The organism is Jeotgalibacillus sp. S-D1 (assembly GCF_004358665.1).
GTDB lineage: Bacteria > Bacillota > Bacilli > Bacillales > Jeotgalibacillaceae > Jeotgalibacillus.
Genome location: NZ_SMZR01000003.1, coordinates 57,672 through 405,541, shown reverse-complemented (window position 1 = coordinate 405,541; position 347,870 = coordinate 57,672). Strand labels below are relative to the sequence as shown.

At 41.9% G+C, this 347,870-nt stretch carries 338 protein-coding genes, 3 tRNA genes, 1 rRNA gene, 3 pseudogenes and 3 riboswitches (1 of these 348 only partly in view); of the genes and pseudogenes, 232 read left to right on the top strand and 113 right to left on the bottom strand.

Going from position 1 to position 347,870, the window contains the following annotated elements; genetic code table 11:
- The 14 genes from E2R51_RS12785 to dnaA all read right to left on the bottom strand — a co-directional run.
- A 16S ribosomal RNA gene (locus E2R51_RS12785) occupies positions 1–77 on the bottom strand; the annotation flags it as partial.
- A 342-nt stretch (positions 78–419) separates the two neighbouring features.
- Complete coding sequence (locus E2R51_RS12780) at positions 420–1,196, bottom strand: ABC transporter permease (RefSeq protein WP_133377454.1); 777 nt, start codon at positions 1,194–1,196, stop codon at positions 420–422.
- A complete protein-coding gene (locus tag E2R51_RS12775) occupies positions 1,193–2,089 on the bottom strand; it encodes an ABC transporter ATP-binding protein (protein ID WP_165967217.1) in 897 nt (298 codons plus the stop codon). The genes E2R51_RS12780 and E2R51_RS12775 overlap by 4 nt, the downstream gene beginning before the upstream one ends.
- A gap of 2 nt (positions 2,090–2,091) precedes the next feature.
- Positions 2,092–2,283 (bottom strand): PLD nuclease N-terminal domain-containing protein, encoded by a 192-nt coding sequence (locus E2R51_RS12770; RefSeq protein ID WP_133377452.1) that lies wholly within the window; start codon positions 2,281–2,283, stop codon positions 2,092–2,094.
- On the bottom strand, positions 2,270–2,500 hold the full coding sequence (locus E2R51_RS12765) for a sigmaY antisigma factor component (protein WP_133377451.1): 231 nt from the start codon (positions 2,498–2,500) through the stop codon (positions 2,270–2,272). Before E2R51_RS12765 ends, E2R51_RS12770 begins: the two co-directional genes overlap by 14 nt.
- Positions 2,493–2,798 carry a DUF5345 family protein gene (locus tag E2R51_RS12760; RefSeq protein WP_133377450.1) on the bottom strand — a complete coding sequence of 102 codons (306 nt, stop codon included), beginning with the start codon at positions 2,796–2,798 and terminating at the stop codon, positions 2,493–2,495. Before E2R51_RS12760 ends, E2R51_RS12765 begins: the two co-directional genes overlap by 8 nt.
- Positions 2,785–3,315 (bottom strand): sigma-70 family RNA polymerase sigma factor, encoded by a 531-nt coding sequence (locus tag E2R51_RS12755; RefSeq protein WP_133377449.1) that lies wholly within the window; start codon positions 3,313–3,315, stop codon positions 2,785–2,787. The genes E2R51_RS12760 and E2R51_RS12755 overlap by 14 nt, the downstream gene beginning before the upstream one ends.
- A 205-nt stretch (positions 3,316–3,520) precedes the next feature.
- Positions 3,521–6,136, bottom strand: coding sequence for a DNA gyrase subunit A (gyrA, locus tag E2R51_RS12750; RefSeq protein WP_133377448.1), 2,616 nt, complete (start codon positions 6,134–6,136; stop codon positions 3,521–3,523).
- 59 nt (positions 6,137–6,195) lie between these two features.
- Complete coding sequence (gyrB, locus tag E2R51_RS12745) at positions 6,196–8,118, bottom strand: DNA topoisomerase (ATP-hydrolyzing) subunit B (RefSeq protein ID WP_133377479.1); 1,923 nt, start codon at positions 8,116–8,118, stop codon at positions 6,196–6,198.
- Positions 8,119–8,178: 60 nt separating this feature from the next.
- A complete protein-coding gene (gene remB, locus E2R51_RS12740; protein WP_133377447.1) occupies positions 8,179–8,430 on the bottom strand; it encodes an extracellular matrix regulator RemB in 252 nt (83 codons plus the stop codon).
- A 13-nt stretch (positions 8,431–8,443) separates the two neighbouring features.
- The gene (gene recF, locus E2R51_RS12735; RefSeq protein ID WP_133377446.1) at positions 8,444–9,562 is read right to left on the bottom strand and encodes a DNA replication/repair protein RecF; all 1,119 of its coding nucleotides are present in this window, start codon (positions 9,560–9,562) and stop codon (positions 8,444–8,446) included.
- A 14-nt stretch (positions 9,563–9,576) separates the two neighbouring features.
- The gene (yaaA, locus tag E2R51_RS12730; protein WP_133377445.1) at positions 9,577–9,798 is read right to left on the bottom strand and encodes a S4 domain-containing protein YaaA; all 222 of its coding nucleotides are present in this window, start codon (positions 9,796–9,798) and stop codon (positions 9,577–9,579) included.
- Positions 9,799–9,981: 183 nt separating this feature from the next.
- On the bottom strand, positions 9,982–11,118 hold the full coding sequence (gene dnaN / locus E2R51_RS12725; RefSeq protein WP_133377444.1) for a DNA polymerase III subunit beta: 1,137 nt from the start codon (positions 11,116–11,118) through the stop codon (positions 9,982–9,984).
- Positions 11,119–11,318: 200 nt separating this feature from the next.
- Complete coding sequence (gene dnaA / locus E2R51_RS12720) at positions 11,319–12,665, bottom strand: chromosomal replication initiator protein DnaA (protein WP_133377443.1); 1,347 nt, start codon at positions 12,663–12,665, stop codon at positions 11,319–11,321.
- A gap of 743 nt (positions 12,666–13,408) precedes the next feature.
- On the opposite strand from dnaA, the gene rpmH reads away from it, so the two are divergent.
- The 11 genes from rpmH to E2R51_RS12665 all read left to right on the top strand — a co-directional run bounded on the left by rpmH (position 13,409) and on the right by E2R51_RS12665 (position 23,774).
- Positions 13,409–13,543 (top strand): 50S ribosomal protein L34, encoded by a 135-nt coding sequence (rpmH, locus tag E2R51_RS12715; RefSeq protein ID WP_084215458.1) that lies wholly within the window; start codon positions 13,409–13,411, stop codon positions 13,541–13,543.
- Positions 13,544–13,616: 73 nt separating this feature from the next.
- Positions 13,617–13,979: a ribonuclease P protein component gene (rnpA, locus tag E2R51_RS12710; RefSeq protein ID WP_133377442.1), complete on the top strand. Its 363-nt coding sequence runs from the start codon at positions 13,617–13,619 to the stop codon at positions 13,977–13,979.
- Between the two features lie 85 nt (positions 13,980–14,064).
- Positions 14,065–14,829 carry a YidC family membrane integrase SpoIIIJ gene (gene spoIIIJ, locus E2R51_RS12705; RefSeq protein ID WP_133377441.1) on the top strand — a complete coding sequence of 255 codons (765 nt, stop codon included), beginning with the start codon at positions 14,065–14,067 and terminating at the stop codon, positions 14,827–14,829.
- A gap of 20 nt (positions 14,830–14,849) precedes the next feature.
- Positions 14,850–15,479: an RNA-binding cell elongation regulator Jag/EloR gene (gene jag / locus E2R51_RS12700; protein ID WP_133377440.1), complete on the top strand. Its 630-nt coding sequence runs from the start codon at positions 14,850–14,852 to the stop codon at positions 15,477–15,479.
- A gap of 431 nt (positions 15,480–15,910) precedes the next feature.
- Entirely contained in the window at positions 15,911–17,296 is a 1,386-nt protein-coding gene (mnmE, locus tag E2R51_RS12695) for a tRNA uridine-5-carboxymethylaminomethyl(34) synthesis GTPase MnmE (RefSeq protein WP_133377439.1), read from the top strand.
- A gap of 30 nt (positions 17,297–17,326) precedes the next feature.
- Positions 17,327–19,222 (top strand): tRNA uridine-5-carboxymethylaminomethyl(34) synthesis enzyme MnmG, encoded by a 1,896-nt coding sequence (gene mnmG, locus E2R51_RS12690; protein ID WP_133377438.1) that lies wholly within the window; start codon positions 17,327–17,329, stop codon positions 19,220–19,222.
- A gap of 17 nt (positions 19,223–19,239) precedes the next feature.
- Positions 19,240–19,953, top strand: coding sequence for a 16S rRNA (guanine(527)-N(7))-methyltransferase RsmG (gene rsmG / locus E2R51_RS12685; protein ID WP_133377437.1), 714 nt, complete (start codon positions 19,240–19,242; stop codon positions 19,951–19,953).
- A gap of 85 nt (positions 19,954–20,038) precedes the next feature.
- Positions 20,039–20,893: a nucleoid occlusion protein gene (gene noc / locus E2R51_RS12680; protein WP_133377436.1), complete on the top strand. Its 855-nt coding sequence runs from the start codon at positions 20,039–20,041 to the stop codon at positions 20,891–20,893.
- 279 nt (positions 20,894–21,172) lie between these two features.
- Positions 21,173–21,934, top strand: coding sequence for a ParA family protein (locus E2R51_RS12675; RefSeq protein WP_133377435.1), 762 nt, complete (start codon positions 21,173–21,175; stop codon positions 21,932–21,934).
- Entirely contained in the window at positions 21,927–22,778 is an 852-nt protein-coding gene (locus tag E2R51_RS12670; RefSeq protein WP_133377434.1) for a ParB/RepB/Spo0J family partition protein, read from the top strand. The genes E2R51_RS12675 and E2R51_RS12670 overlap by 8 nt, the downstream gene beginning before the upstream one ends.
- Before the next feature lie 273 nt (positions 22,779–23,051).
- On the top strand, positions 23,052–23,774 hold the full coding sequence (locus E2R51_RS12665; RefSeq protein ID WP_133377433.1) for a DUF554 domain-containing protein: 723 nt from the start codon (positions 23,052–23,054) through the stop codon (positions 23,772–23,774).
- A 79-nt stretch (positions 23,775–23,853) separates the two neighbouring features.
- On the opposite strand, the gene yyaC is transcribed toward E2R51_RS12665, so the two are convergent.
- Positions 23,854–24,432, bottom strand: coding sequence for a spore protease YyaC (gene yyaC / locus E2R51_RS12660; protein ID WP_133377432.1), 579 nt, complete (start codon positions 24,430–24,432; stop codon positions 23,854–23,856).
- A gap of 191 nt (positions 24,433–24,623) precedes the next feature.
- Here yyaC and E2R51_RS12655 point away from each other — a divergent pair, with 191 nt between their 5' ends.
- From E2R51_RS12655 to E2R51_RS12595, 13 genes are all read left to right on the top strand, one after another.
- Positions 24,624–25,535 (top strand): mechanosensitive ion channel family protein, encoded by a 912-nt coding sequence (locus E2R51_RS12655; RefSeq protein WP_240733069.1) that lies wholly within the window; start codon positions 24,624–24,626, stop codon positions 25,533–25,535.
- Between the two features lie 12 nt (positions 25,536–25,547).
- Complete coding sequence (locus E2R51_RS12650; protein WP_133377431.1) at positions 25,548–25,748, top strand: DUF951 domain-containing protein; 201 nt, start codon at positions 25,548–25,550, stop codon at positions 25,746–25,748.
- Positions 25,749–25,950: 202 nt separating this feature from the next.
- Positions 25,951–27,051, top strand: coding sequence for a redox-regulated ATPase YchF (gene ychF, locus E2R51_RS12645; RefSeq protein ID WP_133377430.1), 1,101 nt, complete (start codon positions 25,951–25,953; stop codon positions 27,049–27,051).
- Positions 27,052–27,449: 398 nt separating this feature from the next.
- Positions 27,450–27,815, top strand: a complete 366-nt coding sequence (locus E2R51_RS12640) for a PadR family transcriptional regulator (protein ID WP_133377429.1) — start codon at positions 27,450–27,452, stop codon at positions 27,813–27,815.
- Positions 27,781–28,428: a DUF1129 family protein gene (locus E2R51_RS12635; RefSeq protein WP_133377428.1), complete on the top strand. Its 648-nt coding sequence runs from the start codon at positions 27,781–27,783 to the stop codon at positions 28,426–28,428. Before E2R51_RS12640 ends, E2R51_RS12635 begins: the two co-directional genes overlap by 35 nt.
- 146 nt (positions 28,429–28,574) lie before the next feature.
- Positions 28,575–28,865, top strand: a complete 291-nt coding sequence (rpsF, locus tag E2R51_RS12630) for a 30S ribosomal protein S6 (protein ID WP_133377427.1) — start codon at positions 28,575–28,577, stop codon at positions 28,863–28,865.
- A gap of 81 nt (positions 28,866–28,946) precedes the next feature.
- The gene (gene ssb, locus E2R51_RS12625; protein WP_133377426.1) at positions 28,947–29,471 is read left to right on the top strand and encodes a single-stranded DNA-binding protein; all 525 of its coding nucleotides are present in this window, start codon (positions 28,947–28,949) and stop codon (positions 29,469–29,471) included.
- 42 nt (positions 29,472–29,513) lie between these two features.
- Positions 29,514–29,750 (top strand): 30S ribosomal protein S18, encoded by a 237-nt coding sequence (gene rpsR / locus E2R51_RS12620; RefSeq protein ID WP_133377425.1) that lies wholly within the window; start codon positions 29,514–29,516, stop codon positions 29,748–29,750.
- Between the two features lie 371 nt (positions 29,751–30,121).
- Entirely contained in the window at positions 30,122–31,060 is a 939-nt protein-coding gene (locus E2R51_RS12615) for a YybS family protein (RefSeq protein WP_133377424.1), read from the top strand.
- A 124-nt stretch (positions 31,061–31,184) separates the two neighbouring features.
- The gene (locus E2R51_RS12610) at positions 31,185–33,164 is read left to right on the top strand and encodes a DHH family phosphoesterase (protein WP_133377423.1); all 1,980 of its coding nucleotides are present in this window, start codon (positions 31,185–31,187) and stop codon (positions 33,162–33,164) included.
- Positions 33,161–33,610, top strand: a complete 450-nt coding sequence (gene rplI, locus E2R51_RS12605) for a 50S ribosomal protein L9 (protein ID WP_133377422.1) — start codon at positions 33,161–33,163, stop codon at positions 33,608–33,610. The genes E2R51_RS12610 and rplI overlap by 4 nt, the downstream gene beginning before the upstream one ends.
- 187 nt (positions 33,611–33,797) lie before the next feature.
- Positions 33,798–35,162, top strand: coding sequence for a replicative DNA helicase (gene dnaB, locus E2R51_RS12600; protein WP_133377421.1), 1,365 nt, complete (start codon positions 33,798–33,800; stop codon positions 35,160–35,162).
- Positions 35,163–35,417: 255 nt separating this feature from the next.
- On the top strand, positions 35,418–36,710 hold the full coding sequence (locus E2R51_RS12595; protein WP_133377420.1) for an adenylosuccinate synthase: 1,293 nt from the start codon (positions 35,418–35,420) through the stop codon (positions 36,708–36,710).
- Positions 36,711–36,965: 255 nt separating this feature from the next.
- On the opposite strand, the gene E2R51_RS12590 is transcribed toward E2R51_RS12595, so the two are convergent.
- On the bottom strand, positions 36,966–37,490 hold the full coding sequence (locus E2R51_RS12590; protein WP_306462117.1) for a dihydrofolate reductase family protein: 525 nt from the start codon (positions 37,488–37,490) through the stop codon (positions 36,966–36,968).
- 80 nt (positions 37,491–37,570) lie between these two features.
- Between E2R51_RS12590 and E2R51_RS12585 the strand changes: the two genes are divergently transcribed.
- The gene (locus tag E2R51_RS12585; RefSeq protein WP_133377418.1) at positions 37,571–38,470 is read left to right on the top strand and encodes a helix-turn-helix transcriptional regulator; all 900 of its coding nucleotides are present in this window, start codon (positions 37,571–37,573) and stop codon (positions 38,468–38,470) included.
- Between the two features lie 140 nt (positions 38,471–38,610).
- Here the strand turns inward: E2R51_RS12585 and E2R51_RS12580 are convergent, their stop codons facing one another.
- Both E2R51_RS12580 and E2R51_RS12575 read right to left on the bottom strand, forming a co-directional pair.
- Positions 38,611–39,444, bottom strand: coding sequence for a YitT family protein (locus tag E2R51_RS12580; RefSeq protein ID WP_133377477.1), 834 nt, complete (start codon positions 39,442–39,444; stop codon positions 38,611–38,613).
- 180 nt (positions 39,445–39,624) lie between these two features.
- Positions 39,625–40,662 carry a potassium channel family protein gene (locus E2R51_RS12575; protein ID WP_133377417.1) on the bottom strand — a complete coding sequence of 346 codons (1,038 nt, stop codon included), beginning with the start codon at positions 40,660–40,662 and terminating at the stop codon, positions 39,625–39,627.
- Positions 40,663–41,106: 444 nt separating this feature from the next.
- Here E2R51_RS12575 and E2R51_RS12570 point away from each other — a divergent pair.
- The 10 genes from E2R51_RS12570 (at position 41,107) to E2R51_RS12525 (ending at position 49,710) form a co-directional block, all read left to right on the top strand.
- A tRNA-Glu gene (locus tag E2R51_RS12570) sits at positions 41,107–41,181 on the top strand.
- A gap of 26 nt (positions 41,182–41,207) precedes the next feature.
- Positions 41,208–41,283 (top strand) — tRNA-Asp (locus tag E2R51_RS12565).
- Between the two features lie 29 nt (positions 41,284–41,312).
- Positions 41,313–41,385: transfer RNA gene (locus tag E2R51_RS12560), tRNA-Phe, on the top strand.
- 356 nt (positions 41,386–41,741) lie between these two features.
- Positions 41,742–43,187, top strand: a complete 1,446-nt coding sequence (locus E2R51_RS12555) for a peptidoglycan DD-metalloendopeptidase family protein (RefSeq protein ID WP_133377416.1) — start codon at positions 41,742–41,744, stop codon at positions 43,185–43,187.
- Between the two features lie 221 nt (positions 43,188–43,408).
- Positions 43,409–44,119, top strand: a complete 711-nt coding sequence (gene yycF / locus E2R51_RS12550) for a response regulator YycF (protein ID WP_133377415.1) — start codon at positions 43,409–43,411, stop codon at positions 44,117–44,119.
- Between the two features lie 5 nt (positions 44,120–44,124).
- The gene (gene walK / locus E2R51_RS12545; protein ID WP_133377414.1) at positions 44,125–45,993 is read left to right on the top strand and encodes a cell wall metabolism sensor histidine kinase WalK; all 1,869 of its coding nucleotides are present in this window, start codon (positions 44,125–44,127) and stop codon (positions 45,991–45,993) included.
- Complete coding sequence (locus E2R51_RS12540) at positions 45,990–47,315, top strand: YycH family regulatory protein (protein ID WP_165967216.1); 1,326 nt, start codon at positions 45,990–45,992, stop codon at positions 47,313–47,315. The genes walK and E2R51_RS12540 overlap by 4 nt, the downstream gene beginning before the upstream one ends.
- Positions 47,302–48,150 carry a two-component system regulatory protein YycI gene (locus E2R51_RS12535; protein ID WP_133377412.1) on the top strand — a complete coding sequence of 283 codons (849 nt, stop codon included), beginning with the start codon at positions 47,302–47,304 and terminating at the stop codon, positions 48,148–48,150. The genes E2R51_RS12540 and E2R51_RS12535 overlap by 14 nt, the downstream gene beginning before the upstream one ends.
- Positions 48,151–48,156: 6 nt before the next feature.
- A complete protein-coding gene (locus E2R51_RS12530; RefSeq protein ID WP_133377411.1) occupies positions 48,157–48,951 on the top strand; it encodes an MBL fold metallo-hydrolase in 795 nt (264 codons plus the stop codon).
- 162 nt (positions 48,952–49,113) lie between these two features.
- Positions 49,114–49,710, top strand: a complete 597-nt coding sequence (locus E2R51_RS12525; RefSeq protein ID WP_133377410.1) for a TlpA disulfide reductase family protein — start codon at positions 49,114–49,116, stop codon at positions 49,708–49,710.
- A 57-nt stretch (positions 49,711–49,767) separates the two neighbouring features.
- Here E2R51_RS12525 and E2R51_RS12520 read toward each other — a convergent pair whose 3' ends face one another.
- The 3 genes from E2R51_RS12520 to E2R51_RS12510 form a co-directional block, all read right to left on the bottom strand.
- Positions 49,768–50,730 carry a glutaminase gene (locus tag E2R51_RS12520; RefSeq protein WP_133377476.1) on the bottom strand — a complete coding sequence of 321 codons (963 nt, stop codon included), beginning with the start codon at positions 50,728–50,730 and terminating at the stop codon, positions 49,768–49,770.
- 99 nt (positions 50,731–50,829) lie between these two features.
- Entirely contained in the window at positions 50,830–51,012 is a 183-nt protein-coding gene (locus E2R51_RS12515) for a GNAT family N-acetyltransferase (RefSeq protein WP_133377409.1), read from the bottom strand.
- Positions 51,013–51,015: 3 nt separating this feature from the next.
- On the bottom strand, positions 51,016–51,300 hold the full coding sequence (locus E2R51_RS12510) for a GNAT family N-acetyltransferase (RefSeq protein WP_133377408.1): 285 nt from the start codon (positions 51,298–51,300) through the stop codon (positions 51,016–51,018).
- 137 nt (positions 51,301–51,437) lie between these two features.
- On the opposite strand from E2R51_RS12510, the gene E2R51_RS12505 reads away from it, so the two are divergent.
- Together E2R51_RS12505 and E2R51_RS12500 are read left to right on the top strand one after the other, a co-directional pair.
- Positions 51,438–52,655, top strand: coding sequence for a S1C family serine protease (locus tag E2R51_RS12505; protein WP_133377407.1), 1,218 nt, complete (start codon positions 51,438–51,440; stop codon positions 52,653–52,655).
- Between the two features lie 339 nt (positions 52,656–52,994).
- Positions 52,995–53,159, top strand: coding sequence for a CxxH/CxxC protein (locus E2R51_RS12500; protein ID WP_133377406.1), 165 nt, complete (start codon positions 52,995–52,997; stop codon positions 53,157–53,159).
- Between the two features lie 545 nt (positions 53,160–53,704).
- Here the strand turns inward: E2R51_RS12500 and E2R51_RS12495 are convergent.
- Positions 53,705–55,174, bottom strand: a complete 1,470-nt coding sequence (locus E2R51_RS12495) for a DASH family cryptochrome (RefSeq protein ID WP_133377405.1) — start codon at positions 55,172–55,174, stop codon at positions 53,705–53,707.
- Positions 55,175–55,340: 166 nt separating this feature from the next.
- On the opposite strand from E2R51_RS12495, the gene rlmH reads away from it, so the two are divergent.
- Complete coding sequence (gene rlmH / locus E2R51_RS12490; protein WP_133377404.1) at positions 55,341–55,820, top strand: 23S rRNA (pseudouridine(1915)-N(3))-methyltransferase RlmH; 480 nt, start codon at positions 55,341–55,343, stop codon at positions 55,818–55,820.
- Positions 55,821–56,027: 207 nt separating this feature from the next.
- Here rlmH and E2R51_RS12485 read toward each other — a convergent pair whose 3' ends face one another.
- The gene (locus tag E2R51_RS12485; RefSeq protein WP_240733068.1) at positions 56,028–56,684 is read right to left on the bottom strand and encodes a hypothetical protein; all 657 of its coding nucleotides are present in this window, start codon (positions 56,682–56,684) and stop codon (positions 56,028–56,030) included.
- A gap of 409 nt (positions 56,685–57,093) precedes the next feature.
- Between E2R51_RS12485 and E2R51_RS12480 the strand changes: the two genes are divergently transcribed.
- The gene (locus E2R51_RS12480) at positions 57,094–58,005 is read left to right on the top strand and encodes a DUF1672 family protein (RefSeq protein WP_133377403.1); all 912 of its coding nucleotides are present in this window, start codon (positions 57,094–57,096) and stop codon (positions 58,003–58,005) included.
- A gap of 110 nt (positions 58,006–58,115) precedes the next feature.
- Here E2R51_RS12480 and E2R51_RS12475 read toward each other — a convergent pair whose 3' ends face one another.
- Positions 58,116–58,334, bottom strand: coding sequence for a hypothetical protein (locus E2R51_RS12475; protein WP_133377402.1), 219 nt, complete (start codon positions 58,332–58,334; stop codon positions 58,116–58,118).
- A gap of 366 nt (positions 58,335–58,700) precedes the next feature.
- On the opposite strand from E2R51_RS12475, the gene E2R51_RS12470 reads away from it, so the two are divergent.
- The gene (locus tag E2R51_RS12470; protein ID WP_133377401.1) at positions 58,701–59,345 is read left to right on the top strand and encodes an XRE family transcriptional regulator; all 645 of its coding nucleotides are present in this window, start codon (positions 58,701–58,703) and stop codon (positions 59,343–59,345) included.
- A 305-nt stretch (positions 59,346–59,650) separates the two neighbouring features.
- Here E2R51_RS12470 and E2R51_RS12465 read toward each other — a convergent pair whose 3' ends face one another.
- Positions 59,651–60,271: a DUF2238 domain-containing protein gene (locus E2R51_RS12465; protein WP_133377400.1), complete on the bottom strand. Its 621-nt coding sequence runs from the start codon at positions 60,269–60,271 to the stop codon at positions 59,651–59,653.
- Between the two features lie 149 nt (positions 60,272–60,420).
- On the opposite strand from E2R51_RS12465, the gene E2R51_RS12460 reads away from it, so the two are divergent.
- The 3 genes from E2R51_RS12460 to E2R51_RS20130 all read left to right on the top strand — a co-directional run bounded on the left by E2R51_RS12460 (position 60,421) and on the right by E2R51_RS20130 (position 62,990).
- Positions 60,421–60,843: a VOC family protein gene (locus E2R51_RS12460; RefSeq protein ID WP_133377399.1), complete on the top strand. Its 423-nt coding sequence runs from the start codon at positions 60,421–60,423 to the stop codon at positions 60,841–60,843.
- A gap of 203 nt (positions 60,844–61,046) precedes the next feature.
- Positions 61,047–62,762 carry a choice-of-anchor I family protein gene (locus E2R51_RS12455; RefSeq protein ID WP_133377398.1) on the top strand — a complete coding sequence of 572 codons (1,716 nt, stop codon included), beginning with the start codon at positions 61,047–61,049 and terminating at the stop codon, positions 62,760–62,762.
- A gap of 159 nt (positions 62,763–62,921) precedes the next feature.
- The gene (locus E2R51_RS20130) at positions 62,922–62,990 is read left to right on the top strand and encodes a 23S rRNA (pseudouridine(1915)-N(3))-methyltransferase RlmH (protein WP_368773684.1); all 69 of its coding nucleotides are present in this window, start codon (positions 62,922–62,924) and stop codon (positions 62,988–62,990) included.
- A gap of 112 nt (positions 62,991–63,102) precedes the next feature.
- Here the strand turns inward: E2R51_RS20130 and E2R51_RS12445 are convergent, their stop codons facing one another.
- Positions 63,103–66,252, bottom strand: a complete 3,150-nt coding sequence (locus E2R51_RS12445; protein ID WP_133377396.1) for a DEAD/DEAH box helicase — start codon at positions 66,250–66,252, stop codon at positions 63,103–63,105.
- A 373-nt stretch (positions 66,253–66,625) separates the two neighbouring features.
- Between E2R51_RS12445 and E2R51_RS12440 the strand changes: the two genes are divergently transcribed.
- The gene (locus E2R51_RS12440) at positions 66,626–67,894 is read left to right on the top strand and encodes an MFS transporter (RefSeq protein WP_133377395.1); all 1,269 of its coding nucleotides are present in this window, start codon (positions 66,626–66,628) and stop codon (positions 67,892–67,894) included.
- A 289-nt stretch (positions 67,895–68,183) separates the two neighbouring features.
- Here E2R51_RS12440 and E2R51_RS12435 read toward each other — a convergent pair whose 3' ends face one another.
- Complete coding sequence (locus tag E2R51_RS12435; RefSeq protein WP_133377394.1) at positions 68,184–68,465, bottom strand: toxin-antitoxin system YwqK family antitoxin; 282 nt, start codon at positions 68,463–68,465, stop codon at positions 68,184–68,186.
- Between the two features lie 83 nt (positions 68,466–68,548).
- On the opposite strand from E2R51_RS12435, the gene bla reads away from it, so the two are divergent.
- From bla to E2R51_RS12415, 4 genes are all read left to right on the top strand, one after another.
- Entirely contained in the window at positions 68,549–69,439 is an 891-nt protein-coding gene (gene bla, locus E2R51_RS12430) for a class A beta-lactamase (protein WP_133377393.1), read from the top strand.
- A gap of 12 nt (positions 69,440–69,451) precedes the next feature.
- A complete protein-coding gene (locus E2R51_RS12425; protein WP_133377392.1) occupies positions 69,452–69,874 on the top strand; it encodes an NUDIX hydrolase in 423 nt (140 codons plus the stop codon).
- A gap of 112 nt (positions 69,875–69,986) precedes the next feature.
- On the top strand, positions 69,987–70,460 hold the full coding sequence (locus tag E2R51_RS12420; protein WP_133377391.1) for a peptide-methionine (S)-S-oxide reductase: 474 nt from the start codon (positions 69,987–69,989) through the stop codon (positions 70,458–70,460).
- A gap of 465 nt (positions 70,461–70,925) precedes the next feature.
- Entirely contained in the window at positions 70,926–75,467 is a 4,542-nt protein-coding gene (locus tag E2R51_RS12415) for an Ig-like domain-containing protein (RefSeq protein ID WP_133377390.1), read from the top strand.
- A 288-nt stretch (positions 75,468–75,755) separates the two neighbouring features.
- Here the strand turns inward: E2R51_RS12415 and E2R51_RS12410 are convergent, their stop codons facing one another.
- Together E2R51_RS12410 and E2R51_RS12405 are read right to left on the bottom strand one after the other, a co-directional pair.
- Positions 75,756–75,995: a YuzF family protein gene (locus E2R51_RS12410; RefSeq protein WP_133377389.1), complete on the bottom strand. Its 240-nt coding sequence runs from the start codon at positions 75,993–75,995 to the stop codon at positions 75,756–75,758.
- Between the two features lie 181 nt (positions 75,996–76,176).
- Positions 76,177–77,175: a tRNA dihydrouridine synthase gene (locus tag E2R51_RS12405; RefSeq protein ID WP_133377388.1), complete on the bottom strand. Its 999-nt coding sequence runs from the start codon at positions 77,173–77,175 to the stop codon at positions 76,177–76,179.
- A 438-nt stretch (positions 77,176–77,613) separates the two neighbouring features.
- Between E2R51_RS12405 and E2R51_RS12400 the strand changes: the two genes are divergently transcribed.
- Positions 77,614–78,066 (top strand): helix-turn-helix domain-containing protein, encoded by a 453-nt coding sequence (locus tag E2R51_RS12400; protein ID WP_133377474.1) that lies wholly within the window; start codon positions 77,614–77,616, stop codon positions 78,064–78,066.
- A gap of 179 nt (positions 78,067–78,245) precedes the next feature.
- Positions 78,246–78,965 (top strand): UTRA domain-containing protein, encoded by a 720-nt coding sequence (locus tag E2R51_RS12395; protein WP_133377387.1) that lies wholly within the window; start codon positions 78,246–78,248, stop codon positions 78,963–78,965.
- 94 nt (positions 78,966–79,059) lie between these two features.
- On the opposite strand, the gene E2R51_RS12390 is transcribed toward E2R51_RS12395, so the two are convergent.
- The 4 genes from E2R51_RS12390 to E2R51_RS12375 all read right to left on the bottom strand — a co-directional run bounded on the left by E2R51_RS12390 (position 79,060) and on the right by E2R51_RS12375 (position 81,849).
- Positions 79,060–79,245, bottom strand: a complete 186-nt coding sequence (locus E2R51_RS12390; protein WP_133377386.1) for a hypothetical protein — start codon at positions 79,243–79,245, stop codon at positions 79,060–79,062.
- A 57-nt stretch (positions 79,246–79,302) separates the two neighbouring features.
- Positions 79,303–79,734 (bottom strand): hypothetical protein, encoded by a 432-nt coding sequence (locus tag E2R51_RS12385; protein ID WP_133377385.1) that lies wholly within the window; start codon positions 79,732–79,734, stop codon positions 79,303–79,305.
- On the bottom strand, positions 79,727–79,933 hold the full coding sequence (locus E2R51_RS12380) for a helix-turn-helix transcriptional regulator (protein ID WP_133377384.1): 207 nt from the start codon (positions 79,931–79,933) through the stop codon (positions 79,727–79,729). The genes E2R51_RS12385 and E2R51_RS12380 overlap by 8 nt, the downstream gene beginning before the upstream one ends.
- A gap of 185 nt (positions 79,934–80,118) precedes the next feature.
- Positions 80,119–81,849, bottom strand: a complete 1,731-nt coding sequence (locus E2R51_RS12375) for an amylo-alpha-1,6-glucosidase (protein ID WP_133377383.1) — start codon at positions 81,847–81,849, stop codon at positions 80,119–80,121.
- Between the two features lie 123 nt (positions 81,850–81,972).
- Between E2R51_RS12375 and E2R51_RS12370 the strand changes: the two genes are divergently transcribed.
- The 7 genes and pseudogenes from E2R51_RS12370 (at position 81,973) to E2R51_RS12340 (ending at position 89,513) form a co-directional block, all read left to right on the top strand.
- Complete coding sequence (locus E2R51_RS12370; RefSeq protein ID WP_133377382.1) at positions 81,973–83,403, top strand: PTS transporter subunit EIIC; 1,431 nt, start codon at positions 81,973–81,975, stop codon at positions 83,401–83,403.
- Between the two features lie 169 nt (positions 83,404–83,572).
- Entirely contained in the window at positions 83,573–83,812 is a 240-nt protein-coding gene (locus E2R51_RS12365) for a hypothetical protein (RefSeq protein WP_133377381.1), read from the top strand.
- A gap of 30 nt (positions 83,813–83,842) precedes the next feature.
- Positions 83,843–84,813 (top strand): annotated as a pseudogene (locus tag E2R51_RS12360) (HD domain-containing protein).
- Positions 84,814–85,333: 520 nt separating this feature from the next.
- Positions 85,334–86,926: an ATP-binding protein gene (locus E2R51_RS12355; RefSeq protein ID WP_133377380.1), complete on the top strand. Its 1,593-nt coding sequence runs from the start codon at positions 85,334–85,336 to the stop codon at positions 86,924–86,926.
- Positions 86,923–87,603 carry a response regulator gene (locus E2R51_RS12350; protein WP_133377379.1) on the top strand — a complete coding sequence of 227 codons (681 nt, stop codon included), beginning with the start codon at positions 86,923–86,925 and terminating at the stop codon, positions 87,601–87,603. Before E2R51_RS12355 ends, E2R51_RS12350 begins: the two co-directional genes overlap by 4 nt.
- Before the next feature lie 304 nt (positions 87,604–87,907).
- Entirely contained in the window at positions 87,908–88,891 is a 984-nt protein-coding gene (locus E2R51_RS12345; protein ID WP_240733067.1) for an alpha/beta fold hydrolase, read from the top strand.
- A 145-nt stretch (positions 88,892–89,036) separates the two neighbouring features.
- Entirely contained in the window at positions 89,037–89,513 is a 477-nt protein-coding gene (locus tag E2R51_RS12340) for a hypothetical protein (protein ID WP_133377378.1), read from the top strand.
- Between the two features lie 275 nt (positions 89,514–89,788).
- Here E2R51_RS12340 and E2R51_RS12335 read toward each other — a convergent pair whose 3' ends face one another.
- The 3 genes from E2R51_RS12335 to E2R51_RS12325 all read right to left on the bottom strand — a co-directional run bounded on the left by E2R51_RS12335 (position 89,789) and on the right by E2R51_RS12325 (position 91,757).
- Positions 89,789–90,646, bottom strand: a complete 858-nt coding sequence (locus tag E2R51_RS12335) for an NmrA family NAD(P)-binding protein (RefSeq protein WP_133377377.1) — start codon at positions 90,644–90,646, stop codon at positions 89,789–89,791.
- Between the two features lie 28 nt (positions 90,647–90,674).
- Positions 90,675–91,085 carry a nuclear transport factor 2 family protein gene (locus E2R51_RS12330; protein WP_133377376.1) on the bottom strand — a complete coding sequence of 137 codons (411 nt, stop codon included), beginning with the start codon at positions 91,083–91,085 and terminating at the stop codon, positions 90,675–90,677.
- Between the two features lie 87 nt (positions 91,086–91,172).
- Positions 91,173–91,757, bottom strand: coding sequence for a TetR/AcrR family transcriptional regulator (locus E2R51_RS12325; protein WP_133377375.1), 585 nt, complete (start codon positions 91,755–91,757; stop codon positions 91,173–91,175).
- Positions 91,758–91,976: 219 nt separating this feature from the next.
- Here E2R51_RS12325 and E2R51_RS12320 point away from each other — a divergent pair, with 219 nt between their 5' ends.
- Genes E2R51_RS12320 through E2R51_RS12310 form a run of 3 tightly spaced genes read left to right on the top strand, consistent with a single transcriptional unit; the run spans position 91,977 to position 94,960 of the window.
- Positions 91,977–92,960: a tripartite tricarboxylate transporter substrate binding protein gene (locus E2R51_RS12320; protein ID WP_133377472.1), complete on the top strand. Its 984-nt coding sequence runs from the start codon at positions 91,977–91,979 to the stop codon at positions 92,958–92,960.
- A 12-nt stretch (positions 92,961–92,972) separates the two neighbouring features.
- On the top strand, positions 92,973–93,431 hold the full coding sequence (locus E2R51_RS12315; RefSeq protein ID WP_133377374.1) for a tripartite tricarboxylate transporter TctB family protein: 459 nt from the start codon (positions 92,973–92,975) through the stop codon (positions 93,429–93,431).
- A gap of 26 nt (positions 93,432–93,457) precedes the next feature.
- Positions 93,458–94,960 (top strand): tripartite tricarboxylate transporter permease, encoded by a 1,503-nt coding sequence (locus tag E2R51_RS12310; RefSeq protein ID WP_133377373.1) that lies wholly within the window; start codon positions 93,458–93,460, stop codon positions 94,958–94,960.
- Between the two features lie 75 nt (positions 94,961–95,035).
- Here E2R51_RS12310 and E2R51_RS12305 read toward each other — a convergent pair whose 3' ends face one another.
- The 3 genes from E2R51_RS12305 to E2R51_RS12295 form a co-directional block, all read right to left on the bottom strand.
- Positions 95,036–95,920 carry a helix-turn-helix transcriptional regulator gene (locus tag E2R51_RS12305; RefSeq protein ID WP_133377372.1) on the bottom strand — a complete coding sequence of 295 codons (885 nt, stop codon included), beginning with the start codon at positions 95,918–95,920 and terminating at the stop codon, positions 95,036–95,038.
- A 160-nt stretch (positions 95,921–96,080) separates the two neighbouring features.
- Complete coding sequence (locus E2R51_RS12300) at positions 96,081–96,647, bottom strand: DapH/DapD/GlmU-related protein (protein WP_240733075.1); 567 nt, start codon at positions 96,645–96,647, stop codon at positions 96,081–96,083.
- A gap of 21 nt (positions 96,648–96,668) precedes the next feature.
- On the bottom strand, positions 96,669–97,709 hold the full coding sequence (locus tag E2R51_RS12295; RefSeq protein WP_133377370.1) for an NAD(P)-dependent alcohol dehydrogenase: 1,041 nt from the start codon (positions 97,707–97,709) through the stop codon (positions 96,669–96,671).
- Between the two features lie 439 nt (positions 97,710–98,148).
- Between E2R51_RS12295 and E2R51_RS12290 the strand changes: the two genes are divergently transcribed.
- Complete coding sequence (locus E2R51_RS12290; RefSeq protein ID WP_133377369.1) at positions 98,149–98,562, top strand: MerR family transcriptional regulator; 414 nt, start codon at positions 98,149–98,151, stop codon at positions 98,560–98,562.
- Positions 98,563–98,621: 59 nt separating this feature from the next.
- Here E2R51_RS12290 and E2R51_RS12285 read toward each other — a convergent pair whose 3' ends face one another.
- Positions 98,622–99,884 (bottom strand): helix-turn-helix domain-containing protein, encoded by a 1,263-nt coding sequence (locus tag E2R51_RS12285; RefSeq protein ID WP_133377368.1) that lies wholly within the window; start codon positions 99,882–99,884, stop codon positions 98,622–98,624.
- 263 nt (positions 99,885–100,147) lie between these two features.
- Here E2R51_RS12285 and E2R51_RS12280 point away from each other — a divergent pair, with 263 nt between their 5' ends.
- The 7 genes from E2R51_RS12280 (at position 100,148) to E2R51_RS12250 (ending at position 108,256) form a co-directional block, all read left to right on the top strand.
- On the top strand, positions 100,148–100,357 hold the full coding sequence (locus E2R51_RS12280; protein ID WP_240733066.1) for a mersacidin family lantibiotic: 210 nt from the start codon (positions 100,148–100,150) through the stop codon (positions 100,355–100,357).
- A gap of 48 nt (positions 100,358–100,405) precedes the next feature.
- The gene (locus E2R51_RS12275; protein ID WP_133377366.1) at positions 100,406–100,621 is read left to right on the top strand and encodes a mersacidin family lantibiotic; all 216 of its coding nucleotides are present in this window, start codon (positions 100,406–100,408) and stop codon (positions 100,619–100,621) included.
- Positions 100,622–100,736: 115 nt separating this feature from the next.
- A complete protein-coding gene (locus E2R51_RS12270; protein WP_133377365.1) occupies positions 100,737–103,886 on the top strand; it encodes a type 2 lanthipeptide synthetase LanM family protein in 3,150 nt (1,049 codons plus the stop codon).
- Positions 103,887–104,128: 242 nt separating this feature from the next.
- On the top strand, positions 104,129–104,401 hold the full coding sequence (locus E2R51_RS12265) for a response regulator transcription factor (protein WP_133377364.1): 273 nt from the start codon (positions 104,129–104,131) through the stop codon (positions 104,399–104,401).
- A gap of 15 nt (positions 104,402–104,416) precedes the next feature.
- Positions 104,417–106,585 carry a peptidase domain-containing ABC transporter gene (locus E2R51_RS12260; protein ID WP_133377363.1) on the top strand — a complete coding sequence of 723 codons (2,169 nt, stop codon included), beginning with the start codon at positions 104,417–104,419 and terminating at the stop codon, positions 106,583–106,585.
- Positions 106,569–108,044, top strand: coding sequence for a S8 family serine peptidase (locus tag E2R51_RS12255; RefSeq protein WP_133377362.1), 1,476 nt, complete (start codon positions 106,569–106,571; stop codon positions 108,042–108,044). Before E2R51_RS12260 ends, E2R51_RS12255 begins: the two co-directional genes overlap by 17 nt.
- 23 nt (positions 108,045–108,067) lie before the next feature.
- A complete protein-coding gene (locus E2R51_RS12250) occupies positions 108,068–108,256 on the top strand; it encodes a hypothetical protein (RefSeq protein ID WP_133377361.1) in 189 nt (62 codons plus the stop codon).
- Positions 108,257–108,308: 52 nt separating this feature from the next.
- Here the strand turns inward: E2R51_RS12250 and E2R51_RS19835 are convergent, their stop codons facing one another.
- A complete protein-coding gene (locus E2R51_RS19835; RefSeq protein WP_165967215.1) occupies positions 108,309–108,455 on the bottom strand; it encodes a hypothetical protein in 147 nt (48 codons plus the stop codon).
- Positions 108,456–108,676: 221 nt separating this feature from the next.
- Between E2R51_RS19835 and E2R51_RS12245 the strand changes: the two genes are divergently transcribed.
- The 4 genes from E2R51_RS12245 (at position 108,677) to E2R51_RS12230 (ending at position 112,883) form a co-directional block, all read left to right on the top strand.
- Positions 108,677–109,120, top strand: a complete 444-nt coding sequence (locus E2R51_RS12245) for a hypothetical protein (protein WP_165967214.1) — start codon at positions 108,677–108,679, stop codon at positions 109,118–109,120.
- Positions 109,121–109,212: 92 nt separating this feature from the next.
- Entirely contained in the window at positions 109,213–110,097 is an 885-nt protein-coding gene (locus E2R51_RS12240) for an ABC transporter ATP-binding protein (RefSeq protein WP_133377471.1), read from the top strand.
- 2 nt (positions 110,098–110,099) lie between these two features.
- The gene (locus tag E2R51_RS12235) at positions 110,100–111,308 is read left to right on the top strand and encodes an ABC transporter permease (RefSeq protein ID WP_133377359.1); all 1,209 of its coding nucleotides are present in this window, start codon (positions 110,100–110,102) and stop codon (positions 111,306–111,308) included.
- 225 nt (positions 111,309–111,533) lie between these two features.
- Positions 111,534–112,883 (top strand): FAD-binding oxidoreductase, encoded by a 1,350-nt coding sequence (locus tag E2R51_RS12230; protein WP_133377358.1) that lies wholly within the window; start codon positions 111,534–111,536, stop codon positions 112,881–112,883.
- Positions 112,884–113,102: 219 nt separating this feature from the next.
- Here E2R51_RS12230 and E2R51_RS12225 read toward each other — a convergent pair whose 3' ends face one another.
- Positions 113,103–113,549, bottom strand: a complete 447-nt coding sequence (locus tag E2R51_RS12225; RefSeq protein WP_133377357.1) for a MarR family winged helix-turn-helix transcriptional regulator — start codon at positions 113,547–113,549, stop codon at positions 113,103–113,105.
- 112 nt (positions 113,550–113,661) lie between these two features.
- Here E2R51_RS12225 and E2R51_RS12220 point away from each other — a divergent pair, with 112 nt between their 5' ends.
- From E2R51_RS12220 to E2R51_RS12205, 4 genes are all read left to right on the top strand, one after another.
- Entirely contained in the window at positions 113,662–114,075 is a 414-nt protein-coding gene (locus E2R51_RS12220) for an organic hydroperoxide resistance protein (RefSeq protein ID WP_133377470.1), read from the top strand.
- A gap of 213 nt (positions 114,076–114,288) precedes the next feature.
- Positions 114,289–115,416: an ROK family protein gene (locus E2R51_RS12215; protein WP_133377356.1), complete on the top strand. Its 1,128-nt coding sequence runs from the start codon at positions 114,289–114,291 to the stop codon at positions 115,414–115,416.
- Positions 115,417–115,431: 15 nt separating this feature from the next.
- Entirely contained in the window at positions 115,432–116,166 is a 735-nt protein-coding gene (locus E2R51_RS12210) for a 6-phosphogluconolactonase (RefSeq protein WP_133377355.1), read from the top strand.
- A gap of 133 nt (positions 116,167–116,299) precedes the next feature.
- The gene (locus tag E2R51_RS12205; RefSeq protein WP_133377354.1) at positions 116,300–117,703 is read left to right on the top strand and encodes a family 4 glycosyl hydrolase; all 1,404 of its coding nucleotides are present in this window, start codon (positions 116,300–116,302) and stop codon (positions 117,701–117,703) included.
- 261 nt (positions 117,704–117,964) lie between these two features.
- Here E2R51_RS12205 and pdxA read toward each other — a convergent pair whose 3' ends face one another.
- The 4 genes from pdxA to E2R51_RS12185 all read right to left on the bottom strand — a co-directional run bounded on the left by pdxA (position 117,965) and on the right by E2R51_RS12185 (position 123,147).
- Positions 117,965–118,963, bottom strand: a complete 999-nt coding sequence (gene pdxA, locus E2R51_RS12200) for a 4-hydroxythreonine-4-phosphate dehydrogenase PdxA (protein WP_133377353.1) — start codon at positions 118,961–118,963, stop codon at positions 117,965–117,967.
- Entirely contained in the window at positions 118,956–120,254 is a 1,299-nt protein-coding gene (locus E2R51_RS12195) for a four-carbon acid sugar kinase family protein (RefSeq protein ID WP_133377352.1), read from the bottom strand. Before E2R51_RS12195 ends, pdxA begins: the two co-directional genes overlap by 8 nt.
- A gap of 19 nt (positions 120,255–120,273) precedes the next feature.
- Positions 120,274–121,278: a 2-keto-3-deoxygluconate permease gene (locus tag E2R51_RS12190; protein ID WP_133377351.1), complete on the bottom strand. Its 1,005-nt coding sequence runs from the start codon at positions 121,276–121,278 to the stop codon at positions 120,274–120,276.
- Between the two features lie 183 nt (positions 121,279–121,461).
- Positions 121,462–123,147, bottom strand: a complete 1,686-nt coding sequence (locus tag E2R51_RS12185) for a sigma-54-dependent transcriptional regulator (RefSeq protein WP_133377350.1) — start codon at positions 123,145–123,147, stop codon at positions 121,462–121,464.
- Between the two features lie 324 nt (positions 123,148–123,471).
- Here E2R51_RS12185 and E2R51_RS12180 point away from each other — a divergent pair, with 324 nt between their 5' ends.
- The gene (locus tag E2R51_RS12180; protein WP_133377469.1) at positions 123,472–124,941 is read left to right on the top strand and encodes an aldehyde dehydrogenase family protein; all 1,470 of its coding nucleotides are present in this window, start codon (positions 123,472–123,474) and stop codon (positions 124,939–124,941) included.
- A 190-nt stretch (positions 124,942–125,131) separates the two neighbouring features.
- On the top strand, positions 125,132–126,004 hold the full coding sequence (locus E2R51_RS12175) for a DegV family protein (protein ID WP_133377349.1): 873 nt from the start codon (positions 125,132–125,134) through the stop codon (positions 126,002–126,004).
- A 76-nt stretch (positions 126,005–126,080) separates the two neighbouring features.
- On the opposite strand, the gene E2R51_RS12170 is transcribed toward E2R51_RS12175, so the two are convergent.
- Together E2R51_RS12170 and E2R51_RS12165 are read right to left on the bottom strand one after the other, a co-directional pair.
- The gene (locus E2R51_RS12170) at positions 126,081–126,266 is read right to left on the bottom strand and encodes a monooxygenase family protein (protein ID WP_133377348.1); all 186 of its coding nucleotides are present in this window, start codon (positions 126,264–126,266) and stop codon (positions 126,081–126,083) included.
- 25 nt (positions 126,267–126,291) lie between these two features.
- On the bottom strand, positions 126,292–126,708 hold the full coding sequence (locus tag E2R51_RS12165) for a (deoxy)nucleoside triphosphate pyrophosphohydrolase (RefSeq protein ID WP_133377347.1): 417 nt from the start codon (positions 126,706–126,708) through the stop codon (positions 126,292–126,294).
- Positions 126,709–127,093: 385 nt separating this feature from the next.
- On the opposite strand from E2R51_RS12165, the gene E2R51_RS12160 reads away from it, so the two are divergent.
- The gene (locus E2R51_RS12160; RefSeq protein WP_133377346.1) at positions 127,094–128,596 is read left to right on the top strand and encodes a malate:quinone oxidoreductase; all 1,503 of its coding nucleotides are present in this window, start codon (positions 127,094–127,096) and stop codon (positions 128,594–128,596) included.
- A 111-nt stretch (positions 128,597–128,707) separates the two neighbouring features.
- Here E2R51_RS12160 and E2R51_RS12155 read toward each other — a convergent pair whose 3' ends face one another.
- Positions 128,708–128,908: a DUF378 domain-containing protein gene (locus tag E2R51_RS12155; RefSeq protein ID WP_133377345.1), complete on the bottom strand. Its 201-nt coding sequence runs from the start codon at positions 128,906–128,908 to the stop codon at positions 128,708–128,710.
- Positions 128,909–129,084: 176 nt separating this feature from the next.
- On the opposite strand from E2R51_RS12155, the gene E2R51_RS12150 reads away from it, so the two are divergent.
- Positions 129,085–129,324: a hypothetical protein gene (locus tag E2R51_RS12150; protein ID WP_133377344.1), complete on the top strand. Its 240-nt coding sequence runs from the start codon at positions 129,085–129,087 to the stop codon at positions 129,322–129,324.
- A gap of 53 nt (positions 129,325–129,377) precedes the next feature.
- Positions 129,378–129,635, top strand: a complete 258-nt coding sequence (locus E2R51_RS12145; RefSeq protein ID WP_133377343.1) for a hypothetical protein — start codon at positions 129,378–129,380, stop codon at positions 129,633–129,635.
- A 74-nt stretch (positions 129,636–129,709) separates the two neighbouring features.
- On the opposite strand, the gene guaC is transcribed toward E2R51_RS12145, so the two are convergent.
- Positions 129,710–130,693 carry a GMP reductase gene (gene guaC, locus E2R51_RS12140; RefSeq protein ID WP_133377342.1) on the bottom strand — a complete coding sequence of 328 codons (984 nt, stop codon included), beginning with the start codon at positions 130,691–130,693 and terminating at the stop codon, positions 129,710–129,712.
- A 271-nt stretch (positions 130,694–130,964) separates the two neighbouring features.
- Between guaC and E2R51_RS12135 the strand changes: the two genes are divergently transcribed.
- Positions 130,965–131,249 (top strand): hypothetical protein, encoded by a 285-nt coding sequence (locus E2R51_RS12135; RefSeq protein WP_133377341.1) that lies wholly within the window; start codon positions 130,965–130,967, stop codon positions 131,247–131,249.
- A 193-nt stretch (positions 131,250–131,442) separates the two neighbouring features.
- Here E2R51_RS12135 and E2R51_RS12130 read toward each other — a convergent pair whose 3' ends face one another.
- The 3 genes from E2R51_RS12130 to E2R51_RS12120 all read right to left on the bottom strand — a co-directional run bounded on the left by E2R51_RS12130 (position 131,443) and on the right by E2R51_RS12120 (position 134,594).
- Positions 131,443–132,165 carry a hypothetical protein gene (locus E2R51_RS12130; RefSeq protein WP_133377340.1) on the bottom strand — a complete coding sequence of 241 codons (723 nt, stop codon included), beginning with the start codon at positions 132,163–132,165 and terminating at the stop codon, positions 131,443–131,445.
- A 282-nt stretch (positions 132,166–132,447) separates the two neighbouring features.
- Complete coding sequence (locus E2R51_RS12125) at positions 132,448–133,845, bottom strand: sensor histidine kinase (RefSeq protein WP_240733065.1); 1,398 nt, start codon at positions 133,843–133,845, stop codon at positions 132,448–132,450.
- Positions 133,846–133,910: 65 nt separating this feature from the next.
- Positions 133,911–134,594 (bottom strand): response regulator transcription factor, encoded by a 684-nt coding sequence (locus E2R51_RS12120; RefSeq protein WP_133377338.1) that lies wholly within the window; start codon positions 134,592–134,594, stop codon positions 133,911–133,913.
- A 236-nt stretch (positions 134,595–134,830) separates the two neighbouring features.
- Here E2R51_RS12120 and E2R51_RS12115 point away from each other — a divergent pair, with 236 nt between their 5' ends.
- The 6 genes from E2R51_RS12115 to E2R51_RS12090 all read left to right on the top strand — a co-directional run bounded on the left by E2R51_RS12115 (position 134,831) and on the right by E2R51_RS12090 (position 142,289).
- On the top strand, positions 134,831–136,279 hold the full coding sequence (locus E2R51_RS12115; RefSeq protein ID WP_133377337.1) for an ABC transporter permease: 1,449 nt from the start codon (positions 134,831–134,833) through the stop codon (positions 136,277–136,279).
- Positions 136,280–136,289: 10 nt separating this feature from the next.
- Positions 136,290–136,985 (top strand): ABC transporter ATP-binding protein, encoded by a 696-nt coding sequence (locus E2R51_RS12110; RefSeq protein ID WP_133377336.1) that lies wholly within the window; start codon positions 136,290–136,292, stop codon positions 136,983–136,985.
- A gap of 104 nt (positions 136,986–137,089) precedes the next feature.
- Positions 137,090–138,196, top strand: coding sequence for an alpha/beta hydrolase family protein (locus tag E2R51_RS12105; RefSeq protein ID WP_133377335.1), 1,107 nt, complete (start codon positions 137,090–137,092; stop codon positions 138,194–138,196).
- 79 nt (positions 138,197–138,275) lie between these two features.
- Positions 138,276–139,238 (top strand): LacI family DNA-binding transcriptional regulator, encoded by a 963-nt coding sequence (locus E2R51_RS12100; protein WP_133377334.1) that lies wholly within the window; start codon positions 138,276–138,278, stop codon positions 139,236–139,238.
- Between the two features lie 169 nt (positions 139,239–139,407).
- Positions 139,408–140,814, top strand: a complete 1,407-nt coding sequence (locus tag E2R51_RS12095) for a PTS transporter subunit EIIC (RefSeq protein WP_133377333.1) — start codon at positions 139,408–139,410, stop codon at positions 140,812–140,814.
- Between the two features lie 26 nt (positions 140,815–140,840).
- Positions 140,841–142,289: a sucrose-6-phosphate hydrolase gene (locus tag E2R51_RS12090; RefSeq protein ID WP_205703328.1), complete on the top strand. Its 1,449-nt coding sequence runs from the start codon at positions 140,841–140,843 to the stop codon at positions 142,287–142,289.
- Positions 142,290–142,438: 149 nt separating this feature from the next.
- Here E2R51_RS12090 and E2R51_RS12085 read toward each other — a convergent pair whose 3' ends face one another.
- Positions 142,439–142,585, bottom strand: a complete 147-nt coding sequence (locus tag E2R51_RS12085) for a hypothetical protein (protein WP_165967204.1) — start codon at positions 142,583–142,585, stop codon at positions 142,439–142,441.
- A gap of 215 nt (positions 142,586–142,800) precedes the next feature.
- On the opposite strand from E2R51_RS12085, the gene E2R51_RS12080 reads away from it, so the two are divergent.
- From E2R51_RS12080 to E2R51_RS12065, 3 genes are all read left to right on the top strand, one after another.
- Positions 142,801–143,388: a hypothetical protein gene (locus tag E2R51_RS12080; RefSeq protein ID WP_133377331.1), complete on the top strand. Its 588-nt coding sequence runs from the start codon at positions 142,801–142,803 to the stop codon at positions 143,386–143,388.
- 437 nt (positions 143,389–143,825) lie between these two features.
- Positions 143,826–144,317 carry a P-loop NTPase family protein gene (locus tag E2R51_RS12075; protein WP_133377330.1) on the top strand — a complete coding sequence of 164 codons (492 nt, stop codon included), beginning with the start codon at positions 143,826–143,828 and terminating at the stop codon, positions 144,315–144,317.
- A gap of 319 nt (positions 144,318–144,636) precedes the next feature.
- The gene (locus tag E2R51_RS12065) at positions 144,637–144,942 is read left to right on the top strand and encodes a DUF5412 family protein (protein WP_240733074.1); all 306 of its coding nucleotides are present in this window, start codon (positions 144,637–144,639) and stop codon (positions 144,940–144,942) included.
- Positions 144,943–145,029: 87 nt separating this feature from the next.
- Here E2R51_RS12065 and E2R51_RS12060 read toward each other — a convergent pair whose 3' ends face one another.
- The gene (locus E2R51_RS12060; RefSeq protein WP_133377329.1) at positions 145,030–145,572 is read right to left on the bottom strand and encodes a DUF2179 domain-containing protein; all 543 of its coding nucleotides are present in this window, start codon (positions 145,570–145,572) and stop codon (positions 145,030–145,032) included.
- Positions 145,573–145,741: 169 nt separating this feature from the next.
- Between E2R51_RS12060 and E2R51_RS12055 the strand changes: the two genes are divergently transcribed.
- Positions 145,742–146,005: a DUF3986 family protein gene (locus E2R51_RS12055; protein ID WP_240733064.1), complete on the top strand. Its 264-nt coding sequence runs from the start codon at positions 145,742–145,744 to the stop codon at positions 146,003–146,005.
- A gap of 611 nt (positions 146,006–146,616) precedes the next feature.
- On the opposite strand, the gene E2R51_RS12045 is transcribed toward E2R51_RS12055, so the two are convergent.
- Complete coding sequence (locus E2R51_RS12045) at positions 146,617–147,093, bottom strand: hypothetical protein (protein WP_133377326.1); 477 nt, start codon at positions 147,091–147,093, stop codon at positions 146,617–146,619.
- A gap of 185 nt (positions 147,094–147,278) precedes the next feature.
- On the opposite strand from E2R51_RS12045, the gene E2R51_RS12040 reads away from it, so the two are divergent.
- Positions 147,279–148,514, top strand: a complete 1,236-nt coding sequence (locus tag E2R51_RS12040) for a dicarboxylate/amino acid:cation symporter (protein WP_133377325.1) — start codon at positions 147,279–147,281, stop codon at positions 148,512–148,514.
- Positions 148,515–148,607: 93 nt separating this feature from the next.
- Here the strand turns inward: E2R51_RS12040 and E2R51_RS12035 are convergent, their stop codons facing one another.
- The 3 genes from E2R51_RS12035 to E2R51_RS12025 form a co-directional block, all read right to left on the bottom strand.
- Positions 148,608–149,099 (bottom strand): hypothetical protein, encoded by a 492-nt coding sequence (locus tag E2R51_RS12035; protein ID WP_133377324.1) that lies wholly within the window; start codon positions 149,097–149,099, stop codon positions 148,608–148,610.
- Positions 149,100–149,426: 327 nt separating this feature from the next.
- Positions 149,427–150,863 carry a Na+/H+ antiporter NhaC family protein gene (locus tag E2R51_RS12030; protein ID WP_133377323.1) on the bottom strand — a complete coding sequence of 479 codons (1,437 nt, stop codon included), beginning with the start codon at positions 150,861–150,863 and terminating at the stop codon, positions 149,427–149,429.
- 477 nt (positions 150,864–151,340) lie between these two features.
- Complete coding sequence (locus tag E2R51_RS12025; RefSeq protein ID WP_133377322.1) at positions 151,341–151,973, bottom strand: hypothetical protein; 633 nt, start codon at positions 151,971–151,973, stop codon at positions 151,341–151,343.
- An 87-nt stretch (positions 151,974–152,060) separates the two neighbouring features.
- Here E2R51_RS12025 and E2R51_RS12020 point away from each other — a divergent pair, with 87 nt between their 5' ends.
- Positions 152,061–152,408 carry a hypothetical protein gene (locus E2R51_RS12020; RefSeq protein WP_133377321.1) on the top strand — a complete coding sequence of 116 codons (348 nt, stop codon included), beginning with the start codon at positions 152,061–152,063 and terminating at the stop codon, positions 152,406–152,408.
- A gap of 405 nt (positions 152,409–152,813) precedes the next feature.
- Here the strand turns inward: E2R51_RS12020 and E2R51_RS12015 are convergent, their stop codons facing one another.
- The 4 genes from E2R51_RS12015 to E2R51_RS12000 all read right to left on the bottom strand — a co-directional run bounded on the left by E2R51_RS12015 (position 152,814) and on the right by E2R51_RS12000 (position 156,835).
- Complete coding sequence (locus tag E2R51_RS12015; RefSeq protein ID WP_133377320.1) at positions 152,814–153,635, bottom strand: carbohydrate ABC transporter permease; 822 nt, start codon at positions 153,633–153,635, stop codon at positions 152,814–152,816.
- Complete coding sequence (locus E2R51_RS12010) at positions 153,635–154,498, bottom strand: carbohydrate ABC transporter permease (RefSeq protein ID WP_133377319.1); 864 nt, start codon at positions 154,496–154,498, stop codon at positions 153,635–153,637. Before E2R51_RS12010 ends, E2R51_RS12015 begins: the two co-directional genes overlap by 1 nt.
- 15 nt (positions 154,499–154,513) lie before the next feature.
- Positions 154,514–155,749, bottom strand: coding sequence for an ABC transporter substrate-binding protein (locus E2R51_RS12005; RefSeq protein WP_133377318.1), 1,236 nt, complete (start codon positions 155,747–155,749; stop codon positions 154,514–154,516).
- Between the two features lie 78 nt (positions 155,750–155,827).
- Positions 155,828–156,835: a LacI family DNA-binding transcriptional regulator gene (locus E2R51_RS12000; protein WP_133377317.1), complete on the bottom strand. Its 1,008-nt coding sequence runs from the start codon at positions 156,833–156,835 to the stop codon at positions 155,828–155,830.
- 269 nt (positions 156,836–157,104) lie between these two features.
- On the opposite strand from E2R51_RS12000, the gene E2R51_RS11995 reads away from it, so the two are divergent.
- From E2R51_RS11995 to E2R51_RS11980, 4 genes are all read left to right on the top strand, one after another.
- Positions 157,105–158,745, top strand: coding sequence for an acyl-CoA dehydrogenase family protein (locus tag E2R51_RS11995; RefSeq protein WP_133377316.1), 1,641 nt, complete (start codon positions 157,105–157,107; stop codon positions 158,743–158,745).
- Between the two features lie 101 nt (positions 158,746–158,846).
- Positions 158,847–158,952: riboswitch (SAM riboswitch) on the top strand.
- A gap of 75 nt (positions 158,953–159,027) precedes the next feature.
- Positions 159,028–160,437 carry an S-methylmethionine permease gene (mmuP, locus tag E2R51_RS11990; protein WP_133377315.1) on the top strand — a complete coding sequence of 470 codons (1,410 nt, stop codon included), beginning with the start codon at positions 159,028–159,030 and terminating at the stop codon, positions 160,435–160,437.
- Positions 160,412–161,356, top strand: a complete 945-nt coding sequence (gene mmuM, locus E2R51_RS11985; RefSeq protein WP_133377314.1) for a homocysteine S-methyltransferase — start codon at positions 160,412–160,414, stop codon at positions 161,354–161,356. Before mmuP ends, mmuM begins: the two co-directional genes overlap by 26 nt.
- Positions 161,357–161,403: 47 nt before the next feature.
- Complete coding sequence (locus E2R51_RS11980) at positions 161,404–161,628, top strand: DUF2651 family protein (RefSeq protein ID WP_133377313.1); 225 nt, start codon at positions 161,404–161,406, stop codon at positions 161,626–161,628.
- Between the two features lie 62 nt (positions 161,629–161,690).
- Here E2R51_RS11980 and E2R51_RS11975 read toward each other — a convergent pair whose 3' ends face one another.
- Positions 161,691–161,951, bottom strand: a complete 261-nt coding sequence (locus E2R51_RS11975; RefSeq protein WP_133377312.1) for a GlsB/YeaQ/YmgE family stress response membrane protein — start codon at positions 161,949–161,951, stop codon at positions 161,691–161,693.
- A gap of 237 nt (positions 161,952–162,188) precedes the next feature.
- Between E2R51_RS11975 and E2R51_RS11970 the strand changes: the two genes are divergently transcribed.
- The 3 genes from E2R51_RS11970 to E2R51_RS11965 all read left to right on the top strand — a co-directional run bounded on the left by E2R51_RS11970 (position 162,189) and on the right by E2R51_RS11965 (position 165,090).
- Positions 162,189–163,541, top strand: coding sequence for a glucoamylase family protein (locus tag E2R51_RS11970; RefSeq protein WP_133377311.1), 1,353 nt, complete (start codon positions 162,189–162,191; stop codon positions 163,539–163,541).
- A 144-nt stretch (positions 163,542–163,685) separates the two neighbouring features.
- On the top strand, positions 163,686–163,826 hold the full coding sequence (locus tag E2R51_RS19830) for a hypothetical protein (protein ID WP_165967212.1): 141 nt from the start codon (positions 163,686–163,688) through the stop codon (positions 163,824–163,826).
- Between the two features lie 190 nt (positions 163,827–164,016).
- The gene (locus tag E2R51_RS11965) at positions 164,017–165,090 is read left to right on the top strand and encodes a branched-chain amino acid aminotransferase (protein ID WP_133377310.1); all 1,074 of its coding nucleotides are present in this window, start codon (positions 164,017–164,019) and stop codon (positions 165,088–165,090) included.
- 153 nt (positions 165,091–165,243) lie between these two features.
- On the opposite strand, the gene E2R51_RS11960 is transcribed toward E2R51_RS11965, so the two are convergent.
- On the bottom strand, positions 165,244–166,308 hold the full coding sequence (locus E2R51_RS11960; RefSeq protein WP_133377309.1) for a saccharopine dehydrogenase family protein: 1,065 nt from the start codon (positions 166,306–166,308) through the stop codon (positions 165,244–165,246).
- A 311-nt stretch (positions 166,309–166,619) separates the two neighbouring features.
- On the opposite strand from E2R51_RS11960, the gene E2R51_RS11955 reads away from it, so the two are divergent.
- Positions 166,620–166,808 carry an aspartyl-phosphate phosphatase Spo0E family protein gene (locus E2R51_RS11955; protein ID WP_240733063.1) on the top strand — a complete coding sequence of 63 codons (189 nt, stop codon included), beginning with the start codon at positions 166,620–166,622 and terminating at the stop codon, positions 166,806–166,808.
- A 57-nt stretch (positions 166,809–166,865) separates the two neighbouring features.
- Here E2R51_RS11955 and E2R51_RS11950 read toward each other — a convergent pair whose 3' ends face one another.
- Positions 166,866–167,330 (bottom strand): ferritin-like domain-containing protein, encoded by a 465-nt coding sequence (locus E2R51_RS11950; protein WP_133377308.1) that lies wholly within the window; start codon positions 167,328–167,330, stop codon positions 166,866–166,868.
- 296 nt (positions 167,331–167,626) lie between these two features.
- Positions 167,627–169,312, bottom strand: a complete 1,686-nt coding sequence (locus E2R51_RS11945; protein ID WP_133377307.1) for a M4 family metallopeptidase — start codon at positions 169,310–169,312, stop codon at positions 167,627–167,629.
- 425 nt (positions 169,313–169,737) lie between these two features.
- On the opposite strand from E2R51_RS11945, the gene E2R51_RS11940 reads away from it, so the two are divergent.
- A complete protein-coding gene (locus E2R51_RS11940) occupies positions 169,738–170,289 on the top strand; it encodes a TVP38/TMEM64 family protein (RefSeq protein WP_133377306.1) in 552 nt (183 codons plus the stop codon).
- 83 nt (positions 170,290–170,372) lie between these two features.
- On the opposite strand, the gene E2R51_RS11935 is transcribed toward E2R51_RS11940, so the two are convergent.
- Positions 170,373–171,227: an STAS domain-containing protein gene (locus E2R51_RS11935; RefSeq protein ID WP_133377305.1), complete on the bottom strand. Its 855-nt coding sequence runs from the start codon at positions 171,225–171,227 to the stop codon at positions 170,373–170,375.
- A gap of 217 nt (positions 171,228–171,444) precedes the next feature.
- Here E2R51_RS11935 and E2R51_RS11930 point away from each other — a divergent pair, with 217 nt between their 5' ends.
- From E2R51_RS11930 to E2R51_RS11910, 5 genes are all read left to right on the top strand, one after another.
- Positions 171,445–171,861, top strand: coding sequence for a DMT family transporter (locus E2R51_RS11930; protein WP_240733072.1), 417 nt, complete (start codon positions 171,445–171,447; stop codon positions 171,859–171,861).
- 21 nt (positions 171,862–171,882) lie between these two features.
- On the top strand, positions 171,883–172,581 hold the full coding sequence (locus tag E2R51_RS11925; RefSeq protein ID WP_133377303.1) for a cyclic nucleotide-binding domain-containing protein: 699 nt from the start codon (positions 171,883–171,885) through the stop codon (positions 172,579–172,581).
- A 15-nt stretch (positions 172,582–172,596) separates the two neighbouring features.
- Entirely contained in the window at positions 172,597–173,070 is a 474-nt protein-coding gene (locus E2R51_RS11920; RefSeq protein WP_133377302.1) for a DMT family transporter, read from the top strand.
- 20 nt (positions 173,071–173,090) lie between these two features.
- Complete coding sequence (locus E2R51_RS11915) at positions 173,091–173,426, top strand: thioredoxin family protein (protein WP_133377301.1); 336 nt, start codon at positions 173,091–173,093, stop codon at positions 173,424–173,426.
- 113 nt (positions 173,427–173,539) lie between these two features.
- Entirely contained in the window at positions 173,540–174,148 is a 609-nt protein-coding gene (locus E2R51_RS11910; RefSeq protein ID WP_240733062.1) for a DUF6944 family repetitive protein, read from the top strand.
- Positions 174,149–174,198: 50 nt separating this feature from the next.
- Here the strand turns inward: E2R51_RS11910 and E2R51_RS11905 are convergent, their stop codons facing one another.
- Entirely contained in the window at positions 174,199–175,023 is an 825-nt protein-coding gene (locus E2R51_RS11905) for an SDR family oxidoreductase (RefSeq protein WP_133377300.1), read from the bottom strand.
- 144 nt (positions 175,024–175,167) lie between these two features.
- Here E2R51_RS11905 and E2R51_RS11900 point away from each other — a divergent pair, with 144 nt between their 5' ends.
- Both E2R51_RS11900 and E2R51_RS11895 read left to right on the top strand, forming a co-directional pair.
- Positions 175,168–175,701 carry a hypothetical protein gene (locus E2R51_RS11900; protein WP_133377299.1) on the top strand — a complete coding sequence of 178 codons (534 nt, stop codon included), beginning with the start codon at positions 175,168–175,170 and terminating at the stop codon, positions 175,699–175,701.
- Positions 175,702–175,810: 109 nt separating this feature from the next.
- Positions 175,811–176,521, top strand: coding sequence for a DUF421 domain-containing protein (locus E2R51_RS11895; protein ID WP_133377298.1), 711 nt, complete (start codon positions 175,811–175,813; stop codon positions 176,519–176,521).
- Between the two features lie 128 nt (positions 176,522–176,649).
- Here E2R51_RS11895 and E2R51_RS11890 read toward each other — a convergent pair whose 3' ends face one another.
- Entirely contained in the window at positions 176,650–178,254 is a 1,605-nt protein-coding gene (locus E2R51_RS11890) for an ABC transporter permease (protein ID WP_133377297.1), read from the bottom strand.
- Positions 178,254–179,177, bottom strand: a complete 924-nt coding sequence (locus tag E2R51_RS11885) for an ABC transporter ATP-binding protein (RefSeq protein WP_133377296.1) — start codon at positions 179,175–179,177, stop codon at positions 178,254–178,256. Before E2R51_RS11885 ends, E2R51_RS11890 begins: the two co-directional genes overlap by 1 nt.
- 217 nt (positions 179,178–179,394) lie before the next feature.
- Between E2R51_RS11885 and E2R51_RS11880 the strand changes: the two genes are divergently transcribed.
- The 33 genes and pseudogenes from E2R51_RS11880 (at position 179,395) to E2R51_RS11720 (ending at position 206,737) form a co-directional block, all read left to right on the top strand.
- Positions 179,395–179,979 carry a TetR/AcrR family transcriptional regulator gene (locus E2R51_RS11880; protein ID WP_133377295.1) on the top strand — a complete coding sequence of 195 codons (585 nt, stop codon included), beginning with the start codon at positions 179,395–179,397 and terminating at the stop codon, positions 179,977–179,979.
- A gap of 170 nt (positions 179,980–180,149) precedes the next feature.
- Positions 180,150–180,722, top strand: coding sequence for a class I SAM-dependent methyltransferase (locus E2R51_RS11875; protein ID WP_133377294.1), 573 nt, complete (start codon positions 180,150–180,152; stop codon positions 180,720–180,722).
- Positions 180,719–181,411 carry a response regulator transcription factor gene (locus tag E2R51_RS11870; protein ID WP_133377293.1) on the top strand — a complete coding sequence of 231 codons (693 nt, stop codon included), beginning with the start codon at positions 180,719–180,721 and terminating at the stop codon, positions 181,409–181,411. The genes E2R51_RS11875 and E2R51_RS11870 overlap by 4 nt, the downstream gene beginning before the upstream one ends.
- Positions 181,408–182,493 (top strand): HAMP domain-containing sensor histidine kinase, encoded by a 1,086-nt coding sequence (locus tag E2R51_RS11865; RefSeq protein WP_133377292.1) that lies wholly within the window; start codon positions 181,408–181,410, stop codon positions 182,491–182,493. The genes E2R51_RS11870 and E2R51_RS11865 overlap by 4 nt, the downstream gene beginning before the upstream one ends.
- 126 nt (positions 182,494–182,619) lie before the next feature.
- A pseudogene (locus tag E2R51_RS20645) lies at positions 182,620–182,850 on the top strand (MarR family winged helix-turn-helix transcriptional regulator); the annotation flags it as partial.
- Between the two features lie 6 nt (positions 182,851–182,856).
- Positions 182,857–183,114 carry a hypothetical protein gene (locus tag E2R51_RS20640; protein ID WP_240733061.1) on the top strand — a complete coding sequence of 86 codons (258 nt, stop codon included), beginning with the start codon at positions 182,857–182,859 and terminating at the stop codon, positions 183,112–183,114.
- A complete protein-coding gene (locus E2R51_RS11855) occupies positions 183,062–184,255 on the top strand; it encodes an MFS transporter (protein ID WP_133377290.1) in 1,194 nt (397 codons plus the stop codon). The genes E2R51_RS20640 and E2R51_RS11855 overlap by 53 nt, the downstream gene beginning before the upstream one ends.
- Positions 184,256–184,760: 505 nt before the next feature.
- Complete coding sequence (locus E2R51_RS11850; protein ID WP_240733071.1) at positions 184,761–188,432, top strand: chitobiase/beta-hexosaminidase C-terminal domain-containing protein; 3,672 nt, start codon at positions 184,761–184,763, stop codon at positions 188,430–188,432.
- 90 nt (positions 188,433–188,522) lie between these two features.
- A complete protein-coding gene (locus E2R51_RS11845) occupies positions 188,523–188,753 on the top strand; it encodes a group-specific protein (RefSeq protein ID WP_133377288.1) in 231 nt (76 codons plus the stop codon).
- 433 nt (positions 188,754–189,186) lie between these two features.
- The gene (gene gvpJ / locus E2R51_RS11840) at positions 189,187–189,447 is read left to right on the top strand and encodes a gas vesicle protein GvpJ (RefSeq protein WP_133377287.1); all 261 of its coding nucleotides are present in this window, start codon (positions 189,187–189,189) and stop codon (positions 189,445–189,447) included.
- 39 nt (positions 189,448–189,486) lie between these two features.
- Complete coding sequence (gene gvpT, locus E2R51_RS11835; RefSeq protein WP_133377286.1) at positions 189,487–189,948, top strand: GvpT/GvpP family gas vesicle accessory protein; 462 nt, start codon at positions 189,487–189,489, stop codon at positions 189,946–189,948.
- 33 nt (positions 189,949–189,981) lie between these two features.
- Positions 189,982–190,437, top strand: a complete 456-nt coding sequence (gvpQ, locus tag E2R51_RS11830) for a gas vesicle protein GvpQ (RefSeq protein ID WP_133377285.1) — start codon at positions 189,982–189,984, stop codon at positions 190,435–190,437.
- Positions 190,438–190,463: 26 nt separating this feature from the next.
- Positions 190,464–190,733: a gas vesicle structural protein GvpA gene (gene gvpA / locus E2R51_RS11825; RefSeq protein WP_133377284.1), complete on the top strand. Its 270-nt coding sequence runs from the start codon at positions 190,464–190,466 to the stop codon at positions 190,731–190,733.
- Positions 190,734–190,800: 67 nt separating this feature from the next.
- Complete coding sequence (gene gvpO, locus E2R51_RS11820; protein ID WP_133377283.1) at positions 190,801–191,085, top strand: gas vesicle protein GvpO; 285 nt, start codon at positions 190,801–190,803, stop codon at positions 191,083–191,085.
- 27 nt (positions 191,086–191,112) lie between these two features.
- Positions 191,113–192,030 (top strand): gas vesicle protein GvpN, encoded by a 918-nt coding sequence (gvpN, locus tag E2R51_RS11815; protein ID WP_133377282.1) that lies wholly within the window; start codon positions 191,113–191,115, stop codon positions 192,028–192,030.
- 17 nt (positions 192,031–192,047) lie between these two features.
- Entirely contained in the window at positions 192,048–192,818 is a 771-nt protein-coding gene (locus tag E2R51_RS11810) for a GvpL/GvpF family gas vesicle protein (RefSeq protein ID WP_133377281.1), read from the top strand.
- The gene (locus tag E2R51_RS11805) at positions 192,818–193,075 is read left to right on the top strand and encodes a gas vesicle protein GvpG (protein ID WP_133377280.1); all 258 of its coding nucleotides are present in this window, start codon (positions 192,818–192,820) and stop codon (positions 193,073–193,075) included. The genes E2R51_RS11810 and E2R51_RS11805 overlap by 1 nt, the downstream gene beginning before the upstream one ends.
- Before the next feature lie 6 nt (positions 193,076–193,081).
- The gene (locus tag E2R51_RS11800) at positions 193,082–193,888 is read left to right on the top strand and encodes a GvpL/GvpF family gas vesicle protein (RefSeq protein ID WP_133377279.1); all 807 of its coding nucleotides are present in this window, start codon (positions 193,082–193,084) and stop codon (positions 193,886–193,888) included.
- 16 nt (positions 193,889–193,904) lie between these two features.
- On the top strand, positions 193,905–194,180 hold the full coding sequence (locus E2R51_RS11795) for a gas vesicle protein (protein WP_133377278.1): 276 nt from the start codon (positions 193,905–193,907) through the stop codon (positions 194,178–194,180).
- Positions 194,146–194,430 carry a gas vesicle protein K gene (locus E2R51_RS11790; protein ID WP_133377277.1) on the top strand — a complete coding sequence of 95 codons (285 nt, stop codon included), beginning with the start codon at positions 194,146–194,148 and terminating at the stop codon, positions 194,428–194,430. Before E2R51_RS11795 ends, E2R51_RS11790 begins: the two co-directional genes overlap by 35 nt.
- Before the next feature lie 24 nt (positions 194,431–194,454).
- On the top strand, positions 194,455–194,781 hold the full coding sequence (locus tag E2R51_RS11785; RefSeq protein ID WP_133377276.1) for a gas vesicle protein: 327 nt from the start codon (positions 194,455–194,457) through the stop codon (positions 194,779–194,781).
- Positions 194,782–194,813: 32 nt separating this feature from the next.
- The gene (locus E2R51_RS19930; RefSeq protein ID WP_205703327.1) at positions 194,814–195,815 is read left to right on the top strand and encodes a YtxH domain-containing protein; all 1,002 of its coding nucleotides are present in this window, start codon (positions 194,814–194,816) and stop codon (positions 195,813–195,815) included.
- 24 nt (positions 195,816–195,839) lie between these two features.
- The gene (gene gvpU / locus E2R51_RS11770; protein WP_133377275.1) at positions 195,840–196,223 is read left to right on the top strand and encodes a gas vesicle accessory protein GvpU; all 384 of its coding nucleotides are present in this window, start codon (positions 195,840–195,842) and stop codon (positions 196,221–196,223) included.
- A gap of 159 nt (positions 196,224–196,382) precedes the next feature.
- On the top strand, positions 196,383–197,591 hold the full coding sequence (locus tag E2R51_RS11765) for an acyl-CoA dehydrogenase family protein (RefSeq protein ID WP_133377274.1): 1,209 nt from the start codon (positions 196,383–196,385) through the stop codon (positions 197,589–197,591).
- A 33-nt stretch (positions 197,592–197,624) separates the two neighbouring features.
- Positions 197,625–198,398, top strand: coding sequence for an SDR family oxidoreductase (locus E2R51_RS11760; RefSeq protein ID WP_133377273.1), 774 nt, complete (start codon positions 197,625–197,627; stop codon positions 198,396–198,398).
- Between the two features lie 33 nt (positions 198,399–198,431).
- On the top strand, positions 198,432–200,084 hold the full coding sequence (locus tag E2R51_RS11755; RefSeq protein ID WP_133377272.1) for a long-chain-fatty-acid--CoA ligase: 1,653 nt from the start codon (positions 198,432–198,434) through the stop codon (positions 200,082–200,084).
- A gap of 37 nt (positions 200,085–200,121) precedes the next feature.
- A complete protein-coding gene (locus E2R51_RS11750; RefSeq protein ID WP_133377271.1) occupies positions 200,122–200,685 on the top strand; it encodes a TetR/AcrR family transcriptional regulator in 564 nt (187 codons plus the stop codon).
- Positions 200,686–200,754: 69 nt separating this feature from the next.
- Positions 200,755–201,639 carry a 3-hydroxyacyl-CoA dehydrogenase family protein gene (locus E2R51_RS11745; RefSeq protein ID WP_133377270.1) on the top strand — a complete coding sequence of 295 codons (885 nt, stop codon included), beginning with the start codon at positions 200,755–200,757 and terminating at the stop codon, positions 201,637–201,639.
- A gap of 15 nt (positions 201,640–201,654) precedes the next feature.
- Entirely contained in the window at positions 201,655–202,062 is a 408-nt protein-coding gene (locus E2R51_RS11740) for an acyl-CoA thioesterase (RefSeq protein ID WP_133377269.1), read from the top strand.
- Between the two features lie 32 nt (positions 202,063–202,094).
- Positions 202,095–203,168 carry a phosphotransferase family protein gene (locus E2R51_RS11735; RefSeq protein WP_133377268.1) on the top strand — a complete coding sequence of 358 codons (1,074 nt, stop codon included), beginning with the start codon at positions 202,095–202,097 and terminating at the stop codon, positions 203,166–203,168.
- Positions 203,169–203,187: 19 nt separating this feature from the next.
- On the top strand, positions 203,188–203,976 hold the full coding sequence (locus E2R51_RS11730; protein ID WP_133377267.1) for a 2-phosphosulfolactate phosphatase: 789 nt from the start codon (positions 203,188–203,190) through the stop codon (positions 203,974–203,976).
- Complete coding sequence (locus E2R51_RS11725; protein WP_133377266.1) at positions 203,951–205,726, top strand: acyl-CoA dehydrogenase family protein; 1,776 nt, start codon at positions 203,951–203,953, stop codon at positions 205,724–205,726. Before E2R51_RS11730 ends, E2R51_RS11725 begins: the two co-directional genes overlap by 26 nt.
- Before the next feature lie 24 nt (positions 205,727–205,750).
- Complete coding sequence (locus tag E2R51_RS11720; RefSeq protein ID WP_133377265.1) at positions 205,751–206,737, top strand: quinone oxidoreductase family protein; 987 nt, start codon at positions 205,751–205,753, stop codon at positions 206,735–206,737.
- A 325-nt stretch (positions 206,738–207,062) separates the two neighbouring features.
- Here the strand turns inward: E2R51_RS11720 and E2R51_RS11715 are convergent, their stop codons facing one another.
- Entirely contained in the window at positions 207,063–207,956 is an 894-nt protein-coding gene (locus E2R51_RS11715) for an AraC family transcriptional regulator (RefSeq protein WP_165967211.1), read from the bottom strand.
- Positions 207,957–208,085: 129 nt separating this feature from the next.
- On the opposite strand from E2R51_RS11715, the gene melA reads away from it, so the two are divergent.
- From melA to E2R51_RS11685, 6 genes are all read left to right on the top strand, one after another.
- Positions 208,086–209,411, top strand: a complete 1,326-nt coding sequence (gene melA / locus E2R51_RS11710; protein ID WP_133377263.1) for an alpha-glucosidase/alpha-galactosidase — start codon at positions 208,086–208,088, stop codon at positions 209,409–209,411.
- 122 nt (positions 209,412–209,533) lie between these two features.
- On the top strand, positions 209,534–210,601 hold the full coding sequence (locus E2R51_RS11705; protein WP_133377262.1) for a LacI family DNA-binding transcriptional regulator: 1,068 nt from the start codon (positions 209,534–209,536) through the stop codon (positions 210,599–210,601).
- Positions 210,602–210,712: 111 nt separating this feature from the next.
- On the top strand, positions 210,713–211,966 hold the full coding sequence (locus E2R51_RS11700) for an ABC transporter substrate-binding protein (RefSeq protein ID WP_133377261.1): 1,254 nt from the start codon (positions 210,713–210,715) through the stop codon (positions 211,964–211,966).
- A 66-nt stretch (positions 211,967–212,032) separates the two neighbouring features.
- Complete coding sequence (locus tag E2R51_RS11695) at positions 212,033–212,962, top strand: carbohydrate ABC transporter permease (RefSeq protein WP_133377260.1); 930 nt, start codon at positions 212,033–212,035, stop codon at positions 212,960–212,962.
- A complete protein-coding gene (locus E2R51_RS11690; RefSeq protein WP_133377259.1) occupies positions 212,962–213,792 on the top strand; it encodes a carbohydrate ABC transporter permease in 831 nt (276 codons plus the stop codon). The genes E2R51_RS11695 and E2R51_RS11690 overlap by 1 nt, the downstream gene beginning before the upstream one ends.
- A gap of 365 nt (positions 213,793–214,157) precedes the next feature.
- A complete protein-coding gene (locus E2R51_RS11685; RefSeq protein WP_240733060.1) occupies positions 214,158–215,027 on the top strand; it encodes a DNA/RNA non-specific endonuclease in 870 nt (289 codons plus the stop codon).
- A gap of 77 nt (positions 215,028–215,104) precedes the next feature.
- Here E2R51_RS11685 and E2R51_RS11680 read toward each other — a convergent pair whose 3' ends face one another.
- The gene (locus E2R51_RS11680; RefSeq protein ID WP_133377257.1) at positions 215,105–215,824 is read right to left on the bottom strand and encodes a 3-ketoacyl-ACP reductase; all 720 of its coding nucleotides are present in this window, start codon (positions 215,822–215,824) and stop codon (positions 215,105–215,107) included.
- Between the two features lie 338 nt (positions 215,825–216,162).
- Between E2R51_RS11680 and E2R51_RS11675 the strand changes: the two genes are divergently transcribed.
- Genes E2R51_RS11675 through E2R51_RS11660 form a run of 4 tightly spaced genes read left to right on the top strand, consistent with a single transcriptional unit; the run spans position 216,163 to position 219,059 of the window.
- Positions 216,163–216,903 (top strand): GTP pyrophosphokinase, encoded by a 741-nt coding sequence (locus E2R51_RS11675; protein WP_133377256.1) that lies wholly within the window; start codon positions 216,163–216,165, stop codon positions 216,901–216,903.
- A gap of 39 nt (positions 216,904–216,942) precedes the next feature.
- Positions 216,943–217,551, top strand: coding sequence for a TetR/AcrR family transcriptional regulator (locus E2R51_RS11670; protein WP_133377255.1), 609 nt, complete (start codon positions 216,943–216,945; stop codon positions 217,549–217,551).
- Positions 217,544–218,428 (top strand): YitT family protein, encoded by an 885-nt coding sequence (locus tag E2R51_RS11665; RefSeq protein WP_133377254.1) that lies wholly within the window; start codon positions 217,544–217,546, stop codon positions 218,426–218,428. Before E2R51_RS11670 ends, E2R51_RS11665 begins: the two co-directional genes overlap by 8 nt.
- Positions 218,429–218,453: 25 nt before the next feature.
- A complete protein-coding gene (locus E2R51_RS11660; RefSeq protein ID WP_133377253.1) occupies positions 218,454–219,059 on the top strand; it encodes a class I SAM-dependent methyltransferase in 606 nt (201 codons plus the stop codon).
- A gap of 185 nt (positions 219,060–219,244) precedes the next feature.
- Here the strand turns inward: E2R51_RS11660 and amyS are convergent, their stop codons facing one another.
- Complete coding sequence (amyS, locus tag E2R51_RS11655) at positions 219,245–220,780, bottom strand: alpha-amylase (RefSeq protein WP_133377252.1); 1,536 nt, start codon at positions 220,778–220,780, stop codon at positions 219,245–219,247.
- A 97-nt stretch (positions 220,781–220,877) separates the two neighbouring features.
- Positions 220,878–221,444 (bottom strand): hypothetical protein, encoded by a 567-nt coding sequence (locus tag E2R51_RS11650; protein WP_165967210.1) that lies wholly within the window; start codon positions 221,442–221,444, stop codon positions 220,878–220,880.
- 186 nt (positions 221,445–221,630) lie between these two features.
- Between E2R51_RS11650 and E2R51_RS11645 the strand changes: the two genes are divergently transcribed.
- Positions 221,631–224,171, top strand: coding sequence for a DUF2339 domain-containing protein (locus E2R51_RS11645; protein WP_133377250.1), 2,541 nt, complete (start codon positions 221,631–221,633; stop codon positions 224,169–224,171).
- Between the two features lie 169 nt (positions 224,172–224,340).
- Here the strand turns inward: E2R51_RS11645 and E2R51_RS11640 are convergent, their stop codons facing one another.
- Positions 224,341–224,946, bottom strand: coding sequence for a GNAT family N-acetyltransferase (locus E2R51_RS11640; RefSeq protein WP_133377249.1), 606 nt, complete (start codon positions 224,944–224,946; stop codon positions 224,341–224,343).
- Positions 224,947–225,101: 155 nt separating this feature from the next.
- Between E2R51_RS11640 and E2R51_RS11635 the strand changes: the two genes are divergently transcribed.
- Entirely contained in the window at positions 225,102–226,748 is a 1,647-nt protein-coding gene (locus E2R51_RS11635; protein WP_133377248.1) for an AMP-binding protein, read from the top strand.
- Positions 226,749–227,007: 259 nt separating this feature from the next.
- Here the strand turns inward: E2R51_RS11635 and E2R51_RS11630 are convergent, their stop codons facing one another.
- Positions 227,008–228,498 (bottom strand): peptide MFS transporter, encoded by a 1,491-nt coding sequence (locus tag E2R51_RS11630; RefSeq protein WP_133377247.1) that lies wholly within the window; start codon positions 228,496–228,498, stop codon positions 227,008–227,010.
- A 266-nt stretch (positions 228,499–228,764) separates the two neighbouring features.
- Here E2R51_RS11630 and E2R51_RS11625 point away from each other — a divergent pair, with 266 nt between their 5' ends.
- Entirely contained in the window at positions 228,765–229,193 is a 429-nt protein-coding gene (locus E2R51_RS11625) for a hypothetical protein (protein WP_133377246.1), read from the top strand.
- Positions 229,194–229,273: 80 nt separating this feature from the next.
- Here E2R51_RS11625 and E2R51_RS11620 read toward each other — a convergent pair whose 3' ends face one another.
- Positions 229,274–229,996, bottom strand: a complete 723-nt coding sequence (locus E2R51_RS11620) for a GntR family transcriptional regulator (RefSeq protein WP_133377245.1) — start codon at positions 229,994–229,996, stop codon at positions 229,274–229,276.
- Between the two features lie 232 nt (positions 229,997–230,228).
- Here E2R51_RS11620 and E2R51_RS11615 point away from each other — a divergent pair, with 232 nt between their 5' ends.
- The 4 genes from E2R51_RS11615 (at position 230,229) to E2R51_RS11600 (ending at position 233,378) form a co-directional block, all read left to right on the top strand.
- Positions 230,229–230,675: an ATP-binding protein gene (locus tag E2R51_RS11615; protein ID WP_133377244.1), complete on the top strand. Its 447-nt coding sequence runs from the start codon at positions 230,229–230,231 to the stop codon at positions 230,673–230,675.
- A gap of 25 nt (positions 230,676–230,700) precedes the next feature.
- Positions 230,701–230,916, top strand: coding sequence for a hypothetical protein (locus E2R51_RS11610; protein ID WP_133377243.1), 216 nt, complete (start codon positions 230,701–230,703; stop codon positions 230,914–230,916).
- 87 nt (positions 230,917–231,003) lie between these two features.
- Entirely contained in the window at positions 231,004–231,993 is a 990-nt protein-coding gene (locus tag E2R51_RS11605; protein ID WP_133377242.1) for a zinc-binding dehydrogenase, read from the top strand.
- Between the two features lie 536 nt (positions 231,994–232,529).
- Positions 232,530–233,378: a glycerophosphodiester phosphodiesterase gene (locus E2R51_RS11600; RefSeq protein ID WP_133377241.1), complete on the top strand. Its 849-nt coding sequence runs from the start codon at positions 232,530–232,532 to the stop codon at positions 233,376–233,378.
- A 92-nt stretch (positions 233,379–233,470) separates the two neighbouring features.
- Here E2R51_RS11600 and E2R51_RS11595 read toward each other — a convergent pair whose 3' ends face one another.
- Entirely contained in the window at positions 233,471–233,947 is a 477-nt protein-coding gene (locus E2R51_RS11595; protein WP_133377240.1) for a glutathione peroxidase, read from the bottom strand.
- A gap of 485 nt (positions 233,948–234,432) precedes the next feature.
- On the opposite strand from E2R51_RS11595, the gene gltB reads away from it, so the two are divergent.
- Together gltB and E2R51_RS11585 are read left to right on the top strand one after the other, a co-directional pair.
- Positions 234,433–239,019 carry a glutamate synthase large subunit gene (gene gltB / locus E2R51_RS11590; protein WP_133377239.1) on the top strand — a complete coding sequence of 1,529 codons (4,587 nt, stop codon included), beginning with the start codon at positions 234,433–234,435 and terminating at the stop codon, positions 239,017–239,019.
- A 22-nt stretch (positions 239,020–239,041) separates the two neighbouring features.
- The gene (locus E2R51_RS11585) at positions 239,042–240,529 is read left to right on the top strand and encodes a glutamate synthase subunit beta (protein ID WP_133377238.1); all 1,488 of its coding nucleotides are present in this window, start codon (positions 239,042–239,044) and stop codon (positions 240,527–240,529) included.
- Between the two features lie 346 nt (positions 240,530–240,875).
- Here E2R51_RS11585 and E2R51_RS11580 read toward each other — a convergent pair whose 3' ends face one another.
- On the bottom strand, positions 240,876–242,018 hold the full coding sequence (locus tag E2R51_RS11580) for a M14 family metallopeptidase (protein WP_133377237.1): 1,143 nt from the start codon (positions 242,016–242,018) through the stop codon (positions 240,876–240,878).
- Between the two features lie 228 nt (positions 242,019–242,246).
- Between E2R51_RS11580 and E2R51_RS11575 the strand changes: the two genes are divergently transcribed.
- The 5 genes from E2R51_RS11575 to E2R51_RS11555 all read left to right on the top strand — a co-directional run bounded on the left by E2R51_RS11575 (position 242,247) and on the right by E2R51_RS11555 (position 251,586).
- Complete coding sequence (locus E2R51_RS11575) at positions 242,247–244,295, top strand: catalase (protein WP_133377236.1); 2,049 nt, start codon at positions 242,247–242,249, stop codon at positions 244,293–244,295.
- A 272-nt stretch (positions 244,296–244,567) separates the two neighbouring features.
- Positions 244,568–246,226, top strand: coding sequence for a serine hydrolase domain-containing protein (locus E2R51_RS11570; RefSeq protein ID WP_133377235.1), 1,659 nt, complete (start codon positions 244,568–244,570; stop codon positions 246,224–246,226).
- A gap of 25 nt (positions 246,227–246,251) precedes the next feature.
- Positions 246,252–248,327: a glycoside hydrolase family 3 protein gene (locus tag E2R51_RS11565; RefSeq protein ID WP_133377234.1), complete on the top strand. Its 2,076-nt coding sequence runs from the start codon at positions 246,252–246,254 to the stop codon at positions 248,325–248,327.
- A 24-nt stretch (positions 248,328–248,351) separates the two neighbouring features.
- Entirely contained in the window at positions 248,352–249,611 is a 1,260-nt protein-coding gene (locus E2R51_RS11560) for an exo-beta-N-acetylmuramidase NamZ family protein (RefSeq protein WP_133377233.1), read from the top strand.
- Positions 249,612–250,137: 526 nt separating this feature from the next.
- Positions 250,138–251,586 (top strand): DEAD/DEAH box helicase, encoded by a 1,449-nt coding sequence (locus E2R51_RS11555; RefSeq protein ID WP_133377232.1) that lies wholly within the window; start codon positions 250,138–250,140, stop codon positions 251,584–251,586.
- Positions 251,587–251,639: 53 nt separating this feature from the next.
- On the opposite strand, the gene E2R51_RS11550 is transcribed toward E2R51_RS11555, so the two are convergent.
- From E2R51_RS11550 to E2R51_RS11540, 3 genes are all read right to left on the bottom strand, one after another.
- Positions 251,640–252,125, bottom strand: coding sequence for an STAS domain-containing protein (locus E2R51_RS11550; RefSeq protein WP_133377231.1), 486 nt, complete (start codon positions 252,123–252,125; stop codon positions 251,640–251,642).
- 420 nt (positions 252,126–252,545) lie between these two features.
- Entirely contained in the window at positions 252,546–253,166 is a 621-nt protein-coding gene (locus tag E2R51_RS11545; RefSeq protein WP_133377230.1) for a YIP1 family protein, read from the bottom strand.
- Between the two features lie 258 nt (positions 253,167–253,424).
- The gene (locus E2R51_RS11540; RefSeq protein WP_133377229.1) at positions 253,425–254,330 is read right to left on the bottom strand and encodes a DMT family transporter; all 906 of its coding nucleotides are present in this window, start codon (positions 254,328–254,330) and stop codon (positions 253,425–253,427) included.
- 470 nt (positions 254,331–254,800) lie between these two features.
- Here E2R51_RS11540 and E2R51_RS11535 point away from each other — a divergent pair, with 470 nt between their 5' ends.
- Entirely contained in the window at positions 254,801–255,985 is a 1,185-nt protein-coding gene (locus tag E2R51_RS11535) for a ParM/StbA family protein (RefSeq protein WP_133377465.1), read from the top strand.
- 12 nt (positions 255,986–255,997) lie between these two features.
- Positions 255,998–256,594, top strand: coding sequence for a hypothetical protein (locus E2R51_RS11530; protein WP_133377228.1), 597 nt, complete (start codon positions 255,998–256,000; stop codon positions 256,592–256,594).
- A gap of 72 nt (positions 256,595–256,666) precedes the next feature.
- Here the strand turns inward: E2R51_RS11530 and E2R51_RS11525 are convergent, their stop codons facing one another.
- The 3 genes from E2R51_RS11525 to E2R51_RS11515 all read right to left on the bottom strand — a co-directional run bounded on the left by E2R51_RS11525 (position 256,667) and on the right by E2R51_RS11515 (position 258,912).
- Positions 256,667–256,873, bottom strand: coding sequence for a hypothetical protein (locus E2R51_RS11525; RefSeq protein ID WP_133377227.1), 207 nt, complete (start codon positions 256,871–256,873; stop codon positions 256,667–256,669).
- A 140-nt stretch (positions 256,874–257,013) separates the two neighbouring features.
- Positions 257,014–258,249: a peptidase T gene (gene pepT / locus E2R51_RS11520; RefSeq protein ID WP_133377226.1), complete on the bottom strand. Its 1,236-nt coding sequence runs from the start codon at positions 258,247–258,249 to the stop codon at positions 257,014–257,016.
- Positions 258,250–258,339: 90 nt separating this feature from the next.
- Positions 258,340–258,912: an ECF transporter S component gene (locus E2R51_RS11515; protein ID WP_133377225.1), complete on the bottom strand. Its 573-nt coding sequence runs from the start codon at positions 258,910–258,912 to the stop codon at positions 258,340–258,342.
- Between the two features lie 197 nt (positions 258,913–259,109).
- A riboswitch (FMN riboswitch) is annotated at positions 259,110–259,244 on the bottom strand.
- A gap of 248 nt (positions 259,245–259,492) precedes the next feature.
- Here E2R51_RS11515 and E2R51_RS11510 point away from each other — a divergent pair.
- Positions 259,493–261,286 carry a S9 family peptidase gene (locus E2R51_RS11510; RefSeq protein WP_133377224.1) on the top strand — a complete coding sequence of 598 codons (1,794 nt, stop codon included), beginning with the start codon at positions 259,493–259,495 and terminating at the stop codon, positions 261,284–261,286.
- Positions 261,287–261,301: 15 nt separating this feature from the next.
- Positions 261,302–262,060, top strand: a complete 759-nt coding sequence (locus E2R51_RS11505; protein ID WP_133377223.1) for an AAA family ATPase — start codon at positions 261,302–261,304, stop codon at positions 262,058–262,060.
- A gap of 472 nt (positions 262,061–262,532) precedes the next feature.
- On the opposite strand, the gene E2R51_RS11500 is transcribed toward E2R51_RS11505, so the two are convergent.
- Positions 262,533–263,195 (bottom strand): VC0807 family protein, encoded by a 663-nt coding sequence (locus tag E2R51_RS11500; RefSeq protein WP_240733059.1) that lies wholly within the window; start codon positions 263,193–263,195, stop codon positions 262,533–262,535.
- Positions 263,196–263,418: 223 nt separating this feature from the next.
- A riboswitch (TPP riboswitch) is annotated at positions 263,419–263,534 on the top strand.
- Positions 263,535–263,613: 79 nt separating this feature from the next.
- Here E2R51_RS11500 and thiW point away from each other — a divergent pair.
- The 39 genes from thiW (at position 263,614) to E2R51_RS11310 (ending at position 301,624) form a co-directional block, all read left to right on the top strand.
- Entirely contained in the window at positions 263,614–264,102 is a 489-nt protein-coding gene (gene thiW, locus E2R51_RS11495) for an energy coupling factor transporter S component ThiW (RefSeq protein ID WP_133377222.1), read from the top strand.
- 36 nt (positions 264,103–264,138) lie between these two features.
- Positions 264,139–264,831 (top strand): thiaminase II, encoded by a 693-nt coding sequence (tenA, locus tag E2R51_RS11490; protein ID WP_133377221.1) that lies wholly within the window; start codon positions 264,139–264,141, stop codon positions 264,829–264,831.
- Complete coding sequence (gene thiD / locus E2R51_RS11485) at positions 264,824–265,639, top strand: bifunctional hydroxymethylpyrimidine kinase/phosphomethylpyrimidine kinase (protein ID WP_133377220.1); 816 nt, start codon at positions 264,824–264,826, stop codon at positions 265,637–265,639. Before tenA ends, thiD begins: the two co-directional genes overlap by 8 nt.
- The gene (gene thiM, locus E2R51_RS11480) at positions 265,623–266,396 is read left to right on the top strand and encodes a hydroxyethylthiazole kinase (protein ID WP_133377219.1); all 774 of its coding nucleotides are present in this window, start codon (positions 265,623–265,625) and stop codon (positions 266,394–266,396) included. Before thiD ends, thiM begins: the two co-directional genes overlap by 17 nt.
- On the top strand, positions 266,393–267,016 hold the full coding sequence (gene thiE / locus E2R51_RS11475; RefSeq protein ID WP_133377218.1) for a thiamine phosphate synthase: 624 nt from the start codon (positions 266,393–266,395) through the stop codon (positions 267,014–267,016). Before thiM ends, thiE begins: the two co-directional genes overlap by 4 nt.
- Positions 267,017–267,185: 169 nt before the next feature.
- Complete coding sequence (locus tag E2R51_RS11470) at positions 267,186–268,676, top strand: BCCT family transporter (RefSeq protein ID WP_133377217.1); 1,491 nt, start codon at positions 267,186–267,188, stop codon at positions 268,674–268,676.
- A 340-nt stretch (positions 268,677–269,016) separates the two neighbouring features.
- The gene (locus E2R51_RS11465; RefSeq protein ID WP_133377216.1) at positions 269,017–269,145 is read left to right on the top strand and encodes a paeninodin family lasso peptide; all 129 of its coding nucleotides are present in this window, start codon (positions 269,017–269,019) and stop codon (positions 269,143–269,145) included.
- 88 nt (positions 269,146–269,233) lie between these two features.
- Positions 269,234–269,896: a hypothetical protein gene (locus E2R51_RS11460; protein WP_133377215.1), complete on the top strand. Its 663-nt coding sequence runs from the start codon at positions 269,234–269,236 to the stop codon at positions 269,894–269,896.
- 144 nt (positions 269,897–270,040) lie between these two features.
- Positions 270,041–270,805 carry a YveK family protein gene (locus E2R51_RS11455; RefSeq protein ID WP_240733058.1) on the top strand — a complete coding sequence of 255 codons (765 nt, stop codon included), beginning with the start codon at positions 270,041–270,043 and terminating at the stop codon, positions 270,803–270,805.
- A complete protein-coding gene (locus E2R51_RS11450) occupies positions 270,759–271,427 on the top strand; it encodes a CpsD/CapB family tyrosine-protein kinase (protein ID WP_483299933.1) in 669 nt (222 codons plus the stop codon). Before E2R51_RS11455 ends, E2R51_RS11450 begins: the two co-directional genes overlap by 47 nt.
- Positions 271,428–271,717: 290 nt before the next feature.
- Positions 271,718–273,550: a polysaccharide biosynthesis protein gene (locus E2R51_RS11445; protein WP_133377212.1), complete on the top strand. Its 1,833-nt coding sequence runs from the start codon at positions 271,718–271,720 to the stop codon at positions 273,548–273,550.
- A 14-nt stretch (positions 273,551–273,564) separates the two neighbouring features.
- Entirely contained in the window at positions 273,565–274,443 is an 879-nt protein-coding gene (galU, locus tag E2R51_RS11440) for a UTP--glucose-1-phosphate uridylyltransferase GalU (RefSeq protein WP_133377211.1), read from the top strand.
- 23 nt (positions 274,444–274,466) lie between these two features.
- The gene (locus E2R51_RS11435) at positions 274,467–275,615 is read left to right on the top strand and encodes a glycosyltransferase family 4 protein (protein WP_133377210.1); all 1,149 of its coding nucleotides are present in this window, start codon (positions 274,467–274,469) and stop codon (positions 275,613–275,615) included.
- Complete coding sequence (locus tag E2R51_RS11430; protein ID WP_133377209.1) at positions 275,600–276,715, top strand: glycosyltransferase family 1 protein; 1,116 nt, start codon at positions 275,600–275,602, stop codon at positions 276,713–276,715. The genes E2R51_RS11435 and E2R51_RS11430 overlap by 16 nt, the downstream gene beginning before the upstream one ends.
- Positions 276,712–277,599 (top strand): glycosyltransferase family 2 protein, encoded by an 888-nt coding sequence (locus tag E2R51_RS11425; RefSeq protein ID WP_133377208.1) that lies wholly within the window; start codon positions 276,712–276,714, stop codon positions 277,597–277,599. The genes E2R51_RS11430 and E2R51_RS11425 overlap by 4 nt, the downstream gene beginning before the upstream one ends.
- A gap of 33 nt (positions 277,600–277,632) precedes the next feature.
- Positions 277,633–278,706, top strand: coding sequence for an EpsG family protein (locus E2R51_RS11420; protein ID WP_133377207.1), 1,074 nt, complete (start codon positions 277,633–277,635; stop codon positions 278,704–278,706).
- A 70-nt stretch (positions 278,707–278,776) separates the two neighbouring features.
- Positions 278,777–279,820: a UDP-glucose 4-epimerase GalE gene (galE, locus tag E2R51_RS11415; protein WP_133377206.1), complete on the top strand. Its 1,044-nt coding sequence runs from the start codon at positions 278,777–278,779 to the stop codon at positions 279,818–279,820.
- A 36-nt stretch (positions 279,821–279,856) separates the two neighbouring features.
- Positions 279,857–280,456 (top strand): sugar transferase, encoded by a 600-nt coding sequence (locus E2R51_RS11410; protein WP_304999973.1) that lies wholly within the window; start codon positions 279,857–279,859, stop codon positions 280,454–280,456.
- Positions 280,457–280,458: 2 nt separating this feature from the next.
- Complete coding sequence (locus E2R51_RS11405) at positions 280,459–281,106, top strand: acetyltransferase (protein WP_133377204.1); 648 nt, start codon at positions 280,459–280,461, stop codon at positions 281,104–281,106.
- A gap of 17 nt (positions 281,107–281,123) precedes the next feature.
- Positions 281,124–282,290, top strand: coding sequence for a DegT/DnrJ/EryC1/StrS family aminotransferase (locus E2R51_RS11400; RefSeq protein ID WP_133377203.1), 1,167 nt, complete (start codon positions 281,124–281,126; stop codon positions 282,288–282,290).
- 23 nt (positions 282,291–282,313) lie between these two features.
- The gene (locus E2R51_RS11395; RefSeq protein WP_133377202.1) at positions 282,314–282,658 is read left to right on the top strand and encodes a helix-turn-helix domain-containing protein; all 345 of its coding nucleotides are present in this window, start codon (positions 282,314–282,316) and stop codon (positions 282,656–282,658) included.
- A gap of 16 nt (positions 282,659–282,674) precedes the next feature.
- Positions 282,675–283,418, top strand: a complete 744-nt coding sequence (locus tag E2R51_RS11390; protein WP_133377201.1) for a glycosyltransferase family 32 protein — start codon at positions 282,675–282,677, stop codon at positions 283,416–283,418.
- A complete protein-coding gene (locus tag E2R51_RS11385; protein ID WP_133377200.1) occupies positions 283,415–284,608 on the top strand; it encodes a glycosyltransferase in 1,194 nt (397 codons plus the stop codon). Before E2R51_RS11390 ends, E2R51_RS11385 begins: the two co-directional genes overlap by 4 nt.
- A gap of 18 nt (positions 284,609–284,626) precedes the next feature.
- Positions 284,627–285,661, top strand: coding sequence for a glycosyltransferase family 2 protein (locus E2R51_RS11380; protein WP_133377199.1), 1,035 nt, complete (start codon positions 284,627–284,629; stop codon positions 285,659–285,661).
- The gene (locus tag E2R51_RS11375) at positions 285,658–286,845 is read left to right on the top strand and encodes a glycosyltransferase (protein ID WP_133377198.1); all 1,188 of its coding nucleotides are present in this window, start codon (positions 285,658–285,660) and stop codon (positions 286,843–286,845) included. Before E2R51_RS11380 ends, E2R51_RS11375 begins: the two co-directional genes overlap by 4 nt.
- Positions 286,842–287,960: a polysaccharide pyruvyl transferase family protein gene (locus E2R51_RS11370; protein ID WP_133377197.1), complete on the top strand. Its 1,119-nt coding sequence runs from the start codon at positions 286,842–286,844 to the stop codon at positions 287,958–287,960. The genes E2R51_RS11375 and E2R51_RS11370 overlap by 4 nt, the downstream gene beginning before the upstream one ends.
- A complete protein-coding gene (locus E2R51_RS11365) occupies positions 287,957–289,138 on the top strand; it encodes a glycosyltransferase (protein WP_133377196.1) in 1,182 nt (393 codons plus the stop codon). The genes E2R51_RS11370 and E2R51_RS11365 overlap by 4 nt, the downstream gene beginning before the upstream one ends.
- 22 nt (positions 289,139–289,160) lie before the next feature.
- The gene (locus E2R51_RS20005) at positions 289,161–289,778 is read left to right on the top strand and encodes a glycosyltransferase family 2 protein (RefSeq protein ID WP_240733057.1); all 618 of its coding nucleotides are present in this window, start codon (positions 289,161–289,163) and stop codon (positions 289,776–289,778) included.
- A gap of 15 nt (positions 289,779–289,793) precedes the next feature.
- Positions 289,794–290,132 (top strand): hypothetical protein, encoded by a 339-nt coding sequence (locus tag E2R51_RS20000; protein WP_240733056.1) that lies wholly within the window; start codon positions 289,794–289,796, stop codon positions 290,130–290,132.
- A gap of 45 nt (positions 290,133–290,177) precedes the next feature.
- Positions 290,178–291,959: an ABC transporter ATP-binding protein gene (locus tag E2R51_RS11355; protein WP_240733055.1), complete on the top strand. Its 1,782-nt coding sequence runs from the start codon at positions 290,178–290,180 to the stop codon at positions 291,957–291,959.
- Between the two features lie 20 nt (positions 291,960–291,979).
- Positions 291,980–293,113 (top strand): phosphotransferase, encoded by a 1,134-nt coding sequence (locus E2R51_RS11350; protein WP_133377195.1) that lies wholly within the window; start codon positions 291,980–291,982, stop codon positions 293,111–293,113.
- Between the two features lie 177 nt (positions 293,114–293,290).
- Entirely contained in the window at positions 293,291–295,222 is a 1,932-nt protein-coding gene (locus E2R51_RS11345; protein ID WP_133377194.1) for an asparagine synthase-related protein, read from the top strand.
- A 15-nt stretch (positions 295,223–295,237) separates the two neighbouring features.
- Complete coding sequence (locus tag E2R51_RS11340) at positions 295,238–295,363, top strand: paeninodin family lasso peptide (protein WP_133377193.1); 126 nt, start codon at positions 295,238–295,240, stop codon at positions 295,361–295,363.
- Positions 295,364–295,932: 569 nt separating this feature from the next.
- Positions 295,933–296,859, top strand: coding sequence for an HPr kinase/phosphorylase (locus E2R51_RS11335; protein ID WP_240733054.1), 927 nt, complete (start codon positions 295,933–295,935; stop codon positions 296,857–296,859).
- A complete protein-coding gene (locus E2R51_RS11330) occupies positions 296,856–297,152 on the top strand; it encodes a lasso peptide biosynthesis PqqD family chaperone (RefSeq protein ID WP_133377191.1) in 297 nt (98 codons plus the stop codon). Before E2R51_RS11335 ends, E2R51_RS11330 begins: the two co-directional genes overlap by 4 nt.
- Before the next feature lie 12 nt (positions 297,153–297,164).
- Positions 297,165–297,614 carry a lasso peptide biosynthesis B2 protein gene (locus tag E2R51_RS11325; RefSeq protein WP_133377462.1) on the top strand — a complete coding sequence of 150 codons (450 nt, stop codon included), beginning with the start codon at positions 297,165–297,167 and terminating at the stop codon, positions 297,612–297,614.
- 13 nt (positions 297,615–297,627) lie between these two features.
- A complete protein-coding gene (locus tag E2R51_RS11320; protein WP_133377190.1) occupies positions 297,628–298,809 on the top strand; it encodes a nucleotidyltransferase domain-containing protein in 1,182 nt (393 codons plus the stop codon).
- A 12-nt stretch (positions 298,810–298,821) separates the two neighbouring features.
- Positions 298,822–300,612, top strand: a complete 1,791-nt coding sequence (locus E2R51_RS11315; protein ID WP_133377461.1) for an ABC transporter ATP-binding protein — start codon at positions 298,822–298,824, stop codon at positions 300,610–300,612.
- A 37-nt stretch (positions 300,613–300,649) separates the two neighbouring features.
- Positions 300,650–301,624 carry a metallophosphoesterase gene (locus E2R51_RS11310; RefSeq protein ID WP_165967209.1) on the top strand — a complete coding sequence of 325 codons (975 nt, stop codon included), beginning with the start codon at positions 300,650–300,652 and terminating at the stop codon, positions 301,622–301,624.
- Positions 301,625–301,690: 66 nt separating this feature from the next.
- Here the strand turns inward: E2R51_RS11310 and E2R51_RS11305 are convergent, their stop codons facing one another.
- Positions 301,691–302,245 (bottom strand): biotin transporter BioY, encoded by a 555-nt coding sequence (locus tag E2R51_RS11305; protein ID WP_133377188.1) that lies wholly within the window; start codon positions 302,243–302,245, stop codon positions 301,691–301,693.
- 215 nt (positions 302,246–302,460) lie between these two features.
- Between E2R51_RS11305 and E2R51_RS11300 the strand changes: the two genes are divergently transcribed.
- From E2R51_RS11300 to purU, 3 genes are all read left to right on the top strand, one after another.
- On the top strand, positions 302,461–302,760 hold the full coding sequence (locus E2R51_RS11300; protein WP_133377187.1) for a hypothetical protein: 300 nt from the start codon (positions 302,461–302,463) through the stop codon (positions 302,758–302,760).
- A gap of 74 nt (positions 302,761–302,834) precedes the next feature.
- Positions 302,835–304,118 carry an isocitrate lyase gene (aceA, locus tag E2R51_RS11295; RefSeq protein WP_133377186.1) on the top strand — a complete coding sequence of 428 codons (1,284 nt, stop codon included), beginning with the start codon at positions 302,835–302,837 and terminating at the stop codon, positions 304,116–304,118.
- A gap of 420 nt (positions 304,119–304,538) precedes the next feature.
- The gene (gene purU, locus E2R51_RS11290) at positions 304,539–305,438 is read left to right on the top strand and encodes a formyltetrahydrofolate deformylase (protein WP_133377185.1); all 900 of its coding nucleotides are present in this window, start codon (positions 304,539–304,541) and stop codon (positions 305,436–305,438) included.
- A gap of 414 nt (positions 305,439–305,852) precedes the next feature.
- On the opposite strand, the gene mnhG is transcribed toward purU, so the two are convergent.
- Genes mnhG through E2R51_RS11255 form a run of 7 tightly spaced genes read right to left on the bottom strand, consistent with a single transcriptional unit; the run spans position 305,853 to position 311,628 of the window.
- Positions 305,853–306,176 carry a monovalent cation/H(+) antiporter subunit G gene (mnhG, locus tag E2R51_RS11285; protein WP_240733070.1) on the bottom strand — a complete coding sequence of 108 codons (324 nt, stop codon included), beginning with the start codon at positions 306,174–306,176 and terminating at the stop codon, positions 305,853–305,855.
- Between the two features lie 16 nt (positions 306,177–306,192).
- Positions 306,193–306,477, bottom strand: coding sequence for a Na(+)/H(+) antiporter subunit F1 (locus E2R51_RS11280; protein WP_133377183.1), 285 nt, complete (start codon positions 306,475–306,477; stop codon positions 306,193–306,195).
- Positions 306,474–306,959 carry a Na+/H+ antiporter subunit E gene (locus E2R51_RS11275; RefSeq protein WP_133377182.1) on the bottom strand — a complete coding sequence of 162 codons (486 nt, stop codon included), beginning with the start codon at positions 306,957–306,959 and terminating at the stop codon, positions 306,474–306,476. Before E2R51_RS11275 ends, E2R51_RS11280 begins: the two co-directional genes overlap by 4 nt.
- 30 nt (positions 306,960–306,989) lie before the next feature.
- Positions 306,990–308,471 (bottom strand): Na+/H+ antiporter subunit D, encoded by a 1,482-nt coding sequence (locus E2R51_RS11270; protein ID WP_133377181.1) that lies wholly within the window; start codon positions 308,469–308,471, stop codon positions 306,990–306,992.
- Entirely contained in the window at positions 308,464–308,802 is a 339-nt protein-coding gene (locus E2R51_RS11265; protein WP_133377180.1) for a Na(+)/H(+) antiporter subunit C, read from the bottom strand. Before E2R51_RS11265 ends, E2R51_RS11270 begins: the two co-directional genes overlap by 8 nt.
- Before the next feature lie 2 nt (positions 308,803–308,804).
- Positions 308,805–309,227: a Na(+)/H(+) antiporter subunit B gene (locus E2R51_RS11260; RefSeq protein WP_133377179.1), complete on the bottom strand. Its 423-nt coding sequence runs from the start codon at positions 309,225–309,227 to the stop codon at positions 308,805–308,807.
- Positions 309,214–311,628, bottom strand: coding sequence for a Na+/H+ antiporter subunit A (locus E2R51_RS11255; protein WP_133377178.1), 2,415 nt, complete (start codon positions 311,626–311,628; stop codon positions 309,214–309,216). Before E2R51_RS11255 ends, E2R51_RS11260 begins: the two co-directional genes overlap by 14 nt.
- A 324-nt stretch (positions 311,629–311,952) precedes the next feature.
- Between E2R51_RS11255 and E2R51_RS11250 the strand changes: the two genes are divergently transcribed.
- A complete protein-coding gene (locus E2R51_RS11250; protein ID WP_133377177.1) occupies positions 311,953–312,633 on the top strand; it encodes a universal stress protein in 681 nt (226 codons plus the stop codon).
- A 41-nt stretch (positions 312,634–312,674) separates the two neighbouring features.
- Here E2R51_RS11250 and E2R51_RS11245 read toward each other — a convergent pair whose 3' ends face one another.
- Both E2R51_RS11245 and E2R51_RS11240 read right to left on the bottom strand, forming a co-directional pair.
- Entirely contained in the window at positions 312,675–313,214 is a 540-nt protein-coding gene (locus E2R51_RS11245) for a tyrosine-type recombinase/integrase (protein WP_133377176.1), read from the bottom strand.
- A 170-nt stretch (positions 313,215–313,384) separates the two neighbouring features.
- Positions 313,385–314,089, bottom strand: coding sequence for a pseudouridine synthase (locus E2R51_RS11240; protein ID WP_133377175.1), 705 nt, complete (start codon positions 314,087–314,089; stop codon positions 313,385–313,387).
- A gap of 167 nt (positions 314,090–314,256) precedes the next feature.
- Between E2R51_RS11240 and tlp the strand changes: the two genes are divergently transcribed.
- From tlp to E2R51_RS11225, 3 genes are all read left to right on the top strand, one after another.
- Positions 314,257–314,478 (top strand): small acid-soluble spore protein Tlp, encoded by a 222-nt coding sequence (gene tlp / locus E2R51_RS11235; protein WP_133377174.1) that lies wholly within the window; start codon positions 314,257–314,259, stop codon positions 314,476–314,478.
- A gap of 116 nt (positions 314,479–314,594) precedes the next feature.
- Positions 314,595–315,539: an AraC family transcriptional regulator gene (locus E2R51_RS11230; protein WP_133377173.1), complete on the top strand. Its 945-nt coding sequence runs from the start codon at positions 314,595–314,597 to the stop codon at positions 315,537–315,539.
- Between the two features lie 12 nt (positions 315,540–315,551).
- The gene (locus E2R51_RS11225; RefSeq protein ID WP_133377172.1) at positions 315,552–315,953 is read left to right on the top strand and encodes a DUF1761 domain-containing protein; all 402 of its coding nucleotides are present in this window, start codon (positions 315,552–315,554) and stop codon (positions 315,951–315,953) included.
- A gap of 234 nt (positions 315,954–316,187) precedes the next feature.
- On the opposite strand, the gene E2R51_RS11220 is transcribed toward E2R51_RS11225, so the two are convergent.
- Positions 316,188–317,216, bottom strand: a complete 1,029-nt coding sequence (locus E2R51_RS11220; protein ID WP_133377171.1) for an LLM class flavin-dependent oxidoreductase — start codon at positions 317,214–317,216, stop codon at positions 316,188–316,190.
- 447 nt (positions 317,217–317,663) lie between these two features.
- Here E2R51_RS11220 and E2R51_RS11215 point away from each other — a divergent pair, with 447 nt between their 5' ends.
- On the top strand, positions 317,664–318,866 hold the full coding sequence (locus E2R51_RS11215; protein ID WP_133377170.1) for an NAD(P)/FAD-dependent oxidoreductase: 1,203 nt from the start codon (positions 317,664–317,666) through the stop codon (positions 318,864–318,866).
- A gap of 52 nt (positions 318,867–318,918) precedes the next feature.
- Here the strand turns inward: E2R51_RS11215 and E2R51_RS11210 are convergent, their stop codons facing one another.
- Entirely contained in the window at positions 318,919–319,296 is a 378-nt protein-coding gene (locus tag E2R51_RS11210) for a VOC family protein (protein WP_133377169.1), read from the bottom strand.
- 21 nt (positions 319,297–319,317) lie between these two features.
- The gene (locus tag E2R51_RS11205) at positions 319,318–319,845 is read right to left on the bottom strand and encodes a dihydrofolate reductase family protein (RefSeq protein WP_133377168.1); all 528 of its coding nucleotides are present in this window, start codon (positions 319,843–319,845) and stop codon (positions 319,318–319,320) included.
- A 190-nt stretch (positions 319,846–320,035) separates the two neighbouring features.
- On the opposite strand from E2R51_RS11205, the gene E2R51_RS11200 reads away from it, so the two are divergent.
- Positions 320,036–321,052, top strand: a complete 1,017-nt coding sequence (locus tag E2R51_RS11200) for a serine hydrolase domain-containing protein (RefSeq protein ID WP_133377167.1) — start codon at positions 320,036–320,038, stop codon at positions 321,050–321,052.
- 113 nt (positions 321,053–321,165) lie between these two features.
- Here the strand turns inward: E2R51_RS11200 and E2R51_RS11195 are convergent.
- The 4 genes and pseudogenes from E2R51_RS11195 to E2R51_RS11180 form a co-directional block, all read right to left on the bottom strand.
- Positions 321,166–321,842, bottom strand: a pseudogene (locus tag E2R51_RS11195) (HAD family hydrolase).
- Positions 321,843–321,863: 21 nt separating this feature from the next.
- Positions 321,864–322,130 (bottom strand): hypothetical protein, encoded by a 267-nt coding sequence (locus tag E2R51_RS11190; RefSeq protein WP_133377166.1) that lies wholly within the window; start codon positions 322,128–322,130, stop codon positions 321,864–321,866.
- A gap of 187 nt (positions 322,131–322,317) precedes the next feature.
- Positions 322,318–323,301 (bottom strand): zinc-binding dehydrogenase, encoded by a 984-nt coding sequence (locus tag E2R51_RS11185; protein ID WP_133377165.1) that lies wholly within the window; start codon positions 323,299–323,301, stop codon positions 322,318–322,320.
- Between the two features lie 183 nt (positions 323,302–323,484).
- Entirely contained in the window at positions 323,485–324,789 is a 1,305-nt protein-coding gene (locus tag E2R51_RS11180; RefSeq protein WP_133377164.1) for an MFS transporter, read from the bottom strand.
- Between the two features lie 120 nt (positions 324,790–324,909).
- Here E2R51_RS11180 and E2R51_RS11175 point away from each other — a divergent pair, with 120 nt between their 5' ends.
- Positions 324,910–326,157, top strand: a complete 1,248-nt coding sequence (locus E2R51_RS11175; protein WP_165967208.1) for a helix-turn-helix domain-containing protein — start codon at positions 324,910–324,912, stop codon at positions 326,155–326,157.
- A gap of 33 nt (positions 326,158–326,190) precedes the next feature.
- A complete protein-coding gene (locus tag E2R51_RS11170) occupies positions 326,191–326,421 on the top strand; it encodes an excisionase family DNA-binding protein (protein ID WP_133377162.1) in 231 nt (76 codons plus the stop codon).
- Positions 326,422–326,754: 333 nt separating this feature from the next.
- On the opposite strand, the gene E2R51_RS11165 is transcribed toward E2R51_RS11170, so the two are convergent.
- Positions 326,755–327,543 (bottom strand): NAD-dependent epimerase/dehydratase family protein, encoded by a 789-nt coding sequence (locus E2R51_RS11165; protein ID WP_165967207.1) that lies wholly within the window; start codon positions 327,541–327,543, stop codon positions 326,755–326,757.
- Positions 327,544–327,736: 193 nt separating this feature from the next.
- On the opposite strand from E2R51_RS11165, the gene E2R51_RS11160 reads away from it, so the two are divergent.
- The gene (locus E2R51_RS11160) at positions 327,737–329,116 is read left to right on the top strand and encodes an aspartate kinase (protein WP_133377160.1); all 1,380 of its coding nucleotides are present in this window, start codon (positions 327,737–327,739) and stop codon (positions 329,114–329,116) included.
- Here E2R51_RS11160 and E2R51_RS11155 read toward each other — a convergent pair.
- Together E2R51_RS11155 and E2R51_RS11150 are read right to left on the bottom strand one after the other, a co-directional pair.
- On the bottom strand, positions 329,105–329,497 hold the full coding sequence (locus E2R51_RS11155) for a hypothetical protein (protein WP_133377159.1): 393 nt from the start codon (positions 329,495–329,497) through the stop codon (positions 329,105–329,107). The two genes, E2R51_RS11160 and E2R51_RS11155, sit on opposite strands and share 12 nt — an antisense overlap.
- 367 nt (positions 329,498–329,864) lie before the next feature.
- Positions 329,865–331,328 carry an alpha-amylase gene (locus E2R51_RS11150; protein WP_133377158.1) on the bottom strand — a complete coding sequence of 488 codons (1,464 nt, stop codon included), beginning with the start codon at positions 331,326–331,328 and terminating at the stop codon, positions 329,865–329,867.
- A gap of 211 nt (positions 331,329–331,539) precedes the next feature.
- Between E2R51_RS11150 and E2R51_RS11145 the strand changes: the two genes are divergently transcribed.
- Together E2R51_RS11145 and E2R51_RS11140 are read left to right on the top strand one after the other, a co-directional pair.
- Complete coding sequence (locus E2R51_RS11145) at positions 331,540–332,481, top strand: arsenic resistance protein (RefSeq protein WP_133377157.1); 942 nt, start codon at positions 331,540–331,542, stop codon at positions 332,479–332,481.
- Positions 332,482–332,598: 117 nt separating this feature from the next.
- Entirely contained in the window at positions 332,599–334,317 is a 1,719-nt protein-coding gene (locus tag E2R51_RS11140) for an ABC transporter ATP-binding protein (protein ID WP_133377156.1), read from the top strand.
- 549 nt (positions 334,318–334,866) lie between these two features.
- On the opposite strand, the gene E2R51_RS11135 is transcribed toward E2R51_RS11140, so the two are convergent.
- From E2R51_RS11135 to E2R51_RS11125, 3 genes are all read right to left on the bottom strand, one after another.
- On the bottom strand, positions 334,867–335,811 hold the full coding sequence (locus tag E2R51_RS11135) for an L-lactate dehydrogenase (protein WP_133377155.1): 945 nt from the start codon (positions 335,809–335,811) through the stop codon (positions 334,867–334,869).
- A 369-nt stretch (positions 335,812–336,180) separates the two neighbouring features.
- Positions 336,181–339,054 carry a type I pullulanase gene (gene pulA, locus E2R51_RS11130; protein WP_483299936.1) on the bottom strand — a complete coding sequence of 958 codons (2,874 nt, stop codon included), beginning with the start codon at positions 339,052–339,054 and terminating at the stop codon, positions 336,181–336,183.
- 276 nt (positions 339,055–339,330) lie between these two features.
- Positions 339,331–339,603 carry a hypothetical protein gene (locus E2R51_RS11125; RefSeq protein WP_133377154.1) on the bottom strand — a complete coding sequence of 91 codons (273 nt, stop codon included), beginning with the start codon at positions 339,601–339,603 and terminating at the stop codon, positions 339,331–339,333.
- Between the two features lie 151 nt (positions 339,604–339,754).
- Here E2R51_RS11125 and E2R51_RS11120 point away from each other — a divergent pair, with 151 nt between their 5' ends.
- A complete protein-coding gene (locus E2R51_RS11120; protein ID WP_133377153.1) occupies positions 339,755–340,060 on the top strand; it encodes a hypothetical protein in 306 nt (101 codons plus the stop codon).
- 22 nt (positions 340,061–340,082) lie between these two features.
- Here E2R51_RS11120 and E2R51_RS11115 read toward each other — a convergent pair whose 3' ends face one another.
- A complete protein-coding gene (locus tag E2R51_RS11115) occupies positions 340,083–340,619 on the bottom strand; it encodes a hypothetical protein (protein ID WP_133377152.1) in 537 nt (178 codons plus the stop codon).
- A 106-nt stretch (positions 340,620–340,725) separates the two neighbouring features.
- Entirely contained in the window at positions 340,726–341,607 is an 882-nt protein-coding gene (locus tag E2R51_RS11110) for a LysR family transcriptional regulator (RefSeq protein WP_133377151.1), read from the bottom strand.
- Between the two features lie 201 nt (positions 341,608–341,808).
- Between E2R51_RS11110 and E2R51_RS11105 the strand changes: the two genes are divergently transcribed.
- The 4 genes from E2R51_RS11105 to E2R51_RS11090 are packed head-to-tail and all read left to right on the top strand — an operon-like array spanning position 341,809 to position 345,397.
- Positions 341,809–342,504: a CoA transferase subunit A gene (locus tag E2R51_RS11105; RefSeq protein ID WP_133377150.1), complete on the top strand. Its 696-nt coding sequence runs from the start codon at positions 341,809–341,811 to the stop codon at positions 342,502–342,504.
- 21 nt (positions 342,505–342,525) lie between these two features.
- Positions 342,526–343,200: a 3-oxoacid CoA-transferase subunit B gene (locus tag E2R51_RS11100; protein WP_205703326.1), complete on the top strand. Its 675-nt coding sequence runs from the start codon at positions 342,526–342,528 to the stop codon at positions 343,198–343,200.
- 60 nt (positions 343,201–343,260) lie between these two features.
- Positions 343,261–344,580 (top strand): GntP family permease, encoded by a 1,320-nt coding sequence (locus E2R51_RS11095; protein WP_133377458.1) that lies wholly within the window; start codon positions 343,261–343,263, stop codon positions 344,578–344,580.
- 40 nt (positions 344,581–344,620) lie between these two features.
- Positions 344,621–345,397, top strand: coding sequence for a 3-hydroxybutyrate dehydrogenase (locus E2R51_RS11090; protein WP_133377149.1), 777 nt, complete (start codon positions 344,621–344,623; stop codon positions 345,395–345,397).
- Positions 345,398–345,453: 56 nt separating this feature from the next.
- Here E2R51_RS11090 and E2R51_RS20075 read toward each other — a convergent pair whose 3' ends face one another.
- Positions 345,454–345,582 carry a hypothetical protein gene (locus E2R51_RS20075; RefSeq protein WP_255509748.1) on the bottom strand — a complete coding sequence of 43 codons (129 nt, stop codon included), beginning with the start codon at positions 345,580–345,582 and terminating at the stop codon, positions 345,454–345,456.
- Positions 345,583–345,734: 152 nt separating this feature from the next.
- On the opposite strand from E2R51_RS20075, the gene E2R51_RS11085 reads away from it, so the two are divergent.
- The 3 genes from E2R51_RS11085 to E2R51_RS11075 all read left to right on the top strand — a co-directional run.
- Positions 345,735–346,298 carry a VanZ family protein gene (locus E2R51_RS11085; protein ID WP_240733053.1) on the top strand — a complete coding sequence of 188 codons (564 nt, stop codon included), beginning with the start codon at positions 345,735–345,737 and terminating at the stop codon, positions 346,296–346,298.
- Positions 346,299–346,529: 231 nt separating this feature from the next.
- Entirely contained in the window at positions 346,530–347,234 is a 705-nt protein-coding gene (pxpB, locus tag E2R51_RS11080; RefSeq protein WP_133377148.1) for a 5-oxoprolinase subunit PxpB, read from the top strand.
- Positions 347,231–347,870, top strand: partial view of a 5-oxoprolinase subunit C family protein gene (locus E2R51_RS11075; RefSeq protein WP_133377147.1) — the 5' portion only. 383 nt of this gene lie beyond the right edge of the window; only the first 640 of its 1,023 coding nucleotides appear in the window; it begins with the start codon at positions 347,231–347,233; the stop codon falls past the right edge of the window. The genes pxpB and E2R51_RS11075 overlap by 4 nt, the downstream gene beginning before the upstream one ends.

Below are 347,870 nucleotides of genomic sequence, written 5' to 3'. Positions count from 1 at the left end.
AAAGAAATTCGCTCGACTTGCATGTATTAGGCACGCCGCCAGCGTTCGTCCTGAGCCAGGATCAAACTCTCCGTAAAGTGTTTGATAAAGCTCATTTGTTTCATTTAAAACTTGTATTAACGTTGACGTTTTTGGTTGTTTAGTTTTCAAGGTTCAAGGTGTTTCGTTTGTGTGTTGCTCTCTCAAGCGACTAGATCATCATACCATTTTTTCAAATGTTATGTCAACAACTTTTTTAATTTCTTTTTTGCTGTTGAATGAGTGCGCCTCAGAAGCGACGCATATAAATATACCATGCATATAAAACTAGTGCAATACTTATTTGGAATTCTTTTTAATTTCTTTCGTTTCTTCATTTGAACTTCATCAATCGATCTTTAAACCACGATAATTAGTTTACCCAAAAAAGAATAGCTGCTTTATCGCAGCCATTCTCCTTGTTTCATGTATCGTATCCCAGCACAGCTTATTCCTGCTATAAAAACACTTGTCACCATCAGTGTACCCAGGCTCCCGATTAAAGGTTCATTCATGATGGCTTGCTGAGCTAATGTAAGCAGGTTTCCTGGTGTCCACCTCAAGGGCTCTTTAAATAATGAAGCTGCCACTGCCAGCAACAGCAGGATTAGAATGCTGGCTCCTGCAACGGCTGCCGTTTTTTTAATGAAAGCACTAAGCGTTAAAGTGATGGTTACGGTGACTAAGAGCCACACAACATAATAGCCTGACGAGATCATAACCTCTTTTACCGGAAGTGGATCAAACAGTAACGTTGTGTAATAGAGAGTGCATGATACACCTAATAGAAAAGAAACGATAACCAATGAAGCTGCAGCCAGCCATTTTGATAGAAAATAACCGGTATAGGAGATCGGTTTCACGAGGATCATAAGTGCAGCTCCGCTGTTCCTTTCATTAGACAACATTCCCATCGCTGCAAGAACAATGACAAGTGTGCCTATTTGAGAAAATTGTCCAAGGGTTTCAGTAAACACCTGCTGAGACGTCGGGAGAGGTGTTTCAAATACTGCTCCTTCCGGAAGACCGCCAAATTCTTTTATGATATCTGCTAAATAATAGCTCGTTAACGGCTGCATGATGCCTAATGAAATGAAAAGCAATGGCATCCATACCCACTTGTAGCTTCGATACATTTCCAAAAGTTCTTTCTTAAATAAAATCTTCAACCCGTTCATGGTTTCATCACCTCATGGAAAACATCTTCCAGCGTCGAAGTTCCCACTTCTATCGAGCGAACAGCTATTTCTCCGGAGGACAATTCTTTAAATAGATGTTGTCGTACTATATTTATAGAGGAACCACTGATCGTTGCTTCTCCATTTTTAACCTCGATTGTGAGGAAAGGATAATTTGCTGCAAATGATTTAGCCCATGGTTCTATGGAGTTGTCGGTCTTGATGGTAATTCGGGGGCGATCATATTGTTTGTAAATCTCTTCTAGTGAAGCATAAACCACTTTTTTACCCCGGTTCATCATTAGTACGTCATCACAGAGTGTCTGGGCATCATGTAATACGTGAGTTGAATACAATATTGTCAGATCTTTTTTTATTTCATTTAGCAGCTGCATCACTTCTTTACGTCCAGTGGGATCCAGAGCTGATACAGGTTCATCAAGTAATAGAAGTTTCGGTCTGTGGACGAGTGCTTGTGCAATTCCTAAACGCTGCTTCATTCCGCCAGAAAAACCTCCAATTTTCTTCTTCTTTACTTCGTGTAAACCAACTCTATCTAATAACTCATCTGAAAGCGATACAGCTTCTTTTTTCGTCTTCTTTCCAAGCTGCGCAGCAAAGTGAACGTATTCCTCCGCCGTCATCCAATCAAAAAATGCTGGATACTGTGGAAGAAAACCGATAAGCTCCCTTGGGTCTTCTTTCTGGGCCGTGTAATTAATTTTTCCTGCCGTTGGTTTCATTAGACCACTGATCATATGAAGAGTGGTTGTTTTACCCGCTCCATTTGGACCGATTAACGCTGTCGTTTTTCCCGGCCGCAATGAAAAATTAAGATCCTTTACCGCATCCGTCGATCCAAAGGTTTTTGTCAAATGCTCTACTTGTATCATAGCTAGCCATCCTTTCGTCCAAAAACAAAATATACGATCGGCCCCAGAGTGGTAATAAATAAAATGACCAATGCCCATACCAGCTTTGGTCCATTTGTTTGAGGACGTTTAACCAAATCAACCAAAGCAATGACCACAAGTAATAGACTTATCGCAACTAGAGGAGCCAATATGGCGAAATTAATCTCTTCCATTATCTTCTCTCCTTTTTTTAATGAAGGGACTGATTTTTCTTGTCCAAATGAAATAAACGAGGATGGGCATTGGCGTTTGAATCATCCCCCAAATCCCCCAAAACCATCGTGCATGCCCTCGTTTTCGAGCATCGATGAACAAATAAATGCTTTGAGCCAGGAGAACGGGAACTAAGATGATATAAAATAATAAAGGTAAACTTTCAAGTTCATTCATATTGTTTCACCCTGCTTTTTCGAACGATGAAAATTGAACTGATTCCAATGCCAATAATGATTAGCAGCTGCAACAGCAAATACACTCCGGGTAAATTCACGATAAAAGCAACAGTGCAAACTGTGATTAAAAGGGCGACTAGGACAAATACATATAATTCATTCCGCTGTTTTTGTTTTGTTTGTTGAACGAGCATGGTTAATGCTTCTATGGAAGGAGTTGCGCTTTCAACTTCATCTAAAGCCTGAAGTCCACGCCGCAATTTAGCTTCAATTTCAGATTGATCATGTTGACTCATGTTCACCCAGCTCCTTTCTAAGTTTTGTTAACCCGTTGTTTAATCGCGATTTTATTGTTCCAACCGATACCTGACAAATACTGGCCATTTCTTCATAGCTATATCCGTAATAATGCTTTAAAATCACCGGGATTCGATGAATGTCTTTTAAGGTTTTTAATGCAGCAGTGACTGCAATCCATTCCGTAGTGGAAGCTTCATTTAGCTTCCATGAAAGCTGTTGCTTGTTTAAGTAAGCATTCTCGCGTTTTTTTCTTCTTTTTTCATCCATCCATAGATTCGTTCCAATTTGAATCATCCAGGTTGTAAATGCTGCTTTTTGTGAATCGTATTGATAAAAACGTTCAATACAGCGAACCATTGTTTCCTGTGTTAAATCTTCGGCGGCGGATGGGTGAAGAGTCAGCTTAAGTAAATAAGAAAACAAAAACTGGTAGTGCTGCTTTAAAAGAATCGCGAGCGCTTCATGATTACCGGATTTTGCTCTTTGAATAAGATCTTCATCGTTTTCTGCCACTTCTTCACCCTCCCTTTTTTATATCTGTATCTATTACGCTTGAAGCAGTCTTTTTGTTCATTTTTTTTATAAAAACGGCTGTTGATTTCCGAAGAATGTTTCCACCATCCTGCTGCATCAACTTATTACACATCACAGGCAACATAGACTGAACATGTTTGCACACAAAAAAGGAACAGGGAAGATTCCCTGTTCCTTTTAGAAATTATTTTTCTGAATCATCGTCACGATCGCTGTCATCATCGTCTTCTTCTTCAGCATCAAACTCTTCAACTGAATCCTCAGCAGGATCTTCAATCTCTGGAGATTCCAGGATTTCTTCCCCTTCTGGAATAATGGATTCATCAGATGCTTCCGACTCAAGCATATCTTCGATTTCTTCTTCAACATCTTCTTCTTTTTCAATTCGGGTGACGGTAGCCACAAATTCCTGGTCACCTAAGCGAATCAATTTAACACCCTGTGTGCTTCTTCCTGTTTGTGAAATACCGCTGACGTCCATGCGGATCAATACACCATGTACAGTAATAATCATTACATCTTCTTCACCTGTTACAGCTTTAACAGCAACAAGCTTCCCGTTTTTATCGGTTATATTACACGTTTTAATCCCTTTACCGCCTCGGGATTGAACACGGTAGTCTTTTTCTGCCGTACGTTTGCCGTATCCTTTTTCCGTAACTACCAGAATTTCATTATCCGGTTCCAGGATTTCCATCCCGACAACTACATCTTCGCCTTTTAGACGGATGCCCCGCACACCGGTTGCAGTTCGGCCCATGGAACGGACATCTTCTTCAGGGAAACGAATGAGAAGCCCGTTTTGCGTGCCAATAATGATTTCCTTGCTGCCATCCGTCAGTTTTACGGAAATAAGATCATCGCCTTCTTTTAAATTAATCGCGATTAAACCGTTTGTACGGATATTGGCAAAATCAGAAACCGGCGTACGTTTTGATACTCCGTATTTTGTCGTAAAGAAGAAGAAGGAATCCTCTCTAAACTCTTCTACACGGATCATGGCGTTTATATCTTCATCCTTATCAATACCAAGGAGGTTGATAATCGGCAGTCCCTTTGCAGTACGGCTGAATTCAGGAATCTCGTAGCCTTTCGTACGATAGACCTTGCCTTTATTAGAAAAGAAAAGAATCGTATCATGCGTTGAGGTAGTTAACAAATGTTCAACGAAATCGTCGTCATTTGTCCCCATGCCCTGAATTCCGCGCCCTCCGCGTTTTTGGCTGCGGTAGGTGGAAGCCGGAAGCCGCTTAATGTAACCATTGTGTGTCAGGGTCACGATTAAGTTTTCACGCGGGATTAAATCTTCGTCTTCAATCATTTCTGCGCCGCCTGAGGTAATTTCAGTTCGACGGACATCATTAAAGCGTTCTTTAATTTCAATAAGCTCTTCACGAATAATTTCAAGAACCCGCTCATCACTGTTTAATACAGATCTTAAGTCAGCAATTAAAGCCACAAGCGCTTGATATTCTTCTTCAATCTTGTCACGTTCCAGTCCTGTCAGGCGCTGGAGACGCATATCTAAAATAGCTTGTGCCTGCTTTTCGGATAAACTGAATTGCTCCATTAATCCTTCACGCGCTGCGTCAGCTGTTTGAGAAGCACGAATAAGTGAAATAATGGCATCTATGTGATCAAGAGCAATACGCAGACCCTCTAAGATATGAGCTCTTGCTTCAGCTTTGCGAAGCTCAAATTCAGTTCTGCGGCGAATCACAACTTTTTGATGCTCCAGGTAGTGATAGAGTGCTTCTTTTAAATTAAGTACTTTCGGCTGTCCATCAACCAAAGCAAGCATGTTAATGCCGAAGCTTGTTTGGAGGGCCGTTTGTTTATAAAGGTTATTTAACAGGACATTAGCGTTTGCATCACGCCGTACTTCTATAACGATTCTCATGCCGTTGCGGTCTGATTCATCACGAAGATCCGTAATGCCGTCAATTTTTTTATCACGCACGAGCTCGGCAATTTTTTCAATTAATTTTGCTTTATTAACCTGATAAGGAAGCTCATGAACAAGAATTGTTTCACGGCCGTTCGCTTTTTGTTCGATTTCAACCTTGGCGCGCTGAACGACAGAACCGCGTCCTGTTTCATACGCACGGCGAATTCCGCTTCGTCCAAGAATTAATGCTCCGGTTGGGAAATCCGGACCTGGAATATGCTCCATTAATTCACCGATTGTTATTTCAGGGTGCTCACTGAATGCAAGCAGCCCGTCAATGACTTCACCAAGCTGGTGAGGAGGAATATTTGTCGCCATCCCAACTGCGATCCCGCTTGATCCATTGACTAATAGATTTGGAAAACGAGACGGCAAAACAACCGGCTCCCGCTCTGATCCATCATAGTTGTCTTTATAATCGATGGTGTCTTTATTAATATCACGAATTAATTCCATTGATATTTTCGACATTCTGGCTTCCGTGTAACGCATCGCAGCCGCTGCATCGCCATCCACAGAACCAAAGTTCCCGTGGCCTTGAACGAGCATATAGCGGTAGCTGAAATCCTGAGCCATGCGGACCATCGTGTCATATACAGCCGAATCACCATGGGGATGATACTTACCGATTACTTCACCGACGATACGGGCTGATTTTTTATAGGCTTTATCGGATGTCATGCCTAAGTCATTCATCGCATATAAAATACGGCGGTGAACAGGCTTCAATCCATCTCTTGCATCAGGAAGGGCACGGGCTACAATAACACTCATTGCATAATCTAAAAAGGATGTTCGCATTTCCTGACTAATATTAATTTCATGGACATTAGATCTTGGCGTTTCGGCCATAGTTGAAATTGCCTCCTTTTACGAAAAAGAAAGGATAGAGTATTCGTCTATCCCTCTTCTTAAATATCTAGATTTTTTACATACATAGCATTGTCTTCGATAAACTGACGTCTTGGTTCGACTTTATCACCCATCAGAATCTCAAACGTTTCATCGGCTTCAATCGCATCTTTAAGACTTACTTGAAGCAATGTACGGGATTCCGGGTTCATTGTCGTTTCCCAAAGCTGATCAGGATTCATCTCTCCAAGACCTTTATAGCGCTGCAGGCCGGGTTTTGGAGCTGCCGGCAATTCTGCAATAATGTTATTCATTTCACGCTCAGTGTAGGCATAATGGATCGTTTTGCCCTGCGTGATTTTATAAAGAGGCGGCTGTGCGATATAGATATATCCTGCTTCAATAATATTTCTCATATACCGGTACAGGAATGTTAAAAGCAGCGTACGAATATGGGCGCCGTCGACATCAGCATCCGTCATGATAACGATTTTATGATAACGGGCTTTTGCAAGATCGAATTCTTCGCCAATCCCTGTTCCAAGAGCCGTAATAATAGCACGAATCTCATTGTTGGACAGGATTTTATCAAGCCGCGCTTTTTCAACGTTAATGATTTTTCCGCGCAATGGTAAAATTGCCTGGAAGTGACGGTCACGGCCCTGTTTAGCAGAACCTCCGGCGGAATCACCCTCAACCACGTAAAGTTCGCTGATTTGAGGATCGCGGGATGAACAGTCAGCAAGCTTGCCCGGAAGACTTGATACTTCAAGTGCACCTTTACGTCGTGTTAATTCTCTGGCTTTTTTAGCTGCAAGTCTTGCACGGGCAGCCATCAGGCCTTTATCAACAATCTGACGGGCAACGACCGGGTTTTCCATTAAAAATTTATCGAAATGCTCAGAGAACAGATTATCCGTAATCGTACGGGCTTCTGAGTTCCCAAGCTTGGTTTTGGTTTGTCCTTCGAATTGAGGGTCTGGGTGCTTGATGGAAACAATTGCTGTAATTCCTTCCCGGACATCCTCCCCTGACAGATTGCTGTCTGCATCTTTCATCAGGTTATTGCGGGTAGCATAGCTGTTAATCACACGTGTCAGGGCTGTTTTAAAGCCTGATTCATGTGTACCGCCTTCATGCGTGCTGATATTGTTGGCAAAAGAATAAATATTGCTGGCATAACCCTGATTGTACTGCAGGGAAATTTCAATGGAGATCCCATCACGTTCACCTTCTACAAATACCGGCTCTTCGTGAATAACCTCTTTTGAACGATTTAAATGCTCAACATAGGATTTAATTCCGCCTTCATAGTGGAATCGTTTAGATGTAGGGGTGCTGTGCTCTTCGGTAATGCGACGGTCTTCAATGACTAAAGCGAGTCCTCTGTTTAAGAAAGCAAGCTCCCGGACGCGATTAGCCAGTGTGTCGTAATCATAAACGGTCGTTTCAGTAAAGATTTCAGGATCAGCTTTAAAGCGTGTAATCGTACCTGTATGATCCGATTCCCCGATCACTTTCAGATCAAAGCTTGGAACCCCTCTTCTGTATTCCTGGTGGTAGATCTTGCCGTCACGGTGGACAAATACTTCAAGCTTGTCCGAAAGGGCGTTAACGACAGAGGCACCAACACCATGAAGTCCACCGGATACCTTGTATCCTCCTCCGCCGAACTTACCGCCGGCATGAAGCACCGTCATGATTACTTCGACTGCCGGACGGCCCATCTTTTCATGCATGCCGACTGGAATTCCACGGCCGTTGTCTTCAACAGTGATGCTGTTGTCTTCTTCAATAATGATTTTTATTTCGTCACAATAACCAGCCAGTGCTTCATCAATACTGTTATCAACAATCTCCCAAACGAGATGATGAAGTCCTCTTGATGCTGTGGACCCAATATACATACCTGGGCGTTTTCTTACCGCTTCGAGCCCTTCGAGTACTTGAATTTGATTTTCATCATATGCTTGCGGCTGCATTTGCGTATTATCTGTTGCCACGTGGTTCACCTACACTTTCTTTGACGATCCGATTTACGTTTATTCAAAAATTGGCCTGGCCATTTTTTCTGTTCTTTTTTTCAGAGTGGCTGAGGACAATGGAGACAAATAGACCTTGAAATCAGTAATAACAATCGATTTACAGGTGGAGCGACAGAGATCGACAATGCCGTTGTCGTTATCTTTCATAAACTGCTCCATTATGAGAGAAGACTTTGTCGCCTGCATATCCATTATTGCCACGATATCGCTCATTCTTACCATTGCATCTTCTCCTATATGAACATACATAGGATCAGCCCCCTCATGTTTGCTTAATCATGCTCCCTTTTTCAACAACAAAGGTAGTTGCATCCTTCAGGGTCTGATGATCAATTCCTTCGACACTGGTTGTGGTGACGAACGTTTGGACCTTACCCTGTATCGTGTTGAGCAGGTGTGATTGCCTGAAGTCATCCAGTTCGGATAATACATCATCCAGGAGTAAAATCGGGTATTCACCAATCTCGGAATGAATCAGCTCAATTTCAGCTAATTTGATGGATAAGGCAGTGGTGCGCTGCTGCCCTTGTGAACCAAATGTCTGAACGTCATGACCGTTTACCAGAAACTGCAGGTCATCACGATGAGGACCGATCAGCGTAACGCCGCGGTCAATTTCCCGCTCTCTAAGCTCATCAAACTTTTTGCGAAAGACAGCTTCTATTTCATCAAAGCTATGATCTTCTGAAACCTGAACGGACGGTTTGTATACCACCTCTAACTGTTCGAGGCCTCTTGAGATTCCGGCATGAACCGGTTCTGCCCATTGCTGCAATAGCTTAATAAACTCAAAACGGCGCTTAATAATCTTAACCGCCATTTCCACAAACTGATCCGTTAGCACTTCAAGCATGGTGCGGTCTTTTTGTTTTCTTGACTGCAGCTGCTTTAAATAATGATTGCGCTGCTGCAGGATTTTTTGGTACAAACTGCTATCGTGAAGATAGACAGCTGAAATCTGCCCTATCTCCATATCAATAAAACGACGCCTTACTTGAGGGCTCCCCTTAACTAAGTGGAGATCTTCGGGCGCGAACATAACAACATTCATATTGCCAATGTATTGGCTTAATTTCGATTGTTCAAGATGATTCAGCCTGGCTTTTTTCCCTTTTTTGGAAATGATTAATTCCAGCGGCAGGGAGCCATGATGTTTCATTACTCTACCTTTTATTTTAGCATAATCTGAGTCCCATTGTATTAAATCTTTCTCATTCGACGTACGATGGGATTTTGCCATGGCCAGAACATAAATGGATTCCATTACATTCGTCTTTCCCTGGGCGTTTTCCCCCAATATGACATTGACGTTATTATCAAAATCGACCGTCAGCTTTTCGTAATTTCGATAATGGGCAAGCTCAAGCTGCTCAATATACATGTCCTAACATCCTTCTATTCGCTTGACTTCACCACGTATGTACCTACGTCAGGAATTTGAACTTCATCTCCATCACGCAATTTACGTCCACGTCTTTGGTCAAGCTCCTGATTGATATATACCTCATGCTCGCTTAAAAACCACTTGGCCATTCCTCCGCTTTGAATTACCTCTGCCAGTTTCAGGAATTGTCCAAGCGTAATATACTCCGTTGTGATCGTGATCGTTTCTTTCATTTCGCTCACTACCTTCTTATATTCTCTAATATATTATTTTACCCAATACTGCCGCTGAAAACAAAGGAAAATTCCCTTTTCTCTCGATTTCACTGCATTCTTTTATCAAAAGAACCAAATGCCCCTCGTTTCGACATGAAACAGGGGCATTTGGCTTACTGAAAACCAGTTTTATATGTTGATCTAATAGGTTCTTACAGGTGTGATTAATTGAAGAATGGTGTCATCTGATGTTGGGCGCAGAACAAACGGCCTCATTGCTCCAGTAAATTGGATATTTGTTTCGGCACCTTCGAATACTTTCAGCGCATCCATCATGTATTTTGCACTAAATGAAATATTTAATGCCTCTCCATCGGTTTCTTCACTTTGAACCTCTTCTACTACTTTTCCGATTTCAGGTGTATTTGAAGAAATTTGAACAGCGCCTTCTTCGCTGATCGAAAGCTTCACCACATTATTCCGTTCTTCACGGGCCAATAATGATGCCCGGTCAATTGCCTGCAGAAAATCTTTTCCGCCTATTGTCAGAGATGTTTTGCTTTCAGCAGGAACCAGTCTTGATGTATCAGGATAATTTCCTTCTAACAAACGCGAGAAAAACAGCACATGTTTTGCTCTAAACAGCACTTGGTTTTCTGTAATGACGATTTCAACCTCATCGGCTGTATCTTCCAGAATTTTATTTAACTCATTCAGGCTTTTGCCGGGGATGACCGCTTTATTGGAAGTCTCCTCCCCTCCGCTGATTGGCGCCTTCCGCATAGCAAGGCGGTGGCTGTCTGTTGCAACACAGTTTAACTCACCATTTTCGATGTGCCAGTTTACACCTGTCAAGATAGGGCGTGTTTCTGAGGTGGACACTGCAAACACCGTTTGTCGAATCATGGTCTTTAAAAGGTTCGTTGCAATTCTAAGTACGTTGTCTTCTTCGATTTGCGGCAGATGCGGATATTCATTTACATCTAAGCCATTAAGATTAAATTCAGATTTTCCTGAACGAATAACGGTCTGTAAATGGGAATGAACTTCGATTTCGACAGTATCCATTGGCAGTTTTTTTACGATGCTTTCAAAGAATTTAGCCTGGAGTACAATTCCGCCAGCTTGCTGGATGGTGACGATTTCTTTTCCGTCTTCTTCTTTTGGGATAAAAGATTCAATCGAAATATCTGAATCACTTCCGGTTAAGGTAATCCCTTCTTCATGAGCCATTATTTTAATACCGGTCAAAATTGGAATGGTTGTTCTGGAAGAAACGGCCTTCATAACATCGTTTACGCCATTCACTAAGCGATCTCGCTGAATCTGGAATTTCATTTTCATAGCCTCCAAAATGTTTGTAGTCTGCTGCTCTATATATATAGTATTTAAGTCTTTTAAAATAATAGTAATACTAGTAGGGCCTGTGGATATGTGGATAAGCCTGTTGATGACTTGTTTTGATAAGTTTTCCCCATGTGGAAAAGATGTGCTCAAACGTGCACCATCTATCCACATTTACCCACAGTTTTAAGAAGCTACTTTTGAAGAGTAGCCTTGATATCCTTGACTTCCTGCTTTAACGAAACATCATGATCAAGCAGCTTTGAGATTTTTTCATGGGCATGTATAACGGTTGTATGATCACGGCCTCCAAACTCTTCCCCAATCTTAGGTAATGAAAAGTCTGTCATTTCTCTGGATAGATACATCGCAATCTGTCTTGGAAATGCCACCGTTTTTGTTCTTTTCTTCGCTTTAAAGTCCTCAAGCCTGATGCTGAAGTGGTTTCCCACCACCTTTTGAATGTCCAGAATCGTAATAACTTTTGGCTTTGAACTTGGCATGATGTCTTTTAATGCTTCAGCTGCCAGATCGGCATTTATGTCTTTGCTGACAAGGGATGAATAAGCGACAACCCGGATAAGTGCACCTTCTAATTCTCTAATATTGGAATCAATCTGATTGGCAATATAAAGCATGGCTTCGTTTGGTATATCAAGTCCTTCAGCTTTTGCCTTTTTTCGCAGGATCGCAATACGCGTTTCAAGGTCCGGAGGAGTAATATCCGTAATGAGCCCCCATTCAAATCGGGAACGCAATCGATCCTCTAGGGTAGGTATTTCTTTTGGCGGACGGTCACTTGAAATGACAATTTGCTTGCTTTCTTCATGAAGAGTATTAAAGGTATGGAAAAATTCCTCTTGTGTTTGTTCTTTTCCAGCAAGAAATTGAATATCATCAATTAGCAAAACGTCTACATTTCGATATTTATTGCGAAAATCGACCGCTTTATTATCACGAATGGAATTAATAAATTCATTTGTAAATTTTTCAGATGACAAATAAACCACTTTAGCTGAAGAATTATGCTCTAAAACATAGTGTCCGATCGCATGCATTAAATGGGTTTTGCCTAATCCTACTCCCCCATAAATAAATAAAGGATTATAAGCCTTTGCAGGTGCTTCCGCTACAGCCAGCGAAGCAGCATGTGCAAATCGGTTCCCTGAACCGATAACGAATGTATCAAACGTATATTTAGGATTTAACATGCTTTGAGACCATTCCTGCTGGTCATCATCTTTAATTTGTTTTTTCGGCTGAACCGTAAAATCAAAGTCATCCTGATCCTGGTTTTGGGGAATAATGAACTTCACCATCAGCTCTTCCCCTGTCACTTCTTTTAAAACATTCGAGATCAGCTGCGAATAGTGTCCTTCAAGCCAATCCCTGGCAAATTCGTTTGGTGCGGTAATGGTCAGTTTATCGCGCTGCAATGAAAAAGGTTTAGTTGATTTTAACCACGTTTCATAGCTTGGTTTGCTAATTTTCTTTTCTATCGTTTCGAGCGCTCGGTTCCAAAGATCCGTGATATTTTCCAAGTATCAAACCCTCCTCACGTTATTATTTTTCTAGAATAGTAATGTTTTTGCAGGCATCTTATATATATTCATCCTTATGAATAGAAGAAAAAGCGAAATAAGTACATATCGACATAATCCATAGGCTGTGGACAAGATTCTCCATGCATGTTGAGAAAACTATCCACAGCATATCCACAACTGTGGATAATGTTTTATAGGCGGATAAGTTATTAAGAGTGAAAACACACTTATAATAGCAGAAAATCCTTTGAGGTGCAAGGAATCTCATAATTTATCCACAGCGCCTTTCACAGGGGGATAAATCTTGTCCACAAGGGGTGAATCTGTGAAAAAGCTGTCGATACCTGCTGTGGATAAAGAAAAAAGGTGTCGAAAAACTATCCACAGTTGTACACAGCTTTTTAAAAATAGCCTCACAGAAAATAAATGAATGAAGAAATTCAAAAAATGAAGAATACCCGTCTATCCCGATCTCCCCTTGAGAAACTGGCATCGGTTCAGTTCATTCATCTCTATTTAGAATAGGAATGCTTTTTTTATTTTCGGTAAAAAGAAGAAATCGATTTTGTTCTATTTACGTCGAAAATAAAATTGACTATTGAAGTAAAGATTTGACTCTGTTATGATAAGGAGGTTGTTATGAAATGAACATTGACATTTGATATGTGAAGTCTATATAATAATTTAAAATGTCTGTAGCTTGGTCATCGATGAATGATCAATTAGGAGGTGTCTTATACATGAAACGTACGTTCCAACCAAATAAGCGTAAAAGAAGTAAAGTACACGGATTCCGCGCACGCATGAGCACAAAAAATGGCCGCAAGGTTCTAGCTCGTCGCCGTCAACGTGGAAGAAAAGTATTGTCTGCTTAAGACCACTGATTCCACTCAGTGGTCTTTTTTCACTTATAAGGTTAAATAAATCCAACATATTGTAGGTGTGGTAATGAAAAAAGAGCAGCGTATTAAAAAGAATCCTGAATTCCAGCAGGTTTTTCGCCATGGTGCATCCATGGCCAATCGTCAGTTTGTCCTTTATCATTTGAAGAAAACGGACCAGGCCTCTTTCCGTCTGGGTTTATCGGTGAGCAAAAAAGTAGGCAATGCGGTTGTTCGAAATCGCATTAAACGCTATATAAGACAGGTCTTTTTAGAGCTTTCCCCCCAGCTGCAGCAGGAGCATGATTATATTGTGATTGCCAGAAAACCTGCAGCTGATCTTGATTTCCATCAAACCAAAAGCAGTTTAACTCACGTGATGGGAAAATCCAAAGTGCTTCAAAAAAGAGTAAATTCAAAGAAATTATAGACGAGTAAGCCATTACATCCACTCGGAAACATGTTACAATTACGGGTGGTATGCAATGAATATAAAGATAGGGAGGAACATCTGGGTGAAAAATCGTTTATTACCCCTACTATTGTTTGTGGGGTTGGTGGCTCTTCTATCGGGTTGTACGCAGATCAATCAGCCGATTACAACCGAGAGTGAAGGAATATGGAACAGCTACTTTGTTTATCCTTTGTCATGGCTTATAACTTCAATTGCGCAATGGAGCGGAGACAATTACGGATTAGGAATTGTAATTGTTACGTTGATTATCCGTTTCGCACTGCTTCCATTAATGATTAAGCAAACAAAAAATACGAAAAAAATGCAGGAAATTCAGCCTGAAATGTTGAAGTTGAAAGAAAAGTATTCTTCAAAAGATGCTCAAACTCAACAAAAACTTCAGCAGGAAACAATGGCAATGTTTCAAAAGAATGGCGTTAATCCATTAGCGGGTTGTTTTCCGCTGCTTGTGCAAATGCCGATTCTAATTGCTTTTTATCATGCAATTGTTCGTACGACAGAAATCGCCAACCATAACTTCCTTTGGTTTGATCTTGGCGAAAGAGATCCTTTCTTCATTCTTCCTATAGTAGCGGGGATCACGACGTATTTACAGCAAAAATTCATGATGGCCGGAAATCCTGCCGGAATGAATCCTCAAATGCAAATCATGCTTTATATAATGCCAGTAATGATCGTAGTCTTTGCTATTACGTTCCCATCCGCATTATCGCTGTACTGGGTTGTCGGAAACATCTTTATGATCGTTCAAACCCTACTAATTAATGGGACAGGCAGCAAAAAAGCAGACCATTCTGTGCAATAAAGACAGGGGGAGCTAAAAAAGTGTCTCAAATCACTATGACAGGTGCTACAGTGGAAGAAGCTGTGACTGCCGCTTTAACGAAATTACAAATTTCGCAGGAAAAAGCGGAAGTAACAGTCATTGATGAAGGTAAAAAAGGGTTTTTAGGATTGATTGGCGGGCGTCCGGCAAAGGTGACTGTGTCGAAGAAAAAAGACGCGATCGAGGAAGTTGATCGATATTTGAAAGATGTAACCAGGCATATGGGTCTTGAAATTCAAACAAACGTAAAAAAAGACGGTAAAATTGTCACATTCCAGCTGGAAAGTGAAAAAATTGCGTTATTAATTGGAAAACGAGGCCAAACGCTTAATTCTCTTCAATATCTTGCTCAGCTCGTGGCCAATCAACATGCAGCCCAGTTTTTGACCATCATACTTGATGCTGAAAACTACCGGCAGCGCAGACAGGAAACACTTGAGCATTTAGCGAAAAAAATGGCAGATCAGGCGGTGCGATCAAACAGACCTGTAAAGCTTGAGCCGATGCCATCATATGAAAGAAAAATCATTCATAATGCGCTTTCTGGAAGACGTGATATTGAAACAAACTCTGAAGGCGTTGAACCCCACAGATATTTGATGATTCAATCAAAAAGAAAGCTGAAATGAACCTAAAATCCTCTAGCCAAAGGTTAGAGGATTTTTTAATGCGCTAGTAAATTGAATATAATGTAAATATATAATCTATTCTATTTATCTTTATTTCAATTTAATGTAAAATAATAAAATTAAATTCGCTAAATAAATAGCATAAAATTCAAATTTTAATTAAGTGGGAACTTCCCTCTGTTATATAAAATTCTACTTATCCCCATGTTGATAACTTTCCTCCGCGCACGCCAATACCACAACTTGTGGATAAATCCAACTGATTTTCTTTTTAAATAGATAAAAGTGTGCTATTCTAATTATTTAAAGGATAAGCAATATAGCGGAAGTAGCGGAATGGCTTCTACGCAAAAAAATAAATGAGCATTTTACCCTTAAAATTGGGGTTTTATAAAGCAGTTTGAACGATAAAAAAGTGAGGTGGCAGCCCAATGGAGTTTGATACAATTGCAGCGATTTCGACGCCGATGGGAGAAGGAGCGATTGCGATCGTCCGTCTAAGCGGCGATGATGCGCTGGCGATTGCTGATCGCGTATTTGAAGGTATGGGCGGCAAACAGCTTCAGACTGTTCCTTCCCATACTATTCATTATGGGCATATTGTGGATCCTGCTTCAAAAACGACCATTGAGGAAGTAATGGTATCGGTAATGAAGGGGCCAAAAACATTTACACGTGAAGACGTGATTGAAATTAATTGCCACGGCGGGCTCGTCACTGTGAACCAGGTGCTTCAGCTGGTTTTACGCCAGGGTGCAAGGCTTGCAGAACCAGGCGAATTCACAAAGAGGGCCTTTTTAAATGGCCGAATTGACTTATCGCAGGCGGAGGCGGTAATGGACTTGATTCGGGCAAAAACGGACCGTGCCATGACGGTGGCCATGGGGCAGATGGAAGGGAAATTATCAAAGCTTGTTCAATCCCTTCGCCAGGAAATCTTAGAGATTCTGGCACAGGTGGAAGTTAATATAGATTATCCCGAATACGACGATGTCGAAGAAATGACTCTCTCAATGATGCTGGAAAAATCAGCGTATGTGAAAGAGCAGATTGAGCGATTATTACAGACTTCTGAGCAGGGGAAAATTTTACGGGAAGGACTTTCAACCGTGATTATCGGACGGCCGAATGTTGGAAAATCCTCCTTATTAAATAGTCTTGTTCATGAAAATAAAGCGATCGTTACAGATGTTCCGGGTACGACGCGCGATGTGATTGAAGAGTATGTAAATGTCCGCGGCGTTCCGTTAAAGCTGGTTGATACAGCAGGAATTCGTGATACAGAAGACATCGTCGAACGAATCGGAGTCGAACGTTCGCGTAAAGTGTTAAAAGAAGCGGACTTGCTTTTGCTTGTCCTGAATAATGCTGAACCATTATCAGATGAAGACCGACGCCTGTTTGAAGCAGTAAAAGGAATGGACACGATTGTCATTGTAAATAAAACCGATTTAGAGCAGCAGATTAATATGGAAGAAGTAAAGGATCTGGCAGCGAACCACAAGCTGGTAACCACTTCATTATTGAAGGAGGAGGGGGTAGATGAGCTTGAAGAAGCCATTGCATCCCTTTTCTTTGCAGGGTCGCTGGAAGCGGGTGACGGCACGTATGTATCCAATAATCGTCATATCGCGCTGCTTCATCAAGCTCTTCAAACGATCGATGAAGCCATACAGGGTGCTCAAATGGGAACACCAGTCGATATGGTACAGATTGATCTGAGAAGAACATGGGAGCTTCTGGGAGAGATTATCGGGGACACCGTTCAGGAAAGCTTAATTGATCAATTGTTTTCGCAGTTTTGTCTTGGGAAATAAGAAGCAATAAAAGGAGGAACATTCATCGTTATGGTGAAAAAATTTGAGGCAGGTTCTTTTGATGTCATCGTCGTAGGAGCAGGCCATGCAGGTGTAGAGGCAGGACTTGCCGCTGCACGCATGGGAGCCAAAACACTGATGTTAACTATAAATTTAGACATGGTGGCGTTTATGCCATGCAATCCTTCTGTTGGAGGCCCGGCAAAAGGAATTGTGGTAAGAGAAATCGATGCGCTGGGCGGTCAAATGGGCCGGACAATCGATAAAACCCATATTCAAATGCGCATGCTGAATACAGGTAAGGGACCGGCTGTAAGAGCGCTTCGTGCTCAGGCAGATAAGGTTCTGTATCAGCAGGATATGAAAGAGACAATTGAAAATGAGCCGAATATTACTCTTCTTCAGGCAATGGTGGAAGAGCTTGTGATTGAAGATGGAGAATGTACAGGCGTTATTTCAAAAACAGGCGCGGTTTATCGTGCTAAAACCACCATCATTACAGCGGGTACTTTTTTGCGCGGTGAAGTGATTATAGGGGACCTGAAATATTCAAGCGGCCCGAACAATCAGCAGCCATCAATTGGCCTTGCAGATCATCTGCGAAATCTCGGGTTTGATATTGTGCGCTTTAAAACAGGCACGCCACCGCGTGTCAACAGCCAGACCATCGACTATTCCAAAACAGAAATTCAGCCGGGTGATGATGTGCCGCGCGCTTTTAGTTATGAAACTACTCAATTCATCACAGATCAGCTTCCTTGCTGGCTGACGTATACAAATGAGGAAACTCACACAATTATTGACGAAAATTTACACCGTTCAGCGATGTATTCGGGTATGATAAAAGGTACAGGACCAAGATATTGTCCTTCGATTGAAGATAAAGTCGTCCGATTCAACGATAAACCGCGTCATCAGATTTTCCTGGAGCCGGAAGGACGCAATACAAAAGAAGTTTATGTTCAAGGGCTGTCAACGAGCTTGCCGGAAGATGTACAGCAAAAATTGCTGGAATCCATTCCCGGTCTTGAAAAAGCTCAAATGATGCGTGCAGGCTATGCGATTGAGTATGATGCAATTGTGCCAACGCAGCTTTGGCCGACACTTGAAACGAAAAAAATTAAAAACCTTTATACAGCAGGCCAAATTAATGGCACCTCAGGATATGAGGAGGCTGCCGGGCAGGGTCTGATGGCCGGAATTAATGCCGCACGCCGTGCTTTTGATAAAGAAGAAGTTATTTTAAGCCGTTCAGATGCCTATATTGGCGTATTAATTGATGACCTTGTAACAAAAGGAACCAATGAGCCTTACAGATTGCTTACCTCCCGTGCCGAATATCGTCTTTTGCTTCGACATGACAATGCCGATCTTCGATTAACGGATACAGGACGGGAAATCGGACTGGTTTCTGAGGAGCGGTTTGACCGTTTCAACGAAAAGAAAGACATGATCGATGCGGAAATCAAACGGCTGCGCGGAACGATTATTAAGCCGAGCCAACAGGTGCAGGCTCTTATGGAATCAGCAGGCAGCAGCAGCTTAAAAGATGGGATTCGCGGATCTGACCTTTTAAGAAGACCTGAAATCACGTACAATCATATTAAAGAGGTTTCACCTTCTGACATTGCCTTGCCTTTTGATGTGGAAGAACAAGTGGAAATTCAAATAAAATATGAAGGTTATATTGAAAAATCCCTTCAGCAAGTCGATAAATTAAAGAAAATGGAAAACAAAAAAATTCCTGAAGGCATTGATTATAATGCGATAAATGGACTTGCCAGCGAAGCCAGACAAAAACTTCGCGACGTCCGCCCGCTTTCCATTGCGCAGGCATCTCGCATCTCAGGGGTAAACCCGGCAGATATTTCAATTCTACTTGTCTACATTGAACAAGGCCGGATTGCAAAAGTATCAGGGGAGTAACCTAAAGGAGAAAATAAATGAATCAAGAGCAATTTGAAAAGCTGTTAAAAGAAAATGGCATTGAACTTTCCGAGAAGCAGATTCAGCAATTTAACCGCTATTATGAAGTGCTTGTTGAATGGAATGAAAAAATGAATCTTACGGCTATTACCGATCGTAAAGAAGTGTATCTAAAGCATTTCTATGATTCGATCACAGCCAGCTTTTATGTCGATTTTACCAAGCCGCTGTCAATATGCGATGTAGGAGCCGGAGCTGGATTTCCCAGCATCCCTTTAAAAATATGTTTTCCCCATTTAGAAGTCTCGATTGTCGACTCTTTAAATAAACGGATTACATTTTTGAACCATCTGGCTAAAGAGCTTGAACTTGATAATGTTCATTTTCATCATGATCGTGCTGAAACATTTGGACAAAATCCTGCATTTCGCCAGTCTTATGATCTGGTAACAGCTCGTGCCGTTGCCAGATTAACTGTCCTGTCAGAGCTTTGTTTGCCTTTAGTAAAAACAGGCGGACGTTTTGTGGCAATGAAAGCAGCAAATGCTGCTGATGAACTGACACAGGCCAAACGGGCGATTAAAACGCTTGGCGGAGGAAAAATGAAGGTCGATTCCTTTTCTCTTCCGATAGAGCAAAGTGAACGTTCAATAATCGTTGTTGAAAAATCAGTCTCTACCCCTAAAAAGTATCCGCGTAAGCCGGGGACCCCTAATAAGTCACCGCTATAAGAAGAGCCTGGCACATGTTTCACGTGAAACGCCTGCCAGGCAGTAAAGGTAGAGATTGCGAGTTTCATAAAGGTGGTGTGTCTTGATGAAGACTCCGTTTTCACGGATCTTTGGCCTTGGCGATAAGGAAGAACCTGTTTCTTCAGAAGCCTTGGAAGGAAAAGAAGAAGTTAGACAAATAGAAATTCATCAAATTCAACCGAACCGTTTTCAACCGAGAACGATCTTTGATGATGAAAAAATAGAAGAGCTAGCGAGAACGATTCAAACACATGGTATTATCCAGCCAATTGTGGTGCGTGAAAGCGGAGATGGCCAGTTTGAAATCATTGCAGGGGAACGCAGATGGCGTGCAATGAAATCCCTCAGCTGGAATAAGGTTCCGGCAATTGTTAAGAATATGAGCGATACTGAAACTGCTTCAGTGGCGCTCATTGAAAACTTACAACGTGAAGAGCTGTCACCAGTGGAAGAGGCAATGGCCTATCAAAAGCTTCTGGACCTCCATCAACTTACTCAGGAAGCTCTTGCACAACGATTAGGAAAAGGACAATCGACTGTTGCCAACAAGCTGCGGCTGCTAAAGCTTCCCAGCCAGGTGCGGGATGTATTAACGCAAAAGAAGATCACCGAACGTCACGCCCGCGCTCTTATTCCTTTAAAAGAAGAAGAGGCACAGCTGAAGCTTCTTGAAGAAATCATTGTCCAGCAGCTTAATGTAAAACAGACAGAAACGCGTGTTCAAAAGCTGCTTGAAGGACCTCAGACGAAACAAAAGCCGCAAAAAAAAGCGTTTAATAAAGATGTGCGGATCGCAGTCAATACGATCCGTCAGTCATTAAATATGATTTCTGATTCCGGCATGAAGCTGGATTCTGAAGAAGAAGAATTTGATGAATACTATCAAATCACGATCAAGCTTCCAAAGAAAAAGAAATAATCGACTAATTTAATTTAATTCAGCACGGGAAACAATCAATCTGATTGTTTCTCTTTTTGCATTAAATAGTAAAACGGTTACATAAGATGTGTCATAAAAACTGATAGACGTAGTCATGATCTCCCCATTTGTATTAAAACCCCCCTATTAATTTAAAAAGTCTGTTAAAATAAATACAAGAATAGCCTGGACAGTAGTAAAGGTTGCTTTCATCCAAAACAATTAGCAAGCTAACACACGTACAAAGGTTTCCCGGCATAATAAGGATAGGTGAAAGACATGGGAAGAATTATCGCCATAACGAACCAAAAAGGCGGAGTGGGGAAAACGACAACTTCCGTCAATTTAAGTGCCTGTCTTGCATACCTTGGAAAAAAGGTACTGCTTGTAGACATCGATCCCCAGGGTAATGCCACCAGTGGAGTTGGAATTGATAAAGGTGAAGTAGAACAATGTATCTATGATATTTTAGTAGATGATGTTGATATCAGACCGATAATCCGAGAGACAACAGTTGAAAATTTGCATGCAATTCCTGCGACGATTTCGCTTGCGGGAGCAGAAATTGAACTTGTATCGACGATTTCAAGAGAAGTGAGATTAAAAAAATCTCTGGATGAGATCCATCCACACTATGATTACATTATTATTGACTGTCCTCCTTCATTAGGGCTGCTGACCCTTAATGCCCTTACAGCTTCAGACGCATTGGTTATTCCGGTCCAATGCGAATATTACGCCCTTGAGGGATTAAGCCAGCTTCTCAGTACCATCCGTCTTGTACAAAAGCATTTAAACCACCGTCTTTTAATCGATGGTGTTTTATTGACGATGCTGGATGCCAGAACCAATCTGGGCATTCAGGTGATTGAGGAAGTCAAAAAGTATTTTCAGGATAAAGTATATAAAACGATTATTCCAAGAAACGTACGTTTGAGCGAGGCGCCTAGTCATGGTCTGCCGGTCATTTTATATGATCCAAAGTCAAGAGGAGCAGAAGTGTATCTTGAGCTAGCAAAGGAAGTGATTAAAAATGGCTAAAGGATTAGGTAAAGGCGTCAGTGCCTTGTTTAAAGATATGTCATCTGTAGAGGATGAGCACGTACAGCAGTTGTCACTAAAGGATATTCGGCCGAACCCGTACCAGCCGAGAAAAGTTTTTCAACAAGAAGCGATTGAGGATCTGAAACGTTCGATTCAGCAGCATGGTGTCCTGCAGCCGATCATTGTCCGAAAAAGCATTAAAGGATTTGAAATCGTTGTCGGGGAAAGGCGTTTTCGAGCTTCAAGGGAAGCGAAGCTTGAGCACATCCCGGCGGTTGTCCGCGACCTTACAGACCAGCAAATGATGGAGCTTGCGGTGCTTGAAAACCTTCAGCGGGAGGATTTAACACCCATTGAAGAAGCAAAGGCCTATGAAACGCTCATTACCAAATTAGCCGTCACCCAGGATGAGCTTGCCAAAACATTGGGGAAAAGCAGATCGCATATTGCAAATCACGTACGGCTCCTTATGCTGCCTGATTATATTCAGGACAAAATCATGAACAATGAACTATCGATGGGACAGGGACGTGCACTGCTTGGGCTGAAAAAGAAAGAGCAGCTGCCTGGTCTTGTCGAAAAAATTATTCAGCAAAAAATGAATGTGCGGCAGGTGGAACAGCTCATTCAGCAGCTGAATGACAACTCTAAGCGCGAGACGAAAAAGAAACCAAAGCCAAACCCTTATTTCAGGGAGCGGGAAGGTTTTCTTCGTGAAAAGCTTGGCACCTCTGTCGTGATAAAAAAAGGGAAAAACAAAGGTAAAATTGAAATAGAATTTATGACCGAAGAAGATCTCGAACGGATCATGTCTCTGCTGGATGAAAATCAGGAGCAGTAAATAAAAGAGACAAGGACATAATTCCAAAAGTTATGTGAATAGAGCCTATTTTAATAGCACATATGAGGTGAATGGAGCGGAAGGCGGCGACTCCTGCAGGATATGACTCCGCTTGAGACCCCGAAAGGCGAAGCCTGAGGAGGGCTCAAGCGAAGTCCCTGCGGAAAGCGTTCGCCTAAAAGCGCAGTGAACCGGTTAGAAGAGATTGAGACACATTTGTCCCAGTCTCTCTCTTAAAATAGAAATATATTTTCATAGAGAAGAGGATTTTGGATGGTGCTGTTAGGGACTCTTGTCAATGGGCTGCTCATTGTTATCGGAACATTTATCGGGAAATGGCTGCATCGCATCCCTGAGCGCATGAAGGCTACTGTGATGTCGGCGATTGGTCTGGCTGTAGTCGTACTGGGACTGCAGATGGGATTCCAAAGTAATAATTATCTCATTGTTATCTTAAGTTTAGTAATTGGTGCAGTGATTGGTGAATGGATCGGACTGGATGATATGCTGAATGCCATGGGCAGGTGGATTGAACGGCAGGTTGGAACCAATGGCGATACCAGTATTTCACAGGGATTTGTGACAGCAACGCTGATTTTTGTGATCGGGGCCATGTCTGTCATCGGTTCATTGGACAGCGGAATTCGGGGGGATCATCAGGTTCTTTATACAAAGTCCATTATTGATGGTTTCACATCGATCATTTTAGCTTCTACTCTTGGTATCGGTGTGTTATTCTCTGCGATTCCAGTTATTCTCTATCAGGGATCGATCGCTTTATTTGCCACTCAGATTGATCGTTTTGTGCCTGCTGCTCTAATGGACAGTTTTATTGCTGAAATGACTGCGACCGGCGGGTTGATGATTTTTGCCATAGGACTCAATTTAGTGGGGATCACAAAAATCAGGGTAGCAAATTTTCTGCCGGGAATCTTAGTTGTAGCGGCAATTGTTACGATGATGTACTGGTCTGAATCTTTATCTATTTTTAATTAAAGTAAATAAATGGGTATTAATGCAAGGGGGAATGCATTAATACCCATTTATTTCAATTTATTATTTATAGAAAATATAACTATTGGTTATTTTTTCTATATAATATACTGGAGTAATGAATAGCATCCGTAATTACGGTTGCCATTTCATTGACGAAATACAGGCGGGTATTATGCAACATTGTGTGCTCCATAAAGCCCCCGACGTTTACTATGCCCATAATATAGACATCTCCCACTTCAGGCAGCTTCTTTTGAACGCCTGCACCCGGCCGGACAGGACCGCTGCCAACTTCAACAAAGCCCACACTTTTCAGCTGGCCCAAACAGGCGTCGATTCCAACGACAAAGGCATCAGGATGGTTTTTGTAAATAGAATCGATCGTTTTTTCCAGGTTCAGCGCATGAACAGGCTCTTTTAATGTCCCGTAGATATGGAAGTTAGGTAATTTCCTTTTTTCAAGAAGTGATCCAATTAACGGACCGAGCGCATCACCTGTTGAACGGTCTGTTCCTATACATACATAGATGATCGGCTGGTCAGGCTTTGGATAACGCAGCACGAGTTCTTTCGAAAGAATGTGAGACGCCTCAGGATTTTCAATATGGCTGCGACAGGGTGCGAAATAGGAAATTTGAGAGACAGGCTGGATATTCATCTTGTTTACTCCTTTTTAAGGGGGATGAGTTTTCAGTATTGCCTTCGCAGGGGGAAAATAGACAGAATGTCAGCTTTTTTCTATTTAATGGCCATACTTTTAAAAGAGATTTTGGCTTATTGTTTTTAATCTATGCGTCTACTTGGTAAAATAGAAAAAACGTTTGGACAAAAAGAGGATGTGCTTAGATAGTGGACTCAATTAATGCTTTATGGAACTCATTTGTGGAGTACGTGTCAAATGAAGAAACATGGCTTTCCCTGGGAGGCACAATTTTAAAAATAATTGTGATTATCGTTTTGGCCGGCCTGGTTGTAAGGGTCGTTAAATCGCTGATCGAGAATGTCTTTAAAGTAAGGTCCAAATCACCGATGCAGGTGTCCCACCGAAGAGAAATGACCCTCTTAAAGCTGCTGCAGAATGTCGTGTCCTATGTCGTTTATTTTGTGGCGATTATTGCTGTCTTATCTGCAGTCAACATTGAGATCACCGGTTTGCTTGCCGGTGCGGGTATATTGGGGCTGGCAGTAGGTTTTGGAGCGCAGAATTTAGTGCGTGATGTTATTACAGGATTTTTCATCATTTTTGAAGATCAATTTTCTGTAGGCGATTACGTCCAAATTGGCCAGGCAGAAGGACATGTAGAAGAAATCGGTCTTCGCACCACTAAAATAAAGAGCTGGACCGGAGAACTACATATCTTTCCGAATGGCTCAATTAACGAAGTAACCAACTTTTCTATTCACAATAGTGTGGCAGTGGTCGATATAAGTATTGCGTATGAAGAAGATATTGACCGGGCTGAAATGGCGATTTTAGATCTGCTGGACTCATTGGAAGGAAAGTATGAAGAGGTTGTATACAAACCTGAGTTATTAGGCGTTCAAACCTTAGGTGCATCTGAAGTGGTGATGAGGGTGATCGCTGAAACACAGCCAATGAAGCACTGGTATATCGCAAGAGCCCTTCGAAAAGATATCAAGGCTCACCTTGATAAACTGGGTATTGAAATCCCGTTCCCTCGCATGGTGATGTATTCACGCGAGGAGGCAGCGAAAACGTCGGAAGAACATAAAGTGAAAAATCGAGTCCGTAGTGAATAGGAGGAACATGTGGTGGAGGAAAAGGAATATAGCCTAAACGATGTAGTGGAAATGAAAAAACAGCATCCCTGTGGAACAAACAGATGGAAAATTATTCGCATGGGGATGGATATCAGAATCAAATGTGAAGGCTGCTCCCACAGTGTGATGATTCCTAGAAAAGAGTTTTCACGTAAAATGAAAAAAATACTCGTAAAACACGAAGAAGAATAAAAAAACCCTTCCTCCCGTTGAACATCTGCATTCAACAGTGGGAAGGGATTTTTTTATGGTGCGGGCTCCGTAAAGGCCCTGCCAAAGAGCAAGCCCACTTGTGTTTTAGTGCTGAAATATCTATAATTGTGTGAGGTTTGCAAATGGATATAAACGTCTCTTGACTAGTTAACATAGAAGATTAATTTGAGGAGTGAAGCAAATGGCTCTTACAGCCGGAATAGTGGGTTTGCCGAACGTTGGGAAATCAACTTTATTTAATGCAATTACAAAAGCAGGTGCAGAATCGGCGAACTATCCTTTCTGTACAATCGACCCTAATGTAGGAATTGTCGAAGTACCTGATCACCGTCTAACGAAATTAACAGAGCTTGTTCAGCCGAAAAAAACAGTTCCGACGGCATTTGAATTTACCGATATTGCCGGGATTGTAAAAGGTGCAAGCAAAGGAGAAGGACTTGGAAACAAGTTTCTGTCTCATATCCGCCAGGTGGATGCGATTGTACAGGTTGTACGCTGCTTTGCAGACGACAATATTACGCATGTATCGGGAAAAGTAGATCCAATTGATGATATTGATGTCATTAACCTTGAACTGATTTTGGCTGACCTCGAAGCGGTTGATAAACGAATTGCGCGTGTAGGTAAAATGGCAAAACAAAAAGATAAAGATTCAGTAGCAGAATTAGCGGTGCTGGAATTGGTAAAAGAAGCATTGGAAAACAATCAGCCGGCACGTACGGTGGAATTGTCAGATGATCAGAAGCGTATAGCTCATCACCTGCATCTTTTAACTTTCAAGCCGATGCTTTACGTGGCAAATGTAGGAGAAGATGAAATCGCGGATACAGCTGATAATGAATATGTTGAGCGCGTGCGCGAGTTTGCTGCAGGAGACAATGCAGAAGTGATTGTGGTTTGTGCAAAAATTGAAGAAGAAATTGCTGAACTGGATGATGAAGAAAAAGCAATGTTCCTTCAGGAGCTTGGGATTGAAGAATCAGGTCTTGATCAATTAATCCGCGCCACTTATAATCTGCTTGGACTGGCAACTTATTTTACTGCCGGCGTGCAGGAAGTCCGTGCATGGACATTCCGCCATGGGATGAAAGCTCCGCAATGTGCTGGGGTCATTCATACTGATTTTGAACGTGGATTTATCCGTGCCGAAACGGTTTCCTATGAAGACCTGGTAAACACAGGTTCAATGACTTCTGCGAAAGAAGCAGGAAAAGTCAGATTGGAAGGTAAAGAATACATCGTGAAAGACGGAGACGTTATTCACTTCCGTTTTAACGTTTAAATTGTAATAAAGGAAAATGACTCTGGGTTTTGTCCAGAGTCATTTTCTTTTTTTAACCCTTATAATCTTAAACTTTTGTACGTGTAGGTTAATTGCAGCGGAAGGCGGGGACTCCGGCGGGATAAAGCGTGACAGGTGAGACACCGCAGAGCTTTAGCTCAAGGTGGCTCACCGCACGCCCCGCGGAAAGCCTCCGCCTGCAGCGGAAATTAACCGGCCTCCTTTTAAAGTCTTTTTCAGTTAGGCACAAAATACTCAATAACCCCCCCTGTTTATGATAATACCTACTGGACACCCCAAAAGAACCGTGCTATTCTATTACTAACTTGCAAAGCAAGGTACTTTTTTTATTCCACTACCTTGCATAACAATATAGCGGGTGAATAGGGAGGATCTTTATGAATAAAAGCCAGATGCTGAAAGGCGTACTGGAAGGCTGCATCCTCGCTGTTATCGAAGAAAAACCAACGTATGGATATGTATTGTACGTCCGATTATCAGAACAGGGGCTGCAGTCAGTGAGCGAGGGGTCCATCTATCCCGTTTTGCTGAGGCTTCAAAAAGAAGGATTAATAGAAGGAAAAATGGTGAAGTCAGCAAACGGACCGAACCGAAAGTATTATTCATTAACCATTAAAGGAAAAGACACTCTGGCTCAGTTTAAGCATGAATGGGAAGCATTAGCCCATTCTGTTAACCACATCGTGCTTGGAAAAGGAGGGAAGAAGGATGACAACAACGACGGCATACATCCAGCAGAATAATGAGCGCAGGAAAAAGCTGAATGATCAAAATGAGTCATTTTACAGCGATATTTTATTGTATGTACGCAGCAGCAATGTAGATCAAAGAGCCGGGGAAGAGCTTCTGCTGGAACTGCTTGAGCACTTAATTGACGCCCAGGAAAGAGGCAGGCGGGCAGCGGATGTTTTTGGTGAAGATCCTGAAGGGTATTGTAAAAGCCTCGTTGATGAGCTGCCTAAGGAAACGCTGACGGGAAAATTACTACTTTGGCTGTACATGGCAGCCTATGGCGCCATGTGGATGTTTGGATTGATGGGGTTCATGCAGCTGTTGTTCCCTGAATTAAACAAACCGGTTTCACTGACTCATCTGCTGATCTTTGGCAGTGTATTCATTACCATTCCCTTGGCTGCAATGGTAGTGATGAAAAAAACTGTCTTCATGAAAGATAAACCTGCAAAAATAAATATTGCCTGGGGAATAACCGGTGCCGCCATCCTTTTTCTTCCTTACCCCATCATTTTATTTGTACCAGCCGGCTATGAGATTAACCTCTCCTGGATCATCTATCTATCCATAACAGTCATTTTGTTTATTGGCACCAGGCTGCTAAAAGGCAGGGTTTTCGATTAACTCATTCACTTATTAGTAGAGAAGTCCAATCTGCCATTGTATTTCGATTTTTTGTATGATATAATTCTACATTGTGAGTAATAGTATTATTATTCCTTGCATCCCGACAGCGGGAGGCCGCACAGACCATAAGGAGGTGAATACCGATGAGAAAGTACGAAATTATGTACATTATCCGCCCAGACGTGGACGATGAGCAAAAGAAAGCAGTTAACGAGCGTTTTGCTAATATCCTAACTTCTAACGGAGCGGAAATCATCGAATCAAAAGAGTGGGGTAAGCGTCGTTTCGCTTACGAAATTAACGAAATTCGCGAAGGATTTTACCATATTGTCAAGTTGACTTCTGGTTCAGAAGCAATCAACGAGTTTGACCGTCTGGCTAAAATCAGCGAAGATATCGTTCGCCACATGACGATTCGTGAAGAAGAAAAATAAGTTTTAACTATAGAATGCTATCCTATGTGAAGGATATTTCATCTGAAATCATCCTGATCAAAGACAAAGGAGTTGATTCTGATGATGAATCGAGTCGTGTTAGTGGGTCGATTAACGAAGGATCCAGATTTGCGCTACACGCCAAGCGGTGTGGCAGTTGCAACCTTCACACTTGCTGTTAACCGTGCATTTACGAACCAGCAGGGAGATCGTGAAGCGGATTTTATAAATTGTGTTGTATGGCGCCGTCCCGCTGAAAACGTGGCTAACTTTTTGAAAAAAGGAAGTCTTGCAGGTGTCGATGGTCGTGTTCAAACGCGAAGCTATGATAACCAAGAAGGAAAGCGTGTCTATGTAACTGAAATTGTTGCAGAAAGCGTGCAATTCCTAGAACCGAAAAATGCAACATCAGGGCAATCTGGCGGAAATTATGGCGGAGACCAGGGCTACCGAGGTAACCAGGGGAACCAAAATAATAACAACTTCGATCAGAATCAACCTCGAGATAATAATAAAAGCAATCAAAATTATACCAGAGTGGACAAGGACCCATTTTCAAATGACGGTCAGCCGATCGACATTTCAGATGACGACTTACCATTCTAAGAGGGTATACCATACAATCTAAAAATGAAGGAGGGGAATCTCATGGCAGGAGGACGCAGAGGCGGACGTCGTCGTAAAAAGGTGTGTTACTTCACATCTAACGGCATCACAAGCATCGACTACAAAGACGTAGATCTTCTTAGAAAGTTTGTTTCAGAGCGTGGTAAAATTTTACCACGTCGTGTAACTGGAACAAGCGCGAAATATCAACGTATGTTGACAATCGCAATCAAACGTTCACGTACAATGGCATTACTACCATTCGTGACTGGAGAATAATAACGTTCAACCACCAATTAATCCATTTGGATTAATTGGTGGTTTTTTATTTTCATAACCATCTCACGTTGCATAGCGATTCAGCCATTAAGGGATAAAAGAACCCGAACAGACTGGCTGATGATCCAATATTTTTTAATAAGATTACAAACATATCACCTGCACGTATTTAAAGGTTCAGTCCCGGGTCAATAATAGAATGTCGGCTCTTTTAGCCATAAGGTCTGTATTTCTCGAAAATGTGAAGGAAAAATACGTCTTTTTTCCTGAGATTATTCGAAATAGTTGAATGGCGGTTGGAGGACAGATAGAATTAACCTGATACTATTCTCATAAAGAAGAGATATAGGTAAAAATAGTTGAGGTGACATATGAGGCATTCGAATACAGCGAGGCTGACTGAAGGCGCAGTGCTTGTGGCGTTATTTGCAGTCTTGCTTTTGATTTCAATCTACGTACCGGTTCTTTCTCTAATACTGAATATATTCCTGGTTTTACCGTTTATCATTTACTGTTCTAAATACCCCTTTCGTGCGTCTTTATTAATGGTTGCAGCAAGTATTGGGGTCTCTGCCATCCTTGGTTCCGTTTTGGCAGTGCCTGTAGCCATTGCATACAGCACAACCGGGCTGGTAATGGGATGGTTGATTAAAGAAAAGAAAAGTAAATTTATTATTTTTATATCCTCTACACTTATATTCCTTTTTCATGTCATCACTCAGTACATCGCTTCTATTATCTTCTTTGAGATCAACATTATTGAGGAGATTTTCACGGAAATGGAGCGTGCTTTTACAGAATTTTTCACGGCAGCAGAAGCGTCCGGCCTGAATGTTTCAGAATATGAAAGCGTGTGGACGGCCAATATGAACACGATGGAATTGCTTATTCCGACACTGCTTGTTTTATCGGTCTCATTTTTGGTCTGGATTATGATTCTGGTGAATTTTCCAATCGCCAAACGTTTTTCTGTAGATGTGCCGAAGTTTAATTCATTCGACAAATTGTCTCTTCCTAAAAGCGTTATCTGGTATTACTTAATTGTATTGATTATTTCTCTTGTCAGTACCCCTGAACCAGGGAGCACATTCGCTCTCATGGTGGCAAATCTGCAGGTTGCTTTAGAATTGCTGATGATACTGCAAGGGCTGTCCTTTATACATTTTTTTGGCAAGTTAAAAGGATGGGGAAAAGCAAGAATTGCTATTTTTACGATTTTTGGTATTGTATTAAGTCCATTCACCCGAATTTTAGGTATAATAGACTTAGGTTTTGATTTACGGAAGCGTCTGCAGAATAACACGAAATAATGGGAAAAAGAGTAAACAAAGGATGTAACAATCTGCAGGTCACGTGCACACGAAGGACGATTCGTGGGTATATGATATAGATAACACAATTAAAGCGGAGCAGTCCGTTTTGGGAGCTGAAAGCATGCCAACTTATTTTCAACATCGGGTAATGCGAAGATTATTAATCGGGCTTTCGGTTTCATTAGTACTTATTGTTTTGGCATTTGCCTTTTTTAATGCGTGGATCACGCTTATAGGGCTTATTGTCATCACCCCTTTACTATGGTTTTCATTTAGCTATGAACGGCGCTTTTTTGAAGATACCGAACAATATATTTCCACTTTATCGTATCGGGTTAAGCGTGTTGGGGAAGAAGCACTAATGGAAATGCCTGTTGGAATTCTTCTATTTAACGATGATTTTTTTGTCGAATGGGCTAATCCCTATCTTACATCATTTGCAGACGGCGGAACGATGATTGGCCGTTCACTTTATGATGTGGCAGATGCATTGGTACCCGTCGTAAAAAAAGAAGGGCACACGGATGAAACGGTCTCGTGGCAGGGACGTATTTTTCGTGTCATTCATAAACAGGAAGAACGATTGCTTTATCTATTCGATGTAACAGAGCAAACGGAAATTGAGCAGCGTTATAAAGCTGACCGCACTGTTTTATCTGTTATATTTCTTGATAACTATGACGATCTGACACAGGGAATGGATGATTCAGCACGAAGCAATATAAACAGCTCCGTTACCTCGCTCTTAAATAAATGGGCTAATGACCACCAGATCTATGTAAAACGAATTTCGTCTGACCGATTTATGGCAGTGATGAATGAACGTATCTTAAAAGAGCTTGAGCAGGAAAAGTTTACGATTCTGGATGGAATCCGTGAAAAGACCTCAAAGCAGAATGTTCCGTTAACATTAAGCATCGGTATTGGATCGGGTACTGAAAATCTTCCCGAGCTCGGAGCACAGGCCCAGTCGAGTCTGGATCTTGCTTTGGGTCGAGGTGGTGACCAGGTCGCCATTAAGCAGCAAAACGGGAAAGTGAAGTTTTACGGCGGTAAAACAAATCCCATGGAAAAACGCACCAGGGTCCGCGCGCGGGTTATTTCCCATGCTCTGCGTGAATTGATCGTTGGAAGCGATAAAGTCATTGTGATGGGCCATAGGCGTCCTGATATGGATGCTGTGGGTGCTGCCATTGGCATCAGGAAAATCGCACAGATGAATCATAAAGAAGGGTATGTAGCCCTGAATTTCGCAGAGATCGATAACAGCGTGAAGCGTCTGATGGAAGAAATTAAAGGGAAGCCGGAGCTTTATTCCCAGATGATCACCCCTGAAGAAGCGCTGGAAATTGCAACTGAAGATACGCTGCTTGTCATTGTGGATACGCATAAGCCAAGTCTCGTCATTGAAGAGCGGCTGTTAGATAAAATTGAAAAAGTAGTCGTGATCGATCATCATAGACGGGGAGAAGAGTTTATTGAGACCCCTCTTCTTGTTTATATGGAACCATACGCATCCTCTACGGCTGAGCTGGTTACAGAGCTGTTGGATTATCAGCCGAAGAATGAAAAAATCACAATGCTTGAAGCAACCGCCCTGCTTGCTGGTATAATTGTAGATACGAAAAGCTTTACGATGCGCACAGGATCCCGTACATTTGATGCGGCTTCGTATCTGCGGACACAGGGCGCTGATACCGTGCTCGTGCAGCAGTTTTTACGGGAAGACGTGACGACCTACCTGGAACGCGCGCGGCTGGTTGAAACGGTGGAGTTTTATAAGCATGGAATGGCCATCGCAGCCGGGGAAGAAGACAAAATTCATGATTCTGTCATCATTGCCCAGGCAGCAGATACCCTGCTGTCGATGGAAGATGTTGCGGCATCCTTTGTAGTGGCGATGAGAGAAGAAAATGTAGTAGGCATTAGTGCACGTTCACTCGGCACGGTAAACGTCCAGTTGATTATGGAAAGGCTTGGAGGCGGCGGTCATTTAACCAACTCTGCCACCCAGCTCTACGACACCACGATAGAAGAAGCGGTAGAGCAGCTGAAAGTAGCGATTAGTGAACATGTTGAAGGGAGTTCGGATGAACAATGAAAGTAATTTTCTTACAAGATGTAAAAGGTAAAGGTAAAAAAGGTGAAGTTAAAAATGTAGCGGATGGCTACGCACACAACTACCTGCTGAAAAACAATTTGGCAGTTGAAGCAAGTGCAGGAAATGTTAATCAGCTGGATGCTCAGAAAAAGAAAGAGCAAAAAGCGCAGGAAGAAGAATTGCAGCAGGCGCAGGACCTGAAAAAAACACTTGAAGAATTGACAGTTGAATTAACTGCAAAATCAGGTGAAGGCGGCCGTTTATTCGGATCCATTACATCAAAACAAATTGCAGAAGAATTAAAGAAAAGCCATAAAATTAAAGTTGATAAGCGTAAAATTGAAATGAACGATGCCATCCGTTCACTTGGCGTCACCCAAGTTCCTGTAAAACTTCATAACGAAGTAACAGCAACGCTGAAGGTTCATGTTGGCGAGGAAAAATAAGGAGACCTGCCGAAAAGGGTCGAATTCATGCTATACTAAGAAAAAATGTGATCGTAAGAGATCACATTTTTTTTCGGATCAAAACCCTTTTTTAGAATGCTTTGTTAAACGCCAGTGATGCTAAAAGCGGAAATCAGCAACCACGTTTAATAAAGTTTTATACAAAAGCGGGAGGGGAACGTTAAAGATGAATGAACAATATGCGGATCGTATTCCGCCTCAAAATATAGAAGCAGAACAAGCAGTCATTGGCGCTATTTTCCTTGAGCCGCAGGTCCTCATTCCTGCTGCTGAGATCCTGATGCCGGAGGATTTTTACCGCAGCTCGCATCAAAAGATATTTGAAATTATGATGAAGTTGAGTGACCGGGGCAAGGCGATTGATTTAATTACCGTAACAGAGGAACTGTCAGCAGTGAAAGAGCTTGAGGATGTCGGTGGGGTTTCTTACCTGAGCGACCTGGCAGCATCTGTGCCAACCGCTGCGAACCTTGAGTATTATGCACGCATTGTAGAAGAGAAATCTCTTCTTCGCCGCCTGATTCGAACAGCGACCACCATTGCGCAGGACGGCTACGCGAGAGAAGATGAGGTTGAAAATCTGCTTGGTGAAGCGGAAAGAAGCATCATGGAAGTGGCGAACCGTAAAAATACCAGTGCCTTTCATTCCATGAAGGACGTTCTTGTCAGAACGTATGACAACATTGAAATCCTGAACAGCCAAAAGGGTGATGTTACAGGGATCGCCACAGGATTTAATGAGCTTGACCGCATGACAGCGGGATTTCAGCGGAATGATCTGATTATTGTTGCTGCCCGTCCATCAGTTGGTAAAACCGCATTTGCTTTGAATATTGCACAAAACGTTGCAACGAAAACAGGGGAGAATGTAGCCATTTTCAGCTTGGAGATGGGTGCAGAACAGCTTGTTATGCGTATGCTTTGTGCAGAGGGTAATATTAATGCGCAGAATCTCCGTACAGGAGCGCTGACAGATGAAGACTGGCGCAAGCTGACGATGGCCATGGGCAGTCTGTCGAATGCGGGGATCTACATTGATGATACGCCTGGTGTGCGTGTGCAGGATATCCGTGCAAAATGCCGGCGTCTAAAACAGGAGCACGGACTTGGCATGATACTGATTGACTATATGCAGCTGATTCACGGAAACGGCAAGCCCGGCGAGAACCGTCAGCAGGAGGTTTCAGAAATCTCCCGTTCCCTTAAAGGGTTAGCGCGTGAGCTTGAAGTGCCCGTAATTGCCCTGTCACAGCTTTCGCGTGGAGTTGAAACCCGTCAGGACAAGCGTCCGATGATGTCCGATTTACGGGAATCAGGAAGTATTGAGCAGGATGCCGACATTGTTGCATTCCTTTACCGTGATGACTATTACGACAAGGAAAGTGAAAATCAGAATACCATCGAGATTATTATTGCAAAACAGCGTAATGGCCCGGTTGGTACCGTTTCTTTGGCCTTTATTAAAGAATACAATAAATTCGTAAATCTTGAACGAAGACTAGAGGACTCAGGCATGCCGCCAGGTGCGTAAAAGAACGAACAGCCGCGGAGCTGTTCGTTCTTTTTTCTTTAAAAACCTTTAACAGTAGGGTTTAGCAGCAAGTAGAACAGCAAAATCAAATAATATCCTTTATTGATTTAACGCGATAGATGTACAACCATTATACGAATATAGCTAACTGTTTTTAGATTAATGTTCGTCTTTTAGTTGACGTGGCAGTGATAGATTGGTACACTGATCTTGTTTGAAAAAAAGGGCTTAAAGAGTCTAACGGAGGTGCATTTCATGTCTTCAGTAGTAGTTGTGGGCACACAATGGGGAGATGAAGGGAAAGGCAAGATTACAGACTTTCTCTCAGAACATGCAGAAGTAATTGCGCGTTACCAAGGCGGTAACAACGCTGGACATACGATTAAATTTGACGGTGAAACGTACAAGCTTCATTTGATTCCATCAGGTATTTTCTACAAAGATAAAATTTCTGTCATCGGAAACGGCATGGTCGTTGATCCGAAAGCACTTGTGGCTGAATTGAAGTATCTTCATGACCGCGGTGTGACAACGGAAAACCTGCGCATCAGCAACCGTGCGCACGTTATTTTGCCGTACCACTTAAAGCTTGATGAAGTGGAAGAAGAACGAAAAGGCGCTAATAAAATCGGAACAACCAAAAAAGGTATCGGTCCTGCATACATGGATAAAGCTGCCCGTATGGGAATTCGTATTGCAGACCTTTTAGACCGTGAGTCATTCAAAGAAAAGCTTACCAACAACCTGGAAGAAAAGAACCGCATGCTGGAACGTTTTTATGAGGTTGAGGGCTTTAAACTGGAAGATATTTTTGAAGAATACTACGAGTATGGCCAGCAGGTGGCGAAGTATGTTTGTGATACATCTGTTGTGTTAAATGATGCTCTTGATGAAGCACGCCGCGTTTTATTTGAAGGCGCTCAGGGTGTTATGCTCGACATCGACCAGGGTACATATCCATATGTTACGTCATCTAACCCGGTAGCGGGCGGCGTAACAATTGGTTCCGGGGTTGGTCCGACAAAAATCAATCATGTAGTAGGTGTTTCGAAGGCTTACACAACACGTGTTGGCGATGGTCCGTTCCCAACAGAGCTTGACGATGAAATTGGCCATCAGATCCGTGAAGTGGGCCGTGAATATGGAACAACAACGGGCCGTGCACGCCGTGTTGGCTGGTTTGACAGCGTTGTGGTTCGCCATGCACGCCGTGTCAGCGGCCTGACTGACCTGTCGTTGAACTCCATTGATGTACTAACAGGAATTCCGACATTGAAAATCTGTACTGCCTACCGTTTAGGAGATGAGATTATCACTGAATATCCTGCGAACCTTCGTACGTTGGCGAAATGTGAGCCAATCTATGAAGAGCTTCCAGGCTGGGATGAAGATATAACAGCGGTCCGCACGCTGGACGAACTTCCTGATAATGCGCGCCATTACTTAGAGCGTGTATCACAGCTGACAGGCATTCCGCTATCAATTTTCTCAGTAGGTCCTGACCGTACACAAACAAATGTTGTGAAAAGCGTTTGGCGCTTGCAGTAATAAAAAGCGGGAACAAAAGCTCTAAGGAGACCGGTTCATTTCCGCTGCAGGCGGCGCTTTCCGCGGGGCGGGGGTGAGCCACTTCGATGCTGCGCATCTTCAGTGTCTCACCTTTCCCGCTTCATCCCGCTGGAGTCGCCACCTTCCGCTCCAATGAACCTACTCTTTTAGAAAATGGTCCCACACAGATGAAAAGAATGTTTTCACGAGAGTTTGTCGTGAAAACATTCTTTTTTTGTTTTGTCCCATCCACAGTTATTCTGCTTGTTTTTTCACATAATGAAGCATCACAATCTGATTATATATTTCTGTCCCTTTAAGCTTCAGCTCAGTATATCTTGTCCCCTCCGGAAACAGCGGTATGCCTCCACCTAATACTACCGGGATTACAGCGATATAATATTCATCGATTAGCTGGGATTCAACACATGCTTTGACAATCTCGCCGCCGCCAACTACCCATACAGGACCACCATGTTTTTTCTGCAAATCCGGAAGCAGGGTATCCACTGATTCCGATGTGAAAGTGGCGTAGCCATCCTCTTGCTCTGTTCTTGAGAGAATGTAAACCGGACGATCCTGGTAGGGTTTTTCATCTGACATTTTCAGTACTTCCTGATACGTTCGATTGCCCATCACCACTGAAGAGATTCCGCTGTAAAAGCGATTATACCCATTATCCTCTTCCCCTTCAGCTTCCATCAGCCAGTCAAGGGAATGATCTTCTTTTGCAATCATGCCATCCAGGCTCATGGCAATATATAAGACGTTTTTACTCATATGTTTCATCTCCTTTTCTACTACTAAGTGTATACTGTAATTATGACAAAACATGTCGTAATTATAAGGAGTACGCTTTAATGAATAAACGACAGCTGACTATTATGCGAATGCTCGAGCCAAACAGGAAATTCTCTGCTTCCGAACTGGCCAGGCGCTTTGATGTATCGGTCAGAACCATTCAACGGGACCTTGAAAGATTGCAGGAAATCGGCTTCCCTCTCTATTCGGAACCAGGCAGGTATGGAGGATACCGGGTGTTGCCCAATCGTTTATTACCGCCTCTTCAGTTAAATGAAAATGAAGCGCTGGGTCTGTATTTAATGCTGCATTACTTTCAACAGATCCCTAATCTTCCATTCAGTGAGGTACGAAGCCATCTTGCTGAAAATTATTTTGCGGAATTGCCGGATTCTACAAAGGAAAAAATCAGGCTGGTTGAAAATAAAGTAGCGTTTAAAATATCAGCATCATCGGCCAAAAACAATTGGACGACTCTCATCCTGCAGGCATCACTTGACCAGCAGGAGCTCTTCATCACTTATGAGTCTTCAAAAGGGAAAAGAGATATCAGGATATTTCCTCTTGGCCTTTATTTTGATCAGACATGGTATATGCCTGCCTTATATAAAGACAAAGTGTTGCTGTACCGTGCTGACAGAATACATTTCGCGAAAATTGGGGAAAAGACACATGATGAGCTTCCGACACTGAGTGAATGGCTCAATCGTCCTGAGGAACGACCTTCAGTTCAAACAGTATTAGCATTTACTGCTGAAGGAGCACGGAGGGCAAAAGCAGATCCGCTTTTTAAAGAAGTATCAGGTGACATGTGGAGAGGGAGTATTCCTTATGGAGAATTATCCTATACAGCATCTCAGCTTCTTGCATATGGTGCACACGTGAAAGTAATAGAGCCTGAAGAGCTTCGTGAAAAGGTAAAAATGCATTACACGGAAGCGCTAAAGCAGTATGAGTAAATGAAGGATAAGAGACCGGTTCATTTCCGCTTCTATGAACCTACTTTTTTAGAAAATGGTCCCATATAAATAAAAAGCATGTTCTCACGAACGTTTGTCGTGAGAACATGCTTTTTTCCGTTTTTCCCGGTCTCATTTCTTTAATGAATCGCCCGTTTTTTAAACCGTCCGCCTCTGACTTCTGCAATGCTGCCGACAGCAAGAAATGCTGAAGGGTCAATGTCTTCCACGATCCCTTTTAATTTGGCTTCTTCCAGCCGGGTAATCACGCAGAAGATCACTTTTTTGCCGTCCCCAGTATAGGCGCCTTCCCCGTGTAAATATGTCACACCGCGGCCGAGACGGTCGATGATGGCCTGCCCGATATCTTCATGGTCATCACTGATAATCCAGGCGGACTTCGATTCATCAATTCCCTGTATCACAATATCAATGGTTTTAAAAGCTATAAAATAGGTCATTGCCGAGTACATGGCACGGTCCCACTCAAAGACAAATCCAGCAAGAACAAAAATAAAGAAATTAAAAAACATAATGATTTCCCCAACAGAAAAGGGGCTGTTTTTATTAAATAAAATAGCCAAAATCTCAGTGCCGTCAAGCGACCCTCCGTAGCGTATAACGATTCCGACACCCATCCCTAAGATAATGCCGCCAAATACGGTGGCAAGCAGCAGATCGTCTGTAAATACCGGCACAGGGTGTAACAAGAACGTTCCCAGGGACAGCACGCTGATGCCGAGTAAAGTAGATAAGGCAAAGGTCTTCCCGATTTGCTTGTAGCCTACAAAAAAGAAGGGGATATTTAAGGTGAAAATGAAAAATCCAAGCTTCCATCCGGTCAAATAAGAAAGAATAATTGAAATTCCTACAATGCCGCCGTCAAGGACTTGATTGGGTACTAAAAACAGCTCAAGACCGACAGCCATCAGAACAGCTCCAGTGATAATAAAAGCCGAACGCTTTACAATCATTTTAATGGACAGTGTTTTATGCTGGCTTCTTTTTCTGGCAGGGAGAGGCTTTCTTACATTTTTCCTTATGGGCAATGGACATTCCTCCACTTTAGTAATGTAATTATTTATAAGTATATAGGAATTTGTAAAAAAGAGGAGATTATTTATAACGTAGACTATATGAAAAAAGACGGAAGATTATTCCGTCTGGTAAATCGCTTTAAGTTTCTCAAAGGCGGTATCGTGGCAAATCACGTATAAGGTATCTTCTTTGGTCAGCTTTTTTTGATTGGCCTCCCGAAAATCCATATCCTCATTGACAGCAATTAATACAGCGCCATCATCCAGCAGCTTCTGCGAGGCATCACGGTAGGTATTCCATGAGGGTTTTGATTTGATTACATGAATATTATTACCGAACTTCTTGCTCAAAAGCTGTCTGAAAATGGTCGTGGTGCCTGGCTGAAGGGTTGCTTTCGCCATTAGAAGGGATACCGAATCATCGGATAAAATAAAATCATCCACCCGGATATGATTAAACTTCGAGATATGCCGTTCTTCACTCACTTCTACAATGGTTTGGATGTCATTGTTATGCTGAATCGACAGCGCTTCTACAGCAGAAGCAATCAACAGGCTTTTTCCATCCTTCAAAACAGCGTTCTCAATGTCAGGATCAGAGAAAATCGCTACCCGTTTGGCTTCCAGTATATTTGCCTTCATTAATACTTTTTCTTCTGTTGGATCGCCGCTGATAAAATGAATCTGGTCGTGGGTAATAGGCGTTTCTAAACGGTCCTCGATCAGCACCAGCGATGCTTTTGGATCATGATTAAAAATTTCCCGCATGGCCTGTTCGGTTTTTTTAGACCAGCCGATATAAACAAAATGTCCGGATTTTTTATACACAAGTCGTCCCTCCTTCTTCAAACGCTGATACGTGCTGGCTGATTCGACAATCTTTCCGATCAGCACCCCTATTAAGCCAATGCCAAAGATAAACAGGAACACACCCACTAAACGTCCTGCAACCGTTACTGGAAAAAAGTCACCATAGCCTACCGTTGTGAGAGTGGTCATTGTCCACCAAAAGCTGTCGAATAATGTTGGAAAGGTTTCGGGTTCAATGAAGTGGACAGAAACCGTTCCAAATAAAATAATAGCAACAGATAAAATGGAGATAATCCGAAAATCCATTTCCGATAATTGCTTCCATAGACGAAAAAAAATCTGCATGTCCTGCCCTCCTTAGTTATGTATTCTTCTAAATTAAGTATAAAGGATTGGACATAGAAAATAAGCATAAATATTGTCTGGGTTCTTTCATGTAAATTAGGCCGTTGATTTCCACTGAAGGCGCTCGCTTTCCGCGGGGCGGGGGTGAGCCATCTTCAAGCGCTCCTGAGTTTCAGAGGTCTCACCTCTCCCGCTGCATCCCGCGGGAGTCTCACACCTTCAGCTCCAATCAACTATGTGCAAATTAAAAAAATATCCTTTAAATGAACTTAAAGCAAAAGTAGCAGGAGACAAATTATGACACTGTTATAATCATTCAACTATCTGTTTTGAAAGGGGATAAACTCGAATTCTGTAGAAATATAAAAGTTTTTTTAAAAAAAGATTGTCATAGTAAAAAGTATTGTGATATATTTAGATTCGTTGTTAAGAGAAAGTTCTTGCGGCCCGTTGGTCAAGCGGTTAAGACACCGCCCTTTCACGGCGGTAACACGGGTTCGAATCCCGTACGGGTCACCAATTAAAATTTTCTTACAATATAACATGGTCCCGTGGTGTAGCGGTTAACATGCCTGCCTGTCACGCAGGAGATCGCCGGTTCGATCCCGGTCGGGACCGCCATTATTTTTAAAAGAATAATAACTAAACAAGGCTTTGTAGCTCAGTCGGTAGAGCAATGGACTGAAAATCCATGTGTCGGCGGTTCGATTCCGTCCAAAGCCATCAAGATACGCTGCGCTAGTGGTGTATCTTTTTTTTATGCAAAAAAACCTTCGTAACAAAAACATTACAAAGGGGAGTCTAATGTCCTATTTCATATGATGTGCAGATTCTTCATTTCCTCCTTATCCAGCCCGTAAAGAGCCCCTTAACTTACTTAATTATTCCTGTCATTCCATCATTTCATATCAATACTTCATTTCCTTTACAGATAGTCTATTGATCTATTTTTTAACGGGTCATATGGTACATTGGTAGGGTGTGAAAAATCAGGACAGAACTCGATCCTTTGATAAACGGGTCACTTATTCAAGTAAAACGATACATACATTTGAGGATGTAAGTGGAAGGAGTACGGAATGAGAAAGAAGAATAAAGCACCACAATCATATCAATTTTCTAAAACATTGAAATTGGCAGCGGCCGGGATATTATTATCTTCTCTTGTGTGGATGGATCAAGCGGGAGCAGCGAATGATATGGATGCGGATCTTAAGCTGATGTATCATGTCTATTCCGGAGACGAATACGCCGGAGCCATAGAAGATGAGCAAACTCTAAACAAGTGGATTGAATCACAAAAGGAAAAACTCAAAGATAAATATGATCTTTCATCGCTTGCCGTTAATTTAAAGGACGAGCTTACCATCGTACCTGAAAAAGTGTTCAGTGCTGAAACGCACGATGAAGAAGTACTGGAACAAATAAAAGAATCAGCAGCCTTTGAAACAGAAGCGAAGGCAATTGAGCTTGATGGTGAATCAATTGCGTATGTAAGGAATGAAGAAGAAGTAAAAGATATGCTTCGCATCATGAAAAAAAGTGCTGTCTCTATAAATGAATTCGCTGCGTATGATCGGCAGTCTACAGGCACATTACCCGATCTGAAAACGGATGAAACCAGGATAACGGATATTTCGATTGAAGATTTTAAAAAACCGGCTGACGTGAAAGTTGAGCCTGAAAAATTGGTGTCAGCTGAAAAAGCAGCAGAACGCCTGCTTGAAGGAAGTGAGCAGGAAGAGACTCACAAAGTAGCTGAAGATGAGACCATTGAACAAATCATCGATAAATATGATATGAAAGAAGAAACATTTTTCGAATTGAATGGCGATCTGGAAAAAGATGAAGAGCTTGCTCCAGACAGTGAGGTTAAAGTGATCAGACAGCTGGAAGGGCTGGAGGTAACAGTAAAGAAAGAAAAACGTGTTAAAGAAAGCATCGCTTTTGAAGAGGAAACCGTGGAAGACGCTGACTTGCTTAAAGGAAAAACGCGTGTTGAAAAAGAAGGAAAAGAAGGCGAGCGGGAATACACACTGAAAGTTGTGGAAACAAATGGTAAGGAAGTGTCACAATCCAAAAAAGATGAGAAAGTGACAGAAAAGCCTCAAAAGCAAATCGTTGCTGAAGGGACAAAAGAAATTCCATCACGCGGAACAGGAGAGCTGGGATGGCCTGCAAACGGCGGAACGATCACAAGCCACCAGGGTCCGAGATGGGGGAAACACCATAAAGGAATTGATATAGCAGGTACGGATAATTTAACGATTAAAAGTGCCGATAATGGAAAGGTTGTCTCTGCAGGTATGGACGGCGACTACGGTAATAAAGTGGTCATCGATCATAACAATGGCATAAGAACAATCTATGCTCATTTAAGTGAGATCCATGTGGAGCCTGGCCAGGTAGTGGAAAAAGGAGAATCTCTTGGATTAATGGGGGAAACTGGTTTTTCCACAGGCGTTCACCTCCACTTTGAAGTATATTCAAACGGTAAACTGGCTAATCCGATGGACTATCTGTAAGAAAGACCACGCCTCTGACTCATTACGGGTCGGAGGCTTTTTTATTACTTGCTCCATTCTTCATATTTCCGGGGAAATATCGTGAAGTTTCCTCAAACGCTTACTTCAAAAGAGTGAATTATAAGCTGTAACATGATACATTAGCTATAGCCGTGTTTAATTAACTACACAATGAAAAGACTAAAAATTAAAATAGACGTTCTACAAAGGAGATTATAAATATGGATAAAAAAATTCTGGTCGTTGACGATGAAAAGCCTATTGCAGATATCCTCCAGTTTAATCTGAAAAAGGAGGGCTATGAGGTTCATTGTGCTTATGATGGCGATGAAGCGCTTGAAATGGTGAATGAAATTAAGCCTGATTTGATTTTGCTTGATATCATGCTGCCAAGCCGCGATGGAATGGAAGTATGCCGTGAGGTGCGCAAAAACTTTGAGATGCCCATTATTATGCTGACAGCGAAAGATTCCGAGATTGATAAGGTTCTTGGTCTTGAATTAGGGGCAGACGATTATGTCACAAAGCCGTTCAGCACGCGTGAGCTTGTTGCCCGCGTGAAAGCGAACTTAAGACGCCACCAGGCGCTTAAAGGTCAGCTTGAAGAACAAAATGAAACAAATGAGATTGCAGTGGGAGCTCTAACTATTCACCCGGATGCCTATATGGTATCGAAGCGCGGGGAAACAATTGAGCTGACTCACCGTGAGTTTGAATTGCTGCACTACCTTTCAAAGCATATTGGACAGGTAATGACGCGCGAGCATCTTTTACAGACGGTATGGGGTTATGACTATTATGGTGACGTCCGTACAGTCGATGTAACGGTGCGCCGTCTGCGCGAGAAAATTGAAGACAATCCGAGCCATCCGGTCTGGATCGTGACACGCCGCGGCGTGGGGTATTATTTGAGAAATCCGGATCAGGAGTAATGTGAATGAGGAAAGTTGGTTTTTTTAGGTCGATTCACTTAAAGTTTGTGTTGATTTATGTGCTGCTGATTGCGCTGGCCATACAAATTATCGGCTTGTATTTTGTTCGGGAGCTTGAGGAAACACTTGTTAATAATTTCAAAGAATCCATTGAGGACCGGCTGAGTCCTCTCGAGTACAGTGTGACGGAAGCCATGGTGGAGGATATTGAGGGCAACCGGATGGAAGAAGAAGGACCGCTTAGCGATGCCATCAACGTTCTTTTAAGCGGGCTGGACTCAGAAGACATTCAGGAAGTCCGTGTCATTGATGCCAGGAGCCGGATTATCGGTGCCTGGTCTTCGAGCGATAACAGCTATCAGACGATTATCGGCCAGAGGATGACGGATTCCCTTGTTCAGCGGACACTTGAAGAAGGGGACACCCTGACTGAAAAACAAAATCAGACCTTTGTTGATCCGAATGATCCGGATCTTGGCCGTATTTGGGTGCTGGCATCTCCTTTGATTTCAAATGGAGAGGTCATCGGTTCAATCTACATTGTCACAAAGATTGAAAATGTGTATTCGCAGATGGATGATATCAATAGCATCCTGGCTGGGGGAACGGCTATATCGCTAGTTATTACAGCTGTTCTTGGCGTTCTGTTGGCTCAAACGATTACACGTCCGATTTCAGATATGAGAAGACAGGCTCTTGCCATGGCAAAAGGGAACTTTTCCAGAAAAGTTAAAGTATACGGATACGATGAAATCGGCCAGCTGGCCATTACGTTTAACAACCTGACGAAGCGGCTTCAGGAGGCCCAGGCGACAACTGAAGGAGAACGGAGAAAGCTGTCTTCCGTGCTTTCCTATATGACTGATGGCGTTATTGCGACCGATCGAAAGGGAAGGGTTATCCTGATTAACGATCCGGCTGCAGGCATGCTGAACGTTTCACGTGAAACTGTTCTGTCTCAGTCAATCTCAGATCTGCTGGGTGTCGAAGATGAATATTCATTTGAAGACCTGTTAAGTCAGCAGGATTCTTTAATACTTGATTTCAGTACCCCGGGAAGACCGTATGTCCTGCGTGCTAATTTCTCTATTATCCAAAAGGAGACCGGCTTTGTGAATGGTCTTATCACCGTTTTGCATGATATCACCGAGCAGGAGAAAATTGATGCAGAGCGCCGGGAGTTTGTGGCAAATGTATCGCATGAGCTTCGCACGCCGCTAACGACGATGAGAAGCTATCTTGAAGCACTGGCTGAAGGCGCATGGCAGGACAAGGACATTGCACCACAATTTTTAAACGTGACACAGACTGAGACAGAACGAATGATTCGTCTGGTAAATGATTTGCTGCAGCTTTCTAAAATGGACAGCAAGGATTATCGCTTAAATAAAAACTGGGTAAATTTCATTGAATTCTACCAAAAAATCATTGATCGCTTTGAAATGGGACGCTCACAAAATGTTACCTTTAAAACCAAGCTGCCTAATGAGCTGCTGTACGTTGAAATTGATACCGATAAAATGACGCAGGTTTTGGATAATATCATTTCCAATGCATTAAAGTATTCTCCAGAAGGCGGACAGCTTGGATTTAAAGTGGAGAAGAAGGAAAAAGAAAAAGAAATTGTCGTAAGCGTGTCGGATCAGGGGATGGGCATCCCGCGTGAAAATATTAAAAATATCTTCGAGCGTTTTTACCGCGTGGATAAAGCCAGAACAAGACAGCTTGGCGGTACAGGCCTTGGTCTCGCCATTGCTAAAGAAATGATTACTGCACATGGAGGACGGATCTGGGCTTCGAGTGTGGAAGGAAGAGGAACAACGATTTATTTCACTCTTCCGTATGATCCTACAAATGAGGATGAATGGTTATGAACATAGAATTGTTTAAATCCATATTGCTGTCTCTTCTTGTCGTACTAAGCTGCCTGCTGACATGGAATGTCTGGTCCTATCAGCCAAGCTACACTGAAATTGAGAACACCACACCGACAGTGGACGTTGCAATCGCGGATGCTCAGGATAACAGCGAGCTTATTAAACCAAGCCGGTTTTTGGTGCATGGCGAGGAAACGGTTCACGGAACAACCAGTGAAAATGAAGTGAGCAAGCTTCTGTCGATTATGGAGGATTGGAACTTCTTTAATGTTCGTCAAAATAACTCATTTAATGAACAGGAATTCAAAAGGCTGGTACATGGATCCAACCGTTTGGAGATCCTTTTTCCTGCACAGGTGCCATTATCCGCTTATCAGGATGTGTTTAATTTTGAGGTAAGCCAGCTGCCTGAAACAACCTTTGACCGCATCATTGTCGGTTTCTCGGAGCGGGAAGAAGCGACGTTTAATGTTTACTTTGTATCGTACGATGCAAGAATCGTGCATGAAGCGAAGGTAGAGCGGGATGAGCTGGCCGTTTTGAATCAGGAGATTATCGCAAATGCTTCCGGTATGTATCAAAGCTATTTTGCCTACGAGGCCGGAGAAGACAGAAAGATTTATTTGCCGAAATCCGTCAGTGACGTTATTCAATATAAGTATTACATGAACAGAATCGACCCTCAGCAATTTATCGATGCACTGTTTTCAGATCCCAACGCAGTAGAGGTCAACTCACTCGGGGCAAATGAAGACCAGTTCTTTGATAAAACAAGCCTGATGAAGGTGGACCGGGCAACCAACACGCTAAATTATGTGAATCCATCAGCCTCGGATTCCCTTATCACCGGCACGCCTTCAGATCTTTTGCAAAAAAGCAGGCGGTTTGTGAACGAACACAAGGGGTGGACGGATCCATACCGATTATACGATTTGGATATTATCGATCAGCAAGTTACCTACCGCCTTCACGTTCAGGGGCTTCCTGTGTTTAATGACAACGGTGCAGCCACGATTGAACAGGAATGGAGAGATTCCAGAATCTATAAGTACGACCGTTCCTTTATGAGCATTGCGCTTCAGCTGCCGACCGCCACACGAAAGGCATCATTGCCTTCAGGGTATGATGCGATCGAAGCACTGGAAACGCTGGCTGATTTTGACCCGGATCTTCTCGAGGACATGATGATTGCGTATCGCATGACCAAGGACTCGAATACAGAAGAGCTGTATACACTTGAACCGATGTGGTTTTATTTATATAACGGAAGTTGGCAACGGGTTCCGTGGGAGGGAGGCGAACCGGTTGGACTGGAGTAAAACGAAAACCATCTTTATCATTGTTTTTTTGATCCTGGACATTTTCCTGTTCACCCTCTTTATGAATAAATACCAGAGCTCCCAGCTGGAAGTGAAATCGGAGTTAACCTTTGATCAGCGGTTTTTAAAAGATAATATTACCTTTGAAACGCCGCCTCCGGATGATGTGGACGCCCATCCTTATTTAAATGCGAGTGTCTACCGATTTTCCGCATCTGAGGTGAGCGATCTCAAAGGGCAGACCGCCTCGGTGCGCAATAACTTAGTGTTGGAATCAAAATTGGATACACCGCTTGATATCGATGATCCCTCCGACCCTGAAGAACTCGAAGACTATCTGGAAGAGTTTGTGACAGGCGGAGAGGATTATACCTTTTGGGATTATCAGGAGGGTGAAAACCGGCTGATCTATCATCAGGAATTTAAAGACATGCCACTCTATCATAATATCAATGGCAGATTAGTCGTTCATTTAAATGACAGCAATCAGGCGATTGGATATGAACAGACGATGCTGACATCGATCGAAGAGTTCGCAGAGGAACAAACGATTATCACACCAGAAACGGCGCTTGAAGGATTTTACCGTCGCAATATCATCGAGCCGAATTCAGAGGTGATCGAGGTTGAACTGGGCTACTATCCTTTTATTCAGCTGTCGGAAGCGACCGCCAATACGCAGGTTCTGACCCCGACATGGAGAATGCTGGTTGAACAGGAAGATGGCGACAGGGACAATCACTATATGAATGCAGTAAATCCGAGTATAATAGAAATCAATCAGGAAAGTTTAGAGTTTCAGCGTCTGGAAGAAATTCAAGAAACAGTGGAGTGAACTAATATGACGATGCACATGAGTGTGCTCGCAAGCGGGAGCACAGGAAACGCTGTTTATGTCGAAACAGATGAGCAGGCGTTTCTCGTAGATGCCGGCTTAAGCGGTAAGCAGATGGAAATCCTGTTTCAGCAAATCGGCCGTTCCATGAAGAATTTAAGCGGTCTTTTGGTGACCCATGAACACAGCGACCATATAAAAGGCCTTGGCATTGTGGCGCGTAAGTATAATCTGCCGGTGTATGCCAATGAAAAAACATGGACCGCCATGGAACCATTGATCGGCAAAGTGGACCCGGAGCAAAAATTCATTTTCCCGATGGAAACCGTTAAAACCTTCGGCAATTTGGATATTGAATCATTCGGTGTTTCCCACGATGCTGCTGAACCGATGTTTTATGTGTTTCATCATAACGGCAAGAAGCTTGCGCTGATGACGGACACAGGCTACGTGAGCGACCGCATGAAGGGCATTATCGGGGGAGCGGATGCGTATGTATTTGAAAGCAACCACGACGTGGGCATGCTTCGGATGTGCCATTACCCCTGGAATATTAAGCGGCGCATTTTAAGCGACGTTGGACATGTGTCCAATGAAGATGCGGCGATTGCCATGAGTGAGGTTGTTGGCGATAATACGAAGCGGATTTACCTTGCCCATCTGTCCAAGGACAACAACATGAAGGATCTTGCCCGAATGAGTGTCAGCCAGACCCTTCAGGAGCGCGGGCTCGTTGTCGGCGAACAATTTGATTTATACGATACCGATGCGAAAAAAGCCACTGAACTATACGCTATTTAAGTGAATCATCACCACAGTCTTCCGGGCTGTGGTTTTTTTGTGCTGTTTTTCCGACATCTTTGTGAAAGAAAATCGTTTTTCCGCAAGGACGGATGAAAAACGGTTATGATAGGAAAAGATAGTGAGTACACAAGCGGGACGTTCCGAAAGGAGAATGGATTCATGATCAAACGGCTTATCGCGCTCCTTTTAGTAGCAGGACTGGTCATCATGTTAATCATAAATGTCATAGAAGATAAAAAAGTGCGTGAAGCAGAAGAGGCGCGCGAGCAGGAATACGCCGTGCAGCCGGCAGACAATCCTGCACAGATCGTTCCCTCAGGCGGCGCATTAAAAGAAGGACAGCAGGCACCGGACGTACAAACGACTACGCTCGATGGCGAAGTCGTGTCCTTAAGTGATTATGAGGGGAAAAAAGTCTTTTTAAATTTTTGGGCAACCTGGTGTCCGCCCTGCATTGAAGAAATGCCCCATATGCAAAAGTACTACGAAAATGAAGCAAAAGAGCAAAACGTGGAAATACTCGCCGTCAATTTAACGAATATGGATAACGGCATCAACCGGGTAAAAAGCTTTGCAGCGGACTATGAGCTGACCTTTCCGATCCTTCTCGATGAAACCGGACTGCTCAGTGAGGAATTTCAGGCCATTACGGTTCCGACTACCTATGTATTAAATGAAGATGGCGTCATCCTTAAAAAAATAACAGGGCCAATGGATCAGGACATGATGGTGAAGCTGATCGATGAGACGGAATAAGGACAAAAGGGACTAATACCTATACGGCATTAGTCCCTTTATCCCTATAAATTCCTATTAAAAAATACTAAAATCCCACTCCGTTGAGATTTGTCTCAGCAGCATCGTTCCGGCTGCGCTGTTGCCGTTTGCGTCAATGGCAGGTCCAAATACGGCAATGCCGCAGCCTTTTCGAAACGCTTTTTCCTCTGAATGCCATTTTGGCGGAACAGCAGCCATGATCCCGCCTGATACTCCGCTTTTTGCCGGGATGCCAACATGGGCTGCAAACTTGCCTGAGGAATTGTACATGCCGCAAGTGACCATCAGCACCTTGGTGATTCTGGCAACATCACTGGAAAAAATCTGACGTTCCTCCACTGGGTCATAGCCATCATGCGCAATAACAAGACCGATTTTGGATAAATCCTCTAGACTGATGCTGATCGCGCAAAGTCTGATATAGATCTCCAGCGCTTCTTCAACATCAAGGTCAAGCAAATTGGATTCCTTCAAATAATAAGCAAGCGCACGGTTTCTGTGGGCGGTTTTCCATTCTGACTGGTAGACCTCATCGTCCAGCTCCAGCCGGCGGCCGATCATGCCCTCCACAAACAAAATAAAACGCTCATACTTTTCATCCACCGTATCACCGGGAAGCATGGAGGCGACAGTAATGGCGCCGGCATTAATGAGCGGGTTGAACGGTTTGCCCGGACGGTGAATCTCAAAAGGAATAATCGAATTAAAAGATTCACCGGTTGGTTCAACATCCACTTTATCCAAAACAAAATCCAGTCCTTTAAAATGGCATAATGCCACAAAGCTGATGATTTTCGACACGCTCTGAAGCGTAAACGTAACGTCTGTGTCACCGGCTTTATACGTGTCTCCGTCATAATCCATGATGCATATGCCAAGCTGGTGCTTGTCCTGCTCAGCGAGTGCCGGAATATATTGAGCTGTTTCACCTAACATCGTATGGGAGCGGTTTTCCTCCACCCATTGCTGTAAACGCGTCAGTACTTCATCAACCTTCATCAAAACACAACCTCCTTTTTATCATATATCCTGCTTCTATCATGGCTTGTTTTGCCGAGCGTTGTCAAAGGTTGCGTTTTCGCTGGGCTTCCTAAGCGCCTAACTGCCGCTGAGTGTTTTGCTGACAAATTCTCTCCGCACATCAAATCCATGCTTTTGGTAAAAGTCCTTTGCGTCTGTATTTTGGCACCAGTAATCAAGCTCAATTGAAGAGATCGCGTGTCTTCTTGCAATCTCATATACATGCTCAAGCAGCCTTGACGCGACGCCGCGCTTGCACATCTGTTAGATGACACCGATCTGATGGACATAGACACATTCATATCCTTTTTTAAAGGCGTTAGGAGGCTTTGATTGTATTTCCACCCAGACATATCCTAAATGCATGCCATTTTCCTCCGCCACATAGACTTCATGGGTGCCGGTTTGAAGCATTTTTTGCAGCTGCGATTTGATGGCAATACTGTCATATGGGACGAATTCCTGTGGATAAAGCGCCACATGGAGATCCTGGATGGGTTTATTAAGCGCTGCAATAAGTTCGAGATCTGTTGTTTGGGTAATATTCATGGTCATCAGTCCTTTTTGGCTATAATAGAAAATGCTGTAATATTTTTTTTAGTTTTTAACTGATTTTCATCTGATTTTAATGTTGAGTTCTTATAGTATACCTATAGAAAATTTCATAATGAAGGGACGAATGGATAATGGGCTATTATGACGATCATCAGGAGCGTGAACCTAAGCATAAAAAAGGAAGCAAGGCGGGCTATTTTCTGTCGAGCTTAACCGGTTTGATCGTTGGCGCACTTTTAGTCGTACTGGCGCTTCCGTTGCTGGATGATTACGGGGTTACCCCGTCAAACAGCGGCACGATGAATTCCAGCGACACAAACGAAACTGCGCAGACAGAGCAAATATCCTATGACGTTTCATCAGACGTCACCCAGGCCGTTGACCGGGCGGGAGATGCGGTAGTCGGCATCACCAATATCCAGTCCGGCGGAGGAAGTGTATTCGGACAGTCTGAGGAATCGCAGGAAGCGGGAACCGGATCAGGTGTTATTTATAAAAAAGAAGGCGACAATGCCTTCATTGTCACCAATCATCATGTGATCGAGGGTGCCGAGCAGGTGGAAGTAACCCTTGCAGACGGCTCAAAGCTTGAAGCAAAGGTGCTTGGCAGTGACATCTGGACTGACCTTGCTGTGCTTCAGGTAGACGGCAAAAGCATTGAAACCGTTGCTGAATTTGGCGACTCAAAAGCACTAAAACCAGGGGAGCCGGTTATTGCTATCGGTAATCCGCTTGGCCTTCAATTCTCCGGATCTGTGACAACAGGTGTCGTATCGGGTGTTGAACGGACGATTCCAGTTGATGTGAATAAGGACGGAGCGCCTGACTGGCAATCCGAGGTTATCCAGACAGATGCTGCAATTAACCCCGGGAACAGCGGAGGGGCTCTTGTAAATATTCAAGGCCAGCTCATCGGCATTAACTCAATGAAAATTGCCGAATCATCCGTTGAAGGAATCGGTCTTGCTATTCCGATTGATATGGCAACACCAGTCATTGAAGACCTTGAAACAAAAGGCGAAGTAGAGCGCCCGACAATGGGTGTGACACTGATTGATCTGGCTAATGTTCCTGCTGTCGCACAGCAGGAACAGCTGAAACTGCCGGAAGAAGTAAAAACCGGTGTCGTCATTGAACGAGTAGTGCCGGATTCTCCAGCTGCAACAGCAGGTCTTGAGGATATGGACGTCGTCGTTGAAATGGATGGCGAAAAAATCAACAGCATGATCGAGCTTCGCCAGCATTTATACACAGAAAAAAATGTCGGTGATAACATGCAGGTCAAGGTATACCGAAACGGTGAAATGCAGGAATTCACTCTTACACTTACAGACGATGCGCAGCTGTAAGGGGTAAGTTCATATAGATGTAAAAGCAAAACGTTCCAACTCTTAATTTTTAAGCCTACTTGAAAGGCAGGAATCCACTCGGATTCCTGCCAATTTTTTTGTGTTTAGCTCATATATAGGGGTTGATTTCCGCAGAAGGCGCTCGCTTTCCGCGGGGCGGGGGTGAGCCTCTTTGATGCTGCGCATCTTCAGAGTCTCACCTCTCCCGCTACATCCCGCAGGAGTCTCACACCTTCAGCTCCAATCAACGGTTTAAGGGCCATTTTTTCTGCTGATTGGTTGGTAAAAATGAAGCTGTGCTACAATAGGTGAAGAATTAAAATGAAGGAGTTTTAAAAAATGAAGATTTATTGCTGCAAGGAGCATGTCGAGCTGGCACTGGATGTTTTCGTAGATGAAGAAGAAACATTCCCGGCTCTATGCACAGTGGATAACCCAAATGACTTGTCCACAACATGTGAATATTGTTCATCCACATCAGCATATATTGTGGAGAACGCCTGATCCCATACGACATGTGGATAGAAATTGTGGATATGTGTATAAGTTTTGTGGATAACCTGTTTATAGCGATTGAATAACTTTTTGCCCGTCCTTCAGAATTCATCTGAGAACAGGGCTTTATTTTTTTCTGGAGTGGACACAAAACCTATCATAGCAGACTTATTAGAAGTTTCTAACAAATTAATTTGAGCTAAATTAGCGTAAAAATAGTCTAATTTCAGTTATCCACATGTGAGTAATTTTATAAATTTCATCCAGTTTTGGGTAAATTCATTTTTTATGAGCCGGGCAGATTAGCTGTCCGGCTTTAATTTTTTTACTTTATTGAAGAGTGTTGATTGCAGCAAGAAGGCGTTCGCTTTCCGCGGGGCGGGGGTGAGCCATCTTCACCTTCCCGTTTCAGAGATCTCACCTTTCCCGCTACATCCCACAGGAGTCTCACGCCTTCAGCTCCAATCAAAGAGTTTAACACGACTGTAGAAAGCCCGATCTTTCTCAAACAAAGTATAAAAGCAACTGACAGAAGAAGGACTTTAGTATCGGATTTAACTTTGGGTATCGTTTTGCTTCATCGCCTGCTTAAACTGTTCTCTTCTTTCCCGCATCGCCTCATGCAAATCAATGACAGGGAGTGGATAGTCTTTACCTAGCGTTACCCCATACTCCTCCTGTTCAATAAACCCCATCTCCCGCGTGGCATGAATCCATGGAACAGGCACCCGGCTGAGCTCCGGGAGCCAGTGCTTGATGTAATCGCCAGCAGGATCATAGTCAGCCGCCTGCTTTTCAACATTGAACGTACGGAACTGGATAGGGTCATTTCCAACGCCCGCACTGTAAAGCCAGTTGCCGTAATTACTCGCAACATCAAAATCCACGAGCTCAGATTCAAACCAGGCTGCCCCAATTCGCCAATCCAGACCGAGATTTTTGGTGAAAAAGCTCGCAGCATTCTGACGCCCCCGGTTCGACATAAATCCCGTTTCTTTTAACTCCCGCATGGCAGCGTCAACAAGGGGATAGCCGGTTTTTCCATTGATCCAGGCTTCAGTCAGCTCTTCATCCTGCTCCCAGGGAACAGAAAAGTCCCGTAATCCCGAAGCGAAAAAAAGCCGATTGCCAAATTTGCGGTGAACAAGGTGAAAATAATCTCTCCAAAGCAGCTCCACATAAAGCCAATACGTAGAACCATTTTCCACCCGGTTCTTTTCATAACGCTTAATCTGCTCATACACCACTCTCGGTGACAGACAGCCGTGCGCAAGCCAGGGAGAAAACTTGGATGAATCGTCCTCTGCCAGCATGCCATTCCTCGTTTCCTTGTACACTTTCAGGCGGTCCTTTGTGAAAAAATAATCTGTCAAACGTTCCTTTGCCAGAGAAGAACCGCCTGTATAACGAGGGGGGCGTGTTAATTCGTTTAGCCCAAGCTCCGACAAAGTCGGACACACACCAAGCGAAAGCGATTTTGGCAGGGATATTCCGGTCACGTGCAAAGGGGCAGGGACCGCCGCTCGAACCTTCGTCTCAGCGGCCTCCAGACGTTTCCGATATTGAGAAAAAGTCTGTGGCAGCTCTTCGATCGCAAACGGCAGATCATCGGGATGAATCAAATTTCGACCGTGAGATACCATGAATGAAGCATCCGGCAGCGAATCCCGAACCGCATGCTCTACCGCCAATTCCTCACTTCCGATTTCTTCATGCAGATAAACCGAATGAATAAATATATGTTCAGAAAGCACAGAAAAAGCTTCAGCCGGATCCCCGTGACGGATTAGAAGCGGCACCCCAATTGTCTCCAAATTACTGCGCAAATCCTCAACACTATCCTGTACAAAACGGGCTCTATGCCGATCCGTTTTTTTAAAGCCATACCGTGTTTCTTCAAACTCTTTCGGGTCAAAAACATAAATCCCGACCACCGGCAGCCCGCTTTTCGCTGCCTGCACAAGAGGCTCATGGTCATGCACACGCAAATCCTTTCGAAACCAAACCACAGCTGCCTTATCCATATGTATACCTCCTGTCTCTTAATTCTAAGATTCCCCTATTATAGGAGAGTAAATCATAGACGAGCATGTTGAGGGAAAAATCAGGTCAGGTGAACCGCGATTCCCAGCTAATGATTGGAGCTTAAAAGTGATACAATAAAGGCATCAATTTATTCGGAGGAAACACATGAAAATCTCAATTATCACCGTCGGAAAACTGAAGGAAAAATACCTCAAGCAGGGCATTGCTGAATACACCAAGCGCCTGGGTGCATATGCAACGATCGACCTTATTGAAGTGCCGGACGAAAAAGCGCCAGAAAACCTGAGCGAAGCGGACATGCAAATCGTCAAACAAAAAGAAGGCGAGCGCATTCTCAGCAAAATCAGCCCGGATGCCCATGTCATTACACTGGAGATTAAAGGCAAGCAGCTCACCTCAGAGGAATTGGCCAAACAAATGGACCAGCTTGCGACTTACGGTAAAAGTAAGATTGCTTTTGTTATCGGCGGATCGCTGGGCTTGAGTGAAGACGTCACGAAGCGGAGTGATTTTGCGCTGTCGTTTTCTAAGATGACGTTTCCGCATCAGTTGATGAAATTGGTGCTGTTAGAGCAGGTTTATCGAGGTTTTCGGATTAATCGGGGGGAACCTTACCATAAGTAAATGAAGTTTTTAGACTGACATTCCCAATCACATTGATTCGGGTAGTTCTAGTAGCATTCCGCTGAAGTTAATTCAACGTAATGGTGATCAGATTCATTTATAGCTCGCAGGTTCTCCTATGTATAAGTGCCCCCTCTATTTTTTCAAACACTGAAGAATAGAGGGGTTTTCGGTTCAATGATTTTTCAACCTTATTGTATAGACTGTTTACCGGTCACATCTGTACTGGAATTCAGGTTCTGTTTGGATATAATAGGCCGTTCTTACTTCTGCAACCCAAAATGCAAAGGCTGATCTCCAGGAAACACTATTGAAAAATTCATCAACAGATTGATTGTCAGAATCCCAGACGATTAACGTATTGAGTGGAGGAATTCCTCCAAGCCACAGTCCATTTGTTAAGTCGGTGTCATCTTCCCGGACTAATAAAAGGGGAATCCCACGCTGAAAGGCCATTGCCGGTTCTATTTGTGCAAAGCTTGAGCCCTGCCAGAAAGGTTCGGTTGTTGGGGGCGGTCCTACATTTGTATCAATGGTTTCAATTAGAAAACGGCGGAAGTTCACTGCCAGCATTCCGTAGCTTGAGGAAACCAACCTGCGGACATTGGTTAAAATCGTTTCCGGGTAGTTTTCTGTTATAGGACCTGTACGAGGGAAAAGCAACGCATTCTCCATTTCAAAAATAAGACGGTTAAGAAACTGACGTTGTTTTGCGTTCAAGTTATTCGTAGTGCTTAAGAAGACGGGAAGGCGAAACGCGCGGTCAAGACAATCCTGGTGGGGTTTTAATGAGTGGTTCTTACACTCTTGCTCATTCTCTATCACTCTATCATGATTACTTTCCTGATTTTGATCCATATTCATCTCTTCATTCACCTCCTTCTATTATTTACTATATGAAGAAGGAGAAAAGAGAGTTGGACAAAACGCATCTATTTTCGCTAAGGCTGAAAAAATAATAAATCTGCCTATAGCAGGTGGCCATCTATGACAATCTAATGAAACAAGTCGGACAAAATCCTTGGGGTGACAATATAGTAGCACCTCAGTATCTTAAATTTAGAAATGAAATGATTTTAAAGGATGCATTTTGGAGTTTATGGATCCGAAGATGTACCAGTAGGCACTAATATTCCAATTTCAGCGAACTCATTAAAAACCACGTTAGGAAACCATTCAATAAGATACACCTATATACTTGAAAAACATTCCAGTAGAATAAATATTATAATAATTTTTAACTAAAGTTGCTTGTTATAGAGGAGTAGATTCTATGAAGATGAAGTGGAAAGTAATTTCTTTCGGGTTATCTACATTAATTTTTCTAGGAGGTTGTACTGAAAATATGAACGCAAATGATGAAAATGATCAGCAAAATTCCGGCACGACATTTGCCAGTGTACAAGATTATACTGGATTCGAATATGAATTAGATAACGGGGAGGAAACTGACAAGATTGCAGAAGAGAATCAAGAGGAAATTGATGTTGCAGTTAAAGAGTTCTTTAAAAAAGAATACAATACCGATGTGACAGTTAATAACACAATAGGGGCAGAAAATGGGGCAACAGTTATTGTCCAATCAGTTAATCAGCCCATTTTTAATACATATGCAGTCATCCCTATTAATTCAAACGAAAAAACAATCGATTCCACTGGAGTTTGGACCCAAGAAGGTCAGGTGGAACAGGCTATAAGAAGCGGGATGTATGCGTTGATTTACGAGGATGAATTAAATGTTCTAAATCAATATATAGATGAGTTAGTGAATGATAATCCAGTTGTGGGGATACGGGATGAGGTAGTCGAAACAGTACGTGGAAATGGGTTTAATACAAACTATTATTATATCTCCACTTCGTTTGATGCATTTGAAGGTATCGATGAATTATACAATGAAAATCCTAATAGACAAAAAGACGAATGGGCAGCCATTTTTAAGGATGAAGAGATTAGCCCAGAGTTAGTTGATATTACTATACATCTATTTATGAAAGAATCAAATAAAGAACCTGATTCAAAATTGTTTGAGCAAATTGTAACGGACATTGAAAAAATGGAGGGATTACCGCCCGCATCCTATAGTATTTACCTCCATGACAATCGAATTGGTGAAGCGTCCGCAAGTGGATCAAAAGAAAATTCACTTGAACGCGCAGACCCTGAAAAAATTATTAAACCGTAGGGGTGAATTCTTGCACAGGCATTCCATTATAATATTCTTCATCGATCAATAATTCGTATCTTGGATTATCCTTCTCATATTTTTAGAGGCTTTTTCCAGGTTATCAATTTTTATGCTGCTTGTTTTGTTACTTCCTTTAATACTTTAGTTGCTAATTCTTTTGTCTCTTCAGAATTTTTAGTCATTAGGTAAGTGATTCCTCCAGCAAGGCCTAGTAAAGTTACACCTGCAAATACTGAAACAATCATTGCGGGCTTGCCACCAAATTTAACCGTTTTATTATCATGGTTATATTCGGCATAGTCTTTTTCACTTTTGTTATTTTCCATTTTAATCATCACCCTTAGCTATTTAATTTAGTGTTTCTTGAAATTTGCTTGAATCCAGTATTGATTAAATTACCGCTCCACCAAAAGGGATGATTATTTCTTTTTCAATTTGTAGACTATTCTTCATCCCAGGATAAAACTGACCATGTACGTCAACAGAACCCTCCCTCCAATATCTTTTTGCCTCACTTAACCACCAACTTGCTTACCTAGGTCCAGTTAATACGTTCCTAAGCAAGAAAATTTTCTTTTTTCGTTTTTTCTGCTGTTTCTTCGGCTTTCTAACATAATTATAGCGCGGAGTTTTAGGTTGCACAAGACTTACCAAAGGTATATATTTTATCTATAATGGAGGTTTTCTATAACATGGATGACTTATTAAAACAAAAGGCAACTTACTGGAAAATTAGATTAAAAAATTGTATGTATACATACAGATATACGCAAGTATCCTTTGCTGAAGCCTTAAACGAAAAATATGGAACTAGTTATGGACAAAAAGATGTAAGTCGATGGATGAATACAGGAGCCAAAATTAAAAATGGAGAAGTTGGCTTTCCAAAATTCGATACTATGCTTCTAATTGCAGATTTCTTTAGTGTAGATGTTGGTTATCTTACTGGTGAAACTGATGAGATTTCATTTTCAGTAGAGAAGGCGTGTTCTTATATAGGTTTAAATGGCGAAGCAATAAAAGCCATAAGAGAGATTACTCAGCCTGAAAATGAAAACTCTTATATGAGGAAAGATATGAGAGAGACTTTTAATAAGCTTTTTTCAGCAAAAGGCTTTCCAAATTTTTTTGATAAACTACAAGACCTTCACCTTGCATCTATATTGTTAGATCAAGAGAATCGCGTTTTCAAAACTCAAGATAGTGCTATTGACTACATTCGTGGGTTAGAATACAAAGGGAAAATTATACGTTATGAATTGAATGAAGCTCTGGTACAACTAGTTAATGAATTATACCCTAACCCGCCACATGTAGATTTGAATATTAATGAATGAATAATATAACTTATATTAGATCATTCAATTAGTAAGGGCATAATTTATGGCTCTACGCCCCTTATTAAACTTCTCCCCATTTGCGTAAAGTGTTCTTTAAGTTAGAGTTGTTACATTTCATTCAATGGATGTAATCAGGGACTATATTTTTCATAAGAGTTTAGGTATATTACCTAGCTCCTTCTGTTTAAGATAGTTGAAAATATGTACAAGCTTAAAATACCCAGTTGCGAATTATAACTTGACAATTTTGGTCATCTATCTTGTTCTAATGCACCTGGTTATTTTAAACAGAGTCCAACCCATTAACTGAAATTTTCTAACTGCTTATAGAGAATTTTTATAAAAAACAACGAAAGAATCGCACCTACGAGTAAAAAGGACATATCCCACTGAGCATCCCATATGTCTCCTTGCATCCCTAAAAAATCTGTTGTGACTTTCCCTTGTTTCCCTATTTTTGTACTTGCCCACTCAATGATTTCATAGAAAGCCCCGATTGCCAGTGTGATACAAAGAGCAATAAAGGTTGCGGTTTTACTTATCGATAAAGCTGTTTTCTTTACTAATATTTCGATTATCACGATCACCATCGACCCTTTAACAAAATGACCGAACCGATCATAGTGGTTTCTCTGTAAATCAAAATAATCTTTGATCCATGTAAAGAGAGGTACTTCGGAATAAGAATAATGCCCTCCTATAAACGTTAAAATGACCAAAAGGGTAATGATGACGTAGGAGACAGTGGTAAAGCGAAACTTTTTGAAAGTGAATACTAAAAATAGTAAAGCCAATACTGAAGGGGAAACCTCCATCAACCAAACTTTATAGCCTTCCTCAGGTTTAATCAGGGACCAAATAAGAACAAGGGTAACAACAAATAATAAGAAAAAATGAATCGAATTATTTTTTCTATGTGACATTCAAATCACTCCATCAAGAACAAGATGTAGTTAGTATTTACTAATCATTTACATTTTATGAAGTAAGGGCAACAAGGAGAGTCTTATCATAAATTAGCGCCAAACATTTATTTCATATGTACGTAAGAAAATTTAGTAGGAGGAATTAGATGAAACCAAGAATTTCAGTTATCACATTGGGTGTTGACGATTTAGAGAGGTCTTTGAAATTCTACAAGGATGGGTTAGGGCTGCCGACCAAAGGAATAGTAGGTCAGGAATTCGAGCATGGTGCAGTTGCCTTTTTTGATTTACAACCAGGGTTAAAACTGGCCATTTGGAATCGGAAAGATATCGCTCATGATACCGGCATAAATCAAACAAAAATAAGTCCAACTGAATTTACGATTGGTCATAATGTTGGGAGTAAAGAAGAGGTTGATGTGATCATGCAACAGGCAAGGGACGCTGGTGCATGTATTACGACCCCGGCACATGATACGTTTTGGGGAGGTTACGCTGGATACTTTCAAGATCCAGACGGTCATTTGTGGGAAATCGTTTGGAATCCAGATTGGGAAATTTCAGATTGACGTTGAGAATAAATGAAAGAATATTAATGCCTCATTGAATCTTTTCTAGAGACTCAATGAGGCTTATTTTAATTTATCTATCCTAACCCCTTAGTCAACTGCTGTATTAATCTTTACTAATCTTTTACTTTAACCATATAGCAGCTCCTGGTTCACCCTTTATGCTAAAGGAAAGAAAACCCTCGAAAAAGGAGCTTGAAGTAATGAAAAAGAACAGAAGATTTGTTTCCAAAAAGCTCATTCCATCCGTCCTGGCAGTATCGCTTCTTGCCTCAATAGGTGTCTATGCGGTAACTGAATCAAGCGAAGGGTCAGGCTCGCGACCAGGCGTCCACAAAAAGGATGTAAAAAATTCATTGGAGGTATCAAAGATTGCAGGCTATGATACCGGCTTCATGGATGAGGACGGCGGTGTGGCTGAGATTGTGAAGTTTAATGAAGACAATAAAAAGTTTTATTTAATTAATGGAAAAGCACAGACCATCGACATTGTTGATACCAGCAAAATGACTGGGGATGACCCTCAAGAGCTGGAAAATGAGAAATCGATCAATATCGCTGAGGCTTTAAACTCAGATACCTTTGAATATGGAGACCTGACAAGCATCGACGTGAACACTGAGAAACAAGTAGTCGTGGCAGCAGTGCAGGATAAGGATTACACCAAACCAGGCAAAATCGTTGTGCTTAATTATGACGGTGAAATTCAACAAACCTTCGATGCAGGTGTCCAGCCGGATATGGTTAAGGTGAGTGAGGATGGAAAGTATATCTTAACAGCCGATGAAGGAGAGCCTCGCCAAGGTCTTGAAAATGGCATTGATCCTGAAGGGTCGGTGACAATTGTGAACGTTGAAACAGGAGAAACAACACGCACATTATTTGACGATCCTGCAGTCATTGGGGATGAGGTCCATATTCGAAATCAAGCAGGGAAAGACAATGCAGTGCGAGACCTTGAGCCTGAATACATTGCTCTTTCAGATGATGCAGGCAAAGCCTATGTATCCCTGCAGGAAAACAATGCAATTGCGACCATCGATGTTGCTTCAGGAAAGATTCTGTCCGTTAAATCCCTTGAGTTTAAGGACCATTCCCAAAAAGGAAATGAGCTCGATGCAGCCGTGGACGGTGAGATCAATATCACACCCCTTCCAATCTTGGGGGTATACATGCCGGATTCCATTGAGCATGTAACCATCAAAGGGGAGAGTTATCTTCTAACAGCAAATGAAGGCGATGCAACGGAATGGGAAGAATTTGAGAATGTAACAGATTTCGCAAAGCAAAAAGAGGAGATCACACTCGATGGCAGCCTGTATAAAATGCCTTCAAAAAAAGCACAGCAACAGTTTGAGGAAATGAAAAACACCCCTGCTTATGACAAGCTTGAAGTCCTGACTGACAGGGGAACCGATGCTATTTATACACTAGGCGGACGATCGTTCTCAATCTGGAAGGCCGACACAATGGAGCTTGTCTATGACAGTGGAAGCGACTTTGAAAAAATCACAGCTGAGCGTCTCCCAACTGTCTTCAACTGTTCAAATGACGACAACAAGTTTGAAAAAAGAAGCGCGAAAAAGGGACCGGAGCCCGAGGAAGTGAAGACAGGACAAATCGGGGACAAGCACTATGCCTTCATCGGACTTGAGCGGATCGGCGGCATCATGACATACGATATCTCAAATCCAAAAAAACCGAAATTCGTCAATTACGACAACACACGAGACTTTACCAAAAAAGTCGCTGGCGACGTATCACCTGAAGGAATGGACTTTGTTTCTGGAGATGCGAGCCATACTGGTTTGCCGTTGGTACTTACAGGCAATGAGGTGAGTGGGACTGTATCTGTTCATCAGGTTACGCGTGAGGAAGAGCGTAAAGAAATTGATAATAAGGACAAGAAAAAAGAATAAAAAAGAATGTTAAACAAAACCGGTAACCCTTCTATTATTTAATGATAGAAAAGGTTACCGGTTTTGTTGCGTGGCGGAGGGGAAGTACGATGAAGATCTCAATATAAATTGACAAACTCGCCACCTACAGTAAAAACAGTTTTGCCCTGTCTTACTAAGATGGTGTTTCCGCATCAGTTGATGAAGTTGGTGCTGTTAGAACAAATCTACAGGGGGGAAACCGTATAATCGCTTTGCCCGCATTTGAACCTAAAACTCTTCATTTGTTCAAAGTCAAAAAAGTTCACTAGTTTATCAACCTGGAAGTGCTTTCTCGGGTTACCAAGGCTTTAGAATCTAACTACAATATATTCTTATTAGCCCTCGGCACCAAATAAGAAGGCATCTCCTCATCAAGCTCCCAAACAAAACTCATCGGTTTGTTCCCGGAGTGTTTAATATAATTCGCTGTCCCAAGAAAAACGAAAGGTGAAGGAATGCTGCCTTTCTCTTTTTTGTATTCTCTGACAAAGAGAGCAATTTTGTTTCCGGTCTGACGGTGATGGATATACCGCTGGCCAGTTGCGCTTTTTTCAGTGACTCTACTTTGGGTTTGCCAGTGGAATAGCTTATCGTTTATCGCATAATCCTCGTAAAGTGTTGATGGCGAGAAGTCTTTTTCCGATTTGTTTAGCGTGATGAAAAAGATATCAAGGTTCTTGTCCTTGAAATACTTGACTCCTTCCCGAAACGCTGGGCTTTGTGCTTCGTTGTTGTAGTCAAATCCGGCCAGCACTTGTGCCGTTGAGTATCGGCTATGGACTTGGAGCGGGCAAGGGAAGGTAAAGTCAGGCTTCAGCTCAATCGTCTCTAAAGAGTCATATAGTACCTCTACAATTTGTTTGATTTCTTCTTTGAACGTCCGATCCTCTAACACTTTTTCAATTCCTTCTTTTATGGAAGAAAGTTCTTCTTTTTCAGGATGTGCCTGATAAAAAGAGTAATAAAACATGTTCAGCATCAGTTCTTCTTCTTTCCCGATTACTTCACCCGTTTCCATATAGTCTTTTAAAAACTCCAGCAGCTTTCTTGAGTTGAGATGAAAGAGGTTTGGCAGGCGGCTTGTAAGCCACTGTTCTCCTTCATAGGTAAAATCCTCTGCAATACCTGCGTCCACTAGCAGTCGAGAAAAGCTTCTATTTCTATTTCCCCCGTAAAATTCATAGACATCCAAATGGTAATGTTCCAGGAAGTTTTTCAAAGTTATGGGTTTCCCGGTATCATGTTGGAAGGTTCTCAATTTAACTACCAGGTTTCCCTTGGTATTGGCACCGGCTTTGATGTTTCGCAGAATGTATTCCTTCGCTTGTTTTTCGAGTTGGACGAAGCAGCCTTTTGGCAGGTTGAAAAATCCATTTTCCACATAGTACATGACGGAGTGCTTTGATTTGCCGATCAGGGCTCTCAGTTTTTCTTCGTATGAATAGTTGCGGTGAGCTTGTCCGACAAAATCCAGGACAGTCAGGCATTCCTTGTCTTCTGATAGACGAAGGCCGCGCCCGAACTGCTGTAGAAAGACGGTTAAACTTTCCGTAGGCCGCAGGAAGAGAACGGTGTTGATTTCAGGAATATCGATTCCTTCATTGTATAAGTCGACGACGAAGATTAATTTGATTTCTCCTGAGACCAGCAACTGCTGAGCTTCCTGACGGAATTTGCGGTCGGTTCCTCCATGTAATGAGATGGAGGGGATGCCGGACTTGTTAAAAAAATCGGCCATGTACTGCGCATGTGCAATCGACACGCAGAAGCCAAGACCTTTTACCTCGCTGATATCAGTGACATACTTCTGGACGCTTTGGACGATCTGCGAGCTTCTGAGATGATTGGACGTATAGACATTTTCTAATTGCTTGGTATCGTAACCGCCTCTTGCCCATTTTAAATTTGAGAGGTCGACGGTATCTGTGACACAAAAGTATTGAAAAGGGCTTAACAGCTTTTGATTGACCGCTTCCGTTAACCGCATTTCGGCTGCAATATGGTCATCAAAATAAGAGAGGACACTTTTACCATCCATTCTCTCAGGAGTAGCAGTCAATCCCAGTAGAATCTGTGGCTGATAATGTTTCAGCAGTTTTTGATAAGAGACAGCTGCTGCATGGTGAAACTCATCGACAATAATAAAGTCGTAGAAGCGGCCTTCGGTATGCTTACGAAGCTCCTTACTGTTAAAGCTCTGGATGCTGACGAATAAGTGATCGAGAGAGGACGGCTGTTGAGTCCCAACAAGCATGTCCCCGAAGTTCGGTTCCCGTAAAATAGCACGGAAAGTGTTCAGGCTTTGTTTTAAAATTTCTTCCCGGTGAGCGACGAAAAGCAGCTTTGCCTTACCACCGTTTACCTTCCTGAAGCGTTTGTAGTCAAAAGCAGAAATAATCGTCTTTCCAACACCTGTTGCGGCGACCAATAAATTTTTATTGCGGTGATGAACTTCCCGTTCCGCCTGGAGCTTTTCCAAGATTTCTTTTTGATAGTAATAGGGCTGGATGTCAAAGAGATACTGAACCGATTCCTCAGCGACTTTGCTTTTCTCCAAAGCCAGCTTAAGGGTTAGGTTGTCCTCCTCATTTTCTCCATTAAACGCTTTGAACTCCTTGTCATTCCAGTAGCTTTCAAAGGTGGCCTCGCATTTTTTAAGAACATCAAAGGAATCCTTCTCCGTTATCTTTACGTTCCACTCGAGTCCCGATGTCAACGCAGGGTTGGAGAGATTGGAGGAGCCAATGTAAGCCGTGCTAAAGCCGGTATTTCTTTTGAAAAGATAGGCCTTGGCATGTAGTCTTGTCCGCTGCACATCATAGGAGATCCGTATCTCGGTGTTAAGAAGTTTGCTCAGCTCTTGGATTGCCTTATAATCCGTCGCCTCCATGTAAGAGGTTGTGATGACACGGAGCCTGCCGCCACCCTCTGTGAACGTCTTCAGTTCTTCTAAAATGATCCGCAGCCCGCTCCACTTGATGAAGGACACGAGCATATCGATCGAATCAGAGGAAATAATTTCCTTCTTCAGTTCACTAAGCATGTTCGGTTCGTAGCTGGAGCCAGTGAATAAGGAGCTCTCAGATAGGGGTGTTACGGGACGGATGACTTCCTTGTTTCCGATGCTTCGGATGGTGTTCATTTTAGAGTAGATATGAGTCAAAACTTCGCCTTCTTCAGCAATCTTCAGTCTTTCAAATTCCTGTCGATCCAATCGATGACTTAGAATGGTGATGATTTCATTGCAGGTCTCAATCTGTCTAAGGAGAGCCTGCTGATCATTCCGCTCCTCATCGCGAACGTACTTAAGGGCATTTCTCGTCACTGAACTGATGTATGTAGAAAGGACTTTCCTCGCTTCCTCCACATCCAATGGGGACTTGCCAATATCAAGATCCAAGTTGGAGCTTGACAGCTCTTCTTGAAGTTTCTCCGTTATGATTTCTTCATAGATTCCTTCTTTAAGCATGATGTGGACCCTTCCCTGATATATGGTTTTATTTGGTATGATTATATCATAGCTAGATAGATGACTAGGATGAACAAGCAATTTAAAAAAGCTCGCATCATTCAGTGATAAATTCTTCTTTTTCACTAATTTACTGTTTTTAAAATTATCGTTTGTAGTGATAGTAATTAATATTACTTTCTAGCTCTACTCAAATGAACCATAGTCTATTAAGCTGAAAATAAGCACCACGGATGTAAAAAGCCTATTTATCAAAGTTACAAACCTTAAATTAAGATAAAATAAAGCATACAATAAAAGTGGTGACAACTAGAATAGAGATGCATTATAAAGATTAATTGTATTTTTACTATCGGGGAAGCAGGTGTTGACAATGTCCAGTGATTTGGCCCAAACACACATAGACAATCCAGACAAAATAAAAAAATTATATAACCGAACATTGCTCATTGTCGTTATTTCGCAAATGTTTGGCGGGGCGGGCTTAGCTGCTGGTGTTACAGTTGGCGCTTTGCTTGCAGAACAGATGCTTGGAACGAACGCCTTTGCAGGGCTTCCTACGGCTTTATTTACGTTGGGTTCAGCAGGAGCTGCTTTAGTGGTGGGGAGGCTTTCCAACCGTTTGGGAAGACGTGCCGGTTTAACAGCAGGCTTTATCACAGGCGGTCTTGGAGCAATTGGGGTTGTACTGGCTGCTGTCTTAAATAGTGTATTTTTATTATTTGCTGCACTGCTTATCTATGGCGCAGGAACGGCATCAAATTTGCAGGCCCGCTATGCCGGAACCGACCTGGCAACGAGCAAACAGCGGGCGACTGCTGTCAGTATTGCGCTGGTTTCAACAACCTTTGGCGCGGTTGCGGGTCCAAACTTAGTGGGCGTAATGGGGGATTTTGCTCTTTCAGTTGGCATTCCATCACTTGCAGGGCCTTTCATTTTAGCTGCAGCCGCCTATATCTTAGCGGGTGCTGTTCTTTTCATCCTGCTTCGTCCGGATCCCTTTGTTATTGCCAGAATGATCGAAGCAGCCAGACAGGAATCTGGTGATAACGGTAATGTGGAAACAACAGGTCATCAGGAAAACAAAAGAGGCATTATTCTTGGTGCCACGATCATGGTGCTTACACAAATTGTGATGGTCGCGATAATGACCATGACACCCGTCCATATGAGGCATCACGGGCATGGACTGGATGCTGTCGGTCTTGTGATCGGCTTTCATATTGGTGCCATGTATCTTCCTTCATTGGTGACAGGCATCCTGGTTGATAAACTGGGGAGGGTTACAATGGCTGTTGCTTCCGGCGTTACATTGCTTCTGGCCGGTTTGACAGCAGCGATGGCACCGGGAGATTCGATGATCCTTCTGGTAGTCGCTCTTTCATTGCTTGGATTAGGCTGGAATTTTGGATTAATCAGCGGGACTGCCCTTATTGTCGATTCCACTGACATTTCCACTCGGGCTAAAATGCAAGGGTCAGTGGACGTTTTAATTGCGTTATCGGGAGCGTCCGGCGGTGCTTTATCTGGAATGGTCGTGGCAGGTTCAAGCTTCGAAATGCTATCACTGACTGGCGGCGTTCTATCCTTGCTGCTTATTCCGGTAGTGGTTTGGTCTGTTAGCAATAAGAATAGAGATTAACTGACTTAGAGGTGATACAAAAGTAATATGTATCACATGTATCACATGTATCACCTCTAAGTCTACTAACTGTAAATGAACAGAACATGATGAAACTGTTTAAATCATTGTAAAAAGGGAAAATTTATGAAAAGAAAGGCGTGGGAAAATAGAAGGAATAATAGAATTGATTGATGTAAAAGCAACAGCCAGAGGGATCTGCCTTTATAAAATGAGGAGGAACCAAACATGCCTGGGAAAAGAATGCTTCCTTGTATAGACCGAGCGACGGACCTCCCCTCCGTCCCCCTTATTTCTTATCTCGATTGGTCGTTTTATATTTTTCCCCTTTGCCATTGTAGGTGATCCATTCACCAACCGGTTCACCGTGTTCAAAATGCCCTGACCGTTTAATGGTTCCATCGGTACGATACCATTCCCAGTAGCCGTCGGGCTGATCGTTTATTATTTTCCCCTTTGACCAGATGGTTTTCCCATTGGCGTGGTACTTAATCGTGTATCCATCAATCACTTCAAGCTTTTTTTCCTTCACTCCACTTGGGATAGATAAATCACATTTTTCCTTGTCCATGATGTCATACCTCCAATCACTGATTTATGTATTAAATTTTATCATACTCTATTTCCTACATATGAAATGAGGCGTATTGAATTATGACTTTTTCACAGATAAAAAAAGCTGCAGGTGCAGTGACACTAGGGACTTTTCTTCTTTTTGGCTGTTCAGCTGCTGAGAATGAGGCACAGTCGGATAAAGAGGGGCCGGCAGAGACCGGTTTTATGGATTTAGAAAAGAAATATGATGCGAGACTTGGTGTGTATGCCCTTGATACTGGATCGAATCAATCCGTCTCCTACCGGGAGGAGGAACGATTTATTTATGCCTCCACTCACAAACCCCTGGCGGTAGGTGCGCTGCTTCAAAAGAAATCGCTTGAAGACCTGGAGGAATTAATCACGTATACAAAAGAAGACCTGGTCAATTACAATCCCATTACGGAGAAGCACGTGGACACCGGGATGACCTTGAAAGAGCTGAGTGATGCGTCCATTCGTTACAGCGATAATACGGCAGCAAATCTTATCTTTAACGCGATCGGTGGGCCAGAAGGCTTCAAGGAGGTTCTTCAGGAAATAGGTGACAACACGACTGAACCCGAACGAATTGAACCTGACCTGAATGATGTAGAGCCGGGTGAAACAAGGGATACAAGCACCCCAAAGGCACTGGCTGAAAGTCTGCAGGCATTCACGCTTGGTGATGCACTCCCCCCGGAGAAACGGGATCTCCTGAATGACATGTTAATTAACAACACCACAGGCGATGCCTTAATCCGCGCAGGAGTGCCGGAAGGATGGCAGGTAGGGGATAAAACGGGTGCAGGCTCTTATGGCACACGAAACGATATTGCCGTTATCTGGCCGCCGGAAGGTGATCCCATCATCATCGCGATCCTCTCCAGCCGTGATGAAGCGGATGCAGAATATGATGATGCGTTAATTGCAGAAGCGACAAAAAAAGCTTTGAAACAGCTGGAACGGTGAGGAAGTGTGTGGATGACACCCAAAAAAGCTTATGGATACGTCACAAGAGTAAGAAATGGTAAGAAACAGGTACTGGCATTTCGGCACAAGGGTATCCCTGAGGCGGGCTTCCAGATCCCTAAAGGCACAGTAAAAGAAGATGAAGAACCATACAGCGCAGTAAGCAGAGAAATAAAAGAAGAAACTGGGATTAACAGGTTTGAAGTGAAAAAAATGATTGCAGAAGACTTTTGGAGAAATGATGATGGTGTGATCCATCATAGGTATTTTTATAAAATCGTATGTGATGAAATGACTGATGAGTGGGAACACAATCCAACAGGCGGAGGAGAAGAACAAGGACTTACCTTTCAATTTTTTTGGCTGTCTTCAGATGAAGAAGTTGAACTAATACGCGGTCACGCAGACTATTTGAAGCCCCTTTTCAATGAATAGTGAAACTGCATTTTAATAAAATGGTATAATCAGGTTCAATCTTTCATAGGGGAAATCACTTTTAAAAGCATAGATTAATTGGTACGTTCAACATACAAAGAGGTGAAACAAAATGGAAACAGTCTATTTTGCAGGAGGATGTCTTTGGGGAGTGCAGGCATTTATCAAAACGCTGCCAGGTGTCACGTTTACAGAAGCAGGCAGAGCGAATGGAGCAGGCAATACATTGGAGGGCCCGTATGATGGCTTTGCGGAATGTGTGAAAACAGAATTTGATCCGAAAGTTGTCAAAATGGAAAAGCTGATGTACTATTTTTTTGAAATCATTGATCCGTATAGTGTAAATCAGCAGGGGGATGATGTTGGGGAGAAATACAGAACGGGCGTGTATAGTGAAGAGCGTAAGCATTTAGAAGCAGCGGAGGCGTTTATACAGGAGAGACAGGATGCTGATCGCATCGTTGTTGAAGTATTGCCGCTTGCCAATTATGTGCGGAGTGCAGAGGAGCATCAGGACCGGCTAGATAAATGTCCGGAGGTTTATTGTCATATCCCTGTGGAGCTCGTAAATAAATATAAAGTTTAGAAAAAATAAAAATTCATATTTACATAGAAAATTTGTTAACGTTCATGGTAGATTTTGCACGTCTGAACCCCGCTGTTTCAGTAATAAGAGGCTTAGCCCTCGGATTCGAAAAGCGTTCCAAACCAACAGCAAACTTTAATAATTCGTCCAAATAAATCATTCATTATTGTAAAAAAATGTTGTAATAAATAATGAATGATTTATAGTTATATTCAAATGTCCCACGTAGGACAAAAAACGCAAATCAGCCAATGGAGCCTTTTACGTCATGATATACAAAACAAATGTAAGCGCTGACAAACGGTTCAGTGGTCATTTGATCGAACACCTTGGGCATGAAAAGGTGAGTTCGTCCTTGTATTCAGGAGAAATTTTATTTAAAGGAGGGATCTTTAACTTTTCAGAGAAGAAAAAGTCCTGTCACGAAAAGGTATCAATTAAAAACAAACGGGAGATGAGTACGTATTGAGGAAATCAAAAGCAAAAAGAATGAAAATGATGGTTGTTGTTTTAGTGCTGAACATGCTTTTATTCAATGTTGCCATTTTAAATACCAATGCAGAAGGGGTAAGCGGGAGTGAAGCTGAGGCTGCTGCAGCGCAGACGATTACGACGATGGCGCCAGCTGGTGCGACAACTATTCAGGTAGGCTTAGATGGAGGGACCGGATTTGAATTTCCTAAGTTCAATAATGGCGCTTCTTTTGAAGATGTAAAGAATGATATTGATCTTTTGGTGAAGCAGGATGGTGAGTGGGTTTCGATTGACAATAATGCGGCCAGTGGATGGATCTACGATAAGAACTTCGGAAACTGGTGGGAAGGTCCCGGCGGCTACTGGTTCAATCCGGTAGAGGAAACGATGCAGGTCAGAGTCGCATCAAAAACAAATACCGATGTTTTTGTTGAGTATACGTTAAATGTGACGCCGGCAGACCCTCAGGTTATTACATCAATGGCTCCGGCGGGTGCTACTTCACTTGATGTATCACCGTCTGGCGGTACAGGATTTGAATTCCCGAAATTCAACAGCGGTGCAACATTTAAAGATGTTAAAGATGATGTTGCCCTTTTCGTGAAGCAGGATGATGAGTGGGTTTCAATTGATAATAATGCAGGCAGCGGATGGGTTTATGATAAAAACTTTGGAAACTGGTGGGAAGGTCCGGGTGGATATTGGTTTGATCCGGTAGAAGAAACGATGCAGGTCAGAGTCGCATCCAAAACCAATCCGGATGTTTTTGTTGATTACACGTTAAAGGTGACGGTTCCGGTTAGGAATTCTCACGTCATTACAAATTACGATGGCAGAGCCACCTTTGAAGCGGATAAAAACGGGGCAATCGGAATGCCTATTCCCAAAATCGATGGCGGAGCCGCTACAAAAAAAGAAGTTGATAACTTCGTATATGAAGTAAAGGTTGACGGTGAATGGGTCAATATTTTAGATGCAGCTGTAACTGGATTCAGTTATTCCGCTAATGGCTACAACAGAATGTCGTCAGCCAATCAGTGGGGATATTGGACGGATTACATCTTTGGTCTTTGGTTCCAGCCGGTTCAGGAAGACGTGGAGCTCCGCATCGGCTATCCATTGGATGGCGAAAAGGGCGGGGATATTGGCAGCAACTATGTTCAATATAAATTTATTGGAAACCCGGATGCCTATCGCCCGGATGATGTCGTGCTGGATGATATACAGGTTGGTACATCGGAGGATTCAGCCATAGAAGGCTGGGATTTAGAATGGAATGATGAGTTTGATGGAACGGAATTAGATGAAAGCAAATGGAATTATGACACCGGTTATTATTTAAATGATGACCCGGGTACATGGGGCTGGGGAAATAATGAGCTTCAGCATTACACAGATAGCGAAGAGAATGTTTTTGTGGAAGACGGCAAATTAACGATTAAGTCATTTGAGGATCCGAAGACATTCCCGCAGGATCCTGAACGTGTGGCTCCGTATTCTTCAGGAAAGATTACGACAGAGGATAAATTCAAATTCAAGTACGGAAGAGTTGATTTTAGTGCGAAGCTTCCGGCAGTTTCAGGCGCATGGCCGGCACTTTGGATGCTGCCAAATGATGAGGTTTATGGATCATGGGCATCTTCAGGTGAAATCGATGTCATGGAAGCCAGAGGACGTGTTCCTGGGACGACAAGCGGCGCGCTGCACTTTGGCGGTGAATGGCCTCAAAATACGTATCTTTCAGGCGAACAAAACTTTGAAGACGGAGGAAGAATTGATACGGACTACCATGTGTACAGCTTGATCTGGGAGGAAGATGCCATCAGCTGGTACGTGGATGGAAAGTTCTTCTACAGAGTGACAAAAGAGGAATGGTTCTCAGCGGCAGTGCAAGACAATCCATATGCACCGTTTGATCAGGATTTCTATCTGATTATGAACCTTGCAATGGGCGGATGGTTTGATGGCGGTGTTGAACCGGCACCAGAGGATTTCCCGGTGTCAATGCAAGTAGATTACGTTCGTGTATATAGCGATCCGGAAACTGAGGAAGAAGTGGAGATCCCGGTTACAGGAGTAGAGATTAATAAATCTGAAGTTGAACTAACTGCAAAGGGCCAAACTAGCAAACTTTCTGCAGCCATTGCCCCTTCAAATGCAACAAATAAGAAGGTTACATGGTCTTCAAGTGATAACAGTGTTGCGACAGTAAGCACCAGCGGGGTCGTGACGGCAGTAGCAAATGGAACAGCTGACATCACAGTAACGACAGAGGATGGCAACAAGGTTGATACCGCTAAAGTGATTGTCGATATCATTCCGAAGCTGCCATTGGACCAGTTGTTCCCGTTAAAGAATGGTTCATTCAGTCAGGAGCTTTCTGAGTGGTCAGCCTGGAGCTGGAAGGACAAAGATGATTTTATCGATGAAATAGAAGTGAAAAACGGCAAAGCGGAAATTAGTATTCCTGCATTTGATAAAAGCGGTGAAGGAGCTGAAAAATGGGCTGTACAATTTAAACAGACAGACCTTCAGCTTTATAAAGACAAGGAGTATTTAGTTTCCTTTGATGCCAGTTCAACCATCCCGAGGGACATGGAATTGGTCATTCAAAACAGTGAAATGAAAAGAGTGTTCGAAAAGGAAATTTCGTTAACGGAGGAAAGTCAACGATACACCTATTCATTTAAAGCATCGGCAGAAGAAGCAGTTGAACTCAACTTCTTATTGGGCAAATATGCTGATAGTGAAAAGCATGGCGTAACGATTGATAATGTCGTGCTTGAGATGAAACACCCTGCTGAAAATAAAATTAAAAATCCTTCATTTAAAGATGGCAATGCTTCTTGGGCATTATGGTCGGATGTTGGCGCAACGTCTAAAATTGAAGGTGAAAAAAATAAAATTACGATTCCATCACTTGGCAATGAATTCTGGAGTATTCAATTCAGTCAGCTTGGACTGGCATTAGAAGAATCCAAGTCATACCGATTGGTCGTTGATCTGTCGTCTTCAATTGGAAGAAAAATTGATGCGATTGTAGAAAGTGCCGACTATGACAAATATTTATGGGAAAAGGTAGAAATCAATGAAGAGCTAAACACCTATGCGATTGAGTTTACGCATGAAAAGAAGACAGATCCTGCTGCAAAGCTTGTGCTTGCATTAGGTAAAGTGGAAGGGCAGAAAGCGCTGGAAGAGCATGTTGTGACGGTTGATAATGTGCATCTATATGAAATCCCGGCATTGCCAGCGGAAGATGAAAATCCTGAAGAGCCGGAACCGGAGAAGGAAGGCTATGGTGTTGGCACGATAAAGGAAAATTCCGTGGAGTTTTATGTGAACGATGCTCCATGGGCGATTATTCATTATATTAAAAATGGCACAACTCAACAAAATATTAACATGAACAAAGCCGGAGAGAACTACTCTGTTTACACATTAGATGTAAAAGAGGGCGATGAAATCAAATACTGGTTTACCTATGGGTTAGCTGAAGGCGGACAGGCTGAATACGGTGAGCAGGTTTACACCCATAAGTTTGCAGCCGGTCCCGTTATTCCAACAGCGAACGAAGTGTCTGATCAATCGAAAGAGGTAACCGGTGAAACAGAAGCTGGCTCGGTTGTAACGGTAACAAGTGGAACAAAAACCTATACAGCAACATCGGATGCTTCGGGTGCTTATAAGGTAAAGATTCCAAAACAAAAAGCAGGGTCTGTGCTGAAGATTACGGCAACGGATGCGGATGGAAATGTCAGCAAAGTTCTGAGTATTACGGTAAAAGATAAAACGGCTCCGAACAAACCAACAGCGGATAAAGTATCGGATCAGTCAACAGCAGTAACCGGGAAAGTAGAAGCCGGATCGGTCGTCACTGTGACGAATAAGAAAGCAGAATACACAGCGACCGCAAATGCTGAAGGTGCCTATGAGGTAACCATTCCAAAGCAAAAGGCTGGGTCTGTGCTGAAGATTACAGCAACAGACGAGGCTGGGAATGTGAGCAAAGAGCTGAAGATCAAGGTAAAAGATAAAACAGCTCCAAAGGTTCCGACCGTTAAAGAAGTATCGGATCATGCGAAACAAGTAACCGGAAAAGCGGAAGCCGGATCGGTTGTTACTGTGATGATCGGAAATAAAAAGCATAAGGCAACTGCAAATACAGCGGGTGTCTACAAAGTCAAAATACCAAAACAAAAAGCTGGAACAATCATTAAGGTTACGGCAAAAGATGCAGCCGGCAATACCAGTGACACTGCCACTGTGAGTGTCGTGGATAAAACGGCTCCGCCAGCTCCAAAAGTAAAAAATGTAGATAGCAAATCTGTTTCTGTCACAGGAAAAGCAGAGGCCAATGCAAAAATCACGGTCAAAGCGGGCAAAAAGGTCCTTGGAACTTCCAAAGCAGATCGCAAGGGCAATTTCAAAGTGAAAATTCCCAAACAAAAGCAGTCAACCGTTCTTCACGTCACAGCAACAGATGCTGAAAACAACACCAGCAAAGCAACAAAAGTAACAGTGAAGAAGTAAACAGCGCGACCCCCTTTCCGGTTAGAGGAGAGGGGGTTGTTTTTAGTGTGCACACTTCATCAATCGGACTGCTTTACACTAATTGAATAGTGGTTAAATGATGAATGAGAAACAAAACACTACATTGCAATGAAGTTGGTAGAGATTTTCTAAAGTGTTTTTCTTACCAATCCTTCCCGCTAACCAGGGAAGTCACAAAGCGGCGTACTAGGGTATGTAACAAAAGCTATGAATAACATGAATATACTGCAGTTAACATGAAAGGTGAGTAAACCTTCTTTGTAAAGGTCAGATTGGCATTACGGAAACGATTTGCTGGATGCGGACAAAGATGGTCGAATCACCAGCTTTTAAAGCAATATGATCGGGTTGGACTTCCATGAGTTCACCACGGATGGAATCTCTGGTCGTCTCGACAATCATATTTGCTCCAAGGACAGATTGCAGCCGGCTCACGACGAAAGGGTCGATGAATGTTCTGTACTGGAAACTTCCAGATTGGGAATAGTTTGAATTAGGTGTTACCAAGGGCACTCCTCCTCTTTAGGTATCCATAAACATTATTCTAAAGGACAACCAATTATGAGCATGATATTTAAGGTTTCATTTTTCGGTCGGGAAGATAGCGGGGGTTCTCCTCTAATTCAATACAAAAAAGAGAAAAGCTCTAGGGCTCTCCTCTCTACTAAAAATCATTTAATACTAACACTTAAGAAACAGAAAACCCTTCCTCTTCCTTCAAGCCATCCTTCATCATAAACTCATTAAGAAGCGCACGAACTTCGTCAGTGGATTCTGTATCCATCAGACGATTTCTTAATTCACCTGCACCACGGAATCCGCGGACGTAGATCTTGAAAAAGCGTCGAAGCGGTTTAAAGGGACGTGGCTCCAGTTCTTCAGCGTACTTGTCGTGAAGATCAAGCTGCAGGCGAAGCAGGTCAAGCAGTTCCGCGCTCGTATGCTCTTTCTTTTCCTTTTCAAACGCAAACGGATTTTGGAAAATTCCTCGTCCGATCATAACACCATCGATGCCGTATTTTTCAGCGAGCTCAAGGCCCATCTGCCGGTCCTCGATATCACCGTTAATTGTTAGAAGCGTATGCGGTGCGATCTCATCGCGGAGCTTTTTGATCTCAGGAATCAGCTCCCAGTGAGCCGGCACGTTACTCATCTCTTTTTTCGTCCGGAGATGAATCGACAGGTTGGCGATATCCTGTTCAAGAATATGTCTGAGCCAGTCATGCCACTCATCCACTTCCGTATAGCCAAGACGCGTCTTCACGGAAACAGGAAGACCTCCAGCTTTGGCTGCCTGGATGATTTCCGCTGCTTTTTCCGGATGGCGGATAAGCCCTGATCCTTTTCCATTCGCCGCAACGTTCTGCACAGGGCAGCCCATATTTATATCGATACCGCGAAAGCCCATTTCAGCCATTCCAATACTCATTTGACGGAAGTACTCAGGCTTGTCTCCCCAGATATGAGCGACGATCGGCTGCTCATCCTCAGTAAACGTCAAGCGCCCCTTGACACTGTCTTTTCCTCTCGGATGACAGTAGCTTTCCGAATTCGTAAACTCTGTAAAAAATACGTCAGGTCTTGCTGCTTCACTCACGACATGACGAAAAACGACATCCGTCACTGCCTCCATTGGCGCCAAAACAAAAAACGGCCGCGGCAGTTCATGCCAAAAATTATCTTTCATCTTCTATCTGCCTTTCTTTAAAGGGAAACTTGTTCCCGAAATGTATAGTTAAATGCTTTTATCTCAATGACTACGGATTGGAATAAACGTTAATCAGTATATACTTTACTGGGATCTGATGAAAAGTGCAAGGGGACGAGCTCTCCAGCCAATGTTTCCCTGAGCCGGTCAATAATTAAAACGGGTTTAGGTCTCCATATTGTTTTCTGTGGAAGCAGATTCCATCTAATTTTTAGTGGGTACTTTATAATCGTAGGAGTCTTTTATGTTTTAAAATGGAATCAAGTAATTGTAAGATAAAATGCTGAAAAAACCAGCTGGATCAATGGGATTTTTCAGGGTGCAACTAGAGGTTGCGCCTTGATGCGCCTAGAACTAGCTTTACTTCATCTATTCACTTCTTTAATACTAGAATTGTAAGGAAAGGCGATGAGAATGATGAATTTTAGCGAACGATTAAAAAGTGAAAGAGAAAAAAAGAGGTGGTCACAAGCAGAGCTTGCTGAAAAGATTCACGTTAGTCGTCAGTCCGTTTCAAAATGGGAGACAGGAAAAAACTATCCAAATATTGAGGTAATCATTGATCTAAGTGATTTATTTGGTATTACGATAGATGAACTGTTGAGGAGTGATCGAGTGTTGACAGAAAAAGTAATTCAAGATAGTAAGCAATTGGCGTACCCAAAGTGGAAATTATTGTTCGATAGTGTGTTTTTATTAGGCGTCTTTTTGTTAGTGTCAAAAATAATTATTATCGGATCGAATTATTTTTTTGGAACAAATATCCTGCTGGAAGGCTTACCGAATGTTGTGGTGAATTTTGCACCATTAGTACTAATGGTGATTGGTGGCATCGGCAGTGACCAATTAAAGGATAAATATTTAGAGTAATAATGAACCGGATTTGTAATGAAATCGCCTGCTGTCGCAAATGAGACAGCAGGCGGTTGGTGAGGGGGAGACCATTTGGCAGGAAATGAGAAATCCTCTGAAAAATTATGTTACTATCTACAATATAAACATTTAGAGACTTATGCGTAGTAAGGCAGGTACTATAATAGGAGGCACTCATGCCAAAAACAAAATACATAGAAATATATGAAGACCTAAAACAGAAAATAGAAAAAAATATTTACGAGTACCAGCAGCTGCTCCCTTCGGAAAATACCCTCGTTAAAGAATATGACTGCTCACGGAATACGGTGCGGCGGGCAATTGGAAACCTCATAAGCGACGGGTATGTGCAAACGAAGCATGGGCAGGGAGCACGGGTGATTTATCAGGACTTTAAGCAGAATGAGTATATATATGGGGAGACGGAAACCTTTAAAGAGTTTGCCCTCAGAAATCATAAGCTGCATGAAACAAAAGTAATCAGGTTTGAAGAACTAACGGTGGATGAAGCCATTCATGAGCATACGCTGCTCCCGATCGGTGTGGAAGTGTACCATATCCAGCGTGTCCGTCATTTAGAGGGCAACCCGGTTATCATGGACTATAATTATTTCCGTAAGGATGTCGCAAAAGAGTTGACCGTAGAGATCGCAGAGGACTCGATCTATGAATATCTGGATCGGGAATTGAACCAAAGGGCGGTCACCGCTAAGCGTAAAATGGTGGTGGAACGAACAACGGAGACGGACGAGAACTATTTAAAGCTTGATGGATTCAACAGCGTCGTGGTGGTGACAAGCCACATTTTTAATGCTGATGGCGTCATGTTTGAACATACTCAGTCCCGTCACACGCCAGGGAATTTTGTCTTCTTTGATCAGACACAGCGTAAATAAAAGGTTTTTGTTTATTTGATATTTATTGAAAAGAACAGAGCTTCAGATTATATAGAAGTTCTGTTTTAGTGTGTTTTTAAAAATTGGTTATGGACTATTGGTTTTTCATGATACCTGCTGCTTGAAGCTTAGCTAATAGCTCGTTAAAGTCTGCTACTAATTCTGGTAATGTAGCTGCAGCAGAGTCAGCCTGGTGCTCTATCTGAAAACTCACCTCATCGGGCTGTATCTTAACCAGTGTGCCTAACCCTGGTATTAACTTTTTACCCTCATGCGCCATCGTGATCACCTCCTTCCGAATGGAATGCTTAGCCAGCCCTCTACTTCAGCTGTGTGATTACATCTCTTTATCGTATTTAAAGCGGTAATAAGTGCAGTACATAACGATAAACACATAGACAAAAACAATAAGCAGCAACATGGTTAAATCTAATCCCATCAGGCCTAATGCTAACAATAAGGCACCAAATAAAAAGACCATCATGTCATACGCTTTCCCTTTTGCCCGATTAGCGATGGCCAAATTACGTTCATCGTTCTTATCAATCTCCAGCTGCTTTGCCGCTTCGGAATGATGGTTCATAGCGTGTCGAAGGATTATTTCTCCCATCCCATGACCAAAAATACCACAGCCAAGCCCCACACAGATATAAGGCAGCGCGCCAGCCATACCTTGCAGATCCTCAATGGTTTTGATGAAGTACAGACCAACTGCTAGTAGTCCAACACCTGCGATAGTAATTAAATAAGCTGACATGATTTTATTCATTTTCATTCTCCTCATAAATAAAGATTTCTTCGATATTCATACCGAAAAATCGAGCAATCTTAAACGCTAAAAGGATCGATGGGTTATAACGTCCGTTTTCCAGAGAACCAATTGTCTGTCTGGACACTTCAAGAGCCCTGGCTAATTCTTCCTGCTTAATTCCACTTTGCTTGCGAATTTCTTCTAAGCGGTTTTTCATGTGTTCACCCTCCTTGCGGAAAGCTTACTTTCCATATTGAAAGCGTATCGTGCAATACAAGAAATGTCAAGTTTGCTTTCCGTTTTGATAATTCCTATATATTCCAATGTGCCGCGATTTATATCCGAATAAACAAAAAAGGCTGCATCCCTTAAATACAAAGAGATGCAGCCTTGGCTTTATTTTTATGAGTTTGCCAGCTTGCCGGCAAGATGGATAAAGACACTGGAAGTCCATGTGTGGGCAAGGTCGCGTAATCCTTCTCCCGTTTCAGCGTGGAAATTTTCAGCGAATCCGCCTTTTTTGCAGAGCTCCAGAAACTTCCGGGCTACTTCATTCACAAGCTCCTGCTCACCGCATTCTTCAAATGCTTCTATGAAAAGAAGGGTGGTAGGTGCCCAAATCGGTCCTCTCCAGTACGCATCCTCTTCATACAACGGACTGTCGATGGCTTCTGAAGCAATACCCCACTGCGTTAAATACTGGTCGCTGCTTAACACATCGATCATTTTCCTTCTTGCCGCTTCCGGCAGTTTGTCAGCGAGTATGATCGATACTAAAGGAAGAATCGATTTGCTTTCAATCGCTTTTTTGTCCTGAGTAAAGCGGGCGACTGGCAGGTCATCAAGCAGAAAGTACTTACAGAACTTTTCCGTGTATTTTGTCGCTTCTTTTTCCCAGTACAGCTGATCCTGCTCACGGTTCAGCTTACCTGCTACAACCGAAAGCATATCCATCGATTTAATTAAGAACGCAGTTAAATCAGGTGAATCAATGATATTCGCATCTCTGAAAACGGTGCTGTTATCCTGGCCTGAATCATTTCCATGATGGTACTCGCAAATGCCGTCCTGATTGTAATCCTTATACTTCAGGTAAAATTCTACGTGCCGTTTAATCTGTGAAAAAATCGTCTCGAGTTGCTCCGTGGAAAGCGTCATTTTCTCCATCATTTTTAAAACAAATAACCCTTGAACAGGAGGCTTGGAAAAATTCCAGCGAATTGTTGAATCACTAACAGAGCCGGGAATCATGCCTTTTTCATCCTGATGATCGAACAGCAGCTGAATCTGATCCCAGGCCAGTTCATCATCAACTCCTGCCAGGGCAAGCGCGTTAAATGCATTGTCCCAGCTCCATACACCAGGAAAATTGGCATTCGACATATACAGGGCTTTTCGTTTCAGCAAACCCTGTTCATTCACGATGCAGCTCCAGTTCAGGTAAGCCGCTTCCCGTATGGTTTGCTCATAGCCTTCAGGAACAGACGGCTGCTTTGATAAAAATGCCTCAAAATGCTGCGTGCTTTTTTCAAGTGCTGCTTCAAACGAGTAGTCTCTTTTTTCAGGTACGCCTCCGTGAGTTGGCACATCCTCAATCACGCATAGAAACGCTTCAGCGCCAGGCTTGGAGGTGATTTGGATGCTAGATCTATTATCTGCTTTATCCATACTCCCGGTCGTGTCCATGGAAACATTTTGCTGCAGGCTGACAGAGCCGTTTGGTGCGAAAATCATGTATTTGGTCAGGTTTTTGTAGCTATTGACGATACAGAATTCTTCCTCGGTATTTCCTAATAGATAGTTATATTCAAAGTTAAAGACAGGCTGGGTATCAAGTATTAGCCCAACATTTGCTCCGCTGCCTTGGACAAAAATTCTCTCTGAATCTTCAAAGCACAGCCGGATTTCACCGCCGTCAAATGTTAGTGAGATGTTAAATTCGTCGGCTTTATAGGTATAGACAACAGGAGTTCCGTTCACTGCAGGAATGATTTTGAGGGCATTCTGATGCTGCTTGGATTTTCCCCGTACTGAATTAAGATAAATCCCATTTTTCTCAGGGGCTTTACTATCCTGGTATGTGAGTGCCATGTAAGAACCAAAGTGGCTCATTGGCGTAACGCTAATATCCAACAGATAACACTCCTTTTCATAATTTTCTTGACATCAAGTGATAACAATTTATACTGTACTATATCGAACTTGTTTAAACAAGTTAATAATTTATGTAAGCGATTAACTGAGGAGGCTATGAGGATGGGGTTTAAAGAAAATGTTGCCGATATAATTAAACACATCGGCGGAGCGGAAAATGTCAGCAATGCATCGCATTGTGTTACCAGGCTCCGTTTGATATTAGTAGATGAAAGTTTAGTAAATAAAGAAGCACTAGAAGAAAATGAACTGGTGAAAGGAACATTCAAAGCAAGCGGACAGTTCCAAATCATCATTGGTCCGGGGTTAGTTGAAAAGGTTTACACTGAGTTTGTGAATCAAACTGGTACAGATGAAGTGTCGAAGGATGAATTGAAAAAAATCACCGTAGAAAAAGGGAATCTCATTCAAAAGGGTGTAAGAGTCCTTGCTGATATTTTCATCCCGATTTTGCCGGCGATTGTGGCGGCTGGACTGCTTTTAGGATTAAATAACATGCTTGCCAATCCTGGTATTTTTTACGATGACCAATCGCTGCTAGACGTGTACACTGGCTGGACAGGTTTTGCGGAGTTTATCAATGTCATTGCAAATACAGCGTTTACATTTTTGCCTGTTCTTATTGCCTGGTCGGCTGCCAGGAAGTTTGGCGGCAGCCAATTGCTCGGGATCGTATTAGGTCTCCTGTTAGTACACCCTTCCCTAATGTCTGCTTATGATTACGCAGGAAATCCAGGGGATGTTGAGTATTGGAACCTGTTTGGCTGGGACATTGCGAGAATAGGCTACCAGGGGCAGGTACTTCCCGTGATTTTTGCCGCATTGATCTTAACATGGTCTGAAAAACACCTGAAGCGTTTCATACATGACAATTTACAAATGATTTTTGTGGCACCGCTTGCATTGGTTTTCACAGGCCTGGTGACGTTTGGGATCGTTGGTCCGATTACCATGACAGGATCGAATTGGATTACAGATGGCATTTTAAATCTATTTGAACTATCGCCTGCATTTGCCGGCGGTGTGTATGGATTTATCTCAGGACCTCTTGTCATCACAGGGATGCACCATATTTTCTTAGGCGTAAATCTGCAAATGGCCGGTACCCTTGGCTATGTCACGTTATGGCCAATTGGAGAAACCGTGACACTCGCTCAAGGTGCAGCTGCATTAACCATGTTCTTTATTATTAAGAAAAACAAAAAGCTGAAGGGTGTTTCCCTGACAGCAACCCTATCCGCATGGCTCGGTGTAACGGAGCCTGCGATTTACGGGATCAACCTTCGATTCCGATATCCATTCATCGCCGTCATGATCGGAAGCGCCATCGGGAGTGCGTACCTGGCAGCTCAAGGAGTAAAAGCGACATCTGTAGGCGTTGGAGGCGTCCTGTCCTTCCTGTCCGTCTTCCCGGAACATTGGGGCTACTACTTTACCGGCATGGCAATCACGTTTGTCCTTACTGTCGGATTAACTTTCTTTTTCTTTAAGAGTAAATTATTTAAAACGACGGATGAAAGTTCAAACGGATAAGTTTACGAGAAATAAGCTAAAAGCCGCCCGGCTCCATTGTGAATCGGGTGGTTTTTTGGTTTTATTAGAAATTATTATTCGTTATTAAAATTCTTAATAGTACCCGTTGGCCCTAAACCAATTGGTATAATAAACCAACGTTAAACTTTCCGTAGTAAAGGAGACTTCCATGGCTATTCCAATGAAGACCATCGAGAAGGTCAATATGAAAAAAACAGTCACATTTATCGAAACCATTTTTGTTTATTTGCTCATTATTACTGCATTTGCTCATCTTCTACTGAATATTTCCGAAATCTATTATTTTACTTCCGCCGCATGCATGGTTATGTTTTCAGGAATTAGACTGAATATGGAGGGTAAGAAGGGGGGAAAGTGGTCGTTGCATCAGGTGCGATACTGGGTATAATGATTATCATTTTATAAACAGGAGGAAACCATGTACATAAAAGATGCCCTTTATGGAAGTTTCGAAGTAGAAAAAGTAATAGAGGAACTGATTCTGAGCAAACCAGTACAACGATTAAAAGGCATTCACCAGGGGGAGCCAGCTATCTTGTGAATCACCAATGGAATGTCACCCGTTATGACCATTCCGTTGGTGTAATGCTGCTGATCAGAAAACTTGGTGGATCTCTGGAGGAGCAGATTGCAGGCTTATTGCATGATGTTTCTCATACCGCTTTTTCGCATGTCGTTGATTTTGTTTTTGAAAATCAGGCAGAGGATTATCATGAAAACATTTATCTGGCTGTAGTGGAAGACTCAGAAATCCCGGCGATTTTAGCAAAGTATGGCTACCGTTATGAGGGGATTCTGCTTGACGACAGCCAGTGGACACTGCTCGAGCAGCCGGCACCTGAGCTTTGTGCGGACCGGGTGGATTATACGCTTCGGGATATGCATCGGTATGGACAACTTACACTGGCAGAGGCCAGCTGTTTTTTGCAGGAGATCATCGTTATTGAAGGGAAGATGTATCTTCAAAGCATCGAATCTGCTGAATTTATGGTTGAAACCTACTATAAAGATGTAATCGATTTCTTTATGAATCCATTGAATATTTATGGAAATGACAGGCTGGCCAATCTGCTGAAGCTGGCATTAGATAGTAATGTTATCTCTATGGATGATTTTCTCGGTAAAGATGACGAGTTAATCGGAAAAATTAAAGCGTCAAATAAAGAGGAATTACTGAACCTGTTAAAAGGAATCAACCCCAACGTCCAGGTAACAGAGGATCGAGAACAATATGATATATATCGAAAAAATAAACTTCGCTTGCTTGATCCTTCTATTTTACATAACGGCACATTAATTCCTGCGTCTGAAGTCTCTGATAAAGTGAAAAGGATGGGAAAGGAAGCGTATGAGAAGGCTGTAAGAGGGATGCACGTTAGAATTCTTTAATCTTCATATTATCTGACGGAAAGAGTATGCGTTGAAATAACTTCAAAACGTATGCTTTTTTCATATGGATCTATTAAACTTGGCTAATACACCGTTGATTGGAGCTGGAGGTGCGAGACTCCTGCGGGATGTAGCGGGAGAGGTGAGACCTCTGAACGGCTTGGCTGTGAAGATGGCTCACCCCCGCCCCGCGGAAAGCGAGCTCCTTCAGCGTAAATCAACCACCCGGTAAAGAAAAACCCTTATTTTAAATAAGAATGTTAGGTGATCATCTTCTGGCGATTACAAACTTCTTTATTAAAACATCCGAAACGGTCTTATACTCAGGGGCAGCAGTCATTGCAGTAGTACTTTAGGCAGTCTCAAGGGGCTTGCCACTTTTATTTACCAGAGAAAAGCATTTTAATAAAGATAGAATTTGGAACGATACTTCTATAAAAGAGTATCGTTCTTTTGTTTTCTATTCACCTACCAACTTTACGTGTAAGTCGTTATACTGTAGGAAGTAGGGGGAGTCAGGATGAAAACTCGTTGGCCGTTGGAACGGAAATTTATGTTTCTGGCTTGTATATTGGTGACGATGATTATGTGCATGGTGACAATAGTCTATCTCTATTTTGAACAAAAGCAGGCACGGGATCTGGTGGGAGAGCAGGCGTTAACGACCGCCATGGCTGTAGCTGAAATACCTGAAGTCAAGCGCATACTTGCGTCCAATGAAAGCGCTTCAGATCTGCATCCCTTTATCGAGCGGATAAGGGAGCGGTCCGGTGCTGAATTTATTGTGATAGGGGATACAGAAGGAATACGGTATACCCACCCTCAGCCGGAAAAAATAGGACAGGCAATGGTGGGAGGGGACAATGACGATGCACTGCTTTATGGAAAAAGCTATGTTTCCTTAGCAAAAGGCTCGCTTGGCACCTCCGTTCGCGGAAAGACGCCTGTTTTTGATGATAACGGGGACATCGTCGGCGTCGTTTCGGTAGGGTTTATGATTACGTTTGTTAATTCTTATTTTCATCAGGGGCTAATAGGAGTTTCAATTTGGCTGATTCTGATTTTTATTATTGGTGTGGCTGGCAGCTTCATGCTTGCGAAGAGTATTCGAAAGGATACATTTGGGCTGGAGCCCTATCAGATTGCGCGGATGTACAAGGAGCGCGGGGCCATTTTAGAATCCATTAATGAAGGGCTCATTGCGACCGACCAGTATGGAAATGTGACGCTTGTCAATCAATCGGCAAAGGAGATTTTAGGTGTAAAGATGAATGAAATAGGAAAGCCAATAAAGGAACTGCTGCCTGAGTCGGAAATTGCCCATGTTCTTTCATCTGAAAAGGCTGCGGGCTCCTATGAAACATTTTTTAATAAAAAGCATCTTCTTGTTCAATATGAAACAATTGATGGCGGCGGCACCTATGCAGGAAAAGTGGCAAGCTTCCGGGACCGCTCAGGACTTCAGGAATTAATTAATACATTATCCGAGGTCCAGCAGTACTCACAGGGACTGCGCGCACAAACGCATGAATATACAAATAAGCTGTATGCCATCTCAGGGTGGCTGCAGCTCGGGCATATCGATAAAGCAACGCATTTTATTCATGAAGAGATTGGTCAGCAGCGGGCTTATGAGCATCTGTTGTTTGACCAGATAGCGGATCCGACGATTCAGGCTGTATTAATTGGGAAACTATCAAAGGCGTCTGAAAAGAAAATTGCGTTTACAATAAATGATGAAAGCGTTATTACACATGAATGGCCGAAGGAGGCAGCTGCCCCCTTGGTGACGGTGATTGGCAATGTCATTGATAATGCGTTCGACGCTGTGATGAAGCAGCGGGAACCTGAGGTCGATATTTTTCTGACCGATGTGGCAGACGACCTCATTATTGAAGTAGCTGATAATGGCAGCGGGATTACGGAAGAGGATGCGGCACGAATTTACGAGCAGGGATTTTCGACGAAGGAAGGGAAGGACCGGGGCTTCGGGCTTGCATTAGTGCAGTCTGCCCTCGAGGAGCTGGGCGGCTCGATCGAAATCACAGTCAACCAGCCCTCCGGAATCGTCGTTAATATCTACATACCGAAAATTAAGGGAGAAGAATCATGAATGTATTAATTGCAGAGGATGATTACCGGGTAGCAGATATTCATTGCCAGTATTTAAAAAGCTTGCAGGTGATCCAGGACGTAAAAAGATCAGCGAATGCAAAGGAACTGCTGCTGGATGCAGAGAAATGGCAGCCGGATCTTGTGCTGCTGGATGTGTACCTGCCAGATGAGCTTGGTGTTAATATGATCAATCAATTAAAGCAAATTTGTCCAAGGCTTCAAATTATTTTAATCACTGCAGCAACCGAAATGGAGATCTTAAAGAAGGCGTACCAGGCGGGAATCGTTGATTACCTGGTTAAACCGATTGCACTGGAGCGCCTGGCAGAGGCTGTAGACAAAGCGGAAAGAAATCAGAAAATACTCGGCTCCAATACAGAAGTGACCCAGAATCTAGCAGATAAGCTGTTCAGGCTGCAGCCCACAAGACAAACCGGAGCGCAGGATCTGCCAAAGGGGATCGATCAAATTACGCTTGATAAGGTAAAGGAATTATTAAAAGATCAGGAGGAAGGCATTACAGCAGAAGCGCTGGGCCAGCTTCTAGGGGCTTCCCGCACCACCTCCAGAAGGTATCTGGAATATTTAATTTCGATTAAAGAAGCACGGGCAGAGCTTGTCTATGGAATTGTCGGCAGGCCGGAGCGGAAATATTTACTGAAGGATAGTCAGTAGAATGTCACTTTGTTCGATAATTTGCATCCAATTTTAAAAACCCAGCTATCTTTAAAGAAGAGATTCTTCATAAAGCCAAGACACTAACTTATAGCGTCTTGGCTTTTCATTTAATATCCAATAGTTATAAGGAATAAGTTTAAAAGATTTTTCGCCTAATTTTGTGAAAATATACACTTAAACTAACGGAGCAGAATAGTTTAATAAACCTCAAGCCCTATCTTTAAATACTTCTAAAGATCATTACTAAGAATTAGTTCGAACGGTAAGATGGAATTAAAAAGAAAGAAGGCTATAGGAAATAATGAAGAAAACGAGAAAGAAATTTAGATTTTGGAAAGTTTTAAGGAACATCTTATTAGTTATAGTAGCTGCATTTGTTATTTGGATCATTTTCAGTAGCATTATGACATCATATGAACAAAAAAAGTACTCTTCACTAGGCGACTTAGTAGAGGTTGATGGTAATAATATGCACGTTTACACTAAGGGTAAAGGCGATAACACGATCATTCTATTAAGTGGTCTTGGGACTGCAGCACCATCACTGGATTTTGATCCTTTGATAAATGAATTATCAAAGAACAATAAGGTGGCCGTGGTGGAGACGTTTGGATATGGATGGAGCGCTATAACCAAAAAGGAACGAACAGTCGAAAACATTGTAGAGGAAATAAGAATGGCGTTAAAAAAAGCGAACATACAAGGACCATATATACTAATGCCTCATTCAATTTCCGGGATTTACAGTATGTATTTTGCTGATAAGTATCCAGAAGAAGTTAAAGCCATTATTGGGATTGATCCTACTCTGCCACAGGTATTGAACTATTTTGATGAAACTGCCCCTGCAATGCCTAAGTATTTAAGTTATTTAGCAACAACTGGAATCGCAAGAATGGCAGTAACGATAGACGCTGAAGGTATATTGCCTATTGCGGATGATGGTACATATTCAGAAGAAAATTTAAAAATGACCAAGGCCATCTCAGCTTGGAAGGGTTACAACAAAAATGTTGTTGCCGAAGCCAATGAAATAAAAAACAATATAGACAAAACAGTTAATATGAAATTCCCTTCTAATATGCCCGTTTTATTCTTTACTACGAAAGAAGACAAGGGAACAGGGGATAGTAAAAACAAGGTGACTTTCTATAAGACTCAGTTAACGGATTCCCCTGCCAGTAAAATTATCACATTAGATGGACATCACTATCTTCATTGGACTCGTTATAAAGAAATAAGCAAAGAAGTTAATGAACTCACAGAATCATTTGCTACTGATTAATAAAACATGTAGTAATATTTTCTTCTTTAACTATCGGGAGCATTCCTTCAATAAGGAGTGCTTTTTTCTTTGTCCACCAAAAGGAAATTAATGTTAAAATAAAGGGCAGGTTAGTTTATTATCGAATGGGAGGTTTGTTAAGACTGTGAAACATAGGTTTAAGATAATAATTATTTTAACTTTTCTAGCAATATTCGCATTAGGTTTGTTTTATATTTTCTTTGGTCAGGAGTATGTTTACGCTAAGAAATATGCAAACAGACTTTTAGAATATAAACTGCCTGAAAAAACAAAAGTTATTGAACAAGATTTTGATTATGGAGTATTATACGGAGGTGGACCTTGGGGCAGCGGAGGTCGTCCAACATTGGCAGCATACAAAAGGATATCTACCGAATTGAGCGAAAAAGAAATTTTTGAACATTACAATAAGAACGACTTTGAAATATACTTCGAAGGTACAGAGAAACTTAAGAAGAACAGTAATAACCAAATCTGGTACGAAGGATATCTGAAAAGTGAAGATGTTTTGAGTTCAGAAGAGAATAGTGAGGAACCGATTGAGGTTATTATACAATATAGAACGGAATTTAGTTATCCTTTTTTTATGGACTTATATTGAACTAACGGTGAGCTTTAACACAATAAGCAAAATGAAAAAAGTCGGTTCTTAAAGGATTGACTTTTTTATTTCTAACGCCAAATAGCGATTAAAGCGAGTGCAAAATAACGCTTAAAAACAGTGCGAATTATCTATTAAAGTTACATATTACATAAGGTATTTCACAAAATACTATTTGTGAAAAGGAGATGATCTCAAATCTAAAAAATGGTCCTACGAACTAAAAGTTCTTAGGACCATTTTATTTGCTTTAGGATGGGTTTTGCCCCAGCCTATTATTTTTTCCATGCATTTGCATGGTTTTGCACAAATTGTGTAAAGGAAATCGGAGATCTCCCTGTCACCCGCCAAACGGTTTCAGTTACTTGGGCTTCTGTACCTTCTTCGCGTATTCTCCGCTCCAGTTCAGTCATAAAACTTGCGTAATCTTTTGAAAGCCCTGCATTAATCCATCTCCTTATAAATTCCTCATCTGGAATGGATTGATGCTGTATTGGCCGTCCAGTAACGTCGCTAATGATTTGGCTGACTTCATTATAGGACAAGATGTCAGGACCCGTAATAATATGCTCTGTATTATGAGGGTTAACATCGACTAGAGCTCTCACTCCTACTTCGGCAATGTCATTTACATCTACAAACCCTATCTTCCCTTGGCCTGTCGCACTTATTATCAAATTTTGCTTGTTGATCGTTTCGACATGCGGAGCTTGGGTAAAATTCTGCATGAAATATGAGGGTCTTAGCACTGCCCATTCTGGTGCTAACCTTTTTATAGTCAGGTGTACAGGACCGAAGACTGACTCTTCCTCGGATATTGAGGCACTGCTTAATAATACAAATCGTTTTACTCCCTGAGCCAAAGCCTTTTTAATGAATGGAATCATGACTTTGGCTGGGTCTGTGTCTCCAACTGGTGCAACTAAATATAGTTGGTCTACATTCTTTAGTGCAGGGAGATGCGTGGATTCATCGTACCAATCAAAATAGATCGCGTTAGAACGGTCCAATTTTGATGGCGACTGCCGTGTCGCTGCAAGAACAGGTTTACCAAGTTCAATAAGTCTATCCGTAATCCTTCTCCCTGTTTTACCACTTGCACCAGTGATTAGTGTGATGTTTTCTTGTACCATATTCCTTTCACTCCTTTTCTCGTTCTAGTTAGGATTGAACCGATTCAAGTACGATCAGCGGATTCCAATAATCTTTAAAACGCTTGATTTTCCCATCATGAAGTTCGATTACAGAAATATAGGTCTGCGGATACGGCTTCCCAGTTTGGCTCGCGGTACCGTTACAGTTATACTCAGCAATAATAGTTGACTTATTTGAATCAGTATAAAGATTTAGAGATGAGAACGTATTGATCTTGAGAAGGTCAGGGAGTCCCTCAACATGGGCACGAATTTCCGCCTTTCCTGCGAGTCTTTTGGGAAAGTCTTCAGGAGCATAAGGAAATTCAAACACAGCTTCTTCCTCAAAAAGGTCGAGCCAGCGTTCAAAATCCTGTTTAAGGAGGCTGTTTTGAAATGTATTAAGAATCTCATTAGCTTGTTGATAAAAATTTTGCATTTGTTATACCTCTCCAATCTGTTATATTCATTTTATAGACTGAATGGTCCGGAATGATTAAAATAATAATGAAGCGTTAACGCTTCATTATTTGTCCAAACTGGACAGTGTAATTTTAACGTAGTCATCTAAAACTTTGGGATCACTCGTTATTTTAGCCAATTGTGTCATGGAGTGCCTGGCATAATTCAAATAGCAGGCAAGAGCCCTCAGTTCCTGCCTATGACTGATTTCCCCTTGGGACTGACCCCTTACTAATGTTTCATAAAATACCTCTTCTAAACGCTTTAGATCCTTAGTAATGAACTCAGCAACCTCCGTATCGTGAGGTATTCTGTCAAAAGCAGAATAAATTATGAAACACTCCTTACGCCTGTTCTCATCCTTCAAAATAAAGGCTCCTTCATGAAATACACCGGTTATCCCTTGCCTCACAGAATCTGAGTTTTCCAGATAAGAAATGACGGAGTCACTTTTGGCTGTTACGTAATGTTTCAGTGCGGAGATAAATAAATCTCTCTTAGTCCCGTACGTATCATAGAGGCTCTGTCTTGCAATCCCCAACCCATCAAGCAAATGTTGCAGTGAGGTTCCCTCGTATCCATAATAGCCAAATACCTCCATTGCCTTATGCAGCACGAGTGTAGTGTCGAATTCCTTATTTCTCCCCAATTTCCTACCTCCTTTGAAAGCTATTTTACTTAATTCGGACTGATTGGTCAAGAAAAATCCTTTTATAAAAGTCCTTTTGCCGTGAACAAAATGAACAAAACTTTCAGAATAATCTTAATGCACACTAAAATGAAAACGGTTACAAAAGAAGATTCGACAAGTAAGATGAATAAAAACCAAAAGGAGGCGCTTTCATTGTCTAGGAAATTATTTGTTTTGATGATTATTGGACTTCTTCTGCTGACAGGCTGTACGATGCCTGTTCAAACAGGTTCTATAAATGCTGCCGGAGAGTGGGAGCCTGACCGGTCCATTGAGGTCATTGCACCATCTGCTGCCGGCGGGGGATGGGATACCACTGCGCGGATGCTCGCCCGCACAATTGATGAAGAAAATCTTTCTGACCAGGGTTTTGGTGTTGTCAATAAACCGGGCGGCGGGGGAGCAGTAGGCTGGGCGTATATTCATAAGCGCAATGACCCGCACAATCTTTTTATCAGTTCACCGCCTATTCATTTTGTGAAGCAAAACGGGCAGTCCCCATATGGGTATGACGATTTTACTCCAATTGCCAACCTGATTGCTGACTATGGAGCATTTGCCGTCCGTGATGATGCCCGCTGGGATACACTGGGTGAGCTGTTTGAGGAAATGAAAGAATCACCTGAAAACATAACAGTCGTTGGTAATTCTTCCCCTGGAAGCATGGATCATATGCAATTTATCATGTTTGCGGATGCAGCGGGAGTGGATATTACGAAAATCCGTTATGTCTCTGACCAGGAAGGTGGAGCGATGACGGGCGTCCTTAACGGAAGTATTGACGTGATCTCGACTGGTGTTCTGGATGCTGCCGAGCAGGCACGCGCGGGAAAAATGAAAGTATTGGGCATCACCGCACCGGAACGTTTAAAAGGGGATGAATTTCTGGAAACTCTGCCGACAGGCCGTGAACAGGGGATAGACGCGGAATTTATCGTCTGGCGCGGGATATTCGGACCGCCGGATATGACAGAGGAGCAGCTTACCTACTATGAAGATATTATCAAAGAAACATCAGAGTCGGAGGCTTTTGCTGATATTCGGAATCGATACGGCTGGGATGAAAGATTCATGGACAGCGAGGAGTTCAAGGACTTTCTGGATGAGCAGTCCGTAGAGATTGAAGCGCTATTAAAAGAATTAGGGTTTATCACAGAATAAGGGGGTGTGGATATGAAGTTAACCGTTAATAAAGGTCTTTCTCTTGTCTTATTGGTTATAGCCGCTTCTTATCTTTTTATGGCTTATAACCTGCCGGAATATGCTTTTGTTCCTGTCGATGCGGATCTCATCCCCAAACTGTTGGGCTTCGCTTTAGTCATTCTTTCCATCTGTTTTTTCTTCAGTAAGGATATCGATACAGAAGAACAAAAGAAAAAGCGTGTCATTAAGAAAAAGGAGGCCGGAATGCTTCTTGGGGTAATGGTGTTAATTCTGCTTTATATCACCGTTTTGGAAGTAGTGGGCTTTGTGATTATGACCGCAGCATTCATCATTGTCTGTACGAGATTTCTTGGCTATCAAAACTGGATCGCAACGATTTCGACCGCTGTTATATTCTCAGTTGGTGCGTATGCTTTGTTTAATTACGGCTTAGCCATCCGGCTGCCGGCAGGAATTCTACCATTTTAAACTTGTAAGAAAGGATGTGAATCAGCATGTTTGAAGGAATTGCTCAAGGCTTTCAGGTGGCGTTTAGCTGGGAGGCTATCTTATTCATTTTTATCGGTGTATTTGTCGGAACCATTATTGGTATGATCCCGGGACTTGGTCCGATCAGCGCCATCGCCATTATGATCCCTGTCACCTACAGCATGGATCCGACCATCGCCCTTGTTATGATGGCAGGTGTGTACTATGGCTCTATGTACGGGGGCTCTACATCTTCCATTCTGTTAAATGCGCCTGGTGTTGCAGGTACAGTTGCCGCTTCGTTTGACGGATATCCGATGGCTCAGCAGGGCAAGGCAGGAAAAGCGTTAGCCATTTCAGCCATTGCTTCATTTGTCGGAGGAACGGTCAGCGTTATTTTGTTAATGCTGTTTGCCCCGGTACTTGCAAGTGTTGCCATTATTTTTGGTCCCCCTGAATATTTTGCTTTAATGCTGCTTGGTTTAACAGCCATTGCGAGCTTATCAGAAGGCTCAACGATTAAGGCCTTAATTTCAGCTGTATTAGGATTTATGATCGTAACGATCGGGATTGATGCCCAAACAGGTACCAGCCGTTTTACCTTTGGAAGTGTTAATTTACTGGACGGAGTGGACTTTCTGGTCATTGCTCTAGGAGTTTGTGCCATTGCAGAGGTCTGCTTCCTAATATTAAACCGAAAACAGAAGCTATCAGGCTTACATAATATCGGAAGCCTGAAGTTAACAAAAGAAGATTTTAAAGAAATGAAAGGTCCTATGACAAGGCAGTCCTTTATCGGCTTTATCCTGGGTGTCCTTCCGGGTGCAGGAGCCACTATTTCTTCTTTTGTTGCTTATATTTCAGAAAAGAAAATGGCGAAAAATCCTGAGGAGTTTGGAAAAGGCTCAATAAAAGGCCTGACCGCTCCGGAAACTGCAAATAATGCCGCAACAAGCGGTGCCTTTGTACCGCTATTAAGTCTTGGAATTCCCGGGTCAGGAACAACAGCCGTCATGCTGGGCGCTTTCCTTGTGCTTGGTGTTCAGCCGGGTCCGCTATTAATGACTGAGAACCCGACCGTTTTCTGGGGGATTATTGTCAGTATGTATCTTGGAAATGTCTTTTTACTGATTTTAAATCTGCCGTTAATTCCTTACTTCGTTAAAATTTTAAAAGTTCCGCGTCCATTATTAATTTCATTGGTCATTATCTCAAGTTTAATCGGGGTGTATGCGGTTAGCTTCAGTACATTTGATCTTTATCTTCTTGTTGTTTTTGGAATTATAGGCTATCTGATGAGAATATTTGCTTTCCCTGCCGCGCCATTTATCCTTGCTTTCATTTTAGGGGGGATGATGGAGAACGCGCTTCGTCAATCATTAACGATTTCAGGCGGTTCATGGGATATATTCTTCACCAGTCCGCTGACCCTGTCACTTTTTGCCTTAACCATTATCGCAATTGTCGTACCAGCCTGGAGAGACCGGGTAAAACGCCGGAAGGGCAAGGATACGCCGCTTGGTTTGTAGCAAGATAATAGAGATCCCCCAGCCATAGAGGCTGGGGGATTTTCTACTCTTTTCGCAGGTTGGGTAATTGCTTCTTTACTGTTCAAAATTTAAATTGACCGGTTCTTCTGCGAGCATTTCGTTCGTTTTTGTTTCTGTCACCGGGACGCTCTCATCTACAATCTTAAATGAACAGCCATCTATCCAGAGCTGACCTTCACCGCTTAATAAAATGCCAAATGCAATGACATCACTTTTAGAAGGAACATCCAATACAACACTGAAATGGTTCCAGTCGTTCGTGCCGGATATGGGGCGGTTCATCATGTTATCAAAGGCAAGCACTTCACCTGAGGAATGATCCACCCGCACCCATAGTCCGGCTGTTTGAACGTTTTGGGTTTTCACAAAAGCAGAGAATTGAATGCGTTCCCCTTTGTAATGATCTGCTTTAATTTGCTGCATAAGCGTGGAAAAACCAGGTTCGTTGCCGTTTTTTGATTTTAAAAAGGCCGCACGATTGCCGGAATGTACAATCTTCTGGTCAATTCCTGTTTCATAATTCTGTGGTGAATCCCCTGTCATAATCCAGCCTTCAGGTGCTTGATTTTGCTTCATTATATTTATTTCTCCCTTCTCATTCAGCTTTCGCAGCAATTTGCGGTACTGCAATGGCGTCATATGATAAATTTTTGTAAAAGCTCTTGTGAACGATTCCTGAGAACCAAAGTGATACTTTAATGCGATATCGATCACACGCTGGTCAGTAGAAATCAACTCGCGGGCAGCTTGTGTAAGTCTTCGATTTCTAATGTAGCCGGCTATTGATGTGCCGGTGATCTTCTGGAAAATACGATGGAAATGAAATTTAGAGTAGCCAGCTTGTTTTGCCAGTATCGAGGCTGTTAATTTTTGATGTAATTGATTTTCGATAAATTTAATTGTGTGTTGAACAATTCTCTCCTGCTCTGTATAAAGCAATTTTTTACCACCTGCCTTTCTATTTCAGTATAAGCATATGGATTGTTGAAAACTTGACTTTTTTTGCGAAGAATCATGAAAAGATAAACGAAACTAAAAGGAAATAAAAAAGTCTGCTGCCTCAACCGAGACAGCAGACTTTTTTAGGAATGCAGCAATTCTAATCATCTATTTTCATAACGAATTTCGCCGGCACACCGGCCACCACAGTATTGTCAGGCACATCCTTAGTAACAACTGCGCCTGCCGCAACGACAGCGTTGTTTCCAATTGTTACACCTGGCAGGATGGTTGCGTTGGAACCGATCCAGCCATTTTTGCCGATGACTACAGGAGAAGAGAAGGTAGTGTTTCGCGTTTCCAGCGGCAGTCCGTGGTTCAATGTGGCAATCGTTACATTCATCCCGATCATTGTACCGTCCCCAATCACAATTCCTCCCCGGTCCTGGAAAGAACAGCCTGTATTAAAAAATACATTTTTTCCAATCGTAATATTTTTACCGAAGTCTGTGTGAAAGGGAGGGAAGCACATAAACGACTCATCCACTTCTTTACCGGTCAGCTCACTGAAAAGCTTTGTGATTTCTTCTTTTGAGTGATACTGGCTATTTAATTTCATGGTGATCCTTTGCGCTTCAAAGCTGCACTGTACTAACAGATCGTGTAAATGCCGATCCTCTCCTGAAATCGAATTACCTTCCCTGCAAAATTCTATAAATTCCTGCATCTCCACGTTTAATCACCTCATTTACATCGTGCTGATATCAATCACAAAGCGGTACTTCACATCTGAAGCCATCACGCGTTCATAAGCCCGGTCGATCTCGTCAGCTGAGATGACTTCAATGCTTGGAGCGATCTTATGCTCTGCGCAGAAGTTAAGCATCTCCTGAGTTTCACGAATGCCGCCAATCATGGAGCCAGCGAATGAGCGTCGGTGAGGAATCAGTGAGAACGCATTGATTTCCAGCGGCTCAGCAGGTGCTCCAACATTTACGAGCGTACCGTTCAGCGTAAGCAATGATAAGTAGGCATTCATATCAATTTTGGCACTGACCGTATTTATGATCAGATCAAAGGTGCCGGCAAGCTCGGTAAAGGTATCAGGATCGCTTGTCGCATAGTAGCTGCTTGCGCCAAACTGCAGACCATCTTCTTTTTTATTGAGTGTCTGGGAAAGAACGGTTACGTCAGCACCCATAGCATGGGCAATTTTAACCGCCATATGGCCAAGTCCGCCAAGCCCGACAACGGCTACCTTTTTACCAGGACCGGCATTCCAGTGGTTTAGAGGAGAGAAGGTTGTGATGCCCGCGCAAAGCAGCGGTGCAGCTTCATCAAGACCAATGTTTTCAGGAATGCTGAGAACAAAGTCTTCGACCACAACGATATGTGTTGAATAGCCTCCCTGAGTCGGTTCTCCATATTTATCGACCCCTGCATAGGTAGGGACATTACCTTTCAAGCAGTATTGTTCCTCCCCTTCACGGCAGTTTTTACAGTCGCCGCAGGAATCCACCATACATCCGACGCCTACCCGGTCGCCAACTTTATATTTTGTAACCTTTTCTCCTACATCTGTGACAATCCCTGCGATTTCATGACCAGGTACAAGAGGGTAATTTACTTCACCCCAATCGCCATGTGCGGTATGAATATCTGAATGACAGATTCCAGCAAATTTAATTTCAATCAGTACATCATTGGTATCCAGTTCACGACGTGTGATTTCAGTGGCTTGAAAGGATTCCTTCGAACCGTTTACAGCTCTTGCTTTTGCAGTTACCATCAAAAAAACCTCCAGTTAATAGTTTAAGAGAAAATACCCTTGGCAAGTTAAATTGAAACCATTGAATATGCCTATATCTACAAAATCCTTTTCTCTTGTTAACCATCCTACGCCTTATAGTTAACTCTAGGTCAAGGGGGAACTCTTTGTCTTAAAAAGCTATCTTGAGTTTTACACCGTTGATTGGAGCTGAAGGTGCGAGACTCCTGCGGGATGCAGCGGGAAAGGTGAGACCTCTGAACAGCTTTGCTGTGAAGATGGCTCACCGCAGCCCCGCGTGTCGCTGAGTGCCTTCAGCGGAAATCAACCACCCCGTTCAAAGTCAAAAATGATGGGCAATTACAGTATGATTTTGACAGACACGCTTTCTGCTGATAGAATTTCTTCAAATCTTAGAGTTAACTCAAAGTCTATTTCCAAATAAAAAGGAGATTATACAATGAAAACCTATTCAATCAGTGAAGCTGCAAATGAATTGAATTTAACCGCATATGCATTACGTTACTACGATAAAGAAGGATTAATCCCTTTCGTCGAACGGACAGCAAGCGGCACCAGGCGTTTTAAAGAGGCTGACCTTGACGCGTTGAAAATTATTGAATGCATCAAGTCAACGGGAATGCCAATCAAAGAAATTAAACACTTTATCGACTGGTGTTTAGAAGGAGATGCTACTTTACAGCAAAGATATGAGATGTTCGTCGAAAGAAAAGCGCGCGTAGAAGCACAAATGGAAGAAATGAAAAAGACATTGGAAATAATTGAACATAAATGTTCGTATTACAAAACGGCATTGGAGGCAGGGACGGAGGATATTCACAAAAATCCGAAATTGGAGTTTCCGCAATATTAGGTTGAAAGGGAGGGTCCTAGCTTAAAAAGTACAGGACCCTTCATCAGCATAAGTATCAATCAATGAACCTTTACAAGCGCAATTTGATAGTATTTAGCTGCCATTTTGTAAGCCCGAATGGCATTATAGTGTTCGGCCAGCTCGATACTGATCTCTTTAAGAAGTAATGGATATTTTCCTTCCTGTGCCAGCTGGACAGCCTGCTGCATTTCCTTTTCATAAGAAGGAAAATCAAAACGGGCTTTATAGATTTGGGATCTCAGGTGTAAAAGTTCAATGTGGACATTAGGAAGATTGAACAAAGAGGTTAATGTAAAGCCTTGTTTTAAATAGTCGTTTGCTTCTTCCCAATTCTTACGTTCAATACTTATTTCAGCCAGACACTTTATGGCATAAATGGTCTGCTCTTCATCCTTCGAGTTCATATCATATTTTATACTAGTGGAGTAATGCTCAATGGCTTGATCATATTTCTCTAATTTTTGATAGACTCTTCCATAATTGTATTCCAAAATAGGGGCGTAATAGTCTTTTTTATATTCCTCAGAGAACAACGAAAGTTCGTCTAAAACCTCTAATGCCTCGTCATATAATCCGTTGCGATGATACTGAATAGCTAATTCGGACATAGCATTTCCAATCCCCGATTTAATATCTTCTTCTTTAAATATATGCAATGCTCTTTTCGTATAGATTCTTGCAAGCTCCAAATCATGATCAATTTTTGTTCGTACTTTAGCGAGATTAAAGTAGGCTTTTGCTTCTCGCAAAGGTGCTTCTTCCTTTTGTAATGTTTGAATATGCAACTCAGCGTAAAACAATGCTTCTGAATAATTTTTTCGAAGATAAAAATATTTAAAAAGACCATTAAAATAGTAGGAGAGTTCATTTTCAGCTGTTGTTTGATCCAGCGAGATAACATTCTTTGCCTGTTCAACTAATTGATAAGCTTCTTTGATACTGTGGTTTGTATAATACGAAATTAAGACATAGTAGATTTTAATCAAAGTAGAATTCGAATGATTTTCCCGGGCATGTAGTTTTAGCAAGGCGAGATCCTGAGAATTAATTTTCTCAGATTGAATGTAGTCTTGGTAAATTCTATGTACATCAGGTTCCGCATCTTTCATATTCATATCGATGAGAAATTCAGGGGCCACATCCAGCACTTTGGCAACTTTCAGGATGAATGAATACGAAGGTTTTGCCTTGCCGCTCTCAATTTTACTAATATAAGTATTGGAACAAATCCCCTTAATTAACTCCGTTTGCGTCAATCCTTTATGTATTCTAATCTGACGTATTCTTTCTCCTATTTCCATTTTTCCACTCTTTTCATTGCATTCTCGGTGTCGCCTTTCTAAAGATAGATTTCATATAAAAAGGCATGTACTACATAAAAAACCCTACTTTTAGCAGGTATTATTTTTCTATATACAGTCAATTAGTCTATTAATTCTAATTAATTATATATCACGTATACAATATTTTGCAATTTTGCGTAGTGTTAGAAAATTCTGATTCAATATAATATACAGATAGCAACAAAATACCAAAACAAAACAAACAAGAGGAGATGAGTTACATGTCAAGAGAAGAAAAAATTAATGCACTGAAAAATCCTGAGGTCCGCAATCAAGGAATTGAAAATCCAGCAGGTAAAACAATGAATGAGCTATCAAGTGAAGAGCTGGCTGGAATTCAAGGGGCTTCTGACGTAAATCCTGAAACAACACCATTGTGTATCGCAGCATCTATTGGCGCAACTATTATTTTTTCAGTAAGAAATTGCTAGTCTGAAAAATTTAAACTAAACCAAAACAATTAATGGAGGAATGAAAAAATGACTAAACAACAAATTATCGATGCGTGGAAAAACCCTGAAATTCGTGAAGCTGTTGAAAAAGTAAAGCCTCACCCATCTGGTAAAGCGTTTAACGAATTGACGCTGGACGAGCTGGCAGAAGTACAAGGCGCTTCCGATGTAGCACCTGAAACAACACCAGCTTGTGTAGCAGCATTTACAACGGGTATGCTCTTCTCAATCAAATATTGCTAATACATTGCTTAATAGTGGAGGGCAGCCTCCACTATTACTTTTTAAATAAGGTTGAGGATGTCTATGACACTTCGTATGTATCCTCAACTTTATTTTTAGAAAAGGAGTGAAAGAGATGGAAAACGTTTTGACCCAAACGAATCATGAAGCGTACATACATGCATTATTTAGTCACGAAAGAAGGAAAGTTTTACAGGCAGAGGGAATGGATCCAGCTCGCGTAATTAATAAGTGGAGAGATCGTGTCTCAATGACTTCTGATGCCATTTTTCAATCCAAATTGTCCATCGCAGATCTTTCTGAGCAGGAATTTGCTGAAGCGATTACGCCGTTAGAAGAAAAAATGCTGGATGAAGTCCAGCTGCAGGAATTAACCTCCTTCTTGCGGTCAAAAATGAATGTAGATCTTTTTACAGAAGGGCTGCTCCTTTCTGAAAACAAAATAAAAATGAAGGAACAGCTTGATTTAGGATTATTTATTCGTCCATTCCTATCTTATATATCCAATCGGCTTGAGTTAATTTTAGAAGATCTTGCGCACAAACAGAAAGTTAATCATGTGAAGATCAAGGAAACATTCTTATTTGCAATCGGAACTCAATTGTTAACACAAGCTTCCAGATCGATCGTTTTGGAAATGCATGTTTCGAAATTAAAAGATGAACTTTATGGCAACACAGCCGAGGAAAGATTTCAATCCTTTATTAGAGAAAAAGCGCTAAATTCAACTGAATTGGTTAAATTCTATGAGGAGTATGCCACATTAACCAGAATCCTCATTTTACGCAGTGAATTTTTCCTTGAAAATGTGGATCTTGCCCTTAAAAGGTATGTAAAGGATTTTGATGCACTAACTAAAACGTTTGGGTTAGAGGATCATGAATTGGAATCGATCGATTTTGGCCTGGGTGATACGCATCAAAAGGGGAAAACAGTCGGCAAATTCGTTTATGCAAATGGCAAAACAATCATTTACAAACCTAAAGGGCTGTCAATCTCACTTAAATATCATGGTCTACTGGAATGGATCGCTGAAAGAGTTGAATTTCCAACGCTATCTCCTTACAAAATTTTAGATTTTCAAACTCATGGCTGGGAAGAGTGTGTGCCATACAGCAGCTGTAAATCGGAGCAGGAGGTGAAGCATTATTTTCAGCGATTTGGCGTTCTGCTGGGTCTTATGCATTCAATTAAAGGAGCCGATTTTCATCTGGAAAACATCATAGCAGGAGGGGACACGCCTTTTATCATCGATCATGAAACGCTGTTCCACCAAAGTCCAAAGCTTGATTTTCCGAATTCTGTGGAAGTTGACTTAAAATATGAGCAAGCGGATTCTGTGGTTGGTACTGGATTGCTTCCTATCGCGATGTTCAAGAATGCAGAAGGGAAAGGGATCGACCTCAGTGCCCTCAATGGAAAAGAGCAGGAGCTGCCTTTTAAAGTGCTGAAGCTTGAAAATGGCATGACGGATGACATGAAATTTACGATGCAGTCTGAAAAATTCCGTGGCGCCAGTAACCTGCCTACCTTAAATGGTGAGGGCATCGACGCGGAGGATTATTTGGAGGACATTTTAATCGGTTTTGAAAACATTTTCAGGTTTTTTATTGACCATAAACAGGAACTTCTTCGACCAGAAGGACCGATTGAATCCTTCCGACAGGAAAAAATCCGTATCGTGGCAAGGGCTACGCAGCAATACTTTAATTTCCTAAATGAATCAAGTCACCCTGACTACATGAGGGATGCGCTTTATTTGGAGAATTTATTTGATCGCTTATGGTTTTATCCTTATATAGATAAACGGATTATTCACCATGAAATCCTGGATTTATTTGAAGGCGATATTCCATTTTTTAATTCGTATGTTGATTCCACGGATCTTTATACGAGTACAGGAGTAAGGATAGAGAACGTTTTTCCTAAAAGCGGATTTGAGCTCGTAGTGGATCGAATTAAAAAATATGATCTTAACGAATTACAAACACAGCTTGAGTGGATCAACACGGCTATTGTCGGTTCAAAGAAAGAAGAACCAAGCAGGAAGGAAGAGAAGTGGATTGATGAACCAGTTCCGCAAGATGTTGATTTGTTGTTCTTGAATGAAGCCAAATCAATTGGAGACGAGATTCTTAGTAAGCTGCGTTTTTCAAAGACGCAAGACAAAGCTTCCCTCCTGTGTTTGACACCCGGTGGAGAAGGAAACTGGTCTGTCGCGCCAGCCCTGCAGGGTTTTTATGATGGCCTGGGGGGAATCTCTCTCTTTTTCCAGTACTTGTGGCAGGAGACAAAAGAAGAGCGTTATAAGCGGGCTGCTGAAGCAACTTTACGATCAGCTGTTTCACCTATGGTTGAAAATCGGGGGTTGATTTCTTCATTCACCGGGCCGTTTTCTCTTTTGTATCCAATTGTGCACTTTCATAAAAACTTTGATAGCAATCTATTTGACTGGAAAATCAATGAAATAAAACAAAAACTGAGATTGAGCGTTCAAGCCGATGAAGTGTTCGATTTCCTCGGGGGATCTGCCGGGATCTGCCATCTGTTAATGAATGTCTATGAATGGACAAGTGATCGGGAATACCTGGAAATAGCAGAGCTGTACGGGAATCATTTAATTGCTAACAGCCATTCTATAACCAAAGATAAGACAGCCTGGCCATCTGGAGACTCAGGTACTTATTTAGGCGGTTTCTCCCACGGCACCAGTGGAATTGCCCAAAGTCTATTTCGTCTAGCCGATTTTACCAAGGAGCTTAAATATCAAAAAATGGCTGAAAAAGCTCTGTGCTACGATCAATCGCTCTTTAATGTAGAAAAAGGGGCCTGGAAAGATAACCGTCATGTTGAGGAACGGTACATGCATCAGTGGTGCCATGGTTCAACGGGGATTGGTCTAAGCAGGATGACGATCTCCAGCTACACAGACAATCAGCTGCTAGACACTGAAATTTATCAAGCAATGCAAAATCTTCGAGCGCATGGTTATAAGAACTCGGATTCCTTATGTCATGGGAACTTTGGAGATACTGAACTATTTTTACAGGGCAGCCTCTATTTTCAGGATCCTGTTTTGTTAGAGGAAGCAAAAAAAATAGGATATAACCGAGTATTGCAGAAAGAAGCAAGAGGATTTTATCAAGTAGATGGGCCAAATGGATTTATTCAACCAAGCTTATTTACGGGGATGGCTGGCGTTGGCCTGCAGCTGTTGAGACTTTCCAATCCAAAGGCAGTACCGGCAGTTTTGTCGTTAAACTGAATTCAACTTTATAAGAAAAAACACTCTGGAAATTGAACGATGTTTCCCAGGGTGTTTTTTTTGATCTATATTTTCGGCTTTAAGGATATTTATCCATATAAAGGGATTTTAGTTAAAGAGTCAGGTGATAATTTGAATTTTTCTTTACGATATTTAAGTATTTTTTACTTATTCTATTCACCTTTCGGGATTCCTTATAGTAAACGTAGGAAACAAATTAACTAAATGGGGGATGCAATTATATGGCAATCAAGCAATTAAGTAACAGAGAACGTGATGTCGCTGTCTTAGTCGCTAAAGGAAAAAAAGATGTGGAAATAGCGAGGATTCTTTTCATTAGCCGGAGGAGAGTTGGAGAATTGATTTTTAACATTAAAGAAAAGTGGGAGATCACTTCCAGGGTGGAAATCGGAATAGGGGTTTACTATTTTGGCTGGCTTCAATTCCAGGATGATCAAGACGCTTGGACGCCTCCATTTTATACAACAGGTCACTTGCAAGAAGTTCAAATTTAGAAGGGGGAGGGAGCCATGGCTAATAAAGTTCCTTTTATTGAGCAAATGGAACACAGTGAATGCGGGCTGGCAAGCCTGGCGATGGTGTTTTCGTTTCATGGAAAATATGTCTCGTTAGCTGAACTAAGAGAAACCTTTGGTGTTCCCAAAGGAGGAACATCCCTTTATCAGCTGATGCTTATTGGAAAACATTACGATTTAGATGTAAAAGGGTTTAAAGCTACAAAAGAAGCTCTTAAGGACATGACACTGCCGGCAATTATCCATTGGGAGAATAAGCACTATGTCGTTTTAGAATCCATCGCTACCCATCATGTTGTGGTAGTAGATCCAGCCTTAGGGAGACGGAAAATTCGTCATGAAGAGTTTGACGAAAAATTTACAGGTTTTGCACTTTGTTTAACGCCTACGGAGCAATTTGTAAAAGAAAAGGGTCCGTCACACATTAAATTCTTCTTATCATTTGCGCTAAGTAAACCTAAACTAATCATTTTTATTCTTTTTGGATCGCTTGTTTTGCAGCTATTTACTCTTGTTGTTCCATGGATGACCACGTGGATAACGGATAACATCATTATCCCGAAAAACGGGGATGCGATGAGTTCAATTGGAATTGGATTGTTTGTTTTATTTATTAGTTTTCAACTTCTTTCATGGTTTAGGGGGTTTCTGGTCGCTAAACTCCAGACCACCATCGATAAAACATTAATGGAACGGTTCATAGGCAAACTTTTGACCTTGCCATATAATTTCTTTGAAAATCGTTCAGTTGGTGAATTGTTGTTCCGGGCTAACTCGAATGTGTATATCAGACAAATTCTATCCACAAAGGTAATTTCCTTTTTAATTGATGGCATTTTGGTATTCACTTATTTGGCCGTGATGTTTCAATACTCGGTCCGAATGACTTCGATGGTGCTGGTAATTGGCATTGTTGTATTTGTCCTATTAGTTACGAGCACAAAGGTTTCAAAAAAGTTATCGGACCAGGACGTTTCAGCTCAATCAAAAGTGCAGAGGATTTTGTCAGAAAGCATCAATGGAATTAGCGATATTAAAGTGATGGGCCTTGAAAAAATGGTGTTTTCTGAATGGCGCGATCTTTTTCATAATCAGCTGAGAAGTGCTGAAAAACGGTCGATATGGGTTTCATCAATCAACACAGTGGCTTCTTCTGTTCAGTTTATCCTTCCGGTGTTTCTTTTGTGGTACAGCAGCCCGGCTATTCTTAACGGCTCTATGACATTGGGCACCGTTTTAGGTTTTAATGCGCTGGCAATGGCCTTTATTACCCCCATCATCTCAATTGGCAGCGGATATGGAGAGCTCACCTACTTAGGTTCCTATCTTCAGCGCTTGTATGATGTCATGCAGGCAAAATCAGAGGTGACAAATCATGATGACAAGGAGAATATGCAGCAAGCTGCTTTTAAAGGGAGCATTGAGTTTGAAAATGTATCATTCCGACATAACCACTTTAGTGATCTGGCAATTAAAGATGTATCTTTTAAAATTAATGCTGGAGAAAAAGTGGCAATTGTTGGATCTTCCGGATCGGGCAAAAGCACCATGGTTAAATTGCTTCTAGGTCTCTATTCACCAACATCAGGAAGCATTAAATTTGATGGGAAAGACAGTTCGATGATCAATCTTTCCTCGCTGCGCAAATCGATGGGTGTGGTATTTCAGGAAGCCCGGCTCTTTAATAAAACAATTGCCCAAAATATTACAGCCCAAAGAACACACATTGAGAAGGCCAGTGTGATCGGTGCTGCCAAAAAGGCAAATATATACAAAGAGATAATGGATCTTCCATTGAATTTTGAAACCACTGTTTCGGAGTTTGGTGCTAACTTTTCCGGAGGACAGAGGCAGCGTTTATTGATCGCCAGGGGATTAGTTGCAGATCCTCCTATTCTCATTCTTGATGAAGCGACAAGTGCATTGGATACATTATCGGAAAGCTCCATTGATAACGAGCTCAACTATATGTCCTGTACGCGAGTTGTCATTGCCCACAGATTAAGCACCGTTCAAAACGCAGATCGAATTATCGTTATGGAGGATGGACAAATCGTAGAGGTTGGCAATCATAAGGAATTATCTAAACAAAAAGGGTACTACTACAATTTATGTAAAGCTCAAACTTTGATAGGGGAGTTGAAAAATGAACGTTCAGCTTAAATTAACCAGAAACTTATTGGTCGTTCTTACTTTAGCAGCGGGTATGAATGGTTTCGATTCATCTGTCCATGCTTCATCTTTATCTGCCCAGTTGACTGGACCGGAAGAAAATGAAGCGAAAACGGTTTATCTGTTTCAGGAGGGTGTGAATTTAAAATCAATTGTCGCGGATATTCAAAAAACAGATTCAGGGGCAGTGATTGATCCAATAGAAGAAATAGCGACATTAACGGTTAAAGCTTCCAGTATCTCTCAAGGGGTAGCGGTTGAGAAAGTAGTTCAAAGTAAATATGGGACGCTTATTGAAGAAACAGGTAAAGACCCCACGGTGACTTCGGGTGATGTCCAGCCTGATGGGATGCGGTTCATGCCACCTAATAAACCGAAGGCAGTGATCCAGTCCGCTGCCTCACCTTCTCAAGAACTCAACAGTGAGGAAGACTCCCTCTATAAGAAGTGGCTGTGGGATATCGACCTTGTTACTCAGAACGGTGCGAGTTATGACATTGAAGGCGGAAACCACGACGTGAAAGTCGGAATTGTAGATAGCGGCCTGGACTTCAATCATCCTGATTTAAAGGACAATATTGTTTCAACAGGCCGATCATTCATTGACGGGGTTACGGATACACAGGATTACATGGGCCATGGCACGATGGTGGCTGGTTCAATTGCAGCAAACGGGAATATCCAGGGGGTTGCTCCAGGTATCGGGCTGGTTCCATATAAAGTATTCCATACCGGAAATGCGGATTCAAGCGATGTTATTGAAGCGATTGTAACAGCAGCAAGGGACGATATGGATGTTATTAATCTAAGTCTGGGTGTGTACAAATCTTTAAAAAACAAGGAAGAAAAAGCTGTACATAAAGCGTATGAACGGGCGCTGAAATTTGCAGAACGAGAAAACAGCTTCGTGGTCGCATCAGCTGGTACAGAAAATATAGGATTTGATCTTTCCAATGCAAAAGAATTGGCAGAGGCCCGAGGGTACCCGGGCGATGCCCAGCTTCATATGCCAGGGGGGTTAAATCGTGTGTATACGGTTGCTGCCACAAATAAAGACAATGCTTTAACCTCCTACTCGAACTACGGCAAGAATGTGTCAATTGGATCACCGGGAGGAGACTTCGGACCACTTGCCGATCAGGGAATCTATGACGTGAGATATATGACACTTACAACCTATCCGACTCATTTAGTTCAATCGCCAACCAGTACCTATGCCGGCTTTGAAAAGGGGTATGAATTCATGATGGGAACGAGCTTAGCTGCCCCTAAGGTGTCAGCGACTGCAGCCCTTGTCATTGCAGAATATGAAGAAGTGCACGGAAAGAAACCAAAGGTCCGCGAGATTAAAAAGCTGTTAGATGAAGGCGCTATGAAGGCAGACTCGAAGAAGAAGTTTGGACCGGGAATTATTAGTGCCTATGATTCCTTGCAGGCAATCGGAAAGTAGAAAAAATAAGGGGAGGGACTAGAATGAAAAAGTATTTTCTTAGTTTTTTGCAAAAGAAAGATCACGGATTAACGAATAACCATGCTCCTGTTGAATTGTCTGATGAGGAAATGATGGGAATCGAAGGTGCTTCCAACGAGTATCTGGATCACTTTTATGAGCAGGACAGAGTGAAAGGAATACTCGATCCCATCTATCAAAAGGCTTTATAAATGAAAGAAGTCATTCAGTTTAAACTGAATGACTTCTAAATAAACTTTATGTTTACATCACATCAGATTCCCGGTCAAGTGGAAGGATATCTTCTTCAGCCATTTCAATATGTACGTCAGTTGCTGGAAAGTCTGCAGAATAGTCAGTGGCTAGTGTAATAGAAGCAATAATGGTAAGAGAAACAAGCAGTTTTTTCATTTTTTTAATCCCCTTTGTGTTTGATGTTTTCTTCTTGTATTCATCATAAAGCGGAAGCATCGTTAAAAATAATTAGTAAAAATTTCTCTTTTTTTTCTGAAGAAATTGCAATATTCAACATGACTTTTTACCCAAACCTGTTTTCGATGCATAACAGAGGTGATGAAAACGTCCCGGTATTATTGGAATTATTGAAATTTTTATCAAAAGGAGGAATGATGATGGATATCGCCTACCCGTTTACGATTTTCAAGAATGCAAATGATGAAAAATGTGTAAATGAACCTCTTATACATTTAAATACGCTTGCTCAGATCTGCTTCCGTGCTTCAACTCAGGCAACTGATTTTCCCATGCCCCACCTTCTCATCCTGGATCCCCAGGCTGTAGAAGGAGTCAGTCAATCCGGCCGCTTTGAGATTGATTTCACTCACAGTTATTTAAAAAAAATAGGGGAAATTGATTCTTTCATTTCAAAGGAGAACGGTTACCGTCTGGGGCTCATTCATAAAGAAATGCCGTCAGAGGAGCAAGTACAAGTTATTGAGAGCTATCAAAACGCAATACTCTTACATGGTGAACTAAAAGTTACGTTACAAAAGAAAAAGGTACGTTCTAAAGAAACGACCATTCAATGGATTACAGTAAAGGAGATGATCAGATGAAAAACCTACTAGTATATGGACTGCTCGCTGTAGCAGGTGTTCTTACTGTTGCATTGATTAAAGTATTTTTATAGAAGAAAGGGAGATACATGATGAATTTGACAATCAAAGATGTTAACAAGCACTTCGGCCCATATCACGCTGTGAAAAATTTATCGTTATCTGTCAATCAAGGGGAAGCTGTTGGTCTTCTGGGGAGAAACGGTGCAGGAAAAACGACCACTATCCGAATGATATTGGGGCTGCTGCAGCAGGAGAGCGGGAGCATTCAATGGGGTGGTAAACCGTTAGTACGTAAAGACGTTAAGCTTGGTTATTTACCTGAAGAGAGAGGGCTTTACCCAAAGATGAATATGCTGGACCAATTGATCTATTTCGGTCAATTGGAAGGCATGAGTAAGCGAGCTGCGAGACAGGAAGCATTGAAATGGATCGAGCGATTAGGGATAAACGAGTATATCAAAAAAGACACAGGGGATTTATCAAAAGGAAATCAGCAAAAGATTCAATTGATCGCAGCGATTATGCATGATCCGGATCTCATTATCCTGGACGAACCCTTCAGCGGACTTGATCCTGTGAATGCACAAATGCTCGAAGAAGTTATAGGAGACCTTATTCATCGTAACAAAACACTGATATTCTCCAGCCACAGAATGGAAAGCGTAGAGTCTTTCTGCGACAGGGTCTACCTGATGAAGCACGGAGAGGTTGTGCTTTCCGGATCCATTTATGACATCAAGACCCAATATGGATTTAAATACGTGAATATTGAATCACCTCAGCCCTTAGAGGAGCATTTGACGGGAATGCAAACGGATTTTGTCAGAAAGGGAAAGGAATATCAAGTGCAGGTGAAAACCATGGAACAGGGTCTGCACCTAATTGAAAAATTAAAAAGCATCGTTGATATTCGAAAAATCGGCATTGCCGATCCATCTTTGAACCAAATATTTATTGAAAAGGCAGGGGATTAACCATGAGGAATTTTTATTTGGTGTTCAAACAATCATTTCGAGAGCGCGTGACATCGAAGTCATATCTTCTCACAACGTTTGCCTTGATCATGATTTCCATCTTTGCGATCTCGCTGCCGAGCATTCTTGAGAATTTTTCTGCGCCAAAAGAAGAAGTAGTGGTGATTTTAAACACCTCTGATATCGAGGCTGCGGAATTAGAACAGCAATTGTCTGCCTGGAGGTGGAAAGAAGGCACCGCCACTCAGATGAGTGAGTATAAAAAGGATGCTGAAGAAGGAAAAATATTGGGTTTATACGTAATAGATCAGACTTCAAGCAACTATTCCGTTAATTATTTTTCTAAAACGAATGACGTCGAATTAAACTCGGAATTGTCCATGTATCTGCAAACAAAAAATGTCCAAAAAATTGCTCTGAATAATGGTCTTTCGGAAGCGGATCAGCAGGCTCTTTTCGTCCCGGTAACGATGGAAAAAGGAGATTTCACAGCGGAGAACGAGGTTTCGGTGTTTGTGACATATCTGATGCTGATGTTTATTTTAATGGCGATTATGATGTACGGCACCACGATTGCGACAGGGGTGGCTTCTGAGAAAGCTTCAAGAGTCATGGAAGTCATGGTAACAAAAGTAAATCCTCTATCAATGATTTTCGGGAAAATATTCGGCATTGCTTTAGCGAGCCTCGTACAGTTCACCGCCTTCTTTGGAGGTGTCGCGCTTTATCTTAAATCAGGTCTTGTGGAACCAGCCGAAAGTTTAGGAAACTTCGAACTGAATCTTTCAGCTTTAACAGTCGAGCACTGTGTGTACTTCTTCATCTTCTTTTTGTTGGGGTATTTGTTATATGCCTCACTGTATGCCGTGTTCGGTTCGATGGTAAGCCGTCCGGAGGAACTGAACGGAACAACAATGCCCATTTCGATACTTTTAATGGCAAGTGCTTTTTCAGGCATCCTCTTTGTCATGGATGACCCTACATCAGCGCTATCCAAGTTTCTGGCACTGTTTCCTTTTACATCACCGTTTAACATGATCATTCTTGTTATGAAAGACGCTGCTTCCCTTTTTGAGATTACGATCTCAATCGGCTTGCTTGTCATCACAACATTTGTGTTCGGTTATTTTGCGGCAAAGATTTATCCAAAAGGAATTCTTCACTTTGGAGAAAATTTGAAGCTGCGCCAGCTTATTATGAGGAAGTCGTAAGAAGATGTTTTACTGACCAATAGAGGATGTTCCAAAGTTTAAAAAGACTTTGGGACATCAAAACAAAAGGCAAAGAGCGCCATACTCTTTGCCTTTTATTATGCCGTTTTATTTAATTCCGCTTGCAGCTTAGTGGATTTACCCCCTGAACCCACACCGCTACCCCCTAGAATACTATAATGATAAAACTACTATTTAGTATTAATAGAAGGGAAGATGTGAAGGTTGGATTCAAGGTATTTAAAAGGACTTACTGGCGAGGTGGTGACGCCGAAGGATCCGTTTTATAATGAGGCACGGCAGGAATGGAATCGTGCGATTAACAAATTTCCACTGGTAATCGTTTATTGTGAGCGGAAGCGTGATGTGGTGAACGCAATCCGATGGGCACGCAAGCGTAATGTAAGTATCCGAATCAGGTCTGGCGGACATCATTATGAAGGGTATTCAACAGGTGATTGTGTATTGGTGATCGATATTAGCCGATTAAACGAGTTGAAATTGAACAAGAAGCGGAACCTCCTGAAGATGGGAGCGGGAGCAAAAAATACGGATGTCTATGATCTCATCGGCTCCAATGGCTATGTATTCCCTGGTGGAACCTGTCCGACTGTTGGAGTATCAGGCTTTACGCTTGGGGGAGGCTGGGGATATTCGAGCAGACTTTATGGATTAGGGTGTGACAGTCTGCTTGAGCTGGAGCTGGTAGATTACAAGGGAAAGCTCATCAAAGCAAACAAATCCCGTAATTCCGATCTTTTTTGGGCTTGCCGGGGTGCAGGAGGAGGCAACTTTGGTTTGGTTGTGAGCATGAAGTTTCAGCTGCCTAAGCCTGCAAACAGTTCGGTGACGCTTGTCAGCTTCTTTTACGTTGGGACCACCAGTGAGAAGCAGGCGCAGGTGATGAATATATGGCAAAATTGGCTGAAGGAATTGGATAAACGCATGACCCTTGTTGCAAGCTTTTACAATGCGGAAGGAGAAGGACTGGGGATTTTTGCGAGGGGCTTTTTTTATGGCTCGCCGGAAAAGGCCCGTGAGATTCTGGAACCTTTTTCCGTGGTGGAAGGGTTCCGGCTGGAGCTTGAGGAATCATCCTTTCTTGAAGCGGTGAAAAAGGTGGAAGCCACCTATCCTCCATACGAAAAGTTCAAATCGACAGGCAGGTTTGTCCAAAGGAGCTATTCACTTGATGAGCTTGAGACAATTGCTGAGCTGGTTCAAAACCCTGCAGAAGGCTCCGATTATGCGGCTGTTTCTTTTTATGCAATGGGAGGTGAAATCACAGAAGTCGGGAAAAGGGACACGGCTTTCTTTTACAGAGACGCGAGGTATATTATGGGCATACAGTCAGTCTGGTCAGATGATGCATTTGCCATGGAAAACAGGGAGTGGGTCCGCGAGCGCTTTGCCTATATTAAACGAATAACCGAAGGCTCCTTTGTCAATTTCCCAATCAGTCATCTTAAAAACTACGAGCGTGAATACTTTGGCGATAATGCCCCCCGGTTGAACCGGGTGAACGAAAAATACGATCCGTTCAATGTATTTAAGTTTCCGCAGGGGCTAAAATAAAAACCTGATCTATCATTTCATCTGAATTTTAATGATTAAATTGGCCGCCAAGTGAACGAAGAAGAGATTCGGCACGCTGGCCATCGTCAAAACAGCCAATCCAAAAACATCCCCGCAATCCCGCCGGCAAAAACAATGACAAAGGCAAAGAGTCCAATGCCCTTTGCTTTTTGTTTTGCCTTTTCTTCAGGTGTTGAGTTTTTCATCAGACATCTCTCCTTAGCATTTTTCCTTATTCGAAGTAAGCCCAAGCTTCATCGATAAATCATCCAGCATGGTTTTATACCGAACATATTCTTCCTCACTTAACCCATAAATGTCATGAACTTTAACCGGGATTTGTTCGGCTTCCTTTTGCAGCGCATGGCCGCGCTCTGTCAGTTGAATGACCAGCTGTCGTTCATCCTCCGGGTTGCGCGTTTTTTTTACATAGCCCGCTTCGATCAGCTTATTGGCAACAGGCGTCAACGTGCCTGAATCAAGCTGCAGGCGTTCACCAATTGATTTAAGCGTAACATGGTCTTCTTCCCACAGTACAAGCATCACTAAATATTGAGGATAAGTAAGGTTTAAGGGCTTTAATATATGCCGGTATCGCTTAATAATTTCTTTGGAAATTGAATAAAAAGGAAAGCACAACTGATTGGATAAATGTAAAGGGTTCATAAAACTTCCTCCCTGGAGAATCAAAATAATTGCAATTAAAATTAAGTTGTGTAGAATTAAATTGTACACAACTTAATTATAACATACTACTCACGATCAGGAGGAATGAATGATGAAAAAACTATTTACTTCAACAGCAACAGCAGTAGGCGGCCGTGAGGGGCGCGTACGCTCAGAAAGCGGCGTAGTCGATGTAGCACTTGCAATGCCGGGACCAAATGCCAGCAAAGAGGCAAGCAATCCGGAAGAGCTTTTCGCAGCGGGCTATGCAGCTTGCTTTGATTCAGCACTTAACATGGTTGCGATGATGAGCAATGTGAAACACGGCGGATCTGAAGTAACAGCACATGTATCACTGAATAAAGATGAAAGAAACTATGTGCTTTCAGTTGAAATGGATGTTCTTGTTAAAGGCCTGGATGAAGCATCAGCACGCAGCCTGGTAAACGAAGCACATCAGGTTTGCCCTTACTCAAATGCAACACGCGGCAATATTGATGTGAATTTTTCTGTAAGAACTGCTTAATCTTACAGATACAAATGAATAACCCAATCAACAGTAAACCAAAGGCTCTCCAGCCTTTGGTTTTTTGCATAATATTTTTCCAATTTACTGTTGACGGATATATCAGAAAATAACTATAATGCTAGGTGAATATACAGAATATTTTTTAAAAAATTTTTGATTAATTATTTAAGTTTATTAATTAATGATATTAAATATTAAAGAGGGATAAACATGAGGTCATATTTACCGAACGATATTAAGGATGAAAACAGAAAAATAATCTTTGATATCTTATTACAAAATCCTAATCTGGCGAAGGTTGAAATTACTGAGAAGACGGCAATGAGCTTTGTTACAGTCAGCAAGGTGGTTAACTTTTTTGACGCTATCGGGCTGGTAACAGCAACGGGAGAAAGCCGTGAGGGCTCAGGCGGCCTGGGCAGGAAAAGGACCGTATACCGTTTTAATGAAAATAGCTATGTCACGATCGGCATCCAGAAAATAGGATCAATGATCACAGCGCTGCTCGTCAATTTGTATGGCAAAATCATCGATTGCTTTTCGATGGAATCCGATATCCCTTTTTACAGCACGGAGTTTGCTTCCATTTTTGAAGAAATAGTGGATTGGATGAGAAAGAAGGCTGCTGAAACAAATAGTACGATACTGGGAATAGGCATCGGTGTGGACGGGGCTATAAATAATCAGAAAAAGACGATCAGGATGAGAGTGGCAGAAAATAAAGAAGAAAATTTCCGCTACGAAGTGATTGTCGGCAATCTCACCGAAAGGGTAAAGCTGCCGATCTATCTTGAAAATGATGTGAATGCTTCGGCTGTTGCCGAGTTCAGAAGCCTCGATCCCGGCTTAGGTGTAACGGACCTTATCCATATCGCAGCCGGTGAGGGGATAGGGGCAGGGCTTATTATCAATAAGGAGCTCTACAGAGGTTTTAATGCAAGCGCGGGGGAGCTTGAGTATATGTGCTTTGATCCTGACTATAAAAGGACGTCTTCATCAGTCGGCTGGCTGGAAGGCAGACTAGGGCTTGAAAATCTAGAAAAGGAATATGACGTGAAGTCGGCGGTGGACAGATCTAAGCTCGAGGATTTCATCGCAAGTCACATTGCTCTGACCATTGCGAACATCATCAGTATCTTAGGCATCAGCCATATTATTGTCAGCGGAAAAACGATTGCACTATCCCCGGAACGGATTTTAGCAAATATCTCAAAATATGTTGATCAATATGCGAATCTGGAGCCTGTCATCACCTATAGCGCCTCTCCACATTCCGCAGCGATCGGAGCAGCTGTACAGGCTCTTCAAAATGAAGTGATCAATATAATTTCTGTTTAAAAGGAGATGTAAGGCATGATCAGAATTTTTCCCGATGAAGCGGAGCTTGCGGAGGAAATTGCTAAGGAAATGCTTAGTAATTTAACGCAGGAAGAGGAGCCGGTGTTTTGCCTTGCTTCTGGTAGTACACCTCAAAAAAGCTACCGGAAATTTGCTGAGAGCTTTTCAAATGGAACAAGTGTTTCCAAGCTGCGAATTGTCAGCCTGGATGAGTGGACAGGGATCGAAAGAAATTCTGAAGGAAGCTGCTACCAGATGCTGGATAGGGATCTATTCTCCCTCATCGGGTTGAAGGGAAGCCAGATTGAATTTTTTGACGGCACTTCCTCCAGTCTGGAGGCTGAATGTCAGAAAATAGACGATTTTATTCTTCAGCATCCCATTACCTTCAGTTTGATGGGTGTTGGAATGAATGGTCATATCGGATTAAATGAACCAGGCTGCCAGGCATTAAACTATAGCACGGTAGTTCCGCTTTCAGAAACGACGAAAACAGTGGCGCAAAAGTATTTTAATAGCCCTGTTGAGCTTGATTCAGGGCTGACGATGGGACTGGAGCAGATTACTCGAAGCAAGCGGGTCATTGTAGCCATCACCGGGGAAAGAAAAGCAGAAATTGCGAAGGAGATTTTTACAAACCCTGAGGCTGGTCTGCCTGCCCAGCAGCTGCTTGGATTGAATCATGTCGACTTTTTTCTGGACAGAGCAGCAGCCCGCTATATTGAAATTTATGCAGATAAGAAGGACTGATAGATGAGCGTATATATAGTGCCAGGGGAAACAAAGAGGAAATGAAGCTTGCAGACTATGAATTCGAGCCGGATGCTGGAGTAGTTGGAGCAGAATATTTGGTGATAAAACAAGGACAAAGGAGAGTCAATCGATGAAAAATTTAAAGGTAGCGCTTATCGGTGCAGGAAGTGTGTCGTTTGCCCTGGGTGCGCTCAATGATTTAGTTTTATCAGAAAAATTGAAGAAAAATGCTGCTCTGAGTATTGTTTTAATGGACATAAGTGAAGAAAATCTGACAAGGACCTTTCAATATGCATCAGACTTGTTTGACAGCTTCTCCCACCCAGCCTCTATAGATCAGACGACGGATTTAAAAGAGGCGCTTTCTGGTGCTGATTTTGTCATTGTAGCCATCGAGGTCGACCGGTATTTTTATTGGTCCCAGGACTTTCATATTCCGCGCCGATACGGCAGCAAACAGATTTACGGGGAAAACGGAGGGCCGGGCTCCATGTTTCACACGTTAAGGAACCTTGGGCCGATGCTTACCATTGCCCGGACGATGGAGGAGGTTTGCCCCAATGCTTGGCTGATCAATTATACCAATCCTGAGGCCAAGCTTGTCGAAGCGGTTTCCAAGCTGACCTCCATTAATATTGTAGGTCTTTGCCATGGGATGGATATGGGGATTGACCAGCTGGCGCAGTTTCTTGAAATGGATCCTGAGGATATTGGGGTTGAAGGCGGAGGTCTTAACCACTTTGGTTTCTTTACGAGGGTTTGGGATAAGAGAACGGGTGAAGATTTATATCCGTTGTTTTATGAAAAAGAAGAAAAGGCTAACAGGCTGGCGCAATTTGACCACCTTGCCCTGTCGAGGACCATGTTCCGAACATACGGCTATTATCCGTACCCAGGCACCAATCACTGCGGAGAATACATATCGTATGCCGGTGATTTCTATGCTGGCCTTCCGCTGCAATTCCGTTATGATCCTACACGGGAGACGCCTTGGGCAAATAGGGAGGCAGTCCCTGAATTTGTTTACTGTGCAAGCGGCGGCACCCTGGATAAAGAGCTTCATGAACCGGTACTGACACAAGAGAAGTGGATGGAGGAAGCCTACACCTTTGAAAAGGAAAAGGTGCAGGCCAGCGGGGAATACGCAATTCCCATTATTGAAGCCATGTTTCTTGATGAAGAGATCGGGCTGAACGCCGTTAATCTGCCGAATAAGGGTGCGATTAAAGGGTTGCCGGATGATATGGCCGTTGAAACACAGGCAATTGTCAATGGAAGCGGAATCGTACTGAAGCCGATGGCTGTCGAATTGCCGACGGCGGTCATCGGCACCATTCACATACAGGGGATGATTCACCGGCTGCTCATCGAAGCGTTTGAGGAAAATTCTAAGACGAAGCTGCTTCAGGCAGTCCTTCTTGATCCTCAGGCACCTTCCTATTACCAGGCCTGCGCGATGATCGATGAGATGTGTGAGAGGCAAAAAGAGCTCCTGCCGCCGCTTGAATGGAAGCAAAAACCGGCCAGCGTTTAACTATAATCGTTTTATATTGGAGGTAGTTTTGCGGATGAACATTTTCAACTCTTCAGTAGAATTGGTGGAATACAACCATACATACGACGATCAATTAATTTTCAGCATTTGACTTATCAGAAGATCAGCATCAATTTACCAGCATGCCTTTATATTACATTTGAAAATATAAAGCCTGTGATATGCAAAAAGGAATGTTTGAAGTTTCACGTGAAACAAAAATGCACCTCCGGATGTACGATGCCGGAGGTGCTTCAATTTTTATTTTTCCGGCGCCAGTTCAATCGCCTGGCGCAAGGCTTCTAGCATGCTTCCTTCATCGGCAATGCCTTTTCCGGCAATATCAAATGCCGTTCCGTGGTCTACACTTGTTCGGATGATCGGCAGACCGACTGTGATATTGACACCGGATTCGAGTCCGAGTACTTTGATTGGACCGTGGCCCTGGTCATGATACATGGCGACAACAATATCAAAATCTCCTCGTTGGGCTCGGAAGAACAAGGTATCAGCCGGCAGGGGACCTTCCAGGTTTATGCCCTGAGCACGTGCTTTTTCGATCGCCGGCATGATTTTTTCTTCTTCCTCGCCGTAGCCGAACAGACCATTTTCTCCGGCATGAGGATTGATGCCGCATACTCCGATCTTCGGCGATGAAATGCCTGATCTTGAAAGGGTTTCGTGGGCAAGCTCAATCACCTTCAGTACACGCTCGGGCTTAATCATATTAATCGCATCGATCAGTCCTACATGCGTTGTAACGTGAATGACCTTCAGCTTTGGTGAGGAAAGCATCATTGAAAAGTCAGTTGTGCCGGTTAATTCAGCCAGGATTTCTGTATGTCCCGGGTATTGATGCCCGCCTTTGTGAAGCGCCTCTTTGTTCAGAGGAGCGGTGCAGATTGCATCAATTTTTTCTTCATTGGCCAGTTCAATCGCTTTTTTAAGGTACTGAAAAGCGGCATTACCTGCTTCTGCAGACACGTTTCCAAAGGGCAGGTCAGCTGGCAGTAAATTAAGATCCAGGCAGTGAATTTCGCCAAAAGAGGTAGAGGCAAGTGAATCCTGCTCGCTGATTTTTTTTATGACAATGTTTAAATCCAGCAGCTGGGCTGCTTTTTCAAGGCGCGAAGCATCCCCGATGACAACGGGATGAGACTCCTCGTATAAATGTTTGTGTTGTAAGCTTTTAATGATTACTTCAGGTCCGACACCTGCGCCGTCACCCATCGTAATGCCAATAATCGGTTTTTTACTCATGAACAGCCACTCCTTTCAATTCGCACATCGCCCGGTAGATGGATTGCTTGTCTCCAAACGCACCGGCTTTCGTAACAACCGTCAATTCTTTTTTAGGTCCAATTAACACGCCTGCCGGAATGCCTGCTTCGATCTGTTTAATCAGCTTAATACCATAGCCGCCAAGTAGTTTTGCCGTTTCTTTTGCGGTATCTCCACCTGTCAAAACGAAGTTTCGCAGCTCGGGAAAACGGGCCGCAAGATCTCTTACTATTTCTCCAAGAGCTGTGGAAATTTGCTCCCCAATTTCATAGCTTGATAACCCAAGCTGATGACCACGGTTTTTCACTTTTTCTCTGATTTCAGCGTTAGACGGAACGTAAATGGCAAGATGCAGTTTGCTTTTTAATGCTTCTTCACATTGTTTCATATACAGTACTCTTATTTCATTCCATTCTGAGGAAAAAATGTTCAGTGTATCAATTTCTATGCCAATTACATTTTCTTGTTCAGCAGCATAGCGTACCTGTTCCTGCGTGACGCCGGACAGGCTGCCGCAAACGGTAATTACCTGATCAGCAGGTTCAATTTGGCGTTCGGCCGGCTTTGTGTGTAATTGCAACACTTCAGGAAGAACTTCAGCAAGCCCGGCAGATCCTGCCCAAAGGACGTTGGAAGAAAGGCGGTTCATTCTGCCTGCAAATAACCGTAGATCTTCTTCCGTTTCTGCATCGCACACGACATATTCAATGCTTTTTTCTTTAAAAGACAGGACCTGTTCATTAAATGAATGTTCATCTGCAACATCTGATTTTTTTAGCAGCCCGACCTTTTCTCCAATTTCCCTCTCAATCAGGCAGGGAATAGAGGATTCTGTGACAGGGTGCTTAGGATCCTTTGAAATCTCGGTTTCCGATACTAGCTGACCTTTTATATAATGGACGCCATCTTTAGTTGTGCGATGCAGGGCAGGGAAAGCAGGAGTGATAAACACAAATTCAGGTTCAAACACTTCTTTCACTGCTTTCAGCTCGGTGCCAATATGCCCCCTTAAGGTTGAATCCATCTTTTTATAAATAGTCTGATAGCCCGCTTCCTTTAAATAAAGAGCCGCTTCCTTCGTTTGTTGATAAGCGTTTTCTCTGTTCATGGCCCTGGCGTTCGTGTCAATGACCAGCCCGCTGTCCATATGGTGCGATCGGTCAGACAGCTCAAACAGTACGGAGGTCGGAATGCCTTTTTCCGTCAGCTGTACGCCGCTATCGTTCGCCCCTGTTAAATCGTCTGCTATAATTCCTATCATTTTTATCATTCAAATCCCTCATTTGAGTCTAAGATACGTTTTTTGTGTCTTCTTCCGTTAGATAATCTTCCGGCAATCTTACTCCTTTTTTCTCAAGCGTTTTCACAAGAAACGCAACATACAGAGGGAGTAAAACGGCAGTAGTGACAACGGATGCAGCGACCTGTACAGTGGCAATTTCCACATTTGCTGCAAAGCCTGCACTTGCTGCAGCAATCGCAGCAGGTGTAGCCACGGCATTTCCAGCTGTTGATCCCTCAGCTGCGCCGACAATCGGATTCCATTTCATGGCTTTAAAGACAAGGTAGCCGGCAGTACCGGTTACAAATACAGTCAGAAGTCCAAGCACTACACCGGCAAGACCACCTTCAATAATCGCCCCGAAGTTGATGCCCATACCAAGTGCAAAGGCGAAGAACGGGATCAGCATGGAGCTGCCTTTGTTCAGGAAGTCTCTCATGTCTTCATCAAGGTTTCCTAAAATCATCCCAATTACGATCGGAAGTAAAACAGAAATGAATGATGTGACAGAGAACAATCCATCGACAAAGCCCATTGCCCCAAAAATAGACAATGCGACCATAGTCAAAAATGGTCCATCGTTTAATGCAAGAAGCGAGTAAGCTGCACGGTCTGTTTTATCACCGTACTGCCCCACAAGTGCCACATAAAGTCCGCCATTACTGTTTGTCATAGCAGCAATAACAGCAATTGGCGCAAGTCCGAGCCAAAGCCCATTCTCACCTGCAAACATGTAAGCAAGCAAACCAACAGCTGCTCCGACAATCCATTTAACAGTTAAAAGGGTTGCCCCTTTACCCAGGCTGACACCGACATTTCTTACGTTGATCTGTGCACCGGTGCACAGGAGAAAAAGAGCGATTAACGTACTTGCCCCGTCCACGAATAGTGCCTGTGTAAAATTTCCAATTCTCAGTAAATCAGGAGAGATTGTATTAAGTGTTGCAGCAAGCAACAATGGAACTACCATCATACCACCAGGAATACGTTCAAGTGTAGCTTTAATCTTCATTTTTACATCCCCTTTATAAATAAATCTTCTTGTTTTAAAACATAAAGCGCTTTCACTAAATGATTTTAAACCTGAAAGCGCTTTTTTGCAACATATTTATTAATGGTAATTTTATTTAATTAAAAAGTGTTGCAAAATAGAGCGAAAAGAAAAAGAAGACCCTTGTTTAGGGTCTTCGACAATTCAATCATTTAATTTACGCCATAAGGTGGAACGGTTAATGCCAAGGCGTTTAGCCGCCCGGGATTGGTTACCGTTTTCTTCATGAAGAACCTGATCAATAATGCGTTTTTCCATTTCCTTTAGCGTTCCCGTTGGCTGAAGATGGCCAGGGGAAGCGAGTGAATGTTTAGCATCTAACAGCTTTTTAACAGACGATTCTTCAATGTAATACCCGGAGGCCTGCCTGCTTAATTCATGAATCGTCTGCTTCAGCTCATGCAAGTTGCCGGGCCAGTGGTATTGCTGAAAGAAGGCCATCGCTTCCGGCCTTATGCCTAGTGTTTCACTGCCGCTTTCCATATGAAAGGAAGTTAAAAAGTAGTGAGCAAATGCTGGAATGTCCGTCTTTCTTTCGGATAACGGCAGCAGGTGAAGTACTTCGGCTTCTTCTGTCTCCGTGTAGGTCGTTTCATCAATTGATATAACCTGAATATCGGATGACAATCTCCCAATCAATTCATTTATTTGTTTTCTCCAACCCTGGTCTGCCGCCTGCAAGTGGTGGATGATCAGCGTGCCTTTCTGAATCGGAAGCAGCATCTGTTCCAAAATGGCAAAACTGTTTTGATCGATTAGTGCGCCATCAACTGATACTAATGGTGCAGCTGATTCAAAGCGTTCTGCATGGAGCAGCAAGGCGGCGGCTGATCTGCCGGTTCCTGCTGCCCCGATAATATGAACAGGGGTGCGCTGATAAGCAAGCTGTTTTAACTGATTTTTTAACATTTTCGTATATGGACTTTCTCCTATTAAGGCCATCGGTTTCACATCATATTGAATGGAAACAGCTCTTGTTTCTTTCAAGCCTTCAACTGGATAGAACATCAGCCCGGCGGTGTCTCTGTTCACCCGAAAGACGTGAACCATATAGGAACGCTGACGCACAGTAAACTCAATCCATCTCGTAGCATTGTCCGTTATGCAATCTTCAACCGTCCGTTTCATAGAAGAAAATGAAAGCTCCTCCATTTCCGCTAACCGGATAAAAGCGTCATTTTTTTCGCGAATGGACAAATCCTGGTCTAAGATAACCATTGGATAAGGAAAGTGGGAAAAGGTTTCGTGAAGAAGAGTAAAATTATGCTTCACCTTTTTGGCCAGCATAAATGCTCGTCTGGCCTCCTCTACCGCCTGTAGCAGGGCTTCTTTTCCGGATGTAATCAGCACACCGGGAATGCCGGCGGCCTCGGCTGTCTGAACGGTAATCACATCCCCGATAACCGCCTGATAGCCCTGGGCCTTTAACTTTTCCAATAGCGGTTTGACTTCCTCACGGGTATGGACCGTTCTCACTTCAATGTCATATTCCAGGATGCTGCATAGCGTGGCAGCCCCTTGTGTGATTGAAGAAAATCCAACCATCGCAACTTTTTTATTCATATTTTTAATTAATGTAAACACACGTAGCATGTCATAGCCTGTTATATCAATATTAATTACGGGCAGTGAAACAGCTTTTTCAATCGTCAAAGCGGTTCCCCCGCGGCTGATCAGTACATCATATTCCTCGAGCTCTGCCTGACGGGCAAAGTCTTCCCCTTCATCCAGGTTGGCCACTCTGACATCCACTGTAACGTCCGGCGGCAGCGTCATTTGCTTCACCACTTCCGCCATTCCGCTGTAGGGTGCGATTAACATTGCTTTCATTCAGTTCGACTCCTAACCTGTTGCATATTAAAACACTTTTATTATGACATATTCTACAATTCATGTCACCATTGTCTACAGGGTACGGATTAAAAAGGTGCTTAGCACTCTCAGTAAGCCGTTCATGCGGATTCAGTTTAAAGGGGAGATTCTTTAAACGTTTTATGTTTGGTCAAAAGGGTAAGTAGTTTAAAAGAAATATATTAGCGAACCTAAAATTCGCACTTAAATTATTTAGTTAATAGAAATAAAAAGTTGCAGAGTGGGTTGGAAAATCCCCCACCTGCTAAAAACTCGCTACATGATAAAGGAGAATGTCTTATGATAAATACGGATTTTTCACGTATCTATATTGATGGAGAATGGAAAAAAGGAAGCAGCGATAAAACGGTGGAGAACGTCAATCCATTTACCGGGGAAGGGATTGTGACCATTCAGGCTGGAGATAAAGATGATCTGAATGAGGCGTACGAGGCCGCAGTCCGTGCCCAGGCAGAGTGGCAGAAGGAGCTTCCGCAAAAGAAGCGGGCGATATTGGAAAAAGTCGTCACGGTTATGGAAGACAATAAAGAGCTGATTATCGACTGGCTGATTAAAGAAAGCGGCAGCACAGCGATGAAAGCAGAGGTCGAATTCGGGGCTTCGATTAATATTGTAAAAGAAGCGGCGGGCTTTCCTTTTCACATGGAAGGCAAGATTATGCCATCTCAAACACCGGGAAAAGAAAACCGTGTGTACCGTAATCCGCTTGGTGTAATAGGCATCATAAGCCCATGGAATTTTCCTTTCCACCTAACCATGCGTTCTATTGCGCCGGCCATAGCGACAGGCAACGGGGTGGTCGTTAAACCGGCTACCGATACACCTGTGACAGGCGGGCTGATTTTTGCGAGTATTTTCGAAGCAGCCGGTCTGCCAAAAGGGTTGCTGAATGTTGTGGCAGGACGCGGCTCTGAAATCGGTGATGATATGGTGACTCACTCAGCGCCACGCCTGATTTCGTTTACCGGTTCAACAGAAGTGGGAAGACACATCGGGGAACTTGCCGGACGTAACCTTAAGAAAACCGCTCTTGAGCTTGGGGGGAATAATGCGCTAGTTGTCCTCGAGGATGCAGATATTGAACAGGCGGTTGAATCAGCCTTATTTGGAAAGTTTTATCATCAGGGTCAAATCTGTATGTCCCTTAACCGGATTCTCATTCACAGGGATCGCTATGAAGAATTCACTGAACGGTTCCTTGAGCTTGCGAAAAACCTGAAGTACGGAGATCCTGAGGAAAAATCTACCAATGTTGGCCCGTTAATCAACAGTGATCAGGTTGAACGGATTCTGAAGGATATAGAAGCAAGTGTAGAGCAGGGAGCGGAAATTCGTCTTGGCGGACAGGCAGATGGGAATGTATTGGAGCCGACCGTGCTGACCGGTGCAACAAACAAAATGCCTATAGCAGAAAATGAAATATTCGGTCCGGTTGCTGTTCTTATCCCGTTTGACAGTGAAGAGGAAGCCGTTGACATGGTCAATGATTATTCATTTGGTTTGAGTGGATCCGTTCATTCATCCAATATTGAACGAGGCACTTCATTTGCCCATAAAATTCACACCGGTATGATTCATGTCAATGACCAGCCGGTAAATGACGAAGCGCATATGCCGTTTGGCGGTGAAAAAGACTCTGGTCTCGGACGCTTTAACGGCGAATGGGTACTGGAAGAATTCACAACATTAAAATGGCTTTCCGTTCAGCATTCACCACGTGATTACGGTCCATTTATTAGTCAATTAAAATAAACCAATAAGTATAATAGAAGCACTTCAGCGAGATGCAATAAGCATCCTGCTGAAGTGCTTTTTTATCTTGATCGAAAAATGTTCCATGTGAAACATTCCCTGAAAAGCCATCAAAATGTGCGATAAGAAACCGTTTGCAGGGGTTGTGTGAGCTATAATTGTGTTACACGTATTTATTCTGGAGGGTAAAATGATCAAAATAATGGCTGATTCAACATGTGATCTATCGCACCAAGTACTTGACCAATACAACATAAGCCTGGCACCCCTAACCATAAAAATCGAAGGTAACGTCTACAGAGACCGCGTAGAAATTAAACCAGATGAATTTTATGAAATGGTGGAGAGCCTGCAAGAGTTTCCAACAACAGGAGCGCCAAGTCCATCGGAATATGCAGAGATCATGAAAGAAGCCGTTGCAGAAGGGTACACAGAGATTCTATGTATCTGTATGTCGAGCGGAACGAGTGGATCCTATCAATCAGCGGAGCTAGCAAAAGACTATTTCTACGAAGAAATGCCGGATTCCCCGGTCAGGATTCATGTAGTCGATTCAAAATGCATGAGCCACGGCAGCGGCTGGCTGCTGATGAAAAGCGCTCTGATGAGAGAACGGGGAGCGCCATTTGACGAAATTGTAGAATTTACTGAAGCATACAAAACAAGAGTAAAGCACTTTCTATCGGTAGATGACTTGAATCACTTAATCAAAAGCGGCCGGATCTCAAATGCAAGCGCCATCATCGGCAAATTTCTTCTATTAAAGCCCATCATGACCATGAAAAATGGGACAGGAACTGTCGTGGCAAAAGAAAGAGGCCGCAAAAGAGTTCTCAAGCATTATGTTCAGCAATTTATCAAAAGGAACGATCCAGAGGTTACAGAATTTATCATCATCGGCTATACCTCTGACCGCACTGTAGCCGAAACCCTTAAAGAAAAAGTCCGGGAAGAGACGAATTTTACCGGAGACATTCATGTGATGCAGATGGGAGTCGCGGTTGGTACGCATGTAGGGCTGGGGGCTATTTCGATGTTTTTTGTGGAAAAGAGCAGGGAATAGAATTTAATAAAGGCTTGTCCTTCGAATTAAGAAGGCAAGCTTTTTATTATTCTATTTTAAGTTTAATAAGAATGCATTATTCTTTGGAGCGCAGCCGCTGCCTTGCAGAATCCACATCTGAAGAGATAGGGGTACGACTTACAGCTTTTCCTAATCCATGTTTTGGCATATTCACATACACAGATTCATAATTCCCGCCTTTTACTTGATATGTTTCATGGTAAATACCAACAGCACATTTTTGGTACAACGAAATAAGCATGTCCCAACTTAATGTATATAAAACCTTAGCCTTTTTCCGTGGGTATGTGCTCCTGTTTCATTATCTCCTCAACTGCAGGAATATCAGCTGGTGCCCAAAGAAGTGAGGGTAAGTTTTCCCGGGGCAGCCAGATCAGCTTTGCATGCTCTATCGCTATTGGGATACCACTTATCAACTCTGCTCTTAAGGAAACCAACTGAATAATGAAGGAGTCATATTCATGTATGTTTTCATTAATTATTTCATGTGCCTTGATCTCACAGCGCAATTCTTCTGTAATTTCCCGCTCTAGCGCTTCCTGAAGATTCTCTCCCTTTTCCACCTTACCGCCTGGAAATTCCCACATATTCGGAATGAGCATGCTTGTTGAACGAAGTGCACACAAGATCTCATTTTTTTCATTTTCAATTACAGCAGCTACTACTTTTACCTGCTTTTTCAATTCAGTCACTCCTATAAGTAAAACTTTTCTGCACCATCTTAAAAGCGATATGCACTTAAACTAACTTTTAAAACTTTCAAATTCTATAGAATTGGTATATGACTACTTTATCATTTTAGGTTAAGTGGCAAACACTAATTTATATTAATTTAATTTAGCTTTATTAGAGTTAAGCAATCTGCAGAGTGGGAAAATTCAGCTGCTTTAATCGTATTATATTTACTTTTATATAAATGATAACCAATCGATATCAGAAAAAATTATGTTCATCAATTAATCATAGTGATACACTAGAATATAGAATATTGTGATTACAAATACTGTTTTATGTAATAGAAAGTTTGGTATGCAGATTTTATAACATCTTAAGCGAAGGACGGTTAAAATGAGTAATAAACATCAGCAAACAGACGTTATTTTAATTGGAGCCGGTATTATGAGCGCGACGCTTGGAGCCTTGCTGAAGCAGGTGGCACCGAATATGAACATTAAGGTGTTTGAGCGGCTTGAGGGTGCTGGCGAGGAAAGCTCGAATGAATGGAATAATGCGGGGACTGGGCATTCTTCATTGTGCGAGCTTAATTATACTAATGAAATGCCGGATGGCTCAATTGATATTGCAAAAGCGATTAAAGTAAACGAGGAATACCAGGTGTCAAAGCAGTTTTGGTCTTATCTTGTGGACAGCAATTTATTGCGTAATCCACAGGAGTTTATTATGTCATTGCCTCATATGAGCCTTGTGCAAGGTGAGAAAAATGTTACTTTTCTGAAGAACAGATTTAAAGCGCTTTCAAATAATCCTCTCTTTGAAGGAATGGACTTTTCCGATGATCCGGAAAAGCTGAAGGAATGGATTCCGTTAATTATGAATGGCCGTACGATCGATCAGCCAATCGCTGCCACAAAAATTGATTCCGGAACCGATGTGAACTTTGGAGCGTTAACACGAAAATTGTTTACGCATCTGGAAAATGAAGACGTAGCTGTTCATTACAAGCATCAGGTGGATGAAATGAAACGGGCAGATGATGGGTCCTGGGAATTGAAGATTAGAGATCTTGAACAGGACAGGCTGGAATATCACCGGGCAAAATTCGTCTTTATCGGAGCAGGCGGAGGAAGTCTGCATCTGCTGCAAAAATCGGGTATTCCGGAAGGGAAATCCATTGGCGGATTCCCGGTAAGCGGACTGTTTCTTGTCTGTCATAAGAAGGAAATCGTGGAACAGCATTATGCGAAGGTTTACGGCAAGGCACCGGTTGGCGCACCGCCAATGTCCGTTCCTCATCTGGATACACGGTTTATTGACAATAAAGCATCACTGTTTTTCGGGCCGTTTGCAGGATTCTCTCCTAAGTTTTTAAAAACGGGCTCCAATCTGGATTTAGTAACTTCAGTCAAACCAAATAATCTGATTACGATGGCCGCTGCAGGTGTGAAGAATATGTCTTTGACGAAATACCTGATCAGTGAGGTTATGCTGTCAAAAGAACAGCGTATGGAAGCCCTGAGAGAATTTGTCCCCGATGCTAAAAGCGAGGACTGGGAGCTGGTTACAGCAGGACAGCGTGTACAGGTTATTAAAGATACAGAAAACGGCAAAGGCACGCTTCAGTTTGGCACGGAGGTCATCAGCTCAGCTGACGGCTCGATCGCAGCCTTACTCGGCGCCTCACCTGGCGCATCAACCTCTGTTTCCGTCATGCTTGAGGTGCTGAAAAGATGCTTCCCGAACAAGATAAAAGAGTGGGAGCCAAAATTTAAAGAAATGATTCCATCGTATGGGATCTCCATGCTTGAAAACCCGGAGCTAATACGCGAGCTTGAGCATTCAACAAGAAAATCGCTCAGCCTTGAGCATAAAAAGCCGGAATACACTGCATAAACATTGTAAAGCATCATTTGCCATTGAGGCGAATGATGCTTTTTTGATTTTTGATGAAATGTGCACCGTAATAACCGCAGGATTCCGCCAGGCGGTACGGTTTTATTAAGCTTAATACTTCTTAGATTTGAACAGCAAACCAAGGGTGATCAAACCTGCAATCCCAATTAAGCCATAAACCACACGTGATAATACCGCACTTTGTCCGCCAAAAATAGCAGCTACTAAATCAAACTGGAAGAAGCCGATAAGTCCCCAATTTAAAGCACCGATGATGATTAAAACCAAAGCCGCACGTTGAATTCCACTCATATTTTCTCCATCCTTTCCTTTATAGATTATGAAAATAGTAAAAAAAAGAGAAAGCAAATGCCTATACAGCAGGCAAAATAATACGTAAAACCATCAGTTTGCCTACGCCAATCTTTCATCCGAACATATTCTATTAGAAGATCCAAAAAGTTAAGAGAGTAATAGAGGTGAAGTATATGAAGAATGATGCTGTAAAACAGTTGAAAGATTTAATAAGAGTCCAGTTAGGATCAAGAGTGGAAGTTTTGTTAACAAGCGGTAATGGCATATCCGGGGTAGTGGCTGGAACGGAAAATGACACGCTAATTCTGGCGCGGGCAGTTACCCGCTTGCAGGGTTATTCGTTTGCATCCCCCATCGTATTCGTTTCGCTTGTGGAAATTGTCAGTCTTACCAACGAAGGTGATTCGATATAGGAGAAAGCTGAATACCACTCTAACAGAAAGGATGGAAAAAAGGGGTGAGCAGGATGGAATTAAACTTAGAAAGCAACGCACGTATAAGAGATCTATTAAGATCTAAAGTAGGTGACAGAATCGGTGTTATTACTAGTAACGGCGCTTTTATAACTGGCTTTATAGCTAAAGTCAAAGGAAATATTCTTACGCTGGCAACTGCGGTTACGCATGTTCAGGGGAGACGAAGGTTTGCTGCTGTAGCCTTCATCTCAATAGATGATATTATAGCCATTGTTTTTGATCCGGAACAACTAATTGATCCAGAATAGAGCTGTATTTAGAAATACATCAAATAAAAAAGCTGTCCCTCTCTGTAAAGAGAAGGACAGCTTTGCATATAGGATTAATAAACTTTATCCCCATTAAAAATCGAGTTCTTCACAATGACATAATCAACCGTGCGGATTGCTTCAAGCTTGTCTCCACCGGCATAGGAAATGGAGGACTGAAGATCCTGCTGCATTTCGGTCAGGGTGTCCTGCAGAGCGCCTTTATGCTCAACGAACATTTTTTTGCCTTCGACGTTTTTCTTCTCGCCCTTTTGGAATTCAGAGGCGGAGCCAAAGTATTCTTTAAAGAGTTTGCCGTCTTTTTCAATCGTCTCACCCGGTGATTCCTCATGGCCTGCAAAGAGAGAGCCGATCATGACCATGGAAGCGCCAAATCGTACAGATTTTGCAATATCACCATGGGTGCGGATGCCGCCGTCAGCGATGATGGGCTTGGTTGCTGCTTTCGCGCACCAGCGAAGTGCCGCCAGCTGCCAGCCGCCCGTGCCAAATCCGGTTTTGATTTTAGTGATGCAGACTTTACCCGGTCCAATGCCGACCTTTGTCGCGTCCGCCCCGGCATGCTCGAGTTCTCTTACAGCTTCCGGAGTACCGACATTACCGGCAATCACAAAGCTTTCAGGCAGGTGTTTTTTAATATGCTGAATCATGTTAATAACGGCATTGGAGTGGCCGTGGGCGATATCAATCGTGATGTAATCAGGAACAAGCTGTTCCTCCGCAAGCTGAGTGATAAAGCCATACTCTTCTTCTTTTACGCCGACACTTATGGACGAAATAAGCCCGCGTGACTGCATATCCTTGATAAACGAAACTCGTTTTTCAGGATTGAATCGGTGCATGATATAAAAATAATTATTTTCTGCTAAATACGTTGCAATGTTTTCATCTATAATCGTTTGCATATTGGCCGGAACGACTGGTAAAGCAAATGTATGTTTTCCGAATGTAACGGTTGTATCACATTGAGAACGGCTGTCTACGATGCATTTTGCTGGGATTAATTGAATATCTTCATAATCAAATACGTTATCCAAAGGTTAACACTCCTAAATGCGAATATTATAGTTGGTTGATTAAATAAATGTTCGTACATATGGTAATTTACCGTATTTTCCCGTGAATGTCAAAGCTATATGCTTGTATCTTCTTCATTTTTGCATAGGAAGGGGTATTCATTTCCTTAGTATTGTAAGCGGTTAACTGTATTTTTAAGATTATTTAATAAATAAAAGAGGAATATCATTCGCTCCATGGAATTCTATTAATAGAGCAACCACCATTCAATGGACAAGGGGAAATAAATTGGTGAAATCAGCAGACATTGTTGGAAAAAAAGAACAACCAGCAGAGCGATTTTTGTGGTTTATTGTAATAACTCTAACGATCGCCTTTATCCCTGTAGATGTTAATTTAAATATATGGATTTCGGTGGTTATAAGTATCGCCATTGTATCCATATCTCAACTCTTTATAAATCTAACAAAAAAACATTTTCAAATGCTTGTGGATCGCTTTCAACTCAAGTTAATGCCTTTATATGCAGTCTACATATTCTTATATATACTGCTGCGAATGGCATTGGGTGAATAGGTTGTACTTGTAAAAAAATATTGACTCAGCTGTGTAAATGAGCTATGGTTGATTACGCGATGAGCTCATTTGCATAAGACGGACAGGCATTCCTTTTTGGAGCACGTTGTGGAGCGTGGTCTGGACGCCGCAAATTATCGATAAGCATCCTGCTTTTGCAGGGTGCTTTTTTATATGCAAAAAAGCTGCCCGTTTAAAGCAGCAGCAATAGAATACTATACCCGGCAAGACCCAGGCTGAAAGCGGCAAAGCTGCTCTCTTTTTCCTCCGGCAATTCCTCCTTCAATACATTCAGCACGATCCCTCCTGCTAAAAAGGCAATCAAAATAGATATCGTAAACTCGTTCACCTCAATGAAAGCTCCGATGACCCAGCCTAATAGGGTGGCAAGGGTTAAAAGAATTCTTCCATACTGATCATAGATTAACTTGTGTTCTCTTCTGAGTGCACGGTCATTGGTAATGAAATGAATACTCAGGGCGACAAAATAGAAAAACAGTCCCCATGGACTTTCATATTCCTCCCGAATCAGGAGATAGCCAATGACAGCATTGTAGACAAAGAAAGAAGAAATATGAATCCAGAATACGCCAGCTGGTGACAGATCAGATTGTTCCTTTTTTGAAGTTTTCACCAGCCGTTCAAGGCCGTAGAAAACAGCAAGCCCAATCATCGCGATGATATAGATGTGGTTTTCGACATACCTCCATGCCCCCTCACCAAGGTTTTCCTCCAGGGCCTGCTGATAGTGATTAAGTTCAGGCAGCAAATGAATAAAAACATAGGACACAGCAATTCCGCCTGCGAACGATAACACTCTGCTTTGCGGCCTTTCTTTAATAAACCCCAAATACTTAGAGCTATAGTGAATGAGAGAAAACCCAATAGCAAACACAAAACTGAGCCAGAAAAACATCTATTTCACCCTTTCCAAGTAATGTTAATAGAAATTACGATCTATTAACTAAAAACCCTCTCAAGATGAAATGTAAACGCCTATAGTGTTGGAAGAGATAAGCATTTAGAGAATAAGTTTAGAATCAAATAAGATAGGGAGTACTTGAAAAAGATAATTTCAAAAAAGTTCCCATTATTGGCTCTGGAAGCGGGAAAAATACCTTATCGAATGAACTATCTGCAAATTTTTCTGGCCCGTATTACGAAAAATTGTTATAGTGGGAAAACCTTATCTTACGACTCATTCTAACGGCAAATAAACACCAAAACTAGCCCCTTCACCAAGAGCACTGACCACATCAACTTTCCCCTGGTGTGCCTCTACAATTGCTTTTGTAATAGAGAGCCCAAGCCCAGTTCCTCCATATTCACGATTTCTGGAATAATCAATTCGATAAAACCGGTCAAATACATTAGGTTGCTTTTCCTTTTCAATCCCGGATCCATTATCCTCCACATTTAAATGAATGGTTTTCTCCTTTACTTCTAATCGAATATTAATTCTACCTTGCATAGCATCTGTATGTTGAATCGCGTTTTGAACGAGGTTTAAGATCACTTGCTTCATTTTGTCAGGGTTCACTTTTGCGTACACATTATTATTCAAATGAAACGTCACAACTCTTTTTCCCGCTAAGATGCTTAAGTGCGGACTCATGTCTTGGATGAGTTCGGTTAGATTAGTTGACTGAAGCTCTAATTCTGGTGTCTGATCCAATTTCGCTAACAATAACAATTCCTCTACCAACTTGATAACGCGCTTCGTTTCGCCGTACATATTATCAAGTGCCATCGACAATTGATTCGGATTTTGTGCAGCGCCTCTTAACAATACCTCAAGATATCCATATACAGATGTAAGAGGGGTTCGTAATTCGTGGGAAGCATCAGCAATGAAACGTCTCATTTTTTCCTTTGCTTCCCTTTCTTGTCCAAAAGAAACCTCAAGACGTTGTAGCATATCATTAAAGGATTCAGATAAAAGATCTATTTCTTCTTGTCCTTGCTTCTGTGGGATTCGGTACGCCATGTTGGAAGCATTAATAGTCTGAACAGATGATACGATGTTGGATAAAGGTCCTAATGTCTTTTTAATAACAGTGAAGTAGATCCAGATCCCTGCTGCTATCGCAAAAATGGACAGCATCATAAAGGTTAGCCAATGTTTCCATAATAGTTGCTGCAAGGGAGCGGTGCTGACCCCCATTTGTAATATTGCGTCTTCTCCATTCTGTAATCTATTTGGTTTGCGCAAGGCCGGTCGGAATAGGACGAGCTGTTCAGTGCCGGTTTCATCCTTAAACAAGTGATACTCTTCCCTATTTCTACTTACTAAATTTTGTTTTATTGTATCAATCTTGGCTTCAGAAAGCTGTGGAGATACCAATCCATTGTTCTCTAATAAGTCGATGTACGTTCCATCTTCTTGTATAAGAGAGAGAGACAAATTCTCAACTAAGAAAAAATGTCCGCGCTCTCTGCCGCCGGGAAGATCTGAAAATTCCCCTAACGCTCCTATAGGAACGGACGAGATTTTCCCGCGTAGTTGTTCAGCTTCATTTTTATATAAAAAGTCTTTTAATACTATATATTGGGAAAATCCGATCATTACTAAAATTAGAGAGAGAATGATAAGCATTTTAGAAAGAAGCTGATACCGAAGTGAGGGAGGGGAAAGTGTTTGTAGGATTTCCCTAAAACGGATCATGATAAATCCAACCTATATCCAGACCCTCTAATCGTCCGAATGAGTTGATGCTTTTTATCACCGAGCTTTTCCCTTAAGGAACGGATGTAGACTTCTACTATGTTATCTTCTCCCTGAAAGGTATACCCCCATACCTTATCTAAAATCAATAGCTTACTCACGACCATCCCGTGATTTAATACGAGATACTTCAATAATTCATATTCTGTTGGAGAGAGGGAGAGTACATTGCCCCTGTACTCAATTTCTCGCCTTCTATCATCGATTCGAAAGGGACCATAAATGACTTCACCGAAATGGTTTGGAAATTGGTTTCGGACCCGGGCTTGAATACGGGCTAATAATTCTTCAAAGCTAAAGGGCTTTACGATGTAATCATCTGCTCCAATTTTTAAGCCTTTTACTCGATTGGCGACCTCATCTCTTGCCGTCAGCATTATGATGGAGGTTTGGACACCGCTCTTTCTTATCATATTACACACCTCAAAACCATCTACCCCAGGCATCATCACATCTAATATGACGACTTGCGGCTGGAAGTCTGGTATAAGGTTTATGGCAATAATTCCATCTGCAGCTGTCTTTACCTTATATCCCTCATTTGATAAACCAAGCTCAAGAAATTGCAAAATATTTTTTTCATCATCTACGAGCAGTATTTTAATATTTTGGTTATTCATATCCCAATGTCCCTCTCTCAATTTACCTTTTCATCGTTATTGTAACCTCTTTATAGAGGGGAAAAGGCATATAGTAATATATTTTCAGCTAACTTTCAGTTTCTTTTAAGTACCATATCAGTTTTGTTTCGCATAATACTTACTATAGCTTGTTTTAAAAAAGAGGAGTCAATGATTAATCAAATTGGATGACGGTTTAACCAATTATTCAAGTGAAAAATGGGAGGAGTGGGAGATTGAATTTTATCAAAAGGGCGTATTGGAGTGTAACTGTCAGAAAGGGAAAAAGCATTATCCTTCTCGTAGTACTTGCTGTTATATCAGTATTTGTATTAACAGGATTAACGATTCAGACAGCTGCGGAGGAGTCTAGTATTTTGGCAAGACAAGAACTGGGTGGAGATGTCACGTTAACGGTCGATCGACAAAGCCTGGTGGAAAATGGAGTGACTGAGAGAAGAAAACAAGCCATGTTCCAAACCATTCCCATAGATATAGAGGATGCAGAATCACTTATTGATTCTGAGCATGTGGAAGGATTTAACTTTTATTCTGCGACTAGTGCCATGACAAATGATTTCACGGCGATCGGAGCAGAAGAGAGAGAAGAAAGTACAATAGAAGATGGTCAAGACCAAGGAAGCATAATGCCTGGCAGAATGGGGAACGGCAGTAATGCTGATTTGGATGTCCAAGGAGTCTTATATAGTGATGCGGCTACTTCTTTTATAAATGGCCAATCTGAAATTGTAGAAGGAGAACACCTTACAGCAGATGATGCAGGAAAAAAGGTCACCATGGTGGAGGGAAATCTGGCATCTGAAAATGGTTGGTCCATAGGCGATGAAATTTCCGTTACATCAGAGGAAACTGAAGAATCGGTAACGCTTGAAATCAAAGGTATTTATTCTACTAGTGAAGAAGTACCTCCACAAGCAGAAAGAATCTTATCGATGAACCCATATAACTCAATTTATGTACCGATAGAGGTAGCAAATCAACTCAAGGGAGAAGAAGGTATCATTGATCAGGCAATCTATTATATAAATGATCCCTTAAACATTGATGCGTTCATTGAGGAAGCAAAAAGTGAAAGCACCATTGATTTTGATACGTTTATTTTAAATGCGAATGATCAGCTCTATCAACAAATGATGGGACCAATCGAAAATGTATCTTCTTTCTCTAACAAGATAGTATTACTTGTTACCATAGCCGGATCAATTATTTTAGGCTTGATTGTCATGATGACAATTCGAGAAAGAAAGTATGAGATGGGCGTTTTATTGGCCATTGGAGAGAAACGAATAAAATTAGTTGGACAATTCATTGTAGAAATATTGATTGTAGCGGTATTGGCTATGGGTCTATCCCTTATTACAGGCAACTATGTGGCAGACGCAGTGGGGAACCAATTACTAGAGCAAGAGCTTACTGCTACGGAAGAAAGTGACGAACCACAATCATTTGCTAAAAGGCGAGGAATGATGGGGGGAATGGAAGCAGGAGGCAATATCCAGAACCAGGACGTCCAAACCATAGAAGAAATTTCCATTGGTGTTACCGCTGCAAATATCATATTGATGGTTGGGATAGGATTGCTTTGTATTATAGTTTCAACACTTGTACCTGTCTTAAGTATTCTCCGGATGAATCCCAAAACAATTTTAACTAATCAAGACTAGGAGGTCCATTATGAGTGAGTTATTATCCTTACAACAAGTAAGTTATTGGTACAAACAAGGCTCCAAGCAACAGTTTATTCTAAAAAATGTGGACATTACATTTGAAAGGAGTACGTTTTATACCATTGTGGGACCATCAGGATCTGGGAAAACCACATTTCTAGCCTTGATTTCTGCGCTCGATATACCTGGTTCTGGGAAGATTCTATATGAAGGAACTGATTTGAGTAAAATTGGCTTAACCAGATTTCGGAACCAATATGTTTCCATTGTGTTTCAGTCCTATAATCTTCTTCCTTACATGACGGCTATTCAAAACGTAATAACTGGAATGGAAATAACAGGAGTGAAGCATCAAAATAAAAAGCAATACGCTTTTGATTTACTGAAGAGAGTAGGCATCACAAAAGAACAGGCTCATCAAAAAGTTCTAACGCTTAGTGGAGGGCAACAGCAAAGAGTATCCATTGCACGTGCTATTTCTACGCCTGCAAACCTGATAGTTGCAGATGAGCCAACAGGGAACTTGGATGAAGAAACAGCCAAAAGTATCATCACCTTACTTCAAAAGCTTGCCCATGAGGAAGGAAAATGCGTCATTGTAGTCACGCATGACCAAAGCATCGCAAGTAATTCCGATGTGAAGATTACCCTTACCAAAGAGAAAATGGTAAAGGAAAGACTTAAAGAAGTGATAGTTAAGTGAAGTGACTACCCCGAATGATGGATAAGGATAAAGAGGGCTGAACTGACCCCTAAATTGGAACAGTTCCAATAAACACTAAACAGAAAAGGAGTTTTACGATCTTTATGAAGAAAATATCACTCACATTCACAACATTTATGACCGCCCTTATCGTACTAGGTGCTTGTACCAATACAAGCGCTGAAGAAGAGGAGACAGAAGATAACCAAACTATAGAGAAAATAAGTCCCACTAATACGAGTGGTTCATCTGATGCTGGCGCAGGGGGTGAAGATAGCGTCACGCTCAAAGAGATGGATAATTTCTACGTAGGAGATTCCCAGGATACTCAGTCTCTGATCCATTCGTTTATTCCTCATGAATCGGCCAATACGCCTGTGGTCATGGTTCCCGGCTTGGGGCTCGGGGCAAACATTTACGAGAGTACTCCAGATCATCGTAATGGCTGGGCCTATTATTTTGCGCAAGCTGGCTATCCTGTTTATACCGTAGATACCTCAGATCTTGCTAGTGCCGGTCTTTCAGAATCAGAGTCAAGCACCTCTATGTCTAAATGGGATTCTCAGTCGATCTGGCAGCGCTGGGGATTAGGTTCCGCTTCGGATGAACCTTATCCAGACGGACAATTTCCCGCAGACTCTTTTGAGCAATTCTACGCGAGCATTCCCATGCAAATAAGCACTGGAGGCGGCTCAGATTCTACCGGCAACAGTGAAAACGTCCGTGGTGGAAAGGGACAAGATGCTGGTGGAGGAGGAACTTCCCGGGTTAATCCACAAGAAGTAGATAATATGATTTCTTTACTAGAAGACAAAGGACCTGCTTTATTAATGGTTCATTCGATGGGAGGCGAAATTGGTTATGAAGTAGCGCGTCAACGTCCCGATTTGGTTAAGGGGCTTATTGCGATTGAACCAGTGGGTTCCCCAACAGACGAAGAGGAAGTAGAGGACACATTCGCAGAAATCCCATACCTTGCCGTCTACGGAGATTACCTTGAATCACGTAATCAGGTAAGTCGTCTGGAAGCGGTCCAAACGACCGTTGACATGATTAATGAAAATGGCGGTACAGGTGAAGTGTTGGAACTAACAGAAGAAGGGATTAACGGAAACTCCCACTTATTGATGGTCGATAAGAACAACCACGAGATTTCTTCGCAAATCATTGATTGGTTAGATCGTGTAGAAATAGAATCAGGTTTTAAATAATGATCATCTTCAAGTTTACACGATCTGTGATAAACTATTATCAATAAAAATGATTAGAGAAGGTGAAACATTGGTTAATATGAAGGACGTAGCTAAAGAAGCTGGGGTTGGCCTTGGGACTGTGTCTAGAGTTATTAATAAAAATGGTCCTGTAAAACCATCTACTCGTCTGAAGGTAGAAAAAGCGATTGAAACATTGAATTATAAAACGAACGAAGTGGCCAGAAATTTCAAGATGCAGCAGACGTGTTCAGTTGCTTTAATTGTGCCAACTATATGGCACCCTTTTTTCTCGAAATTTGCCTATCACGTAGAGACAACACTTTCTGAAAATGGCTATAAGATGATTTTATGTAATTCCCAGAGTGATGTAACGAATGAAATTAATTATATAGAGATGCTGGAAAAAAATAAGATCGATGGACTAATTGTGATTACGTACAGTCGAGACCTTGATCAATATATTACCAGCAATTTGCCGATTGTAAGCATTGATCGACATTTTACAGAAAATGTTGTTTATGTCACAAGTGACAATGAAAAAGGAGGTAGGATTGCAGCATCGGAGTTAATAAAGAGGAATTGTAAGAAAATCGCCTATCTAGGAAGCGTATCGGATATTAAGAATGAATCGATGAAACGCCGTCAAGGATTTGAAGATGAAGCAAAAAGACAAAAAATTTCTTACCATGTTCTCGAACTGAACGAACCCGTTGATGATATTCGTAAAAATGTCATTCAATTCTTAGATGAGCATGCAGACGTGGATGGTATCTTTGCTATGAATGATAAATGGGCCAAAATTGTTATGAAAACTTTACAGGAAAAAAAGCTATTGATTCCTGATGATGTTCAGGTAATCGGCTACGATGGGATCACAGCAAGCAAGGAAGAAGAGTTAACGTTTTCGACTATTAAGCAACCTGTCCAAATGATGGCTAAAAAAGCGACTGAAGCGCTTATTAACATTATTAATGAGCAACCTACTGAGGACAAGTTGGTCTTGCCGGTTGAATTTTATGAAGGTACATCAACAAAATAATTAAGTCTTGACATTATTTTTATAAGAAGATATTATAAATAGCAACTTAAGCGATTTATGAAGTCGCTTTTTTAAAAAGCTGAAATGGAAACGTTTCCACTTAGCTTTTATTTTAGACTCTGTAGTGGAAACGTTTCCACTTAAATTATTAAGTTTAGGAGGAAAAGTTATGGCGAAGAACCCCAAAGTAGTTGCCAGTAGAGTTTTAGAAGCCCTCGGCGGTAAAGAGAATATTTATCGGATGTCACATTGCGCCACAAGACTGAGAGTTGAGTTGCATGATGATCAAAAACTTGACAAGCAAGCATTGGATTTAATTGAAGGGGTTAGCGGTTATTTCTTTCAAAGTGGTCAGCATCAAATCATTTTAGGTACTGGTTTCGTAAACAAGGTATTTGCAGAATTAGTAAAAGAAGGGGCGGCTGAAGAATTAAGTAACGAAAAAGAACCGAAAGTGAATTCCAACAAAACGAAGATACAGCTACTGACTAAGACATTTGCTGACATTTTTATTCCGATCATTCCTGTTTTAATTGCAACTGGTCTCCTGATGGGACTTCGTGGCCTGCTAGTAAATGGATTCGGCATGGAATTATCAGATACTATAATAATTCTCTCTCAAGTGCTGACAGATACCGCTTTTACATTCATACCTGTTCTTGTAACCTGGTCAGCAATGAAGAATTTCGGTGGATCTCCTGTTATTGGTGTCACGCTCGGGCTGATGCTGGTTGCTCCGCAGCTGCCGGACAAATGGGCAGTATCTTTTGGTGAAATTGATCCATTGTTACTTACAGTTTTGGGGTTAGATATACCAATCACTGGCATGCAAAGTTCTATTTTACCCGCAGTTTTTATGGGATGGCTTGCAGCGCGTATTGAAAAAAGCTCACGTAAAATTGTTCCGGATGTATTAGATTTAATTTTGACTCCATTCATCACCTTATTGATTTCATTGGTTTTAGGATTAGTCATGATCGGCCCATTAATTTTAGGAATTGAAAATTTGATTACTTCTGGCATTATGTACTTTTTTGAGTTGCCATTCGGGGTCGGTGGATTTATCTACGGTGGAGCTATTCAGTTGTTAGCCATTACTGGTATGCATCATACAATTGTACCGATTACGGTTAAAATGGTAGCTGAAACTGGATATGATCTGATAAACCCAATTGGTACAGCTGCCATTGCAGGTCAGGCAGGAGCTGCGATTGCCGTAATTCTTCAACAGAAAGATAAGATTAAACGCTCTAATATGTTTGGCTCTGTTGTTCCTGCTTTTTTTGGAATCACTGAGCCTGTTATGTTTGCGATTAATCTTCCCAAAGTGAAACCTTTTTTCTATGGTTGTTTAGGTGGAGCAGTGGGAGGCGGTCTTGCTTCCATCCTGGGGATTGCTGCAGCTGGAACAGGATCTACAATGTTACCAGGATTGCTGCTTTATATTGGAGATGGTTTTTTCCAATACATCCTCGTCATTCTTGTTGCTCTTGCCACATCGTTTTTAATCACACTCTTTGCTTATCGTGAAAAACAAGAAGTTGAACAACCAGCCTTAAAACAAAAAGTCGACTAAAGTCAATAAAAGAAAGGAAGCCTTTAATGTTACAAAGTATTGACTTTTCAAATCACCAGAATCGATTTTTATCGATGGAGGATGTATCTGATCAATATTTAGAGATGATTGAGCAAAAAACGAAACAGGATCCTTTTTATCCGACCTATCACATAGCGCCGCATCATGGACTTTTAAATGATCCGAATGGTCTCTCTTACTATAAAATGAGTCATCATATTTTCTATCAGTGGTTTCCACTTGGGCCGGTTCATGGACTAAAGCATTGGTACCATCTGTCGACAAAAGATTTTGTTCATTTCGAAGATCACGGAGTCGCACTTTATCCTGACAGGGACTATGATTCGCATGGATGCTTTTCTGGTTCAGGCTTTCTTGAAGGAAAAGATCTGCAACTTTTTTATACTGGAAATAAAATTGGGGAAGATGGTCAGATCATTCAGAGCCAAGTATATGCCTCGATGGACGAGAATTTAAACATAACGAAGCATGCTCCTATTATTAATGATCCTGCTCCGGAATTTACACATAATTTTAGAGACCCAGTCGTTTTCAAAAGGGGAAAAATCTATCACATGTTAGTTGGGGGAGAAACAATTAATCAACAAGGTGCATTAGCTCTATATAGTGGGTCATCTATAAAAGAATTGAATTATAAGGGGATTATAAAAACTGAAATTGAAAATCCAGGTTATATGTGGGAGTGCCCCAATTATTATGAGAAGGACGGGGAAGGTGTCCTGATTTTTTCTCCTCAAGGAGATTTGAATAAAGATAAATACAACTTTAATAATGTATTTTCTGTCGTTTACGCTGTCAGTGCTATTCTCGACACAGAGCAATTGAGATACGATGGGAGGGAATTCATAGAGCTTGATAAGGGATTTGACTTCTATGCTCCTCAAACTTATGAAGACGTTCAAGGTAGAAGGATATTGATCGGCTGGTTAGGAAATTCCAAAAGTAATTACCCAACAGATTCAAATATGTGGGCACACATGCTAACCATCCCACGGGAAATTACAATCAGCGGAAAACGTCTCATTCAAAATCCGATTAAAGAGCTTGAAAACTTAAGGATTAGAAATGAAAAATTGAGTCAAGAGCATACCTTGTTTTCACGTGCATTTGAAATTGAAGTGATGGTTGAGGAATCGTTTAAGATATCATTTGAAAATGATAATGAAGATTCTGTCACCTTCTCATCTAATGGAGAGGAATATTGTTTGGACCGTTCAAACATGACTCATCTTTATGCAGACCGTTTTGGAACCGAAAGGTATGCGATAAGGCTGAAAAAAGAGAAACATATCATTCGTATATTCGTAGATTCTTCAAGTATTGAGATCTTTTGTGATGAAGGTCAAACAATTTTCACAAGCCGTATGTTTATTGATAACATTTCAACTGTTTATTCAGAAGGTGTAAGAGGAGAACTGTTTTATTTACAGTCAATTACTCATACGGAAGAGTAAAATATAAATATACCCCCAAGAGATAAACTCGATTTTAGAAATAAATAAAACTTTTGAATAAAGCCAACATCAACAAATAAAACTTCCGCAATAGTAGGAAGTTTTATTTTTTCTGGTTTAAAAAATGCCTGATCCGAAGGGATCTCACTCTATTTTTCGAATGCCAGCTTTGCTTGTGCTTTTCGCGGTAGGCAATCGAATTCTCCCCAGCTGAAAGCGGCAAAACTGCTCTCTTTTTCCTCCTGCAATTCCTCCTGCAATTCCTCCTGCAATTCCTCCTTCAATACATTCAGCACGATCCCTCCGGCTAAAAAGGCAATCAGAATGAACAATTAAATAAAACACTAGAAAAACTACCTTATGATAATGGTTTGATAAATAGGGTATTAAATACCATATGAGGAAACATATGATATATTTACAGTAGAAATATTTATTCTACGAACGGAGCGAGTTTAGTAAAAGCAGAAATCTGTCTTAAGGCTAAATAATTTGTATGGGGAGGAGTTTAGTGAAAAAGTTCTTAAATCTAAATACCTTATATATTGTGGCATTCATAATTGCACTTGGTGCATTCTTCATTCCCTGGGCAGTGACACTATACAAATTTCAGACCCTGGGAATACATTCTTTTACGAACGACATTGAAAGTTATCACAATATTGCACACCCCCTTGATGGAGAATATACAATCGAGATTGATTTGAATCATTTGGAGAATAACGAGGGGAAAGTGCTTTTTGATGATGGAGAAAACCAAATATATGTCTCGAAAGTAATCGCTCATCATCCAAAGGAATTCGAACTTTTCTTCAGGTCAAATGGAAACGCCAGTTTAGGTGGTGCGTCAATCGTATCGGGCGTAGAATATATACATAATATTGATGGTTTAACAAGTGAGTTTAAGGCGAAAGCAGAAGCGACATATAGAGATGATACGTTTAAATTAAGTCCTTCTGAATACTCAGGCATAAACTACAATAATGCTGATGAGTTTGGATTCTATTTGGATTTACCAAACGATATAGTTCTTGATGATGAAGGAATGGTTGTTGTAGCAGTTACAAACTTATATTTAAATTTATGGGCAAAGAAATAATTTTGACCACGGTGAGCGATTATTCAATAAACGCTTCCCGGGTTCTAGTTAACCTAGCAGTAGAGATTAGCAGGGGTACTCGCAGAAATGAGGATATTGAATGGGGATATTTTTTAAAGACATGTCTCAAAATGAAACTGAAAATTGGAAAAAAGGGTGTTATTTTGGCTTTTACGTCTTTTTAATAACGTTGTTTGTAAACCAAACATATTACTATATTTTTACTAGTTACTTGTGGTATCTTCTGGACTGGGTTGTTATCTGCATTCGCCTGGTCTTTCATTTTAAACATTAAAGCTGTAAAAGGAAGGAAGAATCGAAACATATATGACCAAAATGGTAAGAACCAGGACTCACCCAGGCTGTAAATGATTAGATGAATTTACTTATCTGCTTAGCATGGATGGTGATCACTTGAAAAAGACAATCCCAAAAAGATACATATTATTGGCTCTGTTGGAAGCGGTAAAACGACTTTAGCCAGAGACCTTTCTGCACAGCTGTCTATCCCATATTATGAATTAGACAATGTAGTTTGGATAAGGAAGAAGACAGGGGATATCAGAAGAACTGAAGAGGAAAGAGAAGAGTATTTGACTAGTATCATCCAATCTGAAAGCTGGATCATTGAAGGGATACACAATGAAAATTGGGTAAGCAGCAGTTTTCATCAAGCGGATTTAATTATCTTTTTAGATACAAACTATTCCATAAGAACCTATCGAATTATAAAAAGGTTTTTAAAGCAAAAACTTCATTTAGAGAAGTCAAATTACAAACCGACAGTAAAAATATTTTTTAACATGTTTAAATGGAACCGGTATTTTGAAGAAGTGGGGAAAGTGAATTTCTTCAACAACTATTCTGTACATAAGGACAAGATTAAGGTTATTCGTAACACAAGCACTCTGGAAAAACACTTCAACTGACAGGGTGCAACTGTCCAAGAAGTAAAGATGTTTGAAAAGTAATTGACTGGAGGGGGGATCATTATTAAAAGTAAATTAGGGATATTTTCAGCTATATTATTTTTAATGGGGTTAGTTTCTTATATTATTGTTTTATTCGGTAATGATTATCTTCTATTAGTTGGAGTGATTTTATCTGCATTGGGGTTTATATTGGCTTTATTCGCTAAAAAGGATATGTATAGAATACTGGGCTTAATTGGTAATGGCATTTTATTATTTATTACTATTGTTATTCCTTTTATAGTCACTACTTTCTTTTGGAACACTCCTTAACGAACTGCAATTTAAATTTCGGGGTATTTTTATTATGAACAGATTACCTCTAGTCGAATATCTTACAGAAGAAATCTCTCCTGATGGAAAATACACCTTAAAAGCATATGTCACAAATGGGGGAGTAACAACCTCATATGCCGTTCGTGGTGAGTTAGTATTTAATGAAAAAGATAATAAAACCAAAAATATCTATTGGAACTACCGGGAAGAGACTGCAAATATCTCGTGGACAGATGATAACACCGAGGTCATTAACGGCCATGTATTAGATGTACCAAGCGATAAATTCGATTTTAGAAATCAATAATTTCTATTTATTTCATTATCCGGGTCATTAGAAAAAAGAAAATGCCTGATCCCTGCAATTTAAACACAGGAATCAGACACCATCACTCTATTTTGCTGCTTCTTTATTTTTTCTGTTTTTCCGCATCGCTTTTGTAATGTAGCCGCCTTTAAAATTACGGGGCTCATACGACACGATAAAGGCACTTGGCTCAAAGACACTGACGATCTTAATGAACTCCTGTTCACGATCACGCCGGGCTGTACAGTCAAGGCGGAAACGGCGTGCCTGGTTCATGCCTTCCACTTCGGAGGTGGAGACACTAAAGCCTTCATTACGAAGGTTCTGTATTAATTCTTCGTTTTTGCTCGTTATATTTACTTCAATGGAGACAAACCCGATCGCAAGCTTCTGTTCGATGATCTGACCTAAATAAAGACCGATCCCAAAGCCTAACGCGTAGGCAACCATATTCAGGTAATTGGACAAATCACTAAAAACAATTCCCAGTGCGACAACGTAGATAAACCCTTCCAGTATTCCCAGAGCTGCGGCTTTTTCTTTCATTCCCTTGACCATCATAATTGTACGCAGTGTTAAAACAGGAACAAATATTAACTGGGCCACGAAAATGATGAGTGCGTTAAGCATTTCCTCACCTTCTTCCTAAAACGTTCAACCTAGTTTAACAGGATGCTCCTTCTTTCGACAAGCATTTCCATTCTATTCTAGTTATTTCTAATTTTTATGTTGATTTGGAGGTTTTAAGAATGCCTCGTATACATTAAGCAAGTTATTGAAAAAGGTGGGTTTTTTGAACATGTTATATGACGATAGATATTATTTGCATTTAGGTTATTACGAGAATGGTTATGATTTAGAGGCTATTGCTTTTAAAAGAAAATCACAAGGAGTTTGGGACATATTTTTTGATTTCGAGCGATATGGATTGGAGAATCCAAATGAAAAAAATGAATTGAATGAGTTTGGTATAAAAATATTTTCAATCGAAATACAGGAACTTGATGTTGATTACGGAGAAGTAAGATATAAACAATGGCTATCTGACCAAGAAATTATATAACACTTAGATTCTTTTAAAATGCTTGTCTTACTTCAATAAGTAGATTTAAATAGCAGATGGTATACAAATTTGGAGGTATGCGAATGTATTGGGAAACTCTACCTCAATGGTTTTGGGTGCTCTATTATTTAATTTTACTAATAACTTTTGTGTTTACAGTAATTAGTATTTATAAGAATAAGAAGATTATAATATCATTTATAGCAATGCTATTTATAGTAACTGTTCCCATAATTAGTTTTATTCAAAGTTCCAGTTCAGATAGAGAAATCAAATTGAATGAGTATGAGTTTTTTATTATTCAGTTACAACAAGGGGAATTATGGTCCGTATATTCATTCTTAGGTTATACATTTATCCTTATTTGGTGGATCGTGTTTCTCTATGGTGTACTAAGGCTGTTTTTTAACAGACCCTCCAATGATTAAGTAAATCTTTTACCAAGTTTGAAAAAAGGAACCACAAAATAGTGTGTCATTTATTTAATCTATAATTGATCTAGTCGAATGAATTTTCTAATTTGCCGATATTTAAAGATGTAATGCTACTTCACAATTATCGCAAAAGCCACTGGCTGCTATTTAGCTCAGTGGCTTTTACAGTTGAAACCATTACCCGCACCAGACAATAATTTTATACGGCATAGCCTGAGCGGGGATGCTGGTGGTAGCGCGACTGTATAGCACGATTAGATATCGGTTTACAGGGCTTTTAGTAAATACTTGCCCGTTAGGCAAAAGCATCTGTGTGTCAGGAGAAGGGTTCAATTGCAAAAGTCCGTCACTGCTTAGAAGCTGCTCGTCAAAATAATCTACCTTCACATTTTGGTAGGGGCTGTTTTTGACCATCACAAGCGCGCCATATTGCTGTGGATAAATCATGATGACAAACAGGCTGGCATCGTAGTATCCGGTTACACTGTCCCCGACTGAGACCAATTCGTGATCGACAAAGTAAGTGGAAGGGGATGTAACGAAATTAACCTGTGCACCTGATTCGTTTACAACAGTGATAAACTGATTGCAGGTGTCGCCCTCTTTATCACCAAGGCTCGTGACAATTCCATGAAACGATTTGAACTGGACCATTCCTGCACCTCTTTCTTCCTTATATGTATTCCAATCATACCAGCAGGGTTTACGTAAATCTCAGAAATTCGAAGAATCTGTTGTCAATAAGCAATTATTTTGACTCTTTACGTGAACTGATATACATTTAATTCCGACTAAAAAGATGTGTTTTGATGGCTGAAAAGATAGCAAGGAGGATTTTTATGAAGAAGGCTTGGAAAGGGTATGTCAGCGCATCCCTTATTTTAAAAATTACTATTGCACTTGTTCTGGGTGTCACTGCCGGATTGATCTTCGGCGAGGACATGTCGGTTTTAACTCCGCTTGGCGATCTGTTGATGAATCTTCTTACATTTCTTATTCTGCCGCTGATTTTATTTACGCTGATGGCCGGGGTGAATCAGACGAAGCTGAGCCAGCTAGGAAGAATGGGCGGCAAGACGTTTATTTATTATATTGCGACCTCGGCGATTGCGATTACTGTCGGTATATTCGTTGCGTCCATTTTTGATCCGGGAACGGGCATGTCGTTGAATACAGAAGAAACCTTTGATGCGCCCGAAAACCCCGGAGTGGTGAGTGTTTTATTAAGCATTGTTCCTGATAATATTGTTACGGCTTTTTCTGAATTTAATTTACTTGGCATCATTTTTACTGCTCTTGTTTTTGGCATTGCGATTTCTTACCTTCGTTCAACTGAAGAATTTCATGAGACGGGGGAGCTTTTATACAAAGTGATCAGCGGCATGAGTGAAGCAACGCTTGTTATTATGAAAGCAATACTTCAATATTTGCCGGTCGGAATCTTTGCGATCGTGGCTAATACAGTCGGAAGCCAGGGGATGGAGACCCTGCTGTCGCTTGGAAGTGTTGTGCTTGTGCTGTATGTGGGGATTGCGGTGCAGATTGCATTATATGTTTTGATCATGCTGGCTTTTAAAATCAGTCCAAAGAAATTTTTTGCCCAGGCCCGCACGCCAATGATTACGGCCTTTGTTACTCAAAGCAGTTCAGGGACACTCCCGCTGACACTTAATGCTGCAAAGAATCTGGGAGTCTCAAAAAGTCTGTACGGCTTCAGTCTGCCGCTTGGATCGACGATTAATATGGACGGGGCAGCGATTCGGATTGCTGTTTCTGCCGTGTTTGCAGCGAATGTGATTGGCCAGCCATTGACGATTGCTGAAATGCTGACAGTGGTTCTGGTCGGAACGCTTGCCTCCATTGGGACAGCGGGTGTACCGGGTGCCGGACTTGTGATGATTGCAACGGTATTTGCTCAGCTTGGTCTGCCAATGGAAGCGGTGGCTCTTTTAACAGCCATCGATGCATTGGTCGGCATGGGTGCAACCGCATTGAATGTGACAGGAGACCTTGTTGGTACTGCGATTATTGATAAGACGGAGCGGGATAAAGAAGAGAGTGTACCTTCAGTATAGATGGTCTGTAAAGTACGAAAAAGAATTCATATCGCAAGTAAAAGAAAAGGAGGGATACGCTGGTTTAGACCACGTATTTCTCCTTTTGTCTTGTCAGCACCAGACAATGATCCGGTAAGGCACCGTCTGGGCGGGAATGCTCTTTGTTGATGCGCCATACACCACAATGAGATTACGGTTTCCTGGATATTTGGTGAATGCCTGGCCATTTGTGAGCCGTATTTGAGTGTAGGGCGACAGGTTTACTTTTAAGCGGTTATCGCTGCTTTCTAATTGAGCATTAAAGAAGTCCACTTTTACATTCTGATAAGGCTGTTCTTTTACGATAATCAGTGCACGGTATTGGGGCGGGTAAATTAATGGTACAGGCGCATTTTGATCATAGTAGCCGGTAATCCTATCACCAACTGAAACCATCGCCTGATCCACAAAGTACGTAGCGGGGGATATCACGGCATTTACTGTCCCGCCAGTTCCATCCTCTACTGTGAGCAGCGTATAGCAGCCTTCTCCTTCACCATTTTGACTGATAATAAAGTCACTGATCATGGTAACGGTTCCCTGAAAAAAGCCAAAATTGATCATGTTTATCTCCTCATTCCATCTTTAGCCTATTGTTACGTTATGTGGTAGATAATGGATGGGTTCTTCTAAATTTAGTGGTGAGAACAAGCCCAGCTCAGATAAAAGTAACGATTGATATTTTGCACACTGTTGATTGGAGCTGGAGGTGCGAGACTCCTGCGGGATGTAGCGGGAGAGGTGAGACCTCTGAACAGCTTTGCTGTGAAGATGGCTGACCCCCGCCTCGCGGAAAGCGAGCGCCTCCAGCGGAAATCAACAGCCCCGGTTAACAAAATCACATTATAAAAGCCGGCTTGCCCATTTTCGGGTCAAGCCGGCTTTAGTGTATTATGACTTCGCGCCGCGCGTTGTAAATCGAGGCAGCCTGAAAATAATCGCCAGGATGCCGGCAGCTGCGATGAGCATTGGATAGAAACAATATGGCATGATCTCCACAGGGGAAATACTTGCCACACCCGCTACCGCAAGCATCTGTGCGCCATATGGAATGAGACCCTGTACAGAGCTTGAAAAGATATCCAGCAGACTGGCAGATCGGCGCGGATCAATCTTAAACCGCTCAGCGATTTGTTTCGCTAAAGGACCTGCAGTAATAATAGAAATTGTATTATTGGCAGTGGCCAAATTTACAGCACTGACGAGTCCTGCAATCCCCGTTTCTCCAGCGCGTGCGCTGTTCATATTTCGGCTGAACAGCTGGAGCAGGTAAGCGATGCCTCCATTTTGACGGATGAGCTCAACCAATCCCCCAAGTAGAATTGCAATCATGGCAAGCTCCTGCATATTGGCAAAGCCGTCGCCAAGCAATTGAACATAGCCGCTCATGGTAATGTCGCCAAGGATTAGTCCGACCAATCCTGCAAAGATGATTCCGCCAAGAAGCACGAAGATGACATTTACTCCGGCAAGGGCGAAGATCAGCACGCCAAGGTATGGAAGCACCTTTACAAATTCAAAGGCAGTATCTTCATCGATGGTCGTGGTAGCATCTGCCGTCATCACACCAAAAATGATGGCTGTGAGAATAGCTGCAGGCAATACAATGAAGAAATTGGCTTTAAACTTGTCTCTCATTTTCGTGCCCTGTGTTCGAACAGCGGCAATGGTTGTATCTGAAATAATAGAGAGATTATCACCAAACATCGCACCGCTGACAATGGCACCCATCGTTAGTGCCAGGCTGATATCCGTTTGATTTGCCACGCCAAGACCGATCGGTGCAAGTGCCACAATCGTGCCGGTTGACGTACCCATTGAAATGGAGATGAAGCAGCAAATCAAAAACAATCCGACGATCAGCAGATTTTCAGGAAGCAGTGTTAACCCGAGATTTACCGTTGATTCAACGGCTCCCACACCCTCTGCTACAGATGCAAATGCGCCTGCCAAAAGGAAGATAATGACCATTAATATAATATTGGGATGGCCGCCGCCTTTTGTGAGCTGTTCGATTTTCGTCTGAAAATCCGTTTTTCTGTTCATAAGAAGAGCAACAAGAATGGCTGCAAATAACGCGACCAGAACCGGCATTTGATAGAAATCACCAGTCAGCACGCCAGAGCCGATAAACAATAAAATAAAGACTAAAAAAGGAATTAGAGCCAAAGGATTGCTCTTGATGTTTTCTTCCATTGCTGTAACCTCCTGCAGTTCTAAGTTGTAGGGTAGAAAACCTTCTGTTAAAAGGCTGTTTATGTTTTGCAAATAGTAAATAACAGGAGTATAACACGAATTCAGTGAATAAATGCAACGTTTATCCGTCATTTTAGAATGAAGGGGTTTTCATTTGCCAAAAAATAAAAGCATGAGCCGGATTTGCTCCGGAGCTCATGCTTTTACTTTAGTATCGGATAATTAATTGGAAGGAGGCCGTATTAATTATCCCACATCTCATACCCTTTGAATTTTTTCATAGTCATTTAGCTCTCGCTACTGTAATTTTAGTGCTAGTGGAAGTGAAAATGATATTTTTATGTTTGTCCGTTCGATAGATCAGTGCTTTATTTAAAGGTTTTTTTGATACTGTGAATCCCGGGCAATAATTCAGTGATACCTGGGCTCACGATTTTTTGAATTGACCACTCTATCTAGATCTAATAGAAAGAATGGCATTATATCCTTGTTGAGGTTTTCCTTTTTTGTGCGCTGAAGTACTAATAGGAACGGGCTCAGGATTATGAAATTCATTTTCTTTATAAGAGATCACTCAAAATTTTCATTGGTCATTTTTCTTCTTTCTATCTATTTTAATAAAACTCCACAGGCTGTTATCGCTCCCCCAACCCCCAATACTTCTAGCATTGCATCCTTTAAATCTTTAGGAAAATTATTGGCAACTATGTCAACAGCTCTTTTTGAGGCGTTTGTTTTTGAATATCCTAAATTTCTTTGATGCTTATAAGAGTTAATAAGTTTTGTAAATAATTTTTCTAATCCGCCCGCCACTTTAGCAGCCTTTTTCAATTTTAAAATCTTTGCCCAAGGGAGAACTTGTACAGCTGCAGCCCCTAATGCAACTGCACATGCTCCAATTTCTGACCATGACGCTTTTGCCATATTCAGATTATTTTGGGTAGATTCTTCTGTTGTCGTTAAATACATGTTTTCAGAATCAGAGCTAAATTCAACATTTGATAAATCTTCACCTTTGTTTTCATTTAGCCACTCGGTAGAAGCTTCGATACCTTTATCCGAAACAGAATCTGGAAGTTGATCAATAAGATCCAATACATTTCCATCCACTGACTCTAGACCTTCCAGGTTATTTCGACTAGTATCCTTGTTTTCTTCTGCATAGGAAAACGATGGTCCTAAAAAAGAAAAGTAGAAAACTAGTGAAATAGTAATTAAAATTATTTTCTTTCCATTCTTCATTTTAATTCCTCCCAAAATATGAGAATATAGTTAAAAGTGAGTAACTGAAAATTTATCTTAACATAGTTTAGGAGGTTGTTGGTAAAAATGAATAAAACTTATAAATTTATATATTTAATTCCATCTATTGTTTTGCTTTTTCTTAATAATTTTTTTGAAACAATTGAGGTGCCCCTATTAATTGTATTGTTCTTGCTAGTTGTTGTGCAGCTGATCCTTCATATCAAACTAGTATCTTCTTCTAATGAAAAAAATCATTATGCTAATACTACAAGAGCCATGGTAACTATTTCAGTTATAGCTTTAATTCTTCGCGAAAGTTATTTATCGGTTCTCGCTTTAAATTTTTTAATCATCCCAACTATAATTTTAGCCGTTCTATCCGTGTTTACTTTTAAAAATAAAGGTTTAACGACAGAGAATCATACCTATTAATACTGATAACTTAGTGACATATGATAACAGCCAACTTGCAAGTGATTGAAAAAAGGAATTAAAAACCTTATACATTTTTGGAATCATTTTTAATTGATTGAAGGAACCAAATAAATCTAAAAGAACCCCCTCCTGAACATGAAAATTGTTCGGGAGAGGGTTTTGCTAATTATGCAGAATCATGATGTTATTTTTATTACTAAAAACTTAGGTTCATTGGAGCGGAAGGCGGGGACTCCAGCGGGATAAAGCGTGACAGGTGAGACACCGCCGAGCTGAAAGCTCAAGGGGGCTCACCGTCCGCCCCGCGGAAAGCCTCCGGCTGCAGCGGAAATGAACCGGTCTCCATACAGAAACGTCTTCAGTGCCTTCGTTTAAGCCATAAGACCTGTTTCTTTCTTAAATTTATTTAACCGCCCCACGCGTCACATTCCCAATAATCCAGCGCTGAGCCACGATATAAACAATAATCATCGGCAGCATCGCGAGCAGATAAGACGCGAAGGCAAGATTATAGTTCGTAGAGAATTCAGATTGGAAAATGTACTGGGTTAACGGCAGAGTTGCGTCGCTTGGATCGGTCAGGATAACAAGCGGCAGCAGGAAATCATTCCATGCATATAGGGCTGTCAAAATCGCCACCGTTGCATTCATCGGTGACAGAAGGGGAAAGATTACCTTCCAGAAAATCTTCCATGAGCTTGCGCCGTCCATCACGGCAGCTTCTTCAAGCTCAATCGGAATCGACTTAATATAGCCCACATAGATAAACACATTAAACGACAGCTGAAACACAATATAAAGGAAAATCAGCCCGACCAGATTGTCCATATTCCATACGGCTGTCTGGCGCACAAGCGGCAGCATAATGATCGGAAACGGAACAAACATGGCGCTGACAAAATAATAAAACAGCGCTTTGTAAAATCCTTTATGCATATTTCGTGCAATGGCATACGACACAAGCGAATTTGTCAAAACGGTCAGCACGACCACACAAAATGTCACGATAAAGCTGTTTAAAAAGGCGCTGTAGAAATTGGTCAGTTCAATGGCATCAAGAAAGTTTTGAAAACGCCATTCATTCGGCAGTGACAGCAGCGGCTCGCCCATTTCCTGCGGTGTCTTTAACGCAATATTGATCGTCAAATAAAGCGGAAAAAGAATGAGCAGCGTACCGATTAAAAGCAGTGATGTAATAAGCCAATTGGTTTTTTTCTTTTTCATTATTGCTGCACCTCCCGTTTCTGCAGGATTCGCAGCTGAAATACAGACAGCGCGACAATCACAATGAAGTAAATGACTGCGTTAGCAGACTGATAGCCAAACTGTCCGCCTTCAAAGCCCCCGCTGTAGATCAGAACTGAAATTGATTCTGTTGAATAACCCGGTCCTCCGCCGGTCAAGGCGATAATATGGTCAAATACCATTAAAAAGCTTTTCAAAGCAAGAACCATATTGATGGTGAAAAATGGTGCAATGATCGGAAAGGTGATTTTCCAGAAACGCTTCCAAGGGTTGGCGCCGTCAATGGAGGCAGCTTCATACACATCAGCAGGTACTGTCTGCAGTCCAGCCAGATAAAGAATCGTGTTGAAGGCTACAGCCTGCCAAACGGCCATGATCACAACGCCGATCCACGCATGATCCGGACTTCCCAGAATATTAGTTGAAAGTGCAGTAACACCGATCAGCTCAGCAAGCTGCGGCAAAAAGAGCGTAAAGATAAACTGGAAGATAAACCCGACAATCAAGATGCTTAAAATATTGGGAAGAAAATAAATCGCCCGCAAGGATTTTTGAAATTTAATATTTGAATTAAGTCCAAGCGCCACAAGCAGGCTAAAGATATTTACAAGAATAGTAGAGACAATGGCAAATTGGAACGTAAAACCGTACGCACTCCATGCACGCATATCCTTAAAAACATTAAAGTAGTTGGAGAATCCGACGAAATTCCAGTCTCCGTACCCGCGCCAATTCGTAAAGCTGTAAAAAACGCCCTGCAGCAGCGGATAAGTGTGGAACAGGAAAAACAAAAGGACCGCCGGGATCGTCATGAATAAAAAAGCACGCTGTTTCGATTGCATATACCTTGCTCCTTTCTAAAATCGCAGTTGGATTTGATCCCATTCACGGTCAATTTTCTTAAGAAAATCCTGTGTATCGCCGCTGTACAAAAATTCCTGAATCATGTTTTCAGCACCCAATCCAGGCGGATAAAAATGATCTGGAAAGCTTGTAATCTTTCCATCTTCAAATTTCCCGCGTATGCCTTCCATATAGGGATCATCGGAAAGAACGCCCTCTAGTACTGAAAAGGCAGCCTGCTCTGACATATATTGCTCAGACTGTTCTTCTTCAAGCATGAATGAAATAAATTCCTCCGCTTCCTCAGGGTGTTCAGTGTCCTGCATGGTTGCAAGAAGGACGTCCACTCCTGAAACAAGCTGATTTTCTTCTGGGTCATTTGTTACCGGCAGGGCAAAGACACCAAGATCAAGTTCAGGATTGGTTGTCAGGATCTGTGGAACCGCCCAGTTTCCCTGAAAGTAAAAAACGCCATTTCCCTGTGCGAATTCCCGGTTGCCATCATCGTAGCCAATTCCGTACATGCGGTCGTGCCCATAGTCGAGAAGGGTTTGCATTTTATCGGCAACTTCTGTATGTGATTCCTGGAAGGAAGTCTCGCCGTTTGTTTTCCGTTCAGCAAATTGATCCGGCTGCAGAACCCCTGCAATGGAATTCCAGGCGGGCATCGCAGTCCATGCATCCTGAAACGTAAAGTAAATTGGGATTTCACCGGCTTCCTTCACAGCTTCGAGCGTTTCAATAAACTCATCCCATGTCTCAGGCACTTCCAGCCCAAGCTCACGCAGCTTTTCCTTGTTGTAAATGACAGTGTTGGCGTTTGCAGCAAATGGGACGCCGTGAATGCCTTCCTGTTCTTCGCCTTCCAGCTCATTTAGCATATCAAGGTAGGCAGGCTGAATATTTTCAAGCATCGGGCTTCCTTCATAATTCACAAGCATATCGGCTTTCGTTAATTCTCCATATAATGCACTTCCGCCAATCGCCACCATATCCGGCATATCATCTTTGACAAGCCTGGTCCGCAGCAGTGTTTCTGCGTCCGGAGGCGAATAGAGCTTGATTCGGATATCTTCATGTTCAGCCTCAAATCGTTCGATTAGTTTTTGATAGGTAGGGATGTTTTCCGTTTTGTTGGAGAAAAGCTCTAATTCCACCACGCCATCTTCAGCTGAGTCATTTCCGCAGCCTGTAATGAGCATAAGAGAGGCAATTCCAGTGCATATGGGTAAAAACGTTTTCCGCTTCATTTGAGCGCTCCTTTCTAAATGAAAAGCTTTGATTGTCCAGTAAGTAAACGTTTACGTAAATAAATAAAAAAATAAAGCTTACTTTTTTTTCACTGACTTTCGTTCAACAATACGATGCTGAATGGCTGCTCCGGGACTTGGCTCGCCGGTTTCAATTGATTCAAAAAGCAGCTCGGCTGATTTGCGTCCCATTTCTTCAAACCCCTGGGACACAGTGGTGAGTGGGGGATTCGACATTTTGGCGAGCCTTGTGCCGTCGTAACCAATGATGGAAAGATCGTCCGGCACCCGGAGACCGAGATCATAAGCACAGGAGATAGCGCTTACACCAAGCTCGTCACTTGCAGCAAAGAGAGCTGTCAGCTGAGGGTGGAGTTCATGTAGTTTACTGAAGGCGATTTCGCCATGTTCAAAATAAAACCCAGAATCCCATGCAACCTTGGATTCATCATATTCAATGCCGGCTTCCTCAAGCGCCCGCTTGTAGCCGTTTATTCTTGGCGTGCCTGCTAAGGGGTCGGTTGGAGGTCCTGAGATCATGCCAATTTGTGTATGCTGCTGGCTGATTAAGTAGCGGACTGCATCACAGGCCGCAGCCTCATCATCCACCTTCACTGCAGGAATGCCTTCTTTTTCAGAGTAAGAAGAAACTGTAATAACCGGAACCCCCATTTTCTCAATAAATGATGCGTATTCATTGGTGAGCATCTGGCTGGTAAAAATGATTCCTTCCACTTGCTTTTCATGCAGCAGCCGCAGATTGTCCATCGTTTTTTTGCCATCTGAATCCGTCTTGCAAACGATGACGCTAAATTCTTGTGCATGGGCGGCTTCTTCAATACCCTGCAGAATTTCTGCGCTGATCAGACCGGAAACATCAGGGAAAAGGACGCCTATTGTATTGCTCTGCTTGCTGATCAGTCCCCTGGCAATTGCATTGGGGGAATAACCAAGCCTTTCGATCGTGTTCAAAACGTGCTGTCTTGTCTTATCTGAATAGCCAGTTCCGTTATTAAGAATTCTCGAGACGGTTGCAATGGAAACGCTTGCTTCTTTTGCCACATCTTTAATTGTTGGTCTTTTCAATGGCACCCTTCCTCAACGTAAACGTTTTCGTAATTTAATCATTTGTCAGAAAATTTGTCAACATGTTCTTAAAATGCAGCTATCGATTTAGAACTTATATTTCTCTTAAACGAACAAAATGATAAGATAGAACTATATAATTTACCTGCATAAGCATCGATCAAAAGGATGGAAAACCGACAATTGAGAGGCGGGATGTTTTGCAGATCTTAATTGGTGAAAATAACAGATAAGCTCTTAAAGAATCGCATGGGAAAGGGAGTCTTACAATGTCTGCATTTGAACAGCAAGAGAAAGTGCTGCTTTCCATTCTACAAAAAAAGCTGTCGCCAGCCTTATTTGAATATGCAAAACGCGAGCTGAATCTGTTTTATGAACAGTGCTACCGGGAGTTTGATGAAAGGGCGGCTTATACGGACCGTGATGGACAGCCAAAGCTTGTCCGCTATGATAAATACGGAAAAGATGTGTCTGAGGTTTGGGTTAATGATGGCTATAAAAAAACAGTACAATCAGCCTATAATACCGGTATTGTCGCGTATAACCATAAACCGATTCCTGAGCTTGGTGCAAAGGGGAACTATTTGTACAGCTACGCTCAGGGTTATTTACTGTCACAGGTAGAGCCTGGGTTCTACTGTCCCGTTACGCTTACGATGGCGACTGCCTATCTGCTGGACCACTATGCAGATGAGGAGGTAAAAGAACGCTTTTTGCCGCATGTGCTATCAACCGGTGAAACAACGCTTTTTGAGGGAGCAACCTTCCTGACAGAGCAGCAGGGCGGTTCAGATGTTGGGGCAAATAAGGTACGGGCTGAAAAGACAGGTAACAGCTACCGGATAACGGGAGAAAAATATTTTGCTTCCAATGCAGGACAGGCCGGAGTTGCTGCGGTGCTTGCGAGGCTGGACGGAGCCCCTGAAGGAACAAAGGGATTAAGTTTATTTATGGTTCCCTGGCGCAAGGAGGACGGCTCGTTAAATCATGTATCGATTAAGAGGCTAAAAGATAAGCTGGGCGTTCGTGCAGTGCCGTCTGCAGAGGTTGTATTCGAAGGTGCGGAAGCATATTTGGTAGGAGACCCGGCGCGCGGCTTTTATTACATGATGGAAGCCTTAAATCTTTCCAGGGTATGCAACAGTACGGCTTCCCTCGGCATTATGAAGCGCGCGTTAAAAGAAGGATATGAATACGTGTGTCAGCGTGAATCATTTGGCCAGTATTTAATTGATTTTCCAATGACACAGGAAACGATCGTTCGCCTCCAGGCCCGGTATGAGGTTCAGCTGTCCGCTTTATTTGAATCCATCGAACTGTTTGACCGTGTTGTGAGCGGGGATGTGGAAGTTTCATATGAAGATATCGCTTTAAACCGCCTGTACATTGCGCTGATAAAATCCAGAACAGCAGAGGAAGCCATTGATTTCTCTCATGAAGCGATCGAGCTTCATGGCGGCAATGGCTATATTGAAGAGTTCGTAGCCCCTCGCCTGCTGCGTGACGCCCAGGTGCTTACCGTTTGGGAGGGGACTGAAAATATTCTCGCGCTTGAAGTGCTGAGGCTGATCAAAAAATTTGATGCCCATAAGCTGCTTTTTGAGGATTTGACCAGACGGCTGGCAGGCGTAAGCGACAAACAGGCGCTAGGTCAAATAAATGAAAAAGTACACGTCCTAAAACAAATGCTGAATCGGCTTCGCACACTCAGTGAAGACCATCAAACCTACCATGCCCGAAAAATTGCCCATCGGATGACCGACATCCTGATGGTCGTTCATGCCTATGAACGGATTGAAAGTGAGCGGCATCAGGCGATTGCGGATATTTACAGAACCTATTTATGGGAAAAAGATGAGCTGGATGAGACGATGCTTTGTGTAGAACGGTTTGGACTGGTAATGGGGTAGACAAGCTTCACATGCCCGCTATTTTATAAAATAATCATCCCTTTTTTCCATTTTTCTCCTTGACTATCACCAGACAGATTGATAGAGTAATAAAAAAATATTTCTTATCCAGAGAGGTGGAGGGACTGGCCCTGCGAAACCTCAGCAACAGGTCCATCAGGATACTGTGCTAACTCCTGTGGGTGTTGAAACCCTGATAGATGAGAGCTTCATGTTATTTGTCAGCGCACTCTTATTAAAGAGTGCGTTTTTTTCTGGATGCAGATTAAAGGAGAGTTTGTCATGGAGAATCAAGGAACGCAGCAGTTTCAAAGAAAAATGAAAACACGGCATCTTGTCATGCTGTCGCTTGGAGGCGTAATTGGAACGGGACTATTCTTAAGTTCAGGTTATACCATCCAGCAGGCTGGCCCTGTCGGCACGATTATTTCGTACCTTATCGGGGCGATGGTGGTTTATCTGGTTATGCTCTGTTTGGGCGAACTTTCCGTCCATATGCCTGAGACAGGCGCCTTTTACAGCTATGCAGCCAAATACATCGGACCGGCAACTGGCTATACAGTGGCATGGCTGTACTGGCTGACATGGACAGTGGCACTGGGTTCTGAATTTACCGCTGCGGGTTTATTAATGCAGCGCTGGTTTCCGTCCATCAATGTATGGATCTGGAGTGCGTTATTCGCCATTTTAATCCTGGTGTTAAATACACTGACTGTTAAACTTTTTGCCGAGTCGGAGTTCTGGTTTGCATCAATTAAAGTTGTGGCTATTATTCTATTTATCATTTTGGGTGCGGCGGCAATGACCGGACTGATTCCCATGAGCAATTCCCAGCCTGCCCCGTTTTTTTCTAACTTTGTCAGTGAAGGAGTTTTCCCGAATGGTGCCTTTGCTATCTTGATGACAATGCTTGCGGTGAACTTTGCTTTTTCAGGCACCGAATTGATTGGAATTGCAGCGGGGGAAACGGAAAATCCGGAAAAAACGATTCCTAAAGCGATCCGGACAACCGTCTGGCGATTGATCATCTTTTTTGTCGGCACGATTGTGGTCCTGTCAGCACTCCTGCCCTATACGGATGCCGGTGTATTAAGCAGCCCCTTTGTTGTTGTACTGGAGCGGATCGGTGTACCGTATGCAGCTGATATTATGAATTTTGTTATTCTGACAGCCATTTTATCTGCTGCCAATTCAGGACTTTACGCATCCTCAAGAATGCTTTGGTCGCTTGCAGATAAAAAAACAATATCGCCTGTTTTCGCGAAACTATCCAAAAGAGGCGTGCCCACGATCGCGGTCATCTTCAGCATGGGCGGAGGCGTTTTAGCCCTGCTGTCAAGTATCATTGCACCGGAAACGGTTTATATCGTGCTCGTTTCTATTTCCGGACTCGCTGTTGTAGTGGTGTGGATGAGCATCAGTGCTTCTCAGTTTTTCTTTCGCAGACAATTCATTAAGGAAGGAAATTCAGTGGCAGATCTGGCCTTTAAAACACCGCTTTATCCCGCTGTTCCGATTGTGTCCTTTACGCTTTGCCTTGCAGCATGTATTGGCATTGGGTTTGACCCGACCCAGCGAATCGCCCTTTATTGCGGCATCCCGTTTGTTCTGCTTTGTTACGGCAGCTATTATCTAACACAACGATCAAAGAAAAGAGGAGAAGACTATGACCAGTACCGTCAATCCAGTTAAAGACATTCTGCGCAGCTTTCCCGTTATGATATTGGATGGTGCGCTGGCCACAGAACTTGAGCGGCACGGGTGCAATTTGGATGACCCCTTGTGGTCTGCGCGTGTGCTGATTGAAAATCCTGAGCTTATTTATCAGGTGCACCTGGACTATTTCCGTGCCGGTGCTGACTGTGCACTGACGGCAAGCTATCAGGCGTCCATTGATGGCTTTGCCAAAAGCGGCATACAGAAAAAAGAAGCATTGGCACTAATCAAAAAAACCGTTGATCTCGCTAAAAAAGCGAGGGATGATTATTGGAAGGAATCAAAGGATGAGGCGAGACCAAAGCCGGTGGTGGCTGCCTCTGTCGGTCCTTACGGGGCGTATCTTGCAGACGGCTCAGAATACATAGGACATTACACTGTGTCAGATGAGGAACTGGAAGACTTCCACCGTCTCCGGCTGGCTGCTTTGATTGAAGCGGGTGCTGACCTGATCGCATTTGAGACGATTCCCTCTCTTCGCGAAGCAAAGGTTTTGGCTGCACTTCTTGAGGAACACCCCAAAACCACTGCATGGCTTTCTTTTTCATTAAAAAATGAGACGGCTATCAGTGATGGCACTTCCCTGGAGGAATGCGCAAAAACGTTTGGTCAAAATGATCAAATTGCTGCAATCGGTCTTAACTGCGCACCCGCATCGGTGGTCAAAGAAGCAGTTAAGCTTCTTCACAAAACGACTGATAAGCCGATTATCGTTTATCCGAATTCAGGTGAAACCTACAATCCGGAAACAAAAACCTGGCATGGAGAGGATGTATGCGGGGGTCTTGAACTGCCGGCAAAGGATTGGCACGAAGCAGGCGCCCGATTAATTGGCGGATGCTGCCGCACATCTCCTCATCATATAAAAGAGGTAGCCAAAAGCTTTCGAGGTTGAAAGATTTAAAAAGTACCCGTTAAGCTCAGAGGAAAGGGGATGTAAGAATGGAGTTTTTACTGATCTTATTTCTTTATCCTGTTATTGTCATGGCAGCGTCCATTAGTGGCTTCCTTCTGTTCAAAAAGTGGTTTATTATGCCAATAGTAACATTGATCGTTTTCACCTTCTTAACATTTGCGGTATTTAACAAATCCTTTTTTATTTGGGTTGTTGTGTACACGTTGCTCTCCCTTGGCGTTAGTTTGATAACGAAATTTTTGAAGAAATAGCCTGCTGTAACACCGCAAAAAAACCCGGAAAGGGGCATGCCTCTTTCCGGGTTTTTTCTATATTATCTTTTTCTGGCAGCTCGTAAAATCAAGCTTAAGATAAAGACAAAAATAATTGCACCAATCAATGCAGGTATAATATGAATGCCCGCCAATGCTGGGCCAAAGGTGCTAAATCCGCCCAACAGCTCGCCTGCGATCCATGATCCGATAATCCCTGCAATAATATTCCCTATACAGCCCATTGGAACATCCTTGCCTAAGATTAATCCGGCCAGCCAGCCGACTAACCCTCCCACAATTAAATAAAGAATAATTCCCATAATAAATGCTCCTTTCCATCTCGGGTATCTCCTTTTCCTTACCCTAAATGAAGCAAAAACATGTAATGTTGAGCAGGAGTTTATTTTCTATCAAACATAATTCATTTTACCTGTAGGATGAACGGACCAATTATCTGAATAATGAAAATCAGAAGCCCGTAACCGCATTCTTCATGTTACACTGTAGGTGAAACGTTTCAATAAACCAAAATATCTTTAAATGAAAAGGAGACTACGATGAAAAAAACAAAAATGTTTTCGATGCTGCTTGTCATTGTATTAATCATTAGCAGTGTTCCGCAAATCAGCGCATCAGCAAAGGATCATGGAAAAAACAAAGCATTAAACGCTGAATTGAAAGCGATTTCAAAAAAGACGTATCGATACTTTGAGGACCATACAGATCCAAAGACCGGTCTGACATTCGATGAAGTCCGGTACACGGATGAGGGGAAACAAGAGGCCGCTCATACGTCTCCGACCAATATAGGAATGTATATGATGAGTACAGTATCGGCAGAACAGATGGGTCTCATTTCAAAAAAAGAAGCAGTTAAACGAATCCGCGTTACCCTCAACACACTCGAGGATCTGGAAAAATGGAATGGTCTTTATTACAATTGGTACTATACGAAGGATGGTTCATTAAAAAAAGATTGGGGCCAGTTTATTTCTCAGGTGGATAACGGGTGGCTGTCCGCAGGCTTAATCGTAGCAGGACAGGCCTATAAGGAATTAAACAAACAAACGGGTAAATTGGTAGAAGCGATGGATTATTCAACCCTTTATGACGAGGAAGTGGGCCAGTTTAGAGGAGGCTACGATGCAGAACAGGGGAAACTGACTGATCATCATTACGGCCTGCTTTATACCGAGCCGCGTGTTGCAAGTTATTTAGCGATCGGCAAAGGGGATGTGCCGGAAGATCACTGGTGGAAAATGTACCGGACCATGCCGAAAGAGTGGGATTGGCAGGCACAAATTCCAGGCGGATATGACGAGGTTTATGATGGCATTACGGTATTTGAAGGTCACTACGAATACAATGGAGTGAAATTTGTTCCAAGCTGGGGCGGAAGCATGTTTGAAGGGCTGATGCCAGGTATTGTAATGAAAGAAAAAGATTTGGGCAAAAAAGCATTGGGACTCAATAACCAGCGGCATGTAGATCTGCAAATTGCCTATGCAGAGGAAAAGGGCTACGATGCCTGGGGCTTTTCACCATCTGCTACACCGGATGGTTACAGTGAATTTGCTGCCACCCCTCTTGGTACAAGCGGCTACGATGACGGTGCGACCGTAACAGCACACGCGACCTTCCTTGCGCTGGATTATGCACCAAAAGAAGTTCGAAAAAATATTAAAGCATTGAAGAAATTTAATCTTTACAGCAAATATGGCTTCTATGATTCAGTCAATGTCGAAACAGGTGAAATCGCAAAAGCGTATCTTGCACTTGATCAGGGAATGATCATGGTTTCCATCGCCAACTATTTGAACGATGGCGTCATCCGCGATTACTTCCACAAGGATCCAATCGGCAAGAAACCGGAGAAGCTATTGAAAAAAGAAACCTTTTCGATTCAGTAAGGCGTATTGAGTAAGAAACTGATAGCAAGAAGGAAATCCCACACGAAAAAGAATCTTTTTCGTATGGGATTTTTTTTGCTGAATGGTTCTCTTTTATTCCCTTGAAATATTCAAATAGTGGATTAATTGCAACGGAAGGCGGAATTGAACAATGAAACCCTATTTATGTTAAGTCTGTTAAATGCTCCTGTTATGATTTATGCACCGTTGATTGGAGCTGAAGGTGCGAGACTCCTGCGGGATGCAGCGGGAGAGGTGAGACCTTTGAAGCGCGAAGCGTTGTAAAGGGCTCACCCCCGCCCCGCGGAAAGCGAGTGCCTTCAGCGGAAATCAACAATCACGTTTAATAAGAATAACTGCCAATCTATCGAATTTCAGAATTTTCGGCTTAAAGTCTTTAAAATACTTGTCGTTATGTGTAGACTAATTGAAACACCAAAATTTCAACCAGACCATGGCAGAAGGAGTCCTGAAGATGACAGAACAAGAATTGAAGATTATAAAATGTCAAAATCTGAAGCAAAAACCGTCTAAGGATCAGATCCCATTTGGCAGAACCTTTACTGATCACATGTTTATTATGGATTATGAAACGGAAAAGGGCTGGTATGATCCAAGAATCATTCCTTATGCTCCGCTTACGCTTGATCCCGCGGCGATGATTTTTCATTACGGACAGACAGTATTTGAAGGCTTAAAAGCATACAAAACTCAGGAAAACAGTATTTTGATGTTTCGTCCCGAGAAAAACCTTCAGCGCTTAAACCTTTCGAGTGAGAGACTGCGCATCCCGAAAATTGATGAAGAACAGGTAATGGGCTATCTTAAAGAGCTGATCCGACTGGAAAAAGACTGGGTTCCTTCTACACCAGGAACGTCTTTATACATCCGGCCATTTATCATCGCAACAGAGTCGAACCTGGCTGTTGCTCCTTCAGAAAGCTATAAATTTATGATTATTCTTTCTCCTGTAGGCTCTTATTTCCCCGGGGGGATTGAGCCGGTCGTTATTAATGTCGAAGACCAGTTTACCAGAGCGGTAAAAGGCGGAACGGGAATGGCAAAAACAGCGGGGAATTATTCCTCCGGCTACCAGGCGCAGGCAAATGCGAAAGAGGCGGGAAATGCGGACGTCCTATGGCTGGATGGCGTACATAAAAAGTACATTGAAGAAGTCGGCAGTATGAATATTTTCTTTAAGATAAATGGAGAAGTCGTAACGCCTGAACTGAATGGCAGCATATTAAAAGGCATTACGAGAATGTCAATTATTGAACTGTTGAATAAATGGAACATTCCAGTAGCTGAGCGAAAGGTTTCCATCGATGAGCTGTACCAGGCCTATGAGAATGGGCAGCTTGAAGAAGTCTTCGGAACAGGAACCGCAGCCGTTATTTCACCTGTGGGCGAATTAAACTGGCTGGGCAGGAAAATGGTGATTAACAATCATGAAATTGGTGAATTATCTCAGCGATTATATGATACGATTACCGGCATTCAGCAGGGCAACCTGGAAGATACCCAGGAATGGACGGTAGAAGTAGAGTAGTCCAATTGTGCCGCTTATAGACCTTTATGAAACTTCTATTTTTCACGGCCTGACTCGGCCGGTCGGCGTATTGCCCCGCAGGTAATACGCCGACCGGGTGATGTCTGCCTGAAATAACGAGCGTTTTTCCGTACCAGTACAGCAAAGGCAATTCTAAGAAAGCTCAAACTTCCCTGACCCTGGCAATTCCTCAATGAAATCTGCCCCAAACAAGCCGGCAGGAGTCCAGCTGCCTCCATCTATATTGGATTGATCAAGCAACCGTTTTGCGACCGCCAAAGCACCGTCCGCTGTTAAGCTATAGACATTAGCTGTTTGAATGCGGGCAGTTAGAATGTCCCCTTTTTCATTCCTTGCTTCTCCCCAAATATAAGCAGGCGTCCTGCCGCGTGACAATTCATCCGGTCCGCTGATTTTCTTCTCCACCATTTTTTTAAGCAGCCCCTGTATCGCTGTATTCCCAAGTAAAGGTCTCAAAAGCTGCATAATTCGAGCTCCTCGAATCATAATAGCACTCATAGGAATCCATGTATTAATGTTGGGAATCCCTGTTGTATAAAAAGCGGTGGAAACATCTCCCCATGGAATTGCCATGGCTGTTTGCGGGCCTTTTCCAAAATCAATTTTACGATGCTTGGTGCCAAGTGGAAACGGGGTAAGCCGTCCTTCCAGGCGCTCCAGGCTGCCGGTTGCAAGACCCTGGATCATTGTTTTATATGTTCCCGGCGATACTCCTGAATCCGACTGGAATCCCAGCGATAGATGGGTGGCATCAGGCATCATCTCCTTTAGCTTGAGCGCAGTGCAGTCAGTAGGAATAACATCAAAACCAACCCCGGAACAAAGAACCACACGGGCTCTTTCTGCTCTTCCCGCCAATTCAGAGGAATGGGTATGCTCAAACACCTCAGCCTCACCTGTAATATCCAAATAATGAGTACCAGCTGCAAGACAGCCTTCTATCATTTGTGCGCTTGTAATAGAGAATGGACCGGCACAATGTATGACTAAATCAATATCACCGAGATTCTTTTTTACCTCATTTGAATCTTCTAAAGAAAAAATACGAGCTTCAAGAGCTAATTCATTTGCCAGAGGCTTAATTTTGTCAAAACTGCGGCCAGCCAGCACCGGAATCATTCCAATTTGTACTGCTTTTCTTGCAATCAGTTCCCCTGTGTAGCCATTCGCTCCGTAAATCATCCAATTTCGACTCATTTAAACATTCCCCTCTCCTGATTGATCAGCTTGTCCTACAAGCTTAGTGCACAAATCTGTACCTCTCAATAAATATAAGGCTTAATTTAATAAAAATATTTGCTGAAAAAAGGTTTATAAGGATTAAATTTGGTTAAGTAAAACTGTTTTTTCACTTTATTCGCCTTTAAATGTGACAATTTTGTGAATCTTTTCGTTTTGGACCTGGTTCGACAAGTTTAGTAAACTGAATAACCTATAATCGAAACTATGTAATCGACCAATATGCTATTTAAATATAGAAATTAACAACATAACAGGAGGATATTTAAATGATTTCATCTATTCAAATGTACAAACAAAATATACTGGTAAAACAAATAAATCAGAAACGAACTGATATGTATAAAATGGCAGCGCAATATGGATTTACAGATACTTCTGTTGTTCAGTGCAGCCAGGAGCTAGACGAGCTGTTAAATCAATATCAGGAGATGTTTCCTATTAACGTGGTTGTTTAACCAGGAAATAGTAAAAGCACCCTTTATCTGGGGTGCTCATCATTTGGACACTTATATTTACCTGTATTCAAGCACTTGCTGAAGAAAAAAAGAAAGCCAAACTGCATGATTTTGTTCATCTGCTGCTGCTCTGCGAAACGTTTCTTTAAGAGTTATGTTTTGAGCCTTCTGTGCAATATCCAAGTAAAAATCCACCGTTTTCTGCGCATCCCGAAAGGCAAATTCCAAACCTGGCCGATAGACGGAAGGAAAGCCTTTATTCAATACCGGAGCCGCCTGGCTTCCCGTCAAATTTGCATAAATCTTGCTAAATTCCTCAAAATGCCGCTTCTCGTCTTCCCGAATCTCCAGTATTTGATCCCTTTGACTGTCAAGCGATGCGTTCCGGGCAAGCTTTTCATAGCAGACAATCGCCGTATACACCCCGTTAAGTGCTTTTTGAATATCTGGTATTAACTCATCATCATTATTTTGGCGGCGAACGTAGTCGTTATAACTATAAGTATAATAATTTGAACTCATCCCCAATTCCCCCCTAATCTTTATAACCTTCATTTTATTCTATGCATTTTGCTCAGTTAGGTGTGATTAGCAAAGGAAGGAGAAGGCGCTTCTTTTTATTTGAAGAAGAAGCTGATCCATTTGTGTTATTAACTGTTCTTATTAACACATCTTTCTTGATAAAGTAACCAAGAGAGATTCAAAGCAAAAAGAACCTGGTTAAATCTCACCAGGTTCTTTTTGCTTTGAATGCAGAACATAAACAATCGGTAGTCTATCTTGGTAAATAAGAAGAAAAATCCACTGTAAAGGATCGTTTACTCTGTGATTCCGACGCCATTTAACCCATCTTCTGTTGCTTTAGCCTCTGCACTGCCTGCTCCATACAGATCTTCAGCTGATTGAATCAGCGCTTTTCGTGCATCCTTAAAGTTGGAATTCGGTGTCAGATAGACAGTCAGTGCCCGGTAGTATACTTTTCCAAGCTTCTCTTTTCCAATCATTTCTCCCGTTAGGTAAGCAGCATGGTTGATGATGGAAGAGTTGATGTGAACGCCGCCGTTATCAAGATTAAGAGGCAGATTGTAGAATTCATTCATATGCTTCGGATACATGCCTCTTCCGTCGCCATAATCCTTATACGCTGCCCCAACAGGATATTTGTCAGGCTCACTTAAACTTCTGAGGGAAGGTCTTCCGCTGTCAATGGCATCCTGCCCCATCGCATCTTCACCTACTTCCCAGTCATCTTCATCGACAAGCGCACCAAAAATATCAGAGAAAGCTTCATTTAAGGCGCCCGATTCATTTCTGTATAACAGCCCTGCTGTATTTGTGGTGACCCCATGAGTCATTTCATGAGCAGCTACATCAAGTGAAGCGGACAACGGGATGAAGAACAGTCCGTCGCCGTCTCCGTAGGTCATCTGTCTCCCATTCCAGAAGGCGTTATTGTAGTCTTCTCCAAAATGGACAGTTGAAATAATCTCCATTCCTTCTCCATCAATCGAGTTGCGGCCGTGTTCATTCAAAAAGTATTCATATACCTTCTCTGAATTGTAATGAGCATCTACAGCAGGTTTATCGTACTCGTCATTAAAAGCGGCGCTTTTCTTAGAATACAATACACCTGGCAGATCAAAATCTTCCGAGCCCCATTCGTTTTTAAAGTCATAGGTGGATATCGCTTTAAGTCCCGGATGGGAGATGTCTTTTAAATAAAAAGTCGATCCCGTTTTCCCTTTGAAATTCTTGTGAGCAATATGTAAATTTCGGTGCTCTCCTTTAACGCCTGTTCCAGAGCCTTTAGTCGCTCTTGCATCCTCAACATGCATAAGACCGTTATACTGGTCGATCACTTTTCCGGATTTGGCATCAATATAGACAAACCAGTTGCCGGGTTCTTTGCCAAGGAAGTTCACGTTTACTTTGTAGGCAGTATATTGCTTACCGTTAAATGGATACACCACCAGATCTGTTACTGGATCATATTCTAAAACACCAGGGGCATTGACTGATTTTTTGGCCAGTGTGACAGCTTCATTTTTGGAAAGTGAGGCTGTGGTATTCAGATAAGCGGCTTCGGCATCATTGTTATAGTAACCGGATACACTGTCAACACTGCCTTCATCACTGTAGTGAACGATTACTTCAGCACCTTCAACCGGAATGCCATTTTTTGTTTGCTGCAGTCTCACATGGGTCATGCCAAGCTCGTCTTTTTCTGTTATTGTTTCTTTAAGATTTGTTTTCGGATTAGCTAAGCCAAGTTTTCCTTTGTTTTTTTCAAGGAAATTAACGGCATTCGCCGCATCGGTCTTACTAAAATTTTGTGATTGAAGCCCAGTTACAAAAACTGGCTTTGATTTATCTCCTTTGATGCTGGTGATCGTTTGAAGATTTTCTGACTCTGACGCTGTAATAGCTGAAGCAGAAGGGGCAGCAAGTGACGAAGCCACCAGAGAAGCAGTTAATACCATTGGAATGACAAAATGTTTCTTCAATGAATTTCCTCCTTTTAATATCCTTGTAAATATTTGTTATCAACTCTCAGTATAGTAAACTATTTCGGTTATAAAAATAGACAATTCTAACTATTTTGTATAATCTCTTGTAAAAGTATAATTACCTTTTGTTAATGAACTTGTGTAAATCCTAAATAGAGCTGTACCATGCGTGTGATGAGCACTTTCAGGGAAAATCGCAGCTAACAAAACCTGTATTTAAACGAAAGCATCATCAAGCAGGGTGGTCAAGGATATAATGAATAACTTGAAATTCGGAATGTAAATAAATGAGTCGTGGAAAGAGAAAATGACTGACACCATGATATACTTATGTGAATTCTATTTATTTGGAAATAAATGAAATCAGCATCATAACAGGTCAGCTACCTGTGTAATAGATTAATTAGTGGGGAGGGGCTTGGATGGATCAGTTCGATAAATCCCTTGAGATGTTTATTGAATCAGCAGGGTGGCTTGCACCTTTGTTATTTGTTTTACTACATTTATTCCGTCCATTTTTCTTTTTGCCGGTCATTGTGGTTTGCATAGCAGGGGGAGTTTTATTTGGTTTTTTAGAAGGGGCGCTCCTGTCTTTTATCGGACTGTCTCTTATGAGTTTGGTTTCCTATTATCTTGTGAATCGTTTTCCAGCTTTTCGCAAGCGGTTGAAGGGCTTAAAAAAGAAAGTGTTTAAGGACCGGACGATCACAGTGAGCCAGGTCATGGTTTTACGCATTATGCCCTTTGTTCATTTTCATTTGCTTTCTCTTTACCTGATTGAAATGGCAAAATCCTTTAAAGAATATATGTACATTTCTTTATTGGGCCTGATTATGCCAGCAGTGCTATACACTGCTTTTGGACAGGTTATTACTGAACTTCCATGGTACCTTACCCTTTTAATGCTGGTGATCTTAATTGCTGTGTACCGGTGGCTCGGAAGAATAAACAAAACCCATATGCAGCCCAGTTGAACAAATGATATTGATCCCTGACGAGGGGTCTTTTTTTTATAAAAAAAAAGGGGGGAAGGAGGTGGAAAACGAAGTGGTAAGCACTACTTTTTTTCAATTAAATAAAAGCCTATATATTCTAATGCGGATTCGAGGCTGCGGACAATTTTTGTATCCAATTGCGACAGCTCGCCATTTTCAAGATCATGTGTAGCAATCTGCGGAGTAATGCCTGTAATTATCGGCGTTATGCCCATAAGCTGAAGAGATTGCACCAGATTCGCTAGTACTCTTGGAAATACACCGTCCAAAATGATTAAGCCTGATAAATCGATAATAAAATGATTCAGCTGATGATCAGTCCCGTAATGGAGGACAGTGCGCATAATATTTTCCGAGCGGTTTTCATCAATGATGCCCTGAAGAGAAAGAATGGCAACCCCTTCCGTGATAGGGATAATAGGCACATTTAAAAACCCCATATGAAATTGTGTTTTGTCGAGTTCAATCATATGAGATAAAATCTCAGCCATTGCCTTTAAATAATCAATTTCTGCCTCACCGAATGCCATCTCTTCTTTATCCATGACACAAAGGGTTCCGAAGATCTCACCTTGTAAGTCCGTCAGCGGGACACCCAAAAAGCCTTTCGTGTTTAGAAGGGAGGTTACCTCCAACTCACAGGTCAATTCATCCTTTGACAGATCTGGTATATGCACATAATTATTATTCGAAATAATTAAACGGCAATAGGTCCCGCCATACTCTACTGAATAGCCTTCTTGAATAATTTGCTCGTTCTTATTGTATGAACTGATAACCGTCATGGCAGATTCGCCCTTTTTTGCTACATAAGCGGTATTGACATTTAATCGTTCGCTAATAATAGTAAAAATCCTTTTTGAGGCGACTGCTAATGAGGGGTAACTGGAAGAATCAATGTTGTACTCATTTGTCATTTCTAGTCCTCCTCTTAAAAAAATGTAATTTAATTATAAAGTTTAAAAACCTTTGAATCAATCTATCTATTTATATAATTACATTTTTTACCTTATGCTGAATGGGTTTACTAATGTATATGGAATAAAACGTAAGGACATATGTCCTTTTCATTTTTCCCTTCCTGTCATTTACTAAGTGAATGATTGTCAGAAAGAGGTGGAAAAAGTGAAAGGAATGATATTTTCAATAGCAGCAGGATTGTTTATCGCGCTTCATGGCGTGTTTAATGCGAGAATGAGTGAAACACTGAGTACATGGCACACCATCACTATGGTCCATTTTATAGGTTTTTTAGTAGCAATTGTCATCTATGTACTGAAACGCGATGGACGTTCAGACGGGTTTCGAAAGGTGCCCTTTTTATATCTGCTTGGCGGTACATTTGGGGTTATCATCGTACTGGGAGAAATGAGCGCCATCAAGCAGCTGGGGATGTCCTTTGCGATTGCCCTGCTGTTAATTGCGCAGCTGCTTTGTGCTTTTCTCATCGATGCAAAAGGCTTATTTGGTACTAAAAAGCTCCAGATTACCAAGCAGCAGCTGGCCGGAATGGTGATTATGGTGATTGGCGTTATTGTGTTTCAGCTCTAAAATTGGGAAAGGCGGGAAACCATGAAACGGATAGATGATAAGGATAAGATAGAAGCATTTTTGTCACAGCATGGACTGCACGCCATCTTTTCAAAAGAAGCTGTGACCCAAGCAGCGCTGTATCATTTTACGCAAGGGGAGATGCTGTGTTCCAGGGGTGAAGTAATTCAAACAATGTATTTTCTAGTGAAAGGAAAAGTGAAAATCTTTACAACTTCGCCTGAAGGAAAAACCCTAATTGTCCGTTTTAAGACGCCTTTAGCGGTGCTCGGGGATATAGAATACGTAAAAAAAACGCCCGTATTTAATACGGTTGAAGCTGTTTCGGACGGCTATATGATTGGAATCCCTTTTAATGTTTTAAGAAAGATGGGTGAGAATCAGGTGGAGCTGCTAACTTTTTTAGTAGAAACGATCACTCAAAAGTTTTACACGGAATCACAAGCAACAAGCTTTAATATGCTGTATCCGGTTGAAGTGAGATTAGCAAGCTACCTGCTTTCCCTGTCCTCTGATGGAGAAGGTTCAATGTTTCATGAAGAAATGCGTACGGCTTCCCTGACAGAGGTGGCGGATGTAATAGGTACGAGCTACCGCCATTTAAACCGGGTCATCTTAAAATTGTGCGGAGAAGGAATGATCCGTCGGGAAAACGGATCACTAATCATCACAGATCTTAACCGGCTTCGGGAGAGAGCGGATGGGAATATTTATGAATAGAAAGGGGAGAATTACATGATAGAAGGGTTGTTGTTTGCCATTATGGCGGGACTATTTATCAGCTTACAGACTGTGTTTAATGCACGGGTAAGTGACAAGGCAGGCTCGTGGGCTACGACCGTGCTTGTGCTGGGGATTGGTCTTGTCACATCACTGCCAATGTTTTTCATTATGGACGATACACGATTATTTGATCTGGGGGGAGTAAATAAGATTTACTTGCTGAGTGGTGTAATCGGGGTAGGACTTGTTTTTTGCATTATGCAGGGCATAAGGCTTCTTGGTCCTGCCTATGCTATCTCTCTCGTCTTAGTCTCCCAGCTTACACTGGCAGTATTGATTGATACATTTGGCTGGTTTGGTTTTTCTCCCGTTCCTTTTACCATCAATAAGCTGGCGGGGCTGGGTTTGCTGATCGTGGGGATTGTTGTATTTAAAATTGAAAAGAAACCGCATTTCAGGGATCATCAAGCTGAAAAGTCTGCCTGAGAGAATAGGAGGCAAAAAGAGTGAGAACGTATACCGAATTAAAAACGATTAATGAAGTAGACAGAATGATCCAGGAGCACGCATTAAGTTTTCTCTACATTTCAAAGACCAATTGCAGTGTCTGCCATGCTTTGCTCCCGAAAATTCAGCAGATGATGATCAGGTTTCCAGAAATTGAATTTGGCCATGTGAATGCAGATGAAATAGAAGCCATTGCGGGGCATTTTTCAATTTTCACAGTGCCGGTTCTGCTTCTTTTTGGTGACGGAAAAGAATTGGTTAGAGAAGCCAGGTTTGTTCATGTTGATGAGCTCGAAGATAAGCTTGAGAAAATATATTCTCTATTTTTAAAATGAGAGAGCGGGATTACCAGTTTTAAAAGGTTATGGCGGTTCACTAATTTAACCAAAAAGGGAGTTAGGTGAATAAGATACAAAAACAGCAGTCATCAGAAAGAGGATGAATGGTCATGGAAGACTTACAGCAGGAAATATTCGGTTCAGTCCTGGCGGCCATCGGCACTATTTTATCAGCTGTAGGGGAGACGCCATCCGCTCCATTTTCAACGGATACCAAAAACAGCCTTGATATTACAGGAAATACCTTGCAGGCAACTGGAAATGCACTACAAGCCGAGGTACATGAAGAAGGTTCGCTTGAAAGGCTTGGAAATGAAATTCAGGCATATGGTAACGTACTGGTTATTTCCGGTCTGATCAGCCCTTTCGAAGAAAATATTAATAACAGATTAGAGATCTCTGGCAACTGGCTGCAGGCTTTGGGAGGAACGGTCTCCATAGGAGATGAAATTGACAGCACGGACAGTCCTTCAAAATCCTTAAGTATAGTGGGGAATTTTCTTCAAGTAGTCGGTAATTCAATGCAGGCCCTGGCTGGGACATATGAGCTTAAAAACAAAGGGGATTATACCTTCTTATCAGCACTTGGAAGCTGGATTCAGGCGGTTGGTGCGGTGATTTCGACACTCAGCATCGTCCTTTTTATAGATCCACAGGGACGGCTCCTGCAGGAGTCGCCACCTTCCGCTCCGTTCACCTCATCGTTGCATTTAAAATAGGCTCAATTCACATAACTTTTGGAGTTATGTGAATTGAGCCTAGTGCTGTATTATTTGGTCCCTTTTTTCCATTCTTCGTCTTCAATCAGCATTTTACCCGGCCATGTATAAGCCATTATGCCGCCGTCTGCTTTAATGTCCTCCCCTGTAACGTATGAGCTGTCGTCAGAAGCGAGGAAGAGAGCAACGGTGGCCATTTCTTCTGGACGTCCCAATCGACCGAGCGGTGTGATCCATTTGTTCGCTTCTCTGAATTTTTCGCCCATATTCTCCTGCTTACTGCCAACCAGTTCGTCAATCAACGGTGTTTCGATCGTACCTGGAGAAAGCGAATTTACGCGAATGCCGCTGCGTGCATAATCGATCGCCATGCCTTTGGTGAAATTGATAATGCCGCCTTTTGCAGCATTATAGCCGGAACGGTCAAGGTCCGCGGCACTTCCTGACATCGAAGCGTTGTTAATAATAGAACCGCCTTTTTCCAGCATAAGCGGAATCAAAAACTTACTGCATAAGAATGTTCCTCTAAGGTCAACGGCCATAATGCGGTCAAACAGTTCAACAGGATATTCATGCACTTTACCGCCCTGCTCGTCGACGCCTGCGTTGTTAAACAATACATCAATGGTTCCGTACTGCTTTTTTAGTTTATCAGCAAATGCTGTCACGCTTTCTTCACTTGAAACGTCAACATGGCAAGCTTCAGCCTGTCCGCCATCTTCCAGAATGTTTTCTACTGTTTGATTTAGCTTTTCCTCTTTAATATCTGCACAGATGACTGTAGCGCCCTCGCTTGCAAACAGTTTTGCTGTTGCTTCACCAATTCCTGTAGCAGCGCCTGTTATCACGGCAATTTTTTGATCTAATCGTCCCATTACGATTCCCTCCTATTATTGTTCATGTTGGATTTTTCCCCATATGTGAATTAGTAAACATAAGATGGCATAATAGCCGCTTGAATTCATAAAATAAAAAGTATGGAGAAAAGCATGCAGTTTTTAACACAGGAGGAGATCTAGATGAAATGGATTCAGCTTCTTGGGGTAACTTGTTTTTTCCTATTTCTTACTGGATGCAGCATCGATTCCAGTTCCAGTCAAAAGGAGACCGGAGCTTTAAATAAAGAGGCTCAGCAGAACATCCTTACCTTTATTAATGAAGATGTCCAAATGATTGCCCAATACGAAAAAAAGGCAAACAAAGCACTCGCTGCTGTATCAGGAGATCATTATGAGAACAATGAAGCTGTGTATACTGCTTTAGTTGAGGAGGCCATCCCGGCATATGGACAAGCTGTTGAAGAAGTAAAGCACCTGCAGGCCCCTATTGAAGAATTACAGCCGATGGTTGAATATATTCAACAAAGTATTTCTGCTTATCATGAAGTTCTTCTCCTGCAGGAAAAGGGGCTCAAAGAGGGAGACCCCCTGCTGATTGACCAGGCAAAACTAAAAGCAGATGAGTATTACCAGCTGGTTTCTGCTTATCATCAGGAAATGAAAAAGCTAAGTGAAAAGCATGACATCAAATATGAATCCTACGCAGGGAATTGATTTAAAGCAGCAGTTTAACTTTTCTCTGTCCATATTGGTTTTCTCATAAAGACGATATAAATGGGAATATTAAACCAGGTATGTGATCAGAGTAAAGGGCGTGAAATACGTGGACTTCTTTCAGGGACAGGAAACACTAACCACTATCCAATGGATTTTAAGGGCGGTCATTGCTTTTTTTTTCTTGCTTTTTGCAGCAAAAATAATGGGGCAGCGTTCCATAGGACAGCTAAGGCTCCTTGATTTTATAATGGCCATATTAATCGGTAATATTATCGCTCACCCGTTGTCAGATGAAAATCTTGGGCTGAAGGGTTCGATGACAACGATGTCGGTTCTGGTTATTCTATATATGATTGGTGTGTTTTTAAGTTTAAAATGGGTAAATCTAAGAAACTGGCTGGATCCTGCTCCCTTTCCATTAATAAAAAACGGACAGATACTTCATGAAAATTTTAAAAAAGCCAGGATAACAATCGATTTTCTGTTGTCAGAACTAAGAAAAGGTGAAATTGAAGATGTGCATAAGGTTTCTCTGGCACTTTGGGAACCGGACGGCTCCATTTCATTTTTTTTAAATCCGCAATTCAGAGCATTAACCCCTTCTGATATGAAGATTATTCCTGAACCATTTTCCCTTCCTCACACGATTATTAAAGAAGGGAAAATAGATTATAAGGAATTGACCAATTTCGGTAAGGATGAGATTTGGTTAGACAATAAATTGAAAGCAGCAGCTAATACAAGTATAAAGGATGTTTTATTAGCGACCATTGATCATACAGAGAACGTCCAGCTTTTATTGTACGATAAAAAGTAATACGCCACATCAAAAAAACCTTTCACATTTGCGAAAGGTTTTTTTGAGATCGAACAAAGTGAAAAGCGCCTATTCCATACGGTGTCTGGCGAAGAGGCAGCAAGGATCAATACATTCAACAAACTGTATTACCCTTCTATATCTCTGCTGCGATAGCTTACCAGACCAGCCGCGATGAGAATACCCGCTAGAGCGGTCAGCAGGGCTAAATGAATCATATTCAGTTCCTCCAGTGGAATTTGCGGAATATACCCAAACGGAGAAAGCTTGCCGAGCCATTCCGGAAATTGAAGCAGCCCTCCTAAATAAACCACAAAAAACGAATAACCCAGATACAGCCATGAAAGACTCGTCGCTTGAGGAAGGGCGCCTGCAAACAGGACAGCTAACCCTGTCATCACCCATATAGCCGGCAAATAGACCATGGCTCCTTCAAATAAAGAGCCGAAAGAAATCGGATCATCCATTGTCGAGAAGGAGGCACTCCATAGCCCAGTAACAGCAAGCAGTACCATCACGAACCCAAATAATAGAGAAGTAAGAAGATAGCTACTCATCAGCCTCAATCTGGACACTGCCCGGGAAAGAAAATGTTCGGTTCGATTCTTTTTCTCTTCACCTTTCATTTTCAGCATAAAAAGTAAAGCAGGAACAGTACAAATCATTGAAATAACAGACATGATCATCGTCAAAAACTGATCCGTCAGTGACACTCCTTCAACCTGCGTCAGCATTTCACTCATCATTTCATTATTGGAGAAAAATGATTCGAGATCGCCAAGCACCGAACCGTAGGAGACGCCCAATAAATACATGCCAATTCCCCACGAGATAATGCTCGTGCGCTGAAGGCGGAAAACAAAGCCGACCGGACTAAGCAGCATCGGGGAAGCCTGTTTTTTTCCTGGTTTAGACGGTAAAAAGCCGGATTCCAAATCGCGTATTGTATTCAAATACAAAGCCGCTCCAGCGAGCACAAAAGCTGCTCCGACCGTTAGAATGATTGGCCACCAAATATCGCTGACGTAAACCTCCGTCCCCAGGATCCAGCCTAAAGGAGAAACCCAGGAAAGAGCAGCATTGCTCACATCACCAACAGCCCTTATCAGGTAGGCCGCTCCCAATACGGCAAAGGAATACCCTATGGCTCCCCTTGAATTTTGGGAAAGCTGGGCGAAGAGGGCGGCAACTGCTGCGAAGAAAAAGCCTGCAGCGCCGAGTGCCGCTCCGTAAAGAAGTGACCCTTCAGCTCCCATGCTTGCAATGTCCATGCTGTACAGGCCAATGCCAATCAATAAAGCAAGCAGAGCATTGACACTAAAAAGTACGATAAGGGTAGCGCTCAGATTGGCAAGTCTGCCCACAGGAAGAGAGCGAATTAATTCAATCCGGCCTTCTTCTTCATCATCTCTGGTGTGTCGAATGACAAGCAAAATACTCATAATTGCTGCAACAATGGCCGTAAACAGCAGCATCTGGTGGGCCATCATTGCGCCCGTTGTATAGTTATCGAGCCCATAGCCCGGTCCGACCATCGCTGTCATCGCCGGGTTTCTCATCGTCTCAGCAATTCCCTGCCGTTCCTGTTCGTTTTTGTATAGATCCGTAAAAGAAGAAGCGGTAATGACAGTAATAAAAAGGATCGAAACCAGCCAGATCGGCAGGCGATAGCGATCTCTTTTTAGAATAAATAGAAAGAGACTTCCGGTTTTGCTAAATTGACTTTTCATCATTAGGAAATCCCTCCCGCTCCTGAATCTGCAGCAGAGCTGTTTTCTTCATAATGACGCATAAACAGATCCTCCAAAGTTGGCGGTGAGCTTTCAAGCTTCAACAGTCCAAACTGACTGATATGCTTCATGACCCCATCCAATTCCTCCGTGTCCACCTGCAGAGAAAGCGTCTGGCCCTCCTTTTTTTCAATATCGTATACGCCCTTCAAGGTGCTGAGATCGGGTAAAGGCTGTTTTGTTTCAATTAAAAGATGAGTTCTTGTTAAATGCCGCAGCTCGTTTAACGTGCCTGATTCAATAATTTCCCCCTGGCGTATGATTCCGACCCGGTCACATAATCTTTCTACCTCAGATAAAATATGACTTGAAAGGAGCACACTTTTTCCATTGGCTTTTGCTCCCAGCACGCACTCCTGAAAGACTTTTTCCATAAGCGGGTCAAGCCCTGAGGTAGGTTCATCAAGAATATACAGGTCGGCTTCTGATGCGAAGGCAGCAATTAAAGCAACCTTTTGCCGATTTCCTTTTGAATAGGTCCGGCATTTTTTTGATGGATCAAAGTTAAACGCCTGAATCAATTCCTCGCGTCTGCTTTTGTGCTGTGAACCCCGCAGTTTCATGAAAAGGTCTATGACCTCGCCGCCGGTTAAGTTTGGCCACAGGTTCACGTCTCCGGGTACATAAGCAATACGTTTGTGAATATCAACAGCATCCTTCCATGCATCCCTGCCAAAGATTTCTGCCCCGCCGCTTGTGGCTTTCAGAATTCCAAGCAGGATCTTAATCGCCGTTGACTTACCTGCTCCGTTCGGACCGATAAAACCATAAATCTCACCGTTTTTAACTTCAAGATTTACGCCATTTAATGCTGTGAATTTGCCGAATTTCTTCGTTAAATTGTTGGTTTTAAGGATAGTCGTCATAGCAAGTCCTCCTCTGGTATCAGGTGTTATCTTGAAAAAGTTTTATACTATTTATACTTATATAGTTCATAATATACAAAAAACGTCTCTTTTACAAGAGTTTATGAACTTTATTATTTGTTTTATTACATAAATTTTATTAAAATAGATTTATTAAATGACAGAGAACCGTGAAGAAATCGTGTGGAAATGTACAAAGCTAAGAGAGGTGAAAAGCATGGATGGCTTTCAACGAAGAAAAGAACAAAAAAAACAAAATATATTAGAGGCTTCTTTAGCTTTATTTATGGATTATGGGGTTCAGAAAGTCTCAGTTTCAGAAATTGCAAAAAAAGCGAATGTATCGCAAGTCACCATCTACAATTACTTTGAAAACAAACATAAATTAATTCAGGATGTTTTTCATTATTATGTAGATAAAGCATTTCATAATTTCGAATTAATCATTCATTCAGACATACCATTTACAGAAAAAATAAAACAAATTATTTTTAATAAAAAAGAAATTGCTGCACAAATTAATGAAGAATTTTATCAATATTTAATGAAGGAGTATTCGACTGAGGGCAATTATATAGATAAAGTTTATGCTGAAAAAGCACTTCCTTATTTTGCACGACTATTCAAGGAAGGAAAAGAACAGGGGTACGTGGATCCTTCTCTTTCAGAGGAGGCCATCATGTTCTATATACAAATGCTCAAGGAATATGTTCAGCGGGAGGATGTTCATTCCAAAGTACTTCCGCTTACTGAGGACATAACGAATATCTTTTTTTACGGAATCGTGGGCAGGAAGGAATAGCAGGTTAAAGTGTCAAAACCAATCTTTTGGGTTTTGGCATTTTTTCATGATCAGTCTGTGGTGCAAAGACTGCAGCAATTCTTAAGAAATCTTAAGAACTTGGTAAGGGATTCTTCAATCTTATTTTGTACTCTTTTCTAGTGAAGCACTGAAGAAAAGAGGAATTAAACATGAATCTTCAATTTATAGTAGAATTTATGAAACAACCAAGAGAGATCGGAGCTATTGCACCGAGTTCCAGCTATTTAGCTCAAAAAATGACTCCGAACAGACTTGTTGAAGATGCGGCGGTCATCGTTGAATTAGGGGCAGGCATGGGACATTTCACAAGGGAAATCATACGAAAAAAAACCGCTGGGTGTACGGTCGTTGTCTTTGAAACGAACCCCGTCTTCTTTAAAGAATTATCAGAACGATATGATGATCGAGAGGATGTCATCGTTCTGTTGGAAACTGCAAGAAATTTAACGACTGCGTTAGGAAAACTGCAAATCGGGCAGACTGATCTCATTGTATCGGGATTGCCTTTTTCCAGTTTCGAACTGGAGGAGTCATTGACAATATTGAGAGGCGTACGTGAGAGCTTGGATGATAGTGGAACTTTCTTAACCTTTCAGTATTCAAAATACCGTAAAAAGCTGTTCGATCAAGTATTCGGAAACATTTCTTATGAAAGAGAAGTTCGAAATCTTCCACCCGCATATGTAATCAAATGTAAAAAATCGAAAGGAGACCTGAAGTGAAAGAGGAAACGACGATTTTAATTGTTGATGATGATGAAGAAATAAGGAACCTAATTGGTATCTATTTGAAAAACGAAGGATACACACTGCGCTATGCCTGCAATGGAAACGAAGCATTGGAAATGATTAAGGAAACTGCTATCTCACTAGTCATTCTCGATTTAATGATGCCAGGTCTGGACGGTGTCAGTACATGTGTGGAAATCCGTAAGCAACACTACATGCCGATTCTCATGCTTACGGCTAAAACAGGTGATCTAGATTTGATGCAAGGGATCACGGTTGGAGCCGATGATTATATGAGAAAACCGTTTAATCCTTTAGAGGTTACGCTGCGTGTCAAATCCTTATTGCGCAGATATCGGGACTACGGAGCATTAAAAGAAAAAAATTCAAATCTCTTTCGCTATAAAGACTTAACGGTTGATATCGCATCACGCCAATGTTTAAAAGGGGACCAAGCTGTACGGCTCACACCGAAAGAGTTTGGGATACTGTCATTTTTTATTAGAAATCAGCATCAAGTTTTGAGTTTAGAGCAGATTTATGAAGCGGTCTGGCAAGAGGAGGCATTTGAAATCGAAAACGTGGTGATGGTACATATCACCAAACTTCGCGAAAAGATTGAGAATGATCCGCGTAATCCATCCTATATTAAAACTGTCTGGGGACGGGGATATCGATTATGAGGATAATTCATGCAAATAAACTGCTCATCAAGTTGTTTTTTGTCATTCTGATAAATGCGCTGCTCGCCAGTCTCGTTTTTTTCTTACTCGTCTACTATGTTTATAACACATACTTTCAAGATGCATCTGCTGTGGATCCAGCATTCGTGAACAGGCTATATCTGTTAATTCTCTTTGTTTCCATACTTACCTTCATCGTCGGTTTTGCTGTGATGGTGCGGCACAAAATAAAACAGATCTCGTATCTTGCGCAGGAGATTGATCGTATTGCTTCAGGAAATTTGGGGCATCAGGTTGTGATTAAAGGAAATGATGAAATCACATCGCTCGGAGCGAATATGAATCGAATGTCACTTCAATTAAAGGAGCTGTTTGAAAAAGAGCGTGCTCATGAACAGGAACGTCATCAGCTAATATCAAATCTCTCGCATGATTTACGCACTCCACTGACGAGCGTTCGGGGGTATGTCCAGTTGCTGCATGATCGTCCCGGAGAGAACGATCAGGCTTACCTTCGCGTTATTGAAGAAAAAACCCAGCAGCTTGAACGCCTCCTTGATCAATTATCTGAGGTCGATCGTCTTTATGATGGACGAATCGTTATGCGGCCCGAATTAGTCAATCTTAGTTTGTTAACCACACAACTTATTCATGAATACAGGCTGCTTTTTGAGATGGAGGATTTACAGCTCCTCTCTGATATTGAACCGGATTTATACGTAATGGCAGATATGGAGAAAGTAATACGAACACTGCAAAACCTCTTGGCGAATGCTTTAAAATATACCCCGAAAATGACTTCTGTTCATGTTGTCGCAAGGCTTAACCCTGATAGTAAAACAATCATATGGGAAATTCAGAACGAGACGGATGAGCCGACAATCCGTCAAATGGATAAATTATTCAATCGTACCTATCGCGTAGATATTTCTCGAGGGGAAACGTCTGGAGAAGGCTTAGGGCTCTCGATTGCTAAACAAATCATGAAGTTAAATAATGGGGATCTGATCGTGAAACGGCAAGGAAAGCATAACATTTCATTTCAAGCCATTTTTCCTTCGTTTATAAAAGAAGATAAATGAGCAATTCCCCGTGAGCAAGCTACAATTCTATATAAAAAATTCCTTATCCAATTGTTTCTATAGAGTCTCCCTGATATACTTACCTAAGTAACTAATTATTTACTTAGGTAAGTATTATACTGGAGGCTGATTCCAATCGTAGCTAGTCACACATTATTTCATACTATCCACCAGCTATCACGGCTGCTGACAAAGCATGCCAATAAAGCATTACAGCCATTTGGGCTATACAGCGCGCAATGGTCTGTCATTTACGTATTAAAAACAAAGGGAGCCTTAACTCAAAAAGAGCTTGGAGATTATTTATCAGTTGAAGCGCCGCCTCTCACGAGAAATATTCAGCGACTGGTTAAGCTTGGGTTTGTGCAGCAGTCAACTGGCAGTGATAAAAGAAGCAAAGTGATTGAGTTAACCGATCTTGCAAGCCAGGAATATTCAAAATGGGAAAATGCAATAAAGCAGACAAATCAGGAGCTGCTTCAACATCTGCCGGAAAATGACCGTGAGCAGCTGCATGGCATTATCACATCGTGGATAGGGCCGATGTCAGGCAGCAAGGGGGCAGAGCATGAGAAATCAAAAACTCTGGTCCAGGGATTTTATTCTGATTGCTGTATGTAACTTTTTTCTGTTTTTAGCTTTCTATTATTTAATCGTCACACTCCCTATTTACACCATTCAATCGCTAAATGGCAGCGAAGCGGAAGCGGGCTTGCTGATTACGGTATTTTTGCTAAGCGCAATTTTGATTCGCCCTTTTGCCGGGAAGTGGCTTGCTTCCTTGGACAACCGGACTGTTCTGTTTGTTGGATTATTTATTTTTGGAGTGGGCTCCGCATTATACATGGTACCGGATACGGTCGTTGGGTTAATGATCGTACGGCTGCTGCACGGTTTTGGTTTTGGAATTGCAACAACAGCTACAGGCACGATCGTCGCTGATGTTATTCCTGAAGGTAAAAGAGGGGAAGGCATGGGGTATTATGCTTTGTCCTTGAATTTAGCAGTTGTATTGGGACCGTTTCTCGGACTGACTGCAATTCATCAATGGAGTACGTTTACCTTGTTTTCCATCGTCTTTTTTTGCAGCATGATTGCTGTTGGAGTAGGCCTGCTAATCTCCGCCACCAATCAGGCGGAGGCGGTCAAAGTCCAGCAAACACTGGAGACACGCAAACTGTCGATCGTGGAAAAGACAGCTGTTCCGATCTCGGTTACAGCTGCACTGTTCGCAATCATTTATTCATCCATTTTGTCCTTTGTGCCGGTTTATGCAGAAGAAATTGGCTTATTGGAGGCGTCCAGCTACTTTTTTGTTGTCTATGCATTGGTTATGCTGCTATCAAGACCCTTTACAGGAAAATGGCTGGATTTATACGGAGCAAATATTATCGTCTACCCATCCATTGTCCTGTTTGCAATCGGCTTGTTTATGCTGAGTTTATCTCAAAACGCATTTGTTTTTCTATTGTCAGCTGCTTTAATTGGGCTGGGTTGGGGAACACTTTTCCCCACTTTTCAAACCATCTCGGTTCAACGTGCTGCGCCGGAAAACAGGGGGCTTGCGATGGCGACTTTTCTTTCGATCTTTGATCTCGGCATAGGCGCAGGTTCATTTATTGTTGGAATTGTAGTTGCGCAAGCAAGCCTGCATTCGTTTTATTTTTACGGTTCTTTTGTTTTGCTTTTAGGAATTGGTATTTACAATATTCTGCATGGACGCAGGGTTTACGAAACAAATTCACGAACTCAGACTGGTTGAATTTGTTCAGGATCACCGATTAACGGTGGTCCTTTTTTTATAGGGTGGAGGGAGGCAATTTGTTGTTGAATATATCACTCATAAATTAGCGTTTATCGATCACAAAAATGAATTTATCGATCAACTTTACGGTTATATCACACAACTTTTCAAGGATATCGAACAAATACCCCTGATCAAGTGATATATCGATCAACTTTTACTGTTTATCGATCATCTTTCCAGGTATATCGCACAACTTTCCACTTATATCGGTCAAGTTCCGCCGCCGGTCGCTCACCCCGTAGCCCGTCACCCAAGCCGCCCCTCACTCTCTACCTCCACCATACTCCCTTCATTATGTTAAATATGGGAATATATTCATGACATTTGTATCACCTTCACAATATCAAAAAGGACATAAGTATTAATTATTTGTAAATTCGAAAAATTGTATGGTGAGTTCAGACCTATTCTTATAACATAGTAGATGGTGGACTACTAAATATGGAGGTTAGGTGTGAAAATGAATCAATTAGTGAAACAGGTTTCACGTTTCGTTGTACTTATCATGATATTAAGTCTCGTTTCTCCTTTTGCCAATCTGACAAAGGCATCAACAACCGTGACAGAAACGTTTGATAATCTGGATTTATCAGGTACCAGCTATGTGGATGGCTCCTTTAAAGGGGTAAACGATATAAACTGGTCTTATACAGGCGGACGGATCTCGAATAATGATGCTACATTTAATATCGAAGGAAATGGCATTATGTTCCGTGATGCCGGGAAAGGGATGACTTCGTCTGATATTGAAGGCGGAATTTCGTCTTTGACGGTAGATACAAAGGCAGCATTTACGACGACGAACCCCCGATTGCTGGAGGTTTACATTAATGACGAACTAATTGGTACAACAGGAAATGTGCAGGCTGGCGAAGGGGCATCAACTTTCACATTTGACCAGCTTGATGTGACAGGTCCTTTCACGCTGAAGTTTGTCAAAACGGGATCAAATTCGCAAATCGTGGTAGACAATATTACGTGGACCACAAATGATTCTGATCCTACGAAGGTTTCGAAGGTAACATCAAACATTCCAAGTGGACAGGTTGCTGCTGGTGAACATATTTCATTTACAACTACAACACCAGATGCAAAAATTTACTACACGCTTAATGGCGGAGAAGAAAAACTTTATGATGAACCGATTGAAATAACGGAAGATGCATCCTTTGAGGTGTATGCAACCGCTGATGATTTAGAGGATAGCGATGTTTCTACTTTTACATACAATGTCATTCAATCTTCTACTATAAAACAGGTTCGTGAACAGGAGCTTGGGTCAACTGTGCTGACCTCCGGTGTTGTCACCGCAGTGTTTGCTCAGGGAGGAGCCAACAATATTTATATACAGGATGAAGAAGCGGGAATTGTGGTTCGCTCAACTGCAGTGGCAGAACCCGGTGACCGCCTGCAGCTAACAGGAGTGCTTGAGAACTATAATGGACTGGCTCAAATCAGTTCAACACCTGCAAATGTTACCGTTACAGGAAAAGAAGATGTGCCAAAAGCCCAGGCTGTTCCTTCCTCCGGCCTTTCAGAGGCTCAGGAAGCAATGCTAGTCAAAGCGTCAACAATTAAGATTGAATCGTTTGCCAGCGGAAATTATAATGGCGTAGATGAAAATGGGAATGCGATTGTTATACGGCCAGCAGATCCGGCAATCACATTTGATACAGGCAGCACATATGAGTCTGTAACCGGTGTAGTTGGTGAATATAACGGGACGTATCAGCTGGTTCCCCGTACTTCTTCGGATGTTATTTTTGATTCCAATCAGGTGAGCGCTGTAACGGCAACGCCAGGCGGAGGATTTGTAGCGTCGGGGGATTCAATTAAGCTGGAAACGTCAACAGAAGGAGCAGAAATTTATTACACCACAGATGGATCAGAGCCAACTGCCGCAAGCGAGCGTTATACAGATGGTGTAGTACTGACAAAAGACACGACGATTAAAGCAATTGCAGTAAAAGAAGGCATGACAACGAGCAAAACCGCAAGCTTCTCGTATATTATCCAAAAAGAAGAAATCAAGATTCACGATATTCAAGGTGCAGACCATTTCTCTCCATATGAAGGGCTGGCAGTGTCTGATGTTCAAGGGGTAGTAACTTACGTTGTGAACCGCAACAGCTTTTATATGCAGTCTCTTGAACCGGATGAGGATCCACGCACTTCGGAAGGAATTCTGGTTTATCGCAGCAGTCATGGAATGGAAAAAGGAAATCATGTTAAAGCAAGCGGGACAGTAATGGAGTTCTTTGTCGAAGGGTATGCGGATCGTGCGCAAAATGATTTGCCGGTGACGCAAATTAATGCATCCGGTGTATCAAAGGTTGCAGATGCAGCGGATCTTCCCGAACCCGTTGTTTTTGGCGGGCCTGATGGCGTAAAGGTTCCAACAACGATCATTGATAACGACGGTTTAACAGCTTTTGAACCTGAGGAGGATGGAGTCGACTTTTACGAAAGCATTGAAGGCATGCTGGTTGAAGTGGTGGAAGGGACTGTTAGCGGACCTCAAAAATATGGTGAAATAGCTGTCATTACTAACCGCGGAGATGAAGCCTACACTCAGGCAGGCGGCGCACTGCTTAAGCCGGATGATTTTAATCCGGAACGTGTAACGCTTGATATCGATGATGAAAGCCTGGTGGTCAAAACCGGTGATACCATCGCATCAACAGCTGAAGGTGTGATGAGCTATGGATTTGGAAAGTACAAAGTGCTTGCAGGCAGCGGCACTGTTCCTACCTTTGAAGACGGGGGGCTGGAGCCGGGAGCCACAACCATAGAACGGGACGAGGAGCAGCTTCATGTTGCCTCTTATAATGTAGAAAACTTCTCGGCAAATCCTTCATCGACAAGCGATGAAAAAGTTACACGAATTGCTCAGTCATTTATAACCGATCTGAAGTCTCCGGACATCATTGGTTTGACGGAGGTTCAAGATGGAAACGGGCCGACAGATGACGGAACGGTTTCCGGAGAAGCAAGCTATCAGCGTCTGATTGATGAAATCATTCGTCTTGGCGGACCAGCTTATTCTTATACAGAAGTTATTCCGGAAGACAAGAAGGATGGCGGACAGCCTGGCGGAAACATTCGAAATGGCTTCCTTTATAATGCTGAGCGAGTTGAACTGACAGAAGGAACACAGGGAACAGCAAATGAAGCGATTGATTATGTAGATGGCGAATTAACACTTAACCCGGGCCGTATCGATCCAGCAGGATTTATTGATACGCGAAAACCGGTTGTTGCAGAGTTTTCATTTAATGGAAAAAAAGTTATCGTGATTGCCAATCACTTTAACTCAAAAGGCGGAGATCAGCCGCTGTTTGGTAAAAACCAGCCGCCAGTATTAGGCAGTGAGGCCCAGCGCATTGAGCTGGCACAAATAGTAAATGGCTTTGTGCAGGATGTTAAAGCCCAGACCCCGGATGCCAATGTCGTGGTGCTTGGCGATTTAAATGATTTTGAATTCTCCGCGCCACTGCAAATGCTAAAGGGGGAAGAGCTGACCAATCTGATTGAACGGGTGGAAAAAGAAAACCGTTATACCTATAACTATGAAGGAAACGCTCAGGTGCTGGATCATATCCTTGTGTCAAATAATCTTGCTGAGCGTTCTGTCATCGATATTGTTCATATCAATGCAGATTTCATGGAAGCGCATGGCCGCGCAAGCGACCACGATCCGCTGCTGGCACAAATTAGTCTTACAGCCCCTGAAGAGGAGCCTGATAAAAAGATTATTGATCTGGGCGAGTATAATGATAAAAAGCTGGTGTTTTTTGAACATGATGTGCATATCCAGGCGAATCATAAAGTAAAACCCGCGAAGCTTTTGATCCGTGGTACAAACGTTACTTTCTCTGGAAAAGGGATGAAGGATATTGAAGTATTGCTTCATCCTGCACGTGCGAAAGCGGAATATGACTTTTCCGGAGAGAATGTAAAAGAAGTGGTAGTAAAGCACAAAAATGTATCAGTAGTAAGAGGGGCAGAAAACATTAAAAAAATTGAGATATCAGGTAATGCCAAAAAAGCCGATATCCTTTTCCTTGATTCAGATGGCAATCCAATTGACCCGTTTACTAAAAAACGTTTAAAAGGTAAGAAAGCGTCTTAAGAATCGATAAGATGATTATAGAACCAAGTGAACTGAACTCCAGTCTCCATTCCGTTAAAGTAGAGATAATAAATAGAAGGGGTGATGTTATTGGGTACATGTTCAATTGATCATTCTCATCAGGAAGTTGTAAATAAGCTTGACAGCCAGCTGGATTTTCTTCCTTCCCACCTTTATGAAGGGGCACAGCAATTTTTAAAAACCGGGCTCAGGCAGGAAGAATTAAATGAACTGTTTCATCTGTTGAAGAAGTATGATCTTGTATCAATGGAAGAACGGCAAATGAGAAACAAACAAATGGAGCAATTAATAAAAAAATAAGGCTGACAAAAGAAGGACCGTTCATGGGAACGGTCCTTTTATTATTTCAATAAAATAATTTCATCTTGTTGTATCCCGTTCCTTTCGTTTGCAAAATAGGCGATTTGTCCTTGTTTTTATTAGTGGAACAGGATGTATTAATACCATTTAACTAAGACTAAAAAATTATCGCAGTAAAAAAATAAATTCCTGTAAATGTAATATATCTGTAACACAAAGAAATATTTTGCTCAAAAACGAGAACAGATACGTGTTTTATATTACAAAACGAGAAAATGGTGACATATGCGAGGAAATTTATGTCTTAAATAATTAATTACTTTCCGGGGAATGTTTTAGTTGTGATGGTTAATGGTATATAGCTAGTAAACCGCATATTTAATGTTAAATGTCACCTCGGCCACTTATAAATAGTTGAGAGGAGAAATGTGATATGGCTATACAAAAAAGTACAGATAGTTCAAGCCTTGCAGAAGTCATTGACCGCATATTGGACAAAGGAATTGTTATTGATGCTTTCGTCAGAGTTTCGCTTGTTGGAATTGAAATTTTAACAATTGAAGCCCGCGTTGTCATTGCAAGTGTGGATACATGGTTGCGTTATGCAGAAGCAGTTGGATTGCTTCGTGACGAAGTTGAAGAAGATTTCCTTAGTAAGCGCGAAAATGATCGTGAAGCAGAATTCAGCTATTAAATAAAAATAATTCAATTATAAAGAGAAGAGGTCCGTCAGATGACAGCTAAAAAAGAAGAAACAACTAAATCAGAAGAAAAAACTGGTGGCGGTTCATCGTCTTCCATGAATCTTGCCATTCTTGGCGGTGTAATGGGAGCTGGAATCGGATTGCTCTCAAGTCCCGGAACAAGCAAGAAAGTACTAAAAAGCCTGGGTGAGTCTGAAATGATGAGAATTGCTGGTAAAGAGCTGAAAAGAACGGCACAGGAAGTGATTACCGAACAGGCTTTAAATGGCTTACGTCAATCAGCTACAGGCTATTTGAGCAAAGGTGCCATGAAAGCGCCTGGACTGCTGGGAGCTAAGCTGAAAGGCGACAGCAACAAAGAAGAAAATTCTGCTGACGAAGAACAGTCGTCACAATATGATGAAATTAAAGAAGACAACAAAAACTTAAATGAACGCCTTGAGAGAATTGAAAGCATGCTGAGTAATCTGGTTGAATCCAAGAAAGACTAATTCCGCTTTCGATCCTCGAAAGGGGGGAACTTGATGGACAAGGGAAAGCCAATTAAAAAAGCAGCTGGCAAATTGGCTAAAAAGGCAGTTGAACACAGTCCTGAACCTGTAAAAGAAAAAGTAAAAGATACGGTAAAAGAAAAAGCAAAAGAAAAAATGGTTGGCGGCTTGCAGGATAAAGCCGATGAAGCTGCAGAAAAACTCGATACAGCCAAAAACGAAAACGCAGACAAAGTGCACGGCAAAGCAGAAGAAGCAAAAGAGAAAGCACAGGACGTTTTGCTTTCTGTAGGGGACAAGCTCGGCAAAGTTAAGGAAGCCGGGGAAGAGTTTCAGAAAAAGATCTCTTCTGATGAAAAGAACAAGAAAGTTAAGGGCGTACAAAACCTCAAGAGCATCAGCAATCTTAAAAGTTATCGCGATATAAAAGGCTATAACGATGTGAAAAGCTCAAACAATATTAAAAATTACTCTGATAAGAGTTCTTAAATGGAAAATTGAAAGGAGAATGCAAAATGGCAGTTCAAAAAAGTACTGACAGTTCAAGTCTGGCTGAGGTAATCGACAGAATTTTAGATAAAGGGATCGTAATTGATGCGTTCGTAAGAGTATCAGTAGTAGGAATTGAAATTCTAACCGTTGAGGCACGAGTTGTTATTGCAAGTGTGGACACATGGTTGCGTTATGCGGAAGCTGTTGGATTGCTTCGTGACGAAGTAGAAGATGAAGGCCGCTTCCTCAAGCAAAATGACCGTGAAAGAAATGAAGCAAGTTTCAGTATTTAGGGTAAACTACAGAATGCGATCAGAGGACAACCCTCTGATCGTCCATTCTATTTAGCAGGAGGTCACTATGGAGATTAAAAAAATAATGGGTAACACTGCTGATTTCTTCAATGAACATGTTGCCCCCCTTCACAAAATAACCTCAGTTGAAAGCATAACCACAGGTGAAAACAATGACGAACAAGGCTGGAAGCTCACAGTCGAGGTAATTGAGGAAAAAGAATACATGAAAAAATATGCAAAAGACGAAATGATCGGTGTGTATGACGTCTATCTAAATAAAGATGTCGAGATTACCTCTTTTAAAAGACGCGATATCCGCTATAGAAGTGCCATTGATCAGGAAGTCTAGAGCAGGTTGTGCTAGGAGGGGAAAAGAGTGACGGTTTTAAAAGAGAAGGCTACTAAAAATACAAAGGGATTGGTTCAAGACGAAGAGACAAAAGATTTGTTATCTCGATCTTTACAATACCTTAAAGCGGGCTACCCTGTACATTTTACTGGTCCTACCGGAGCGGGAAAAACTTCTCTGGCACTCGCATTAGCAAAAAAAAGAAAAAAACCTGTCATGCTGATACATGGTAACCATGAATTAAACAACAAAGACTTAATTGGCGATTTTACCGGTTATTCAAGTCAGAAGGTTGTGGATAATTATATCCGCACTGTTTACAAGAAAGAAGAAACAGTGACAGAGGCCTGGAGAGACGGGCGTTTGCTGGAAGCAGTAAAACATGGATATACGCTTATCTATGATGAATTTACGAGATCAAAACCAACAACAAACAATATCTTCTTATCCATATTGGAAGAGAATATCCTTCCCTTGTATGGTTCAAAGATGACCGAACCCTTTGTAAAGGTTCATCCCGATTTTTCAGTTATTTTTACTAGCAATCCTGCAGAATATGCAGGTGTTTTTAAAACGCAGGACGCGTTGCTGGATCGCTTAATTACCATGCATGTCGGATATAAGGGCGTTGATCGGGAATCGACTATTATCGCCGAAAAGACAGATATGGACGAAAATCAGGCTAAAGCGATTACCACTTTAGTAGCGAAATTGCGTGAGAAATGCCAGGAGGACACCGGTCCAAGTTTGCGTGCTTCAATAATGATCGCCAATCTGGCTGCAGAACAGGATATTCCGGTTGATGGCAAAGATCCTGACTTTCAGCGTTTGTGCGTTGATATCCTCGGACATCAGGTAAGCCGTTGTCTCGATGATGAACAATCACTAAGTGATGCGGAAGACATGATTCTGAAAGCATGTAAAAGCCTAAAAGTTGCAGAGTGACGAAAGGGAGATACACCATGAGCCAACAAGACGAAACAATGGGAATTTATATTTTTTGCGGAATTCAATCGGATAAGGACGATCAGTTTGGAGAAATCGTATTGGAAGAGGAGACAAGAGAGCTCTTCACCATACGGCATAAAGATGCAGCGATCGTCGCTGCCGAGGTTCCAATGAAAATCTATCATCCTAATAAAGATAATTTAATGATGCATCAAAGCGCTGTGTCATCGGTAATGAAGGAAAACGATACCGTTATTCCAGTAAGCTTTGGGAACGTATTTCAATCCAAGGAGGACGTAGCTGTTCTGCTGGAAAACCTTTATCCGCAATTCCAAAAACTTTTTCCTGAAATAAAAGGGAAAATTGAAGTCGGCTTAAAAGTGATCGGCAAGAAGGATTGGCTTGAGTCGCAAGCACGAGAAAATGTGCAAATGGGCAAAATGGCTCAAGCTGTAAAAGGAAAGTCAGAAGCAGCAAGCTACTATGAACGAATTCAATTAGGCGGAGCTGCACAAAAATTCTTTGTAGAGCTTCAGAAGGAAATGAAACAGGAAATTTTTAATCCTCTGGAAGAACTCGCTGTAGCAGCAAAAGCGAATGATCCGATTGGGGAAAAAATGCTGGTCAATGGGGCATTTTTAATTGACCGTGACAAAGAAGAAGCTTTTGATAAAAAGGTAAATGAGCTGCATGACAAATGGCAGGATAAAGTGGAATTTAATTATAGCGGGCCGTGGGCAGCCTACAATTTCGTGAATATTAAGTTGAAAGTGGAAGATGCTTAATGCTGCACAAATTAGTTACTTTTCCAATCGATATGGTAATCAAGGTTGGGGAAAAGGTGAAAGAGGAAGCAGACAAAGAATTATACGACCTGCCCACTATTCAGCAAAAACTAATTCAATTGCAGATGATGTATGAACTCGAAGAAATACCTGAGGATGTATACAAAGATAAGGAAGAAGAATTAATTACCAGGTATGAAATAGCGAAACGCAGGGAAATGGAACAGTGGGAAGAGATGACGAAGAAAAAGGAATGATAAAAGATGGGCGATCTTATTTATTTATATGGCCTGATCCCAACAGAAGAAACGACTGAACAATCGTTTCCATCTTTTAAAGGGTTCGATGGTGAAAGAGAGATTTACACTCTTTCATTCGGAAGCACGACAGCGATCGTTTGCCAGCTGAATGCTGAAGAGTATTCAGAGGAAAACATTAAAGAAAAAATCAACGACGATATGGAGTGGCTGCAGGAAAAAGCCTTCCATCATCATGAAACGGTTGTGGCGTTTTCAAAAATGTACACTGTCGTTCCGTTGAAATTTTGCACGATTTATAAAAATGAAGAAAGCCTGATGAATACAGTTCAAACGAATCAGGATAAGTTAAATAGCGCCTTTTCTTTACTGGCTGGCAATGAAGAATGGAACCTGAAGATTTATTGTGATGATTCACTGTTAAAAGACCAGGTTAGCAAAAGCAATCCGGCCATCGAAGAGAAAAGAGCCCAAATTAGTGAGCTGCCAAAAGGCCGGCAGTTTTTCGAAAAGAAGAAATTGGACAAGCTGATCGATTCCGAGCTTGAAGAAGAAAAAACCCGGATTAGTGAAAAAATCCACTTTCAGCTGAAAGAATTTGTTCTTCAAGGAAATGTGAAAAGAAACTGGAGTAAAGATGTAACAGGGAAAGATGAAAACATGACCTGGAACAGTGTATACCTTATTCCTAAATCGGATGTTGAACCTTTTTTAGAAAAAATCCAACAATATGAAAAGGATATGAAAGAAACGGGATGGCAGTTTGCTGCATCCGGTCCATGGCCGGCATACCATTTCTCAAGCTTTTCATAAGTGAGGAAGACGATATATGTCTACAGTAAGGGAAACCATTGAAAATAAAGATATCGGACTAATTGATATTTTAGATGTAATCCTTGATAAGGGTGTTGCGCTCAAAGCTGATTTAGTTATTTCCATCGCCGGCGTTGATCTTGTGTATCTGGATCTAAGGGTGCTAATTGCTTCAGTAGAGTCACTCGTCCAGGCAAAGGAAGGAAACCGTACCATTAATTCAGCAGATTTTGATCAACAAAGGGAGGCGTTAATTGATGCAACAGGTCAACCCAACAAGTGGCAAGATTAATTTGGACCCTGATAATGCCGAGCATGGATTAGCACAGCTCGTTTTAACCGTTATAGAGCTTTTAAGGCAGATTGTTGAAAGACACGCGATCCGACGGGTTGAAGGCGGAACTTTAAGTGATGTGGAGATTGAAAACTTAGGTGAAGCTCTAATGAACCTGGAAGAAAAGATGGAAGAGTTAAAAGAAATTTTTGGTCTTGACGCTGAGGATTTAAACATTGATCTTGGTCCCTTAGGAAGCTTGCTTTAAATTGAAAGCCAAGGAGGATTTGCAATGCCTGTGGAACATAACATGCAATCGAGTTCGATTGTCGATGTTTTAGAAAAGATATTAGACAAAGGTGTAGTAATTGCTGGAGACATCACCGTAGGAATTGCTGATGTCGAATTACTGACAATCAAAATCCGTCTTATTGTCGCTTCCGTCGATAAAGCCAAAGAAATTGGCATGGATTGGTGGGAAAATGACCCATACCTTAGCTCTAAAGCTGTGAACCATGATACAAAAGCTTTGGAACAGGAAAATAAACAGTTGCAGCAGCGGCTTGAGTCGCTTGAAAAGAAATTAGAAGCAAACAGCTCAAAAGAAATTAATTATTAAAATTTAATTATAAACTAATGGAGGTTTTTTAAATGGCAGACTCAAAATCAAAAAATCAAACAGAAGAAAAAAACACGGCTTCAAATGAAAATGAAAATAATGAAACCACTTCAAACGGCAGCACGATCAAACGTTCAATCGCCGGTGGTTTAATTGGCGCATCAGTCGGCTACCTGGCTACTCCTGAAAATGGAAAAAAACTGATCAGCAGCATTGATAAAGAAAAACTAATGTCAAAAGGAACTGACTTTGGCCAATCAGCCAAAGAGAAGTTAATGTCAAAAGGCAGTGACATTGGTCAGGCAACAAAAGAAAAATCGAAAAAAGCAGCCAGCTCCCTCAAAACATCAGCTTTGGGAATCTTTAAAAAGGACAGTGACAGCTCAGATGAAGAAGGCGGCGACGATTCAGTTCTTGAATCTGGCAACGACTCTTCAAAAGGCTCTTTGCAAAAAGAGAACGATGATCTGAATAACCGCTTAAGTAAATTAGAAGAAATGATCACAAAGCTTTCTAAGGGACAGGGAAGTAATCAGGAAGAGTCTGAGGACGATTCTCAGGAAGATAATGATGAAAGCGATTCTCTGAAAAAAGAGAATGATGATTTGAAAGAGCGTCTAAGCAAATTAGAAGCAATGCTAAATCAGTCTCAAAGCAGCGACGATGAGGAAGAATCTGATGACACTGAGGATACTGAAGAGCAAGACAGCGAAGATCAATCTGAAGAAGATGATTCTGAGGACGAAGAGTCAGTAGATAACGAGAAAGAAGATTCAGAGGAAGCGGACGAGGACGACAACAAAGAAGATGAAGACGAAGAAGAAATGTCTTATGAAGGTCCTGATAACGAAGAAGATGCTGAAGAAGATAGTGAAGATGAAGAGAAGGACGAAGATAAAGACAAGAAAAAGAAGTCTAAATCAAAAAAGCGTACTCCAGCTAAAAAATCAGCTAAATCAAAGAAATCTTCTAAAGACGATGAGGAAGAAGCTGCAGACACAACGCTTTCAAGCGATGATGACACAACTTCTTAATTGAATCGGGGAGGAGACCTGGAAATGAAAGATAATATCCTAGAATTTTTTGTTCAAGCAGCAAATAAACAGGATTTCACATTAGATATTACATTAAATGTTGGTGGTGCAATTGTTACAGGTACCATGATATCTGCTAAGGATTATTTTGAAGAGCTTAGCGGAACATTTGAGGACGGCAATGAAGTTGCTCAAAACCTTAGTGAACAACTCTCAAGAGCAGGTGAGTCTGTCGAGTCAAATGACAATGCTGAAGCCCATTTCGTTCATATGAAAAATACGAAAGTATATTGTGGCGACAGCAAGCCGACACCATCAAAAGGAAAGATTCTGTGGAGAGGGAAGCTAAGTGAAATTGACGGCTTTTTCCTTGGAAAGATTTCAGACAGCAGCAGTTCAAAATCGTAAATAGTGAACATCTTTTTTTAGGCGTGCCAATTTCATGGCACGCCTTAAATTTATGTTTTAATTAGTTGATTTTTCAGAATTCAGTTGATTTCCTGTCAGTATTTAGTATACGATAGATGATACATACCGACCGGTTAGTTAGTAAAGGAGTGACATGTATTGGATTTTTCTTATTCTCCTAAAGTAAAAGAGTTAGAGAACAAAGTGAAAACTTTTATCGAAACGAATATTTATCCGAATGAATCATTATATGAGCAGCAATTAAATGAGGCTGCCAGCCGTTGGAGCGAGGTACCGCCTATTATGGAGGAACTCAAGCAACAGGCAAGACAAGAAGGGTTATGGAATTTATTTCTCCCGGAGAGCGAATATGGCGCAGGATTGACCAATATCGAATATGCACCGCTGTGTGAGCTGATGGGGCGTTCGATGATGGCGCCGGAGGTTTTCAATTGTAATGCTCCTGATACCGGGAATATGGAAGTGCTCGTGCGATATGGAACAGAAACCCAGAAAGAAACCTGGCTAAAACCTCTTCTAAAAGGAGAGATTCGTTCTTGCTTTTCCATGACTGAACCGGATGTTGCGTCTTCAGATGCTACGAATATTGAAGCAAGCATTGAAAAAGACGGAGATGAATACATCATTAACGGCAGGAAATGGTGGTCTTCAGGAGCTGGTGATCCGCGCTGCAAGGTAGCCATTGTGATGGGGAAAAGTGATCCTGATGCAGACCGTCATGAACAGCAATCGATGATCCTTGTGCCGCTGGATTCACCGGGTGTGAAAATTGAGCGTATGCTTCCTGTTTTCGGTTATGACCACGCGCCGCATGGCCACGGGGAAATCACCTATAACAACGTCAGAGTCCCGGCAGACCATATGCTGTGGGATGAAGGAAAGGGTTTTGCTATCGCACAGGGGAGGCTTGGACCCGGAAGAATTCATCATTGCATGAGATTAATTGGTGCTGCTGAGCGTGCGCTTGAAGAATTATGTAAGCGCGTACAAAACAGATCGGCTTTTGGCAAGCCTTTATCCAGTCAGGGGGTTATACGTGAATGGATTGCCGATTCAAGAATTGAAATTGAACAAGCCAGGCTTCTTACGCTGAAGGCTGCTTACATGATGGATACCGTTGGAAATAAAATGGCCAAATCAGAAATCGCCATGATCAAAGTAGTGGCACCGTCGATGGCGCTCAAGGTAATCGATCGGGCCATTCAAGGCTTAGGTGCAGCAGGTGTTTCAGAAGACTTTCCGCTTGCTGCGTTATGGGCGAATGCCCGGACACTCCGGCTGGCCGACGGTCCTGATGAGGTACATCGGGCCCAGGTTGGCAAACTGGAGCTAAAGAAATATCAATAATACACCATTTCAGGAGAAGGCGGGGATCACCCAGTGAAGGTACTTGAATTATTTGATCTAAGCGGCAAAACAGCACTGATAACCGGTGGAGGACGAGGGTTAGGGGCACAAATAGCGGAAGGCTTTGCAGAAGCAGGAGCAAATGTTGTCTTGTGCTCCAGGAAGCTTGATGCCTGCCTGGAGACGGCTGAACGGCTATCTGAGCTTGGGGTAAAGACGCTGGCGCTGCAATGTGACATCTCAAATCCGGAAGAGGTTGAGCAGGCGGTTGAAGATACACTTAAGGCGTTTGATTCAATTGATATTCTCGTGAATAACAGCGGAGCCACCTGGGGAGCTCCAGCGGAAGAAATGCCGATTGAAGCCTGGCGGAAGGTTATTGACGTTAATGTAACCGGCACCTTTTTAATGAGTCAGGCCGTCGGAAGAAAAATGATCGAGAAAAAGGAAGGGAAAATCATTAATATTGCTTCAGTAGCCGGGCTTGGAGGAACCGACCCAAGGGTGATGGATACCATTGGCTATAACACGAGCAAAGGAGCTGTCATTACCCTGACAAAGGATCTTGCTGTGAAATGGGGCAGGCATAATATCAATGTCAATGCTATTGCCCCGGGGTTTTTCCCGACCAAAATGTCCAAAGCCATTATTGAATCAGGCAAAGATCCGATACTGGAGATGACGCCTCTCAAACGGTTTGGCTCTGACAATGATTTAAAAGGAGCTGCGTTATTTCTCGCATCACAGGCATCTGATTACGTGACAGGAGATGTACTGATCATTGATGGAGGAACCCATGCAATGTAGATTGAGGCATCTTTAAAAATTGGAGGAACTAAAATGAGTGAGACGAAGGTATGGCTTTCTCGTTACCCAAAATCAATGCCAAAGGAAATCAGCATCCCAACATACTCATTGCCAGATATGCTTCAGAAGATTACAGCAGAGCATCCTGAAAAAAATGCACTGTCCTTTTATGGGAAAAAGGTAACCTATCAGGAACTTCAAACAGCGGTGGATCGTTTTGCTGCAGCGCTTCAAAAAAACGGTTTCCATAAAGGAGACCGCGTAGCCATTATGCTGCCAAACTGTCCGCAATATGTTATCGCCTATTATGGAACGCTGACAGCAGGCGGCATCGTAACACAGGTAAACCCAATGCTTATTGAACGGGAGATCGAGCATATTCTGAATGATTCAGGTGCGGAAACGATGGTCGTATTTGATGCGCTGGTTCCCCGCGTAAAAGAAATTCAGAAGAACACAGACCTTGAGCAGATTGTGGTTGTCAGTCTGCAGCCTTCTCAAGAGGACTTTTCTCCGGGCAGAAAGTTTGAGAGCTATCTGGCAGAAGAGAACGGCCGGGCAGCGCCTGTTGAAATTGACGCAGCACAGGATGTGGCTGTTTTTCAATATACAGGAGGCACAACAGGTCGATCGAAGGGAGCTATGCTGACCCACCAAAATATTTTATCAAATGTCATTCAGTCATATGAGTTTTTTAAAGACAGTATTGAAATTGGGAATGAGAAATATTTAACGATCATTCCGCTCTTTCATGTGTTTGGTATGACAGCCTGCATGAACCTATCAATATTTACTGCAAATGAATCCATTATGCTGCCGCGCTTTGATTTAGAAGAAGTGCTGAAGACCATTAAACATGAACAGCCTACGATTTTCCCCGGGGTGCCAACCATGTACGTAGCGATTACCAATCATCCACATGCAGAGGATTATGGGATCGAAAGTATTGCTATTTGTAATAGCGGAAGTGCGCCGATGCCGGTTGAACTGCTGCGGGAGTTTGAAAGAAAGACAGGCTCATTGATTCTGGAAGGCTATGGTTTATCAGAAACCTCTCCAACCACACACTGCAATCCTGCATTTGCAGAGAGAAAGCCTGGCAGTGTGGGGATCGGACTGCCTTCCACTGACTATAAAGTGGTGGATGTGGCAACTGGCACAGTCGAAGTGCCCCGGGGTGAGCTTGGAGAAGTGATTATTAAAGGCCCGCAGGTAATGAAGGGTTATTGGAATATGCCGGAAGAAACGGCCCAAGCCCTTCGAGACGGCTGGCTGTTTACCGGAGATATTGCCAGAATGGACGAGGACGGTTTTTTAACGATTGTGGATCGGAAAAAAGATATGATCATAGCGAGTGGCTACAACATTTATCCGCGTGACATTGAAGAAATTCTGTACGAGCATCCCTCCGTTCAGGAAGCGGTCGTCATCGGGGTTCCGGACCCTTACAGGGGCGAAGCGGTGAAGGCGATTGTGGTGCTGAAAGAACAGAAAAGTGCGGATGAAATGGAATTAATCGCATTTTGCAAGAACAATATGGCTGCGTATAAAGTGCCAAATTCAGTCGAGTTCCGCAATGAACTTCCAAAAACGAGTGTAGGTAAAATACTGCGCAGGGCGTTAAGAGAGGAACAGCAGCTGCAACATACTGCCGGAGAAAAAGGGAGCGGGGGATCTATGGTATAATTCAAGCGATAATTTACAAGAAGCGGGGAAGTTCAGGATGAAGGAAAAAATAACCGAACAAAGCATCAGGCTCTTTGAGAAAAAAGGGTTCAGTGAAACGTCCATTCAGGATATTGTGGAGGCCAATGGGGTAACCAAAGGTACATTTTATTATTATTTTTCAAGCAAGGAAGAGCTTCTGATGGATATCCATCTCAAGTATATCGATGATCTGCTTTTGAATCAGGAAAACATTTTACGGGATGAGACAACGAGCTGTAAAAGCAAGCTTTTTGCTATTGTTCATATGCTGATTGGCAACATCAAAACGCAAGGTGCCAGCGCCAAGGTGTTTTTCAGGGAAATGAGGCACTTAAATGAGGAACGCCTTGCACTCATTGTTCCTAAAAGGGATCAGTTCAGGATCAATATCGAAAATCTGCTGAATGAAGGCAAGGATAACGGCGAATTCCGGAAGAGCCTGAATACATCCATCGCTACTTTTGGTGTGCTTGGCATGGCAAATTGGAGCTATCAGTGGTTTAATCCTGAGGGTGTGATATCTGATGATGAAGTGGCAAAAATTTTTACCGAAATGATTTTAAAGGGAATTGAAGAGTGAGGAGCGAGTTGCCTGCTCCTTCATACCGGCTATAACATACTAACTGGTTAGTATAAGGAGGAAGAGATCATGAACGCAGCTGATGTAAAAACAATCACCGTTATCGGGTCAGGAAGCATGGGTCATCAAATTGGCATGCTCTGTGCACTGGGAGGATTTACGACCACTATTCAGGATGTAAATGAACCCGCACTAAAGGATGCGGAAGCGAAGCTCCACAGCATTTTAGATAAATGGGTGTTAAAAGAAAAGCTGTCACCAGAACAGAAAGCCCAGGCATTTAATCGGCTGGCGTTTTCTCAGAATTTGGAGGAGGCCGTTAAACAAACAGACTTTGTGATCGAAGCCGTTACGGAAAAGCTTGAGGTAAAAAGGGAAGTATTTAGCAAGCTTGAACAATTTGCCCCTCCTCATGCCATTTTTGCAACTAACAGCTCAACAATCGTGAATAGTTTGCTGGCAGGGGCTGCGAACAGGCCCGATAAAACAGTCAATATGCATTTCTTCTTTCCGCCGCTGATTATGGACTGTGTTGAAGTCGTAATGAGTGAACAAACGTCAGAAGAGACGGCTCAGATTACGATGGATGTCTGTAAGAAAATCAATCGCACCGCAGTACTATTGCAAAAGGAAATCTCAGGCTTTGTTGCAAATCGTATTTTAGGCGCACTGCAAAAAGAAGCAGTTGCTTTATATGAGCAGGGAATAGCAGATTACAAGGATATTGATATTATTTGCCGCAAAGCACTAAATCACCCGATCGGTCCTTTTGAGCTGATGGATCTATCCGGTTTGGATGTGGCCTGCTTTGTGATGGAGCAGCGCTATCAGGAAACAGGTGACCCGGAGGATAAACCGTTTGACTGTGTGGTAGAGAAGGTAGAAAAAGGAGAACTCGGCAGAAAAACAGGCAAGGGCTGGTATGAGTACGATCAACAGAAAGTATCGAGGTAAGGGGGCTTCTGAAGAATGCAGGAAACTGAGGTAACTGTCCGCTTTTGCGAAACGGATGCACTGGGGCATATCAACAATACCAGTTATTTTATTTATCTGGAAGAAGCGAGACTGACGTTTTTTAAATCGTTGGGCTACAGTATGGACATCGAAGACTGGAAATTCATTATTGCCTCCACTAAATGTGATTTTAAAAGCCAGGGTTATTTTAATCAAACGCTAACCATCAAAACAGTGGTGTCCCGTATTGGTACAAAAAGCTTTCAGCTTGATCATGTCATCAGCTGCGCTCAAACAAAGGATGTCATTGCTGAAGGAAATGCGGTCATTGTTTACTATGATTTTGAAAATCAAACGAGCGCAGAGATTCCGCAGCCATTAAGGGAAGGATTGGAACGCAGCCTTCAGCAGACGATAAAATAACGGAATATTCTTTGTTTTGGGAGGGGATCGCAATGAGCCGGCAGCAATTAATGGACACGATTCCGGTAAAAGAAGGAGAAGAGCTCAATAACGTTCTGTTAGAACGGTATCTCAGGGAGCAGCTGAGTGATTTGCCGGATGCACCGCTTGAGGTTCAGCAGTTTTGGGCAGGACATTCAAATCTTACGTATCAATTGAAAGCAGGGAGCTGGGAGGCTGTTTTAAGACGGCCGCCTTTTGGAAAACTGGCTCCGAAGGCACATGATATGAAAAGAGAGTTTCGTATTCTTTCAGAGATCCATCCGCTTTTTTCACAAGCGCCAAAACCGCTTCTATTTTCTAATGATGAGTCGATTGTTGGAAGCCCGTTTTTTATTATGGAAAGAAAACACGGCATTGTCATCGATACAGATTTCCCTGAACAGATAACCGTCACAAAAGAGCTGCGTCAAAAGCTTTCCCATACGATGGTCGACACAATGGTGAAACTGCACGACATTGATCACAGCAGCACCGGTCTGAATGAAATCAGCAGCCCGGATGGCTTTATGGAAAGACAGGTGCATGGCTGGATTGGCAGATATGAGCGGGCGCAGACAGATGACATAAAAGAAGCGGAAGATCTGAAGCTGTGGTTAAGCAGCCATATACCTGAAAGTCAGCCAGCTGCCATCATCCACTATGATTTTAAGTTAAACAATGCAATGTTCAGTGAAGATATGCAGTCTGTCATCGGACTTTTTGATTGGGAAATGGCCACCGTTGGAGATCCGCTGGCTGACCTTGGAGCAGCCATGAGCTACTGGATGCAGGACGACGATCCGACAATCTTGAAAAATGGTCTGGGAAAGCCCTCGGTTACTGTGCAGGAAGGTTTTTTGACCAGGGATCAGTTTATTGAGGAATATGCCAGAAAAAGCGGCCGCGACGTATCTGCTATGAATTTTTATTTAACCTTTGCTTACTTTAAGCTCGCAGTGATTTGCCAGCAAATTTTTTATCGTTATAAAAAAGGGCAGACGAATGATGCCCGCTTTTCCAATTTCGATCAATTTGTTAGAAGTTTAATTGTTCATGCGGCAGCTATTGCACAAAAGGATCGATAGTGTGAAGGGGGAGGAGGAGATGACAAAGATCCATGTGCTTTTTAAAAAAGAGGAGATTTCAGAGTGGAAAATAAAAGAAGGCAACAAAACAGCTGTAGTGCTGGATGTTTTGTTAGCTACCACGACGATCACATCCGCTCTTATGGACGGGGCAAAGGAAGTCATACCGGTCAAGGATATTGAAGAGGGCCTGCAGACAGCCGCAAAGTTTCAGCAGGGGAGCTGTATTTTGGCAGGCGAAATCCATGCGAAGCCGGTTAAAGGCTTTCTTTATCCAAGTCCCGGTCATCTTGCATCAACCGTCCCTCATAAAACTCTTATTCTATCAACCACAAATGGCACAGTCGCCTTGAGAAATGCTTCTGGTGCAAAGAACGTTTACATAGCCTGCCTCCTCAATAATGCGGCTGTCGCCCGTGTCGTTAAAGATGGTCCCCCTGATCAGACCATTATTGTCATTTGTTCAGGTAATTCAGGTGAATTCAGCCTGGAGGATTTCTATGGAGCCGGCCACTTTATCGATTGCCTTCTCAAGCTGGAGGAAGGAGAGGTTATGTTATCTGATGCTGCTTTAGCTGCCCGCCGGTTTTTTCTGAGTGCAGAAGAAGACGCACTCAGGGTTTTGTCTTCTTCAAAGGTGGGAGAGCTGTTTTGCCGTTATGATTTTCTGGATGAACTGGCATTTGCTTCTCAATTTAATATCACCTCTATTGTGCCTGTGCTCAAAGATGGACGGATTGTACTAAACAATCCCAATAAAGATAACAGGGAGGAATGGTTCGATGGAACAAGCAAATCTCATCAATAAAGGATCCGCGTTCCTGTATGAAAAGCTTGACCCCCGCACACTTTTTACACCGGAGAATTTTACAGATGAACATAAAATGATAGGATCCGCTGCCAGACAGTTTATTGAAAAAGAGGTCGTGCCTTATAAAGAGGAAATTGAAAATCAGAACTTTGAACGAGTCACTCAATTATTGAGAAAAGCAGGGGATATGGGTTTGCTTGGACATAGTATCCCGGAAAAATTCGGGGGGCTTGGCCTTGATAAAATCAGCAAAGGAATTGTAGGTGAAATGGTCGGCCCATCAGGCGGCTACGGTGTCGCCCATTCCAATCATACGTGTATTGCCACACTGCCAATCACTTATTTTGGCACTCTTAAGCAAAAAGAAAAGTATCTGCCAAAGCTTGCCTCAGGCGAGTGGGTAGGGGCCTATTGCTTAACGGAACCAAATGCAGGGTCTGACGCATTAGCAGCTCAAACAACTGCATTTCTAAATGATAAAGCGACTCATTATGTATTAAACGGCACGAAAATCTATATTACAAATGCAGTATTCTCGGATACATTCATCGTTTACGCCAAGGTGGACGGTGTTCATTTTACCGCTTTTATTGTTGAGCGGAATACGCCGGGACTATCACTCGGTCCTGAGGAAATAAAAATGGGCATCAAAGGGTCCTCCACCAGATCGGTCATTTTAGAGGATTGCCAGGTACCGGCAGAAAATCTTTTGGGTGAGGTTGGAAAAGGGCATGTGATTGCGCTGAACGTATTAAATCTCGGCCGTTTTAATTTAGGCTCAGCGTGCGTAGGGGCATCAAAAGCCGGCTTAAAAAAAGCCCTTCAGTTTGTGCAGGAAAGAAAGCAGTTTGGAAGAGAAATAGCCCAGTTTCCTGCTACGAAAGGAAAGGTCGCTGTAATGGCTGCCCGACTTTATGCCGCTGAATCACTTCAATATCGGACTGCTGGTCTATTAGAAGATTCACTGGGGGATTTATATGATTCCGGTGATTTAAAGCTGATTGGACGGCGGATGAGCGAATACTCAATTGAATGTGCGGTGTGCAAGGTTTTTGGTTCAGAAACGCTCGATTTTGTGGCGGATGAGGCGTTGCAGCTTCACGGGGGAGCCGGTTTTATTAAGGAGTATGGCATTGAGCAAATGTACCGCGACTCTAGAATTAATCGTATTTTTGAAGGCACAAATGAAATCAACCGCCTGCTGATCCCGACAACGCTGATCAAAAAAGTGTTGAAAGGAGAGATCGATCTCGGGATGCATGTGGAAAAAGCATTGTCAGAATTAAGTGGAGGCATCAATGAAGCAGAGGGCTATTTTGACCAGGAAAAAGCTGCCGTGAACGTGATGAGAAACCTGTTCCTGCTCAATGCAGGGCTTGCTTGGGACGCCTATGGCCAATCGCTTGTCCAAGAACAGGAAATACTGATGAACCTGGCAGACCTTGCCATTCAGCTGTACGCAGCAGAGTCCGCTGTGTACCGGACATCTAACGCCATTCAACAAAATGGCACAGACAAAGAGGAGTTAAAAATTAATTTAACAAGAACATATCTGGAAACGGCAGTCTGGGAAACAGAACGATTATCCAGAAAGCTCTTGGCCAACCTGACTTCAGGGGAAGAGCAGGAACGTTTGCTGACGTTGACGATTCAGCATTGCAGCCGTTTCCAGCATTTTAGTCATTCCATTCAACCGAACAGGAGTATCGCAGATCAGCTTTATCAAAGCAATCAATTCGTATGTTAAACCAAAGCGACAGGAGGAAAAAAGATGAAAGCGATTCAGCTGAAGGAATATGGCGGCCCGGAGGTTCTAAGTGTTGTGGAAATGGAAAAACCGGTACCCAAAGGACATGAAGTGCTGATTGAAATTCAGGCTGCAGGTGTTAATTATGCAGACACAGCAAGGCGGGAAGGTCAATATGTGGTTCCGACACCCCTTCCTTTTATCCCGGGAGCAGAGGTGGCCGGGATCGTCATTGAATCAGGAAGCGATGCGGCGCATATAAAGCCAGGCACCCGGGTGGTTTCATTAATCGAATCTGGCGGATACGCAGAGTATGCCATTGCTGATTGCCGTTCAATCATTCCGATTCCGGATGAACTTGATTTTCAACAGGCAGCTGCTTTGCCATTACAGGGATTGAGTGCCTATCATATTCTAAAAACAATGGGGCGGATTGAACAGGGAGAAAGTGTACTGATCCATGCAGCTGCAGGGGGTGTTGGCACGATCGCTGTTCAGCTTGCTAAATTATTTGGAGCGGGAAAAGTCATTGCTACAGCAAGCACCGATGAAAAGCTTCAGCTGGCCAAAGAAATGGGTGCTGACGTGCTGGTCAATTATACACACGAAGGCTGGGAACAAGAAGTGTTGGAAGCAACCGGCGGAAAGGGAGTTCATCTTGCGCTGGAAATGGCGGGAGGAGATGTTTTCTATAAAACACTTAAATGCCTTGCAACGTTTGGCAGGCTGGTCGTTTATGGGGTGGCAAGCGGGGAGCAAAGCAAGTTTAACCCTTCCTCTCTTATGGCTCGGAACCAATCCGTCATCGGTTTTTTCCTGCCGCAAATTATGAGAAAGCCGGAGCTTCTGAAACCAAGCTTAACGGAGTTGCTTCGTTACGTGACTGAAGGGAAGCTGACGCTTACGATCGGGGAGGTTCATAACCTGGAAAACGCCTCACAGGTCCATGAGCTTATGCAGTCGCGGAAAACAAAAGGAAAGCTTATTTTAGAACCGGGGAAACAGGGGTAAAAGCGTTTTTTTATAAACATGAAATTGTAAAGAACAGTCATATCCAGACAAATGGGAAATGTTTTAAAGGAGACCGGTCCATTTCCGCTGCAGGCGGCGCTTTCCGCGGGGCGGGGGTGAGCCTCTTTGATGCTGCGCATCTTCAGAGTCTCACCTTTCCCGCTGCGTCCCGCAGGAGTCGCCGCCTTCCGCTCCAATGGACCTACACTTTCAATCTCTTATTGTGTAATCAAAAAAGATAATAATTCTGCACAGATAAAAAATGTTTTCACGATTGTTTTTCGTGTGAACATTTTTTTAGTTTTGTCCCAGTTTTAGAAGTATATCAATCAATAATAACATGCTGAAAGTCGACCATCTTCTTATCTTTTCTAAAGCTGTCAGGTGACATGCCGATCATTTTCCTGAAAACTTTACTAAAATAGTTAGCATTTGTATATCCTGTTTCCACCGCAATATCCTGAATCGATTTATTGGTGGTAATCAATAACTCCATTGCTCTTTTCACCCTTGTTTTAGCAAGAAACTGAATGGGAGTTGTTTTTAAATGTTTTTGGAATTTGTTTGTGAAATAGTACTTTGATAGAGCAGCGCGTTCAGTTATATCTTCAAGTGACAGCGGCTGGTCATAATGAGTTTCAATAAAATGCACAGCTGAACGGATGTCATCAGGCAGCTGTGTGCTTGAGCTGCCAAGGCCTTTTGAATAGCGGTAAAATTCCATAATGAACTCATAGCCGTGGGCTGAGGAGATAAATGTGTCCTCTATGCCTTCCTTTAAGGCAAATTGATAAATTTTCTGGAGAGTAAAGATAAGCGGTTCATTGGCGTCTATCTTAACCACCATTCCAAACTGGTCAATCATTTGATCCCAGCATGCTTGAGCTTTCGAACCTTCCAGGGTTATAAATATAAATTCCCACTCAGGGCTTGCCTCCGGAAGATAATAGCAATGCTCGCCCGGCACTTTCACGATGAAGGCTTCGCCGGGTTTAACGCTGTATGTTTTTTCTCCAGCCTGAAATTCACCATAACCGCTGATCGTGTATTGGAAAATGCAGGTGTTTGCATCATTTTGACGCATGCGGCCGTCCCAATAATAATCGGTGGAGGTTCTTTTTTCCATGCCAATAGACGTAATACGCACCGCTTCTGTTAAGGGTTCCTTTGAAATGTGATAGACGAAGCTGTCATGAGTTTCATTCGATCCATAAAGCAATATATTACCCTTCTTTCCGATTTTATTTACCATTGTTTAGTAAATGAAAGCGCTGTATGATGTGGTATAAGAATTACATTAATTAAATTTTAGTAAATAATCAACTAAAAATTTATTGGAGGAACGTAAATGAAAAAAATCACTTTTATCGGAGCAGGAAGCACGATTTTTACAAAAAACGTACTAGGGGACTGCATGCTGTCACCTGCGCTGCAGGAGTTTGAGTTTGCCTTGTTTGATATTGATTTAAACCGTCTTTCTGAATCCGAAGTGCTCTTAAATGCTTTAAAGAAAACACTCTGTGCGGGGGTCACGATTAAAACCTACACGAATCGTAAAGAAGCTCTCGGCGGTGCCAGCTACGTGATTAACGCAATCCAGGTAGGGGGCTACAAGCCGAGTACGGTTATTGATTTTGACATTCCGAAAAAGTACGGCCTGCGTCAGACGATTGCGGATACCACCGGCATTGGCGGACTGTTTCGAGCACTTCGCACCATTCCAGTTATGCTTGATATTGCCAAGGATATGGAAGAGGTTTGTCCGAATGCCTGGCTGCTGAATTACACTAATCCGATGGCTACATTAACCGGAGCTGTATCCCGTTACACCAATGTAAAAATGGTTGGCTTGTGCCACAGTGTCCAGGTTTGCACCAGTGATTTACTGAAGGATCTTGAAATTCCGCATGAAAATATTGAAGAGCGCATTGCAGGGATTAATCATATGGCCTGGCTGCTTGAAATTAAATCAAATGGCAAAGATCTTTATCCTGAAATTAAGAAAAGAGCAAAGGAAAAACAAAAAACAAAGCACCATGACATGGTCCGTTATGAATTGATGGACAAATTCGGTTTTTATATAACTGAATCTTCTGAACACAATGCTGAATACCATCCTTATTTCATTAAAGATAAATATCCGGAATTAATTGAACGTTTTAATATTCCGCTTGATGAATATCCTCGCCGATGCGAAGAACAGATTGAAAATTGGCTGAAAACAAAGGAAGAGCTTTTACATGAGCAGAATTTAACCCATGAACGATCAAAAGAATACGGCTCCCGCATCATTGAAGCAATGGAAACAAATGTACCCTTTGTGTTTGGCGGGAATGTCGTCAATACCGGAGGACTGATTGCAAATCTTCCTGAAAAAGCAGTGGTAGAGGTGCCTTGTATTGCAAACCGCAATGGTGTTACACCTGCTTATATGGGGGAATTACCTGAGCAGCTTGCGGCGCTGAACCGTACGAATATCAACACACAGCTGGTAACAATCGAAGCTGCCATTACCAAATCAACCGAAAAAATTTATCAGGCTGCAATGCTTGACCCGCATACATCCGCTGAGCTTTCAATGGATGACATCATTAATATGTGTGATGAATTAATAGAAGCCCACGGGGAGATGCTGCCCGGATATTCAAAAGAGAAGCAGGCTATCAGACAGTAATACTGTCTGATAGTAAAAAACGGGGCTGGGAACCCCGGTTGAAAAAATAATTGTAAGCGCTTTACCTCCTGGATTAATCATTTTGGAACGTAAACTTTACTACATGTCTTGGAGGCGATGAAATGGCAACGATCAGAGATATTGCTGTGAGGGTAAATGTTTCAGCAGCTACTGTTTCAAGAGTTTTGAATCATGATGATACGCTTTCTGCCTCACCTGTCACCAAGGAAAAAATCTTTGAGACGGCAAAAGAGCTTAATTATCAGACGCTTAAAAGCAGGCGCAAGCAAAGCATGATTCAGCTGAAAGAAGCGGCGAACAAAGAACGAATAAAACTGGGCATGATCCTGCTCCAATCAAAAGAAGAAGAAGCAAATGATCCGTATTGGCTGTCGATCCGTGAAGGAATTGAAAAAGAATGTTCAACCAGGGGAATTGATTCGCTAAAGCTGATTCGGCTTCAGAATTTGCCAGCCTGGCAAAAGGAATTTTGTGAACTGGACGGATTAATTATCATCGGGCGAATGGATTTTCATATCTTGAAATCAATTAACCAATACAACAGCAATATTGTACTTATCAATCAGGATTCTCACGATGATCAATACGATTCTATTATTTTTGATTACGAAAAAGCAGCGAGTTTGGCGATGGATCATTTGATCGAAGCCGGGTACAGCAGGATTGGCTATCTCGGCGGAAAAGAGAAAATATCGATTGAAGACATTCAGGTTATAAAAAAGAACTATTCATTGGATGCACGCAAAAGCATCTACGAAAGCAAGATGAAACAACGCAAGCTGTATGATGAGAATTTGATGTTTATTAAGGAGTATTCGATTCAATCGGGATACGATTTAATGAAGCAGGCAATCGCAAAAGGCGATCTGCCGGAAGCATTTTTTATTGGCAGCGACTCTATGGCAATTGGGGCATTAAGAGCACTGCAGGAATCTAAAATAAGGATTCCGGAAGACGTTGCCATTGTCAGCTTTAATGATATTGAAATGGCTAATTTCACTTCACCGCCGCTGACTACTGTGAAAATTCCAACAGAGGATATGGGGCGGCTGAGTGTCAAACTGATGATTGACCGGTTAGAAGGAAGAACTATACCCGTGAAGGTCATGGTCCCATCAAAATTGGTCATCCGTGAAAGCTGTGGATCTTTAAAAGCTCAGATGTGTTAAAAACCGTTGATTGTAGCTGAAGGTGGGAGACTGCAGAGGGAAAACATAATAAAAGCTTTTCAGATGTAATTCACCATTAAATTAAACCATCTTAAGACAGGGGGAAAAACAATGAAAAAGACTATTGGTATATCGGTCCTATCTATTTCAGCAATGATGGCTATTGCCGGCTGCGGGGGCAGCGGCAGCGGCGGTGAAGGACAAGTTAAATTAACGCTTATGTCTACAGCTACTACAAAAGCGGATCAGGATATCTTTAAGGAAATCGTAAAGGATTTTGAAAAGGAAAATCCGGACATTGATATCGAAGACTCTTATCCGAGTGATGGCTATGAAGATCTTGCCCGTGTCAAAATGGCAGCGAATGATCTGCCGGACCTATTCGATACACATGGCTGGGCAACAAGCCGGTACAGTGAATACACAGAGGATTTAAGCAGCATGGACTGGGCATCAAGGCTTGACCCTGCAATGGAACCTATTTTGACAGATGAAGATGGGAAGCTCCATGCGTATCCGATTAATCAGGCGCTGGACGGGGTGTCTTACAATAAAACACTGCTTGATGAATATGGCATTGAAGTCCCTGCTACGTTTGATGAATTTATAGCAGCGCTTGAAGAAGTAAAAGAAAAAAGCAATGGAGAAGTCGTCCCACTTTGGCTGGGCGGTGCAGATAAAAGTCAATTCGGCCAATATTTTGATCAGTTTGCTACACCGCTTCTGATTACAGATGAAGAAAACAGTTATGAAGAGGAACTGCTGGACGGTTCATTTGATTGGTCCAACTATACGTATCTGGCAGAAAAGTTAAAGGAAATGAATGATAAAGAACTTTTAAATAAAGATGTGCTAACGGCACAAGTAACCATGGGCCCTGAACTGCTGGCACAAAATAAAGTGGCTTTTGTCATGCTGAACGGTTCAGTGGGACGTGAAGTAACGGGTCTGAATCCGGATGTGCAGATGGGCACAATGCCAGTGCCGCCTATCCATGAAGGAGATTCTCCAAGCTGGATTGGCGGAGAGCGTCATACTCTTGCCGTAGCCAATAATTCTGAATACAAAGAAGAAGCAAAGCAATTCATTGAATACATCGCACAGCCGGAGGTCGCTAAAAAGTTTGCTGAAGGAACTTCTCTGCCGGACGCTTTAACAGATGTAGAAGCCGATAACTATTTCGCAGAATTTTATAAGCAGTACGAAGGTACACAGATCCAGCCCTACTTTGACCGTCTCTATCTTCCAAGCGGCATGTGGGATCCTATGGGCGCAACCGGTCAGGAATTAGTTGCCGGCACCCTTACACCGGAGCAGGTTTCAGACAAGATGTCCCAGGAATACACTCGTTTGAGAAGCGAATAACAGCAGGAGGAAGAGAAGCATGAACAGCTTCTTTTCCTTCCATCATGCAGCAAAGGGGTTGAGGAAATGGTTCAAACGCTGACGAAGGGTTCGGTTAGAGCAAAAACTGAAAGTAAGAGAAAAAGAAAAAAGCGCGGAGATTCTTCATTGTGGTGGATGTACCTGCCAAGTGTGCTGATCGTATTTCTATTTATTATTTTTCCATTCCTTGATGGGATTCGAATATCTTTTACCAATTGGAACGGTTTCTCTCAGGCTTACGATTATATTGGATTTGACCAATATAAAAGGATGTTTGCTGACCCTGATACATGGCTGGTCGTAAAAAATACATTGCTATATGGTATCGGCAGTACAATATTGCAAAATATCATTGGACTAGGATACGCATTATTGCTCAATCATCATTTAAAAGTACGCACTCTAACCCGGACAATTATTTATCTTCCGGTCATCATCAGTCCGCTCATTATGGGTTACATATGGTATTTCTTCTTTGCTTATAATGGCGGGGCGCTCAATGACATTTTTATACTGTTCGGCATGGAACCAATCAACGTTCTAAGTGATCCAGCAGTTAATCCATACATCATTGTGTTCGTTAACACATTTCAGTTTGTCGGCATCGCCATGATTATTTACCTTGCAGGTCTTCAAAGTATTTCAAAAGATTACTATGAAGCAGCAAATATTGATGGTGCGTCTGCATGGCAAAAATTCAAGGCGGTTACCCTGCCGCTATTGATGCCTTCCATTACGATTAATATCGTACTGAATATTATCGGGGGACTGAAATTATTTGATGTGATTGTCGCGTTAACAAATGGCGGTCCAGGCAACGCATCTCAATCGATGTCCACCTTTATGTACAACTTGTACTTTGCAAGACAGGATGCAGGTTATGCAGCAACACAGGGTGTACTGATGGCTCTTATTATATTGATTATCAGTATGTCGGCACTAATTTACTTTAAACGAAAAGAGGTTGAGGCATAATGAATCGGCAATCTTCAAGTAAAAAGTGGCTGCTTACTGGTCTGGCTCTTGTTATTACAGCATTTCACCTTATTCCATTTTACATCCTGCTTACGAATTCATTAAAACAAATGGGTGATTTTACTTCAAAATGGTCGTTTCCGGATTATTTTAACCTGGAGAACTTTGCGCTGGCCTGGGAGCAGGCTGGACTTGCCAATGCCTTTACCAATACAGCGATCATTACATTTTCTGCGGCTGTACTTCTTATCCTTTTTGGATCGATGGCTGCTTATGCTTTGGCCAGAAGAACGACAAAGCTCAATAAATTTGTATATATCCTGTTTGTAGGAGTCATGGTTATTCCTCCTTTAACTGCTCTTGTACCGTTATATCGCCTTGTCGTAAATTTTGGATTAATGAATACACATATAGTAGCGGTATTAAATAATGTTGCGGCTTTTCTGCCATTAACTATTTTCCTTTATGCTGGATTTATTCGGTCGACCATTCCAAAAGAGCTTGAGGAAGCGGCGAAAATTGATGGAGCAAGCACACTGAAGATCTTCTTTAAAATTATTTTCCCTCTTTTAAAGCCGATTACTGCAACTGTGCTCATTATCTCCTCTGTTTATATTTGGAACGATTATCAATTTGCCATCTTCTTCCTGCAGGATTCAAGTGTTCAAACGCTGACTGTGGTTCTTGCAAGCTTCTTTGGACAAAACGGCAGCCAGCTAAACCTGGTTGCAGCAGCGGCTTTATTGGCTTCATTGCCAATGATCATCGTATTCCTATTCTTACAGCGGTTCTTTATTGAAGGACTAGCAGCGGGAAGTGTGAAGGGGTAAAGGAGACCGGTTAATTTCCGCTGCAGGCGAGGCTTTCCGCGGGGCGTGCGGTGAGCCTCCTCGAGCTTGCAGCTCTGCGGGGTCTCACCTGTCCCGCTTCATCCCGCAGGAGTCCCGCCTTCCGCTACAATTAACCTAAGTGTTTTATAATTTGTAAATAGAAAAATGACTCTGTTCAAACACAGGGTCATTTTTCATTTAAAGTTTAATATTGGTCAGAATTGAAAGCAGGTGATAGATATACTGGAAATTGACATATGAATGTAAAGTTTCGATTACGACAAAGGAGTCGCTGCTCACTATGTAGAATTTAGTATACAGCCTGTTAAATAATGAAACGGGTGAGTCAAAGGAGGCGGAGAGCTGTGAGTGAAGGCTTTGATACAGACTTTTTAGGCGGGGACAACAGCGTGCCGTTGCCAAATCTGACTGGTGAAACTGCAATGCAGGCACTGAATGAAGGTCAGCAATTCCCTTTTATGCATTTTTCCATTGTCATGAATAAAAGCCGCCGTTTTCTAATTTATGGGGCGAATAATGTGGACCGGAATTTAATGAAGGAAGTGACCAGGGGAAATTCAGATTGGCATTTTGACTTGCGCATCGGCCAGGAAAACCAAGTTGGAAACGAACTGTACCGAAATAATAACTGGGATCGCGGACATATGGTCAGAAGAAGAGATGTGTGCTGGGGAAGTATGGAAGAAGCAGTAAAAGGAAATTATGATTCATTCTGCTGGGCAAATATTGTCCTGCAAAACGCCCAAATAAATCAGGGGATTTGGAATGAAATAGAAGAGTGGATGCTGAATAACGAAGATAATGTTCAAAATAAACTTTCCATTTTCACCGGTCCTATTTTCACCGGGAATGATCAGGAATATTGCGGCACCGGTCAAAAGCCGGGTTGTGGTATAAAGATTCCAGCAGGCTTTTGGAAAGCAATGTTTTATGCTGATTCTTCCAATACACTGCACTCTGCAGCCTTTATCGTAAAGCAGGATGAATTTTGGACAGACAACGTCGGAAGCACATTGGAAAATCTTGAAAGCTACCAGGTTCCATTACGGACAGTCAGTGACTTAACGGGGATTGAATTCGAAGACAGACTCTATCAGACCAATCCTTTATTCTATCGATCTTCCAGCATGACCATCAGGGCGGGAATTGCTGCGCCGGAATTTAATAAGCTGCGCACTGCAAGTGATTTAATCTTAAAGCGCAAAAGCATCTAATGATTAGTGTAAAACACCATAAAAATAAAAAGGGGTACGGCAGGGGGAATTCCCTTTATGCCGTACCCTTTAATCATTTAAAACGGGTTTGTTCCCCAAAGTTGAGAGGTCTTAATAAATGTCCGCTGTTCAAGCTTCAGTAAACTAACAATGTATTCAGCGACATCTTCTGCCTGCATAAATTTCTCAGGATTTCGGTCGTTCGAATTATTTCCGCGTGTCAGGTCTGTTTCCACCAGACTTGGTGTTAAAACACTTACCCGGATATTATTGCGGCGGACTTCCTGCATGAGTGATTCGCTCATTCCAATGACGGCAAATTTTGATGCGCTGTAAGCACTTGATCCTTCCGTCCCTTTAAGACCGGACATAGAAGAAATATTAATAATATCTCCGCGGTTTTTCTCAATCATGCCTGGAAGGGCAGCTTTAGTTACATGCACAATCCCCATCACGTTTGTATCAAGAACTTTTCTCCACTCATCTGTTGTAAGCTCCATAAATGATCCGTAAACGCCTACTCCTGCATTATTAATAATAACGTCGAATGAACCGAGTTCCTGCTCCAGTTTTGTCACTGCCTGCTGAACCATTGTTTCACGTGAAACATCTGCTGCAGCAACGGCAAAGACTGCCCCGATTTCTGTCAGTTCACCTCGAATCGAATCAAAGCTTTCCTCCGATCGGGCGATCAGGCCAAGTTCAGCCCCTTCCTTTGCAAGTGCAATCGCTGTTGCGCCTCCAATTCCACGGCTTCCGCCTGTAATTAAAACTTTTTTACCTTTTAGGGATTGCATGTATTATCATCCTTTCTATTTTTACTCTGCCTTATGTTTATTCACCATTATTAGGCGGAGAAAACATAGGGGTGCTTTTTTGCAGGATGCCATTAAAGTGACACGGTGTCACTTTTTGGTTGACATATGACACTCTGTCATATAGAATAAGAACATAGACATGTGACACAGTGTCACAACAGAGGTGAAAAGGATGCAAAAAGAGTTTTCTTATTTGGATCGACTGAAAAAACTTACATTGGAATTACAAAAGCAGGGAGTTAATGCGTCTTTATGTAAAAGGCCTGTCACTAAACCAAGCCGTGTCATATAGAGTCTTCAGAGAGAGGAACGGAAAAATGGGAGTAAAAGAAGTAAGCAGTGGTAAACAAATGAAAGAACTAAAAAATGAGCTGGTCCGGTTTATGATGATGTATAAGTTCGCGTTAGCTGAATTAAACACAAAGATTGATATTCTAAAACAGGAATTCCATTACATTCATGATTACAATCCAATTGAGCATGTCAGTTCACGAATCAAATCACCTGAAAGCATCATTAAAAAAGTGCATAAAAAAGGGTACCCATTTACCTTGCCGAAAATTAAGGAAAACATTAAAGATATAGCGGGAATACGCATTACCTGTTCTTTTATTTCTGATATTTACGAGCTGAGCAATATGCTGCAAAACCAGCAGGACATTAAGGTATGTGAAGTGAAAGATTATATTAAAAGTCCTAAACCGAATGGTTACCAGAGCCTGCATCTTTTATTGGAGGTTCCTGTATTTATGTCCGACAGAGTGGAAAATGTCTGTGTTGAAGTTCAAATCAGAACGATTGCCATGGATTTTTGGGCGAGCTTAGAGCACAAAATCTATTACAAATATAATAAAGATGTTCCTCAGAAATTAGTTGACGAGCTGAAGGAAGCCGCCATTTCAGCGGCACAGCTGGATCAAAAAATGGAAGGCATTCAAAAAGAAATGAATCAGTTTAAAGATACCGTCAGCACGGAAGAGGATTTGCAGGAGCTGTTAATTGATAAGGAACGTTTCTTCCTTCCTCCTGACTTTTTCAGCACAGGAATTGTAAAATAATGAATAGACACTACGTAAACGAGCAAGGGAGACATTGTTTTGCCAAAACTGACATTTTATAATTTATCAGAAGATAAAAAACAAACATTAATTGCCTCAGCAAAAAAGGAATTTTCCAGAGCTCCTTTATCGGAAGCCTCAATATCAAATATTATTAAATCCGCCGGCATCTCCCGCGGGAGCTTTTATCAGTATTTTGAAGATAAAGAGGACGTATTCTTTTATCTGTTAAATGAACAAACGAAACAAAGAAAATCAGATTTTATACTGTCGCTGGCTAAGAATAATGGCGACCTGTTTGATTCCATGATTACTTTATTTACATCCGTTCTTCAAAATGAGGACGACAGCAACTTTTTAAAAAATGCTTTTTTAAATATGACACATAAAATAGAAAACTCCTTTGCCGGAATGATCAATGACAGCGACCGGACAGAGAATTTCAAAAAAATGACGGCGTTAATCAATAAGGATAAACTCAATGCCGAGAATGATAAAGAGCTGTATCATCTTCTGCAAATTGTCATTGCGGTGACCTTTCACAGCATTGTTGAGAAATTTTCGCGTGATTTGTCTTTTGAAGAAGCGCTAAACAATTATCAAATGGAAATTCATCTATTGAAGAAAGGTCTTTGCCGAAATGAATAACGACACTCATAAGAAAATAAAACATAGTAAATTATCCCCTGCGGCCATCGTTAAACGGGGAATAGCCATCAGCATCGGGGCTTTATTAATGGCCGTTGGGCTTGAAATCTTTCTGGTTCCAAACCAGGTTATTGATGGCGGAATTACCGGTATCTCCATCATGCTCTCGCACATTACCGGATTAAAACTTGGAATTGTTCTCTTTGTATTGAACCTTCCATTTGTCTATATCGGATACAAACAAATTGGTAAAACCTTTGCAGTATCTACTACATTTGGCATCTTGCTGCTATCAATCTTTACTGTGCTGCTGCATCCCGTACCTGCTTTTACAGATGACATTCTGCTGGCCACCTTTTTTGGCGGTATGGTACTTGGACTTGGGATTGGCCTTGTGATCCGCTACGGCGGTGCGTTGGATGGCACGGAAATATTGGCAATCTTAATTAATAAAAAAGTGCCGTTCTCAGTAGGCGAAATTGTGATGTTCTTTAACCTGTTTATTTTAAGTGCGGCAGGGTTTGTGTTTAGCTGGGACCGTGCGATGTATTCCATACTGGCGTATGTTGTTGCCTCTAAATCAATTGACGCCGTCGTACAGGGAATGGAACAGTCAAAATCAGCCTGGATTATCAGCGACGAATACCAGGAAATTGGAGATGCCATCAATGCAAGGCTTGGAAGAGGCGTTACCTATTTTCACGGTGAGGGAGCTTACTCGGGTGATACAAAAAAAGTGGTGTTTTGCATCGTCACCAGACTGGAAGAAGCAAAGCTGAAGTCTCTTGTAGATGAACTGGATCCCACGGCCTTTTTGGCGGTCGCGGACATTACAGAGGTGCGCGGCGGGAGATTTAAGAAAAAAGACATTCATTGATCTAAGAATGTAAGGAGACCAGCTAATGAATGATCACGAATATGACAGACTGCTGAGAATTAATCCTACAAACGGATTGCATGTGTTAAGCAGCAGCGTCCATCAAAATCAATATGAGGCCACACCCTACGAAGCGCTTGAAGCGCTGTGCAGGGAATATACGTTGTCAAAAAAAGATGAATTAGTGGATTACGGCTGCGGGAAAGGGAGGGTATCTTTTTTTCTTCATCACCGAACAGGCTTGTCCGTTACTGGAATTGAAGCAAGCGGCCACTTATATCAGGAGGCGCTTGAAAATCAGGCAAGCTACCTCGCCAAAAGAAAAAACGCTGAAGCAAACATTCGATTTGAACGATGTCTGGCAGAGGAATACCAAGTAGAGTCAGCTCAGAATAAATTTTATTTTTTTAATCCGTTTTCCATTCAGCTCTTTATCAGGGTGATGAATAATATCATCATATCCAATGAAAAAGAGCCGCGTCCCATCGACATTATTCTTTATTATCCTACAGCAGAATATCTGCAATATCTAAACGATCAAACAGCCTTTAATCTCTTAATGGAGGTTAAGGTACCTGGCCTCTATGAGAAAAACGAAAATGAACGGTTTTTAATTTACCGTTTGGGATAGTCTGAGAATAATATGAGGTAGCGAAGGTATATTGAAAGTCTTAAAATGGGGGCCGGTTCATTTCCGCTGCAGACGGAGGCTTTCCGCGGGGCGGACGGTGAGCCCCACGGAAAGCGAGTGCCAGCAGTGGAAATCAACCACCACATTTAAAATTATGATACTGTTTTGTCCTAAGCTTTTTTCGTTTATTCTTCCCCATAAATAGAAACAGACCCGCCGTTAACGAAAAACTCTCCCCAGCCATCTGCATTTATGGATACAGACCGATCAATATTGCCTGTTTTATCAACCCATACTTCCCCGGCATTGCTTCTGCCTGCATACATCCATTTGGACCCGCCCGCCCCATCGGTCAAAATCGTCGCAAGACCCGAATTTGGCAGATCCTCAACCCCTTCTCTTGTCCACCCAATCACATCCTGATGATCCAGGAAGTCATGCTGTCTGCCATAAGCCAGCTCTTTACGGGCAGTTAATATAGGATTGAGCTGGGAGGATAAGTTGGGAATCTCCCTGTTGGTGGTCCCTTTAGTACCGTAGTAATCTCCGTAAAACAAAGTTGGATAACCCTGGTCGCGAGTCATAATAATCGCATAAGCCAATGGCTTGAACCAGGGTGCCACAGTGGACTCAAGTGACTGGCCCGGCTGTGAATCATGATTATCAACCAGTGTGACAGCAAGAGCGGGGTGCTTTTCCACCACGGTTCCATTCAAAATGGTTCTCATATCAAACTGCCCATAGCTGTTGGAGGCCTGATGGAAATTATAGTGCAAAGGCACATCAAAAACAGCATGTGAGTAATTGGTTTTAGCTAAGTAATTGTCGAGAATTGCCAGGTCATCCTGCCAATATTCAGCTACAGCATAAAGCTCATTTTCAGAGTCCTGACGCACGTCTTCCAGCCAGCTGGCGAGAAAATCATGTTTAATATGCTTTACTGCATCGATCCGAAAACCATCCAGTTGCAGGGTTTCAGCATACCAATTGCCCCAACTTTTCATTTCTTCCGCTACATCAGGATGGTCAAAATCCAGATCAGCAAACATCAGGTAATCATAGTTTCCATATTCAGCGGAGACCTCTGTATCCCACGCCTTATCTTTAAATTTATAGATGCGCTGGCGTGTTGTAGACTGATCCCAGTCCGTGCCGTCAAAATGAGTCCAATTCCATTTAAATGAGGAATGCTGTCCATTTCTCCCTTTAAAATCAAAGCCAGTAAACGCTGAAATCGGATATTCTGCCAGCTCTCTCGTTCGATTAAAAGCATCTACTTCAATGGCATCGACCTGTTCCAGGTAGTCAGCACCGCCTTTATGATTCATGACTGCGTCCCCGTATATTTCAATCCCCCGGTTATGCAGCGCCGCAATAGCAGATTCAAGCTGAAACCGTGTACCATATTTGGTTCGATACATTCCTTTTTGGTTAAACTCGCCCAAATCGTATAAATCATAAGCGCCATAGCCAACATCGAATTGAGACAGGCCCTTATAGGGGGGCGGGATCCACAGAGCCGTAATGCCTAGCTCGGTTAATGCCGAAGCATCCGTCGCCATCCGGTTCCAGTGCAGGCCGTCATTTGGAAGGTACCATTCAAAATACTGCATCATGGTCTTATTTTGCTGCGTGGCAGCTTGTATGGGCTGACAGAAAGATAGAATCAGGAGAATGATAACGGCCGTGCGTTTGATTTCAACCAGTTTTTTCCCTTCCATATATTCAACCCCTTGGAATAGAATGGGAGCGCTTTATAGTCCCATTATAAACCATTTAATTTAAGAAAGTCGGTTGAATTCCTGTAAATACCATCCGTTATTTTTTTCTTCTTTTCTTGATGCTGTACACCACCCAATAAATAAACGCCACAACCAATAATCCGAAGCTTGCATAGATGCTCAGCCACTTAAACAAAGTGAAAAAAGGAGTAATGTGAGCAATCACCGGCGTTTCGGATGGAAACCGGAGCATGACGATGGAAGTACCCGTATTCTCTAAAAAATCAAGGGCCATGCCGGCTGCCGGGAGCAGGTTGAGAAGCTTCCATCTTGAAGCGGGCATGCTTCTTAAGAAAAATGAAAGGGCTGCAGTCAGAAAAAAAGTATAGGCTAAAGGCCAGGCGATATCGAATGTGTAACGGGCTTTCACATAGGCAGAACGTCCTTCTTCTCCATATTCTTCAGCGATGGAATACAGCTCATCTGCTTGGTAAAACAGAGCAGTGTCCGGAGAACGGCTGCTGCCGGTTTGCTGGGCTGATTTTTCGCTTTCAGCAGGCAGCACGACCCCGATGAAAACAGCAAATAAAACGAGGGCAATCAATAATGTATAGACATTTCCATAACGATAAAAGAATTGAGACAAACGCTGAAACCACACCATCATGTCACTCCCTTTCAATCTCTATTTTAAGTGTAGCAGAGCAGAATAATGCGAGTCGAATTCCAATATGATAAAAGTAAAAAGAAACTATTAGTGTTAAATTATAGCTTTTTTAACCTGTATATATAGTACACTTGAATCAGTGAATTAATCAGTCATTAGATGCATGTTTTAGGAGGGACGCAGGTGGAAGATTTAAAGGAACAGCTTATTAAAATGCGAATGGAGCAGGCAAAGCTTGCTAAAGAATTTGATGCTGCAATAAAAGAGTATGAATCCAATGATATGCTCAAGGAAAATCAGCTGCTTCGGAAAAGTGACAGTGAGTTTCGGCAAAAGCTGCATGACTTAAATGAAAAGCATCGGCAGCTGGAAATGGAAAACCAAAAGCTGCGTTACGCCCTGCAGGAGCAGATGCTGGACGAGAAATTATCGATTTTAAAAGTTTCTAAACAAAAAATACATACCTACTTCGGAAATAAAATAAACCCTGAACAAAACCGGCTTAAAATTCTCGAGGATGAGTCCAAAAGAGAGATCATGGGGTTAAAGGAACGAACCAATAAAGCATTTCGGGAGGAAAAGCAGTCGCTTTTGAATAAGATTGAAGCGCTGTCCATTGAAATAAATGAAAGCATTAAAACTGAACGCGCTCATCTGGCTAAGCGGGAAGAGATGATGCTTGAGGGTTTTTCTGAACGTTATGATGAACTGGCTGCAGAAGAGCTGACCGAGGAAGTCATTCAAAAAAGAGTGAAACAAAATCAAATTGAAATGAAAATCGGCTTAAACTGGATCAATAAGCTTGGGATTTTGCTGATTATCTTCGGTGTGGCGGCAGCGTTCAGGCATTCCTATACGAATTGGTTTAATGACTATATTAAAGGCGGCATGTTTTTTGTGCTGGGCCTTCTCATGCTTGCCGGCGGTGAATGGCTTTACCGGAAAAACAAGCAGACCTTCGCTTTGGGATTGATAGGAGGCGGGGTGTCGGTTTTATATGGTTCCATTTTCTTTTGTTATTTTCTGCTCGAAATCATCGGACTGGCAGCGGCATTGGGCTTATCGGTTATCGTAACCGCAGCTGCTGTTGTCCTTTCGCTTCGCTATCATTCCAGAACCATTATTTCATTTGGCCTGATCGGCGGATACATCCCATTTTACTCGTACTTATTTGCCTTTGGGATTAATGGCGCGGCAGTATATGCTGCCATGGCGTATATTCTGATCCTTAATTTATCTATTCTCTGGATTTCATTCCAAAAACAGTGGAGTGTCGTTCATTATATAAGTTTTTTATGTAATATCCCATCACTGCTCGTTCTTCTTGTTATTTCGCCGAGCAATGGGGTAAGCATGCTGTATTCTGTTTTGACATTTTCTCTTTACTTGATCGTTACCATTGGCTATCCATTTAAACATAAGGTGGCTTTAAAGTGGCTGGATGTCACCTTGTTGGCATTTAATACATTTATCAGCTGCCTGGTTATGTATTCTTTATTTAATGCCCTGCAGTGGGAGGATTTTAGAGGCCTTCTGGCTTTGGCTTTCTGTGTTCTCTATTTCGGCTTAGGCAGATTCGTCGAGAGGACGATAAGCAGGGAAAAGGGAACGATGGTGCTGTTTTATGGTACCTCCATTACCTTTGCGGTTTTAATTATTCCGTTTCAATTTGGCGTTGAGTGGCTTGCTCTGGGCTGGCTGGTTGAAAGTGTCGTTATTATGCTTTATGCAAACCGTTATAAGCTTGCACTTCTTGAAAAAGCAGGCTGGGTTATTTTCAGCTTGACCCTGTTTACTTTCTTAATGGAAATCGTGAATAACCTGACATTAGCATACCAAATATCGCCATACTTCAACTTCAAGTACTTTATGATAATGGCAGGACTGGTGCTGGTAACGGTCTATTATGTGCTGGATCAGACGAAAAAAGACAGCACCTATTTATTTAAAGGATTTCCTACTTTCATCCTTGGATTAAAATATTTTACCCTTGCGAATATATGGATCTATTTACTTTATGAAAGCACCTATCGCTACAACGAATGGGTTCCGGTTTCTTTCAGCCATTTCGGTTTTTATAAATGGCTTATGATTGCCTCTATATCCATTGGACTGAGCTATGTATTTAAAAAAGTAACCCTGCTGTATGATGAGGTCGTTAGCCGCTATTGTCTGGCATTGTATGCAATTGGAAGCTTTATTGGTCTTGTCATTACCTTTACCATCCCTGCATTAGAGCCGTTTTATAATCAAAATACTTTTGTTCATTATCTGGCCCTGGCCATATTAATTGGATTTAACATTTTGATCTTTTTAACAGGACGCGATCTGCTGGTTTCTTATATCCTCCGGCAGTATAAAAATTATGAGCTGTATCCAACCATTTTGTCAGTGTATCTATTAGGAATTCTGGCAGCATTTTTAAACGTTCAGTTTAGGCTCGGGGATGTGGGCTTTGTATTCAGCTTAGTTTTTCTGGTGGTTGCCGTGGGGTATATTTTATACGGATTCAAAAAGCGATACGTATCCATCCGTCGAATCGGGCTTGGCCTGACGCTGCTTACTACCGGAAAGCTGTTTTTATATGACCTGATCTTCTTAGCGGAAACGAGTAAAATTGTGGCGTATTTCTGCTTCGGTATCATGCTTCTTGGGATCTCCTACATCTATCAAAAGGTCTCCAGCCGTCAGAAAGAAGCTGAGGAGGGAGAAGAAGCGGGTTGATCTTCTGGAGGTTTCTGAATTAGTTTTTATAAAGGACCGGTTAATGTCTTCTTCAGGCGGTGAGCCACTTCGAGTTAACGCTCTTCCGTGTCTCACCTGTCATCCTGCAGCCCGAGGGAGTCTCGCCTTCTGCTGCAATCCTCAAAGCGTCATTAACTCTCACCAATAACTAAATGGCAGAGTGGAAGGTTAAGCTTTTCTTCCACTCTGACTTATTTAATGTATAGTGATTATAAATTTTATTCTCTATCGTCAATTTATTTTGGTGGGTGAACTCACATTTTTTAATTACTTTATTTGATGACACATTATTAATTAAAGCTAATGCGTTAATGGTTTCTACATTTGTATTCGTAAACAAGTAGTTAATTAACCCGATAGACGCTTTCGTTGCATAGCCTTTCCTGTGATAGTTAGATGAGATTGCATACATGATTTCTCTATTCGGTGCCGGAAGCTCTTCTTTAATACCAGTACAACACCAGCCAATAAATTCATCTGTTGCCTTAATAAACACCCCTAGCTTTAAAAAATGTTGTTCAATATCGGCTGTGTTTTTAACAGCATCAAGAAATGATTTATTTGCTGGTATTTCGTAATTTGTGACCCAATCTATTCTTTGTTCTTTTGTTGATTTCCAATCTGGCAGGAATTCGCTGATTTCAGATTGATTTGATATTTTGTATATATTATCTGCATCTTCAATTGAAAATTCCTGAAGATAAATATCCCCACAATCTATTTTAAATAATTCTTCCGATGTTTTATGTGTCATAACTATCCCCCTTAGAAGCAATCCTTAGCATTTTAAATAAATCCCGATCCCTGCAACTGTATTAATTTACAAAAACAACAAGATCCCTCTCTATTAATCTGAATTTTATGATAATATTACCTTATTCAGGATAAGTTTGAAAGGGGTATGTGAGGATGTTAAAGCACCAGACAGTAGGGGGAGTAGTCAGGGAGATTGCAAAAGCAAATCCGTCAACAGAAGCATACGTCTATCCGGAGCATGGCATTCGGAAAACGTACCGGGAGTTTGATGAAGAAACCGACCGCTTAGCCAGGGCCTTCATGGGGATGGGGATTGCCAAGGGCGAGCACGTTGCGATCTGGTCAGACAATAAACGGGAATGGCTTTTAAGCCAGTTTGCAACAGGTAAGATGGGGGCTGTGCTGGTCACCGTCAATACCAATTACCAGGAAAATGAATTAACGTATTTGCTGGAACAATCAGATGCTACGACACTTATTTTAGGAGAAGAATTTAAAGGAACTTCTTACATAGATATTATTAATTCCATTTGTCCGGAACTGGCTGGTTCGAATAAAGGTGACTTGAACTGCTCAGCGCTTCCCTTTTTAAAACGGGTGATCGTTATGAGTGAAAACGAATATTCGGGCATATACACCTGGAGCGAATTTGAAGCACTTGCCGAGTCCATTACGGAGGAACAACTGAACGAAAGAATGAAAGCGCTTCACTGGGATGATGTGATTAATATTCAATATACTTCTGGCACGACAGGATTCCCTAAGGGGGTCATGCTGACTCATATGAATATTGTCAATAACGGCCAGATCATCGGTGATTTTATGAATCTGACGCCAAATGACAGGCTGTGTATTCCGGTTCCTTTTTTTCACTGTTTTGGCTGTGTTCTCGGCACCCTCGCGGCAGTTACCCACGGAACAACGATGGTGCTCTTGGAGCAGTTTGATCCCGGACGTGTGCTGCAGGCGGTTCAGGACGAAAAATGTACAGGGCTGCACGGCGTACCAACCATGTTTATTGCAGAATTAAATCACCCTGATTATTCAAAATATGATACATCAACTCTTCGAACCGGTATTATGGCTGGCTCTCCCTGTCCAATCGAAGTGATGAAAAAAGTCATTAACGATATGGGGGCAGATGAAATTACAATTTGCTACGGGCAGACCGAGTCATCACCCGTAATCACACAGACCACATCCCATGATGCCATTGAAAAACGTGTAGCTACTGTCGGCAAGCCACACCCTCATGTCGAGGTGAAAATTATTGATCCTGTGACAGGAGAGGAGGTCCCGGCAGGCGTTCCGGGAGAGCTTTGCACGAGAGGATATCTGATCATGAAGGGCTATTACAAAAATGAAGAAGCCACACGCGCTGCGATTGATGAAGATGGCTGGCTGCACACAGGCGATATCGCAATTTTTGATAAAGATGGATACATTGAAATTACAGGAAGGATTAAGGATATGATCATACGCGGTGGAGAAAATGTCTATCCGCGGGAGATTGAAGAGTTTCTCTATCAGCATCCGTCTATTCAGGATGTTCAAGTGGTTGGAGTACCGGATCCGAAGTATGGGGAAGAACTGATGGCATGGATCATTCTGAAAGATAAAGAACAACTGGATTCTGAGGAACTGAGAAACTATTGCAAAGGAAAAATTTCTCATCATAAAATTCCAAAATACATTGAATTTGTCGATTCCTATCCCATGACCGCTTCAGGAAAAATCCAAAAGTATCTGCTTCGGGAAATGTCGGTGAAAAAAGCAGAAGTTGAAACCGGACAGGCCTGAACAAATTCATCATTTTAAACGAAAAAGGAAAATGACTCTGCATAACAGAGCCATTTTCCTTTTTTAGAAGCTATTTTTAAACTAAGTTTCTGATAGTTGCACAGGTTGATTGTAGCTGAAGGTGCGAGACTCCTGCGGGATGTAGCGGGAGAGGTGAGACCTCTGAAACGCAGGGCGTTGAAGATGGCTCACCCCCGCCCCGCGGAAAGCGAGCTCCTGCAGCGGAAATCAACCGGCCCACTTCTTATTCCTTCACGTCCTACTTTAACCCTTTCATATACCCCTGAATTTTCGGAGCCATTAAAAAGAGCACAATACTTAATACAATCGATATACCGCCTATTGCTCCAAAGTAAAGCATTTCTGTTTCTTCAGAATAAAACTTTACAACCTGAGCATTGATCGCTTGAGCTGCTGCATTTGAAAGGAACCACAGGCTCATTGTTTGAGCAGAAAAGGCAGCCGGTGCTAACTTGGTTGTAGCGGACAGCCCGACTGGTGACAGACATAGTTCACCCAGCACGACAATAAAATAACTCAGTACGAGCCATAATGGATTTACCAGCGCTTCTGAGCCTCCAAAATAACCAGGTACCAGAATCACAAGGAAGGATAATCCTGCAAGCAAAAGTGACAATGAAAACTTAACAGGAACGGTCGGCTGACGTTCGCCAAGCTTAACCCAGAACCAGGCAAAAACAGGCGCCAGCGTAATAATAAACAACGGATTCAGCGACTGGAACCAGGCTGGCGAGATGGTCAACCCTAAAAATTCAAGATTGGTACGTTTATCAGCATACACGGCCAAAATGGTCGATCCCTGCTCCTGTATCGCCCAGAACATCACCGAGGCAATGAAAAGAGGAATGTAGGCAATAAGCCTTGACCGCTCGACTGCTGTTGTTTTTGGACTGCGGTACATGACCACAAAATAAATGGTTGGTATGGCGAGACCAAAAATACCGACAAGTGCGATGAAAACATCAAACGTCACAAATCCCATTGGAATTCCAACTGCGACCAATGCACCAATTACAACAGCACTCAGTGCGAAAATTGTATAGGTTTTCTTTTTTTCAGCAGGCGACATCGGGTTTGGCACAGTCGTTCCTGCGAGGCCAAGATTCTTTTTCCGGGTCAACATGAAAACCATGAGCCCGAAAAACATTCCGATGGCAGCAATACCAAATCCAAGGTGGAAGCTTGTCTTCATAACTTCCCCAACAATTAATGGAGAAATAAAAGCACCAAGGTTGATCCCCATGTAAAAAATACTAAAGCCGGCATCGCGGCGATTATCTGTTTCACTGTACATTTCTCCAACAATGCTCGACACATTGGGCTTCAGCAAGCCTGTCCCAAGAACAATCAGGACCATTGATACAAAAAACATGGCCAGGCTGCCCGGAATCGCAAGCACAATATGACCAAACATAATCAGTATTCCGCCATAAAAGACCGCCTTGGATGTTCCGAAGAGTCTGTCGGCAAGCCATCCGCCGATGACACCCGACATATAAACCAATGAGCCGTAGATGGACATGATGGCAAGAGCTGTTGACTCATCTAATCCCAGTCCACCCTTTGACACCTCGTAATACATATAAAAAACAAGGATTGCTCTCATCCCGTAATAGGAAAATCGCTCCCAAAATTCCGTAAAGAACAGGGTGAACAGACCTCGAGGCTGACCAAAAAATCCTCGTTGCGGTACACTGTCCACTATTTTCTGTTTGTCTATACCTGACATAATGTCATCTCCTTTGTTATATCAATATAATACAAATAGTTTGAAAATGTAATAAATAATGAATTAATGGAGAAAAATATCGTAAATAAATTCCTATATTTTGAAAAAATATGTGTATTTGTTTTATCAAAATAGTAAAAAGGTCCACTTGATAAGAATGGGTGAAAAATGTCCAAGTGAACGTTGATTAGTTTGAAAAATATGGTTCATAATGAGCAGAGAAGCATAAAACGCAGCTCTTCATTTTTTTATAGGAGTGGAAGGTAATGAAAAAGAAGGTTTTTGTATTATTCCTATTAGTAATGGTTCTTATCGCTTTATCAGGTTATGCCATCTTCCGTGTCGGAACGGATGTCGCTTCAGAGCGTGTCGTGGATTCTGTGACAGAGGAGATGGAAGAAAACGGCCAGATGGATGAAGTAAAAGCTTATATTGAAAGCGATCCAGCACTTCAGCAGTTTGTAGAAGACGCCAAAAATGCAGATGAAGAAGCACTTCCTTTTACAACAAAAGAAGAAGCAACGCGTGTTTTGATTCGAAAAGTAGGTGTTTCAGAGCTTCAGTCGCTTGGATCAAAGGCACGTGCGGGCAATATCAGTGAAGAGGAAATAATGGCGAGTCTCGAAGAAAACCTGACAGAAGAAGAAATTACAGCCTTGAAAGTGATCGCCTATAAGGAGATTTACAATCAATAATAAAAACGCCTTTCCCGACGGAGTGTGTTATTCAGTCGGGAAGGCGTTTTTACATGTGGATCCCAGGAGCAGAGGCCTGCTTAACGTTTAATTTCGCTGCTGAATTTATAGCGGTCAGCACGATACGTACTTCGAACCACCTCAAAAGGTGTGCCGGTTGTTAAATAGCTGAGGCGCTCGATGTGGAGAACAGCTGAAGGCTCATTGATCTGGAGAAGTTCAGCCTCCTTGGAATCTGCCAGTGCAGCTTCAATAAACTGAGACGCCCCTCCAATAGCGAGCTGTTCTTCTTCCTGGATATATTGGTAAAACGAGCCGAGCACTTTCGCTGATGTTAGTGAAGGAAAGAGTTTTACAGGAATATAAGTCGATTCAATCGCCATTGGCCTGCGGTCGGCATGTCTGATTCGTTTAACCAGATATACTTCCTCCATGTTCTGGATATGCAGCTTGTTTGCAATGTCCGGTGATGGCGTGAGCGTTTCAAAGCTTAGTAACTCATTGGAGGGTTCCATTCCCCGGGAGAGCATATCCTCTGTAAAGCTTGTAAGACCCTGCAGCGGCTGCTCGATCTTTTCATCTGAAACAAAGGTGCCTTTGCCTTTTTCCCTGTAAAGCAGCCCTTCGTTGACAAGGTTCATAATGGCCTGCCGCACCGTCATCCGGCTAACCTTATATGTGTCAGTGAGTTCCCGTTCGGAGGGGATCGGATCCCCCTTTTTAAATGAACCTTCCCGAATTTTCCCTCTTAAATTTTCTTCGATTTGCACATACATGGGAAGGGGAGATTTTTTATTTAGCACGTATAACCCATCCTTTCCTGGTGTTTGATAAGCAGCAGATTAGTTTGTCCGATATCTATCGATAGCTTTACTTTACCATAATAAAGGTATAGATGTTTAGACCAATTTGCAGACGAACAGGTGAAAAGAGATCATCAGGCAGTGACACTTCTTTTTAAAGATTGTAATACACTAAATAAAATGACGTAAAATTAAAGTACCACCTGATTCATTCCGAGAAGGAGGGCTTGCCATGAAAACGATACAGGAAATTATGCTTCTCATCAGCCATCTGGATACACATATAGCGGATGATTTTGAAGGTCAGGATCTTGATTTTAAACAATGGAGCACCCGGGCTCTCGAAGATAATGTCAATAAAATGATTCAATACGCCGTATGCATGGCAAACGGCGGGGGCGGGAGCGTAGTATTTGGCATTGCAGATAAAGTTGTGGGATACAGGAACACGATTTTAGGTGTACCGCTGCATCTGGACATAGCAGCATTTAAGAAGAAAGTGCTGGAAGAAACGATCCCTTCGATTGAACCGGAATTTAATCACGTAAAAGTCAGATATGGAACCGGGGAGCTGCTGATTATGACTGTGCAGGCAAGTGAGACGGTGCACACCTTCACTGATGGCAGGGCGGTTGTCCGAAAAGAAAAGGAATGTCTGCCAATTGATTTTGCTGACTAAGGATTTTTGAAAGGGGAACTGATAAGTGAAAAAGGAAAATCTTCGTTTATCTTATGTTATACCAAATGCACTCGTCTATTTACTATTATATATGTCTGTTCTCTTTTTCTTTGCTAATACACACCACCTCTATTTGGTTCAGCGATCTTCCATTTGGGTCCTCACCATTCTTTTTCTTTTTTTTATTTCCGTTCTGATCAGCTTTGTCATCTGGCACGGCATAAAAGAGGACAAGCTGTAAATTTTACCGCAGCACCAAACCTATCACTTGTTTATCAGAACAATCTTTGTTTTCATAAGAATAACGAATAAACAAGGAGTGGATGGGATGAAAGGAATTATTCATGCGGATAAAGAAGGGTTTGACGGACTTACATATCGTGATATTGAAATGGGCACACCTGGTGCGCAGGAGGTTCGCGTTAAGCTTAAGACGGCAGGATTAAATCACCGTGATTTATTTGTCCTGAAACGCCATAAGCCAACGGATCCGCCACTTGTCATTGGGTCAGATGGAGCAGGTGTGATTGATGAAGTAGGCAGCGGGGTCACAGGGATAAAGGTTGGCGATGAGGTCATTATTAATCCGGGACTTGGCTGGAAGCACAATAGCGATGCTCCGCCCGAGGGGTTTGAAATTGTCGGTCTTCCTGATCATGGAACATTTGCTGAATCGATTGTGCTGCCTGCTGAAAATGTTGTGCCAAAGCCATCATTTTTGAACTGGGAGGAAGCAGGGGTGCTCTCGCTTGCCGGAATTACCGCCTACAGAGCGCTTTTTACCAGAGCTAAGATCAAGCCGGGCATGAAGGTGCTGATTCCGGGGATCGGAAGCGGAGTAGCAACCTTCTTATTGCAATTTGCAAAGGCGGAGGGCGCCACAGTATATGTGACCTCCCGATCAAAAGAAAAACGCGAGGCTGCGCTGAAGCTTGGGGCAGACAAAGCGATTGACAGCAATGAAGAATGGGACGCTGCAATCAATGAAGAAAAAATGGATGTGGTGATTGAATGTGTTGGAGCCGCTACATTTACTAAATCGTTGAAACAGCTTCGCAAAGGCGGAACGATTGTTACATTCGGCGCTTCTGCAGGTGATGAAGTGACCATTAATCTGCGTGATTTCTTTTATGGCCAGCTTAACATGCTTGGCTCTACAATGGGCAGTGCAGAAGAATATGAAGAAATGCTTCAATTCATTGAAAAACATCAAATAAAGCCTGTACTTGATGAAGTTTATCCACTCGAACGTTTTGAACAGGCATTTAAACGGCTGGAAAAAGCTGAACAGCTGGGGAAAATAGGTTTCACCATTTAGAAATCGATTCTTAGAATACTCGTATCAGATTAAATCAAAAAGCAGGAGACGATGGGCCATTTAATTATCTTGCTTCAATCACTTTTCCCACATTAAAAAAACTCGTAAAAATAGTATAGGATAAAATAAAACCAGAAGAGGTTGGGACATGACTCCAAAAGTCATGTAAATGGAGTCTGCTTTAATTGCAAACGATGAGGTGAACGGAGCGGAAGGTGGCGACTCCTGCAGGATTTGACGGCAAGCTGAGACCCCGCAAGGCGAAGCCTGAGGAGGGCTCAGCGCCGTCCCTGTGGAAAGCGCCGCCTGAAGCGCAGTGAGCCGGCTAAACGAGGCTGAGACACATTTGTCCCAGCCTATTTATCTATGTTCAGGATCATTGTCTTTTTCAGATCAAAGGTGCATTTTTTTGTCCGCAACTGGACTAGTAACCTGACAATAAACGCAAGATCTATCACCAAGTCCCCCTTTTGAAAATACTATAATAAGAAAGAGAAGGGGTGAGCCGTTTTTTCTTAAGGGGAATGACGGATTGAATGAGAAGGAAGTGGAATAAAAAGAAAACGATTACAATCGCAATCATTAGTTCATGTCTCATCTTTCTAACAGGGTATATCGGCCATCCGGTTCGGAAAGTGGAACTGGAAGGGTTAATCACGGTTGCTCACCGCGGAGCATCAAGCTATGCACCGGAAAATACGTTGCCTGCTTTTCAAAAAGGGCTTGAGCTAGGAGCCGATTTTTTAGAATGTGATGTTCACTTGTCAAAAGACGGCGAATTAATTGTGATTCACGATAAGAGGGTGGATCGGACTACCGACGGCACAGGACCTGTTCGTGACTTTACGCTGAAAGAGATAAAACAGTTGGATGCAGGATCCTCCTTTGATGAAAAATATGAAGGCGAGAGAATTATTACACTCGATGAACTGATGAAAGAGTTTTACGGAAAGATAGGCATATTAATAGAACTTAAGAGTCCTGCTCTTAACCCGGGAATTGAAGAAAAAGTAGTAGAACTGCTTGAGCAATATGCCGATCTTAAAAGCATTGTCGTCCAGTCGTTTGATGTGGGGGCAATGAAGCGAATCCACGAATTAAATTCGGATGTGCAAATAGCCGTTCTAATGAAAAACACATTTATGCCGATTACGTCAACTTATCTCGATGAGCTGACTTCATTTGCTGAATTTATTAATTTTAACGTTTCTTCCCTGAATAAAAATGTAGTGGAACAAATTCATGAACGGGACAGGAAAGTACTTGTCTGGTCCAAAAAGGACCGCAGGCTGATTGAAAAAGCAGTTCGTTATGGCGCCGATGGAGTCATAACCGATTTTTCCAGATGGCCGGCAGAGCCGGAGGTTACGAGTGCAGAGGATTAAAAATGGTAGGGCAAATCTCAGTACATTTAAAACAGAACGCCTTCTCGAACGAGTGTTCGTAAAGGCGTTCTGTTTTTGTGGTCTTAATTAACTTATAAAATCTTCTCAATATCCTTCGCGATCGCACTCGGTTCAGTGGTTGGAGCATAGCGCTCGATTACATTTCCCTGCTGATCCACAAGAAATTTGGTGAAATTCCATTTGATGTTTTTTGACAGTACCCCTTTTTTCTGATCTTTTAAATAAACAAAAAGAGGGTCTGCCTGCTCGCCGTTCACATCAATTTTAGCGAAAATGGGAAAGGAAACGCCATAGTTCAACTGACAAAACTCGGTTGTTTCATTGATATTTTCAAATTCCTGATTGTTGAATTGGTCGCATGGAAAGCCAAGCACGGCAAGACCTTGTTCCTGATACCGTTCATGCAGCTCCTGAAGACCTTTGAACTGCGGTGTAAGACCGCATTTACTTGCTGTATTTACGATAAGCATCGGTTTTCCTTCATAATCGCGAAGCGGTATCAATTCCCCATTCGGAGCAGAAACCTTGAAATCATACACATTTTCCATTGCAAATCCTCCTTATAAGAGTGGTAAATTAAACGTACACAATCTTAGTTTAATTAGCAATTTAATTGGCTGGATATAACACATCAGTTTTGTCTTGTGAATCTGTGGTGCAAGCCGCTGGACATTTTCCATTTTCAGTGTGTATTTCCTTATTTTAAATAGAGGCTGCTATTTTTCTGTGGTCTTTCGAATGTTTTTTTATAAATTTTTAAATTTTTTCAAGATTTTTTTCATTTACATAAAAAACCTTGAAATACAAGGGATTTAACGCGGTGATGTGAGGTTGGATGTGCAATATGACAGCGTTTTCATTCATTTTTTTCGATAAAAATTCACTATAAATTGTTATCAGAATTTTATGTGATCGATAGTTTCATGGTATACTAGTTCGAAATTGAAAGTGTACATGGAATGAAGCGAGGAAGAACCCCTTCATCATAGAATGAACATCTTTCACAAGACTTTAGTAGAGAGGGGACGTTGTCATGAAGAAAAATGGATATCCTATTCCGCAAGGTTTATATGATCCGGAGCAAGAGCACGAAGCATGTGGAATTGGAATGATTGCTAATATAAATGGTGAAAAGTCTCACAGCATTGTGCAAAACGCGATTAATATTTTATGTAACCTTGAGCACCGCGGCGGCCAGTCAGCTGATACCAGTACAGGAGATGGGGCCGGTATTTTAACACAAATCCCGCATCGCTTCTTTCAAAAGCAGTGTGAAAAAGAAAACATTTTCCTGCCGCGTGAAGGAGAATATGGGGTAGGAATGGTATTTTTGCCTAAAGATCATGATACGCGTAAAGAAAGCAAGGAGCTTTTTGAGCGTATTATTGCTGAAGAAGGCCAAACATTTCTTGGATGGCGACCAGTTCCAATCAACGATTCATTTGTAGGGAAAGTTGCTACAAAAACCAAACCAACAATTAGACAGGTATTTATACAAGCCTCTGAAAATTTAAAAGACCAAATGGATTTTGAGCGCAAGCTGTATGTCATTCGCAAGCGAGTGGAAAAGGAATTAGCTAGTCTGCCAGGTTATGAGGATGTGTACATCAGCAGTTTATCTACTCGTACCATCGTCTATAAAGGCATGCTGATCCCCGAACAGCTTGATTCATTTTACATCGACCTGAATCATCCCGACTTTAAATCCGCGTTAGCACTTGTTCACTCCCGCTTCAGCACGAACACCTTCCCGAGCTGGAAGCGATCACACCCGAATCGTTATACCATCCATAATGGAGAGTTCAATACGTTACGTGGAAATGTGAACTGGATGCGCGCGCGTGAACAGCTTTGTGAGTCAGAATATTTCAATAGTGAAGATTTACAAAAGGTCCTGCCTGTTATTGATGCAGATGGCAGTGATTCTTCTATGTTTGACAATTGCTTTGAATTTTTGCATCTGTCAGGGCGTTCCCTTGCTCACACTGCCATGATGATGGTGCCTGAGCCTTGGTCAAACGATGAAACGATTAAAGATGAAAAACGCGACTTTTATGAATATCACAGCACGCTAATGGAACCTTGGGACGGCCCTGCTGCCCTGGTATTTACCAACGGAACGCAAATTGGTGCCTGTCTGGATCGCAATGGACTGCGTCCGGCCCGCTACTATGTGACAAAAAGCGGCATGATTGTGCTTGGCTCTGAAGTTGGAGCTTTGGACATCTTTGCTGACGATATCGAGTACAAGGAACGCCTTGCTCCAGGAAAAATCCTTCTGGTGGATTTAGAGAAGGGTACCATTATCCCAGATGATGAGGTGAAGCTTCAAATCGCTTCAGAACAGCCGTACCGCGAATGGCTTGCAAATATGAAAAACCTGGATGATGTGCCTGAAACGAAAGAGCAGCCTCCTGCACATTTAGGAGAAGAGCTGTTAAAGCAGCAGCTTGCATTTGGTTATACGAGAGAAGAATTAAACAAAATTGTAAAACCGCTTGTCATTGAAGGAAAAGATCCAGTCGGTTCGATGGGCTATGATTCGCCTCTTGCTGTGCTGTCTAAAAAACCACAGCTGCTGTACAACTATTTTAAACAGCTGTTTGCTCAAGTAACCAACCCGCCAATCGACGCTATTCGTGAAAAAATTATTACAATGGCAGATACAACGCTTGGTGCGGAGGGCAATCTGGTTAGACCGGATGCGACGAGCTGTCAGCATATTCGTCTGAAAACACCTATCTTAACGAACCGTGAACTTGAGAAATTGCGTCAGCAGCGGCTGGATGGATTTAAGACGGTCACATTCTCAACTTTATTTGATGCAAATGGCGATGAAAAGAGCATGGAGCAGGCACTGGATGTGCTATTTGAAAAAGCTGATCGGGCGGTCAGCGAAGGAACAACTCTGTTGATCTTGTCCGACCGCGGCGTTACGGCAGAAAAAGCAGCTGTTCCTGCTTTGCTAGCTGTGTCAGGTTTGCATCATCACTTAATTCGACAAGGTACACGGACAAAGGTGAGCATCCTTATCGAATCAGGTGAGCCTAGAGAAGTTCATCATTTTGCGACCCTGCTTGGCTACGGGGCGGAAGCGATTAACCCTTACCTTGCTTACGATTCCATTCGTGATCTAATTGATAAAGGTGAAATCAATATTGATTCTCTTGATACCGCAGCAGTAAATTATGTTAATTCGGTTACGGACGGTGTAATCAAGATTCTTTCTAAAATGGGTATTTCGACAATTCAAAGTTATCGTGGTGCCCAAATCTTTGAAGCTGTCGGCATTCATATGGATGTAATCGACAAATATTTTACCCGAACTTCATCCCGTTTAGGTGGCATCGGCATTGAAATGATTCAAAAAGAAGTGTTAATGCGCCATGAAACGGCATTTGGCGACAATCGCGGCAGCAATCACTCGCTGGAGGCTGGAGACGAATTCCAATACCGTGCCAATGGAGAGGATCATCAATATAATCCAAGCACCATCCATACACTTCAGCATGCATGCCGTACAGGTGATTATGATGTATTTAAGAAATACACAAAAATGCTGACAGATGAAACAGTGAATTTGCAATCGCTTAAAGGATTGATGAAATTCAAAACTGGAAACCCGATTCCGATAGAGGAAGTTGAATCGGTTGAGTCGATTTGCCGCCGCTTTAAAACGGGTGCGATGTCGTATGGATCCATTTCCAAAGAAGCGCATGAAGCGCTTGCGATCGCTATGAACCGTGTCGGAGGAAGAAGTAATACCGGTGAAGGCGGAGAAGATGTTGACCGCTTTACACCTGATGAAAATGGTGATTCCCGCCGAAGTTCCATCAAGCAGGTGGCATCCGGCCGTTTTGGTGTAACCAGTCATTATCTGGTGAATTCTGATGAGATCCAAATTAAAATTGCCCAGGGTGCCAAACCGGGTGAAGGCGGACATTTGCCGGGCAAAAAAGTATATCCATGGATTGCAGAAGTGCGCGGTTCAACACCTGGAGTTGAATTGATCTCGCCTCCTCCTCATCACGATATTTATTCAATTGAGGATCTTGCCGAGCTTATTCATAATTTGAAAAATGCCAATCCGAGTGCACGTATAAGTGTCAAACTGGTATCTGCAGTCGGTGTTGGAACCATTGCTGCAGGTGTTGCAAAAGGAAGAGCGGATCTGGTGCTGATCAGCGGGTATGACGGCGGTACCGGCGCGGCTCCGAGAACAAGCTTGAAGCACACGGGTCTTCCATGGGAAATCGGTCTTGCTGAGACCCACCAGACCCTCCTGCTGAATGGTCTTCGTGACCGTATCGTCGTTGAAACAGACGGCAAAATGATGACCGGAAGAGATGTTGTATTAGCAACGCTTCTGGGTGCGGAGGAATACGGATTCTCAACTGCTCCACTTGTTGTGCTTGGCTGTGTCATGATGCGTGTCTGCCATTTAGATACATGCCCGGTTGGAGTAGCTACCCAGAATCCTGAGCTTCGCAAGAAATTTACAGGGGAAGCGGAGCATGTAGCCAATTTCATGCGTTTCATCGCAAGGGAAACAAGAGAAATTATGGCTGAGCTTGGCTTTAGAACAATTAATGAAATGATTGGTCGTACGGATACACTTGAAGTAAATGAAGCGGTGGATCACTGGAAGGCGAAGGGCATTGACCTTTCTGCCCTGCTATACTCTCCGGATCTTCCTGCAAAAGTTGGACGTTATCATATGCAGGATCAGGATCACGGGCTGGATAAAACACTTGATTTCCAAGAGCTGATTCCGCATTGCAGAAAAGCCATTGAAAATCAGGAGCCAGTTGAATTTACTACTGCTATCCGTAATATAAACCGGGTAACCGGCACCATGCTGGGCAGCGAAATTACCCGCCGCTATGGTGAAAAGGGACTGCCGGAAGACACCATCAGACTTACATTTAAAGGATCTGCCGGTCAGAGTTTTGGAGCATTTATTCCCCGGGGAATGACGCTTCGCCTGGTAGGAGACTCAAATGATTTCGTTGGCAAGGGCTTGTCCGGGGGCAAGATCATTGTTCATCCGGATCCGGTTGTCACCTTCCCGCCTGAAAAAAATATCATTATCGGGAACGTATCATTCTACGGTGCTTCAGCTGGAGAAGCTTACATTCAGGGTGTTGCAGGTGAACGTTTTTGTGTTCGAAATAGCGGTGCCAATGTAGTGGTTGAAGGCGTAGGAGACCACGGTTGTGAGTATATGACAGGCGGAAAAGTAGTTGTTCTCGGTGCTACCGGCAGAAATTTTGCAGCAGGGATGTCCGGCGGAACAGCATATATCTTTGATGAAGACGAGTCTTTCCGTTCTAAATGCAATCCGGAGCTTGTGAAAATCGAGGCGATTGAAAACAAGAACGAACTTGATGATGTATACAAAATGATTGAGAAGCATGTTGAATACACAGACAGCAGCCACGGAAAACGAATCTTAGCTTATTGGGAAAAATATTCCCAGCAGTTTGTACGTGTGATTCCAAAATCTTATCTGAAAATAAACGATCGAATAAAAGAACTGCAGGATGGCGGTTTATCAAAATTTGACGCTGAAATGACCGCTTTTGACGAAAGCAATAAGGAACTTGAAGCTGCGAAGTAATGGATAGTGAAGGAGGGATTTGATGGGGAAGCCAACTGGATTTATGGAGTATGAACGTCAATCACAGCGAGAACGTGATCCGCTTGAACGAACAAAGGATTGGAAGGATTACACGGCACCGATGTCGGAGGAAGAAATCAAACAGCAAGGGGCGCGCTGCATGGATTGCGGCGTTCCCACCTGTCACACTGGTACAGAGATCAATGGTGTTACAACCGGCTGCCCGGTTTATCATTTGATTCCTGAATGGAATGATCTTGTTTATCAGGGACAATGGAAAGAAGCACTGAAGCGGGAGCATCTTATGAACAACTTTCCGGAGTTTACAGGTACAGCCTGCCCTGCGCCCTGTGAAGGTGCCTGCGTATTAGGGATTAATGAACCCCCTGTTGCCATTCGTACAGTGGAACGCGCCATTATTGAAAAAGGGTTTGAAGAAGGATGGGTGGTGCCGGAGCCCCCTGAATCAAGAACCGGCAAAAAAGTGGCGGTCATCGGTTCCGGTCCGGCAGGACTTGCAGCTGCAGCTCAGCTCAATAAAGCCGGCCACTGGGTGACAGTGTTTGAACGCAGCGACCGTGTTGGCGGCCTGTTGACCTATGGTATTCCTGAAATGAAGCTTCCGTATTCAATGGTTGAGCGGCGTGTAAACCTTCTGAAAGAAGAAGGCATCACGTTTGTTACCAATACAGAGGTAGGGAAGGATTATCCTGTCTCAAAACTTGAAAAAGAGTTTGATTCCACGATTCTGTGCGGCGGTGCAACTGTTCACCGGAATGTACAGGTAGAAGGAAGAGATCTGAAGGGCATTCATTATGCAATGGATTTTCTTCATGCGAATACAAAAAGCCTGCTTGATTCAAATCTGGAGGATGGAAATTATCTTTCAGCAGAAGGTAAAGATGTAATCGTAATTGGCGGAGGGGATACAGGAACAGACTGTCTTGCAACTTCAGTCCGTCATAACTGTAAAAGCCTGACGCAATTTGATATCTACGATAAAAAAGGGTCGATTCGTGATGCACTTGGCAACCCTTGGCCGCAGTATCCGGTTGTTCATCGTATTGAATACGGGCAAAAGGAAGCGGCGAGCAGATATGGGGACGACCCGCGTGCATACGCCGTTCAAACGACAAAATTTGTCGGGGACGACAACGGCCACGTGAAAGAAGTTCATACGGTTAACGTCAAGCTTCGAATTGATGAAGAAGGCAACCGGATTCGTGAAGTCATCCCGGGAACAGAAAAAGTATGGCCGGCTGATCTTGTTCTTCTTGCTATTGGTTTTAGCGGACCGGAGCAGGGACTGATTGGGCAGCTTGGCCTGGAGACCAACCCTAATTCAACGGTTAAAGCAGAATACGGAGAATATACAACGAATGTTGAAGGTGTATTTTCAGCAGGAGATATGCGCCGTGGTCAAAGCTTAATCGTTTGGGCGATTAATGAAGGACGGGAAGCAGCACGGGAATGTGACCGTTATTTGATGGGTGCAACGGTATTGCCGTAGGTAGGTAGATTTTTTAAAGGGGGCCGGTTACTTTCCGCTGCTAGTAACCTACTCTTTATATTTGGCTCTGTTAAACGTGGCTGTTGATTTCCACTGAAGGCGTTCGCTTTCCGCGGGGCGGGGGTGAGCCATCTTCAACGCTATGCGTTTCAGAGGTCTCACCTTTCCCGCTGCATCCCGCAGGAGTCTCACACCTTCAGCTCCAATCAACGGTTTGTACAACGATCAACAACCGAATCTAACAGAGCTTTATATTTAAAAGTTTACGTTTTAGTAAAAAGAAAAATTGACACTAAAAAAGCATGCCCCCAAACAATACTCTTGTTCGGGGGCATGCTTATTCTTTTTATCTCGTAACTGACGGAACAGGGATTAAGTTTTCTGCAGATAAAACGGCTTCGATGCCAAGACGTGCTTCTGCCACAACATCCTGGCGCCATTTTCGTTCCACGGGGTAAAACATTGCGCGGAATTCATTTAAAATAGCTTCAATGTCATCCTCATTATCCGCACCATCCCAATACAAATGATTCTCAAGTATAATGGTCATAAATTCTCTTAACTCTGATTTTTTGTTATTGCCGAATGTGCCGAATTCAAATAATGCGGAAAATAAATACCCATCTTTAAAGTCTCTGTTTTTTACAGCATGGAAGTGGTTGGTTGAATCGCCTTTTACATAATCAGGACTGAATTTTTGAATGTTTTTAAGTGGATATTTGTTCTTTAGGTCATCAACTTCCCTTGAATCATTCTCACTAACGACCATGGTAATTTCGTTGCTCGGTCCAAGAGCCGTATGCCAGTCCATGTGAATGACACGGGAGTAATGGGAAAGAAGCTTTCTTTGGACATCTTTTAAAAATACAGCTGATTCTTCTTCTTTATCCCCGCCATAATACACGCCTTTCGGAAACTGAAACTGACCCATTCCCTTGGCTTCTGTAATGCCGCTGTAGCCTTCCTTAGCAAGAGCTTTGATCAGCTGGCCGCGAAGCTTTTTCTTTTCTTTTGCCAAATTGGTGATTCTCCCGCCGGGTAAAAACAGTTCCTCTGCGTTCTCGTAATGCTTGTTAATATTTTCAGGCACACTTGACGGGTCTACCAGATAGTTGCGGTTTAAATCGACATTATTTTCCGTCACGCGCCGGAAATTTCTCATGCCCCATGGATTCAGACCGTGAATAAAGCAGATTCCTGTTGTTTTAGGATCCAATTTATCAAGATATTCCTCTACAAATAAATCGATAACAGCAGCGCCTGTGTACCCCTCAATTCCATGCTCTCCTGATGTAAAAAACAGCACATTATCATTGGATTCTGTCGCTTCTGCATGAATCATATCAATGGTGTTATCAGGCCCCTGACCAATTTTTTGGGTGGCGAGCCTTGCTTGCGGCCAAATTTCCTTTATGCGTTTAAGATTATCTCTAAAAACCTTTCTGGAAGATTCATAGCTGGTTTGAAAGTATGTATCGATTGTTTTCATTACGCTCATCCTCTCTATTTCCTATCTTTAGTTTATACTTTCCACCTAATAAAAATTGTAAACACAGCAATAATGGAATAGAAATAAAACGTTAAAGATGCCCCTTCCAGGTTCCATCCTACTCTATTAAAAACTGAAAAAAGAAATCAGAAAATTGTTTGGCTGCTAATTTAATAGGGAAAATGTGTATGGAATGACTACATATTTAGACATAAGGAGGAACCCATAATGAGCGACAAAAAGAACGTGAATGAACAGAGCAAGGATGAGCAGCTGGAACAGTATCGTTCAGATGATACAGGGAAGCAAATGACCACCAATCAGGGTTTGAAAGTGTCTGAGGATGAATTTTCCCTTAAGGCCGGTGACCGCGGTCCAACCCTTATGGAGGATTTTCAGTTCAGGGAAAAAATGACTCATTTTGATCATGAACGTATTCCAGAACGGATTGTACATGCCAGAGGGTATGCAGCTCACGGAGAATTTGAGGTTTATGAATCAATGAAGGAGTTTACGAAAGCAGGATTCCTCCAGGACCCTTCAAAAAAGACCCCCGTGTTTGTCCGTTTCTCAACTGTAGCAGGTTCTAAAGGATCTGCTGAAACCGTTCGTGATGCGCGCGGTTTTGCCACCAAATTTTATACTGAAGAAGGCAACTATGATCTGGTTGGAAATAATATACCGGTCTTTTTTATACAGGACGCTATGAAATTTCCTGATCTAGTCCATGCATTAAAGCCTGAGCCTCACAATGAAATTCCACAGGCGGCCTCGGCACATGACACCTTCTGGGACTTTGTGGCGAATAATCAGGAATCCGCTCATATGGTAATGTGGGCAATGTCGGATCGTGCTATCCCACGAAGCTTCCGCATGATGGAGGGCTTTGGTGTCCATACATTCCGGTTTGTAAATGAACAGGGCAAAGCACATTTTGTGAAATTCCATTGGAAACCGGTTCTTGGGACCCATTCATTGGTATGGGATGAAGCACAGAAGATTAACGGAAAGGATCCGGATTTTCATCGCCGGGACTTATTTGATTCAATTGAAAACGGTGACTACCCGGAATATGAACTGGGCGTTCAGCTGCTTTCCGAAGAGGATGAACATAAATTTGATTTTGATATCTTAGACCCTACAAAGGTATGGCCTGAGGAAGATATTCCGGTAAAAATTGTCGGTAAAATGACCCTGAACCGAAATGTGGATAATGTATTTGCTGAAACGGAGCAAGTGGCATTCCATCCGGGACATGTGGTGCCTGGCATTGATTTTTCCAATGATCCTTTGCTGCAGGGACGCCTGTTTTCTTATACCGATACACAGCTGATCCGACTTGGCGGTCCGAATTTCCATGAGCTGCCGATAAACCGTCCCGTATGCCCGTTCCATAATAACCAGCGCGACGGATATGGTCGTCAGACGATCAATAAGGGACCTGTAAGCTACCATAAAAACTCGATTGCTCAAAACACCCCGGCTCCTGTGCCAGAAGAGCAGGGAGGGTATGTTCACTATCAGGAAAAGGTTGAAGGACGTAAGGTGCGCACAAGAAGTGAAAGCTTCAAGGATCACTTTTCACAGGCACGCCTTTTCTGGAACAGCATGAGCAAGCCTGAGCAGGAGCATATCAAAGAAGCATTTACGTTTGAGCTTGGAAAGGTTGAGCGAAAAGCGATTCAGGAACAGGTCGTGCAAATGTTTGCAAATGTCAGCATGGAACTTGCCAAAGAAGTGGCTGACGCCATCGGTGCAACCATGCCTGCCGGTGAAGATTCCAAGGTAACAAAATCATCGCCTGCGCTAAGTCAGGAAAACACCGCGAAAAAGCCGGCTACGCGTAAAGTAGGCGTTATTATCGCTGATGGATTTAACGGACCGGAAGTAAAAACGGTGCTTGAGGCATTAAAGGCAGAAGGAATTCAGCCGGAGGCCATTTCGGATAAACTCGGAAAACGAAAAGGAACTGATGGAACAGAAATTGAAATTGATCATACTTTCCTGACGGCTGACTCTGTTTTATTCGATGCCCTGTATGCTGTAGGCGGAGAAGATCTAAGCAAGAAATTTGTAAAAAACACAGCATACTTCATCAATGAGGCATTTACTCACTTTAAGCCGATAGGTGCCACTCACGACGGGCTTAAGTGGTTAGAGGTTAATGGTATTCAGGACAGTGCGGGTGTCGTTCACAGCGAAGATATGAGCCAATTTGCATCTGAATTTGTGCAAGCTGTTGCGGCACATCGTCATTGGGAGCGGGAAATCGTATAACTGTTTTAACAATAAGCATTGAAATATATGGGAAAAGGGCAGTCATCTTTACTGCACCTTTTCCCTTTTTATGTTAAAGAATAAGTAGTTCTCGCTTATAAAAAGGATCTGAATATTCAAAATAGTAAAAAAGTCACAGTTGAATCGCCAGGTTATTTAGTTATCATGACTTATGTGGTATAGACAACTATACTTTAAGTGCCATAAACTAGTATTGTAAGAAAAATTAATCTTTATTGAGAACACCTACTAAATTAAGCGGGGAGGAACGAATGAAAAAGCGACTGATTTCAGCAGCATTGGCTATCGTATTAGGATTGACCGTTTTTGTGCCAAGTGAAAATAGCGCATTTGGGAAGGGAGGCAAGGATCGATCAGTGTTTACCTGGAATCACCCCAAACCATCTGCACCAGTACTGCATCCGGGTTCTGCTAAAAGTGCGGGTATGCTGAAGGCACCTTTAGAAAAAATTGATCCGCTGATGGAGCAATTGATTGGCGAGAAGGTCATGCCGGGCGCTGTAGCTTTGGTGGCAAGAAGCGGTCATATTGCGAAACATGAAGCCTACGGATACGCATACCGCTACACCGACGACCAATTCACGGAAGCAGAAAAACCTTTGAAAATGAAAAAGAACACGATTTTTGATCTTGCTTCAATAAGCAAAATTTTCACCACTACGGCCGCAATGAAGTTATATGAAGAGGGATACTTTGAACTGGACGATCCCGTCGCTTCCTACATACCAGAATTTGCTGCCAATGGCAAAGAACATGTCACGATTAGACAGCTTATGACCCACACATCCGGTTTTACTGCCTGGATTCCTTTGTACTCACAGGGACAGAACAGAGAAGACCGCCTGCAAATCGTTTTTAAACAGCCGTTAATTAACGCTCCAGACTCCACTTACCTATACAGTGACTTAAACATGATTACCCTTGGTGCTCTGATCGAACGCCTTTCAGGCAAAAGATTAGATACATTTATTGAAGATAATATAACCAAGCCGATCGGCATGAAGGATACAATGTATAACCCCTCACCAAAACTTAAAAAACGCATTGCTGCTACAGAATACCAGCCAGCCATCAATCGTGGACTGGTATGGGGAGAAGTTCATGATGAAAACGCCTGGTCTCTTGGCGGAGTTGCCGGCCATGCCGGAGTGTTTTCCACTGCTGAGGATCTGGCGAAATTCGCCCATATGTTTTTAAATGAAGGCCGTTATGGAGGCAAGAGAATATTGAAGGCCGAAACGGTTGAAAAACTGACAGAAAATCAAATTCCGCAATTCCCTGGAAATGATCACGGACTGGGCTGGGAAATGAATCAGGGATGGATGATGGATGCCCTCTCAGATGAAACATCTCTTGGGCATACCGGTTACACCGGGACTTCCATTGTGATCAATCCCAAAAACAAAACCATTGCAATATTGCTGACAAACAGAGTCCACCCAACGAGAAATACTGTATCAACAAATGTTGCCCGTCGCTCTTTTGCAAGACTCGCGGCTGATGCGATTCCTGTGAATAAGAAAGGGAAGGAAACTGCATGGTTTTCCGGATATGGCGATCAATTGCAGCACAATTTAATAACGGAAGTAAAACTAAACAAACCGGCGACGTTAACCTTTGATACATGGTACAGAATAGAACAGGACTCGGATTATGGCTTTGTTGAAATCTCCAAAGACGGAGAAAACTGGACAGAAGCACTTCCGGCGTTGACAGGAACCTCAGACGACTGGATAAAAGAAAACGCGGTAATTCCTGCAGATACCCGTTTTATCCGTTTCAGATATCAGACGGATGCTTCAGTTAATGGACGGGGCTGGTATGTTCAGAACATAGCACTAAAAGAAAAAAATGGGCGGAATGTAAAGCTTCAGCTGGAAGGCACCGGCTGGACCGAAAGAAATTATTAGACAACAGACAAACGGAGGGAACCAAATGAATAAGGCACGCAGAATTTTTTGTTTTTCAATTCTTTTCGTTGCACTGATCCTGTCAAGCTTTCCAGCTCTGCCTGCATCCGCTGCAGGCAAAGTGAAAGACGTGATCATTTATCAAAATGTTCCTCAGGCAGATATTTCAACAGCAGAGGGAGCTATTCAGTTAAAAGCATTAAACGTATACAAGGATGGCAGTTTTCTGTTTTCTTCGACAGGATTAACCTGGAAATCCTCCAATAAAAAAGTAGCAACTGTCGATCAGGATGGAAATGTAACATTTACAGGCAAAAAAGGAAAAGCGTTTATCAGCATCAAGGATGGAAAAATGACTGATAAAATAGCTGTCGAAAATAAAGGAAAAGAGCCTGTTCCTGCGATTATCAAACAAAAAGGGAAGAAATATGATCTGATTCCAAAGGCTATTAAGAAAATGTCATTGGAAGAAAAGGTAGGGCAGATGCTCATGCCTGATTTCCGTAACTGGGAAGGCAAAAACGTAACAAAGATGCTGCCTGAAATTGAAAAAATCGTAAAGGATTATCATCTTGGCGGAGTCATTTTATTCCGTGAAAATGTTGTAACTACTGAGCAAACAACTGAATTAGTTCATGACTATCAACAAGCTGCTGAAAAATATGGCCTGCTGATGACCATTGACCAGGAGGGCGGTATCGTTACCCGGCTGCAATCCGGTACCGACATGCCGGGGAACATGGCACTGGGAGCAACACGGTCACCAGATATTTCTTACAATGTAGGAAAAGCGATCGGTGAAGAACTCAACTCCCTTGGAATCAATATGAACTTTGCTCCTGTAATGGATGTCAATAATAATCCTGATAATCCGGTTATCGGCGTGCGCTCGTTTGGAGAAGATCCAGCTCTTGTAGCGGACATGGGTGTCGCTTATACACAAGGCCTTCATGCTGCCGGTGTAGCTGGTGCAGCGAAGCATTTCCCGGGGCATGGAGATACTGCAGTAGATTCACACCTTGGACTGCCGGAAGTGCCGCATGATAAAGAAAGGCTGATGGAAGTAGAACTTTATCCATTTCAAAAAGGAATGGAAGCTGGTGTAGATGCGATTATGACTGCACACGTAACATTCCCTATGATTGACAGCACAAAAGCAATTTCCAAAAAAACGGGCGAAGAAATTGCACTCCCAGCTACCCTTTCTCACAAGGTGCTCACAGAGCTGATGCGTGAGGAGATGGGCTACGAAGGACTTATCACAACAGATGCCATGAATATGGGTGCCATTGTCGATCATTTTGGACCGGTTGATGCAGCTATTCGCGCAGTGAAGGCTGGTACAGATATTGTGTTAATGCCAGTAGGGCTGAGCGAAGTAAGAAGCGGCCTGCTGGAAGCGATTAATTCCGGTGAAATATCTGTCGACCGGATCGAAGCCTCTGTCGAAAGAATTTTAGCTCTTAAATTAAAGCGTGGCGTAATTAAAGAAGTAACCCCGACGCCTGTTGAAGAGAAAATTGCAAATGCTCTTGAAGTTGTAGGAGCAGAAGAGCATAAGCAGGTAGAGAAAGAAGCCGCCGAACGCTCGATCACACTTGTGAAAAATGAATTGGCACTGCCGCTGGCTGCTGGAAATGGTGAAAACATTGCAGTAATTGGCCGATCTTATATTCAGGATCTGGGCAATGCGGTAAAAAAATATCATCCAAATACGACAGTCATTGAAGTTCCGGCAGATTTTAAACTGACTGCCAAGCAGCAATTTTTAGTCAGGCAGGCAAAAACCATCATCGTCGGAACGAGTACATCGACTGTGGCGGCCAGATCTCCGCAAAATGCACAAATGAAGATGGTTAATCAATTGATTAATGATTATAATGCACCGGTTGTAGCGGTTGGAATACGCAACCCTTACGATATCATGGCCTATCCGAATACAGATGCCTATATCACGCAGTACGGTTTTAGACCGGCAAGCTTTAATGCCACAGCTGCAGCTATGTTCGGGGAAAATACACCTTCAGGAAAGCTTCCTGTAACAATCCCTGGTGCTAACGGCAGCACAATGTATCAATTCGGGCATGGATTATCGTATTAATCTAAAAAACGGGAGGCGTTCGGTTTGAAAAAATGGCTTATCACTTTATTAACGGCAATCCTGGTTCTTTCCTCATTATCAATGGTTTTTGCTGGTGATGAGAAAGTAAACGGAAAAGGAAACGGCAAAAAACTGCAAATCGGCATAGAAGTATTGCTTAAGAAGGAAAGGGATTTGATAGAGGGGAAACGGGTGGGGCTGATTACGAACCCAACCGGAGTAGATTCAAAATTAAACAGTATTGTAGATTTGCTTTACAATGATCCAAAGATTGAATTAACAGCGTTATACGGACCAGAGCATGGTGTTAGAGGCAGTGAGCAGGCGGGATCATACGTTGAGTCCTATATTGATGAAAAAACCGGGCTGCCTGTCTACAGCTTATATGGCAAAACAAGAAAACCTACTCCGGAAATGCTGGAAAATGTTGATGTGCTTGTATTTGATATTCAGGATGTAGGCTCCCGTTTTTACACGTATATCTACACGATGGCCTATGCAATGGAGGCAGCAGCAGAAAACGATATTCCATTTATAGTATTGGACCGCCCTAATCCGCTTGGAGGAACAAAAGTGGAAGGTCCTGTTCTTGATCCGAAATATAAATCGTTTGTTGGAAATTACGAGATTCCGCTGCGTCATGGTATGACAGTGGGCGAACTGGCTGGTTTGTTTAACGAAGAGTTTGAAATCGGAGCCGATTTGACAGTGGTTGAGATGAAGGGTTGGAAACGGAATATGTACTATGAAGACACGAACCTTCCGTTTGTGATGCCATCACCTAATATGCCAACCTTTGAAACAGCTCTTGTATACCCTGGAGCAGCGCTGATTGAAGGTACGAATGTGTCAGAAGGCCGAGGCACAACGAAGCCATTTGAATTAATCGGAGCTCCCTTTATAAATGCGGACGATCTTGCCACTGAGCTGAATGATTTAGATTTACAGGGCGTCACGTTTAGAGCAGCATCTTTCACCCCTACATTCTCTAAACATGCCGGCAAGCTGTCTCATGGTGTGCAGGTTCATGTGGACGACCGAAACAGTTATAAACCGATTGAAACAGGCATGCATATTGTTAAAACCATTCAGGACATGTACCCGGATGATTTTACATTCCTTGCAGAAAACAGTGCCGGCATTGCATTCTTTGATAATTTGATCGGCAACGGCTGGGTAAGAAAAGGACTGGAAAATGGAAAATCAGTAGGGAAATTGTCAACACAATGGAAAGGCGGGCTAAAGGAATTTAAACAAACGCGTAAGCATTATTTGCTTTATTAATTTGAAATGAAAAGCTGGGAGAAAAATTTCTAAAAGTGAACCGGTTAATTTCCGCTGCAGGCGAGGCTTTCCGCGGGGCGTGCGGTGAGCCCTCCTCGAGCTAAAGCTCTCCGGGGTCTCACCTGTCACGCTTCATCCCGCAGGAGTCCCGCCTTCCGCTCCAATTACCTAAGTGTTATATCTTTTAATGTAAATTTAAAAAATGGTTTTGTTCAAGAAATGCCCTTACGAATATTTCTTTCGTGAGGGCTATTTACTGACTTTTTTTTTGTTTTAGCGAACGATGGATATAGATAAACCTTTTTTAAAATCGTTTATTGATTTGCAGGCGCAGAGCGAACGCCTTCGTGCTGCAATCAACAGCCATGTTTAGAAAGCATATTAATAAAACCAGAGGTAGTGGCAGTTTTCATACCTCTTCATTTCCCGGGAAATGTTGTTTATCCTCCAGAACAACAGGAAACTGGTATAATACATAACAGAATGTGAATAGTAAAAACTATTCCCACCCCAAAAGGAGTCTTATATGAATCATAACAGCTTTAAAGATTATCAAGTCAGTGCAGAAATTCTGCGTGCATTGGAACGGTTGAATTATACCCAGCCGACCCAGGTTCAAAAGGAAGTTATTCCGGTTGCCCTTCAAAAAAGAGACCTTTCGGTTAAATCGCAGACAGGAAGCGGGAAAACAGCTTCATTCGGTATTCCTTTATGCGAGCTGGTTGAATGGGAAGAAAATAAACCCCAGGCACTGGTCTTAACACCTACAAGAGAACTGGCTGATCAGGTAAAAGAAGATATTACAAACATCGGACGTTTTAAGCGTATAAAAGCAGTGGCTATTTATGGGAAACAGCCGTTTTCAAGACAAAAAACAGAATTGAAACAAAAAAATCATGTTGTTGTCGGAACCCCCGGGCGTGTGCTTGATCATATTCAAAAGGGTACCCTTCATCTGGATAAAATTCGTTTTCTTGTGATTGATGAAGCAGATGAAATGCTCAATATGGGCTTTATTGAACAGGTAGAAGCGATTATACAAGCGCTTCCTGTTGAACGGATGACGATGCTGTTTTCCGCTACATTGCCAAAAGACGTTGAAAAACTGTGCCATAAATATATGAAAAACCCTAAAGACATTACGATCGAATCTTCCAGTAAAGGCAATGACCACATCCAGCACAGCCTTTATCATGTAAAGGAAAGTCATAAATTTGGGTTGCTGAAAGATGTCACTATTATGGAAAAGCCCGACAGCTGTATCATATTTTGCAGAACAAAAGACCGGGTCGATGAACTTGCCAGGCAGCTTGACCGCATTGGCTACACCTGTGACAAGATACATGGGGGAATGGCGCAGGAAGATCGATTCGCTGTCATGAACGAGTTTAAAAGGGGAGAATTCCGGTATTTGATCGCTACGGATGTTGCTGCCAGAGGAATCGATATTGACAGCATCACACATGTCATTAATTATGATATTCCTCTTGAAAAGGAAAGCTATGTGCACCGGACAGGCCGCACAGGACGTGCTGGCAAAACGGGCATAGCCATCTCATTTGTAACCGAATATGAAGATCGCTTTTTGTCGGATATCCAGGAATATATTGATGCTGACATCATTGAAAAAGCGGCTCCTGCTCAGGACGAGGTGGCCAAAGAAAAAGAAGCCTTTGATGAGAAAATGGATGAAATCCCAGAGATGAAGATAGACAAGCGGGATCAGGTCAGTGAAGATATTATGAAGCTTTATTTTAACGGAGGGAAGAAAAAGAAATTAAGAGCAGTAGACTTTGTCGGAACCATTGCAAAAATTGATGGAATTCAGGCAGAAGACATTGGAATCATCACCATCCAGGAGAATGTTACCTATGTGGAGATTTTAAATGGTAAAGGTCCTCATGTATTGCAGGTAATGAAAACGACACCGGTTAAAGGGAAAAACCTTAAGGTTCACCGTGCGAGAGAAAAGTAAATGTGAACAATAAAAGCGATCAGTGCTACGCTGCTGATCGCTTTTTGTCATATTTAATTCTTCTTTTGTTCGAAAATTAAACTTTTTTTGGCCATTAAGTATTGCAGAGCCGTTCTAAACGTCGAAAATGCTTGTATGGTTTTGAGATTAATATGTCCGTATTCAACCATTCTCTGAATAAATACAGGTGCAAATCCTACGTACAGCGCTTCAATTCCCATAAGTTGAAGGGCTTTAGTTAAGTCCTCTATTTGCCGGCTTAACAATTCAAAGTCCTGTTCATCGAGATCTTCATAGGTAATGCCTGTAAAATCAATGACAGCATGCTCAATATGGCCTGTTTTACATCCCATAAGAATCTTGGATTGAATATGATTAAAACGATAGTCAGTCAGTTTTCCTAAGAGAGGGACAAGAATTGTATCAGGAATGATAGATGAGATAATCGGTGCAGAAAGATCCTGAATCATGGATTCCAATTGCTTTACCTTTTCCTGCAGCATCTGGTTTTCCTGCGAAAGCTTTTCGAGTTGATTCAATGAACAAGACCCCTTTGTCATTTTAAAATAGAAAAAATTTCACTTTATTCTAATTAATTCTATCGTACTATCTTAATGAGTCAAACTATTTTTGCGTTTCTAATTAAGAGACTAAGTGGCTTATTTGGTAAAGGAGATTCTCTTTTGAACACGATGGTGTACTTTATACGGCAAGCCGAATCTGTAGGAGGAAACGAGAGGTTTAACTAAAAAGGGTTTTAAGTAATAAGGATACTGGGACAAATGTGTCTCATCCCAGCCGGTTCACTGCGCGTCAGGCGGACGCTTTCCTCAGGGACTTCTCTTGAGCCCTCCTCAAGCGAAGTCAAATCCTGCAGGAGTCGCCACCTTCCGCTTCGTTCACCTTATATTTGCAATTAAAACAAGCTAAAGGTCGATTATTGTAGTACCAAAAAGTGTTTAAATGATAGCAAAAACCACGATAATTCCTATGATAATTAAAATAACAAAAAACAGTGCAGCCACCAGTAAAATCACACCAAACCCTCTTAAACTGGAGAAATGATGAACAATCCCGATAGCTTTGCAGGTGATAACGGTTCCCCATATCCCTAATCCAACGGTAACAAGCAATGAGGCAATGTACACTCCAATCGGTAGTGATGTGACTGCAAATGTTGAAGGATCAGGCTCTGTGATAAACACTTCCCCATAAAGCACAGCCAACAGCAAATAGATAATGGCAACCCCTATTTGAGGAATGTAAGCCGGCCCCATTGCCCTGATCATGTCCTGGTAGTTGCCCGTTCCTCCCAGCATTTTGCCGATCAGCACATAAAGACCTGAAATAATAAAAACACCGACAATCCCTGAAATTGCCCCGAGCACCAACGCCAGTACAAAGACTACTATCGTTGAAAGGCCTTCATTAAAGCCTGAATCCTGCACATTAATTAAGCCTGAGCCGAGACCCCCCAATGCAGCTACAAGGACAGTAAATAACGCCGTCTTTGTTTCAATCACTTGCTTTATCGTCTGTTTTGGTTTTGTCCATACCGACAAAAATGGATTTGATTCCATTCGTACAATTCCTCCTTCATATTTCTGTTCTTCTATACATTTGTATACGGTAAAGGGATAAAATGGTTTCGTTTTTTGGATATTTTCTTTTTATACTGTCTGTTTAATTACTTAGTGTGGGAAGGTAGTTCATTTTGATTGGATATGACGGGAACTAATATCCATAAAATGCATAAATAATAATTAAAATTTATATTATATTACAAATAATAGATGTATTTATATTTTTAAATTTATAATAAACCATTATATTACAAATTAAACATCATGTTTGTTTTGTTCTTTCAGACTTTCCTTCTTAGCTTTTTTCCCGTTGATATAAACACCAATGAATACCATAATCCCTCCTGCAATTTGTACCGCTGTAATGGTTTTACCCATGAGTAAGCTGATGATGGCTGTAAAAACAGGGATTAAATAAAGAAAAATACCGACGCGTGAAGCGTCTATGTACCTAAGTGAGACATTCCAGAACACAAAAGCTCCCACCGAGGGAAATAACCCCATGTATGTGATGCCTAAGAGGCCCTGAGTGCTCACTGAGGAAGGCAGCCCCTGGTAAAGGGTTACTGGCAGCAGAATGACCAAACCGATGATCACAGAGACAGCAGTGGCTGCGATAGGCGGGATTGCTGTCATTTTTCTGCCCATTATGGAGTAAACAGACCATAAAAGCACTGCCAGCAGCATCAATAAATCACCGGCGTTATACTGGACTTCAGCTAAATCCCCAATGCGCCCGTTTGTCAGCACCATCAGGACACCGCCAAGTGACAAAACAAGACCTATAAGATTCCAGCGGGTCAATCGCTCCCTCAAAAGGAAGGTCGACAGCACCACGATCAGGATGGGGCTTATTGAATTGACCAGTGAGGCATTGACTGGCGTCGTGTATTTTAAAGCTTCATATAACAAAAAGTTATATCCGATGATACCCAGTAGTGACATGGTCGTTAATAGTTTCCAAGACTTCCACACGTCCTTCCAAACAGGTCTTTCAATATAGTGGGCAAGCGGCCATAAAAGGACTATAGCAATAGCCCATCGGATGAAAGTCATTTGTATTGGCGTCATTTCCTCTACTACATATTCCCCAAGCACATAATTCCCTGCCCAAAACAGTGGTGCCAGGCATAAAAAGAGTAAAACATAGGATTTCTTCATCTTGAAATTCACCCGTCTTTCATCCTGATTCATATAATGCATTCTGCGGTTAACTATATCGGAATTTCCAGTATTTTAACAGAGTGATTTTACCGGATGCTTTTTTCAGACAAACAGTCTTAATGGGACAGAAGGATTTTAATAGAAAAGAAGTAATGATGGGGGTAAAATGGCATAGATTCCAACTTGTATACAAATATGTTTACAAGAATACAAAATGTAAACAAATAGTATACAAAACTGTAGACAAGTATACAAACACGTACACAAGTTGTTAAATCAACATGCGTACAATTATGTGTACAAGTTTACGTAAATGTACACATATTGTGTACACTTTTGTATACAACTAGCTGGTTATAACATGACTAATGAATGATTGACGATGATAAAAATTTTCTATACTCTTAATGGTAGTGGTAAAAGAATCACGTGAAACCATAATATACATAATGAGAGGAATGGTTATGATGAGTAGATCAAGAATTGCAGCGATCGATGTTGGTAACGATTCAGTAAAAGCTTTATTTGGAAAGGCTGATTATGAGCTGAACATCCCAAATGTCATCGCTAGAGATAGAGCGGACCGTCCTGTAATTGGAATAGAAGAATTAAATGAGAAGGATCCTGTTGATGGAATTCATATCCGCGTACATTCCCCTGCTTTGCAGGATAATAATGCGATTTATCGTGTAGGTAATTTAGCGACAAAGAGCGACAACGCAATGGAACTGGATCCGGGAAGCAGCAAGTCAGAAGAAGATCAATCTCTTGTGATGCTGTTCGCTACTTTAGCGTTAGATGCAGTAAGAGATCAAAACGCAAATCAATTTAAAAAGAATAATAATGTAGTAGATGCAAGCTATATTTTAGGAACGGGACTTCCTTTAAGAGAAGTAAAAGAAGGAAAAGATGTTGGTTTCCGTTCTCAATTACTGGGTTCTGTTCACCAGGTTGAATTCCTTGTAACTCCTAAATACCAGGGACAAAAAGTAAATATTAAATTTGATGAAGTGAAAGTTTATCCGGAAGGATTTGCTGCATTTATTAATCTAGTAATGGATAACGATGGCAACATCATTAACCGTGATCTGATTGATAAACAAATTCTGATTCAGGATATTGGCGGTCTTTCAACTGATATCGCTGTTATCCGCAACCGCAACGTAGATGATGACCGTGCTCAGGGCTTTAATCTTGGGGTATCTGAATCATTAGAAGCCATTCGTGAGGAAATCCGTACGAAGCATGGCGTTGAACTGGATACCAGACGTGATGTAGTGGATATTATTACGAAGAAAAATGACCGCAATCATATTATGGTTAAAGGTAGCCGTACAAGTGTCCACGACATTACGGACCGCATTTTGCTTGACCTTGCTAAGAAGGAATACCGTCATTTGCGCAATGTCTGGCAAAAAAATTCACAAACGGAAATTTGCTATTTCGTTGGCGGTGGAGCAATGGTGCTTAAAGAGTATATTAAGACGCTTAATAACAATCTTGATGGCTACAACATCGACTTCTTTGAAGATGAGAAAGAAAGCATCTGGATGATGGCAAATGCTTATTACAAATTAATCTCTGATTTTGACAGAAAAAATAATAAAGCGGCTGCGCAAGACCCAAAAGAGAAAAAAGCAGCCGTTAAGTAATAGGTTGCATCTATGAGTAATATGTCTACCAATGGGATCAAAAAGGGGCAGGCGATCACATTCCGCCTCCCTGCTGATACCCCGGATCATATTATCCGGGAGCTTCAAAAGCTTAAAGAGACTGAACGCAGAAACTTTTCGAGTAAGATTGCGGAGTTCGTTTTAGAGGGGATAGGCAGTCATCAATCCAAGGAACGAGAAACAGTGTCTGTTCCACTACCCAAGCCATTGAGCAAAGAACAGCGAAACTGGATTCGTCATTCTCATTCAGAAGCTTTATTGGGCAATATTGTTTATCAGCTGCTCTCCGATCCAGTGCGGGCGACGGCGATCCTGGCATCAATGAACAGCACGTCGCTGGATATTGATGAGGCTCTGTACCTCCAGGAAAGACAGCAGGATGTATCGACTCGCAGAGATAATGAATCGACTTCTGGTGCAGACAATGAAGCTGCTGCCTCAAAAAGTAAATTTTCTGATGATGATCTTATGAACTTTGATTGGAATGCAGCAGAAAAAGATACATCTTCATCTGCTCCTCAGGCTGAAGAAAAAGTAGAAAACATTGATGATTTGCTTGGCGGATTCCTGGATCGTATGAATAAATAATAAGTAAAGAAAAAGACATCTATTGGATATAGGTGTCTTTTTTATTTTAATTCATTTACATTATTATGCTATTTATTTCTTTATATAATTACTTTGTTCCTCTTTTTCCCTTCTTCTTCGGCTATTCATAAATAAAATTACAGCACCCAAAGTGGAGAAGAAAAGTATCATATAATCATATGGAGTTGGATCTTCTGCCGTTACAATAAGATAAAAAAGGCGAATCGAATTTATAAGTAAAACGATGCTGAGAATTAAATCAAGCTTTCTAAGATTCATACATGTCACCACCTTTAAGATAAGTATTTTTAGAAGAGACTGAGAAAACACTCATATAAAAGTCCTTACGAACAAAGAATCTTATTCGTAAGGACTTTATTGTGCGCGGAAATTGCATTAAGTTCTTTTTTAGTAACGTACTACTCTGCTTCAGCTTCAAACAGTTTAACGATCTCAACGATTGTTTTAACAGCGAGTTCCATGTTTTGAACTGAAATGTATTCATATTTACCGTGAAAATTTTCTCCGCCGGTAAAGATATTTGGCGTTGGAAGTCCCATGTAGGATAGCTGAGAACCGTCTGTACCGCCTCGGATAGGCTCGATAATTGCTGAAATATCCAGGCTGTTCATTGCTTTTTCGGCAATGTCAACTATGTGGCGCACAGGCTCAATTTTTTCACGCATATTAAAATATTGATCATTCATTTCAAGAGTAGCTGTGCCTTCTCCGTGCTTTGCGTTTACTTCCCGTACAACGTTTTGGAGAAGCTTTTTCCGGCTGTTGAATTTTTCGGCACTGTGGTCACGAATGATATAATCCATCACTGTTTTTTCAACATCGCCTTCAAAATTCATCAGATGGAAAAATCCTTCATATCCCGAGGTGAATTCAGGTGCTTCATCCAGGGGAAGAAGTCCGTTCAGCTCCATAGCAATCTTGATGGAATTTACCATTTTGTTTTTAGCTGTTCCCGGGTGAACATTGGTGCCATTAATGACAATACGGGCACCTGCTGCATTGAAGCTTTCATATTGAAGCTCGCCAAGCGGTCCACCATCGATGGTATATGCGTATTGTGCATCAAATGCCTTAACATCAAACTTATGTGGTCCCCGGCCAATTTCTTCATCGGGTGTAAAAGCTACCCGGATGCGGCCGTGCTTGATCTCAGGATTTTGTAGCAGGAAATGCATTGCGGTCATAATTTCCGTAATCCCAGCTTTGTTGTCGGCGCCTAAAAGAGTGGTACCATCTGTCGTAATGAGGGTGTGTCCGACATAATTTGCAAGCTCCGGAAACTCTTTAGGGGACAGAACAACGTTAAGCGCCTCATTTAAAATGATATCGCCGCCCTCGTAATTTTCAAGCAGCTGCGGGTTTACATCGGTGCCGGTAAAGTCAGTTGCTGTATCCAGGTGAGCCAGAAAACCGATGGTTGGTACTTCCTTTTCCGTGTTGGATGGGAGAGTGGCCATTACGTATCCGTGTTTGTCGACGGTTACATCCTGCATGCCAATCTCAATTAACTCATCTACTAAAAGGTTTGCTAATTCACGCTGACCTGGTGTTGACGGAGTAGATAAAACAGCTGCATCCGACTGTGTTTCCATTTTTGCATATGTAGTCAGTCTGTTAATTAAATCCTGCTTCATTAAGGTTGTCCTCCTGCTTTTTCTTCAGTATAACATCAAAGGGTGCACGCCACCTCACGAAATAACTGAGAAGCGGCATGCACCCTATTTTTATGTTTCCAGCTGGACCTGATTTTGCAGAATCCAGGGTTTTAGTTTTACAAATATCGGGATAAAAAGAGCGGTGATAAATGCACCTTTAATTACATTAAAAGGCAGGATAGCACCGATCGTCGTGTACCATTTAACGGTCGGGTCGAGCATGATATCCATTCCGAAAAACCATGCGTAAGCTGGCAGGATAACAAAATAATTTAACACGGCAAGCAATAAAGCCATTAAAACCGTTCCTGCTATAAGGCCATTTGCCAATGCTTTTTTGGTTTTTCTTTTATGGTAAAAGAAAGCCACAGGAAGGATAAATGCACAGCCGGCGATAAAGTTTGACAGCTCGCCAATTGGAATGCCGCTTCCCCGAAACAAATAATACAAAATATTTTTTAATGCTTCAACTATTACGCCCGCCATCGGTGAAAACAGCAGTGCAGCCAGCAAAGCCGGTACATCGCTGAAATCAATTTTTAAATAGTCCGGCAGAAAAGGCAGCGGAAAATTGAGAAGCATTAAAATAAAGGCAATAGAGCTAAACATCGATAACTTCACTAACATCTGAGTGCTTTTCATACGAGTAATCTCCTATTCTTTCGTTCCACTCGCAGAAGTATTGGCTGGTGAAAGGTGACTTGGAAAACAACTTCTCTATCTCGAACATCCCTATGAATCATCCTGTGAAAACAATTCACCCCTCCTGAACGTTCAGAAGGGGAGAAGGTAGCACGAAATAGAGGGTCGTTTGTAAAAAAAACCCCTCAACCTGATGCCTCCATCTTCTCCCATCCAGACTGTAACTGTCGGCCTCCGGTTTGCACGGAGTCAGCAAATAGCACCTATTCGCTCGCGGGCTCAAACTAAGTTTTACCGCCGGTCGGGAATTTCACCCTGCCCTGAAGATGGAACGATATTTTATTTTACTCTTTAGTTATACAACGTTTGAGTGCAAAATTCAATTAGTTGGTTTTAATTCATACCGGAATAGTCTGTTTTTTTCTTACTGCGGTGGTAAAGATTCACAGACACGGACAGAGTCTGATTAATGATACTGAAGGGTGGCTAATTTTCGGTCTAATTGCACAAAACAGAAGGTATTTCAGCCTCCGTACAGAAGTTAGTTAACAGATAAACTAACTCCAGGAGGTAATCATTCATGATTTCATTTCCACAGCCTGATGTAGAAAACTTTTTTCAAACGTTTTCTATTCAATCATTTACTGTCAGTCCTGATGAATCACAGCTTGTTTTCAGCACCAATTTAAATGGGAAATTTAATTTGTGGGCAATGGACCTGCCGGATACTTTCCCATACCCTTTGAGTTTTCATAATCAAGGCAGCTCAGAATTGACCTATGATAAAAATGGACAGTACATACTTGCCGTCATTGACAATGATGGGGACGAAAATGGGCAGATTTACGCTTTGCCTCCTTTTGGGGGTGATTTAAAACGCATCAGATACCAGCATGATGCACAGCATATGATGGTAAGTTTATCGAAGGATGGCAAGCGGCTGTACTACACTTCGAATAAAGAAGATCAGACGTATTTAAAATCCTATTGTTATGACCTGGAATCCGACAAAGAAAAAGTCATCATTCATGGAAAAGACACGGCGACCTACCTTTACGCAAAGAGTCCGAACGAAAAGAATTTTATTTATATAAAAACGTTTGGCAATACTTATTCTTTAGCTTATGCGAAATATGGTGAAAAGGACGTGCTGCTTACGCCGGAAACGACCCAAAAGCATACTGTTTTAAGTCCTGCGTTTATTACGGATACGCTGATTTATTTTATTACCAATTATGATTCAGACTTTTCTTATTTAGCCCGATTTGATCTGGAAAAAAATGAATTTACTAAGGTGGCAGAGGTGGAGGATGAGGACTTTATAGAGCTCTATTACAATGAAGCAGCCAACGCACTCTATGTTGCAAGCGAAAAAGGTGTCATCGATCATCTTTACAAAGTAGGGCTGGAAGATCAATCAATTGAAAATATTGACCTTCCTGCGAGTGTCATAGACGGTGTGCATCTTGCTGAGTCAGGAACTCTTTATATTAATGCCAAATCAGCAACCAGGCCGTCAAATATTTATCAGCTGAAGTCCGGAGAATGGACCCCGCTCACCAATTATGGGGTGCCGGGTTTAATCCGGGAGGAATTATGCGAGCCTGAAATTCATGCATATTCATCCTTTGACGGTCTTGAAATTGAAGCACATTTTTTCCGGGCGAAAAAGAGCGTCAGCAATGGGCACGTTATTTTATGGCTGCATGGAGGACCGCAGGCAGCCGAAAGGGCAACCTTCCGTTCATTGTTTCAGTTTTTGGTTCATCGGGGCTATAGTATTTTTGCGCCAAACTTCCGAGGTTCCACCGGATATGGTCTGGCATTTTCAAAGATGGTGGAAGGGGACTGGGGATACGGTCCGCGGCTGGACAACATCCAGGGCTTGGAATACTTGATAGAGCAGGGCTATGCGGAAAGAAATAAAATTTTGCTGATGGGCGGAAGCTACGGCGGATATATGGCGCTCCTTCTTCATGGCCGTCATCCGGAGTATTTTAAAGCAGTGGTTGATATCTTTGGTCCGTGTAATCTGTTCAGCTTCATTGATTCTGTACCGGAGCATTGGAAGCCGCTTACGAAGCAATGGGTGGGTGACGCTGTGGAAAATAAAGAAAAATTAACAGAGGATTCACCTATTCAATATCTTGATACGATGACAAAACCAATGCTTGTCATCCAGGGAGCAAAAGATCCCCGGGTCGTCAAAGCGGAGTCCGACCAAATCGTCCAGGCGCTGAAGGAAAAAGGTAGAGAAGTAGACTATCTGGTGCTAGAGGACGAAGGACATGGTTTTTCCAAAAAAGAAAATGAAATTAAAGTTTATCGAAAAGTGCTGGCGTTTTTTGATCAGTACATCACGCCGCAAAGTTAGAAGAGGATGTAAACGATGGGTAAACTAACAAAAGAGAACCAATACATTAAAAGTCTTCAGCTGAAAAAAGATCAGATTCGTTCATTTGACCAGTTTCCGCTAAATCTTCCTGCAGTCAGATCGCTGGACCAGCTGTATCTTCACCCTAATATTACTTACATTATTGGAGAGAACGGCATGGGGAAATCAACTCTTCTGGAAGGGATTGCTGTAGCGCTTGGATTTAATGCAGAAGGCGGATCAATGAACTTTAATTTCTCAAGCTATGATTCTCATTCTCCGTTAAACGAATATTTACGTGTAGCGAGGGGTGTTTACCGGCCGGAGGACAGCTTTTTCTTTCGGGCGGAGACTTATTATAACCTGGCGACAAATATTGAGGAGCTGGATCGGGAGCCCTCTTTTGGAGGGAAAATAATTGATGGTTTCGGGGGTAAATCCCTGCATGAACAGTCACATGGCGAATCATTTTTTGCAGCATTTCTCCATCGGTTCAGGGGGCAGGGGCTTTATATTCTTGATGAACCAGAGGCTGCACTTTCGCCGCTGAGGCAAATATCCATGCTTGGCCGCATGAATGAGCTGGTGCAGCAAGGCTCGCAGTTTATTATTGCTACCCATTCCCCGATCCTCATGGCGCATCCGGATGCTAAGATCATCCAGCTGTCAGCAGACGGCACAAACGAAATGCCGCTCGAACAAACCGAACACTATACCATCATGAAGCAGTTTTTTGAGGATAAGGACAGATTGCTGCATCATTTGTTTAAATGAAAAGCGATTCTGGGACATATAGGAGACAACGTTCCAAAAACAATAGACCGGTTTATTTCCGCTGCAGTCGGACGCTTTCCGCGTGGCGGGAGGTGAGCCACTTTGATGCTGTCGCATCTTCAGTGTCTCACCCTTCCCGCTGTATCACGCAGGAGTCGCCGCCTTCCGCTCCAATAAACCTAAGCGTCAAAAAATTATAGGGTTATAGAGAATGAGGCTGAAACATAAGTCTAGAAGTTATGTAAATTAAACCCTATTTCTATTTCGAATATGAGGTGAACGGAGCGGAAGGTGGCGACTCCTGCAGGATTTGACGGCAAGCTGAGACCCCGCAAGGCGAAGCCTTGGGAGGGTTCAGCGCCGTCCCTGCGGAAAGCGCCGCCTAAAAGCGCAGTGAACCGGTTAAAAGAGGTGAGACAGATTTGTCCCTCCTCTTGTTTTTTAAGATTTATTTTCCCGGATTCTTAAAATTTTACGAAATTGATTCCCTATTAGGGGGCTTTGCATCCACTCCATGAACCTCTTTTACATGCTTCATTATTTTCATACCCGTAAAGATAAATCCGCCCCAGATAAGGGCCGCGAAAACCCATCCTGTTATGGTCATATAGATAATCATTTGACCGTATCCGTCCGCACCGTACTCCGTCAGCAGCCAGGCTTTTAATCCGCTTTGCACTAGTCCCCTTAAGACGAACAGCGCTGTAACCAGCTGAAACCAGATAAACAGTCCTTTTTCATAATAAAGTGGTTTGCTGGTTTCTCTTGGGTAACCCTGGAGAAACGCAACATCAACCATAAAATAGAGTGCCAGGGGCCTTTTAAATAAGATCGACAGCAGATAGAGGGAGGTAAAGAAAAGACTCAGATAAATCTGGTTCCAAAGCATGGCCTCCGCCGAGGAAGAAAGCAGATTTACAGTTGTGCTGAGCACGAGGCTTCCCAGAATAAAAAGGCCCATAATATTAAACTGCCGCTCGCGAATAAACCGGTAAACGGTATAAATGATTCCTGGAACTGTGGAAAGAAGGATAGCCCAATAATCACCTAAAGGCTCCCGTCCATAATTCCAAATAACATAAGGGATCACTCCGTAGCACAAAATATCCAATATGATTATATATTTTTGCTTCAAATTCCATCCGCCTCTCACTCTTTTTTTCCTTAATTTAGTACATACTGATAATAGAATTATAGTTCATTGAAACGATAATGAACGTGATTTTTATAAAATTTTACTAAATGAACGCCGTATTCGGGTTTTAGCTTATAACTGATTGGCCAAATCTAATGCACTTTATTGTATGTTAGCTGCTTCTTTTGATATGATAAAGCTGTTAATCCAATTAATTACATACATCAACTGCTAGGGGTGCCCAATATTGCGTGGGCTGAGAGGAAAGCGCATATACTTTCCGACTCTTATGGACCTGATCTGGTTAATACCAGCGTAGGGAAGTAGTCGGACGTACGCGTCTTTAACGCTACCCTTTTAAGTCAGGTCCCTCAGAGGATCTGGCTTTTTTGTATTTAATTTGAAAAGGGGGGCGGGAATGAATACACGATTACTAACTTATATCGCTATGTTTACAGCAATTGGCGTGGTTGGTGCCCAGTTTATTTGGTTTCCGGCAGGGATCGCCAGAGCATATCCTGTACAGCATGCCGTGAACGTGATCGCAGCTATTACACTCGGTCCGCTGCCAGCTGTTGGCATTGCATTTTTAATTGGATTAGTTCGTAATTTGCTGGGGCTTGGCACGCTTCTTGCTTTTCCAGGAGGCATGTTTGGAGCGCTGCTGGCAGGTCTGCTGTATAAAAGGTTTGGCAAAAAAGCATGGGCAGCGGCAGGGGAAGTGATTGGTACGGGCCTGATTGGAGCATGGTTCGCTGTCCCTTTTGCCAAGGTTTTAATGGGCACTGCTTTTGCAGCATGGTTTTTTATTCCGCCATTTCTTATCAGCAGTATAACGGGAGCGGCACTTGGATGGCTGCTGCTATCAAGGGTTAAACAGGAGCAGCTGATCAAAATAAATGGATGACAGGAAGAACAGCCTAAACTTAGAGGAGGCAATAACATGACATTTACAGAAGAATTGAGAACTGAAAACCAGGATGTAGTTGAATGTATTTTAGAACATCCATTTGTACAGGGGATTGGAAAAGGGAACGTTCCAATGGAGGCACTTGCCCATTATATAAAAGCTGATTACGAATACCTGAATGCTTTTATGAAAATCTATGGTATTGCTGTCTCCAAATCTTCGTCACGTGAGGATATTGCGTATTTTAATAGTCAAATAGATTTTGTGTTAACCAGCGAGATTCACCCGCATAACAATTTCTGTGATCACATCGGGGTGGCGTATGAAGACCTGCAGGGGTATCCGCTGCCGCCAACAGCTGACCACTATATTAAACATATGATGTACCATGCGCAGTCTGGCAGTCTGGGAGAGATCATTGCCGCACTGCTCCCATGCCCGTGGACTTACTTTGAGATTGGCAAAGAACTTATGCAGCAATTCGACCCTTCACCTGATCATCCGTTTTATCCCTGGATTACTTTTTATGCCGATAAGCGGGTGGAAGATGTGGTGCTGGTGATGAGAAACCGTCTTGATCAGCTCGCGCAGGAAGCTTCTGCACAAGAGCGATCCAAAATGAAGGATGCTTTCCGTAAAAGCTGCCAGCTGGAATGGGCATTTTGGGAAATGGCCTATACATGTGAGGAATGGATTTCAAAAAAAGGGGTGACAGCTCATGAATAATCCTTCATGCGCACTAACGATTGCCGGTACGGATCCAAGCGGCGGAGCGGGGATTCAGGCAGATCTAAAAACATTTCAGGAATTGAAGAGCTATGGAATGTCTGTAATCACCTCTGTTGTGGCTCAGAATACAACCGGTGTAAAAAGCGTCCATCATCTCCCGCTGGATATGCTTTCACAGCAGCTTGATGCAATTAAAAGTGATATGCCTGTTCATGCATTAAAAACCGGCATGATTGCAGACATTGAAATGATGAATATTATAGCCGAATGGCTGAAGGATGTAACGGTGCCTTATGTTATGGACCCTGTGATGATTGCTACCAGCGGGGATCCTCTTATTAACGAAGATGCAAGGGAGTACCTGCGTGAGCATCTTGTGCCGTTAACCGCCATTGTCACACCGAATATATCCGAGGCTGAAGATATGACGGGGGAAAAGATCGAAACTCATGAAGATATGAAAAAGGCAGCAAAAACGATTGTTCATTCACTTGGAGCGGGTTCCGCGCTTATTAAAGGTGGTCATATGCAGGGACAGGCAGTCGATTATCTTTATGATGGAGAGAATATGTATTCCTATTCAAGTGAACGAATTGATACAAAAAATACGCATGGAACAGGCTGCACCTATTCAGCCGCCATTACGGCTTATCTTAGCCAGGGGCTGGAGCTGCCGGAAGCGGTTGAGAAATCTAAAAAGTTTGTAACAGCAGCAATCCGTCATTCGTTCTCTTTAGGACAAGGGAACGGGCCAACAAATCACTGGGGCATCAGAGAGGAGCAGCTAAATGGATTCTATAGTTGAAGAAGTCAGAAGAAAAAGGCCGCTGATTCATCATTTGACGAATCAGGTTGTCATGAATTTTACGGCTAATGGATTATTGTCCTTTGGCGGAACACCCATTATGGCAAAGGCTGTAGAGGAAGCTTACGATATGGCTGCTAATGCTGATGCTGTTCTATTGAATATTGGCACGATTATGGAGCAGGACATTCAGGCAATGATTCAAGCAGGAAAAGCGGCAAATGAAAAAGGAATTCCCGTGGTGTTCGATCCTGTAGGCGTTGCGGCTACACCTTTTCGGAGGGAAGCGGTTCGACAAATTCTGGGGGAAATAAAGCCTGCTGCCATTAAGGGAAATGCCGGCGAACTCGCTTACCTCGTCAATATTCCCTGGGAAATAAAAGGTGTGGACTCCTTAGGAACAGGAGATCTTGAGGAAATCGCTCGAAAAGTGGCGTCCGACTATCAGACCATTGCTGTTCTTACAGGTGAAACGGATGTAATAAGTAATGGAGAGGGAATAATTAAAAATACCGCAGGGAGTCCTTTGTTGAGTCAAGTAACGGGTACAGGCTGTTTGCTTGGATCGATTTTAGCCGCTTGTTTAACGTCAGGCCGACCTTTGCTGGAAAGCAGCATATCAGCTGTGGAGTTCTACGGCTTAGCAGCGGAGTACGCACAGCGGCAGCCGGACGTTAAGGGGACAGGGACCTTTATTCCGGCATTTTTAGATGCGCTTGGGCTTGAAAGAGCTGAACTGACTGGAGGAAGAGAATGAGTTGGAATGTCAATGAACTGCTTAGAAAATACTTGATTTTTGGAAGTCAAAACTGTCGCCATGATCCGGAAAAGGTGCTGGAAGAAGCCATCAAAGGCGGCATTACTGCATTTCAATTTCGTGAAAAGGGACTAAGATCGCTTGAGGGTGAAGAAAAAGCTGAACTCGGCTGGAAGCTTCGCCTGCTGTGCAGAAAACACAGCATTCCTTTCTTTATCAATGATGACATCGACCTTGCAGACCGCCTGGAGGTTGATGGCATTCATGTAGGACAGGATGATATGTCAGCCCAAGAGCTGAGGAAACGTTTTCCGGATAAAATTATCGGTTTATCCGTTTCCAATGACCGGGAAGTGGAACAAAGTCCTATAAAAAGTGTGGATTACCTGGGGGCAGGCCCAATGTTTCCAACGGCTACAAAAGAAGATGTGAAGCCGGTAGTGGGTGTTCAATGGATTCAGAAACTAAAGTCCAACTATCCTGATCTCCCCGTTGTGGGAATTGGCGGAATCACTACGAGCAATGCCTATCAGGTGATGGAGGCAGGAGCACAGGGAGTTGCCGTCATCTCTGCTGTCACACATGCACATAATATTATCGAAACGGTCCATAAGCTTTAACAAATATAGAAGACCCGTTGTAAATGAGGAGATCCTCAAAAGGCAGCGGGTCTTTTTATGCAGTGGAGAAGGGTTCGAATAATTATGTTTATCTGGGTGAGAATAGGGAAGAAGGAATGCTAGTGTATAAAATTTTCTTATGAACAGAAGGAATGTAAAGAGGTGTAAAATGAAGAATGTAACACTGGTTTTCTGGATTTCTTTGGCCCTGTGCATCGTGCTGGTTTCCTGGGGAGCAATTGCGCCAAGTCAGCTCAATGCAGCAACGGCATCCATCACTACTTTTATATCCAATACCTTTGGATGGTATTATCTTGTCATCATAATGATTTTTTTAAGTTTTTGTGTGTATTTAGCTCTTTCACGTTACGGACAGATCAAACTCGGAAAGCCTGGTGAAAAACCGGAATTTACGTTGCTCTCCTGGTTTGCCATGCTGTTTAGTGCAGGTATGGGAATGGGTCTTGTTTTTTGGACGACAGCAGAACCTATATCACATGCATTTATCAGTACACCAGGAAGTGAAGAAGGGTCCGACAGAGCTGTACAGGAGGCGCTGCAATACTCCTTCTTCCATTGGGGAATCCACGCATGGGCCGTTTATGCGATAGTCGCACTCGTCCTGGCTTACTTTAAATTTCACAAGGGATCAAAGGGATTAATCAGTGCAACCCTTATTCCGCTTTTCGGTGAAAAAAGAATGAATGGAATCGCCGGAAAGTTAATTGATTCACTGGCTGTCATCGCAACAATTGTTGGGGTTGCATCCACACTTGGATTTGGTTCCGCGCAGATAAACGGCGGGTTATCGTTTCTCTTCGGCACCCCGGAAACATTCAGCTTCCAGCTTCTGATACTTGCGCTTGCCACGCTTCTGTTTATCGGATCAGCCTGGTCAGGGATCGGCAGGGGAATTAAATACCTAAGCAATATTAATATGGGACTGGCATTTATTTTGCTCCTGCTGCTGCTTATTGTAGGTCCGACACTTTATATTTTAAATATGTTTACAAGCACCATGGGTGGTTATATTTCTAATTTTTTCGATATGAGCTTTCATTTGGAGCCGTTAGATAAGGATAATCGTACATGGATTAATAATTGGACCATATTTTATTGGGCATGGTGGATCTCATGGTCGCCATTTGTAGGGATTTTTATTGCCAGGATCTCCAGAGGACGTTCCATTAAAGAATTTATTTTAGGGGTTCTTTTTGTACCGTCCGTTGTCTGCTTTATTTTCTTTGCCGTATTTGGTGTTTCAGCGCTGAATCTCGAGCAGAAAGGGATCGCTGCTATCTCAGATTTTTCTCTGGAAACAGCCACCTTTGGGATGCTTGAACAATATCCGCTGGGAACATTGATGTCGATTATCACCATCTTTGTGGTCGCAATTTTCTTTATTACATCAGCTGACTCGGCAACCTTCGTGCTTGGCATGCAGACTACAGATGGTTCACTCAATCCGTCTAATGGGGTTAAAGTTACATGGGGACTTGTACAATCTGCTGTGGCAGCGATTGTTGTTTATTTTGGCGGGACAGACGGCCTGCAGAATATCCTCATCATTGCTGCTCTGCCGTTTTCCATCGTTATTATTCTGATGGCTGCATCCTTTTATAAAACGGTCAGGAAGGATCCATCAATTAAAAAGAAATAATAACTATGAGATAAGCTCAGTAATGGAAGGAGAATACCTCTCGCGAACAAGATTTAATCGTGAGGGGTATTCTTTTTTGTGATGAGTTGTATTCCAATGGAAAACATGTCGGTTGATTGCAGCACGAAGGTGCTCGCTTTGCACGGCTCTAATCAGCGTTGTACAACTATCAACAGCCCGGTTAAACAGACCCCAAAATTATTTATATTGACAGAAAAATCCCGTGGTGATACGATCAATTTTGTTCTTTATAGAGAATGAAATGGGTGAATTTCAGCGAATGACGGGTTTGCAGGTTTGTTCTTTTATAAGAACAATTACAGTGAGAGGGGATAGATGAATGAAAATGGAATGGAAAGCGCCGGTACTTGAAGTGCTGGAGGTAGAAAAGACGATGAAGGGGTGGACTACCCCAAAACCGCCCAAAGAGCCTGGCGACAAGGAAGAGCCGGGATTGCTGGACAGCTAAATTGATATAAGCATGGATGGTTGAAAGGCAAAAGCTCTTATCGTTTTTAGGTATAGGAGTTTTTGCTGCACCCCAATAAAAGAGGTGAGTGAAAATATTTGAAATCGTGAAAAAACCCAGACAGCAAAAACAGTTTGAACAGACATGGGAATATTTTTGCCGTCAGTTTGGCTGGTACAACGATCCATATTCGAAAAATGGTGTGCGATACAATTTATTGCTGCCGGCAAATCATAATAAAATGGGTAAAAAAGTAATAGGGACAATCGAGTTTATTCCTTATGATCCAGCCAATCCCGACAGTACCGTTGAGGGAGAGTCAAGATACAAATTCTCAGGGGTCCAAAAAATTATAGAGAACAAAGATCGAGTGTGGGAAATTGATAAACTGTGTCTTCATAAAGATTTTCATCGCTTAGGCTACTTTTCTCATTTCATTACGGTCGTTCATGACCACGCGATCACTCACAATCCCAAATTCTATGTCGCCATTGTAGAGAACAAACTGTACCGTATGCTTTCAATGATGCTGGGTTCGTCGATTGTAAAACAGGGTGATCCCATTCCTGGTCCTTCCACCTCGCTTGTTCCTGTCATTATCAACATTGAAGACATACGCCACAATGCATCACTAGCCGGTAAGCTGATGAGCATGGCAGTCCTCAAGGAATCTCCAAAAAAGAAAACGATTACAGGTTTTAAAAAGGTTAAAAAGATCTTTTTTATTGAACGATTGGTTCCTAAGAAATAAGATATTACGGTTGACATGTTCTTTATAAAGAACTACAATAATATAGGAATAACGAAATGAATAAAGATTCCGATTCATCTCTTTTTTTAAATAAAATGTTCTTTATAAAGAATATTTCTGATATGGAAAATTGGAGAAATGAAGGTGATAACAGTGGCAGAGAAAAGCAGCAATCGTTCACAAACCTTGCTGATTAGAGATATTAATCTATCTGAGTATTTTAATGTAATTAAAAAGAGGTTATGGTTAATCGCTCTGATCGTTATAATCACTGCTTCAGCCGGCTATTATTACAATCAGTTAAATAACGTGTCCCTCTATCAGAGTTCTACCAGAATGATTATTTCAAGCGACAGTGAGTATACGAAAACACTAATGGTTATGATTAAAGATCCCATTGTCATGGGTAATGTGATCAATGAGCTGAAGCTGGAAAAATCTCCTCAGGGACTTGCCAGTCAAATAGAAGTGATGAGAATTGATGAGTCTCAAGTGGTACAAGTACTTGTCACCGATACAAATCCACAGCGAGCCGCATCCATTGCAAATATTACAGCCAAGGCATTTAAAAGTGAAGCAAACGCCATCCTGGATTTTAAAGATATCCAGTTACTGTCTGGCGCCATTGTGAATCCCTCTCCGATTAATGAATCTCAGAATAAAACCATCCTGTTTGCAGCCGGATTTGGTTTGATTGTTGGAGTGGGTCTTGCCTTTTTCCTTGAAAGCCTCGACGGAACCATACGGAGAGAAAAGGAAGTAGAAGATCTTCTGGGAATACCGGTTATCGGAGTAGTTCCAAATTTAAATAAAAAGAAATTACTTATGCAAAAAAGAAACAGTTCAACTTTGAAGCTAAGGGGTGAAATCATTGATATTAAAAAGAAAGCTTCAGGGAACGACTCCTGAGAAAAGAAATTTAGCTACATACTTATATCCTGATTCCCATATAGCGGATCAGTTCAGAACGATCAGAACGAATATTCGGTTTATAACTGGTGAAAGCGACCAAAAAGTGTTTCTAATTGCTTCACCGGGAACAGGAGAAGGAAAATCAATCACGATTGCCAATCTTGCGGCATCGATGGCTCAGCAAAAAGAGAAAATCCTGCTTATTGATGCCAACCTCAGAAGTCCGGTACTGCATACCATTTTTAACCTGCCGAATGAAAAAGGCATAGCGAATATGCTCAAACAGCGCATTTCATTGAAGGATGCGGTAAGCCATTCAGAAATCGGGAAACTGGATGTGTTAACGAGCGGATCGGTCACCTTTAATCCTGCTGAAATTCTCGGGTCAGAGTCAATGAAGGATTTATTAGCAGCTGCCTCAAAAGATTATGACGCAGTGCTCATTGATGCCCCAAGTGTGCTTGAATACACGGAAACCAGGGTTTTAGCGCATTATTGTGATGGTGTTCTCTTATTATTAAAGCGTGCAAAAACAGAATTGGAAAAAGCCTCAGAAGCAATCCGTGTTTTAGAGCTTGCCCACTCTCAGATCGTTGGCGCCATTATAAACGATAAATAAAAGAAAAAAATTTAAGCTCGTTGTTCTTTATTGAGAATATAGTATTCTCTTTTAAGTTTATACATTGGTGATGTCTCCTTACTGTTATCAACGGAGGCACTCGATCATGCTGTGGGTTGAAATAAACCTTAGACGCGCGTCGTCGCTGGTATGGGGTGAGGATGGGTTAAATGCCCATATTTTTACTATAAAGTATTGATGTGTGCAGTTTCGAAGAAAACTTTGCACATCAGTACTTTATTTTATTTATTGGCTTGCAAGATTACTAGATGAGGGAGGGGGGGATGGATATGTCTTACAAACAAAGACTTTCACTGTTTATTTTAATTGACTCGTGCATTGTACTGACAGCTGTATTTATTAGCGGTTTTCTTGTTAATGGAGATATTCATGTGCTGACCTATCCGGTTCTTCTAAGTTCGATCGTTCTTTTAACCAGTCATCTGCTATTTTCTATAAAACTAAAACTTTATAAAAAAGCCTGGGAGTATGCAAGTATTGGAGAATTGGTGATTGTGTGCAAGGTTGTCACCTATTCAATATTGATGGCACTTGGTGCTCAGCAGATTGTTCTGCAGGAAATTTCCTTTCGCCTGCTTGCAGTCACCTGGCTGCTTCATTTGCTGTTAATCGGAGGATCGAGATTTATGTGGAGAATGTATCTGGATCAGGTAATCAACCGTTATCCTAATCGAAAAAGAACTTTGATTATCGGAGCGGGTTCGGCAGGAACGATGGTCGTCAGGCAGCTCCTGCATAATAAGGACTGCGATCTGATACCTGTCGGCTTCATTGACGATAATACTAGAAAACACAATCTCGATATCATGGGGGTACCCGTGCTTGGCGGAGTGGAATCCATTGTCCCTTCTGTAGTGGAGCTCAAGGTAGATAACATCGTCATTGCGATTCCCTCTCTTCGAAAAAGAGAACTAAACAAGATCTTTCATGAGTGTGCCAAAACAAATGCAGAAACGAAAATCCTGCCTATGCTGGAAGATCTCGTGACGGGAAAGGTATCTGTTAATCAGGCAAGAGATGTCCAGGTAGAGGATTTACTGGGACGAACGCCGGTTAAAATGGATATTGAATTGGTGTCGGATACCATTGAAGGAAAAGTGGTTCTTGTCACCGGTGCAGGAGGATCCATTGGCTCAGAAATTTCGCGGCAGATTTCACGTTTTAATCCGAAGCGGCTTATTTTACTGGGGCACGGGGAAAATAGCATCTATACAATTGAAATGGAATTAAAAGAACGTTTTAAAGAATCTTCTATCGAATTTGTCACAGAGATAGCGGATTTACAAGATTCAAAGAAAATGATGAATGTTATGAGAGTCTATAAACCAAATGTGGTCTACCATGCTGCAGCCCATAAGCATGTGCCGTTAATGGAACGAAATCCAGAGGAAGCAGTTAAAAACAATATGATTGGCACGAAAAATATCGCAGAAGCAGCGAGCTGGTATGGAGTTGAAACCTTTGTCATGGTTTCAACGGATAAAGCCGTTAATCCTACTAGCGTCATGGGAGCCTCTAAAAAACTGGCCGAAATGATTGTTCAGCAAATGGATCAGGTCAGCGACACCAAATTTGTTGCCGTTCGCTTTGGAAATGTATTGGGAAGCAGAGGAAGTGTCATTCCTCACTTTAAAAAGCAAATTGAGCGAGGGGGGCCGGTTACCGTTACCCATCCGGACATGATCCGCTACTTTATGACGATCCCTGAAGCATCCAGATTGGTCATACAGGCAGGATCACTTGCTCAGGGCGGAGAAATATTTGTTTTAGATATGGGAGACCCTGTGAAAATAGTCGATCTGGCTAAAAATCTGATTAAACTATCCGGGAATTCCCTCGATGATATTGAAATCAAATATACCGGAATACGGCCGGGTGAAAAGCTGTTTGAAGAACTGCTGAAAGAAGATGAAGTAAGGGAAGAACAGGTGTATCCCAAAATTTATGTTGGAAAAACGGCAGAGCTTTATATAGAAGAAATCGAACAGATCATTGCAGGCTATTCTTCACTGAGCAGAGACGCACTGAGAGAATTATTGCTGGAGCTGGCGAACCGCCAAACTGCTCCTGAACAAAAAGAGATGATCCCACTATCAAGCTAAAGGAGACAAACGCGATGAAAGTAAGAAAGGCCATTATTCCAGCTGCAGGATTAGGCACGAGGTTTTTACCGGCTACCAAGGCCATGCCAAAGGAGATGCTGCCAATCGTCGATAAACCGACGATTCAGTATATCGTGGAAGAAGCGATTGAATCAGGCATTGAAGACATCATCATTGTCACAGGGAAAGGGAAAAGAGCAATTGAGGATCATTTTGACCACTCGTTTGAATTGGAACAAAATCTGTTTGATAAAGGAAAGCTGGACTTGTTGAGCGCCGTTCAGAAATCATCAAATATGGTGGATATTCATTACATCCGTCAAAAGGAAGCCAAAGGGCTGGGACATGCCATCTGGTGTGCTAGGAAATTTATTGGCGATGAACCTTTTGCCGTGCTGCTTGGCGATGATATTGTACAGGCTGAAAAGCCCTGCTTAAAGCAGTTAATGGAGCAGTACAACCGCTACAAAGCCTCGATCATCGGTGTGCAGACAGTGAAGGAAAAAGATGTCTCCAGATACGGAATTGTAGAAGGCAGTGCGATGAACGACCGGCTGTACAATGTGAGGAACCTGGTTGAAAAGCCGAGTGTGGAAGAAGCACCTTCCAATCTTGCCATCCTTGGCCGCTACATCTTAAGTCCAAAAATCCTGGATATATTAAGCAATCAAAAACCGGGAGCGGGAAATGAAATTCAATTAACGGATGCAATTGCTGAATTAAATCATCATGAAGCGGTTTATGCCTATGAATTTGAAGGCAGCCGCTATGACGTAGGAGAAAAAATGGGATTTATACAAACAACCATTGAATTTGCCCTTAAGCGGGATGAACTTAGATTTGAGCTGCTGGAATATCTATCAACAGTCCTGGAAAAAGAAACAGCTAATTAACCTTAGAAAAGGAGGGGACGCATTTGGCAGGCAAGGTGCTTTTTTGTGCAACGGTTGACTATCATTTTAAAGCATTTCATTTACCCTATATGCAATGGTTCAAGGATCAGGGCTGGAAGGTGGATGTAGCAGCAAAGGGAGATATTGAATTGCCCTTTGTCGACAGCAAATACAATATTCCAATCCAGCGTTCTCCCTTTTCAAAAGGTAATTTTGCAGCTTACAAGCAGCTGAAATCGATTATGGATCAGGAACAATACGATCTTATCCACTGCCATACCCCGGTTGGCGGAATGATGGCAAGACTGGCCGCAAGAGCGTCAAGAAAACACGGAACCAAAGTCATCTATACCGCACATGGCTTCCACTTTTGCAAGGGAGCACCGCTGTTAAACTGGATGATCTATTATCCTATCGAAAAGGCCATGTCCCAATTGACGGACTGCCTGATAACCATTAATCACGAAGATTATGAGCTGTCCCAAAAGCGATTTAAATTGCAAAAAATCGAGCATGTGCGGGGTGTTGGCGTCGACACCAATTATTTTAAGCCAATAACCGAACAGGAAAAATTCCAGCGAAAACAGTCATTTGGTTATAAACCGAATGACTTTTTATTATTTTACGCAGCTGAATTCAACCGTAATAAGAACCAGCGATTCTTACTTCACTCGCTGGCTTTAATGAGTGAAAAACGTCCCGATATCAAGCTGCTGCTGGCAGGAGAGGGACCCCTGCTAAAAAAATGCAAAGAGCTTGCAGAGGAACTTGGCATCAGCGGACGCGTTCGTTTCTTAGGATTTGAAAAGGATATCCGGGATTGGATCCAGCTATGCGATGTAGCCGTCGCATCCAGTGACCGGGAAGGCCTCCCCGTGAATGTGATGGAATCGATGGCCTGCGGTCTTCCGGTCGTCGCCGTAAACAACAGAGGGCACCGCGAGCTGGTACAAAACAATGTAAACGGCTGGCTTGTCGAGCCGGATGACCATGTGGACTTTAACCGAAAAGTAATTATGTTTTTCGATAATGAAGAAATCAGGCAGCAATTTGGAGAAAAAGGAAGACAGATCATCATCAGCACCTACAGCATCCCTCAGGTGCTAACCCAAAAAAGTGCGATCTATGAGTCCTTTATGGAGAAGGAGGGTGTTAAATGGATGGCCCGTTAAGAGTACTGCATGTTGTGGTCAATATGAACCGCGGCGGCGCAGAGACACTGATTATGAACCTTTACCGGAATATTGACCGTACAAAAATTCAGTTTGATTTCCTGACCTGTTACGAAGGGGTGTTTGATGAAGAAATTAAACAGCTGGGCGGAAAAATCCACCGCATTCCCTATGTAACAACGTCAGGTCACCGCACCTATATTAAAAATCTGAACCAGTTTTTCACGCATCACCCTTATAAAATTGTTCATTCCCATATGGATAAGATGAGCGGGTTTGTGCTGAGGGCAGCAGCACGCGCTATGATTCCAGTTCGCATCGCGCATAGCCACAACACAAGCAGTGAAGGTGGCCTGTTAATTAAAACGTATAAATGGATGGCCGGTAAAAACATTCCGAAATATGCAACGGCCTATTATGCCTGCTCTACAAAAGCCGCATCCTGGCTTTTTGAAAAAGAATCATCCAGGTCCCATATTTTAAAAAATGGGATCGAATGTGACCAGTATATGTACTCTCCTGCAAAAAGGGAGAAAATGAGAAAGCTGTTTCATTTACAAGACGGCGATTTAGTAATCGGACATGTTGGAAGATTTAATCAGCAGAAAAACCATTCCTTTTTGCTGGAAGTTTTTGCAGAGGTGGTGCAGATCGTGCCGGATGCCCATCTGTTTTTAGTGGGGGGAGGGGCACTGCAGCACAGTATTGAGAAGAAAGTACAAGACTTAAAGATCTCCAAAAATGTTCATATGCTCGGCATTAGAGATGATATTCATCTGGTCATGCAGGCATTTGATGTATTTGCCTTTCCTTCCTTGCATGAAGGTCTTCCTGTAACGTTAATTGAAGCGCAATGTGCAGGTATTCCATGTGTTATTTCTGAAACAATCTCAGATGAAGCTGATTTGGAATGTGGATTAATTAGTGCTCTTCCGATAACAAATAAGAAGATATGGGTGGAGGCGCTGCTGAATATAAGAGCACAACAGCCTTCAAGAATTAAAACAGAAAAAATAGTCAGCGAGCAAGGGTATAATATTCGCCAAACTGCTGTCCATACACAGAACGCTTATTTAGAACTTGGGGGTGTTGGCAGTTGAAAATGCTGACTGTCTTTACGCCAGCCTATAACCGGGCTTACTGCCTCGGTAATTGTTATGAAAGCCTGAAACGCCAAACGTGTAAAGATTTCATCTGGTTAATTGTTGACGACGGATCGACGGACGATACAAAAGAAAAGGTGCAGGCATGGATCGATGAAGGGGCTGTGGTAATTCACTATCACCATCAGGAAAACCAGGGGATGCATGGAGCGCACAATACGGCTTATGAACTGATTGTTACAGAACTGAATGTCTGCATCGATTCAGATGATTTTATGCCCGATAATGCTGTAGAAAAAATTACGCGCTATTGGCGTGAATATGGAAATGATGAAGTGAGCGGCATTGTCGGGCTGGATGCTTTCACAGACGGTGAAATAATAGGGACCCCGTTACCAGAGGGTATGAAGCGTTCTACTCTATTAGATTTATATGAAAAGCATGATGTAAAGGGAGATAAGAAGTTAGTATACCGCACTGAACTGACAAAAAAATATCCCTACCCTATTTTTGCGGGAGAAAAATACGTGGGCTTAGCTTATAAATATTATTTGCTTGACCTTGAGTATGAACTGCTTCTGATGAATGAGGTCATCTGTATTGTTGAATATCTTCCGGATGGTTCTTCCGTTAATATGCTAAAGCAATACCTGACAAATCCAAAAGGGTTCGCATTTTACCGTAAAGAGTTAATGAAGCTGCCGTCAGTTGGAATGGCATTTAAGTTCCGTCAGGCCATTCACTATGTATCAAGCAGCATGATCAGTAAAAATAAGAACTTTTTGAATGAATCACCAAGTAAAATTCTAACCCTTTTTGCGCTTCCTTTAGGTGCAACGCTTTATTTATATATCACCAGAAAAGCGATGACCGCTTCATAGCATGTTGGTTCATGTGAAGGAAAGGATTCTGTTATGACCATACTCTGGATTAATCTTTTATTTGTTTTTGTCCTTGCTCTATTTGCCCGTTATGCTGCAGTTCCGGCAGGTTTCAGGGGATCGGTCATCCCTATTCAAGTAAACCGGCTGCTGGTCTTTCTTGCTGCTTCAACCCTGGTCATTGTTTCAGGATTAAGATCGAATATAGGGGATACATTTAATTACGTAAATATATACACGGATAATCAATTTACGTGGGAATACGTGGTCGCGAATAAAGATATCGGCTTTGGCATTTTACAAATGCTTCTTCAAAAAATATCAGCTGATCCGCAGATCATGATCTTTACAGCAGCATTAATTACAAATGTATTAATCACAGTGGTGTTATTTCACTATTCACGAATGATCGAGTTAAGCCTTTTTGTGTATATAACTGGGGGCTTTTTTCTTGTTTCAATGAATGGGATCAGACAGACGCTGGCTGCTGCAATTGCGTTTTGTGCAACCAAGTATTTGTTAAATGGGAATTTCCTTAAATATGCAATTATTATTGGCTTAGCTTCCACCATCCATCAGAGTGCACTTATCTTACTTCCTATTTATTTTATGGTGCGGGTAAAAGCCTGGTCTAAAGCGACAGTTGGACTCGTTTTGTTATCTTTATCCATTGTAATTGGATTTGAACAATTCACTTCCCTATTATTTTCAGCTATTGAAGATACTCAATATGGAGCTTATAAGGATTTTGACGAAGGCGGAGCAAGTTTCCTCCGTGTAATCGTTGCTGCAGTTCCTCTTGTTGTTGCTTTTTTGGGAAGAGAGAAGCTGCGCGTGATTTTTCCAAAAAGCGATGTCTTTGTAAACATGACGCTGCTGAGCATTGTCTTCTTGCTCGTCTCCACCCAAAGCTGGATATTTGCACGATTTGCATTGTATTTTAACTTGTATCAGCTCATTTTATTGTCCTGGATCGTTAAGCTTTTCAGAGAAAAGGATGAAAAATTCGTCTATTTTATGATTCTGGTTTGCTACTTTGGCTATTACTACTATGAATCGGTTGTGAGCTTAAACATTTTGTATAAAAGCAATTATTTAACTTGGTAAAACAGTGATGACTTTGGCTCAGCCAGGGTTATTTTTTTATGAGGATTGTTATCTGAAGGAGGAATCACGAATGACCATTCTGGTAACCGGCGGTGCTGGCTACATTGGCAGCCATACATGTGTGGAACTTCTTGCAGCAGGATACGACATCATTGTGGCTGATAACTTCAGCAATAGTAACCCTGAGTCTCTGAAACGCGTAGCGGAACTTACCGGTAAACTATTCACCATTTCCAAAGTGGATCTGCAAAATCGGCAGCAGGTGGAGAAGTTATTTTCATCTAACAAAATCGACGCCGTTATCCATTTTGCCGCCTATAAAGCGGTTGGAGAATCTGTTGAATTTCCGTTGAAATATTATCAAAATAATCTTGCTGGAACGATGGTACTGCTGGAAACAATGGAAAAGTTTCACGTGAAAAAATTCGTTTTCAGCTCCTCTGCCACCGTCTATGGAGCAACCAATCATATGCCTATTACAGAGGATGAACAGATAGGTTCCACCAATCCTTATGGGCGGACAAAGGAAATGATTGAAGATATGCTGCAGGATATCTATCAGGCCGATCCATCCTGGTCCATTGCCATACTCCGGTATTTTAATCCGGTAGGCGCCCATAAAAGCGGCCGGATCGGAGAAGATCCCAATGGCATTCCGAATAACCTGCTCCCTTATTTATCACAAGTTGCGATCGGCAGGCGTGACGTACTTACCATTCACGGCAACGACTACCAGACAAAGGATGGAACAGGGGTGCGGGATTATATCCATGTGGTTGATCTGGCAAACGGTCATATTAAAGCGCTGGAAAAAATTCAAAAAACACCGTTCATCAGTGCCTATAATCTCGGCACAGGCGTCGGGATCAGCGTGCTTGAAATGGTCAGGGCCTTTGAACAGGCGTCCGGTAAGACCATTCCATTCCACATCGGGAACAGGAGACCCGGGGATGTGGCCATTTGCTATGCAGATCCTGCAAAAGCCCGCGCGGAGCTGGAATGGACTGCAACAAAATCCATCAGCGAGATGTGCGAAGACACCTGGAGATGGCAGCTGCAAAATCCGGAAGGCTACATAACTGAGAAGGTGTCGATCGAAGCATCCGGTGCGTAAGAAATAATTTGAATCGATTTTAGGAGTTAGATGCTTATGAAACGCATGTTTGATCTGATCAGTTCGGTGCTGTTATTTATCCTGCTTTTGCCCATTTTTCTGGGCACAGCCATTGTGATTGCCTTAAAAATGGGAAGACCTGTTTTCTTCACGCAGCAGCGCCCCGGGTTAAATGGAGACCCCTTTTACCTTCTTAAATTTAGAACGATGCTGAATTCAACGGACAGGGAAGGAAATCTGCTCTCAGACAAGCAAAGATTGACACACTTAGGTGCCTGGATACGAAAATACAGCCTGGATGAACTGCCTCAGCTGCTGAATGTAATAAAAGGGGATATGAGTCTCGTTGGTCCAAGGCCATTACTAATGGAATATCTGCCGCTTTATTCAGCAGAACAGAAGCTTCGTCATCTTGTTCGACCCGGCATCACAGGCTGGGCACAGGTGAATGGCAGAAACTCGGTCAGCTGGGAGGAGAAATTTGCAATGGATACCTGGTATGTAAACAATCGAAACGCAATTTTAGACAGCAGGATCTTACTTTCCACCTTTATAAAGGTTATCAAAAAAGAGGGTATTACCCAAAGCGGTCATGTAACGATGGAAAAATTCACAGGATCCAAAGACGTGGTGTAACGATGAAGATCATCATTATCGGAAACGGCGGACACAGCAGTGTAGTTCAGGATCTTATATCTAACTTTGAAGACTTAACAATCCACGCTATTCTGGATGACAGCTTACAGGAAAGAAGGACGGCTGAAGGTGTGATTTATGGCCCGACCTCTGAGTTAGCTGATGTATTTCAACAAAACAGCACAAAAGTTATTATCGCCATCGGAAATAACGCCATTAGAAAAAGACTGACAGCTCAATTCAAATTGAATTCAGAAGACTATATTACCCTGACCCACCCAACAGCTGTAGTAAGCAGGCGGGCAAGCATTGGAAACGGCACAGTAGTCATGGCAAATGCAGTCATTAATGCAGGTGCAGTAATTGGAGATCATTCCATTATCAACACAGCCGGCATTGTTGAGCATGACAGCCTGATGGAAAGCTACATCCATCTGTCGCCAGCAGCAGTGTTAACAGGAAACATAAAAGTTGGCGAAGGGGTTCAAATTGGAGCGGGAGCCACTGTGATTCCCGGAATGTCAATTGAGGAATGGTCAGTGGTGGGGGCTGGTGCTGTTGTCACCAAATCCATTTCAGCCTTTCAAATGGCAGTGGGATGTCCGGCAAAAGTGATTAAAAGTATAAGAAACATGGAGCGGATTTCATAGAAGGAGGCATGTGCTGAATGAACTCAAGAATCTATTTGTCACCACCGCATATGAGTGGAAATGAACATCAATATATCAATGAAGCATTTCGCACCAACTGGGTTGCACCGCTGGGCCCTAACGTCGATGAATTTGAACAGCAGACTGCGGCGGCTGCAGGTGCAAAAGGTGCTGTTGCTCTTAGTTCAGGTACAGCTGCCATTCATCTGGCTCTGGCATTGCTTGATATATCAACTGGAGATAAGGTTTTTTGTTCAACCCTTACCTTCGTAGCCAGTGCCAACCCTATTTTATATCAGGGAGCAGAACCGGTCTTTATCGACTCTGAGCCCCAAACGTGGAATATGTCACCGCAAGCACTTCAGCTGGCGATGGAGGAAGCGGCTTTAAAGGGGAGGCTCCCAAAAGCAGTAATCATTGTTAATCTCTATGGACAAAGCGCCAAAATGGATGAACTGGCTGCAATTTGTGACCGTTTTGGAGTACCTATCATTGAGGATGCAGCTGAATCCTTTGGTTCCACCTATAAAGGCAAACCGAGCGGGAGCTTCGGAAAATTTGGTGTTTTTTCTTTTAACGGCAACAAAATTATTACAACGTCAGGCGGAGGAATGATAGTCTCCAATGATCTGGAAGCGCTGGAACGCGCAAGGTTTCTCGCCACCCAGTCTCGTGATCAGGCCACGCATTATCAGCACAGCCAGCTTGGCTACAATTACCGCATGAGCAACCTCTTGGCGGGTGTTGGAATAGCGCAGCTTCAGGTGCTGGAATTGCGGGTTGCTGCACGCAGGAAAATCTTCAGCCGCTATAAAAAAGAGCTCGGACATATTCCCGGTCTCACGTTTATGCCTGAATTACCCCAAACAAAAACAAACCGCTGGCTCAGCACGTTAACCATTAACGAAGAAGTTACAAGAGTAAGCGTGAAAGATATCCTTTCATCGCTATCAGAACAAAACATCGAGGCACGACAGGTGTGGAAGCCGCTGCATCTTCAGCCTTTATTTAAGGATGCGGCGTATTACCGCCATAACCAGGATGAAGATATCGCTGAAGAACTATTTAACACCGGCATTTGTCTGCCTTCAGGATCAAATCTGTCAGAGGATGACCAAACGAGAGTGATTACACAAATCAAAGACGTCCTGCAAGGTGCAGCCGTAAAACGTGGTGCACTGTGAGGAAGAACGATGAGGTACTTTAGATGATTGGAGAAAACATTATTAAGCTTAGAAAAGAAAAAGGATTAACCCTCTCAGAACTGGCTGAAAAAGCGGGAGTATCAAAATCTTACTTAAGTAATATTGAACGAAACCTTAAACAAAACCCATCCATTCAAGTCATGGAAAAAATCGCCTGGGTGCTGAGAGTGGATTTAAACCAACTGCTCGAAGAATCAGCCGTTTTTAAAACAGACGATAAAGAATTAGCCTACTTTATAAAAGAGCTGATCGACCATGACATTAGCAAAGAACAGTTAAGGGAACTTAAACTGATTTTTGAATTTACGAAGTGGAAGAAGGAGCGGGATAAGGGGTTGGGTTATTAAAAGGAGGCAGCATGAAATGACTACAATTCCAAAGCGAATACACTACTGCTGGTTTGGAGGCAAGGAAAAACCAGAACAGATCAAAAAGTGTATGAACAGCTGGAGAGTTCACCTTTCCGAGTATGAAATTATCGAATGGAATGAAAGCAACTTTGATATGAACAGTAACCCTTACATCAAAGAGGCTTATGAAAATAGTAAATTTGCTTTTGTAAGTGATTTTGTGAGAGTCCATGCCTTATATACAGAAGGCGGTATTTACCTGGATACTGACGTAGAAGTATTTAAACCATTTGATGATCTGCTTCATCATGAGTCTTTTTGGGGATTTGAACAGGAAGATTTTATAGCGACAAGCACTATCGGAGCTGCTAAAGGAAATAAATTAATAAAAGTATTCTTAGATTCGTATCAAAATAAAAACTTCTTAAAAGAAGATGGAAGTCTCAATGAAGAAACAAATGTAGCGATAGTAACAAAGATAGTAAGCAATTACGGGGTCATTATGAATGGGGATTTTCAGGAAGTAGAGGAGATTGGAGCTTTTTATCCACAGGTTTTTTTCTCGCCCTATGATTATATTAATTGCAGAAACTTTAAAACAGAAGCTTCTTATGCAATGCATCACTATTATAAAAGCTGGTTATCTCCTAAAGCCAAATTAAAAAGCCGTATAAAAGAAACAACTGCAAAATTAATTGGCGGTGAGAATATTTATAAAATCAGAAACCTAGTTTCAATTGCCAGGAGGTTACTATGAAAAAGATTCTGATCGCCTCTTTTGATATGGAAATAGGGGGAGTTGAAAGAAGCCTGGTAAGCATGCTTAATAATTTTGACTATGAAAATTACCAGGTGGATTTAATGTTATATAGGCATCAAGGTGATCTTATGAACCTGTTGTCTGAAAAAGTAACTTTATTAAATGAAGTTCCTCAGTATACAACTTTTAGAAAAACCATATTGGAAAATATAAGAGAAAAACAAGTTGCTATTGCAGGTTCGAGGATCCTTTCTAAGGCTGTGGCTTCAGTAAAAGGCAGAGTAGGTAAAATAAGTGAGCCGGGCTATTACCAAATGCAGCTCATGTGGAAGTACGCACTTCCGTTCCTTCCAAACCTCGAAAAAGAGTATGATGTCGCCATCAGCTACCTGTGGCCTCACTATTATGTGGCCGAAAAAGTTAAAGCCAAAAAGAAAATTGCATGGATTCACACTGACTTCTCTACAATCCAGACAGATGTAAAAATGGATTTAAAAATGTGGAATAAATTCGATTATATAGTAGCTGTTTCTGAGGCGTGTAAGGAATCATTTGTGAATAAATATCAGGAGTTAAGAAAGAAAGTTATAGTGATTGAAAACATTACATCACAAGATTTTATCAGTAGTATGGCGGAAGAAAATGTTCAAAATCCATTAGTATCAGATCAAAGATTCAAGATTATTACAGTAGCTAGGCTTTCTCATGCAAAAGGTATTGACCAAGCTGTTAGAGCATTAAGGATACTGAAAGATAAAGGATTTAATAATATCGTTTGGTATGTAGTTGGTTATGGGGGAGAAGAAATGATGCTAAGGAAATTAATAAATGATAATGATCTTGAAAAGGATTTTATCCTCCTAGGCAAAAAAGTTAATCCATATCCCCTGGTAAAAGCTGCAGATCTTTATATCCAACCTTCAAGGTATGAGGGCAAGGCTGTTACCGTCGGAGAAGCACAGATTCTTGGGAAACCAGTAATTATAACAAATTACCCTACTGCTACAAGCCAGCTTCAAAGTAATGTAAATGGATATATTTGCGAAATAACTGATAAAGGAATAGCGGATGGAATTGAAAAATTGTATAACGATGCTCAATTAAGGGAGTCACTTGCTCAAAAGTGTAGAGATAGTAATTTCGATAATTCAGTGGAGATGGAAAAAGTATATGGTCTGGTTAATTAACTAAAGAGGAATGATAGGATGACTTTAGATGTAAGTATAATTGTTCCTGTTTATAATTGTGAGTTATATATAACTAACTGTATGGAAAGTATACTTAAACAAACCTATTCAAATATAGAAATCATTATTATTAATGACGGTTCAACCGATAATACTGAAAAAGTAATTAAAGATTACTTATTGATGGACGAGAGAGTTAAATACTTATACCAGAAGAACAGTGGCCCTTCTATGGCACGTAATTTAGGCATTGAAGCAGCTAGTGGAAAGTATTTAGTTTTTGTGGATGCAGACGATACAATTGAAAAAAAATATGTTGAACAATTATATCAAAAAATGATAGTTTCAGACGCAGATCTGGTTTGCTGCGGGTATAAAGATATATCAAAATATGGAATAATCGAACACTCGGATTTTAAGTTTGAAAACACACAGTCTATTCATCTAATGATGAAAATGGTATGTCAGGGAACAGGTGGCGTCCTATGGGGGAAAATGTTTAAAAAAGATCAAGTTCAAGTAAATAACTTGAAAATGAATCAAGACTTATTTATGAACGAAGATCTTATATTTGTGCTTGAATATGTTTCATTAAGTAAATCATTTTCAGCTTTGGAGGAGTATTTGTACAACTATAACAGGATGAATGAAAAGAGCATAACCGCTAATTTAGATATTAGTTACACTAATAATTTTATTTCAGTTTGTATACTGTTGGAGAAAATCCTTGATCGGACCAACTTTGAAACAACTGAAAAAGATAAAATAATCCTACGCAAAATACAAGACTTTGTTATTAATATTGTTAATCAACAGAGCAATGACCTCAAAAATATAGGGTTAGTTAAAGCGGTAAGAAACATTAAACAAGTCGTACAGATTTATTATATAAATTCCAAAGTGAATGAATTTTCAACGCAGTTATATTTTGAAAAACCATACATTTATCTATTGAAAAAAAGATTTATACTGCCTGTCCTATTCTATAGCCAACTAATTAATGCTTTAAAAAAGATAAATAATAATCTTATTAGAAAGAAAGTGGTTCTATGAAAGAACAACTTTTGTTTGTAATTGACTCATTGAATATAGGTGGCGCCGAAAAAAGTTTAGTCGCGTTGCTAAACATGATTGACTCATCAAAATATGACGTTGACTTGCTCCTTTTTAAAAAGGGGGGAGAGCTTGATAAGTATCTCCCTCACTATATTAATCTCTTACCCCAACCAGAATACTTCATGTATTTAAATCAAAGAAACGCAATCAATAAACACTTTTTACTATATAAAATTAAAACATCAATAGCTTTACGTATAAATAATTTTAATAATAAACCTATCCATAGTGAGCAAGTGGTTTATAGATCTATACAAAATATCCTTCCTACGTTAGAAAAAAAATATGATGCGGCAATTGCTTACAGTCAAGGAATGCCAACCTATTTTGTATCAAATAAAGTAAAGGCTAATAAAAAACTTGCTTGGATAAATACTGATTATATCAACACGCTATATCACAAGGAAATTGATTATCAATCTTACAAAAATATTGATTCAATTATTACTGTTTCAAACTATACAAAAGAATCTGTATCAAATACCAACGAAGAGTATAAAGGTAAAGTTGAGTTAATATTAGACATTATTAACCCCAGTACGATCATTGAAATGGCTAAAGAAGATGGGGGTAGTGAGATTGATCGTTCAGTCATTAAACTCTTAACTGTAGGACGGCTGGAAAAAGTAAAAGCGTATGATAAAGCTATTAAGGCAGCTAAGCTATTAAAGGATTCCAATTTTAAATTTAAGTGGTATGTCATTGGTGATGGGGCAGAAAAGCAAAATCTTGAGCAAATGATAAACCAACATGATTTGGATGAAGAATTTATTTTGTTAGGAAAAAAAGAAAATCCCTACCCTTATATAAAAGCCTGTGATATCTATATTCAAACCTCCGCAAAAGAAGGGTTCGGCTTGACAGTTATGGAAGCAAAGATATTAAAAAAAGCTATTGTTTGTACCGATTTCCCTACGGCAAAAGAAATAATTAATCATGAAATTGACGGGTTAATAGTCGAACATGATATAAAAAGTATCTATCAAGGCATAAGGAGATATTTAAAAAATGATGTCTTCAAAAAAAGTATAGAAAACGCGCTGGAAAGAAGTAAGCCTTATAGTTCAATTAATCAAATTACTAAGTTTTATAATTTAATAGAGAGAGGGGATTCCAATTGAAGAGAATCTTTGTAGATGTTTATTTAGCATTTAATTTAGGCGATGACCTTTTTTTGGATATCTTAGCTGCTCAGTATCCAGACTGTGAGATCACTCTAAATCATGTGGGCAGTAACTATGATGAGTTTATTAAAAATTATAATAATATAAAGAGGAAAAAATATAACTTAATCAACAAGATTACTCAACGATTGAAAATAACTGATTCAATAACGGACTATGATCGAGTAGCAGAAGATCATGATGTTTTAGTTTTTCTAGGTGGATCTATATTTAGAGAAGAAGAGTATCATAAAAGCTTATATGAAGAACGACTGAAAATGGTTAATGAATTTAAAATAAGGAATAAGCCAACCTTTATTTTGGGGGCTAACTTTGGGCCATATCATACTAAAGAATTTGTTGAAGATTATAAAAAACTTTTCAAATTATGCGAAGATGTTTGTTTTAGAGATACAAAGTCATACAATTTGTTCAGCGAACTTCCCCAGGTAAGATATGCGTCAGATATTGTTTTTCAACTGGATGTAAATGAGTATAAGATGACAAAGAAGAAAAATATTATTGGTTTTTCGATTATTGATGTAAAACATAAAAAAGGTATGGAAAGGTATGAAGACGAGTACCTTAAGAGTACAGCCAAAGCGATAGAATTAGCAGTTTCACGTGGATTTGAATGCTGTTTGCTGTCTTTCTGTGAACAAGAAGGAGATCTTGAAATAGCTCAAAAAATAAAGAGAAATTTACCCTTAGAAATCTCAAAAAAAGTTTCTATTTATAATTATAATGGAGATTTAAAAAAAGCGTTAAGACTAATTTCCACATTTAGACTGATTATTGCAGCAAGGTTCCATGCAAATATTTTAGCATTAAAACTTCAGGTAGGACTCATACCAATTATTTATAGCAACAAAACATTAAACATGTTATTTGATTTAAATGAATTTCACATGCATATTGAGATGGATAATCTACAACTTCAATATGACAAGTCTTTTCATGATAAAGCATTAAATAAAGTAAGTGATATTAATGATGCAATAAAAAGTGCAGCTATTCAATTTGAAAAGCTAAATGAATTTATAGATTATAAGGAAGAAGTTAATTTATCATGAAACAGAAAATAATTTTTATGGTTATCAATATGAATGTAGGCGGAACAGAAAAAGCATTATTAAATATGCTGGAAGAGTTACCAGAAGAACAGTTTGATGTTACTGTTTTTATGTTAGAAAAGTACGGGGGGTTTTTAGAATCGCTGCCTAAAAGAGTTCAAATAGATTATTTAACTGAGTACAAAGAATTGAGAAATTTTATAAACCTTCCCCCAAAATCAAATGCGTTAAAAATTATTAAAGAAGGAAAATTGATTAATGGATTAAGCTTTTCAATAATTTATCTTGTCTCTAAAATCACCAAAAATAAAAGTCTATTTTATAAATACCTCCTTAGAAATGTATCAGTTCTAAAAAAGGAATATGATATTGCTGTAGCTTATGCTGGTCCAATGGACTTCATAAGCTATTTTGTTAGTCATAAAATTAAGGCAAAGAAAAAGGTTCAGTGGATTCATTTTGATGTTACAAAAATTGGGATAGATTCTAAGTTTATGAATGATATTTACAAAAAGTTTAATACGGTGTTTACTGTTTCGCATGGAGCAAAAGAAAAAATTATCCAATTAATCCCAAGTTTAAAAGGAAAAACTGAAGTTTTTCACAACATAGTATTGCCAACTGAAATATTAAATCTATCCAAAGAGCATAAGGGATTCAGCGACAACTTTGAAGGGATACGGATTCTAACAGTTGGCCGTTTAAATGAAGAAAAGGGACAGGATCTTGCTATTAAGGCTATGGCTAAATTAATTCAAGAAGGATTTAATATTAAGTGGTATTGCATTGGTGAAGGAAGTTCTAGAAAGAAATATGAACGGTTAATAGCAGACAATAATCTTCAAGATCATTTTATTCTTTTAGGCTCTAATCCAAACCCATATCCTTATATGGCTCAATGCGATATATATGTTCAACCTTCGAGGCATGAGGGGTATTGCATTACCCTGACTGAAGCGAAAATATTAAGAAAGCCTATAGTTACAACCAACTTTATAGGCTCAGATGAACAAATAGTTAGCGGGAAGACTGGTCTGATTACAGAACCTGATGAAGAAAAACTTTATTTTGCGATAAAAAAAATGCTTAATAATTCTAAGATAGGTACTTACTTTAGTGACAATTTGTCCAGCAGCAGCTTTAAGAAAGTAAACGAAATGCAACGATTAATACGTTGAATGTAAGTAAAGGGTGGGCAGAGTGACTCCAGTAATAAGTATAATTGTACCGATTTATAAGGTCGAGAAATATCTTTCCAAGTGTTTAGATAGTATATTACAACAAACTTTTAAAAAGTTTGAACTTATTCTCGTTAATGATGGATCTCCAGATAAATGCGGTGAAATATGTGAAGAGTATGCAAATAAAGACAAAAGGGTTGTAGTAATTAACAAAAATAATGGTGGACTCTCTGAAGCTAGAAATTATGGTCTTGATCTTGCTAAAGGTGATTTTATAGGATTTGTTGATAGTGACGATTGGATTGAACCTGATATGTATGAGACTTTATACAATATATGTATAGAATACGGAGCAGACATTTCGTGTTGTGGTGTAACTAAGCATTATCATGACAAGGAAGTTAAAAATGCATTCTATCCTTTAACAACGCACTCTCCAAAAGAAGCATTGAAAGTTATGCTGGAAGGTGAGTTATATAATGAAATAGTTTGTAATAAGTTATTCAAGCGAGAAACTATTGGGGATACAAGATTCAAGGTGGGGAGAATTTATGAGGATACTGACTTTACTTATAAAATTATTCATAAATCAGAAAAATTTTGTAGCACAGGGGTTTCAAAATATAATTATTTATAAAGAGGAAATAGTACTATGGGAATTGCTAATGAAAGCATTCATATTGATGCCGTCATAATTTATCATGAGATGTATATATTTTTATGTAAGGATTATGATGAACTGAAGGGTTTAGTTGCTGTAAAACTTGCTGATTGTGCTATGGTTCAACTAAATAAAATCTCTATGGAATCTCATTTTAGTGAAAACAAAGCCTTGTATTTTAAAATCATAAATATATTAAATCAGTATTTTCTTGATACCATTAGACATAGTAATTATCCAGTTGCGGTAAAATTACTTCTCTTGGCTGCTAAGATAAATCCCATTTTATATAAATCTTTAGTTTTGCTTTTTGTACAAAGAAATAAATAATATTGGTTTGCCTTTTTGTAATTAAACGATTAAAGGGGTGATGGATTGGAAATCTTTAAAAAGGTATTATTACTATTTAACAATAAGGAAAAGAAAAAATTTTTATATTTATTTATTATGATGATCTTCGCAGCATTATTAGAAACAGTAGGAATTGGATTAATCGTGCCACTTGTAGGCTTACTTACATCCCCTGAAATTATACAAGAACATAGAGTATTATATGCTATTTACGAAACACTTAATTTTCAGTCAACCACTTCCTTTATTGTATTTGCAGTAGTAATGTTGTTGTCAGTTTTTATTATAAAGAATTTATACCTACTTATATTTAACTATGCGCAGTTCAGAGTGATATTAAATCAGCAAGTAAAACTTTCCAGATCTTTATTTAAAGAATATCTAACCAAACCATATACTTTCCACTTACAAAGAAATACAGCAGAATTATTGAGAAATGTAAATGATGAAGTCCCAAAAGTATTGCAAGGTATCGTATTATCTAGTTTTCAATTATTGACAGAGTTTTTAGTGATATTGTGCATTTTGGTTCTTCTATTTGTCACAGCCCCCCTAGCCACACTTACCGCTTCCGTTTTATTGGGTGGAAGTGTTTTTATTTTCTTTTCTGTTTTTAAACAGAAGATCAGTTCCCTAGGTAAAGAGCAGCAAATAGTTAGTGGGAATATGATTAAATGGGTTAATCAAGGTCTTGGGGGAAGTAAAGAAGTTAAAGTAACAGGAAAAGAGATCTTTTTTATAAATGCCTACAGCAGGCAGAGTCAAATTAAGGCTGATAACGGAAGATACATGAAAATGCTTGAACAGGTTCCTCGCCTGTTTATCGAAACACTTCTTGTTTCTACGGTTCTTTTAACGATGCTAATTATTGTATTCCAAGGTAAAAATACAACTGAACTAATCTCCACTATGGCACTTTTCGCCATGGCAGCTTTTCGACTAATGCCTTCTATCACCAAGGTAGTAGCGTTAACGACGACGATTCGTTATAGTCAGCCTGCTTTGGATGTAGTTTACAGAGATTTATTTGAATCAAATTACAATAATATCCAAATAAAATTAGATCTAGATAAGAGTGTGATTATTAATGAGGGAAAAAGAGTATTCAACAAAGCTATAACGTTAAATCGAGTGTCGTTTTGCTATCCGAACCAAGAAAAAGCAGCTATCCAGAACGTTAATCTAAATATTCCAATAGGTAAATCTGTAGCCTTTATTGGAGAATCGGGGGCAGGGAAAACTACGTTAATTGATATTGTTCTGGGTCTTCTTAAACCGGAAAAAGGGGAAGTACTAGTCGATGGTCAGAACCTATTGGACATCAAAACATTATGGCAGCAGAAAATTGGCTACATTCCACAATTTATCTTCTTATCAGATGATACGATTAAAGGAAATATCGCTTTTGGAATTGAAGAATCAAAAATAGATGAAGAAGCTGTCTGGGCAGCATTAGATAAGGCTCAATTAAAAGAATTTGTTCAGTCACTTCCAGAACAGCTTGAAACCTCCGTTGGTGAAAGAGGAGTCAGGTTATCAGGAGGTCAAAGACAGCGCATTGGCATAGCACGTGCACTCTATCACAACCCTGAAATATTATTCATGGATGAGGCAACATCTGCTCTTGATAATGAGACAGAAAAAGAAATAATGAAATCAATTGATAAATTAAAAGGAGATAAAACATTGATCATAATAGCTCATAGACTTAGCACTATAGAAAATTGTGATATTGTTTTTAAAATGAGCAATGGAAAATTGGTTTCTGAAAGCAGAGATAAGATCAACAAAGTGAATTTAGCATAATTATTGAAAGGTGTAATGCTATGGCTAAAAAGATATATAGTTATTTATATGTAGACAACCATATGTATATAAATTCTGAAATTAGTCTAATAACTCTATATTATATTTTACACAAGTTTACTAAACCTTTCCCTTATTTCGAGAGGGACACAAAATATAAGATAATTAATGCAATGCCAGTTGCATTAAAGAAAAATTTTATTGTATTAAATTTTATTAAAGTTTTTGTAGAAAAAAAGTTATTAAATAAACGCAAAACAGCTGATCAGATAGCTTCAAATACCTTTGGTCATTGCTTACTAAATTTACGTGAGGGAGAAGTGAAGATTTTTAACTTTACACAAAAAAAAGTAATAACAATTTACCCTTCTTCCTTACCTGAATCCTACGTAAAAGAACAAATGAATATTGCAAATAAGGCTTTTCGAACTGGATTAGGTCCTAAAATATTGTCAATGAACTATTCAAAAAAATTTGTTGTTGAAGAATATATAAATTTTGATAGAGCTAAGTTTTCGATTTCCCAGCCTACAATACTTAACTTGAAGATAATTTCAGTTTTAAACCAATTAACCCTTACTAACAACCCATATAAAGTAAACCTGTATTCGTATAAAATCACGAAAAAAACTTCGATAGAAACACTTTTAAATAATATAAGCAAACTCAATAATTGTAATCTAATAACATTACAAAAGATTACTGAATTTTGTCTCAATGAAATTTCAAAAATTGAAAAAGAATATTTTGTGGAAAATATCTGGTTTGGGTTATCACACGGTGATTTTTGGGAAGGTAATATTTTGTTGGGAAAAAACAATAAGATCAAAGTGATAGATTGGAATACTTTGGGCAATCGTAATATTTACTTTGATTTGTATTGGATGATTTTTATGACAGTTCATACAAGTAAACATAAATACACTGTTCAAGAAGTATCTTTATTACTCGAACAGTGTATTAAGCATTTTCATCACAATTTAAACTTAAATGATGAATTACTGAATAAAAACATTAGATTGTCCATTTTCTTTCTTGATTGCATAGAATTAAAACTACAAATGATATGTAATACAAGGACAAGTAATTTTGATGATATTGAAACGTGGATTGAAAGGTTTAATAAGTTTCAACAGGAATATATCACTAATTAATAGAAAACTGAACTTGTTCTTTAATTAAGAATAATATCATTGACTTGTTTTGAAATCAGTGTAAAATCAAAATAAGAATTTCTTTATTGAGAACAAATTATGATGTTATCATTAATGTGTACATAATTTTTGATTAGTTTGTTCTTTTGAAAGTACAAATAGTTAAGGAGGAACTCAATGAGCGCAATAGCTGGCCTGATCAATATAAACCAAGAGCCTGTATCAGTTGAATATGGTCAAGCTATGATGGCTGCTTTGGCTTATTTTCCTTTTGACGATCAGCAAATTTACTGTCAGAACCATTTATTTATGGGATGTCATTTGCAATGGGTGACAGAGGAGTCAGTTGGGGAACGGCTTCCTTACTATGACTATCATAAGCAGCTGGTCATTACCGCGGATGCCATTATTGATAATCGAGAAGATCTGTGTGATCTTTTTCAAGTTAAGAAACAAGATCGTAAAGGGTTGTCAGACAGTCAGTTAATTTTACTCGCTTACGAGAAATGGGGAGAGGATTCACCCAAGCATTTGCGGGGAGACTTTTCCTTTATGATTTGGGATGAAAAAGAGAGAAAGCTGTTTGGTGCAAGGGACTTCTCTGGTACTCGAACACTCTATTATTATACGAACCAATCTCATTTTGCTTTTTGTACAACGATAAAACCATTTTTTGCATTGCCTTTTGTAGACAAAAAAATAAATGAGCTATGGCTTGCTGAATATCTTGCGATTCCGGGTATGCATGAAACGGTTGAGCCTCTTGCAACTGTCTATCAACATATCGATCAGATTCCGCCGTCGCATACGTTAACGCTAGTGAATGGAAAAATAAACGTAAAAAAGTATACATCAGTAATAATGGGTGAAAAGCTGAAGCTTGGTTCGAGTGATGAATATAAAGAAGCTTTTCAACATGTGTTTCACAAATCAGTGGCAGCCCGTACACGAACGATTCATAAGGTGGGGGCACAGTTAAGCGGGGGGCTTGATTCTGGTTCTGTAGTGAGTTTTGCAGCCCCACATTTAAAACAACAAAATAAACAGCTCCAAACCTTTAGCTATGTACCAGAGAATAATTTTCACGACTGGACTCCAAAACATAGAATTGCCGATGAGAGACCTTTAATTAAATCAACCGTTGATTATGTTGGTAATATAAACGACCACTACCTCGACTTCACCGGGAAAAGCCCTTTTACAGAAATAGATGACTGGCTAGACATCTATGAAATGCCATACAAATTTTTTGAGAATTCGTTTTGGATGAAAGGCATTCATCAAACAGCTCGGCAAAAAGGTGTAGGTGTGTTGTTAAATGGTGCGAGGGGGAATTGGACAGTTTCCTGGGGACCGGCCCTGGAGTATCAAACTCTGTTATTGAAAAAGCTCAAACTGATTCAGTTTTATCGAGAGGTCAATCAATACAGTAAAAACGTAGGGGCAAAAAAATCGCGTGTAATGTCTGTAGTTAAAGGAAAGGTGCTTGCAGAATTGTACTCCCCAAAGACAGCTGATAATTTTCCGCTTCTTATTAATCCGTCCTTTGGCGAAAGAACAGGGGTATTGGAAAAAGTACGTACGCATGGAATGGATGCTGCATCTTATTCTTATTTTAATTCGTATGATGCAAGGCGAAAGCAATTTGAAAAATTAACCTTCTGGAACATTACAGGTACAACAGGAACGAAAATGTCGCTTCGGTATAAGGTTATGGAACGCGATCCGACAAATGATTTAGATGTCATTAATTATTGTTTATCTGTACCTGAAGATGAGTTTGTCCAAAATGGGGTTGATCGCCTGCTTATTCGAAGGTCCACAGAACATTATCTGCCAGATGAAGTAAGGCTGAATCAAAAAACACGTGGCATTCAGGGAAGCGATGGAATTCATCGAATGCGTCGGGACTGGAAAATCTTTATGGAGGAGATGCAGCAAGTTATTAATGATTCTGTTATGAAAGATTTAATAAATATGGATGTTTTAAGATCAGCACTGGCCGGCACCGACACTAGTAATCCAGGGTCGAACTACGTCTATAATGCTAATTTTAAGACATTAATGAGAAGTTTAATTGTTTATCGTTTTATAAAAAAATTAGATTGAGAGGAGGTGATACAAATGAAAGAATGGAAAAAGCCAACACTTGAAAAATTAGAGGTAGGGAGCACAATGGCCGGTCCTGGTATGACAATACCTGATGGTCATCAGCCTGATCCCGACGAAATGGTGCATTTCGAGAGCTAAAATTTATACAATGCTTTTTTATCGCCCTTATACATAAGCAATAAGTATGAGGGTTTTCTTCTGTTTTTTAACAGATAAAATATGTAGTATTTATTTTTCCCCAGATTGACACTGCAGGGGAAAGGTGATAATTTAATAATATAGATTGTTCTTAATATAGAACAAAACGAATGATATCTTTTCTTATATCCATCCCTCTATTTTTTTACTATTTATGTTCTTTATATAGAACAATGCTAGTTTCCATTTATCTAAATGGAGTACAACATGAGCGGGTACACGAGAATAGTGGATACAAAGACATTGTGGAGCATGTAAGCTCATGATGAAATCCTTTTAAAAGGATGAATAAGGCAGGATTTACAATGCCGGTTGATAACGCCCTATAACTTTGAAAGAAAATTAGCGATTACTGCTGATGTTATTATAGATAATTTAGTTGAGTTATTTGATAGATTGCTAGTTGACAATAGTACAGCCAATGGACAGTTAATCATGACTTCTTATTAAGTAATTGGCCTCACATCCTTTTGGGAAGGGCCCATCCATCCTATAGGCAGGTGAAAAGAGTGAAGAAAAACATCTATCATGCATTTGGTTTAACCATCTCAAGCGAATATATCTTACCGGAATTGAAGTTTCTTTATCCAGCAGATACTTATCATGCTGATGTGGTAATAAAGAGTGACAGTTTGCAAGATGAGTGGACTGCAGTTGCAGAACCCGGCCGCTCGACGTTTATAAAAGAAGACCTTTGCATGTTTAATATATCGAATGCTGCCATTTACAAGATTGAGAATGGAAAAAGCATTACTGTTTCTCCACATGAGGGAGTACAGGAAGACCAGCTAAGGCTTTATCTCCTTGGAACCTGCATGGGAGCCCTATTAATGCAAAGAAGAATTCTTCCCTTGCATGGCAGTGCCATTGCGGTAAATGGCAAGGCGTATGCCATTGTCGGCGACTCAGGAGCAGGGAAATCCACACTTGCCTCAGCTTTTTTAAAACGGGGCTACCAGCTATTAAGTGATGATGTCATTCCTGTAACGTTAACGGATGATTTCGTGCCGATGGTTACACCTGCTTATCCCCAGCAGAAGCTGTGGCTTGAGAGCTTAAATCAATTTGGCATGGAGTCGGAGAAGCTTCGTCCTATTATTGATCGGGAAACAAAGTTTGCCGTTCCTGTTGCAGCCCAATTTGCTGATAAGCCAATGCCTTTAGCAGGGATCGTTGAGCTTGTGAAACTTGGGGGAGAGCAGGTAGAAATCAAAGCGATTGAAAATATGGAACGGTTTCAAAAGCTGTTTTATCACACCTACCGCAACTTTATTATTACCCGCTCCGGACTGATGGAATGGCACTTTGCTACATCCGCTAAAATGGCTGGCAAGATTGATTTCTTTCAGGTTGGAAGACCGGCTGCGCAGTTTACCGCTCATCAGCTGACAGACTTGATTTTAGAGAAATTTCTTAAGGAGGAAAAGGCTGTATGATTAAAAACAGTTCACTATTAAAAGATCATTTGCTTAGTCAAAAGGAAGGAAATATCGTAAGTGATATGGATGGCGAGAAGGTCATGCTGAGTATTGAAAATGGAAAATATTATAATTTGGGCGAGGTTGGCGGGGACATCTGGGATCTGATGGAACAGCCTGTTTCCCTGCAGGATATGGTCGCAGCCTTGACAAGTCAATACAATGTAACAATGGAAGAATGTGAGGAACAGGTCCTTTCATTTTTAGACCATTTAGCAGAAGAGGGTTTGATTAAAACCCATAGCCGCTAATTGAAAGGATCGATTAAGATGATAAGGAAAATAAAACTCTTTTTATCCTTTAGCTGGCCTTTGAAAAAACTTTTAATCGAATCGTATTGTCATTTAGCGTGGGCACGTTATTTAAAAAGCATCCCTTTTTCAAAAGTCGTTCCATCATTAGGTGCTGTCATGCAGGAAACTTCGCTCGAGACGAATCCGGACAATAAAAAAACACTTGGTGAAATCTCCCGGGCAATCCATTTAGCGAGCAAGTACACATTTTTTGAAAGCCAGTGCCTGGTAAAAGCGATTGCAGCGATGAGAATGCTTGAGCGGCGCAAAATTGAAAGCACTCTTTACCTGGGTACAGCGCGGGATGAAAACGGGGAGCTAATTGCTCATGCATGGATAAGAAGCGGTCCATTTTATCTCACCGGTTCAGAAGGAATGGAGCGGTTTACCGTGGTCAGTAAATTTGCAAAAAATGTTTAAGAAGGAGCAGGCTATGGAGAACGTATCTCAACTTGATCTAACACACATCCATCAGGAGATGCAGTTTCTGATCGAATTACTTAAATGGGAACCAGAGAACGCATTGCCGGCGGATTTGTCTGATCGGTATCCTGCAGTGGACTGGGAGCTGTTTATTCAATTAACCATCCATCACCGTGTTTATCCTGTTCTTACTCCAAAATTAAAACATATGGGAGATCTGATACCTGCTCATGTAATAAAAGAACTCACTCGTCTGTTTCAGCGAAATACTTTTCAAATGCTCCACTTAACTGCTGAAATGGAACAGATCAGCCAACTGTTTACTGCCCGGCGCATACCACTTCTTTTCCTCAAAGGCCCAACGCTTGCTTATGAATTATATGGTGATCTTTCACTGCGTACATCCAGCGATTTAGATTTTATCGTTCCGATCGGTGAGCTGGACAATGCAGAAAAAATCCTGCTCGACCGGGGCTATGAAAAAGATGATTACATCCAAACGATTTTAAATGACTGGAAGTGGCGGCATCATCATGTGACCTATTTCCATCCCAAAAAGAAGCTGAAAGCAGAAATTCACTGGCGACTAAACCCAGGTCCCGCAAAAGAACCCGGCTTTAAAGAGTTATGGGACAGAAAAGTCAAAAGCCAAATGACGAAATCACCCGTCTACATTCTTGGAAAAGAAGATCTGTTTTTATTTCTTGTTTCCCATGGATCACGTCACGGCTGGTCCCGTCTTCGCTGGCTGATGGATATTCATCAATTAATGAATCAGGAAATAGACTGGAAGCTGTCATTATCTCACTTTAAAAAATACGATTATCTCCGGGCAGGGGGACAGGCAGTCAATTTAAGTTCAGCAGTTTTTGGTACACCAATGCCGTTAAAAGCCCAGGCTTTCTCATTGAGAAAGTATGCAAAGCTAGCCCAGGAAGCTGTTTTTTATATGGAAAACCAGGTAAACCTCCATACAGATCCTCTTCCTGAGGATGTTGCCCGCTATCATAAATATCATTTATTTTCTTTAATGTCTTTAAAGCAAAAGCTGTTTTTTGTAATCAGCTTCCTGCATCCTTATCCTGAAGACGCCAAAACGCTTCCCTTGCCAACTAAACTCCATGTACTTTATTTTCCTCTTCGTCCTTTTCTGTGGGTGTGGAGAAAAACGAGAAGTCATGCACTACCTTAGGGGGATTAAATGATGAAGCAGATTTTATTCTTTTTAAAGCAAATTCATACGTTTGCAGGGAAAATTCTTTATGTAAATTTAGCTGCCATGGTTGCCATCGGTCTTCTTGAAGGCGCTGCTGTCATTCTATTAATTCCAATGATCAGCCTGACGGGGATCATTGAGTTTGACAGCTCTTCCATACCGCTTGCCGGCTTGTTTTCTTTTATGGATTCTATACCTGCTTATATAAGTCTTCCGGCGATTTTATGTGCATTTGTTTTTCTTGCCATTAGCCAAAATCTTTTACATCAAAAAATCACTGTACGAAATACTGTTATTCAGCAGGGTTTTCTACGCCATTTAAGAAATAAGACGTACAATGGCATTTTGCATTCCAACTGGCATTTCTTTATTAATAAACGAAAATCGGATCTTGTAAATATCCTAACCTCAGAAGTGGTAAGGGCAAGCTCGGGAACACAGTCGGTTCTGCAATTCATGTCTTCACTTATTACAACGATGATACAAATTGTCATTGCCCTGATTCTGGCGCCGATGATTACTCTATTTATTCTGCTGTGCGGAGGGATCCTGATTCTATTTAACCGCAAGTTTTTAAAGAGGTCCCTTGCGCTTGGCAAGCGGAACTATGAGCTGGCAAAGCAGTATATTGGAGGGGTAACCGATCAGATTAACGGCATTAAAGATATTAAAAGCAATTCTTTAGAGCGCTCAAGACTGGATTGGTATGGAGATATTACCGATGAGATGCAGCGTGAGCAGGTGGAGTACATGAGGCTTAAAACAACCTCACAGGTGTATTACAAAGCAGCTTCAGCTATTTTAATTGCGGCATTTATTTATATTGCGATCATGATGTTTAATGCTCAGCTTGCCCAGCTGATGCTGATTATCGTGATTTTTTCAAGACTTTGGCCGAGGGTAGCCGGCATTCAATCTTCACTGGAGCAAATCGCCACTGTTCTTCCTTCATTGAAAGCCGTACAGGCTCTTCAGCAGGAATGCAAAGTGCAGGAGGAATTTGTTCAGGATCAAAACATAAAGCCAATGCAGCTTAATCATCAAATTGAGTGCAGAAATGTTTCCTTCAGATACAATCAGCAGGAACCTGGCTATACCGTGGAGAACATTGATTTTACGGCTCCGGCTTATAAAATGACGGCCTTTGTCGGCCGCTCGGGAGCGGGGAAAAGTACACTTGTGGATCTTTTGATGGGGCTGAATCACCCTGAAAAAGGACAGGTGTTAATAGATGGCAAGGAGCTCACTAAAGAAAATGTCCTGTCACTCAGACGCTCAATGAGCTATGTTCCGCAGGATCCGTTTCTGTTTAATACCACGGTCCGTGAAAATCTTCAGCTCGTGCAGCCTGATGCTACGGACGAAGATCTGTGGGAAGCGCTCCAGTTCGCTTCTGCTGATGCATTCATTGAGAAGCTTCCAAAGGGATTGGATACGTTGATTGGCGACAGGGGAATCAAACTTTCAGGGGGAGAACGGCAGCGGCTCGTATTGGCAAGAGCCATTTTGCGAAAGCCTACGATTTTGGTGCTGGATGAGGCAACTAGCTCACTTGATACGGAAAGTGAAGCGCATATTCAGGAAGCCCTGGAGCGGTTGAAGGGAAAGATGACAATTTTAGTAATTGCCCATCGGCTTTCCACCATTCGCAATTCCGATCAGGTCATTGTACTGGATGAGGGGGAAATTGTGCAGCAGGGCGGCTTTAAGCAGCTGTCGCAGGAAAAATCAAAGGTCTTCAATCACCTGCTGAAAAAGCAGGTAGAAATGACGCCTTGATTGACTTAATTATATCTTTTAAATGGAGAGTTCAGCGGTGAAAAAGATCATAATACTCGCAGTGGTTTCTGTTTCGATCATATGTTGTATTGCGTATATCTACTGGGACAATAACAGGCTCACCATTGAGGAACAAACCATTCAAATGGATGCCCTTCCAAAAGCATTTGAAGGCTTTCGCATTTTGCAAATTACGGACCTTCATGAAAAGGAATTTGGTACAGGTCAAACAGATCTTATCAGGAAGATTAATGCCCAGGAGTACGATGCGATCGTTTTTACAGGAGATATGCTGGACGACCCGCAGCAATCCGATTATACCGCCTTTTTTGATCTACTGGACGGAATAGACAATAAAGAGAATGCGTATTTTGTACCAGGAAACACAGATCCTGACAGCTATGTTGTGCAAGAGCAAAGAGGGCTTGAAAAAAGCGCCTTTATCCTGCAAATGGAAGAGCGTGGAGTCCTGCTGCTGGAATCGGTAAAGACGATCCAAAAGGAAGAGGACACAATTCATTTTGTGAATTTTGATCTTGCGTCATTAAACCCGGAGGAAGGATTTAAGGCTGTTTATGGCAGAGTTGGAAGGCCGGTTGAAAAGGAGACGGCCTATCTTGACTATCAAAATCAAATGCTTGAGCAGTTTAGTAAACTAAACGATGCGGATGAAGAGGTGCTTATTGCGCTGAGCCATTATCCTGTGGTGGATGAGCAGATGGATTATCTTGACAGATTTTATGCGCTTAGAAAAAACATGCTGATCCTGGCAGGACATTATCACGGCGGACAAATCCGACTGCCTTTCATCGGTGCTCCCTTTGTACCGGAAGCCTGGTATGAGAATGGCGGGCTGTTTCCACCCCGGGACCGGGTAAGCGGGCTGTGGGAATATAAGAACACACAGCAATACGTAAGCGCCGGGCTTGGCAGCAGCGATGCAGTGGCTTTCCTGAAATTCCGGCTGTTTAATCCTCCTCAAATTAATCTCCTGACTTTGGAAAATAAGTAAATGATACAAAAAAGCAGCAGTACCTCTTAGCAATAAAGAGGTGCTGCTGCTTTTTTTGTTTGGGAATTAACTGACGGCCGGCTGTATTAATCTGGCCTGAAGCAGGCGCTCGCGTACTTTTATGCCAATCCAGGCAGCGAGAAGAGCTTTTATAACTCCAACCACGAGAAACGGATACACACCTGCTGCCAAAGCGGCTGGCCAGCTTAAGTCCAGAAGGATCTTCAGCCAGATGGTTCCAAATGCAAGGGTGACAATCATGCCGGCAATGTTTGCGATAATTGCTTGAGTAAGATTGAACGAGGTTTTTTCCAGGATGAGACCGGTAATAAAAGCAGCGGCAATAAATCCGAATATGTACCCGCCAGTTGGTCCAACAAGTACATGGGCACCTCCGCTGAAGCCTGCAAAAACAGGCAGTCCGGCTGTACCAATCAGCATATAAACCACCAGGGTCATCGCCCCGTAGCGGCTGCCTAAAATCGTCGCTGTAATTCCAACCGCGAGTGTTTGTCCACTGATTGGAATAAGCGGCAATGGAATTTCAATTTGAGCTAAAATCGCAGTCATAGCTGCAAAAATCCCACAATTAATCATCATTCGTAAACGCTTGTTCTCCATATTGCCACTCCTCCTGTGTTAACTTATATAACTATTAAGTTAACACATTGTTACTATGTAAAGAATAAAAAAATTTTTTTTAGTGAGAAAATAGGGCGGTTACAGGGTTTGGAGGGATAATAAGGGAAAAATTCAGTGTAAACTGTTATAAAACAGTTGCATATAAATAACTACTGTTATATATTAGTTTTATTAAATTAATTGGAGGGATTTACATGCAAATTCAACAAACACAAACAACAAGCCGTGAATTGATCGAGCGCTGGATTGTTCAAAAGGTATTGGAAGGAAAAACGAATCAGGAACTGGAAGGAACCATGTTTGTTTATGGAAATGAGGCATTTAAACTCCAGGGGACGGCAAATGGTGCATTGGATATTAAAGAACAAACTGTATCAGAAGTTGTTGTATTTCGAAAAAAGGATGAAACAGAACCGGCAAATATCTGCCGTGCATGCGGTCTGGATTACTCAAGCTTTAAAGAAGCAATTGAATGCTGTGCAGATGTAGATTAAATTTTTTTGAACTATGTGTTATATAACAATAATAAATTATTAAATTTGTATTATAACAAAAAGGAGAGATAAATATGAAATCAAGAGAAGAACAGGCGAAGCAATTAACGGAAAGCTGGAATCAGGATCGATGGAATGGGGTGGAGCGCCCATATACTGCAGAAGATGTAATTAAGCTGAGAGGCTCTGTTGTAGTGGAACAGACGCTTGCGACGATGGGAGCAGAACGGCTGTGGGATCTGATGAAAACGGAAGACTACGTAAATGCCCTCGGTGCACTGACAGGCAATCAGGCGATGCAGCAGGTAAAGGCAGGATTACAGGCGATCTACCTGAGCGGCTGGCAGGTAGCAGCAGATGCCAATCTGTCCGGCAATATGTATCCTGACCAAAGCCTGTACCCGGCAAACAGCGTACCACAGGTAGTTAAAAGGATTAATCAGACCTTACAGCGTGCAGATCAGATTCAGCAGGCGGAAGGAGAGGGCGATACATACTGGTACGCCCCGATCGTAGCCGATATGGAAGCAGGCTTTGGAGGAACATTGAATGTGTTCGAATTAACCAAGTCGATGATAGAAGCTGGAGCGGGCGGCGTCCATTTAGAAGATCAGCTGTCTTCTGAAAAAAAATGCGGTCATTTGGGAGGCAAGGTGCTTCTTCCAACACAAACAGCGGTTAAAAACCTGATTTCAGCCCGATTGGCAGCTGATGTAATGGGGGTTCCTACCATCATTATTGCCAGAACTGACGCAAATGCTGCCAGTTTAATTACAAGTGACGTAGATCCTTACGATCAGCCTTTTATAAAAGGAGAGCGGACGCCTGAAGGGTTTTATCACACGAATGACGGCATCGACCAGGCAATCTCACGCGGACTTGCTTATGCACCTTATGCGGATTTAATCTGGTGCGAGACGTCAGAACCTAATATAGAAGAAGCAAGAAAATTTGCTGAAGCCATTCATGAAAAATATCCGGGCAAGCTGCTGGCTTATAACTGTTCTCCATCCTTCAACTGGAAAAAGAAACTGGATGAAGAGACCATTGCGAGCTTCCAGCAGGAGCTGGGCAAAATGGGTTATAAATTCCAGTTTGTAACACTTGCAGGCTTCCATGCTCTTAATTATGGCATGTTTGAACTGGCCAGAGGATATAAAGAGCGCGGTATGGCAGCGTACTCTGAGCTTCAGCAGGCGGAATTTGCTGCAGAGGATATGGGCTACACCGCTACACGCCACCAGCGGGAGGTTGGAACGGGATACTTTGATGAAGTATCACTGGTAATCTCCGGCGGCGTATCATCCACCACCGCATTAAAAGGTTCAACTGAAAGCGATCAGTTTCAAAAGGCATAAGGAAAGGATACTGAGGCTGTGCAAAACCTGGCAAATTAAAAAAAGAAGATCCTTACGAACAAAGACTGTTCGTAAGGATCTTCTTTTTTGTGCAGTGCTTTTGTAATCTTAGGTTCATTGGAGCGTAAGGCGGGGACTCCGGCGGGATGAAGCGTGAAAGGTGAGACACTGAAGGGCTTTAGCTCGAAGTGGCTCACCGCACGCCCCGCGGAAAGTCTCCGCCTGCAGCGGAAATGAACCGGTCCCCTTATAAAACTTTTATTGTGTTCTTCGGCACAACTGTACTTATTTAAAATAAAATGTGAACAGAGTGCTTTATTCGTGTTTTAAATGAGATTACTTTCATTTTACTGGTGAATCCCTTACTATCATACCTAACATCTTTTTATAGAAGGCAGGTTTGCCTGAAGGAGGAACACAATGACAAGTGAAATAGAACAGCAAATAAATGCTTACAAGGAACGAAAACAAAACCTGGGTAATTTACTCGTAAGATGCCCTGATCAGCCGGGAATTGTGGCGGCTGTTTCCCGTTTCTTGTTTCAATACAAAGCCAATATAATTGATTCAAGCCAGTATTCAACAAATCCAGAAGGCGGGGACTTTTTTCTCCGTATTGAGTTTGCATGCCCGTCGCTTCAGGAGCAAAAAGAAGAAATCAAGACGTCATTCGCTGCCCTTGCCGAAAACTTTTCGATGGATTGGAAAATGACCTTTCCCTCTGAAATCAAAAGAACAGCCATCTTTGTGTCAAAGGAGCTTCATTGTATCCGCGAACTCCTGTGGGAATGGCAAAGCGGTGACTTAATGACGGATCTGGCCCTTGTGATCAGTAACCATGAAACGGCCAGAGAGCTTGTGGAAGGCTTTGGTATTCCATTCGTCTATATTCCTGCGAGCAAAGAAAACCGCCGTGAAGTTGAAACAGAGCAGCTTAGGCTTCTGGAGGAATACAAGATTGATGTCATCATACTGGCTCGTTATATGCAGATCTTAACTCCGACCTTTGTAGAGAAAAATCCAAAGCGGATCATTAATATACACCATTCATTCCTGCCTGCCTTTGTCGGTGCACGCCCATATGACCGTGCTTTTCAGCGCGGGGTTAAGCTGATTGGAGCAACCTCTCATTATGTAACCAATGATTTAGATGAAGGGCCGATTATTGAGCAGGACACAATGCGTGTAGATCACCGTGATGATATTGATGCGATGAAAAAAATTGGCCGTTCCATTGAAAGAAGTGTTCTGGCCAGAGCGGTAAAATGGCATCTGGAGGATCGGATTATTGTAGACGGCAACAAAACGATTGTATTTTAATAAAAGAGTTTGGAACAAAACCCGGAAAGAGGCCTTTACGATCAAGAACATGTTCGTAAAGGCCTCTTTTTGTAATACACCCCATATTTAGCGATGGGTTGGACAGCGCTTTCCTGGGGGGTTCTACACTTCACCGCCGATGTTCTACACTTCAAAATGAAACTTCTACACTATAACGCAGATGTTCTACACTTCAGTCTGCAAGTTCTACATATAAAAAGAAAGGTTCTACATTTCAGCCACCGCCCGGCCCGGCCTATCTGTACGTCTCCTTCAAAACAGCCATGTCTAATCTATCCAAAGTAATTCCAATAACAATGGGCAGACTGGACGTCCTCTGACACAAAAAAACCCCTTAAGAAAACAGATTTTCTTCTCTGTTCCTTAAGGGGAGCAATCCCATCTGGACGATCTTTATTCCCGATATGTCTGATATTCATTTTCATGAATCTCGTCTTCCGTGATTTCTTTTTTAATATCAATTCCTGATACATAGGCAGCACGGCAAATTAAATGGCCGGCAACTGGTGCTGTTAAATATAAAAAGACTATTCCTAGAACGAGTCTTATGCTTAAATAATGCTCGGCGGCCAGGAAGTAGATAAAGACGCCAGTCAGGGTTAACAAGACAGCCAGTGTAGAGCTCTTCGTACCTGCATGTGAACGGGTATACACGTCCGGAAGACTGATAAGGCCATACGCACTGATAATGGCCATTATACTGCCAAGCAGAACCATTATTGCACCAATTAATTTAATTATTTCGCTTTCGATCAATGATAACCCCCCTCTCAATATATTTTGAAAAGGCGATGGTGCTGATGAAGGCAAGAATGGCAATAATTAAAATTACTTCTAAATAAGCAGCAGTATTTAAGATAGCACCTAAAACGGCCACAACCGATATCAAATTAACCCCGATCACATCAAAGGAAACGACCCGGTCAGGCAGGGAAGGCCCTTTAATGACACGTACAAGGGCCATGCCAATAGCGACGCAAAAAAGGACGATGGCTGTTGTGAAAATGATGGTCGTCATGAGCGGGACACCTCCAGAATGATTTTTTCATACATTCTTATCGATTTTAGAACCAAAGGCTTTGAATCTCTGACGTCCATGGCGTGAATAAAGAAGGTGGTTCCTTCAGGTGACACACGCAGCACTACGGATCCGGGTGTCAGCATCAGCAGAAGGGCTAATGCTGTAACCTGCCAGTCATTTTTCAGCTTGGTTTCATACGTGAAGATTCCAGGTTCAATCTTAGTTGAGGGGATAAGAATCTGTTTCATGATTAAAAAACTTGAAGTAATCAACTCATAATTAAAGATCCATAGCAGCTTTAACATGGAGATGACACGTCTTAGATAGAATGGTGTTCCAAAAAAACGATGCATGAGAAAAATAATAACAATACCGATCATAAATCCAGCTACAAAAGTAGGGACTTCAAAAGTGGATTCATCATTGAGAAGCACCCATAAAACAGCAATTAGAAGATTTAATAGAAACTGAGCGGGCATTTGTTTGCACCTCCCACACGGTAAGAATTCTTATTCATTATCCAATGCCCCCTCGATATAGACCTCAGGATTCATCAATACAGTAGCAGCATCTGTAACATAAGGCGCCATGAAGTCCATTCCCAGTCCTAATCCGATTGTAACGATTGCCAGCACAACAAGTGGAGCCAGCAGCGGGAAGGGAAGGGGAATTTGATGTTTACGTGGAATCAACACTTCGCCCCAGAACATATTTAAAAAGATTCGGATTAACGAGTACAAAACAAACAGGCTGGATAAGAATGCGGCTCCTACCATCACATATTCACCTGAAGAAATGGCACCCTGTCCAATCATTAGTTTGCCCGCAAATCCACTGAAGGGGGGAACTCCGCCCAAAGACAATGTTGTAATTAAGAAGATCCATCCAAGGATAGGATAATTCGTAATTAACCCGCTGGTCCGGTCGAGTCTCGCATTGGATGTCAGGTAGATAATCGTTCCAATAATCAAGAAGAGGAGGCCTTTTATCACGATGTCATGTACCAGGTAGTAAATCGATCCCTGGATTCCGGCAGCATTATTGGAGGCAAGACCAACTAAAATAAATCCAATCGCAATGACCACGTTATACGCAGCAATTTTTCGGATGTCTACATAAGCGATGGCCCCGAGACTGCCGCCTGCCAGGGTCGTAATGGCCATCCATCCAATAATAGTGTGGGTAATAGAAGGCTCATGGTAAAAAAGCAGCGTAAAGGTTCGAAATAGTGCATAGACACCAACCTTTGTTAAGAGAGCTGCAAATAAAGCAGAAACAGCCGTTGGAAGAGCGCTGTATGAACCCGGAAGCCAGAAATAAAGAACAAGGCCGGCTTTAAGTGAGAAAACTGCCAGGAATAATATGCTGATCGCAGTAAGTATTGGAGGTTGACCTGCCTCTGCTATCCTCAGGGAAAGCTGGGCAAAATTCAGTGTTCCCAGTGTTCCGTATACATAAGCAAGGCCCAGCAGGAAAAGCCATGAGGATAAGATATTGATCAGAACATATTTGATCCCTTCAGTAAGCTGTTTCTTTTCACCGCCAAGCGTCATTAACACATAAGAAGCAAGAAGCATAACCTCAAAACACACAAACAAATTAAATAAATCACCCGTTAAAAATGCACCGTTTACACCTGCAATAAGCAGCAGCATAAAAGTATACTGAAAGTAATATTCTCTTCTTTTATCCCCAGCAAAAACTGCGTACAACATGCAAATAAGCGACACGAAAGAAGCGGCTGCAACCAGGAGCATAGCAAACGAATCTGCTACAAAGGTAATCCCGAATGGAGGCGTCCATCCTCCAAAATCCAGACGCATAATGCCATTGCTTCTGACATCTTCTAAAATCCAAAGGCTGATTGCAAATACCGAAAGCATGGCAGCAATCGTGCTCCATCGCTGTACAGCAGGATAGGAACGGAAAAATAGAAGCGCCACACCTGTAATGACAGGAATGACCATTGGAAAAACAAGTATATTATTCATCAGACGATCCTCTCATTTCATTGAGATTATCAGTTCCTGCAGTTTGGTAGGTTCGGTAGACAAGTACCAGGAAAAACGCTGTAACGGCAAAACTGATGACGATGGCCGTTAAGATAAGAGCTTGGGGAAGGGCATCTGTATAAGTTCCAACACCGTCTTCAAGAATCGGAACACTCCCCGTTTTTAAGCCGCCCATCGTTAACAGCAGCAAGTGCACAGCATGGGACAGTATTGCGGTTCCCAAAACGACACGTATTAAATTTTTTGAAAGCAGGAGGTATGTCGCGACAGACACAAGCACTCCCACTAAAAGAGTTATTAGTGTCTCCATCCTTACACATCCTCACTTATATTAATTAAAATTGTGACCACAACGCCAACTACGGCCAAGGCGACGCCGGCCTCAAAAAGCACAACAGTCGTAAGCTCGGTCTTGCCAAGCAGGGGAAGGTCAAAATATGCAAATGACTGACTTAGAAAATCTGCGCCAAACAAGAGGGCACCCGTACCGCTTAATACAGAGATCAAAACCCCTGCAGCTGCGACCAATTTAAAATCAACAGGGATGCCTTTGTTAACGGATTCCACATCAAATGCAATATATAGGAGGATAACAGCAGAAGATAATGTTAACCCTCCAATAAATCCGCCGCCGGGATTATGATGTCCGGATAAAAATAAGTACATTCCAAACGTTAAAATGATAAACACAGCAACTTTTGATACGGTTTGTAAAATGACATCATTTTCTCTCATTCGTATCGCCTCCCTGCGGTGATTTCAATTTAATTAACGTATATACCCCTACTCCGGCAATAAAGAGCACAACCACTTCCAGCATCGTATCAAATGCTCTGAAATCACCTAAAATCGAATTGACGATATTTCGACCGCCGGCAAGCTCGTAAGAATCCTCAAAAAAACTTGAAATGGAATCAAATAGCTTGTTGCCTTGTGCAGAGAGCGAAATGAGTACCGTTAATACACCCATGCCAATCGCAATGACCATTTTCGGAATTCGAACTTTCAGGTTGCGGTCTTCTTTTGACCATTCAGGTAAATGGTAAAAGCATAATAAGAAAAGAACAGTTGTCACCGTTTCCACTACAAGCTGCGTCAAGGCCAGATCAGGCGCTCTGAATAACACAAAGAAAATAGCGATGGAATAGCCGAGCACACCATTTAAAAGGGTGGCGGTCATCCTGGACTTGGTGAATAATATGCTGACTGCTGCTGTTGCCATAATTAATACTAGAAGAACCTCGTAAATCCCTATTTGTGCATCATCTGCTGTGTTGATCACAATGCTTCCTGTAAGGAAAAGCGTGCCGCTCAATACAATCAGAAGGAACCCATAGATATAGAAAAGATAATGTCTTAAAAAGCCAGTCATATAGAAATTCGTAATGCTGTTTGACGTGGACTCACTAAAGGCCAGTAAATTCTGATACCCCTGATCAATACTGATTCGTTGGGGGAATAAATCATAAATTTCTTTCCAGTACTTAAATGTTCGTACTAAAACAAATCCCAGTACGACAACAATCGCTGTCATAAGCAGTTCCGTATTAAATCCGTGCCACGCATAGATTTTAGGAATGAGCCCTTCAATCCCCTGGAAGGTGGGTAAGATTCCGTTCATCGCTGGGGCAAGAAGATACTTGCTTAGCTGATTCGGGAAAATAAATAGCAAAATCACCAGTGAACATAAAATGATAGGGGAGATGAGCAAACCGATGGGTGCCTCATGAGGGTTCTTCTCCAGTTTGTCTCTTTTATATCTGCCCGCAAAGGTTTTAAATACAAGAACCATTGAATAGGTGAACGTAAACACGCTTCCTGCTAATGCAATGACAGGGAACATCATTCCCCAGGTGTCCATGGAAAAGAAGTTCATTTCTTTTGCCGTTAACGTAGCAGTAAAGAACATCTCCTTACTTAAGAATCCATTAAACGGAGGAAGTCCTGCCATGGAAAAACTGCTGATAACAGCCAGTGTAAACGTGACTGGCATTAAGGTCATGAGTCCTCCAAGCTTACGAATATCCCGTGTTCCCACACCGTGATCCACAATTCCAACAATCATGAACAGAGCACCTTTAAACGTAGAGTGGTTCACAAGGTGAAAAAGAGCAACAAATATGGCAGTCGTATAAACAACCGAATCAGTGGATGCGCCGCCATGCAGTGCGGCTGAACCGAGCCCAAACAAAGACATGATCAACCCTAATTGGCTGATGGTTGAATAAGCAAGCAATGCCTTTAAATCTTTTTGTTTTACTGCAAATAATGCTCCCCAAAACATCGTAAAGATCCCGACTCCGCTGACCAGCCAGAACCATGTCGCTTCCCCGCCAAAAACAGGAGTGAATCTTGCAACAAGGAACAACCCGGCTTTAACCATCGTTGCCGAATGCAGATAAGCACTTACAGGAGTAGGAGCTTCCATTGCATCAGGCAGCCAGATGTGAAAAGGAAATTGGGCGGATTTTGTGAATGCACCAAGTAAAATAAGAATAAGAGCTGGAACAAAAAGCTCATGTCCTTGAATCGAATTTCTCATGGCGATGATTTCCTGCACGCTGTTTGTCCCACTCATCACTTGCAGCATGATGAATCCGACAAGCATGGCAATACCGCCGCCTACAGTAATCAGGAACGATTTTTGTGCACCATACTGCGATTTTTTTCTTCGGTACCAGAAACCGATTAATAAGAAGGATGAAATACTCGTTAATTCCCAGAATAAATACAGCACCATTAAATTATCTGATAATACGACACCAAGCATAGCTCCCATAAAAAGAAGGAGAAAAGAATAAAAGTGAGAAAGAGATTCTCTTTTTTTCGATAAATAAAAGATGGAGTATAATACAACTAAACTGCCTACCCCCGTGATCAGCAAGGCAAATATTAAACTCAGCCCGTCAAGATAAACAGCAAAGTGCAGGTCTAACTCCGTAATCCATGGAATAGTTCCGGAAATGGTATCATTTCCAGCGATGGTGGGAACCATCGTAAGGAAGGCCGCAAACAGTACAACCGGAACCACAAGTGCCGCCCATCCCAGATGAAGCCGAGGTGCCAGTTGTCCGAGCGTGACGATAAATACAACGGCTATAATCGGAAATAATATGAGTAAATGAAGCAAGGTCATGGACAATCCCCCTTAAGCAAAATAATTCGTTTATTCCATATTTATTACGCCAGAATCTAATACTGTTGATTAAAACCTTTATAAGAAGCCTGTTTAAAATTTGTTGTTGTTATTAATCAGCATGGATTGAAGCTGCTGGTGCAAAAGTCCACCGGTGAAAATCAACAGCCATATAATAAAGCTCTAGAAAAAGAGAAATAAGGGTTGAATTTTAGTGTCATGCCCGATATCCTTATATTCGTGACAAAATGAGCGTAAATAAATAGCCAATTTAAATTCCAAATATAGATAAATTCTCACAAAGTAGGGAAGAGGTGAAATGACGTGAAAAAATTAAGAGCCCGAATGGACGAAAGTATTTTAGTCTGTGTTTATTTCGGTCCAAATGGGGAACGTTTAATCCGCCGCGGCTGCAAATTAGCGAATATGCTTGACTGCCCGCTATACGTACTAACAGTTGATTCAAATTCAATTGAAAATATCAGTGCGGACAAAACAGCTTATATTGAACAGTGGAAAGAAATCGCCGAAGAACATGGTGCGGAAGATTTCATTATTCGTGATAATGAAAAACGGCCTGCAGGTAAAGTGATTGCTGAAGTAGCAAGAGAGCTTGATATCACTCAAATAATTTTAGGTCAATCCCCGCAAACCCGCTGGGAGGAAATAAAAAAGGGATCGTTCGTAAATATGCTTTTACGCGAAATCACTTTTGTTGATTTCCATATCGTATCCATCGACCGTTCGGTAGAAGACGACGAAAACCTATTCGACAGCGGAACCAGAGCGTACTTAGTGAAAAAGGAAGACGGTCACTATATAAGCTTTGACTATAATGATGATGTGCTGTTTGAGGGCATTTTCTATAAAGAAACAGGTACTGACTTTAACAACGGTGTTTTTAAATTTGTGCGTGATAACAAAACATGTCAGCTTCATGTAACAGATGACAAGATTACAGAGCCGACCTCTATTCACAAGGCAATAAAAGAAGAAGAACTATAATCGTTATACGCTGCCTGCAGACTTTGTTCTGCAGGTTTTTTTTACAGATTCACATCTATTTTTTGAATCGTATCATCTATCCCGATGTAACGTAATGTTTCAGAAGGTGTAGCGTGATGATAGCGCTCTTGAATTAGTGAAATAGCAATTCCTTTGATATAAGCATGGTAGCCAAAGGTCTTTCTTAACGTATGGGTGCCGATTTGATAGTCAATTCCCACTTTTCTTGCTGTTTCATGTATCACCCGGTAAGCATGTTGACGGGTGACGGGCATTGCATTTTTGGGTGATTGAAAAAGGTAAACATCCTGTATGTGGTTTTCGTGATGCAGATGGAAATTTAATGCAGCCTTTACCTTGTCATTTATATAGATCTTTTGATCCTCAATCACAATGAAAGGAAGAATATCCCCATTATCATTCACCATTTGCTTAGTATTTAATTGCAACAGTACATTGATTTTTAATCCTGTGTTGATTCCCAGTACAAAAAAACAGAAGTCCCGACTTGATTGCTTTTTTAATTCTTTTTTCATTAACTGGATGTGTCGCATACTTTTTATCGGATTGACAACTTCCATAACATATTCACCTTCTTTTATGTTACATAACTAAATCCTAACATGCATTTATGTAACATACAAATGATTAGACTTTGGTATAGGTAGGAGACGGAACTGATGGTTAGTAAAAAAACATCCCATGCGCTGACCTGCAACCGGGATGTTTTTATTAATGGTATTTAGTTTTCCTATCTTTTAGGCGTATAATGTAAATCCTTAAACAGCTGATTCCGTTCGGCATCCGTCAAGTCACGCCATTGGCCAGTCTTCAGCCCTTCCAGGTAAATATTCATGATCCGGACACGCTTTAAGCTGCGGACACTGTAGCCGAGGGCTGTGCACATCCGTCTGATTTGGCGGTTCAAGCCTTGGGTAAGAGTGATCTTGAACGTATGGCTTGAAAGCTTTTCGACTTTACAGGGCAGGGTTTTGGTATCCAGAATCCTTACGCCCTGGGACATTTGCTTAACAAAATGATCAGAAACCGGCTGGTCCACAGTTACAATATATTCTTTTTCATGCTTGTTTTCCGCCCGTAAGATCTCATTTACGATATCCCCGTCATTCGTCAGGAGGATCAGCCCCTCCGAATCTTTATCCAATCGTCCTACATGGAAGATCCTCTTTTCGTGATTAACAAAATCCACAATATTTCCTTCTATCTGACGCTCGGTAGTGCTCGTAATTCCGATTGGTTTATTCAATACAAGATACACATACTCCTGTTGCAGCACTACAGGGCTGCCATCCACCAGCACCTCATCGCCCGGTTCAATGCGGCTGCCAAGCTCAGCCGGCTGCCCGTTAATCTGAACTCTTCCTTCCGCTACCCATTTATCAGCACCTCGTCTTGAAACGATGCCTGCTTCACTTAAAAATTTATTTATCCGCACGTTTAACACACCTTTTTTGAGTTTATCTGTGTAACAAAGATACCGTATTTTCTCCCATTAATACAACTATGGAAGTGATGGAAAAAGCCGAAGACCATTAAGAATAATAAAAAATTATGTGGAAATGCTATCAGTTGCACCAATCATACATTTAAGGAGGAGTAACAATGACACAGCACAATGCGCCAAAGCCGGATGACCGAAGTGATAATGCAGAAAAGCTTAAATCAATGATGCAAAATACAAAAGAGAACATGGAAGCAGCAGAAGAAACGATGATGTTTGCTGACGGAAAAGATAAAGAAGCCATTAAAGCGAAAAATAATCGCCGGAAAGACAGTATGGAAAGCATGCGCAGTGAAATTAAGGATGAAGAATCATCCTGTTAACAAAAAAGGGAGATTATTTCTCTCTTTTTTTTGTTTTCTTTACATAGGTTCCTTTTTTGTGCGGCAAAATTAACTATACTATATGTACTACCTTGCATATAAAGGAGACATAACCAATGCCGTATTTAACGGAGCAGCAAAAACAAATCAATCGAGTATTAACATATATAGAACATAACCTTGACCAAAAGCTTGGATTAGAAGAACTGGCCCAGGTGTCAACCTACTCCGCGTATCATTTTCAGCGGCTGTTTAAAGAACTAGCTGGAGAAAGTCCGGCTCAATATGTAAAGCGTCTCCGGTTGGAACAAGCAGCTCATTATTTAATTTACGAAGGACAAATGAATGTTACTGACATCGCGATGTTATGTGGATTTTCTTCACTATCTTATTTTACAACCGCTTTTACAAATCATTTTACTTACAGCCCTAAAGCCTGGAGGGAAGGGGCCTATTTAAACCGTTTTCCACGTGAATACATAAATCGCAAGAAATCAAAACAAGTTAGCAAGATGGAAAAAGAAGAAAAGCCGCTCTATCCTTATAATGAGTTTAGATGGATTGATTTAACAAAGGTCAAAACAATCTTTTTACCGAAAGTAAAAGCTGTTTTTAATCAAAGTACAGGACCATATACGGTGGGTGTGGAGGACCGGTTAGAGGAACTATACCGCTGGTGTGAAGCGAGGGATCTGATTGAGGAGAATACGCTGGTGATGGGTATTCCGAAAAATAACCCCTATATTACACCTCCTGAAAAATGCCGGTATGACTGCTGCATTTCAATTCATGATGGAATTAGTGCAGAAGCTTTCGATCAAATGACAAGTGATTTCAAAGGGGGGAAGCACGTTATTTTTGTATTTGAACAGCCTGTCTCTTTTAATGAAAGAGGCAAATTAATCGAATGTTACTCAGAGCTGTACAGCTATTGGCTGCCCAGAAGCGGCTACCGGTATCTTGGCAATCCAGTAGAGATCATTCGTATTGAAAAAATGAATGGCTCAATGGAGTTAATCTGTTCTATTAAAGCGATTGCGTTAGCCATTGAGCCTAAATGAAGGAGAATTCGTATGACTGTTGATTTTGGTGTGCTGCCCGTTGCAGCTATTATCATTGGAGGCTTGGCTTATATGGCCTTCGGCGGTATTTATTATTCTGCTTTACTATCTAAAAAGAACCCAAAAAATAAGGAGATAAGCGAACAGCAGTCAGAAGGACCTGCTAAATACATCCTGGCAGTATGTGTTGCTTTTATAAGCTCTTTTTTTATGGCTGTAGTTATCCAGACAACCAATATCCAGGGTGCGGCAGAAGGTCTGGCTGCGGGTTTATCTATAGGGGCTGTCATTTCCCTTGTTTATGCAAAGAATTGCTTGTTTGGTCTGCTGTCAAAAAAGGCACTGGGAATTGCAGCAGGCGATCATCTTATTGCCTTTTCGTTATTAGGTATTATTCACGGTCTGTGGGGATAAAAAGAGGTAGGGTCATAACTCCAAAAGTCATGCGAATTGAGTCTTTTTTAATTGCAAATATGAGGTGAACGGAGCGGAAGGTGGCGACTCCTGCAGGATTTGACGGCAAGCTGAGACCCCGCAAGGCGAAGCCTGAGGAGGCTCAGCGCCGTCCCTGCGGAAAGCGTCCGCCTGAAGCGCAGTGAGCCGGCTAAACTAGGCTGCGACAACATTTGTCCCAGCCTGGTTTAGCTTTTATTTACTTTCTTCTACAATTTCCGCAACAATTTCAAAAGAACGCAGGCGTTTCTGATGATCATAAATTTGAGAGATAATCATCATTTCATCGGCCTGAGTGTCGTCAAGAAATGCCTGGAGCTTAGCTTTTACCGTTTCCTTGCTTCCGATAATGGAGGAGCCCAGCTGCTGCTCCAGTGCCGCTTTTTCATACTCAGACCAAATATCATCCATATTATCGACTGGAGGTGGCAGAGGGGATTCGGTATTTCGGATTAAGTTCAGGAATTGCTGCTGCAGCGTGGTGGCTAACCGTTCAGCTTCCTCATCTGTTTCAGCTGCAATCACATTCACCCCAACCATTGCGTATGGCTCTTCAAGTGTATTGGAAGGCTTGAATGATCTCCGGTATAAATCAAGTGCAGGCAGGGTGTTGTCAGGCGAAAAGTGACTGGCAAATGAGAACGGAAGCCCCAATTGTCCAGCTAATTGTGCACTAAAGCCGCTTGAGCCCAGCAGCCATATCGGAATATTCAGCCCTTCTCCTGGAACTGCACGTACTGCCGGCTTTGAATCGGATAGTGAAGGGTCAAAATACGTCCGCAGCTCATTTAATTGCTGAGGGAAATCCTGCCCATTATTATTATTATTATTTCGGCGCAAGGCCTGAGCGGTTCTCTGGTCTGTTCCGGGAGCGCGGCCAAGTCCAAGGTCGATTCTCCCTGGAAATAAAGATTCAAGTGTGCCGAAATGCTCTGCTATAACTAAAGGGGAATGATTGGGAAGCATAATCCCGCCTGATCCCACCCGGATTTTCTTTGTTCCGGCTGCTACATGGCCAATAACGACTGAGGTAGCAGAGCTTGCGATAAATGGCATATTATGATGCTCTGCCAGCCAAAAGCGTGTATAACCCAATCTTTCCACATGCTGGGCTAAAGACAATGTATTTCTAAAAGCGTCGGCTGCTGTTGAGCCAGCGATAATAGGAGCCAGATCTAATACAGAAAAACGAATATCACTTAGCTTTTTTGCTTTATGGTTCATATAATCAACTTCTTTCATAATGGTTTGATGCTTAACACAGATCTAAGGGCATTTGAGTAAATCCTGTTAAATCTTTTCCAGTGTAGCAAGTTTGATTCCTCCTATAAAATTTAATGCTTAGGCAAATCAATTAGTTTTAATCAGACGCCAATCCATGTATACTCCTTCGTAGACTTTATCCGTTCTGTCCAAGCCCGGCTAATTCCTGATGCAAATAGATTTTATAGATGATTTTGTCAAATGGATTTTAAAGCAAAAATTCCATTAATGGAGTAATATAAAAGGGGGAAGACCTTTGAAGATCTTCCTTATCCAACACGATAGGCAAATAACAGGCTCCGTACATAAAGCGGATTAAATAAATTGAATTAAATCCTTTAAGGCAGGCATTTATCCTGTCAAAAAGGGAATAGGCAGAAGGCAGTTATTTAAGGAGGAAAAAAGGAAATGAGATTGCACAGCGGGAGCCTTTATTGGCCTGAAACAAAAACAGATGAAAAAAAAACCTATCCGGCGCTTGAGGAAACAATCACATGCGACGTGTTAATTATAGGCGGCGGTATGGCAGGAGCATTATGTGCTGAGGAATTTTCACACACCTCTTTAAAAACAGTTCTCGTCGAAAAAAACTCGATTGGAAGTGGAAGCTCCTCTGCCAACACAGGATTACTTCAATATTCAAACGATAAAATGCTTCATGAATTCATTGAAGAAATTGGAGAAGACAAAGCCGTTCAGTTTTACAAATTATGTTTAGAAGCGATTGAGGAACTTCAGCAGGTCACCGGTACCTTAGCTCATCCGGTAGATTTCATCCGCAGACCGAGCCTGTATTATGCAAGTGATGAAAATGATGCAGCGAAAATAAAGAAAGAATACGATGCTCTCTATAAGCATGGCTTCGAAGTAGAATATTATGATAAAGAAAAAATCAGCGAAGTTTTTGGCTTTGAAAAGCCGGCGGCCATCATGACTCATGGGGATGCAGAAGTAAATCCCTACTTATTAACCCATGCGCTGATTGAAACAGCAAACATACGCAATGTGGAAGTTTATGAAAACACAGCGGTACAGGATGCTGGAAGAGAAGAGGAGTATCACCTGTTTAAATCTGAAAAAGGGGTTATTCGGGCGAAAAAAGTAATTTATTCAACAGGCTACGAAACCGTTCCGTTTGCAGAAAAATTAGGTGCAGAAATAAATCGTACCTACGCGATCGCTACCAATCCAATAAATGAACTCGCTGATTGGACATACCAGGCATTAATCTGGGAAACAAAACGCCCATATTTTTATATGAGAACGACAGTGGATGGACGGATTGTTGCCGGTGGGCTGGATGAAGACAAAATGGAAACGCCGGTTGATGAGGCGTTCATTAAAGAGCGCGGTGAACGATTATTGAATCATATTAAAAAACATTTCTCTTTGGAGGATCTTGAAGTGTCCCATGCGTGGGCAGCCTGCTTTGGAGAATCAAATGATGGTCTTCCTTTTATCGGGGAGCATCCTGATAAAAAAGATGTGTACTACTGCCTTGGTTTCGGAGGGAACGGAACTGTCTCAAGTAAGGTTGGAGCGAAGCTGCTCGCTGGTCTTATTCAGGGAGAAGAAGCAGATGGATCTGAGATTGTGCGCTTAGATCGATAAAATTTCAAACAAAAAGCGATTGTTGCAATATAACAATCGCTTTTTTATATTGCTAGACAGCAAGCTCACTCATAATAGCCAATGTATTTTCTTCAGGATCCTTGAAAAATGCCATCCATGTTTCCGTATTCCCCGATTTATTAATGCGGTGGGGTTCACCTATAAATTCGACCCCGTCAGCATGCCATTTCTTATAGGTTTGATGAATATCTCCTACTGTAAAATAAATAACAGAGCTTGCTCGGGCAAATTTCTCTTTTTCTGGCAGACTCAAAAACAGCCGGACCCCTTCACAATCAAAAAAACTCATCGTATCGGTTTCAAAAAGGAATTTTAACCCCAGGCGATCGCGATAAAATTGATTAGCTCTCTTTAAGTTTCGTACTGGAACTCCAATCTGACCGACTGCCTGGACAGGTGAATTTGACACATCGCTCACTCCTTTTTTATTTTAGTTTGTAGAATAACGCAAAAAAGCAATTTGATTCATTTTTTCAACCTCAGTCAGCCGAAAATCAGAAGGGAATGACCCATTTGGAAAGAGGGGAATTCCACTGCCAAGGATCTTGGGGATAATCGCCAGCTCAATTCGATTGATCAGCTTGTGGTGAAGAAATTCTTTAACGAGCTGTCCTCCTCCCACCAACCAGATATCACCATCTGATGCCTTTTTCAGCCCATGAATCAGCTCCTCAACGGGCCCGTTCCAAAAAGAAGCATACTCGTCTTCAAGCTGAGAAGATCTGGTCACAACATAGCAGGGCTTGTCCGCGTAAGGAAAATCCCCTTTAAAGGAAACCACAATATCATACGTTTTTCTGCCCATCACCACGGCGCCAATTTGATTGTAAAATGCTTCATAGCCATTATCGTAACCGTCACCTTCCACATCATGAAGCCACTCCACAGACCCATCTTCTGATGCGATATAACCGTCCAGGCTCATTGCGATATACAATACTACTTTTGGCAGTGCCATATTCCTCCCCCTAACGTTAAGTCGTTTTTATTTTTTCATTGTGATTCCCCTTTGTTCTTATTAAAGAATTCGGTAGGGGGAATCGAATATCCTTCCATGTTAATAATTGTTTTAAACATTAAACAGGATAACAGGGAAGATTTGAAGAATAGATGGAAAAAGGAAAAAAGGAAAAAAGGAGATTTAAGCAATGAATACAAATAGATTGATTGAAAAACTTGATAAGGTAAGCAGAGAAGTCGATTTTTCAGGTGTCATTTACGCAAAGCAGGGCACTGAAGCAGTCGTTAATGAATCATATGGATACGCGAACCGGTCTGATCAACTCCCCAATAACAGCATGACTCGTTTTGGCATTGCTTCAGGTTGTAAGCTGTGGACGGCGATTGCCGTTTCGCAGCTGGTCGAGAAAGGACAAGTAACTTTTCAAACCAAATTAAAGGATTGTTTACCGATTGCATTCCCCTATTTCGATCCCTGTATCACCATTCATCATTTATTAACTCATACGTCAGGGATACCTGATTATTTCGATGAAGAGGTCATGGATGATTTTGAAGAGCTTTGGGTCAAGCTTCCGATGTATCATATGAAACGATTGCACGATTTTCTTCCGCTGTTTCAGCAAAAAAAGATGATGTTTCAAGCAGGAGAAAAATTTTATTATAATAACGCGGGTTATATACTATTAGGCTTGCTTGTAGAACAATTATCTGGTGAAAGATTCACAGATTATGTGGAGCGTAATATTTTGCATGCAAGCAAGATGGACCGTTCCGGGTATTTTTCATTAGATCAGCTTCCTGAAAACACAGCGACGGGTTATATAGATGAAAAAGACGGCACCTGGAGAACAAATATCTATTCAATTCCAAAGGTAGGGGGAGCAGATGGTGGTGCGTTTATTGCTGCCGAAGATATGGCAAAACTATGGGAAGCTTTAGTAAGTTTTAAGCTGATTAGCGAAGAAACCACCAAAACACTGCTGCATCCGCATGCAACTGCAGGAGATGAAAAACACTATGGTTATGGCATCTGGCTGGAAAATAAAAATCAGACGGTCTACAAATACCATGTCATGGGGTATGATCCTGGTGTATGTTTTCATTCTGGTTATTATCCTGATACAGGAATAAAAATAGTGGTTACTTCAAACAAAGAGTCTGGTGCTTACCCACTCGTAAAAGCACTTGAAAAAGAATTGTGAACGTAAAAAGCTGACAATTTAGTTCGCGGCAGCTCACACCAGGGACGAAAATGCTGGAACTGGAGTGAGCCGCGGCGGCGATGCGTGTTTGCCAGTCTATCAAAAAAAGAAGATTATCCTATTACAGTTTTATCCCATTGTTCAACAAGCGGAATGATTTCCTCTAATTTGTCTATTTCAGCGTCCGCCTGAACATCAGTACTGTACTGGTGTTTTTTCCACACGGTTTTCATGCCGACGTTATTTGCAGCAATCATATCGTTTTCCGCATGGTCACCTACAAATACAGCCTCATCAGCAGAAACGCCAAGTCTGTGTAATGCCCGGTTGAAAATTTCTGCTTCCGGCTTAGCGCAGCCTTCTTTTACTGAAATCAATATTTCGTCAAAAACAGTTCTATTCCCAATCCTTTAATAGAACGGGACTGGACAATTTCCAGTCCATTGGTTATGATGCCAAGCTTGTAGCCGCTTGACCTGAGGGCTTGCAGGGTGCTGTGCAGCCCTTCAAAAGGAATACAGCTTTCCTGAAAGTGGTCTGTGTAGTCATCAACCAGCATATCTGCGGTGCAGCTTGTCAAATTAAACTCACTGATCAGCTGGGCATATACATGCTCCTTCCAAACATATCCTCTGTTTTCAAGCTCATTAAATCGTTTAATAAAATCTGGTTTCTCGATTTTTTTAAGCCAGGGATAGAGCCTTTCGTACTGTCTTTCCAGAAATAAGTCGACAGAAGCCTCACGGTCCAGTACGGTGCCATCAAGGTCAAACAAAACTGCTTTAATCATTTTGTTCCTCCTTCAAATCCATTAGTTAATCGAAACGGCAAGGAATACAAATACAATAAAAACTAAATAGCTGACCAGTCGAAGAGGGTGGGTATAGGGATAATCAGATAGGGGAATGATTTTCTCAATCACCAGGTTAAGCAGCATTAGCCCTCCAATGAAGAGACTTACCGTAATAATCCAGTGGAGCTCCCCATCAAGTAAGTGAAACATTTGCTGATAAAACAGCCCGCCCAAGTTACCCAAAAACCCCATTAAAAGAATGACAATCGCATATTCCTTTTTCATTAGAACCAACCCTTCCTCAGGAACAGATTACCACAAACAGGAAAAAGAATGTATTGCTTATTAAAAGGTAGGATAAACGGGAAAGGATTATCACCCGGGAAATAATTGTCGAAAATAATCTATTTTACTTGAAATATCTGATGAAAAACCTGCCGGACATACTTCTCCAGGCAGGTTTTCAGTGTAGCTATTCGTCTATTCTGGCAACAATTTTACCTTTTACTCCACGGGTTTCGAGGGCTTCCAGGCCTTCAGGTATTTCTTCCATGGATATGATTCGTTCAACAAGTGAGGTGATTTTTTTATCTGCTAAAAGCTCCACCAGATGATCACCAATATGCTTGAGTGTTCTTTCTTCAGTACTATTTCCGGACTGATACACACTGCCCAGCGCAACGTGATGAAATGAGATGGGGTGGGCAAACGAAATCGAGTCATTCATTTCAGGCTGTCCGGCAATAAATGCGATTTGTCCATTAAACGCTAATGCTTCCAGGGATTTTGTCGCATTGTCCCGGCCAACCGTATCAAGAACATAATCCACTCCAAGGCCATCCGTAATTTCTTTTGTTTTTTGCACAAAATCTTCATTCTTATAATCAATCGCATAGTCTGCACCCAGCTGCTTAACATGGCTGTGATTTTTCTCGGATGCCGTGGTTATGACCTTTAAACCGGCATAGTTAGCGAGCTGAATAGCAAAACCGCCAACTCCGCCTGCTCCTGCATGAATTAGAATTGATTTTTCTTTTTGTATATGCAGTTTGAAGAACAGGGCTTGATAGGCTGTATAAGCAGCTACAGGAAGTGCAGCAGCGTCTTCAAATGAAACAGATTCGGGCAGCTTGGAAACAGTATGGGATTTCACAGCAGCGTATTCAGCAAATCCGCCCTTTTTTGACATATCACTTAAATAAACTACTCTGTCTCCTGGCTTCAGGTCTCTGACATCATCTCCAGCTTGTTTCACCACACCGGATACATCCAGCCCCAACACATGAGGATAGGTCCAGTCAGGATGACCCGCATTGCCAGTTTTATAATCAACCGGATTTAATCCGGCAGCTTTGACTTGAACCAATACCTCATCACTTTCAATCGTTGGCTTCTCCAATTCTCCAACCTTCATCTCTTTCCATTTTCCAGCTTCTTGCAGCAGTAACGCCTTCATCTTGAATTTCCTCCTCTGCTAATAAGCTTACACGGTACAGGTTAATTGTCAGAACGTCCTAAACTAAACTCTTCTCCTCATTTACCCAACCTTGACTGAATGGTAAACAAATTAACAAAAAAAGCTGCCGGCAGTTTAAGCGGCAGCAAGTTATGGTGTAAATCGTTTCCCGTGGTCTAACCGTTACGACAGACCTCCTGCGGCTTTTTCCTGCACCAGAGGTTCATCTGTTCTGACCGCTTCGTCACGAACACGAGAGGTGCGCAATCCATAAAGAGTAACAAGGATAAGAAGTGCTGCCGACGGCAAAATGATAAATTGCGGTGATATTATATCGTACAAAATACCAAATAAGATCACTCCGGCAGGTGAAATGCCCGAGGCAAGCATTTCCAGCAAACCAAATACCCTTCCGCGATAACGTTCAGGAGTTGTCTTCTGCATTATCACCAAAATAGGCGTATTAATTAGAACGATCAGCAGACCCATCGTCAGCGCCATGGTCATGTAAAATCCAACAAAGGCCAGGTTTGGCATAGTGAATAGTAAAGGAACAGCCATTAAACCAAACATAACTCCTAATAAGAAAAGGGCATTTTTGACCGTTCGAATTGGCTTTTTTACATCCGGGCGAGTGGAGATGTAGATGGATGTAAGAAGCGTGCCAACGCCGAGCATCGCTTCAATCAATCCTAATTGTTTGGATGATGCCTGCAATACTTCAATAACAATGAAGGGGAGTCCAACAATCATCGCCATGAAAAAGAAGTTAACCCATAGGGCAACAGTCATTACAGCAAAAAGAACAGGGTGATTTTTCACATAACGCATTCCTTCTTTAATACTGCCGATCATGGAACGGTCTTCAGGCGGAGGAAGCTCTGATGGTTCATCTTTATGATATAAAGTAAAATGAATATTTGCTTCAAGAATGGTAGCAGCGGCATATGTAATAGCGTTTAGTAAGAGGAAAACCTCAATCGAGACGATACCGAATAAGACACCGCCAAGCACAGGTCCTAAAATAGCTGACAGGGAAGTGGAGGATTGAGTCAGTGATACAGCTCGCTGAATTCTAGGTTCATCAACAAAATTAGCTATGGCAGCTGTTAGTCCAATACCAGAAAAGGTAGAAAAAATGGCTAAGCATGCAGAAGTAATATAGATTACAGGTAAAGAAAGTCCGTTCGAGAGAGTGAAGACAAGAGCAATGACCATGGTCAGAGTCATTAGTGCGTGGGATGTGACGACGATTATTTTTTTTGGCATTTGATCAAGAATGTGTCCGGCAATCGGAGACAGCAAAATTCTTGGGAGCATGGAGCAAAGCATCGTTATGGCAAAACTGGCAGCAGACCCTGTTAAAGCTAATACAAATAAACCAATTCCAAACGCATAAATTTGAGCTCCGATGGTGCCAATGAATTCACTGCCCGTGAAGAAAAATAAATTTCTGGTAGCACGTTTTTGTTTTTGCAAATCAGTCATGCCAGCAACCCCTCTAATAAGTTTAATTTAATTAAACTTATTTTAGCATCTTTTTCCTTTCATTTCAATTGAATGTTTAATATAATTAAACAAATTTACAAAGAAAGTGGTTGTGCAGCTATGAACGAACTGGGAGAACGAATTCGCAAGCTGAGAAAAGATCGTGGGATGACGCTTATGGATGTAGCTGGCGACCAGCTTTCCAAGGGGATGCTCAGTTTAATTGAAAACGGAAGAGCCAAGCCATCCATGGAAAGCTTAGCGTTTATCGCACATCAGCTCGGAATTGATGTCCATGTTTTGCTGGAGGAACGATCGAGCCGGGAAATAAAAGAGTTCCTTGCTCAAATTGAAGAGCGAATGAGTGAACTGGATCATATACCGTACAGTGAAACCAAAAAACATATGCAGGCTACTTATTCCACCTTGCTGCCCATTCTTCAGGAAAAGCTTCCAACTACCTATGAGAAGGGCAGATTATACGAAATTGGCGGTCGTTGTTTGATGAACATCGGTGATGAAAGCGAGGCAAAGCAACTAATTGAAACAGCGGTTCAAATTTATGAGTCTCTTTCTTTATATAACCAGGCGCTAAAAGCAAAAAGCAGATTTGTAAATAAAGAGCTGGCTAAAGGAAATTACACAGCAGGTTTAAAATTGCTGCATGAACTGCTGGAGGAACATAGTGAAGGTCCTATTGTCATAGATCCTGTTTTGCAAATTGAACTGGGCTATTCGGAAATTGTGATGCTCTTTGGTCTGGGTGAATATGAGGAAGGGAAGAGGGGATTGGAACGCCTCCTTCATTTTTCAAAACAAAATAAAGTTTTTTACAGGATGGATGATATATATCGTCTCGCAGCATTTAATGCGCTGATGCATTCAGATATCGAAGTTTTCAAGCTTTATTTGACGAAATCCCGTCAATTTGCTCAATTCACAGATAATAATGAAACGTATGCTTTATCTCTTTTTATTGAGGCACATTATCATAACGAACGCACGGAAGATTATGATCTGGCGCTTGCTTTGCTGGAAGAGGCCTGCCAGCTTGCCAAATTGGAGGGAGAAGAGCTGGGAGGGTATGTATATTTAGAAAAAGGAAAAGCTTACTGGGGTAAAGGCATGATCGATGAAGCGATGGATCAATTTTCATTATTTCACTATCCAAGTGATCAAAATCATCCTTTCGATTTAGCCATGCTCTATACCATTGATTCTTACAGAGCGTTATGTTTGGTTGAAAAAGGCTGCTTTGAAGAGGCAATGAAGCATGCAGAAATAGCTATACAGCACGCGTCTGCTCTTCCGCGGACACCGTATCATGATTTTATTGAAGAAACGGCAGAAAGAATTAAAAATCAATAGGTTCTTAAATGAATGTAAAGGGTGTTACCATATATGTATTTAACAGTAAAAGAAACAGCAGAGTATCTTTCAATGCAGGAATCAGTGGTTGCAAAGCTGGTTCATGAAGGGAAAATCCGGGCAGTTCATGACGGCGATCAGTACGTAATTAATAAAGATCAATTTCAAAACCATCTGGACCAGGTTGAAAAAGCCAAAAAACAGTTTGAGGAATGGCGAAATGAACCAATTCCGGAAAGTGTGGATGTTAAAGACGAAGATTAAAAATGGATCTGAACGCTCGAACGTTCGTCCGCGATAAGCAAAGGAATGGACCGGCACGGCTCTTTAAATTTCAACAGAGGCTGTGACATAACTCCAAATGTTATGTGAATTATGCCTATTTTAATTGCAAATATGAGGTGAACGGAGCTGAAGGTGGCGACTCCTGCAGGATATGACGGCAAGTTGAGACCCCGAAAGGCGAAGCCTGAGGGGGGCTCAGCGCCGTCCCTGCGGAAAGCGTCCACCTGAAGCGCAGTGAACCGGTTAGAGACACATTGTCCCAATCTCCTTTAAATTTCAAAAGCCTGTACTCTTTATGAGTACAGGCCATTTTTATTCCACAGCATCTTTTTTCACAAATTGATGTCCACCAATAAACTTGCGGTCATCTTCGTGGCCAAAGGAGTCAGGCAGCAGATGGACATAATCTTCCGCATTATCCTTCGGTGAATAATTAAGTGGATTATCACGATCTACCTTAAAGAAGCTTCTGGTGTTGTCTGAAATACCGTAAATTGTAACAACATCGTCAATTTCTGTAATAATTGACTTTCTCACCAGCTGAATAAGATCATCATGGCTTAACCAAATCATCAAATGTTCCTTAGAATCAGGTTTTTCAACACATCCGCAAATACGCAGGTTGACGACCTCAATACCGAATTTATCATGATACAGCTTGCCAAGGTTTTCATTATATACTTTACTTAAGCCATAAAAAGTATCAGGTCTCGTTTCAGTATGAATGTCATACGGTGCTTCCCGTGCATCCAGGAAGCCGACTGCGTGAATACTGCTTGCATAGATAACACGCTTTACGCCTGCAAGTCGTGCAGCTTCATAAATGTGGTAAGTTCCTCTAAGGTTTGCATCAAGGATTTCTTCAAATTCATGTTCAACCGGAAGGCCGCCAAAGTGAATGATGGTCTCAATGTCGTTATCCTGGACAATGGATTTTATTGCTTCAAAATCATTGAGATCCGCTTTGATAAATGGAATATCACTTGGAAGCTCATCGGATTCTGACCGGTTTGTCAGCACTAAATCAAACTCATCAGCCAGCGCTTTTGTTAAAACAGTCCCTAAACCGCCTGCAGCACCTGTAAGTAACACTTTTCCCATATGTAACGCCACCTTTCTATCTTCATAAAAGTCTTTACCCATTATTCCGTATTGCAAGCATATTTATGTAAAAATTTTATAATTGCGGGTGACAACCCATGGGGAGTTTAGTATACTATTCTATAAATTTCTCCTTGGAATGAACAAGTGTTTTTCAGTGGAGGACAAATAAATGTAAGGGAGTTTTGTCTTCATGAAGGTTGTGAAATTTGGCGGCAGTTCTGTTGCAAGTGCCACCCAATATAAGAAGGTAGCAAATATTATTCTCGCAGACAAAGATCGCAAAGCTGTGATCGTTTCAGCTCCCGGTAAACGACATGAGAACGATGTAAAAACCACTGATTTGCTCATTCAATTAGCTGGCAGTGTCAATGATGAAGGGTATGATCAAAGCATTTTTGACAAGGTGCTGTTCCGTTACAAAGAAATTATTGAAGAACTTGGTCTCCCGTCTGGACTCGAAGAAGAGATCGCAGGGAGCTTATTAGAGCTGATTTCATTATATAAATATAATGAAGAGAGGCTTTTAGATGCGCTGAAATCCAGCGGGGAAGACAATAATGCGAAGGTGATGACAGCCTACTTAAATAGTCTGGGTCAAAAGGCAGTTTACATTTCCCCAAAAGAAGCGGGGATGGTTGTGACAGATGAGCCGGGAAACGCACAAATCCTGCCTGAAGCGTATGAAAAAATCGCAGAACTCCGTAATCGTGAAGGGATATTGGTGATTCCGGGATTCTTTGGCTATTCGTACCAGGGCAATATTGTTACGTTCCCAAGAGGAGGATCTGATATTACGGGTTCAATCATCGCGGCAGGTATGGATGCTGTGGAGTATGAGAACTTTACAGATGTGGATTCGGTTTATTGTGTAAACCCCAAAATGGTGGAAAATCCTTGTGAAATGAAAGAAATTACCTACCGTGAAATGCGGGAGCTTGCTTATTCAGGATTTTCTGTATTTCATGATGAAGCGCTGCAGCCGGTTTTTCAAAAAGGAATCCCGGTTCGCGTGAAAAATACAAATCGGCCGGAAGCACCGGGAACGAGAATTGTCCTGGATCGGGAGTTAAATGGCAGGCCGGTCGTGGGCATCGCGAGCGATACTGATTTTTGCAGTGTGAATATAACCAAATACTTAATGAACAGAGAGCTGGGCTTTGGAAGAAAGCTATTGTCCATCCTGGAGGACGAAGGAATTTCCTATGAGCATACACCTTCCGGAATCGATAACATCTCTGTTATTCTGCGATCCTATGAGCTTGATAATGGCAAGGAAGAGCGCGTTATTGAACGCATTAAAAATGAGCTGCTTGTGGATGATATCAATATTGAACGGAACTTAGCCATGATTATGGTAGTAGGGGAAGGAATGAAGCATACGGTTGGGATTGCTTCAAAAGCAGCACAGGCCCTCGCTGAATCCCAGTCAAATATAAAAATGATTAACCAGGGATCCTCAGAGGTAAGCATGATGTTCGGTGTGGATGGAGGTTCGGTTGTAAGGGCAGTTAATTGCCTTTACAAGGCATACTTTACGGCGAATCCTTCCAAAGAAAAATCAATTCATTAGTCTTGGGGGTTTATCTTTAGAGCCGGCAAACAGAAGCGGCATAAAAATGATGCCGAATGCTATACCAAGAGGAGTGCCTAAATCATACAGGCTAAGCGCAGGGTCCTGCCGAAAACCATTTAACAAAAAACTGAGCATACTTAAAACCATAAAAAGACCAATAAAATTTAATGTCAGCTTCTTTATGTTACGAATGGGCAGAGATCGAAGACGCCACAGCGCAGCTGCAAACAAAAGAAATACAGACAGCAATAAAATTCCTGTGGAGACTGTCAGTAAGATTGTGATGACAGTGCCACCTTCAGTCGCGGCAAGAGAAACAGAGAGGATTGCAGAAAACAAAGCACAAGCAAGTAAAACGACAGATTGTTGTTTTTTCATAACGTTCAAATCCTTTAAGAAGATGTAGAATTACGATAATCGTATTTTTGGCAATTCTATTTATTTTACATCTCAAATAGGGAGTTGCATAGACAAAGACAATAAATATGGTTCTTTTAAATTTCAACAGATGGAAAGAGGGTGGGACAAACGTGTCTCACCCTCTTAAAACCGGTTCACTGCGCTTCAGGCGGACGCTTTCCGCAGGGACGGCGCTGAGCCCTCCTCAGGCTTCGCCTTACGGGGTCTCAGCTTGCCGTCAAATCCTGCAGGAGTCGCCACCTTCCGCTCCGTTCACCTCATCGTTACAATTAGAATAGAATCCATTTATAAGATTTTTGAAGTTATATCATAACTTCTTTAATGTTCACTCAATATCAGGCAGCGCCCATACCGAAACATCTCCAGCTTTAACAGGAAATACGCCATAGCCTTCATCATCGATGGTTACGCGGTCTACGCAGGATCTGGCGTAATCAACCCACTCTTCGCCTTTACGGTGTTTACCCACAAACATGCGTTTTTCACCTTCATCGCCATTGGTAACAACCACCGCGCAGCCAGAGCCTTTAATTTCTTCCACACCATGTCTTACCCAGCCAATGGTATTAGGGTGGTCAAAATAGTCCTCCTGCTCTCCGTATGCTTTGTTATATCGAACGTAGATCAAAGGATCGAGTAATTCTTTTTTGCCATCCATTGAATGTTCGCCCTCAACGCCGTAATAGTCCCCATAAAATACGCATGGATAGCCATCTTTGCGGAGAAGAATAAGTGCATAAGCGCTCTTCTTAAACCAGTCATCAATCCATGATTCCAAAGATTCGCCGGGCTGAGAATCATGGTTGTCAACAAACGTTACGGAGTTCATCGGATACTTCTCAACAAGAGTCCCTTCAAAGATCTTAGACAGGTCAAAATCATTTCCCGCCTTTGAAGCCTCACATAATCTGTAGTGAAGAGTCACATCAAATAAATCAAGCTGATAATCGGTTTCCTCCAGGAATGCACCGCATGCTTCCACGTCCTCGTTCCAGTATTCACCCACCATGTAAAACTCATCATTGGTATGTTCTTTCACTTCGCGGATGAATTCGCCTATGAATTCATGACTGATATGTTTTATGGCATCCAATCGGTAGCCGTTGCAATTAAGCGTATCTGCAAGCCATTTTCCCCAGCTGATCATTTCTCCTCTAACATCAGGGTGATCATAGTCAATGTTGGCAAACATGAGATAATCATAATTGCCAAACTCATCATCAACCTGTTCGTTCCAGCCTTTATTCTCACCTATGATACGGAAATAACCTGTTCGGTCTTTTTTTGCATCGTAATCTGTCCCATTGAAGTGATTGAAATCCCACTTAAAGGAGGAGTATTTATCGCCTCGTCCGGGAAAAGTGAACTTGGTCCAGGCTTCAATATCAAATGGTTTTTCTGAGATTTCTTCCAAGCGGTTTTCCGCCTCAACCTCTACTACCTTGAATGTTTCTTTTTCGTCAGCACCTGCTTTATGATTCATGACAATATCGACGAATACATTAATGCCATGCTCCTGACACGCAGCGATGGCCTCATGCAGTTCTTCTTTTGTACCGTACTTGGTACGGACACTTCCTTTTTGGTCAAATTCCCCTAAATCATAAAGATCGTATACACTGTAGCCAGTGTCTTCAGGTGAAACGCTTTTTGTTACCGGTGGAATCCAAACCCCGTCGATTCCTCTTTCTTTTAAATCAGGGGCAGCATCGCGCAGCCTTTTCCAGTGATCACCATCTGCTGCAACATGCCATTCGAAAAACTGTAACAATGTATGATTGCGTTCCATCTTCCATTCCTCCTTGAGCTATTACAACCCATTCATCTATCGGTGCTATTTACAATTAGGTATACTGAAAATAAAAATAACGTGTAATCGACAAAATTATTTACATAATGACATAATCTGAAATAACTGCTTGAATCATTTTTACCCCTATAACTGATTTTAGAAACATCGTTGAAATAGAGTAATGAAATTTATTGAGGTGAACAAAAAATTGAACAGGTTTGAAAAATTTCATCCATTATGGATTACCTTATCGATCGGTGCTGGTTTTCTGCTCGGACAGAGTTCTTATATAAAAGGAGCCGCTTCGGAATTTATTACGCCTTTGCTTATGATTATGCTCTATTTTTCATTTGTGCAGATATCGCTATCACAAATTAAAAAAGGGTTTACCAGAAAGTCCTTTTTATGGAGCAGCACAGTTATGAATTTTGTCGCGACACCTTTGCTTGCCTGGGGTGTTGCCGCATTATTTTTTGGTGATCAGCCCGCTTTATGGATTGGTTTTATTATGTTAATGGTCACTCCCTGTACAGATTGGTACATCATCTTTACCGGTATAGCAAAAGGAGATACAGCACTCTCAACAAGCTTATTGCCAATTAATCTGCTTCTTCAATTCATCCTTCTGCCTTTGTATTTGTACTTGTTTACCGGAGCTTCTGGAATGGTGGATTATTCATTTGTTATTGAAGGAATTATATTGGTTTTATTTCTCCCATTCCTATTATCTATTGCTTCAAGAAAAATCATTCTAAGAAATAAAAGCAGTAACTTTATTGAAAAGATTCAGCATGCTCCCATTATTTTTCTTTGCTTAACAATTATGGCCCTGTTTGCCTCACAGGGAGAGCTGGTTCTTGAATATGGTGACCTGCTGTTAAGGGTGTTTTTTGTCGTCATGTTCTTTTTCCTATTGCTCTTTTTTATCGGAAGGGTAGTGGCGAGGGGGATGGGGTTTTCTACAGAAGAACGAGCGAGCTTTCATATGACAACTATTGCAAGAAATTCACCCATTGCACTTGCCATTGCATTAACCTCTTTTCCAAATGAACCGCTTATCGCAACTGTTCTGATCATCGCGCCATTGATTGAATTACCTGTGCTGGCTATTTTAGCGTTTGTTATTGTTAAGCTTGATCAAGGCCGCTAATAAAATTTACACTGTCGATTGAATTTATTTCCTGTAGAATAAAAGGATAAAAAGGGAGCGTGTGCCTTATGGTTAAATGCGCTTTCATATACTTTTAATGCAGGGAGATTGGAACAGATGCTCAGACGTTTTTACCATTATTACAAACCCCATCGAAAATTGTTTGCGATCGATTTTAGCTGTGCCGTGCTGGTTGGTTTATTAGAGCTGGGCTTTCCGTTAGCCGTTTCATGGTTTATTGATAAGCTGCTGCCTGAAGGCAACTGGCAGGCGATTACCTGGGTCAGCTTTATTCTATTGGCACTTTATTTGATGAGTACTTCTTTGCAATATGTTGTGAATTATTGGGGACATAAGCTTGGCATTAATATTGAAACCGATATGCGCCAGGAGCTGTTTGAGCATGTGCAAAGACAATCCTTCAGCTTCTTTGACAATACAAAAACGGGTCATATTATGAGCCGTATTACCAACGATTTATTCGATATTGGCGAGCTTGCACATCACGGTCCGGAGGATATTTTTATTGCGTTTATGACTTTTATCGGAGCGTTTTGGATCATGATGACCATCAACGTAAAACTGGCTTTAGTTGCTGTTTTTGTTGTTCCGTTTCTTATTTGGCTCATCACCTACTGCAATATTAAAATGAATAAAGCATGGAAAAAGATGTACGGGGATATTGCTGAAGTAAATGCCCGTGTGGAAGACAGTGTATCCGGTGCAAGGGTGGTCCAATCATTCACAAATGAAAACCATGAAATTAACCGTTTTACTTCCGATAATAAAACCTACCGTCAAACAAAGATCAGTGCTTATAAAGTAATGTCGTTCAGTTCTTCCGGCATTTATATCATGACGCGTTTAATTGTTCTTGTCGTGCTTGTCTATGGTGCATGGCTGAGCTTTACAAATGAGTTGTCTTATGGTGAACTGGTCGGATTTGTCTTATACATTAATGTCCTCTTTAAACCGATCGATAAAATCAGTGCATTGCTTGAAATGTATCCAAAAGGAATGGCTGGTTTTAAACGGTTCACAGACCTGCTTGACCAATCTCCCGATATCCAAAACCGTCCGGGTGCAATAGCAGCAGATAGTTTGAAGGGGGAGATCCGGTTTGATCATGTGACCTTCAGTTACGATGAATTTAAACCGGTTCTTAATAACATTTCCCTTTTATTGAATCAGGGTGAAACCGTAGCATTTGTTGGGCCATCTGGAGCAGGGAAGACCACCATTTGTTCATTAATACCCCGCTTTTATGACGTTCAGCATGGAGCCATTACAATTGATGGAATGGACATACGGGATATGACGAAGGAATCCCTTCGCAGCCAAATTGGAATTGTACAGCAGGATGTGTTTTTATTTACCGGCACGCTGAGGGAAAACATCGCCTATGGCAAGATTGGGGCAACGGATGAAGAAATTAGCGAAGCTGCCCGCCGTGCAAACCTGGAGTCTGTAGTTGATTCCCTTCCATTAAGCTACGGTACTCAAATAGGGGAGAGGGGGCTTAAGCTTTCAGGCGGACAAAAGCAGCGGATCGCACTTGCCCGGATGTTTTTGAAGAACCCTCCTATTTTGATTTTAGACGAAGCGACTTCAGCACTTGATACAGAAACAGAATCAATCATTCAAGAGGCAATAGAGGAACTCTCCAAAGGCCGTACGACTTTGGTGATAGCGCACAGATTGGCTACCATTCGAAAAGCTGACCGTGTAGTAGTCGTAACTGAAGAGGGGATTGCAGAAGATGGCACCCATGAAGAACTGCTCGAAAAAGAAGGGATCTTTGCAAACCTTCACCGGGTTCAATATCAGCAGGGGTGATGGGGCTGGGGCTAAATGATGACGATTTCTTTAAAAATGGACCGGTTCATTTCCGCTGAAGACGGACGCTTTCCGCGTGACGGGAGGTGAGCCTCCCTGATGCTGCCGCATCATTGAGTCTCACCCTTCCCGCTGTATCACGCAGGAGTCGCCGCCTTCCGCTACAATGAACCTAGGCGTTCCGATGTTTAAAAGTAAATAAAAAGGAAATGGGCTTTGCACTACTAAAAGAAACATACTAAGATTAGTGGCCACCAAGCATCGACGGATGATGGTGGCCACTATTTTTCTTTAAATAGGTATAGTTAAAATGATGCCGGGACATCACTCAAAAGTCATGTAAATTGAGTCTGTCTTAATTGCAACGATTAGGTGAACGGAGCGGAAGGTGGCGACTCCTGCAGGATTTGACGGCAAGCTGAGACCCCGCAAGGCGAAGCCTGAGGAGGGCTCAGCGCCGTCCCTGCGGAAAGCGTCCACCTGAAGCGCAGTGAACCGGTTTTGAGAGGGTGAGACACATTTGTCCCAGCCCTATTTCACCCTGCACACTTAAAAATGCGGCTTAATGATTTCTCTTAAGGTATGAACACTTTTAGTGAAACCGTCTTTTTCTTTTTCGTTTAATTCCAGCTGAATGATTTCACGGACACCGTCCCGGTTAATCACTGCAGGAACACCGATGTAAACATCATCCTCACCGTACTCGCCGCTCAGTAATGCAGACACGGTTAAAATGCTGTTTTCATTGTGCAGAATTGCTCTCGTAATCCTAACAAGGCCCATTGCAATCCCATAGTAGGTGGCCCCTTTACTATTAATGATCTGATATGCGGCATCCCGGACATTGATAAAAATATCATCCAGATCTTTTTTAGAATACATCTCGTTTCGTTCAATCATGGTAAGTGCAGGGACACCGCCGATATCGACTGAACTGTAAACCGGGAGTTCACTGTCGCCGTGTTCACCAATGATATAACCATGTACGTTTTGAGGGGCAACGTTAAAATATTCTCCAAGTAAGAATCGGAAGCGGGCTGTATCTAAAATAGTTCCTGAGCCAATCACGCGTTCCTTGGGAAACCCGCTATATTTCCAGGTGGCATATGTAAGGACGTCAACCGGATTAGTTGCCACAAGGAAGATGCCGTCGAATCCGCTGTCGGTAACCTGTGTGACGATGGAATGAAAAATCTTAAGGTTTTTTTCAACTAATTGCAGGCGTGTTTCTCCAGGCTTCTGATTGGCTCCTGCGCAAATGACGACCAGATCCGCATCTTTACAGTCAGCGTATGTACCAAATTGAATATGAAGGGGGGAGGCAAACACTTTGCCGTGATTAAGATCCAGCACATCGCCTTTCGCTTTTTCTTCGTTAGCATCAATCATGATTAATTCATCCGCAACCCCTTGGTTCAAGAGGGCGAAAGCATAGCTCGATCCAACAAACCCAGTCCCGATTAGTGCAATTCTGCTGCTTTTTGATTTGCTCATCCAACTCATCCTTTCAAATCGTCAAAATCCTTTAATGCTTTAATTATAGAACTGGTAAAATTAGTATGTCAAACGACAGCTGAACAAAAAGGTTTTTGACAAAACTCAGTAAAATACCCCTACGAACAAGAATAATATTCATTCGTAAGGGCAGACAGAGCATATTCTATTTTTGATTACCACTAAGGCTGTAATAGTCTATTAAAGGGGACCGGTTAATTTCCGCTGCAGGCGAGGCTTTCCGCGGGGCGTGCGGTGAGCCCTCCTCGAGCTAAAGCTCTCCGAGGTCTCACCTGTCACGCTTCATCCCGCAGGAGTCCCGCCTTCCGCTCCAATTAACCTATACGTTGCAATTTCCCAGTTACCAGATTATTTTAACTTGCCATCCTTCAGTAAAACCATGCTGCTTGTTCCTTCTACTTTTACAAACAGCCCTTTTTCAACCTTCAAAACCTCTGTACCAGCCTCTTCATTGTTGACCAGCACTTTCCATGGTCCCTTAAAAGGAAGTCTAAAGGTTACAGGATTTGGATTGGCATTATGAATGACCAGTAAATGATTGTTTTTCAATTCTTGCAATGTATAGGCAACAACATTTTCAGGTGCCTGAACAAAATCTAAACGGTTATTAATGGCATTGCCGCTCTTTAAACGGAGTGAACCATATTTCTGGCGAAGGTCAATGAGACCCTTCATGTAGTCCACTTCTTCATCGAAAAGCGATCTTCGCTGCCAGTCCAGCTGGTTAACGGAATCCGGTGACTGGTAGCTGTTATGGTCTCCGCCCTTAGTACGCATAAATTCCTGGCCGGCATGAATAAAAGGCACGCCCTGTGAGGTTAAAACAATCGAAGATCCAAGCTTATGCATCGCTTTCTTTTCTTCCTCCGTGGCGTTTGGATTGGTTTTCTCTAATTTATCCCATAAAGTAAGGTTATCATGTGCTTCCACATATTGAACAACCTGCTCTGGATCACGGTAGGTGGCAAAGCTGTCATCATAAGAAAGACCGCCTGCGACGCTTTGTTTCATAATTTCCGTCATATTCGGTTTGCCGTTTATAAAGCCCGGGTCGCTGTCTTCCCACACACTTCCTTTTGCCCCATCGCGCAATGTGTCATTGAAATGGGCCACACCTGGCATATCTTCAGCATTTTTTTGATTCGCTTTTCGTTCAGGGTCAAGAGGGGTGTTTAAATCCCAGCCTTCACCCAAAACAATAATAGATGGATCAATTTCGTCCAAAGCCTCGCGGACTGCATTCATGGTATCGGTATCGTGGATGCCCATCAGATCAAAACGGAAACCGTTCATATTGTATTCTTCAGCCCAGTAAGTGACAGAATCCACGATGAATTTTTCCATCATTTTTCGTTCGGAAGCCGTATCATTTCCTACACCTGTGCCGTTTGCCAATGTCCCATCCTCGTTGTAGCGGAAGTAATAGCCCGGTACAAGCTGGTTAAAGTTTGATTCATTGACAGCATACATATGGTTATAGACCACATCCATAATAACGCCAAGGTCCTGCTTGTGAACAGCATGAATCATTTGCTTTAATTCCTTTACCCGGACTTCAGGGTCATAAGGATTTGTAGAGTATGATCCTTCTGGTACATTATAGTTTTTTGGATCATAACCCCAATTAAATTGAGGCGTGTCCAATTTGGTCTCATCTACCGTTCGGTAATCATAAATCGGTAGAAATTGAACATGGCTGACACCAAGATCTTTAATATGATTCAGTCCGGTTTTTGTTTTACGCGGACCAGTTGTATTCAGTTCCGTTAAACCAAGATACTTTCCTTTTTGTTTTATCCCGCTTAATGGCTGGATGGATAAATCACGGACATGAAGTTCATAAATTGTAGCATCCTCAGGGTGTTGGGAGGGTTCAAAATTGTTATTGTCCCAGCCCTTAGGATCGGTACGGTCAAGATCGATAACAGCTCCTTTATCTCCGTTAACGGAAGTGGATCGGACGTAAGGGTCAACTGCTTCGCGCCATTCATCACCTATTTTTACCTTATAGGTGTACAAAAGACCGTGCTGATCCCCGGACATGGTTGCAGTCCACGTCCCTTTTTCTCCGGCTTTCATGTCGATTTCTGTGCCAGCGGACTCATCCCATGACTTATATGTAACAAGTTTTGCTTCACTTGCAGTAGGAGCCCATAGACGGAATATCGTTTGGTCCTTTGAATAGGTGTTTCCTAAATCATCGCCATCGTAGAAATACTGTTCATCAAATTCTTCTGAGCGGATAACAGCGCCAACCTGTATTGCTGCTTCACCAAAAATTTCTGTCACTACTCTATACGATTTGGTAATGTCGATATTTTCTGTCGTTATAATTTTTACCTTTGCAGTGACCGGCTGTTCTGGATCTGAGGGAAGAATCTGGGCAATTTCCAGTCCTCCGCTCAAACTGATGCCCGGATCAGCAGCTGATGTGTCGATTGGAAAATTAGTTGTCAATGTAATTTCATTGAGGCCATCAATTGAAGCACGAATAATTCTTGGCGACCGGTCGATATGGTTTGGGTCATAATAGATTCCTTCCTCGCCTTGTACCAGCCAGATTTCTGCCTTGCCGTCCTCAGAGATATTGCGTATAAATCGATCGCCAAACTCTCTGTCTGCCCAATCATTATCGCCAATATTTTTACGGACAATCAGACCGATCTGGTCAAAAGCCTCTTCATCCTCCAGTGTGACATTGGCTACTTTTCCGAAGTCATCTTCTTCTGTAAATTCAACAGCCTGACCATCTCCAGTGCCTGGCCATGTCCAAAGGTCCCAGCCTTCATATTGCTGATCATAGCGATAATAGTGGACAGTTAAATCAACTTCATTAAATGAAGGAAATTCGCGGTATTCTCCATCCGGGGGCTCTGTATAAACGGTGTCATCGCCGGATTTAATCCATACTTCAGCAACTCCGGCATCTACTTCCGCCCAGCGGTCGCCTCCATCTTTTTCCCATTCATCTGTTCGTACAATAAAACCAAAACGGCTGTGAGATCCTTCCAGATCCACTTTCGCAATTTTCCCAAAGGCATCTTCTTCGGTAAATTGATGAACATTTCCTTCGGCACCTTCAGCCCATACCCACAAATTCCAGTCTTTGGTGTTGTCGGGACTTTCCTGATAATGAACGATTAATGAAGTATACGTAGAGGTTTCTGCCTGAACGGATTGAGTGGCAAGCGGTTGCATAGACGGTACGAAAGAAAGGATCATGATTAAAGCGACAATACTGGACAGCCATTTAAAATTTTTCACTTATAACTTCTCCTCCTTCAAAAGAGTGTAATTAATTAGAAGTATAGGGTAATAAAGAAAGTAGTGTAAGCGTTTGCACAAATATTGCACAAAATGAACCGGATTAACCAAGGAGAGAATAGTGTCTTTTGGCTTATAAATGAGTGGGTAATAGTACATATGACATTCTAATCTAAAATAAAAAAATCTCAGGACAGAGCCTGAGATTTACAGCAGTATTTTTAACGATTTGATTTAATAATACCCGTAGTAAGGATAAGGGTACGGCGGGTAAGGATAGCCCCCATAGCCATAACCATAGCCCGGAGTCAATAAAGCTCCTGTCAGAAGCCCTCCTGCAAAACCTGCAGGGAATCCGTAGCCGCCATAGCCAAAGGGGCGGCCAAAACCATATGGTCTGCCATACCCAAAGGGTCTTCCAAAGCCTAAAGGCCTGCCAATAATCCGTTCATCACCTGAATACCCATCATTCTGGTAATTATAATAAGCCGGTAAATTATTATTCATAAGGCTAACCCTCCTAAAGTTCATTCTTTAAAGCATATGCCTAACACAGGGCAGGCTCTTGGATGAATAACCTAATTTTAAAAAATAAATACAAAAAAATTCGTATGTAATTTTCTTTAACAGATAAACTAGAAAAAAAGGAGAGAAGATCATGAACTTTCCAACGATTCATACAAATTTTTGGGATGCCGTAATCGCGATTCCCATTATAGTGATCATTGTACAAATCTTAAAGGTCCGATTTAAGATTCCTAAAAAATACATACCAACAATGGCAAATGCATTTGGTTTAATTATTTCTATTTTTATAAGCCACAAAGGGAATCTTGCAGCTGGGGTATTTATGGGTTTTTTTTATGGAGCCGCAGCGGTAGGGACATATGCATCGCTCAAAACTTCCATTATAGCCTTCGTTGAATATTTGAGCACCAAAAAGAAAAAGCAGTCATCCGCATGAAAGGTGGATGACTGCTTTTGATTTAACAGCTGACGACGTCTATGCTTCTCGTATCTAATGCAATGTAAGACCAGCGGAATTGTCTGCTGTTCCAGTAAAATCCGCCAACAGAATTACGCCCTGTTAAAATTGGATAGAACCAGAATGAAGCCCCATTGTTCAGCCATACATATGTGAATCTAAATAAGCAGGGGCGTATTAAGTCTGGATCTACAAAAAAAGCTTGCGCTCCTTGAGCCTGGAAGGGTTTTGGAGGGATCTGGGAAGGCGGCGGTCCTGTTGGAGCACTCATGTTTTGAACTGACCCGCCACCGCCTCCAGGAAATTGAGATCCGCCGCCATTGCCGCCACCGCCACCCGGAAACGGGAAGCCGCCGCCGCTGCCACCGCCCCCAGGAAACGGGAAGCCGCCACCGCCACCTGGAAATGGGAAGCCACCGCCGCCACCTCCACCAGGAAATGGAGAACCACCACCGCCGCCAGGAGGGAAAATTCGGTCGTCCTGATAAGAATATCCCTCATAATAAGGATAATAATTTACGTAGTAATCATCATTCATTGTTTATCTTCCTCTCTAGTCTGGATACCTAGCATAGGATAGTGTATTTATAATTTTTTCTTCTGTGTGTGTGATTGCCTATCAGAACAATAGCTATTTTAGATGACTACACCTGAGGGAGGGATTTTACAAGAGATATAAATTCCCTTGTAGCAAAGGGCACGTATCTGTTTTTTGCCAGGATCATGCCTAAGTGCCATGGAAAAGGGTTCGTTAAAGAAATCATTTTTACCGGTGCATCCATTACCCTGTCACAGATCAATTTTGGCAGCAATGTAACACCGAGATTTTTCCCGACCATGCCCACTATAAAATCCCATTGGGAGCTTTCATAAGCCACTTGCGGGGTAAAGCCCTCGCTAATGCAAACTTCAATCGTCCGGCTGTTCAGCGTGAACTCCTTGCTGAGTAAAAGGAATGGGTCGTCCTTGAGTTCGATTAAGTCCACCGCCTCACGATCGGCAAGGGGGTGGGATTCATGAACCAGCAATTTAATTTCCTGTTGAACAAAAGGGATCACATCAAATTTATCTTCATTTACAGGAAGTAAGACAAAGCCCAAATCCACTTCCCCATCCAGTACTTTTTGTTCGACTTTTTTTGCACCATCCTCCACAAGCATGACGGTCACCTCAGGAAATGCCTCCTGAAATTCAGCAATAATGGTAGGGAAAAACAGTGTGCTTATGACAGGAGGGAGACCGATATTTATTTTGCCTTTTTTTAAATTCATTAAGTCATATAAAGAAACGGATAAATCATCTAAGCCATTAATAACTTTTTGAGCTTGAATAAAAACGATTTCTCCTGCATCTGTCAGGGTGATTTGCCGTGCTGAGCGATCGATCAGCACGACGTCGAGTTCCTGTTCCAGCCCTTTAACCATTTTACTGAGTGTTGGCTGAGTGACATGTAAAGCCCGGGAGGCTTTTGTGAAGCTTTTATGCCTGGCTACCTCAATGAAATAGCCTAACTGTCTGATATCCAAGATAAAACCTCCTAACCTATAACTTTTTGTTATAAGTAATATAGTTATTATTCATTTTACCTATCAGAAAACAGAAGGTACACTGTTAAAAGAAAATAAGTCATAATATTTTAACAATTAAAGAGGTAAAGGCTTGACATTCTAGTAAGCGATTACAATATTGGTAGAGTAGTAATCTTATTGAGGCAGGGAGTGACTGTATTGAAACCTATTTATAATTCTTTTGATGAAGCGGTAAGCGGGATCCAGGATGGTGCAGTGATAATGGCCGGGGGTTTCGGTTTAGTAGGCATACCGGAAAATTTAATTCAGGCGCTGGTCCGTTCAAAGGTTAAGAATCTCACCGTCATTTCCAACAACTGTGGTGTGGACGACTGGGGGCTGGGCTTGCTGCTGAAAAATAAGCAGATTAAAAAGATGATTGGTTCTTATGTGGGAGAAAACAAGGAATTTGAACGTCAGGTGCTGTCAGGTGAAATAGAGGTGGATCTCACTCCGCAGGGAACACTTGCAGAAAAGATACGGGCTGGAGGGGCGGGAATCCCCGCGTTTTATACCCCTGCCGGAGTTGGTACACCCCGTGCTGAAGGCCGTGAAATCCGAACGTTTAACGGCAAGGAATATATGCTGGAGGAAGCACTGATAGCTGACTTCAGTTTAGTGCTGGCAGCAAAAGCTGACCGGGCGGGAAATTTAGTCTATAACAAAACGGCTAGAAATTTTAACCCGATGATCGCTGCAGCCGGAAAAGTGACCATTGCAGAAGTGGAGGACATAACGGAAACCGGCGGCATCAATCCCGAAAATGTTCATACTCCGGGAATTTACGTCCAAGCTCTTATCCAGGGGAAGCAGGAAAAACGAATTGAGCGTATAACGCTAAGTACAGGTACTTAACGAACAAAGGAGGGAAAATGGATGGCCATAACATTAAACAAGCATGAAGTTAGAGAGAAAATAGCAAAAAGAGCTGAACAGGAAATTGAAAGCGGTTTCTATGTGAATTTAGGTATCGGAATGCCTACTCTGATCGCAAACCATTTATCTGATGGGAAAGAGGTTGTTCTGCAATCAGAAAATGGACTGCTTGGCATTGGTGCCTACCCGACAGAAGATGAACTGGATCCTGATTTGATTAATGCCGGAAAAGAGACGGTTACAGCGATTCAGGGGGCTTCCTATTTCGATAGTGCCGAATCATTTGCCATGATAAGAGGCGGTCATATTGATATTGCTATTTTAGGCGGGATGGAAGCAGACGAGCAAGGGGATCTTGCCAATTGGATGATCCCGGGAAAAATGATAAAGGGGATGGGCGGTGCTATGGACCTTGTTCACGGCGCTAAGAAAACGGTGGTCATTATGGAGCATGCCAACAGGGAAGGCTCATCCAAGATCGTAAAGTCCTGTACCCTGCCGCTAACCGGCAAAGGGGTAGTAGACCGGATTATTACAGAACGGGCAGTAATCGAAGTTACACCTGAGGGGCTGGTTCTTTTGGAAACAGCAAAGGGCTGGACGGTGGAGGAAGTGCTGAAGTCGACAGACGCAAAACTGCTGGTCAGTGAAGCAGTAAAAGCTGAAGCGTATTAAACAGCATGGATCCTTCCATCATTACATAATGCAACACGAGGGGGAAAAGGTATGTTAAGTGTGTTGAGTATGATTGGTTTGGCAGGCGGTCTGATTTTACTTATTGTATTAACGATGAGAGGAATGAATTTACTTGTTGCGGGTCCGCTTTGTGCTCTTTTTGTGGCTCTTTTAAGCGGGATGCCGCTGTTCCCGCAACTGGTGGCTGAAGGGGAGTCCAATTTCTTAACAAATTACATGACTGGATTTTCAGGCTTCATCACCTCATGGTTTCCGATGTTCTTACTTGGAGCCATTTTTGGAAAGGTTATGGAGGACAGCGGAGCGGCGGACAGTGTATCCAAATGGCTTGTTCAAAAATTCGGCATAAAAAAGGCTGTTCTTGCCATTGTACTTGCCTGTGCGGTTTTAACCTACGGGGGAGTCAGTTTATTTGTAGTTGCATTCTCTGTTTATCCAATGGCGCTTAGTTTGTTTAAACAAGCAGATTTGCCAAGAAGGTTTATCCCTGCTGCTCTGGCATTCGGGTCGGTGACCTTTACCATGACTTCAGCAGGCTCACCTGAGATACAAAACTGGATTCCGATTGAACATCTGGGAACCAGTCCTTATGCAGGCTGGGAAGTGAGTCTTATCGTTGCTGTATTTATGGCAGTATTCGGCTATTGGTGGCTGAAACGAATGATTAATAAAGCAGTAGGCAAGGGAGAACGGTTTGAAGCGCGTGAAAGTGACCCTGTAGTGGCAGACCGTGAGCTTCCGAAACCTTTTATGGGAGCAATCCCTTTACTGGTTGTTCTGGTCATCTCATTTGTTTTCCACGACCAACTAATGACATCTGCACTCATTATTGCTTTATTGGGCGGTATTATTACTACTTATTTATTAAACAGAAAATATTTTTTAAATTTCGGTAAAGCAATGTCAGAGGGAACAATCGGTGCGCTGATTGCAATCGGCAATACAGCTGCAGTGGTCGGTTTTGGAGGTGTAGCGAAGGCTGTGCCCGCATTTAACGTGGCAGTTGATGCCATGACAAGTATTCCGGGCAGCCCGTTGCTTGGAGGTGCCATTGCCGTTAGTGTCATTGCGGGAATTACAGGATCTTCATCAGGTGGACAGGTCATCGCCTTGCCACTCATTGCGCCGCATTATTTAGATATGGGAGTAAATGCGGAAGCCCTTCACCGGACTGTTGCTATTTCTTCAGGTGCACTTGATTCTCTTCCTCATAACGGGTATGTCGTGACGACAATTCGGGGCATCTGTGGAGAAACGCATAAGGCCGCTTATGGTCCAGTCGGTATTGTCACAGTGATTGTGCCGCTCATTGGACTGGCGATCGCTATCGCACTGTTTTCTCTGGGATTAGGTATATAAAAGAGCGAATTACCAGAGCAGCTTGAGGGGAGGAACGATAATGGTTGAAAATAAGGTCGTATTTATTACAGGTGCTGCAAGCGGAATCGGCTATGAGATTGGCATGGTTTTTGCTAAAGAAGGTGCAAAAATCGTACTGACAGATATAAATGAAGAAGCTGTAAAAGAGGCAGCGCAAAGGCTGGCAGAGCAAGGGTATGACTGCATAGGTCTTAAATGTGATGTGACAGCTGAAGAGGAGCTCCAAGGGTCTATTGACCACACAGTCCGCCACTATGGAAGGCTTGACGTGCTGATTAATAATGCCGGCATGCAGCATGTTTCTGCAATTGAAGACTTTCCGACAGAAAAATTCGAACTGCTGACCAGAATTATGCTGATTGCACCGTTTATGGCAACCAAGTACGTTTTTCCAATCATGAAACGCCAGGGGACTGGAAGAATTATTAATATGGCATCCATAAATGGCCTGGTGGGCTTTGCAGGGAAAGCAGCTTATAACAGCGCGAAGCACGGAGTAATCGGATTAACAAAAGTTGCAGCACTCGAAGGAGCAGAACATGGCATCACTGTAAATGCTATTTGCCCCGGGTATGTCGATACTCCGCTGGTACGAAATCAGCTCGGTGATTTAGCCCAAAATCGCAATATTTCATTAGAGAAGGTACTGGAGGAAGTCATTTATCCGCTGGTCCCGCAAAAACGGCTTCTCGATGTGCAGGAAATAGCGGACTACGCGTTGTTTCTATCGAGCGATAAGGCAAAGGGAGTGACCGGACAGGCAGTAGCATTGGACGGAGGATATACAGCCCAATAACACAGGTCAAAAAATCACAGCAGTAATCCTGTTGTGGTTTTTTTCTGTTATTTTCCCTAAAACAGTGCCATTACAAGATCCATCAGGCTTCCCCTGAATAAAAACACTGCAATCAAAAAAACTAAGACAATCAAGGTCATAATACCAAAAACGAATAAAACGATATCTCCCATCCTGCGGCTCATTTGTGTCCCTCTCCTTTAAAAACCTTCCTATTTAAACAGACTGCCATCAATGAAAAAAGTTTCCATTTTGCAAATCTTTTTTTATATACGGTGAAAATAATATAGAATAAGATGAAAGTAATTATTGTTACAGAGATTGAGAGTGTGAAAAAATGGAGCATACCACTGTGCCTGTCATGCTGATTGGAATTATTATATTTATTAGTATTGTGATAAGAGATATGGTTAAGAAACGAAGATTCGTTAAAAGACTCCTGTATTACTGTTTTATTTTATACGTTTCGGTCGTTGCCCAATTAACATTGGGAGCCATCTTGTTTCCTCCTGCTGAGGATCCATTCATCCAGGTTCAGCTTGAGCCCTTTTACTTTGTAAAAGAATGGAGCACCTATACAAATTATGAAAGCTGGTCCTTCTACAATAATGCGAGACTTACCTTTTACAATTTTCTCCTGCTCATGCCCGGAGGATTTTTTCTGGCTTTTCTTTTTAAAGTAAAACGCTGGAAGGGTGCGTTTCTGTTATTTGGAGCCAGCCTGACGATCGAGACGCTTCAGCTCATCCTGTCTTATTCAGGATTAATCCGTACGCGGGGATTTAATACGGACGATTTAATTATGAACACAGCAGGGGGTCTGATTGTTTTTCTGATTTTTAAAGCGATCAGGGGAAGAAAAATAAAAAAAACGATCAAAACTGAACATCGTATCAACTAACTAAGCAGCCACTTTTCTGATATTGGAGGTGGCTGTTTTTTAACCAGACTTAACCACATTTTAACATATAAAATCGTTTCTAATTTACAATAAATTCACTAACTGTTTTTAATTATCATTTATTCGGTGGGAAAGTTGCGGTTATCATCTGAGAAGTTGATTTAAAGCGCAGAAATACGGTACAATGCTTCATATAATTATTCAGAAAAATGTATAAAAAGGAGTTATTTTATGGATCATTCACTTCATCCGCTTGGTGACCAGGCTATACTAATTGAATTCCCTCAAGAAGTGAATCATTCCATTCACGCCGCTGTTCAGCAAGTGAAAAGCGTTCTTGAAAATGAGGAGCCAAACTGGCTTACTGAGCTTGTACCCGCATTTGCCTCAGTTGCTGTGCATTATGATATTCGTAAACTAGCAGGACATTCTTCACCGTACGAGTACGTTTCCAATGAAATAACCCGCATATTAAAGGGAATGGAAACAGCAGCAGATGCTTCTTCCCGAACAATCAGAATTCCGGTCTTTTATGGAGGAGAAACGGGACCTGACCTGGAGGAGGTAGCTGATTATCACAAAATAACAAAAGAAGAAGTGATCCAATTACATACCGAATCAACCTACACTGTGTATATGCTGGGTTTTGCACCTGGCTTCCCATACATAGGAGGGATGAATGAAAAAATTGCCACTCCAAGGAAAGCTAAGCCGAGAATGAAAATATCCGCTGGGTCAGTGGGAATTGCCGGAAAACAGACGGGGGTTTATCCCATCGAAACACCTGGAGGCTGGCAAATTATCGGGCAAACGCCTGAAAAATTATTTCGTCCTGAAAACGAGGAAGAGCCTACACTTTTGCAGGCGGGAGATGTAGTAACATTTTACTCGATTACAGAAGAAGAGTTTAAAGAAAGAAAGGGGAGAAGAAAATGATTCGAGTCATTGAACCAGGTCTTCTCTCGACCATTCAAGATGAGGGGCGCAACGGGTTTCAGCAATACGGTGTAATTGCCAGCGGGGTAATGGATACATTCGCATACCGCATTGCTAATATCCTGGTAGGCAATGAAGAGAGGGAGGCAGTGATTGAAGTTACGCTCACTGGTCCAACATTGGAATTTGAAAAAGATGGGCTGATCGCTATTTGCGGCGCTGACTTCTCAGCGCAGCTTGATGGCGAACCGTGTCCCACATGGAGGCCTGTTTTCGTTAAACAAGGCACCACCCTGCATATGAAGTTTAGTAAAAAGGGATGCAGAGCAGTCATTGCGGTTGGCGGCGGGCTGGATTTGCCGATTGTGATGAATAGCAAATCCACCTATCTTCGGGCACAAATTGGAGGGTTAAATGGCCGGACATTAGATAAAGAAGATGTCATCCAAAACAATCCGTTATCCCAAAAATCCAAACAAATCATATTAAGTTTAACCAAAAAAGTTGGAAAATCGTTTACATCCAGATGGTCAATTTCAAAGGTCTATCTTCATGAAATCTACTACGGTTCTTCACTCCGGGTTATGAAGGGCAGGCAGTATGATGAATTTGCTCCTGACAGCCAGCAGGATTTCT

Bases quoted from the DNA above. Each gene is read 5' to 3' on its own strand.
- E2R51_RS12380 (WP_133377384.1), bottom strand. From the start codon at position 79,933: ATGAAAAACCGCTTAGAAGAAATTCGCAAGCAAAGTGGAATTAAGCAG.
- E2R51_RS11800 (WP_133377279.1), top strand. From the start codon at position 193,082: ATGGGCGATCTTATTTATTTATATGGCCTGATCCCAACAGAAGAAACG.
- E2R51_RS19835 (WP_165967215.1), bottom strand. From the start codon at position 108,455: ATGAAAAAACTGCTTGTTTCTCTTACCATTATTGCTTCTATTACACTA.
- E2R51_RS12125 (WP_240733065.1), bottom strand. From the start codon at position 133,845: ATGCTTATCATTCTCTCTCTAATTTTAGTAATGATCGGATTTTCCCAA.
- thiW (WP_133377222.1), top strand. From the start codon at position 263,614: ATGAATACACGATTACTAACTTATATCGCTATGTTTACAGCAATTGGC.
- E2R51_RS12170 (WP_133377348.1), bottom strand. From the start codon at position 126,266: ATGCTTATTTCGTTGTACCAAAAATGTGCTGTTGGTATTTACCATGAA.
- E2R51_RS11150 (WP_133377158.1), bottom strand. From the start codon at position 331,328: ATGGAACGCAATCATACATTGTTACAGTTTTTCGAATGGCATGTTGCA.
- E2R51_RS12190 (WP_133377351.1), bottom strand. From the start codon at position 121,278: ATGAAGATTAAAGCTACACTTGAACGTATTCCTGGTGGTATGATGGTA.
- E2R51_RS12465 (WP_133377400.1), bottom strand. From the start codon at position 60,271: ATGTCACATAGAAAAAATAATTCGATTCATTTTTTCTTATTATTTGTT.
- E2R51_RS11975 (WP_133377312.1), bottom strand. From the start codon at position 161,951: ATGGGAATTATTCTTTATTTAATTGTGGGAGGGTTAGTCGGCTGGCTG.
- amyS (WP_133377252.1), bottom strand. From the start codon at position 220,780: ATGGAAGGGAAAAAACTGGTTGAAATCAAACGCACGGCCGTTATCATT.
- E2R51_RS11665 (WP_133377254.1), top strand. From the start codon at position 217,544: ATGAATAACGACACTCATAAGAAAATAAAACATAGTAAATTATCCCCT.
- E2R51_RS12635 (WP_133377428.1), top strand. From the start codon at position 27,781: ATGACAACAACGACGGCATACATCCAGCAGAATAATGAGCGCAGGAAA.
- mnmE (WP_133377439.1), top strand. From the start codon at position 15,911: ATGGAGTTTGATACAATTGCAGCGATTTCGACGCCGATGGGAGAAGGA.
- E2R51_RS11375 (WP_133377198.1), top strand. From the start codon at position 285,658: ATGAAAGAACAACTTTTGTTTGTAATTGACTCATTGAATATAGGTGGC.
- E2R51_RS11630 (WP_133377247.1), bottom strand. From the start codon at position 228,498: ATGTCAGGTATAGACAAACAGAAAATAGTGGACAGTGTACCGCAACGA.
- yycF (WP_133377415.1), top strand. From the start codon at position 43,409: ATGGATAAAAAAATTCTGGTCGTTGACGATGAAAAGCCTATTGCAGAT.
- E2R51_RS12775 (WP_165967217.1), bottom strand. From the start codon at position 2,089: ATGATACAAGTAGAGCATTTGACAAAAACCTTTGGATCGACGGATGCG.
- mnhG (WP_240733070.1), bottom strand. From the start codon at position 306,176: ATGGTTCTGCTTGGCAGTATAATGGCCATTATCAGTGCGTATGGCCTT.
- E2R51_RS11515 (WP_133377225.1), bottom strand. From the start codon at position 258,912: ATGAAAAGCACTCAGATGTTAGTGAAGTTATCGATGTTTAGCTCTATT.
- E2R51_RS12285 (WP_133377368.1), bottom strand. From the start codon at position 99,884: ATGGAAATAGGAGAAAGAATACGTCAGATTAGAATACATAAAGGATTG.
- E2R51_RS11680 (WP_133377257.1), bottom strand. From the start codon at position 215,824: ATGCAATCCCTAAAAGGTAAAAAAGTTTTAATTACAGGCGGAAGCCGT.
- E2R51_RS12390 (WP_133377386.1), bottom strand. From the start codon at position 79,245: ATGGCGCATGAGGGTAAAAAGTTAATACCAGGGTTAGGCACACTGGTT.
- E2R51_RS11690 (WP_133377259.1), top strand. From the start codon at position 212,962: ATGAATCGGCAATCTTCAAGTAAAAAGTGGCTGCTTACTGGTCTGGCT.
- purU (WP_133377185.1), top strand. From the start codon at position 304,539: ATGACAAGTGAAATAGAACAGCAAATAAATGCTTACAAGGAACGAAAA.
- E2R51_RS11740 (WP_133377269.1), top strand. From the start codon at position 201,655: ATGCAGGAAACTGAGGTAACTGTCCGCTTTTGCGAAACGGATGCACTG.
- gvpA (WP_133377284.1), top strand. From the start codon at position 190,464: ATGGCAGTTCAAAAAAGTACTGACAGTTCAAGTCTGGCTGAGGTAATC.
- E2R51_RS11995 (WP_133377316.1), top strand. From the start codon at position 157,105: ATGTCTGCATTTGAACAGCAAGAGAAAGTGCTGCTTTCCATTCTACAA.
- E2R51_RS11530 (WP_133377228.1), top strand. From the start codon at position 255,998: ATGAGTAATATGTCTACCAATGGGATCAAAAAGGGGCAGGCGATCACA.
- E2R51_RS11805 (WP_133377280.1), top strand. From the start codon at position 192,818: ATGCTGCACAAATTAGTTACTTTTCCAATCGATATGGTAATCAAGGTT.
- E2R51_RS12205 (WP_133377354.1), top strand. From the start codon at position 116,300: ATGAAAAATTTAAAGGTAGCGCTTATCGGTGCAGGAAGTGTGTCGTTT.
- mmuP (WP_133377315.1), top strand. From the start codon at position 159,028: ATGGAGAATCAAGGAACGCAGCAGTTTCAAAGAAAAATGAAAACACGG.
- E2R51_RS11140 (WP_133377156.1), top strand. From the start codon at position 332,599: ATGCTCAGACGTTTTTACCATTATTACAAACCCCATCGAAAATTGTTT.
- E2R51_RS11745 (WP_133377270.1), top strand. From the start codon at position 200,755: ATGAACGCAGCTGATGTAAAAACAATCACCGTTATCGGGTCAGGAAGC.
- aceA (WP_133377186.1), top strand. From the start codon at position 302,835: ATGAAATCAAGAGAAGAACAGGCGAAGCAATTAACGGAAAGCTGGAAT.
- noc (WP_133377436.1), top strand. From the start codon at position 20,039: ATGAAGACTCCGTTTTCACGGATCTTTGGCCTTGGCGATAAGGAAGAA.
- E2R51_RS12195 (WP_133377352.1), bottom strand. From the start codon at position 120,254: ATGATAAAAATGATAGGAATTATAGCAGACGATTTAACAGGGGCGAAC.
- E2R51_RS11810 (WP_133377281.1), top strand. From the start codon at position 192,048: ATGAGCCAACAAGACGAAACAATGGGAATTTATATTTTTTGCGGAATT.
- E2R51_RS11795 (WP_133377278.1), top strand. From the start codon at position 193,905: ATGTCTACAGTAAGGGAAACCATTGAAAATAAAGATATCGGACTAATT.
- E2R51_RS11220 (WP_133377171.1), bottom strand. From the start codon at position 317,216: ATGAACCATAAAGCAAAAAAGCTAAGTGATATTCGTTTTTCTGTATTA.
- E2R51_RS11385 (WP_133377200.1), top strand. From the start codon at position 283,415: ATGAAAAAGATTCTGATCGCCTCTTTTGATATGGAAATAGGGGGAGTT.
- E2R51_RS12765 (WP_133377451.1), bottom strand. From the start codon at position 2,500: ATGAATGAACTTGAAAGTTTACCTTTATTATTTTATATCATCTTAGTT.
- E2R51_RS12030 (WP_133377323.1), bottom strand. From the start codon at position 150,863: ATGACGGATAAACGTTGCATTTATTCACTGAATTCGTGTTATACTCCT.
- gltB (WP_133377239.1), top strand. From the start codon at position 234,433: ATGAAGAAAAATGGATATCCTATTCCGCAAGGTTTATATGATCCGGAG.
- E2R51_RS12420 (WP_133377391.1), top strand. From the start codon at position 69,987: ATGGAAACAGTCTATTTTGCAGGAGGATGTCTTTGGGGAGTGCAGGCA.
- E2R51_RS11965 (WP_133377310.1), top strand. From the start codon at position 164,017: ATGACAGAACAAGAATTGAAGATTATAAAATGTCAAAATCTGAAGCAA.
- E2R51_RS12370 (WP_133377382.1), top strand. From the start codon at position 81,973: ATGGGGTTTAAAGAAAATGTTGCCGATATAATTAAACACATCGGCGGA.
- E2R51_RS12310 (WP_133377373.1), top strand. From the start codon at position 93,458: ATGTTTGAAGGAATTGCTCAAGGCTTTCAGGTGGCGTTTAGCTGGGAG.
- E2R51_RS11135 (WP_133377155.1), bottom strand. From the start codon at position 335,811: ATGAGCAAATCAAAAAGCAGCAGAATTGCACTAATCGGGACTGGGTTT.
- E2R51_RS12215 (WP_133377356.1), top strand. From the start codon at position 114,289: ATGAGGTCATATTTACCGAACGATATTAAGGATGAAAACAGAAAAATA.
- E2R51_RS11390 (WP_133377201.1), top strand. From the start codon at position 282,675: ATGACTACAATTCCAAAGCGAATACACTACTGCTGGTTTGGAGGCAAG.
- E2R51_RS12145 (WP_133377343.1), top strand. From the start codon at position 129,378: ATGGAATTAAACTTAGAAAGCAACGCACGTATAAGAGATCTATTAAGA.
- bla (WP_133377393.1), top strand. From the start codon at position 68,549: ATGACTTTTTCACAGATAAAAAAAGCTGCAGGTGCAGTGACACTAGGG.
- E2R51_RS12345 (WP_240733067.1), top strand. From the start codon at position 87,908: ATGAAGAAAACGAGAAAGAAATTTAGATTTTGGAAAGTTTTAAGGAAC.
- dnaB (WP_133377421.1), top strand. From the start codon at position 33,798: ATGAATGAACAATATGCGGATCGTATTCCGCCTCAAAATATAGAAGCA.
- E2R51_RS11255 (WP_133377178.1), bottom strand. From the start codon at position 311,628: ATGACCTTGCTTCATTTACTCATATTATTTCCGATTATAGCCGTTGTA.
- E2R51_RS11555 (WP_133377232.1), top strand. From the start codon at position 250,138: ATGAATCATAACAGCTTTAAAGATTATCAAGTCAGTGCAGAAATTCTG.
- E2R51_RS12435 (WP_133377394.1), bottom strand. From the start codon at position 68,465: ATGGACAAGGAAAAATGTGATTTATCTATCCCAAGTGGAGTGAAGGAA.
- E2R51_RS12320 (WP_133377472.1), top strand. From the start codon at position 91,977: ATGATTATTGGACTTCTTCTGCTGACAGGCTGTACGATGCCTGTTCAA.
- E2R51_RS11420 (WP_133377207.1), top strand. From the start codon at position 277,633: ATGACCATACTCTGGATTAATCTTTTATTTGTTTTTGTCCTTGCTCTA.
- thiE (WP_133377218.1), top strand. From the start codon at position 266,393: ATGAGTTGGAATGTCAATGAACTGCTTAGAAAATACTTGATTTTTGGA.
- E2R51_RS12615 (WP_133377424.1), top strand. From the start codon at position 30,122: ATGAGGCATTCGAATACAGCGAGGCTGACTGAAGGCGCAGTGCTTGTG.
- E2R51_RS20000 (WP_240733056.1), top strand. From the start codon at position 289,794: ATGGGAATTGCTAATGAAAGCATTCATATTGATGCCGTCATAATTTAT.
- E2R51_RS12235 (WP_133377359.1), top strand. From the start codon at position 110,100: ATGAGGAATTTTTATTTGGTGTTCAAACAATCATTTCGAGAGCGCGTG.
- E2R51_RS11890 (WP_133377297.1), bottom strand. From the start codon at position 178,254: ATGATGAAAAGTCAATTTAGCAAAACCGGAAGTCTCTTTCTATTTATT.
- E2R51_RS12400 (WP_133377474.1), top strand. From the start codon at position 77,614: ATGAATTTTAGCGAACGATTAAAAAGTGAAAGAGAAAAAAAGAGGTGG.
- E2R51_RS11160 (WP_133377160.1), top strand. From the start codon at position 327,737: ATGAAGGTTGTGAAATTTGGCGGCAGTTCTGTTGCAAGTGCCACCCAA.
- E2R51_RS12460 (WP_133377399.1), top strand. From the start codon at position 60,421: ATGAAACCAAGAATTTCAGTTATCACATTGGGTGTTGACGATTTAGAG.
- E2R51_RS11955 (WP_240733063.1), top strand. From the start codon at position 166,620: ATGATTTCATCTATTCAAATGTACAAACAAAATATACTGGTAAAACAA.
- E2R51_RS12500 (WP_133377406.1), top strand. From the start codon at position 52,995: ATGAAGATTTATTGCTGCAAGGAGCATGTCGAGCTGGCACTGGATGTT.
- yyaC (WP_133377432.1), bottom strand. From the start codon at position 24,432: ATGAATATCCAGCCTGTCTCTCAAATTTCCTATTTCGCACCCTGTCGC.
- E2R51_RS12020 (WP_133377321.1), top strand. From the start codon at position 152,061: ATGAATAAAACTTATAAATTTATATATTTAATTCCATCTATTGTTTTG.
- E2R51_RS12095 (WP_133377333.1), top strand. From the start codon at position 139,408: ATGGCGAAGAACCCCAAAGTAGTTGCCAGTAGAGTTTTAGAAGCCCTC.
- E2R51_RS12005 (WP_133377318.1), bottom strand. From the start codon at position 155,749: ATGAAGCGGAAAACGTTTTTACCCATATGCACTGGAATTGCCTCTCTT.
- E2R51_RS12455 (WP_133377398.1), top strand. From the start codon at position 61,047: ATGAAAAAGAACAGAAGATTTGTTTCCAAAAAGCTCATTCCATCCGTC.
- E2R51_RS12160 (WP_133377346.1), top strand. From the start codon at position 127,094: ATGAGTAATAAACATCAGCAAACAGACGTTATTTTAATTGGAGCCGGT.
- E2R51_RS11315 (WP_133377461.1), top strand. From the start codon at position 298,822: ATGAAGCAGATTTTATTCTTTTTAAAGCAAATTCATACGTTTGCAGGG.
- E2R51_RS11595 (WP_133377240.1), bottom strand. From the start codon at position 233,947: ATGGAAAATGTGTATGATTTCAAGGTTTCTGCTCCGAATGGGGAATTG.
- E2R51_RS12045 (WP_133377326.1), bottom strand. From the start codon at position 147,093: ATGGTCCAGTTCAAATCGTTTCATGGAATTGTCACGAGCCTTGGTGAT.
- E2R51_RS12760 (WP_133377450.1), bottom strand. From the start codon at position 2,798: ATGAGTCAACATGATCAATCTGAAATTGAAGCTAAATTGCGGCGTGGA.
- E2R51_RS11600 (WP_133377241.1), top strand. From the start codon at position 232,530: ATGAGAAGGAAGTGGAATAAAAAGAAAACGATTACAATCGCAATCATT.
- mnmG (WP_133377438.1), top strand. From the start codon at position 17,327: ATGGTGAAAAAATTTGAGGCAGGTTCTTTTGATGTCATCGTCGTAGGA.
- E2R51_RS11445 (WP_133377212.1), top strand. From the start codon at position 271,718: ATGTCTTACAAACAAAGACTTTCACTGTTTATTTTAATTGACTCGTGC.
- E2R51_RS12525 (WP_133377410.1), top strand. From the start codon at position 49,114: ATGATCAAACGGCTTATCGCGCTCCTTTTAGTAGCAGGACTGGTCATC.
- galE (WP_133377206.1), top strand. From the start codon at position 278,777: ATGACCATTCTGGTAACCGGCGGTGCTGGCTACATTGGCAGCCATACA.
- tenA (WP_133377221.1), top strand. From the start codon at position 264,139: ATGACATTTACAGAAGAATTGAGAACTGAAAACCAGGATGTAGTTGAA.
- E2R51_RS11720 (WP_133377265.1), top strand. From the start codon at position 205,751: ATGAAAGCGATTCAGCTGAAGGAATATGGCGGCCCGGAGGTTCTAAGT.
- E2R51_RS12275 (WP_133377366.1), top strand. From the start codon at position 100,406: ATGACTAAACAACAAATTATCGATGCGTGGAAAAACCCTGAAATTCGT.
- pulA (WP_483299936.1), bottom strand. From the start codon at position 339,054: ATGATCCTTTCTTTCGTACCGTCTATGCAACCGCTTGCCACTCAATCC.
- E2R51_RS11675 (WP_133377256.1), top strand. From the start codon at position 216,163: ATGGGAGTAAAAGAAGTAAGCAGTGGTAAACAAATGAAAGAACTAAAA.
- pxpB (WP_133377148.1), top strand. From the start codon at position 346,530: ATGGATCATTCACTTCATCCGCTTGGTGACCAGGCTATACTAATTGAA.
- E2R51_RS11190 (WP_133377166.1), bottom strand. From the start codon at position 322,130: ATGAAAAAGGAATATGCGATTGTCATTCTTTTAATGGGGTTTTTGGGT.
- E2R51_RS12265 (WP_133377364.1), top strand. From the start codon at position 104,129: ATGGCAATCAAGCAATTAAGTAACAGAGAACGTGATGTCGCTGTCTTA.
- E2R51_RS11230 (WP_133377173.1), top strand. From the start codon at position 314,595: ATGCCGTATTTAACGGAGCAGCAAAAACAAATCAATCGAGTATTAACA.
- E2R51_RS12675 (WP_133377435.1), top strand. From the start codon at position 21,173: ATGGGAAGAATTATCGCCATAACGAACCAAAAAGGCGGAGTGGGGAAA.
- E2R51_RS11465 (WP_133377216.1), top strand. From the start codon at position 269,017: ATGAAAATGGAATGGAAAGCGCCGGTACTTGAAGTGCTGGAGGTAGAA.
- E2R51_RS11085 (WP_240733053.1), top strand. From the start codon at position 345,735: ATGGAGCATACCACTGTGCCTGTCATGCTGATTGGAATTATTATATTT.
- E2R51_RS11205 (WP_133377168.1), bottom strand. From the start codon at position 319,845: ATGGCACTGCCAAAAGTAGTATTGTATATCGCAATGAGCCTGGACGGT.
- E2R51_RS11980 (WP_133377313.1), top strand. From the start codon at position 161,404: ATGGAGTTTTTACTGATCTTATTTCTTTATCCTGTTATTGTCATGGCA.
- E2R51_RS11855 (WP_133377290.1), top strand. From the start codon at position 183,062: ATGAGAAATCAAAAACTCTGGTCCAGGGATTTTATTCTGATTGCTGTA.
- gyrA (WP_133377448.1), bottom strand. From the start codon at position 6,136: ATGGCCGAAACGCCAAGATCTAATGTCCATGAAATTAATATTAGTCAG.
- E2R51_RS11625 (WP_133377246.1), top strand. From the start codon at position 228,765: ATGAAAAAGAAGGTTTTTGTATTATTCCTATTAGTAATGGTTCTTATC.
- E2R51_RS11605 (WP_133377242.1), top strand. From the start codon at position 231,004: ATGAAAGGAATTATTCATGCGGATAAAGAAGGGTTTGACGGACTTACA.
- E2R51_RS11785 (WP_133377276.1), top strand. From the start codon at position 194,455: ATGCCTGTGGAACATAACATGCAATCGAGTTCGATTGTCGATGTTTTA.
- E2R51_RS11950 (WP_133377308.1), bottom strand. From the start codon at position 167,330: ATGAGTTCAAATTATTATACTTATAGTTATAACGACTACGTTCGCCGC.
- rpmH (WP_084215458.1), top strand. From the start codon at position 13,409: ATGAAACGTACGTTCCAACCAAATAAGCGTAAAAGAAGTAAAGTACAC.
- E2R51_RS11265 (WP_133377180.1), bottom strand. From the start codon at position 308,802: ATGGAGACACTAATAACTCTTTTAGTGGGAGTGCTTGTGTCTGTCGCG.
- rplI (WP_133377422.1), top strand. From the start codon at position 33,161: ATGAAAGTAATTTTCTTACAAGATGTAAAAGGTAAAGGTAAAAAAGGT.
- rpsR (WP_133377425.1), top strand. From the start codon at position 29,514: ATGGCAGGAGGACGCAGAGGCGGACGTCGTCGTAAAAAGGTGTGTTAC.
- E2R51_RS11170 (WP_133377162.1), top strand. From the start codon at position 326,191: ATGTATTTAACAGTAAAAGAAACAGCAGAGTATCTTTCAATGCAGGAA.
- E2R51_RS12105 (WP_133377335.1), top strand. From the start codon at position 137,090: ATGAAGAAAATATCACTCACATTCACAACATTTATGACCGCCCTTATC.
- E2R51_RS11940 (WP_133377306.1), top strand. From the start codon at position 169,738: ATGGATCAGTTCGATAAATCCCTTGAGATGTTTATTGAATCAGCAGGG.
- galU (WP_133377211.1), top strand. From the start codon at position 273,565: ATGAAAGTAAGAAAGGCCATTATTCCAGCTGCAGGATTAGGCACGAGG.
- rlmH (WP_133377404.1), top strand. From the start codon at position 55,341: ATGAAAATCTCAATTATCACCGTCGGAAAACTGAAGGAAAAATACCTC.
- E2R51_RS12440 (WP_133377395.1), top strand. From the start codon at position 66,626: ATGTCCAGTGATTTGGCCCAAACACACATAGACAATCCAGACAAAATA.
- E2R51_RS12475 (WP_133377402.1), bottom strand. From the start codon at position 58,334: ATGGAAAATAACAAAAGTGAAAAAGACTATGCCGAATATAACCATGAT.
- remB (WP_133377447.1), bottom strand. From the start codon at position 8,430: ATGTATGTTCATATAGGAGAAGATGCAATGGTAAGAATGAGCGATATC.
- E2R51_RS11510 (WP_133377224.1), top strand. From the start codon at position 259,493: ATGATTTCATTTCCACAGCCTGATGTAGAAAACTTTTTTCAAACGTTT.
- E2R51_RS12280 (WP_240733066.1), top strand. From the start codon at position 100,148: ATGTCAAGAGAAGAAAAAATTAATGCACTGAAAAATCCTGAGGTCCGC.
- E2R51_RS12640 (WP_133377429.1), top strand. From the start codon at position 27,450: ATGAATAAAAGCCAGATGCTGAAAGGCGTACTGGAAGGCTGCATCCTC.
- E2R51_RS12100 (WP_133377334.1), top strand. From the start codon at position 138,276: ATGAAGGACGTAGCTAAAGAAGCTGGGGTTGGCCTTGGGACTGTGTCT.
- E2R51_RS12255 (WP_133377362.1), top strand. From the start codon at position 106,569: ATGAACGTTCAGCTTAAATTAACCAGAAACTTATTGGTCGTTCTTACT.
- E2R51_RS12585 (WP_133377418.1), top strand. From the start codon at position 37,571: ATGAATAAACGACAGCTGACTATTATGCGAATGCTCGAGCCAAACAGG.
- E2R51_RS11935 (WP_133377305.1), bottom strand. From the start codon at position 171,227: ATGACAAATGAGTACAACATTGATTCTTCCAGTTACCCCTCATTAGCA.
- mmuM (WP_133377314.1), top strand. From the start codon at position 160,412: ATGACCAGTACCGTCAATCCAGTTAAAGACATTCTGCGCAGCTTTCCC.
- E2R51_RS11380 (WP_133377199.1), top strand. From the start codon at position 284,627: ATGACTTTAGATGTAAGTATAATTGTTCCTGTTTATAATTGTGAGTTA.
- E2R51_RS11580 (WP_133377237.1), bottom strand. From the start codon at position 242,018: ATGAAAACAATCGATACATACTTTCAAACCAGCTATGAATCTTCCAGA.
- E2R51_RS11340 (WP_133377193.1), top strand. From the start codon at position 295,238: ATGAAAGAATGGAAAAAGCCAACACTTGAAAAATTAGAGGTAGGGAGC.
- rnpA (WP_133377442.1), top strand. From the start codon at position 13,617: ATGAAAAAAGAGCAGCGTATTAAAAAGAATCCTGAATTCCAGCAGGTT.
- E2R51_RS11925 (WP_133377303.1), top strand. From the start codon at position 171,883: ATGAAACGGATAGATGATAAGGATAAGATAGAAGCATTTTTGTCACAG.
- E2R51_RS12330 (WP_133377376.1), bottom strand. From the start codon at position 91,085: ATGCAAAATTTTTATCAACAAGCTAATGAGATTCTTAATACATTTCAA.
- E2R51_RS12040 (WP_133377325.1), top strand. From the start codon at position 147,279: ATGAAGAAGGCTTGGAAAGGGTATGTCAGCGCATCCCTTATTTTAAAA.
- E2R51_RS12300 (WP_240733075.1), bottom strand. From the start codon at position 96,647: ATGCAGGAATTTATAGAATTTTGCAGGGAAGGTAATTCGATTTCAGGA.
- gvpQ (WP_133377285.1), top strand. From the start codon at position 189,982: ATGGACAAGGGAAAGCCAATTAAAAAAGCAGCTGGCAAATTGGCTAAA.
- E2R51_RS12110 (WP_133377336.1), top strand. From the start codon at position 136,290: ATGAGTGAGTTATTATCCTTACAACAAGTAAGTTATTGGTACAAACAA.
- ssb (WP_133377426.1), top strand. From the start codon at position 28,947: ATGATGAATCGAGTCGTGTTAGTGGGTCGATTAACGAAGGATCCAGAT.
- E2R51_RS11505 (WP_133377223.1), top strand. From the start codon at position 261,302: ATGGGTAAACTAACAAAAGAGAACCAATACATTAAAAGTCTTCAGCTG.
- E2R51_RS11575 (WP_133377236.1), top strand. From the start codon at position 242,247: ATGAGCGACAAAAAGAACGTGAATGAACAGAGCAAGGATGAGCAGCTG.
- E2R51_RS11735 (WP_133377268.1), top strand. From the start codon at position 202,095: ATGAGCCGGCAGCAATTAATGGACACGATTCCGGTAAAAGAAGGAGAA.
- E2R51_RS11635 (WP_133377248.1), top strand. From the start codon at position 225,102: ATGTTAAAGCACCAGACAGTAGGGGGAGTAGTCAGGGAGATTGCAAAA.
- E2R51_RS12445 (WP_133377396.1), bottom strand. From the start codon at position 66,252: ATGCTTAAAGAAGGAATCTATGAAGAAATCATAACGGAGAAACTTCAA.
- E2R51_RS11850 (WP_240733071.1), top strand. From the start codon at position 184,761: ATGAATCAATTAGTGAAACAGGTTTCACGTTTCGTTGTACTTATCATG.
- E2R51_RS12530 (WP_133377411.1), top strand. From the start codon at position 48,157: ATGACGATGCACATGAGTGTGCTCGCAAGCGGGAGCACAGGAAACGCT.
- E2R51_RS12175 (WP_133377349.1), top strand. From the start codon at position 125,132: ATGATCAAAATAATGGCTGATTCAACATGTGATCTATCGCACCAAGTA.
- E2R51_RS12350 (WP_133377379.1), top strand. From the start codon at position 86,923: ATGAATGTATTAATTGCAGAGGATGATTACCGGGTAGCAGATATTCAT.
- gvpO (WP_133377283.1), top strand. From the start codon at position 190,801: ATGGAGATTAAAAAAATAATGGGTAACACTGCTGATTTCTTCAATGAA.
- E2R51_RS12245 (WP_165967214.1), top strand. From the start codon at position 108,677: ATGGATATCGCCTACCCGTTTACGATTTTCAAGAATGCAAATGATGAA.
- E2R51_RS11470 (WP_133377217.1), top strand. From the start codon at position 267,186: ATGAAGAATGTAACACTGGTTTTCTGGATTTCTTTGGCCCTGTGCATC.
- rsmG (WP_133377437.1), top strand. From the start codon at position 19,240: ATGAATCAAGAGCAATTTGAAAAGCTGTTAAAAGAAAATGGCATTGAA.
- E2R51_RS11650 (WP_165967210.1), bottom strand. From the start codon at position 221,444: ATGGTGTGGTTTCAGCGTTTGTCTCAATTCTTTTATCGTTATGGAAAT.
- E2R51_RS12270 (WP_133377365.1), top strand. From the start codon at position 100,737: ATGGAAAACGTTTTGACCCAAACGAATCATGAAGCGTACATACATGCA.
- E2R51_RS11790 (WP_133377277.1), top strand. From the start codon at position 194,146: ATGCAACAGGTCAACCCAACAAGTGGCAAGATTAATTTGGACCCTGAT.
- E2R51_RS11245 (WP_133377176.1), bottom strand. From the start codon at position 313,214: ATGGAAGTTGTCAATCCGATAAAAAGTATGCGACACATCCAGTTAATG.
- E2R51_RS12665 (WP_133377433.1), top strand. From the start codon at position 23,052: ATGGTGCTGTTAGGGACTCTTGTCAATGGGCTGCTCATTGTTATCGGA.
- E2R51_RS12770 (WP_133377452.1), bottom strand. From the start codon at position 2,283: ATGGAAGAGATTAATTTCGCCATATTGGCTCCTCTAGTTGCGATAAGT.
- E2R51_RS12670 (WP_133377434.1), top strand. From the start codon at position 21,927: ATGGCTAAAGGATTAGGTAAAGGCGTCAGTGCCTTGTTTAAAGATATG.
- E2R51_RS11200 (WP_133377167.1), top strand. From the start codon at position 320,036: ATGAATACAAATAGATTGATTGAAAAACTTGATAAGGTAAGCAGAGAA.
- E2R51_RS12060 (WP_133377329.1), bottom strand. From the start codon at position 145,572: ATGCTTAACGCACTCATCATTTTCGTGGCCCAGTTAATATTTGTTCCT.
- E2R51_RS11125 (WP_133377154.1), bottom strand. From the start codon at position 339,603: ATGAATAATAATTTACCGGCTTATTATAATTACCAGAATGATGGGTAT.
- E2R51_RS11640 (WP_133377249.1), bottom strand. From the start codon at position 224,946: ATGACACATAAAACATCGGAAGAATTATTTAAAATAGATTGTGGGGAT.
- E2R51_RS11430 (WP_133377209.1), top strand. From the start codon at position 275,600: ATGGATGGCCCGTTAAGAGTACTGCATGTTGTGGTCAATATGAACCGC.
- E2R51_RS11540 (WP_133377229.1), bottom strand. From the start codon at position 254,330: ATGAAGAAATCCTATGTTTTACTCTTTTTATGCCTGGCACCACTGTTT.
- E2R51_RS11920 (WP_133377302.1), top strand. From the start codon at position 172,597: ATGATAGAAGGGTTGTTGTTTGCCATTATGGCGGGACTATTTATCAGC.
- E2R51_RS11155 (WP_133377159.1), bottom strand. From the start codon at position 329,497: ATGAAAAAACAACAATCTGTCGTTTTACTTGCTTGTGCTTTGTTTTCT.
- E2R51_RS11865 (WP_133377292.1), top strand. From the start codon at position 181,408: ATGAGGATAATTCATGCAAATAAACTGCTCATCAAGTTGTTTTTTGTC.
- tlp (WP_133377174.1), top strand. From the start codon at position 314,257: ATGACACAGCACAATGCGCCAAAGCCGGATGACCGAAGTGATAATGCA.
- E2R51_RS12610 (WP_133377423.1), top strand. From the start codon at position 31,185: ATGCCAACTTATTTTCAACATCGGGTAATGCGAAGATTATTAATCGGG.
- E2R51_RS11345 (WP_133377194.1), top strand. From the start codon at position 293,291: ATGAGCGCAATAGCTGGCCTGATCAATATAAACCAAGAGCCTGTATCA.
- E2R51_RS11410 (WP_304999973.1), top strand. From the start codon at position 279,857: ATGAAACGCATGTTTGATCTGATCAGTTCGGTGCTGTTATTTATCCTG.
- E2R51_RS12510 (WP_133377408.1), bottom strand. From the start codon at position 51,300: ATGAATATTACCCAAACAACAGATCTCGAACTTATTGCAGCGCTTAAT.
- E2R51_RS11565 (WP_133377234.1), top strand. From the start codon at position 246,252: ATGAATAAGGCACGCAGAATTTTTTGTTTTTCAATTCTTTTCGTTGCA.
- E2R51_RS11545 (WP_133377230.1), bottom strand. From the start codon at position 253,166: ATGGAATCAAATCCATTTTTGTCGGTATGGACAAAACCAAAACAGACG.
- E2R51_RS11885 (WP_133377296.1), bottom strand. From the start codon at position 179,177: ATGACGACTATCCTTAAAACCAACAATTTAACGAAGAAATTCGGCAAA.
- E2R51_RS12780 (WP_133377454.1), bottom strand. From the start codon at position 1,196: ATGAACGGGTTGAAGATTTTATTTAAGAAAGAACTTTTGGAAATGTAT.
- E2R51_RS12335 (WP_133377377.1), bottom strand. From the start codon at position 90,646: ATGGTACAAGAAAACATCACACTAATCACTGGTGCAAGTGGTAAAACA.
- E2R51_RS11525 (WP_133377227.1), bottom strand. From the start codon at position 256,873: ATGAATCTTAGAAAGCTTGATTTAATTCTCAGCATCGTTTTACTTATA.
- E2R51_RS11185 (WP_133377165.1), bottom strand. From the start codon at position 323,301: ATGAAGGCGTTACTGCTGCAAGAAGCTGGAAAATGGAAAGAGATGAAG.
- E2R51_RS11175 (WP_165967208.1), top strand. From the start codon at position 324,910: ATGAACGAACTGGGAGAACGAATTCGCAAGCTGAGAAAAGATCGTGGG.
- E2R51_RS12480 (WP_133377403.1), top strand. From the start codon at position 57,094: ATGAAGATGAAGTGGAAAGTAATTTCTTTCGGGTTATCTACATTAATT.
- E2R51_RS11535 (WP_133377465.1), top strand. From the start codon at position 254,801: ATGAGTAGATCAAGAATTGCAGCGATCGATGTTGGTAACGATTCAGTA.
- E2R51_RS11300 (WP_133377187.1), top strand. From the start codon at position 302,461: ATGCAAATTCAACAAACACAAACAACAAGCCGTGAATTGATCGAGCGC.
- E2R51_RS12470 (WP_133377401.1), top strand. From the start codon at position 58,701: ATGGATGACTTATTAAAACAAAAGGCAACTTACTGGAAAATTAGATTA.
- E2R51_RS12365 (WP_133377381.1), top strand. From the start codon at position 83,573: ATGGCTATTCCAATGAAGACCATCGAGAAGGTCAATATGAAAAAAACA.
- E2R51_RS12495 (WP_133377405.1), bottom strand. From the start codon at position 55,174: ATGGATAAGGCAGCTGTGGTTTGGTTTCGAAAGGATTTGCGTGTGCAT.
- E2R51_RS12395 (WP_133377387.1), top strand. From the start codon at position 78,246: ATGCCAAAAACAAAATACATAGAAATATATGAAGACCTAAAACAGAAA.
- E2R51_RS12315 (WP_133377374.1), top strand. From the start codon at position 92,973: ATGAAGTTAACCGTTAATAAAGGTCTTTCTCTTGTCTTATTGGTTATA.
- E2R51_RS11615 (WP_133377244.1), top strand. From the start codon at position 230,229: ATGAAAACGATACAGGAAATTATGCTTCTCATCAGCCATCTGGATACA.
- gyrB (WP_133377479.1), bottom strand. From the start codon at position 8,118: ATGCAGCCGCAAGCATATGATGAAAATCAAATTCAAGTACTCGAAGGG.
- E2R51_RS12220 (WP_133377470.1), top strand. From the start codon at position 113,662: ATGAAAAAACTATTTACTTCAACAGCAACAGCAGTAGGCGGCCGTGAG.
- E2R51_RS12210 (WP_133377355.1), top strand. From the start codon at position 115,432: ATGATCAGAATTTTTCCCGATGAAGCGGAGCTTGCGGAGGAAATTGCT.
- gvpU (WP_133377275.1), top strand. From the start codon at position 195,840: ATGAAAGATAATATCCTAGAATTTTTTGTTCAAGCAGCAAATAAACAG.
- E2R51_RS12155 (WP_133377345.1), bottom strand. From the start codon at position 128,908: ATGAGTGGAATTCAACGTGCGGCTTTGGTTTTAATCATCATCGGTGCT.
- E2R51_RS12090 (WP_205703328.1), top strand. From the start codon at position 140,841: ATGTTACAAAGTATTGACTTTTCAAATCACCAGAATCGATTTTTATCG.
- E2R51_RS19930 (WP_205703327.1), top strand. From the start codon at position 194,814: ATGGCAGACTCAAAATCAAAAAATCAAACAGAAGAAAAAAACACGGCT.
- E2R51_RS11970 (WP_133377311.1), top strand. From the start codon at position 162,189: ATGAAAAAAACAAAAATGTTTTCGATGCTGCTTGTCATTGTATTAATC.
- E2R51_RS12240 (WP_133377471.1), top strand. From the start codon at position 109,213: ATGAATTTGACAATCAAAGATGTTAACAAGCACTTCGGCCCATATCAC.
- E2R51_RS11275 (WP_133377182.1), bottom strand. From the start codon at position 306,959: ATGCCCGCTCAGTTTCTATTAAATCTTCTAATTGCTGTTTTATGGGTG.
- E2R51_RS12555 (WP_133377416.1), top strand. From the start codon at position 41,742: ATGAGAAAGAAGAATAAAGCACCACAATCATATCAATTTTCTAAAACA.
- E2R51_RS11725 (WP_133377266.1), top strand. From the start codon at position 203,951: ATGGAACAAGCAAATCTCATCAATAAAGGATCCGCGTTCCTGTATGAA.
- E2R51_RS11960 (WP_133377309.1), bottom strand. From the start codon at position 166,308: ATGAGTCGAAATTGGATGATTTACGGAGCGAATGGCTACACAGGGGAA.
- E2R51_RS20075 (WP_255509748.1), bottom strand. From the start codon at position 345,582: ATGAGCCGCAGGATGGGAGATATCGTTTTATTCGTTTTTGGTATTATG.
- E2R51_RS11280 (WP_133377183.1), bottom strand. From the start codon at position 306,477: ATGACGACCATCATTTTCACAACAGCCATCGTCCTTTTTTGCGTCGCT.
- E2R51_RS11695 (WP_133377260.1), top strand. From the start codon at position 212,033: ATGGTTCAAACGCTGACGAAGGGTTCGGTTAGAGCAAAAACTGAAAGT.
- E2R51_RS11585 (WP_133377238.1), top strand. From the start codon at position 239,042: ATGGGGAAGCCAACTGGATTTATGGAGTATGAACGTCAATCACAGCGA.
- thiD (WP_133377220.1), top strand. From the start codon at position 264,824: ATGAATAATCCTTCATGCGCACTAACGATTGCCGGTACGGATCCAAGC.
- E2R51_RS11700 (WP_133377261.1), top strand. From the start codon at position 210,713: ATGAAAAAGACTATTGGTATATCGGTCCTATCTATTTCAGCAATGATG.
- E2R51_RS11910 (WP_240733062.1), top strand. From the start codon at position 173,540: ATGGAAGACTTACAGCAGGAAATATTCGGTTCAGTCCTGGCGGCCATC.
- thiM (WP_133377219.1), top strand. From the start codon at position 265,623: ATGGATTCTATAGTTGAAGAAGTCAGAAGAAAAAGGCCGCTGATTCAT.
- E2R51_RS11395 (WP_133377202.1), top strand. From the start codon at position 282,314: ATGATTGGAGAAAACATTATTAAGCTTAGAAAAGAAAAAGGATTAACC.
- E2R51_RS11215 (WP_133377170.1), top strand. From the start codon at position 317,664: ATGAGATTGCACAGCGGGAGCCTTTATTGGCCTGAAACAAAAACAGAT.
- E2R51_RS11165 (WP_165967207.1), bottom strand. From the start codon at position 327,543: ATGGGAAAAGTGTTACTTACAGGTGCTGCAGGCGGTTTAGGGACTGTT.
- yaaA (WP_133377445.1), bottom strand. From the start codon at position 9,798: ATGAAAGAAACGATCACGATCACAACGGAGTATATTACGCTTGGACAA.
- E2R51_RS12225 (WP_133377357.1), bottom strand. From the start codon at position 113,549: ATGAACCCTTTACATTTATCCAATCAGTTGTGCTTTCCTTTTTATTCA.
- melA (WP_133377263.1), top strand. From the start codon at position 208,086: ATGAAAAAAATCACTTTTATCGGAGCAGGAAGCACGATTTTTACAAAA.
- E2R51_RS12260 (WP_133377363.1), top strand. From the start codon at position 104,417: ATGGCTAATAAAGTTCCTTTTATTGAGCAAATGGAACACAGTGAATGC.
- E2R51_RS12295 (WP_133377370.1), bottom strand. From the start codon at position 97,709: ATGGTAACTGCAAAAGCAAGAGCTGTAAACGGTTCGAAGGAATCCTTT.
- E2R51_RS11400 (WP_133377203.1), top strand. From the start codon at position 281,124: ATGAACTCAAGAATCTATTTGTCACCACCGCATATGAGTGGAAATGAA.
- recF (WP_133377446.1), bottom strand. From the start codon at position 9,562: ATGTATATTGAGCAGCTTGAGCTTGCCCATTATCGAAATTACGAAAAG.
- E2R51_RS12150 (WP_133377344.1), top strand. From the start codon at position 129,085: ATGAAGAATGATGCTGTAAAACAGTTGAAAGATTTAATAAGAGTCCAG.
- E2R51_RS11730 (WP_133377267.1), top strand. From the start codon at position 203,188: ATGACAAAGATCCATGTGCTTTTTAAAAAAGAGGAGATTTCAGAGTGG.
- E2R51_RS12250 (WP_133377361.1), top strand. From the start codon at position 108,068: ATGAAAAAGTATTTTCTTAGTTTTTTGCAAAAGAAAGATCACGGATTA.
- E2R51_RS12015 (WP_133377320.1), bottom strand. From the start codon at position 153,635: ATGAAAAAGAAAAAAACCAATTGGCTTATTACATCACTGCTTTTAATC.
- E2R51_RS12405 (WP_133377388.1), bottom strand. From the start codon at position 77,175: ATGAAAGATAATTTTTGGCATGAACTGCCGCGGCCGTTTTTTGTTTTG.
- E2R51_RS11880 (WP_133377295.1), top strand. From the start codon at position 179,395: ATGGATGGCTTTCAACGAAGAAAAGAACAAAAAAAACAAAATATATTA.
- E2R51_RS11260 (WP_133377179.1), bottom strand. From the start codon at position 309,227: ATGAGAGAAAATGATGTCATTTTACAAACCGTATCAAAAGTTGCTGTG.
- E2R51_RS11120 (WP_133377153.1), top strand. From the start codon at position 339,755: ATGAACTTTCCAACGATTCATACAAATTTTTGGGATGCCGTAATCGCG.
- E2R51_RS12290 (WP_133377369.1), top strand. From the start codon at position 98,149: ATGAAAACCTATTCAATCAGTGAAGCTGCAAATGAATTGAATTTAACC.
- E2R51_RS12185 (WP_133377350.1), bottom strand. From the start codon at position 123,147: ATGAAAGCAATGTTAATCGCACCCTACAGCGGAATGGCGGAAGTGGTG.
- E2R51_RS11350 (WP_133377195.1), top strand. From the start codon at position 291,980: ATGGCTAAAAAGATATATAGTTATTTATATGTAGACAACCATATGTAT.
- E2R51_RS11305 (WP_133377188.1), bottom strand. From the start codon at position 302,245: ATGGAGAACAAGCGTTTACGAATGATGATTAATTGTGGGATTTTTGCA.
- E2R51_RS12035 (WP_133377324.1), bottom strand. From the start codon at position 149,099: ATGATCAATTTTGGCTTTTTTCAGGGAACCGTTACCATGATCAGTGAC.
- E2R51_RS11405 (WP_133377204.1), top strand. From the start codon at position 280,459: ATGAAGATCATCATTATCGGAAACGGCGGACACAGCAGTGTAGTTCAG.
- gvpJ (WP_133377287.1), top strand. From the start codon at position 189,187: ATGGCTATACAAAAAAGTACAGATAGTTCAAGCCTTGCAGAAGTCATT.
- E2R51_RS12505 (WP_133377407.1), top strand. From the start codon at position 51,438: ATGGGCTATTATGACGATCATCAGGAGCGTGAACCTAAGCATAAAAAA.
- E2R51_RS12520 (WP_133377476.1), bottom strand. From the start codon at position 50,730: ATGAAGGTTGATGAAGTACTGACGCGTTTACAGCAATGGGTGGAGGAA.
- E2R51_RS12120 (WP_133377338.1), bottom strand. From the start codon at position 134,594: ATGAATAACCAAAATATTAAAATACTGCTCGTAGATGATGAAAAAAAT.
- E2R51_RS12590 (WP_306462117.1), bottom strand. From the start codon at position 37,490: ATGAGTAAAAACGTCTTATATATTGCCATGAGCCTGGATGGCATGATT.
- E2R51_RS11320 (WP_133377190.1), top strand. From the start codon at position 297,628: ATGGAGAACGTATCTCAACTTGATCTAACACACATCCATCAGGAGATG.
- E2R51_RS11100 (WP_205703326.1), top strand. From the start codon at position 342,526: ATGGCCATAACATTAAACAAGCATGAAGTTAGAGAGAAAATAGCAAAA.
- E2R51_RS11330 (WP_133377191.1), top strand. From the start codon at position 296,856: ATGATTAAAAACAGTTCACTATTAAAAGATCATTTGCTTAGTCAAAAG.
- E2R51_RS11930 (WP_240733072.1), top strand. From the start codon at position 171,445: ATGATATTTTCAATAGCAGCAGGATTGTTTATCGCGCTTCATGGCGTG.
- E2R51_RS11705 (WP_133377262.1), top strand. From the start codon at position 209,534: ATGGCAACGATCAGAGATATTGCTGTGAGGGTAAATGTTTCAGCAGCT.
- E2R51_RS11755 (WP_133377272.1), top strand. From the start codon at position 198,432: ATGAGTGAGACGAAGGTATGGCTTTCTCGTTACCCAAAATCAATGCCA.
- dnaN (WP_133377444.1), bottom strand. From the start codon at position 11,118: ATGAAATTCCAGATTCAGCGAGATCGCTTAGTGAATGGCGTAAACGAT.
- E2R51_RS11180 (WP_133377164.1), bottom strand. From the start codon at position 324,789: ATGACTGATTTGCAAAAACAAAAACGTGCTACCAGAAATTTATTTTTC.
- E2R51_RS12485 (WP_240733068.1), bottom strand. From the start codon at position 56,684: ATGAATATGGATCAAAATCAGGAAAGTAATCATGATAGAGTGATAGAG.
- pepT (WP_133377226.1), bottom strand. From the start codon at position 258,249: ATGAAGCAGGATTTAATTAACAGACTGACTACATATGCAAAAATGGAA.
- gvpT (WP_133377286.1), top strand. From the start codon at position 189,487: ATGACAGCTAAAAAAGAAGAAACAACTAAATCAGAAGAAAAAACTGGT.
- E2R51_RS12575 (WP_133377417.1), bottom strand. From the start codon at position 40,662: ATGCAGATTTTTTTTCGTCTATGGAAGCAATTATCGGAAATGGATTTT.
- E2R51_RS11875 (WP_133377294.1), top strand. From the start codon at position 180,150: ATGAATCTTCAATTTATAGTAGAATTTATGAAACAACCAAGAGAGATC.
- E2R51_RS12385 (WP_133377385.1), bottom strand. From the start codon at position 79,734: ATGAATAAAATCATGTCAGCTTATTTAATTACTATCGCAGGTGTTGGA.
- E2R51_RS11115 (WP_133377152.1), bottom strand. From the start codon at position 340,619: ATGAATGATGATTACTACGTAAATTATTATCCTTATTATGAGGGATAT.
- E2R51_RS11365 (WP_133377196.1), top strand. From the start codon at position 287,957: ATGAAACAGAAAATAATTTTTATGGTTATCAATATGAATGTAGGCGGA.
- E2R51_RS12580 (WP_133377477.1), bottom strand. From the start codon at position 39,444: ATGATTGTAAAGCGTTCGGCTTTTATTATCACTGGAGCTGTTCTGATG.
- E2R51_RS11570 (WP_133377235.1), top strand. From the start codon at position 244,568: ATGAAAAAGCGACTGATTTCAGCAGCATTGGCTATCGTATTAGGATTG.
- E2R51_RS12425 (WP_133377392.1), top strand. From the start codon at position 69,452: ATGACACCCAAAAAAGCTTATGGATACGTCACAAGAGTAAGAAATGGT.
- E2R51_RS12055 (WP_240733064.1), top strand. From the start codon at position 145,742: ATGTTATATGACGATAGATATTATTTGCATTTAGGTTATTACGAGAAT.
- E2R51_RS12355 (WP_133377380.1), top strand. From the start codon at position 85,334: ATGAAAACTCGTTGGCCGTTGGAACGGAAATTTATGTTTCTGGCTTGT.
- E2R51_RS12025 (WP_133377322.1), bottom strand. From the start codon at position 151,973: ATGAAGAATGGAAAGAAAATAATTTTAATTACTATTTCACTAGTTTTC.
- E2R51_RS11750 (WP_133377271.1), top strand. From the start codon at position 200,122: ATGAAGGAAAAAATAACCGAACAAAGCATCAGGCTCTTTGAGAAAAAA.
- ychF (WP_133377430.1), top strand. From the start codon at position 25,951: ATGGCTCTTACAGCCGGAATAGTGGGTTTGCCGAACGTTGGGAAATCA.
- E2R51_RS12010 (WP_133377319.1), bottom strand. From the start codon at position 154,498: ATGCAATCGAAACAGCGTGCTTTTTTATTCATGACGATCCCGGCGGTC.
- walK (WP_133377414.1), top strand. From the start codon at position 44,125: ATGAGGAAAGTTGGTTTTTTTAGGTCGATTCACTTAAAGTTTGTGTTG.
- E2R51_RS12595 (WP_133377420.1), top strand. From the start codon at position 35,418: ATGTCTTCAGTAGTAGTTGTGGGCACACAATGGGGAGATGAAGGGAAA.
- E2R51_RS12540 (WP_165967216.1), top strand. From the start codon at position 45,990: ATGAACATAGAATTGTTTAAATCCATATTGCTGTCTCTTCTTGTCGTA.
- E2R51_RS11660 (WP_133377253.1), top strand. From the start codon at position 218,454: ATGAATGATCACGAATATGACAGACTGCTGAGAATTAATCCTACAAAC.
- E2R51_RS11900 (WP_133377299.1), top strand. From the start codon at position 175,168: ATGAAATGGATTCAGCTTCTTGGGGTAACTTGTTTTTTCCTATTTCTT.
- E2R51_RS11090 (WP_133377149.1), top strand. From the start codon at position 344,621: ATGGTTGAAAATAAGGTCGTATTTATTACAGGTGCTGCAAGCGGAATC.
- pdxA (WP_133377353.1), bottom strand. From the start codon at position 118,963: ATGAGTAAAAAACCGATTATTGGCATTACGATGGGTGACGGCGCAGGT.
- E2R51_RS12515 (WP_133377409.1), bottom strand. From the start codon at position 51,012: ATGTGCAAGCGCGGCGTCGCGTCAAGGCTGCTTGAGCATGTATATGAG.
- E2R51_RS11270 (WP_133377181.1), bottom strand. From the start codon at position 308,471: ATGAATAATATACTTGTTTTTCCAATGGTCATTCCTGTCATTACAGGT.
- E2R51_RS11905 (WP_133377300.1), bottom strand. From the start codon at position 175,023: ATGGGACGATTAGATCAAAAAATTGCCGTGATAACAGGCGCTGCTACA.
- E2R51_RS12130 (WP_133377340.1), bottom strand. From the start codon at position 132,165: ATGTTTTTCTGGCTCAGTTTTGTGTTTGCTATTGGGTTTTCTCTCATT.
- rpsF (WP_133377427.1), top strand. From the start codon at position 28,575: ATGAGAAAGTACGAAATTATGTACATTATCCGCCCAGACGTGGACGAT.
- E2R51_RS11225 (WP_133377172.1), top strand. From the start codon at position 315,552: ATGACTGTTGATTTTGGTGTGCTGCCCGTTGCAGCTATTATCATTGGA.